This is a genomic window from Pseudomonas edaphica, assembly GCF_965277385.1.
Lineage (GTDB): Bacteria > Pseudomonadota > Gammaproteobacteria > Pseudomonadales > Pseudomonadaceae > Aquipseudomonas > Aquipseudomonas edaphica.
In genome coordinates this window covers 283,510-744,882 of the sequence record NZ_OZ255725.1, presented here as the reverse complement: position 1 = coordinate 744,882, position 461,373 = coordinate 283,510, and the positions used below count along the sequence as shown (strand labels likewise).

Here is a 461,373-nt window from a genome sequence, read left to right as displayed (position 1 = left end):
CCGTGCGCCCGCCGTTGAACACGTCCAGGGTCGCGAACTGGCGAGCGGCCAGGGTCGGCTGGGCAAAACCTGGGCGATGGGCGATCAGGAACTGCAGCTTTTGGGTCACGCTGGCGGCATGCGCGGCGATCAGCGTGCTGTCCGGGCTGTTGGAATGAAACGCCACCAACGCGCGGTCGAAGCCGGCCGCTTCGTGGGCGCGGGCCACGGTTTCGACGTAGTCTGGCTGCAGGGTAGGGCCGCTGCGCGGGTGAATCTCGGAAGCGTGATGGCCGCCGATATAACCGATAAATTCGATGCTCATGGTCTGTCCTTGTCGATTGCGCGATTAACACCTCCTCCGGGCGTGGGGTCGGTCACTCGGGTCAAAAGTAAGGGCCGTGGCGGGGTCTGTAAAATGCCTGTTGGTTCTAACCTAATTATAAAAAGCAGAATTATCATGCGTAAATTTTATTAAAGCTGTGCACTCAATGTGGCGAGCAGGCTTGCCCTGCGTTGGGTGGCGAAGCCGCCCCAATTCAGACGGCGCGGTGAATCAACTGGAAGGGGCCGCTGCGCAGCCCAACGCAGGGCAAGCCTGCTCGCCACAGAACAGTGCGCTAAAGACTCAACCGAATCTCGGCGCACAAGCCGCCTTCAACTCGATTGCTCAAGGTCAGCGTGCCGCCGATCGCCACCGCCAGTTGCTGGGCAATCGCCAACCCCAGCCCGGTGCCGCCGGTGCCGCGATTGCGTGAGCTTTCTACCCGGTAGAACGGCTGCAGCACCTGCGCCAATTCGTCTTCGGCAATTCCCGGGCCTTGGTCCAATACCTTGATCGACAACTGCCCATTGGCTGTCGAGCCGACTTCCAGTTCGGCGCTGCCGGCAAATTTAAGGGCGTTGTCCACCAGGTTCACCAACACGCGGCGCAGCGCGTGGGGGCGGGTGTCGAGGATCAGCGCGCTTTTGCCGCGCAGGCTGACCTGCTTTTGCATGTCCTGATAGTCAAACACCAGGCTGTCGAGAAAGGCGTCCAGGTCAATGCGGTGGCTGGCCTCGGTGGCGCCGTGAACGCTGCGCGCATACGCCACGCCCTCACGCACCAGGTGCTCCATTTCGCTGAGGTCGTTCCACAATTTGTCGCGGTCGGCACTGTCATCCATAAACTCGGCGCGCAGTTTCATGCGGGTGATCGGCGTTTGCAGGTCATGGGAAATCGCGGCGAGGATCTGCATGCGTTCCTTGAGGTATTCGGCAATGCGCTGTTGCATGGCATTGAACGCCGCGGCGGCATGCGCGACTTCACTCGGGCCGGTTTCGTCCAGGGGTGTGGGGTGAGCGTTGGGGTCGAGGGTTTCGACCGCACGGGCCAGGCGTGTCAGCGGGCGCACGGCCAGGCGCACCGCGACCCAGGTGCAGCCGAGCAGCAGCGCCAGTTGCAGCACCAGCACCACCGGCAACCAATAGGCTACGGGCAGGGCGGCGGGGCGTACGTCGAGGGTGATCGGGTTGCCATCGGCCAGGGTCAGGTGCACCTGGAAGTGTTTCTGGATGCCCGGAATATCGCGAAAGGTCAGGGCGTAATGCTCGCCCAGTGCGTCCGCAATCGAGGTGGCGGCCATTGGCACATCGTTGCTAGTCATCGGTTCACCGGCCTCGCCGGCGTTGAGCAAGTACCGGTAATTCTGCCGGTCGAGACGCGCCAGCCAACTGGCGCGTTCGTTGGCGGGCAGGCGGTCGAGGATGGCCACCGAGGTGGACACGTCGTTTTCCAGGTTGCCGAGCATCACCGTGCGCGCACTGATATAGCGCTCGTAGAACTGCGCACTGAATGACAACCCATGGGCACACACCAGGCTGATCAGAAAAATCAGCGACAGTTGGGACGCCAGTGTGCGCGGCCAGCCAAACCGCCATGGCCTCATTGCTCGGCCCCGAGGATTTGCACCGGCAGTGAAAACACATAACCCTCGCTGCGCACGGTCTTGATATAGGCCGGTTCGCGGGCGTCATCCAGCAAGCGTTGGCGCAAGCGGCTCACCAGCAGGTCGATGGAGCGATCGAACAAGTCGGCGTCACGCCCCTGGGTCAGGTTCAGCAATTGGTCGCGGTTGAGCACGCGCTGCGGGTGGTCGAGAAACACCCGCAACAGGCGGTATTCGGCGCCGCTGAGGGCCACCAGGGTGTCGTCCTCGTCGAGCAGGTGGCGGGCGGTGGTGTCCAGGCGCCAGCGGCCAAAGCGGATCAGCCGCCCGGTTTCACTCACCACCAGGTTCGGCGGCAGCATGCGGGTGCGCCGCAGTACGGCATTGATGCGCGCGAGCAGTTCACGCGCGGCGAACGGCTTGACCAGGTAATCATCGGCACCCATTTCCAGGCCGATGATGCGGTCGGTTTCATCGTTGCGCGCCGTGAGCATCAGCACTGGCGTGGCTTTGTGCTTGCCCACCCGCAGTTCGCGGCACAGCTGCAAGCCGTCGTCGCCGGGCATCATGATATCCAGCACGATCAAGTCCACGGGGGTAGTGTCGAGGAAGCTGCGCATCTGGCGGCCGTCGGCGACTACGGTGGTGCGCATGCCGTTTTTCTTCAGGTAATTGCCCACCAGTTCGCGGATTTCCCGGTCGTCATCGACGATCAGGATGTGATCGACATGATCCATGCTGCCTTCCTCGTTAAATGCTCTTGGCCGCAGTCTAGCCATCGCCGCAGCCTTTGCCTTGTGCGCTTTGTATTGCAGTGTATCTGGCGCTGACCAGATACACGGCGAAGCAAAAATCAGTGGCGCACGGCCTTGAGCAACAGCGCCTCGAACACCCGCTGGGCGCGCGGCTCATCAGTGTGGGCGACATTGAAGCGCATCGAATTGAGGTGCGCCGGGTCGTAGCCGAACAGCGCGCCCGGCGCCAGCACCAGGCTGCGTTTCAACGCCTCCTGTGCCAGCAGTTCACCGTTTACGCCCTTGGGCAGGCGCGCCCAGATAAACATCCCGCCTTCATACGCCATCGGCAGCTCGCAGCCACAGCGCTTGAGCCATTGTTCGACGCGCCCGCCGGACTCCATCAAACGCTGGACCATACGCTTGCGGTGCTTGGCGTAGCTGCCTTCGCTGAGCATGCGGTAGACGATCTGCTCGAACAGCTCCGAGGTCACGCCGCCGCTCATCAGCTTCATGTTGGTGAGGTTGGCGGCCAATTGCGGCGCGGCCACCACGTAGCTGACGCGGGTGTTGGCGCTGAGGATCTTGGAGAACCCGGACAGGTAGGTGACCTGATCCAGCCCGGCGAGGGCGGCCAGGCGCGGCGGCGGGTTGGGGTGCAGGTCGCCGTAGAGGTCGTCCTCGACGATATGGCAATGGTACTGCTGGGTCAGTTGCAGCAGGCGAAACGCCTGGCCGGGGCTGAAGGAATGGCCGGTGGGGTTATGCAGCACGCTGGTGGTCAGGTACAGGCTGGGGCGATGCTCGGCCAGTAGTTGTTCGAGCGCGGCAAAATCAAAACCGTCGGGGCGCCGCTCGATGGTCACCACTTTGACCCCGTGCAGGGCCAGGTTGGCGTGGAAGTTGAAGTAGCACGGCGCGTCCAGCAGCACCGTGTCGCCGGGGCGCGCCAGCAGGCGCATGAGCATGTCCAGGCCCTGCACGGTGTTGGGCGTGGTGATGATCTGTTCCACCGGTACCGACAAGCCTTCGCCGTGCAGCTTCTGTTGCAGGGCCTGGCGCAAGGGCAGCAACCCGGCCGGCGTGCCCAGGCCGGCGATGCGCAGTGACGGCGCACGCACCACGCTGCGCATCGTTTGGCGGATGGCCTCGCCGTTCAACCAGTCCTCCGGCAAGTGCCCGCCACCGGGGCGCAGCTCGCCGCTGGCGGTGACCAGCGGGCGGCGCAGCACGCTGAGCAGGTCTTGGGGCAGCAGGTCGACCCAGGTCGCGGCGGCCGGGCGTGCGGTTTCCATCGCCACAAAATAGCCGCGGCCCTGGCTTGAGGTCAGCAGGTGGCGCCCGCGCAGGCGGTCCAGTGCTTCGTTGAGGGTGAACTTGCTGACGCCCAGGGTCTGGGTCAGCTCACGCACCGACGGCAACTTGCTGCCGGGTGCCCATTCACCGGCCTCGATGGCCTGGCTGAAGGCGTCGACGATCTGCTGCACCTTGGGCGTGCCTTCCACAAAAGCGATGGCGGATACAAACATAAACCTTCCTTGTCTTTGCCGGTGCTTTTACCGGTGAAGTTAGGCCGGATTAGGCACCACTTTACCTGCCTTGTGCAATGACGCTGCCCTAGACTGCGCGCCATCTCGCCGGAAACTGGCGAAGTTTCTTACACGCGAGCAATGGATTTCGCATTCTCATGAAGACTTATATGTGCGCCCCCTGCGGTTTTATGTACGTAGAAGAATTGGGTATTCCGGAGGACGGAATCCCGGCCGGCACCCCTTGGGAAGAAGTGCCGGAAGACTGGACATGCCCTGACTGCGGCGTGACCAAGGCCGACTTTATGGCCATTGAACTCTAACCCTCCATCAACGAAAGGAATCGCTCCATGGAAAGCAAACTGATCAACCCCACCGTGCCGTTCTGTACCGGCGTGGCGCACCAGAAATACCTCAGCGCCGAAAAAGGCCTGCAAACCGCTATCGAGGGTGATTGCACCCATTGGTACATCGACGGCAGCCTGTTCGGCGAGATGGTCGACGACTGGACCGATGCACGCATTGAGAGCCTGCAGGCGCAAATCGCGGCCAGTGGTGTCACGCCGATCTTCCACGGCAACTTCAAGGCGCCGCTGGGCAGTGACGTCGAGGCGTTCCGTGCAGCGGCGGTGGACTACGTGAAAAAAGAGATTGATATCGCCAGCCGCCTGGGCGCGCCGTTGATCATCCACGGCGGCAGCATCGTCGAGCCGAAAATGGTGCTGATGGCCAAGAAGGTTGCGCTGGAGCACTACCTCAAGTCGGTACAGGAACTGGCGAGCTACGCCGAGGCCAAGGGCACGGATATCTACCTGGAGAACCTGTCCAACTACGTCAACTACCGGCCGTTCCACTACATCTTTACCCATGAGGCCGAATACGCGTTTGTGTTCGAGCGCTTGAAGGCCCATGGCAACGTGTACTTCTTCCTGGATGCGGGCCACGCCAACATCGAGAACGGCCTGCCGGCCGACGTGGTGCGCAAGTATCACCACTTGATCAAGGGCATTTCTTTCAGCAACAACAATGGCGTGCAGGATCAGCACTTCGGCATTCATGACGGCAACTGTGATTACGCCGACGTGGTGCAGGCCATCGTTGAAACCAATTGGAAGGGCCTGGTGGCGTTCGAAACCCGCAACCAGACCGCGAAGGCTGCCCTGGCCGACCTGGCGCTGATGTACCGTGAATCCCTCACCACTGAAATTGCCGTCGCCTGACAGGCCCAGGGGCGCGAGCTTTAAGCGCGCCCCGTTGTTGTTTTTTTCACTCCAAGGTTCTGGCCCATGACAAGTGCGTTAACGCTGTCTTCGTTTCTCTACTTCCTGCTGTTTTGCGCCACCATGACCTTCAGTCCCGGCCCCATGACCCTGTTGCTGCTAAGCCTGGGCTTGAAGGACGGCTTGCGCAGTTCGATCCCGGCGCAGATCGGCGCCAGTGTGTCTTACCTGATTTCCATCCTGATCTTTGCCGTGGGCTTTTCGGAACTGATCAAGGGCAACCTCGCCATTACCCAGACCATCCAGTTCGTCGGTGTGGCCTATATTCTGTACCTGGCCTACAAGCAGTGGACCAGCAGCGGCGTGTCGATCAACCAGGGCGGCGCCGTGGAAGGCTCGCGCAGCCTGTTCGGCAAGGGGTTGCTCACCGGGTTTTCCAACCCCAAGACCATCATCATGTTCAGCGCCGTGTTCCCGCAGTTTGCAGGCGCAGGCGAGCACAGCTCGGCGGCGGATATCGCCATCCTCGGGTTGACGTTTCTGACCCTGCAGTTTGCCAGCGGCTGCCTGTACTGCTATTTCGGCCAGCGCATCAAGCACGTGCTGGAAAACCCCAAGCGCCGGGTGCTGTTGCAGCGGATCACGGCGGTGCTGCTATTGGGTGTTGCGTTGATGCTGGCGCGCGGGTTTTCGCACTGAAGTATTAGCAGGTAAGCAGTAGTGGCGCTTTGACGTTGCCCTGTTAGACTCCAGGCACTCATCCAGGATTACACCCCACCATGTCAGCCGCCGGAGGAAATGGACTTCCGCTCGCTTCGCGCCTGTTCAAATCGCGGCTCTTGGGGCTGACGCTCGGTTTTGTCTGCGTGGTATTTGGCATGTACCCCTTGCACCCGTCGCTGTGGGTGTGGGCCTGGATGCTGATTAACGCGTTTGTGTGGCCGCACGTGGCCTACCAGTTGTCGCGCCGGGCGAGCAACTCACTGCGCAGCGAACGGCGTAATTTACTCTTCGATTCGTTCTGCGGCGGCTTCTGGGTCGGTGCCATGCACTTCAACCCGCTGCCCAGCGTGACCACGCTGTCGATGATGACCATGAACAACGTCGCCATCGGCGGGCCGCGCTTTATGCTCGCCGGCTGGGTGGCGCAGGGGCTGGGCATCGGCGCCGCCCTGCTGGTGTTCGCGCCGGCGTTTGTCGCGGTGACCAGCGAGGCGCAGCTGTATGCGTGCCTGCCGATCCTGATGCTGTATCCCCTGGCGCTGGGCTGGATCTGCTACCGCCAGGCCGTGACCCTGGCCCGCCACAAGCGCGAGTTGCTGGCCTTGAGCCGCACCGACAGCCTGTCCGGCCTGCTCAATCACGGCGCCTGGAAGGACCATCTGGAAATCGAGTTTCAACGTTGCCGCCGTGAACAGGTGGGCGCGGCCATTGCGCTGATCGACATCGACCATTTCAAGACCATCAACGACACCTATGGGCATGTCACCGGCGACATCGTGCTGCGCCAACTCAGCAAGGTGTTGCGCCAGAACCTGCGGGCGTCCGACCTGGCCGGGCGCTATGGCGGCGACGAGTTCTGTGTGATTTTGCCAGGCATGCCGCTCAATCGCGCCACCGAAGTGATGGACGCTTTGCGTGATCGCTTCAGCGCGCTGGCCTATGCGCAAGACCCGACCCTGCGCGCCAGCTTGAGCATTGGCCTGGCGCCGTACCAGCCGGCGCACGCCGACTCCACCAGTTGGCTCAACGATGCCGACCAAGCGCTGTATGAGGCCAAGAGCAGCGGGCGCAACCGCGTCAGTTCCGTGCAAGGCAGTTGGTTACGCTCGGTTTAGTGGGGTAGGGTAGCGCAGCACCTCCCCACAACAACAAGGATCGGTCCATGCTCTTCACCTTCTCCCGTACCCTGCTGGCCGCCACCCTGGCCCTGACCTTCGCCGTGCCGGCCTATAGCGCCGAACCCCACAAGCAAATCCAGGCGGATGCCGAACAGTACAAGGCCGAGGCCCTGAAACTGCTCGAACGCCTGGTGAACATCGATTCCGGCTCCGGCTACGAGCCGGGCCTGACCCAAGTGCGCGACATTGCCGTGGATGAGCTCAAGCAGCTCGGTTTCAGCATTGAGCTGGTGCCCGACAAAGCGGCTAACAACAGCCATGTGATCGCCACTCTCAAGGGCACCGGTAAAGCCAAGATCTTGCTGATGGCGCACATGGACACCGTGTTCAAGGAAGGCTCGGCCGCCGAGCGACCGTTTCATATCAAGGATGGTCGCGCCTACGGCCCCGGCGTGATGGATGACAAGGGTGGCATCGTCGCCGGCATCTACGCGCTCAAAGTCCTGAAAAACCAGGGCTTCAAGGACTACGCACAAATCACCTTCCTGCTCGATGCCAGCGAAGAAACCGGCTCAGAAGCCGCCTCCGAACTGATCCGCAAAACCGCCAAGGCCCACGACGTAACCTTGAACCTGGAACCCGGTCGCCCAGCCGACGGCCTGGTGGTATGGCGCAAAGGCAGCGCCACCGCCGTGGTCGAAGTCAAAGGCAAAGCCGCCCACGCCGGCGTCGCCCCCGAACTGGGCCGCAACGCCGCCATGGAAGCCGCGCACCAGATTCTGCAACTGGGCAAACTCGGCGACGAAGAGAAGAAAACCACCATCAACTTCACCGTGATCAAGGCCGGCGACCGCACCAACGTCATCCCCGACCAAGCCACCGCCAAAGCCGACGTGCGCGCGGCACTGCCGGAAGAGTTTGATCGGATCGAAAAAGACCTGGCGCGGGTGTCAGCCAACAAATTGATCCCGGACACCGAAGTGAAAACCAGCCTGCTGCGCGGCCTGCCGCCGATGCCACAGACGCCGGAGTCAGACAAATTGGTCGCGATTGCCCAGGGAATCTACGGCGAACTGGGTCGTACATTGACCATTGAAGGCAGCGGCGGGGCGGCGGATGCGAGCTTGTCGGCCGGGGTCGGGACGCCGACGTTGGATGGGTTTGGGATTGTCGGCGGGAATATTCATACGCCGGAGGAATATGCCGAGGTGGAGAGCGTGGCGCCACGGGTTTATTTGTTGAGTCGGATGATTATGGAGCTGTCGAAGCGGTGAGAGGTTCGCAGGGCTCATTGAACGGCTGAGCGTACTCATGTGGCGAGCAGGCTTGCCCTGCGTTGGGCTGCGCAGCAGCCCCAAAACAGACGACACTGGTTAACGCTAGTATCTCGCTTTTTCCCTATTGGGGCTGCTGCGCAGCCCAACGCAGGGCAAGCCTGCTCGCCACAGTGGTGGGGTGTTTCAGTGGTGTAGGTGGTGTTTTCACCATGTTGATGGGTCTTCAAGGCTGGCTTTTTGGAGGTCGTCTTTCCACCACTCATTCGTCATCCTGTAGATGTCCTCGAAGAAACCTCTTGGATCCTCCATATCGCTCCATCCCCAAGGTAGAGAACAGTAAAAACCAGGAGCCTGGCTCAAAGCTTGCGAAAAATCATAAGTTTCGTCTTCAAGAGCATCGCCTAAAGTGTCGACCAGGAGTTTTCGATGCCGATAATTTAAGTCTGTACTTTTGTCTATAATGTACTTTTTGATTAGTTTTTCTCTGTCGCGTTTATGATTGATGTTGTAGGTTGAAAATATTTCGCCCAGTGTTTCTTCACGATCATAGATGTCGAAGGGGGAAAGGAAGTGTCGAAATTTTGGCTGGTAGGGCTTATTTAGAAAAGGGTGTTTTAGCATTGGTCGTCACTCACGGGGAATACGGTGTAGAGTTTTTTGGTTTCACGGTCGAATTTTGCAACGATGGTATTCATGTCATCATCATATACTGGGTTGGTCAGATCCTCTGGGTTAGGAATGTAGCCTTCTCCACAGCCTTGCAGTTCTATGCGGACGATGGGGTTTCCGTAGTAATCCTCTCCAGTGAAAGGCTCCAGTTTGCGGGCTGTTCTTGTGGTGACTTCATTCAGCGCTGCAAGTTGCATTTTGTGGCTTTTGAATTTAGTACTTAGTTGCATAGGTTGGTTTTGCCTTTGGGTTGGGTTTAGTGGGTGCCGTCTTGTATCGGTTTAGCTGAGAGCGCTTCGCTCATGTAGCTTTTAAGGCGTTCGAGCAGCACGGTCATAAAAGCTCTTTTGTCAAGTATTTCATCTTCGAAGTAGGTGTCAAATAAGTAAAAAACAGATTCGAAATCTTCATCTGTAGATAAAAAATGTTCAAGTGTATCTATATACCATTGTTGCTCATCTTCTCTGTAGGAGAAATATTCTGCTTTGGTCAATGCATCGAAAAGCTCCGCGAGCTCTTTAGGATTGTTAACGTCTTTCGATACTATGATTCCTTCTCTTTCTACATCTGTGGTGTTTTCTATGCAGTAAGTGAATAACAGGCCGCGTAGTATTGTGAGCTTTGGTTGTCGTTTCATTCTTAGAACTCCGTGAATGCAGTGATCGGTTTTCCATCACTATTGAAATACACTATGGCTTTCCTCTGTTTTCCGTATTCTAGACTATCTCTTTTATAACCCTCGCCTATAATCTTTCCCATGTCCATTGGAGCCTGTATGTCTGCTCTGCCGTTGAGTTTGAAAATTAGTATTGCACGATCGATTGCGTTTAATTGATCTCTATGGCTCAGAAAATGTGTAGCTGCGCTTGGAGGTCTAGGTTGTCCTGCGTTCCTTCCTCTGGTAAACGTTTCAATTTCCCCAGTGGTAGGGTTTCTAGCTGTAATCACTCGCTCAAGTTGAGATTCGAGTAACGTTTGAGCACCGTGTTTTTCCAAGAAGTGCGCCCCTGGGATTGACCTTTCCAGCTCTGATAAGCGCCGGTGAGCGTTGGCCTCTCCAAGCTCATTAATGCGTGCTTGTCGCTGTGCGCGTGCCAGTTGCGGTAAAGCGGGTTCGCCGTGCTCAACCCCAGCTATCGGATTTTGAGCAGAATTGTTTGGCTTGCATCCATCCGTTCCGGGACAGGTATTCAAGCCTAACGGATCTACCCACCCCGTAGGGTTCGGCACGTACCGGTACGCATTAATCCCACCCGCCAACTTCACCGGGTCCGGCGTCAGGTAGCGACCAATATCTGGATTGTAGTAGCGATGGCGGTTGTAGTGCAGCCCGCTTTCCGCATCGAAATATTGGCCCTGGAAGCGCAACGGGTTGTCGATTTTTCTGACGTCTAGGCGGGCTATTACGCCGTAGGCGCGGTAGTGCGCAGACCAGACGATTTCGCCTTCGGGATTTGTGAGTTCCTGCGGCGTGCCCAGGTGGTCGAGTTGGTAGTGGAAGGGTTTGGTGTCTTGAGGGCCAAAACCTTCCAGCAGTGCCAGCGGCCTAAAACTGTCTGGCTCGTAGAGGTAGCTGCGATGGCAGTCCGCGTGGTGTTCAGCTACCAGCTTGTCGCCTTGCCAGAAAAACTCCGTGGTTTTCCCGTCCACCGTCTTGCTGACCCGCCGCCCAAACGGGTCATAGCGATAGCTAGCGGTTTGCCCGTTGGGCTGTGTGATCCCTATCAACCGATGCTGGCAGTCGTAACGGTATTCCGTAACGAGCTGATGGCCCTTGCCACGTCGCTGTCGGATCAGATTGCCGAAGGCGTCGTAGTCGTAGTGATGATCGCCCTGGATCATCAACCGATTCCCCGCCACGATGTCCGGGCCTGGGCGGTCTTGCATGAGGAGGTTGCCAGCCGGGTCGTGGCCGAAGCGTTCCTGCACGTCTTGCGAGTGATCGGCGCGGGTCAGGCGGGCGAGGGGGTCGTAGTGGTAGTGGTGTTCGCCTTTGCGGGTGTCGAGCAGGCGGGCGAGGTTGCCGCTTTTGTCGTAGTCGTATTGGCGTTGGTAAAGGGTGTGTTGCTGTTGGCTGACCGCGTGGGTGTGCAGGCGGTTTTGGTCGTCGTAGTGGTAGTGGCTGAGGAGCTGGCCCTGCTGGCGTTGGTGTTCGCGGCCGGTCTTGAACAGATGGGAGGTGAGGGTTTTGCCGTTCAGTTCGACGGTGGAAAGGTGGCCGCCTTTGTCGTGGTTGAACACCAGCCGGTTATTGTCCGGGAGGCGCAGGTTTTTAAGTTGGCCGCAGGCATCATAGCCGTAACGCAAGGTGCCCCAGCCCTGGTGTTCGGCGGTGAGGCGGTTTTGTGGATCGTACTCGTAGGCCAGCGCCCAGTGGCCGTCGTCGACGCTGAGGAGGTTGCCTTGGCGGTCGTAGGCATAGTCGACAACATTGCCGTCTGGCAGGGTTTTTCTTATGAGGCGGCCGGCGTGGTCTCGCTTGTAACGGGTAACGAGCTGACTGCCGTCGTCGCCGTGTTCGGTTTTTTCCGCCAGGTTGCCGTTGAGGTCATACACGTAAGCCGTGCGCTGGCCGTCAAAGCCGATTTCCTGCTGGATCAGGCCATTGGGGTGGTAAGCGAGTTGGTAGGTTTCGCCTGCCTCGTTTTCGATCGAGGTCAGCAGCAGGCGCGCGTTGTCGTAGCGGTAGTTGACATGGCTGCCATCGGCGTTGATTCGGCGGCTGATCAGGTGCAGGCCGTCGGCGTATTCGTAGCGGGTGACGTGGCCGAGTTCGTCGTGTTCGGCGGTGATTTTTCCGTAGGCGTTGTAGCTGTATTCGCGCGTTGCGCCGCCTGGCAATACGACACGAATCAACCTATCCACGCTGTCCCACTGGTACTGGGTCAGCGCACCGTGCTCATCCTCGCGGGCAATCTGTCGCCCTAGATCGTCATAGCGATAACGCTTGCTACCCCCATTAGGCAGCAGCTCCTCAAGCAACTGCCCGCGCTCATTCCAGACCAGCCGATGGCAACTGTTATCGGGAAACCAAACCCCCGTCAGCTGCCCATATTTGTTGTAGCTGTAGTCCGTAATATTGCCGTCAGGATCCGTCTTACGCGTGACGTCGCCCTGATCATTGCGCTCGTATTTCCAGACGGCGAGACCACGCCTTACGACCCGTACGAACCCGTTGTCATGCTCGTAGGACGTCGGCTCGTCATCCCCCGGAAACATCGCTACCAAGCGTCCGGCTTCGTCGTACTGATACGCCGTCACCGCTCCAAGCGGATCCTGCTCGACCGTCAGCCGGCCCTCGTCGTCATAGGATTTGAAGTGTTCAGCGCCGTCCGGATCAATGCGCTGCACCAGACGTGCGCGGTCATCGTGGACATACACTTCCCGGCTGCCATCAGCGTTATGCACCGTGACACGGCCGTCATCGCCCCAGGCATACCGCGTATCCATCTGCGAAAAGCTGGCCCAATGCCGAACACACCGCGCCGCCTTGCCAGCCCGTTCCCATGCCCAAAAGAAACTCGCCCCACCGGCCAGCCCGCGCTCAAGAATGACGTGCTGCTCGTCGTAGCGATAAACCTCGCTTTCGCCTACAGCATTGGTCGCAGAAACCAGTCGGCCAAGGTCGTCATAGGCGTAGGAAACAATGCTCTGTTCGGTGACCCATTCAAACGGCTCATGCCCTTTGGCCCGATGAACCTGATAGTCCACCGCCACAATGCGGCCCAATTCATAACGCAAAAACAGCGAGCGACCTACACCGTTATCCAGCCGTTCAACCCGCCCCAAACGATCGCGGAAAACCCGCAACCGGTTGTCATACGCATCGCTGATGGCGGTCAGCACACCCTCTTGAAAGTGGTAGAACCGCGACGCCTGAGCCAGCACCAACTCATCGGGCAATTCACCCAAATAGATCGCCGCTTCAGCCAAGCTATTGGTAATCGCCGGTCGATTAGCGGTAGGCAGCACAAACTCAGTACGACGGTTCTCATGATCCGTCCACACCACCGAATCACCGGAAACACAAAGCCTATGCGCCAGCGAATGACTCCAGCCAAACCCCAACCCGCAATCCACTTCCACCGCACTGGTGCGATACAACCGCGTCCACTCAAACGGCAAAATCCCGTCCAACGAGCCATCGGTGAGCGTCAGCAATTCCTCGCCGGTAACCATCGACACCGGGCAACCGTGGGTGACGGTTTTGTCCGCCGGGGCCGCCGCATCGCCGTTCAGGTTCTTGCCCGAAGCCGGCACATCATCCACAGGTTCCTGGCGCACCAGCGCGGTCTGCTGCGTCTTGCCGCGCACCGCCGGCACCGGGTTGGCAACCAACTGATCCCCAGCCTTCAACGGCGCAACCGGCACGGTCTTGATCGGCGTCGCGGCACTGCCCAGCAAGATCGGCTTGGCCGCCTCGACATGCTCACCCAAGCGAGATTTACCGAATTGCCCGGCCAGTTGCTCCAACCACCGGCGCGCGCGCTGAGACTTGATGCCGCCCAGCACCTGGGCGCTCATGCGTATCGCAATCCCCATGCCGCCCGTGGCCAGGGCCAGCACCAGGTTAATCAGCACGTCGGCGCTGATCTCACCCAGCAACTCGTTCATGTAGGCAGGCGGCAACAACCGCATCCAACTGACCATGGCCGACAGGTAGATAAACAGCAGCGGCTCATCGCTGAGCACCAACAGGCCTTTTTCAAGCGCCTCGGTGCTGACATTCAGCAGCTGTTCAAACTCGGCCTGGGACAGATAGCTCAGCAGCTTTTCAGCATTGTCCAGCGGGTGTGCAAACCACTCAAACAGCTGCTTGAGGCTGTCCCACAGTGAGTACAGCGCCTCGCCAAACCCTTTGGCGTAAGCCTGGTCCAGCATGAGATAACGCTTGAGGACATTGGCCTCGGAGTAGTCCTGCCACAGTGGCGCAAATGTGCCGCTCCACTCGCTGCGCAGCCAGCCTTCCAGCGGTTCGATGACCGACTGATAGGAGGCATACAACGCCTTGAAATGCGCAGGCGAAACGTCGGGGTAAAAGTTGACCCGGTACTGCTGGTTGCGATCACATTCGGTGATTTCGAGAATGCCGCTGGGGCCAATAGTTTTGCGGATCGGCTCGCCCAGTGGGCCGCCATTGGGGTCTACGCGTTGCAGCACCACCGGCGTATTGCCGATGGGCACAAAGCGTGTGCTCTGGAACATATGCACCAGGGTCAACGTACCGTTGGCCTGGCAGGTGGCGACGGTGGTGCTGGGAATGATCGAACGGTTGATCGGCGCCACCAGCGCCACTTCGTTGCCGACCTTGAACACCTGCTCGACGTCCAGCGCCGAAAAGCTCAAGAAGCTCTGCGCCCAGCTGTCGTATGAACTCAAGCAACGCCGGAAATCGCCAAGCACGGACTCGACGTCGCGCGTCTTCGAATCCATGGCCGCCAGCACCAACAGGCCAATAGTCTGGCCGGTGGCGGCGATCAAAAGACAACCTTGTAAGTCGGAAAAACCATCTGCAATCCCTCGCACTGTGTGATCAGTCGAAGGACTTTGCAGAGATTTTCAGGACAACTCTGTAGAGCTTATCCGGCGTTTACGTGGGAAGTTTCAACGGCCTTCGTGCGCTCCCGCCCAAGCACCAGGCTGCACAGCGCCGGCAGGAACAACAGCGTCAACACGGTGCCTACCAGCACCCCGCCAATCAGCACGTAGGCCAGGGACGACCAGAACACCGACAGCGTCAACGGAATAAACGCCAGCGCCGCCGCCAATGCGGTCAGGATCACCGGCCGCGCTCGGCGCACGGTGGCTTCGATAATCGCCTCGCGCACCGCCATGCCGTGGTCCTGGTTCTGGCGGATCTGGTCGGTAAAGATCAGCGTGTTGCGCATCAGAATGCCGCCAATCCCGATCAGGCCCAGAATCGCATTAAACCCGAACGGCTGGTTGAACAGCAGCAAGGTCGGCACTGCGCCAATCAAGCCCAGCGGCGCCGTGGCGAAGACCATGAACATCACGCCAAACGAGCGCACCTGGAACATGATCACCGTGAGGGTCAGCAAAATCATGATCGGGAACAGTGCCGCCAGCGCCACGTTGGCCTTGGCGCTTTCTTCCACCGGGCCGCCGATCTCGATCTGGTAACCGGCGGGCAGCTTGGCGATCAAGGGTTGCAGGTCTTTGTATACGGCCATTTCCACGTCGGGCGGTTGCACGCCGTCGATGATGTCGGCGCGCACTTCCACGGTGCTTGCACGGTTGCGCCGCTTGAGGATCGGCTCTTCCATCACCGCCTGGAAGTGCCCGACCTGGGCCAGCGGCACCGAGGTGCCGGCGCTGTTGGTGAGGGTCATGTTGTTGAGGTTGCCGAGGTTCTCGCGCTGGTTGCCCTGGGCACGCGCGACCACCGACACGGTGCGGTTGCCTTCGCGCACTTCGGTGATCGGGTTGCCGCTGAGCAAGGCGTTGAGCTGGGATTTGACCTCGTTGGGCGTGAAGCCCAGCAGGCGCAGGCGGTCCTGGTCCAGCACCAGCCGATAACCGCTGGTGCGTTCGCCCCAGTCGAGGAAAGCGTCCTTGGTCAACGTGTTGGCCGCCACGACGCGGCGCACGTCTTCGGACACCCCGCGCAGCACATCCAGGTTCGGCCCGGACACACGAAACACCACCGGGAACGGCACCGGCGGGCCGAACAGCAATTGCGTGACGCGCACCCGCGCTGCCGGGAATTCACCGGCGGAAATGCGTTCACGCATGCGCAGTTTCAGCGCATCGCGGGCATGCGAGTCGGGGGTTTGCACAATCAGCTTGGCAAACGCCGGGTCGGGCAGTTCGGGGTTCAGCGACAGGAAAAAGCGTGGTGCACCGCCGCCCACATAGGTGTCGACCAGGCTGGTTTGCGGTTCTTGCAGCAAGGCTTTTTCCAGCTGCGCCGCCACCGCTTCGGTGCTTTTGAAGGCGCTGCCGGGCGGCATGTACACCTCAAGGATCAGCTCGGAACGGTCGGAGTTGGGGAAAAACTGCTTCTTCACCACGCCCATGCCCAGCACGCACAGTACAAAGGCACCGACCACCAGGCCAGTGACCAGCCAGCATTGGCGCACACAGGCTTCGACCAGGCTGCGCAGTTTCTGGTAATAACGGCCGGCGTAAATCGCGTCATGCCCGCCCGGCACCGGTTTGATCTGCGGCAGCAACTTCACGCCCAGGTACGGCGTGAACACCACGGCCACCAGCCAGGACGAGATCAGCGCAAAGCCGACGATCCAGAAGATATTGCCGGCATATTCGCCGGCGCCGGAGCGGGCAAAACCCACCGGCAGAAAGCCGATGATGGTCACCAAGGTGCCGGTGAGCATCGGCGCCGCAGTGGAACTCCAGGCAAACGTGGCGGCGTGAATCCGGTCAAACCCTTCTTCGAGTTTTACCACCATCATCTCGATGGCGATGATCGCATCGTCCACCAGCAAACCCAGGGAAATAATCAGCGCGCCCAAGGTAATGCGGTCAAATTCACGCCCGGTGAGCAGCATGATCACAAACACCACCGACAAGGTCAGCGGCACCGCGGCGGCCACCACCAGCCCGACGCGAAAGCCCAGGGCCAACAGGCTGATTACCATCACTACGGCCAGGGCGACGAAGAATTTGAGCATGAACTCATTCACCGCCAGGCTGATGTTTTTCGCCTGGTCGGAGACCTTGGCGAAGTTCACGCCCAGCGGCAGGTCCGCCTGGATTCTGGCTTCCTGGGCCTTGAGGCTTTTGTCCAGTTCCAGGCCGTTCCAGTGCTTCTCCATGATCACGCCAAGCATCAGCGCCGGGTCGCCCTGATGGCGGATGCGATAGCTGGGCGGGTCTTCATAACCACGGCTCACGCTGGCCACATCGGCAATGCGCAGTACGCGGCCGTTGACTTCCAGCGGTACGTTTTCGATCAGCGCCAGGCTGTCGAAGGCGCCGTCGATGCGAATATAGGCACGCGCGCCAGCGGTTTCGACAAAGCCCGACGGCGCCACGGCGTTCTGTGCGGCGAGGGCGGCGAAGATCTGGTCCGGCTTGATGCCCAGCGTGGCCAGGCGCTCATAAGAGAACTCGACAAATATCCGCTGCGCCTGCTCGCCGAGGATATTGACCTTCTTCACGCCCGGCAGGTTGAGCAAGCCCTGGCGCAAGTCTTCGGCCATCTGCACTTGCTGGCGATGGGGCAGGTGCTCGGCTTCCAGCGCATACAGGGCGAAATACACATCGGAATATTCGTCATTGAAGAACGGCCCGATCACGCCTTTGGGCAGTTTCGCCGCTTCGTCGCTGAGCTTTTTGCGGGTCTGGTAGAACAGGTCCTGGATCTCACTGGGGCGCGTGGATTCCTTGTAGGTCATGCGCATCGACACAAAACCCGGCTGGGCGATGGTCTCGACGCGGTCGTAGTAGTCCAGTTCCTGCAGGCGTTTTTCCAGGCGGTCGGCGACTTGCTCCTGCATCTCCTGGGCGGTGGCGCCGGGCCAGGCGGCGGTGATGGTCATGACCTTGACGGTAAACGACGGGTCTTCAGCGCGCCCCAGCTTGCCGAACGAGAAGATCCCGGCGGCGAGGATCGCAATGATCAGAAACAGCGTGACGGCGCGGTGCTTTACCGCCAGTTCGGAGAGGTTGATGCCGCGCATGCTCAGTGGTCCTGTTTACGGTTGAGGGCCAGTGCCTGGGCCGGCAGCAGGCGCACCGTGTCGCCGCTGTGCAGCAAGTGCGCGCCGAGGGCGACGACGATTTGGCCGGGCGTTACGCCGCTGTCGAGCAGCGCGTCTTCCTGGCCGAGGCTGGCGACGTTGACGGGGGCGAAGCTGACCTTGTCGTCCGCGCCAATCACCCACACGCCGGTGCCTTGCCCCGCATCCTGCAACGCGCCGATGGGCACGCGGGTTTGCTGGGCCTGGCCATTGCCTTGCAGGCGCACGGTGATGGTGGAGCCGAGGGCGAAACGGTCGACGGCGCCATGCAGCACGTAGCGTGCGCGGTAGGTGCGAGTGGTGGGGTCGGCGCTCGCCGACAGCTCGCGCAGGGTGGCCGTCACGGCCTGGTCCTGTGCGCCGAACGGGAAGGCCAGGGCTTTTTGCGCGGCTTGGTCGCGCTGGTTTTCCGGCAGGTTGACGATGGCTTCGCGGGCGCCGTCGTGGGCCAGGCGCGCCACGATCTGGCCTTCGGCGACCACTTGGCCGCGATCCACGCGAACATCGGTGATGATGCCGTCGCCGTCGGCCTTGAGCACCGAGTAGGTGCGGCGGTTTTCGATCTGGCTGGCATCCGATTGCGCCGCGGCCAGTTCGGCTTCGGCCACGCGCAGGTTGGTCGCCGACTGGTCGAAGATCTGCCGCGACACGGCGCCGGTGCTGGCCAGGCGCTGGTAACGGTTTTCGTCATCACGGCGTTGGCGCAATTGGGCCTGGGCGGCGTTGACGCGGTTTTTGGCCGAGCGCAGGGCCAGTTCGAAGTCGCCGATGTCCAGCACCAGCAAGGTTTCACCACGGGCGACGTGCTGGCCGGGGTCGACCTTGCGTTCGATGACTTTGCCGCTGACCCGGAAGCCCAAATCGCTTTCGGTGCGCGCCGCGACCACGCCGGTGTAGGCGCTTTGCTGGGTGCCGGCGGCTTCTACCTTGGCGGCCAGAACGGGACGCGGCAGGGGCACTTCGGCGGCGGTGTCGGCCTTGCTGTTGCAGCCGCTGAGGACAATCAACAGGGCCAGGGGCGTGAGAAGACGCAGGGGAAGAGGGTGCATGACGGGCTCCAGGGGTGGCCAATGGATAAAAAATTATGGACATAATTTTTTGCTCATATTATGGTCGAAATATAAATTAATCCAGCCCCCGGATATTCCTTATGTCGAACGCCCCGGCCCCGTCGCGAAGCCTGTTGTTTTTACTGGTGGCGCTCACTGCGCTCGGTGAAGTCTCGACCCAATTGCTCATCCCCGGCCTGGGCGCTATCGAGCAGGCACTGGCGGCGCCAGCGGGTTCGGCGTTGCTGGCGTTGTCGGCATTTGTGGCTGCATTTGGCCTTGGGCAATTGCTGTTCGGGCCGCTGTCGGACCGCATTGGCCGTCGCCCCGTGCTACTTGGCGGCCTGGCGCTGTATGTGCTGGCAACCCTGTCGATGCTGCTGGTCAGCGACATTCAACAGTTCATTGCCGCCCGCGTGCTGCAAGGCCTGGGCGCCTGCGCCGCGCTAGTGCTGGCGCGCACGGTGGTGCGCGATGTGTGGAAGGCTGAAGCGGGGCCGGCGCTGGCGTTGACCATGATCGGCATGCTCTACGCCATCGTTGTGGCGCCGATGATTGGCGGGTTGCTGATCAAGCTGCTGGGCTGGCAGGCGCCGATCCTGCTGGCGCTGGTGATTGGCAGTGTGGTGCTGGCGTTGGCGCTGTTGTTCTTTCGCGAGAGCAATCACTTTCTGGACCCCAAGGCCGGGCATTGGCGCACCCTCGGCGGGCAATACCTGGATCTGCACAAGGGCCGCCAGTATCGGGCGTACGCGGTGGCGTTGGCCTGTACCTACGGCGCGATGTTCGCGGTGATCGCGGGTTCATCGGCGGTGTTTATCAACCTGCTGGGGTTCAGCAGCCTGGAGTACGGGCTTAATTTTGGCCTGATCGTGTCGATGCTGATCGTGGGCTCTACCTACACCCGGCGCAATGTCCTGCGCCTGGGGCCGCAACGCATTGTGTCGATGGGCGTGACGCTGGTGGCCATCGGCGGGATTCTAGCGGTGGTGATTTACGAGCTGTTCGGCCTGTCGGCGCTGGGCCTGGATATTCCGGTGGCATTGGTCACCCTCGGCGGCGGCCTGGTGTTGCCGGGCTCGGTGACGGGCGGGGTGATGCCCAACGCCCATCGTGCGGGTTTGGCCGCAGGGTTGATGGGCTTTTCGCAGATGTTTGGCGCAACGTGCAGTGGGCTGTTGCTGAGCCATCTACGTGATGGCAGTGCCACGCCGATGATCATGATCCAGGCGAGCTTTGCGGTTTCGGCGTTTGTGGCGTTCCACCTGCTGCGCCAGCGCCAAGCGCTGCTGGCAGCGGCGTAGTCTTGCTTTTCTGTGGGAGCTGGCTTGCCTGCGATAGCATCACCGCGTTTCTACTGAAAGACCGAGGTGTCTGCATCGCAGGCAAGCCAGCTCCCACAGTTGAATCAGGCCATGTCGCTGTGCGCGAATTCCTCGCCGAGAAAATCAATCAGGGTGCGCACCGACGGCAACAGTCCACGGCGCGAAGGGAAAATCGCGTGCACGATCCCGGTCCTTGGCGACCAACCCGGGATCAAGTTGACCAGGCGCCCGGCGGCAATGTCCTCGCGCACCACCACACTCGGCAGGTGCGCAATACCCACCCCGGCACACACCGCGTGGCGCAACGCCAACAGGTCATCGGTGATCATCCGTGGGAAGTGTCGAATCACCGCGCTGGCACCGTTCTCGCCAAACAACTCCCACTGGTATTCGCGCTGCGCCGAGCCCCAATACACGCTCGGCAACCCATTTAAATCCCCCGGCAACGGCGGGTTGGACAGGCGCGACACAAACGCCGGGCTGCCCACCAGGCACTGCGTGCTGTTGCCAAGCACCTTCATCACCAGATCGGTGTCTTCCAAGGGCGGAAAGCGAATGCGCAGGGCGATGTCAAAGCCTTCGTGAATCACATCCACACGCCGGTTGGTGCTCTCCAGGTGCAACTCCACCAGCGGGTACTTGAGCATGTAGCGGGTCAGCATCGGCCCGACCCAGGAGTTGAGCAGGGCGGTGGGGCAGCTCAAACGCACAATGCCCTGGGGCTCGGAACGGTTGCGCTCGATCACTTCGGCGGCGGCTTCGGCCTCCACCCGCATGGCCAGGCAGCGCTGGTAATAGACCTGGCCAATTTCGGTGAGCGAACAATGCCGGCTGGTGCGGTTGATCAGGCGCACACCCAGGCGCTCTTCTAGCTCGCTGATACGCCGGCTGAGCTTCGATTTAGGCATGTCCAGCGCGCGGCCCGCGGCGGCAAAACCACGGTGCTCGACCACTTGGGTGAAGTAATAGAGGGTGTTGAGGTCTTCCACTATCGTTCTCCAAATAGAACGCTAAGGGTTATTTTTGCCGTCTAGCGCGGTAAAGGTAGCGGATTTAAGCTGCGTACATGCACTGCTTTCACGCCTTTGGAGAAACGCCATGAAAAATATCATCGGTATCTACACCAGCCCACGCAGCCATTGGGTAGGCGACGGCTTTCCGGTTCGCACGCTGTTTTCCTACGACACCATGGGCAAGCACATCAGCCCGTTCCTGTTGCTGGACCACGCCGGGCCGGCCGATTTCACCCCGACCCAAGCACGTCGTGGCGTAGGCCAGCACCCGCATCGCGGCTTTGAAACCGTGACCATCGTCTACAAGGGCGAAGTCGAGCACCGCGATTCCACCGGCGCTGGCGGCACCATCGGCCCAGGCGATGTGCAATGGATGACGGCGGCCAAAGGCATCCTGCATGAGGAGTTCCACTCCGCAGCGTTTGCCCAAAAGGGCGGCGCGCTGGAAATGGTGCAGTTGTGGGTCAACCTGCCGGCCAAGGACAAAATGACCGATGCCGGCTACCAGACCATCCTCGACGGCGATATCCCGTCGTTACCCCTGGCCGACAACGCCGGCAGCCTGCGCCTGATTGCCGGTGAGTTTGCCGGTAAACAAGGCCCGGCCCGCACCTTCACGCCGATCGACGTGTGGGATGTGCGCCTCAACGCTGGTAAGTCAGTGACCCTCGACCTGCACGCCGGGCGCAACACCGCGCTGGTAGTGCTCAAAGGCACGGTGCAGGTCAATGGCCAGGAACTGGTGCGCGAAGGGCAACTGGCGTTGTTCGAACGCGACGGCGACCAACTCGCCCTGGAGTCGAACAACGATGCGATGTTCCTGCTGCTCAGCGGCGAACCTATCGATGAGCCTATCGTCGGCCACGGCCCGTTCGTGATGAACACCGAGCAAGAGATCCACCAGGCTTTTGCTGACTTCCAATCAGGCCAATTCGGCCAGATGCATCACTGATTCACCCCCGCAACACCCAACCCAGATAGCCAGGCCGGTTTACCGGCCAAGGATGGCTGTCGCCCATGGAAAAGAGGAAGCACTCATGACTACTCCCTACAAGCGTCTGGACAAGGACAACGCCGCCGTTCTGCTGGTTGATCATCAGGCTGGCCTGCTGTCTCTGGTGCGAGATATCGAACCGGACAAGTTCAAGAACAACGTGCTGGCCCTGGCCGACCTGGCCAAGTACTTCAAGCTGCCGACCATCCTCACCACCAGCTTCGAAACCGGCCCCAACGGCCCACTGGTACCGGAGCTGAAGGCACTGTTCCCGGACGCGCCGTACATTGCGCGCCCTGGCCAGATCAATGCCTGGGACAACGAAGATTTCGTCAAGGCGATCAAGGCCACCGGCAAGAAACAACTGATCATCGCCGGTGTGGTAACCGAGGTTTGCGTGGCGTTCCCTGCGTTGTCGGCTCTGGCTGAAGGGTTTGAGGTGTTCGTGGTGACGGACGCGTCCGGCACCTTCAACGAAATCACCCGCGATTCGGCCTGGGACCGCATGTCGGCCAACGGCGCGCAACTGATGACCTGGTTCGGCCTGGCCTGTGAGCTGCACCGCGACTGGCGCAACGATATCGAAGGCCTGGGTACCTTGTTTGCCAACCATATCCCGGACTATCGCAACCTGTTTACCAGCTATAACGCGCTGACTGGCGCCAAGTAAGCGCAAGACCCAAGGGTTGCCACATACCCCCTGTGTGGAGCGGGTTAGTGTGGGAGCTGGCTTGCCTGCGATGGCATCACCTCGGTTTATCAGTCATACCGAGGTGTCCGCATCGCAGGCAAGCCAGCTCCCACACAAAGCCTGCTTCCACATTAAGCCTGTTCCCATATTTTGTTATTCAGTATTGCCGATTCATGCGATCTTCTCGCCACACACCCTGGAGTCGCCTGGATGCCCTCATTTATCGCTGATCACCCGATGCTGTGCGCTGTGGCGCTGATCTTTATCGACATCGCCGTGTGGCGGCTTATTTCCGCCAACCTCGCCAACTGGAAACTGGCGGCGCGCCTGGCGATCTTTGCGGTGTTCAGCGCCGTGCTGTTCAACGACGGCATGAACCCCATGCAGCTTGCGCCCTATGGCGACAACACCGCCTTGCACCTGGCGGCCACGGCGTTGCAGATCGGCTGGTGGCTGTTCGCAGCGCGCACCCTCACGGTATTGCTCGGCACGGTCATGATGAATCGCGTCGGGCACGGCGGGCGCTTGTTGCAAGACCTGCTGGGCGCAGTAATCTTCCTGATCGCGATCATCGCCGCCATGGCCTATGTGCTCGACTTGCCGGTCAAGGGCGTGCTCGCCACCTCCGGCGCGGTGGCGATCATCGTCGGCCTGGCGTTGCAAAGCACCTTGAGCGACGTGTTTTCCGGGATCGTGCTCAACACCACCAAGCCGTATCAGGTGGATGACTGGATCTCCATCGACGGCACCGAGGGGCGCGTCACCGACATCGACTGGCGCGCCACGCGCCTGCAAACCTCCCAGGGCAGCATGGCGGTGATCCCCAACTCCCTGGCGGCCAAGGCCAAGATCATCAACTTCTCACGCCCGGCGGACATGTTCGGCCTGGCGGTCAGCCTGCAAGTCAGCCCGCATGCGCGCCCGCAAACCGTGATCGAAGCGCTGGAGCGCGCGATGCAAGGCTGCCGGCCATTGTTGGCCAAACCCGCGCCCAGCGTGGCGTTCAAGACTTCGGCCAGTGGCGGCGTGGAATACGAGATCAGCGGGTTCGTGCCGGCCATGGGCCAAAAGCGCGAAGTGCGTAACCAGCTTTACGACCTGGCGTTCCGCCACCTGCAAGCAGCGGGCGTGGGCCTGCTGTCGGCCACTGAAAGCAGCGCGCCGCCGGTGATGTCCCACGCACGGGCATTGCTGGAGCGTTCGTCGATTTTCTCCACGTTGCGCCAAGAGGAAAAAGACACCTTCAGCCAGAACATGACCCTGCACACCTATCGTGCCGGCGAGATGATCCTGCCGGCGGGGGAGGTCAGCGACCATTTGTTTATCGTCGAGTCCGGCGTGGTCTCGGTGATGTTGATCAAGGATGGCCACACGTTCGAAGCCGGGCGCATGGGGCCGGGCGAGGTGATTGGCGAGTCGGGGATTTTGTCCGATCAAGCGGCGCTGGCGGACTTCACCGCCAAGACCTTCTGCACGCTGTACCGCATCGAGAATGAATACCTCAAACCCTGCCTGGACGCGCGCCACGACATCAGCGAAGCGATGAAGGCACTGCTGGATTTCCGTGTGCACGCCGCGCAGGCCCTGACCCAGGACGCGCCGGTGGTGCCGGTCAAGAAAGGCTTTTTGCAATGGCTGCGTAACCGCGGGTTGTGAGGCCGTAACGCCTCAAATCAAAAGCAAAACCTGTGGGAGCTGGCTTGCCTGCGATGGCATCACCTCGGTATGGCTGATAGACCGAGGTGATGCCATCGCAGGCAAGCCAGCTCCCACATTCAGACCGAGTTACCCCAGTTGAGCAGTGTGCGCTTGCTCAATGACTCAAATACACCGGGCTGTCGGTGGACAGCGAAGCTTTTACCGCGTGGGTCATGTCGGTGATCAGCGCTTCTTCGCGGTCCTCACTTAATGCCTTGAGGGTAATGGCCACCACTTCCTGCGGGGTGCTTTTTGGCGCCTGCACATCCGCCACCATGTCAGTGTCGATATAGGCCGGGTGTACGCCGATCACCAAGGTGTTCTGCTCGCGCAATTCACCACGCAGGCCATTGGTAAGACCCCACTGCGCCGACTTGGAGGTGCTGTAGCCGCCGGAGCCGGGAGGGCTCAGCCAGCTCAGTACCGAGAGGATATTGATCAACGCACCGCCACCTTGTTTGGCCAGGATCGGCGCAAACGCGCGGCTCAGGCGCAAGGTACCAAAGGTGTTCACCTCAAAGTGCTGCTGCAGGTTTTCAATACTGTCTTCGGCCAGCAACGAGCCGTACTTGAGCCAGCCCGCGTTGTTGATCAACACACTCACATCGCCGCACTGCTCGGCGGCGCGCTGCACGCTGGCCGGGTCGGTAATGTCCAGGGCAATCGGCGTGCTGCCGGGGATATCCACACTGGCCGGGTCGCGCGCACCGGCATACACCTTGGCCGCACCGGCTGCCAGCAGCGCGGTGACAAACGCTTTGCCCAGGCCACGATTGGCACCGGTAACCAACACCACTTTTCCACGAATATCCATGATGCACTCCAGGCGACGAATTAGGTTTAATAATGAAACCGTTTTTATCTTGAGCCTGTTGGTCCTATAATGCAACCTAATATTTGTGCATACCCGGAGGCCCGACGATGAAACGCAAATGCCTGGAAGGCGACTGTTGCCCGGTCGCCCGCGCACTCGACGTGGTGGGGGATTGGTGGACGCTGCTGATCATCCGCGACGCCTACGCCGGGGTGACGCGCTTCGGCGACTTTCAAAAACACCTGGGCGTAGCGAAAAACATCCTCGCCACGCGCCTCAAGGGCATGGTCGAACAAGGCCTGTTGCAAACCAGTGAAGTGGGCGCGCGCAGCGAATATCAACTCACCGACAAAGGCCGCGCGCTGATGCCGGTACTGGTGACCCTGGCGCAATGGGGCGAAACCTTCACGCAGCCGGCCGATGGCAGCACCCACTTGCTGGATGCACGTTTGCTCAAGCCGCTGCGCAAGGTCGAGATCGTGTCCGAGGATGGCCGGGTGCTGGGCCTGGAAGACATCATCACCCAGATGCCGGCGGCATAACGACTGGGCCATTGTGGCGAGCAGGCTGTTGTGGCAAACAGGCTTGTTATGGAAAACAGGCTTGTTGTGGCGAGCAGGCTTGCCCTGCGTTGGGCTGCGAAGCAGCCCCAGCTCTTTCTGCCTGACTCACCGCGCCGCCTGGATTGGGGCGGCTTCGCCACCCAACGCAGGGCAAGCCTGCTCGCCACAAAGGGAACATGGCGACCTGAAACGCTCTCAGGCAAAGCCTCCAAGACCTCAGGGGCATTTTCTTCAATACCACCGCCGTTCAGCCCTTTACCGTGAAGCCATCGTCACTCGGCATCACCAAAAGGAACTGCAATGAGCTTGATCATCTCCATGGCCGCCTTCGCATTGGCCACGTCCATCACCCCCGGCCCGGTCAATGTGGTGGCGCTCAGCTCCGGCGCGCGCTTTGGCTTTGCCGCCAGCCAGAAACACGTAGTCGGCGCCGCCGTCGGTTTTACCTTGCTGCTGGTGCTGATCGGCCTGGGCCTGCATGAAGTGCTGGTGCGCTGGCCGATCCTCACCCAGTTGATCCAGTGGGGCGGGGTCGCCTTTTTGCTGTACATGGCCTGGAAACTCGCGGTCGACGATGGCCGACTCGACGCCGAAGGCACTGCCACCGCGCCATCGATGCTCTACGGCGCGATCATGCAATGGCTCAACCCCAAAGCCTGGCTGGCCTGTGTGGCGGGCATGGGCTTGTTCGTGGCCGATGGCGATGCGCGCCAAGTGTGGCTGTTTGCGGCGCTGTACCTGGTGATCTGCTACCTGTCGGTGGCGTGCTGGGCCTACGCCGGCACGTTTTTGCGGCGCTACCTGAGCAACCCCCAAGGCGTGCGCCTGTTCAACCGCTCAATGGCCGCGTTGCTGGTGGCCAGTGTGGGTTATTTGCTGATGGCTTGAGCAAGTCGCGGTACTGGCCCGGCGTGGCGGCGAAATGCAGTTTGAAGGTGCGCTGAAAATGCGCCTGGTCGGCAAACCCGGCGGCCAGGGCTACATCGGCGATCAGCTCGCCATTGCGCAATTGCGTGCGGGCAAACTGAATGCGCCGGTTGACCAGAAACGCATGGGGCGTGAGCCCGTAATACTGCTTGAACGCACGAATCAAATACGACGGCGACAGCTCGGCCGCCAGGCAAATATCTTCCAGCTTCAACGCCTCGGTGCAGTGCGCGCGGATGTACTCCGCGGCGCGCTCCAGCTTGTGGTTGACCTCACGCAGCGGCGTCAGCGACGGGTTCAGGCGCTGCTGCACTTCGGTGAAATAACTCACCAGCGCACTCTCTTTTTGCAGCAGCTCGGCCTGCTCATCCAGCAGAATGCCGTACAGCTCGATCAGGCCGTGATACAACACCGTGTCGCGGGTATGCGGCGTATTGAACGGCCGATAACCCTGCTCGGTACTGAAACCCAGCTGGTATTGCAGGTCCGTCAGCCACGGTGTGTCGAGGTAAATCATGTGATACGACCAATGCTGGTCGTGGATCGGGTTGCACGCGTGCACATCACCGGGGTTCATCAACACCACCGTGCCGGCGCTGATCTCGAAGGTCTGCGCGCCATAGTGGTAATAACTGCGCCCGCTGGTGATGGCGCCGATGGAAAAATGCTCGTGGGCGTGACGGGTGTAAGTGACCTTGCGCCCGTCGGCGATGGTGCGTGCCTCAATGAACGGCAAGCGTTCGTCACGCCAGAAGCGTGGCGCGTGCGCGAGGTGAGGCGGGGTGTTCAGCGACATGGCGGTGGCTCCATCCCTTGAGGCGAGTTGCGATCATTGCACAGACCGCCGGGGGCGTCAGCTTCAAAGCTGCTTGGACAAAAACACCCGGCTGCTGCCTTCGGGCTGGCAGGGTATTTCACCCAACCGCACCCACCCCTGTTTCTCGTAAAACCCCGGTGCCTGAAAACTCAAGGTGTACAGCACCGCATGCTGGCAGCCCCGGCGCCGCGCCTCGTCTTCGAAGGCCTGCAGCAACTGGCTGCCCAGGCCCGAACCGCGCAGGGCGTCGGGCAAGTGGAACAGGTCGAGGAAGGCCATGCCCAGGGTGGTTTTACCCGTGATGCCGCCCAGGATCTGCTGGGTGTCCGGGTCTTTGAGCAACACCATCAGTGGCCGCCGATCATTGGAGCCGGTGAAGGCCTCATTGAAGGCGGCGAGGCCATCGCCCAGCAGGCGCTCGGCGTCGGGGTTGGGTTGGTCGCTGATTTCAATCATGCTCATGTGTTCCTGCTCCTCAAAGCCGCTGGCGCACCATGTGCATCAGCCGTTCACCCACCTGATCAAAGCCTTTGTTCTGCGCTACCACCTGCGCGCCTTCCATCAGCAGAGACAGCTCCTGCGAGCGGCCGAAGGTGTGGGCCGGGTTCGTCTAGCGCTTAGAACACCCTCCACGGAGCCTAACACCGTCAGCGACTCACACTCGCTGCCAGCCGCCCATGTTGTCGGCCTTGATTTCGAAATCGATGGCTTCGCGGTAAGCGTCGCCAAGATTGGCGTGCAGCCCCCCGCCGAGTGCTTGGGTAGGCTGCCATGTTTGCGTCTCTGGATCGAACACTTCGGCATCGTCACCGGCGGTGTCATCCATCTTGTTGCGTAAGGGGGTGTCGTTATCAATTCGGTGTTCGAGGCTGGCCCAGAGTTTGGTATTCGAATTGACCAGCGGGAAATCTGCCTGGTTTTCCGTCTTGCCCCTTGGGGACATGCTTGTATGCGAGGCCTGGGGCTCGCGATCCAGGGGCGCACGGTGAGCTGCCTCATGTATGTGTTGGATGTGCGAAGGGGGAGTGTAGGGCGTACGGGTGATTGGAAACATGGACGTACCTCGGCGATCTTTAAGAAAAAGTATCGCCAGAACCTGATCCGGCGATTCCTTTCGAAAACTACAGAGCCCTGCCAAGGCATTCAATAAGGTGATTTTTTGCAGATGTAACTGCTCAAAACTGCTGGTGACTGCGCTCATGTAACGATGGGTGCGGTCTATAGGCCGTGGCTCAAAACCGCGTATGACGTTTCAATTTGGCTGTCAGAAAAGGCAATAGAGGCGCGCTTCTTACCTGTTGAAACACGGTTGCCCGTTCAACGATGGCTGACGGGCCTAAATCCCGTTACATAAACGCGACCAGAAAGTTAACGGCCTAAAGGCCCATCACCATCTCATGCCACGCCATCCCGCCATGCTCCGACGGCGACGGCTGCACATAGCCGTAACCCATGCGCGTATACAACGGTACATGCTGCTCCTTGCACATCAAATGAATCGTTTGCTTGCCCATCGCGCGCATGCGCTGCACAAACTCAGTCATCAGCAGTTTGGAATAGCCCTTACCCTGCTGCGCCGGGTCGACCACCACCGACATGATCACCACATTCGGCGCCTCGGCGGCATGGCCCACCAACTCCTTGAACGCCTCATCCGACATCACCACCTGATGGGCGCAGCCACAATTGATAAACCCCACCACCGCGCCATTCGCCTCCAAAATCAAAAAGCCCTCGGGGTACTGCGCAATACGCGTGGCGATCTTCTCCAGCGTCGCGGCTTCGTCGCCTTCGTAGGCGCTGGTTTCGATTTCAAAGCAACGCGCGGCGTCGGCGGGCAGGGCGTTGCGGAAGGTGAGGGCGGGCATGGGAGGTTCCTGAGGCATTAAGCGAAAGGCCACATCATAAAGAAACATCCAGTGCCTGACACAGATTGTGGTGATGGCAAACAAGCTCACTGTGGCGAGGGGGCTTGCGCTAATGCCAGTCAGTTAAGGCATAGCCGGTAATTGTGGCGAGGGAGCTTGCTCCCGTTGGACTGCGTAGCAGTCCCATTTTTGGGGCCGCTTCGCGCCCCAGCGGGAGCAAGCTCCCTCGCCACAGAAGCCGGGGTTTCCAACAGCCATTTCCGCCAATAAAAGAGGGAGTGTGAATCGAGCATCACGCCTATCACCGCGTACCTTAGTCGAGAATACAAGCGCCTGTTTGGCGAGCCGCCTAGAAAAAACGTTGTGACCATCAAGAACGCCAGGCAGTAGCCGCCCCAAAAACCAGAAAACCCGCCAAAGCGGGTTTCCTCACGGCTCACATCACGTCAACTCACAGCAGGCACATCAAACCCGCGCCGCTCCATCACCGTAAACACATCCGACACATCCTGGATCATGATCCGCGCGGTATTGGCGACGGTATTAACGTCATGCTCAGCATAGTCGGACACATTGGAACAGGCCATCAGGTGAAGGTAGGCGAGGGCCGCATTGAGACGCTCGCTGGCGCAGGCGTGGAGCTCGCTGAGCGGGGCGTCGCTGTCGATGAGCAGGACAGGGTATTCGGTTGCGGTTTGGGACATGGGGGTGAAGCGGCGGGGCGGGTGTTGAGTAGTCATGGTAATAGTCCTTAGAAAGAAAAATTGCCACCTTTTGCTGCGAAACAAACGGGTGGCAGCTGTGCGCGGGTTCGCAGACCGGAGGACTATTACCAGACCCGGCAGACCCGAAGGTCTCCCACGCACAACCGCCATAAAACTAGAGACAGCTGTGAATCGGCTGCGTCGAGTTTGACGGTACAGGTAATAGTTTTTAGGGCTGCGAAACCCTGTCGCTGGCCAAGGCTGGCGACGGGGCGAACTATAAGGTGTGGGTAGCCAGGGTGCAACTGAGAGGATGTATCAACCTCAGTCATTAACTTTTCCATCCCTAGGTCAGGAAGATCTGGCTAGTTTCACAGGCCAGCGCAGTCAAGTGCGTTCGGCCTGCACAGTCGTTTGCAGCGGGAGCCTCAGTAGGTCTGCGTGCATAGCTGGCAGAAATCTCCTGATTGGCTACTAGCGTTACCTGGTGCAAATAGCTTAGATCCATCGAAGGTGAACGGCGGCAAACGGCCAATAGCTGACATTCAGATCAGCCCATTGAGGAAATTACTCGGAGGTCCAAACGCTCCACCACTCGATCTCTCCGCGTCCTTAACCATCGATATCGCCGTTACGGATGGCCATCCTGATGGCTTGTGCTGTCGTTGTCACGCCCAGACGTCGGCGCGCTGAGCGCAGGTGATTTTCAACCGTACGCTCCGACAAACCGAGAGTTGCTGCAATATCCGCTTGCCGTCTTCCGGCAGCCGTCCATTCCATGACTTCGCGCTCTCGCGGGGAAAGGCTTTTTAACGATTCGTCCAGTGGAGCCTCAAGCAACCGCCGAGCTGCGAAAAAAGCGGCCGTCGCAACCAGGCTGAGTCCCAAGCGAACCCGCGCGCTTCCATCCACCGGCTCCCCCCCCAAGCTCATCGCGCCCTCAAGCCCCTGCGGGCCGAAAACTGGCACCTGCAACCCCTGAATCCCTGGGTCACCTGGAGAACGAATCACCCGGTAGCGCTCTTCTCCCTTGACCTGCTCTTTCTGCCAGAAGAAGGATTGCCGAGCATTCAGAAGGTGGCGAGTCACCGGACAATGTCGAACATAAGTCTCAGCATCCACCGATTGACCGTTATCGAACCAATCGCCTTCGACCCAGTAGATATGCTCAACCACTTCTTCACTTGCCGTCGATGCAGAAAACAGCACGAATCGATCATAGCCGTAGGGTGTGGCGAAACCCCTGACGGCTCTCTTGATTGATTCAAGTGTGCGCGCCGTCTCTATCTCCAGAGCAGCTCGCATCGCTGTTTCGGCCGGCCCGTCGCTCACTCCGATGCGACCTCTTTCAACAATGCTTCAGCTGCCAACTTGCCCAGATTATTGCCTGCCAATGGGCTGTCGCCGGTCAGCAACTTGCGGTCTTGGAGCGTTGCACCTGAAATATCCTGGTTGACGATCTCAACTCCCAGGGCTTTCAATTGCTCACCAAATTTCCAAGTCAAATGCCCAGGCATATAACCGATGTCGGGCGTTTTTGCGTCGAGACTGTCTGGAAATGCGCAGATCTTGTAGCCGTTGAAAATGAAGGAGTCCCTCGACTCTCCAATACCCGCCGCGAGCATTGCTGCTGGGCCGTGACATAGAGAAATCACAAATTTGTCGTTGGTGATTGCCCAATGCAAAGCAGCTTTCACGTCGGCATTCTCCGGCAATCCAATCAGCGCGCCGTGTCCGCCGGGTATGAAAACCCCGATGTAATCCGAATCCTCGCCCAGTGCCTTTTCGACCACATCGGAAAGCTTCAAGGGTTTTTTGAACTGCTCGCGGTATTTGGCGTAGAAATTCTTTACCTCGGTATCTTCGGAAGGCATGGCCCAGAACTCAAACTTCACCGGATTGCCTGACAGGGTCGCAACGTCGAACGCGAAACCGGCTTTGTCGAGGTGGTACATGGGTAGCAACGTCTCGACCGGGTGATTACCGGTGGAAAACATGGTGCCGTTGTCGGTCAGTAAATAGCGCTCGTCGGCGCCGATCAGCAATATCTTCCAGCGGCCACCTTGGTAAGGATTAGGGTAATCCGCGTCACTCAAATCAGATTTTGGCGAAGTAAATTGGCTTAGCGAGTATGGAGAGGGGAAAAAGGCATTGTCCTCTGCCTGATCCGGAGTGGGGCGCTTGTCGTCACTCTGCAAGGTAGTCATGGTTTTCTCCTACGAATGGGCCGATTGTCGAAATCAATGCTAATAGCGTGACGCAGGCCCAGCAATGAGGGTTTTCCCTCAAAGAAATTTTCCGCACCCATACAGTACGCCGATCGGCTGCTTTTGGCCGATAGCTGTCGGTCACAAACGGCGGATTCCGGCCCAGATTTTTAGGACAAACGGGAGCAAGTATTCAGCTTACTGTCTGTGACGTTCAACCCGCAGCAGTCGGCCGCTGAGGCGCAGGCCGTCACGCATATTCAGCCCCATTAATGCAAGATTGGTGGCCCCTGCGATCAGTTCGATTAACTGTACGAAGTAAAAACGCGTATCGAAGATTCCCGCCGACGCCCATTGGTTAAGCACAATGGCGCACGGCATCAGAACCAACAGGCCATTGGCGGCAATGAATGGCATGCGTTTGTTCTTCAAGGCGACCAGTCGTCCTTGTCGTTTCCGACTCATTAGCACTCCACTTGCACCGGTCGCAATCATTGTCGGTACCAGTATCCAAAGCCCGGGACTCACGATCAGGTGCTTGAGTGAGGCTATCGAGCGTCCGGATCCGATGAGTTCGACAAAAATAGTCGACAGAAAGAAGGTGGCGATGCACATCAGTGCCAGCGTGCTGGAGATCAAATGTAATCGTCTAAGCATTTATCTAATACCGTCAGACAGTTGGTTAATACTCAGGCCGTGCAGATATTCGGCACAGCTACCTTGGTGAACAGATGCGGCATGGCCAAGGCACTTGAGGGATACCGCGCCAAGGCATTGGTGAATTCCGGATGATTGAAAGCATCGCGAAACCGCTCTACCGATTCCCATACGGCGTAATTCAAGAACATGTTGCTGCCACCGATGGCCTGATGAAGCTGCGTGGAGATGAAACCGGCACGTTGTTTCATCCAGTTGGCATCCAGCTCCCATGCGCAAAGGAGGTCAGGTATATCGTCTGCGTCGACAGTGAAGAGGTTGATCAATACCACTGGAGCTTCGCTGCAATGCAGCTGTTGAGTGATGGGGACGATCGGATCAAGGGGGCGAATAGAAAGCATGGCGACCTCTACATTGTAATCATGATGACAATTTGGGTTTCACGCTCCAAACCTACTGTGATTGACATCATGGTGTCAACGTGGAAGGATTCGCGCCATGAAAAAGACAAACTACACCCCCGCAGGACGCGCCATGAGCGATCTGGTTCTTGAGATCTTTCGAGCAAGTGCGCGTCTGCTTACTGCAGGCGATCGACTCGTCGCAGAGCTAGGTCTGACAAGCGCCCGCTGGCAACTACTGGGTACTATTGTGTACGCCGAACGAGCACAACCGGTTTCATGGATTGCTCGCGACATGGGGGCAAATCGGCAAAACGTTCAGCGGATCGTTAACGATCTGGTGAATGATGGACTGCTGGAGTTTCAGCCAAACCCACACCACCGCAGAGCGCAGTTGGTTGTCCTGACTGAAGCTGGAAGAGAAGCATTCGATCTGGCGATGAATCTTCAGACGCCCTGGATTAATGAGCTGGCGGAGGGGGCGGACATCGATGCTATCCAGACTACCCATCAGGTTCTAAACCACCTGCGCAATAGGCTTGAGGATGACCAGGCCGACTGACGCGGCCAGCCTCAGCATAATCCAGCGTGTCAGAATCCCTGAGGGTCTGACCCCGTTTTATGCCCAGTGCGTAGGCATGTACTTAGAGTGAAGTAGTCCGTTTCTGAAACGTTAAAAACACCCCGATACACGTCTTACCTCCGCTGTGGCGCCTTCTTACTAGTCGTGCGCCTCAGCCACTTGGAGGTGCACGCATGCAGGGACCCTACGCATTTATCAATGAATATCCCCAGCCTTATCCATTGCTTAAACTAAGCTTGGCGCTTGATCCGTATTCACACACCAAGTTCGACACCCTCAACCAGCACATCCGCAACACGGTGGTGTTGCCGGGGCAATTGGTGATCATCGGGGATAGCCGAACCGCCGCTTGCACCGCTGAAGAGGCACAGCTGATGCGCTCGGCGCAAAATATAAAGCTCGCCCTGTTGGCGCACTCCGCAACTGACCAATTTCTGATCAAAAACTATGATCAGTTGCAGGCCATCTTGACCTATTCGTCCCTTGGCATCGGCAGTGCCAGCAGTGCATGGAGCAAGCATTTGGCGCAAGTCGAGAAGACCCTTATCGAAATCGAGAGTTTGCATAAGCAGTACTTGAGCAAAGGCACCACTGGGGCAAGGGAGGAGTTTTTGGTTAAGCGAAGGGCGCTGTTTGCCAAGTTGGATAGCCAAATCTCGGGCATGGCGCGCTTTGGTACGGGGTTGAGAAACGAAGGTTCGATTAAAAAGATGTTAGGGATTTCCAGTAAAAGCTATTGGCACCATGGAGACATTCGTGGGTATGAGGAAAGGGTTAAACGTTTAGCCAAGGCCTCGCAAATATTGAAGAAGGGGACTTACATTGGCATAGCGTTGGATGTTGGGGCGACGGCGCTGGAGATAACGGAGGCGTGTTCCACAGGGCGTGAGCAAGAGTGTACGCAGGCGAAGTATGTTGAAGGGGGAAAATTGGTGTTGGGGGTGGGTGGTGCATCTGTGGGCGCGGCGTTTGGGGCGCCTATCGGTGTCGGCGCCTGCATGATTGTTTTTGGCATACCCACAGCGGGTGCCGGAGCGTTGGCATGTGCCATTGTCGGCGGTGCCGCAGGTGGATTTGCCGCAGGTAAAGCCGGAAGCGTCTTGGGAGAAGGCACAGGGAAATTTCTCTATAGGACGGTGGGGGATTAAATGGTCTTTGAATATATCGGCATGTGCGCTGGGGTCGTCATGATATTAAGCCTCCCGCTGGTTTTTTGTGCCATGTTCAAAAAGCTCGACGCTGCAGAGCGCTACGTGGAGGGCAGTGCTTACATCACTGTGCACAGGGATATTTTTCGTCATGCACCCTTTGATGGAAGGCCCCAGCGGCTGGTTGCCATGGCTATCATCATTCTTATTCCAAGAATATTTGAATGGAGGCGTTTAGTACGGGTTGAGGACGTTGAAAAAATCCCACGACATCTCAAGTACTGGATGGTCATTCCGACACTGATTGCTTTCACATCCGTTACCGTCATGTGTATCAGTTGGCTATTGATATCACGCTAATTCCCCTCGGATGTGGCGGCTCATGCCAGGCTCTCTATACTGGCCGTCCCAGGATCCTAGTTCGAGCGCAGACTATGCCGGTCACACCCGATCAAAATTCCCCAATCATGTTGGTCCAGGCTCAAGAAAGTGACTTGGATGATCTGGTAGCCATTCGAATTGAGGCCATGCGCGAAAGCCTGGAGCGTGTTGGGCGATTTGATCCAGTGCGTGCGCGCGAGCGGTTTGTTAGCGGTTTTGAAGCTCGCAACACACGCTACATCGAGGCATCTGGCGAGCGGGTTGGTTTCGTAGTGGTCAAGCATCACCACAATGAGCTCTTGCTTGACCATTTGTATGTGCGGCCGGGCGCGCAAGGATCCGGCGTAGGGTCTGCGGTGCTTACTCAGATTTTCAAAGAGGCGGATGCGGCTGCGCTCCCCATTAAAGTGGGGGCTCTCAAAGACAGCGCGTCGAATCGCTTTTATATCCGCCATGGTTTCCAATTCATCGAAAGCAGTGAATTCGACAATTATTATGTTCGCCGGAGTGTTCCGGCGATTGGCCCAGCTGGCTAGCTGGACGCCTGATTGACGGCTAACACTCCTCTCGCCCTCGACCGCCAAGCAAACCCCACCACCATCAACAACCCCAACCCCGCCATCCCCGCACCCGCCAACGAAATCGCCGGATAGCCCCACCCCGCATTAATCACCACACCGCCCAACGCCGCACCAATCGCATTGCCAAAATTAAACGCCCCGATATTCACCGCCGACGCCAGGTTGGGCGCGTCCTTGGCCGCCTCCATCACCCGCATCTGCAACGGCGGCACCAGGGCAAAGCTCGCGACACCCCATATCAAGATGGCCACAGCCGCGGGCAACGGCCAGCGCATCAGCACGGTAAACGCCAGCAACACCACAATCAGCACGCTCAGCGACACGATCAGGGTGCGGTCTATCGAGCGATCCGCAGCCTTGCCGCCCCACAGGTTGCCGAGTGTCAGGCCCACGCCGAACAGCACCAGCATGGCGGTGATGTAGGGGGTGGAGGCGTGGGTTTCGCTGCTGAGGATGGGCGCGATGTAGGTGAAGACGGTGAACATGGCGCCCGAGCCGATGACGGTGAGGGCCAGTGCGCCCAGCACCGGGCCACGGCCCAGTACGCGGATTTCGGCCATCACGCTGACGTGTGGCGGCGCCTTGAGGTTGGGCAGGGCGAACCACAGCGCAGCCATTGCAATGACGCCGAGGCCGGTAATGCCCCAGAACGCGGTGCGCCAGCCGAGCAGTTCACCGAACCAGGCGGCCAGCGGCACGCCGCCGATGGTCGCGAGGGTGAGGCCCATAAACATGGCGGCCACCGCGCCGGCGCGTTTCTCCGGGGCGACCACGCTGGCGGCGACCACGGAGCCCACGCCAAAGAACGCGCCGTGGTTCAGTGAGGTCACGACTCTGGCGATCATCAGGCTGTAATAGTCGGTGGCCAGGGCGGACATCAGGTTGCCCAGGGTGAAAATCGCCATCAGCCCGATCAGCAGGTAGCGCCGGGGGATCTTGCCGGTGGTCAGGGTCATCAGTGGCGCGCCGAGCAGTACGCCCATGGCGTAAGCACTGACCAGCAGGCCTGCTGCGGGAATTGAGACGCCGAGGTCGGCAGCGATGCCCGGCAACATGCCCATGGGGGCGAACTCGGTGACGCCGATGCCAAAGGCACCCATGGCGAGTGCAACGAGGGGTGGATTGATACGCATGGAAGGCTCCTTATCTATGCCGCCAATGCTACGATCCAGCGATTGAAGGCGGTAGATGGCGTTTTTGCCAATCACCTTTGCGTAAGGGGCACAAATGGACTTCAACGGCAGGTCAGGTGAGATGTTGGTATTCGCCAGCGTGGCGCAGGAGGGCAGCCTGTCGGCGGCGGCGCGTGCGTTGGGGCTTACGCCGTCGGCAGTCAGCCGGATTATCGCGCGTGCCGAACAACGCCTTGGCACTCGGCTGCTGTTGCGCACCACCCGCGCGATCACCTTTACCGCCGAGGGCGAGGCGTTCCTGCGCGGTGCGCGGCGTATCCTGGCCGACATGGACGAGGTGGAAGAGGCGATTGCCGACCAGGGCGTGCCGAGGGGCCGGCTGCGGGTCAGCGCCGCCCTGGGCCATGGGCGCATGACGATCGTGCCCTTGGTGGCCGCTTTTAGTGCGCGCTACCCGAACATCGTGGTCGACCTGACCCTGGGCGACGAGGTGGTCGACATTCTTGGCGGCCAGGCCGATGTGGCGATACGCTTTGGCCATTTGCCCGACAGACCGCTGACCGCGCGCAGGCTCGGCGAAACCGGCCAGGTGGTGGTGGCCTCGCCCGAGTACCTGCAGCGCCACGGCACCCCGCAGCAACCCGAAGACCTGCTGCGGCACAATTGCCTGCGCTTCAACTTCCGGCGTGCCGAACCCAACTGGCCGTTTATGCGCGACGGCCAAGCGTATTCCTTGAAGGTGAGCGGCAACATCGAATGCAGCAGTGGTGAGGCGCTGGCACAGCTTGCGCGTGTGGGCGCCGGTATTGCGCGTATCGGTGAGTTCACCGTCAGCGAAGACCTGCGGCGCGGCGAGTTGATACCGCTGCTGCAAGCCTGGAACCCCGGCGACGTTGAGCCGATTCACGCGGTGTTCGTCGGCGGCGCGGCGATGCCGGCGCGGGTGCGCTTGTTTGTGGACTTTTTGCTCGAGCATCATCAGCTGTAAGCGCCGGCTTGCGGGCACCGTGAGGCGCGGCAATATGAACCATTCTCGTCCACATAATCTGTTGCTGCGAAGGCTTGTAACTGCTTGTATCCTTGCCCGCGAATAAGGGCGAATGGCTGCCGCCAGTGCCCAGGTCCACTGTCCGCTGTTACGGAAAACCGTAGGTTCCAAAGGTAGCAATGTGAAGCGTGATACCCACCTGGTTGTGCTTTTGCTGGCCGTTATCGGTTGCTCCCTGGGGTCATTGACGGTCTGGAAGGTGTTTGCCTCTCGAGATCGCGCCCTGCAGGAGGTGGACGTCCATGGCCTGAACCTTACCCAGGCGCTGTCGACCTATGCCGATGGCATCGTGCGCCAAAGTGCGCTGCTGTTGCTCGGGCTGGTCGAGCGTCTGGAAACCGAAGGCAGCGGGCCGGCGCAGATTCAGCGGCTGAGTACATTGATCAACCGCCAGCAGCCGCTGATGCCACAGCTCAGTGGTGTCACGATCTACGATAAACAGGGGCACTGGTTGATGTCCTCCAACCGGCCGATTCCTGCGGGCGCCAACAGCACAGACCGTGCCTATTTCATTCATCACCGTGACGATCCTTCCCACGAGATCTTTATCGGCCCGCCGATTATCAGCCGGTCGAATCAGGAATGGGTGATGACCATCAGCCGGCGTTTCAATGATTCGCAGGGTGATTTTGCCGGTGTTGTGGCGGTGACCTTAGGCATCGAAAATTTCCTGCGCTTGTTTGGCAAGATCGATGTCGGGCAGGACGGCGCGATTGGCTTGTCCCACACAGACGGTACGTTGCTGGCTCGCTATCCGTTTCGCGAGCAGGACATGGGGCGCAACTTTTCCAAGTCGCCCATCTATGTGAAGTACCTGGTTGATCAGTCAGTCGGCACCGCCTCTTTTACCTCCAGCCTGGACGGCGTGGAGCGGCTCTACGCCTTTCGCCAGAGCGACCGGCTGCCGCTGATCACCACGGTGGCAATCGGCAAGCACGAAGCCCTCGCCGCGTGGCGCACCGAGGCGCTCTTGTCGGCGGTGGTAGTGGCGGGGCTGCTGGGGCTTACCGGTCTTATCGGCTGGTTTTTGATCCTGGATATCCGTCGGCGCACCGAGGCTGAAGATCAGTTGCGTGAAACCCAGCGGCAATTGCTCACCTCCAACGGGCAGCTTGAGTTGCTGGCGATGAAGGATGCGCTGACGGGTTTGGCAAACCGGCGCTGCTTTGATGAGAGCCTCGCCAGGGAGGCGCTGCGCGCCAAGCGTGAGGGCACGACGCTGGCATTGCTGATGATCGATATCGACTATTTCAAGCGCTTTAACGACGCTTACGGGCATGTGGCAGGGGACGCATGCCTGCAGACGGTGGGCAGAATCTTCGAGGCGTGCGTAAGGCGGCCGTTAGACCTGGTGGCGCGGTATGGCGGCGAGGAGATGGGCATCATCATGCCGGACACCGACGCTGACGGCGCCGCCGTGGTGGCCCAGCTTATTCTCGACCTGTTGAAGCAAGAGAACATCGTGCACAGCACCAGCCCGTTCGGGCGGCTGACGGCAAGCATCGGCATTGCGACGGCCACCGGGGTTCAGTTGGAGGACTTGCAAGGGTTGGTGGAGGTGGCGGATCAGGCGTTGTACAGCGCCAAGGCGGCGGGTCGTAACCAGTGTGTGACGGGGGCTGGTGACTGGGGTTCACCATTGAACCCCAGTTGAACGGGGCCAGCCCGCTTCAGTCGGTTTGCTTAAACCCCGCTCACCAATTTCCCGCCGTCCATCCGGCGCTTATAAGCACTGTCTCGACTGGCCAACCAGAAGTACAGCGGTGACGTCACCACCAGGCCCACCACCCAGGACAAATCCGCGCCATTGATGTGCTCGGAAATCGGCCCTACATACAGCGGCGTGTTCATAAACGGAATCTGCACTGCAATCCCGATCGCATAGGCCAGCAGCGCCTGTGGGTTGTACTTGCCATAAATCCCGCCATCCACGCGAAAGATCGAGGCAATGTCGTACTTGCCTTTGTGAATCGCGTAGAAGTCGATCAGGTTGATCGCCGTCCACGGCACCAGCACCACCAGCAGCACCAGCACCATGTCGACGAAGTGGCCGATGAAGTCTTTGGAGGCGAACACGGCAGCAATGGCGCACGCGGCCAGCACCAGGGTGGAGATCACTGCGCGGCTTTTGGCGGTGGGGATCCAGCGGTAGGCGAAGGTCTGGATCAGGGTAATGATCGACAACACCGCACCATACAAATTGAGGGCGTTGTGGCTGATCACGCTGAGCAAGAACAGCACCAGCATCAACGGGCCGATGGCGCCGGTGGCGAGTTTTACTGCGTCCATGGTGTCCATGCCCACCGGGGTGGCAAGCACGGCGACGGCGCCGAAGATAAAGGCCAGGCTGGAGCCGAGGGCGGAGCCCAGGTAGGTGGTCCAGAAGGTCGACGCCACAGGCACGTCAGCCGGCAGGTAGCGCGAGTAGTCGGACACGTAGGGCGCAAAAGCAATCTGCCACAACGCCGCCAGGGATACGGTGGCCAGCCAGCCGGAGATGTTGAAGCTGCCACGGGTCAGGAAGTCGGTGGTCTGCACATGGGTGAAGATGTAGCCAAAACCCAGCACGATGCCGGCGCCGAGCACCCAGGTGCCGATGCGGTTGAGCACGTGGATAAAGCGGTAACCGATGATGCCGATGATGCCGGAACCAATGGCGCCGATCACGATGCCGACGGGCACGGGCACGCTGTCGACCACGCCGTGCAGGGATTTACCCGCCAGCACGATGTTGGAGGCGAAAAAGCCGATGTACATGACGCCGGCGATCACCACCACCAGCAGGGCACCCAAGGAGCCGAACTGCGCGCGGCTCTGGATCATTTGCGGGATGCCCATTTGCGGGCCTTGGGCCGAGTGCAGCGCCATCAGCACGCCGCCGACCAGGTGGCCAACCAGGATGGCGACGATGCCCCACACCAGGTTCAAGTGGAACAATTGCACACCCAGCGCGCCGGTAACGATCGGCAACGGCGCGATGTTGCCGCCGAACCACAGGGTGAACAGGTCTCTTACCTTTCCATGGCGGTCTTCGGGGGGCACGTATCCGATCGTGTGTTTTTCGATAAGCGGGGCGGAGGATGTTGCAGTGGTGACCATGACGAACTCCGAGGCAAGGTGAGTACGTTGACGTACTTCGCTGTGCGCAGCGTGGGCGGCGCTTTGTTGTTGGAGTGATCATCTGCAATGGGCGCGGGGAGGTAAATTAGTAAGTTTGTTGCTATAGACCTTAAAAAATATAGCTCACCGGAATTTTTGCTCCGGTATGTTGCATGGTCTTGAATCAGTGTGAAAAAGCCGATTTTTACGCACTTGTTTGGGGCGAAGTCCCACGTTTCTGGAGGTCCCGATGGCTGCCTATAACCTGCGCCAGCTCAGATATTTTGTCACCACGGCCGAGTGCGGCAGCGTTGCCGAGGCATCGCGCAAGCTGTATATCGCCCAGCCCTCGGTGTCGACCGCGATCAAGCAGCTGGAGGACAGCTTTGGTGTGCAGCTGTTTATCCGTCATCACGCCCAGGGCGTTTCACTCACCCCCAGCGGCGCGCGCTTTTATCGCAAGGCGCTGGAGTTGCTACGGGTAGCCCATGAGTTCGAGCAAAACGCCCTGGCCGACAATGATGTGGTGGCGGGGCAGATCGATATCGGCTGCTTTGAGACGGTGGCACCGTTGTATTTGCCGCGCTTGATCGCGGGGTTCAAGGCGCTGTGGCCTGGGGTGGAAATCCGCATTCGCGACGGCGAGCAGCAAGAGCTGGTGCAGGCGCTGACGGCCGGCAGTATCGATGTGGCGATGCTGTTTGAGCACGACCTGGGCGGCACCATCGAAACCACGCCATTGATGCCGCCGCAGCAGCCCTATGCGTTGTTGCCGGCCGATCACCGCTTTGCGCAGCAGGCCAAGGTGTCGCTGGCGGACCTGGTGCTGGAACCGATGATTTTGCTCGATGTACTGCCGAGCCGGACCTACTTCGTGAGCATCTTTGAAGAACGCGGGTTAACGCCGAATATCGTGTTCAGCTCGCCGTCCATCGAGATGGTGCGCGGCATGGTAGGGCGCGGGTTTGGCTTTTCGATTCTGGTGACCAAGCCGTTTACCGAGTACACCTACGATGGGCAGAAGGTGGTGTGTGTGCCGTTGGCGGAAACGGTCACCGGTTCAGGATTATCCGCCGTCTGGCTGCGGCGGGCGCCGTTGACCAAGCCGGTGCAGTTGTTTGTGGATTACTGCCGCGAAGAGCTCGCAAGACTCCTTGGCTGAATACCTTCTGATAAACACTGAAAATCACCTGTGGGAGCTGGCTTGCCTGCGATAGCGGTGGGCCAGCTGCAAATGTGCCACCTGATACACCGCCATCGCGGGCAAGCCCGGCTCCCACAGGTTGTGCGGTGCCTGGACTGGAACACAGGGCAAAAAATGTGGGAGCTGGCTTGCCTGCGATAGCGGTGGGCCAGCTGAGAATGGGCCATCTGATACACCGCCATCGCGGGCAAGCCTGGCTCCCACAGGTTGTGCGGTGCCTGGACTGGAACACAGGGCAAAAAATGTGGGAGCTGGCTTGCCTGCGATAGCGGTGGGCCAGCTGAGAATGGGCCACCTGATACACCGCCATCGCGGGCAAGCCCGGCTCCCACAGGTTGTGCGGTGCCTGGACTGGAACACAGGGGCAAAAAATGTGGGAGCTGGCTTGCCTGCGATAGCGGTGGGTCAGCTGCAAATGTGCTACCTGATACACCGCCATCGCGGGCAAGCCCGGCTCCCACAGGTTGTGCGGTGCTTGGACTGGAACACAGGGCAAAAAATGTGGGAGCTGGCTTGCCTGCGATAGCGGTGGGCCAGCTGAGAATGGGCCACCTGATACACCGCCATCGCGGGCAAGCCAGCTCCCACAGGGGGAGGCCGCCCCTCACGGCCTTACACCGCCAGGCCGTGTTGCGCGTCTTTTCAACGGCCTGAAAGAAGCGCTTGGCGTTCGACGCTCAGGCGCGCCAGCAGTTGCTCCATGCGAGGGGCGCCCAGATGCCCGCCAAACACTTCGCACTTCATGGCGGCGGCAATGTTGGCTGCGTGCACACGCTTGTCGAGTGTCCAGCCGTGCGCCAGGCCATACGCATAGGTGCCGTGCCAGATATCCCCGGCGTTGAGGGTGTCGATGGCTCGAATACGCGGGCTCGCAACGTGTTGCACAGTCAATGTGCCGCGCTGCCAGATCAGCGCGCCGTGCTCGCCAAGGGTGACGCCGATGACGTTGGCTTGGCTGCGGGCTGCCAACGTCAGTAGTGCTTCTTCGGGCGTGGCGTTATCGACAAGTGAGCGCAGAGCCGGTTCGGAAAACAGCAGGTGGTCTGCCAAGGGGATCAGTGTGTTGAGGTCTTCCACGGCGGCGACATCGGCGTCAAGAATCGTGGGTACGCCCACGCGCCTGGCCTCGGTGAGCGCCGCCTTTGCGCCTTCTACCCAGCGCACGTCGGCCATCACCGCCGCAGCGCCCGCGATGTCGTGGAGGGGCAGCCAGTCGGGGGCTGCGTCCAGGGCGGGGTCGATGTAGGGCACCACGAGTCGCTCGCCATCGCGGTCGACCAGGATGGTTGAGAACGGAGTGTGCCCTCCTGGGACTGGTTGGATACCGGCGGTGGAAACCCCGGAGCGCTTCAGGTTGTCGATGAGCATTTTGCCGGTGGCGTCGTCGCCGACACGCGCCCAGAGGGCGACCGGGCCACCCAGGCGCGCGATGCTGATCGCCGCAGCGGTGGCCATGCCTGAAGCGGCCTGGACCGCCAGGCGGGGCAGGACCTTGGCACTGAGTGGCGGGATGTGATCGACACTGAAAATGGTGTCCCACAGCGCGCAGCCGACACAAATCACAGGGTTAGCCGACATGCAGCCGTTCTCCTGCGGGCGTGCCTTGCGGGGCGTCAAGCGCTTGAATCCTGGCGCGAAAGTGTTCGGTGCCCGCAACGATTTTATCCAGCACCGCATCCAGGGCCCAGAAACGCTCACGCACGTCGTAGTCGATCACCCGGCAACGGATTGAATCAAAGGTGCCCAGCCGCTGATGGTAGATTTTGGCCAGTGCCGGGTAGCCCATGCCTTCCGTGGTGGCCGCCAGCACCAAGAACGTTGCCAGCTCTTCAGCCAATTGCGGGTGGTGCGTGCCCTGCAGGCGCAGCCATCGGTACAGGTCGGGATGGAAGTTGGTAAACACGCCGTTGAAACCTGCTGCGCCGGCTTGCATGGCGTCCCAGGCGATCGCCGCATTGGCGTTGAGAATGCGCAACGACGAGCCTTGCGCCAGGGCCACGCGGCGCTTGACCACCTGCAGGTCGCAGCTCACGTCCTTGAGCATGATGAAGCGCTGGCTGTCGATGCAGGCTTGCAGCTCCTCATCGCTGAGCAAGCGCCGATAAGGCGCCGGGCACTCGTAGAGGCCCAGTGGCAAGTCGGTGGGCAGGCGGTCCAGCAGGGCATGCAGGTTAGCGAGGAGCACGTGACTGCCCTCGCGTTGCGGGTCAAGGTGGTTGGTGACCAGCACCACCGCATCGGCGCCGCAGCCGGCCATTGCATTGAGCTCATGCACCTGGGTGTCGAGGTCGTCGCTGATATGGCCCGACACCACCACCGGCACTCGCTCTGCCACGTACTCTACGACATGCCGGGCCAGCTGCGTGCGCTCCTCAAGGCTGAGCCATTGCATCTCACTGGACTGGGCCACTGCGAACAGGGCGTCGCAGCCATGTGCCAGGTACCACTCGATCAAGCGTTCAACGCTGGGGAAGTCGATTTTGCCGGCGTCGTTAAAGGGGGTGAGCATCACCGGGACAATGCCTTCGATGATGGGTTGGGCAGGGCGTGGCATAGCAGTGTCCTCTGTGCGAGTGCTCATGGGTGAGCTGTTATTGCGGCTTGGGCCGAAGGTGATGGCCGAATGTCCGGAATGGGTTTGCGTACCAGCAACAGGTACGACAGCGCGCCGACCAGGGCTATGGCGGCACCGGTTAGCAGTGCGGGTACGAACGACCACGTCTGGGCGATAAAGCCGGTGATGATGGGCGCCAGTGCACCGCCCAGGAAACCGCCGAAGTTCTGGATCGAACCCAGCGAGGCCACGCGATTGGCCGGCGCCACCGCCGTGGCCAGTGACCAGGCGCAGGCCGAGGAGGCATTGGCGAGGAAGATCACCACGCAAATGCAGGCCACGGCGATCACGTTGCTCTCGACCAGCGCTGCCGGGATGGTGAATATCACCATGCCCAGCATGGCGACGACCATGGCGTTGCGCCGTCCCAGCACCGCTGTTTCACTGCGGCGGGTGATCCGGTCGGACACCCAGCCGGCCACCAGCGCGCCGATAAAACCGCAGAGGAACGGCAGGGCGGCGGCCACGCCGCTCATTTCCAGGCTCATGTTCCGGGCGCTGCGCAGGTAACCGGGCAGCCAGGTCAGGTAGACCCAATTCAAATACACCGAGCCCATGAAGCCAAGCATCATGCCCCAGGTCGTCGCATGGCAGAACAGCGCGCGCCAGTCCGCGAACGTGACCTTGGGGCTGATGAGGTCGGGCTCGTCGCTGTACAGGTAGCGACGTTCCTCCTCTGTGAGCGTGTTCTTGACCGGGTCGCGATAGACTGCCAGCCAGACCACCGCGACCAGCAGGCCGGCGGCACCGGTAATGTAAAACGCCCAGCGCCAGTCGAGTGCCGCGATCAGCGCCGAGAGGCACAACGGGGCCAGGGCAATACCCAGTGGAGAGGCCGAATTGAAGATGCCGGTGGGCGTGCCGCGCGAGCGCACGGGGAACCAGTTGCTCACCACCCGCGCCGCAGACGGAAATTGCGGCGACTCACCGATACCCAGCAGCACACGGGCGAGCAAGAACCAGCCAAAGCTCGACATCAGGCCGCCCGCCGCTTGGGCCAGGGACCAAAGCACCAGGCCGCCGCCCAGCAACCAGCGCGGCCCGATGCGGTCGACCAGGGCTCCGACGGGCAGTTGGCACAGCGCGTAGCTCCAGGAGAACGCCGAGAGCAGGATACCCATTTCGCCCATCGACAGGCCAAGGTCGGCGCGCACGAATTCATTGGCGACGGCCAGGGTGCCCCGGTCCAGGTAGTTGATGATGCCGCTGAGCACCAACAGGCTGAGGGCGAGGGTTTGCTGGCGTCGAATACGCGGTGGCGCAACCGGGTGTGCAGGTGTCTGGCTCATGGTGGAGGTCTCTTTTTATTGTTTTTGACAGCGTGCCTTAACTGGCGCGTTGGCTCGGCATAAAGGTTGGCCTGGCCGTACGTGGCGTTATGTAACCGTTTATCATCAAGACAAAAAAGCGCTTAGGGCTTTTAAAGTTTTACTGATTGTTGCCCAATATAACCTTCTTATTTTGCCGTTTATTATTTTTGTCTAGCGCTTACATCCTAGGTTTTCAGTTTGCGCGCTGTCAACGGTTCATTGACTGTGTCTGGGCGCCCGCTTAGTTTGTGCCTGACGCTTAACTTTTGACATGAAGCCGCCTATGCCCGCTGCCACCACCACGCCCCCCGACACGCCCCAAGCGCTGGTTACCCAGGAGCCGGTACTCGCCGACGTTGCCCGGATTGCTAATGTGTCGACCGCAACGGTTTCGCGCTATTTGAATGAGCCGCAACGTGTCAGTGAGAAGACCCGGGCCAAGGTCCGCGCGGCCATTGACCAATTGGACTGGGTGCCCAACGCGGCGGCGCGGTCGCTGGTTTCCAGGCGCTCGTATACCATCGGCGTGATCGTGCCGACCCTAGAGCACGAAAAGTTTCACCAGCAGTTACAGGCTTTCCAGAACCGTTTGGGTGCTCAGGGGCTGGCAGTGTTTGTCGCCTGCTCGGCCTATGATCCTGGCGAGGGTTATCGTCAGGCTCGAGGTATGCTGGCGCGCGGCGTCGATGCGTTGGCGCTGCTGGGGGATGATTACCCCGATGCGTTATTTGATCAGTTGAATGCCAAGGGCACGCCGTATGTGGTCACCTTCGGCAAGCGTGCCGGTGCGCGGCACCCCTGCGCGGGTTTCGACCACGGGCAGGCCTACGCCATGATTACCCGACACCTGCTGGCGCTTGGGCATCAGCGCTTGGGCATTATTTTCCAGTCGGTCACCGACAACGGCCGGATCCAGGCGCGGCTGCAAGCCGTGCACGCCACCCTGGCCGAACAAGGGCTTGCGCTGCGGCCTCAGCATCAGGCTATCCGCGACCAGCGCCTGAACGAGGGACGCGTCGCGTTTGCCCGTGCCAGCCTCAGGCACATCATGAGCCAGCAACCGGCCCCCACCGCCATCATTTGCGGTAATGACATGCTTGCCATCGGCGCGTTGCTGGAGGCTCAGGCACTGGGTATCGCAGTGCCCGGCCAATTGTCGATTTGCGGCTTCGACGACATCGAGATCGCGGCCCACAGCCAGCCCGGCCTGACCACCGTTCAGGTGCCTGACCGGCTGATAGGTGAAATGGCGGCGCAGTACCTGATCGACCGTCTGGCGGGACTTGCCTGTGAGGCGCCGCCGATGCTGGAGGTGCAGCTCGTCGAGCGCGAGTCGACAGGCCCGGCGCCAAGCCGGCCCCCACAGTAGCTAGATCGTTCACGCCTGCTCTGTGTATTCAGGTGGTGATCCCGGCGATGAGCTTGAAAAACGGCTCTTGTTTCAATGCGGCGCTTTGGCTTTCGGAGCCCTGCCGGTCGCTGCGTACTTCATTGCGATAAGACACGTATCCCCACTGCGGTGCCGAGACATCGGAGGCGGGTTTGTGCTCGCTTTTACCGACGCCGGCCTCTTGCAACTCCTGTTCGAGGGCTTTTACCAAGGCCCGGATTTTTCCCATGTGCTCGGGGCTATAGGTGCCATCCGTGCGGTCTGGCTTGGGGTAGAGCGTGAACTGAGCGCCCTGCGAAATTCGGGTGTCCCTTGGATCAACACGGCTTACATCAGTGGTTTTCCAGCTATTGATCGGGCTGTCCTCTGAGTGAATGAGCGTGCTGATGACTTCAAAGGCTTTGGGCACATCCTTTTGTGTCACGCTGATGTGGAACTTGTCGCCCACCGATTTCCCTTCTTCTTTGGCGGGTGTGCGCGTGAATTTGATAAATGGAAACTTCTTGAGCTTCAGTGCTTTATTTTCGCAGCTCCAGCCACCCAAGACCTCACCAGTGGACTGCTGAGCAACCTCAAATGTCGGCGCGCCATAATTCGGGCTAAAGCGCACGTTGGCGTGACGTGCGACATCGGCGTTGCTCATGTTCTCCAATCCGCCGGTATCAAAGGGGGATCGCCCATTCAATAGCGCATCTCTGACGCCCAAACTGATATAGGGAGGAGGAGAGGTTTCTACTCGCATGTGGGTTACCTTTGTTGAAAAGATGACGCAGTCAGTGGGCTACTCAATGTCTGGACTTTTCGTACACGCACGAAAAAGCCTGCACCTGTGTGGTTGCGTACACGCAGCGAGTTCCAGGTTTAAACGTAGGCGGGGGCTGGTGGGTGACGGGGTGTCTCAGATCAAAAGCAAAAGCACGGCGGCCGAGTAGCCGACCTGAGTGGTAGAAGCAAAAGCACAGCAACACAGCATCCACCTGATGTATCGAAATCCAAATGTGTGCGGGATTGCTCACGAAGGCGGTGGGTCAGTTGCAAATGTGCCACCTGATACACCGCCATTGCGGGCAAGCCCGGCTCCCACAGGTTGTGCGGTGCCTGGACTGGAACACAGGGCAAAAAATGTGGGAGCTGGCTTGCCTGCGATAGCGGTGGGCCAGCTGAGAATGGGCCATCTGATACACCGCCATCGCGGGCAAGCCCGGCTCCCACAGGTTGTGCGGTGCTTGGACTGGAACACAGGGCAAAAAATGTGGGAGCTGGCTTGCCTGCGATAGCGGTGGGCCAGCTGAGAATGGGCCATCTGATACACCGCCATCGCGGGCAAGCCCGGCTCCCACAGGTTGTGCGGTGCTTGGACTGGAACACAGGGCAAAAAATGTGGGAGCTGGCTTGCCTGCGATAGCGGTGGGCCAGCTGAGAATGGGCCGCCTGATACACCGCCATCGCGGGCAAGCCCGGCTCCCACAGTTGAACTGTGGTGTTTGGTGGGGAGCTGGCTCAGGCGCGGATCGAATCGAGCATGCGCTCCAGCATGGCATCACAGCCTGCCAACTGTTCAATACTCACAAACTCATCCGGCTTATGCCCCTGGTCCATGCTCCCCGGCCCACACACCACCGTGGGTATGCCCACCGCATCAAACAACCCACCTTCGGTGCCAAACGCCACGGTGCCGAAGTCCCGCGAGCCACTGAACGCTGCGATCAACTCCGCTGCCTGGCTGCGCTCGTCGGTGACTAATCCCGGATATGCCGAAAGCTCAGTAAACCGAATCGCGCTCTGTTTACTCACGGCCTGCATACGCGGCAACACCTGCTGCATGGCATAGGCTTGCAGCTCCTCAGCCACTTCACCCGGGTCCATCGACGGCAATGCGCGCACTTCAAAATCAAAGCGGCAGTCGGCAGGCACGATATTCAAGGCCTTGCCGCCCGTAATCACGCCGGTCTGCACCGTGCTGAACGGCGGGTCAAACCGCGGGTCCTGCTGCTCGCGCAGGCGCTGGCCAATGCGCCCCAGTTCGCCAATCAACTCGGCGGCATGCTCAATCGCATTCACCCCATAGGGCGCATACGCCGAATGGCACGCCTCGCCATGCACATCACAACGCATCGCCAGTTTGCCCTTGTGGCCGAGCACCGGTTTCAGCTCGGTCGGCTCACCGATAATGCACAGCATCGGTTTGACGGGCCGTTGCTCCAGCACCGCGAGCAACGAGCGCACGCCCAGGCAGCCGACTTCTTCGTCGTAAGACAGGGCGATATGCACCGGGATACGCAAGTTGGCTTTCACCAACGCTGGCACCAACGCCAGCACACAGGCGATATAACCCTTCATATCCGCCGTGCCGCGGCCAAACAGCTTGCCGTCGCGCTCGGTCAGCGCAAACGGCGGCACAGTCCACGGTTGGCCGTCCACCGGCACCACATCGGTATGCCCCGACAGCACAATGCCCGGCAATTGCACCGGGCCAATGCTGGCGAACAGGTTGGCCTTGCTGCGTTCTTCGTTGTAGACCAGTTCGCTGGCCACGCCGAAGCTTGCGAGGTAATCGCGCACAAATTCGATCAGCAGCAAGTTGGACTCGCGGCTGGTGGTATCAAAGCCCACCAGCGTCTGCAGCAGTTCGCGGCTGCGGCTCATCGGTCGTCTCCGGCCACGCCGTAGCCCGGCGAGCGGTCGGGGGCGAGGGCGCGGTCGATGTAGTCCTGCACTTGCGGGCGGTAGGCATCCCAGAGCTTTTGCAGTTCGGCGATGGGCTGTTCATCGGCCCAGTCCACGCGCAGGTTGATGATCGGCCAGGTCAGTTCGCCCACCACCACCAGCGCGGCGGAATGCACCGGCCCGGCTTCGCCACCGGCGTTGATGGCGGCATGCATCGCCGCCAGCAGTCGATCGGCGAGCTGGCCTTCGCCGTGTTCGAAGGCGTGCACCATCGCCTCGATCACCGCGCGGTCGGCGAGCATATTGCCCGCCGCCACACACTGTTCGCCCGACACGGCATGGTGGGTGCCAAGGGTTTCGCTGCCACTGAAATGCACACTGCGGCCCAGGTGATCAATCGCCGTCAGTTGTCGGTATTGGCTGTAGCCGTTGCTCGTCAGGGCTTTGTCGACGGCGGCCGCAGGATCGAGGCCTTGTTCCAGCAGGTCGAGCACGTCCGGGCCGAGGGCCGGTAACGTGATGTTCTGGGTCGACACTGCGCCCACGCCGGGCCGCAGCCATGGGCAGCGGGCGCCCACGGCGATGCTCGAGGAGCTGATGGCGATGCCCAGTTGGCCGGTGTCCGCACAACGGGCGACGATTGAAAAGGTCATGGGTAGCTCCTTATTCGGGGATCACGGCGATCACGTCAATTTCCATCAGCCACTGTGGCTGGCCCAGGGCCGACACCACCAGCCCGGTGGAGATCGGGAACACGCCCTTGAGCCACTTGCCGACTTCCTGGTACACCGGCTCACGGTAGCGCGGGTCGATCAGGTAAGTGGTGGTCTTGACGATATGGCTCAGGTCCGAACCGGCCTCTTCGAGCAGTTGCTTGACGTTTTTCATCGCTTGCTCGGCCTGGGCGCGCGGGTCGCCAAGGCCAATCAGGTTGCCATCAAAATCGGTGCCCACCTGGCCGCGCACGTACACGGTGTTGCCGGCACGTACGGCCTGGCACAGGTCGTTGTCGAGGCTCTGGTTAGGGTAGGTTTCCTTGGTGTTGAACATGCGGATGCGAGTGTGAGTAGGCATCAAAAAAACTCCGAAAAAAGTGATCAGGCAAGGACCGGCGACGGGTGAGCAACCGGTGCGGCTTCGCGGTACTCAAGGTATTGGCGCTGGATGGCGATGTGGTCGGCCACGTATTTGGCGTCATGCCACACGCCCCAGATAAACGACGAGCCCCGGCGCGACTGCCACGGCAAACCCAGGAAGTAGATGCCCGACTCGCTGGCCACACCGCGCTGGTGCTGCGGCTTGCCGGCGGCGTCAAACGCGTCGACTTTCAGCCAGCTGTAATCCACGGCAAACCCGGTGGCCCAGATGATCGAGGTGATACCGGCCTTGGCCAGGTCCAGCTCCAGGATCGGGTTTTTGATGCACTCGGCATCCGGGAATACGCGGCGCGCTTGGGGCTCCACGGGCAAGTCGAGGCCGTTGCGCTCGATGTAGGCGTCCGCCGCATCCAGCAAAGCCAGGTAGTTCTCGTCGCCACGGGCCAGGTTTTCAACCAGGTTGGCTTGGAAGCGCGCGACGTTGCCGTCGAAGGCTTGGGTGAGGCCGACCAGGGTCATGCCTTGCTGGGCCAGCTCACGAAAATCGATGGTCTTGCCGCCGTGGGCGCCGCTCACGGCAATGGTCACGTGCTCGCGACCGGGTTTCATCGCGGCCTGGTCCCACTCACCCAACACGCCCAGCCACCAGCAGAAGTCGCGGTTGCGATAGGCACGCGGCGGGCGGTCGTGGGCACCGACCGACAGGTACACCTGGCGCCCGGAACGCTGCAGCTCATCGGCAATTTGCACGCCGGATGAACCGGCGCCCACCACCAGCACGGCGCCGGCGGGCAGTTGTGCGGGGTTGCGGTAGTCGGCGGAGTGGATCTGGTGCAGCGCGCTGTCTTCAGGGGCGATGGACGGGATCACCGGCTTCTGGAACGGCCCGGTGGCGGCGACTACACGGTTGGCTTCGATCACGCCTTCGCTGGTGTGCACGGTAAAGCCTGGGCGGCCCACGTTACGCACCACAGAGGTCACGTCCACGCCGGTGCGGATCGGTGCATTGAACTTGCGGGCATAGGCTTCGAAGTAATCGGCCACGCGCTCTTTTGGCGCAAAACCATCGGCGGCGACGTCATCAAATTCCAGGCCGGGGAAGCGGTCATGCCAGGCCGGGCCGTTGGCGACCAGCGAATCCCAGCGCCCGGTGCGCCAGCGCTCGGCGATACGGCTGCGCTCCAGCACCAGGTGCGGCACGCCTTGCTTGCTCAGGTGCTCGCTCATGGCCACACCGGCCTGACCGGCTCCCACTACCAGCGTGTCTGTTTTTGTTATGGCTTGAGTCATGTGTCTGTCCTTGCGTAATGCAGTTGGATTCAGCTTGGGCATGGCTTCAAGGCTAGGGGGAGGGCGTTTTTTAATAAAATATTATTAAGCTTTGGAGTGAGCATAAATATCGGATGCAAGCTCACCCTATCGGGTGATTTCGAGGACGGAGCGGGTGTGTGACCATCCTTGCAGTTCTTTGAGCGAGGCTTCGACGTGGAAAACGACCGGCTTTCTTCTGCGCAATGGTTCGAACAGATGGCCCTGGTGACCGATAACATCGGGCAATCGGGGTTCGCTGCCGCCTTGTTCGATGCCCTCGGGTGTGTGCAGCCGATACAGGCCACGACGCTGTATTTTTACCCGCGTGGCGGCATGCCCAGTGCACTGTTCGAGCTGGATGGGCCGTGGTTGCCGCAAGGCAATGTGCGCCAGTACCTGTCGGGCTTTTACTTGCTCGACCCGTTTTACGACGCCTGTGTCGAAGGCGTCAGCTCAGGCTGTTATGCCTTGGCAGACGTTGCGCCTGACCACTTCGAGCTCAGCGAGTACTTCCAGTCGTTCTACCGCCACTCTCAGCTCGAAGACGAGCTCAATTACATCCTGCAGTCGAGCAAAGGCTCCAGCCTGGCGGTGTCCCTGGCGTTTACGCAAAAGCTCGACGCCGCCACCATCGCGCAATTCAAGCGCATAACCCCTTGGGTATTGGCCGTGCTGGGCAAACATTTTGTCGGCCTGGATGCCCACGGCGCACGCTTCGAAAACCTGCTGGAGCAACGCATTCACGCGGCATTGAACAACTTCGGCTCGTCGATCCTGACCGAGCGTGAATGCCGCATTGCCCAACTCATTTTGCGTGGGCACTCCACCCGCTCGCTGGCCGAGCGCCTTGAGGTGGCGGAAGACACCATCAAGTCCCATCGCAAACACATCTACACCAAGCTCGATATCGGCGCGCAGTCGGAACTGTTTGCCCTGTTTATCGACTCGCTCGCCGAAGCCCAGGGCGTGCTGAGCAAAGACCCGCTTGAAAGTTACATGAGCAAGCACCGCTGAGTGGCTTGCCAGCCCTTGCGTCACGACCAATAAGAGAGAGAAACCATGAACCTACCCGCCCAAATCAACCGTCGCACCGAGGATTACCAGCAGTCTGATGCGGCCCACCATATCCATGGGTTTGTCGACCAGAAGGCGCTGAACGCCGAAGGCCCGCGTGTGATGGTGCGCGGCGAGGGCTTGTACCTGTGGGACAGCGAAGGCCAGCGTTACCTGGACGGCATGTCTGGCCTGTGGTGTACCCAGCTCGGTTATGGCCGCCGCGACCTGACTGCCGCCGCCGCCGCGCAGATGGACCAGCTGGCGTACTACAACATGTTCTTTCACACCACCCACCCGGCGGTGATCGAGCTGTCGGAGCTGCTCTTCAGCCTGTTGCCGGGGCACTACAGCCACGTGATCTACACCAACTCCGGCTCCGAGGCCAATGAGGTGTTGATCCGTACCGTGCGCCGTTACTGGCAAGTGGTCGGGCAACCGCAGAAGAAAATCATGATCGGCCGCTGGAACGGCTATCACGGGTCAACCCTGGCAGCCTCTGCGTTGGGCGGCATGAAGTTCATGCACGACATGGGCGGCATGATTCCCGACGTCGCGCACATCGACGAGCCGTATTGGTTTGCCCATGGCGGCGAGCTGACACCGGCCGAATTTGGTCGTCGTTGCGCGCTGCAATTGGAAGAAAAGATTCTGGAATTGGGCGCCGAAAATGTCGCCGGTTTTATCGCCGAGCCGTTCCAGGGTGCGGGCGGCATGATCTTCCCACCAGAAAGCTACTGGCCTGAAATCCAGCGCATTTGCCGCCAATACGATGTGCTGCTGTGCGCCGATGAGGTGATTGGTGGCTTTGGTCGTACCGGTGAATGGTTCGCCCATCAGCACTTCGGCTTCGAGCCCGACACCTTGTCGATCGCCAAGGGCCTGACCTCGGGCTACCTGCCGATGGGCGGCCTGGTGCTGAGCAAACGCATCGCCGAGGCGCTGGTGGAGCAGGGTGGTGTGTTCGCCCACGGGCTGACCTATTCCGGTCACCCGGTGGCGGCGGCGGTGGCGCTGGCCAACCTCAAGGCGCTGCGCGATGAAGGCATCGTGCGTCAGGTGAAAGACGACACCGGGCCGTACTTGCAGCAACTGCTGCACGACGTGTTCGGCAACCACCCAATGGTCGGCGAGATCCAGGGCACGGGCCTGCTCGGGGCGTTGCAGTTCGTCGAAGACAAGACCACGCGCAAACGCTTTGCCAACGAAAACGACCTGGCCTGGCAGTGCCGCACCTTTGGCTTTGAAGAGGGCGTGATCATCCGCTCGACCCTGGGCCGCATGATCATGGCGCCGGCCCTGGTGGCCACGCGGGCAGAGCTGGATGAGCTGGTCGACAAGACCCGGATTGCGGTAGACCGCACCGCACGGATCGCGGGAAAACTCTGAAGTGACCTGCCCACCACCCTCAGGCGCGGGGTGGCGGGCAATCTCCATCAGACACGGCTTGAACGGCAGCGAGGTTATCGACTGCCGCGATGGCCCGCATCCCTCTTTCCAGGAGTCACCCATGAATACAATAACAAGCGTGGCCGAAACTCCCTCCCATCACACCTCAACCAAAGCCGCTTCAACGCGGCGCTTTCGCCAGCCGCTGGGGCTGGTCGGGCTGGTGCTGTTCGGCCTGGCCTACATGGTGCCGCTGGCGGTCTTTACCACCTACGGGCTGGTCACGCAGATGACCAAGGGGCACTTGCCGACCGCCTATATGCTGACCCTGGCGGCGATGTTGCTGACCGCCTACAGCTATGGTCGCATGGTCCAGGCGCATCCGTTTTCCGGCTCGGTTTACTCCTATACGCGCAAGGCGTTTGGTGCGTACTTCGGTTTTATCGCCGGCTGGACCTTGCTGCTCGACTACATCTTTTTGCCGCTGCTCAGTTACCTGCTGATCGGCATCTACATGTCCGAGTACTTCCCCGCTGTACCGACCGCCGTGTGGGTGCTCGGCTCGATTGCGCTGGTAACCACGCTGAACCTGGTCGGTATCGAGTCCATCACGCGGGTCAACTGGATCCTCATCGTGGCCCAGTTGGTGTTCATCGTGGTGTTCGTGGCGCTGTCGGTGCACAACCTCAGCGGTCAGCCGGCGCCCGTTTCGCTGCTGGCGCCATTCCATCATGAAGGCTTCAGCGCACCCTTGATCATGGCCGGTGCGGCGGTGCTGTGCTTGTCGTTCCTGGGCTTCGATGCGGTGTCGACCATGGCCGAGGAAACCCCCAACCCGCGTCGCACCATTCCACTGGCGATCATGGTGGTGTCGTTGTTCGGCGGCTTGCTGTTTTTGCTGGTGTCGTATTTCGCGCAAATGGTCTTCCCGGAATGGAACACGTTCGCCGACCCGGATTCGGCGTCGGTGGATGTGATGCGCCGGGTCGGTGGCGAGGTGCTGGTGACGGCGTTTACCGCGACTTATGTGGCCGGCTGTTTCGCCTCGGCGATGGTTTCCCAGGCCAGTGTGTCGCGGGTGTTGTTTGCCATGGGCCGCGACGGCGCGCTGCCTCGCGTGCTCGGCAAGCTGGTGACGACAAAACGCGTGCCGGCCACCGCGATTGTGCTGGTCAGCCTGTTCTCGCTGATTGCGCTGTTTATCACCCTGGACACGGTGGCCAACATGATCAGCTTCGGCGCGCTGTTCGCGTTCTCGGCGGTGAACCTGGCGGTGATCAAGCATTACGTGGTCGACCAGCAGTTACGCGGCACCCGTAATTACCTGCTGTACGCCGCGCTGCCGGCGCTGGGGTTCCTCAGCACGGTCTGGCTGTGGACCAGCCTGTCGAGCTTGTCCTTCACCATCGGCCTGTGCTGGATGGGGGTTGGCCTTATTTGTTTGCTGGGGATCACGCGCGGCTTGCGCGTGAAGATGCCTGAACTGCAGATCGCGGAATAAAACCTTCGCCTGTCCATCGACCTTCATTGGGAGTACACCGTGTTCGACCTTCATTACTGGCAACAACGCGTTGCCCGCCAGACCTTTATCGACACCGCCTTGATCGGTGGTCGACCCGTGAGCGCAGCCAGCGGGGCGACTTTTGATGCAATCAACCCCGCCACCCACCAGCTGCTGGCGCGTGTGGCCGCCTGTGGTGACGCAGAAGTAGACCTGGCCGTGCGCAGCGCCCGCCAGGCTTTCGACACCGGCCCTTGGCGGCGTATGCCGCCGGTTGAGCGCAAGAAAATCCTGATCAGGCTCTCCGAGTTGCTGATGACCCATCGCGAAGAGCTGGCCCTCCTGGATTCGCTGAACATGGGCAAGCCGGTGATGGACGCCTACAACATTGATGTGCCCGGCGCCGCGAATGTATTTGCCTGGTACGGCGAGGCGCTGGACAAGCTCTACGATCAAGTCGCGCCCACCGCGCACAACGCACTGGCGACCATCACCCGTGAAGCATTGGGCGTTGTTGCGGCGGTGGTGCCGTGGAATTTCCCACTCGACATGGCGGCCTGGAAGCTCGCACCGGCGTTGGCAGCCGGTAACAGCGTGGTGCTCAAACCCGCCGAGCAGTCACCCTTTTCGGCCCTGCGCCTGGCCCAACTGGCCCTGGAAGCGGGTATCCCGGAAGGGGTTTTGAATGTGGTGCCGGGCCTCGGCGAAAGTGCCGGCAAGGCGTTGGGGCTGCACCCTGATGTGGATTGCCTGGTGTTCACCGGCTCCACGCAGGTCGGCAAGTATTTTATGCAGTACTCGGCGCAGTCCAACTTGAAGCAGGTGTGGCTGGAGTGTGGCGGCAAGAGCGCGAACCTGGTGTTTGACGACTGCCAGGACCTGGACCTGGCGGCCGAGAAAGCGGCCTTCGGGATTTTTTTCAACCAGGGCGAAGTGTGCTCGGCCAACTCACGGCTGTATGTGCAACGCTCCATCCATGATGAATTTGTCGAGCGTGTGATTGCCAAGGCGCGTGCCTGGATGCCGGGTGATCCGCTGGACCCTGGCAGCGCTGCCGGTGCCATTGTCGACAGTGAGCAAACCGCCCGCATCATGAGGGCGATCAATCAGGCCCAGGGCGAGGGCGCCAAGCTGCTGGCGGGTGGCGAGCAAGTGAGCATGAATGGCTCCTCCAACTTCATCCAGCCGACGATTTTTGCTGAGGTGACCGGCGACATGCAGCTCGCGCGCGATGAAGTGTTTGGCCCGGTGTTGGCGATCAGCGCCTTTGACACTGAGGAGCAAGCGATACAGCAAGCCAATGACAGCCTCTACGGGCTGGCGGCCTCGGTCTGGAGTGATGGCCTCAATCGCGCGCATCGGGTGGCGCGAGCGTTGAATGTCGGCACGGTGTCGGTCAACACCGTCGACGCCCTGGATGTCGCGGTGCCGTTCGGGGGTGGCAAGCAGTCCGGGTTCGGGCGTGACCTGTCGCTGCACTCATTCGACAAGTACACGCAGCTGAAAACCACCTGGTTTGCGCTGCGATAGCCGAAGCGGTCAGCCGGTCGTGTATTCATGGGTGCGTGGCCGGCGCAGCTTCCTGCAAAACCTGCTGGTGCTGCCGGACTACCGCCGCCAGGGCATCGCCCAGGCCATGAAAACGCCTAGAGCTCCCCGGAATACTTGACCGCCGCCGCGGCGCGCGAGGGCACTTTCAAACTGCGCAGCAGCGACGACACATGGATGCGCACGGTGAACGGCGAGATCGCCAGGGCCTTGGCGATTTCCTTGTTGGTCTTGCCTTGGGCGATCAGGCGCAGCACTTCCTGCTGGCGCGCCGTGAGGGTGTGGGTGCCCAGCGGCAGCAGGCCAGAGGGAGAAAACTTGACCAGCACTTCGCCTTCGCGGATCGCCAGCAGGGCCTGGCCGATTTCATCGGGGGTGATGTTTTTGCCGATAAAGCCATCGGCGCCCAGGGCCATGACCTGATCGATCAGCGCCGGGTCATCGACCATCGACACCACGATCAAGGTGGTGCGCCGCAGTTGCTGGCGCAGGTCGGCCAGTTGGCTCATGCAGGTAAGGCCCGGGAAGCGCAGGTCGAGGATCAGCATGTCGATGTCGCCACACGCGTGGATCAGCGCCTGCACCGCATCGAGGTCGCCGGCCTCTTGCACCACGGCCTCGGGCAACAGGCGCTGTACGGTGCGCAACATGCCTTCGCGAAACATCGGGTGGTCGTCGGCTATGATGATTCGGCCGGTCATGGCGTGCTCCTTCCTGGGGCATGGGTGTGCATTGGCATGCTACTTTAGCACCGCGCCACAGGGACGCCTCTGGCGCGCAAAGGATAGACCGAATGCCGCACAAGGACGTCCCCCATGAGTCATGAGACCAATTCCGAACTCGACCAGGCCAACCTGCGCATCGTGGTGGCCGCCATCGCCATTGTCTACATCGGCGCGCTGGGCTTTTTGCCGGGCCAGTCGGTTGACACCTACTTGCCGGTGATCCTGTATATCGTCGCGTTCCTGCTGGTCTCCATCGCGTTGCGCCAGGTGATTGCGCGCTGGCCAGGGCATTACCCGGCGCGGCGGATATTCGGCATGATCCATGACTACACCGGCACCTCGTTCGGGCTGGTGGTGGGCGGCGAACCGGCATTGCCACTGTATGCGGTGATGGTGTGGGTCAACCTGGGCAACGGCATGCGCTACGGCTCGCGCTACCTGGCGATTGCCACCGGCCTGGCCTTGCTCGCGCTGCTGATCGTGTACCGGCTGACGCCACTGTGGCAGGCGCAGCCGTTCATGGTGCTGATGCTGATGATCACCAGCACAGTGATCCCGGTGTACGCGCATATTTTGCTTGAGCGCACGCGCAAGGCTTCCGAAGAAGCCATCGCCGCCAACCTGGAAAAATCGCGTTTCCTGGCTCAGGCCAGCCACGATCTGCGCCAGCCTATTCACTCCATCGGCCTGTTCACCGCCTGTTTGCGTGAAGCGCAGTTGGGCGAGGCTGAGCAGCGCTTGGTGGACAATATCGACCGCTCGCTGCTCAACGTGTCGCAGCTGTTCCGTTCGATTCTCGACCTTTACACCCTCGACAACGGCAGGCTGTTGCCCAAGTACCAGGTGATTCACTTGGGCGAATTTCTCGCCGACCTGGTGCGCCAACACGCCGAAGCGGCGCATTGGGCCGGGGTGCAACTGCGCCTGCGCCCGTGTGCGCATTGGGTGCAGGTCGACCCCGCGATGCTGGCGACGATGGTGCAAAACCTGCTCTCCAATTGCTTTAAATACGGCGCACAACGGCCCGTGCTGATCGGCGTGCGCGTGCGCGACGGCGGCTTGTCGGTGGAGGTGCATGACCAGGGGCGCGGTATTGCCGAGGAGCATCAGGTGAAGGTCTTCGAAGAGTTTTATCGGGTCCGCCAACTGCGCGACAAGGACGTCGAAGGCGTGGGCCTGGGGCTGTCCATCGTCAAGCGCCTGGGGCAATTGATGGGGGTGCAGGTGAGCCTGCGATCACGGGTGGGCCATGGCACCTCTGTGAGCTTGCATGGCCTGGCATTGGCGACGGCGCCACGCCAACCGGCTGCGCGCGACGACGCGCGCCAGGCCGGCCTGCTGACGGGTTTGAAAGTCTGCCTGGTGGAAGATGACCACAACGTGCTGCTGGCCACCCAGGCCTTGCTGGAGCGCTGGGGCTGCCAGGTGCAGGCCGAATCCAGCGGGCAAGGCCTGGCCAGCGACTGCGACATCATCGTCGCCGACTACGACCTGGGCAACCACGCCACCGGCATCGAATGCATCGACGCCCTGCGCGAGCAACGCGGCTGGGCGGTGCCGGCGCTGATCCTCACCGGCCACGACGTGGAGAAAATCCAGGCGGCCTTGCACGACCGCCAGATCGCGATTCTGTCCAAACCGGTGCGGCCTGCAGAACTGCGCGGCACGCTGCGTGACCTCAGCCAATCGGGCGTTACTGGTTAAACGGCGTCAGGCCATTGCCCCGAGCGCCCTTGGGCTGGCAGTAGGCGGCAGGCTTCATCAGGCCAAAGCTGGCCACGGCAAACATGCCACCGCTGGCACCGCTGGGCACGGAGCAGTTGTAATCGCCGGAGGCGGCGCTGGCGATGTAGTAGGTGGTCATGGAGTCGCTGCGTACATTGGAGATACGCTTGACCGGTTCACCGAGGTTGGTTTCCGACAGCGTCTTGAGATGGTCTTCGCTGGGCTTGACGTTGCTGCAACCGGCGACACCGATGATCAGGGCGCCGAGCAGGGTGAGACGGGTAACGGGAGCGTGCAGGTTCATGATGCTTCTTCCTTGGGATTATTATGGTTTTTCCAACGCGCAATGCACCCTCGCGCAACAGGTGTGCGGTGCCGGGGGGAGCGTTGGAAGTGCCGAGGAATATAGCGCCGCCGGGTAAAGGGGTCGATTAGCACAAGTGTGCTAATGGCACGGTGAGGTCATGGATGGAGAGAGCAATGCTAGCGATCAAACGCGCCACCCAAGCGCACGCCCAGGCGGCGTTCGACATTCGTCTGTTGGCCATCCGCAGCCAATGCATCGGCGCCTACACCGCTGAGCAAATGGCGCTGTGGACACGCGGCAGCGCCGAAGACGGTTACGACACACTGATGGACAAGCCGTTTTACCTGGGCTGGGTCAATGACGTACCGGTCGCCACCGGCATGCTCGATCTGGACAACAACGAAGTGGGCGCGCTGTTTGTGCTGCCGGCGTTTACTGGCCGTGGTTACGGCAAGACCATGCTGGATCACCTGGAAAAGCTCGCGCGGGAACTGGCGATTGAAGAGGTCGTGCTGGACGCGACGTTGAATGCGGCGAGTTTCTACCGGGCCTGCGGGTATGTGGGTGAGGAGCAGGCGGTGTATCACTCGCCTTCGGGGTTGGCGTTGGCGTGTATCCCAATGGTAAAACGGCTTTGACCCTTGCCACCTTTGAGCTTTGTTGCTGGGGGGATTTGCGTTCGACGCGATGGCCCTGCGAACTGAGATCTAACCAACACAGCCGATCCCCTGTGGGAGCTGTCGAGCTTTAGCGAGGCTGCGAAAGCGGTGGGTCAGGTTGCTTATGTTTCGCCAGTGCCGCCGCCTTCGCAGCCTCGCCGGGGCTCGACAGCTCCCACATTGGATCTTTGTTGCTGGGGGGATTTGTGTATGTCGCGATGGCCCTGCGAACTGAAATCTAACCAACACAGCTGATCCCCTGTGGGAGCTGTCGAGCCCCGGCGAGGCTGCGAAAGCGGTGGGCCAGGCTACTTATATGTTGCCTGTGCCGCCGCCTTCGCAGCCTCGCTGGGGCTCGACAGCTCCCATCGTTGATTTCATCCGGCGCCGAAGGCTGTGCGCAGTGTTTGAATAACCTGTTCCACGGTGGGACCTTGGACGGGCGGCGGTGTAAGGCTCTCGCCAAATTCGCGCCATACGAACAGCGTCAGCTCAGCCCCATCGGTCAGCCCTTGTTCCTTTGAGCCAAAACCTTGCAGCACCCGATAGCGCTCATCCCGCCAAAACGCCTGCTCCACCCAGTCATGCACCGGAATGAAGTGAAAGTGCAGCGGCAAGCCCGGCATGTGTCCGTAGCGGCTGATATACAGCCACTTCGGCTGCAGCTGCGTCTCCATCACCCGTTGGGTTTTGGCGAGCAGGCCACCCAGTTCAGCCAACGCGGCCTCGGGCATAGCTGCCAGGGAGTCGATCGGCGCTTTGGCGCCCAGCATCAGGTAGCCCGGCAGCTTTGACGCCAAGTGATGGTTGAGCCGCCAGTGCTCGGTTTCATGAAGGATGAAAGCGGGGTCGATCTGCATAAGCACGCGTCCATGAGGGCAGGATGGGCAGGATAACAAGCGTGGGCGCCTGTATCTCACAAAAGCTGGCGATCTGTGTCTGTCGCTGCGGGTGCCAGGCGGATAGTGTCGTGCCACGTTAACTGACGACCGAGCCCACCATGGAACTGACCGCTGTCCCGTTTGGCACCACCGACTGGTCCACCGTCGAGCCGGAACTTCACCCGGGCATTACCGGCAATGCCCTGTGGCGTACCTGCCACTTTGGCACCACCCGCGTGCGCATGGTCGAGTACACCCCTGGCTATCTGGCCGATCACTGGTGCTGGCGCGGGCATGTATTGCTGTGTCTTGAAGGGGAATTGCACACGGAATTGGAAGACGGCCGCCAGTTCACGCTGACGGCCGGGATGAGTTACCAGGTGGGCAATGACATGGAAGGCCATCGCTCATCCACCCACAGTGGTGCGAAGCTGTTTATTGTGGATTGAGGCGCACGATCAACTTGCCGAAATTACGCCCCTCCAGCAGCCCGATAAACGCTTCAGGTGCCTGGGCCAGACCGTCGATGATGTCTTCGCGAAATTTCAGTTTGCCCTCGGCGATCCACTGCGCAGCTTCCTGCAAGAACCTGTCTTGTTGTTGGTCGACAAATTCGGTCTGGATAAACCCGCGCACCGTCAGGCTCTTGGCGAGGATGTCATGCATCGTCGCCGGCAGTCGGTCGGCCTGTGCGTGCTGGATAGCGCCGTCGTTGTAGTGGGCGATCAGCCCGCACACCGGAATCCGCGCGAAGTTATTGAGCAGTGGGCGTACCGCGTCCCACACCGGCCCGGCGACGTTTTCGAAGTACACATCAATGCCGTCCGGGCAGGCCTTGGCCAGTTGCTCGGCAAAGTCCGGGGCGCGGTGGTCGATGACTGCGTCAAAGCCCAGTTCATCCTTCACGAAAGCACACTTGTCGGCGCCGCCGGCGATCCCCACGACGCGGGCACCCTGCAGCCGAGCGATCTGGCCGACCACCGAGCCGACTGCGCCACTGGCCGCTGCCACCACAACGGTATCGCCCGGTTTTGGCTTACCGATATTCAGCAGCCCGGCGTAGGCGGTAAATCCCGGCATGCCGAGTACACCGAGAGCAGTGGTGGGATGGGCGATGCTGGGGTCGAGGCGGCGCAAATCCTGGCCGTTGGATAAGGCAAAACGCTGCCAACCGGCGTAGGCCAGCACTGTATCGCCTTCGTGCCAATCGCTGTGACGCGACTGTTTGATGCGCGCGACGGTGCCACCCACCATCACTTCGCCAATGCCCACCGGCTCGGCATAGGATTTGGCCGCGCTCATGCGCCAGCGCATATAGGGGTCGAGGGACAGGTAGAGGTTTTCCAGCAACACTTCGCCGTCGGCGGGTTCGGGGACCGGTGAGTGTTCCAGGCGGAAGTCGCTGGTTGTCGGGCGCCCGTCGGGGCGTGCGGCCAAAACGATGCGTGTGTTTTCGGTGTGGTTCATGGCGTATTACTCACTGATTGAACAGGCTGAGCAGCGTAGCCATCGGCAAGCTATCAAGGTAGGCTCATAACAGTTGATTCAGAGTTATGCCAAACATGATATCCGATGCCTTCGAACCGTATTTGCTGCGCACTTTCGTTGCGGTGTGCCACCACGGCAGCCTCAGTGGCGCCGCCCAGCAGGCGGGCAGGGCGCAATCGGCCCTGAGTGCGCAGATTCGCCGTCTGGAGGAGCTGCTTGGGCAACGCCTGCTGCGCCGAACTGGGCGTGGCGTGGTGCCCACCACCGAGGGTGAGTTGTTGCTCAGCTACGCCACACGCATCCTGGCCCTGGGTGAAACGGTCGCCACACGCCTGAAGGAGCGTACGGTGATGGGCACTGTGCGCGTGGGCTTGTCCGAAGACGTGGCGGTCACTACCTTGCCGGCGGCGCTGGGCCGTTTGCGCCGCACCTGCCCGCATATGCACATGGAAATCACCGTGGACCACGGCGATGCGTTAGCGCAGCGCTGGCACGACGGCCTGTTGGATGTGGCCATCGGCGTCAGCTCGGTATTCGCCGCCGACCCGGTGCGCACCTGGAATGTGCCGCTTTATTGGGTGTGCGCGATTGACGATGAAGTCGATCCGGCGCTGCCTCTGGACGTGATCGTGTACGCCGAGCCTTGCGCGTGGCGACGCTTGATGTTCGACGCATTACTGGCGGCCGGTCGCGACTTTCGCGTGACCGTCACCAGCCCGAACGTCGGTGTGATCAGCGCGGCTGTCGAAAACGGTTTGGGCGTTGCCCTGTTGCCTGCCGACAATATCAACCCGCACACCATGCGCGTGATTGCGCTGGCGCCCGCTGGCAATGCCGCATTGAGCGTCAACTATGGGTTGTTCGCGGTGCCGCGCCAGACCGAAAGCATCCGTGCCACGGTCGAATTGCTCAGCGAGGGGTTTCATTTGATGACGCAACCGAGGGTGAAGGGTCTCAGCCTTTGCGATACACCGCCCCCAACTCCCGCGCCAGCCCAATAAAATTCTGCAACGGCGCCGACGGATTAAACGCGCGCCGCACCAGCGTAATCGGCGCCAGCAGCTTGGGCCTGGCGTCTTTGATTCGGCAATACACCACGCTGTCACGGTGTACATCGCGCATTGACGCCGGCACCACGGAGATGCCTTCACCAGCCGCCACCAGGCTGACGTTGGTCAGCATGCGTTCCACTTCAAAGGCGATTTTGGGTTCGAAACCGGCGTTCTGGCAGGCGGTGATCAGGTTGGCGTACATGCCCGGCGCGCCGGGGCGGCGTACCAGGATAAAGCGTTCGTGTTTGAGCGCAGCAATGGGGATGGCGCTGCCGGCGGCGGCCAGCAACGGGTGGCCGGTGGGCAGGACCAGCAGCATTTCTTCGTTGAGCAGGCGGTGGAAGGCCAGGCTCTGATGGGTGCTGACCGGGGCGCGCAGGATGCCGACGTCGATGCGTTTTTCGAGGGCGTCTTCGGTCAATTCCCTGGCGCTGCCTTCATTGATCGACAGCTCTACCGCCGGGTAGTGCTCGCGGTAGGCGCGGATGATGCGTGGGATCAGCGCGTGAGCGGCGGCCGAACTGGTGAAGCCGATGGCCAGGGTGCCCTCGATGCCCTGGGCCACGCGGGAGGCCTTGAGTGCGCCATGCTCAACACGCGCCAAAATGGCTTGGGCTTCTTCAAGAAACACCAGGCCACCGGCCGTCAGGTCCACGCCCTTGGGGTGGCGCTTGAACAGATCGAACCCCAGCTCCTGCTCCAGGGCACGAATCTGCTGGCTCAGGGGCGGTTGTTGCATGTTCAGGCGTGCGGCGGCACGGGTGAAATGTCGTTCTTCGGCCACCATGATGAAATAGCGTAAATGGCGAAGTTCCATGGTGGCCTATCCCGTGACAAGACGCAGTGGTGGGCGGCCGCAAGCGGCCCGGCCGTCAATATGCCCAAAGCCTGCGACCACCACAATCCGTTCAGCGTTTGCTGTCGGCCAGCTTGTCGAAGGCCTGGTCGAGATGGGTTTCGGCGCCTTTGAGCTTTTCATGCCGCTCCTTGAGCCACTGCTGATCAGCCTGCAGCGTCTTGCGCGCCTCCACCAGCATGCGCTTGACCTCCTGTGGCTGCGGGCCGCCGGTGCCTTTGCGGGTCTGGACCATGTTGGTGGGCGACAGCGCCGCTCTAAAACCTGCTTCATCGAGCGGCAGGGTATTGGGCGTCCATTTGTACTTGTCCGCCGCCTGGCTATACAGTTTCTGCGCGTCGGCATAGGCGAAGGTCTTCGGCGTGGTGCCGTTGCTGCGCGCTTCGGTGACGATCAGCGAGGCAAAGCTGTGGCCGATGCGAAACGGCACTTTGTACTGGCGCTCCAGCGTGTCGGCCAGTTCCATCGAGGTGGTCCATTCCGACTCCAGTTCTTCGAGCGCGCGCTGCGGATTGATCTGCAGCGCGTCGAGCACCGCGTCGAGGCTGTGGAACATCTCCTGGGTCGAGCGGAACACGCCCAGCGAGTCGAAGGCGAACTTGTAGTCGGTCATGCCGGTGGTGACGTTATGCGCGCGCAAGGTGACGGCCTGGGCCAGACCCACCACGTCAGAGGCACTCTCACGCGCGCGCATCAGCAAGCCCGGGTTGCGTTTTTGCGGCATGGCGCTGCTGGTGTAGGTGGCTTCCTCATCGAGCAACAGCCAGGGGCGAATCTGATGATACTGGGTGTGGATATCGCCAATCATCGCGCCCACACGGATGGCGGACGATGACGCCATATTGGCCGCTTCGATGGGAATGTCATAGGTCGAGACCTGGCTTGAATCCAGCGAGTTCTCGCGCACGCCATCAAAGCCCAGCAGCTCGGCCAGGCGCTCACGGTTCAGCGGATACGCCGAGTTCGCCAGCACGGCGGTGCCCATCGGGCTCTGGTTGAGGCGTGTGTACAGCTCGCGGATACGCTGGCCGTCGCGGTCGAACGCGGCTTCAAAGGCCAGCAGGTAATGCGCATAGCTGATGGGCATGGCCTGCACGCCGTTGGTGTAGGCGGGCACCAGGGTGTCGACGTTTTTGTCGGCGATGTTCAGCAGGCGTTGGCGTGTGGCGTTGAGCGCTTCGCTGTAGGCCAGCACCTGGCTGCGCAGGGCGGCCAGGCGGTAGGTGGCGAGCATGTCCTGGCGGCTGCGGCCGGAGTGGATCAAGGAGGCTTCGGGACCGATCTTGTCGGTCATGATTTTTTCCAGTTGCAGCACATCACTGGGGCGCGTGCCGCCGGGCTGGTCGGCCTGGGCGATGGCGTAGCGCACACCCCCGGCGATCTTCTGGCCCATCTCGGGCTTGACGATGCCTTCTTCGGTGAGCATCACGATCGAGGCTTTGTTGATGCGGTTGAGCCAGGCGAATTGGGTCTGGGTGGGGTCGCCCTTGGCCTTGCGCTCGGTTTGGGAACTGTCGGGCGTGGCGCCGACCTTGGCCGCCTGGGCCGCGCATTGTTCGGTGGTGGTGCAGGGTAGCTCGCCGGTGTTGGCGGCATAGGCGCTGAGGCTGTTGAACAGGGCAAAGGCCACGGCAAGGGAAAGCAGGCTTTTCACAGCACGTTGGGGGGATGTGTTGTTCACAGAGACACCTGATTTATTGTTGGAATTATGGGCCGTCGTTGCGGCGCAATCAGGCTAGCGGGTGTGCGGGTAGATTGAAAATATATAGAAAGTGTTGATGGCAGAGGTTTTGGATATGGCTGATAGCGCTTGCCAGATTAAGATCAAAAGCACATTTGTGTGCGCCGCGAACTGCTTTTCTGTGGGAGCTGGCTTGCCTGCGATGGCATCAACGCGGTCTACCTCACACACCGAGGTGTTTGCATCGCAGGCAAGCCAGCTCCCACCTTCATCAGCGGTTTTCAGTGCATCTTGCTGTGGTCCATGTCACCCATATCGGTCAGCGCGCGGGCAGGGGCTGTTACTTCAACGGTCTGCTTCTCACCCTTGGCGTTTTCCAGGGTCAAGGTCAACGGCACCTGGTCGCTTTGCTTGATCTGGCCGGTGAGGCCCATGAGCATCACGTGGTAGCCCTCCGGGTCGAGCTTGACCGCTTTACCGGCAGGCAGGGCCACCGAATCCACCGGGCCCATGCGCATCACGTCGTCCTTCATGCTCATCTCATGAATCTGCACGTCCTTGGCCACAGGCGACTTCACGCTGAGCAATTTGCTGTCGCTGTCGGCGGTGACGGTCATGAACGCGCCGCTGGAGGTCTGGCCCGCCACGGTCGCGCGTACCCATGCATCGCTGACCTGAACCTGGGCGCTGGCGTGCGCCGCGAGGCCCAGCAAGGTGAGGCCGAATGTCAGGCGCTTGAGGGTTTGAACGGCAGTCATTAGCAGACCTCCATGACGGTGAGCAGGTCTTCTGCGCACTCTTTAGCGGTAAGGGATGCCGACAGGCCCAGGCGCAGATTGCCGCGGGTGTCGAACACGAAACTGGTGGAGGTGTGAGACAGGGTGTAGGTGTCTCCGGCCGGGATCTTTTCATAAAAGATGCCGAACTCCTTGGCGGCCACGGCGATTTCTTCCGGGGTGCCATACAGCGCTTCGAAGCTGGGGTCGAAGGCCTTGACGTAGCGGTCGAGCAATTCGGGTGTGTCACGCTCGGGGTCGAGGGTGATAAACACCACCTGCATGATTTTGCCATCGCGGCCCATCAGCTTCTTGGCCTGGGCGGCACGCGCCAGGGTGGTGGGGCACACGGCCGGGCATTGGGTGAAGCCGAAGAACACCACCGGCATCAGGCCACGGTACGAACTCAGGGTGACGGTTTCGCCGTCGGTGTTCTTGAGCTTGAAGGTGCGGCCCATGATCTTGTCACTGAGGTCCTTGCCGTACTTGAAGTTCAGCTTGGGGCTGTAGTCACAGCCGCCCAGCAGGCTGCCCAGGCCCAGCAGGCCCATACCGGTCAGCACTTTGCGGCGGGTGAATAACGTACTCATCAACTGTGCATCCTGTGAAACGCCTGCATTGCTCTGGATCTACAGTTCAGGCTTTGAAAAGGAGTAATGATGCGGGCGCACAGTCTACCAACCCCGGCCAGCCCACGTAATCTGCGACGTTCTGCCACAGGGGCGCGTGGCGCTTCATCCTTTTGCGGCTTCGGTGGTAGAGTCGCCGCCATGAAATTGAGCCACCCCGACCGTTCACTGATCGCCTGGGCCCTGTACTTCTGCGTGCTGATGAACCTGTTCGTCTGCGGTTTGGGGCATGGGCAGATGATGGGCCTGCAGCTCAATGGTATCGGCGGGGCGTTCTGTTCGGCGGACGGCAGCCAGGCGCCGCTTTCCGACAAAGGGTCAGGAAACACGGCCTCCAGCAACATCTCGAACTACTTTGCCTGCCCGGTGTGCGCGGCCGTGACCGTGGCCATCGTGTTCATGATCGGCCTGGCCTGGCTGCTCGGCCTTGGGCAAACCCCGCGCCCGGCCCATGAACGGCGCAACAAGGCACCGCCACGCTATTGCTGGCCGTCGGCCAACCCTCGCGCTTCCCCCACTTTCTGACGTGTGCCTTGGGCTTCCTGTGATCAGGAGGCGTTCTATCGTCACGACTGTGAGTGCGTTTCATGAACCCACCTTTGCCAGCAGGCGCCAGCCGCCTGGTCAGCAAGGCATCCCGGCGTTTGCGCGCCGAACCCTTGCGCCCCGAATACCCAAGCAATTCGCGCTGCTTCGTGCACCTGGATGCACGCCTGTTGCCGTATTGGCACACCTTGTTCGATATCTGCCCGGCGCTGCTCAAGCTCGACCCGCCGGAGGGCTTGAACCTGTTTCGCAGCTTCATGACCTGGGCCTATCGCAACCAGGTCGCCCAGGATTGGACCTATCACCTGAATGTGTGCCGCTGGCTGTTGGCGTCCTCGTATCGGACGCGCATCGATGAGGAGCCGATCGAAGCCTTTATGGCGGCCGCGGCAGCACGCTGGATCAATGCCGATGAAAGCCAGGCCCAGGGCGTGGTCCTGGCCTGGCGAGACGCAAGGGTGTTCGACTGGAAGGGCAGCGCCTTGGCGGGCGTTGAGCATCAGATACTGCCGGACCCGGCAGGCGACTTTGCCTGGTGCCCGCTGGCCAAAAACGGTTTCCGCGGCTGGTTGCCGGTGCCTTGAGGTTCTGGCGAACCCATTGGGTGACACTGTGGCTCCAGAACGATCACCGTCACTGTGGCGAGCAGGCTTGCCCTGCGTTGGGCTGCGCAGCAGCCCTCGCTCTTTCTTACGGGCTGACCGCGCCGCCTACAAGAGCGTCCCATTATCTCGTAGGAAACGGCCTGATGTTCCGTGCGGGCATCCTCATCAATTCTATTTTTTTGCCGGGAATGCCATCTTCACGGTCTTTGTAATGCACAGACTAATAAGAGGCTGAGATGACGAAAACTTCTGATGAGATGCCCCATTCCTTCTGCGCGAGCGACCGCTACGACCCGGTCAGTCGGGCCTTGCATTGGTTGATGGCAATTGTGTTTGCCTGGAGTTATTGCTCGGCGGTTGTCCACTTCCTGTCCTCCGATTCTGCGCTGGACAAGTGGCTATGGCCGTATCACAAGTCGGCGGGCCTGCTTTTGCTGGTGCTGCTGATACTGCGAGCCGGCTGGAACCTGCTGAACCGGCAAAACCGCCCGCCGAGTTTCAACCGTGCGGCTGCTGTCGGGCATGCTGTGCTGTATGCGCTGATGTTCCTTATCCCTGTTATCGGGCTGGTACGCCAGTACGGCTCCGGTCGTGAGTTTTCGGCGTTTGGCCTGCCGATAATGGCGGGTTTCGAGGGCGATAAAATCCAGTGGATGATTGACCTGGGGCGCAATTTTCATAGCTTGCTGGGCTGGACAATGCTGGTGTTGATCGTCGGTCATATCGGCATGGTGATCGTGCATTCTCTGCGCGGCAATCCGCAGGTGTTGCGACGCATGACGGGAGGCGCCCGCCGGTTATGGCGCTAGGTCAACGGCCTTTTTTGGGGGCTTTTTTCTGGGTTTTCTTCCCGCCTTGCTGCTGAGTTGACGTGCCGCTGGAGGAGGTCTTTTCCTTCGGCGGCGTTTCAGCTTTTTTGTTGCTGTCCGACGGGCTGCTGGGGTAGGTGCCCGGAGGCAGGGCCGAACCGGGTACGGCATCGCCGAAGGCTGCGTAGGCGGGTGTTGCCAAGCACCCGGTCAGGCAAATCACTAACACGATCTTGCAGGAAATACCGGTCTTCATGACGAGAATCCTTTTCCATGCTTCACCTGTCAAAAGCTGCCCTTGCTCTGAATCCAAAGGGAGGCACTAATTGGGAGTGCAGGGGATCCGGCAAAGTTTTGATTTTTTTCGCCGCCACGACGAAAGGCCATGAAGCGATATTTTTAATGAACCCTCACGCCGATCCCTTGACCTAATGCATACGACCTCAGGAGGTGATGTATGCAAATAGACTATATCTGGATCGTGCTGGCGGTGATTTTGCTGGCGTTGGAATTGTGGGCGATCAACATCGTGTTGCGCAGCACCGGCGGCTGGGAGACCAAGGGGTTGTGGTTGATCATTCTGATTTTTGTGCCGTTGTTCGGGCTGATCGCCTGGGCCATGTTCGGGCCAAAACGCGAGATGGCCCAGCACCGTAAATAACCAGCACCATAAATAAATAGCACCGTAAACACTGAACACAAGCCACACAGCAAACAGGCGCCCCCGGGCGCCTGTTTGCGTTCAAGCCTGCCCGTTATCCCGCGACCGCCTTGGCAATCGCTTCGTTGAATGCCGGCAGGTCATCCGGTGTGCGCGAGGTGATCAAGGTCCAGCCATTGGCCTTGCACTCCTTGACCTGGGCATCCACCACGCCTGCAGCGCCGGCGTTTTCAAGGTCGATGCGCACGCTCTTGTACGCGGTGAGCGTCTTGCCTTCGATCACGCCGGCATCGATCAGCGCCCATGGCCCGTGGCAGATGGCGGCGACGGTTTTGCCGGCTTTGACGAAGTCGTTGATCAGCTTCAATGCGGCCGCGTCCTGACGCAGGGTGTCGGCATTCACGGTGCCACCGGGAATCACCAGCGCGTCGAAGTCGCTGCTCAGCACCTGCGACAGCTTGACCTCGGATTCCACGGTCTGGTCCTTCTCGGTGTCGCCGACGAACGTCTGCACGGTGCCGCCTTTGCTGGAGCCATGCGTCACCGTCGCACCATAGCCACGCAATGTTTGCAGAGGCTTGAGCAGCTCGTCGCGCTCGATGCCGGTGTTGGAGGTGATGATGAGGATGTTCTTGCCGTTGAGTTGTGAGCTCATGGTCGAGTCTCTCCTGCTGGATGGATTAATCATGCGGTGTGGGAGAGTGGATCGAGCGTGGGCGGCAAAGGTTTAAATTAATTTGGACTTTTTTCTTGGGTGGTTTTCGAGGAGGGCCGACCTGCAAAAATCCTGAACTATCGAAAATCGCTGGCCTCTGCTGCATAGACGCCTGCTGCTTTTTGCGGGCCTTCAATTGCCTGGAGACTCACCATGACCGATCCCAAGACTGTCGACAAAACCCCGGAACCCATCAGCTCTGAAGATGCCCAGAAAGGCCGTCAACAACCTGCCAAGGGGCAGACGCTGGAACAGCCCAACCCGAAGACCAAAGCCGTGGACAAAGTGTTGACGCCCACGTCGATCAAGGACACTGAACGCCAGACTGACGCCATCAACGAGCAGGCCGCCAAGGCCGAGCGCAAGCTGGGCCACTGAGCATGGCCCGTTCGATCACGGCGTCTGAACTGGGCATTGAGCTTGCGCCCGACGATGACGCCAGCCTGTTCAAGTGGTTTATCGCCAGCTTCCTGATGGGCAAGCGTATTCAGGCGCCCATCGCGGCGCAGGCTTACAAGGTGATCGTGGAGCAAGAGGGCCGCGACACTGCACGCAAGTTGCAACATTGCACGTCGCGTGAGCTGGTTTCGATGCTCGGCCGTGCCCATTACGTGCGTTACGACGAAAGCACGGCGCAGCGTCTGCTGGACCTCAGCGCCAAGTTGAATGCCGAGTACGCGGGCAAGATCAGCCACATGCGCAGCGCCAGCGAAAACCGTGAGGCCTTCGAAAAACGCCTGGCCGAATTCGACGGCGTGGGGCCAAAAACCATCGAGATTTTCATGCGTGACGCGGCCAAGGTTCTGTTTTGATGGCACCGCTATTCGTGGGCTGTGCCGGCTGGAGTCTGCCGCGCGCACACTGGCCGGACTTTGCGGGCGTTCGGTTTTCGGTCAAGGCGCCCAAGGGCATCACCCATGAACTGCGCTTGCAGCTCTGCGAGACGGTACTGGATGAGTTCCTTGAACAGTGCTTGCACTTGGGGGAGCAACTGGGCTGCCTGCTGATTCAATCACGCCGTGACCGATGGCTTGTTGCTACTCGACCTCTACCCGCAGCACTTCCAAGCCTAGTTGCTCATACGCCTCGACACTCGGCACATGCCACTCGGTGATCAGCGTATGAATACGGTTGCACGGCGCCACCACAAAGGGTTCTACCGCGCCGAGCTTGTCGGCCATGGTCACGGCCACCACGTGGGAGGCGCTGTCGAGCAGGGCTTGTTTGACCGTTACTTCATCGAAGTGCAGCGAAGTGATGCCCACTTGCGGGTGCAATGCACAGACACCGGTAAACAACAGGTCTGCCTGGATGCTCTGAATCAGGCGTACAGCTTCGTGGCCGCTGGTGGAGAGGGTCGCCGGGTTGATCTGGCCACCGGCCAAAATCACTTTGACATTTGGGTGGTCCGCCAAGGCGATGGCAATCATCGGTGACGGCGTGACCACCGTCAGGCGAATGGCGTGCGGCAATGACTGGGCGATACGCAGCGTGGTTGAGCCCGAATCGAACAGCACAATCTGGCCGTCTTCTACGCGGTCCGCCGCGAGTTGCGCGAGGTGGCGCTTGGCTTCGTTGGTCTCGCCGACGCGGGTGAAAAAATCCTTGCCGGTGTCTTTGGGCCGGGGCAGGGCGCCGCCGTGTACGCGTTGCAGCAGCCCGGCGGCGGCGAGTTCGCCGAGGTCGCGGCGGATGGTGTCCTGGGACACGGCGAAGTGCTCGACCAATTCTGACGCAGTGACTTTGCCGTCGCGCTCCAGCAGCAGCAAAATCTTCTGTTTGCGCAATGAAGGCAGGTCGATAGCTTGATGTGTGTTATGCATGTTTGTGCGTCTTTTTGCGTGTTTGTGCAAGATTAATCGCCCGTCCACGCAAACGCAATGGCTGGTTACCAAGCCGATGGGCGGCTACTCTCCAGGCTCAGTTCAGGGAGAGGTGACCTAGATGCCGTTGATCACAACCATCGAAGATTTACGCAGGCTCGCGCAAAAACGTGTCCCACGGATGTTCTACGATTACGCCGACTCCGGCTCCTGGACTGAAAGCACTTACCGGGCAAATGAAAGCGATTTTGCCCGCATCCAATTTCGTCAGCGGGTGGCGCGCAATATTGATGAGCGTTCAATCCGCGCCAGCATGATCGGCCAGGACATGGCCATGCCCGTGGCTTTGGCGCCCACTGGGCTGGCGGGCATGCAGCATGCCGATGGCGAGATCCTCACCGCCCGCGCGGCTGCCGCTTTTGGCGTGCGTTATACCTTGTCGACCATGAGCATTTGTTCGCTGGAAGACATCGCCGCCCACGTTGGCCAACCGTTCTGGTTCCAGTTGTATGTGATGCGTGATCGCGTGTTTATGCAGCAGTTGATCGAGCGCGCCAAGGCTGCCGGTGTGGACGCGTTGGTGCTGACTCTGGATTTGCAGATCCTCGGCCAACGCCACAAAGACTTGATCAACGGCTTGTCGGCGCCGCCCAAGCTGACCGTGCCGAATATCCTCAATATGCTGACCAAGCCGCGCTGGGTGGCGGGCATGCTCGGCACCAAGCGCCATGGCTTCGGCAATATCGTCGGGCATGTCAAAGGCGTGGCCGATATCACTTCGCTGTCATCCTGGATCGGCCAGCAATTCGACCCGCGCCTGAGCTGGGACGATGTGGAATGGATCAAGCAATGCTGGGGCGGCAAGCTGATTATCAAGGGCATCCTGGATGTGGAAGACGCGCGGCTGGCCGCCAATTGCGGTGCGGATGCGCTGGTGGTGAGCAACCACGGTGGCCGCCAGCTCGATGGCGCACCGTCGAGCATCAGCCAATTGGCGGCGATTGCAGAGGCTGTGGGCGAGCAGATTGAAGTGTGGCTCGATGGCGGCATTCGCTCCGGCCAGGACGTGCTCAAGGCCATGGCACTCGGCGCCAAAGGCACCATGATCGGCCGCGCGCATTTGTATGGGTTGGGCGCGTTGGGCGAGGCGGGTGTGGCCAAGGCCCTTGACATCATCGCCCGCGAGCTGGATGTGTCGATGGCACTGTGTGGCTATAACGATATACGCGATGTGAATCGCGAGATTTTGCTGCCGGGTAGCTTTCCCACAGGGGTTTGATGAGCAAAAAAATCGTAAAAAAGTAAAAAGAGTTGTCCACGAAAACCGTGGGTATCTCTGTGGATAACTTTGCGAAGGCCCGGCAGGGTTGGCGATTTAACCTTCGGTTAATATTTGATCAGATTCTGTTTTGGGCCAGTATGGGCAGGGTTGGCGCTTGACAGCCAAGCGCGAACCCAGTGCCGAAAACTGCTATTACGACTCGCCGTCGCGACCTGTGGAGTGCGTGGCGATGGTTGCTGGCGTCGTTGCTGGCATCTTCGCCTGCATGAGTTTTTCCAATGCCTGGCCATAACTGCGACCCGCCAGGCTCATGCTGTTGTTGTGGGTGGCGCCGGGTACGAGCAGCAACCGCTTGGGCTCCTGGGCGGCTTCAAACAACTGCTGGCTGAAACGCGGTGGCACGTATTGGTCGGCCAGGCCGTGCACCACCAGCAACGGCATGTGCACGTCGGCAATCTTGTCGATGGAATCGAATTTCTGCGACAGCAGCCAACGCACCGGCAATGAGGTATTGGCCACGGCGGTGGCCGCATCCCCCAGGGAAGTAAAGGTGGACTCGATCACCAGCCCGCGCACCGGCACAGGCGTTTGTTTGCTCAGCTCAGCGGCGAGATCGATAGCCACGGCGCCGCCCAGCGAATGCCCGTAGATCAGGCGTTTGCCGGGGTCGGGCTGCAATATCTGGAAACGTTCCCAGGCAATGCGCGCGTCCTCATACACACTGGTTTCCGACGGCAAATCACCGTGGCTCTGGCCAAACCCGCGATAGTCGATGGCCAGCACCGAGAAGCCCAGCGCGTGCAGCTGTTCAATGCGAAACAACTGCCCGGTAAGGTTCCAGCGCACGCCGTGCAGGTAGAGGATCGCCGGCGCATCCTTGTGGTCTGCCGGGTACCACCAGCCGTGCAGATTCTGCCCCGATTTGAAACTGGCCGGCTTGATATCGAATTCCTGCACCGCCTTGGGCAGGCCGGTGTACCAGCCGGCGGTGCCCGGCTCGATGCGAAACACCAGCTCACGCTCCTTGTGTTGCAGCACGGCGCAGCCCACCGGCAGGCCGACAATCAGGATGGCCATGCACAGCAGGGGAACCCAGCGCAGGCCCAGGCGGGACAGAAAACGAGAGGACATGAAGGTTCCAGGACAAAGGCGAAGCAGGCGTTTTACCAGATGGCGTGGGCCGGCAGGCATTAATTCGACGGCCGTAGAGGAGGATTGCTTGCAAAGTATTGCAGCCTTGAACAATCCGTACGCGGGTTGTTAGGGTGGACGGCCGAACAGGAGAGCACAGACATGGATTTCACCGGCAAAACGGCAATTATCACCGGCGGCGCGCGTGGGCTGGGCCTCAGTTATGCACGGGCGCTGGCCCAAGGTGGCGCGCGGGTGGTGATCAGCGATATCGGCGCCGACAAGGTAGGCGTCGGCACTGATGCATCGGTGGTGCACGCGGCGGCCGCAGCCTTGCAGGCCGAAGGGCTGGCGGTGCTCGGGCATGGCGGCGACCTGTCTACGGACGAGGGTTGCCGACAACTGATCAGCTTCACCATCGAGGCTTACGGCCAGCTCGATATCCTGATCCATAACGCCGGTTGGGTCGGTTACCAGAACATCGCCGACCTCGACGCCGCGTTCCTCCAGCGCACCATGGACATCAACCTTTACGCGCCGCTCTGGCTGTGCAAGCACGCCTGGCCGCAGCTGCTGCGCTCAGCGGCGCCGCGCATTATCCTGACCACCTCCGACCGCGCCATGTACGTGGAGTACGAGCAAACCGGGCTGGTGGCTTACAGCGCCGGCAAGATGGCGCAATTGGGCATCATGAATGCACTGAGCCATGAAGGCGCCGAGGCCGGCATCAACGTCAACGCGATCTCGCCGGTGGCCAAGACGCGCATGTGGGGCGTGACCGACGAACCGGATGAACTCAAGCCAGAATGGGTGACGCCGGGCGTAGTGTTCCTGGCCTCTGGGCAGTGTCAGGACACGGGCTACATTCTGCGCGCCAGCAATGGTCAATTCACCGCCACGCGCTTCACCGAAAACCCAGGCGTGGAGTACCCGCGCAATCTCGCACGCATCAAGGCGGCCAATGCGCAAGAAGTCGCCGCCGCGTGGTCGCGCATCAAGCAGCCGCTGGCTCAGGCCGGCGTGACCAGTTGAACCCGATTACGCCCCTGCGCCTTGGCCAGGTACAGCGCCTGGTCGGCCTGGGACAATAAATGCGATAAGTCACTGCCCGCTGCCTGGGTGGTGACGATGCCGATACTCACACTCAGAAAGCCCGGCGCCAGCAATTCCAACCGCGCAAACGCCAGGCGGATTCGCTCGGCCACTGCCAACGCATCGGTTTCATCGCTGCCTGCCAACAGGCAGGCGAACTCTTCGCCGCCAATGCGTGCGAACACATCCTCGTTGCGTAACGCGTCCTGCAGCACCTGGCTGAAGGCAATCAACGCCTGGTCGCCCATGGGATGGCCGAAGCTGTCGTTCAGGCGTTTGAAGTGGTCCAGGTCGCAAAGCAACAGGGCCGCGCATTGATGGCGGTGCAGCAGGTTTTCACCCTTGAGCATAAAGGCGCGGCGGTTGCCGATGCCGGTCAGCGCGTCACTGAAGGCGGCGGCCTTGAAGCGCAACTCGGCGCGCTCCTTGACCATCGCCAAGGTGACGTAGGCGATACCGATGGCGTACAGCATCGACTCAAACAGCATGAATGCAAAAAACGGCGTGCTTTCACTCTCCGAGGCCCGTTCGCTGTTGATCGGCAGGCCAGGGTCGGTAAAGGCGCGCACGCCATAAAAACCGGTGTGCCACAACGTCAGCACCAGGGCCGGCACGTAGGCCACTTCCAGGCTTTTGCGCTTGCGCCACAGCTCCAGCGCCGACAGCACGCCGTAGCCGGCAGCCAATAGTGAATACAGGGTGACGCGCGCCGACAGCGAGCCATAGAACGGCGGCACCAAACACATCAGCAACCACAGGACGGCGCCGGCGAGGATGCCCGGTACATTGGGTTTTTGTTGCACGAAGGTGCGCATGGCGGTCCAGTTCATGGCGGCGCTGAGCAGCAGCACCACGTTGCCGATGACCAGCGCGACAAAGTCCATGCCCACGCCGCGCACCACAATCAGCCCGGTGCCCAGGGCGGCTAGCAGCAGCATGCTGCCCAGATAGCCCAGGGTCGGTTCGCGGCCACGACTCCAGGCATGTACCGTGAGCAGGCCCATGAGGCCGAACACGAACATGGCTACCATCAATAGCGTCGGGATGTGCAGCATCATTGGCGTGAACCTGGCGATCCTTCTTGGGTGGCGATTGTATCCGTAAGCAGGCCGCTTGACGCTGGTATTGCTGGCGCGACATGCTCCCGGCTTCTATGAGCAAAGGCCCGACCATGGACAACAGCCCTATTCGCATCACCGCTGAAGAAACCCTTTCAGACAGCTGGTACAACTTGAAAAAGTACAGCTTCGACCTGCGTCGCCAGGATGGCAGCTGGCAGGCCCAGACTCGTGAGGTGTATGACCGGGGCAATGGCGCGACCATCCTGTTGTACAACCGTGGGCAGCGCACGGTGCTGTTGATCCGGCAGTTTCGCATGCCTACGTTTGTCAACGATTACCCCGGCTACTTGATCGAAACGGCTGCCGGGTTGCTGGACAATGCCAGTCCTGAAGAACGTATTCGCCTGGAGGCTGAGGAAGAGACCGGGTATCGCGTCGGCCATGTGGAAAAAATCTATGCGGCGTTTATGAGTCCAGGTTCGGTGACTGAGCGGATTCACTTTTTTATCGGTGAGTATACGCAGGCGGATCAGATTGGTACGGGGGGCGGGCTGGAGGAGGAGGGTGAGGATATCGAAGTGCTGGAGTTGGGGTTTGAGCAGGCGCTGGCGATGGTGCAGAGTGGGGAGATTGTCGATGGCAAGACCATTATGCTGTTGCAGCATCTGGAATTGCGGATGCTTAAAGATGGCTGGTGATTGAGTACATATCCGTTGCTGCGGTAACGGCTACTTAGGGTTCCGCCCTTACGGCGGGTCACTTTTGGCAAACGCCCGGAATGCCGGCCCAGCCAAAAGTAACCAAAAGGTCTGTGCCCCACCACTCGGTGCCTCGCTTAGGCTCGGCATGCCCGCACTCCGGCTTGAATCCGTGGGCCGCCGCGATGGGCCATCCTTGGCCCAGCGCGGCTAACCCGGCGTCCTGCCGGGTTACCCACGGATTCAAGCCTGCGTTCGGCCATCGTGGTTAACGGGGCGCCTCAGATCAAAAGCAAGATCAAAAGCAGAGCACGGCGGCCTGAAAGCCGACCTGAGTGGTTGAATCAAAAGCGAAAAGCGAAAAGCGGATTTGCATACACTGAAGAGCTGCTTTTCTGTGGGAGCTGGCTTGCCTGCGATGCAGACACCTTGGTACATCAGACACACCGAGTTGATGCCATCGCAGGCAAGCCAGCTCCCACATTAGACCGAGTATGGCTTTGCAGTTGCAGTTGCAGTTGCAGTTGCAGTTGCTGTTGCTCTGGCCCTTACATCCTTTTCGATGACGAAGTCAGCGGTCTTTTGATCTGTGCTTTTGATCTTGATCTGAAATCGCCCCGTCAAACACGATGGCCGGAATCTGACAGGGATTTGGGGGGTAAACCGGCAGGGATGCCGGTTTAGCCGCGCTGGGCCAAGGATGGCCCATCGCGGCGGCCCCCCAAATCACTGGCGGATTGCGGGCATGCCGAGCCACAGCGAGGCACCGAGTGTTGGGGCGAGGACTTTTTGCTTACTTTTTGGTCCCTCAAAAAGTGAGCCGCTGTAAGAGCGGAACCATAAGCCGCCGTTACCCAAATAATGGATATGCACCCAACCCCAACCCCAACCCCAACCCCAACAGCCCCCCAATCCCGACTACCGGCTATTGTCAGAAATTTCCCACAAGAGTACAAATGTACTCCATGACAACCCTGACCCCCCGCCGCACCGCCATCCTGACCTTCATCCGCGACCGTATCGCGCAACAAGGCCAGCCCCCAAGCCTCGCCGAGATCGCCGAGGCGTTCGGCTTTGCCTCGCGCAGCGTCGCTCGCAAACACGTGGTGGCCCTGACCGAAGCCGGCTTCATCGAGGTCAACCCCAACCAGGCCCGTGGCATCCGCCTGCTCAACCAACCGGCGCGTCCCGAATGGCTGGACGTGCCCGTACTCGGCCGTGTCGCCGCCGGCCTGCCCATCGGCGCCGATGCCGAAGTGCACAATCGTCTGCAACTCGACCCCGCCACTTTCGCCAAAACCCCGGATTACCTGCTGCGTGTGCAGGGCGATTCGATGATCGAAGACGGCATCCTCGACGGCGATCTGGTGGGCGTACGCCGCAGCGCCGAAGCCTTGAACGGGCAGATTGTGGTGGCACGCCTGGACGGTGAAGTCACCATCAAACGCTTTGAGCGCCACGGCGAGCAGGTGCGCCTGCTGCCGCGCAACCCCGCGTATCAACCGATTGTGGTCGGGCCGGATCAGGACCTGGCCATCGAAGGGGTGTTCTGCGGCCTGGTGAGGCAAGGTTGATGGGCGCCGTCGTTGCTCTGGATACGCTGTTCAATGGCGGCCGCGTCTGGAAAGGCCGGCCCGCCGTGCCACCGGCCAGCGTGCACCCCACTGGGCTGGCGGCGCTGGACGCGGTGTTGCCCACGTGCGGTTGGCCGGAGTCGGCGCTGAGTGAAATCCTGATGGCGAAGGAGGGCGTTGGCGAGCTGCAATTGGTGTTGCCAACCCTGGCCCGCTTATCAACGGCGGGCGAGCGGATTGTGCTGGTGGCGCCGCCCTACACGCCGTACCCCCACGCCTGGCAGAACGCCGGGGTGGATTTGCGCCAGCTTTCGGTGATCCAGGCCGAGGCGCGCGACGTGTTGTGGGCGGTGGAGCAGTGCCTGCGTTCGGGCAGTTGCGGCGCGGTGCTGTGCTGGCCGCGCAAGGCCGATGACCGCGCCTTGCGGCGCTTGCAGGTGGCGGCCGAGACCGGGCAAACCCTGGCGTTTGCCTGGCGCGCTTTGAGCGAGGCGGTCAATTCATCGCCCGCCGCCTTGCGCCTGGCCGTCGAGGCAAAACCTGCGCAAGTGCGGGTGCTCAAGTGCCGGGGCGGCTTGGCCCACCCGGCGCCGATAGCACTGGCGGGGCACTGAGGTTGCCATGCGCTGGGTGTGTATTGTCTTCCCGCAATTGGCGCTGGACGGGGTGCAGCGTGTGCACCCTGAGCCGGATCAACCGTTGGTACTGCTGGCCGGCACACCGCAGCGCCGCGTGCTGCAAACCGTCAATGCCGCCGCCCGCGCCTTGGGCCTGCGATCAGGTCAATCGCTGACGGCCGCGCATGCCCTGGCCAAAACCTTTGCCAGCGCCGAATACGACCCCGCCGAAATCGAGCGCTGGCAGCAGTTCCTCGCCGCCTGGGCCTACCGTTTCAGCTCCCAGGTCAGCGTGTATTACCCGCGTGCGTTGCTGTTCGAGATCGAGTCGAGCCTGGGCCTGTTCGGGCCATGGCCGCAGTTCGAGGCGCGCTTGCGCCAGGAATTGACCGAATTGGGCTTTCGCCACCGTATCGTCGCCGCGCCCAACCCGGCGGCGGCGCGGGTGCTGGCGAATATTTATGATGGTTTGGCGATCGGCGAGGACGCCTTGCAGCAGGCGCTGGCGCCACTGCCTATCGACCGCGCCGGTCTTGACCCGCAGACGTCCACGGCCTTGTCACGCATGGGCCTGCGTACGTTGGCCCAGGTGCAGGCGTTGCCTCGGCACACCCTGGCGCGACGCTTTGACGCCGGCTTGCTCAAGCACCTGGATGCCCTGAGTGGGCAGCGCCCACTGGCCCTGGCGTTTTATCAGCCGCCGGATCAGTTCGACGTGCGCATCGAGCTGAATTTCGACGTGCAGTCACACCAGGCGCTGCTGTTCCCGTTACGGCGCCTGACCGGTGACTTGTGCGCCTTCCTCTGCGGGCGCGACAGTGGCGTGCAGCGCTTTGACTTGCACCTGGAACACGCCCAGGCGCCCGACAGTGTGATCAAGGTCGGCCTGCTCAGTGCCGAGCGCGAACCGTCGATGCTGTTCGAACTGGCCCGTGGCCGCCTGGAACAGGTGCAAGTCACCTCTCCGGTGCGCGGGTTCCGCCTGGTGGCCCAGGACCTGCCGGTGTTTGTGCCGCAACGCCAGGACCTGTTCGACGATCGCCCGCAACAAACCTTGCCTTGGGAGCAACTGCGCGAACGCTTGCGCGCACGGCTTGGCGATGAGGCCGTACAAAGCCTGCGCTTTCATGCCGACCACCGCCCCGAATGTGCCTGGCAGGCGAGCGCCGACAGCCGTGCGTGCCCGACCTTGCACAAGGTGCAGCGCCCCGGCTGGTTGCTGACTGAACCGACCTTGCTGGCCGAGCAGGGCGTGCAGATCCTGATGGGCCCGGAGCGCATCGAATCCGGCTGGTGGGACGGCGCCGATATCCGCCGCGACTATTACCTGATCCGCACCCGTGCCGGCCAGCAAGGCTGGGCCTATCGCTGTGTGGGGCAGAACGACGGGCTGTGGCTGCAAGGCTGGTTCGCATGAGCTATGCCGAGCTGCATTGCCTGTCCAGTTTCAGTTTCCAGCGCGGCGCGTCCAGTGCGCTGGAGCTGTTCGAACGTGCCAAGCGCCAAGGCTACAGCGCCCTGGCGATCACCGACGAATGCACCTTGGCGGGCATCGTGCGAGCCTGGCAGGCGGCGAAGGCGGTGGATTTGCCGCTGATTATCGGCAGCGAAGTGCGCATCGAAAACGGCCCGAAACTGGTGTTGCTGGTCGAAGATCTCAGCGGCTATCAACACCTGTGCCGCCTGATCACCCTGGCTCGCCGCCGCGCCGAAAAAGGCCGTTACCGCCTGCTGCACGCCGACTTCGAACAGCCCATGCCCGGCCTGCTGGCGCTGTGGGTGGCCGAAGACAGCGACACCCAGGCCACCCTCCAATGGCTGCAACACACCTTCGCCGAACGCCTGTGGCTGGCGGTGCACCTGCACTGCGGTCAGGACGATGCGCGCTATTTGCAGCAGCGCCTGGCCCTGGCTGCCAGCCTGCAGATCCCGGCGGTGGCTTGCGGCGATGTGCATATGCACGCGCGGGGTCGCCGGGCCTTGCAAGACACCATGACCGCGATCCGTCATCACGTGCCGGTGGCCGAAGCCGGCACGCGCCTGCACCCCAATGGCGAGCGGCATTTACGCAGCCTCGACGCGCTGGCAGCGTTGTACCCGCAAGCGCTGCGTGATGAAACCCTGGCCATCGCGAAACGTTGCACCTTTGATCTCAGCCAGTTGCGCTACCACTACCCACGCGAACTGGTGCCCGCCGGCCATGATGCCCAATCCTGGCTGCGCACCGTGACCGAGGAAGGCATTGCCCAGCGCTGGCCGCACGGTGTTGACGCCAAGACCTTGCAGCAGATCAACAAGGAATTGCAGTTGATCAGCGACCTCGGTTACGAAAGCTACTTCCTGACGGTGCACGACATCGTGCGCTTCGCCCGCAGCCGTTCGATCCTGTGTCAGGGCCGTGGCTCGGCCGCCAACTCGGCGGTGTGTTTTGCCTTGGGCATCACCGAAATCGACCCGAGCCTGACGAGCATGCTGTTCGAGCGTTTCCTGTCCAAGGAGCGTAATGAACCGCCGGATATCGACGTGGACTTCGAACATGAACGCCGCGAAGAAGTGCTGCAGTACGTGTTCCAACGCTACGGCCGCACCCGCGCGGCGTTGACGGCGGTGGTCAGCAGTTATCACGCGTCCGGCGCGGTGCGTGATGTGGCCAAGGCCCTCGGTTTGCCGCCGGACCAGATCAACGCGCTGGCCGACTGTTGCGGGCGCTGGAGTGAAGATGCGCCGCCGCTGGAACGCCTGCGCGAAGGCGGCTTCGACCCGCAAAGCCCGATCCTGCGGCGTGTGCTGACATTGACTCAACAACTGATCGGTTTTCCCCGGCACTTGTCCCAGCACCCTGGCGGTTTTGTGATTTCCGAATACCCGCTGGACACCCTGGTGCCGGTGGAAAATGCCGCCATGGCCGAGCGCACCATTATCCAGTGGGACAAGGATGACCTCGACGCCGTGGGCCTGCTCAAGGTGGATATCCTCGCGTTGGGCATGCTCAGCGCGATCCGCCGCTGCTTCGACTTGCTGCGCCGCCATCGCAATCGCGATATGTCTCTGGCAGGCATACCCAAAGAAGACCCGGCCACCTACGCAATGATCAGCAAGGCCGACACCATCGGCGTGTTCCAGATCGAGTCGCGGGCGCAGATGTCGATGCTGCCCAGGCTCAAGCCGCAGAACTTCTACGACCTGGTGATTGAGGTGGCGATTGTGCGGCCTGGGCCGATCCAGGGCGGTATGGTGCATCCGTACCTGCGGCGCCGGAATAACGAAGAGCCCACCACTTATCCGTCACCGGAACTTGAGGCAGTGTTGAAACGCACCTTGGGCGTGCCGCTGTTCCAGGAACAGGTGATGCAGATCGCCATGGTTGCCGCCGACTATGGCCCAGGCGAAGCCGACCAGTTGCGCCGCTCCATGGCCGCCTGGAAACGCCACGGCGGCCTGGAACCGCATCAGCAGCGTCTGCGCACCGGCATGCTCAAGAACGGCTACAGCGAGGAATTTGCCGCGCAGATTTTCGAGCAGATCAAAGGCTTTGGCAGCTATGGCTTCCCCGAGTCCCATGCGGCCAGTTTTGCCTTGCTGACCTACGCCAGTTGCTGGCTCAAGTGCCATGAACCGGCGGCGTTCGCCTGTGCCTTGATCAACAGCTGGCCCATGGGTTTCTACAGCCCGGACCAGATCCTGCAGGATGCGCGGCGCCACCGCTTGCAGATCCGCCCGGTGGATGTGCTGGCCAGTGACTGGGATTGCAGCCTGGAGCCTGTCGACGGCCAGCAACCGGCGATTCGCCTGGGGTTGCGCATGATCTCGGGGTTTCGTGAGGAGGATGGGCGGCGCATCGAGGCGGCGCGCCAGCGTCGAGTGTTCAGCGACATTGCCGACCTGGACGACCGCGCTGGCCTGGATGCGCGGGCCCAGGCGTTGCTGGCGGATGCCGGGGCCTTGCGTGCGTTGGCGGGCAACCGGCACCGGGCACGCTGGGAAGTGGCAGGCGTGCATAAACAGCTGGGGTTGTTCGCGGGCCTGCCGAGCCCCGACGAAGCGGCGGTGCAATTGCCGGCGCCGACGGTTGGTGAAGACTTGCAGGCTGATTACGCCACGGTTGGCACCACCCTCGGCCCGCACCCGCTGGCGTTGCTGCGTGATGAGTTGCGTAGACGCCGCTGCCGCAGCTCTTTGGAGCTGATGGCGGTGGAGCATGGGCGCAATGTCAGCGTCGCCGGTCTGGTGACCGGGCGCCAGCGCCCTGGCACCGCCAGCGGCGTGACCTTTGTGACGCTGGAAGATGAATTCGGCAACCTCAATGTGGTGGTGTGGCGCGACCTGGCAGAACGCCAGCGCCTGGCGCTGGTCGGCTCGCGGCTGCTCAAAGTCGACGGGCGCTGGGAGGCGGTGGGCGAGGTGCGGCACCTGATTGCCGGGCGTCTCACCGACCTGACGCCACTGCTGGAAGGCATTCATGTGCGCAGCCGGGATTTTCATTGAGGGCAGTGGTTTTTGTCGCCATTACCTCCTAACTTATAACAAGTGAAACCATCCGCCGCTGGCGCGCTCCAAAACGTTGCAAATACCCTCTCTTTGCACAGAGCCAACCGATGCAATTTTTATCCAACCCCTACGGCTGTGAAGGCTGGTCCGGTGAAATGGCCCAGCGTATCCGTGCCTTCGATTGGTCCGCCACGGATCTTGGCCCGATTGACACCTGGAGCGCCAGCCTGGCCTGCAACGTGCAGATGATGCTGGCCTCGCCCGTGCCGATGGTGATGCTGTGGGGGCGGGCGGGCTACATGATCTACAACGACAGCTATTCGGTGTTTGCCGGCGGCCGGCATCCGTACTTGCTCGGCACGCCGGTGGAGCTGGGCTGGCCGGAGGTGGCCGAGTTCAATCGCCACGTGGTCGACACCTGCCTAGCGGGCGGCACCTTGACGTTTAACAACAAAGACCTGGTGTTGTTGCGTAACGGCAAGCCGGAAACCGTCTGGCTGGACCTCTATTACAGCCCCGTCGCCGGGGACAATCAGCAGCCAGCCGGGGTGTTGGCGATTGTGGTGGAAACCACCGAGCACGTGCATTCCGAGCGCCTGCGCCAGGAACTCACCCATAACCTGGAGCAACGCGTCGCCGCCGAAGTGCAAGCGCGTTCCGCCGCCGAAGACCAGTTGCGTCAATCCCAGAAGCTCGAGGCAATCGGCGGCCTGACCGGCGGCGTGGCCCATGACTTCAATAACCTGCTGCAAGTGATCGCCGGCAACCTGCACCTGCTGGCCCGCCACGAGCCGGACAACCCCCAGGTGCAGCGCCGGGTCACGGCGGCCATCGCGGCGGTGGAGCGCGGTGCCAAGCTGTCCTCGCAACTGTTGGCGTTTGCGCGTCGTCAGCCGTTGTCACCGGCGGTGTACAACCCGCAGCGCATCTACGCAGGCTTGGGCGAGCTGCTTCAACGCGCCCTGGGCGAAACCATTCATATCGACGTGCAACTGCCCCAGGATTCCTGGTGCATCAATGTCGACCGCAACCAATTGGAAAACGCGCTGCTCAACCTGGCGATCAATGCCCGCGATGCCATGCAAGGCGAAGGCGTGATTCGCATCAGCGGCGAAAATATCATCCTCAACCCCGGCGATTGCATCGGTAAAAGCATCAAACCGGGCGAATACGTGCGCCTGGCGGTGACCGACACCGGTGTCGGCATGCCCCAGGAGGTACTCAAACGTGCGTTCGAGCCGTTCTTTACCACCAAGCGTGAAGGGCATGGCACCGGCCTGGGCCTGAGCATGGTGTTCGGTTTTGTACGCCAAAGCGGCGGGCATGTGGACGTACGGAGCGAGGAGGGCAAAGGCTCGGTGGTGCAGATGTATTTCCCCCACAGCCTGGAACCCGAATGTGGTGAGGTCGACACCGAGCAGGCGACTCACAGTGGCGGCCAGGAAACCATCCTGGTGGTCGAGGACAACGAAGGCGTGCGCCTGACCGTGGTCGAGTTGCTGCAGCAATCGGGCTACACGGTACTGACCGCCGAAGACGGTGACCGGGCCATGCAAACCCTGCAAAACGGCGTGCAGCCGGACCTGATCTTTACCGACGTGGTGATGCCCGGCCGGGTCAAAAGCACCGACCTGGCCGACTGGGCGCGCGTGCAGCACCCGCCGGTGGCGGTGCTGTTCACCTCCGGGCACACCCGCGACATTCTTTCCAGCAATCATTTGCTGAGCTCCGACATTCATCTGCTGAGCAAGCCCTACAGCCCCGAAGCCCTCACGCAACGGGTGCGCAGCGTGCTCACCGCCAGACAAGGTTGCCCATGACGTCACAGCGCAACATCCCCCCGATCACCGCCCAGCGCCCAGGCTTTGTACGCGTGCGCGGCGCCCGCGAACACAACCTGCGTAACGTCGATGTGGATATCCCCCGGGATGCCCTGGTGGTATTTACCGGCGTTTCGGGTTCGGGCAAATCATCCCTGGCGTTTTCCACGGTGTATGCCGAGGCTCAGCGCCGCTATTTCGAATCGGTGGCGCCCTATGCGCGGCGCCTGATTGACCAGGTCGGCGTACCCGATGTGGACGCTATCGAAGGCTTGCCCCCGGCCGTGGCCCTGCAACAGCAGCGCGGCACGCCGAGTGCACGCTCGTCGGTGGGCAGCGTCACCACCTTGTCGAGCCTGATCCGCATGCTGTATTCGCGTGCCGGCAGTTATCCGCCGGGGCAGGCGATGCTGTACGCCGAGGACTTTTCACCGAACCTGCCCCAGGGCGCCTGCCCGCACTGCCACGGTTTGGGCCGCGTGTATGAGGTGACCGAGGCGCTGATGGTGCCGGATCCGTCGTTGACCATTCGCCAGCGTGCGGTGGCGTCCTGGCCCTTGGCGTGGCAGGGGCAGAACCTGCGCGACATCCTTGTGACCCTGGGCTATGACGTGGACATCCCGTGGCGCGACCTGCCGAAAAAGCAGCGCGACTGGATTCTGTTTACCGAAGAAACCCCGACCGTGCCGGTGTACGCAGGCTTCACCCCACAGCAAACCCGCGACGCGTTGAAACGCAAGCTGGAGCCGAGCTACCAGGGCACGTTCAGCGGTGCGCGGCGCTATATCCTGCACACCTTCAGCCATACCCAAAGCGCACTGATGAAAAAGCGCGTGTCGCAGTTCATGCAGGGCAGTGCGTGCCCGGCGTGCGAGGGCAAGCGGCTGAACAAGGCGGCGCTGTCGGTGAAGTTTGCCGGGGTGGACATCGGCGCGCTGTCGCAACTGTCGCTGGCGCAGTTGGCCGAGCTGCTGCGCCCGGTGGCGGCGGGGCAGGACAAAATGAAGCTGTCGGTGGAAAAGCGCCTTGCGGCTCAGCGTATCGCCCAGGACTTGCTGGAGCGGGTCAGCACCCTCACCGAGTTGGGCTTGGGCTATCTGTCCCTGGAGCGCAGCACGCCTACATTGTCATCCGGGGAATTGCAGCGACTGCGCCTGGCCACCCAGTTGGGCTCGCAGCTGTTCGGCGTGATCTATGTGCTGGACGAGCCCTCGGCAGGCCTGCACCCGGCGGATGGCGAAGCATTGTTTACTGCGCTTGAGCGTTTGAAAGCGGCCGGCAATTCGTTGTTTGTGGTGGAACATGACCTGGAAACCATGCGCCGGGCCGACTGGCTGATCGATGTGGGGCCGGCTGCCGGTGAGCACGGCGGGCAAGTGCTGTACAGCGGTCCGCCTGCCGGTTTGGCGGATGTGCAGGCCTCGCAGACGCGCGAGTATTTGTTTGCCGAGCGGCGCGTTTGCAGCACGACGCGACGTGAGCCGTCGGGGTGGCTGAAGCTTGAAGGCGTGACGCGTAATAATCTCAAGGATCTAAGCGTGGATTTCCCGCTGGGTTGCTTTACGGCGGTGACGGGTATTTCCGGCTCGGGCAAGTCCAGTCTGGTTAGCCAGGCGCTGTTGGAACTGGTGGGCACAGGCTTGGGCCGTGTGCTGGAAAGCGACGAAGAACCGAGCCTTGAAGACGATGCCCCGCAAAGCAGTGGTGGGCGGATCAGCAGCGGTTTGGAACAGATTCGACGTTTGGTGCAGGTGGACCAGAAGCCCATCGGCCGTACGCCGCGTTCTAACCTGGCGACTTACACCGGGTTGTTCGATAACGTGCGCAAATTGTTCGCGGCAACACCGGCGGCCAGGAAGCGTCATTTCGATGCCGGGCAGTTCTCGTTCAACGTTGCCAAGGGCCGTTGCCCCCATTGCGAGGGGGAAGGGTTTGTCAGTGTCGAGTTGCTGTTTATGCCCAGCGTGTATGCGCCGTGTCCGACGTGTCATGGGGCGCGTTATAACCCTGAGACGTTGGCGATCAAGTGGCAAGGCTTGAGCATTGCCCAGGTGCTGGGGTTGACCGTGGAGCAGGCGGTCGAGGTGTTTGCCGAGCAGCCTGGGGTGTTGCGTTCGTTGTTGGTATTGCGTGATATCGGCCTGGGGTATTTGCGGTTGGGGCAGCCGGCGACTGAGCTGTCCGGCGGTGAGGCGCAGCGGATCAAGTTGGCGACCGAGTTGCAACGTAATGCCCGGGGCGCGACGTTGTATGTGTTGGATGAGCCGACTACGGGTTTGCATCCACGGGATGTGGACCGTTTGCTGAGTCAGCTTAATCATCTGGTGGACGCGGGGCACACGGTGGTTGTGGTGGAGCATGAGATGCGCGTGGTGGCGCAGGGGGATTGGGTGATTGATATTGGGCCGGGGGCTGGGGATTTGGGCGGGAAGGTGGTGGCTCGTGGTACGCCGCAGAAGGTGGCCAAGAGCAAAGCCAGCCGTACTGCAGCGTTTCTGGCGCGGGAGTTGGTGTAAGTTTCAACGCCGATTAATTGTGGGAGCTGGCTTGCCTGCGATGGCGGTTTGTCGGTGTACATATCCGTTATTCGGGTAACGGCGGCTTATGGTTCCGCTCTTACAGCGGGTCACTTTTGGCAAACGCCCCAAAAGTAACCAAAAGGTCTGTGCCCCACCACTCGGCACCTCGCTTAGGCTCGGTGTGCCCTCACTCCGGCTTGAATCCGTGGGCCGCCGCGATGGGCCATCCTTGGCCCAGCGCGGCTAACCCGGCGTCCTGCCGGGTTACCCACGGATTCAAGCCTGCGTTCGGCCATCGTGGTTAACGGGGCGTCTCAGATCAAAAGCAAGATCAAGATCAAGATCTACAGCACGGCGGCCTGAAAGCCGACCTGAGTGGTTGAAGCAAGAGCCAGATCAAGTGCAAGGCAAAAGCCTATCTACCTGATGCCGCGGGGTCTAAATGTGGGAGCGCATGCAGTTTTGAATATGAGATCGACTGCGGATTTGCATGCACTGAAGAGCTGCTTTTCTGTGGGAGCTGGCTTGCCTGCGATGCAGACACCTCGGTATATCAGGCACACAGAGTTGATGCCATCGCAGGCAAGCCAGCTCCCACCTTTGACCGAGTATGGCTCTGCTGTTGCTGTTGCTCCGGCTCTTACATTCTTTTCGATGACGAAGTCAGCAGTCTTTTGATCTGCGCTTTTGATCTTGATCTGAAATCGCCCCCCAAATCACTGACGGATTGCGGGCATGCCGAGCCATAGCGAGGCACCGAGTGTTGGGGCGAGGACTTTTTGCTTACTTTTTGAGGGAGCAAGTCCAATGCCCCCTCAACGCCCAGCCTCAACGCCCAGTCAGTCGAATCTGCTCCTTGGCCTGCTTCACCACATTCTCCACCGTAAACCCGAACTTTTCCTGCAACTTGGCCAACGGCGCCGACGCGCCAAAACTGTTCATCACCACTTTAGCGCCAGTCTGCCCAACGTAGCGGTCCCAACCCAGCGGGCCTGCCTGCTCCACCACCACACGGGCTTTTACCGCGGGCGGCAAGACACTGTCGCGATACGCCTGATCCTGGTCTTCAAACAATTCCCAGCTGGGCATCGACACGACCTGAGCGGCAATGCCTTCAGCTTGCAACTGCTCATAAGCCGCCACCACAAGGCTCACTTCACTGCCGGTCGCCAACAGCAGCACCTCAGGCTTATCGGCACCCGCCAACACATAAGCGCCTTTGGCCGCCCCAGACGCCGCCGCATACTTTGTGCGATCCAAGGTCGGCAACGCCTGGCGCGACAACACCACGCAGCTCGGCCGATGGGTTTGTGCCAGGGCCACCTTCCACAGCTCCAACGTCTCGTTGGCATCGCCGGGGCGCAAGGTGAGCAACCCTGGCGTGGCGCGCAGTTGCGTCAGGTGTTCGATGGGCTGGTGCGTCGGGCCGTCTTCACCCACGCCAATCGAGTCATGGGTAAATACGAACACCACTGGCAATTCCATGATTGCCGCCAGGCGGATCGGCGGTTTCATGTAGTCGCTGAACACCAGGAAGGTCGAGGTGTACGGCCGCAGGTAGGACAGCGCCATGCCATTGGCAATCGCGCCCATGGCGTGCTCGCGGATGCCGAAGTGCAGGTTGCGCCCGCTGTAGTCATCGGCACTGAAACGCCCGGCGCCGTCGAAGGTGAGGTTGGTCTTGGTCGATGGCGACAAGTCCGCCGAGCCGCCCAGCAGCCAGGGGATTTGTTGTGCGAAGGCATTCAGCACTTCGCCGCCGGCGGCGCGGCTGGCGATGCCCTTGGCGTCGGTGTCGAAGTGGGGCAGTTCGTCCTGCCAATGCTCCGGCATTTCGCCGGCGCGCATGCGGCGCAATTCATCGGCCAGTTCCGGTTCGTACTGCTCCAGCTGCGCCAGGTGTTGCTGCCAGGTTTCATACAGCGGCTGGCTGCGTTCCAGCAGCGCATCGCGCAGCACCGTGCGGGTGTCGTCGGGCACCAGGAAACTGGAATCCTGCGGCCAGCCGTAGGCCGCCTTGGTCAGGCGGATTTCTTCCTCGCCCAATGGCTCGCCATGGGCGGCGGCGGTGTTGTGTTTGTGCGGTGAGCCGTAGCCGATCACGCTGTCGACCACAATCAGGGTTGGCGCGCCGGTGTTGGCCTGGAAGGTTTCCAGCGCTGCGCTCAGGGCTTGCAGGTCGTTGGCATCGGTGACGTGCAAGGTGTGCCAGCCATAGGCCTGGAAGCGCTTGATCACGTCTTCGCTGAACGCCAGCTCGGTGTGGCCTTCGATGCTGATGGTGTTGTTGTCGTAGATCCAGCACAGGTTATCGAGCTTTAAGTGCCCGGCCATCGACGCCGCTTCGCTGCTGATGCCTTCCATCATGTCGCCATCACCGCACAGGGTGTAGACGTTGTAGTCGAACAGCACCTGGCCGTCGCGGTTAAAGCGTTTGCCCAGCCAGCGTTCGGCCATGGCCATGCCGACGCTGTTGGCGCAGCCCTGGCCCAGCGGGCCGGTAGTGGTTTCCACGCCGGTGGTCATGCGGTACTCGGGGTGGCCGGGGGTCTTGGAGCTCATCTGCCGGAATTGCTTGATGTCGTCCAGGCTGATCGCCGGCTGGCCGGAGCGCTTGCCGTGGGCATCAATCTCGACCACACCGGCCAGGTGCAGCAGCGAATACAACAGCATCGAGGCGTGCCCCACCGACAAGACAAAGCGGTCGCGGTTAGGCCAATCCGGATGTTCGGGGTGGTAACGCAGGAAGCGGCTCCACAGCGTGTAGCCCACCGGTGCCAGGCCCATGGGCGTGCCGGGGTGGCCGGAGTTGGCCTTTTGCACGGCATCCATGGCCAGGGTGCGAATGGTGTTGATGCATTGGGTGTCGACAGCAGTGGCAGCGTGAGTCATGAAACCGTTCTCCCTCGGGTGGCGATCTACAGTGGAGGGCAGGGCACGGCAAAGGTTTGATCCCATCATGCGCATTACGACGAACGGGACCGCCTTGACCCAAGACATGACAAGAGCCCTTGTAATGGGCTAGTTTCAAAGCGTAGGCCATTGAACAACTTGCGGAGGTACTCCATGCCAGTGAAACACGACCTGTATCAGGATTTGGGTTTGAGCAAGGAAGAGGTCGACGGGCGTCGGGCGAAAAATCCCCATTTGAACGCGCTGTTTGATAAGTACAACACCGTCGATGAGCAGGTGGTGAGCGCCGAAAAGGCATCCGGTAGTGATGAGGCGTTGAAGAAGCTGAAGGATAAACGCCTGTTGGTTAAAGACGAGATCAGGGACTTGCTGCAATAAAACGTCCTACAGGACGCGGACATATTTGTTCAGAATTGTCTGAGCGACAGCCGGCGTTTCACTGCTTATGATGCCGGCCGTCCACCCGGCTCTGGGGACTGTTGCGGCGCAAGGATTGCGCTGCTGAGCCGGGCGGGCATCCTATTTCATGCACGCAGCGCCTGGATGCATTCATCCATGGAGCGCTGCTGCGTCTCGGCATACAGCTTCAATTCATCAATCGTCCGGCGGCCCAGCGCCTGCTCGAATTGAGCCTGGTTCGAATGGGCTGTGTAGTGACTTTGCGCCGCATCGCCCAGGTTCGACTGGAAAATCCCCGCCGCACTCACCGGCAGAAAATCCTCATACACCAAAGGCTCCACCGCCACGTGCCCGGCCGCCATCAAGGCCTCCAACGTTTGCGGCTGACCGGCCTGGCCGCGTGCCGCCAAGCCTTTCTCGGTGACGAAGTAGCGGAAATACGCCAGGCCCTGTTCACGCATCTGCGCGTGGTTATCGGGGAAGGCCTGAAAGTGTTGCGCCATCAGTTCGACATAACGTGCAGCGTTGCCCTCATTCGGGAAGGCGCCCAGTTCGTCGCGCGCCGCGTTCAGCAACTGGTCGTACAGGGCGCGACCCTTTGGCGTCAACGCCACACCCCGTTGTTCTATTTCGCCGAAGCGCGCGCTGTGGCTGCCTTTTGCGTCGGTAAACGCGATGGGCTCGTCGAGCGCCTTGAAGCTGGTCTGACGCAGCAGGATCGGGCACTGGCGACGTGGCGGGCCTTCGATCACGGCTTTGGGCGTGATGCCTTTGCCGGGCATCGCGGCCTGCACCTGATCGATGTCCAGAGTACGTGGGGTCAGGTGATTGATGTGCGGACCTTTGAACGCCACCACGTCGGCGATCAGGCGATGCTGGTCGCTCAATTGCTGGTATTGGGCGCCGGTCACGGTGGCGGTGTGGTGCCAGCGAAAGGTTTCCAGGGCCTCGCGGATAAACGCTTGGGCATCCGCGGCGTTGAGGCCACCGTCGCGTTCGGCTTGCTCGATCAGCGCCAAGGCGCCAGGGGTGAAAATCGAGCGTTTGGCCAGGGCGCTTTCGGCGAAGGCGCGCAGCTCGAGGTTTTCGATCAATTCCAGGCGTAGCAGGGAGGTAAAGACGCGGAACGGGCTGGCCTGCAGCGCCTGTTCATGCACGGCGCGAAAGGCCGTGGAATGCACCGGCACACCGGCGGGTGTGAGGTCGTAATAGCCCACCGGCTGCATGCCCATCACCGCAAACAGACGGCCGATGGTGGCCAGCTCATGGGCGGTGCCCAGGCGGATGGCGCCGTGGCGTTCCATGGCCAGGCGCTCCATTTCACCGGTGCGCTGCAGTTGTTTGGCCAGGCCGGAATCACTGTCCAAAACCCGCGTGTTGGTCTCGGCCACCAGCTCCATCAGCGCGCCATAAAGCGGAACTTCATCTCGGTACATGTCGGACATGGCCCTGGAAAAGTCTTTGCGAATCTCGTCGGGGCTGACATACGCGGCACTTGGCATAGAAAAATTCCTGAACACGGTGGTGAGGGTGCGGCCTTTCTCTGGATTCTGTTGGGCTTTAAGGGGGCTGGCAAACGAAGAATCCTCAGGACTTCATTCTGCAAATGAATGAAATGACATGAATATGACAAAAATCGGCGCCAGGAAAATTTCATTTTCACGGGTACTTTCCTAACTAATTCTTCACGAGGCGCGCCCCGGTCCTCATGAAACAATCGTTACGTTTGTAGGGATGAAAACGCCGTTTGCACACAACGCACATAAAAAAATGTTTAGGGGCCGTTACACATGAAAATTTCTACACTGGCGTTATCCATCACCGCAGCGTTGCTCGCGCAACAAGCGTGCGCTGATGACTTCGGGCTCGGTTCTCTGGGCACGGGCACGGGTCACAGCGGTTTCCTTGAAGACAGCCATGCGGCTGTCAGTTCGCGGACCATGTACTACAGCGCGGACAACCGTTCGGGCACCAACAACGATCTGCGCGAAGCCGCGACCTTGCTGCGTTTTGACTACAAATCCGGTTACACCCAAGGCACCCTGGGCGTCGGTTTTGACGTGATGGCGTTCGGCGCCTTGCGTCTGGACGGTGGCGACGGCCACGCCGCAGGCCCGGGCCTGGCGGGTAACGGCAACAGCTTCTTCCCGACCAAAAACAACGGCACTGAACCCGCCGACAGTTTCAGTCGCGCTGCGGGTAACGTGAAATTCCGTATTTCCCAGACCGAGTTGCACGTCGGTGGCGGTTTGGCCCCGGTGTTGCCTATTCTGGTTTCCAACGACAGCCGTGTGGCGCCGCAGACCTTCGACGGCGGCATCCTGACCTCCAACGACATCCCCAACGTGACCTTCACCGGTGGTGAGCTCAACCGTGCCGAAGGCCGTGCTTCCAGCAACTCCACGGGCTTGAGCGTTGCCGGCGGTACCCGCGACAGCGACAGCTTCAAGTTCGGCGGTGTGGACTACAAGCCGTTTGGCTCGTCCGACAACGCCATCGCTAAAAACCTGACGTTGCAGTACTACTACGCCGACCTGCAGGACTTCTACAAACAGAACTACTTCGGCCTGGTTCACGTGCTGCCATTGGGCAATGACCAATCGTTCAAGACTGACCTGCGTTATTTCGACAGCACCAGCGACGGCAAAAACGGTGACGCCGGCTACCAGTTCAACAACAACGGCGGCTACGCCAAGCACGCCGGTGAAGTGGACAACAAAACCTACAGCGCCGCGTTCACTTACCAGTTGGGTGGCAGCAGCCTGATGCTCGGTCACATCGGTGTGAGCGATGACGGCGGCTTCGTCTGGGTCAACCAGGGCAGCATCGCTGATCCAAACGCACAAGGCGCGGGCGGCAGCGACTTCTACCTGTTCACCGACGCCGTGGTGGGCCAGTTCTCCCGCGCGGGCGAGCAGGTCAATTTTGGCCAGTACTCCTACGACTTCAAGGCCCTTGTGCCAGGCTTGAAAGCCTCCGTGGCGTACCTGGACGGCACGGGCATCAAGTCCAAAGTGGCCGGTGGTTCGGATCAGAAAGAAAACGAAACCGACTTCCGCCTGGATTACGTGGTGCAGCAAGGCCCGCTCAAAGGCTTCGGCACCACCTTCCGTACTGGTACTTACAAAGGTCACAACACCGGCACTGCGGACCAGGACCAGACGCGCCTGATCTTCAACTACACCTACGCGATCTTCTAAGCTCGCGCCGCCACAAACGGAGGCCGCCTAGTCAGCGGCCTCTTTTTTTTGCGCGCGCGAACACGACTTCATGTGCATCCGCGCACGGATGGGTTTTACACTGCCCCCACTGTGTCAGTGATGGAGGACCCAATGACGGCCACGCCCGCAACCAACATCCTTGCAACCCTTGAAGGCCAGCGCCTGGCCGCCGAAGACGCCGAGCGCTGGCGCGAGTGGGGCCCGTATCTGAGTGAACGCCAATGGGGCACGGTGCGCGAAGACTACAGCGCCGACGGCGATGCCTGGGCCTACTTCCCCCACGAACACGCCCGCAGCCGCGCCTACCGTTGGGGCGAGGACGGCCTGGCCGGCTTCAGCGACAAGGCGCAACGCTGGTGCCTGGGCCTGGCGCTGTGGAACGAGCGTGACAGCATCATCAAGGAGCGCCTGTTCGGCCTCAACAACGCCGAGGGCAACCACGGCGAAGACGTCAAGGAGCTGTACTTTTTTGTCGACGGCGTGCCCAGCCATGCTTATATGCGCATGCTCTACAAATACCCGCATGCGGCGTTTCCCTACGCCGACCTGATCGCCGAAAACGCCCGCCGTGGGCTTGAGGATGCCGAGTACGAAGTGCTCGACACCGGCGTATTTGAAGACAACCGCTACTGTGATGTAACGGTTGAATACGCCAAGCATCAGCCCGATGATATTTTCATGCGCGTCACCGTGCACAACCGCGCGGACCAGCCGACGCGTGTGCAGGTGCTGCCCCAACTGTGGGCGCGTAATGACTGGAGCTGGACCTTTGACGCGCCCAAGCCGCAGTTGCGCCTGGATGGTGAACGGGTGCTGGCCCGGCATCATGAGCTGACCGATCGCCATCTCAGCGCCTGGGGCGAGGACGGCCTGGAGTGGCTGTTCTGCGAAAACGAAAGCAACTTCCCCAAGCTCGATGGGCAACCGGCGCAGGGGCCGTTCAAGGACGGCATCAACGACTACGTGGTGGGCGGCGCAGACTCGGCAATCCGTCGCGACACGGGCACCAAGGTCGCCGCGCGTTTCAGCCTCGAACTGGCGGGCCAGCAGAGCAAAACCCTGTACCTGCGGTTTGCGCCGGTGGACGCGCCTGAGGTCAATGCACGCAAGCTGTTCGAGCTGCGTCGCCAAGAGGCGGACGACTTCTACGCCGCCCTGCAGCAAGGCATTGCCGATGCTGACGCGCGCAATGTACAGCGCCAGGCCCTGGCCGGGTTGCTGTGGTCCAAGCAGCTCTACTACTTTGATGTAAACCAGTGGCTCGACGGCGACCCGGCCCAACCCGCGCCGCCGCCCGAGCGCCTGCACATCCGCAATACCCATTGGCGGCACTTGTCGAACTTCGACATCCTGTCCATGCCCGACACCTGGGAGTACCCGTGGTACGCCTCCTGGGACCAGGGCTTCCAGGCCGTAGCGATGGCGCTGATTGATCCGGGGTATGCCAAGCAACAGCTGTTGTTGCTGGTCAAAGACCGTTTTATGCACCCCAATGGCCAGCTGCCGGCGTATGAATGGCGTTTCGACGACGCCAACCCGCCGGTGCATGCCTGGGCCAGTTGGCGCGTGTATCAGCAGGACAAGGCGCTGACCGGCGTGGGTGACATGGATTTCCTCGAGCGGATTTTCCACAAGCTGCTGCTGAATTTTTCCTGGTGGGTCAACCGTAAGGACGCCGAGGGCCGCAACCTGTTTCAGGGCGGCTTCCTGGGCCTGGACAACATCGCCTTGTTCGACCGCTCGGCCACCTTGCCGCCCGGCTACCAGCTGGATCAGGCCGACGGCACCGCGTGGGTCGCCGCCTATGCCCTGGACCTGATGCGCATCGGCCTGGAGCTGGCCAAGCGCAATGGGGTGTACGTGGATATCGCGGTGAAGTTTTTCGAGCACTTCCTGTACATCGCCGGTGCGATCAACCGTGTCGATGACAGCGCCGAAGGCTTGTGGGATGAGCAGGACCAGTTCTTCTACGATGTGCTGCACCGCCCGGACGGCCAGAGCGAGCCGGTGCGCCTGCGCTCCATCGTCGGCCTGATGCCGTTGTTTGCCGTGTTGGTGCTGGAGCAACGCGAGCACGAAGGCCTGCAAGGCTTGCGTGAGCGGCTGCTGGGCTTCATGAAACACCGGCCTGACCTCGCCAAGCTGGTGTCGCGCTGGAACGAACCGGGGCAGGGCAACCGCCTGTTGCTCGCCTTGCTGCGCGGCGAACGCACCAAGGACCTGCTGCGGCGCATGCTCGATGACCAGGAGTTTTTGTCGACGTTTGGCGTGCGCTCGTTATCCAAGGCCTTCGCCGAGCAGCCGCTGGCGCTGAAGATGAACGGCGACACCCTGTGCGCGCGCTACCAGCCCGGCGAGTCCGACTCACGTTTATACGGCGGCAACTCCAATTGGCGCGGGCCGCTGTGGATGCCGGTGAACTACATGCTGATCGAGTCGCTGCGCGAGTTTCACCGCTACTACGCGGATAACTTCTCGGTGGAGTACCCGACGGGCAGTAGTTATCTGGCGTCCCTTGAAGAAGTGGCCGACAGCCTCAGCCAACGTTTGACCCGCTTGTTTTTGCGCGATGAAGATGGCCTGCGCCCGTCGATGGCGGGCTATGCGCAATTGGAAGCAGACCCGGCCAGTCGCGATCTGGTGTTGTTCCATGAGTATTTCCATGGCGAAACCGGGCGTGGGTTGGGGGCGTCGCATCAGACCGGGTGGAGTGCGTTGGTGGCGTTGTTGCTGCAGCCGAAAAGCTAAGCCGCACCACTGATTCAATTTTCTGTGGGAGCTGGCTTGCCATCAGCCACACACGGGTGGGCTGACCCACCGCTATCGCAGCATAGGTATCTACACAACCGGTTAACACGGAGTCTGTTGCAAGCCTGCTCGCCACAGGAGAAATTGGCTGCCTTCAAAAGTTGTGTAGATACCTATGGCTATCGCAGGCAAGCCAGCTCCCACATTAAAACTACATCGCTTGTGAAATGACGGGCAAAAAAATCCCGCCACCAAGAGGTCTGAATCAGGTAAATTCGCCGCCCCTTCAGACAAGGATGTAGACGATGGCGAATGTTATCGCGCGGGTTGGCAGTGCAGGCCTATTGGGGGTATTGCTACTCACCTGCGGTGTGTTCATGACTTCACTGTATTCCCGAGAAAGCGCCGCGGCCCCGCTGATGATGCATTGCCGCGAATGCGAGAAAGGTGAGAACACCTTCGATGCAACAAAATGGTTCAGCAGCGGCATGTACCGCCTTGAAACGGATATTGTTCCCAACCCTATGCGGTCGATGACTCGCACTCATCCGGTGGTCTTCAAGGCCAAGGACAATGACCAACTGGTAGAGGCCGCGCTGCGTGGAATCAGCGATGTGCTCCCATCCTTCGATTCCCGCACGTTTGAAGCACAGTGGCCCGTGTTAACCAAGCGCGTACGTTACAGCTACAGCTTTTTTATGGCGCCTGATGAACCCCGGGACCTCTATGACATGTACTTGCAAGTGGGCAAATACAAGCTGGTGGTCGTGGTTGGGCTTGACGTCAATACCGGTGAAATCACCGCCGAGTATGAAGGGCGTGTGATTCGTGAAAACGATGGTAATGACCCTGCGTACATGGACACGTTCGAAGAAATGGATAACGCCAACACCCGCTGACCGGGAGGCTGGCTGAACGAAAAATCCCGCCGAAAGGCGGGATTTTTTTTGAGCGCGGCGTTATCAGGCCGGGAACAGCTCGCTCAGTTTCATGGCCAGCATCATGTCGCCTTCGGTGCGCAGCTTGCCGCTCATGAAGGCCTGCATGCCGTCGGTCTCGCCGCTGACGATGCCTTCCATGGTTTCGCCGTCGGTCACCAGGGTAACCTGGGCGTCAGGGTTTTCGCCTTCCAGCAGTTCGCAGGTGTTGTTCTTGACCACCAGCGAGAAGTTCTGGGTGTCGTCGATACGGAAACCGAACACCAGGTCCAGGCCGTCGGCAGCGCCTGGGTTGAATTTGGCTTTCATTGCTTCTACAGCTTTGGCTACGTCAGTCATGGTTTCGATCCTTTAAGGTAGAGTCCAGTGACCTTGGGGTCACGGTTGGCCGCAATTCATCGGAATGTGATGAGCTGCGGCGCCTTCAACAGTTGCAAGTGGGTATGACTGTTGAAGGAAGCCAGTGCCACCTCGCGACCACGGAATTTAAGCTGGTTGAGCGAGGTGTTAACAATTTGCCAGTTCAGTTCGAAGGCCTGCGCGGCAGGCATTCGGGTAATCAGGTGGAGCAGGGCGGTAATGGTGCCGCCGGAAGTAAACACGGCGATCTTGTCGGTGTTCTCGGCGGCTTCCAGGATGCGTTGCAGGCCGCCCTGCACACGTTCCACGAAACCCAGCCAGCTTTCCAGACCGGGTGGGTCGTAGGTGCCGGCCAGCCAGCGCTCGATGATCAGGGCGAAAATGCGCTGGAACTCACTGCGGTTTTGCGCAGCGTTGCGCAGGATATCCAAGGCGTGAGGCTCGGTGGTCAGCAGGTCGGGGAGCAGGGCGCGGATGATCGCTTCGCCGTCGAATTCGTTGAAGGCCGGGTCGATTTCCAGTGCTGGGGCTGACAGGCCGAGGGCACGGTATTGATCGAATGCGGCGGAGGCAGTGTGCTGCTGGCGACGCAGGTCGCCAGACAGGCAGCGGTCAAACGTCAGACCCAGGTCGGCCAGGTGGCGACCGAGTACTTGCGCTTGCTCTACGCCGACGGGCGACAGGACGTCATAGTCGTCTGCACCGAAGGAGGCCTGGCCATGTCGAATCAGATAGATGCTGCCCACGTCCGTTTTCCCGGTACGTTGAAAGTCTGGCGAGGTTATGAGGATGGCAGGGAGCTGTCAATGAAAAAACATACGCTTGTTTTAAAAGCGCGTTAGAGGACGACTGCTGGCGGTTTGAGCACTGGTCCGAAGGCGGTGCCGTCGGTATGCTGGGGCCATCCGCGCCTGGCGCCGTGCTTTTTTAAGGAGACATATGGATTTTTTGGCCGAATACGCGAGCTTTCTGGCGAAGACCGTCACCCTGGTGGTCGCTATTCTGGTGGTACTGATCAGTTTCGCCGCGTTGCGCAGCAAGGGGCGGCGCAAATCCGCCGGCCAATTGCAGGTCAGCAAGCTCAATGATTTCTACAAAGGCCTGCGTGAGCGCCTCGAGTCGAGCCTGCTCGACAAGGACCAGCTCAAGGCCCTGCGCAAATCCGAAAGCAAGACCGAAAAGAAGAACAGCAAGAAGAAACCCGAGGCCAAGCCACGGGTATTTGTGCTGGATTTTGACGGCGACATCAAGGCCTCGGCCACCGAGAGCCTGCGCCATGAAATCACCGCGCTGCTGAGCCTGGCCACGCCGAAAGACGAAGTGGTGCTGCGCCTGGAAAGCGGCGGCGGCATGGTGCACAGCTATGGTCTGGCCTCGTCGCAGCTGGCGCGTATTCGTCAGGCCGGCGTGCCGTTGACCGTGTGCATCGACAAGGTTGCGGCCAGCGGCGGCTACATGATGGCGTGCATTGGCGAGAAGATCATCAGCGCACCCTTTGCCATCCTCGGCTCCATTGGCGTGGTGGCGCAGTTGCCCAACGTCAATCGCCTGCTGAAAAAGCACGACATCGACTTTGAAGTGCTGACCGCCGGTGAATACAAACGCACCCTCACCGTGTTTGGCGAAAACACCGAGAAGGGGCGGGAGAAGTTCCAGGAAGACCTGGACATCACCCATCAGTTGTTCAAGAACTTTGTGTCGCGCTATCGCCCGCAGTTGGCAATCGATGACGTCGCGACCGGAGAAGTGTGGCTGGGTGTTGCAGCGCTCGACAAACAGTTGGTCGATGAACTGCAAACCAGCGACGAATACCTGGCGACCAAGGCCAAGACGGCCGAGGTGTTCCACCTGCACTACGCCGAGCGTAAAAGCCTGCAAGAACGCGTGGGCCTGGCGGCCAGCGGCTCGGTGGACCGTGTATTGCTGACCTGGTGGAGCCGGTTGACCCAGCAGCGATTCTGGTAACCCACATCTGAAGACCCAGGTGATCCATGTGGGAGCGGGCTTGCCCGCGATGGCGGTGGCATAGGCAACATAGTTGTCGGCTGATACACCGTAATCGCGGGCAAGCCCGCTCCCACATTTTAGTTTTGCGCCAGGGCGGGTATCGGCTTTCGCATCAACGTCCCCACCACCAATGCCCCCAGCAACCCCAACAACCCCGCCACCCACAACACCCCGCTGAACCCACCCACAAACGCCTGTCGGGCCAATGGCTGCACCATCGCCCGCGCCGGTTCCGGCAGCAAGCCCATCGCCGCCGGCATATCCCCGGCCACCACCCGCGACGCAATCCCCGCCACCTGCGCCTGCCATTGCGGGTCGATACTTGTGCTCAGCAACTGCTCACTATGGCTGCTCAGCAACGCCCCATACACGCCGATGGCCAACATGATCGCGCTGAAACGCATGGTGGTACTCATGCCCGACGCCATGCCCGCGCGGTCACGTGGCACGCAGGCCATGATGTTTTTCTGCGTATCGCCATTGAGCAGGCCCGCACCGGCGCCCGTCACCGCAATCGCCAGCGCGAAGGGCAGATAACCGCCCGCATTGACCGCCCAGGCGCTTAACAGATTGCCGCAGCCCACCAGAATCAAACCGGTTGCCATCATCGTTGCAGGCGCAAAGCGTCCGGCCAGCCGTGCACCGATGCGTGGGCAAATAAGCATGGTCAGGGCAAACGGCAACATACCCAGACCCGACGCTATGGCCGAAAACCCCAGACCGTTTTGCAGATAAAACGGCAGCAACGTCATCATCACCTGAGCGCACCCGGCGTAGGCAAACATCCCCAGTAGCGCGCCGATAAAACGCGGGTGCCGGAACAGTTGCAAGTCGACCATGGGCCGCTGCTGCACACGTTCGACCAGCACAAACACCCCCAGCAACACTGCGCCGCCAATCAGGCGTGCGTAGGTCAGCGGGCTGTCCCAGCCGATGCGATTGGCCTCGATCAAACCCCAGATCAGGCACAGCAGGCTGGCACTGAAGGCCAGGCTGCCCCATGGGTCCAGGCGTGCCGATTGAGTGTCGCGTGATTCGGGAATCGCCCGCAGCGCCAACGCCATCAACCCCAGGCCCACGGGCAGGTTGAGGTAGAAGATCCAGCGCCAGCCCAAGTACTGGGTGATCACGCCGCCGAGCGTCGGCGCGGCGGTCATCGCCACGCCCATGCACGCACCCCAGAACGCCCAGGCTTTGGCACGCTCTACTTCATCGTGAAAGGTGTGGCCGATGGAGGCCAGGGCAGAGGTCAGCAGCAAGGCTGCGCCGACGCCTTTGACGGCGCGGGCGATGTCCAGGAGCAACGCATTCGGTGCAGCGCCACACCCCAGCGAGGCGAGGATGAAAATGCTCAAGCCCCAGATCAGCGACCGCTTGCGACCAAAGCGGTCGGCGATGCTGCCGGCGGGCAGTAACAGGGCGGCGAACGCCAGCATGTAGGCGCTGACCACCCACTCGATATCGGCGAAATTCGCACCCAGGTCGCGCGCAATACTTGGCAGGGTGACGGCGACGATATTGGTGTCGAGCACAATCAGCGAGCAGACGCCGGAGGCGGTCAGCAGGGTGAGGCGCGGGCTGACCCGGCTCATGTCTTGATTGCCTTACAGGTAATGTGGGAAAGACAGTTGACGTGCATCGCAAGGGCTCTCTAGTGTAGGTGTGCGCTGAGCTTATCTCCGACTATGGTCTGTTTTATTAGCTGGAGCGCCGCACTTCATTACCTTTGAGCTAATTCAAAAATGGAAATCCGCCATTTCCGCTACTTCCTCGCCGTCGCCAGGCAGCGCAATTTCACCCGCGCTGCCGAGCAACTGGGCATCGCGCCGCCGACCTTGAGCCGCCAAATTCAGGACATGGAAGCCACGCTGGGCACGCGCCTGTTTATCCGTCAGCAACGTGAAGTCAGCCTCACCGAAGCCGGCGCCGCCTTGCTGATAGAGGCTGAAGCCACCGTGCGCCAGTTCGAGTTCGCCCAACGCAACGCCCAGCGCGCCGGGCGGGGAGAAATCGGGCATATCGAGTTGGGTTATGTGGCTTCGGCGGTGTATTCGGGGCTGCTGCAAAAACAAATGCAGGCGTTCAGCCAGGCGTTTCCCGATGTGAGCGTGAATGTGCGCGAATGCGCCATGGCGTCCTTGCCCGGCGCGGTGGCCGATGGGCGTTATGACATCGGCTATATCCGCTCGCCCATGACCTTGCCCGACAGTGTGGAGGCGGTGCGCCTGGACAGCGAAGGCTTTGTGTTGGCGCTGCCTCAGGATTCCTGGCTGCTGGGGCTCAAGGCCATCGGCTGCGGACACCTGCAAAACGAGACGTTTATATTGCCGGAACAAATTAACGGCACCTTGCACGTGGCGGCCCAAGGCGGCTTCGCGCCGCGCCTGGGGCCGCAGCCGGGCGGGTTGGTTGCGGTGGTGGCGTTGGTGTCGTTAGGGCAGGGCGTGGCGGTGGTGCCGGCATCGATGGTCGGGCATGTGGGTTTGCCAGGCGTGGTCTACCGCACGATTCATCAGGATGATGCAGCGTTGTCGTGGCTGTCGCTGATTCACCGGCGCTTTGAAAAAGCGCCGGCGGTGGCGCGGTATATCCAGCAGGTCAAGCAGTCAGCCGGGGCTGCACGGAATCGGCCAGGCGCGTAAGAATCAGGCAGCACGACACCGCCCCCGCATCCAGTACACCCAGCGAGCGCTCGCCCAGGCGGCTGGCGCGACCGATTTTGGCGATCAGGTCTTTGGTCGAATCTCGCCCTTGGGACGCGGCGGTTTTCATTGCCTCCAGCGCATCGTTGAAAGAAGCGCCACCGGCATGCGCACGCTCAAAGGCCTCAACCGCCGGGATCAGCGTGTCCATCAAGCACTTGTCGCCCACGCCCGCTTCGGTGATGTCCTGCAACGAGGTCAGGCCGCCGCGCAGCAGGTGGGCAAAGGTTGCCGCGTCGATGTCATCGCTGCTGCGCACTTCGTCGGCCATGCCGATAAACAGGCTGCCATACAGCGGCCCCATGGAGCCGCCGATGCCTTCCATCAGGCTCAGGGTCAGTTCATCCAGAGCTTCGGCCAGGGTCAGTTGGCGGCCTTCGAGGCTGCGCCCGCAATGGGCAAAGCCCTTGGCCATGTTGATGCCGTGGTCGCCGTCGCCAATGGCGCCGTCGATTTCACTGAGGTATTCACGGTTGGCCACGATCACGCTGACCAGGTCAGCGACAATGGCGCTGCCGTCGCGGGTGGAAAAATGCTGGCTCATGGTTCACTCCGCCTGGGTCATGCCGATGGAACAGCAGGGTTGGTCGATCAGGGTTTTAAGCTCGGCGTCGAGGCCGAGCAGGGTCAGGGTCACGCCCATCATTTCCAGGGAGGTGAAGTAGTTGCCGACGTAGCAGCGGTGAATCTTCAAGCCCTTGGCCTTGAGTTGGCTTTCGACCTCGGCGTAGAACACATACAACTCCATCACCGGCGTGGCGCCCAGGCCCGAAACCAGCACCACCACGCTGTCATCCTGGCTGAAATCGCGGTCGGCGAGGATCGGCGCGAGCATGCGCTCGGCCATGGCGGCAGCCGGTTCGATGGCGATCACTTCAATGCCCGGTTCGCCATGATGGCCGATGCCCAGTTCCATCTGGCCATCGGGAATCTGGAAGTTCGGCTTGCCCACGGCTGCAATGGTGCAGGGCGTGAGGCCGATGCCGATGGAGCGGCAGTTATCCACGGTTTTCTGTGCAACGCGAATCACGCCATCCAGGTCGTAATGCTGGGCAGCCGCAGCGCCGCCGATCTTCCACATGAAGATTTCGCCGGCCACGCCACGGCGCTTGGCGATATCGGCCTTGGGCGCGGAAGCCACGTCGTCGTTGGCGACCACGGTGCGGATGCGCATGTCTTTGCTGGCAGCCATTTTCATGGCCAGCTTCACGTTCATGTTGTCGCCGGCGTAGTTACCGTACAGGCAGGCCACGCCCGCGCCATGGTCAGCGGCGCGGAAGGCGTCGAAAAAGCTTTTGGCGGTGGGTGAAGAGAAAATCTCGCCGACGGCCACGGCATCCACCAGGCCTGGGCCGACGTAACCGAGGAAGGCCGGTTCATGGCCGGAGCCGCCGCCGGTGACGATGCCGACGCGGCCGGCTGCCGATGGCTTGGCCTTGGTGATGACCCTTGGGTTGGTTTCGTACTGGCGCAGCTCGGGGTGCGCGACCAGGATGCCGCGCAGCATGTCCTCGACCACTTGGTCCGGATCGTTGATGACTCGATTCATAACGCGGGTTCCTGTTCTTGTTCTTGAAGGGCAACAACCATCTAATGTGGGAGCTGGCTTGCCTGCGATAGCGGTGTGTCAGTTGCCACCGCCATCGCGGGCAAGCCCGGCTCCCACAGGGTGAGGTGGTGTTGTTGAAATCAGGGTTGCAGGACTACTTTGAGCGACTTGTCCCCGCGCTCCATCACCGCAAATGCTTCCTTGAAGTCCGCCAACGCAAACTTGTGAGTCACCACGTCGCGCATGTCGATCTTGCGGTTGCCGATAAAATCGATGGCGCGCGGGTACATGTACGGCCCCAGGTGTGAACCCAAAATATCCAGTTCCTTTCGGTCGCCGATGATCGACCAATCTACCGTGGCCTCGTCATTAAACACGCTGAATTCGACGAAGCGCCCCAGTTTGCGCAGCATCGCCAGGCCCTGGTTCACCGCCTTGTGGTGCCCGGTGGCTTCGATATAAATGTCGCACCCATAGCCGTCGGTCATTGCGCGGATCTTGGCCATCACGTCGACTTCGGCCGGGTTCCACACCTCGTCGGCGCCCATGCGCAAGGCGAGGGCGGCGCGTTCGGGTTTCATGTCCAGCACGATGAGCTTTTTCGGGTTGCGCAGGCGCACCGCGCCGATAATGCCCAGGCCCAAGGTGCCGGCACCGGCGACCACCACCACGTCGTCATGGTCGACATTCGCGCGCTCGGCCGCGTGCAGCGAGCAGGCCAGCGGTTCGATCAAAATGGCTTCATCCGGGGCGATGGATTCCGGGACTTTGTGGATGATGCCTTCCTTGGTAAAGATCATGTACTGGGCCATGGCGCCCTGCACGTTGTTCTGGAAACCGTAGAGGTCGTGCTTCTGGCACATCCAGTACTGGCCGTGGTTGCAGAAACGGCAGCCCCAGCACGGCACGATCTGCTCGGAGATCACTCGGTCACCGACTGCCACGCCGCGTTTTTCTGCGCCTGGGCCGAGGGCAACCACACGGCAGACGAACTCATGCCCCGGAATCATCGGCGGCTTCACATAGCGCGGTTGCTCGGCATCGCCCCAGAACGACGGCGCGCCGCGATAGGTCTTGATGTCACCCATGCAGATGCCGCACAGCTCGACTTTGGTGAGAATCTCGTCGGGGCCGGGCGTGGGCACGTCGACAGTTTCCAGGCGATAGTCTTCCGGGCCGTGGCAGACCACGGCCTGCATGGTTTTCGGGATGACCGGGGAGAGGTGTTCAGGTGTGCGTTCGGTGGCGGTGGACATGGCAAAAACCTCACGACAAAAGATGAATTACTGAATGCTGTAGCCGCCATCGATCACCATGTTGGCGCCGGTGATCATCTGCGCGGCGTCGCTGAGCAGGTACAGCGCCAGCCCGGCGATTTCTTCCGGCTGGGCGAAGCGGCCGGCCGGGATCTGCAATTTGGCCTTTTCACCGACTTCACCGGCCCAGGCTTTCTTGCCCAGGGCGGTCTCGACGATGGTCGGGGAGATGGCGTTGACGTTGATCTGCGGTGCCCACTCCATGGCCAGCACTTTGGTCATGCCGACGATGGCGGCCTTGCTCGCGCAGTAGGCGACGTGACGGTCCAGGCCAATCACGGCGGCCTGGGAGGCCAGGTTGACGATGCGCCCGCTGCCCTGCGCCAACATGTGTCTGGCGCAGGCCTGGGCCACAAAGAAGCTGGCCTTGAGGTTGATGTCCAGAGTGGTGTCCCAGGCGCTTTCGCTGACGTCGATGGCCTTGTCCAGCAACACCACGCCGGCGCTGTTGATCAGGTAATCCAGGCGCTGGAAGTGTTCGAATACGCTGTCGATGGTGTGCTGTATCTGGCCGACCTGGCCGAGGTCGACGGCAATACCCAGGTGGCCGTCGCCCAGGCTGGCCGCGACGTGCACCACCGCCGGGTCGCGGTCGAGCAAGGCCACGCGGGCGCCGCGCTCCACCAGCAGGTGGGCGCAGGCCAGGCCAATGCCGGCGGCGCCGCCGGTGATCACCGCGCAACGGCCGGAGAGGTCGAAGGCTTGGTTCCAGAATCCAGACATGAATGACTCCATTTTCGAAAGCAGTAGAGATCCAATGTGGGAGCTGGCTCCCACACTTGACCTTATTTCAAGGTGAGAACTACTTGCCGCCGCTGACTTGTTGGTACAGCGCATCGGCATTCGCGTTAGTGACGGGCACCCACGGCAGGATGTAGTTCTTGGCGGTGCCATCGCCCCATTTCACGTCCTTGCCGTAGCGCTCCCAGATCACCGATTGCGGCTTGTAGTCCTTGCCGGCCAGTGCGCGCAACGCCACATCCAGCGCGCCTTGGGATTGGGCCTGGGCGTCTTGCAGGAAGGTGGTGACTTCGTCTTTCTTCGCCGCCTGGATCGCGTCCGGCATGCCGTCGATAGAGGTGACCGGCACGTCTTTGGAGGTCAACCCGTGAGACTTCAGCGCCTGCACGGCACCCAGGGCCATATCGTCGTTTTGCGCGATCACGCCGTTGATGCCTTTGGGGTGCGCGTTCAGCCAGTCTTCGGTGAGGGTCAGGGCCTGGGCGCGGTCCCAGTTGGCGGTCTTTTTCTCGATGATCTTGATGTCCGGGTGCTTGCTCAGCACTTCCAGCTCGCCCTTTTCCCGATCGATCTGCGCCGATTGGCCAATCGGGCCCTGGATGATCACCACATTACCTTTGCCGTTGAGCTTGTCGACCATGGCCTGGGCCTGCAGGCGGCCGCCTTCCACGTCGTCGTTACCCACATAAGGCACGGAGGCATCGGCTACTTTCGTATTGGAGGCGATGACCACCACGTCGTTGCTCATGGCTTGCTTCACGGTGCCGACACCGGCCTTGGTGTCGATCGGCACGAACAGGATGGCGTCGTAGTGCTGGGTCACCATGTTTTCGATCTGGTTGTTCTGGGTCAGGGCGTCATAGTTGCCGTCGAACACCGTCAGTTGCACGGTGCCGTCTTTGACCGCCGGGTGTTCTTTCAGCTCGCGGACCCAGTTCTGCATGAACTGGCCCTTGAGGCCGTAGACGGCCGCGCCGATCTTGTAGGTCTTGCCATCGGCGGCAAAGGCAATGCTGCTGGCGAGCAGGGTGAGGGTCGCCGCGGCGGCCAAAGTGGTACCAAGTTTCATGAGTAGAACTCCGGTTATTGTTGTGGGTCGTTCTCTAGCGTTTTTTCTTGCGCCACACGTCGATCAGTACTGCGAACACGATGATCAGGCCCTTGGCGACCTGCTGGTAATAGGAGGACACGCCGAGCAGGTTCAGCCCGTTGTTGATCACGCCGATCAGTAGCGCACCAAACAGCGTGCCGACAATGCTGCCGGTGCCGCCCGACAGGCTGGTGCCGCCGATCACCACGGCGGCAATCGCGTCCAGCTCATAAGAAACCCCGGCCTGGGGCAGGGCGGAGGTGGTGCGTGCCGACAGCACTACGCCGGCCAACCCGGCGAGCAGACCCGAGACCACGTACACCGAAAACATCACCTTGCGCACGCCGATACCCGAGGTGCGCGCACTCTTTTCATTGCCGCCCACCGCGTACACGTAGCGGCCGTAAGTGGTGTAGCGCAGCACCATCCAGAAGATCAGTGCGACCACCGCAAAGATCACGATGGGCACGCCAATCGGGCCGATCTTGCCGATGCCCAGCGCCAGGTAGGCGTCGGGCAGGTCGGTGATCGGGCTGCCGTCATTGAGTATAAAGGTCATGCCCCGCGCGATGCTGAGCATGCCGAGGGTGGCCACGAACGGCGGGATCGACAGGTTGGCGACCATAAAACCGTTGACCACACCGAGCATCGCACCGGCAAACATCCCCGCACTGACGGCCGCCAGCAGGCCATAACCCTGGGTCGCAACCATGGCGCTGCACAGCCCGGCAAAGGCCAGGATCGAGCCCACCGACAGGTCGATGCCCTTGGTGAGGATCACGTAGGTCATGCCTACGGCCAGGATGCCGTTGATCGAGGTCTGGCGCAGGATGTCCATCCAGTTGCGCCAGGTCATGAAGTATTCGCTGGAAAACGCCATCACCACGCACAGCAGGATAAACACCAGCGGCAGGCCGAAGCGGTCGAGGGACAAGCGCAGGCGATTGCGCGGCGCGGTGGTCATGGGCGGTGCGATGGTTTTGGCATTCATGAGGCAAGACTCAACAAGGCTTCCTGGGAAAGGGCGGTGTCGGTGCTGATGGTCACCAGTCGGCCGCCCTTGAATACGGCGATGCGATCACTTAAATGCAGCAGTTCCGGGGCTTCGGACGACACCACGATGGCAGCGCCACCGGCGCGCACGAACTGGTCGAGCAGGTGGTAGATCTCCTGCTTGGCGCCTTCATCGATGCCACGGGTCGGCTCGTCGCAGAGCAGGCACACCGGCTCGGTCGACAGGCATTTGGCGAGCACGACTTTCTGCTGGTTGCCGCCGCTCATGGACGCCACCGGCAGTTCCAGTGAGCTGGTCTTGATCTGCAGGCGCTTGACCATGTCCTCGGCCAGTTGGGTTTCCTTGCGCGCATTGATCAGCGACCAACTCGACAGGCGCTTGTAGGCCGACAGCGCAATGTTGGAAAGAATGCTGCCGGTGAGCACCAGGCCGCTGTCTTTGCGGTCTTCGGTGACCAGCGACATGCCGGCGTTGATCGTGGCTTTGGGCAGGCCGATGGGCATGGGCTTGCCTTGCAGGGTCACGCTGCCGGAGTCCGCAACCGTCAGCCCATAGATGCAGTTGAGAAACTCGCTGCGCCCCGAACCCATCAGCCCATAGATGCCGAGGATTTCGCCCTGGCGCAGTTGCAGGCTGATGTCGTGGAACTCGCCATTACGGCTCAGGTTGTCGACTTGCAGGCAGGTATTGGCGGCGCATTCGCGGCCGACCTTGTGGTCGATGCGTGTCAGCTCCTGGCCGACAATCCCGCGCACCAGGTGGTTGCGGTCGATATCGGCCATGCGGCCGCTTTCCACAAAGGCGCCGTCACGGAAGATGCTGTACTCGTCGGCGATCTGCGCCAGCTCGCTCAAACGGTGCGACACGTACACGATACCGGCGCCGCGTGCGGTGAGGCGGCGAATGGCCTTGAACAAGGTTTCCGCTTCGCGCTCGCCGATTGCCGAGGTCGGTTCGTCCATGATCATCACCTGGCAGTCATGGCTGAACGCCTTGGCGATTTCCACCAGTTGAATCTGCGCCACGCTCAGGCGGTGCATGGGGCTGGTGGCATCGACCTCGAATTCCAGGCTTTCGAGCAGCTCGCGGGTGCGGCGGTTGAGGGTCTTGCTGTCGACGATGCAACCGGCGCGGCGCGGTTCGCGGCCCAGCCAGATATTTTCGGCGACGGTCATGTAAGGGATGGGCTCCAGTTCCTGGGTGATCATCGCGATCCCCGCCGCCAGGGCTTCACTTGGGCGGTTGAACTGTACGGGCGTGCCGTTGAGCAGGATGGTCCCGGCGTCACGCTGGGTGATGCCCATCAGGATGCTCAGGAAGGTCGACTTGCCGGCGCCATTGCCGCCGCACAGCGCATGCACGCTGCCGGCCCGCAGAGAAAGGCGCCCGTCACGCAGGGCAGGCACCCCGGCGTAAGCCTTGGCGACGTGTTCAGCCTGGAGCAGTAATGGCGTGGCCATCGGCGTGTCCTCGTGCTGTGAATTCTTATTAGGTCGCACAGTCATGTTTTGCTGTGATCATATGTGTATCAAATGAAATTCTGATCAGTCAATCGCTTTCACTAAAAAGTTATAAATACGCCTGTTTGCGCAAATCATGCCTGTTTAGACGGCTTTGACTAGGAGGTCAGCTAAAACTCGCTTGACAGAAGGGCCGCAATACCCGAGAAATAACTGAGCGAAATTTCATTGAGTGATCAAATGATCAGTCTAAAGTACCTAAACGGCAGCGGAGCCAGACGCCATGAACACACCTTTCCCGGTGGCTATCGGATGCGATGAAGCGGGTTTTGAGCTCAAAGAGCTGTTAAAGCGCCATATCGAGGCGCTGGGTTACCCGGTGACCGACTTCGGCACCCACTCCACCGCGCCGGTGCTGTACCCGGACATCGCGCTGGCGGTGGCCACCGCCATCAATGCCGGGCAGCAACGCCTCGGCGTGCTGGTATGCGGCACCGGGATTGGCATGGCCATCTCGGCCAATAAAGTACTGGGCATTCGTGCGGCCCAGGCCCATGACACCTATTCGGCGGAGCGCGCCCGCAAGAGCAACGATGCACAAATCCTCTCTATTGGCGCACGGGTGATCGGCGCCGAACTGGCCAAAAGCATCGTCAAATCGTTTCTGGAGTCGGAGTTTGAGGCGGCGCGTTCCGGGGCCAAGGTCGAGCGTATCAACGCGATCGAGCGCGATGGGCATCAGTAGTGGACGGGACGGGGCAAGAGTCGGGAGAATGGGTTTTTGACGCCGAAACGGAAGCCCGTCCCCATGAGTGACAGTACCCAGCGCATTGCCAGCGATATCGATCAGATGACCGAAGTGGCGATGCTCTATTACCTTGAGAACGTCACTCAGGAGGCCATTGCCAAGCGCTTCGACCTGTCGCGGGCCAAAGTCAGCCGCTTGCTCAAACGTGCGCGCGATGAAGGAATTGTCGAGGTTCGGGTGTTGCAGCACCCGGCGATGAACAACGAGCTGGAGCGTGCGCTGGTGGAGCGCTTCAAGCTCGACCGCGCGCTGATCGCGGTCGACCACAGCGAACCCGACACCCAGCGCTCGGCCGTCGCCAGCCTGGTGGCCAATTACCTGAACAAAACCTTGAGCGACGGCATGATCGTCGCCGTCGGCATGGGCCGTAACGTCGGCGCGGTTGCCGACAACGTGTTCTTGCCGGTGACGCGCAACTGCACATTTGTCTGTGCGATCGGCGGTTCGCTCAAGGCGGGCGAATACATGAACCCCGACCATATCTGCCGACGCCTGGCTCTGCGTTTTGGTGGCGAGAGTGAAAGTCTGTATGCGCCGGCACTGGTGGCCAACCCGGAATTGCGCGGCGTGCTGATCAACAATGACACCGTGCGCTCAACCCTTGATCGCGCGCGGCGTGCAGACATCGCGCTGATCGGCATTGGCGACATGAGCGAGAACAGCAACATGGTGCGCATGGGCTGGTTCTCGCCGCAGGAGATCGCCCAGGCGCGCTTGTCCGGCACGGTGGGTGACATGATGGGGTATGACTTTATCGACATCCACGGCCAGCCGGCGGTCAACGCGATTCAAGGTCGGGTGATCGGATTGACCGTGCAGGAGTTGTTTCGCATCCCGGATGTGGTGGCGATTGCCAGCGAGAACACCAAGGCGGCGGCGACGCTTGGCGCGTTGCGCTCGGGGGTGATTAATACGTTGGCGACCACGGTGACGAATGCGCACACGATTCTGGCGCTGGATGATGCGACGCGTAAGTCCTGAATGTACAAAGGTCAAAAACTGTGGGAGCTGGCTTGCCTGCGATACAGACAACTCGGTCTTTCAGTAACACCGAGGTGATGCTATCGCAGGCAAGCCAGCTCCCACAGGGGTTATGTGTTGGGCTTACAGATTTTGTAATAGTTTTGCAGTGTGGGAAATTTGAGTTTCGACTGTACGATTCAAGTCCTTTTCTCACTGCAGGACTTGCATGAACACCCTCTCGGAGCCTCCCAGTCGTCTTTCCCCAAGGCACTCACTGTCGCTGTTCCCGCTGAAGCACCCCGTATTCCGACTGCTAACCTTGTCCCGGTCCATTGACCGCGCCTTGCCGTGTCCGGCGTTCTGAAAACTTTAAAGAGACTCTATTAAATGGAATGGTTAGCGGATCCAACGGCCTGGCTCGGCCTGTTGACCTTGATTGTGCTGGAACTGGTGCTGGGCATCGACAACCTGGTGTTTATCGCGATCCTGGCGGACAAATTGCCGCCGGAGCAGCGCGACCGTGCGCGGTTGATCGGTTTGTCGCTGGCGTTGCTGATGCGTTTGGGCCTGCTGGCGAGTATTTCCTGGTTGGTGACGCTCACGCAGCCGCTGTTCGAGGTGTTCGACAAGAGCTTCTCTGGGCGTGACCTGATCATGTTGTTTGGTGGTGTGTTCCTGTTGTTCAAGGCCACCATGGAGTTGCACGAACGCCTTGAAGGCCATGTGGCGCAGCGCACGGGCAATGTGGCTTACGCCATGTTCTGGCCGATCGTGGCGCAGATCGTGGTGCTCGACGCGGTGTTCTCCCTCGACGCGGTGATTACCGCCGTGGGCATGGTGGATGAGCTGGCCGTGATGATGATCGCGGTGATCGTGTCCATCGGCCTGATGATCGTGGCGAGCAAGCCGCTGACCCGTTTCGTCAACGCGCACCCGACAGTCATTATGTTGTGCCTGGGCTTTTTGATGATGATTGGTTTCGCCCTGACCGCCGAAGGCCTGGGTTTCCATATTCCCAAAGGCTACCTGTACGCGGCGATTGGTTTCTCGATCCTGATCGAGCTGTTCAACCAGATTGCCCGCGCCCGTCGCAAGAAGTCGGCGCAGGGCATCTTGCCCGTGCGCCAGCGTACCGCCCATGCGGTGATGCGTTTGCTCGGTGGCCGCAGTTTGGCGGTAGAGGGCGTGGATGACGACGTTGCTGACCTGCTGGGCGAGCCGGATGCCGGCCAAGGCCCGCTGTTTGATCGACGTGAGCGCGTGATGATCAGCGGCGTGCTGCAATTGGCCGAGCGGCCGATCCGCACCTTGATGACGCCGCGGGCCAAGGTCGACTGTATCGATCTGGCGGACGACGCCGACAGCATCCGGCAAAAACTGATGCATTCGTCCTATTCGCGCCTGCCGTTGATCCGCAACGGCGCTGTGGATGAGCCATTGGGTTTTGTGCACAAAAAGGAACTGCTCAAGGAGTACCTGGCCGGTAATGAGCCTAACCTTGAGCACCTGGCGCGCCGGGCGGTCAATTTGCTGGAGAGCTTTTCGATCCTGAATGCCCTGGAGCAAATGCGCCAGGAGTCAACTCACATTGCGTTCGTGATCAACGAATTCGGCGACTTCATGGGCGTGTTGAGCATGACCGACATCCTTGAGTCCATCGCCGGTGAGTTGCCGGACGCCAGCGAAATCGAAGGGCCGGATATTGTCGAGGAGGGCGAGGGCTACCGCGCCAATGGCGCCTTGAACCTTAACCTGGTGCGTCAGCGTACTGGCTTCAAGGCTGCCGCAACCCAGGACTATCAAACCCTCGCCGGGTTGGTGATGAGCCTGCTCGACCGCCTGCCCGTGGTGGGTGATAGCCTGGAGCATGAGGGCTGGCGCTTGACCGTCGCGGCGGTTGAGGAGCGCCGGGTCATACAGGTGCTGTTATTTCCCTTGATGAATAATCCTCAAACAGGTCGCTGAAAAACGCATCAGCGTCTAAGGGGCGGCCAACCAGCTGCTCCTGCACCTTGCCAAACTGGTACACCAGCGTCGCCGGGGTGCCCGATACGCTGGGCACCCTCGGATTTCGGTCGGTATTCACGATCAGTGCTGTTACAGGGCCAGCGTATTGTTTGGCGATGGTCTCGAACCTCTCGTCGAGTCCAACGCAGCCCGGGCAATCGGGATGAGTGAATAACACGATGGCCGCCGCATATTTTTTCAGTTGCGCCTCGTAGTCCTCCAGATCGCTGTAAGTCATGCTTGCAATGCCCATAGGATTTCCTTGCGTGCCCGCTCATAGACGTTGGGTACATACGCTAGAACTGCCGGGCAGGGCCGTCTACTGTCAACCTTCACAGGTAGACATGCTCACGCATCCATGGCGCGCGCACTGCAAGGGTGCGCGGTAACACTGTTCTGGCGCACTCGATTGAGGGTTGTCACCGGTGTGTGGGGTCTTGGGTAGCAAGCCGATTCGAAAGGGTGGCGTAACGCCGCGTCCTGGCCAGTTAACTATCCATATGATTTAAAAAGAATTTATCCCTGACATATTTTTCCGTTAGCGCGTGTGGCACACTTTCTGCTGTCTATTCCGTTGTTACATACCAAGTTCCGGTATAGCGGAATACACAACTCCTGGAGTGCTTGTCATGCATCACCGACCTTCCGTGTTTAAAGCGTGTGTTTTTCTCTTCGCCGCATCGGCTTCCCTCGCAAGCGTTGTGCACGCGGCGGACAGCAAGCTCGATGATGTGCTCAAACGTGGGCATCTCATTGTGGGTACAGGCAGTACCAATGCGCCGTGGCACTTCCAGGGAGCGGATGGCAAGTTGCAGGGTTTTGATATCGACATCGGCCGAATCGTGGCTAAAGGTTTGTTCAACGACCCAAGCAAGGTCGAGTTTGTGGTGCAGTCCTCTGACGCGCGTATTCCCAACCTGCTGACCGACAAGGTCGACATGAGTTGCCAGTTCATCACCGTCACCGCCAGCCGTGCACAGCAGGTTGCCTTCACCCTGCCTTACTACCGCGAAGGTGTGGGCCTGTTGCTGCCGAACAACAGCAAATACAAGGAAATCGAAGACCTGCAAGCGGCGGGCGATGGCGTGACCGTGGCCGTGCTGCAAAACGTGTATGCCGAAGAGCTGGTGCACCAGGCGTTGCCAAAGGCCAAGGTAGACCAGTACGACAGCGTCGACCTGATGTACCAGGCGGTGAACTCCGGCCGTGCCGATGCCGCTGCCACCGACCAGTCCTCGGTCAAGTACCTGATGGTGCAAAACCCGGGACGCTACCGCAGCCCGACCTACGCCTGGAGCCCGCAAACCTACGCGTGCGCGGTCAAGCGTGGCGATCAGGACTGGCTGAACTTCGTCAACACCTCGCTGCATGAAGCCATGACCGGCGTGGAATTCCCGGCCTACAAAGCCTCGTTCAAACAATGGTTCGGTGTGGATTTGCCGGAACCTGCGATCGGTTTCCCGGTTGAGTTCAAGTAAATCGTAAATCCTGGGGCGTCGCTGACGGCGCCCCGATCAGGTACTGCCGACCATGAACTATCAGTTGAACTTTGCCGCCGTGTGGCGTGATTTCCCCAGCTTGCTGGCGGGGCTCGGCCTGGGCCTCGAACTGGCCTTGCTGTCGATCGCCATCGGTTGCGTGATCGGCCTGATGATGGCGTTTGCCATGCTGTCCAAGCACCGGGCGTTGCGAATCTTCGCCTCGGTGTATGTGACGGTGATCCGCAATACGCCGATCCTCGTGCTGATCCTGTTGATCTACTTTGCCTTGCCCACACTGGGGATCCGGCTCGACAAGATCCCCTCGTTCATCATCACTCTGTCGCTGTATGCCGGTGCTTACCTGACCGAAGTGTTCCGCGCCGGGCTGTTGAATATTCCCAAGGGCTTGCGTGAAGCCGGCTTGGCCATCGGTTTGGGTGAGTGGCGAATCCGCGCCTACATCACCGTGCCGGTGATGCTGCGCAACGTGTTGCCGGCCCTGTCGAACAACTTTATTTCACTGTTCAAGGACACGTCGCTGGCGGCCGCGATTGCGGTGCCGGAGCTGACCTACTACGCCCGCAAGATCAACGTCGAAAGCTACCGGGTGATTGAAACCTGGATGGTCACGACCGCGCTCTACGTGGCGGCCTGTTACTTCATTGCCATGCTGCTCCGTTACCTGGAACAGCGTCTGGCGATCCGTCGTTAAGGAGGGTTTGCATGTACGAGTCCCCAAGCTGGCTGCATGAATTGTGGATCGCCCGGGATACCTTCTGGGCGGGGTTTCAAACCAGTATTTATTGTTCGGTGCTGGCGATTATCTTTGGCACGCTGATCGGCATTTTTGCCGGGTTGATCCTCACCTACGGCAAGTTCTGGATGCGCGCGCCGTTTCGCCTGTATGTCGACCTGGTGCGGGGTACGCCGGTGTTTGTGCTGGTGTTGGCGTGTTTCTACATGCTGCCGGCGCTGGGTTGGCAGATCAGCGCGTTCCAGGCCGGTGCCGTCGGACTGACGCTGTTCTGCGGCTCTCACGTGGCGGAAATCGTGCGCGGCGCGCTGCAAGCCATTCCCCGTGGGCAACTGGAAGCGGGCCGGGCGATTGGGCTGACGTTTAAACAGTCACTGACCTACGTGCTGTTGCCCCAGGCGTTGCGCCAGATCCTGCCGACCTGGGTCAATTCCTCCACCGAAATCGTCAAGGCCTCGACCTTGCTCTCGGTGATCGGCGTGGCCGAATTGCTGCTCAGCACCCAGCAAGTCATCGCACGTACCTTCATGACCCTGGAGTTCTACCTGTTCGCCGGGTTTCTGTTCTTTGTCATCAACTACGCCATCGAGTTATTCGGGCGCTACATTGAAAAGCGGGTGGCCTTGCCATGAACCAACCTCAAACCAACCAACCGCTGCTGAACATTCGTGGCCTGCGCAAACAATATGGCCAGGTCGAAGTGCTCAAGGGCGTCGACCTGTCCATGCAGCGCGGTAACGTGGTGACGTTGATCGGCTCCAGCGGCTCGGGCAAGACCACCTTGCTGCGTTGCGTCAACCTGCTCGAAGAGTTCCAGGGCGGGCAGATCAGCCTGGACGGCGAGTCCATCGGCTACAGCGAAATCGCCGGTAAACGTGTGCGTCACCCCGAGCGGGTGATTGCCCAGCACCGTGCGATGACCGGCATGGCCTTCCAGCAATTCAACCTGTTCCCGCATCTGACCGCGTTGCAAAACGTCACCCTTGGCCTGCTCAAGGTCAAGAAGATGGGCAAGGATGAGGCTGTGGCCCTGGCCGAAAAATGGCTGGACCGCGTAGGTCTGCTGGAACGCCGCAACCACTTCCCCGGTCAACTTTCCGGCGGTCAGCAACAGCGCGTGGCGATTGCCCGCGCCATTGCCATGAACCCCAGCCTGATGCTGTTTGATGAAGTCACCTCGGCCCTCGACCCGGAACTGGTGGGCGAAGTGCTCAGTGTGATCAAGGGGTTGGCGGAAGAGGGCATGACCATGTTGCTGGTCACCCACGAAATGCGCTTTGCCTATGAAGTGTCGGACAAGATCGTCTTCATGAACCAGGGCCGCATAGAAGAGCAGGGCGCGCCGAAGGACATCTTCGAACGCCCGCAATCGCCGCGCCTGGCGGAATTTTTGAAGAACATTCGTTTTTAATCAGGAGCAATTTTTATGAGCATTACTCGTTACGGCGCCGGCAGCACCGCCGGTGGTGGCCAGCCGCGACCTTTCGCCCGCGCCGTGGAAGCTGACGGCTGGCTCTACGTGTCGGGCCAGGTGCCGGCGGTAGACGGTGAAATCATCACCGGCGGCATCATCGAGCAAACCCGCCAGACCATGCGCAACGTGGTGGCGATTCTGGAAGAGGCCGGTTACGAACTCAAAGACGTGGTGCGCGTCGGCGTATGGCTGGAAGACCCACGGGACTTCTGGAGCTTCAACAAAGTGTTCGGCGAATACTTCACCCCGGAACACGCCCCGGCACGCGCCTGTGTGCAGGCCAACATGATGGTGGACTGCAAGGTCGAGATCGATTGCGTGGCCTACAAGAAAAAAGGCTAAATGCCCCTCTCTTGAGATCACTGAAATCCAATGTGGGAGCTGGCTTGCCTGCGATGACGGCGTGTCAGGCAGCCCTGGGTAACTGAACCACCGCCATCGCGGGCAAGCCAGCTCCCACAGGGTATCACTGTGCAGCATTACCACTATGACCGGATCGACGACTGCCATGACCGAAGACACCATCAAACGCCGCGCCAAAGGACTGGACCGTGCATTCGATATCCTCGATTTTCTCAAGGAGATCGGCCAGCCCCTGCGCCCGAATGATATTGCCAGCGGCATCGGCAGCCCCAAATCCACCGTCTATGAACTGGTCGCGTCGTTGCTGGAGCGGCGCATTCTGGAAACGGTGGGCAAGGACGGTCACGTCTACCTCGGCCGCCAGCTGTACTTTCTCGGCCAGGCGCACCTGCGCCATTTCGACCTGACCCGCGAGGCCGACCACGCCTTGCAGGAGATCGTCAGCCAGACCCATGAAACCGCGCAGATGTGCCTGCTTAACGGGCGCAAATACACGGTGGCGCTGATGCGCGAAGGCGAGCGGCATTTTCGTATCTCCTCGGACATCGGCGAAAACGCGCCAATCCCCTGGACCGCTTCCGGGCGCTTGTTGCTGGGGCACTTGAGCGACCAGCAGATCATCGACCTGATCGACTACGACGACTTCATCCTGCCGGACGGCCAGCGCCTGCCGCTGGAAACCTTCCTGGCGCAAATCCGTCAAGCCACCCTCGATGGGTTTTTCTCCTTCGACAGCGTGGCCGACACCTTCACCCATTGCTTTGCCGCCCCGGTGCGGGACGCGCAGGGCATCAGCATCGCGACCTTGTGCATCGTTGCACCGCGCGCCGATGCGACCAAAAACTACAACGACTATCGCCGGGTGTTGATCGACAGCGCCAATAACCTGGCCCGGCGTATCAACGAATAGGAGTACTTCATGTCTGCCCTCAATGCCGTTGAAAAAGGCGCCGCTGCCATTGGCGCCCATCTGGTCCGTGACGTCAGCCTGCCGGCCCTGGTGCTGCACCGTGACGCCCTGGAACACAACATCCGCTGGATGCAGGCATTTGTCAGCAACAGCGGTGCGCAACTGGCACCCCATGGCAAAACCAGCATGATGCCGGCGCTGTTCCAGCGTCAGATCGAGGCGGGCGCCTGGGGCATCACCCTGGCCAACGCCGTGCAGACCCGCGCCGCTTATGCCGGTGGCGTGCGCCGCGTGTTGATGGCCAACCAACTGGTGGGCGCGCCGAACATGGCGCTGATCGCCGACCTGCTGGCGGACCCGGATTTTGACTTTCACTGCATGGTCGATCATCCGGACAACGTCGCTGACCTGGGGCTGTTCTTCGCCGCCCGTGGCCTGCGCCTGAACGTGATGATCGAATACGGTGTGGTCGGTGGCCGTTGCGGGTGCCGCAGCGAGCAGGAAGTGCGCGAGCTGGCCAAGGCAATCAAGGCCCAACCGGCCCTGGCCCTGACGGGTATTGAAGGCTACGAAGGTGTGATCCACGGCGAACACGCCGTCAGCGGCATCCGTGACTTCGCCGCCAGCCTGGTGCGCCTGGCCGTGGACCTGCAAAACAATGGCTCGTTCGACTTGCCCAAGCCGATCATCACCGCCTCGGGGTCGGCCTGGTACGACCTGATCGCCGAGTCGTTCGAAGCGCAAAACGCCGCCGGGCGCTTCCTCAGCGTGTTGCGCCCCGGCAGCTATGTGGCCCACGACCATGGCATCTACAAAGAGGCGCAGTGCTGCGTGCTTGATCGTCGCAGCGACCTCAACGAAGGCCTGCGCCCGGCCCTGGAAGTCTGGGCCCACGTGCAATCGATGCCCGAGCCTGGCTTTGCGGTGGTTGCCCTGGGCAAGCGTGACGTGGCCTACGACGCCGGTTTGCCGGTGCCGCTCAAGCGCTACAAGGCCGGGATTGTGCCGGCTGAAGGCGATGATGTAACCGCGTGCAAAGTCACGGCGGTGATGGACCAGCATGCGTTCATGAGCGTGGCGCCGGGGGTTGAGTTGCGTATCGGCGACATCATCTCCTTTGGTACTTCGCACCCGTGCCTGACCTTTGACAAGTGGCAGGTGGGGTGCCTGGTGGATGAGCAGTTGCAGGTCATTGAATCCTTGCATACCTGCTTCTAGATCGCGTCGTGGCTATCGCAGGCAAGCCAGCTCCCACCTTTGAAGTTGAAATGCATTCCAGCTGTGGGAGCTGGCTTGCCTGCGATGAGGCCCTCCCACACACCAAGAGTCCCCAGGCATGAACACAACTCCCCGCATCGCCCTGATCGGCGAATGCATGATCGAACTGCAACACCGCGCCGATGGCAGCCTGCAACAGAGCTTCGGCGGCGACACCTTGAACGCGGCGGTGTACCTGCGCCGCGAGTTGGGCACCGTCGGCACGGTCGACTACGTGACCGCCCTGGGCGATGACAGTTTCAGCGATGCCATGTGCCAGCAATGGACCGCCGAAGGCCTCGGGCTGGGCATGGTCCAGCGCCTGCCCGGGCGTCTACCGGGGTTGTACTGCATCCAGACCGACGCCAACGGTGAACGCAAATTCCTCTACTGGCGCAACGAAGCCGCCGTGCGTGACTGCTTCACCACGCCTGCGGCGGAGCCGATCCTGGCGGCGTTGCCGGACTACGACGTGGTGTATTTCAGTGGCATCACCCTGGCGGTATTGGGCGAAGTCGGGCGTGAGCGCTTGCTGCAAACCCTGATCGAAACGCGCCGGCGCGGTGGCAAGGTGGTGTTTGACAACAACTATCGCCCGCGCCTGTGGGCGAGTGTCGACGCGGCGCGCGCGGGGTATCACCAGGTGTTGGCCGAGGTGGATATCGCCCTGCTGACCGAGGATGACGAGCGCGCGTTGTTTGGTTATGCCAACAGCGAGCAGGTGTTCGCGGCGTACCCGGCGATTGCAGAAGTGGTGCTCAAGCGTGGCGCGGATGCGTGCTTGATCCGTTGTAATGGCGAGCGCTTTGCGGTGCCGGCGCTGAAGGTCGAGAAGGTGGTGGATACGACGGCGGCGGGGGACTCGTTCAGTGCGGCGTATTTGGCCAGTCGGCTCAAGGGCGGCTCGCCTGAACAGGCGGCGTTGGCCGGGCATCGGTTGGCGAGTAGGGTGATTCAGGTGCCCGGGGCTTTGATTGCGCGGTGAATGGCCGCCTGCGGCGGTTCGCAGGCAAGCCAGCTCCCACATTTGACTGCATTTTTCCAGTTGAAATGCGCTCAAGTGTGGGAGCTGGCTTGCCTGCGATAGCGGTCCTGAGCCAACCCCTCAGTCGCGGTAAAACACCTGCACCAGGTGGTAACCAAACTTGCTCTTGATCGGCCCGTGCACCACTTTCACCGGCTTCTTGAAGATCACCGCATCAATAACCCCCACCATCTGCCCAGGCCGCACTTCACCCAAATCACCGCCGCGCTTGCCGGAGGGGCAAGTGGAGTACTTTTTGGCCAGCACATCAAACGCTTCGCCCTTGGCAATGCGCTGCTTGAGCTGTTCGGCTTCTTCGCTGGTTTTCACCAGAATATGACGGGCTTGGGCTTTCATAAGGTTCTACCAGGTGTGCGACGGCGCGCGATTATGCCTGAACTCATTCGTCGACGTTGATCATGCTGCGGATTTTAGTCGCCAGCAGATCAATGGAAAACGGCTTGGCCACCATGTCCATGCCGTCCTCCAGGAAGCCCTGGCGCTCGGCGGCTTGTTCAGCGTAACCGGTCATGAACAATACGCGCAGGCCAGGCCGGTGCTGACGGGCGATTTCGGCCAGTTGCCTGCCGTTCATGCCCGGCAGGCCGACATCGGTGACCAGCAGGTCCACGCGCAGGTCCGATTCCAGCAGCGGCAGCGCGGTGCGCGCATCTGCCGCCTGGTGAGCGGTGTAGCCCAGCTCGGCGAGCACATTGACCACCAGCATGCGCACCGCTGGGTCATCCTCGACCACCACCACCGCTTCACCGGCGAGTGCCAGCGGCGTTTCGCCCAAATGCGGCGGCAGGTTGCTTTCCAGCGCGGTGCCGTGCAACCGCGGCAGGTACAGGCGCACGCAGGTGCCCTGGCCGGGTTCGCTTTGGATGGTCACATGGCCGCCGGATTGCTGGGCAAAGCCGTAGATCATCGACAACCCCAGGCCGGTGCCCTGGCCGATGGGCTTGGTGGTGAAGAACGGGTCGAAGGCCTTGGCGAGAATCTTCGGCGCCATGCCGGTGCCGTTGTCGCAGACGCCGAGCATCACGTAGTCGCCGGCCTTGACCGGCTCCAGCGTGGTGATGTCGGTGCCGTCCAGGTAACTGTTGGCAGTTTCGATGCGCAATTCGCCGCCGTCGGGCATCGCGTCGCGAGCATTGATCACCAGGTTGAGCAAGGCGTTTTCCAGCTGGCTGGCATCGGTGTTGACCGGCCAGATATCTTTGCCCAATTGCACCTTGAGCGTGATATGCGCGCCTTTGGTTCGGCGGAACAAGTCCTCCAGGGACGCCACCAGTTCGTTCGGGTCCAGTGGCCGGCGGTCCAGCGACTGCCTGCGGGAGAAGGCCAGCAGCCGGTGGGTGAGGGCGGCCGCGCGATGGGCGGACGACACGGCCGCATCGGTAAAACGGCCGATTTCGTCGCTGCGCCCGGCGGCGATATAGCGCTGCATCAAGTCCAGGCTGCCGATAATGCCGGTGAGCATATTGTTGAAGTCATGGGCGATACCGCCGGTGAGCTGGCCGACCGCTTCCATTTTTTGTGCATGGCGCAGTGCGTCTTCGGCGCGCTCACGCTCGAACATCTCGTTTTGCAGGCGCTGGTTGGCCTCGGCCAATGCCTGGGTGCGCTGGGCCACGCGTTCTTCAAGGTTTTCGTTGAGGTGGCGCAGGGCTTCTTCGGTGAGTTTGCGTTCGGTCTCATCGATCACAAAAATGTAGAAACCATTCACCGAGCCGTCATTGCTGAAGCGCGGCAAGTACTTCATCAGCGCATGGCGCGGCCGGCCGTCGCGGTGCGGGGTGATGGTCATGAAGCTGCAGGCCTTGCCGCGCAGCGCGGCGTCGATCTTGTCCGCGCGCCCGGCATACACCTCGTCGCCGAGTACTTCGCGGATGCTTTTGCCGTACAGCTCCTGGGGCGTCATACCGTACCAATCGAGGTAGGCGCTATTGTTGAGGCGAAAGCGCTGCTCGTGGTCGACATAACCGATCAGCACCGGCATGGCGTTGATGATCAGTTGCAGCTCGGTCTGGCTTTGACGCAGCGCCTGTTCGGTCTGCTTGCGCTCGGTCAGGTCCAGCGCGGCCCCCAGGAAACGCGCCGGGCGGCCTTGGTGGTCCTTGTAGCAGCGGCCGCGGGCAAACACCCAGCGCACCTGGCCATCGGCCTGCAGCAGGCGGTATTCCTCGGCGTATTCGGTGCCGAAGGTGATGCAATGCTTGATGCTGCGCGCGACCATGCCGCGGTCTTCGGGGTGAACGCCGTGCAGGTAGTCGCTGATGGGGAGCAGGCCGGCGTCTTGCGGGTCGACACCGTGCAAGTGGGCAAAGTGGGCGTCGGCGATAAAGCGGTCTTCGCCGATATCCCAGTCCCAGGTGCCCACCGCATCGGTTGCCGCCAGTGCCAGTTGCAGACGTTGTTCGCTGTTGTGCTGGGCCTTGAGGCTGTCTTCGGAGCGCTGTTGCAGTTCGAGGGTTTTGCTGCGCCGCTCATTGGTCTCGATGGCGGTGACCAGAATCCCGGCCACGCTGCCGCCTTCGTCGCGCACCGGGCTGTAGGTGAGGTCGAGCCAGATTTCGGTGTCGCGGTTATTGCGTTGCAGCACAAAGCGCTGTTCGCTGAAGGTGCGCACCTGGCCGCCGAGCACCGCGTCGTAGATCGGCGCAGTAAAACTCTCAAGCTCCGGCCAGGTGTCATGGGCCGGTCGGCCCAGCGCCTCGGGATGCTTGTTGCCCGCGAGCACGGCGAAGCTGTCGTTATAGAGCTGGGTGAGCTGGCTGCCCCACAACAGCAGCATCGGCATCGGTGAATGGACGACGATATCGACGGCTGTGCGCAGGCTTTGCGGCCAGTCATCGGCCTCACCGAGCGGGCTTTGCGCCCAGTTCAGCCGCGCAATCAATGCGGCGGCTTCGCTACCGGTGGATGTTCCATTCATGAAAAAGCCCTGCACCTGACACTTTGAAATACGACAACAGCCGATTATCCCGCGAGACGGGAACGGCTGACTACCCCTCGAAAAATAGCATGCATTGAGGGGTTGTCTTCAAATCAGTGCGTCAGAGCTGAAACCTTTCATCCGTCCGCCAGCTCAGGGCGGTTGCGAAACTGTTCCAGCGCCTGCGGGTTTGCCAGGGCATCGGTGTTTTTGACCGGCTCGCCATGCACCACATTGCGCACCGCCAGCTCGACGATCTTGCCACTGATGGTGCGCGGTATGTCGCTGACGGCGAGGATCTTCGCCGGGACATGGCGCGGCGTGGTGTTGGCGCGGATCACCTGACGAATCTGCTGCTCCAGCGCGTCATCCAGCGTGATGCCTTCGTTGAGCCGCACAAACAACACCACCCGCACATCGTCCTGCCAGCGTTGGCCGATGGCCAGGCTTTCCAGGACCTGCGGGACTTTTTCCACCTGGCGATAAATTTCTGCGGTGCCGATGCGCACACCGCCGGGGTTGAGCACCGCGTCGGAGCGCCCATGAATCAGCAGGCTGCCATTGGCGCGCTGCTCGGCGTAGTCGCCCTGGGCCCATACGCCGGGGAACTGGCTGAAATACGAAGCCCGCAGTTTTTTCTGGTCGGGGTCATTCCACAGGCCAATCGGCATGGCCGGAAAGTGCCGGGTACACACCAGCTCGCCTTTTTCCCCGACCAGCGGCCGGCCCTGGTCGTCCCACACTTCGATGGCCATGGCCAGGCTCTTGCACTGCATTTCGCCGCGCCGTACCGGCAGCACCGGGTTGCCGATCACAAAGCAGGAGACGATATCGGTGCCGCCCGACATTGACGACAGGCACAACTCGGCCTTTATCTCGCGGTACACATAGTCGTAACTCTGCGGCGACAGCGGCGATCCGGTTGAAATCAGGCCTTTGAGGCTGCCCAAATCGTGGCTCAGGCGCGGTTGCAGGCCGGCCTTTTCCAGGGTGGCGAGAAACTTGGGGCTGGTGCCGAACACGCTGATTTTTTCCGCGTCGATCAGGTCGATCAGCCGCTCGGGGCCGGGGTGAAACGGCGAGCCGTCATACAACACCGCCGTGGCACCCAGGGCCAGCACCGACACCAGCCAGTTCCACATCATCCAGCCGCAGGTGGTGTAGTAGAACAGGCAGTCTTCGCGCGACAGGTCGGCGTGCAGGCCGTGTTCCTTTAGATGGGTGAGCAGCACGCCGCCGGTGCCGTGGATGATGCACTTGGGTACGCCCGTGGTGCCGCTGGAGTACAGGATATACAGCGGATGATCGAACGGCACCGGGACAAATTCAGGCTCGCCGCCGGGTTGGTAGAAGTCGTTCCACAGTGCGACCCTGGCGTGGGTGCGGTAGTCCTCGACGCGCGCCTGGGGCCGGGCATACGGCACGATGATCAACTGTTCCAGGGACGGCAGGCGTTCGAGGATTTCATTGAGTTTGGTGCTTTGGTCGATGTTTTTGCCGGCGTAGCGGTAGCCCGCGCAGGTGATCAACACTTTGGGTTCTATCTGGCCGAAACGGTCGATCACGCCTTGGGTGCCGAAGTCCGGCGAGGAGCACGACCAGATCGCGCCCAGGCTGGTGGTGGCAAGCATGCCGACCAGGGTTTGCCAGGTGTTGGGCATGCACGCAGCCACGCGGTCGCCCTGGGTTACACCGGCCGCCCGCAAGCTGCGCTGCAAGCCTGCGACATGCTCGGCCAGTTCGGCATAGGTCAGCTGTTCGCGCTGGCCCTCTTCGCTGACCGCCACCACCGCCGGGTGAGCATCCCGACGGCGCAGCAGGTGTTCGGCAAAGTTCAGGGTCGCGCCGGGGAACCACTCGGCGCTGGGCATTGCCGCGCCTTCGATCAGTGTGGTGCTGGGCGGGTTGCGAAAGTGCACGTCGAAAAAGGACACGATCGCCTGCCAGAAGGCTGGGCGCTGGTCGATGCTCCACTGGTGCAGGGCTGGGTAGTCGCGCAGCTGCACGCCGTAGTGTTGGTTGATGAAGCGCCGGAACTGGTCCATTCGCGTGTTGGCGATGCGTTCGGGGGAGGGTTGCCAGAGGATCTCGGACATGGGGAAGTCTCTTGTTTTTGTACAAAACCTCCAGCCAACACAGGTCGAAACTGTGGGAGCTGGCTTGCCTGCGATAGCGGTGGGTCAGTTAGCTCATTGGTTACTGACCCACCGCTATCGCAGGCAAGCCAGCTCCCACATGTGCTCTTCAGTGCCTGATTTACTGGGCCAGCCAGCCGCCATCGATATTCCACGCGGCGCCGCGCACTTGGGCGCCAGCTTCACTGCACAGGAACAACACCAACTCACCCAGCTGTGGCGGCGTCACAAACTCCAGCGACGGCTGTTTCTCGGCCAGCAAATCATGCTGCGCCTGCTGCGGATCAACGCCCTTGGCCGCGCGATCATCAATCTGCTTCTGCACCAGCGGGGTCAACACCCAGCCTGGGCAGATGGCATTGCAGGTGACGTTACCGGTGGCGGTCTCCAGGCCCACCACCTTGGTCAATCCGATGACGCCGTGTTTGGCCGCCACATAGGCCGCCTTGCCCACCGAACCGACCAAACCATGCACCGAGGCGATATTGACGATGCGCCCCCAGCCCTTGGCCTTCATGCCCGGCAAACTCAAACGCGTGCTGTGGAACACCGACGACAGGTTAATGGCGATGATCGAATCCCAGCGCTCCACCGGGAAGTCTTCCACGGCCGCCACGTGCTGAATACCGGCGTTGTTGACCAGAATGTCGACGCCGCCGAACTCGCGCTCGGCGTAGGCAAACATGTCGGCAATTTGCGCCGGGTCGCTGACGTCCGCCGGGTGATGCCCGACCTTGCCGCCGAACGCCTGCACTTGGGCGACCGCCGCGCTGGCGTCGCCGAAGCCGTTGAGGATCAGGTTGGCCCCGGCCTTGGCCAGGCTCAGCGCGATGCCCAAGCCGATGCCGCTGGTGGAGCCGGTAACCAGGGCGGTCTTGCCATTCAAAGTCGTCATGAAAACCTCACACAATGCCGGTGGCGTAGAAAGTACCGATCACCACGAACACCGCGAGGGTCTTGATGATCGTGATGCCGAAAATGTCCTTGTAGGCTTCGCGGTGGGTCAGCCCGGTGACCGCCAGCAGCGTGATCACCGCGCCGTTGTGGGGCAGGGTGTCCATGCCGCCACTGGCCATGGCCGCAACCCGGTGCAGCACTTCAAGGGGGATATTGGCCGCATGGGCCGCCGAAATAAAGCTCTCGGACATGGCCGCCAGGGCGATGCTCATGCCGCCGGAGGCAGAGCCGGTGATACCGGCCAGCAGGGTCACGGTAATCGCTTCGTTGACCAACGGGTTGGGGATGCCCTTGAGCCAGTCCGCCAGCACCAGAAAGCCCGGCAGCGAGGCGATCACCGCGCCAAAGCCGTATTCCGAGGCGGTGTTCATGGCCGCCAGCAGCGCGCCGCTGACCGCGCTTTTACTGCCTTCGGCGAGCTTGCTTTTGATCGCCGACCAGCCGAACACCAGCACCATGACGATGCCCACCAGCAACGCCGCCTGCACTGCCCAAATCGCCGTGAGCTTGGCGATGTCGGTGGTCACCGGCGCGCTCATGCCCGGCAGGCTGAGGCTGTGGGTCTTGCCGTACCACTGCGGGATCCAGTGGGTGAACAGCAGGTTCATCACGCCCACCAGAATCAGCGGCGACAGCGCGACCCACGGGTTGGGCAGCGCCAGGTTGTCGGCGGTTTCCGGCTCGTTGCGCAGCTCGGTGCCATAACCTTCACCGGCGCGTTGCGCCTTGTTGCGCTGGCGCGCCAGGTAGAGCATGCCGGTGCAGAACACGAAGACCGTGCCGATCAAACCCAGCCAGGGCGCCGCCCAGGCGGTGGTGTTGAAGAAGGTGCTGGGGATGATGTTCTGGATCTGCGGCGTGCCGGGCAGGGCGTCCATGGTGAACGAAAACGCACCGAGGGCGATGGTCGCCGGGATCAGGCGCTTGGGAATGTTGCTTTGGCGGAACATCTCCGCCGCAAACGGGTACACCGCAAACACCACCACAAACAGCGACACGCCGCCGTAGGTGAGCAGGGCGCAGACCAGCACAATCACCAGCATCGCCTGGCGCGTGCCAAGCAAGCGGATGGCGGCGGCCACAATCGAGCGCGAAAAGCCCGACAGCTCAATCAGCTTGCCGAACACCGCGCCGAGCAGGAACACCGGGAAATACAGTTTGATGAAGCCGACCATTTTCTCCATGAACACCCCGGTAAACGCGGGGGCGACGGCGGAGGGGTCGGTGAGCAGCACGGCGCCGAGGGCGGCGATGGGGGCAAACAGGATAACGCTGTAGCCACGGTAGGCGGCCAGCATCAGCAGCGCGAGGGCTGCCAGGGCAATGATCACACTCATGGTGTGTCTCCAGATCGAATTGTTATTTTTGTGGGGTAGTGCGTTGGAGAGGGGCTATAGCGAGATGTGTGCCAATTGACTAAGTTTTTGAAATATATAGATATTATTATTTTGTGCGGGTGCAATTCTTGAGATTGTCTCTTTTTTGAGACTTACAAGGATCAAAAGTGGGAGCTAGCTTGCCTGCGATAGCGGTGGTTCAGCTCAATAGATATTGACTGATGGGCCGCTATCGCAGGCAAGCCAGCTCCCACAGTGGGCTGTCTTTGTTTGTGGAATTGTGTCTATTTATTGAGACTCGCTCATGTCCAATGCCACCATTTTTTTGTACAGGGTCGATCTACCCAGCCCCAACCGCTTGGCGGCTTCCACCACATTGCCTTCACAGGCCTTGAGTGCCGCCGCAATCACCTGCCGATCAAAGCGCTCCCGCGCCGCCGCAAATGTCTCGCCCTCGACCGTCTCCACCCGCCCACGGGCCACCGGGCTGAACGTGCCGATCGCCGCGCGAATCTCTTCGGCATCCAGCACCAGGTCATCACTCAACAACGCCGCGCGTTCCAGTACGTTGCGCAGTTCACGGATATTCCCCGGCCACGCGTGCTGCGCCAGCAACGCCAAGGCTTCGCGGTCAAGCTCATGCTGGCTGCGCAACTCTTCAAGAATCGCCTCGCTCAACGCCGGAATATCTTCTAGGCGCTCACGCAACGGCGGTACCTGGATCGGCAGTACATTCAAGCGGTAGTACAGATCCGCCCTGAATTCGCCGCGCTTGATCGCCGCTTCCAGGTCCATGGACGTGGCCGCAATCACCCGCACATCGCTGTGCACCATTTCGTTGGAGCCCACCGGCTCGTATTCCTTTTCCTGCAACACCCGCAGCAGTTTGCTTTGCAGCGGCAGTGGCATGTCGCCGATTTCATCGAGGAACAGGGTGCCGCCCTGGGCGATTTGCAACTTGCCGGGGCGGCCCTTGCGGTCGGCGCCGGTGAAGGCGCCTGGTGCGGTGCCGAAGAACTCGGCTTCGAGCAGGTCGCCGGGAATGGCGGCGCTGTTGATGCTGACAAACGCCTTATGCGCGCGCGTGGAGGCGCCATGGATGGCCTGGGCCAACAGCTCTTTACCGGTGCCGGTCTCGCCCAGCAGCAACACCGGCGACTCCGCACTCGCACTGCGCCGCGCCCGGCGTTTGACTTCCAGGCTGGCTGCGCTGGTGCCAATAAAATGCGCGAAGTTGTATTTGCTCTGGCGCGAGCGCAGCAGCGAACGGGTGGAGGCCAGCTCCTGCTGCATGCTCAGGTAGCGCTCGATCAGCGGCGACAAGTTACGCAGCTCATCGAACAGCGCAAACCCAATCGCGCCGATCACCACGCCTGCGTCATCGTGGATCGGCAGGCGCATCACCACCAGCGGGCCTTTGGGCGTGTCCTGGATATCCAGCAGAATCGGCTGGTCGTTGCGCACCACCTGGCGTAACAGGCTATTGGAAATCACCTGCTCGCACGGCTGGCCGATGGCTTCATCGGCGCTTTTAAGACCAAAACGTTTGGCGTAGCGCTCGTTCATCCACACGATATTCGCGTCGCGATCGACAATCACTGTGCCTTCGCTGGACTGCTCGATGATCTCGAACAGCGACTGGATGGCCAGGCCGCGAACCTGCTGGTAGTCCTTGAGGCTGTCGCTGATGTTCATGCTCACACTGCCAACGCAAAATATGATTGGAATACGGTCCTGTGGGAGCTGGCTTGCCTGCGATGGCGTCCTCAAGATCGCCATCGCAGGCAAGCCAGCGCCTACAAGGGAATGTGTGCCGCCGCCAGCAGCTCTTTGGTATAGGGATGTTGCGGCGCGTCGAACACCACATGGCTCGCACCGCGCTCCACCACCTTGCCGTCCTTGATCACGATCATGTCGTGGGCCATGGCCCGCACCACCGCCAGGTCGTGGCTGATAAACAGATAGGTCAGGCCGTATTTTTCCTGCAGTTCACGCAACAGCGCCACCACTTGTTTCTGCACGGTGCGGTCGAGGGCTGAGGTCGGTTCATCCAGCAGCATCAGCGCAGGCTTGAGCACCAAGGCGCGGGCGATAGCGATGCGTTGACGCTGGCCACCGGAAAACTCATGGGGGTAACGATGACGGCTGGCGGGGTCGAGGCCCACGTCCTTGAGCACCTGGATCACTTGCGCATCGCGGTCGGCCAGGCTGCACGGCGCGTGCACTTCCAGGCCTTCGCTGATGATCTGTTGCACCGACATGCGCGGGCTGAGGCTGCCGAACGGGTCTTGGAACACCACCTGCATCTGCTTGCGCCATGGGCGCATCTGCTGGTTGTTCAGCGGGTCGAGGGCTTCACCCTGAAAACGGATACTGCCGGTGGAATCGAGCAAGCGCAGGATCGCCTGGCCGAGGGTGGATTTGCCCGAGCCGGACTCGCCGACAATCCCCAAGGTTTTGCCGCGCTGCACGCTAAGGCTGATGCCGTCGACTGCGCGCAACCAGGTTTTGCGCCTGAACAGCCCGCCGCCGAGGGGGAATTGCACGCTCAGGTCGTCAACTTGCAATACGGTTTCGCGTTCATCGCTGCACAGCGCATCACCGGACGGCTCGGCATCCAGCAGCAGGCGGCTGTAGGGATGTTGCGGCGCGGTGAACAGCGTCTCGCAGTCGGCTTGCTCGACAATCTCCCCGGCGCGCATCACGCACACGCGCTGGGCAATGCTGCGCACCAGGTTGAGGTCATGGCTGATCAGCAGCAGCGACATGCCCAGGCGTTGTTGCAACGACTTGAGCAGCAGCAGGATTTTGCGCTGCACGGTCACGTCCAGCGCGGTGGTGGGCTCGTCGGCAATCAGCAGCTCCGGCTCGCAGGCCAGGGCCATGGCGATCATCACCCGCTGGCGCTGGCCGCCGGAGAGTTGATGCGGGTAAGCCTTGAGGCGCTCCTGGGGTTTCTGGATGCCCACCAGTTCGAGCAGCTCAAGAATGCGAGACTGCGCCGCCTTGCCGCCCAGGCCCTTGTGCAGCAGCAGGGTTTCGCCGATCTGTTTTTCGAGGCTGTGCAGCGGGTTGAGCGAGGTCATCGGCTCCTGGAAAATCATCGCAATACGGTTGCCGCGCAGCTTTTGCAAGGTGGCCGTCGACGCGCCGATCAGCTCCTGGCCGCGATACTTCACCGAGCCTGTGGTGTGCGTGCCCGCGTCTGGCAGCAATTGCAGAATCGAGTGGGCGGTTACCGACTTGCCCGAACCTGACTCGCCGACCAAGGCCAGGCATTCGCCAGGGCGCACGTCCAGGCACAGTTTGCTCACCACGGTCTGGCCGGTGAAGGCGACGCTGAGGTCGCGGATCTCGATCAGGTTCATACGCAATTACTCATGAGCGTGGGTCGAAGGCATCACGTAATGCCTCGCCGATAAAGACCAGCAGCGACAGGATCAGCGCCAAGGTGAAAAATGCCGTCAGGCCCAGCCAGGGCGCTTGCAGGTTTTGCTTGCCCTGAGCAATCAGTTCGCCCAGGGACGCGCTGCCGGCGGGCATGCCGAACCCGAGAAAATCCAGGGCGCTCAAGGTTGAAATTGCCCCGGTCAAGATAAACGGCAGGTAGCTCAAGGTGGCGGTCATGGCGTTGGGCAGGATATGCCGGCGAATGATCTTGCCATCGCCCAGGCCCAGGGCGCGTGCGGCCTTGACGTATTCCAGGTTGCGCCCGCGCAGGAACTCGGCGCGCACCACGTCCACCATAGCCAGCCAGGAAAACAGCGCCATGATCCCCAACAGCCACCAGAAATTCGGTTCGACAAAGCCGGACAAAATGATCAGCAGGTACAGCACCGGAAGTCCGGACCACACTTCCAGAATGCGCTGACCGAGCAGGTCGACCCAGCCGCCGTAATAGCCCTGCAAGGCGCCAGCGGCGATGCCGATGGCGGCACTGATGGCGGTGAGTGCCAGGGCAAACAGGATCGACACCCGTGCGCCGAAGATGACCCGCGCCAGCACATCGCGGGATTGATCATCGGTGCCCAGCCAGTTCACCGCCGAGGGCGGGCTGGGGGCAGGGCGGGTCAATTCGTAGTTGGGTGTGTCGTCGCTGAACGGGATCGGCGGGAACAGCATCCAGCCGCCGTCCTGCTTGATCAGCTTTTGTACGTAGTCACTGCGGTAGTCGGCCTGGAAGGGCAACTGGCCGCCGAACTGTTGCTCGGTGTAGCGCTTGAACACCGGGAAATACAGCTCGTTCTTGAAGCTCAGCACCAAGGGTTTGTCATTGGCGATCAACTCGCCGCCCAGGGTCAGGATAAACAGGCCGATAAACAGCCACAGCGACCACCAGCCACGGCGGTTCTTCTTGAAGCGCTCGAAACGCCGACGGGCCACCGGAGACAGATTAAGCATCAGGCGTTCCTCGCGGCGAAGTCGATACGCGGGTCCACCAGGGTGTAGCAGAGGTCACCGATGAGTTTTATCAAGAGCCCGAACAGGGTGAAGATAAACAACGAGCCAAAGACCACCGGGTAGTCGCGGGATACGGCGGCTTCGTAGCTCATGCGGCCCAGGCCATCGAGGGAAAAGATCACTTCGATCAACAGGGAACCGGCAAAAAACACGCTGATAAATGCCTGGGGAATCCCCGAGATCACCAGCAGCATGGCGTTGCGAAACACATGGCCGTAGAGCACCCGGCGTTCACTCAAGCCCTTGGCACGGGCGGTGACCACGTATTGGCGCGTGATTTCATTCAGGAATGAGTTTTTGGTGAGGATGGTCAGCGTCGCGAACCCGCCGATCACCAACGAGGTGACGGGCAACACCAGGTGCCAGAAGTAGTCGGCAATTTTGCCGATTGTGCTGAGTTCGTCGAAGTTCTCCGAGACCAGCCCGCGCACCGGGAACCAGTTCAGCGAGGTGCCACCGGCGAACAGCACGATCAGGAACATCGCAAACAGGAAGGCCGGCATCGCATAGCCGATGACAATCGCGGTGCTGCTCCACACGTCAAAGCTGCTGCCGTGGCGCACGGCCTTGCGAATCCCCAAGGGGATCGACACCAGATAGGTGATCAAGGTGGCCCATAAACCGAGGGAAATGGTCACCGGCATTTTTTCCAGGATCAGGTCGATCACGCTTTTGCCGCGAAAGAAGCTGTTACCGAAATCCAGTTGGGCGTAGTTCTTGAGCATCAGCCACAGACGTTCCGGCGCGGGCTTGTCGAAGCCGTATTGCTTTTCGATGTCCTTGATCAATTTGGGGTCCAGGCCACGGCTGGCGCGCGAGCCGTTGACGGCTTCGCCGCCACCACCGCCAATGCCGCCGCCACCGATGCCTTGCAGGTGCGCAATGGCCTGTTCAACCGGGCCGCCGGGCGCGGCCTGCACGATCACGAAATTGACCAGCAGGATGATCACGAGCGTGGGGATGATCAGCAGCAGGCGCCGCACGATATAAGCAAACATCAGCGCGTTCCTCCGCGTTTTTTCAACTCGGCGTTCATTTGCTCATTCGTCAGTGGTGTGGGGCTGATTTCCCACCAGGTTTCCAGCGCTTCGTCGTTCTTGGCCTCAATGGCTGGACGACCGAAGCGGTTCCACCACGCGGCCGAGGTGCCCGGTGGGTAGTAGTTGGGGATCCACAGGTAATTCCATTGCAGCACGCGGTCCAGGGCATGGGCATAGGTGAGCATCTGCGCCTGGGTGTTGGCTTTGACCAGCCCGCTGATCAGGGTATCGACGGCGGGGTCTTTAAGCACCATGTAGTTGTTCGCACCAGGGTCGTAGGCGGCCTGCGAGCCGAAGTAGTTGTACAGCTCCATGCCTGGCGACGTGGTGACCGGGAAGCCGATGACGATCATGTCGTAGTCGCGGGCCATGATGCGGTTGACGTACTGGGACGAGTCTATGCGGCGGATATTCAGGGTGATGCCGATCTGCGCCAGGTTGCGCTTGTACGGCAGCAACAGGCGCTCAAGGCCGGCCTGGGCATTGAGGAAGGTGAACTCCAGTGGCTCGCCGTCGGCGTTGACCAGCTTGTCGCCCTTGGGTGTCCAGCCGGCGGCTTCCAGCAGTGCCAGGGCTTGCAGCTGTTTGTCACGGATCATGCCGCTGCCGTCGGTGACCGGCGCCTTGAACACTTGGGTGAATACTTCGTCGGGCACCTGGCCGCGCAGTGGCTCAAGAATCGCCAGTTCCTCTGGGGTCGGCGGTTGGCTTGCAGCCAGCGGGCTGTTGGAGAAGAAGCTCTGCTGGCGGATGTACATATTGCGCATCATCTGCCGGTTGGCCCATTCGAAGTCCCACAGCATCGCCAGCGCCTGGCGCACGCGGCGGTCCTTGAACATCGGCTTTTGCACGTTGAACACATAGCCCTGGGCCGGTTGCGGCATCTCCTTGGCCAAGTGCGCACGTTGCAGGCGGCCATCGTCGAGGGCCGGGCCGTTGTAGCCGATGGAGTAGCCCGTAGCGGAGAACTCGCGGTTGAAGTCATAGGCGCCGCCACGCAGCACCTGGCGGGCCACCTCGGTGTCGCCGAAGTACTCCAGGCTCAGGTGGTCGAAGTTGTACAGGCCCCGGCTGACGGGCAAGTCCTTGCCCCACCAGTCGGGGTCGCGGGTGAAGGTGATGGTGCTGCCGGAGTCGATTTTGCTGATTTTGTACGGGCCGCTGCCCAGCGGCGCTTCGTAGCCGCCACCGTTGGCGAAGTCGCGGGTTTTCCACCAATGTTCGGGGAATACCGGCAGGGTGGCGATATCCAGAGGCAGGGTGCGGTTTTCATTGCTGGAAAAGTCGAAGCGCACCTGGCGCTCGCCTTCGACTTCGACGTGTTTGACGTCGGCGAACAGGGTGCGAAAGCGCAGGCTGCCTTGGGTCATCAGCAGGTCGAAGCTGTAGCGTACATCTTCGGCGGTGATCGGCGTGCCATCGGCAAAGCGTGCCTTGGGGTTGAGGTAGAAGCGCAGCGACAGGCCGTCGTCGGCGCGTTCCATTTTTTCGGCGACCAGGCCGTAAACGGTGTAGGGCTCATCCAGGGAGCGCTGGGCCAGCGGGGCGTAGAGCCAGCCGTCGACCTGGGAGACGCCGATGCCTTTGTCTATGTACGGCAATACATGGTCGAAGCGCCCGATTTCGATGGCTGAGCGTCGCAGGCTGCCGCCTTTGGGCGCGTTGGGGTTGGCGTAGTCGAAATGGGTGAAGCCGGTGGGGTACTTGGCCGGTTCGCCGTAGACCGTGAGGTAGGTTTGCGGGGCCGCGATCACGGCGGTGCTGGCCAGTAGCAGGGCCAGGGTGTAGCTGAAGAGTTTTGTGGAAAAAACCAATCGCATTATCAGCCTTGAGCGCCGGGTGAACAGTAATAGGGATTTGTACGTTAACGGCTTATGGGTTGCCAGTCACTTGATGCACAACGGCCCACCAAAAGGCGGGCCGTTGTTTATAGCATCAGCGCGGACGGGATCAGTCCTGGCGGCTGGTGACTTCCAGCAGGTGGTAGCCGAACTGGGTTTTTACCGGGCCTTGCACGGTGTTGACGGGGGCGCTGAAGACGACGGTGTCGAATTCCTTGACCATCTGGCCTGGGCCGAACGAACCCAGGTTGCCACCGTCGCGGCTGGATGGGCAGCTGGAGTTGGCTTTGGCGATTTCTGCGAAATCGGCGCCGCCTTCGATCTGGGCCTTGAGTTCGTTGCACTTGTCTTCGGTGGAAACGAGGATGTGGCGGGCGGTGGCTTTGGCCATGGGGGTAACTCCTTGAAGTAAAAAGGGTGAGCCTACCGGATTCAGGTGGTTTTTTGTTGGCAAAGTTCCATCTTGTGGTGGGTTGGGTTGATTGAGTACATATCCGTTGCTGCGGTAACGGCGGCCTATGGTTCCGCTCTTACAGCGGGTCACTTTTGGCAAACGCCCCAAAAGTAACCAAAAGGTCTTCGCCCCACCACTTGGTGCCTCGCCTAGGCTCGGCATGCCCTCACTCCGGCTTGAATCCGTGGGCCGCCGCGATGGGCCATCCTTGGCCCAGCGCGGCTAACCCGGCGTCCTGCCGGGTTACCCACGGATTCAAGCCTGCGTTCGGCCATCGTGGTTAACGGGGCGCCTCAGATCAAAAGCAAGATCAAAAGCAGAGCACGGCGGCCTGAAAGCCGACCTGAGTGGTTGAATCAAAAGCGAAAAGCGAAAAGCGAAAAGCGAAAAGCGAAAAGCGGATTTGCATACACCTGGGATCTGCTTTTCTGTGGGAGCTGGCTTGCCTGCGATGCAGACACCTCGGTACATCAGGTACAACCGGTTGATGCCATCGCAGGCAAGCCAGCTCCCACATTAGACCGAGTATGGCTTTGCTGTTGCTGTTGCTGTTGCTGTTGCTGTTGCTGTTGCTGTTGCTGTTGCTGTTGCTCCGGCTCTTACATCCTTTTCGATGACGAAGTCAGCGGTCTTTTGATCTGCGCTTTTGATCTTGATCTTGATCTGAAATCGCCCCGTTAAACACGATGGCCGGAATCTGACAGGGATTTGGGGGGTAAACCGGCAGGGATGCCGGTTTAGCCGCGCTGGGCCAAGGATGGCCCATCGCGGCGGCCCCCCAAATCACTGTCGGATTGCGGGCATGCCGAGCCATAGCGAGGCACCGAGTGTTGGGGCGTGTACGGGACAACCACATGGGTTACACAAAAGTGCATTCACATAGGTAACACTTTGAGTGAAATATAGCCGTCCTTGTCTGCATTCCTCGCATCCACTTGTCCGAGGATCACTGGGCCGAAAATAACAGCCCACACATCGTCGCTCAGCATCTCCATTCCAATAGTCTGGTATTTCAGTAAATGCCCCACATAAATCCGCAGACCTGACCGATAAATCATCCCGTTTGAGTCAGTCCGGTAACACTCAATATGACTTGCATAACCCATCTCCGGCAGTTTCTCAGGATAGGCTCGAGGTGAAGGTGAATAGCATGAAGCCGGTGTTTTCTGGCTCAGCGCTTCATGCCCTCGCTCGTAATTGTAGTGCTGTATGAAACGATCAAAGTGTTTCTGCTGAGACTCCCAAGCAACCGCAGGTGGATTGGGCAAAGTGCTTTTCAGTGTTCGGTGCATACGCTCGTGCCGGCCATTTTGGTCTGGCCGACCAGGCTCGATACGCTCTGGAATGATCCCCAGCCGTAGCCACCAGATCGACAACTGTGACAGCCCTCCGCGCCCTGTGCTGGCAAACGGCACTCCGTTGTCAGTACGGATCCGCTCAGGCAAACCATACTCGCGAAACACCCGTTCGAACGTCTCTTGGGTCTCCTTGAAATTGGTGCTGGGCATGCTCTGACAGGCAAGCAAGAAGCGACTGGCATGGTCCATGATTGTTAGCGGATAACACCATACGCCCGCACCTGTCAGGTACTGGCCTTTGTAGTCAGCGCTGAAAAGCTGATTAGGTACATCTGCCTTACGTAACGGTTTTGGATAGACAGCAACCTTTGGCCGCAGGGGTCGCGGCGTGATCAGATCGGCTGCTTTGAGGACGTTATAAATAGTCGTTTTCGAGGGCGGATCCTGGTCAGGAAAACGCCTTATCAAATCACTCTGGATCTTTTTCGGACCAGGGATTGTCTCGCCTATAGAACGAAGTTCGATAATCGCCTGCTTTACCGTCAAAGGCACCACATAAGTCTGGTGGTGCCGACGGCGACTACGCTCATCAAGCCCGCTGGGGCCTTCTGCTTTGTATCGCTCGATCCACTTGTAGCCGGTCTTTCGGCTGATTTCATAGTCTCGACATAGCTGGCTAAGGCTGTGTTTTCCAGTCAGGTATTCAGCGACAAACATCACTTTGAGGTCCATAGGTTTCAGCTCTTTCCAGGGCATGGTCAGATCCTCACGAAATCGACCCTGCCAGTTAAAAACTGTTACCTATGTGCGTGAACTGATTTGTAACCCATGTGGGTGAGTCATACCGGCGAGGACCTTTTGGTTACTTTTGCGTCCTTGCAAAAGTGACCCGCTGTAAGAGCGGAACCATAGGCGGCCGTTACCTAAATAACGGATATGTACACGATCAAACCACAACAGCAGGCACCAAAAACGCAGCTTCCAACAACTGCCGCGTATAAGCATGCTGCGGATCCGCAAAGATCCCCGCCGCGTCCCCCTGTTCCACCACCTGCCCATGCTTGACCACCATCAACTGGTGACTCAAGGCCTTCACCACCGCCAAATCATGGCTGATAAACAGGTACGTCAGGTTGTACTTGGCCTGCAGCCCCCGCAATAATTCCACCACTTGCCGCTGCACCGTGCGGTCCAGCGCGGACGTCGGTTCATCGAGCAGTATCAAGCGGGGCTTGAGCACCAAGGCACGGGCGATGGCAATGCGTTGACGCTGCCCACCGGAAAACTCATGGGGGTAACGATGCCGCGACTCCGGGTCCAGGCCCACTTCCTTGAGCGCTGCAATAATCGCCACTTCCTGCTCGGCCGGCGTGCCCATCTTGTGGATACGCAACCCTTCGCCAACGATCTCACTCACACACATCCGCGGGCTCAAGCTGCCGAACGGGTCTTGAAACACCACCTGCATCTCCCGCCGTAGCGGGCGCACCTGTTGCTGAGTCAAGCGGTCAAGTTGCTGGCCTTCAAAGCGAATCCCACCTTTGCTGGCAATCAAGCGCAGAATCGCCAGGCCCAGGGTGGACTTGCCCGAGCCGCTTTCACCGACGATGCCCAGCGTCTGGCCCTGGGGCAGGCTGAAGTTGATGCCGTCCACCGCCTTGACGTAATCGACGGTGTTGCGCAAAAAGCCCTTTTTGATCGGGAACCAGACCTTCAGGTCGTCGACTTCCAAGAGTGGCGGCCCGACCTCGTTACTGGCTGGCCCACCGCTGGGCTCCGCCGCCAGCAGTTCCTGGGTGTAAGGGTGCTGGGGCGACTGAAACAGCGTCTCGCAATCAGCCTGTTCAACGATGCAACCCTGCTGCATCACACACACACGATGGGCGATGCGCCGCACCAGGTTCAAGTCATGGCTGATCAGCAGCAATGCCATGCCCAGCCGGGCCTGCAGCTCTTTGAGCAGTTCCAGGATCTTCAATTGCACGGTGACGTCGAGGGCCGTGGTCGGCTCGTCGGCGATCAGCAGTTCGGGCTCGTTGGCCAGGGCCATGGCGATCATCACCCGCTGGCGCTGGCCGCCTGACAGTTCGTGGGGCAGGGCTTTGAGGCGCTTGTGCGGCTCGGGGATGCCCACCAGTTCAAGCAGTTCCAGGGTGCGCCGGGTCGCGACTTTACCGGTCAGGCCTTTGTGCAGGCCGAGCACTTCGTTGATCTGCTTCTCGATCGAATGCAGCGGGTTCAACGAGGTCATTGGCTCCTGGAAGATCATCGCAATGCGGTTGCCGCGAATATGCCGGATGGTTTTCTCTTTGAGGGTCAGCAGATCATGCCCGGAATAGCTGATGGTGCCGGCCGGGTGACGCGCCAGCGGGTAGGGCAACAGGCGCAGGATCGAATGGGCGGTCACCGATTTGCCCGAGCCGCTTTCGCCGACCAGCGCCAGGGTTTCGCCGCGCTTGATATCGAAGCTGACATTGTTGACCACGCGGTGGTGATGCTCGCCGGTGACGAACTCGACGCAGAGGTCGCGGACTTCGATCAGATTGTCCTGATTCATCTCATTTCCTCGGGTCGAAGGCATCGCGAGCGGACTCGCCGATAAACACCAGCAAACTCAACATGATCGCCAACACGGCAAACGCACTCATGCCCAGCCACGGCGCTTGCAGGTTGGATTTGCCCTGGGCCACCAGTTCGCCCAGGGACGGTGAACCGGCCGGCAGGCCGAAACCGAGAAAATCCAGGGCGGTGAGGGTGCCAATGGCACCGGTGAGGATGAACGGCATGAACGTCATGGTCGAGACCATGGCATTGGGCAGGATATGCCGGAACATGATCGCGCCGTTCTGCATGCCCAGCGCTCGGGCGGCACGTACATATTCCAGGTTGCGCCCGCGCAGGAACTCGGCGCGCACCACGTCCACCAGGCTCATCCACGAAAACAGCAACATGATGCCCAGCAGCCACCAGAAGTTGGGCTGCACAAAGCTGGCGAGGATGATCAGCAGGTACAGCACCGGCAAACCCGACCAGATCTCCAGGAAACGCTGGCCGGCCAGGTCGACCCAGCCGCCATAGAAGCCCTGCAAGGCGCCGGCGATGACGCCGATGATCGAGCTGAGCACGGTCAGCGTCAGGGCAAACAGCACCGACACACGAAAGCCGTAGATCACTCGCGCCAGCACATCGCGGCCCTGGTCGTCGGTGCCCAGCAGGTTCACCGAAGACGGCGGCGCTGGCGCGGGGACTTTCAGGTCGTAGTTGATGCTCTGGTAGCTGAACGGGATGGGCGCCCACAGCGTCCAGGCGTCCTTGGCCTTGAGCAGTTCCTGGATATACGGGCTTTTGTAGTTGGCCTCCAGCGGGAATTCGCCGCCAAAGGTGGTCTCCGGGTAGCGTTTAAGCGCCGGGAAATACCAGCCACCGTCGTAATGGACTGCCAGCGGTTTATCGTTGGCGATCAACTCGGCGCCCAGGCTGAGCACGAACAGAATCAGGAACAGCCACAGCGACCACCAGCCACGTTTGTTGGCTTTGAAACGCTCGAACCGGCGGCGATTGAGGGGGGACAGGTTCATCTCAATGCTCCCGGCTGGCAAAGTCGATACGCGGATCGACCAGGGTGTAGGTGAGGTCGCCGATCAGCTTCACGATCAGCCCCAGCAGGGTGAAGATAAACAGCGTGCCGAACACCACCGGATAATCGCGGTTGATCGCCGCTTCAAAGCTCATAAGGCCCAGGCCATCGAGGGAAAAGATCACCTCGACCAACAGCGAACCGGTGAAGAAAATCCCGATAAATGCCGAGGGGAAACCGGCAATCACCAGCAGCATGGCGTTACGAAACACATGGCCGTAGAGCACGCGGTGGTTGGTCAGGCCTTTGGCTTTGGCAGTGACCACGTACTGTTTGTTGATTTCGTCGAGGAAGCTGTTTTTGGTCAGCAGGGTCATGGTCGCGAAGTTGCCGATGACCAGCGCGGTGACAGGCAGGGCCAGGTGCCAGAAATAGTCGAGAATCTTGCCGCCTAAGCTTAGTTCTTCGAAGTTGTTGGAGGTCAGCCCGCGCAAGGGGAACCAGTCCAGGTAACTGCCGCCGGCAAACACCACGATCAGCAAAATCGCGAACAAAAACGCCGGGATGGCATAGCCGACGATGATTGCCGAGCTGGTCCACACGTCAAAGTGGCTGCCGTGCCGGGTAGCCTTGGCGATGCCCAGCGGGATCGACACCAGGTACATGATCAGCGTGCTCCATAACCCGAGGGAGATGGACACCGGCATCTTTTCCTTGATCAGGTCGATGACCTTGGCGTCGCGAAAGAAGCTGTCGCCAAAATCCAGCCGTGCGTAGTTCTTGACCATGATCCACAAGCGTTCCGGCGCCGACTTGTCGAAGCCGTACATCTTTTCGATTTCCTTGATCAGCGCCGGGTCCAGGCCCTGGGCGCCGCGGTAGCTGGAGCCGGCCACCGAGACCTCGGCGCCGCCACCGGCAATGCGGCTGGTGGCGCCGTCGAACCCTTCGAGCTTGGCGATCATCTGCTCCACCGGGCCACCGGGGGCGGCCTGGATGATGATGAAGTTGATCAGCAAGATCCCGAACAGCGTGGGGATGATCAGCAACAGGCGGCGAACAATATAGGCCAGCATTTAATCGCCTCCGCTCGCCGGATCGGCGCTCTGGACAGTGTCGACGGCAGGTTTGACTTCAGGTTTGGCCCACCAGGTGGCCGTGCCGACGTCGTAGCGTGGCGGGACTTTGGGGTGACCCAAGTGATCCCAGTACGCCACGCGGTAAGTCTTGATGTGCCAGTTGGGGATCACGTAGTAGCCAAACTGCAAGACCCGATCCAGCGCCTTGGCGTGGTCGACCAGGCTTTGGCGCGAGTCGGCGTTGATCAGTTCTTCGACGAGTTGGTCGACCACCGGATCCTTGAGACCCATGTAGTTGCGGCTGCCGGATTTGTCGGCGGCGGCGGACGACCAGAATTCGCGCTGCTCGTTACCCGGCGAGGTGGACTGCGGGAAGCTGCCCACCAGCATGTCGAAGTCCCGCGAACGCAGGCGGTTGATGTACTGCGAAACGTCAACGCGGCGGATCACCAGGTTGATTCCGAGGTCGGCCAGGTTGCGCTTGAATGGCAGCAATACCCGCTCAAACTCGGTCTGGGCAAGCAGGAATTCGATGGTCACCGGTTTGCCGGTGGTGTCGACCATTTTGTCGTCGACGATCTTCCAGCCAGCCTTCTGCAACAGCTGGTAAGCCTCACGCTGCTGGGTGCGGATCATGCCGCTGCCGTCGGTCTTGGCCGGCTCGAAGGCTTGGGTGAAGACTTCGGCAGGGATCTTGTCGCGAAACGGCGCCAGGATGGCGGTTTCCGCCGGGCCGGGCAGGCCGGTGGCGGCCATCTCCGAGTTTTCGAAGTAGCTGCGGGTGCGGGTGTAGGCGCCATTGAACAGCTGTTTGTTGCTCCACTCGAAATCCAGCAGCAGGCTGATGGCCTTGCGTACCCGCACATCCTGGAACATCGGCTTGCGCGTATTGAACACAAACCCTTGCATGCCGGTGGGATTGCCGTTGGGAATTTCTTCCTTGATCAACCGGCCCTGGGCCACGGCCGGAATGTTGTAGGCGTTGGCCCAGTTCTTGGCGCTGAACTCCAGCCAATAGTCGAACTGCCCGGCTTTCAAGGCTTCCAGGGCCACGGTGCTGTCACGGTAGTAGTCGGTGATGCGGTTGTCGAAGTTGTAGAAGCCCTGGGTTACCGGCAGGTCCTTGGCCCAGTAATCCTTGACCCGCTCATAGCGCACCATGCGCCCGGGTTTGACCTCGGCAACCTTGTACGGGCCACTGCCCAGCGGTATTTCCAGGTTGCCCTTGGCAAAGTCGCGCGTTGCCCACCAATGCTTGGGCAATACCGGCAGTTGGCCGAGGATCAGCGGTAATTCACGGTTATTGGTGCGCTTGAACTTGAACAGCACACGCAGCGGGTCTTCGGCGACCACTTCGTCGACGTCGGCGTAGTAGTTGCGGTAGAGCGGCGAACCGTCCTTGATCAGCGCCTGGAAGGTGAACACCACGTCTTCGGCCCGGATCGGATGGCCATCATGGAAGCGCGCTTCGGGGCGCAGGTAGAAGCGCACCCAGCTGTTGTCCGGAGCCTTTTCGATCTTGCCGGCCACCAGGCCGTACTCGGTGACGGGCTCGTCCAGGCTTTGCATGGCCAGGGTGTCGTAAATCAGCGGCAGGTTGTCTGCGGGCACGCCCTTGCTGATGTAGGGGTTGAGGCTGTCGAAGCCGCCCATGCTCGATTCACGGAAGGTGCCGCCCTTGGGCGCGTCGGGGTTTACATAGTCGAAATGCTTGAAGTCGGCGGGGTACTTGGGTGGCTCGCTGTACAGGGTCAGCGCATGTTGCGGCGCGGCATTGGCTGCGCCGCACGCTAACAAGGCGCCAAACAGGGCGGTGCGCAAGGTCATCATTGGGCTTTCTCCGAAGCTTTCAGCCACCACGCGCTCAAACCCAGGCTGTAGGGCGGCGTGGTGACAAAGGCGAACCGGTTGCGGTACGCCAAGCGATGATAGTTGAGGTACCAGTTGGGAATACTGTAGTGCTGCCACAGCAGCACCCGGTCGAGGGCGCGGCCGGCGGCCAATTGTTCTTCGCGGGTCTGCGCCGCCAGCAGTTGGTCGAGCAGGTGGTCGACCACCGGGTTGGCGATGCCGGCGTAGTTTTTGCTGCCCTTGATGGCCGCCTGGCTGGAGTGGAAGTACTGCCACTGCTCAAGGCCCGGGCTCAAGGTCTGGTTGAGGGTGATCAGGATCATGTCGTAGTCGAACTGATCCAGGCGCTGCTTGTATTGCGCCCGGTCAACCGTGCGCAGGCGCGCGTCGATGCCGATACTTTTGAGGTTTTCGACGTAGGGCTGCAGGATGCGTTCAAGGTTCGGGTTGACCAACAGAATCTCGAAGCGCAGCGGTTGGCCCTTGCTGTCGAGCAGGCGCTGGTCTGAGAGTTTCCAGCCCGCTTCGCCGAGCAAGGCCAGGGCGCGGCGCAACGTCTCGCGCGGGATGCCGCGGCCGTCGGTCTGCGGCAGGCTGAAGGCTTGAGTGAACAGGTTGGGCGGCAACTGGTCGCGGTAGGGCGAGAGCATCAGCCATTCATGCCCCACTGGCACGCCGGTCGCAGAAAACTCACTGTTGGGGTAGTAACTGAGCGTGCGTTTATAGGCGCTGCTGAACAGGGTGCGGTTGGTCCATTCAAAATCGAACATCAACCCCAGGGCTTCACGCACTTTGGTCTGGCTGAAGATCGGCCGCCGCGTGTTCATGAACAAGCCCTGGCTCTGGGTCGGGATCTGGTGGGCGATCTGCGCCTTGATCACGTCGCCGCGGTTGACCGCCGGGAAGTTGTAGCCAGTGGCCCAGTTCTTGGCCTGGTGTTCGATATAGAGGTCGAATTCACCGGCCTTGAAGGCTTCGAAGGCCACGTCGCTGTCGCGGTAGAACTCCACTTCGACCTTGTCGTAGTTGTAGAACCCCTGGTTGACCGGCAGGTCTTTGCCCCAGTAATCCTTGACCCGCTCGAACACCAGCTGGCGGCCCGGGGTGACCTTGGTGATGCGATACGGCCCGCTGCCCAAAGGCGGCTCGAAGGTGGTGGCCTTGAAGTCGCGGTTCTTCCAGTAATGCTGGGGCAGAACCGGCAGTTCGCCCAGACGCAGGATCAGCAGTGGGTTGCCGGCGCGTTTGAACACAAAACGGATGCGATGGCGGTTGAGAATGTCGACCCGCGCCACTTCCTGCAGGTTGGTGCGGTACTGCGGGTGGCCTTCGGTGAGCAGGGTGCGATAGGAAAATGCCACGTCATAAGCGGTGATCGGCTTGCCATCATGGAAGCGCGCTTCCGGGCGCAGGTTGAACACCACCCAACTGCGGTCCTCGCTGTACTCCACCGATTGGGCAATCAGCCCGTAGCTGGAGGTGGGCTCGTCACCGGACGGCGCGTACTGGCCGGTGCCGACCATCAGCGGCTCGTTCAGCTCGTTGACGCCGTATTGCAGGAAATTGGGCGTGGAAACCGGGCTGGTGCCCTTGAAGGTGTAGGGGTTGAGGGTGTCGAAGGTGCCAAATGCCATGACCCGCAATGTCCCGCCTTTGGGCGCTGCAGGGTTTACCCAGTCGAAGTGGGTGAATTTGGCCGGGTACTTGAGTGTGCCGAACTGCGTGTAACCGTGGCTCTCGGTAATCGTCGCGTTCGCAGCAAAGCTCAAGGCCAGACTTATTAGTAGAAGGAGGGGACGCTTCAAGTCAGAGATCCGATCCAGGCGGCTTGGGCTTTATGATCGGTACAGTAACAGCTTGTTCCGGTTGGAAAAAGGTCGCTGAAAACACTGGGGTCAGGGTTGGGAAGGTATCGGATTGGGTGAAGATCAAATGTGGGAGCTGGCTTGCCTGCGATAGCATTAACTCGGTGTGCCTGACACACCGAGGTGTTTGCATCGCAGGCAAGCCAGCTCCCACACAAGCCAGTCCCCACGGGACTTTATCTAGGCCCGGAAACCACCAGCATCTGGCCCGGCTTGAGTGCCTGGCCAGTACGCGGGTTCCAACGCTTGAGATGTTGCATCTCGACGTTGAAGCGCTTGGCGACGATGTACAACGAGTCGCCTTTCTTGACCTTGTACTGCACCGGTTTCTTGCTGCTGGCCACCAGTTTGCGGGTGTCCTGCATCACCAGGGTCTGGCCGACCTTGAGGGCCTGGCCATTGAGTTTGTTCCAGCGCTGCAGGTCATGCACATCGACCTTGTTCGCCTTGGCGATCAGCGTGAGGTTGTCGCCACTGCGCACCTTGTAGTTGCGGGTACGCCCGGCCACCCGTGTGCTCTCAACTTCGTCGAACACCTGCTTTTTAGGGCGCATCGCCAGCAATTCTTCGGGCTTCATCGTCGAAAGGGTGCTGGTGAGCAACTGCGCCTTGGAGCTGGGCACGAGCAAATGCTGCGGGCCGTCCAGGGTGGTGCGTTGTTTCAGGGCCGGGTTGAGCTGGAACAGTTCGTCTTCGTCGATCTCGGCCAGCGCGGCAACCCGGGACAGGTCCATGCTTTGCTTGACTTCAACCACTTCGAAGTACGGCGTGTTGGCAATCGGGCTCAGGTTGACGCCATAGGCCTCGGGGGCCAGCACCACTTGGGACAGCGCCAGGAACTTGGGCACGTAGTCCTTGGTTTCCTGGGGCAGGGGCAGGTTCCAGTAGTCGGTGGGCAGGCCGAGCTTTTCGTTGCGCTCGATGGCCCGGCTGACCGTGCCTTCGCCGGCATTGTAGGCCGCCAGGGCCAACAGCCAGTCGCCGTTGAACATGTCATGCAGGCGCGTCAGATAGTCCAGGGCGGCGGTGGTGGAGGCGGTGATATCGCGGCGGCCGTCGTAGGCGCGGGTCTGGCGCAGGTTGAAGTAGCGCCCGGTGGAGGGGATGAACTGCCACAGGCCGACCGCATCGCTGCGCGAATAGGCCATCGGGTTGTAGGCACTTTCGATCACTGGCAGCAGCGCCAGCTCCAGGGGCATATTGCGTTCTTCAAGGCGTTCGACGATGTAATGAATGTAGAGGCTGCCGCGTTCTCCGGCGTTCTCTAAAAAGGACGGGTTGCTGGCGAACCACAAGCGTTGTTGCTCGATGCGCGGGTTCACACCCAGGCCGTCCTGCAATTGAAAGCCCCGGCGCATGCGTTCCCAGACATCCTGGGGCACTTCGGGGCTAGGCTTCTCTGAGAGCCAAATAGGTTTTTGCTTGATCTTGGCAGCAAGATTGGGTTTGGGTTGCACGGTGGATTGTGCAGCGAAATTGGTCGATTGGCAGCCCGCCAGAGTCGCGGAAACGGCCACCGCCACGGCTTGAGCCAGGCGGGTCAATGCGTCTGAAGAAATGGATTTACGAATAGATGACGACATTGGCTGGAAGTAAGTTCCGGGCAAAAATGTCGGGCGATTCTAGAAAGCGCTTTGGTTCCGGTCAACCATTCAGAAATTCCGTATCAGATTGCATCCGCTTAGAACTTATCTTTCCAAGCCCTCAAGCTAGCAAACACCTCGGCCCCAGTGCGGTTGTCGCGACCGTTCCGTTCGTCCGCTTTTTGTTTAACGGATGTTTCGGCGGTACGCAGGAAAGGGTTAGTACGTTTTTCCAGGGCCAGGTTGGAGGGAAGTGTCATTTCACCACGGGCGCGCAATTGCTTGACGGTCTCGACGCGTTCGGCGATATCGGCATTGTCCGGTTCCACGGCCTGGGCAAATTTGAGGTTACTTTGCGTGTACTCATGGGTGCAGTACACCAGCGTGTCGGCGGGCAGGGCGGCCAGGCGCGCAAGCGAGGCGTGCATTTGTTCCGGGGTGCCTTCGAACAGGCGCCCGCAGCCGGCGGCAAACAGGGTATCGCCACAAAACAGCACGCCCTGGTGGTAATAGGCGATATGGCCGAGGGTGTGGCCGGGCACGCTATAAACGTCGAAGTCCCAGCCGAGTGCGTTGATGCGCGCGTTATCGTGCAGGGCCACGTCCCGCGTCGGGATCTTTTCGTTCGCCGGGCCGTAAACCTTGGCGCCGGTTTCATGTTTGAGCTGTTCGACGCCGCCGACATGATCATGGTGGTGGTGGGTGATCAGGATGTCGCTGAGCCTGTACCCAGGGTTTTGCTTGAGCCAGGCCAGCACCGGCGCGGCATCGCCGGGGTCGACCACGGCGCAGCGTAGGGTATCAGGGTCTTGTAACAACCAGATGTAGTTATCGGTGAAGGCGGGCAGGGCACTGATCTGTATCATTCTTCGATTCGCCAAGCTGAACACTTTGGTGCATCTTAGAACGTCTAGGCGAATTGGAGAATGCAATGACTGATAAAGCGTTCGCCCAGGCCGATCCTGAATGGCTGGCCCTGATCAGCGCAGCCCGTGATTGGCTGTCCGGGCCGATCGGGCAATTTTTGCTGGACGAAGAGCGGCGCATGCTCGAAGACGAGCTGGGCCGGTTCTTTGGTGGCTACCTGGTGCACTACGGCCCGTCGGCCCAGACGCCGCCCGCTGCGCCGCAGGTGCAACGCAATGTGCGCCTGGGCGCGCCGTTGCCTGGGGTCGAGATTGTGTGCGAGGAACAGGCCTGGCCGCTGAGCGAACATGCCGCCGATGTAGTGGTGCTGCAGCACGGCCTGGATTTCTGCCTGTCGCCCCACGGTTTGCTGCGCGAGGCCGCCAGCAGCGTGCGCCCAGGTGGCCATTTGCTGATCATCGGCATCAACCCCTGGAGCAGTTGGGGCCTGCGCCATGTGTTCGCCCATGACGGCCTGCGCCAGGCGCGCTGCATCGCGCCGTCGCGGGTGGGCGACTGGTTGAACCTGCTGGGCTTCGCGCTGGAGAAACGCCGCTTCGGGTGCTATCGTCCGCCGCTTGCGTCTGCCAAGTGGCAAGGACGGCTGGCCGGCTGGGAGCGCCGGGCGGGTGCCTGGCAACTGTCGGGCGGTGGCTTCTATTTATTGGTCGCGCGCAAGATCGTGGTCGGGCTGCGGCCGGTGCGGCAGGTCGCGCGTCAGCCCATGGGCAAGCTGGTGCCGATGCCGATGGCCAAGGTCAACCGCAAGCAGAGCGAACCGTAACCCCTCTTTTTGATTGAAGACCGAGCAACTGATGACCGATACCGTAGAACTCTTCACCGATGGCGCCTGCAAGGGCAACCCTGGCCCCGGCGGATGGGGTGCGTTGCTGGTGTGCAAAGGTGTGGAGAAGGAACTGTGGGGCGGCGAAGCCAACACCACCAACAACCGCATGGAGCTGATGGGCGCCATTCGCGGCCTGGAAGAACTCAAGCGTCGCTGTGACGTGCTGTTGGTGACCGACTCGCAATACGTGATGAAGGGCATCAACGAGTGGATGGTCAACTGGAAGAAGCGCGGCTGGAAAACCGCGGCCAAAGAGCCGGTAAAGAATGCCGACCTGTGGCAACTCCTCGATGAGCAATGCAACCGCCATGACATCACCTGGAAATGGGTACGCGGGCATATCGGCCACCCTGGCAACGAGCGCGCCGATCAATTGGCCAACCGTGGCGTGGATGAAGTTCGGGGCTACAAACAGAGCTGAGCCGGCTGACGTGTTAACATCGCGCCCCTTGATTCACATCACACTGCACACCACCGTTGAGAGCTGAACCCTGATGGCCATCCGATCTGTTGTACTCGATACCGAAACCACCGGCATGCCGGTGACCGATGGTCACCGGATCATTGAAATCGGCTGTGTCGAATTGATGGGTCGCCGCCTCACCGGGCGTCACTTTCACGTCTACCTGCAACCGGATCGTGACAGTGACGAGGGCGCAATTGGCGTCCACGGTATTACGGATGAATTCCTCAAGGGCAAGCCGCGCTTTGCTGAAGTGGCGGACGAGTTTTTCGAGTTCATCAACGGCGCTCAACTGATCATCCATAACGCGGCGTTCGACGTCGGGTTCATCAATAACGAGTTTGCCCTGATGGGGCAGACCGAGCGTGCGGATATCTCCCAGCACTGCTCGATTCTCGATACCTTGATGATGGCCCGTGAGCGTCACCCCGGCCAGCGCAACAGCCTGGATGCGTTGTGCAAACGTTATGGGGTTGATAACTCTGGCCGTGAATTGCACGGCGCCTTGCTCGACTCCGAGATTCTCGCCGACGTTTACCTGACCATGACCGGCGGGCAGACCAGCCTATCACTGGCCGGTAATGCTTCCGATGGCAGCGGCTCGGCGGAAGGTTCGGGCAACCGTCCTTCGGAAATCCGCCGTTTGGCGGCGGATCGCAAGCCGACCACCATCATCCGTGCCAGCGAGCAGGATCTGGCTGAGCATGCGGCGCGCCTGGAAGCGATTGCCAAGTCGGCGGGTGCGCCGGCGTTGTGGTCGCAATTGACTCAGCAATAATCACGGCTGAACGCGATTAAAAAATGTGGGCGCTGGCTTGCCTGCGATGGCATCAACTCGGTGTGCCTGATGTACCGAGGTGCCTGCATCGCAGGCAAGCCAGCTCCCACAGTAGATTTGCGTCGCCTGTAAAATCTTCATTCGCCACATCCCCTCCCAGCTTCTACCCTGAGTGCATAGCCCTCAGGACTCAAAGCACTCATGTACAAAGACCTGAAGTTCCCTGTTCTTATCGTGCACCGCGACATCAAGGCCGACACCGTTGCCGGTGATCGGGTCAGAGGCATCGCCAGGGAGTTGGAACAAGAGGGCTTCAGTATTTTTTCTGCGGTGGATTACGCCGAAGGCCGATTGGTGGCTTCTACCCATCATGGCCTGGCGTGCATGTTGATTGCCGCCGAGGGCGCTGGCGAAAACACCCACCTGCTGCAAAACATGGTCGAGCTGATTCGCCTGGCGCGGGTGAGGGCGCCCAACCTGCCGATCTTTGCCCTGGGCGAGCAGGTCACCCTGGAAAACGCGCCGGCCGATGCCATGAGCGAGCTCAACCAACTGCGCGGCATCCTGTACCTGTTCGAAGACACTGTGCCGTTTCTGGCCCGCCAAGTGGCTCGCGCCGCACGCGCCTACCTTGATGGCTTGTTGCCGCCGTTCTTCAAAGCGCTGGTGCAGCACACGGCCGACTCCAACTATTCCTGGCACACCCCCGGCCATGGCGGCGGTGTGGCTTATCGCAAAAGCCCGGTGGGGCAGGCGTTTCATCAATTCTTTGGCGAAAACACCCTGCGTTCGGACTTGTCCGTGTCGGTGCCGGAGCTGGGTTCATTGCTCGATCACACCGGGCCCTTGGCCGAAGCCGAAGCCCGCGCGGCGCGTAACTTTGGCGCCGATCACACGTTCTTTGTGATCAACGGCACCTCGACGGCCAACAAGATCGTCTGGCATTCCATGGTCGGGCGCGATGACTTGGTGTTGGTGGATCGAAACTGCCACAAGTCGGTGCTGCATTCGATCATCATGACCGGCGCGATCCCGCTGTACCTGTGCCCGGAGCGCAACGAGCTGGGGATTATCGGCCCGATCCCCTTAAGCGAATTCAGCCCCGAGTCGATCCGCGCCAAAATTGAAGCCAGCCCCTTGACCCGTGGCCGGCCGGCGAAAGTGAAACTGGCGGTGGTCACCAACTCCACCTATGACGGCCTGTGCTACAACGCCGAACTGATCAAACAGCAACTGGGCAACAGTGTCGAAGTGTTGCACTTCGACGAGGCCTGGTACGCCTACGCGGCCTTTCACGAATTCTTTGCCGGGCGTTATGGCATGGGCACTTCGCGCACACCGGACAGCCCGCTGGTATTCACTACCCACTCGACCCACAAATTGCTCGCGGCCTTCAGCCAGGCGTCGATGATCCACGTGCAGGACGGTGGCGCGCGCCAGCTGGACCGCGACCGCTTCAACGAAGCCTTCATGATGCACATCTCCACTTCGCCGCAATACAGCATCATCGCTTCGCTGGATGTGGCTTCGGCGATGATGGAAGGCCCGGCCGGGCGCTCGCTGTTGCAGGAGATGTTCGACGAAGCCCTGAGCTTTCGCCGTGCCCTGGCCAACCTGCGCCAGCATATTGCTGCCGAAGACTGGTGGTTCTCCATCTGGCAACCACCGTCGGTGGCCGGCATCGACCGGGTCGCCACCGCGGATTGGCTGTTGCACCCGCAGGATGACTGGCATGGCTTTGGCGATGTGGCCGAAGACTATGTGTTGCTGGACCCGATCAAAGTCACCTTGGTGATGCCCGGCCTCAACGCCGGTGGCGCCTTGAGCGACTGCGGAATTCCCGCCGCAGTGGTCAGCAAATTCCTCTGGGAACGGGGGCTGGTGGTGGAAAAGACCGGTTTGTATTCCTTCCTGGTGTTGTTCTCCATGGGCATTACCAAAGGCAAATGGAGTACCTTGCTCACCGAATTGCTGGAGTTCAAGCGCAACTACGACGCCAATGCCAGCCTGGCCAGTTGTTTACCCTCGGTGTTCAAAGAAGGCCCGGCACGTTATCAAGGCCTGGGTTTGCGTGACCTGTGCGACCAATTGCATGGTTGTTACCGCAGCAACGCCACCGCCAAGCACCTCAAGCGGATGTACACCGTGTTGCCGGAAATTGCGATGAAACCGGCCGATGCCTACGACCAACTGGTCAGGGGGGAAGTCGAAGCCGTTTCCATTGACGCCTTGCCAGGACGCATCGCAGCCGTGATGCTGGTGCCTTATCCGCCGGGCATCCCGTTGATCATGCCGGGCGAGCGCTTTACCGAGTCGACACGCTCGATCATCGACTATCTGGCATTTGCCCGTACGTTCGATAGCAGTTTCCCCGGTTTTGTCGCCGATGTTCATGGGTTGCAACACGAAGATGACGGCAGTGGCCGTTGTTACACCGTCGATTGCATCAAGGGTTAAGGATGTTTATGCAAGCTGTAATGAACCCGAAGTATCCGGGGCTCAGCGTTCGGGTCGCCGACGAAGGCTTTGACGCCTACGTGTGGGGCAATGATTTCAGCTTTGAGGTCAGCGCCTATGGCGTACCGGAGATGGGCAAGCGCGTCGACCAATGGGCGCTGGAGCGCATTCTGCCGTACCGCAAGTGTTACGGCATCGACCCGGAAGAGTTCGCCAGTTTCCGCGATGCTCCCGACAGTGCGATTTTTATGGCGTACCTGGATGATCGCGCGGTGGGGCACATTGTGGTCAGCACCAACTGGAATGGTTTTGCCCATGTCGACGAGCTGGCGGTGGCCATGCCTGCACGGCGCCATGGTGTAGCCAAGGCATTGCTGGATGTGGCGCAGTTCTGGAGCCGCAAGAAGAACTTGCCGGGCATGATGCTCGAAACCCAGAACAATAACCTCGGCGCTTGCCGTTTGTATGAGCGCTGCGGGTATGTGATGGGTGGGATCGATCAATTGCGCTATCGCGGGATTGACCCGCAAACCCGCGAAGTGGCAATTTTCTGGTATCGGTTGTTCACGTCTGAGCGGCAGACGGCCTGAATGCCCTTGCCCCTGGCGTTCAGGCCGCGTTGAGGTGCGGCAGGCTAAGTCATGAATCGATCCACGAATGTTCGGCACCAATGGTAACCTGCAACTGGTCACGGAGTGAGCGGTAGTGCTTCTTGGCTTGCTCCAGACTCTGTTGTAGCCCATCCGGCTCACTCAGGCCTTTATTGGCGTAGTACTGGTGAATGTCGTCTTCCAGGCTGAACGGTATACCGGGCACCGCGCCGTGTTTGACCTGCTGCATTTTTTCTTTGCTCATTCCATCGAATCCCGCATCGTAAATGTCCGGTCGCTTGGACCTCAGTACATCGTCAAACAGGTTCGGGCCGACGGTCTCAAAGATCTTGCCTTCGTACTCCAGAAAATCTGAAGTGTAGGTGAGTCCGCCGTTGACCTCTCTGGAAAGTGTCGGGCGGTTGGCCGCAAAATACGCTTTGTTTTCAGTGAAGCGCCGGTTCATCTCGGCGATCATTTCGGTGACCACCGGGTTATCCGGTTGCGTGGCGAAGTTACTGGTGTTGTAGAAGGGTTTGTAGTCAGTGATTTTGTGAGCGACTGGTTTGCTGAGCAGCATATCCGAGTCACCCGCGTTCAAACCGGCGGATCCCACCGCGCCTTTGATGGTGTCGTCGGTGTCGAGATAAATGCCACCATATTTATTCATCAACGGATAGCGAGCTACATCGGAAGTGGCGGCAAGGTTTTTTCCTTGGCCTCTGCGGAAGTAGGCATACAGTTCGGTGTTCTTCAAGGGTTGGAAAAAGTCTTCTTCATGCAAATTCATGACGGTGACGCCGGGCGCATCCTTTTCCAGCTTGAGCTTGATGGTCTGCAGCAACTCTGGCGTGTCGGCGTCGACGTGCACAATGGATTTGAAACCGGGCATTTTTTCGGCGTTGGTCGCGATATTCTTGATCAGCTTGTCGGGTATTTCGCCGCCGGCCCAGAAGTAGTGAATGTTGGTTGGGATGGGCCTGGTATTGCTGGACTTCTGCAAGATAGCCGGTGGGGTTGCATCGATAAACCTGAAGTTGTGCTCGGGGATCTTCTGGGCATTTTTATATTCCTCCAAGGGTCCCATCTGCCACTTGTTCTTTGCGCTTCTCCAGAAGTACTCGGTGGTGACGCCGTTGGCGTTACCCGAACCGGCCATCCAGGCACCCACCTTGGTATCAAAGGTGGTGACATAGTTCATGCCTCGGTAATTGATGGTGAAGGGGTATGAGGAGCCCGTGGTTATTTTTACGTCGTCTACCGGTACGACGTAGGTGTTTTCATCGAGTTTCCAGGGTGACGGGGAGTTACCACCCAATAAGCGATTGGCAGTGGCGCGAGGCTCCCAGCCGGCGCTGCCCAGGTCCCGGACCACAATGTTGTCTCGGGCGGCACTGGGGTGTTGGATAACCCGCTGGCCATCCTTGATGGTGGACTGATAGAGCTTGCCGTTGACTTTTATATATTCTTTGTTGTTCGGGCCGACGTAGATATTCGCCTGCAAGCCTTTAACCTGCAGCAGGTCCGGGGAAACGATGGCCTCATATTCAAGCAGCGAGGTTCTATCAAAGACTTTGACGCTCTCACCGGCCGCCGCCGCCGCAGGCTGGAAATCTTTCAACGGTGAACCGTAGGGACGCCCCTTGGCTGCATCGAAGGCATACCATTTACCGCCCTGGAACAACGCATCACCTTCCAGCATTTCACCAGCAACCCTGGAGGTGCCTATGGCAACCAAGCCATGCTGTGTGCTGGCGGCTTTGAGCACGTCGTAGTTGCCGCTGGCGCCCTTGAGGGTATTGAATACGCTCTTTCCCTTGGACCAGGTCCAGCGGCTGATACCTTTGAGCAAATCGCCCGCACCGCCCAACGGGTTGAGCGCGTCGATTGCGACGGTACCCAGAAACCGGGCGGTTCTTGCTGCACCCTTGAGGCCGGCCACGCCTTTGGCGAGGGCTTTACTCGCATGCGCTGCCTTGCCGGCGCCCAGAGTCACCAGACCGATCACGTCCATGCCAAGGTCAAGCAAACCCTCACCGATATTGCCCTGCGTGAAGTTAACAATCGCAGACCTGAACGGAATCATATTCAGGAAAAACTCCCCGATGGCCTTGTTGGCGGCACTGGTTTTGTCGTAAGACGTTGTTCCTCGGGCATGTTGCAGTAGCTCATCGCCCTGCAAGTCCATGCGTTTGGTGAGTATTTTGGCGATGTAGCGGGTGCGGTCTGAATCGAAGACCTGTGGTGTTACTGTGGTCGCCTGCTTTTCCTTGGCCTGCTCGGCATGTTCGTCTTCGAACGGGTTGAATCGTACGGTTCTATGCAGTGTGTTGGCGTCTCGATTATCGAGCCGGGTGTAGGGTGGCGAGTAAATGTGAGCCAGGTAATTGTGTTTGGAAATGGTCCCGGCGCGTGTATCGATGCGGTAAATATTGACCTGTCCCCCACGGGTGATTTTCACATCCAGCGTATGGCCTTTTTGGATCAGGCTTTTGGTCGAGAAATCGAGGCCGATGAGGTAGCTGTCGGTATGAAAAAACTCGAGTTTTCCATCATCGAAGTTTTCTTTATCTTCGGGTGGCACCGTCGAAATCAGGTATTGGGTCATCCCCGAGTGGCCTTTTTCCAACTCTGCTATGGCCGATGTGTAGCGTTGGGTAAAGGTGTCTGCGACGGAAAGTTCGCCGCTATCGGAAAGCGCGCAAAATTGCTTGATGGGGATGCGCTTGTCATTGGTGACCCAATGTTCGCTGTCATCATTATTGACTTTGTCGCCGTGCATGACGACATCGAGCATTGAATATGTTCCGGGGAAGCGACCGGGGCGTCCTTCGATCAGTCGGGCTTTCGTGAGGTTTTTCGCCTTGAAGACCTCATCGGATATGCCTGGAAATTTCTCCCTGAGCAGATCCATTCCCAGGTTTTCACGCATCGGGATCGGGGTTGCGAGTGCCCGGCTGATGTCTTGCAAGGTTTGCTGCTGGGCGCTAAAGGTACTTTGCACAGTGTGCATCTGCGTGTCGTCGGGCGTCGTGCCTGCATTCAAGTAGCCTTTGACTTCACCCCAATTGTGCAACGCTTCGCGATGGATATGCTGCGAGAGCGGTGTGCCGATGTCGATGCCCTCTGCGGCGGCGAGCACTTCGCTGTAGGTCATTGTGAGTGTGCGCCCCGGCGATTCAGCTTCCAGCTTGGCGGCGGCGATCGTCAACTGTGTCCAGGGAATGCTGCCGTAGGTCACGCTCGCCGGAATGTCCTTGACCAGGTATTCAGGGGCGCAGTGGGCCAACAACATGCGGGCCGCCAGTTGAGCCGATGCCGCAGAGGCTCGGCCTGTTGCCACCAGATGACGGCTCAAACCCTCGATGACGACCGTGGCCGGTCGGTACCAATGCTGGCGTTGCCCAAGATCAAAGCCGGCAACGCGGTTACGCGCCGGAGTGCCCACGGATTGGGGATTCAGCCCCAGATGAATCGCAGCCAACAAATAGTCATTGACGCTGGTGTTCGTTGCAATGCCGCCCAACCGGGTTTGAATGGCCTGGCCCAGCGCTTGCGCCTTGGCCGATCCCAGCAGCGTTTCTACTGCGCTGCTGGTGAATTTGAAATCATTGCTGGACAACTCGCACGCGGACAACAGATAGCCCAGCACGCCTTTGGGATCAGTCAGTGGCAGTTCCGGCAGCGTTGAGTCAGGAGCGTTCAGCAGGTCGATGATGGCTTGTTTGTCTTGCGCCGAGAGCGGGATCGGCCAGGACAGCGCGCCGCTGAAGTTGCCCAGGGGCGGGGTCTGAACGTGCTTTGTCGCTAGCTGATAAAGGGCCTGCAACGCGTTCAGGGTTTTGGGCAGGGGCAAGTCGCTGCCGCTGAGGTATGTGCCCAATTTGACGATGCTGGTCGGCGCCAGATTGTGCTTTTGATAGTAGCTGGAGCCTTCGCAGACCGGTATTGAGGCGCTATTCCAGTGCGACGTCAGCCGACCTTCGAGCAGGCTTTGCTGCTCACTGGAAAGGGGGGTCGGGAAGGCGGCGTGCAGTTCTTCCAGGCTTGTGCGCAGTTTTGCCGCCAGGGTTTCCCAGTTACACCGATCGGCAAAAGCTTTTTTAAGCGCTGCCGGGTTGTCCAGGGTGCCAGGGGTTGCATCGTTGGCTGAGGCTTCAATCGAATTCGGTTGAGCGCTAGTTAACGCACCGGCGTCCTGCGGTGGGTTGAGACTGGCAGGGTTTTGAAGGGCTCGATCAGTAAGGACAGAATGGAGGGTAGTCATAGAAAACGCTTCCTTGTTTAGAGTATGTCGTCCAGTGGAAAGCATTCGGCTGTGCTTTCTGCTTCTGTGAGTGCGACGCTTCTAGAACAAGGTTCCAGCGGGAGTTTTTAGATTTTATGTCGGTGAAAGCGCACTAGATGGTGCGCAGGGCGGGGTCAGGTGGATGCAGTAACGGTCAGCAAGGTTTCGGCCTTGTCGGCGACGATTTCCAACAGTGCATTCAACGCCGGAGCAGGTTCAGATTCCTTCAACGTCAATGCGTAAAGGACCACAGGCATCGGCGGCGATAACGGGCACGCATCCAGCCCAGCTTCCCGCGCGCCGAAGGCGGTAAACGGGTCGACAATCGCCAGACCCGCTCCGGCCTCCACCATGCTGCGCATCATCTGGTAGGTCTGCACCCGTGTCTGCACCGACGGCAGTGGGCGCAGGGCTTGCAGTTTTGCGTCCAGCAGACGACTTAGCGGGTCGTGACCTTCCAGCCCGATCATTGACTGCCCGGCCAGGTCCTGCAGTGCAATGTACTTTTGCTTGGGTTTGAGCCAGCCATGGGGCGCGAGCAGTTGCAGCTTGCCTTGGGCCAGTACGGTGCTTTGGATTTGTGGGTGCTGCGGATCATGCAGGCTCAGGCCCACGTCGGCTTCGCGCAGCAGCAGGCTCCTGACGATCTCCCGGGTCGGTTGGCTCGACAGGGTGCACGGTGTGTCCTGAAAGCGCCGGCGCAGCATAGCCAGGCTTTGCGGCAACAATTGGTTAGCCAAGGGCTGCGTGCACAAGGCGCGCAAGGGCGGGGCGTGATGATGTTTGAGGCGCCCGGCCAGGCGTTGCAACGGTTCCAGCGCTTCATAGAGGTGGGCGATTTCAGCCTGCAGCTCAAGGGTTTCGCGCGTCGCTTGCAAGCGCCCGCGCACACTGGCGAACAGCATGAAGCCCAATTGCTGCTCAGCGTCCTTGAGGGTTGCGTCCACATCGCCCACGGGGAGTTGCAACCATTCGGCGGCGGTGCCGAGATGTCCGGTCTGCAAGATGGCCTGAATCACTTCGATATGACGTAAACGCATCGCCGGAGTCTATGTTCAGTGCGATGGGGTTTCAATGCCTGGGTAAAAAAGAGCACAGGCATGGGTGAGTGTTGGCTACCGTTAGTGGGTATGTCACTGTCACGGGCAGGGTATACAACGAGTGTATCAATCGAGGGAAAGGGGAGCCTCAACATGCCATCAAGTCGCTTAAGCGGAAAAATACTCACCCAGCGCGGCTTCACGCGCTGGGCGGTGCTGGTGGTGCTGGTCATTATTGGCTTGTTGGCCTTGGCGCTGGGGCCGCGCTTGTTTGGGGATGTAACGCTGACGGAAATCGCCACTGCCAAGGCGCAGGTGGCTGAGCTGGGCAAGGCTGTCGAGCAGTTCCATCAGGATACCGGCCGCTATCCTACGGATGAGGAGGGCCTGGAGGTGCTGACCGTGCAACCTGCGGCATCAGCCAATGGGAAAGGACCCTACGTCAAGGATGAGTTATTGACCGACCCTTGGGGCATTGCCTATCAGTACCACTACCCGGCGACCCAGCCCAACACCCCCTTCGACCTGTTTTCATTCGGCAAGGACCGAACCCTGGGCGGCGTCGGCGATAACAAGGATATTACCTACGGCGACCACTGAATCACCTGGCATTCCCCATCGACCTGATTAGAATGACGCATCTGATCATCAACGACCAATGCCGCTCACCCGGCACTTAAAACAACAACAGGTCTGGTCTCACATGCCTCTACCCTCGACGTTTTTCGGGGTAAGGGCCAAACAGCTGCTGGTCTTGGTGACCATTGGCTGCGTGGCTGCTTATCTCCTCAATAATCAAGACGAACGCACCCCGGAAAACCACGCCCTTGAGGCGTTTATCCGTTCCCAGGAACAGGTGAGCGAGCAGGTGGGGGCTGTGCTGGAGATTGCGCTGGTCAGGCAGGTGGTGGCGTATCCCGCTTACGGCACGCCGGGCTACAAGCGTTCGCTGTATGCCGTTGAAGGGGAGCGGGGGCGGTTGCTGGTAACGCTCAAGCAGCTGGACGGTGAGCAGGACGTGGAGGTAACGCAGATGCGCCGGCCGTGATCCCCCGGCCCAGTCAACGCCAGTAATGGCCAGGACTGAGCAGGTCGATAAGGCGGGATCTTATGACGCGAGGGTGGTTTGCGATTCGCGGACGATAATAGTCCCCGACTGGATCAATTTGAATTCATCGCCTTCCAATTTTTCTACACGGTCGCCAATGGCCAGCTTGTAGGTGGTGGTAGGCGTCGAGCCAGCCTGGCTGTCCTGCGCCGGGTTGGATTCCTGGAACTCATGCACCGAATACACGCGTCCTTCCGCGTCTCTGGCATGGAACTGTCCGACAAGTACTGCAGCCATCTGTTTAGAACCTCTGGAGATAAACACTCGATTTGCGGTTCTGTAGACCGTCATGGAGCGGGGTAGTTTACCTATGGGAAAAAAATACTATTCGTTGATGTTTTCAGACGCTTCCTACGCTGGTGAGTGCGTGGCAAACAGCTTCGGGATTATCAAAACCCGCTGGTTAACGCGTCACGAAGGCTCTATAACTAAAGGCTCCTTTAGTCAGATGTCGGGAAAACCTCAATGAGCAAGGTCTATACGATTGCCGTCCTGGTTGGCAGCCTTAGAAAAGAGTCGATCAACCGTAAGGTCGCGTTGGCATTGGCCGAACTGGCCCCTGCCAACCTCAAGTTGAACATTGTGGAAATTGGCGATTTGCCGCTCTACAACGAAGACATCGACGGTACTGCGCCGCCCGCAGCCTACAGTACTTTCCGTCAGCAAGTACGCTCATCCGACGCGGTGTTGTTTGTGACACCGGAATACAACCGCTCCGTGCCGGCCCCGTTGAAGAATGCCATTGACGTTGGGTCTCGTCCTTATGGGCAAAGTGTCTATGGGGGTAAGCCTGGGGCGATCATCAGTGTGTCGCCGGGGGCTATTGGTGGGTTTGGGGCGAACCATCATTTGCGTCAGTCGCTGGTGTTTCTGGATGTACCTTGCATGCAGCAGCCCGAAGCGTACCTGGGCGGGGCGGGGAGCGTGTTTGATGAGGCGGGTAAGGTGTCGGAGAAGACCAGGCCGTTTTTGCAGGCTTTTATTGATGGGTATGGTAAGTGGGTTGGGAAGCAGTTGGGCTGATATCGATGGGTGAGTGGGGTGTTTGGCGGTGTACATATCCGTTGCTGCGGTAACGGCGGCTATTGGTTCCGCCCTTACGGCGGGTCACTTTTGGCAAACGCCCGGAATGCCGGCCCAGCCAAAAGTAACCAAAAGGTCTTCGCCCCACCACTCTGTGCCTCGCCTAGGCTCGGCATGCCAGAACGAAGGCTTGAATCCGTGGGCCGCCGCGATGGGCCATCCTTGGCAGAGCACGGCGGCCTGAAAGCCGACCTGAGTGGTTAGATCAAAAGCGAAAGCGGATGTGCATCCACTGGAGGTCTGCTTTTCTGTGGGAGCTGGCTTGCCTGCGATGCAGACGCCTCGGAGTGTCGGGTACACCCGGTTGATGCCATCGCAGGCAAGCCAGCTCCCACCCTTGACCGAGTATGGCTCTGCAGGCCCTAACCCCCAGCCGACCCCAATCGATCAGCAAGCTTCAGCGCCATCCCCGCACTTTCAAGGCGCGACACCTGATCCACCTCCGCCCCCAAAATAGTTTTTTCCACATATAGCGAATGCACATCGGTCACCCCGATAAACCCCAGCCACGCCTCCATATAGGGCTTCTGAAAGTCCATCCCCTGCGCGCCAGGTGCCGAAAAATCCATCCCCCGCGCATACACATTCACTGCGATCTTGTTATGCAAGAGCCCACGCAACCCATGCTCCGGGCTGAACTCAAACAGCACATCCTTCTGCGACACCAAGTCGATAAAGTGCTTGAGCTTGTAGGGAATCGCGAAATTCCACAGCGGCACCGAAAACACCAGCACATCAGCTTGATGCAGGTGAGCCGCCAGCGCTGTGAGTGTCGTCCAGGCAGCGCTTTGTTCTGCGCTTAACGGCGTACCCGCGATGCCCGCGTATTTGGCGTCTATCACTGGCCCGTCGAACTCCGGCAATTCCAGCGCCCATAAATCCAGGGTCACCACCTGGATGTCCGGGGCGTTCTGCTGATAGCGAGCGATAAACTGACGAGCGATCTCCAGGGACGCGGAGCGTTGTTTGCGCGGCGAGCATTCGATGTGCAGGAGTGTGGTCATGGTGGCCTCGGGAAAGTTGACCTGGGCATTGCAACATAGCGAGCATTGAAATATAAATTGTATTTAAATCATCTATTGATCACCAATCAGAATATGTTCGATGCCTTGTTGCTCAAAACCTTCGTCACAGTGGTCGATGAGGGCGGTTTCAGCCGCGCCGCAGAGCGCCTGCACCTGACCCAGTCGGCCGTCAGTGGGCATTTGCGCCGCCTGGAGGAGCAGGTGGGCAAACCTTTGCTCACCCGCACCACCCGGTCCCAGCAATTGACGCCCGATGGTGAACGGCTGATGGCCTATGCCCGTGGCATCCTCGCGTTGAACCGGGACGCCTGGGCCGAGCTGACGCGCTCGGCGTTTGAAGGCAACCTGCGCGTAGGCGTATCGGAGGAGTTCGCGGATGCGCGCCTGTTACGTGAACTGCAAAACGTCGCGGCGCAATACCCTGGCATGCACATCAGCGTGCAAGTGGGCATTCCCGGTTCGTTGCTGAGTTTGATGAAGCAGGGTGAGCTGGAGGTGGTGGTGGGTTCGTTGTGCGAATCCAGTGAGCCAGGTTTGGCGCTATGGCGTGAGCCGTTAGTGTGGGCCTGGTCCGGGCAGCCGCTCGTAGCCTTGCCGAACCCGTTGCCCCTGGCCTTGTTTCCCGAGCCTTGCCCGTATCGCGAGGCGGCGCTGACGCGTCTTGCCCAAGCGGGCATCGCCCAGCGCAGCGCCATGCAGTGCAGCAGTTACGCGGCGCTGCATGCCGCCGCAGCGGCCGGGTTTGCGATTGCACCGATGGCGCAGAGCCAGGTCGGGCCGGGCTTGGCGATACTCGGCGCCGAACACGGCTTGCCCGCGTTGCCCGATGCCGAGTTCCGCCTGTTCAGCGCCCCGGAGGCGGACCCGCGCCTGGTCGAGGTCATCACCCAGGTGGTGGTCCGCTACGGCGCTGTTCGCCGGCACTGAGGCTCAGCGCAACCAGTTGGTGCGCGCCAGTTCGATCACTTCATCGCCACGCCCGCTCATCACCGCCTTGAGCATATACAGGCTGAACCCCTTGGCCTGTTCAAGCTTGATGGTCGGCGGCATCACCAGTTCCTGGGTAGCGGTAACCACGTCCACCAGCACCGGGCCGTCATGGGCCAGGGCGCGGCGCAAGGCCGGTTCCAGGTCTTCGGACTGCTCCACGCGAATGCCGAGGATGCCCATGGCGTTGGACATGGCGGCAAAGTCCGGGTTTTTCAGCTCGGTGCCGGTGTCCAGGTAACCGGCGGCTTTCATCTCCATGGCGACAAACCCGAGTGACGAGTTATCAAACACAATGACCTTCACCGGCAGTTTCAGCTGCGCCAGCGAGATGAAGTCGCCCATCAACATGGCAAAGCCACCGTCGCCGGACATCGAGATCACCTGCCGTCCAGGAAACGCTGCCTGTGCACCAATGGCCTGTGGCATGGCATTGGCCATCGAGCCGTGGTTGAACGAGCCGATCAGGCGGCGTTTGCCGTTCATCTTCAAATACCGCGCAGCCCAGACGGTGGGCGAGCCGACGTCGGCGGTGAAGATCGCATCGTCGTCGGCCAGCTCGCTGAGCAAGCGCGCCACGTACTGCGGGTGAATCGGCCGGTCGGCCTTCGATGGCTGCGCCAGGTCATCCAGGCCTTGGCGGGCTTTTTCATAGTGCTTGAGCGAGGTGTCGAGGAAGCTGCGGTCGGCCTTGCGCGTCAGGCGTGGCAACAGTGCGTCGATGGTCTCGCTCACATCGGCCGCGATGCCGAGGTCCAGCGTGGCGCGACGGCCCAGCGCCTGCGGGTTGCGGTCGACCTGGATGATCTTGGCGTCGGTGGGGTAGAACTGGCGATAGGGGAAGTCAGTGCCGAGCATGATCAGGGTGTCGCAGTTGAGCATTGCGTGGTAGCCGGAGCTGAAGCCGATCAGGCCGGTCATGCCCACGTCAAACGGGTTGTCCCACTCCACGTGCTCCTTGCCGCGCAAAGCGTGCACCACCGGCGCACCCAGGGCATCGGCCAACGCGACCACCTGGTCGTGGGCGCCGGCACAGCCGCTGCCGCACAGCAGGGTGACTTTCTCGCTGCTGTGCAGGATCTCGCTGAGGCGCTGCAGGTCTGGTTCTGCCGGCAAGGTGCGCGGCGCGTGCAGGGCTGGCCAGGGTTTGAGTTTGTCTTCCACTTCCAGCAACGAGATATCGCCAGGGATCACCACCACCGCCACGCCGCGGTTGAGGATCGCTGAACGCATGGCGCGGTGCAGCACCTGGGGCATCTGCGCAGGGTTGGTGACCAGCTCGATAAAGTGGCTGCACTCTTTGAACAGTTCCTGCGGGTGGGTTTCCTGAAAGTAGTTCAAGCCGATCTCGGAGGAGGGGATTTGCGCCGCGATAGCCAGTACCGGCACATGGTTGCGATGGCAGTCGAACAGGCCATTGATCAGGTGCAGGTTGCCCGGCCCGCAGCTGCCGGCACATACCGTCAGCTCGCCGGTGGCGGCTGCTTCGGCGCCGGCGGCGAAGGCGGCCACTTCTTCGTGGCGCACGTGCATCCACTCGATGCTGTCCATGGTGCGCAGGGCGTCGGTGAGGCCATTGAGGCTGTCGCCGGTCAGGCCCCAGATGCGCTTGATGCCCGCCTGTTCAAGGGTGGTCGCCAACTGCTGGGCCAGGTTGATTTTCGCCATGAAGAACTCCAATCGTCAGTGAGGTTAAAGGCTGCTGATCAGTAGAGGACAGTTCGAACACCGCGGATGTTCACCCTTAAATGTGAAGATTGCGTCATGGGGCCGACTAAACGCCGCCCATAAAAAAACCCTGGCAAGCCAGGGTTTTTCACAGCAGCAGGCTCAGCGGCGACGGAACAGCGGCAACGGTTCATCCGTGGCAGCCTGGTACGTGACCGAGAAGTCCTTGAGGCTTTCCAGCGCTTCATACGGGTCTTTGTCGGCGCGCAGGGCGAAGGCATCGAACCCGCAACGGCGCAGGTAGAACAGCTGGTCGCGCAGCACATCGCCAATCGCACGCAGTTCGCCCTTGTAACCATAACGGTCACGCAGCAGGCGCGCGTTGGAATAGTTGCGCCCGTCGGTGAAGGCCGGGAAGTTCAGGGCGATGACCTGGAAGTGCTGCACGTCGTCGCCGATCTCTTCGGCTTCCTCGTCGGCGTCCAGCCACACACCCAGGCCGCCGTCGCGGGCCTTGAGGGCGTGCCCGTGTTCACGCCACAGGGCCAGCGGCACGATCAGGTCGTCACAGTTGGAGATGCCGTCGAAGCTCGCGTCCTTGGGCAGCAGGTGCCAGGTTTCGTCGAGGACTTCGTTGTTCTTAATGATTCGCTGCATAGACGCGCTCCTTGAACAGGTCGATGCCAATGCGCTGGTAGGTGTCGATGAAACGCTCATCTTCGGTACGCTGTTCGATGTACACGTCGATCAGCTTGCCGATCACCTCAGGCATGGCTTCCTGGGCGAAGGACGGGCCGAGGATCTTGCCCAGGCTCGCATCGCGGCTGGCGCTGCCACCCAGGGACACTTGGTAGAATTCTTCGCCTTTCTTGTCCACGCCCAGGATGCCGATGTGGCCGACGTGGTGGTGACCACAGGCGTTCATGCAACCGGAGATGTTCAGGTCCAGCTCGCCGATGTCGAACAGGTAGTCCAGGTCGTCGAAACGGCGCTGGATCGATTCGGCAATCGGGATCGACTTGGCGTTGGCCAGGGAGCAGAAGTCGCCACCCGGGCAGCAGATGATGTCGGTCAGCAGGCCGATGTTCGGCGTGGCAAAACCGCCTTCGCGCAGTTCGCCCCACAGGGTGAACAGTTGGCTCTGCTCGACGTCCGCGAGGATGATGTTCTGCTCGTGGGAGGTGCGCAGTTGGCCGAAGCTGTAGCGTTCGGCCAGATCGGCGACGGCGTCCAGCTGTTTGTCGGTTATATCGCCCGGGGCAACACCGGTTGGCTTGAGCGACAGGGTCACGGCCACATAGCCCGGCTTTTTGTGCGCCAGGGTGTTGCGCGTGCGCCAGCGGGCGAAACCTGGGTGTTGCTGGTCGAGGGCAGCCAGTTCGGCGTCCTGATTGCTCAGGGCTTTGTACTCAGGGTCGACGAAGTGCTTGGCTACACGGTGTACTTCGGCTTCGGTCAGGGTGGTCTGGCCGCCGCGCAGGTGTTCCATCTCGGCGTCGACCTTCTGGGCAAATACCTCAGGGGTCAGCGCTTTGACCAGGATCTTGATCCGGGCCTTGTACTTGTTGTCACGACGGCCATAGCGGTTGTATACCCGCAGGATGGCGTCGAGGTAACTCAACAGGTCCTGCCACGGCAGGAACTCATTGATGAACGCACCGACTACTGGTGTACGGCCCAGGCCGCCACCGACCAGCACACGGAAACCCAACTCGCCGGCGGCGTTGTGCACGGGCTCAAGGCCAATATCATGCACTTCGATCGCTGCGCGGTCCGAGGTCGAGCCATTGATGGCGATCTTGAACTTGCGCGGCAGGTAGGCGAATTCCGGGTGGAAGGTGGTCCACTGGCGCACGATTTCGCACCACGGGCGTGGGTCGATCAGCTCGTCAGCGGCAACGCCGGCAAATTGGTCGGTGGTCACGTTGCGCAGGCAGTTACCACTGGTCTGAATGGCGTGCATCTGCACGGTGGCCAGCTCAGCCAGGATGTCCGGCACGTCTTCCAGTGCCGGCCAGTTGAACTGTACGTTCTGGCGGGTACTGATGTGGGCGTAGCCTTTGTCGAAGTCGCGGGCAATCTTGGCCATCATGCGCGTCTGGCGCGAAGTCAGTTGGCCATAAGGCACGGCAACCCGCAGCATCGGCGCAAAGCGCTGAACATAAAGGCCATTTTGCAGGCGCAGAGGGCGGAACTCTTCTTCGCTCAGTTCACCTGCTAGGTAGCGTCGGGTCTGATCACGGAACTGCTTGACGCGGTCCTCGATGATGCGCTGATCGTATTCGTCGTATACGTACATATAGGTCCTGTTCTCGGCAAATCTGCGCGCACGGCCGCGCACTCCCAACGGAGCCGGCGCACGATACCAGTTTGCGTTTATGCGCAAAAGTGATGTTTGAGTATATGTAAATAACCAAATTGACTAATGAGAACCGTTATCGCGATACCCACATTTGTCATGCGGGCAATCATGATCTTTACTGTCGTCGAGTCTTAGTGCAATCACCTATAAAACCGACAAGAGGCGATGCGATGAGCAATTCAACCAAAGCACGTAAACCTGACAGTACCGTTGATGCCTGGGCCATTCTGTTTCTGATAATTTTGGTGGTTGGAACCGCCGTGTTCTGGGTTAGCCACCAATAAAGAAGGTTGATTGAACCTCGATTGACTGTCTCATTGCCATTATGATGGCGATCAACATTCGAGGCACAAACAACCATGCTGAAGGTTCTGATTGCGTGTGTGGGGTTGCTGGGCGTGGCCTATGGGGCGATGGCCCAGGCAACCTCAGTGGTGTTTCTCAACCCGGGCACGTCCGCTGAAAGCTTCTGGGTCAGCTATGCGCAATTTATGCAGGCCGCTGCCAAGGACCTCGGCCTGGATTTGCGCGTGCGTTATTCCGAGCGCAGCGCCGCTAACACCTTGGCCCAGGCCCGCGAAGCACTGCAAGGCAGCGAGCGGCCCGATTACCTGGTGCTGGTCAACGAGCAATACGTCGCCCCGCAGATATTGCGCTTGGCCCAGGGCAGTGGGGTCAAGTTGCTGATCGTGAATAACGCACTGACCGCCGATCAGGTGCAATTGCTCGATGCGCATAAAGATGCCCGCTGGATCGGCAGCCTGGTGGCCGACGACGAGCAAGCCGGTTACCTGATGCTCACCGATTTGTTGCGCAACCACGGCCCGGTGACGCCGGGCACTTCGTTGGACCTGCTGGCGTTTTCCGGCGCCAAGAACACGCCAGCCGCACAGTTGCGTGAACAAGGGTTGCACCGCGCCTTGGCCGAACACCCCGAAGTGCGCCTGCGCCAGTTGGTCTACGGCGAGTGGAGCCGCCAGCGCGCCTTTGAACAAGCCACGCAACTGTTCAAACGCTACCCACAGACGGCGCTGGTGTGGTCGGCCAATGATGAGATGGCATTGGGCGCCATGCAGGCGCTGCAAGACAGCGGCCGTGTGCCGGGCAAGGACGCGCTGTTCAGCGCGATCAATAGCTCGCCCGACATCCTCAAGGCACGCCTGGATGGGCGCCTGAGTACTTTGGTCGCAGGGCATTTCACCCTGGGTGGCTGGGCGATGGTGCTGATCAATGATGACGCCAAAGGGCTTGATATTGGCGCCTACGGCGGGCGTGACCGTAAAGAGGCGTTATTCCAGCTGATTGACGCCAACCAATCAAAACGTTTGTCAGGGCCAATGCCTGCGGTGGATTTCCGCGCACTGTCAGCCGTGGGTAAGCCCGCGTCCTACCGTTACCCGTTCAGCCTGCAACTGCTATTGCATTAAACCCCGGCCAGGTGCAGTACCAGCTTGACGATGCCAAATAACGTCAGCGCAAACACCGCCGTAAATACAATACCCAGTACGACAAAATGACTGGGTTTGCCATGGGTGAAATCTCGAGCGCGGTTTTTGCCGCTTTGTACACCGAAGGCCGCTGCCATGATGCTGTGCAGCATCTGCCAGAAGGTCGGCGGCTTGTTGTTGGCTGGATCGTTCATAAATCCCTCGTCGGCAAGGCTGTCCTACAGAGCATAGACAATCGGGCAGCCCGCGACTGGCTTGTATCATCCCTCTGAACTCTGCTTTTTGATCGTTCCCACGGGAGGGAACGATCAGAACAACCTTACACTTCCAGGATCAAGAACAGTTTCTGATCCAGCGGCGCCTCAATCAGGGCCTTGTCCAGGTTGATCACGGCGCGGTTGTTTGCCCTGGCTTGATCAATCAGTTCCTTGCGGGTAAAGCGCCGCTCCACCGGGGTCTTCAAGTGGCCGAAGTCAGGTTTTGATGCCGGCGACTCGACGGATCGGTAATGGAAATGCGCGAACCACAGGTCCGCATCTTCCGACCGTTGCCCGGGCTTGATTTTGCGCTTGTCGCGTATGACATATTCGGTGAGGTAGTCGCCGGCCTTCAGCGGCACGCGTTTTTTCACCAGGTTGATGTCGACAAAACCATGAGTGTGCAGATAGTCGACCTTAGCGGCTTTGGGGCGTTGCAGCAGGTAACCTTCGGCGCACAGCTGCCGAGCCTGGGCTGTTGCGGCTCTGGCCTCTTCGCGGTAGCTATTCCTCAAGTCAATGGCGGGTTCGTCGGTCGCGCTTTTGAGTTCCTCGGCAAGTGCTTCGAATTTGGCCGCGTGCTGGCTCAACATTACATCCCAATCATGGGGATCGACTTCCTCACGTTGACTGGGCTCCAACAGTTTGCGCTGCTGGAAGCGAATGCTGGCATCAATGCCTGCGCGCTGAGCCTTGATGGCTTGGGCATCTGCCCTGATTCTTCTCAATGGGCGAGCCGCGGGCGTGGGCGCTTTGGTCGGCACGCTTGCGGGCTCGACGATTTTCCACACGCCTTCGCTGGCGTGTTCGTGGTACGTAGCGACGATGGCGCCGGTAAGCGTGTCGACAATGTCGACGTAATTGCCCGGTTCATCAGCCTGGCCGGTACGCACGTCGCCGACCAGGCTTTTCTTGTCGGCGGTTTTGATGACCCGTCGGCTGGCCGGTTTTTGTCGCTTGGCTTTGTCGCGGGCGGGCCTGGGGGCCAGTCGTTCTTCAACCAGGATCAAGTTGGCCAATTGCGCTTCGAGGCTGGTGCGGGCCTCGCTCAGTTGCTGCACAAATGGCGCGCGGTACTGCTCTCGCAGCAGCGCACAGCCCATGTCCGTCAGCGAGAGAACGGCGTTTTCCAGGCTTTCATAACGCTGCAGCACATCCTTGAGTACGTTGATTTGCTCAGTCTCGGAGTAACCGGCAGTCGTGCGCATTTCGGTGTGTGCGTTGACAGTAGCGTAGATTTGGCGGTCGGCTAGGAGTTCCAGGAACGGACGCTCTTGGGGTTTATCGGCGTCAAGCGCGCGATTGAGCAGCACCTCGACCAGCGATAACAGGATGTGCTGCTTGATGACGAGCGAGGAAATGTTTTGGTTTTCCGGATGTTCTTTCAACAAGCTTTCACGCAGTGCCGGGCTGGCTTGTTGCATGATGGCTTCGCATTTTTCTGCGCTCTCGAGCAGTTCATTGAGCGCCTCCAGTCGCTGCGTTGCGGCGCTGATAAATTCGTCATAGCCATCAGTGATGTTGTTGGGCAGCTCCCTGTCGATACGTTTGAGCAACGCTGAAAAGCTTTCGCCGCTCGGGGTCTCCAGCGTGTAGCCGATTTTTTGATGCTGGTTCGCATAGGTCGCCAACCAGTGCTTGTAAATATTCGTCGTCGCGTTATCGCGTGCCTCTTTGTATGTTGGCTCTGTTCTGTCCAGCTCCATCATTTCCGTCGCCATGGCTTCGCTCTGTTGCAGCCCGGTTAGAAGCCCCTGCGCATTTGTGCGGTAATTGTCGACGGCGATATCCCATTGAACTCTGGCGCGCGCCGTGGAGCGTTGGCGTTGCGCATGGCGCTCGGCGATCCGGGGTTGCAATGCCGGCAACAGTCCGGGGTTGTTGAGCATTTCCCAGTCCTTTCTGAGGGCGAGTTTCTGTTCAGCCAATTGAGTGCGCGCCATGCTCACGGCTTGAAGAAGCTGCTGCAGATGGTTCGCCATCGGCGTTAATTCACGGCTATGAACTTCCAGCATTGGGTTCAGTTGTGCCAGCCGTTGTTTCTTGCGATCGATTAACGCAGCCACTCTTTGTCTGGGCATGCCGCCCTCCAGCCTGGCACGCCGGTCCAGCCGCCAATGCCCTTGCCCATCGCTGACCAGCTTGAAGCCGGGATGCTGGGGATGGTCCGGATGCACCAGATAGACCTCGTTAAAGCCCGGCACCACGTTCACCTGAAACAACAATCCACCGACGCTGGCGTGCCACTTGCCGTCAATCCAGTACAGCCCTTTGAGAACTCCGTGTGGTAGCGCGGAGGGTAGCGGGGTGGGCCACGGCACCTGCACATCGAGCAACGCTTTGAGCAACTTGGCACCGGCTTGAGGGCTGGCAATCGAGTGGGCGAAATCCAAGGCTGTGTGGCCGGTCGCCGGTGGTTCACCTGGCAGCGATACTGGGCCATGGCGCACTATGCGCGGTTCTTGCGCAGCGGGCAGTCCCATCGGGCGTCGCCACGTTTCCAGTTGCAGGGCGTGCTCCTGCGCGGAAGGCTCCGACAGCGGCTGTCGAGATCGATCGGAAGGAGCAGTGGCGTGCAGCAGCACCATCGCGGTGTTGAGCAACAGATCGATCAGTGCCAGCTCGCGGGTGGTGGGGTCATCGCTGTCCAGGCCGGCCAAGTCCTGCTCCAGGCTGCTGACCAGCACCAGGAACCAGCCGGCCAGCATGGCCGGGCCCTGCACCAGCGGTAACAGCAGGGTATTGAACAGCAGCCACGCGCCTTCCATCACCACGGCCCAGCGGCTTTCATGGTTGGACACCGACTCGCGGTCCGCCAGGTCGACCAGGGCCCGTGCCGTGCTGCCGAACAGATGATTGAGCAGTTGACCGTTGACTTGCGATTGCAGCCATTCGCCTGCCCCTTCATCCACGGCCAGGGTCGCAGGTGCCGGATTTTCAGGGAGGCTGAATTCGTCCCCAGGCAGGAAGCGAATGATGTGCGGTTCCTTGATGCCGCCGTGCTCGTAGATGGGGCGGACCTTGTCGCTCAGCCACGCCAGCACTGTGTCTTGCAGCGCGCCGGGTGCGGCCAGTGCGTCGAGCAGGGCCTGGCGGGTCGGGTATTCATGCAGGGCGTCGGCATACAGCGGCTGGTACAGCAGGTGCGGGCCGACACGCGCATCACGCGGTTCGATAATAAACGCATTATTGACCTCATCTGGCGCAGCGCCGGGTTTGCGGCACAGGGCCAATGGGCGCAAAACAATCTCCTGCTCGTCGACGACCCTGTCCGAGGGCATCTCGCCCATCAACGCCTTCACGTAGCGATAACCGGTGACGGTGACGCCATGCTGCCCGCGGATCTTGTATTCCAGTGCCTGCATCGGCAGCTTGACCTTGAGTTCACGGGTAAACAGGGTTTCCCGGCGCCGTGCGTCAACCGTGTCGGACAACAAGGTGTCTTTGATTTTTTGCGGGTACATGGTGCCGATATCGACGCGCTGGATCAGCCCGGTACTGCCCAACAGATAGTCCGCGTTGAGCCAGCTTGGAAGAGGCGTTGCATTTTTGGAAAACAGCGTGAGTGTGCCTTTTGGCTTGCCGGCGAGGTTCTTCAGCGCCAGTTCCGTCAGCGACATGCGCACATGCTCGATAATGCCAGCGCCGCCTGGGTAGCCGGCAGCCACGGCAAAGTCCAGCACCACCTCATCGGGGTCGCAGTTGCCATGATCGGTTTGCATCTGCTTGCGCAACGCATCGCGACTGAAGCTGTAGATGTTTTCTATGCCCTCATTGAACGCCTGACCCAGGTTTTGCCGCATCACCTGTGCCATGTCTTGCAGGTGGCGATGGTAGGCAAAGCGGTCAGCGTCGTTGGCTTGAGCGAGCCACGGTGGCAGGTGCTCATCGACCTTTTGCAAGGTCGCCGTTGCGGCTGTCGGCACCTGGGTAAACAGCAGCGCCGGATCGGTGAGTTTTTCCAGGCGTCGCCCAAGGGTTACTTCGTCCTGGCCCTGAAACTTCAACGTCGCCAGGTCTTCCAGTTGCTGATTGAGGATCAGGCCGGCCTGTTGCTCGAACACGTTGCCATCGGGTTCATTGCGTCGCCAGGTGAGGCTGTCGAACTGGAACCGCGTCTGCATGCTGGTTGCCCAGGCCTGGCCGAATTCATCCAGGCCGTCAAACACCTGAATATCCCCGGCCACGCTGTACAGCAGCACCTGCTTGTCGCGCACCAGCAGCAGGTCGGGTGTCAGCAGGCGAACTTCCTGGTCGGCATTGACGAGTGTGTTCTCAACAAAATAAACATAAGTGGCGGGCGAAGATTTGGGGAGACGCTCGGTCTGTGCCGGCCAGGTGGCGACGACCCTGAGCATGTCCTGCTGGGTCGGGTTCAAGCTCGATCCGCTCGTGGCACTCGCGGTCATCCGGCCGTTGAGAAACTCGCCCAGCCACTGCCAGCGACTGCTGCCATGGCTGTCGGTTTCGCTCCAATAGTCGGCCAGCGCCGCCTGGAAATACAGGTGAATCGATTCGGGCAGGTCATCAATGATGCTTGCGATTGCCTGCATGTCGATCAGCGTCGGGGCATCAGGCTTGAGGATCGTGGGGATCTGTTGCGTCAGATAGTACGCCAGCTCGCGTTTGGGCTGCAGGTCGAGCAACTGCGGGTTGAGCACATGGGCGATGGCGATTTCCATCAGCGGTCTGTAGGTGTACACACCGTCCGGGTGTGGAATAGCCAGCTTAAGCGTGGACAGGTCCAGTTTGAGTGTCGGATAGCGCTCCAGGATGCGGCTGCGCAGGGCATTGAGCACCACGGAATACAAGGCCGGGCGCGTAGCGAAATGCGCATGGATGGCCTGGGCGGGTAGCTGGCTCTGGGCCGTGGAGGAACTCGGGGTGGGCATGATGAAATCCTTTTGCCTGTTTGATGGGGAAGCAACAGGAAATCGGATTTGGTCGCGGTGATGGCGTTACAGGAGTACCACCGACGCGCTGTACCACCCTAGGCGAGCGGCACATCCTGGCATACACCAGTCATCTACCGCTCGGACGCCAATAGCCACCAGCTGGACTATGAAGCGCTCGGGCGGTTCGAGTCGAAAAGCTTATGGCCCGCAAACAGAAATTGATGGAGGTATGCCGCACGGCGCATCAGCGTCTGGCAGGCAGTCAGCCGGGGGCTGGTGCAATGTCCGCTTTCACCTCAACCGGTCGGTCATCACGTCCCTGAGATGACCATTACCTGGGTCGAATGGTATGCCCGCTGATTGACCTCAGTTGTCATACCCCAGGTTCGGCGCCAGCCAGCGCTCCGTCACGCTGAGGTCCTGGCCTTTGCGCGCGGTGTAGCTGGCGACCTGGTCTTTGTCGATCTTGCCCACGGCAAAGTACTGCGCCTGCGGGTGGGCGAAGTACCAGCCGCTGACGGCCGCCGCCGGGAACATGGCGTAGTGCTCGGTAAGGAATACACCACTGCGCCCGGCGTGCATTTCCTGGGCCTCGGGGTCCAACAGTTGGAACAGTTGGGCTTTCTCGGTGTGGTCCGGGCATGCCGGGTAGCCGGGGGCAGGGCGGATACCGGTGTATTGCTCTTTGATCAGTGCCTCGTTATCGAGCTGTTCGTCCCGGGCGTAACCCCAGTGTTCTTTACGCACTTGCTGGTGCAGCCATTCGGTGCAGGCCTCGGCCAGGCGATCGGCCAGGGCTTTGACCATGATCGAGTTGTAGTCGTCGCCAGCGTCTTGATAAGCCTTGGCGACTTCTTCGGCGCCGATGCCTGCGGTGGTGATAAAACCACCGATGTAGTCGGTCACGCCGCTGTCTTTAGGCGCGACGAAGTCGGCCAGGGAGAAGTTCGGCTTGCCGTCGGTCTTGATGATCTGCTGGCGCAGGTGGTGCAGCCTGGCAATCGGCTGGCCATCGTCGCCATACACCTCCAAGTCATCGTCCTGCACCTGGTTGGTCGGCCAGAAACCGAACACGGCGCGGGCGCTGATGAGCTTTTCGTCGATCAGCTTGTTGAGCATTTCCTGGGCATCGGCATACAGCGCAGTAGCGGCTTCACCGACCACTTCGTCTTCGAGGATGCGCGGGAACTTGCCGGCCAGGTCCCAGGAGATAAAGAACGGCGTCCAGTCGATGTATTCGGCCAGCACCCTGAGGTCGATATTGTCCAGCACCCTGGAGCCGGTGAAGGTTGGTTTGACCGGCGTGTAGCTGCTCCAGTCGAACTGCGGCTTCTTGGCGATGGCGGCCGGATAGCTCAGGCGCTCGGTGCGCGCACTGCGGTTGGCAGTACGTTCGCGCACGTCGATGTATTCCAGGCGGGTCTTTTCGACAAAACCGGCCTTCAGCTCCTTGGACAGCAACTGCGTGGCCACACCCACGGCACGCGAGGCGTCGGTGACGTAGATCACCGCGTCGTTGCTGTACTTGGGCTCGATTTTCACTGCCGTGTGCGCCTTGGAAGTGGTGGCGCCGCCGATCATCAATGGCAGGTGGAAGTCCTGGCGCTGCATCTCACGGGCCACGTGCACCATTTCATCCAGGGACGGCGTGATCAGGCCGGAGAGGCCAATGATGTCGCACTTCTGTTCCTTGGCCACCTGCAGGATTTTTTCCGCAGGCACCATCACACCCAGGTCCACGATGTCATAGCCGTTGCAACCGAGCACCACGCCGACAATGTTTTTGCCGATGTCATGCACGTCGCCCTTGACCGTGGCCATCAGGATCTTGCCCTTGGCCTCCGGCTTGTCACCTTTTTCCAGCTCGATAAACGGAATCAAGTGCGCCACGGCCTGCTTCATCACCCGGGCTGATTTAACCACTTGAGGCAGGAACATCTTGCCGGCGCCGAACAGGTCGCCGACGATGTTCATGCCGGACATCAGCGGGCCTTCGATCACTTCGATCGGGCGTGCGAACGACTGGCGCGATTCTTCGGTGTCTTCGACGATATGCGTGGTGATGCCCTTGACCAGCGCGTGCTCCAGGCGCTTGTTGACGTCCCAGCCGCGCCATTCCTCGGTCTCGGCTTCCTTGACGCTGCCGTCGCCCTTGTACTTGTCGGCAATCGCCAGCAGGGCGTCGGTGCCTTCCGGCGTGCGGTTAAGCACCACGTCTTCCACCGCGTCACGCAGCTCCGCCGGGATCTGGTCGTAGATCTCCAGCTGGCCGGCGTTGACGATGCCCATGGTCAGGCCGTTGCGGATCGCATACAGCAGGAACACCGAGTGGATCGCTTCACGCACCGGGTTGTTGCCGCGGAACGAGAACGACACGTTGGACACGCCACCGGAGGTCAGCGCATACGGCAGCTCGTCGCGGATGTAGGCACAGGCGTTGATGAAATCGACGGCGTAGTTGTTGTGCTCTTCGATGCCGGTGGCGACCGCGAAGATGTTCGGGTCGAAAATGATGTCTTCCGGCGGAAAGCCGACTTCATTCACCAGAATGTCGTAGGAACGTTTGCAGATCTCTTTTTTGCGCGCTTCGGTGTCGGCCTGGCCGGCTTCGTCGAAGGCCATCACCACCACCGCTGCGCCATACCGCTTGCACAGCTTGGCGTGGTGGATGAACTGCTCGACGCCTTCTTTCATGCTGATCGAGTTGACGATGCCCTTGCCCTGGATGCACTTGAGGCCGGCTTCGATCACGTCCCACTTGGAGGAGTCGATCATGATCGGCACACGGGAGATGTCCGGCTCGCCGGCAATCAGGTTGAGGAAGGTCACCATGGCCTTCTTCGAATCGAGCATGCCCTCGTCCATGTTGATGTCGATCACCTGCGCGCCGGCTTCCACCTGTTGCAAGGCGACTTCCAGGGCTTCGGTGTAGTTGTCTTCACGGATCAGCCGGGCGAACTTGGCGGAACCGGTGATGTTGGTACGCTCGCCGACGTTGACGAACAACGAGCTGCGATCAATGGTGAACGGCTCCAGGCCCGACAGGCGGCAGGCCTTGGGAATATCCGGAATAACACGTGGCGCATAACCGGCCACCGCCTTGGCGATGGCCTCAATGTGGCCCGGCGTGGTGCCGCAGCAGCCGCCGACAATGTTGAGGAAACCGCTCTGGGCGAATTCTTCGATGACTTTTGCGGTTTGCGACGGCAGTTCGTCGTACTCGCCGAACTCGTTGGGCAGGCCGGCGTTCGGGTGCGCCGACACATGGGTGTTGGCCTTGTTCGACAGCTCTTCCAGGTACGGGCGCAGTTCGCTGGCGCCCAGGGCGCAGTTGAGGCCGACCGAAATCGGCTTGGCGTGCGCCACCGAGTTCCAGAACGCTTCGGTGGTCTGGCCCGACAGGGTACGGCCGGAGGCGTCGGTGATGGTGCCGGAAATCATGATCGGCAGTTCGACGTTCAATTCCTCGAACACGCCTTGCACGGCGAAGATCGCGGCCTTGGCGTTGAGCGTGTCGAAGATGGTCTCGATCAGGATCAGGTCGGCGCCGCCTTCGATCAGGCCTTTGGTGGCCTCGGTGTAGTTTTCCACCAGTTCATCGAAGGTCACATTGCGGTAGCCTGGGTTGTTCACATCCGGCGACAGCGAGCAGGTGCGGCTGGTCGGGCCAAGCACGCCGGCGACAAAACGCGGCTTGGCCGGGTTCTCCAGGGTCTTGGCATCGGCGATCTTGCGCGCCAGGCGTGCGCCTTCCACGTTCAGTTCATAGGCCAGTTCTTCCATGCCGTAGTCGGCCATGGAAATACGCGTGGCGTTGAAGGTGTTGGTTTCCAGAATGTCGGCGCCGGCATCCAGGTAAGCCTTTTCGATACCGCCAATTACGTCCGGGCGGGTAAGTACCAGCAGGTCGTTGTTGCCCTTGACGTCACTCGGCCAGTCGGCGAAGCGTTTGCCGCGATAATCCTGCTCTTCGAGCTTGTAGCTCTGGATCATCGTGCCCATACCGCCGTCGAGGATCAGGATTCGGTCCTTGAGGGCTTGATGAAGGGCTTGCAGACGAACGCTACGGTCGGACATGGGGCTACTCTGGTCAGGCATTTCGGAGGGCGTGAATCATAACAAACCTGTGCCGATTTAGAGCATGTCCTGGTTTTGCATGAATATCGTTCATGTTGGTGCGGGTCTTGGCCCGGTAGAATTGCCAGCACTTATAGCGCACGCATTGAATCGGGACCGGATACATGTCACTTCGTCTACTCACCAGCGCCGTCCTGGCACTGGTCGCCTGCGTTGCACAGGCCAACGGACCCGCCCCGGCGATTTCCTATACCCGCGACATTCAGCCGATCTTCACCGAAAAGTGCGTGGCCTGCCATGCCTGCTACGACTCCGCGTGCCAATTGAACCTGGGCAGCGCCGAGGGTGCGTCCCGTGGCGCGAGCAAAACCCCTGTGTATGACGGCGAGCGCAGCCAGGCCACGCCGACCACGCGTTTGTTCTACGACGCATTCGGCAAACAGGCCTGGCAACAAAAAGGCTTCTATTCGGTACTCGACGCCCAAGGCAGCCAGGCCGCATTGATGGCGCGCATGCTGGAGCTGGGGCATAACGCGCCGCTGCAACCCAATGCCAAGTTGCCCGATGAGATTGTGTTGGGCCTCAACCGCCAAAACATGTGCGCCATGCCCGGCGAGTTCAATGCTTACGCCGGCAGCCATCCCAAGGAAGGCATGCCGCTGGCGGTCACCGGTTTGACCGACCAGCAATACCAAACCTTGCAGCGCTGGCTCGCCTCCGGGGCGCCGATTGACGAGCAAGGCCTGGCGCCAAGTGCCAGGGAAGCCCTGCAAGTACAGCAGTGGGAAAACCTGTTCAACCAGCCTGGCGCCCGTGAAAGCCTGGTGGCGCGCTGGCTGTACGAGCATTTGTACCTGGCGCATATTTATTTCGAAAACGGTGAGCCGGGGCATTTCTTCCAATGGGTGCGTTCGCGCACGCCAAGTGGCCAGCCCATCGACCTGATCGCCACCCGTCGACCCAACGATGACCCAGGTACCCATGTGTATTACCGCCTGTGGCCGGTGCAGGGCGTGATCGTGCATAAAACCCACATCACTTACCCGTTCAGCGCGGCGAAAATGGCGCGGATCAAAGACCTGTTCTATTCCGGCGACTGGCAGGTGAGTGCCTTGCCGGGCTATGGCCCCGGTCGTCGTGCCAACCCGTTCGAAACCTTCGAAGCCATCCCGGCCAAGGCGCGCTACCAGTTCATGCTCGACAACGCCGAGTATTTTGTACGCACCTTCATTCGCGGGCCGGTCTGTCGTGGTCAGATCGCCACGGACGTGATTCGCGATAACTTCTGGACCCTGTTCCAGGACCCGGACCACGACCTGTACATCACCGATGCACGCTATCGCGGCCAGGCTACGCCGCTGCTGGCGATGCCGGGGCAGAACGATGACGTGGGCAGTGTGCTGAGCCTGTGGCTGGCCTATCGCGACAAGCGCAACCAATACGAAGCCTTGCGCCGTGACAGCTACGCGGACGTGCCGCCGCCGAGCTGGTCGACCTTGTGGGCGGGTAATGACAACGCCTTGCTGACGATTTTCCGGCATTTCGACAGTGCTTCGGTGACCAAAGGCTTGATTGGCGAAGTACCGCAGACGATGTGGTTGTTCGACTATCCGCTGCTGGAGCGCACCTATTACCAGTTGGCGGTGAATTTCGATGTGTTCGGCAATGTGTCGCACCAGGCCCAGACCCGGCTGTATTTCGACCTGATCCGCAACGGCGCCGAGCAGAACTTCCTGCGCCTGATGCCGGCCGATACCCGCGATGACTTTATGGATGATTGGTACCAGAACAGCGGCAAGCTCAAGCTGTGGCTGGACTACGAGGCGATTGACGACGACAAGCCAAGCGGCTTGCATCTGGATGAAAAAGACCCGAAACGTGACTTTGCCAACCAGTTATTGACGCGTTACGGCAATTTGAATGCCAGCCCGGATCCGATCAACCGCTGCACGGGTGCTTATTGCTCGCGCGATGGTATCGACCCGGCGTTGCAGGACGCGGAGCAGGCATTGAGCCGGCTGACATCACGCCCGGCGGCGGGGCTCAAGGTGATTGATCAGTTGCCTGAGGCGACCATGCTGCGTATCGAGACCGCCAGCGGCAAGCGCGTGGTCTACAGCCTGCTGCGTAACCGCGCGCACAGTAATGTGGCGTTCCTGCTGGGCGAGGCTTATCGCTATCAGCCGGGTTTGGATACGGTGACGATCTATCCGGGTGTGCTTAGCAGTTATCCGAACTTCATCTTCAACGTCCCGGCGCAGGAAGTGCCGGCGTTTGTGGCGGCTATGGAAAACGCCAGGGATGCCAAGCGGTTCGAGAAAATTGTTGATCGGTGGGGTGTGCGGCGCAGTCATCCGCTGTTCTGGCAATACTTTCACGACCTGTCGCAGTACATCCGTGAGACGACGCCGGTGGAAGAGGGTGTGCTGGATATGAATCGGTATGAAAATTTGTGAGTGGGGTGGTGGGGGGGCATATCCGTTGTTGCGGTAATGGCGGCTTAGGGTTCCGCCCTGACGGCGGCCTGAAAGCCGACCTGAGTGGTTAGATCAAAAGCGAAAAGCGGATTCGCATACACCTGGGAGCTGCTTTTCTGTGGGAGCTGGCTTGCCTGCGATGGCATCAACTCTGTGTACCTGATACACCGAGGTGTCTGCATCGCAGGCAAGCCAGCTCCCACCTTTGACCGGGTATGGCTCTGCTGTTGCTGTTGCTCCGGTCTTTACAAAAGTGACCCGCTGTAAGAGCGGAACCCTACTCAGCCGTTACCCAAATAACGGATAAACACATCTCTCGCGCCCAAACAAAAAACTATCCCGACAAAAACACTAGGACTTTGTACCTGCGTAACAATTTGGCGTAAACTCCGAGCAAGCCTGTGAGGAGTTTCCATGACTGCCATAACCATTACCGACGCCGCCCACGATTACCTGGCTGACCTGCTGTCCAAGCAGAACACCCCAGGCATCGGCATCCGCGTCTTTATCACCCAGCCCGGCACCCAGTACGCCGAGACTTGCATCGCCTACTGCAAGCCCGGGGAAGAGAAACCTGAAGACACCGCCCTGGGGCTCAAAAGCTTCACTGCGTACATCGACAACTTCAGCGAAGCCTTCCTCGATGACGCCGTGGTCGACTACGCCACCGATCGCATGGGCGGCCAGTTGACCATCAAGGCGCCCAACGCCAAGGTACCGAACGTCAACGCCGACAGCCCGGTCAACGAGCGCATCAACTACTACCTGCAAACCGAGATCAACCCTGGGCTGGCCAGCCACGGCGGTCAGGTCAGCTTGATCGATGTGGTCGAAGACGGTATTGCCGTGCTCAAGTTCGGCGGCGGCTGCCAAGGCTGCGGCCAGGCCGACGTGACCTTGCGTGAAGGCATCGAGCGCACCTTGCTCGAACGTATCCCGGAGCTCAAGGGTGTGCGTGACGTGACCGACCACACGCAGAAAGAAAACGCCTACTACTGAGTAAGGTGTTCACTGCGAAGAAAAAAACGGCGCCCCGTGAGCGCCGTTTTTTTATGCTTAAAATTCAGTGCGTTACGCAGTCTACTTAACAAAGTAGATCAACTGTGGGAGCTGGCTTGCCTGCGATGACGGCCTATCAGCCAACAAATCCGGTGGCTGACACACCGCTATCGCAGACAAGCCAGCTCCCACACTTCAGGGGCGATATAGGTGCGCATGGCCCGCCCGATACAGCGACGATTCGCTGAAACCATCACTGGCCAGCACCCGGCCCACCACAATCAACGCCGTACGCCGAAACCCTTTGGCCGCTACTTTCTCGGCAATATCCGCCAACGTGCCCAGCACCCAATCCTGATCCGGCCACGTCGCGCGGTGTACCACGGCAATCGGGCAGTCCGCGCCGTAGTGCGGCAGCAGTTCGGCGACGATTTTCTCCAGGTGGTTGACCCCCAGGTGAATCGCCATCGTTGTGCCATGCTGCGCCAAGCTGTCGAATGCCTCACCCGCCGGCATGCTGGTTTTATCGGCATAACGGGTCAGGATCACACTCTGGGCGATGTCCGGCAGGGTCAGCTCTGTTTCCAGCAACGCGGCGCAAGCCGACACTGCAGTCACCCCAGGGATGATCTGGAACGGTATGCCCAACTCACGCAAATAACGGATTTGCTCGCCAATCGCGCCATACAGGCTCGGGTCGCCGGAGTGAACGCGCGCCACATCCTGGTCGTTGGCGTGGGCTGCCTTGATCAGCTCAATGATCTGTTCCAGGTGCAATTCGGCGCTGTTGACTACCTGTTCAGCCTGATGACCTTGCAATACCGCTGCCGGCACCAGGGAGCCGGCATAGATGATCACCGGGCAACTGCGGATCAGCCGCTGGCCCTTGACGGTGATCAATTCCGGGTCGCCGGGGCCTGCGCCGATAAAGTAGACGGTCATGGGAATTCCTGTTGAAAAACGGGCGAGCATGAAAGTTGCTCATGATCGAGGAGGGCAATTATCGGGATTTTAGTCGGCGCACGCCAATGCAAAGGTGGCCTGGGCGGTTTTTTTGCGCGTGATCAACAGGCGGGCAGGGCGCTGGGAGAGCTGTTCAGCCAGGGCCAGGGCGGCGCTTTCGGCGATGCCATAGCAACCTGTATGCGCAAAAGCGACGGCTGACTTGTGGCTCAAGCGCTGTTCATAACCGGCCAATTGTGCAGCACTGAAACACTGCAAGGGCAGCTCCAGCAGTCGGGCCAGGGCCAGCAGGCCGGGTTCAGCCTGTTTGCGATCAATGCTCGCCAACGCGGTGATGCGTTGGCGTTCAATGCCGCCGTCGGCGAGGGCTGCGTCAAACAGGCCGAGCAGGGTGTGAACATCACAGCCGCGCTGGCAGCCCAGGCCGACCACCAGTGTCATGCCGAGTATTGACTGTCGCGGTTGCGGCGAAACAGCCATGCGCTGATCCAGCCCAAGGCCAGCCAGAAGGCCACGTTAGTCAGGTGCGAGGCGATTTTGAACTGTGCTTCCAGGGCTTCGGGTGCCAGCATCGAATGCACTTGCGGTTGCGGCGCGCCGATCACGTGGGGCACGGCCAGGATCGCCACGCCCAACACCTTGAGCAGCCAGCTACGACCAAACACCAGCAGTGCGATACCGGCGGCGGTGGAGGCCGCCGTGCCGATCCACCAGATCTGTCGTTGCGCCAGGTCGGCGGCAGCCGTGCCCGGCAACTCCGGCGGCAGCCCCAGGGTGGGCGCCAGTACAAACGTCGCGTAACCGGCCAAGCCCCAGAGCAACCCTTGAGCCGTGCGGGTCGGCGCGCGCAAGGTGTAGAGACCGGCCAGCATCAGCGCGAAACCGACCGCTACCACCAGGTTGCCGCCGGTGGTCGACAGCACACGCTGCCAGCCATTTTCCGGCTCCCAGGCTTCGGCGTCGTGGGTGTGGGCTGCGGCGCCAGCGGCGTGTTCGTGCACCACTTCGGCGGCCGGGGCATTTTCAAAGGTTTCCGCCTGCAGAATCAGCGGGGCGACCCAAAAGCTTTGCAGCAGGGTCAGCAACAGGGCGGCCAGCAGGCCAGTGAAACCTGCGGTTTGGGCAATACGCTTGATCATGTCGGCAGGCCTCAGTGGCACGGGAACGCGGCGCTGTGGCGGGTATCGTGGGCGGCGTTGTGTACCGCTTCGATATGCGAGAACCCGGCGAAGTACACCAGGCACGCGCCGAGGATCGACGCGCCGATGGCGGCGCCCAGGCGTTGGCTCAAGGTAGTGGTGCTGCTGGCGGTGTGCGAAGTGCTGCTGATGATCGACATGGCGCGTCCCTTCAGGGGTTCAGGGTGACGCAGGCGCATGAAAACCCCGCGAGGCAGGCACGCAGGGTTCTGAACAGCGCCCGCCCACCGCGGGTTTGTTATCTGATTTTTTCGGGCCGGTCTCCGGGCTTACGAGGGGCGCTCTTGGGAAAAGAGGTGGGCCGTATCAAGCATCTCCTTCCCATGCACAGGCACAGTGGATTTGATGCTTCGCTCGCTTACCGTTGCGGGGGCAGCACCGGACTCGTCATCACGCGATGACTCACCGGTTTCCCGTTTCACCCTGTGAAGGGCACCCGAAACAAGATGTGTAGGAGAGCATGGGCGGGCGACGGTAGTCAAATGCCGCGAGCCCCTGTAGCCTTGCACCTTCGAGGTTCTTCGGCCCACGCCGAAGCTAAGAAGGGAACGCGGTCCAAGCCGCGGCTGCCCCCGCAACTGTGAAGGGTTCAGCTGCCTGCCACGCCACTGCCATAACGGCGGGAAGGCGCAGCCAGCGCGGGTCGCAAGACCTGCAAGCCCCAAGCCAGGAGACCTGCCTCGCAACCGATTTTCTACTTAACCGGGCGGGGTGATCCGGTGACGAAATCCGCTGCTGCGCGCCGTCGCAGGGTCTATCGTCCCGTCTGCCCGCCCCCAAGGGCATCCGATGAAAACACTGGCCAAACTCCCCGTCACCATCGTTACCGGCTTCCTCGGTTCGGGTAAAACCACCTTGCTGCGCCATATGCTCGACAACGCTCAAGGCCGTCGCATCGCCGTGATCGTCAACGAATTCGGCGAACTGGGCATCGACGGTGAGATCCTCAAACAGTGCTCCATCGGTTGCACCGAAGAAGAAGCCAACGGCCGCGTTTACGAACTGGCCAACGGCTGCCTGTGCTGCACCGTGCAGGAAGAGTTCTTCCCGGTGATGCGCGAGCTGGTTGCACGTCGCGGCGACCTCGACCATATCCTTATTGAAACCTCGGGCCTGGCCCTGCCAAAACCGCTGGTGCAAGCCTTCCAGTGGCCGGAAATCCGCAGCGCCTGCACGGTTGACGCGGTAATCACCGTGGTCGACAGCCCGGCCGTGGCTGCCGGCACCTTCGCCGCCTTCCCGGACCAGGTTGACGCCCAGCGCAAACTCGACCCGAACCTGGACCACGAATCGCCGCTGCACGAGCTGTTTGCCGACCAGTTGGCCAGCGCCGACCTGGTGATCCTCAACAAATCCGACCTGATCAGCGCCGAAGACCTGGCCCGCGTGCGCCTGGAAGTCGCCGAAGAACTGCCGCCGGCCGTAAAAATCATCGAAGCCAGCAGCGGTCGCCTGCCATTGGACGTGCTGATCGGCCTGGGCGCGGGTTCCGAAGAACACATCGACGGCCGCCACAGCCATCACGATCATCACCATGAAGGTGAAGACGATCACGACCACGATGCGTTCGACTCCATCTCCATCGACCTGCCGCAAGCGGACGAAGCGCTGCTGCTCGACGCCCTGACCCAGTTGGTGGTGCAACACGGCATCCTGCGCGTCAAAGGCTTCGCGGCGATCCCGAACAAGCCGATGCGCCTGCTGATCCAGGGTGTGGGCACGCGTTTTGACAAACATTTCGATCGCGCCTGGGGCGCCGACGAAGCGCGCATCACACGCCTGGTGCTGATCGGCCAGGAGCTGGATGCGGCGGGCCTCGAAGCGCAATTGCGCGCAGCGCTCAGCGTTTAACCCATGCACCTGCTCAGGACTCAGCCGGGTGGTTTCGTTTCGGACGACAATATTGCCGACCTTGGGCAAACCCCTGCCGAGCTGGTGATCCTGTGCAGCGGTGATTCCAGCCTTGCACTGTTGGCCGAGGCCGGCCAGCAGTTGCCCGTCGACTACCCCAGCTTTCGCCTGGCCAACCCCATGCAGGTGCAAAACCACGCCTCGGTCGACCTCTACGTCGACGAGGTGCTGCGCCACGCCAAGGTCATCCTGATTTCTCTGCACGGTGGCATCGGTTATTGGCGCTACGGCATCGAGCGCCTGGTGGAGTTGGCCGAGCGCGGCGTGCAGTTGATTCTGGTGCCGGGCGATGATCGCCCCGACCCGGAACTCAGCGGCTTAAGCACCGTTGGCATGGCTGAGCGCGACCGCCTCTGGCACTTCCTGCGCCAGGGCGGTTTGGGCAATGCGCTGGATTTCTACCGTTGCCTGGCCAGCAGCCACCTGGGCCGCGATTACGCCTGGGACGAGCCGCAAACCCTGGCGCGCACGGCGATTTATCACCCGCATAAACCCCACCCACGGCTGAACGACTGGCAGGCCGATTGGCACGCCGACTGGCCGGTGGCGGCGGTGTTGTTCTACCGCTCGCACCTGCAGGCGGCCAATACCGGTTTTATCGACGTGTTCTGCCAACGCTTGCAGGCGGCGGGTCTTAACCCGTTGCCGATGGCGGTGGCCAGTTTGAAAGAGCCCGGCTGCCTGACGGTGGTCGAGGACCTGCTGGATGAAGTGCAGGCGGCGGTGATTTTGAACACCACCGGCTTTGCCCAATCCAGCCCGGAAGCCCCGCACCTGCGGCCGTTTCGCCGCAATATCCCGGTGATCCAGGCGATCTGCGCCCAGGACAATCAGCCCGGTTGGGAGGCCAGTGAACAGGGCCTTGGCCCGCGTGACCTGGCCATGCACATTGCCTTGCCGGAACTGGACGGGCGCATTATCAGCCGGCCCATCAGCTTTAAAGATTTAGCCTGGCGCAGCGAGCGCAGCCAATCCGACGTGGTGTGCTACCGCGCAGCGCCGGAGCGCATGGATTTTGTCGCTGAACTGGCGCGGCGCTGGGTTGAACTGGCGCGAGTACCCAATGCCGACAAACGCATTGCGCTGATCCTGGCCAATTACCCGACCCGCGACGGCCGCATCGGCAATGGCGTGGGCCTGGATACGCCGGCAGCGGCGCTGAATATCCTGCGTGCGCTGCAAGCCGAAGGTTACCCGGTGCCGAGTGAGTTGCCCGCCAGCGGCACTGCCTTGATCCATGAATTGCTCGGCGGCGTCACCAACGACCTCGACAGCCTCGACCTGCGCCCGTGCCATCAAAGCCTGAGCCTGGACGCCTACGAGGCGATGTTCCAGCGCTTGCCCGAAGCCAATCGCCAGGCCGTGTTGGAGCGCTGGGGCGCGCCGCACACCGACCCGATGTGCCGCGACGGGCGCATGATGATCGCCGGCCTGCGCCTGGGCCTGACCTTTGTCGGCATTCAGCCGGCACGCGGTTATCAGGTGGACCACAGCGCGGTGTACCACGACCCCGATCTGGTGCCGCCCCACGGCTACCTGGCGTTCTACTTCTGGTTGCGCCACACCTACGGCGCCCATGGTGTGATCCATGTAGGCAAGCACGGCAACCTTGAATGGCTGCCGGGCAAGGGTGTCGGGCTCTCGCAACATTGCTGGCCGGATGCGTTGCTCGGGCCGTTGCCGAATATCTACCCGTTTATCGTCAATGACCCAGGCGAGGGCGCCCAGGCCAAGCGCCGCACCCAGGCGGTGATCATCGACCACCTGATGCCGCCGCTGACCCGCGCCGAAACCTACGGCCCGCTGCGTAACCTGGAGCTGTTGGCAGACGAATATTACGAAGCGCAGTTGCTTGACCCACGCCGTGCCCTCGAGCTGCAAAAAGACATTCTCAAGTTGGTGCGCGAAACCCGAATCGACCAGGAACTTGAGCTGGATAACGACGCCGACGCGGCGGTCTGGCTGCCGCGCCTGGACACCTACCTGTGCGACTTGAAGGAGTCGCAGATCCGCGACGGCCTGCATATTTTTGGCGAGTCGCCCGAAGGCCGCCTGCGCATCGACACCTTGCTGGCCTTGCTGCGCATTCCCCGTGGCGATGGCCGTGGCCCGCAATCGAGCCTGCTGCGGGTGTTGGCCAAAGCCTTCGACCTGGGTTTCGACCCGCTCGATTGTGCCCTGTCCGAGCCCTGGACCGGGCGCCGTCCCGAGGTGTTACAGAAGATCGACGCGCAGCTGTGGCGCACCGCCGGCGACACCCGTGAACGCCTGGAACTGTATGCCGCGCGCCTGATCGAGCAGGCACTGGAAGGGCCGCTCGAACAGCTCGAAGAACCCGGTTGGGAAGACGTGAAGTCGGTCATAGAAAGCCTGCGCATTGTTGTCGCGCCGCGCCTGGACGCCTGCGGCCCCGCCGAAATGCGCGGCCTGCTGGATGCCCTGAGTGGCCGTTTCGTACCTGCCGGCCCCAGCGGTGCGCCAAGTCGCGGCCGCCTCGACGTGCTGCCTACCGGGCGTAATTTCTTCAGCGTGGATGTGCGCAACCTGCCCACTACCACGGCCTGGCGCATCGGCTTTCAATCCGCCAACCTGATCCTTGAGCGGCACTTGCAAGACCACGGCGACCACCTGCGCCAGCTCGGTCTCTCTGTATGGGGCACCGCCACCATGCGCACCGGCGGCGACGATATCGCCCAGGCCATGGCGCTGATGGGCGTGCGCCCGGTATGGGCCACCGGCAGCCAGCGTGTGGATGACTTTGAAATCCTGCCGATCAGCTTGTTGGATCGCCCACGGGTGGATGTGACGCTACGCGTGTCCGGGTTCTTCCGCGATGCGTTCGCCAACCTGATCCGCCTGTTCGATGCGGCGGTGCAGGCGGTGGCGGCGCTGGATGAGCCAGACGACATGAACCCGCTGGCGGCCAAGGTGCGCAGTGAGCGTGAAGCGTTGCTCGAGTCGGGCCTGGATGAAGCGGCCGCGGCAAAGCAGGCCGGCTGGCGCATCTTTGGCGCCAAACCCGGGGCCTATGGCGCGGGTGTGCAGGGCGCGATTGACGGTCGCCTGTGGCAAAGCCGCGAAGACCTGGCCGAGGTCTATCTGAACTGGGGCGGCTACGCCTATGGGGGTGCCGACGAAGGCACCGCCGCCCGCGACCAATTCGCCCAGCGCCTGAGCCAGGTACAGGCGGTGTTGCACAACCAGGACAACCGCGAACACGACCTGCTCGATTCCAACGATTACTACCAATTCCAGGGCGGCATGCTCGCCGCCGTGGAAACCCTGAGTGGCGACAAAGCCTCCAGCTACCATGGCGACCACAGCCAGCCGGACCTGCCGAAGATCCGCACCTTGAAGGAAGAGCTCAACCGGGTGATCCGCTCCCGTGCCGCCAACCCCAAGTGGATCGACGGGGTGAAACGCCACGGTTATAAAGGCGCATTCGAGATGGCGGCCACGGTGGACAATTTGTTCGCATTCGACGCCACCACTGCATTGATCGACGATCACCAATACGCCTTGCTTGCCGACGCTTACCTGCTCGACGCCGACACCCGCGCTTTTGTGCAGCAGCACAACCCGGCGGCATTGCGAGACATGACCGAACGCATGCTCGAAGCCCAGCAACGCGGCATGTGGCAGGAGCCGGGCGCGTATCGCGAGGCGTTGGAAAACCTGTTGCTGGACATAGAAGAAGACAGCTGATGACCGATATTCCCACACTGTGGCGAGCGGGCTTGCCCCGCGTTGGGCCGCGTAGCGGCCCCAATAAGGTCAACCTGGTTTTCCTGAAAGAACGCGGCGTTTGGATTTAGGGCTGCTTCGCAGCCCAACGCGGGGCAAGCCCGCTCGCCACAAGAAATAGCAGAATTTAAAGAGAGCAGGTATGACCGATATTCCCCATTTCCCGCTGTCCGCCGTGGTCGGCGCCGACGACCTGAAACTGGCGCTGTGCCTGACCGCCATCGACCCGAAAATCGGCGGTGTGCTGATCGAAGGCCCGCGTGGCATGGCCAAGTCGACCCTGGCGCGTGGCCTCGCGGACCTGCTCGCCAGTGGTCAGTTTGTCACCCTGCCATTGGGCGCCACCGAAGAGCGCCTGGTCGGCACTCTGGACCTGGACGCCGCGCTGGGCGAGGGCCGGGCGCAGTTTTCCCCCGGCGTATTGGCCAAGGCCGATGGTGGTGTGTTGTATGTCGATGAAGTCAACTTGCTGCCCGATCACCTGGTCGACCTGCTGTTGGATGTGGCCGCCAGCGGCACCAACCTGATTGAGCGCGATGGCATCTCACATCGCCATTCGGCGCGTTTTGTGCTGATCGGCACCATGAACCCGGAGGAGGGCGAGTTGCGCCCGCAACTGCTCGACCGTTTCGGCTTTAATGTGGCGCTGAGCGGGCAGACTTTGCCGAGCGAGCGCGGGCAGATCATCCGGCGCCGCCTGGATTTCGACAGCAACCCGGCGGCGTTCTGCCGCCAATGGGCCGAACCGCAGGCGGCGCTGCGTGAACGTTGCACCCAGGCGCGCACGCGGCTCGACAGTATTGAACTGGACGACCAGGCCCTGGCGCAGATCACCGAGCGTTGCTTTGCCGCCGGCGTCGATGGTTTGCGCGCCGACCTGGTCTGGTTGCGCGGCGCGCGCGCCCATGCCGCCTGGCGCGGCGCGGCTGCCATCGCCGAGGAAGATATCGAAGCGGTGGCCGAGTTCGCCTTGCGTCATCGCCGCCAACCGCAAACGCCGTCGACAAGCCCGCCCGATCCAGGCCAGGCTGCAAAACCGTCTGACCCATCACCCGGCCAGGGCCAGTGGGGCGATATGCCCGCGCCCGCATTGCCCACGGGCGCCCGCCGGGAAGTGCCCGCCTGGTCAAAAAAGCCCTAGGCATTCGCCCTCGACCTGACGCGGGGGCGGATGCCCGGCCCAAGGCAGGGCGACTGGAACATGGCAGGCACGGCAAGGCACGCAGCGCCCAGCGTGGCGCGATCAATTGGCCGGGCACCTTGCTCGGTGGCCGGCCGCAGTGCCGTGAGGATCTGCTTTATCACCTGCGCAGCCGCGCGGCCCATGAGTTGTGGCTGGTGATTGTCGATGCCTCGGCGTCCACCCGCCGCCATGGCGCGCTGAGCGACGCCAAAGGCTTGCTCGCCCAGCTGTTTGACGACGCCTACCGGCAGCGGGCGCGCATGGCGTTATTGACCGCCAGCGGGCACTCGCCTAAATGGCAGGTGCAGGGGCTCAAGGCCGCCAAAGGCTTGAGTGGCTGGCTGGCGCAGCTGGGCGCCGGTGGCGGCACACCGTTGCTGGCGGCGTTGTCCGAAGCTGGCCAATGGCTGCACGCGCGCCGCCGGCGTTACCCGGCCGAGCAGCAGCGGCTGCTGGTGATTACCGATGGGCGGCTCAAGGCTATCGCTGGGTTGCCCGTGCTCGATTGTCCTGGGCTACTGGTGGATATCGAGCGTGGCCCGATCAGGCTCGGCCGCGCAAAACAGCTGGCGCTTGAGCTGCATCTGGACTACCGGCCTATCGATAGTTTGTAGGCTTGATAAAACTGAACGCTGCCTGATTCCCGCTTGTCCCCGCTTCCCATGTCACCCCCTGCCTGCCAAATCCCTTAATTTTCCAAGCCTGCCGGACGCCACTCCAGGCCCTCGGCTGTGCCCGCGATTTTTTCCCGGCGCCAGCACACCCGCTTCAAACGGCAGCTGAATACGGACGTTCTACTCAACCGTGACTTATCAGGCAGGTTACCCCATGCAGTTCAGTGAATTATTGGCAGCGATTTCCACCCATGCGATCCGTCTTCAATTGGAAGAAGGCGACCTGATTATCCTCGGCGATGACGAAGCCCTGGATGACGATCTGTGGGATCAACTGATCGCGCACAAACCTCAATTGCTTGCCTTCGTGGCTGAACACGGCGGTGACTGGCTAAGCCCGGCTTACCGCATTACCCCGGACATGCTGGCACTGGTCACGCTCGACCAGCCGGCCATCGACCGCATTGTCGCCGCCATCCCCGGTGGCGCGGCGAATGTGCAGGATATTTACCCGCTGGCGCCGCTGCAGGAAGGCATGCTGTACCACCACCTTTCGGCGCAGCAAGGTGACCCCTACGTGCTGCACGCGCAGTTTGTGTTCGACAGCCGCGCGCGCCTTGACGCGTTTGCCGAGGCGCTGCAATGGGTGATCGACCGCCACGATATCCTGCGCACGTCCATGGCCTGGGAGCGTCTGGACGAACCGCTGCAAGTGGTGTGGCGCAAGGCGACCCTGGCCTGCGAAGAAGCGCATTTTGTCGACGGCGACCGCCTGGCGCAGTTGCTCGCCCGCTATGACGCCCGCAGCTACCGCATGGACCTGGGCCAGGCACCGTTACTGCGCCTGGTGTTTGCCAATGACCCGGCCAACCAGCGCGTGGTGGCGATGCTGTTGTTCCATCACACCATCCTCGACCACACCGCACTGGACGTGGTACGTCATGAAATCCAGCTGTATCTGGCCGGTGAGCAAGCCCAGGCCGCCGAGCCGGTGGCGTTTCGCAGCTATATCGCCCAGGTGCGCCACGGCGTCAGCGAACAGGCGCATGAGGCGTTCTTTCGCGAGATGCTGGCGGATATCGATGCACCGACCTTGCCCTTCGGCCTGCAGGATGTGCAAGGCGATGGGCACGGCATCGATGAAGTGCGTATGCCCGTCGACAGCAGCCTGAGTCGCCGCCTGCGCAGCCTGGCACGACCGTTGGGCGTCGGCGTGGCGAGCATCATGCACCTGGCCCTGGCGCGCGTGCTGGGCGTGGTGTCCGGGCGCGATGCCGTGGTGTTCGGCACGGTGATGCTTGGCCGCATGGGCGCCGGTGATGGCGGTGAACGCGCGCTGGGTATGTTTATCAACACCTTGCCGTTGCGCGTGGACGTGGGCGAGCAGGGCGTGCGCGCCGGGGTCAAGGCCACCCACGAACGCCTCACCACCTTGCTCAATCACGAACATGCATCCCTGGCGCTGGCCCAGCGTTGCAGCGGTGTGGCGGCGCCGACGCCGCTGTTCAGTGCGATGCTCAACTATCGTCACAGTGCCGCCACCGACATGGCGGCGGTGATTGAGGTGGCCGAAGGCATTCAGGTTCTGGGCGCCGAAGAGCGCACCAACTACCCGCTGACGGTCAACGTCGACGACCTGGGTGAAGACTTTGCGCTGACGGTGATGGTCGATGCGTCCATCGGCGCGCAACGGGTCGCCGGTTACCTGCACACAGCCCTGCACAGCCTGGCCGAGGCCCTGGAGCAGCGACCGGATATGCCGCTCTGCGGCCTGAATATCCTGCCTGATACCGAACGTCACCATCTGCTGCACCGCCTCAATCAAAGCCCCGCGCACTACAGCGACACTGCCCTGATCCACGCGCAAGTCGAAGCCCACGCCGCCGCTCAACCCAATGCCATCGCCCTGCGTTTCGACACCCAGCGCATCACCTACCGCCAACTCAACGAACGTGCCAACCAGGTCGCCCACCGCCTGCTGGCTTTGGGCATTCGCCCTGATGATCGCGTGGCGATCTGCGTCGAGCGTGGCCCGGAGATGATTATTGGTCTGCTGGGTATCCTCAAGGCTGGCGCCGGTTATGTGCCCATCGACCCGGCTTACCCGCTGGAACGCATCGCCTATACCCTGGCCGATAGCGCGCCCGTGGCCGTGTTGGTACAAGCCGACACGCAGCATCTGGTCGGTGATTTGACCCGCATCGACCTCAACAGCCTGCGCGCAGAATCCATCGTCAACCCGCGCGTTGCGCTCAGCCCGGCCAACCTGGCCTATGTGATCTACACCTCCGGCTCCACCGGGCTGCCCAAAGGCGTGATGATCGAACACCGCCACGTGGCGCGGCTGTTCACCGCCACCGAGCATTGGTTTGGCTTCAACGCCAATGATGTGTGGGCGCTGTTCCATTCCTTCGCGTTCGACTTCTCGGTCTGGGAGATCTGGGGCGCGCTGATGCACGGCGGCCAGTTGCTGATCGTGCCGCAACTGGTCAGCCGCTCGCCGGATGAGTGCTACGCGCTGATCTGTGACGCAGGTGTGAGCATCCTCAACCAGACGCCCAGCGCATTTCGCCAGTTGATCGCGGCCCAGAGCGCCCAGGCGCATTCACTGCGCCAGGTTATTTTCGGCGGCGAAGCCCTGGAACCGGGCATGCTCAAACCGTGGTACGCCCGCGCCATCAACGCCGGCACCCAATTGGTCAACATGTATGGCATCACCGAAACCACCGTGCACGTGACCTACCGTGCCCTGGAAGCGGCGGATGCGCAGTTGGTTGGCGTCAGCCCGATTGGTGTGCGCATTCCCGACCTGCAGCTGTATGTGCTGGATGCGCGTCGTGAGCCGTTGCCGATGGGTGTGGTCGGCGAGTTGTATGTCGGCGGCGCCGGTGTGGCGCGCGGTTACCTCAACCGTGACGAGCTGAATGCCGAACGCTTCCTGGCCGACCCGGCCACCGGCCTGCGCATGTACAAGACCGGTGACCTCGGCCGCCTGCTGGCCGATGGCAGCGTCGAATACCTGGGCCGTAACGATGACCAGGTGAAGATCCGCGGCTTCCGCATTGAACTGGGCGAAATCGAAGCCACTCTGGCCAGCGCCAACGGCGTGCGTGACGCGGTGGTTATCGCCCGTGAAGACGAGCCCGGTGACAAACGCCTGGTGGCCTACGTGATCGCCGAGCGCGAACTCGGTGCCGCTGAACTGCGCGACCATCTGCTGCTGAGCCTGGCTGAATACATGGTGCCCAGCGCCTTCGTGCTGCTGGACCAATTCCCGCTGACCACCAACGGCAAGCTCGACCGCAAAGCCTTGCCCGCGCCGGATGCCGACGCCCTCTCGCGGCGAGACTACGCCGCCCCGCAAGGCGCTGTGGAAAGCACCATCGCCGGCATCTGGCAGTCGCTGTTGAAACTCGACAACGTCGGGCGCGACGACAACTTCTTCGAGCTGGGCGGCCACTCGCTGCTGGCGGTCAAGCTGATCGAACGCATGCGCCAGGTGGAGTTGAGCTGCGACGTGCGCGTGCTGTTCGGCCAACCCACCTTGCGCGCACTCGCCGCGGCGGTGGGCGGGCAGCAGGAAGTCCAAGTGCCGGCCAATCGGATCACGGCGACCAGCGCACACATCAGCCCCGACATGCTGCCGCTGGTGGCGCTGGACCAGGCCGCCATCGACCACATCCTCCAGCATGTGCCCGGTGGCATCGCCAACGTGCAAGACATCTACGGCCTGGCACCGTTGCAGGCCGGCATTCTGTATCACCACCTGGCAACCACCGAGGGCGACCCCTACGTGTTGCAGGTACAGTTCAGTTTTGCTGACCAAGCGGCGGTGGACGCGTTTACCCGCGCCTTGCACTGTGTGATCGAGCGTAACGACATCCTGCGCACCGGCATTCTGTGGGAAGGCCTGGATGAGCCGGTGCAAGTGGTGTTGCGCCAGGCGCCGCTGCACGTCGAGCGCCTCGACGTGCCGGCCGATGATGCGCTGGCGCAGCTGCAACAGCGCTTTGACCCACGCCATTTCCGTCTCGACCTGAGCCGCGCGTCGCTGATGCATTTCGGTTATGCGCAACAACAGGATGGCTTCGCAGGCATCCTGCTGCTGCACCATATCCTGCTCGACCACACCGCCCTGCAGGTGTTGGTGGAGGAGATGAGCGCCAGCCTGGCTGGCCACAGCACGCAACTGCCGCCGGCGGTGCAATACCGCAATTACGTGGCCCAAGCGCGTTTGGGCGTGACCCAGGCGCAACACGAAGCCTTCTTCAGCGACATGCTGGGTGATATTGACGAGCCCACGCTGGCGTTCGGTTTGCAGGATGTCAACGGCGACGGCAGCGGCATTGTCGAGGCGCATTTGCCGCTGGCCCCGGCGCTCAGCCAGGGCCTGCGCGAACAGGCGCGACAGCTGGGTGTCAGCAGCGCCAGCCTGGTACACCTGGCCTGGGCGCAGGTGCTGGCCCAGGTCTCCGGCCAGCAGGATGTGGTGTTTGGCACCGTACTGCTGGGGCGCATGCAAGGCGGCGAGGGCGCCGACCGGGCGCTGGGCATGTTCATCAACACCTTGCCGCTGCGCGTCAGCCTGGGCGCCACCAGCGTGCAGGCCGGCGTGCGCGCCACCCATGCGCGCCTGGCGCAGTTGCTTGGGCACGAGCACGCTTCGTTGTCCCTGGCCCAGCGTTGCAGTGGTGTACCGGGTTCGTTGCCGCTGTTCAGTACCTTGCTCAACTTCCGTCACAGCGCCCCGGACGAGGCACCGGGAGACAGCCCGTTTGCCACCCACGGTATCGAAATTCTCAGTTCCCAGGAGCGCAGCAACTACCCGTTGGTGCTCAACGTCGATGACCTCGGCACCGGCTTTGCGCTGACCGTACAAGGCCTGGCCAGTCTGGATGTGCAGCGCGTGGGCGACTACATGCTCACCGCGCTCAGCCACCTGGTGACCGCGCTGCAACAAGCGCCGACCACCGCGTTGCAGGCGGTGTCGATTTTGCCGGCGGCCGAGCGTCACCAACTGTTGGTCGAGTTCAACGCCACCGCGCGCCAATACCCGTCGCAGTTCACTGTGCACCAGCTGTTCGAAGCTCAGGCACTGGCGCGTCCCGAAGCCGTGGCGGCGGTGCAGGGTGCGTTGTCCTTGAGCTATCGTGACCTCAACCGCCGTGCCAACCGCCTGGCCCATCACCTGATCAACCAGGGCGTGCAACCGGGTGAGTGCGTGGCGATTGCGTTGCCACGCTCGCTGGATTTGCTGGTGAGCCAACTGGCGATCCTCAAGTGCGCAGCGGTGTATGTGCCGCTGGACATCAACGCGCCGCTCGAACGCCAGGCCTTTATGGTGCAGGACAGCGGAGCGCGGCATGTACTCCATACCCTGGCCGACCTGAACCCGGATAGCCTGTCGCCGCGCAACCCGGAGCTTGCGCAGTCTTCGGACGAGGTGGCGTACATCATGTACACCTCCGGCTCCACTGGCGCGCCCAAAGGCGTGCAAGTGCCGCACCGCGCCGTCTCGCGGCTGGTGCTCAACAACGGCTATGCCGACTTCAACGAGCGCGACCGCGTGGCCTTCGCCTCCAACCCGGCGTTCGATGCCAGTACCCTGGATGTGTGGGCGCCGTTGCTCAATGGCGGTTGCGTGGTGGTGGTCGAGCATGCGGTGCTGCTGTCCCAGGCCGCATTTGCCGAGCTGTTGCAGGAACAGGCCGTGAGCGTGCTGTGGATGACGGCAGGCTTGTTCCATCAATACGCCGACGCGTTGCTGCCGGTGCTGCGCCAGTTGCGCTACCTGATCGTCGGCGGCGATGTGCTTGACCCGCTGGTGATTGCCCGGGTGCTCAAGCACGGCAAGCCGCAACACCTGTTAAACGGCTATGGGCCGACCGAAGCCACCACCTTCTCGACCACGTTTGAAATCACCACGCCGGGCGCGGGCGCTGTGCCTATCGGCCGACCTATCGCAAATGCACAGGCCTATGTGCTGGATGCGCGCCAGCAGCCGCTGGCGTTGGGTGTGGTCGGCGAGCTGTACATCGGCGGTGCGGGCGTGGCCAAGGGGTACTTGAACCAGCCGCAACTGACGGCCGAAAAATTCATCCCCAACCCGTTCGGCGAAGGCCTGCTGTACCGCACCGGCGACCTTGCCAGCTGGCAGGCCGACGGCACCTTGCTGTACCAGGGGCGCAATGACTTGCAGGTGAAGATTCGTGGTTTCCGCATCGAGCCCGGCGAAATCGAGAGCTGCCTGGCGACCTTCCCAGGCGTGCGCGACGTTGTGGTAGTGGCCCGCGAAGACGAGCCCGGCGACAAACGCCTGGTGGCGTACTACACCGCCTCGGCAGCGTTGCCAATCGAAGCCCTGCGCGCCCATCTGCAAGGCCAGCTACCGGATTACATGGTGCCGTCGGCCTATGTGTGGCTTGAGCTGTTGCCACTGACGGCCAACGGCAAGCTGGACCGCAAAGGCCTGCCGGTGCCGGATCAAAGTGCGCTGCTCAGCCGTGGCTACGAAGCCCCGGAAGGTGAAGTGGAAACCGTGCTGGCGCAGATCTGGCAGGACGTGCTCAAGCTTGAACGCGTCGGGCGCCATGATCATTTCTTCGAGTTGGGCGGGCATTCGTTGCTGGCGGTCAGCCTGATCGAACGCATGCGCCAGGTCGGCCTGAGCGCGGACGTGCGCGTGCTGTTCAGCCAGCCGAGCCTGGCGGCACTCGCGGCGGCAGTCGGCAGTGGGCGTGAAATTGTGGTGCCGGCCAATGGCATTGCGCCGGGCTGCACACAGATCACGCCGTCGATGCTGACCCTGGTGCAGCTTGATCAACCGGCAATCGAACGCATCGTCGCCAACGTGCCCGGTGGCGCGGCCAATGTGCAGGATATCTACCCGCTGGCGCCGTTGCAGGAAGGCATTCTTTATCACCATATCAGCGCCGAACAGGGCGACCCGTACCTGCTGCAATCGCGCATGGCGTTCGATAGCCTGCAGCGTTTGCACGGCTTTATGGGCGCGCTGCAACAGGTAGTAGCGCGTCACGACATCCTGCGCACCGGCGTGGTCTGGGAAGGGTTGGACAGCCCGGTGCAAGTGGTCTGGCGCGACGCGCAACTGAGTGTGCAGGAGGTGATCCTGGACCCGGCCGAGGGCGGCATCATCGAGCAATTGCACGCACGTTTCGATGCTCGTCACTACCGCCTGGACATTACCCAGGCGCCATTGCTGCGCATGGTTTACGCCCAGGACCCGGCGAATAACCGAGTCGCAGCGATCCTGCTGTTCCACCACCTGGCGCTGGACCACACGGCCATGGAAGTGGTGGGCCAGGAGATGCGCGCGTTTCTGTTCAACCAGGCGGACGCGCTGCCCGTGGCGGCGCCGTTTCGCAACTACGTGGCCCAGGCACGCCTGGGCGTGAGCGTGGCCGAGCATGAACAGTTCTTCGGCGCCATGCTCGCCGATGTGGACGAACCGACCCTGCCGTTTGGCGTGCAGGACGTGCAGGGTGATGGCCGTGATATCGAAGAGGCCGAGCAGCACCTGGACGCGGCGCTGGCCATGCGCGTGCGTGAGCAGGCGCGCCTGTTGGGCGTAAGTGCGGCGAGCCTGATGCACCTGGCCTGGGCGCAAGTGCTGGGCCTGGTGTCCGGGCGTGATGACGTGGTGTTCGGCACCGTATTGATGGGCCGCATGCAAGCGGGTGAGGGCGCCGATCGGGCGCTGGGCATGTTCATCAACACCTTGCCGCTGCGGGTGAATGTCGCGGCGGGCGCCGCCGTGGCGGTCAAGGCCACCCATTCGCGCTTGAGCGCCTTGCTCGGGCACGAACACGCGTCCCTGGCGCTGGCCCAGCGTTGCAGCGGCGTGCCGACTAACGTGCCGCTGTTCAGCGCCTTGCTCAATTTCCGCCACAGCCGCCCCGACGAAATGGCCCGCGATGGCCACGGCATCTGGGAAGGCGTGCAACTGCTGGGCGGTGAAGAGCGCAGCAACTACCCGCTGACCTTGAGCGTGGATGATTTTGGCGCAGGCTTTGGCCTCAGCGTGCTGGCGCTGCCGCAGATCGGCGCCCAGCGGCTGTGCGGCTATATGCATAACGCCGTGGAGCAACTGGTCGAGGCCTTGGAAAACGCCGTCGATACCGCGCTCAACCGCCTGCCGATACTGCCGTCGGCCGAACGCGACACCCTGCTGCGCGAATTCAACGCAACGGCGGCGGATTTCCCCACCGGGCACACCCTGCACGGTGCCTTCGAAGCCCAGGTCGAGCGCCAGCCCCACGCGATTGCGCTGCAGCAGGGCGCGCTGTCGCTGACCTACCAGCAGCTTAATCAGCGCGCCAATCAACTGGCCCATCACCTGCTCGCGCTCGGCGTACAGCCGGACGACCGCGTGGCGATCTGCTGCCGTCGTGGCCCGCAAATGCTGATCGGGCTGCTGGGCATACTCAAGGCCGGCGCCGGTTATGTGCCGATCGACCCGGCTTACCCTACTGAGCGCATTGCTTATCTGTTGCAGGACAGTGCGCCGGTGGCCGTGCTGGCCGAGTCCAGTACTCAAGCGTTGCTGGGCACGTCCGCCACGGTGGACCTGCTGGGCGAAAGCTGGCAGCACCACGCCGTCAGCAATCCGCAGCTCGCAGCGCTGACCCCGGCGCACCTGGCCTACGTGATCTACACCTCCGGCTCCACCGGCCAGCCCAAAGGCGTGATGGTGGAACACCGCAACGTGGAAAACCTGGTGCACTGGCACTGCGAAGCCTTCGGCCTGGACGCGCGCAGCCATACCAGCAGCGTCGCCGGTTTTGGCTTCGACGCTATGGCCTGGGAAGTCTGGCCGGCGCTGTGTGCCGGTGCGACCCTGCATTTGCCGCCTGTCACGGTGGGCAATGAAAACATCGACGAACTGCTGGCCTGGTGGCTGGCGCAGCCGCTGGACGTCAGCTTCCTGCCCACGCCAGTGGCCGAATACGCCTTCAGCCAGCACCTGCAACACCCGACCTTGCGCATCCTGCTGATTGGCGGCGACCGCCTGCGGCAGTTCACCCAGGAGCGACGTTTTGCGCTGATCAACAACTACGGGCCGACCGAGGCCACGGTGGTCGCCACCTCCGGCCGTGTCCGCGCCGGGCAGGTGCTGCATATCGGCCGGCCGGTGGCGAATGCCAGCACCTACTTGCTCGATGCACAGCTGCGCCCGGTGCCGGTGGGCGTGGCCGGTGAGCTGTATGTGGGCGGCAGCGGCGTGGCGCGCGGTTACCTGAACCGTGCGGACCTGACCGCCGAACGCTTCCTGCAAGACCCGTTCAACCCGGGGCGCATGTACCGCACTGGCGACCTGGCGCGCTGGTTGCCCGACGGTAATATCGAGTACCTGGGCCGCAATGATGATCAGGTCAAAGTGCGTGGCGTACGCGTGGAGCTGGGCGAGATCGAAAGTCGCCTGGCGGCAGTGGAAGGCGTTGGCGAGGCCGTGGTGCTGGTGCGCGAAGGCCGTTTGCTGGCCTGGTTCACGGAAAACTACCCGCTGGCGATTGAAACCCTGCGTTCGCAGCTACAAGCACAACTGCCCGACGCGCTGGTGCCGGTGGCCTACATCAAGCTCGACGCATTGCCCCTGACCGCCAACGGTAAGCTGGATCGCAAGGCCTTGCCGGAACCTGACCAGGCGGCGGTGCTCTCCCGCGACTATGAAGCGCCTCAGGGCGCAGTGGAAACCACCCTGGCGCGGATCTGGGCCGAGGTGTTGCAGGTCGAACAGGTCGGCCGTCATGACCACTTCTTCGAACTCGGCGGCCATTCGTTGCTGGCCGTGAGCCTGATCGAACGCATGCGTCAAGCGGACCTCAGCGCGGATGTCCGTGTGCTGTTCAGCCAGCCGACCCTGGCCGCGCTGGCGGCTGCCGTGGGCAGTGGCCGCGAAGTGCAGGTGCCGGCCAACCGGATCGCAGCCGATTGCCTGCGCATCACGCCGGACATGCTGCCCTTGGTTGATATCGACCAGTCGACCCTCGATCACGTCGTCAGCCGCATCCCCGGTGGCGCCGCCAATGTGCAGGATATCTACCCGCTGGCGCCGTTGCAGGAGGGCATTCTTTACCACTACCTCACCGCCGAACAGGGCGACCCGTACCTGCTGCAATCGCACCTGGCCTTCGACAGCCTCGAGCGCCTGCAGGCCTTCGCCCACGCGCTGCAACAGGTGATCAACCGCCATGACATCCTGCGCACGGGTGTGGTCTGGGAAGGCCTTGCGCAACCGCTGCAAGTGGTGTGGCGCCAGGCCCGATTGCCGCTTGAAGAGCTGCAGTTGCAGGGTGATGTGCTCGTCGGCCTGCACGCGCGTTTTGATGCGCGGCGTTATCGCCTGGACATCAGCCAGGCGCCGCTGATCTGCCTCAAGTACGCCAAGGACCCGGCCAACCAGCGCGTGGTGGTGGTGTTGCTCTATCACCATATTGCGCTGGACCACACCGCGTTCGACGTGGTGCTGCGTGAAATGCAAGGGCACTTGTTGGGGCACGCCGCCCCGACGGCGGCGCCGATGCCGTACCGCAACTACGTGGCCCAGGCGCGATTGGGCGTCAGTGAGCAGGAGCACGAGGCGTTCTTTCGCGAGATGCTCGCCGATGTCGATGAGCCGACCTTGCCGTTTGGCTTGCAGGACGTGCGCGGCGACGGCAGCGCGATTGAGGAACACAGCCTGCACCTGGACAGCGACCTCAACCGCCGCCTGCGGGCCCAGGCACGTTTGCTCGGCGTGAGCACGGCGAGTCTGTTCCACCTGGCCTGGGGCCAAGTGCTGGCGGCCACTTCGGGGCGCCACAGCGTGGTGTTCGGCACCGTGCTGGTTGGCCGTCTGCAAGGCGGCGAGGGCGCCGACCGCGCCCTTGGGGTGTTTATCAATACCTTGCCGCTGCGCCTGGATATCGACGCGCAAGGCGCACGCGATGCCGTGCGTGCCACCCACACGCGGCTCACCGCGTTGCTCGGCCATGAGCACGCGTCCCTGGCCCTGGCCCAGCGTTGCAGCGGGGTGGCGGCCCCGGCGCCGTTGTTCAGCTCGATGCTCAACTATCGCCATCGCGGCGCCGCGACGCGTTCTGCCGAGGCGCAACACGCCTGGGAAGGCATGCAGACGCTGGTCAACGATGGCCGCACCAACTACCCGCTGACCCTCAACGTGGATGACCTGGGCGATGGCTACACCGTCACCGCCCTGGCGCAGGTTGACGCGCAACGGGTGTGTGGTTACCTGCAGAACGCCCTGGCCGGGCTGGTCGAAGCCTTGGAGCAGGCACCGCATCATGCGCTCAATCGCCTGCCGATCCTGGGCGCCGAGGAACGCCAGAAACTGCTGGTAGCGTTCAACGCCACCGAGGTCGCTTACAACCTCGACCAGACCCTGCACGGCCTGTTCGAGGCTCAGGTCGAACGCACCCCTGATGCGGTGGCGGTCAAGGCCGGTAACCAGCAGTTGACCTACCGGGCACTCAACGAACGCGCCAACCGCCTGGCCCATCACCTGCGCGAGCTCGGCGTGCAGCCGGATTCGCGCGTGGGTATTTGCGTCGAGCGTGGCCTGGACATGGTGGTCGGCCTGTTCGCGATCCTTAAGGCGGGTGGCGGTTATGTGCCGCTGGACCCGGCGTATCCACTCGAACGCATCGCTTACATGCTGCAAGACAGCGCGCCGGTGGTGGTGTTGGCGCAAGGCGCAACCCGCCAGTTGTTGGGTGACGTGCCGGTGCTGGACCTGGATCACCTCACCTGGCAACACCACAGCACGAGCAACCCGCTGGTGCCAGGCCTTACCGCCCGGCACCAGGCCTATGTGATCTACACCTCCGGCTCCACCGGCCAGCCCAAAGGCGTGATCAATGAACACGCCGGCGTGGTCAACCGCTTGCTGTGGATGCAGGACGCCTATGGCCTCAAGGCCCATGACGCGGTGCTGCAGAAAACCCCGTTCAGCTTCGACGTGTCGGTGTGGGAATTTTTCTGGCCGCTGTTTACCGGCGCACGGTTGGTGATGGCCCGCCCGGGTGGGCACAAAGAGCCGGAGTACCTGTGCCAGGTGATCGAGGCTGAGCAGATCACCACTTTGCATTTCGTGCCGTCGATGCTCGATGTGTTCCTGGCCCATGGTGATGTCAGCCAGGCCATAGGGCTGGCGCGGGTGATGTGCAGCGGCGAAGCCTTGCCGGGCAGCCTGGTGCGGCGCTTCAAAGCGCAACTGCCGGGGGTTGGCCTGTACAACTTGTACGGCCCGACGGAAGCGGCGGTCGACGTCACCGCGTGGAACTGCGCACGGCCCGACGTGCCGGACAATACGCCGATCGGCAAGCCGATTGCCAATACACGCATGTACGTGCTGGACGCACAGTTGCAGCCGGTGCCATTGGGGGTGGTGGGCGAGTTGTTTATCGGCGGCGTGCAAGTGGCGCGCGGGTATTTGAACCGCCCGGAACTGAGCGCCGAACGCTTCCTCAAGGACCCGTTCACCGACGGGCGCATGTACCGCACCGGCGACGTCGGCCGTTACCTGCCCGACGGCAATATCGAGTACCTGGGTCGCAACGATGACCAGGTGAAGATCCGTGGTTTGCGCATCGAACTGGGCGAAATCCAGGCGCGCTTGCTGGAGCATCCGCAGGTCAACGAAGCCGCCGTGGTCGCCCGTGAAGAGCGCCTGGTGGCGTACTACACCGGAACACACACTGACATCGACAGGCTGCGCACCCACCTGTTGCAGCACTTGCCGGACTTTATGGTGCCCGCGGTGTTTGTGCACCTCGACGCATTGCCACTGAGCCCCAACGGCAAACTCGACCGCAAGGCACTGCCGGTGCCGGGCATGGACGCGCTGAGCGTGCGCGAATACGCGGCGCCCGAAGGCGACACCGAAATCCTTATGGCAGCGCTGTGGGCTGAACTGCTCAACGTTGAGCGCGTTGGGCGCCATGACAATTTCTTTGAGCTGGGCGGGCACTCGCTGCTGGCCGTGAGCTTGATCGGACGCCTGCGCCAGGAAGGCCTGGAAGCCGATGTGCGGGCGCTGTTCGAACAGCCGAGCCTGGCCGGCTACGCCGCCATTACCGAACGAATGGAGATCGTCCTGTGAGCATTTTTGAGTTATTGAGCACGTTGAAAACCAAGGACGTGCAGCTGGCGCTCAAGGGCGAGCAGTTGTCGGTGCAAGGCAACAAACAAGCGCTGAGTGATCCGGCGATCCTGGCGGCGTTGCGCGAGCACAAAGCGGCCTTGATCGAACTGATCAAGGCCGGTGAATACTCGGCTTCCAAAGCCGGTGAAGTGCAGGTGCCGGCCAATGGCATCCCGCTAGGTGCCGAGCACATCACCCCGGCGATGCTGAGCCTGTCGACGTTGAGCCAGGACGAGATCGAGCGCATCGTGGCCACGGTCGACGGCGGTGTGGCGAATATCCAGGACATTTACCCGCTGGCGCCGTTGCAGGAAGGCATTCTGTTCCACCACGTCAGCGCCGAGCAGGGCGACCCCTATGTGATGCAGTCGCAGTTTGCGTTCGACAGCCTGGAGCGTTTCGAGGCTTTCGCCCAAGCGTTGCAAAGCGTGATGGACCGCCACGATATCCTGCGCACCGGGGTGGTCTGGGACGGTTTGCAGCAACCCTCGCAAGTGGTGTGGCGCCAGGCACGCCTGCCGGTGCAGGCGCTGCAATTGAACCCGGCCGACGGCGATATCGCCGCCCAACTGCACGGGCTGTTCGACGCTCGCCACTATCGCCTCGACGTGACCCGGGCGCCGCTGCTGCGCCTGGTGCGGGCCGACGACCGGCTGAACCAGCGCATTGTCGCCACCTTGCTGTTCCACCATATGGCCCTCGACCACAGCGCCCTCGAAGTGGTGTGCCATGAAATGCAGGCGTGCTTGCTGGGGCAGGGCGCGGCGCTTGGCCAGGCCGTGCCGTTTCGCAATTATGTGGCGCAGGCACGCCTGGGTATCAGCGAGCCGGAACACGAAAATTTCTTCCGCCAGATGCTCGGCGATATCAGCGAGCCGACCCTGCCATACGGCTTGCAGGACGTGCAGGGCGATGCCCGTGGCATCAGCGAAGTCAGCCTGCCTTTGCCCGCAGCACTCAGCCGGCGGTTGCGCGCGCAAGCCCGGCAATTGGGCGTGAGTGCCGCCAGCCTGTTCCATATGGGCTGGGCGCAGGTGTTGGCGGTGCTGGCCGGTAAAGAGCACGTGGTGTTCGGCACCGTATTGATGGGCCGCATGCAAGGCAGCCATGCCACGGATCGGGCGCTGGGCATTTTCATCAACACCTTGCCGTTTCGCGTCGACGTGGACGCCCAGGACCTACGCACCGGGGTCAAGGCCACCCACGCGCGGCTCACCACCTTGTTGCGCCATGAACACGCGCCGCTGGCCCTGGCCCAACGCTGCAGCGGGGTAGTGGCGCCGACGCCGCTGTTCAGTGCCTTGCTCAACTATCGCCACAGCGCCCCGGCCGCCAGCGCCGAAGCCGTGTCGGCCTGGCACGGGATCGCCGCGCTCAGCGCCGAAGAGCGCACCAACTACCCGCTGACCCTGAGTGTGGATGACCTGGGTGAAGGCTTTGGCCTGAGCCTGCTGGCCAGCCAGCGGGTCGATCCGCAGCGCGTGTGCAGCTATCTGCAAACCGCCCTGGAGAACCTGGTGACGGCGCTGGAGCAAGCACCGCACACCGCGCTCAATCAGCTGTCGGTGCTGCCCGCCGCCGAGCGGCAGTTGCTGCTTGAGCAGTTCAACGCCACCCAGGTCGATTTCGCTCACGGCAGCACCTTGCACGGCCGCGTCGAAGCCCAGGCCGCGCTCACGCCGGAGGCGATTGCCGCCGTGCAGCAGGGCCGCCAACTGACTTACGCCGAACTCAACCAGCAAGCCAACCTGCTGGCCCATCACCTGTTGGCGCTGGGGGTCAAACCCGATGACCGCGTGGCCATCGTCGCGCGGCGTGGCCTGGACACCCTGGCCGGGTTGCTGGCCATCCTCAAGGCTGGCGCCTGCTATGTGCCGGTCGACCCTTCGCACCCGGCCGAGCGCCTGAGCTACCTGCTGAGCGACAGCGCCCCGGTGGCGGTGCTGACCCAACAGGCACTGCTCGAGCGCTTGCCGGCGCTGGACGTGCCGGTGATCCAACTGGACCGCTACACCTGGCAGCACCATTCAGCCAGCAATCCAAAAACTGCCGTCAGCCCTTCGAACCTCGCCTATGTGATCTACACCTCCGGCTCCACCGGCCTGCCCAAAGGGGTGATGGTGGAGCACCACACGGTGGCCAACCTGGTGGACTGGCATTGCCGCGCCTTTGACCTGTGCGCCGGGCGCCACACCGCCAGTGTTGCCGGCTTTGGTTTTGATGCGATGGCCTGGGAAGTGTGGCCGGCGCTGTGTGTCGGCGCGACCCTGCACCTGCCGCCCGCCACGGACGGCGCCGAAGATATCGACGCGCTGCTGAGCTGGTGGTGCGCGCAGCCACTGGACGTGTGCTTCCTGCCCACGCCGGTGGCCGAATACGCGTTCAGCCAGCACATCGAACACCCTACATTGCGCACCTTGCTCATCGGCGGTGACCGCCTGCGCCAGTTTGCGCGGGCACAGCGATTTGAGTTGATCAACAACTACGGCCCCACCGAAGCCACGGTGGTTGCCACTTCCGGCAAGGTCGAAGCAGGCCAGCCGTTGCATATCGGCAAACCGGTGGCCAATGCCACGGTGTACCTGCTCGATGAACAACAACGGCCGGTGCCATTGGGGGTAGCCGGTGAGCTGTACGTGGGCGGCAAGGGCGTGGCGCGTGGTTACCTCAACCGCCCGGACCTGACCGCCGAGCGCTTCCTGCAAGACCCGTTCAACCCGGGGCGCATGTACCGCACCGGCGACCTGGCGCGTTGGTTGCCGGACGGTACGCTTGAATACCTGGGGCGCAACGATGATCAGGTGAAGATCCGTGGCATGCGTATCGAGCTTGGCGAGATTGAAACCCAGCTCGGCCAACTGCCTGGGATCCAGGAAACGGTGGTGCTGGTGCGCGAGGAGCGGCTGGTCGCCTATTTCACCGAGAGCCCGCAACTCGACGCGCTGGCGGTCGGTGATATCCGCGCCCACCTGGTTGCGCATCTGCCGGACTACATGGTCCCGGTCGCCTATGTGAAGCTCGAGGCGTTGCCACTCACCGCCAACGGCAAGCTCGACCGCAAGGCCTTGCCAGCGCCGGACATGGCCGCGGTGTTTACCCGCGAATACGCAGCGCCCGAGGGCGAGATCGAAAGCGTGCTCGCGCAGATCTGGGCCGATGTGCTGCAGGTGCAGCGTGTCGGGCGGCACGACCATTTCTTCGAACTGGGCGGGCACTCGTTGCTGGCGATGCGCATGGTCTCGCAAGTGCGCCAGCGCCTGGGGGTGGAACTGGTGCTGGGCGACTTGTTTGCCAATGCGGAGCTGGCGGCGGTCGCCGCAGTGCTGGCGCAGTCAGGGCGCAGCACCTTGCCGGATATTCTGCCGGCCAATCGTGATGAACTCGTGCCGTTGTCGTTCGCCCAGCAGCGCCTGTGGTTCCTGGCGCTGATGGAAGGCGCTAACACCGCCTACAACATTCCCATCGGCCTGCGTTTACGTGGCCAGTTGCATGTCGAGGCGCTGCAACGCGCGCTGGCGCGCATTGTTGCGCGGCATGAAACCCTGCGCAGCCGCTTTGCCCAACAGGGCGACCAAGCCCAGGTGCTGATCGTACCGGCTGAAGACATGCTGCCCCTGCAAGTGCAGGATTTGCGCCGCCACCCGCAACCGCAGCAGGCGCTGGATGCCTTGATTCAGGGCGAAGCCTCGGCACCGTTCGACCTGGAGCGCGGCCCGTTGCTGCGTGGGCGCCTGGTGGTGATGGCCGACGATCACCATGTGCTGCTGCTGACCCTGCACCATATCGTTTCCGATGGCTGGTCGATGGGCGTGCTCACCCGTGAGTTGATGGCGCTGTATCAAGCCTTCAGCCACGGCATGCCTGACCCATTGCCAAGCCTGCCGATTCAGTACGGCGACTTCGCCGTGTGGCAGCGTTTGTGGCTGAGCGGCGAAGTGCTGCAGCGCCAAAGTACCTATTGGCAACAGGCACTGGCCGGTGCGCCGGCCTTGCTCACGCTGCCTACCGATCGCCCACGCCCTGTGCAGCAGGACTACGCCGGCAACAGCGTCGAAGTGCGCCTGGACGAACGCCTGACCGCCGGGCTCAAGGCCTTGAGCCAACGCCATGGCACCACGCTGTACATGACCTTGATGACGGCCTGGGCCTCCCTGCTGGCGCGGCTGTCCGGGCAACACGACCTGGTGATCGGCACGCCAGTGGCCAACCGTACCCGCAGCGAGGTGGAAGGGCTGATCGGCCTGTTCGTCAACACCCTGGCGGTGCGCATCGACACCTCGGGCGAGCTGAGCACCGATGCCTTGCTGGCACGGGTCAAGGCGCTGACGCTGGCGGCCCAGGCGCATCAGGACTTGCCATTCGAGCAGGTGGTGGAAATCACCCGGCCGGTGCGCAGCCTGGCCCACAGCCCGCTGTTCCAGACCCTGCTGAGCTGGCAAGACAGCAGCGCGCCGACCCTGGCGCTGGGCGACCTGGCCCTGGAAGGCATCGTCGAGAACAGCCACTTTGCCAAGTTCGACCTGTCGCTGAACCTGGGTGAAGTGCAGGGCAGCATTCTCGGCGCGCTGGAATTTGCCGTGGCGCTGTTTGATGAGTCGACCGTGCAGCGGTACGCCGGGTATTTCACCCGCACCTTGCAGGCCATGGTCGATAACGACCAGGCGGTGTTGGAACATGCGCCGTTGTTGGATGAGTGTGAGCGTCAGCACCTGCTGGTCGATTTCAACGCCACCGCGGTGGACTACAACCTCAACCAGACACTGCACGGGATGTTTGAAGCGCAGGTGGTGCGCACGCCGAACGCGATTGCGGTGAAGGCGGGTGAGCGGCAACTGACTTACGCTGAGCTGAATGCGCAGGCTAATCAGTTGGCCCATCACCTGCTGGCGCTGGGTGTACAGCCGGATTCGCGGGTGGCGATCTGCGTCGAGCGCAGCCTGGAGATGGTCATTGGCCTGTATGCGATCCTCAAGGCCGGCGCGGCGTATGTGCCGCTGGACCCGGCTTATCCGCAAGAGCGCCTGGCCTACATGCTGCAAGACAGTGCGCCGCTGGTGGTGCTGGCCCAAGGCGCAACACGTGGCTTGCTCGGCGCAGTGGCGGTAGTCGACCTGGACCAGCCCACCTGGCAGCATCTGCCCGCAGGCAACCCTCACGTCCAGGGCGTGAGCGCCTATGTGATCTACACCTCCGGCTCCACCGGCCAGCCCAAAGGCGTGATCAACGACCACGCCGGGGTAGTCAACCGCCTGCTGTGGATGCAGGACGAATACGGCCTGAACGCGCAGGATTCGGTGCTGCAGAAAACCCCGTTCAGCTTTGACGTGTCGGTGTGGGAATTCTTCTGGCCGCTGTTTACCGGCGCGCGTCTGGTGATGGCGCGCCCCGGCGGGCACAAAGAGCCCGAATACCTGTGCGACGTGATCGAGGCTGAACAGATCACTACCTTGCACTTTGTGCCGTCGATGCTCGATGTGTTCCTGGCCCACGGCGATGTCAGCCAGGCCATAGGGTTAGCGCGGGTGATGTGCAGCGGCGAAGCCTTGCCGGGCAGCCTGGTGCGGCGCTTCAAGCAACAACTGCCAGGCAGCGAGCTGCATAACCTGTATGGGCCGACCGAAGCGGCCGTCGACGTCACCGCCTGGAACTGTGCCGGTCTGGTAACCCCGGACAACACGCCGATCGGCAAACCCATCGCCAACACCCGCATGTACCTGCTCGACAGCCAGTTGCAACCGGTGCCGCTGGGTGTGGTGGGCGAGTTGTTTATCGCGGGCGTACAAGTGGCGCGGGGGTATCTGAACCGGCCGGAGCTGACCGCCGAGCGCTTCCTTGACGACCCCTTCAGGCAGGGGCGCATGTACCGCACCGGTGATGTCGGGCGTTACTTGCCGGACGGCAATATCGAGTACCTGGGGCGCAATGATGACCAGGTGAAAATTCGTGGTTTGCGCATCGAGCTGGGTGAAGTCCAGGCGCGGTTGCTCGAGCATCCTCAGGTCAACGAAGCCGCTGTGGTCGCCCGTGAAGAGCGGCTGGTGGCTTACTACACCGGCACGCCGAGCGACATCGACGCGCTGCGCGGTCATCTGCTGCGGCATCTGCCGGAGTTCATGGTGCCGGCGATTTTCGTGCATCTGCAGGCGTTGCCGCTCAGCCCCAACGGCAAGCTCGACCGCAAGGCGCTGCCGGCGCCGGGCCTGGATTCGGTGGTGGTGCGCGAGTACGAAGCGCCCCAGGGCGATACCGAAATGGCCTTGGCCAGCCTGTGGGCCGAATTGCTCAATGTTGAGCGCGTAGGCCGTCACGACAACTTCTTTGAACTGGGCGGGCATTCGCTGCTGGCCGTCAGTCTGATGGGGCGCATGCGCCGCCTGGGCTTGTCGGCGGATGTGAAGGTGCTGTTCGGCCAGCCGACGCTCTCGGCGTTGGCGGCGGCGCTGGGCAGTGGGCGCGAAGTGGCGGTGCCGGCCAATGGCATCGCCGAAGGCTGCAGCCACATCACCCCGGCTATGTTGCCCTTGATCCAGATGGACCAGGCTGCCGTCGACCGCATCGTCGCGTGCATTCCCGGCGGTGCGGCGAATGTGCAGGATATCTACCCGCTGGCGCCGTTGCAGGCCGGCATCCTGTATCACCATCGGGCTGTGCTTGAAGGCGATGCCTACCTGTTGCGGGCGCAGTTTGCCTTCGATAGCCGTCTGCGCCTGGACGCCTTTGCCCATGCATTGCAGGCGGTGATCCAGCGGCATGACATCCTGCGTTCCTCCTTCCATTGGGAGGGCCTGGAAGAACCGGTGCAAGTGGTTTGGCGTGAGGCCTCGCTCAGCGTTGAAGCCGGTGCTGTGCCACAGCGCCTGGACCTGACGCAAGCGCCGTTGATGCGGTTGATCTATACCGAGGAACCGTTGCGCGTGGTCGCCACGTTGTTGTTCCATCATTTGGTAATGGACCACGTCGCGCTGGACATCCTGCAGCATGAAATGCAGGCGTTCCTGCTCGGCACCCAGCACAGGCTGGGCGCGGCCGTGCCGTATCGAAACTATGTGGCCCAGACTGTGGCCCAGACTGCGACCCAGACCCGCCTGGGCGTTGACGACCACGAAACCTTCTTGCGCGAAATGCTCGGTGAAATCGACGAGCCAACCGACGTCCAATACCTGGGCGCCGATGAACACGCGCATCTGGCCGTCGACCCGCAGTTGAGCCAGCGTCTGCGCACCCAGGCGCGCCAGGCTGGAGTGAGTGCCGCCAGCCTGATGCACCTGGCCTGGGCGCAGGTGCTGGGCAAGGTCAGTGGCCGCGAACAGGTGGTGTTCGGCACTGTAATGCTCGGCCGCCTGCAAGGCGGCGAAGGCGCCGAGCGCGCCATGGGCGTATTTATCAATACCTTGCCGTTGCGCGTCGACCTGGGCGAACACTCGGTACGCACCGCACTGCGTGCCACCCATGCGCGCCTGACCCAATTGCTCAGCCATGAGCACGCGCCGCTGGCGTTGGCCCAGCAGTGCAGCGGCGTCCCAGTGGGTACGCCGTTGTTCAACGTGCTGTTCAACTACCGCCACAGCGCGCCGCACAGTGGTGGCGTGGCTGAGGCATGGCAGGGGATTGCGCTGCTCAGTGCCGAGGAGCAGACCAATTACGGGGTGTCGGTGAGTGTCGATGACCTCGGTGAGGGTTTCAGCCTGACCGCCATGGGGCAGGGCGCCCGGCGTTTGTGTGATTACCTGAACATTGCCCTTGAGCAACTGGTTGAGGCGCTGGAGCACCACAGTGATAGGGGCATCAGCCGCTTGCCAATCCTGCCGGCGGCCGAGCGTCAACAGCTGGCAGGTTTCAATGCCACCACCCGTGTGTTCCCCCGCGAGCACACGGTGCAGCGCTTGTTCGAAGCCCAGGCCCACGCACGGCCTGACGCGGTGGCTGCGTTGCACGCTGACGCGGTACTGAGCTACGGCGAACTCAACACCCGCGCCAACCGCTTGGCCCATCACCTGATGAGCCTGGGTGTGCGCCCGGCCGATAACGTCGCGATCCTGCTGCCGCGCTCCCTGGACCTGCTGGTCAGCCAGTTGGCGATCCTCAAGTGTGCGGCGGCCTATGTGCCGCTGGACATAAACGCACCCGCCGAACGCCAGGGCTTCATGTTGCAGGACAGCGGCGCGAGCTGGCTGGTGACCCGCAGTGACGCGGCGCTTGAGTTCCCGGCGCGGCGCCTGGATCTGGACACCCTGACCCTGGACCCGCAACCGAGCCACAACCCAGACCTGTCGCAGTCCTCGGACAGCGTGGCGTACATCATGTACACCTCCGGCTCCACGGGCACACCGAAGGGCGTATTGGTGCCTCATCGCGGCATCACACGGCTGGTGCTCAACAACGGTTACGCCGACTTCAACGCCGCCGACCGTGTGGCGTTTGCCTCCAACCCGGCGTTCGACGCCAGCACCATGGATGTGTGGGGTGCGCTGCTCAACGGCGGCCAGGTGCAGGTGATCGACCATTCCACGTTGCTCGACCCCGCTGCATTCGGCCGTGCGCTGCACGGTGCGACGGTGTTGTTCGTGACCACCGCGTTGTTCAACCAGTACGTGCAGATGATCCCCGAAGCCCTGGCCGGCTTGCGCATTTTGCTCTGCGGCGGCGAGCGTGCCGACCCGGCGGCGTTCCGCAGCCTGCTGGCGCAGGCGCCGGGCTTGCGCCTGGTGCATTGCTACGGGCCGACTGAAACCACCACCTACGCCACCACTTACGAGGTGCAGGCGATTGCCGCCGATGCTGACAGCGTGGCGGTTGGTCGACCGATTTCCAACACGCAGATTCATGTACTGGATGCGTACTTGCAGCCACTGCCGGTGGGCGTGATCGGCGAAATCTGCATCGGCGGTGACGGCGTGGCCAAGGGGTATTTGAGCCGGCCGGAGCTGACCACCGAGAAGTTTGTCGACGACCCGTTCAACCCAGGCGCCTTGATGTACCGCACCGGCGACCTCGGCCGCTGGACGGCGGACGGCTTGCTGGAGTGCATCGGGCGTAACGACGACCAAGTGAAGATCCGTGGTTTCCGTATCGAGTTGGGCGAGATCGAAGCGCGCCTGGCGACCTTGGCGAGCATCCAGGACGTAGTGGTGCTGGCCCGTGAGGACGTGCCCGGTGATAAGCGTCTGGTGGCGTATTTCACCTGGGCTGGCGAGCCCGTAGACATCGACAGTGTGCGTGCGCACCTGCACGGCCAGTTGCCGGTCTACATGCTGCCGTCGGCCTATGTGCCGCTGGCGCAGTTGCCGCTGACGGCCAATGGCAAGATCGATCGCAAAGCCTTGCCGGTTCCGGCGTTGGAGGCCTTGCTCAGCCGCGACTGCGAGGCGCCGGCCGATGCACTTGAACAGTCGCTCGCCGGCCTGTGGGCCGAGGTGTTGAAACTTGAGCAGGTGGGGCGTCACGACAGCTTCTTTGAGCTGGGCGGGCATTCCTTGCTGGCGATTCGACTGGTCAACCTGATGGAAGCAGCGGGCTTGCAGGTGTCGCTGGCCGAGCTGTTCCAGCACGTCAGCGTGGCCTCGGTGGCGGCGATGTTGCGCCAGCGCACCGGCGAGCCGGTGCCCGACACCTCGCTGATTACCGTGCGCAGCAGCGGCTCGCAGCCGCCGTTGTTTCTGGTGCACGAGTTCAGTGGCATGGACGTGTATTTCCCGGCGCTGGGTCAGCACTTGCCCGGCGACTATCCGATCTACGGCCTGCCGGGCGCGGCACTGGGCGAGCCGCACCTGAACACCATGGAAGGCTTGGCGGCGCGCATGGTCGGCCTGATCCGCGAGGTTCAGCCACACGGGCCCTACCGCGTGGCGGGCTGGTCGTTTGGCGGCGTACTGGCCTATGAAGTGGCGATGCAATTGCTGGGGCTGGATGAGCCGGTGGCGTTCCTCGGCCTGATCGACAGCTACGTGCCGCGCATGACCGACCAAGGCAAGGCGCGCTGGAGTGGGCCGGATGCGCTTAAGCGGCATTTGCTGTTGCAGTGCACGGCGTATTGGAAAGCACAGGGAGGTGTGGATGAACTGGCGAGCCTTGAACAGCTTGAGGCGGGCATTGGACAGCTGGACTTTGCGGGTTTGCTGCAACGCTGTCGCGATCAAGGTCTGCTATACGCGCAAATGGCAGCGGCTACGGACGCGGACCTCTTGAGTTTTATCGAGCGTGAAGTCGGCCACGGGCATGCGCTGGCGCACTACAGCCTGTTCCCGCTGCCGGTGCCGGTGCTTCTGTTCAGTGCCCGCGAACGGCCGACCGAGCTGTCGCGGCGCAGTGAGTCGCTGGGCTGGGAAGACGCTTTGGCGCCTGGGCAATTGCGCCGGGTCGAGGTGCCGGGCGATCACCAAAGCATGATGCAGGCGCCGCATATTCAAGGCTTGGGCGCGGCGATGGCGCAGGCCCTGGCCGCGAGTGCGCCGGTGACGGAAGCGGTGCATCAACCGGTGCTGCGCATTCAGAGTGGGCGTGCGGGGTTTGCGCCGGTGTTTTGTGTGCCGGGAGCGGGTGACAGCGTCACCGGGTTTGTGGGGTTGAGCGAGGCACTCGGGCGCGACTGGCCGCTGTTCGGTTTGCAGCCGCGCGGGCTGGATGGCGAGGCGGTGCCCCATAGCCAGGTGGAAGCGGCAGCGCAGTGTTACCTGGCGGCGCTGGCGCACGAGTGTCCGCGTGGGCCGGTGCATCTGGTCGGGCATTCATTTGGTGGCTGGGTCGCGCTGGAGATGGCGCTGCGCTTGCAGGCGATGGGCCGTGAGGTGACGTCGTTGACGGTGATCGACAGTGAATCACCGGGCGGTGCGGGCAAGCCTTATTCGACCACGGCCGCGTTGTTGCGCTTGATTGAGGCCATGCAGTTGTCGGCGGGCAAGTCGCTGGGCATTGACCGGGTGGAGTTTGCCGGGCGCGATGAGGTGGCGCAGCAGCAATGGCTGCATGCGGGGATGGTGAGTGTGGGGTTGTTGCCGGGGCGTGCCAGTGTGGATGCGATGGCGGGGCCGGCGCGTACTTATGCGGCGGCGTTGCGCACTGTGTATCGGCCGGCGCAGCGGTTCAACGGGGTGGTGCGGTTGGTGTTGGCGCAGGATCCGGCGTTGGATGCGGCGGGTAATCAGCGTGAGCAGGGGTTGATGGTGGAAGGGTGGCGGCGCCAGGGGAACGGGTTGCAGGTTTGGTATGGCGCGGGGAATCACTTTACGTTGCTTAAGGCGCCGAATGTTTTGGGGTTGGCGCGGTGGTGGCTTGAGGGAGTGGTGGTTGGGGAGGTGGTGTTGTGAGGGTTATATGCCGGGTGTATATCCGTTGCTGCGGTAACGGCTACTTAGGGTTCCGCTCTTACAGCGGGTCACTTTTGGCAAACGCCCCAAAAGTAACCAAAAGGTCTGTGCCCCACCACTCGGTGCCTCGCTTAGGCTCGGCATGCCCGCACTCCGGCTTGAATCCGTGGGCCGCCGCGATGGGCCATCCTTGGCCCAGCGCGGCTAACCCGGCGTCCTGCCGGGTTACCCACGGATTCAAGCCTGCGTTCGGCCATCGTGGTTAACGGGGCGCCTCAGATCAAAAGCAGATCAAGATCAAGATCTACAGCACGGCGGCCTGAAAGCCGACCTGAGTGGTTAGATCAAAAGCGAAAAGCGGATTTGCATACACCTGGGATCTGCTTTTCTGTGGGAGCTGGCTTGCCTGCGATGCAGACACCTCGGTGTGTCAGGCAAGCCAGCTCCCACACTGGACCGTGCCGTTTTAGGCCCTCTTCATCTTTTTATGGTCATTTATGGAAAAGTCAAAGTTTCGCAAAATTGGAATGCTCGCGGTATTGGCTGTTGCCATTGGCCTGGTGGTGTACACGGTGCAGGCACCCGCCGATGCGCCGCAGTACCTCACTGCCACGGCTGAGCGCGGTGATATTGAGAATGCGGTGTTGGCCACCGGTTTGCTTGAGGGCATCAAGCAGGTCGATGTTGGCGCGCAGGTGTCGGGGCAGTTGAAGTCGCTCAAGGTCAAGGTCGGCGACAAGGTCAAGAAGGGCCAGTGGCTGGCCGAAATCGACCCGCTGATCCTGCAGAACACCCTGCGCAAGGCCCAGGTGGATGAGGAAAACCTGCAGGCCCAGCGCCGCGCCACGGCGGCGCAGCTCAAGCAGGCCAAGTCGGTGTATGAGCGCTATAAGGGCTTGCAGGTGGATGAGTCGGTATCGCGCCAGGATTTTGAAGACGCCGAGTCCACTTTCCAGGTGCAACAAGCCAACCTGTTGTCGCTGGATGCGCAGATCAAAAGCGCGCATATCCAGATCGATACCGCCAAGGTCAATCTGGCGTACACGCGCATCGTCGCGCCCATTGACGGCGATGTAGTCGGCATCGTCACGCAGGAAGGCCAGACCGTGATCGCCAACCAGTTGGCGCCGGTGCTGCTCAAGCTGGCCGACCTGGACACCATGACCGTCAAGGCCCAGGTGTCGGAGGCCGATGTGATCCATATCAGCCCCGGCCAGCAGGTGTATTTCACTATCCTGGGTGAAGCCGACAAGCGCTACTACGCCAAGCTGCGTGGCACGGAGCCGGCGCCGCAGAACTTTCTCGAAACCCAGACCGCCGGTACGCCCAAGCAGAACACCGCGGTGTTTTACAACGCGCTGTTCGACGTGCCTAACCCGGACCACCGACTGCGCATCGCCATGACCGCCCAGGTGCGTATTGTGCTCGACACTGCCCAGGCGGCCTTGATGGTGCCGGTGGCGGCGCTTGGTGCGCGCAATAACGACGGCACTTACCCGTTACGGGTGCTGGACGCCAAGGGCAAGGCGCTGTCGCGGGATGTGAAGACCGGCATCAATAACAACGTCAAGGTGCAGATCCTGGAGGGCCTGGCCGAGGGCGACAAAGTGGTGATCGGCGACGCCACCCCAGCTGTGGCGGGGAATTGAACCATGACCCAACCCCTGTTGGAGCTCAAGGGCATTACCCGCAGTTTCATGGCTGGCGAGCGCGAGTTCATCGCACTCAAGGGCATCGACCTGACGATTCATGCCGGCGAAATGGTCGCGATCATCGGTGCCTCGGGTTCGGGCAAATCCACCTTGATGAATATCCTAGGCGGCCTGGACTACGCCACCGACGGCAGCTACAAGATCAACGGCATCGAGACCCGCTCGCTGGGCGATGAACAGTTGGCGGAACTGCGCCGGGATTACTTCGGGTTTATCTTCCAGCGCTACCATTTGCTCGCGCACTTGAGCGCCTTGCATAACGTGGAAATGCCGGCGATCTACGCCGGTACGCCCGAGAGCCAACGGCACAGCCGCGCGCGCGACCTGCTTACGCGCCTTGGCCTGGCGGGGCACACCACCCACCGCCCGAGCCAGCTCTCCGGTGGCCAGCAACAGCGCGTAAGTATCGCCCGGGCCTTGATGAATGGCGGTGAGGTGATCCTCGCCGACGAGCCCACCGGCGCCCTCGACACCCACAGCGGCAAGGAGGTGATGCGCATCCTCGCCGAGCTGCACGCGGCCGGGCACACGGTGATTATCGTCACCCACGACCCCAAGGTGGCGGCGAACGCCCAGCGCATTGTCGAGGTGTGTGATGGCGAGATAGTCAGCGACAAGGCCAATGACAGTGTGGGGCTGGAGTTGCCCAGCGAAGCGCCGATTGAGCCCAAGCGCAGCGGCGCTCGGCGCCTGGTGGCGAGCCTGGGGTTGTTCAAGGAGGCCTTCAATATGGCCTGGGTCGCGCTGATTTCCCATCGCATGCGTACCTTGCTGACCATGCTGGGTATTGTCATCGGCATTACCTCGGTGGTGTCGATTTCAGCGATCGGCGAGGGGGCCAAGCGTTATGTGCTCAAGGACATCCAGGCGATTGGCAGCAACACCATCGATATCTTTTCCGGCACCAGTTTCGGCGACAGTCGTGCGTCGGCCATCGAGACGTTGATGCCGTCGGATGTGGAGGCGTTGAATCAACTGTATTACGTCGACAGCGCCACGCCGGTGGTAGGGCGCAACCTGTTGCTGCGCTTTGGCAATATCGACCTGGATGCGCAGGTGAATGGCGTCAGTGATCGGTATTTCAAGGTGAAAGGGCTCAAGCTCGAAGCCGGGATTGCCTTCAGTGAAAGTGATGCGCGGCGTCAGGCGCAGGTGGTGGTGATTGACCACAACACTCGGCATCGCCTGTTCGGGCCGAACGTGGACCCGCTGGGGCAGGTGATCCTGGTTGGGAACCTGCCGTGTACGGTGATCGGGGTGACGGCTGACAATAAAAACATGTTCGCTGCCAGTAAGGCGTTGAACGTGTGGGTACCTTATGAAACGGCGGCGGGGCGGCTGTTGGGGCAGCGGCATCTGGACAGCATTACCGTGCGTATCAAGGATGGGCAGCCGAGCAAGGTGGTGGAAGACAACGTTAACAAGCTGATGCTGCAGCGGCATGGGACCAAGGATTTTTTCACCAATAACCTTGATAGCATCATGCAGACGGTGCAGAAAACCAGCCGCTCCCTGGCGCTGCTGTTGTCGCTGATTGCGGTGATTTCGTTGTTGGTGGGTGGGATTGGGGTGATGAATATCATGCTGGTGTCGGTGACTGAGCGCACCCGTGAGATTGGGATTCGCATGGCGGTGGGGGCGCGGCAGTCGGATATTCGCCAGCAGTTTCTGGTGGAGGCGGTGATGGTGTGTTTGATCGGCGGGGTTATTGGGATTTCGTTGTCTTACGCCATTGGGTATCTGTTTTCGTTGTTTGTGAAGGAGTGGGAGATGGTGTTTTCCGTGGGGTCGATTGTGACGGCGTTTGCGTGTTCGACGTTGATCGGGATTGTGTTTGGTTTTGTGCCGGCACGGAATGCGGCGCGGTTGGACCCGATTGAGGCGCTGGCGCGGGATTGATTGGCTTTTGGTGGCGGTTTGTCGGGGTGTATATCCGTTATTTGGGTAACGGCGGCTTATGGTTCCGCTCTTACAGCGGGTCACTTTTGGCAAACGCCCCAAAAGTAACCAAAAGGTCTGTGCCCCACCACTCGGCACCTCGCTTAGGCTCGGTGTGCCCTCACTCCGGCTTGAATCCGTGGGCCGCCGCGATGGGCCATCCTTGGCCCAGCGCGGCTAACCCGGCGTCCTGCCGGGTTACCCACGGATTCAAGCCTGCGTTCGGCCATCGTGGTTAACGGGGCGCCTCAGATCAAAAGCAGATCAAGATCAAGATCTACAGCACGGCGGCCTGAAAGCCGACCTGAGTGGTTAGATCAAAAGCGAAAAGCGGATTTGCATACACCTGGGATCTGCTTTTCTGTGGGAGCTGGCTTGCCTGCGATGCAGACACCTTGGTGTATCAGGTGCACCGAGTTGATGCCATCGCAGGCAAGCCAGCTCCCACCTTTGACCGAGTATGGCTCTGCTGTTGCTGTTGCTGTTGCTGTTGCTGTTGCTGTTGCTGTTGCTGTTGCTGTTGCTGTTGCTGTTGCTGTTGCTCCGGCCCTTACATCCTTTTCGATGACGAAGTCATCGGTCTTTTGATCTGCGCTTTTGATCTTGATCTGAAATCGCCCCGTCAAACACGATGGCCGGAATCTGACAGTGATTTGGGGGGTAAACCGGCAGGGATGCCGGTTTAGCCGCGCTGGGCCAAGGATGGCCCATCGCGGCGGCCCCCCAAATCACTGGCGGATTGCGGGCATGCCGAGCCACAGCGAGGCACCGAGTGTTGGGGCGAGGACTTTTTGCTTACTTTTTGGTCCTTCAAAAAGTGAGCCGCTGTAAGAGCGGAACCATAGGCAGCCGTTACCGCAGCAACGGATATGTACACCACCAAAAGACAACCCACAGCCTGATCTAGAGAGCCGCGGCTACCCCCTGATCACCCGCATACATCCACCGCAACAACGAATGCCGCCCGCTGATCCCAAGCTTGATCGCCGCCCGCTTGAGGTAACTTTCAATAGTGTTGACCTTCAACGCCAACTGCTCCGCCAACTCCGGTGCAGTCCGCCCGGCCAGCAAACCCACACACACATCCAGTTCTCGATTGGACAAGGTCAACCCCGATTGCACCAGACGTTCTTCAATGCGCCGACGCAAGGTTTCAAGCACTTGATTTTCCGCGATCACAGGCGATCCGCCCTGGCGACACGGCTGGATCGCAGTGATGTGTTTCTCGACCATGGGCAGAAGCAGCGTCGAAAAATCCTCCAGCATGCTGCGTTCCTGTGGCGAAAAACTTTCCGACTGATGCGAGCGATACACCGACAACACATAACGCACATCGTCCTTGCGGCGTGTGAGGTGCAATTGGGCAGCGGGTTGCTCTTCGCCCAGCGCCGTCACCGAGTCGGTGTAGACCGGGCTGATCCGGCGTCGGGTGTGCCCTTCGGCACTGACCTGCAGTTGGGTGATATGGGTGGCGTCCACTGCCAGTTGGGTCAGGATCAAGTCATGCAGCATGCGCGGGAAATGGCGGCTGCCGGTGCTGGCGATGACCTTGCCTATATGAGGGAACAGGTGTGAGTTCATCAGTTCGTCCATGAATGTTGAGTGCAGGTATTCATCCTTATAGCGACGGGGTTTAACAAGGTAACCAATGTGAATAACCTACAGTGATAATGCACCCGCCGAGCACCTATGCTAGTACAGCCAGGGAAATGCATGGGGATCCAATCGGCAAAAAAAACAGATTAAAAACGCATAACGGCGGTCGGACCAGTCCGACCACCGTCTGTAGGAAAGGATTACCTCAACCGTAGGCCCTATTTCACGGCGTGTTCTTCCACCACGGCGCGGCGCGGTGCCGCACGCGTGCATTTGGCCAGGGCCTGGTGGATATCGGCCAACAGGTCGGCAATGTCTTCAAGCCCGACCGACAAACGCACCAGGCCTTCGCTGATGCCGTGCTGCGCGCGTTCTTCGGGGGTGTAGGTGGAGTGGGTCATGCTCGCCGGGTGCTGGGCGAGCGACTCGGCGTCACCCAGGCTGACGGCGCGGGTGAACAGGTTGAGGGCATTCATGAAGCGCCGGCCGGTGTCGATGCCGCCCTTGAGTTCAAACGCGATCATGCCGCCGGACTGCTTCATCTGCCGCGCCGCCAGGGCGTATTGAGGGAAAGAGCGCAGGCCCGGGTAAGTGACCCACTGCACGGCAGGGTGGGCCTGCAAGGCTCCGGCCACCGCCTGGGCGTTGCTGCAATGGCGGTCCATGCGCAGGGCCAGGGTCTTGAGGCCGCGCATCAGCAAGGATGCGTCCTGCGGCGACATCACCGCGCCGGTCAGGTCCTTGAGGCCTTGCAGGCGAATACGTTGCGCCAGGGCCTGGTTGCTCACGGCGATACCGGCGGTGATATCGCCATGGCCGCTGAGGTACTTGGTGGCCGAGTGCACCACCACATCGGCCCCCAGTTCCAGCGGCCGTTGCAGGTAGGGCGTGCAGTAGGTGTTGTCGACCACCACGGTGACATTTGGCTGTTGGTGCGCCAGCTCGGCCACGGCGGCGATGTCCACCAGGCGCAGGTTGGGGTTGGCCGGGGTTTCGCAATAGACCATGCGGGTGGCAGGGGACAATGCCGCGCGCAGGGCGGCCAGGTCGGTGAGGTCGACGTGTCGCACCCGGATGCCGAACTCAGCAAGGCCATGGTGCAGCAGGGCAAAGGTGCAGCCATACAGGGTCTGGCTGACGATCACTTCATCGCCCGGGCGCAGCAGGGTCCAGAACGTTGCGGCAATCGCACCCATGCCGGAGCTGAAGGCCACGGCAGTTTCGCCGTTTTCCAGGGTTGCCATGCGTGATTCCAACAGTGCCAGGGTCGGGTTGGAAATGCGTGTGTAGAAGTGGCCGCTGGCTTCCCCGGCAAAACAGGCAGCGCCATATTCGGCGGTGGGGAACGCGAAGGTGGCAGATAAATAGATCGGCGGTACGAGGGCGCCGTGATGGTCCTTGGGGTCGTAACCGTGGTGGATGGCGCGGGTAGAAAAGCCGAATGTATTGTGTTTGTTGTTCATGTCGGACGCTCCTTATTTCCTACAATGCTATGCTCATAACCAGAGTTGAACATTGCAAAAAACCCAGGAAAATCCCGGATTTCGGGGCGAATAATCGACAAAAACAACAAATAGAGGCACGTTATGCCCGTGAGTCTGGACCGCACCGACAAAGCCCTTTTAAACGCCTTGCAAGGTAATGCCCGCTTGACCGTGGCCGAACTTGCCGACCGCGTCGCCCTGACCACCTCGCCGTGCTGGCGACGGGTGCGCAACCTGGAGGAGAGCGGGGTGATCAGCGGCTATCAGGCGATTCTGTCGCCCAAGGCGCTGGGGTATGGCGTGACGGCGTTTGTCAGCATCATGATGGAAAGCCACACCCAGGAAATCGCCCGGGCATTCGAGCAACGGCTGCTGGAGATCCCCGAAGTTGTCGCCTGCCACAACGTGTCGGGGCGCTATGACTTTTTGCTCGAGGTGGTGGCCAAAGACCTGGAGTCGTTTGGCGAGTTTGCGCGTGAGGTGTTGCAGACGCTGCCGTGTGTTAAAGAAATCTACTCAAGTTTTTCCTATAAGTCGGTGCGGCCTTTACGGGTGATTCCGCTACCGGGCTGAAGCGGCCTCATGCACGCCCTCAGTCGACCTTCAAATACCCGCGTGGCGTGCTGCCGGTCATGCTTTTGAAGAAGGCGATCAACGCGCTGTCGCTGGCAAAGCCCAACTCGAACGCGCAGTAGCCCAGGTTGCGCCCGATGGCGAGCAGTTCGATGGCCCGCATCAGGCGCCACTGCTGGCGCCATTGCTGATAGCCAAGGCCGGTTTCCCGCAGGAAAATCCGGCCGATGGTCTTGGTGCTGGCACCTATCTGTTTTTCCAGGGCTTGCAGGGTCGGCGGTAACCTTTCCAGATCGGCGAGCAAGGGCGCCAGGCGTTTGTCCTGGGGCAAGGGCAGGAGCATCGGTTGTGCGGTGGCCGCCTGGATTTCATCCAGGCACAGCGCCAGCAAATGCGCGTAGCGGCCCGTTTGCCAATCGGTGTCGAAGGGCGCCATCGCTATGGGTTCCAGCACTGCGCGCAGCAATGGGCTGACCTCGATCACCCCCACCTGTGCAGGCAATTGATCGGCCAGTGCCGGGCTCAGATACACCGAGCGATAGTCCACGGTTTTGTGCATCACCGCGCGATGCGGCACGCCGCACGGGATCCACGCGGCGCGCGAAGGCGGCAGCAGGCACAGTTGGTTGTCCAGGGTGATACGGGTGCAGCCTTGGCGCGTGAACAGCAGTTGCCCGCGCTGGTGGCGGTGCAGGCCGGAGTCGTGATCACCGAGCAGGGCGGCAATGCCGATGACCGGCGCTGCCAGGTGGTCGGGATCGAAAGTAGCGTCGGTGGCGAGCCAGGCCATAGGTTGTCCGATTTGATGGGTAAATTGTCAAAGTCTGGATAATACTCCAGTCGACAGTCCTTACACTTCTTGCGCTGTTTCAAGCAAAGGAGTTGGGGATGAAGGTTAAATTTTTTTTGCCACTGACGGTCGCGTTGCTGATGTTCCCGCAACTGGCCCAAACGCTCTACAGCCCAGCGCTGGAAGATATCGGCCGGGCGTTTGCGGTGGGGCCGGAGCGGGCCGGGCAGACGTTGTCGGTGTATTTCCTGGCGTTCGCTTTTGGCGTGGTGGTGTGGGGCCGGCTGTGTGATCGTTGGGGGCGGCGGCCGGTGATGCTGGCCGGGTTGGCTCTGTACGTGGCTGCCTCGGTGCTGGCCTTGGGCATGACCAGCTTCAACGGTTTGCTGCTGGCTCAGGCGTTGGCGGCGTTTGGCGCGGCGGTCGGTTCGGTGGTGACGCAGACCGTGCTGCGTGACCGTTTCAAGGGCGTGCAATTGGCCCAGATATTCTCGCTGATGGGCATTGCCCTGGCCGCCAGCCCGGCCGTGGGCCTGTTCACGGGCGCCAGCCTGGTGCAGTTCTTCGGTTATCGCGGTGTGCTCAGTGGTTTGTTGCTGCTCTCGCTGAGCTTATGGGCGTGGTGCGTGTGGGCGTTGCCCGAGACGCGTCCAGCCTCGATGCCGACGGCCGCGCTGGGCCAGACGTTGCGGTTGCTGCTCAGGGATGCCGGGATCTGGCGTTCGGTGGGGCTGGTGGCGGCGTTCAATATTGCGCTGTTCAGCTATTACAGCGTGGGGCCATTCATCTTTTCGCGGCTGGGTTTGTCTGCCGCCGACTTCGGCTACAGCGGCGTCTTGCTGGCGCTGGGCTCCGGGTGTGGTGCGTGGCTGAACAAGCGACTGCTCAAGCGTGGGGTAAGCGGCGAGCGATTAGTGCTGATCGCCGCCGGTGTCGCAGTGCTGGGTGGCTTGCTGGTCGTGCTGCTGCAACACAGCGGGTTATTTGTCTGGCCGATGTTGCTGGTGGTACTGGCATTCGGCATGGCCATCCCCAATGTGCTGGGGGCCGCGCTGGTGGCCTACGAAGATCGCCTGGGCACTGCCGCCGCGCTGTTTGGTTTGTTGTATTACCTGGTGATCGGCGCCGGGTTGACCCTGGTCGCCAGGGCCCAGGACCTGGGTTGGAGCCTGTTGGTCTGTGGTTTGGCGGCGCTGTGGCTGGCAGCGCCGCGCGGGCTCAGAAGTTGACCGAAGCACTCAGGCGCGCGGTCAATGGCGCGCCCTGGAACAGGTAGTCGTCGCCCAGGTATTCACCGGCATCGCGCCAGTAGCGTTTGTCGAACAGGTTGTCGACGCTGAGGCGAAACACGGTCTCATAGCCGTCGATTTTGGTGGTGTAGCGGCTGCCGACATTCACCACGGCGTAGTCGCCCACTTGCACATTGCCGGTGCGGTTGGCGTACTTCTTGGCGCTGTATTGCACGCCGCCCAGCACGGCCAGCCCATTCATCCACGGCAGGGCGTAATCGGCATACAGGCTGGCGCGCAGTGTGGGGACGTTGATTGCCTGGTGGCCTTCGTAGTCCGGCGTGCCGCTGTTGTTCACCCGGGCGCGAATCGCTGCGACGCTGGTGGCGATCTGCAGACGGTCGGTGGCCCAGCCGTTGGCGGAGAGTTCCAGGCCGGTGTTTTTTTGTTCGCCTTGTTGGACGTAGGTGAATTGACCGGCGCCATCGGGCTTGGCGTATTGGTAGGCTTGACGGGTCTGGAATACGGCGGCGGTGAAACTGATGCGGCGCCAGTCGTATTTCACGCCGGCTTCGATTTGCCGGGACACGGTTGGGGCCAGGGTTTCGCTTTCGTTCTGCGCAAACCACGGCGCTGTGCCGCCCAAGGACAGGCCCTTGCTGTAGCTGGTGTACAGCGAGATATTTTCCACGGGTTTGTAGATCAATGAAGCTTGAGGCAGGAACACGTATTGCTGGGTGTGGCGCGCCTGGTTCCCTTGGTCATCGTAGGCTTTTTCATCCAGGCGTACTTCGCGCCCGCCAATGATGGTTTGCCATTGCTCGTTGAAGCGGATGCGGTCGGTGACGAACAGGCCGTATTGGCGGCTGTCGAGGTTGCGGTGGCTGGGGTACAGCGGCTTGTCGGTAGGTTCGAAGGTCGGTGCGTCTTGGTTGATATTACCGCTGCCGATGTATTCGTTGACGGACTTGCGCTTGTCGATCACCCGTCGAAACGCGCTGGTGCCGAAAGTCAGTTCATGGCCCAGGCTGCCTGTATCGAACAGGCCCGTCATTGCCGCCTGTACTTCATCATCACGGCGGGTGTCGTCGGGGCTGCGGTAGTCGTACACGTCGTAGTCGCCTTCCGGGCTGAAGGTGTTGGCGTTGCAGCTACCGACGTAGTAACAGCCCCAGGCAAACGAGCTGTAATCATCAATCACCACTTTGCTGTGGGCGGCACTGAGGCTGCCTTTCCACTGATCACTGAAGCGGTATTCAAACTTGCCATTGAGGTTCAGCGAATCGATGCCGACCTGATGGGAACCACTCTGGTGCCCCAGCAACTTCTTCGGTGACGCGTCATGGGGCACTTCAGTGCCGCCCAGCAGTTGATAACCCGGCACGGAGCGCTGTTGCTTGTTCTGGTATTCCGCGTCCAGTTGCAGCACCGCGTCGGGGCTGATGTTCCAGTCGAAGGCCAGGGACACAAAATCGCGCTGGCCATCGGCGTGCTCGACATACGAATTGAGGTCTTCGTGGGCGACGTTGGCGCGCAGGCCGAATTGCTGCTCGCTGCCAAACCAGCCACCCACGTCGGTGGCTATGTAACCGCTGCCTCGGTCATCGGTGGACACGGTAACCGAGCGCACATCTTCCGGGCGTTTTGTCACGTAGTTGATCACGCCGCTGGGTTCGGAAATACCGCTTTGCAAACCCGCCAGGCCCTTGAGCACTTCGACCTGCTGCTTGTTTTCCAGGGCGACGTTTTGCTCGCCAGTGATGGTGCGGCCGTTGATTTTGTAGCTGCTCGCGGCGTTCAGTGAGAAGCCGCGGATCACGAAGTTTTCGTAGTAGCCGATGGGGGCGTAGCTGTCGCCTACCGAGGCGTCGTTGCGAAGCACTTCGCTGAGCAGCCGCGCCTGCTGGTCTTTGATCAGTTCGGCGTTGATCACGGTGATTGATGCCGGAGTGTCCAGCAACGGCGCTTCGTTGAAGCCGCCGACCGAGGCGCTGTTAGTGCGATAGCCGGAGTCTTCCTGGCCCTGGACGTTTACCGCCGGTAGTTCGATTTCAGCGGCCATGCTGTTGCCCAGGCTGCTGCTGAGTAGCAGGCCAAGGGCGAAACGTGAGGTAACGACGGGACGAAAACGCACAACCATGGGGGTAGGGCCTTAAAGCGCAGGGCGGGGGGCGCATAAGCTAGGGGGATGTGCTGGGATTTACAAGTTATTGAGAATGGTTGTGTTGTGTTGTGTACATATCCGTTGCTGCGGTAACGGCTGAGTAGGGTTCCGCTCTTACAGCGGGTCACTTTTGGCAAACGCCCGGAATGCCGGCCCAGCCAAAAGTAACCAAAAGGTCTGTGCCCCACCACTCGGCACCTCGCTAATGCTCGGTGTGCCAGAACGAAGGCTTGAATCCGTGGTTAACGGGGCGCCTCAGATCAAAAGCAGAGCACGGCGGCCTGAAAGCCGACCTGAGTGGTTGAAGCAAAAGCCAGATCAAGTCCAAAGCAAACGACTCTCTGAATACACTGAAGAACTGCTTTTCTGTGGGAGCTGGCTTGCCTGCGATGCAGACACCTCGGTACATCAGATTCACAGAGTTGATGCCATCGCAGGCAAGCCAGCTCCCACCTTTGATCGAGTGTGGCTCTGCTGTTGCTGTTGCTGTTGCTCTTACATCCTTTTCGCTGACGAAGTCAGCGGTCTTTTGATCTGCGCTTTTGATCTTGATCTGAAATCGCCCCCCAAATCACTGGCGGATTGCGGGCATGCCGAGCCATAGCGAGGCACCGAGTGTTGGGGTGAGGACCTTTTGGTTACTTTTGACTTGGCCGGCATTCCGGTCCTTGCAAAAGTGACCCGCTGTAAGAGCGCAACCAATAGCCGCCGTTACCTGAATAACGGATATACACCCCTACAATCTCTCAGCAAAAATTGCCCCCGAACCAATCCCAAATGAAGCTTTCATGACAAAAGTTCGGTAGCCCCCACCCACTCCCGTCTTGCCTATGTAACGCGCGGCAGGCGATCAAAAGTCGCCTCCAAAGCCGTCAGCAGGACGCCAGGAGTGGGGCAATGGGAACTATGGAACGTTATTCGAAAGTCGGCATGCAGGAGCTCGATCAGCGCCTGTCGAAGATCGTCGAAGCCGCGCGCAAGAAGCCGGTTTCGGTATACCGCTACGGCGCGCCGTGGGTGTGGATCGTCTCCCAGGACGATTGGCAAGGCGCCTTGAAGGAAGTCTCCAGCTACATTCCGGCGGGCCACTCGCTGGTGTTGTTGCGCCCGCAGATCGACGACGTGCTCGAACAGTACCGCGACTGGCTCCAGCCCGAGCCGGGCATGTTGATCGCGCCGCACACCGTGGTGCACATCCTGTTGCTGCAGCTGCTGTATTCGGTGCCCAGCGAACAGCAACTGCACGAGCAGCTCAATTACAACCTGCTGTTTCGCTGGTTCGTCGGCCTCGACCTGACCCAGAAGGTGTGGAGCCTGCACGCCCTGCAGCGTGACATCGCCAGCCTGCTGAACAACCCGCAGGCGGTGCAATTGATCCAGAAAATCATCGGTGAAGTGTTTTGTGGCGCCTTGCTGCACATGCCGGAGTTCTCACTGAACTTCGCCTTGTTGCACACCTGGCTGGCCCGACACAGCCATCTTTCGACCACCAGCAATTGAGCAGGCCGAACGCCGTGCAATCGGTGAAGGCGCGCAACTTTTTTAGACAACCAGGGGGCAGTGTGGAGCATCTGTTCAAGTCAACGCTGGCGCTGTGCCTGACGCTGGGGGCCTTGGCCCAACCCGCGCTGGCCGAGGAGGAGGGCGCAGCGCGGCGGGTCGACGTCAACGAATATTTCGTGCGCGGCAATACCGTGCTGGATGCGGCGGCCATCGAGGAAGCGGTGTACCCGTTCCTGGGCCCGCAAAAGACGCTCGGTGATATCGAAGGCGCTCGCGATGCGCTGCAAAAGATCTACCAGGCGCGTGGCTATCAGTCGGTGTTTGTGGAGCTGCCGGAGCAGAAGGTCGATGACGGCATCGTCTACCTGCAAGTCAGCGAAACCAAGGTCGGCCGCGTGCGCGTGGTCGGCGCCAAACACTATTCGCCGGTGGAAATTCGCGAAGACGTGCCGGCGCTCAAGGAGGGCGCGGTGCCGGATTTTGCCAGTGTGCAAACCCAGCTCGCCGGGCTTAACCGGGGCGTCGGGCGCCAGGTCACGCCGCTGGTACGCGAAGGCGCGCGGCCAGGCACCATGGACGTGGACCTGCAAGTGGAAGACCAGAACCCCTGGCACGCCAGCATCGGCCTGAACAACGACTACAGCGCCGACACCGAGAAGCTGCGCACGGTGGCGACCCTGGGCTACGACAACCTCTGGCAACTGGGCCACAGCATCTCGCTGACCTACTTCACCGCGCCCCAGGACAGCAGCAATGCCAAGGTCTGGTCGGGTTCCTACAGTGCGCCGCTGGATGAGCGCTGGACCTTGCAGTTCTCCGGCTACCAGTCCGACAGCAACATCGCCACCATCGGCGGCAGCAACGTCTTGGGCAAAGGCCATTCCTACGGTGTGTCGGCGATCTACAACCTGCCGGCCAGTGATAACTGGGCCAATTCGTTCTCCTTCGGCGTGGACTTCAAGGACTTCGACGAGCAGCTCAAATTGGGCAGCAATGCCGACATGGTGCCGCTCAAATATGCGCCGTTCACCTTCGGCTATAACGGCTATCGCTACAGCGAGCAATCGGCCCTCAGCCTGGGCCTGAACCTGGTGGTCGGCACCCGTGCGTTCTTCGGCTACGGCAGCGATGCCCAGGAATTCGAATACAAGCGCTACAAGGCCAGCCCGAGTTTTGCGGTGCTTAAAGGCGACACGACGTACACCTACACCTTCGCCAGTGATTGGCAATCGGCAACCAAGGGCGGTTTCCAACTGGCCTCCGGGCCGCTGGTGTCCAACGAGCAGTATTCCGCCGGTGGTGCCACTTCGGTGCGCGGCTACCTGGCGGCAGAGCGCACGGGGGACGAGGGCCTCCTGTTCTCCCAGGAAATGCGCACGCCCTCATTGGCCAAGTTTCTTGGCAGCTACGTGCAGGAATGGCGCTTCTACGCGTTCGCCGAAGGCGCGCGCCTGCGCCTGCAAAAGCCGTTGGCCGAGCAAGAAGACGAATACAGCCTGGCCAGTGTCGGCCTCGGCACCCGCGCCAGTTTGAGCAAATGGTTATCCGGCAGCCTGGACTGGGGCTACCCGCTGCTCGATGGACCGAACACCCAGAAACAGGACTCGCGACTGCACTTCAGTGTGCAGGCGACTTTCTGACCTTTTCTCCCGGAGACTTCACCATGCAACGCCTATTTCTGAGCCTGTTGATCTGCCTGGGCTTCGCGCTTCCGGCCACCGCCCATGCCTGGTGGCAGGACGATTGGCACTACCGCAAACAGATTACCGTGGACACTACCGCACAAGGCGCGGCCATCAATCAAGCCCTGGGCCGCACCGCGCTGCTGGTGCGTCTGCACACCGGCAACTTCACCTTCGATGGGGTGAAGGAGGATGGCAGTGATCTGCGCTTTGTCAGCGCCGATGACAAGACCGTGTTCAATCACCAGATCGAAAGCTTCGACCCGCTGATGGGCATGGCGCTGATCTGGGTCGACGTGCCCAAGGTCGAAGGCGGCCAGCGCCAGGAAATCTGGATGTACTACGGCAATCAAAAAGCCCCGGCCATCGCCAACGGCCAACTGACCTTCGACCCGAACTACACCGGCGTCTACCATTTTGACGGGGCCAACGGCACCCCGGCCCGGGACACCACGGCCTACAGCAACACCGCGCTGAACGCCACCGGCGCCAGCATTGATGGGGTGATCGGCCGCGCCCTGCAGTTTGGCGGCCAGCCGCTGATGCTGCCGGCCAGCCCATCCCTGCAACACGCCGCCGGCAGTGCATTGACCTTCAGTGCCTGGCTGCGCCTGGACCAGGCCAGTGGCGAGCAAATCGTCCTGGCCCGTCGCGATGGCCCCCACAGCCTGTTGCTGGGCTTGAACCAAGGCACGCCGTTTGTGGAAATCGACGGCCAGCGCGCGGTCTCCACCCAACCGTTGAACCCAGGCCAGTGGCAACACCTGGCGTTCACCGCCGAGGGCGAAAAGGTCGCGCTGTACGTCAATGGCCGCGAAACCGCGAACCTGGCCGTGGCCGTGCCGGCCTTCACTACACAGACGGCGATCGGTGCCGATGTGCCGGAGGCGGGCAGTACGCACCTGCCGTTTGCTGGCGCCATGGATGAGTTGCGCCTCTCGAAAGTGTCGCGCCCGGCTGCGTTGCTGCTGGCCGATGCGAGCGCCCAGGGTGCCGAATCCAAGCTGGTGGCGTATGGCGTGGATGAAGAACAGTCGGGCTTCGGTTTCGGCAGCCTGGGCTTTTTGCTCAAGGCCGTGCCGATTGACGCCTGGGTGATCATCCTGGTGCTGGTGGCGATGATGATTCAGTCGTGGTTCATCATGCTGCGCAAGAACCGTCAGGTCGGCCGCGTGAGCAGTGCCAACGAGATCTTCCGTGAGCACTTTGCGCAGATCGGCACCCGCCTGGAAATGTATGCCGATGACGCCCAACTGGCCGAGCGCCTGGGCCACTCTTCGCTCTGGCGCCTGTACCTGGTGGCGGTCAAGGAGATCCGCACCCGCCGTGCCCAGGGCGCAGATACCTCATCGGTTTCGGCGGCCACCATCGAAGCAATCCGCTGCTCCATGGACGGCGTGCGTACTCGCGAAAACCAGGCCCTGAGCTCCAAATTGTCGACCCTTTCCAATGCCATCGCCGGCGGCCCTTACATCGGTCTGCTGGGTACGGTGCTGGGGATCATGGTGGTGTTCCTCGGCACGGCCATGGCCGGTGACGTGAACATCAATGCCATCGCCCCCGGCATGGCGGCCGCCTTGCTGGCCACGGCCATGGGCCTGTTCGTGGCGATCCCGGCGCTGTTTGGCTACAACCGCCTGATCACGCGCAACAAGGAAGTCAGCGCCGATATGCGCGTATTTGTCGATGAGTTCATCACCCGCCTGGCGGAAATGCACGGCGAGAGCCAGTTCAGTGAAACCGCCCACTCGCGCGGCCACCACGCCTCCGTTCCGGCCTGAGGAGAATCAGCATGGCTTCCGTAAATGCCGCCCACGACGATGACGATGACGCCGCCGTCGACACTATTAACATCACGCCCCTGGTGGACGTGCTGATGGTGGTGCTGGTGATGTTTATCCTCACCGCCACCGCCCAGGTGTCGGGTATCCAGATTCACTTGCCCAAGGCGAGTGCTTCGGTATCGCTGTCCGAGGCCAAGACCAAGGCCATCTCCGTCAACGACGGCGGCCAGGTGTTTCTCGACGCCTACCCGGTGACGCTGGGCGAGCTGGAGGAGCGCCTGCGCATCGAGAAGGCGCAGAACCCGGACTTCCCGGTGATTGTGCGCGGCGACGCCATGGTGCAGTACCAGAAGGTGATCGAGGTGCTCGACTTGCTGCGCCGGCTGGAGCTGTCCCAGGTCGGGCTGGTCACCGGCAAGCCGAGCCAGGGTTGAACCATGACCGCACAGATGCCGATGCCGCCCATGCCCGTGAAGAACAAGCTGCTGCGCCCGCTGAAGTGGGGCGCTGGCCTGCTGCTGGCCGCCCTGGCGGCCTGGTTCCTGTGGCAGTGGGCCAATGACATGAGTGGCGTGCGCCGCGAAGCGCCGAAGGTGCCGACCATTATCCCGTTGCCGCCACCGCCGCCGCCTCCACCGGAAAAACCCAAGGAACCTGAGCCCAAGGTCGAAGAAAAAATCCCGGAGCCGGTGCCCACGCCTGAGCCCGAAGAGGTCAAGCCGGCGCAAGAAGCACCGCCTTCGCCCGCCGATGATTTGGCCAACCCGATGCAGATCGATGGCGATGCGCAGTCCGGCAACGACGCGTTCAACATCGGCGCCGGCAAGGGCGGCGGCATGGCCGGTTCCGGTGGCGGTGGTTTGGGCACCGGTACTTACAAGCAGTACCTGGCGGGGCTGTTTCAACGGCTGCTGAGGGATGACCCCGAGTTACGCAAAAAGGCGTATGCGGTGCAGGCCGATTTGTGGCTGAGCGCCGCAGGCGAGGTTGTGCGTGCAGAGCTGGTGAAGTCCAGCGGCGATGCCGAGACCGACGCGCAAGTGCTCGCCGCCTTGCGCGCAACCCATGCCACACAACGCGTTCCAGCAGCCGTGACGATGCCGGTGCGCCTGTCGCTCAAGGGCCGACGCCCGGATTGATCACACCCATTTCTTGCAGTTTTTTACAGGAGTTGCGTATACATGATTTCCCCCGTGAATCGACTGACCCTGGCGGTCGGCATGGTCATCGCGACCCTGGTTGGCCAGGCGACGGCTGCCCCGGTTGCACCGTCGGAAAACGTCACGATCAACCTGATCCGCCTGCTGGTGCAGCAAGGTGTGCTGACCCAGGACGCCGCCAACGGGCTGATCGCCCAGGCCGAACAACAAGCCCAGCAGGCCCGGCAAGCCGCTGCTGCGCCGGTGGTTGCCAGCGGCCCGACGGCGGCGCCTGGTGATGTGCGCGTGCAGTACGTGCCGCAAGCGGTGCGTGACCAGATCCGTGACCAGGTCAAGGCCGAAGTCATGGCCACCGCCAAGCAGGAAAACTGGGCGCAGCCCAATACTTTCCCGGACTGGGTGTCGCGTGTCAGCTTCGACGGCGATATTCGCCTGCGTGACGAGTCGCGCTACTTCTCGGGCAACAACAGCAACGAAATCGTCGACTACGCCAAGCTCAATGAAAGCGGCCCGTATGACGTCAACAAAGACACCAACACCAAGTTGCCGCCATTGCTTAACGCCAATAAAGACCGCGAAAACCTGTTTCGCCTGCGCGCTCGCCTGGGCATGAAAGCGCTGATTACGCCGGAGTGGACCGCCGGTATCCGCATCGGCACCGGCTCGGACAATAACCCGGTGTCCACCACCCAGACCCTGGGCGGCGGCTTCGGTAAAAAGGACATCTGGCTCGACCAGGGTTACCTGAGCTGGAAAGCCACCCCGGACGTGACCCTCACCGCCGGGCGTTTCGCCAACCCGTTCTATTCCACCGACATTTTGTACTCGCCGGACCTAAACTTCGATGGTATTGCGGCCAACTTCAACCATGCGCTGAACAGCGAGTGGGGCGTATTCGGCACCCTCGGCGTATTCCCCGTGGAGTACACCTCCGACGCGTCCAGCAGCAACGGTTTCGACAAGGAAGACAGCGACACCAAATGGCTGTTCGGCGGCCAGGTTGGCGCCAACTGGAAGATCAACCGCAGCAACAGCCTCAAGGGTGCGATGGCGTACTACCACTTCGACGATATCGAAGGCCAACGCTCCAGCCCGTGCAGGCCGTGGGCCGGCCAACCCGCCTGCGACAGCGACGGCTCGCGCCTGGCCTTTATGCAAAAGGGCAACAGCGTGTTCCTGCTGCGCGATATCACCCCCAACCCGGCCACACCTGGGTTGACCCCGCAGCCGCAGTTTGTGGGCCTGGCCTCCAAGTTCGACGTGCTCGACCTGAACCTGGCCTGGGACGCCGAGCTGCCCAGTGACTTCAAGTTGCGTACCCAAGGCAACTACATCCACAACCTGGCCTACGACAAGGGCGAGATGCTCAAGCGCAGCGAAGGCCAGATCGTCAACAACATCAACAGCAAGGGCCAGTTTGAAAGCGGCGGCAATGCGGCGATGGTGCAGTTCACCCTCGGCAACGCGTTCGAGATGCGCAAGCGCGGCGACTGGAACCTGTTGGCCGGCTACAAATACATCCAGCCCGACGCCTTGCCGGATGGCTTCAATGATTCCTCGTTTCACCTGGGCGGCACCAACGCCAAGGGCTATTTCGTGGGCGGCAACTACGGCATCGACAAGAACATTTACGCCAGCGCCCGTTGGTTGAGCGCCTCCGAAGTGTATGGCGCGCCGTTTGAAGTGGATGTGATGCAACTGGAACTCAACACGCGCTTTTGATGCGCAGGGAGATGCCACATGAACACGCGAATCTTAGGCGGGCTGTTGCTGGTGCTGGTGGCCACGGGCGCTTCGGCCGAAGGCATGGAGGAGCGCCTGCGCACTCAACTGCGTAGCACTACCCAACAGTTGCAGGCGTTGCAAAGCGAGCAGGCCCAGGCCAGTGCCGCGCGTATCGCCGCCGAAGCACAGGCCAAGCAGGCCCAGGCGCAGATCAAGCAATTGACGGCCGAGCTGGAAAAGGCCCGGGGTGCGGCCGAGCAATTGGCCGGCCAGCAACAGAGCCTGCACAGCCAGGCGCAAGCCCAGGTGGCGGCGAGCAATGAACAGATCGGCAAGTTCAAGAAGGCCTATGACGAGCTCTTGGTTTTGGCCAAGGGCAAGGAAACCGAACGTGCCCGCCTGCAGGCGCAACTGAGCGAACGTGACACACAAGTGCAGCAATGTTCAGCCAAGAATCAACAGATGTACGGCGTGGCCCGGCAACTGCTGGCGGCTTACGAAAAAATCGACGTGGCCGAGGTGATGAGCATCCGCCAGCCGTTCGCCAGCAGCGCGCGGGTCAAGTTCGAGGAACTGGCCCAGGGTTTTGGAGATGAGCTATACCTTAATCGGTTTGATGCTCCGCACACCGCCCTTAATCAATGATCAACAAGGAAGAGACACTATGAGCGATGTTCAACTGATCTCCAGCGTCACCCCGCAAAGCCTCACCGAGTTGCTGCAGGAAGCCGGCTACCGGGTCAACCAGACCGAACAGAACGGCATCGTGCAACTGCTCAGCGCCAGCCAGGGCATCGGTTTTGCCGTGCGTTTTGGTAACGCGGCGGCCGAGCAGGGCAGCTACGTGGACTTCACCTACAGCTGCGCGCTGCGAGTACAAGGTGAACTGCCCAAGGGGCTGGCCGAGGTGTGGAACGCCTCGCGGCGCTTTGCCCGCCTGTCGTTGCAGGGTGAATTTTTGCTGATGGAAATGGACGTGGTGGTGGCCGGCGTGGGCGCCGCGCACCTGCGCAGCCAACTGGAATTGTGGGACCGACTGCTGCAGGAATTTATCGTGTACCTGCGCGATTACAGCCAGCAAGCCGCGCAATTGCAGGCCCAGGCGGCCGCAGCACCGGTGGATGAAGAGGCGCCTGTCCTGTGAAAAAACCAACCCTGCTGGTCGGCGCCGGTGCGCTGACATTGCTGGTCGTGGCGGTAGGGTTGAGTCTGCGACCGGGTGCTGACCCGGTCGCCGCTCAGCAGCCGGCGCCGGGCGTGAACACCGAAGGCGCAGGCCCGGCGGTGGCGCGCCTGGGTAACCAGCAGATCGACCTGCCTGAACTGCAACGCGTATTGGCCGGCTTGCCGGCTGAAACCCGCGAACAACTGCGCGGCAACCGTGGCGCACTGGAAGCCTGGATTCGTTCACGCCTGGCGCAAAAAGCCGTGCTCGAACAGGCGGATGCCCAGGGCTGGCGCCAGCGCCCGGAGGTGGAGCAGCAGACCCGCGCCGCCACTGAGCAGATAGTGTTCCGTGACTACATGCTGTCGGTCAGCCAAGTGCCGGCCGACTACCCCAGCGCGGCTGAATTGCAGCAGGCCTACGACAGCGGCAAGGCCCAATGGGTGACGCCGCCGTTGTACCGGGTCAGCCAGATTTTCCTCGCCGTCAATGACCCGCAAAACCTCGACAGCGTGCGCCGCCAGGCCCAGGAACTGAGCCGCAAGGCCCAGGCTGCACCGGCTGAATTTGCCGCCCTGGCCACGCAATATTCCCAGGACCCTGGCACCGCTCAACAAGGCGGTGACTCCGGGTTGCAACCGTTGCAGCAACTGGTGCCGGAAGTACGTGGCGTGGTTTCGCGCCTCAAAGTCGGCGCGGTGTCGGATGCGCTGCAAAGCGCGGCCGGTTTTCATGTGCTCAAACTGACCGGCCAGCAACCGGCACGCACCGCCAGCCTTGATGAGCTGCGCGAACGCCTCACCCAAGCCTTGCGCGCCCAACGCCAGGAACAGATCGCCAAGGCCTACCTGGAAGGCATGCTCAATACCGCGACCTTGAGCATTGACGGTGCCGAGCTGAACAAGGTGCTGGAATAACACCGGCCAGGCTTGGCACTGGATGTATCGACCGACACGACAGGGAGTCTCCCATGGCATATTTAGAACCGTCCGGCCCCCAGGGGGCTGCAGCCTATCGCGCGCCAAACGAGCCGCGCAGCGCCTGGCTGGCCCTGGCAGAGGAGATCGAGCCGGAGGTGGTGCGCTACTTTTTGGTCAGCGCGCGGTGTGGCTGTTTTATGCAAGCCGCGCGCAGTTTGAATATCAAGGCCACGCTGTTGCGCAAGCGCCTGGCGCAGTTGGAAGAGCAACTGCGCCGTTCACTGTTCAGCTATCAAGGCAATGGCTTGGCGCTGAGCCGCGACGGCTTGCAACTGCAAGCGCAACTGGTGAGCCTGGCTCGCGAGCGGCGCCTGCCGGTGATGGTGCAACAGCCGCTGATACGCCTGGCCGTTGCTGAGCCGATCCTGCATGACATCCTCGGCCGCGACCTGATCGCGTTGTTGCGCCGCAATGCCAGTGTGCGTCTGGAGATCATCTCCATCGACAGCCAATTGTCGTTGCAGGCGGTGGATGTGGACGTGGTGTTATGGCTGTCGGATGCCGACGGGCCGGTGCCTGGGCCGAGTTTTGCCACCGAGCCGCCGCGGCGCCTGGCGCTTTTGCAGTATTTGCCGCATATCGCCAAGCGCTATTCGCGGTTGACCACGCGCCCGGACAGTGTGGAAGACCTGGATGACTACATGCTGGTGCAGTGGCAGCCGGATGTGCAGGTCGAGGCCTTGCAACCCTGGAACAGCGTGGTCGAACAGCGCTTGGCGGCGGTGGTGAAAGTGCAGGCCTATTCGCTGATGCTGGAGATGATTCGTTGCGGCGCGTGCATTGGCCTGCTGCCGCACTACATGGGCAGCTTCGACCGTGGGTTGGTGGCGTTGCCCGGGTTGATGGGCGAGACCATGCAGCGTCAGGTGTGGCTGGCGGTGAATGCCCAGGCGCATGATGCTGAAGCGGTGCGGATGGTGGTGGAGCTGATTGTGGGGACGTTTGAAGGGCGGCGGGAGTGGTTTGATTGACGGGCTGCTGAGTACCGAGAGGCATCCTGTTTCATGTGTGTTGTAATATATCGAGACAACCTCGCCAGTCTCCGCGGACTGCGCCATGAAACAGAGTGAAGAGTGATGCAGGCCACCCGGTTGACCTTGATTTGCCATGCCGTCACGCCGCTGCAAAAGCGCGGGCGTTTTCCCGATGACGAGTCTGTCGCGATGGATTGGCAAGGAGCGGCGTTATCCCTGGCCGGGCGTTTCAAGAAAACCACGCGGTTAGTCAGCGCGCCCGAGGCCAGAAGCCGTCAGACGGCGGGCCTGTTCGGTGCCGACGCGCAGATCGAAAATGCTTTGCGTGATGTTGATTTCGGCGCCTGGAAAGGCCAGGCCATCGATCAATTGGCCCCCGATGCGTTGGCGGCCTGGATGACCGACAGCGCCGCCGCACCCTATGGCGGTGAATCGGTAGAGCAGCTCTGCACGCGGGTTGGGCGCTGGATCAAATCCCTCGAAAGCCACCCCGGCCACGTCGTGGCCGTCACCCACCCCTTCGTGATCCGTGCCGCCCTGCTGTACGTCATGCAATTTCCCCTCTCGAAGTTCTACTTGATCGACGTCGAGCCGCTGTCCGCCACCGAGCTGCGCTTCAACACTGTATGGCGCCTGCGCCTGGAAACTCACGCCGAATGCCATGAACATGGCAAAATCCACGCCCCGCAATGAGAGCACCCCATGAAACGCATCCTGATCATCGGCATTGGCGCCGGCAACCCTGACTACATCACGATGCAGGCCGTAAAGGCGCTGAACCGCACCGACGTGTTTTTTTTGATGGACAAGGGCCAGAGCAAAGACAAGTTGATCGACCTGCGCCGTGAGATCTGCGAAACCTACATCACCGAGCCCGGTTACCGTTTCGTCGAGGCCGACTGCCCCGAGCGCGTGCGCGGTAATATCGACTACACCACCGCCGTGCAGGACCTGAACCGCGACAAGCAGCTGACCTTCGAGCGCATGATCAACGAGCAAATGGCCGACGGTGAAGCGGGCGCTTTCCTGGCGTGGGGCGACCCTGCGCTGTACGACAGCACCATCCGCATCCTGCAGGCGATTCTGGCCAGCGGCCGTTGTGAGTTTGAGTTCGAAGTGATCCCCGGCATCACCAGCGTGCAGGCCCTGGCGGCTCAGCATAAGGTGGCGCTCAACCGTATCGGCCGCTCCATCGAGATCACCACCGGGCGCCGGCTGGCAGCGGGGCAGGCAAGTGATGCAGATACCTTGGTGGTGATGCTTGATGCCGAGGACTCCTACCGCACTGTGGCCGACCAGGATATGGATATTTACTGGGGAGCCTACCTGGGCACCCCGGATGAAATACTGATCAGCGGCAAAGTCAGTGAAGTGGCCGACGAAATCCAACGGGTGCGCAAGGCTGCGCGCCTGGAGAATGGCTGGATCATGGACACGTATCTGTTGCGCAAACCCTGAGGTTGATGCCCATGTTCAAACTGTTCGCCCTGGCGCTGGCGTTAGTCGCCGGTGCCGCCCACGCCGATGATGCCTTGCACACGGACTTGCCGTTAGCCTACCTGGAGCAGACGCAGAGTGATGCGCGCAACCAACCCCTGGTGATCTTCCTGCACGGGTTTGGCAGCAACGAAGAAGACTTGTTTGGCATCAAGGACGCGTTGCCGTCCACCTGGACCTATTTGTCGGCCCGCGCGCCGATGCCGGTGGACCCCAGTGGTTATCGCTGGTTTGCCAAGAAGCCCGGGGAGGGTGATTACGACGGCGAGACGGCGGATTTGCAGCGCAGCGCCCAGCTGATTGAACACTTTGTCAGCAAGGCCATGGCCAAGTACCACACACAAAGCGATCGGGTGTTCCTGGTGGGGTTCAGCCAGGGCGCGATCATGGCGTATGAGGTGGGCTTGCGAAAGCCTGCCATGGTGCGCGGGATTGCGGCGCTGAGTGGCAGCGTGTTGCCGGTGCTCAAGGCTGAGCTCAAGCCTGATGAGTCATTGAATAAGCTGGCGATTTTTATCGGCCATGGCACCTTGGACCAGGCGCTGCCGTATGCGTCGGCCACCCGCGCCAATGAGGTGTTGCTGGGGCTGGGGCTGAAGCCTGAGTTTCATGGGTATATGGGCATGCCGCATACCGTGAGCGCGGCTGAAATACAGGACCTCAAAGCCTGGCTGGAAAATAGTTTGAAGTAAAAACGCGGTTAAACAATGTGGGAGCAGGCTTGCCTGCGATAGCGGTGTATCAGTCACCCAATAGGTCGACTGGTAAATAGCTATCGCAGGCAAGCCAGCTCCCACAGTTGATGTGTGTTGTTTGTTAAACCAGGTTACTTGCCGCCGGTAATCTGCTTCACCAGCTCAGCATGTCCTTTCACATCATCCGCCCGCGAAATCGCCTGGATCACCAGCAGATGGTTGCCCGAACCGCCGAGGAATGTGGAGTTCAGGGTCTTGCCACCGCCTTGGGTCGCCGTACTGTCCACCTGGCGCAGGCCCAGGCCTTTGAAGGTCAGCTTTTTCTCGTTTTGCTTCTTGAAGTCGGGCAGGGCAGCGCTCTGGTCCTTGACGAAGTCCGCCACGGCACCATCGAGAAACTGCGGGTCATTATCCTTGATGGTTGCCCCATCGTTGCGCACGGTTTCGGCGACGATCACGACACTTTTCGTGGTCGAGTTCGCGTACAGCGTGCCTTGGGTATCGGCGGTGCCATCCTCGACCTTGCCAGTCGGCAACGTGTCAGCGACGAAAGCCTTGGGCAGGTTGAAGGTGAACTTGCCGCCCAAGGTCGAGATGGTCTGGGTGGCAGGGGACTTGCTGGCGGCGAACACGCTACCGGCGGTAAGCGCAAGGGCCAGCAGGACGGCGGTCTTGGTGAAAGTGGCCATGAAACGCTCCAGGGATGAACGAAATTGCGGCGTATTCTGTCAGAAATTTCGCAATATCGTTCATCCCTAAGTTCACACCTTGTCGGACTCCTCTTGAAGCCGGTCCATCTCGAACAGCCGCGCCAGTTCCGTGCGGGCTTCCTGGGCCGATTGCAATACTTTGGCCGCGTCGTCATACACCGCGTGTTGAGCGGCGAGTAACTGGTGGTCGTGGTTTTTGAATCGATCAATGCGTGCATCGGCCTGGGCCTGGCTCAAGCCGAGGCCGACCAGGGTGCGACGGCTCATTTCCAGGCTGGAGTAGAAGGTCTCGCGCACCGGCGAGGCGTCCAGGTCGACCAGGCGGTGAACGTGCTGGCGGTTACGTGCGCGGGCGATGATTTTCATGTGCGGATAAAGGCTGCGCACCAGGGCGGCGGTCTTGATATTTATTTCCGGGTCGTCCATGGCGATCACAAAAAACTCGGCTTGGTCGACCTTGGCTGCATGTAGGATTTCCGGGCGCTGCGGGTCGCCGTAGAACACCGGCATGCCGCCGAAGCTGCGGGTCAGCTCGATGGTTTCCACCGAGGTGTCGAGGGCAATGAACGAGATGTTTTGCGCGCGCAGGATCCGCGCGACGATCTGGCCCATACGGCCCATGCCGGCGATCACCACGCGGGGCGCATCGCTTTCGATGGTGCGGTATTCCTCCGGCACCTCCACGGTCTTGGCCTTGTGTTTGAACAGCTTGGGGCACACCAGCAACAGCAGCGGCGTCACCGCCATCGACAAGGTGATGGTCAGCACCAGCACATCGTAAAGGTGCGGCTCGAACAGGCCCTGGTCGCGGCCGATCTTGAACACCACAAAGGCAAACTCACCACCCGCCGCCAGCACGATACCGAGGCGCAAGGCGCTTTCGCGGTTGAGGTCACCCACCAGCCGGCCCACGGCGTACAGCAGCGGCAGTTTCAGGCCGATCAGCAGCAAGGTCAGCCCGATCACCATCAACGGCGTGCTGAGCAGCAGGCTGAGGTTGGCGCCCATGCCCACGCTGATAAAAAACAGGCCCAGCAGCAGGCCCTTGAACGGCTCGATCTGGGATTCCAGCTCGTGGCGATATTCCGAATCGGCCAGCAGCAGCCCGGCGAGGAAGGCACCGAGGGCCATGGACACACCCACCAGTTCCATCAGCCACGCGGTGCCGATAACGACCAGCAGCGCGGTGGCGGTGGACACTTCGCGCAGGCCGGTCTTGGCGACGATGCGAAACACCGGGCGCAACAGGTAGCGCCCACCGATGATCACCACGGCGATGCTGCCCAGTATCTGCAGCACGTGTTGCACGCCCTGGGCTTCGGTCGTCGGGTGATCGCTGCCGGCCAGCAGCGGCACCATGGCGATCAGCGGGATCGCCGCGATGTCCTGGAACAGCAGTATGGCAAAGGCCAGGCGCCCGTGGGGCTGGTTGAGTTCCTTGCGTTCGGCCAGGCTTTGCAGGCCAAAGGCAGTGGAGGACAGCGCCAGGCCCAGGCCCAGCACGATTGCACTGTTCCACGGCTGACCAAATAGCCACAGCGCCGCCACGCCCATCACCACGCCGGTGAGCACCACCTGGGCCAGGCCGACGCCGAACACCGCCTTGCGCATCACCCATAAACGTTTGGGCGACAGCTCCAGGCCGATGATAAACAGCAGCAACACCACGCCCAGTTCAGAAAATTGCGCCACGCTCTGCGGGTTGCCCACCAGGCCCAGCACGGACGGGCCGATGATCACACCGGCAAACAGATAGCCCAGCACGGCGCCCAATTGCAGGCGCTTGGCCAAAGGCACGGTCAACACAGCGGCGAGCAGGAACACCACGGCTGCTTGTAACAGGTTGCCTTCATGGGGCATTGAGATCTCCCAGATCTTTAAAGCGAATCAACAGGGCGTTATTAGCGCCTTTTTTACATTTGGAAACTTGTATTTATGTCGCGACAGTCAATGGATGCTGGCTGTAATCCCATTCTGACAGGGAGTTTACGAAAGTATTAATACCATTTAATTCAATGACTTTTCTGTAGGTCTACTACCGTTTCGACAAATTGGATCAATTGTCACCACGGTCAGGTATCTCGAATTCGATGCGTGTGGGTCAATAAAGTTGAGTTTGTACGCACCCATGGATGAAAGGCTTGGACCACAAGGAGTTGAGCGTGGATAAAAGACTTGCTACTGCCGTTGTACCTCGTATTTCTGCGCTTTCTCTTGCTATTCGCCTCGGCGTAGCGGGGCTGGTGATGGGCCTTGCAAGCCCCGAAGCGATGGCGGCCTGCTCGCCCGCAAGCCCCACGGCGGGTGCCACGGTGACGTGTACGGGGGTGCCGTCGTTACCGCTGTTTCTGAACACCTTCTCGAGTGCGGTGAATGACCTGACGGTCAACGTCAACCCTGGCGCGCAGCTCAACGCAACGTTGGGCGGCATTGCGTTGAACCTGACCGGTAACAACACCACACTGAACAACTCCGGCACCATCGACCCGGCGCTGCTCGGGTTTGTATCCGTGCTCAGTGGCGGTGTGGTGGTGGGCAATACCGCGGCCAGTACGGTGAATATCACCAACACGGCCACCGGGATCATCCGCGGTACCGGCGCACTGCTGGGGCTTAATCTGACTTCGTTGGGTGGTGCGGCGCTGAACGTCACGAATGGCGTCGGTGGCACCACCACCCTCACCAACGCCGGCACCCTCGGCTCCAGTTCGTTGCTGGGTCTTACGTTGTTTGCCTCTGACACGCCAGTGGTCGCCGTGCAAGGTGGCGGCCAGGTCAACATGACCAACAGTGGCACGCTCACCGGGCGGGTTGCCTTCGAGGCGTCCACTTTGGGTAATACCTTCGTCAACAGCGGGACCATTTCCGGCGGCGTGTCGATGGGAGCAAACAGCACCAACACCTTTACGGCGGTGACCGGGTCGAGCGTGTCCTCGGGTGGCGGTATCGGCTTGAGCCTCGGCGGCCTGTTGGGCGTAAACCTGACGTTTGCCCCCACCGGCCAGGTGGATGGCGGCGCAAACGGCAGCAACACCTTGATCCTGCAAAACCCCGGCGCCACCGGCAGCAGCGGCACTGGCACGGCGTCCAGCGCCACCTATGTCAACTTCAACAACCTGACCATCAACGGCGGCACCTGGACGTTGCAGGGGCCGTTGGTCAGCGGCAGCACAACGCTCAATGGTGGCATTTCGCAGTTCGATAACAGTGCGACGTTCGGTACTGGGGCAATCACCGCCAATGGCGGGATTATCGAGGCAACGGCCAATAACCTGACGCTGGCTAACCTGCTCACGCTGGGCACCGGCGGGTTGACCGTCCAGGGCGCCAATACCGGGCTGACCCTGGGCGGCGTGCTCTCGGGCACCGGCGGCTTGACCAAGACGGGCACGGGTCAACTGATCCTCAATGCCGCTAACACTTACACCGGCGCCACCACGCTGTCCGGCGGTTCGGTGCAGTTGGGCAATGACCTGGCGCTGAGCAGCGGCGCTGTCACCGTCACGGCCGCATCGACTTTGCAGGCGCCTGGCACAGTCAGCCTTGCCAACACGTTCACGCTTAACGACAACCTGACGACCGATGTGGCCGGTACGCTGAGCCTGAACGGCGCCATTACCGGCAACGGTGGGCTTACCCAGAGCGGCGCGGGCAGCCTGACGCTCAATGGCGTCAACACCGGCTTCAGCGGCGCCACCAACCTGGGCGCCGGCACCCTGGTGCTGGGCAATAACAATGCCCTGGGCAGCGGCAACCTGAATGTGACAGGTACTGCCAACCTGGACACCAGTGGCGCCTCATTACTGAACAACAATGTCGTCTTGACCGGCGATCTCAGCCTGCTCAACGCCAACCCACTGACCCTGAGCGGCGTGATGTCCGGCGTCGGCGGCCTGACCAAAACCGGCGCGGGCCTGCTGACCCTGGCCGGTAACAACACCCGCAGCGGTGTAACGTCGCTGAATGCCGGCGGTTTGTTGCTCAGCACCAACACCGCCCTGGGGACGGGCGCGCTGAATACGGCTGCGGGCACTTCGCTGGACGCCACGACGGCGGTGACCCTCGCCAACGCGGTCAACCTGGCCGGCAACCTGGGCATTGGCGGCACCGCCGACCTGACGCTGGCCGGTACGATCAATGGCGCTGGCAGCCTGACCAAAAACGGCGCCGCCAATCTAGTGCTCAACGGCGTCAACAACTTCCTGGGCGGCACCACGCTCAATGCGGGCACCCTGACGGCGGGCTCCAACTCAGCCCTGGGTCTGGGTAACTTGACCGTTGGCGGCGCGTCGACGCTGGACAGCAGCGGGGCATTCAGCCTGGGCAACAACGTTGTGCTCAACGCCGGGTTGACGGCCGGCGGTACCAATAACCTGACCCTGGCGGGTGTGCTCAGTGGGGCAGGGCCGCTGACCAAAAGTGGCCTGGCCAACCTGACCCTCAACGGCAACAACACCTTCAGCGGCGGCACCAACCTCAATGCCGGGACCTTGACCCTGGGCAACGCCAATGGCCTGGGCAGCGGCGCCTTGACCGTCGGCGGTGCGGCGACCCTGGACACCAGCGCGTCCTTTAGCATCGGCAATGCCCTTGCGCTGAATGCTGACCTTACGATCGCCGGCAACAACGACCTGAGCCTGAACGGCGTGGTCAGCGGCGCTGGCAACCTGATCAAAAATGGTTTGTCCGACCTGACCCTGGCCGGCAACAACACCTTCACCGGCGCCGTGAACGTGGTCTCCGGCAGCCTGACGTTGCTCAATGCCAATGCCTTGGGCAGCACTTCCGGGGTTAACGTGAGTGCGGGCGCCGGGGTCAACCTGGCCACCGACGTCAGCCTGGCCGGCTTGAGCGGCAGCGGTAGCGTGCAACTGAGTGGCGCCAACAGCTTGACCGTTGGCGGGGTCAACACCACCAGTACGTTTGATGGTGATTTGAGTGGCGCTGGCGGGCTGATCAAGGTCGGCACCGGCACTCTCAACCTTACCGGCATCAATGGCGTCACTGGCAACACGGCGATCAATGCAGGCACCTTGAACCTCAGTGGTTCCCTGGCCAGCGCCCAGGTCAATGTCAACAACGGCGGTACGCTGACCGGTACCGGTTCGTTATTGGGTGCGCTGAACGTCAATAACGGCGGCCATTTGGCCTTGAGCAGCGGCAATACCTTGTCAGCCGGTGCACTGAACATGGTCGCGGGTGGCAACCTGGATGTTGCCCTCGGTGCGCCATCCCTCACTTCCTTGCTCAATGTCGGCGGTAACGTGGCGCTCGCCGGCAACCTGAACGTCACCGATGCCGGTGGTTTTGGCGCGGGCACTTATCGCCTGATCAACTACACCGGCGGCCTGACCGGTGGCCTGACGGTAGCCGGTGTTCCCGTGGGTTATGGCCTCGGCGATCTGCTGGTACAAACCTCGGTCGGCAACCAGGTCAACCTGGTGGTGTCGGCGCCCAATATCCGCTTCTGGGACGGCAGCCAAGCTATCGCCAACGGCGTGGTGGATGGCGGAACGGGCGCCTGGACCGCCGGCGGTACCAACTGGACGTCCGCCGATGGCTTGACCAACTCACCTTGGTCCAGTGGCTTTGCGGTGTTCACCGGTGCTGCCGGTACGGTCACCGTGCAAGGCCCGCAAGCCTTTACCGGCCTGCAGTTTGTCACCGACGGCTACAACCTGGTCAGCGGCGCAGGCGGGCAATTGACTGCGATCAATGGCGGCAGTGGCAATGTATCGATGCGTGTAGATCCGGGCGCAACCGCGACCGTCGGGGTCAATATCGATGGCGCCGGCACCTTGAACAAGCTCGACACCGGCACCCTGGTGCTCAACGGCGCCAACACCTATACCGGTGGCACCTTGCTCAATGGCGGCGCGCTTATCGTCGGTAGCAACACTGCACTGGGCGGCGGCCTGTTGACGACAGCGGCCGGGACGACACTGGACAGTAATGCTGCCATCACCTTGGGCAACACGGTGCTCTTGAACGGCGACACCACTGTCGCGGGCGGCAACGCGCTGACCCTTAATGGCGGGATCAGCGGCGTTGGCGGCCTGATCAAAAACGGCGCGGCCACTTTGACCCTGGGCGCAAGTAACACTTTCCTCGGGCCTGTGGCCTTGAACGCGGGTGGGCTGATCCTGGCCGCCAACAATGCCTTGGGCGCTGGCGCGTTGAATGCGGCTGGCGGCACGACACTGGATGCCAGTGCGGCGGTCACTGCCAATAACGCGATCAACCTGGCAGGCAACCTGGGTATAGGCGGCACGGCTGACCTGACCTTGGGCGGTGCAATCAATGGTGCTGGCAGCCTCACGAAAAATGGCGCAGCCAACCTGATCCTCAATGGTGCTAATACCTACCTCGGCGGCACGACGCTGAACGCGGGCACATTGACCCTGGGCAATAACCTCGCGCTGGGCCTGGGCAACCTGACGGTGGGTGGTGCATCGACGCTCGATAACAGCAGCGCGCTGAGCATCGGCAATGGTGCTGTGCTGAACGCTGCCTTGACGGTGGCTGGCAACAATGACCTGACCCTGGGCGGCCTGCTCACGGGCACCGGCGCGTTGGTCAAGGATGGCGCGGCCAACCTGACCCTCAATGGCCTCAATGCCTACAGCGGCGGAACGACCCTCAATGCGGGTACTTTGACCCTGGGCACCGCGACAGCCCTCGGGACGGGCGCCTTGACGGTGGGCGGCGCGGCCAACCTAAACAATGGCACGCCACTGGTGCTGGCCAATGCGGTCAATGTCAACGCCAACCTCACGGTGGGCAGCCTGAATAACAACCTGACGCTGGCGGGTGTGGTGGGGGGGAGCGCCAATCTGATCAAAACCGGCACTGGCGACCTGGCCCTGACTGGCAACAACGCCTTCTCCGGCCTGTTCGATGTGCAAGCAGGCAGCCTTACCACCGTGGGTAATGGCGCGCTGGGCGCAGGCGCCGGGGTCAACCTGGGCAGTGGCACGCAATTGAACCTGGGTGGCTCGGCCAGCCTGGGTGCACTCACCGGCAACGGCGTGGCCGTTGTTGGCACCGGCAGCACCTTGAGTGTCGGCAGCAATAACCTCGACAGCACGTTCGGCGGCGTACTCGCCGGGTTGGGCGGTCTTAACAAAATCGGCAGCGGTGCCTTGACCCTCGGCGGCCTCAGCGTGTTGACCGGTGACACCCAGGTCAACGCCGGCAGCCTGCTGGTCAACGGCGCGCTGGCCAGTACCAACGTGAATGTGGCTAATGGCGCCACCCTCGGCGGCACCGGCACCCTGGTGGGGGCCGTCAACATTGCCGACGGTGGCCACCTGGCCGTCAACTCGGGCAACACCCTGACAGTCGGCTCGTTGGTGCTCAATACCAACTCCAACCTCGATGCCGGGCTCGGCGCCCCGTCTACCGGCGGCACGGCGCTGATTCATGTGGGCGGTAACCTGACCCTGGACGGCACGCTGAATGTCAGCGATATCGGTGGCTTCGGCCCCGGTATCTACCGGTTGATCGACTACACCGGCGGCCTGACCAATAACGGCCTGCAGTTGGGCAGCTTGCCGGTGAATATCCCGGCCACCGACCTGGACCTGCAAACAGCAATCGGCAACCAGATCAACCTGCTGGTCAACGGCAACACCACCGTGCAGTTCTGGGATGGCAGCCAAACCACCGGTAATGGCAGCATCGAGGGCGGCAGCGGTACCTGGACAAGCGGCGCCACCAACTGGACAGGCGTCAACGGTTCGTTCAACGCAGCCTGGGCGCCAAACAGCTTTGCGGTCTTCCAGGGCGCGGCGGGTACTGTCAGCGTGGACGGCGCCCAAGCGATTACCGGCCTGCAATTTGTCACCGACGGCTACAACGTGGTCGGCGGCACGGCGGGGGCCTTGACCTTGTTCAACGGCACCGGCGGCAACACCGCCGTGCGCGTTGACCCGAATGCCACCGCGACCCTGGGCGTCACCCTCAATGGCGGCGGTACTCTGGCCAAGCTGGATGCGGGCACCTTGGTGCTCAATGGCGCCAACACCTACACCGGCGGCACCGCGCTCAATGGCGGTACGTTGGTGGTCGGCAATAACAGTGCGTTGGGCAGCGGTGCGTTGACCGCGTCCAATGGCACCACCCTGGACAGCAATGCCGCTGTCAGCCTGGCCAATGATGTGAACGTCAACGGCACGCTGACAGTCGGCGGCAGCAACGCGCTGACCCTGGCCGGCAGCGTGGCCGGCACCGGTAGCCTGATCAAAAACGGCATCGCCAGCCTGACCTTGAGTGGCAACAACACCTATGCAGGGCCGACGGCATTGAACGCCGGCGGGTTGATCCTGGCCTCTAACACTGCGCTGGGCACCGGCGCGCTGAATGCGGCGGCAGGCACCACGCTCGATACCAGCAGTGCAGCCACCCTGGCAAACGCCGTGAACCTGGCGGGCAACCTGGGCATTCTCGGCAGCGCCGACCTGACCCTTGATGGATTGGTCACCGGGGTTGGCAGCCTGGCTAAAAGTGGGGCGGGCAACCTGACACTCAACGGCAACAATGCTTACCTCGGCGGTACGCAGTTGAACGCAGGTGGCTTGGTACTGGGCAATGGTTCGGCACTTGGCACCGGCAGCCTGGCCGTCAACGGCGCAGCGACGCTGGATACCAGTGCCGCAGTGGCGCTGGCCAATAACTCCACGCTCAATGCTGCGCTGACCGTGGTTGGCAGCAACGACCTGGCGCTTGGCGGTGTGGTCGATGGCACCGGATCGCTGATCAAGAACGGCACTGCCAACCTGACCCTCAACGGCGCCAATACCTACAGCGGCGGCACCACCCTCGCGGCCGGTACGCTGACTGTCGGCAATGCCACGGGCTTGGGTTCCGGCGCCTTGACCGTCAATGGAGCAAGTACGTTGGACAACAGCGTGCCGCTGGTACTGGCGAACGCCGTCAACTTGAATGCCGACCTCAGTGTGGCCGGTAACAACAACCTGACCCTGGCGGGTGTGTTGGCCGGCAATGCGGCGCTGATCAAAAATGGCGCGGCGGACTTGCTGCTCAGTGGTAACAACACCTTCACCGGTCCACTCAATGTGCTCGGCGGCAGTGTGACCACTACAGGTAACGCGGCCTTGGGCAACACCTCCGGCGTCAACGTCGGCAGCGGTGCCAGCCTCAACCTGGGTGGCAATGCCAGCCTCAATACCCTGACCGGTACCGGCGCGATTCAAGTGGCGGGCGGCAGCACGCTGGCGGTGGGTGGCAGCAACCTCGACAACACCTTCGCAGGTACGCTCAACGGTGCCGGCAACCTGGATAAAAACGGCACCGGCGTGCTCAACCTGAGCGGCACCAATGGGATCAGCGGCGCGGCCAACGTCAATGGCGGCACTTTAAATGTGAGCGGCTCACTGGCCAGTGGCACGGTGGCGGTGAACAACGGTGCGACGCTGGCCGGTACTGGCTCATTAGCGGGTGCGGTGACGGTGGCTGATGGCGGGCACATCGGCCTGAACGCCGGCAGCACGCTGTCGGTGGGCTCGTTGGTGCTGGGTAATAACGCCAACCTGGACGTCGGCCTCGGCGTGCCGGTGGTGGGCGGTGGCAGCGGGCTGCTGAATGTCGGCGGCGATCTGACCTTGGGCGGCAAACTCAACGTCACCGATATCGGCGGCTTTGGCAGCGGCGTCTACAACATCATCAACTACGGCGGGGCACTCACCAATAATGGCCTGGCCCTTGGCAGTTTGCCGGGCAGTGTGATTCCGGGCGATGTGCAAGTGCAGACGGCCATCAGCAACAAGGTCAACCTGCTGGTGACTGCGCCCAATACCACCGTGCAGTTCTGGGACGGCGCCAACCTGATCGGCAACGGCGCCATCGACGGCGGCAACGGCACCTGGGGCACTGGCACCACCAACTGGACCAACGTTGACGGCACCCTCAACCAGAACTGGAACAACAGCTTTGCAGTGTTCCAGGGCGCGGCGGGTAACGTGACCGTGGAGGGCACGCAAAACCTCACCGGCATGCAGTTCGTTACCGATGGCTACAACCTGGCCTCCGGCACGGCGGGCGTGCTCAACCTGGTGAATGGCGGCACCGGCAACACGGCGATCCGTGTCGACCCGAACGCCACCGCAACGTTGGGCGTCACGCTCGGTGGCGCTGGCACCCTGGCCAAACTCGACACTGGCACCTTGGTGCTTAACGGCACCAACACCTACACCGGCGGCACTGCGCTCAATGGCGGCACGCTGGTAGTCGGCAATAACAGCGCGCTGGGCAGTGGCGCACTGACGGCGGCCGACGGCACCACCCTGGACAGCAACGCGGCCGTCACACTCGGCAACGCTGCGGTACTCAATGGTGCACTGGCCATCGGCGGCAGCAATGCGCTGACGCTTAACGGCAGTATCAGCGGCAATGGCAGCCTGCTGAAAAAAGGCGCGGCAACCCTGACGCTCAACGGCGCCAACACCTACAGTGGCGGCACCGGCCTGAACGCCGGGCAACTGACCCTGGGCAATAACGCCGCATTGGGCAGCGGCGCGCTCACCGTCGGCGGCGCTGCGGCGCTGGATGGCAGCACCGACCTGCAACTGGCCAACGCCATCAGCCTGAGTGGGCCGCTGACCCTGGTCGGCAGCAATGCACTAGCGCTTAACGGCGTGGTCAGCGGCACCGGCAGCCTGGTGAAAAACGGCAACGGTGCGCTGCTGTTGACCGGCGCCAACACCTACAGCGGCGGCACCACCCTTAACGGTGGCACCACCACCGGCAACACCAACAGCTTGCAAGGCGCGATTGCCAACAATGCGGCCCTGACCTTCGAGCAAGGCACCGATGGCACCTACACCGGCAACCTTACCGGCGCAGGCGTGCTGAATAAAACCGGCACCGGCGCGTTGCTGTTGACTGGCAACAACACCTTGACCGGCAACACCAACGTCAACGCCGGCAGCTTGCTGGTCAACGGCACCTTGAACAGCGCAGCGGTGCAGGTAGCCAGCGGCGCGACCCTTGGCGGCAGCGGCAGCCTGGGCGGTGCTGTGACGATGGCCGATGGCTCGACCCTCAAGGCCGGGGCGGCGACGCCGCTGTCGGTGGGTTCGCTGGCGTTGTCGTCGGGCACTGCCCTGGACTTCGCCCTCGGCGCGCCTGGCGCATCCACCACGGCGGTGAATGTGGCGGGCAACCTGACCCTTGATGGCACGCTCAACGTTACCGATGCCGGGGGCTTCGGACTCGGCGTTTATCAACTGTTCCGCTACGGCGGCGCCTTGACCGACAACGGCCTGACCCTCGGCTCGCTGCCGGTCGGCGTGGGTAATCTGAGCCTGCAAACGGCGCTGGCCAACCAACTGAACCTGCTGGTGCAAACCACGCCGGGGCAAATCCAGTTCTGGAACGGCGGCACCACCAACCCTGACGGCACTATCACCGGGGGCAGTGGTACCTGGGGCCCAGGCACCAACTGGACCGATCCAACCGGTACCCAGGGCCAGGCGTCAAATAACCAGTTTGCCGTGTTCGGCGGGCAGGGCGGTACTGTCACTGTGGTCGGCAACCAAGGCTTTACTGGCCTGCAATTCCTTGACCCTGGTTACACGCTGACGGCAGGCGCAGGTGGGACCTTGTCGCCAACCGGTGCGGCAGTGGTGCGTGTCAATTCGGGCGTCACTACCGAAGTGGCTGCGCCAATCGTGGGGGCCGGGTCGATCAACAAACTTGACGCCGGCACCTTGCTGTTGACCGGCGCCAACACCTATTCCGGTGGCACGACCGTCAGTGGCGGTACGCTGGCCGGTAACACGCTGAGCTTGCAGGGTCGCATCCTCAACAATGCGCAACTGTTGTTTGTCCAACCCACTAACGGCACCTTTAATGGTGTATTGAGCGGAACCGGCAGCATTACCAAACAAGGCGCCGGCGCGCTGTTGCTGACCGGCAACCAGCCATTCAGCGGCACGGTGGCGGTGGACCAGGGCGTACTGCAAGTCGGCAACGCGGCCAACCCAGGCGCGGTGTTTGGTGGGCAGGTGACCGTCGCCAACGGTGCAGGCCTGACCGGCAACGGCAGCGTCGGCGCGTTGGTCAACAACGGCAGCGTCACACCTGATAACGGTAAGCTGACGGTGGCCGGTAACTTCACTAATGGCAGTACCGGCGCGTTGAACCTGCTCATCACCCCATCGTCGACCGGCTCCCTGGCCGTTGGGGGTACGGCGAACCTGGGCGGCACGTTGAATGTGGTCAACCTGGCGCCGTACGCCGGCCCGGCCACCTACACGCTGCTCACGGCGGGTGCAGTGAACGGCACCTTCGGCACCACCAACCTGGAGAACCTGGCGTTCCTCAATACCGCGTTGAACTACAGCCCTACTCAGGTGGCGCTGGCGGTTAGCCGCAACAACGTCAGCTACGCCAGCGTGGCAGCCACTGGTAACCAACGTGGCGTGGCCGCCGCGTTGGACAGCGGTGCCGCGGTGGGTGGCGCAACGGTGCAGAACGCGCTGCTGAACTCCAATGTTGCCGGGGCGCGCGCCGCGTTCGACAGTTTGTCCGGGGAAATTCATGCCAGCACCGCCAGCGCCATGCTCGAAGATTCGCGTTACGTGCGTGACGCGGTCAACGAGCGCCTGCGTCAGCCCGGCTGCTACCGCGAAGATGACCCACGCAACAGCCTGGCGCCCAGCGAAAACCGCCTGAGCAGCGCCGGTTGCCACGGCGAAATGGTCGGCTGGATGCGTGTGTTGGGCACCTGGGGCCACATGGGCGGCGACAGCAACACCGCCAAGCTGGACCGCAACCTCGGCGGCTTCCTGCTCGGCACCGACAAACAAGTGGATGACGCCTGGCGCGTCGGTGTGGCCGCCGGCTACACCCGCAGCGACCTGGACGCCAAGCGCCGCAGCTCCAGCGCCGACGTCGACAGCTACCACTTGATGGCCTACACCGCGTACCAGCAGGAAGCCTTCGCCGCTCGCATGGGCGTGGCATACAGCTGGCACGACATCGAAAGCAAACGCGATGTGGCCGTAGGCGGCGTGGGGCAACGCCTCAAAGCCGACTACAAAGCGCGCAGCGCGCAAGTGTTCGGTGAAGTGGGCTACACCATTGAAACCGGCAAAGTGGTAGTAGAACCGTTCGCCGGCCTGGCTTACGTCAACTACGACAGCGATACGATCAAGGAGAAAGGCGGTTCGGCGGCCCTGCGCGGTGATGCCGATCAGGACGTGACCTTCTCGACCCTGGGCGTGCGCATCGGCCAAACCATCACCTTGGGCAACGGCTCGAAAATCACCCCACGGGGCAGCATCGGCTGGCGTCATGCCTTTGGCGACACCAAGCCGGATGCCGACCTGAGCTTTATCAACGGCGGTGCATCGTTCAGCACCCAAGGTGTGCCGATCGCCAAGGACAGCGCGGTGGTGGAAGCGGGCGTGGACTACCAGATCAGTCAGAATGGCAAGTTGGGCCTGGGCTATTCCGGCCAATTGTCGCGCAACGATAAAGACCATGCGATGACGATCAGCTTCTCCCTCGGTTTCTGATCAAAGCCGAGTATTTTTAACCGCCCGAAAGGGCGGTTTTTTTTTGGAAATATTTCTTAACGCTATTCGATGGTTTGCCAATAGGGCAGGGTTGTTGCTCAGCGTCTGGTCAGAAGGATGTACAAACAATTTCCCCTGGAGCCCGGCTGGTAATGCAGTCTTTTCTGAATCTAAAGTATGCCCTTGAGTTTATATTCCTTAGGTGGCATATTCGCATGGATTGGGACGTTGAATACACGGATGAATTCGCAGAATGGTGGGATGAACTGGGCGCAAAGGAGCAAGTCTCCGTGTCCGCCAGCGTAGATCTGCTGGGGCTTTTCGGGCCTGGCCTGGGCTTCCCCCATACCAGTGATATCAAGGGTTCCCGGCATGGCAACCTGCGGGAACTGCGGGTCCGGCACGCCGGCCGGCCTTATCGAGTGCTGTATGCATTTGATCCCCGGCGCTGCGCTGTCCTGCTGATCGGCGGCGATAAAGCCGCACACCCCAGGTGGTACGAGGTGCATGTGCCCTTGGCCGAAAATGTGTACGACATCCATTTGCAAACATTGCGTAAAGAGGCCCGTCACCATGGCTAAAAAATTCGCTGAACTTCAAGCGCGCATGACCCCGCAGTCGCGTGCCGAAGCCGAGCAGCTGTTCCGCCAGCACCTCAAGGAAATGCCCCTGCATGAGCTGCGCAAGGCCCAGCAACTGAGCCAGGAAAGCCTGGCCAAGGCGTTGAATATCAACCAGGCAGCGGTTTCCAAGATGGAGCGGCGTACCGACATGTACATCAGCACGCTGCGTGACTACATCCAGGCGATGGGCGGCGAGTTGGAAATCATCGCGACCTTCCCGGATGGCCAGGTCAAGATCGACAACTTCGCTCACTAAGTCACAGTGGACCACCCCGATGAATCAGCTCCTGGCCATGCGCGCCTTCGTCCGTGTTGTCGATACCGGTTCATTCAGCCGTGCATCCGACCAGTTGGCGCTGCCACGCTCTACCGTCAGCAAACTCATCACTGACCTGGAAAGACACCTGGGTACCCAGCTGATGCACCGAACCACCCGCGCCCTGGCGCCCACGCTTGAAGGGCTGGAGTATTACCGCCATGCGCGACGGCTGGTGGCTGAGCTGGATGAAGTGGACAGCGCCGCACGCGGGCAGATCCTCAAGCCCGGCGGGCACCTGCGCGTGGATGCACCGGCCTCGTTTGCCAATTGCCTGTTGATTCCGGCGTTGGTGGACTTTCATCGTGAGTACCCCGATATCACCATCGCCTTGGGCATCAGCGACCGTGCGGTGAATATCGTCGGGGAGGGCGCCGATTGCGTGATCCGTGCTGGCAAGCTGGAAGACATGGCGATGATCGGGCGCAAGGTGGCGGACCTTGAATACCTGACCTGTGCGGCACCCAGTTACGTGGCGCGCCGGGGTTTGCCGGTTTCGCCCGAAGACCTTGTAAACAACCACCTTAGGGCCGGGTATTTTTTTGCTGGGTCGGGCAAGCCGGAGCCGCTGATTTTTGAGCAGGGCCAGCAACGTATCGAGGTCAACGACTGCGCTTTTTCGACTAACGAAGGCAACGGCCTCAAGGAAATGCTGCTCGCGGGCCTTGGTGTGGGGCAGCACTTCAAGTCGATCGTGCAGCACTACCTCGATACCGGCCAGTTGGTTGAGGTGCTGCCGGGTTGGTCGCGCCCGGCCACGCCATTGCACATCCTCTACCCACCTAACCGTCATCAGAGTGCGCGGCTCAAGGTCTTTACCGAGTGGGTGATCCGCACGTTTGGGGTCAGGGAATAATCGCGGTTACGCGTATCTCCACGCGCATGGTTGGCAGTCCCAGGGCCTCGACGCCGACTTGCGTCCAGATCGGCGCATGGTGGGGCATGTAGCGCCGGTATTGCTGGACCATTGCTTCGTTGACCTCAGGTGCAAACCCACCGACGTGGTAGGAGTTTATGTGAATCACATGCTCCCAACCCGCGCCGGCGGTGGCCAGGGTTCGGTCCAGGTTGTGAAACGCCTGGGCGATTTCTTCACTGAGGTCGGCGGGGATCTGGAACTCATCGTCCCAGCCGCCCTGGCCTGACGTTTCTACGCGGTTACCGATTTTCACTGCTTGGGAATAGTGCAGGTGTTCGCGCATGGTATCGCCATAGCCTGGGGTGACAAAAAATTCGGGCATGCTCATGGTATTTCCTCGGTTGAATACACGACCCGACGAATGCTAATAGAGCGAATGCGCGAACAATATCCCAAGTTTCTGTCATGACTATCTACTGGTATGCACAATCGGTTTGCGATAAAGCCCGACTGCCAAGCCGCTGATAATCACTGCGATAAAGACCAGATTGGCTGTGGAAACACGCTCGCCCAGTATCAACATCGAACTGGCAATCCCGAACACCGGGATCAATAGCGACAGCGGCGCTACCGTGGACACGGGGTACGCCTTGAGCAACGTGTTCCAGCCCCAGTAAGCAAAGTGCGTGGCCAGGTAAACCTGAAACAGCAGTGACCACACGGCGGTGAGGTCGAGGTTGGCGGGGAGGCTTACGAACGCACCGTCGCCGTGCACCCACCAGGCCATCAGGAACAGCGGGATTGGCGGAAACAGGCTGGCCCAGACCATGAACGAAAAGATTTCTTTAACCCCCGACGTCTTGATGATGACGTTGCCGATGCTCCACGCCAGTGCGCTGAACACGATCATCAGCACGCCGAGCGCAGCGTGTTCGCCTTGCTGGTTGGCGATGATCCCGGTTAGTCCGATCAACGCGAGAAAGGCCCCGAACCACTGCGCCACACGGATTTTCTCCTTAAACAGCACACAACCCCAACCCAGGGTGAAAAACACGCTGAGTTGGATGAGCAATGAGGCAATCCCCGGGCTCACCCCAAGCTGGATGCCATAGTTGATCACACCCCACATGCCCAGCCCGAAGATCACGCCATAGGCCGCTACATAACCGAATGGCACGGCGGGGCGCTTGATGACGAACACCAGGGGCAAGGCGGCGAGGGCGAAGCGCAGGCCGGTGAGTAAAAAAGGGTCGATGGCCCGCAGGCCCAGTTTGGTGATGGGGAAATTCAGCCCCCAGGCCAGCGTGACCAACAGGGCAAGTGCCAGGTGTTTCTTGTGCATGGACGTTCCTTCGAACCGGTTGCTTCAAAGGGTTGAAGGTTAGAACTCGGGCGTATGGCCCGCTTGCTATGCCAGGTCATACTTTGACAAGATCGGGCCATGATTCCGACCTTTAACGACAACGACCCCGAAGCGCTTGTGACCCTGCGTGAATACCCGTGCGGCAGTGTGTTTGCCCGGCATACGCACCCGCGCGGCCAGTTTGCCTATGCTTCCACCGGTGCCTTAAGAATGTTCACCGACCTGGGCAACTGGGTGGTGCCGCCGCAGCGGGCCGTCTGGGTGCCCGGTGGCATTGCCCATGAAATGCACATGCGCGGCGATGTGGTGATGCTCAATACCTACCTCGATGCTCAAGCCGCCGAGCGCGCAGGGCTGCAGGGACACTGCCAGGTTTTCGAGGTGTCGCCACTGCTCAGGCATCTTCTGGAAGCGGCATTGACGTGCGGGGCATCGGCAACGTCCGAGGTGCGGCGGCACTGTGTATTGACGCTGCTGATCGACGAAATCAGTACGCTGTCGGCCTTGCCCCTCAGTGCGCCGCTGCCCTCTGAACCGCGTTTGGCGAGGGCTTGCCAGCGCTTTCTGGACGCGCCTGCGCAAACCGTGTCCCTCGATCAAATGGCGAGTTGGTCGAGCATGAGCCGGCGGACCTTTACTCGTCACTTCCTGGAAAACACCGGCATGACCTTCGTGGCGTGGCGCCAGCAAGTCTGCCTGCTGGAGGCCACCGCGCAACTCAGCCACGGCGCCTCGATCACCGAGGTCGCATTTGCATTGGGCTTCAGCAGCCCCAGCGCCTTCACCGCGCTGTTCCGCCGCCACTTGGGCGATTCACCGGCGCGCTACCTGGCCAAGTCCAAGGCCGTGTCGTTGTTCTAAAAAGCTCACACGCTGGTCAGGATTCACCTTGCAGGCGGTCCTGCTTTGTTACTATCGCGGCCCAACGTCATCAGGAGTCACCGGCCCATGCAACACCAGTGGGATGAAATGCACCGCACCCGCAAGCCCACGTTCCTGTTGTGTGGCGAGCCTCAGGGGGATGTGCTCAATCTCTATGTTCACGGTTATTCGGCGTTCTTCAACCGCCAGCAACTGGGCAATTTCACGCAACAACTGGCAAGCATCGAAGGCTCGACCAACCTGATGCTGTTCTGGCCGGCGGGTCACTTTCTGGAAAACCTTTTTGCTCCCTTTAAAGATGTGATTACCGCAATGCTTGGCGGTGGCGGCCTGGGCGCGGCAACCGTGGGTGTGGGCCGTGCGATTGCCTACTTTCTTGACCATTACAAAAGTGTCGAGGCGCGTGTCGATGAAGTGGCCAAGACGTTATTGCCTGAGCTTGCCCATTACCTGCACGGCGAAGCGCTGCCCGTGCGGCGCATCAACCTGATCGGGCATTCCCTGGGCGCGCGTATCCTGGTCAAGAGTCTGCTGGCCAGCCCCGAGGTCGCCCGCCAATTGCCGCTTAACAATGTGTTGCTGATGGGTGGCGCGATCAGTACGTCCAGCCCCTGGGATGAAGTGTCGGCGCCCCTCAAAGGGCGCGTGATCAACTGCTACTCCAGCAAGGACTGGGCGCTTGCCATCAAGCCGGACACCGAGCGCTGCATAGGCCGGTATGCGATCGACGTCACCCCCGCACTCAAGGCCAAGGTCACCAATGTGCACCTGGCCACCTTCGACCACGCCGCCTACTGGCCGCAGTTGAAAACGGTGGTGCAGTACACCGACCTGCTGCAGGAACGGCGTGGCCTGATCCGCGCTGACCTGCGCAGCAGCGAAGTGCGTTTTGCCGAGGAGGACGTGGAACTGTTCCCCGCGCTGGTGCAGGCGCGGCCGGAGGAGCTTAAGTTTCTGGCTGAGTTGATGGCACAAAAACGCAGTGCCTCGATCGATGCCGATGTACGTGAACCGCTGAAACTGGCCATCGAGCTGCAACGCATGGGCGGTGACAGCTTTATGAACATCGCCCGTGGCCATGGCGTGAGTTATCGCCAGATCGCCGAAGATGTCGCACAGCGGCTGGGCATCAAGTTCGATGGGCCGCTTGAAACCGTGGTGCTGGCAGATATCGAGGCACAGGTCGCGGAAAAGCTCATCGAGCAGTACAAGGACAAACTCAGTCGCGCCGACCGCCAGGCCTTCGACGCCGAGCTTAAGGCGGCCGCGCAAAAAGAGCAGGGCCTGTTCAATCGTATCGATATCGGCCGCTCGGCCACCACCGCCCTGAGCGGCACGGCGTTGGCGGGGCTCACCGGGTTTATCTTGCGGCGCGGCGCGGCCACCGCAATTCCGGTGGTGGGCCAGGCGCTGGCGGCGGCGATGTTGCTGGTAACGGGCGTGCGAGCGTTTTCCGGCCCGGCCTATTCGATCACCACCTTGGCGGTCTTGGTGATTGGCGTGATACGCCAGCGCATGGAGCGCGAAGCGTTGAACCAGGAGATGGACCTGGTGGTGCAAGTCGTCGAAGCGTTCGACTTGCCCCGGGAGACGGTGATGCGCACGGTCGCGTCGGACTGATAAGCTGCGGCCCTGACTTGTGTGTTTGCCTGGGATACCGCGTGAAATTCAGCCTGCCGAAAATCGCCACTGCCCCGTTCTGCCCGCCGGAAGTGGCCGGCTCCGTTATCGTCGACCCCAAGGCCTCGTTTTTCAAACGGGCGCTGATGTTTGCCGGCCCCGGCCTGCTGATCTCCATCGGTTACATGGACCCCGGCAATTGGGCTACCGCCATCGAAGCCGGTTCTCGTTACGGCTACAGCCTGCTATTCGTGGTGCTGCTGGCCAGCCTGGCCGGGATGGCGGTGCAGTGCCTGTGTTCGCGCCTGGGCATCGCCACCGGCAAAGACCTCGCGCAACTGTGCCGTGAGCGCTACAGCAAACGCTCCGCGCGCACGCAATGGGTGTTGGCGGAAATCTCCATTATCGCTACCGACCTGGCTGAAGTCCTCGGTTGCGCCTTGGCGTTTCACTTGTTGCTCGGCGTATCGCTGACGACCGGTATCGTGATCACCGCGTTCGACACACTATTGATCCTGGCCCTGCAAAACCGCGGTTTCCGCCGCCTGGAAGCGATCATGCTGGCGCTGGTTGCAACCATTGGCGTGTGTTTCTTTATCGAACTGGTGCTGATCAAACCTTACTGGCCGGACGTACTCAGTGGCTTTACCCCGTCACTGGCGGCCATCAGCGATGCAGCGCCGTTGTACCTGGCTATCGGTATCCTTGGCGCCACGGTGATGCCGCATAACCTCTATTTGCACACCTCGATTGTGCAGACCCGCCTGATTGGCAAAGACCTCGCCAGCAAACAGGACGCGGTCAAGCTGGCGCGTATCGACACCATTGGCTCCCTGGCCCTGGCGTTGCTGGTCAACGCCGCGATCCTGGTGTTGGCCGCCGCCGCGTTTTACAAGACCGGCCACACCGAAGTGGTCGAGATCCAGGACGCCTATCACCTGCTTGACCCATTGGTGGGAGGCGCCTTCGCCAGCATCCTGTTCGGCATCGCCTTGTTGGCTTCGGGGCAGAGTTCGACCTTTACCGGCACCATCGCCGGGCAAGTGATCATGGAGGGTTACCTCAACCTGCGCATCCCGTGCTGGCAGCGGCGCCTGATCACGCGCGGGCTAGCGCTGATCCCCGCGTTCCTGGGGGTGTGGCTGATGGGCGACGATGCCATCGGCAAACTGCTGATTCTGAGCCAGGTGGTGCTCAGCCTGCAGCTGCCTTTCGCGTTGTACCCGCTGATCCGCATGACTGACGACAAGCAACTGATGGGGCCCTTCGTTAACCGCTTGCCCACGCGGTTACTGGCGTGGTTTCTGTTTGCGCTGATCAGTGGGGCGAATGCGTGGTTGATTGGGCAGTGGTTGTTTTGATCGGAGTTTCAGGTCAATCCCTTCTGGAACGTATCCAGCACCTCGTCAGGCAATGGTGCATCAAAGTCGTCCGGGACAGTCAGTTTTCCCTTCATTACGCCAATTCTTTGCCCCCGGTGTTGCCCAGCCGTGACGGGCTGGGCAAGCGCACATCCGTTCTTGGTGATAATGATTATTTGGCCGGTACTGGCCTGATGAGCCAGCTTGGAGGCGTGAGCTTTCGCTGGGTCTAATGGATCCGTTATGCCGTGTCGCCGCGCTTTCATGGCGTCTCTCCTGTGGGGAAGTAGCCTGAGTCTGGCCTGGCATACGGCGGCTGAAAATAGTGGCGCAAAAAATCAGACTAGGCCTACTTTTCCCACGAGGAATTTTTACCTTTCAAGGCTTATCCGGTGTGAGGTGCGGGCTCACCGATCCCAATACGGCACCGCTCCAAAACACTCCACAAAATAATCAATCACCGTGCGCACCTTCAGCGACAGCCGCCGGCTGCCTGGCCACAGCGCGGCAATCTGTTGCGGTTCAAGGGTGGTGGCCACGTCGTACTCCGTAAGCACCGCCTGCAAGGTGCCGGCGCGCAAGCCTTCGCCGATCAGCCAGGACGGAAACACCACCAGCCCAAGGCCTTGTTCCGCCGCGTGGGTGAGGGTGTCGGCGTGGTTGCCGGTGATCGGGCCTTTGACGCTGTAAGGCGTCCAGTCGCCCTGGCCGCGGCGGAAGAACCAGCGCTGCTGGCCGGTGATGCCTTTGTAGGCCAGGCATTGATGGTTGGCCAGTTCTTCGGGGTGGCGCGGCGTGCCATGCCGGGCCAGGTAGGCGGGGCTGGCCGCGAGGCGAAAACGCTGCGGCGCGAAGATGCGCGCCTGCATGCTGGAGTCGTTCAGCACGCCGATGCGAAACAGCAGGTCGGTGCCGTCTTGCAGCGGGTCGACGTAGGTGTCGGTTTGCTGGATATCCAACTGTAGCTTGGGGTAGCGACGGCACAACTCGCCCAGCCACGGTGACAGGTGGCGTTGGCCGAATACCATCGGCGCGTTGATGCGCACCAGCCCGCTGGGTTCGCTTTCCTGCTCTTGCAGGGCCTGGCCGGCGGCCTCCAACTGTTCCAGCATCAGGCGCGCATGACGCCCCAGTAGCCGCCCGGCTTCGGTGGGGCTGACCGCACGCGTATGGCGGTAGAGCAATTGCTGGCCGAGCGCCTGTTCCATCAATTGGATTTGCCGTGAGATGGAGGAGGGCGCCAGCCCTTCGCGACGTGCCACTTCGGAAAAGCTGCCGTGATCCAGCACGGCTACAAACAGGCGCAATGCCTTGAAACTCAGTTCATTCAAACCCTGCATCGTGGCTCCGTGCTGTGCGTAATGCGCAAAGGTGTTGTTTGCATGCTCCCATTTATCGCACAAGACGGCCACCGGATAATGCGCGCCATGTTTCGTTTCTTGACGCGCAGGTGATGTATGCAGGCAAGTTCCATCGAAGGCGTGGCGCAGGCCAGGCCGAAAAAAAACCTTTTGCGATTGCTGCTGTTGCCGCTGGTGATTCTGGCGGGCATGGGCCTGTCGGTTGAGGCCGGCTTGCTCGGGCCATTGGGTGTACAGGTCGGGCATTTGTGGGCAACGTTGAGCATCTTTGGCGTCGGTACGGCGATTCTGTTTTTGCTGCTGCTGTTCAGCGGCGCGCAAAAAGGCCCGGCACTCACCGACCTGCCGCGCTGGCAGTTGATCGGCGGCTTTTTGGGGCCGATGTACGTGGTGGTGCTGACTTTGGCTACGCCGCATATCGGCATCGCCATGACCATGGTCGCGATCCTCTCGGGCCAGGTCGGCAAGAGCGTGCTGATCGACCATTTCGGCTGGTTCGGCACCGCGCGTAAACGGGTCAATGGCGAACGCTGGATTGCCCTGGCGTTGATTGTGGCGGCACTTGTTCTGATTGCACGGGGTTAAAGCGATGAATCTGATTCTGTTGTTGGTACTGGTGATTGCCGCCGGTGCGGTGCTGAGTGTGCAAGCCGCGATCAACGGCCGCCTGGGCCAGACGGTCGGCGTGTTGCGCAGCAGTTTATTGACCTTTGCGGTGGGCGCAATCAGCACGGCGTTGTTGATTTTCTTCTTCGAACCCGCACAGGCCGTGAGCTTGCTGGACGTGCCCAAATGGCAGTTGACCGGCGCGTTGTTTGGCGTGGTGTACATGATGGTCATGGTCGGCGCAGTGCCCGTGGTGGGGACGGCAGTGGCCACGGTGGCGGTGATCGTCGGGCAGTTGGGCATGGGCATGCTGATCGATAACTTCGGCTGGCTGGGCAACCCGGCCATCGAGCTGTCGGGCAGCCGTATCGTGGCAATGCTGCTGTTGGCAGTGGCGCTGGTGTTCATGTACCGCAGCAACAGCCGACTGGCCGATTAACGGCGGTGAACCTTGAAACCTTGCCGGTAGTCACTGCTTAAGGTGCAGCGCCCGTTGCACCTGGACGACCATGCAAAAGGAGTCTGAACATGGCTGATAAAACCTGTGCCTGCCCACACTGCAAATGCGTACTGGGCACCAACGCGGTGATGAAAGACGGCAAGGGCTACTGCTGCCAAGGCTGCGCCGAGCACCATGCGCATGGCGAACCGTGTGCCTCGTCGACCGGTTGCGAGTGCGCCAAGTCTGCCCACGGCTAAAAATCCGCTCGGCTTATCGGGTGGCGGTCATTACCATGGCCGCTCACCCTTGATTGATGTGTGCTTCATGGCCCTGGCCGCGCCTCCCGACCTCACTGATCATGCCGTCCCCGTGCAACCACTGGCGCGCACCTACCCCCGTGGGTTGTATGTGGAGCCACACAGCCACGACTGGGGCCAGTTGCTCTACGCCATGAGCGGGGTGATGTGGGTTGAAACACCGCGCGAAGCCCTGGTAGTACCGCCGCAGCGCGCCGTGTGGTTGCCACCGGGTGTGGAGCACGGGATTGGCGTGGTCTCGGACTTGCAGATGCGCAATATCTACCTGCGCCCAGCCTTGGCGGCGACGCTGGACAGCCAGGTGCAGGTGATTGAAGTCGGCGGGCTGCTGCGTGAGCTGATCGTCACGCTGGTTGATCAAGGCGATAACGGTGATACCGCCTATTACGACGCCGTAGTCGGTCTGGCGCTGTTGGAGTTGCAACGCGCGCGCCGCTCCCAGATCCGCATTGCCATGCCACTGGGGGCGGACCGCCGGTTGATCAATGCCTGCCAGGCAGTGATGGCGGCGCCCTCGCTGGAAATCCCCTTTGAGCAACATGCCGAAGCGGCGGGTGCCAGCGTGCGCACCCTGGCGCGGTTGTTCCAGAACAACCTCGGTATGGGCTTTGCCGAATGGCGCCGTCAGGTGCAGCTAGCCACGGCGGTGGCGGAACTGATCCAGGGCCAGTCGGTGAGCGGCATTGCCCGTTCTTTGGGCTATTCGCCGAGCAGCTTCAGCGACATGTTCCGCCGTGAACTGGGTGTGGCACCGTCGCAATACGTCGGTTGAGGCTTTGGCCGAAATCCTGAAGCACTTGGCCGATGCTTCGGGGGGGGGCTCACTACACTGAGCGCATCAACCCACCCGGCGTAAACCCTATGAACTATCCCCTATGAACTATCTCATTTCCCTCGCCATCGGCCTGTTTGTCGGCGTGATCTATGGTGCCCTGGACTTTCGCTCACCCGCGCCGCCTGCCATTGCCCTGGTGGGGCTGATGGGGATGTTGATCGGCGAGAAGCTCTGGCCCATGGGCCGTGAGCTGGTCAGCGGTTGGTTGTCCTGATTTCTTTTTTCACTTCGATGGATATTGGCCATGAAAGCACTGCAATTTTCCGCCACCGGCGACCTCGCCGCCCTCAGTTTCGTTGAAGTCGACAAGCCGCTGCCGGCTGCCGGTGAAGTGTTGGTCCAGGTTAAAGCGGCGGGTTTGAACCCCAGCGACGTTAAAAACGTACTTGGCCGGTTTCCCTACACGACGTTGCCGCGTATTCCCGGCCGGGACTTTGCCGGTGTGGTGGTGGAAGGCCCGCAGCAACTGGTTGGCCAGGCAGTGTGGGGCACCGGCCGTGACCTCGGTTTTTTTGCCGACGGCTCCCACGCGCAGTACCTCACGGTGTCGGCGAAAGGCGTGGCGCATAAACCGACGCATCTAAGCTTTGCCCAGGCTGCCAGCCTCGGTGTGCCATACACCACCGCCTGGGATGCGCTGGAGCGCAGCGGTGTCGGCAAAGGCACCCGGCTGCTGGTGATTGGCGCCAATGGTGCTGTAGGCAGCGCGGCGTTGGCGCTGGCGAAAATTCGCGGTGCGCAGGTGCTGGCGGCGGTGCGCAAAACGGATCAGGTCGAGGCGTTGCAGGCGCAGGGCTTCGACGCGATTGCCCTGGGCCAACCGGACGCATTGGGCGGGCAGGTGAATGCGGTGTTCAAGGGCGGTGCCGATGTGATCTTCGACACCACCGGTTTCTGGCTGCCCGCGGCTGTCGCAGGGTTAGCCGCGTTCGGCCGCATCGCGATTATCGCGGCGCCGGTTGATGGGCATGTGCAGCTGCCGGCGCTGGCGTTGTACCGCAAGGGCGGCTCGGTGGTGGGCATCAATTCATTGCTCTACAACTGCGAGCAATGTGCGGTGATGCTGGAGCAGTTTGGGCGGTTTTTTGATGAGGGTTCGCTGCCGTTGCCGACAGGGTTGCGTGAGGTGGCGTTGGCGGATGGGGTGCAGTGCTATGAGGAAGTGAACAAGGGCAGTGCGGACAAGGTCATCTTCCTGCCTTAATGCGGTTAAAAAGTGTGGGAGCTGGCTTGCCTGCGATGGCGGTCTGTCAGTCAGAGAGTTATTGACTGATCCACCGCTATCGCAGGCAAGCCAGCTCCCACATTTTGATCTTCACTGGGTTTGAGGACTGTTTTTGATCGGACGTTTCCCACAAAGGTTTCAGGTTGTCGCTCGGAAGCGGGCTGACTAACCTCACTGGCGTCGCTGCCAATTCAGCGGCCGGATTTGACCGTCTGCCCCCCAAATGTATGTGCCGCATCGAATCAGGCGTTTTTTTTACGTCTGCTGTATCGTGTCGCGGCAGCTGTACGCGGGATACCTTAGGGTATGCCGGGCTACTTTGGGACCGGTCGGTCAACCCGCGTATAGCTGCCACCCTATTTCGCTTGACCGCGAAACGTGGCGGCTCCACTCCCGAAGGATTCCACCATGATCAAAGACAGCCCCAACCCCCCAGTCCATCAAGACTACGACACCAGCGCCCTGCACGAAGTCGCCTACCGCGCGATCAACCACTATCTCAACCCCGGCAAACCCATTCCTGAACCCAGCGAAGGCATCTTCACCGTGCGCGCCGATCTGGGCACGGAAACCTTGCTGGTCAATGCTTCCCAGGATCTGGCTTCCATCAGTGATATCGCCAACCACCTGGCGTTTGAAATCGAGGGTTCGCAACGCAATGTCGCGTTGGGTATCTGCCGAATGCTGGAAGGTGTGCAACTGCTGGTCGACAAGGCGCTGAATGTAGCCCACCCCGTGACTTAAAAGTGTGGGAGCTGGCTTGCCTGCGATGGCGGTCTGTCAGTCAGAGAATGATTGACTGATCCACTGCTATCGCAGGCAAGCCAGCTCCCACATTTTGATTTTTACTAGGCTTCAGGGACGCCTTTTTCCCAGGCCGACCAGTTCTTCAGGATCGCCTGTACCAGCGGATTGCCCGTGCGGTACAGGTTCTCCAGTGCCGGTACAAACCCGCCCTGGTCCGCATACTTCAGCAAGTTGTCCACTTCGCTGTAACCCGGATACGGCCGGTCGAAATCAGAGCCGGCACGCACCACCGCCAAGCGCTGAATATCCACCAACCCTTCACGGCTGGCGCGCAGCAAGGCTTCATAGGTGGAGTTGTCTTCCTGCTGGGTGGTGCAGTACTCGCCTTTGTTGTCGGTGAGCAACTTGGTCCAGACCTCGGCGCGTTCGCTCAGGCGTGTGCCGGAGAACCAGGTGTTGCCCGCCAAAGTGTCGCAGCGCGTGACTTGCGGCGGCTGGTTGGCCGGCGCGGCCGGGTAGTGTTTACGCCAGGCGCTGGATTCCTTGCTTTCGCTCAGCTCTACCTTTTGCGACAGGGCAAACGCCTTGGCCTGCAACTTCGGGTTCAGCTCGAATACTTCGGTCTTGTAGTCCAACGGTGGTTTTTCGTTGGGGCCTTTGGTGTTGATGCCGATGTAACCGGTTGGCCAGTCTTTAGGCGCATCGCGCGAATCCAGCTCCCATTGGGTGCCGAACTCCACCAGGTAATGCGCCCAGGCGGCGGTGCCGATGGTTCCGTGTTTAGGGCTGATGCCGGCGATCCCGGCAATCAGGAAGTAGCTCTGGCGCAGGTCGAACTTGGGCGACAACGCCAGGGCCAGTGTGGACGCGGCGGCGTTGGTCTGGCCCATGCCGGTCACCAGCAGGCACACGTCCTGGGTGTTGCAGCGGATCACCGGGTATTCGGCCGACAGGCCTGGCACACGGACTTCCTGCTTGAGTTCCAGGCGGTCGATCCAGGTTTGCGCCTCGGGGGCGAACATGGTGATCAGCATCACTTTGGGTTTGATCGGCGCCGCAGCATCGGCCAGCACCACGTGGGGCAAAAAGGCCAGGCCGATGGCCATCGAGAGACGGGTAAGCATGTTCATCTATAGCTCCTTGATCAGAATTGGTAACCGACACCGGCGTAGTAGCCCCAGCCATCCGAGCGGGCGCGGAAGTTGCCTTCGCCAAAATTCAGCTCGCTGCCATCCTCCCAGTTGCCGCCGTTGTGGAAGTAACGACCGACCAGGGTGAAGCGCAGGTGGGTGAACGAATACAACAGCACGTTGGTGGCCACCAATGAATTGGCGGTGCGCGCCGGGTTGTCCTTGTGCAAGTCCGAGCCGAAATCGTAGTTGGTAAAGCCGATGTAGGTCAGCGAGGCACCGTTATCGAAGCTGCTGATGGGCACGATGTACTTCATTTGCGCACGGTAGCCGTCCCATGAGTATTCATTGCTCGCGCCGTAGTTTTCCCATTGGTAACGCCCATAGAAGTTGGCCGACAGGTTGACCCGCGAATGGGTGTCGATGTCGGTGCCCAGGCCGCTGTACAAGGTGTTGGCGCGGTTGGACTTGTTACTGCCGTGGTCGTAGATCCAGTCAAAGGCTACATACCATTCCTTGAACGGACCGATGGCCAAACTGCGGCCGGCCAGGTAGTCGATGGAGATACGCGGCTCATGCTCCATAAATACCGGCGAACCATGGTCCCACGCGCCTTTGTCATTACTGTTACCGATGCCGAGGATTTTCGGCACGTCGATATAGCCATACAGCTCGAACGGGCCTTTGCGGCCGAAATACTCGTATTCCAGGTACACATCATCCTGCGGCTTGGGGCCGAAGCTGATGTCTTTGCTGCCGATCAGGGTCAGGTCCTGGTTGAACCAGTCCGACATGTACACGCCTTTTTTTACCGGGCTGGCTTCCGGGCTTTTGGTTTCAGGGCTGAGGGTTTCGCCCTGTGCTGAGTCATCGGTGGGTTTTTGCTGCGCCAAAATGGGTGCGCTGAGTACTCCCGTAACGGCGGCCAGTAGCAAGGAAACACCAAAACAAGCGGGACGCCTTGAGGTGAGGTGCATTGAAAATCCCTATTCTTACGCGGTTGGAACCCGTTTCTGCGGGTAGTGGTGAACTTGGCGGCCAAGTTCGTTCCGCAAACGTTTGCACGTGGCGTACCAACTTTGCTCAAAGGGTTGAGCAGTATGGAGAAAACAGGGATTAGTCGACCTTTTGGTCAAAATTGGCTGGGTATCAATTTCTCGATGCGGTTGAATAAATGCATCGCGGTTTCGCGTCGATACTCGCTCGGCGTCTGGTGCATCTCGATGCGAAAGTGCCGGTTGAAGTTGGACAGGTTGGCGTAGCCCACTTCAAAGCAGATGTCCGCCACTGACATGTCGCTTTGCAGCAACAGGCGGCAGGCGCGTTGCACGCGGAACTTGCGCATCAGGTCTATAAACCCGTGACCGGTGTTGCGTTTGAAGAAGCGTGAGAAGCCGGGTTCGCTCATCTGCAGTTGCTGGGCGATGACCGAGAGGCGCAAGTCGCCGGTCAGCTCGCGCATCAGGTAATCGAAGGCTTTGTTGATGCGTTCGGCGCTGCGCGCATCCAGGGTTGGCGCGTAGCAGGGGCTGGCCAGCGCCTTTACCTGCGGCTGGGGTGCATTTTTTAGCGTGTCGAGCAGTTGCAGGAACAGGATCAACCGTTGCAGGCCTTGGGCGTTGCCGATGGCTTCCATCAACCCGGCTGCCTGTACAGCGGTCTCGCCAGTAAATTCAAGGCCGCGCCGGGCCTGTTCGAACAGCGGTTGCAAGTCGCCGAGTTCCGGCAGGGTTTTGCGCAGCGCGAGCAGGGCGGCGCCGTCGAATTGCAGCACCACGTCGCGGCCAGTCAGGTATTCGCCAGGGGCCAGGTCGCCGATCCAGTCGTGGGGCAGGTCGGGGCCGATCAGCGCCACATGCCCGGCGCTGAACGCACCGATATAGTCGCCCGCTACCAACTTGCCACTGCCTTGGCGGATCAGGTGGATCTCAAACTCGGGGTGGTGGTTCCAGCGCGCCAGGTCATACGGGTAGTCATGTTCGAACCAGCGAAAACAGTGGTCCGGCTCGGGCAGGATCACTTCGAGTTCGGCGGGGCGATGTTCGAATAGTTTGTCGCGGCTGACGGGCACGGTGATGCCTCTTATACATTGGATAACGCCAAAATACGCGTAGCGGCAATCAGTGCGCTACCCCCGGTTTTGCCCGGCACTGATACTTTTTTGACTTTCAAGTGCGGGTTAAAAAAGTATCAGCAGCGCATTCGCCATTCGTTTGTGAGGCCTTGACCAAGCTGCTGTAATCGCAACTCAACAACAAAAACAACAGGTGGATACCGCCATGCTCAAGCTCCCACACGCGCTGTTCCTGCTGACTGGCCTGGCGCTGGCCATGCCCAGCTACGCCGCCGACACCGTGACCATCGCCACAGTCAACAACAGTGACATGATCCGCATGCAGCGCCTGTCCAAGGTGTTCGAGCAGCAGCACCCGGACATCAAGCTCAATTGGGTGGTGCTCGAAGAAAACGTGCTGCGCCAACGCCTCACCACCGATATCGCCACCCAGGGCGGGCAATTCGATGTGCTGACCATCGGCACCTACGAGACGCCATTGTGGGGCGCCAAACACTGGCTGGAACCGCTGACCGAACTGCCTGCCAACTATGACGCCGAGGATATTTTCCCTTCGGTGCGCCAAGGCTTGTCGGTCAACAACACCCTGTACGCGTTGCCGTTTTATGGCGAAAGCACCGTTACCTACTACCGCACCGACGTGTTCAAGCAAGCTGGGCTGAGCATGCCCGCGCATCCGACCTGGACCCAGCTCGGTGAGTTTGCCGCCAAACTCACGGTAAAAGACAAAGACCAATACGGCATGTGCCTGCGTGGCAAAGCGGGTTGGGGCGAGAACATCGCCTTGTTGAGCACCATGGCCAACGCTTTTGGCGCACGCTGGTTCGACGAACAGTGGAAGCCGCAGCTGACCAGCCCTGAATGGACGGCCGCCGCCAACTATTACGTCAACACCCTGAAAAACTACGGCCCGCCAGGCGTCTCCAGCAACGGCTTCAACGAAACCCTGGCGCTGTTCAACAGCGGCAAGTGCGCGATCTGGGTGGATGCCAGCGTCGCCGGCTCGTTCACCACCGACAAAACCCAGAGCAAAGTGGCCGACAGTGTAGGGTTTGCCGCCGCGCCGACCGAAGTCACCGACAAAGGCTCCTCCTGGCTCTATGCCTGGTCCCTGGCCATCCCGGCCACGTCCAAACACAAGGACGCCGCCAAGGCCTTTATTGCCTGGGCCACCTCCAAGGACTACATCCAACTGGTCGCCGACAAAGAAGGCATCACCAACGTACCACCGGGCACTCGCCAGTCCACCTACAGCGAGGCTTACCTGAAGGCCGCGCCGTTTGCCCAGGTGACGCTGGAAATGATGAAACACGCCGACCCTGCGCACCCGTCGGCCCAGCCGGTGCCGTATGTGGGCATTCAGTACGTGACCATCCCGGAGTTCCAGGCCATCGGCACCTCGGTGGGCAAGCTGTTCTCGGCGGCGCTTACCGGCGGCATGACGGTTGACCAGGCGCTGCTTGAGGCTCAGTCCACCACCGAACGCGAAATGAAACGCGCCGGTTACCCTAAGTAAACAGGACTTCCTTATGAAACGACTCGAAGGTAAAAGCGCGCTGATCACCGGATCGGCGCGCGGTATTGGCCGCGTCTTTGCCCAGGCTTATATCGCTGAAGGCGCAACGGTTGCCATTGCCGATATCAACCTGCAACGCGCGCAGGCCACAGCCGCCGAACTGGGGCCACTGGCTTACGCGGTCGCGATGGACGTCACGGATCAAGCCTCCATCGACGGCGCGATTGCCACCGTGGTGGCCCATGCCGGCAAACTCGATATCCTGATCAACAACGCCGCACTGTTCGACTTGGCGCCCATCGTCGATATCACTCGCGACAGCTTTGACCGGCTGTTTTCGATCAACGTCGGCGGCACGTTGTTCACCTTGCAGGCCGCGGCCCGCCAGATGATCCGCCAGGGTCACGGCGGCAAGATCATCAACATGGCCAGCCAGGCGGGGCGGCGCGGCGAGGCATTGGTGGCGGTGTATTGTGCGACCAAGGCGGCGGTGATCAGCCTCACGCAGTCAGCGGGCTTGAACCTGATCAAGCAGGGTATCAACGTCAATGCCATCGCGCCGGGCGTGGTGGATGGCGAGCACTGGGATGGCGTGGATGCGCTGTTTGCCAGGCATGAAGGGCTGGCGCTTGGCGAGAAGAAACAACGGGTTGGGGCCGACGTGCCGTTCGGGCGCATGGGCACGGCTGAGGATTTGACCGGCATGGCGATCTTCCTGGCCTCTAAAGACGCCGATTACATCGTGGCCCAGACCTACAACGTCGACGGCGGCAACTGGATGAACTAGGTCAAGTGTGGGAGCTGGCTTGCCTGCGATGGCGGTCTATCAGTTGCAGTCTTGCTGCCTGACCCACCGCTTTCGCAGGCAAGCCAGCTCCCACCTTTGATCTTTGAGCTTCTTGGACGGCAACACTGTGCTCAAAAAAGTAAACAAAGTGTTTGTGGAGGCAGCGGTCCCTCATGTCTACTTTTACCTGCACCTCACAGGAGTGCCGCCATGCCCCTTGCGAAAACTGCCATTGCCTCATTCGACGTCGACCCTCAAAAGAGCTTCACGCCGCTGTGCCCCAATGAACTGCCGGTGGCCGGTGGCGACCAGATCGGTGCCGAACTCAACTACATGGCCAGTCTTGCCGGTTACCGTGTCGGCAGCAAAGACGCACATACCCCGCAAGCACCGTGGGTGGTCACGCAACCTGGCGACATGCTCAAACCCACCGGCCTTGAGCATGCCGACCTTACCTGGCTCAGTCATTGTGTGCCGGGCACTGAAGGCTTCACCTTGCTCGACGAATTACCCACCCCGTATGACTACGACTACTTCATCTGGAAGGGCGTTGAACCCGACCTGCATCCCTATGGCGCCTGTTACCACGACCTGCACGACAAACTGTCCACGGGGGTTATCGAGTACCTCAAGGCCCAGGGCGTGCGTCGCGTGATCGTGGGTGGCCTGGCCCTGGACTTCTGCGTCAAGACCACCGCCTTGCAACTGCTCAAGGCTGGCTTGGAAGTGGTTCTGCACCTGCCTGCGTGCCGAGGCATCAGCGAGGCGGGTGGTGCGGCGGCGGTAACGGACTTGCGTAATGCCGGTGCAGCAATCAGCCGAAGCCGCGAAGAGCTCGCCGCGATGGCGACGCGTTAAGGCGCATAGCTATCACCCAATACCTGCTTTCCTGTGGGAATCGATGATTCGCGGCTAGACCGGTAACGTTGCGCGCAAAAAACGAGACGCGTCCTACATTAATCATCGGGCGTTACTGATTACCCTCACGCTTTTGCACGAGCGGCCTTGACTGGCCGGGGAGCGCTGTCGCGTGAGGGAGTCAACTGCAAACCGTCTTGCCCCGTTCCTGCCTGAATTTCTGCTTATGGTCGTTGTAAGCCTGCTTTCAGGCGGGGCCGCTACCTTTCTGGCGAGCACCACCTATTTGCGCCGCCTTGGCCCGGCGATGCAAACCGGATGTACCGTTGCGCTGTTGCTGGGCTTGATGATTTTATCTGGCCTTGGCCATTGGATGCTGGCACGCGGGCGCGTTGCTTCCACTGGATGGCAGACGGGCTATTTTGTCCTCTGCTTGATAGTGGTGACCCCGACCATTCAATACCGGCCCCACGCGCTGGCTTATCTGCTGGGGGTTGCGTTTCCACTGCTGGGAATACTTCTGCTAAATACTTACCGCTATCACGACATGCGACTGAAACTGGCAAACATTCGCTGCCCGTAGCTCCCGCGCAGTCGCGCGGGAGCACGCCAGGTCTGCCCGCTACCGCTCGATCGAGCGGCTCCACCGCGCATTCCACTCCGGCCGCGCCTGGTTCACCTGGTCCCAATCAATCGAAATCGCTGTCTGCAAGTAACCTTGCATCGCCTCCACCCGCGCGCGGGTTTTGTCGGTGGTCGGCGTGGTCGGGTTCGAGGGTATCTGGTCACCTTCTTCCAGCGCTGGCGCCTGGGCCTCGGCGGTCAGCAAGAAAGCCGCAAGTTTCTGCGCCAGTTGCGGCTGGTCATTACGCGCAATGACACACTCGGCCACATTGAGCACCACTGCGCCTTCCTTGGGCTGGGCGTATTCCATCGGGATGCCGAGCAATTGCTGCGTGGTCACTTGAGTCGGGGTGAGCGGGAAGATCGCCGCTTCGTCGGTCTGTACCATCTCGGAAATTTTCGCGGAGCTGGCGATGTATTCCAGCACGTTGGGGCCGATGGTTTTTGGCCAGGCCTTGAAGCCCGGCTCCACGTTGGTTTCGGAGCCGCCCTGGATGCGGTTGAACATCAAGAAACCGTGCAGGCCGAAGGTGGAAGAGGCCAGCGACTGGAACACCACTTTGTCCTTGAATCGCGGATCGGCCAGGTCCATCCATGAGGTGGGCGCGGCCCAGCCTTTTTCCTTGAACATCTTGGCGTTGTAGCCCAGGCCCGTGACGCCCAGGGTCACGGCGACCGCTTCATCCTTGATTTTGGCCTTGGCCGGGATCTGGTCCAGGGTCGGGTTGGGTGTGAGTTTGTCGCACAGGCCCATGGAAATGGCGCGGTACATGATGCCGTCGTCGAGGAACATCACGTGCATCTGCGGGTTGTCTTTGTTGGCCTGGACCTTGGCGAGGATGTCCGACGAGGTGCCGGGCACAATCACCACCTTGACGTTATTGGCCTTCTCGAACGCGGGCAGCACCTTGTCGGCGTACACCCGTTCCATGGTGCCGCCGTTCATGCCCAGGTACAGCGTCGGCGCGGCATGGGCGGTGGCGGTGAGCAAGGCGAGGGGCAAGCAGGACAGCGCGATACGTGGGTTCATGGGGTTTTTCCTCTCAGGCTTGGAAACGACGAATGGAAAACGCTTCGATGGGTTGGCGGCTGGCGCCTGTGCAGACGATCTCTGCCAAGGCTTCACCGACGGCGGGGCCGAGCTGGAATCCGGCGCCGGCAAAGCCGAAACCGTGGAGCAGGCCAGGTTGGGTGCTGCTGGGGCCGATCACCGGTTCATGATCGGGTAAGTAACCTTCGGTGCCGCTCCAGGTACGAATCGCCTGGGCACCCTTGAGAAACGGGTACAGTTCGCCGGCATTGCGCAGAATCTCCAAAACTGCCGCTTGCCCAGGGCGCGCCGTCAGCGGGCCAAGGGCAAAACCACGGCCGCCGCCGAGGATGCAATTGCCACGGGCGACCTGGCGCGCATAAATCCCGCCGCCTTCAACGCCGGTGCTCACGTTCATCACCACTGGCAGCGGCTCGGTCACCAGCATCGCCGGGTGTGCCGAGGTAATCGGCACCGGCTCGCCAAATTGCGCGGCAACCGTACCGGCCCAGGCCCCCGCGCAGTTCAGCAACCACGGCGCGTGCAGGTGCAGGCCATTGGCGCAGCGCACCTCAAAGCACTGGCCGTCATGTTCGATCTGAGTCACTTCGGCCTGCTCGTGCACCGCCGCGCCAAGGCGCTGCGCCGCACGGGCGAAAGCGGGCGACACCAGGCGCGGGTTGGCATGCCCGTCTTCAGGGCACAGCGAGGCGCCCACCGCGATATCCCCGACCCAAGGGAAGCGAGCGCGCAGTTCGGTGTAATCCAACAACTGCAAGCCCAGGCCAAAACCACGGGTCTGTTCGGCATAGGCTTGCAGCGCGGCGAAATCCCCATGGCTGCGCGCCAGTTTCAAATGCCCGGACCGCACATACTCGCCGTCGATGCCGATCAAACCCGGCAGGTCGGCCCACAGTTCATGGGCGCGTTGTGACAGTGGCAGTTGATGCAAGGGGCGGCCCTGGCGGCGCACACCGCCGTAATTCACGCCGCTGGCGTGCGAGCCACAAAAGTCTCGCTCCACCAAGGCCACACGCTGGCCTTTTTGCGCGAGCATCAACGCCGCCGAGGCGCCGACGATACCGCCGCCCAACACAATCACATCGATCATGGCTGCACCTGCACACCAAACGGCAGCGGCTTGATCGGCGCCTGACCGCGCAGGCGGCCAACGTCTTGTATGGCGCGACCGCTGCGCTCGGCCACAATCTCTGCTGCCGCCAGGCCACACATGCGGCCCTGGCAGCGGCCCATGCCGACCCGGCAGTGGGCTTTGACCCGGTTGATTTCCCAGTGGCCTTCATCGACGACGGCGCGTACGTCGCCGACGCTGACTTCTTCGCAGCGGCACAGGATTAACTCATCCGGCGCCTGTGCAGCCCATTGCTCAGGGAAAGGGAATGCGGTTTCCAGCCCATGGCGAAAGCGCTGGATACCCGCCAGTTGCTGCTCAAGCAGCGCTGGGCGAAGCGGATCGATGGTGACGCCTGAATCTTCCAGGACCGCCAACGCCGCACGTTCACCGGCCATCTGCGCGGCATCGGCGCCCATGATCCCGGCCCCGTCGCCCGCCAGGTACACGCCGCTGACGCTGCTGCGCCCGGCACTGTCGCGTTGTGGCAGCCAGGCGCGATTCAAGCTGTTCCAGGCAAATTCACAGCCGAGCAAATCCGCCAGTTGCGTCTCGCTGCGCAGCGCATGGGCGAACGCCACGGCATCGCATTCCAATACGTGCTTATCCCAGCGGATGCCACGCACCCGTTGCTCGCCGTCGATTTGCTGGAGCGTCGCACCCTGATACACGGGAACCCCATGGGCAGTGAGCCAGGCACGGTAATAAATGCCTTTAGCCAAGGTCGCCGGTTGCCCCAGCAGCGCCGGCAAAGCACGGCACTGGGCACTGAACGGCGCGCTGTCGAGCACCGCCACCACCTTGGCCCCGGCCTTGGCGTATTGGTACGCGACCAGATACAGCAACGGCCCGCTGCCACACAACGCCACGCGCTCACCGATGGCACAGCCCTGATATTTCAACGCGATTTGCGCAGCGCCAAGGCTGTAGACACCAGGCAAGGTCCAGCCGGGCACCGGCAGAATGCGGTCGGTGGCGCCGGTGGCGACGATAATCTGCGCGTACTCCACGCTTTCGGCGTAGCCGTTAGTCAGCATATCCAGGCGACCGTCCTCGGCATTCCACACCAGGGTTTCGGGCCGGTAGTCGATCAGCGGCGCCAACTCATCCAGTGTGCGGTGTACGGCCGTAGCCTTGCCCGCCTCAAAGCCATACAGCTGCTTGGCCGAGCGCTGAAAATTAGCCGGTTGGCGCCGGTAAATCTGCCCGCCGCCGCGCAGGCTTTCATCCACCAGGCAAGGCTTGACGCCATGGTTCAGCAAGGTGCGCGCCGCGCTGATGCCCGCCGGGCCTGCGCCCACAATCACGATCGGTTTCATGCCTGACGCCCCGGATCGCGGCTGATCGCCTGGCCCTCTTGCAGCAGCGTCGAGCAAGCCCGCACACGGCGCCCATCCTCCAGCCGCACCCAGCAGTCCTGGCACGCGCCCATCAGGCAGAAACCGGCGCGGCGTTCGGCGCTGAAATCGCTGCCGCGCAGGTGCTCGGCGCAGGTCAATATGGCGGTGAGCAACGTGTCGCCCAGCAAACCGGTGGCCGGTTGCCCGTCGAGGGTGAAGGCCAGGGCAGGGCGCCGGGTTTCGGCCAAGCGTTTGAACAAGGCCATCAATGTTTCCCCACCAGTACGCGGTCCAGGCCATACACCCGGTCGAGCAGGATCATGGTGGCTGCGGTGAGTGCAATGACCAGCGCCGAGACCGCCGCCATCATCGGGTCGATGGACTCGGTAGCGTACACATACATGCGCACCGGCAGGGTTTGGGTGGCTGGCGAGCTGACAAAAATAGACAGCGTCACTTCATCGAAACTGTTGATGAACGCCAGCAACCAGCCGCCGGCCACCCCCGGCAGAATCATCGGCAAGGTGATTTGACGGAACAGCGTGAAGCGCCCGGCACCCAGGGATTCGGCGGCTTGCTCGGCACTGCGATCAATACCAATGGCCGCCGCCAACACCAGGCGCAGTACATATGGCGTGATGATCACCACGTGCGCCAGCATCAGCCAGGTGAAGCTGCCATTCACGCCCATCAGCGCAAATAGACGCAGCATCGCCACGCCCAGCACCAGGTGCGGGATGATGATGGGCGACAGGAACAGCGCGCTGAAAAAGTTGCGGCCTGGGAACTGATAGCGGCTGATCGCCAAGGCGGCGGGCACTGCAATCAACGTGGCCAATGTGGCGGCGGTAAACGCCAGGATCAGGCTGTTGTAGAACGCCTGGATAAAGTCGGCACGCTCGAACACCGCGCGAAACCAGCGCAGCGAGAATCCCGAGGTGGGCAGGCTCAAGGTGTTTTCCGGGGTGAAGGCCACCAGGCACACCACCACCAGCGGCGCCATCATGAACAGCACCACCACACCATGAAAACCGAGGGCCAAAGGACCGTTTCTGGACATGCGCTTAAACCCCCAGGGACTTTTTGTAGCGGCCTTCGACCATGCGGTTCCAGCTCAGCATGATCAGTAAATTGACCAACAGCAGCACCACCGCAATGGTCGCGCCCATGGGCCAGTTGAGTTCCGAGAGGTACTGGTCGTAGACCACGGTGGCGACCATTTTCAGGCGGCGCCCGCCGAGCAGGCCGGGGATCGCAAAGGAACTGGCGGCCAGGCCGAACACGATCAAGGTGCCGGACAGCACGCCGGGCATCACTTGCGGCAACACGATCTTGCGCATCACCGTGGCCTGGCTGGCGCCCAGCGACAACGCCGCCTGTTCCGCCGACGGGTCGAGCTTCTGCAGCGAGGTCCACACCGGGATGATCATGAACGGCAGCATCACGTGCACCAGGGCGATCACCACGGCGAATGGCGTGTACAGCAGCTTCACCGGGCGCCCGCCGAGGAATTGGATGACCTGGTTGACCAACCCATCGGCGCCGAGCAACAAGCTCCAGCCGAAGGCGCGCACCACCACCGAGATCAGCAGCGGCGTGAGGATCACAATCAAAAAGATCGAGCGCCACGGCGTGCCCATGCGGCTGAGGATGTAGGCTTCGGGTACGCCGATCACCACGCACAGCAGAGTCACCAGGGCGCTGATCCAGAAGGTGCGCCAGAAGATCTCGTAGAAGTACGCATCGCTGAACAGCGACAGGTAATGGGCGAAGGTCCACTCATCGGCCTTCACGCCCACCTGGTAGTCGAACACGTTGAACGACAGCACCAGGGTCATGCACAGCGGCAGGATCAGCAGGCCGCTGAACAGCAGCAGGGCCGGCAACGACAACAGATAACCACGGCTCATGCGCGCACCTCATCGGTCGCCAGCACGCGCAGCAATTCGGCATGCCAGTCCAGGCCCACCGCCGCGCCGCAACCGAGCGGCGCGCTGCCGTCGTTGCTGCGTACCACGGTGATTTCGCCCAGAGACGTTTGGATGCGGTAGAGCCACTGGCTGCCGAAGAAATAACTGTCGAGAACCTTGCCTTGCAGGCGGCCTGCACCTGCATCCACCAGCTGGATTTTTTCCGGGCGCAGGCTCAGGACCAGTTCGCCTTTGCCGCCGACAAGACGCACTTGCGCAGTGCCGAATTCGTCATAGTCACCGGCCAGCAGGTTGGCCTTGCCGACAAAGTCCGAGATAAACCGCGTACGTGGGTGTTCGTAAAGTTTGTAGGGCGCGTCGATCTGGGTCACGCGCCCGGCCTGCATCACCACCACGCGGTCGCTGATCGACAGCGCCTCGGCCTGGTCGTGGGTGACCATCAAGGTGGTGATGCCCACGGCGCACTGGATGCGGCGGATTTCAAACTGCATTTCTTCGCGCAGGTTGGCATCGAGGTTGGACAGTGGCTCATCGAGCAGCAGCACGGGCGGCTCGATCACCAGCGCACGCGCCAGGGCCACACGTTGGCGCTGGCCGCCGGACAATTCACGCGGGTAGCGCTCGGCGTGCGGGGCCAGGCGCACCAGTTCCAGCACGGTTTTGACTTTGCTGGCGATTTCGGCGGCCGGCACTTTGCGCATCTGCAGGCCGAAGGCCACGTTGTCACGCACGCTCATGTGCGGGAACAGCGCGTAGCTCTGGAACACCACGCCCAAGCCACGGCTGGCGGGTTTGGCGTGGGTGATGTCGCGGCCGTCGAGCAGGATCTGCCCGCCGCTCACGTCCACAAAGCCGGCGATCATTTGCAGGGTGGTGGTCTTGCCGCAACCTGATGGGCCGAGCAGGGAGACGAACTCGCCTTTTTCCACTGCAAGGTCGGTGGCGACCACAGCGTCGACGGCGCCGTAGCGTTTGCTCAAGGCGTTGAGTTGGAGAAAAGCCATGTCTGCGTTCCACCTTTTTTGAGTCGCGTCGAAACGCGCTTTTTTGTTTTGGGCAGATGCGAAAAGAGTGTTGCGGGTGCGTTGGCGCTCGATCTCACGTCGGCTGCTCGTTGTTGTTCATTTCGCCCCTGTGGACGCAGATTAGGACGAAGACTAGGATGGGCGGAAGATGGAATTTCACTGAACGGACTATTATTTTCAATTTTATTCATTCACCAGAATGTATGCCGAGATTAAGTGTTATGAATTCCACTGAGCGGAATGAAAACGGTAAGGAAGTCGGCGCTGGGAGCGTCTCTCGGCTGTTTGCGTTATTGCGCACGTTGGGCGAAGTGCCCGAAGGCGGTGAGCGCGTGACTCAGCTCGCGCAGCAAGTCGGGCTGTCGCAACCCACCACGCACCGGCTGCTACGTAGCCTGATGGAGGAGGGCATGGTTGAGCAGGATGCGCGCAGTAAGCGCTATCGCCTGAGCCTGGAGTTCTTCGCCCTGGCGGCCAACGCGGGTAAGACTGGTAATTTGCGCGATCTGGTGCGCCCGAGCATGTTGCGCCTGAGTGCTTCATTGGGCGATTCGCTGTTTTTGCTGGCGCGCAGCGGCTTTGATGCGATCTGCCTGGATCGCAGCGAAGGGCCGTATCCGATTCGCACCTTCACTGGCGATATCGGCGGGCGCGTGGCGCTCGGCGTGGGGCAGGGCAGCCTGGCGATTCTGGCGTTCTTGCCGGAGGAGGAGCGTGAGACGGTGATTCGCTACAACCTGCCACGCCTCAAGGATTTTCACCTGTATGACGAGGTGTTGTTGCGCTCCGAGGTCGAGAATGTGCGGCGTCTGGGTTATGCGGCGCGTAACACCGGCGTGCTCGAAGGCATGGCCGGGTTGGCGGTGCCGATTCTGAATCGCGACGGGCACGCGGTGGCGGCGCTGAGTGTGGCGACCATCAGTGACCGCTTGGGGCCGAGTCGGTTGCCGATGGTGGTGGAGTTGCTCAAGCGCGAAGCGGCGGCGATCGGGCCACGGATCAACCCGTTTGATCCGACGTTGCGTCGGCCGTCGCAGACCTTTGGTGGCTAGCTCATCTCAACCCGATGAGTATCAGCTTTTCTGTGGGAGATGGCTTGCCTGCGATGGCGGGCTTTCGGTGTACATATCCGTTGCTGCGGTAACGGCTGCCTATGGTTCCGCTCTTACAGCCATGCCTTTCAAGGTCTATGTTTAAGAGTCCGTTTAACGTCATGTTTAGGCCTGTTTATCCGCCTTGGCAGCCTTAAGCACCCGAGCTGTTGAGACATGCGCCCGTGCCGCCTTACCTTCCAGCCACTCCTTGGGTTTAGCGACTTTGGCGCCGCGAGGGCTCTTTGCGACGGACTTGGGTTTGATCAACCTCGCCAGGGCCAGTAATCGCTCTGCCAGCCCTTGCGAGGTCTTTTCAAGGGGGAAATTTTCCGCAGGCAATGCGATCTGCAAACCTTGATAATCACTGCGAACATGCACCGCCAAGTGGAAAATCGAAGCTTCCCAACCCTCTGGCTGTGTTTCCCGGTGCGCCTGCTCAACACTACGTTTGAGAACCGATAAAACGTTGTAAGCCAGCACCGCCGAGGCAAAGCCCAGCAGCGCGGCTTTCGGGCTGCCAAAGCTTGTGATTTCACTCTCCAGTACCGATTCAAGGCGTTGGAACATGCCTTCAATACTCCAGCGACGACGGTACAAATCAGCTATCTGTTGAGCACTGATGGTGTCGGGCAAATTGCTCCAGAACCACATCACCACATCACCTGAGTCATTCGCTGTTTGCAGGCTCAATTCAACGCGTCTCCAGCGGCGGCCACTGGTCACTTCGATGATTTGTTCGCGAACGGTGCCGCTATCGACTGCTCCTGAATCTTGCCACTCACTTTCTTGGACGAGTCGTGGATGTTTGCTGGGTTGGCGAACGATGAACGAAGCCCCCGTGTCCTCGCAGGCTTGCAAGACGGGCAGCGTGCAATAGAGCCGGTCAGCCATCCACAACTGGCCCGCGCATGCGCGGGCCAGTAGCGGTAAAACACTGACTCGCTCACTGGCGTAGGCATCTTCCCACGGCTGAAGATCAACGACTAAATCCAGATCCGGATCGTAGGCAACTACTGAAAATCCTGGGCGTGCTGCGCCGCGCTCATTGCGCAGAGCACCTAGACGTTTTTCAGTGGCCGGCAGATGGTTGCCATCAACAATACGCAACTGCCAACCGGGAAGGATCGATGAATGGCCAAGCGTTTCTACGGTCGGTATCAAACGCTCGGCACTGCCCGAAATGAGGGCGCGCAGAAGCTCGGGTTCGGTTCGCTTGATCTTGTCATAGAGGGCTGCAAGGCTGACCGAAAGGCCCTCCATCTTGCGCGCCGCCGCGTGTAATGACGGCCTCAAGCCCAATGAAACAAGGGACATCAGCTCAACAACGGTTGAAAACAAAAGCTCACGGGAGTACTGACGCTGGCGATGATCATCGAACACCTTGTCTACCCACTTGGCATCTACGGCCTGCTCCAAGACCAGCTTGGTCATGACACTGGCTGGTGCTTGTTTTTCAAACCGTTCTAAAACCTTTTCCCACATAGCTTCGTCGTCCTGACTGAATTGATTAGGGGATTTTAAACCAAGACCTTGAAAGGCATGGCTCTTACAGCGGGTCACTTTTGCAAGGACGTGTACGGACCGAACACATGGTTGACGGGGCGATTTCAGATCAAGATCAAGAGCGCAGATCAAAAGACCGCTGACTACGTCATTGAAAAGGATGTAAGAGCCGGAGCAACAGCAACAGCAGTGCCATACTCGGTCAAAGGTGGGAGCTGGCTTGCCTGCGATGGCATCAACTTGGTGTACCTGATGCACCGAGGTGTCTGCATCGCAGGCAAGCCAGCTCCCACAGAAAAGCAGATCCCAGGTGTATGCAAATCCGCTTTTCGCTTTTGATCTAACCACTCAGGTCGGCTTTCAGGCCGCCGTGCTCTGCTTTTGATCTTGCTTTTGATCTGAGGCGCCCCGTCAACCACGATGGCCGGAGTGAGGGCACACCGAGCCTAAGCGAGGTGCCGAGTGGTGGGGCGAAGACCTTTTGGTTACTTTTGGCTGGGCCGGCATTCCGGGCGTTTGCCAAAAGTGACCCGCTGTAAGAGCCATGCCTTTCAAGGTCTATGTTTAAGAGTCCGTTTAACGTCATGTTTAGGCCTGTTTATCCGCCTTGGCAGCCTTAAGCACCCGAGCTGTTGAGACATGCGCCCGTGCCGCCTTACCTTCCAGCCACTCCTTGGGTTTAGCGACTTTGGCGCCGCGAGGGCTCTTTGCGACGGACTTGGGTTTGATCAACCTCGCCAGGGCCAGTAATCGCTCTGCCAGCCCTTGCGAGGTCTTTTCAAGGGGGAAATTTTCCGCAGGCAATGCGATCTGCAAACCTTGATAATCACTGCGAACATGCACCGCCAAGTGGAAAATCGAAGCTTCCCAACCCTCTGGCTGTGTTTCCCGGTGCGCCTGCTCAACACTACGTTTGAGAACCGATAAAACGTTGTAAGCCAGCACCGCCGAGGCAAAGCCCAGCAGCGCGGCTTTCGGGCTGCCAAAGCTTGTGATTTCACTCTCCAGTACCGATTCAAGGCGTTGGAACATGCCTTCAATACTCCAGCGACGACGGTACAAATCAGCTATCTGTTGAGCACTGATGGTGTCGGGCAAATTGCTCCAGAACCACATCACCACATCACCTGAGTCATTCGCTGTTTGCAGGCTCAATTCAACGCGTCTCCAGCGGCGGCCACTGGTCACTTCGATGATTTGTTCGCGAACGGTGCCGCTATCGACTGCTCCTGAATCTTGCCACTCACTTTCTTGGACGAGTCGTGGATGTTTGCTGGGTTGGCGAACGATGAACGAAGCCCCCGTGTCCTCGCAGGCTTGCAAGACGGGCAGCGTGCAATAGAGCCGGTCAGCCATCCACAACTGGCCCGCGCATGCGCGGGTCAGTAGCGGTAAAACACTGACTCGCTCACTGGCGTAGGCATCTTCCCACGGCTGAAGATCAACGACTAAATCCAGATCCGGATCGTAGGCAACTACTGAAAATCCTGGGCGTGCTGCGCCGCGCTCATTGCGCAGAGCACCTAGACGTTTTTCAGTGGCCGGCAGATGGTTGCCATCAACAATACGCAACTGCCAACCGGGAAGGATCGATGAATGGCCAAGCGTTTCTACGGTCGGTATCAAACGCTCGGCACTGCCCGAAATGAGGGCGCGCAGAAGCTCGGGTTCGGTTCGCTTGATCTTGTCATAGAGGGCTGCAAGGCTGACCGAAAGGCCCTCCATCTTGCGCGCCGCCGCGTGTAATGACGGCCTCAAGCCCAATGAAACAAGGGACATCAGCTCAACAACGGTTGAAAACAAAAGCTCACGGGAGTACTGACGCTGGCGATGATCATCGAACACCTTGTCTACCCACTTGGCATCTACGGCCTGCTCCAAGACCAGCTTGGTCATGACACTGGCTGGTGCTTGTTTTTCAAACCGTTCTAAAACCTTTTCCCACATAGCTTCGTCGTCCTGACTGAATTGATTAGGGGATTTTAAACCAAGACCTTGAAAGGCATGGCTGTAAGAGCGGAGCCCTACTCAGCCGTTACCGCAGCAACGGATATGTACACCGACACACCGACACACCGACAAACCACCACAACACGCAAGCCAGCTCCCACCTGTTCAGATCGCAGCTAACGCAACTGAAGTGGCGGCCGTGCGGGTTTCTACGCCGAGCTTCACATACACATGCTCCAGGTGTTTGTTCACGGTGCGCGGGCTCAACCCCAGGATATCGCCAATATCCCGATTGGTTTTCCCGCACGCCACCCATCGCAGTACCTCCACCTCACGTTCGGTCAACTGAAACCTGGCCGATAACAGCCTCTGCGCCGGTGCGTCCTCCAGGGTCAACACACTCGGTTGCGTCGCCGCGCGTGCCGACAGCAGGATGCGCGACGTACGCAAATGCGCCGCCACCCGCGCCAGCACTTCATCGGTCTGGATCGGCTTGGTCACGTAATCACTGCCGCCCACCTCAAAGCCCTGCACCACATGTTTGCTGTCGGTCAACCCGGTCATGAACACCACCGGGATGTCCGCGCTTTCGGGTTGCGCCTTGAGCCGACGGCAGGTTTCAAAGCCATCCAGGCCGGGCATCATCGCGTCCAGCAATATCAGGTCCGGCCGCCTGCGTTGCACGCGGTTCAAGGCGCTGAGGCCGTCGAGGGCCACCAGCACCATGTAGCCGGCGTCGTCGAGGGCGCCCGAGAGCATGGCGAGGTTGTCCGGGGTGTCGTCGACGATCAGCACCACGCCGGGTTCAGTGTTGCGGGTGGGCGCATTCATCTTCGGCCTCCTTAAGCGTTCGGTTGAGTTCATCCAGGCGGAAACCCTTGAGCAAACCACGCACTTTGCTGATGAAGGGTTCCGCATCCGGGTTGCGTGCCAAAATAGTGTCGAGTTTTTCGTGCAGGCCGCGCACATAGCCGATGGCGCTGAGTTCGGCGAGCACGGCGAGGTCTTCGGGGCTGGGCAGCACGCTGTGCCGTGCGGGAGCCGTGAAGGTTTTGGTGCGGCGCAGCCATTGCAGGTCCAGGTGCTGTTGCAGGCTCCCGAGCAGCTCCGGGGTGCGCACCGGTTTGGCCAGGTAGTCGTTGCACGCAGCGGCAATACTGCGTTCACGGTCGTCGGTAAAGGCGTTGGCCGAGATCACGATAATCGGCGCGGTGGACAGGGCATTGCGGCGGATCAAGCGGCTGGTCTCATAACCATCCAGGGTCGGCATCGACAGGTCCATCAGGATCAGGTCCGGCGCCATTAACGCCACCTGGCGGATCGCATCCTGGCCATTGCTTGCCTGGATCACTTCAAAGCCCAAGGGCGTGAGCAGGCCGCTGAGCACTTTGCGATGGTCCACATGGTCGTCCACCACCAGGATGCGTCGGCGTGCGCCCTGATAACCGACAATGTCATGCTCCACATGCACCACCGCTTGCGGGGCGCGTACCTGGGACAGAAACAGGCGCACCTGAAAGCAGGTGCCCTTGTCCCGTTCGCTGGTCACACGCAGCTCGCCGCCCATCAGCGCGGTGAGCATGCGCGTGATGGTCAGCCCCAGGCCCACGCCCTTGTCCTGGCGCATCAGGTCGCCGCGTTCGAACGGCTGGAAGATCCGTTCGATCTGCTCCGGGTCAATGCCGATGCCGGTGTCGATTATTTCGAAGTTGGCGGTTTCGCGCATGTAGCTGACCCGCAGGCACACTTCGCCGCTGTCGGTGAAATTCACGGCGTTGCCGAGCAGGTTGATCAGGATCTGCCGCACGCGTTTTTCATCACCGCGCACTACGGCTGGGATCTTGCCCACGCAGTCCAGGCGAAAACCCAGGCCTTTGTCCTGGGCCTGCGGCGTGAACATCTGTTCCAAGTCATGGATCAGCTCGGGGAAGGGGATTTCGGTGAGTTCCAGACGCAGCTTGCCGGCCTCGATCTTGGCCACATCCAGCAAGCCATCGATCAGCGACACCAGGTGCGAACCGCTGCGCAGGATGGTTGCCAGGGCGTCCTGGTGCTGTTCGGGCATGGCCGGGTCGCGCTGCAGAATCTGGGTGAAGCCTAGGATGCTATTGAGCGGTGTGCGCAGTTCGTGGGACAAGCCGGTGACGTAGCGACTCTTGGCCGCGTTGGCGGCTTCCGAGGCTTCCTTGGCCTGTTGCAGCGCCTGGTCGGTGAGGCTGTGGGCGTCAATTTCGTGCATCAACAGCAGGGTCTGGCGGTCGGATTCTTCCTGGGCGACGCGCCGGCTTTCGCGGGTCAACACCACCCACCAGGCGAGCACCGCAGCCAATACCGACAGGGTCAGGAAAGCCTTGAAGAAGGCTTGGTAAAGGGTTTCCGAATGCGGCAAACCCTGGGCGGCTTGCACGTAGATCAACGCCAGTGCCCCGGCGAGCATCAGCACCAGCGCCAGCAACAACCCCAGATAATGCGCCAACCTCGTGTGCAAACGCGGCATCAAGGTGTTGGGCAGCAACCCGCGCAACAGGCTTTCAAACTGGTTGGCCAGCCGCCCATGGGGTTTGCAGCGGTCACCGCAGCGCGCATCCAGCGAGCAGCATAACGAGCAGATTGGCGTGCTGTAGGCTGGACAGAACGCCATGTCGGCCGTTTCGAACGGGTTGCTGCACAGGCCGCAGACCGCGTGGGTTGCAGGCGCTACCGGGTGAATCAAATGCACAGGGCTGGTACGCGCGATGTAGTACTTGCCGCGCGTCAACCACGCCAACAGCGGCGCCATCACCAGCGCCGTGCCCAGTGCCACGAACGGCGGCGCAGCCTCGGCCAGCGCGCCGAACAGGCCGAAGTGGGCGAGGATCGACAGCAGCGACGCGATCAACATCGAGCCGACGCCCACCGGGTTGATATCGTAGAGGTGCGCGCGCTTGAACTCGATGTGTTTGGGCGACAGGCCCAGCGGCTTGTTGATCACCAGGTCCGCCACCAGCGTACCGATCCAGGCAATCGCGATATTGGCATACAGTCCCAGCACCTGATCGATCACATCGAACACGCCCAGCTCCATCAGCATCAGCGCGATGGCCACGTTAAACACCAGCCACACCACGCGGCCGGGGTGGCTGTGGGTGACGCGGGCGAAGAAGTTCGACCAGGCCAGGGAGCCGGCGTAGGCGTTGGTCAGGTTGATTTTCATCTGCGAGATGAACACGAACAGCACCATCGCCCCGAGCGCCCATTCCGGCGAGCTGAACACGTAGCGGAACGCGACCAGGTACATCTGGGTCGGCTCGGCGGCGCGCTCCATGGGGATTTCATGTTGCAGGGCCAAAAACGCCAGGAACGCGCCGGCGAACATTTTCAATGCGCCGGGGATGATCCAGCCCGGGCCGGCGCAGAGCAGGGCGGCCCACCAGCGCTTGCGGTTGGCGGCGGTTTTTTCCGGCAGGAAGCGCAGGTAGTCGACCTGTTCACCGATTTGGGTGACCAGTGACAGCGCCACGGTGCAGGCGGCGCAGAACGCCAACAGGTTAAAACTGCCGCCATCGCCACTGCGCCCGACGAAGCTGGTCCAGTCGCTGAACGCATCGGGGTTATTCCACCACACGAAGCCGTAGGGCAGCACCAGCAACAGTAGCCAGATTGGCTGCGTCCACAGTTGCAGGCGGCTGATCAGGGTGACGCCATAGGCCACCAGCGGAATCACCAGCAGCGAGCAGATCACGTAGGCGATGGCCAGCGGAATATGAAAATACAGCTCCAGCGCCAGAGCCATGATCGCCGCTTCCAGGGCGAAGAACAGGAAGGTGAAACTGGCGTAGATCAGCGAGGTGATGGTCGAACCGATATAGCCGAAGCCGGCGCCTCGGGTCAGCAGGTCCATGTCCACGCCGTAGCGCGCTGCGTAATAACTGATCGGCAGGCCCGTCAGGAAAATCACCAGGCTGATGGTGAGGATCGCCCAGAAGGTGTTGGTGAAACCGTAACTCAAGGACAGCACACCGCCGATGGCTTCAAGCGCCAGGAACGACACCGCCCCCAGGGCCGTGTTGGCGATGCGCAGTTCCGACCATTTGCGAAACGACTTGGGCGTGTAGCGCAGGGCATAGTCTTCCATGGTCTCGTCGGCGACCCACGTGTTGTAGTCGCGGCGGATCTTGATGATGCGCTGGGTGCCGGAAGGAGGGTGCACGGTGGGAGGCTCCGGGAAGAGGTCGGGTATGGATGAGCAAGTTCCATGCCCCGCTTCAAAATGTGGGAGCTTGCTTGCCTGCGATGGCGCTGGGTCAGCCACTGCAGAGGTGACTGCTTAGACCGCTATCGCAGGCAAGCCAGCTCCCACATTGATTTACGGTGGCTGGGCGGGCGCGATCCTGCCCTGAAAAGGTGCGCAGCGGCATACGTCAAATGACGTACCCCGTTACGTCAGGCTGCGTATACCCGTGCTGGCTGCCTGCCGCCATGCTGAACCCCTCATTGCAGAGGAGTCGCCCCATGGCATCACGATTGATTCGCTCCACACCGCTGTTGGCCTTGTCCTTACTGGCGGCCGCTCTGTTCAGCCAGGGCGTGCTGGCCGATAACGAAGGCCTGGCCGTGACCCCCACCGAAGTCACCGTCGGCCAGTTGCACTCGGCCACCGGCACCATGGCGATTTCCGAGACCGGCTCGATCCAGGCCGAGCGCCTGGCCATCGAGCAGATCAACGCCTCGGGCGGGATCCTGGGACGCCAGATCAAGGTGATCCAGGAAGACGGCGCCTCTGACTGGCCGACCTTCGCGGAAAAAGCCAAGAAGCTGTTGGTCAACGACAAGGTCGCCGCCGTGTTCGGCTGCTGGACCTCGGCCTCACGCAAAGCCGTGTTGCCGATCTTCGAGAAAGAAAACGGCTTGCTCTACTACCCGACCTTCTACGAAGGCCTGGAACAGTCGAAAAATGTGATCTACACCGGCCAGGAAGCGACCCAGCAGATCCTTGCCAGCCTCGATTGGATCGCCAAGACCAAAGGCGCCAAGACGTTCTACCTGGTCGGCTCTGACTACATCTGGCCGCGCACCTCGATGAAGATCGCGCGCAAGCACATTGAAAACGTATTGCACGGCACTGTGGTTGGCGAAGACTACTACCCGCTGGGTAACACCCAATTTGGTTCGCTGATCAACAAGGTCAAGCTGAAGAAGCCTGACGTGGTCTTCGCGGCGGTCGTGGGCGGTTCCAACGTGGCGTTCTACAAACAGCTCAACGCGGCGGGTGTGAACTCATCCAAGCAAACCCTGCTGACCCTGTCGGTCACCGAAGACGAACTGCTGGGTATCGGCGGCGAAAACATGGCCGGTTTCTATGCCTCGATGAAGTACTTCCAGAGCCTGGACAACCCTAACAACAAGGCCTTCGTTGCGGCCTTCAAGGCCAAATACGGCAAGGACGCGGTGATCGGCGACGTAACCCAGGCCGCCTACCTTGGACCGTGGTTGTGGAAAGCGGCGGTGGAAAAGGCTGGCAGTTTCGACGTGGATAAAGTCGTCGCTGCAAGCCCTGGCATCGAGCTGAAAAACGCGCCGGAAGGCTACGTGAAGATCCACGAAAACCACCACCTGTGGAGCAAGTCGCGCATCGGTGAAGTGCAGCCTGATGGGCAGTTCAAGGTGATCTACGAGTCGGATCTGATCGAACCGAACCCGTTCCCCAAGGGCTATCAATAAGTTTTAAGCACACACAGATCCAACTGTGGGAACTGGCCTTGTGTGGGAGCTGGCTTGCCTGCGATGCAGGCGACTCGGTCTTGCAGCCGAGGTGATGCCATCGCAGGCAAGCCAGCTCTCACATAAATCAACAGCAGATTGCATTTCAACCTCCCGCTCAGGAGACCATCATCATGGAATGGCTATCGGAATTTGGGGCCATCGCGGCAATGCAGGGGTTCAACGGTTTGTCCGTGTTCTGCGTGCTGTTGCTGATGGCATTGGGGCTGGCGATCATCTTTGGTCAGATGGGCGTGATCAATATGGCCCACGGTGAGTTTTTGACCATTGGCGCCTACACCACCTACGTGTGTTCCAGCCTGACCGCGCACTTTGCGCCGAGCTTTCAACCCTATTACTTCTTCATCGCCATCGCCCTGTCATTCCTGGTGGCCGGCGCCGTCGGCTGGCTGGTGGAGTGGGCGATGATCAGCCGCCTCTACAAACGCCCGCTGGACACCTTGCTTGCCACCTGGGGCTTGTCGCTGGTGATGCAGCAAACCTTCCGCTCGGTGTTCGGCGCCCGTGAAGTCAGCGCCGAACCGCCCGCGTGGTTGATGGGCTCGGTGAACTTCACCGATGCCATCGAAATTCCGCGTAACGGCCTGTTCATGATGGGCCTGACCTTGCTGCTGACCGCTGCGATATTTTTGATGCTGTACCGCTCGCGCTGGGGCTTGCAGGTGCGCGCCACGGTGCAGAACCGCTTGATGAGCCGCGCGGTGGGCATCAACACGCGCAAGGTCGACCGCATGACCTTCGCCCTCGGCTGTGGCGTCGCGGGCGTGGCCGGCGCAGCGTTCACCACCATCGGTTCCACTGGCCCGACGGCGGGTTCGCAGTACATCGTCGACACTTTTTTGGTGGTGGTCTTCGGCGGCGCGCAAAGCCTGTTCGGCACCATCGCTTCGGCGTTCGTGATCGCCCAGACCCAATCGCTGTCGGAGTTTTTCCTTAGCGGCTCGATGGCCAAGGTGCTGACCTTGTCGTCGGTGATTCTGATCCTGATGCTGCGCCCGCAAGGGTTGTTCTCCATCAAAGTGCGCAAGTAGAGGCGAGCAGATGAAGGCTTTAGACAAGCTGCTGGGCGGCCAGCAAAACCTGATCGGCATTGTGCTGTTGGCGCTGCTGATATTGGTGGTATTCCCCCTGACGCTCGATGCGTTTCGCCTGAACATGGTCGGCAAGTACCTGACTTACGCGTTCGTCGCTGTCGGGCTGGTGCTGTGCTGGGGTTATGGCGGCATACTCAGTTTGGGCCAAGGCGTGTTTTTCGGGGTTGGCGGCTACTGCATGGCGATGTTTCTCAAGCTTGAAGCGTCTGACCCCGAGAGCACTAAAATCCAGTCCACACCGGGCATTCCGGATTTTATGGACTGGAACCAGATTACCGAACTGCCCTGGCTGTGGCAGCCGTTCCACAGCTTCAGCTTTACCCTGGTGGCGGTGATTGCGGTGCCGGTGCTGCTGGCGTTTGTGATCGGCATGGCGCTGTTCAAACGGCGTGTGGGCGATGTGTATTTCTCCATCGTCACCCAGGCGATTGCGCTGATCCTTACGGTGCTGATCGTCGGCCAGCAAGGCCTCACCGGCGGCGTCAACGGCATCACCGACCTCAAGACTCTGCTCGGCTGGGACCTGCGCACCGACAGCGCGAAGCTGATTTTGTACTTCATCAACGCCGGTTTGCTGTTTGGCTGCATCTTTATCGGCCGATTTATCCTCGCCTCCAAGCTCGGCCGGCTGCTGATGGCCATGCGCGACAAGGAAGAGCGTGTGCGTTTTTCCGGCTATGACGTGGCCAGTTTCAAGATCTTTGTGTTCTGCGTGGCGGCTGCATTTTCGGCAATTGGCGGGGCGATGTTTGCCTTGCAGGTGGGCTTTATGTCGCCTTCGTTTGTGGGCATCGTGCCGTCGATCGAGATGGTGATTTTCGCCGCGGTCGGCGGGCGCATGTCGCTGCTCGGCGCGGTGTATGGCGCGCTGCTGGTGAACTACGGCAAGACCTACTTTTCCGAGTCCTTCCCGGAGTTGTGGCTGTACCTGATGGGCGGGCTGTTTATTGCCGTGGTCATGTACTTTCCCAACGGCTTGGCCGGCTTGTGGGAAAGCCATGGGCGTCAGGCCCTGGCGCGGTTACTGAGGCGCAAACCGGTGGTGAAAACCTCAACGCCAGCTCCCACCCCAGCCTCAACTTCAGCCAACGCCCCAGCCAACCCCGAGATCCTGGAGACCCAGCCATGACTGCCGTTGGCTTTGAAATGAAAAAGCCGGTGCTGGCCATCGAAGGCCTCACCGTGTCGTTCGACGGCTTCAAGGCGGTCGACAACCTCAACCTGTATATCGACCGCAATGAAGTGCGCGTGGTGATCGGTCCCAACGGCGCCGGCAAGACCACGGTGCTTGACCTGATCTGCGGCAAGACCCGCGCCACCAGCGGCAGTATCCAGTTCGATGGCCAGGAACTGACCAAGATGCGTGAGTACAACATCGTACGCGCAGGCGTGGGGCGCAAATTCCAGAACCCGTCGATCTACGAAAACCTCACGGTGTTCGAGAACCTTGAGATGTCGTACCCGGCGGGGCGCAAGGTGTGGGGTGCGCTGTTTTTCAAGCGCAGCGCCCAAGTGGTTGCGCGGGTGGAAGAGGTGGCCAGGGAGATCTTCCTCGGCGACTTGCTGCAACAACAGGCCGACCTGTTGTCCCACGGGCAAAAGCAGTGGCTGGAAATCGGCATGCTGTTGATGCAAGACCCCGAGCTGCTGATGCTCGACGAGCCGGTGGCGGGCATGAGCGTCAATGAGCGCGCGCAGACGGCTGATTTGCTCAAGCGCATCAGCCAGGGCCGTTCGGTGCTGGTGATCGAGCACGACATGGAGTTCGTCAAAAGCATCGCCCACAAAGTCACGGTGCTGCACCAGGGCAAGGTGCTGGCCGAGGGCAGCATGGAGTCGGTGCAAAGCAACCCTAAAGTCATCGAAGTGTATTTGGGCCACTGAGGAGTTCGGCATGTTCAAGATCGACCAGTTGTCCTGCGGCTACGGCCAGAGCCAGATCCTTCATGACTTGGACCTCAACGTGGCCAAGCGCGAAATCGTCGCGGTGATGGGGCGCAATGGCATGGGCAAGACCACCTTGTTCAAGAGCCTGATGGGGATTTTGCCGCAGTGGAAAGGCCAGGTCAGTGTGGACGGGCACGATGTGTCGGCGCTGGAAACCCATGAGCGGGTGGAGCGCGGCATTGCCTATGTGCCCCAGGGCCGCATGATTTTCCCGAGTATGACCGTGCTGGAAAATATCCAGACCGGCTTGCCCGCGTCTGCGCGGGGCAAAGTGCCGGAGGATTTGTATGCGCTGTTTCCGGTGCTGCATGACATGCAGTCACGCAAGGGCGGCAACCTTTCCGGCGGCCAGCAACAGCAGTTGGCGATTGCCCGTGCATTGGCGACCAACCCCAAGGTGTTGTTGCTCGATGAGCCGACCGAAGGCATCCAACCGTCAATCATCAAGGACATTGCGCGCACGCTGAAGGAGATTCGCAACCTGCGGGATTTGACCATTGTGGTGTCCGAGCAAGTGCTGTCGTTTACCCTGGAAATTGCCGACCGGTTTCTGGTGATCGAGAAGGGCCGCTTCGTGATCGAAGAGACCCGCGACCGGGTGGATGAGGCGACCATCAGCCGCTACCTGTCCGTCTAAACAACACATGGCTTAATTGTGGGAGCTGGCTTGCCTGCGATAGCGGTCTATCAGTCACAGAAATGTTGACTGGACAACCGCTATCGCAGGCAAGCCAGCTCCCACTTTTTTGCGTGCGTGTCATACGTCATCCAACGTATTCCCCGTTTTACCTGGCTCGTCGAGACTGGATTCAACGCTTCACCCCATCCGTCCAGGAGCCAGTCCATGACCGAAACGCTGATCAAAGTCGACCTCAACCAACCTGTCACCGAGAACGAGCAGATCCATAACCGCTGGCACCCGGATATTCCGATGGCCTGTTGGGTCAAGCCCGGCGACGACTTCATCCTGGAAACCTATGACTGGACCGCCGGCGCGATCAAGAACAACGACGACGCCAGTGACGTGCGCGATGTGGACCTGTCCACCGTGCATTACCTGTCCGGCCCGGTGGGCGTGCACGGTGCCGAGCCGGGCGACTTGCTGGTGGTGGATTTGCTTGATATCGGCGCCAAGGCCGATTCGCAGTGGGGCTTCAACGGGTTTTTCTCACGCCAGAATGGCGGTGGTTTTCTCACCGATCACTTTCCCAGCGCACAAAAAGCCATCTGGGATTTCAAGGGCATGTTCACCAGCTCCCGGCATATCCCTGGAGTTAATTTCGCCGGTTTGATCCACCCAGGGTTGATCGGCTGCCTGCCCGATCCGGTGATGCTTGCCGACTGGAACCGCCGCGAACAGGAGTTGATCGACACCAACCCCACCCGCGTGCCGCCGCTGGCCAACGCGCCGCTGGCTGCGACTGCGCACATGGGCAAACTCAAGGGCCAGGCCCGCGACGATGCCGCCGCCACTGGCGCACGCACCGTGCCGCCGCGTGAGCATGGCGGTAACTGCGACATCAAGGATTTGTCCCGTGGCTCGAAGATCTTCTTTCCGGTCTATGTCAACGGCGCCGGTTTGTCGGTAGGCGATTTGCACTTCAGTCAGGGCGACGGCGAAATCACCTTTTGCGGCGCCATCGAAATGGCCGGCTGGGTGCATATGAAGGTCGAGCTGATCAAGGGCGGCATGGCCAAATACGGGATCAAGAACCCGGTGTTCAAACCGAGCCCGATCACACCGAACTACAAGAACTACCTGATCTTCGAAGGCATCTCGGTGGACGAGCAGGGGCAGCAGCATTATCTGGATGTCAATGTCGCTTACCGTCAGGCGTGCCTGAACGCGATCAACTACCTGACCAAGTTCGGTTACTCGCCGGCCCAGGGCTATGCGTTGCTCGGTTCGGCGCCGGTGCAAGGGCATATCAGCGGCGTGGTAGACATTCCCAACGCCTGCGCCACCTTGTGGCTGCCGACGGAGATCTTCGAGTTCGATATCAACCCCAACGCCAACGGCCCAACCCAATTCCTTGACGGCAGTATCGACCTGCCCATCGCCCCGGACCTGTAGCCATGCCGACCTACGAATATGCCTGCCAGACGTGTGGCACCTTCACTTTGCTACGCCCGATCGCCCAGCGCAATGAGCCCAGCCAGTGCCCGCTCTGCGACGGCCCGGGAGGGCAGCTCATGGTATCGGCCCCGGCGCTGCAAACGCTGTCAGCCAACCAGCGCAAGGCCATCGCCGGCAACGAACGCAGTGCCCATGCGCCGCAGACCGTCGGTGAATATCAGGAAAGTCGCAGGCATCCGGCGGGGTGCAGTTGCTGTGGTACCAGTAAAAAAGTCGAGCCGAGCAAGACCAACCCCTTGGGCCTCAAGACCAAAACTGGGCCACGGCCGTGGATGATCAGCCACTAGATCCCAATGCAAGATAGTTAATGAGCGAATTGTTGTTGTTGTTGTTGTTGTTGTTGTTGTTGTTGTTGTTGTTGTGGCGAGCAGGCTTGCCCTGCGTTGGGCTGCGCAGCAGCCCCAAAACCAAGCACTGAGTTCTTGCAGGAAAAAACCGGCGCCTTTACTGGGGCTGCTTCGCAGCCCAACGCAGGGCAAGCCTGCTCGCCACAAGGGAACGTGGCGGCACACCTATGAACTTAATCAGGAGTGTTGTTATGCGTCATGGCGATATTTCCAGCAGCCCCGACACCGTCGGTGTCGCGGTGGTCAACTACAAAATGCCGCGCCTGCACAGCAAGGCCGACGTCATCGAGAATGCCAAAAAGATTGCCGAGATTATCGTGGGCATGAAGCAGGGCCTGCCGGGCATGGACCTGGTGGTGTTCCCGGAATACAGCACCATGGGCATCATGTACGACCACGACGAGATGATGGCGACCGCCGCGAGTATTCCCGGCGAGGAAACCGCGATTTTTTCCAGCGCCTGCCGCCAGGCGAACACCTGGGGCGTGTTTTCTCTCACGGGTGAGCGGCACGAAGAACATCCACACAAGGCGCCGTACAACACACTGGTGTTGATCAACAACCTCGGTGAAATCGTGCAGCGCTATCGCAAGTGCATTCCCTGGTGCCCCATCGAGGGTTGGTATCCCGGCGACCGCACCTATGTGTGTGACGGGCCGAAAGGCATGCAGATCAGCCTGATCATCTGCGATGACGGCAACTACCCGGAGATCTGGCGCGATTGCGCGATGAAAGGCGCCGAATTGATCGTGCGCTGCCAGGGCTATATGTACCCGGCCAAGGAGCAGCAGGTGCAGATGTCCAAGAGCATGGCCTGGGCCAATAACTGCTATGTGGCCGTGGCGAATGCCGCGGGCTTTGACGGGGTGTATTCGTACTTTGGCCATTCGGCGATCATCGGTTTTGATGGGCGCACATTGGGCGAGTGTGGCGAAGAAGAAATGGGCATCCAGTATGCGCAATTGTCGGTTTCGCAGATCCGCGATGCGCGGGCCAATGACCAGTCGCAGAACCATCTGTTCAAGTTGCTGCATCGCGGCTACACCGGCATGCATGCCTCGGGAGATGGCGACAAAGGCGTGGCGGACTGCCCGTTCGAGTTCTACCGCACCTGGGTGCTGGACGCGCAAAAGGCCCAAGAGAATGTCGAGGCATTTACCCGCAGTACCGTCGGTGTCGCCGAATGCCCGGTGGGGCAGTTGCCCCATGGTGGCAAACAAAAGACCGCGGACTAAACCTGGCGAAACACACCTTCTGTGGCGAGGGAGCTTGCTCCCGCCGGGCTGCGCAGCGGCCCCAAAATCTAAGGAGCGCTGCGCACTGGAGCGCCAGCCCGATCCAGCGCCCTCGCCACAGGTTATTCACTGTCCTTTTGATTATAGGGTGAGGCATGCGGTTTACCTTTGAACCGGCCCAGGTCATGGCCTTGCTGCGCAGCCGTATCGTCGGCCAGGACGCAGCCTTGGCCCAGGTGGAAGGGCTGCTAAAAGTGGTCAAGGCCGATATCGGTGAGCGCGATCGGCCACTGAGCGTCAACCTGTTCATGGGGCCGACCGGCGTCGGCAAAACCGAAATTGTGCGCCTGTTGGCCCAGGCGCTGCACGGTCGCACCGACGGTTTTTGCCGCATTGATATGCACACGCTGGCCCAGGAGCATTACGCCGCCGCGCTTACCGGCGCGCCACCGGGGTATGTGGGCAGCAAAGAAGGCATCAGCCTGTTCAACAGTGAATTGATCCAGGGCACCTACAGTCGTCCCGGCATTGTGCTGTTCGATGAACTGGAGAAAGCCAGCCAGGAGGTGGTGCGCAGCTTGCTGGGTATTCTCGAAAATGGCCAACTGACCCTGGCCGGTGGCACGCGCACGTTGGACTTTCGCAACAGTTTGATCTTCATGACCAGCAATGTCGGCGCGCAACAGGCGCGCCGGCATCGGCAGCGGTTTGGCCAGGGTTGGCGGCGCTGGATACGCGCCTTGGTGCGGGGCGAGGCAGCAGTGTTGGAAGAGGCGCTGCACGCGCACTTCGAGCCGGAGTTTCTCAATCGCATTGACCGCATCTTGATGTTCGAACCCATCGACAGTCAGTGGCTTAACGCGCTGCTGGAGGTGGAACTGGGTAAGCTCAACCAGCGCTTGGCAGCGCAACAACGGTCATTGCATGTGGATGTGCAGGCGAGGGCGTGGCTGTGTCGTCGGCACGATGTGCGCTTTGGTGCGCGGGCGCTGGGCCGACGCCTGCGGGTGGAGCTGGAACCGGCGATTGCTGAATGCCTGCTGCGCGAACCCTCAGTGCAAGCGATGCGGGTGACCCTGCGCGGCGAGCAGTTGGAGGTCTCACCGCAATAGCTTGCGAATTATAAAATTATCGCTAATATGACCCGGGTAAAACAAATAACATCCGGGTAATAAGCCATGCCTACGCAAAACATACCGCTGTGCACTGCCTTTGTCCGTCACCAACGCGTGGCAGCCGGCGCTTATTCCCAGGTGGCCGAAGCGCTGGCGGGCCTTGACCTGCCCACCGGCAGTTTCCTGGTCTTCGACGATGCCACCGGCACCCAGGTCGATTATCCGTGGCCTGCGGATTATGCGCCTGTCCAAGCGGCACCGGCCCAAGTCGATGAAGAGCAGCCTGCAGTGCCTTCGGTCGGCCGTCCCAAGCTGGGCGTGGTTGCGCGGGAAGTCACTCTGCTGCCGCGCCACTGGGAATGGCTGGGCCAACAACGTGGCGGCGCGTCGGCGGCGTTACGCCGGTTGGTGGATGAAGCGCGCAATGTTCATGCAGCCCATGATCAAATGCGCCAGGCCAAAGAAGCCAGCTATCGTTTCATGAGCGCCCTCGGCGGTGACCTGCCAGGGTTTGAAGACGCGTCACGGGCGCTGTTTGCCCATGATGGTGCTGACTTTTCCCATAAGATCGCGCATTGGCCGGTAGACGTGCAGACGTACCTGGCCTGGCTATCACGCAATGCCTTTACCGCATAACAATAATTCAAGGATTCAAACCAGCATGGACGTCACCCCAAAGCGGCCGTTGTGGCAGATCTACCTGATGTTTTTGGCACCCATGGTGCTGTCCAACTTCCTGCAAAGCTTTTCCGGCACCCTCAACGGCATCTATGTCGGGCAGATGCTCGGCACCCAGGCGCTGGCGGCGGTGTCGGGGATGTTCCCCATCGTGTTTTTCTTTATTGCGTTGGTGATCGGCCTGGGGGCGGGCGCTTCAGTGTTGATAGGGCAAGCCTGGGGCGCCCAGGAAACTGCGATGGTCAAGGTGATTACCGGCGCCACCCTGACACTTGGCGCGCTGGTGGGCTTGATCGCGGCAGTGCTGGGCAGCCTGTTCGCGCGCCCGGCGTTGCAGGCGTTGGGTACGCCAATCGATGTGCTCGACGACGCAGTGGGTTATGCCCAGATGATGATGTTGATCATGCCGCTGTTGCTGGTGTTTATCCTCTACACCCAGCTGTTACGGGGAGTGAGTGATACGGTTTCGCCGTTGCTGGCGTTGATGGTCTCGACCCTGGTCGGCCTGCTGCTGACCCCGGCGCTGATTCGCGGCTGGATCGGCCTGCCACCCATGGGGATTCAGAGTGCGGTGTATGCAGGCTTGGTGGGCAACGCGGCGGCCATGCTGTTTCTGATTTTGCGCCTGCGGCATAAAAACCATGTGATGGCGCCGGACCGTGAACTGCTCGCGGCCTTGCGCCTGGACCGGGCGATCCTCGGCAAGGTCCTGCGCATCGGCTTGCCAACCGGCTTGCAGATGGTGGTGTTGTCGCTGTCGGAGCTGGTGATTCTGGCGCTGGTCAACGGTCACGGCTCACAAGCTACGGCGGCCTATGGCGCGGTGACGCAGATCGTCAACTATGTGCAGTTCCCGGCGCTGTCGATTGCGATCACGGCCTCGATCCTCGGTGCCCAGGCGATTGGTGCCGGGCGTCTGGAGCGTATCGGGCCGATCCTGCGCACCGGGCTTGTGATCAATCTGTGTCTCACCGGTGGCTTGATCCTGTTGGGTTACTTGTTGTCCCACTGGTTGCTGGGTTTGTTCATCACGGACGACGCGGCGCGGCTCAATGCCGAGCACCTGCTGCATATCATGCTGTGGAGCATCCTGGTGTTCGGGTTCCAGGCGGTGATCGGCGGGATCATGCGCGCCAGCGGCGTGGTGTTGATGCCGGTGGCGATTTCGATCTTCTGTGTGCTGTGTGTCGAGTTGCCAATGGCGTATCTGTTCAACGCGCACTTCGGCCTGGAAGGCGTGTGGATGGCGTTTCCGGTGACCTACCTGGCGATGCTGGTGTTGCAGACCGCCTATTACCGCTTGGTGTGGCGCCACAAGCAGATCAAACGGCTGGTGTGACTGGTTGCTTCAGGCCTTGCAGTAACAGTTCCAGGCCCTGCAAACCTTCTTGCAGGCGCACGTGTGGGTGTTCGTCACGGGCGATCCACAGGGCCGTGTTGACCAGGCTGCCATTGATCAACTGAGCCAGCGCGACGCTGGGGGCTTGCGCGATGACACCGGCCTGCATCATCGCCTCCAGCAACTGGCGCAGGGATTCCACGCATTGTTGCTGGGAACCGGTATCACCGAGTACGGCAGGCGCATCCTGCAACACGATGCGTTGGATCTCGCCATCCTGGGCCATGCGCAAATAGGCGCGGCAGCGCTCACGAAAGCCGCTCCAGGGCTCCTGCGCCTGGTCGCTGATGCCTTGCAGGCGCGCGTCCATCTGCGCGTCGATCTCGGCGACCACCGCCGCCAATAAACCTTTCTTGTCGCCGAAGTGATGGTACAACGCACCGCGGGTGAGGCCGGCGCGCGCGGTAAAATCATCCATCGAAGTGTTGGCGTAGCCTTGGGTAGCGAAGGCTTGGCGAGCGCTGGCGATCAGCCGGGCACGGGTGGCGTCGATCATTTCGGTACGGACTCGGCTCATGGGTAAGGCTCGCATTAGCTCAGTGAGTGATTGACATACGCTGCGTATGTTACGCATGATTTGTCACATACGCACCGTATGTATTTTGCCTTGCAACCTGCAAATCGCAAGTTTCAAAGGTTGAGGAAGAGGTTAAGCAGGATGGCAAATCCCTACGCCGAGTTATTCCAGGCCCCAGGCAGCCGGGCGTTTGTACTGGCGGGCATGCTTGCGCGCATGCCGATTTCGATGACCGGCATCGGCCTGATCACCATGCTCTCGCAAGTGCATGGCGGCTATGGCCTGGCAGGCTCGGTGGCGGCAGTGTTTGCCCTGGCGACGGCATTCTGCGCGCCGCAGGTATCGCGCCTGGTGGACCGCTACAGCCAAGGCCGGGTGCTGCCGATAGCGGCGCTGATCGGCGGCGGAGCGTTGTTGCTACTGTTGTTGTGTACACGCTTGCAGGCGCCGAACTGGACGCTGTTTGTGTTCGCCGCACTGGCTGGTTGCATGCCGAACATGTCGGCCATGGTACGGGCGCGCTGGACCGAGCTGTACCGCGGCCAGCCCAGGCTGCAAACCGCGTTTGCCCTGGAATCAGTGCTTGATGAGGTGTGTTTTATTATTGGCCCGCCGATTTCGGTGGGGCTGTGCGTGGTGCTGTTCCCGGAAGCGGGTCCATTGGTGGCAGCGGTGCTGTTGGCGGTTGGCGTCACCACGTTTGTGCTGCAGCGCGCGACAGAACCGCCGGTGCATGCGCAACAAGACCACCACGGCCGCTGGTTGATCGCCTCACCGTCGGTATTGATCCTGATGATCCTGCTGCTCGCCATGGGCGTGATCGTGGGTGTGGTGGACGTGGTCAGCGTGGCCTTCGCCCAACACCAGGGCCAACCGGCGGCGGCCAGTATCGTGCTGTCGGTGTACGCCATCGGCTCGTGCCTGGCGGGTTTGGCCTTTGGCATGCTCAAGCTCAAGGCGCCGCTGCCTCGGCAATTTCTGTTTTGCGGCGTGGCCACGGCGTTGACCACATTACCGCTACTGCTGGTGACCAATATCCCCGGTCTGGCGGCGGCGATCTTTATCTCCGGGCTGTTCTTTGCCCCAACGCTGATCGTATCCATGGCCTTGGTGGAGCAGGTGGTGCCGCCCAGCCGCCTGACCGAAGGCATGACCTGGCTGATCACCGGCCTGAGTATCGGCGTGGCCATTGGCGCGGCCAGCTCCGGTTGGATGATCGACCACTTCGGTGCTGCCAGCGGGTTCTGGGTGGCATTGGCGGCTGGGGCGGTGGTGTTGGGCTCGGCGGTGTTTGGGTATCGGCGCTTGGGCGGTCAGCCGAGCGTCGGTAAAGGTTCTGCGCAGTGATGTTGCAAAAACTCATTCAACGCCTGCCGCGTCAGGTCATTGAGCGTTACTTTCTTGCGCGTCGCTGCCAGGGCCGCCGCCAAATGCAGGTCGTGGCCGACGCGTACGTTGAATGAACCCTTGCAAGGTTTCTCTGGGGTTTGCCCCAGCGCCTGGCAGGTTACGAGGTAGTCATCCACGGCCTCACGGAACGCCGCGTCCAGCTCGGCCACGGTTTTGCCTTCGTAGCTCACCAGTGCCTTGATGAACAGCACCTTGCCGAACAGGCAGTTGTCTTCGAGGCTGGCTTCGATAGAGCCGATGTAGCCTTGGTGTTTCAGTTGGTTGTCCACTGAATCAGTTCTCCTGATTTCAATTGTTCGATGATCTGGCGCCGAATGTAGTGTTTCAGTTCGTTGCCAGGGTGAGGCCTGTGCAAGGTGATCATTGCACTGGGGTTGCCGATATCGAATTTTACGCGGCTTCCAGCCCCTTCAATCTGTCTGTAGCCGAGCTGGTGCAGCAGCGTTACCAGCTCAGGCCAGGTAAAAGCCATGTGCTCATTGAGCAGTTTGGCGAGCAGCTTTTCATTTTTGGACACGGCGTTCCCTGCGTGTAACTAAATGTAGTTGCAAAAAGTGGTGTTCGTCAATGCTAGCCTGAGTTTGCGAGCCTTGGCTGAGATTGATGTAACCCTTGATGACACCGCGCTTCACGCCACTTACGCCCCGCTAATTTTTCCTTGTCCGGTTCGTTTTATAGGGACGACGTGCCTTTGTGCTTCCTGCCTATTGTTCCGGACTCCAAGAAATGAATGCTGAAGACTCCTTGAAACTTGCTCGCCGGTTTATCGGGTTGCCCCTGGAGAAACGCAAGGTTTTCCTGCAAGCCCTGCAGAAAGAAGGCGTGGATTTTTCCCGGTTTCCGATTCCGGCGGGCGTGGACGTGGAGGATCGCCAGGCGCTGTCCTACGCGCAGCAGCGCATGTGGTTTCTGTGGCAACTGGACCCGGCCAGTGGCGCATACAACCTGCCCGGCGCCGTGCGGCTCAAGGGCGCCCTCAGCCTGCGCGCACTGGAACAGGCATTCGCAAGCCTGGTGACACGTCATGACACCCTGCGCACGGTCTTCCAGCGCCAGGCCGACGATCGTTTGCTGCAAGTTGCCATCGAGCCATCAGTTGCCGTCGAGCCTCTGGACTTCAGTGCGTTGGCCTTTGACGAACGCGAGCAGGCCGTCAACCAGGCGGCGACCCGTCAATCACTGCTGCCGTTCGATCTGGAAAACGGCCCACTGCTGCGCGTGCAATTGCTCAAGCTCGATGCGCAAGAGCATGTGCTGCTGCTGACCCTGCACCACATCGTCTCCGATGGCTGGTCGATGAATGTGCTGATCGACGAGTTCATTCGCTGCTACGACGCCCACGAACGCAACGAGACGCCGCAATTGCCGGCGCTGCCGATCCAGTACAGCGACTACGCCCTGTGGCAGCGCCGTTGGCTGGAAGCGGGGGAGCAGGCACGCCAGCTTGAATATTGGCAGGCCCGTCTGGGTGATGAGCATCCGGTGCTGGAGCTGCCCACCGATCGCCCGCGGCCGGCCATGCCCAGCTACCAGGGCACCCGGCATAATTTCGCCATCGATTCAGCTCTCGCCGCACAGCTGCGTAGCTGTGCGCAGAAACACAACGTCACCCTGTTCATGTTGCTGCTGGGCGCTTTCAACGTGTTGTTGCATCGCTACACAGGGCAGGGCGATATCCGCGTCGGTGTGCCGATCGCCAATCGTAATCGCAGTGAGGTTGAAGGGCTGATCGGTTTTTTCGTCAACACTCAGGTTCTGCGTACCGAGTTAACCGGGCAAACCCGTGTCGCCGAACTGTTGCAGGGCATCAAGGAGCACGCCCTCGGCGCCCAGGCCCATCAGGAGCTGCCGTTCGAGCGTCTGGTGGAAGCCCTCAAGGTCGAGCGCAGCCTGAGCCATACGCCGCTGTTTCAGGTGATGTACAACCACCAGCCGGTGGTAGCGGACATTGCCTCGGTGAGCACCGCCTCCGGCCTGGAACTGGCGCTGGTGGAGTGGCAAGGCCGTACCACCCAGTTCGACCTGACCCTGGATACCTATGAAAAGTCCGGCACCTTGCAGGCTGCGTTGACCTACGCCAACGACCTGTTTGACGCGCCTTCTATTACGCGTATGGCCGAGCACTGGGTCAGCCTGCTGCAGGCCATGGTTTCCGGCGACGAACACCGCATCGGTGAGTTGCCGATGCTGGCCGCCGATGAGCAGCAGGTGCTGGTCCAGGCATGGAACCAGACGGCCCAGGCGTACCCGACCGCGCAAGGAGTGCATCGGCTCATTGAAGAGCAGGTACAGCGCACCCCGGATGCTCCGGCGCTGGTGTTTGGTGCGACCACGTTGAGCTATGCCCAGCTCGACGCCCGCGCCAACCAGTTGGCCCATGCCCTGCGCGAGCAGGGCGTTGGCCCCGACGTGCTGGTGGGAATCTGTGTGGAGCGCTCGGTGGAAATGGTGGTGGGTTTGCTGGCGATCCTCAAGGCCGGCGGCGCCTACGTGCCGTTGGACCCGGAATACCCCCAGGAACGCCTCGCCTACATGATCGAAGACAGCGGCATCAAGCTGTTGCTCAGCCAGCAGAGCCTGCAGGCTTCGTTGCCGATTAATGGCGTGCAAGTGATCGTTCTGGACCAGGCGCCGGGTTGGCTTGACGGCTATAGCCGCGAATCACCGGCCGTGGCCATCCAGGCGCTCAACCTGGCTTATGTGATCTACACCTCCGGTTCCACCGGCAAACCCAAGGGCGCCGGTAACAGCCATCGGGCGCTGGTCAACCGCTTGTGCTGGATGCAGCAGGCTTACGGCCTGGACGCCAGCGATGCGGTCTTGCAGAAAACCCCGTTCAGCTTCGACGTGTCGGTGTGGGAGTTTTTCTGGCCATTGATGACCGGCGCTCGGTTGGTGGTCGCTGCGCCTGGCGAACATCGCGAGCCGGCGCGGCTGATCGAGACCATCGGCCGCCACGCCATCACCACCTTGCACTTCGTGCCGTCGATGCTCCAGGCGTTTATCCATGAGTCCGGCGTGCAGGCTTGCACGAGCCTCAAGCGCATTGTGTGCAGCGGCGAAGCCTTGCCGTTGGATGCGCAGTTGCAGGTGTTCGCCAAGCTGCCAGCGGCGGCTTTGTTCAACCTCTACGGCCCCACCGAAGCCGCCATCGACGTTACCCACTGGACCTGCATCGACGAAGGCGCCGACAGCGTGCCCATCGGCCGCCCGATCGCCAACCTGGCCACCTATGTGCTCGACGCCCAGCTCAACCCGGTGCCCGCCGGTGTCTCTGGCGAGTTGTACCTGGGCGGTGTCGGCCTGGCGCGCAGCTATCACCGTCGCCCCGGCTTGACCGCCGAACGCTTTGTGCCCAGCCCGTTTATTCGCGGCGAGCGCCTCTATCGTACTGGCGACCGCGTGCGCCAGCGTGCCGATGGCGTGATCGAATACCTCGGTCGTCTCGACCATCAGGTCAAGCTGCGCGGTTTGCGTATCGAGCTGGGCGAAATCGAAACCCGGCTGATGCAACACCCGCAGGTGCGCGAAGCCGTGGTACTGGTGCAGGGCGGCAAACAGCTGGTTGCCTACCTGGTTAACGAAGGTGAAGCACCTACCGACCTCAAGGCTTGGTTGCTCAGCAGCCTGCCGGAATACATGGTGCCCACGCACTTCGTCACCCTGGCCAAACTGCCGGTCACTGCCAACGGCAAGCTCGACCGCAAGGCGCTGCCGTTACCGGATGCCGCGCCGCAGCAAGCCTTTGTCGCGCCTGAAAACGCACTGCAAAAAGCCCTGGCGGCAATCTGGAGTGATGTGCTTGGCGCCGCGCAAGTCGGTCTGGACGATAACTTCTTCGAGCTGGGTGGCGACTCGATTATCTCCATCCAAGTGGTCAGCCGCGCCCGTCAGGCGGGGATTCGCCTCAGCCCGCGTGACCTGTTCCAGTACCAGAGCGTGCGCAGCCTGGCGCTGGTGGCGAGCTTTGAACAGGCGGCGGTTATCGATCAGGGGCCAGTCAGCGGCGAGGTGATCCTCACGCCCGTGCAACACAGCTTTTTCGAGCAGGTGATCCCAGCGCGCCAGCATTGGAACCAGTCGCTGCTGTTGGCCCCGCGTGAAGCCCTGGAGCCCGCGCGCATTGACGCGGCCTTGACCCGATTGATTAACCACCATGACGCCCTGCGCCTGCGTTTTGTGCGCCAGGCAGACGGTTGGCAGCAGGCCCACGCCGAGCCGGTTGCAAGTGCTTCAGTGTGGCAGGCCCAGGTCGCTGACGAGGCGGAGCTGGCCGCACTCTGCGACGAGGCACACCGCAGCCTCGACCTTGAACAGGGTCCGCTGCTGCGCGCGGTACTGGTCTCGATGGCAGACGGCGCCCAGCGCCTGCTGCTGGTGGTGCATCACCTGGTGGTCGATGGCGTGTCGTGGCGCATCCTGCTCGAAGACCTGCAGCAGGCTTACCGCAACGCCGCGTTGCCGACCAAGACCAGTGCCTACCAGGACTGGGCGCAGCAGTTGCAGGCCCATGCGCTGACGCTGGATAACCAACTGCCGTATTGGCAGGCCCAGACCGCGAGCGCCGATCTGCCCTGCGACAACCCCCAGGGCGGCTTGCAGAATCGCCTGGGCAGCAAGCTGGAAATCCGCTTGAGCGCCGAACACACCCGTCAACTGCTGCAAGACGCCCCGGCGGCCTACCGCACCCAGGTCAATGACTTGCTGCTAACCGCGCTGGCGCGCGTGGTCAGCCGCTGGAGCGGGCAGCCTGCCGCGCTGATCCAGCTGGAAGGCCATGGCCGTGAAGACCTGTTCGATACGCTCGACCTGAGCCGTACCGTCGGCTGGTTCACCAGCCTGTTCCCGGTGCGCCTGCAAGCTGATGGCGAGCTGTCGGCGGCGATCAAATCGGTGAAGGAACAACTGCGCGCCGTGCCGCACAAAGGCATTGGCTACGGCCTGCTGCGCTACCTCGGCACGCCTGACGCCCGTCAAGCTCTCTCGAACCTGTCCGCGCCACGCATCACGTTCAACTACCTGGGGCAGTTCGACCGCCAGTTCAACGAGTCGGCGCTGTTCGTTCCCGCCACCCAGGGCAGTGGGCAGGCTCAAGACCCGGAGGCGCCGCTGGCTAACTGGCTGACGGTGGAGGGGCAGGTGTACGGCGGTGAATTGGCCCTGCAGTGGGGGTTCAGCCGTGAAATGTTCGAGGTCGCGACTGTCCAGCAGCTGGCGGATGATTACCAGCAGGAACTGCTGGCACTGATCGCGCATTGCGTCGACCCTAAACAGGGCGGCCTGACACCGGCCGACGTGACCCTGGCGCAATTGACCCAACCCCAGCTCGACGAGTTGGCACTACCGGCAAGGGACGTGCAGGACCTGTACCCGCTGTCGCCGATGCAACAGGGCATGCTGTTTCACAGCCTCTACCAACAGGGCGAGGATGATATTTACGTCAGCCAGCTGCGCGCCGATGTGCACGGCCTGGACGTGGCAGTCTTCCAGCGCGCCTGGGCGCAAGTGCTGGCACGGCATGACATGTTGCGCACCGGGTTTGTCTGGCAGGACGACCAGGGCCAGGCCCTGCAAGTGGTGCATCGCCAGGCCAGCTTGCCGTTCACCGATCTCGACTGGCGTGGCCGTCAGGACCTTCCCGCCGCCCTGGGTAGCCTGGCCGTCGAGCACCACCGCGAGGGCTTCGAGCTGGCGCGTCCGCCGTTGCTGCGAGTGGCGTTGGTACGTACGGCTGAAGACTGCTGGCACTTGATCTACACCAGCCATCACATCCTGATGGATGGCTGGAGTAACGCACTGGTGCTCAATGAAGTGCTGCAGGCCTGCAAGGGCCAGGCATTGGCGCCGGTGGGCGCGGGGTTTTCCCAGCACATCGCCTGGTTGCAGCAGCAGGATCCGGCGTTGGGCGAGGCCTTTTGGCGCCAGCGCCTGGCGCAGTTGGACGAGCCGACGCACCTGGCGCGCAGTGTGGCCAAGAGCGCAGCGCAGAGTGCGGGTGAATACGGTGAAGTCCTGTGTGAGTGGGATGCTATCCAGACTCAGCGCCTGACGGCCTTCGCCCGTGCACACCAAGTGACCCTCAACACCCTGGTGCAATCGGCGTGGCTGTTGCTGCTGCAACGCTACACCGGCCAGTCCAGCGTCGCCTGTGGGGTGACGGTTTCCGGGCGCCCGGCGCAGTTGGCGGATGTCGAGCAGCAAGTCGGCCTGTTCATCAACACCTTGCCGCTGATTGCCGCCGCCAGCCCCGCGCAAAGCGTCAGCGATTGGGTGCGATGCGTACAGGCACTGAACCTGGAAATGCGCGAGCATGAATACACGCCGCTGTTTGATATCCAGCGCTGGGCCGGTTCGGCCGGTGAGGCATTATTCGACACGCTGGTGGTGTTCGAAAACTTCCCGGTGGCCAAGACGCTGGAACAGTCGGGCGAGGGCGGTTTGCGTTTCAGTGGCGTCAGTCATCAGGAGCGCACCAACTACCCGTTGACACTGACCGTGCACGGCGGCGAGCGCCTGAGCCTGCACCTGGAATACCTGCGTGCGCAGTTTGCCACCGACACCGTGCAGCACATTGGCAACTACTTGCAGGGCTTGCTGCAGCAATTTATCCAGGCGCCGGAGCAAGCCGTGGGCGCCATCCCCTTGCTGTTGGAGCCTGAATACACCCGCGTACTGCAAGACTGGAACCCGCGCAGTGTTGCTCAACCGGCCAAGGCAAGCGTATTGCAGCGCTTCGAACAACAAGCCGCGCTGCACCCGCAAAACATCGCGCTGATCCTGGACCAGCAGCGTATGACCTACGCCGACCTCAACCTGCGCGCCAATCGCCTGGCCCATCGTCTGATCGCGTTGGGCGTCAGCGCCGACACCCTGGTGGGCGTGGCGGTGGACCGTTCCCTGGAAATGATCGTTGGCTTGCTGGCGGTGCTCAAGTCCGGTGGCGCTTATGTGCCGCTGGACCCGAAATACCCGGCCGAACGCCTGCAATGCATGATCGAGGACAGCGGTCTGCAATTACTGCTGACTCAGCAGCCGTTGGTGGCGCATCTGCCGATCAGCGCAAACCTGACGCTTGTGTGCCTGGAGTCCGGCGCAGACTGGTTGGCCGATTACAGCGCTGAAAACCCCGTGTCGAGGGCGCAGCCGGCCAACCTGGCCTACGTGATGTTCACTTCCGGCTCGACCGGCAGGCCAAAAGGCGTGGGCATCGACCTGGCGTCCCTGGCCCGGCATGTGGAGGTGTTCACCGAACTGTTTGCGCTGCAGGCCCATGACCGCGTGCTGCAATTTGGCACCTTCAACTTCGACGGTTTTGTCGAGCAGCTCTACCCGGCGCTGTGCTGCGGTGCGGCGGTGGTGGTACGCGGTGGCGAACTGTGGGACAGCGACACCTTCTACCAGCAACTGATTGAACACGATATTTCCGTGGTCGACCTGACCACGGCCTATTGGCTGTCTCTGGTGCGCGACTTTGCAGACCTCGGCCCACGTGATTACGGGCGTTTGCGCCAACTGCACATTGGCGGCGAAGCCATGCCGCCTGAAGGGCTGAATGCCTGGCGCGCAGCGGGCTTGCAGCATGTGCGGTTGCTCAATACCTACGGGCCTACCGAAGCCACGGTGACCGCCACTGCCCTGGACTGCGCCGCGTATGTCGAGGGCCGTGAGGCCTTGCCGTCGATGATGCCGATTGGCCGCGTGCTGGATGGCCGTGCCATTTACCTGCTGGATGCCAACCTCAACCCGGTGCCGGTAGGTGTCGCCGGCGAGTTGGTGATCGGCGGGCCGCTGCTGGCGCGGGGTTATTTCAAGCGTGCGGACCTGACGGCCCACCGCTTCATTCCCGATCCTTTCTGTGCTGACGGCGTCGGCCGTTTGTACCGCACCGGCGACCTGGCGCGCTATCGCGCCGATGGGATGATCGAGTACGTGGGGCGAATCGACCATCAGGTCAAGGTGCGAGGTTTCCGTATCGAGTTGGGTGAAATCGAAGCGCGCCTGCTGGCCCAGGCCAGTGTGCGCGAGGCGCTGGTGATCGCGGCGGACAACCAGTTGGTCGGCTATATCGTGGCCAGCCAGTCATTGTCCGACACCGAGCAGGCCCAGTTGCGCACGCAGCTCAAGGCCGCGTTGCGCCAAGAGCTGCCGGACTACATGGTGCCGGCGCATCTGCTGGTGCTGGAGCGCCTGCCGCTGAGCCCCAACGGCAAGCTCGACCGTGCCGCGCTGCCCAAGCCGGATATCAGCCAAGCCCTGGTCGATTGGGTTGCACCGGTCACCGAGACCGAGCAACGCGTCGCGGCCATCTGGGCCCAGGTGCTGGGCGCCGAACGGGTAGGGCTTAACGATCACTTCTTCGAGATGGGCGGGCATTCGTTGCTCGCAACTCAGGTGGTGTCCCGCTTGCGTCATGGCCTGGGGCTCGAAGTTGCACTGCGCACGCTGTTTGAGCAGCCCGTGCTGGGCGACTTTGTTAACACTCTGGCTGGGGTCAACACTCTGGCCGCGGACAGCGCGTCGGCGCCGGCGATGGTGGCGGCGGATCGCGATCAGCCATTGTTGCTGTCCTATGCCCAGGAACGGCAGTGGTTCCTCTGGCAACTGGACCCACACAGTTCGGCCTATCACGTGCCGAGTGCGCTGCGCTTGAAAGGTCCGCTCGACCGCTGCGCCCTGCAACGTGCCTTCGATACCCTGGTGGCGCGCCACGACAGCCTGCGCACGCATTTTCAGCAAGAAACCGACCGCACGGTGCAAGTGGTCAGCCCACAGGCGCGGATCGAACTCGCATTCGCGCTCACCGACCAAGCGCAGCTCAAATCCAGGGTGCAAGCGCTGGTGGCGCAACCGTTCGATCTGCGCCAGGGGCCGCTGATGCGTGTGAGCCTCTTGCACCTGGCGCAAGACGAGCATGTGCTGGTCCTGGTGCAACATCACATCATCTCCGACGGCTGGTCGATGCAAGTGATGGTCGACGAACTGGTGCAGTTGTATACGGCCTACAGCCAAGACCAGGCCCTGCAATTGCCGGCGATGCCGATCCAGTACGCCGACTACGCAAAATGGCAGCGCGATTGGATGGAAGCCGGTGAAAAGGCGCGCCAGCTCGACTACTGGCGTGAACTGCTCGGCGGCGAGCAACCGGTGCTGGAGTTGCCTTTTGATCACCAGCGCCCTGCGGTACCGTCCCATGGCGGCGCGCGTCTGTATATTGCGCTGCCGACCCCGTTGCTCGATGGCCTCAAGTCGTTGGCCCAGCGCCAAGGTGTGACGCTGTTCATGCTGTTGCTGGCCTCCTACCACGCGCTGTTGCATCGCTACAGCGGCCAGCGGGACATCCGTGTCGGCGTGCCGATCGCCAACCGCAACCGCGTTGAAACCGAACGGCTGATCGGCTTCTTCGTCAACACCCAGGTGCTCAAGGCCGAGATCGACGCGCAAACCACCGTTGCCCTGTTGTTGCAGCAGGTCAAACAGCGCGCCCTGGAAGCCCAGGCCCATCAGGACCTGCCGTTCGAGCAACTGGTCGAGGCCCTGCAACCTGAGCGCAGCCTGAGCTTGAGCCCGTTGTTCCAGGTGGCGTTCAACCACCACATCAGCCAGGCCAGCGAGCATTTACAGCGCCTGGCGCAGTTGGACATGAGCCCGGTGAGCTGGGATGAATCGGCCGCGCATTTCGACCTTACCCTGGATATCGAGGAGTCCCGTGACCAGTTGAGTGCGTCCCTGAGCTATGCGACCGACCTGTTCGAAGCGTCGACCATTGAACGCATGGCCCGTCACTGGCACAACCTGTTGCAGGCGATGGTTGCCGACCAGCAGCAGCCCATCAGCCAGTTGAACCTGCTCAGCCAGGATGAGCAACAGCATATCCTGCAACTGTGGAACCAGGCCGACGCCGGCTTCTCGGCCGAGCGTCTGGTGCATGAGCTGTTTGCTGATCGCGCGCGGGAAAACCCGGATGCGGTGGCGGTCAAATTCGATACGCAAACCCTGACTTATGGCGAGCTGGACCGCCAGGCCAACCGCCTGGCCCATGCACTGATCGCCCGTGGCGTCGGCCCGGAAGTGCGTGTGGCGATTGCCATGCCGCGCAGCGCGGAAATCATGGTGGCGTTCCTCGCGGTGATGAAAGCCGGTGGCGTGTATGTGCCGCTGGACATCGAATACCCGCGTGATCGTTTGCTGTACATGATGCAAGACAGCCGCGCGAAATTGCTGCTGAGCCACAGCAGTGCCTTGGCGCAATTGCCGCTTGCCGAGGGTCTGGACACCCTGGCCATTGACCGCACCGAAGACTGGGCCGGTTATAGCGATACCGCGCCGCAGGTCGATCTGGATGGCGACAACCTCGCCTACGTGATCTATACCTCCGGCTCCACCGGCATGCCCAAGGGCGTGGCCGTTTCCCACGGCCCGTTGGTGGCGCACATCATCGCCACGGGCGAACGCTACGAAACCGGCCCCGCCGACTGCGAATTGCATTTCATGTCCTTTGCCTTCGATGGCTCCCACGAAGGCTGGATGCACCCGCTGATCAACGGCGCCAGCGTGCTGATCCGCGATGACAGCCTGTGGCTGCCGGAATACACCTACGAACAAATGCACCGCCACAACGTGACCATGGCGGTGTTCCCGCCGGTGTACCTGCAACAGTTGGCCGAGCATGCCGAACGCGATGGCAACCCGCCCAACGTGCGCGTGTATTGCTTCGGCGGCGATGCGGTGGCGCAGGCCAGCTACGACCTGGCGTGGCGCGCACTGAAACCGACTTACCTGTTCAACGGCTACGGCCCGACCGAAACCGTGGTCACGCCATTACTGTGGAAAGCCCGTCGCGGCGATCCGTGCGGCGCGGTCTATGCGCCGATCGGCACACTGTTGGGCAACCGCAGCGGCTACGTGCTGGACTCACAACTCAACCTGCAACCCATCGGCGTGGCTGGTGAGCTGTACCTCGGCGGCGAAGGCGTGGCGCGTGGTTATCTGGAGCGCCCGGCGCTTACCGCCGAACGCTTTGTGCCGGACCCGTTCGGCAAGCCCGGCAGCCGCGTTTACCGCAGCGGCGACCTGACCCGTGGCCGTGCGGACGGCGTGGTGGATTACCTCGGGCGCGTCGACCATCAGGTGAAAATTCGTGGTTTCCGTATTGAGTTGGGCGAGATCGAAGCACGCCTGCGCGAGCAGGACAGTGTTGGCGAAACCGTCGTCGTGGCCCAGGAAGGCCTGGCCGGTAAGCAATTGGTCGCCTATGTAGTGCCTGCCACCGTGCAGCTCGACTACACCGCGTTCCGCGACAGCCTGCGCCGGGCCCTGAAAACCCGGCTACCGGATTACATGGTGCCGACGCACTTCATGTTCCTGGACCAAATGCCATTGACCCCCAACGGCAAACTCGACCGCAAGGGCCTGCCCGAGCCGGATGCGAGCCTGATGCAGCAGCACTACGTCGCCCCGCAAACCGAGCTTGAGCAGCAGATCGCCGCGATCTGGGCCGAGATTCTGCACTTGCCTCGCGTGGGCCTGGACGACAACTTCTTCGAAGTGGGCGGCCACTCCTTGCTGGCAATCCAGATCACTTCGCGGGTGCAGGCCGAACTGGGGCTGGAAGTGCCGCTGGTGGAAGTGTTCCAGACCGAAACGTTGCGTGCCTATGTCCAGGCCGCTGCCACCTTCCGCGCCGGCAGCGCGGAAGATTTTGATGACCTTCGTGACTTTTTGAGCGAACTAGAGGCGATTTGAACCATGCTTTCCAACCCTAATATCGATCTGGTTTCGCGCTTTCTTCGCCTGCCTCTGGAACAGCGTCAACAGTTCTACCAACGCCTGCAAAGCCGCGGCATGAGTTTCGCGCAACTGCCGATCGCCTCGATTCGCGAGGACGGCCAACACGCGCCGCTGTCTTATGCCCAGGAGCGCCAGTGGTTTCTCTGGCAACTGGACCCGGACAGCGCGGCCTATCACGTCCCCGGCGCCTTGCGCCTGAGCGGGCGCCTGGACAAGGCCGCGCTGCAGCGCAGCTTCGACACGCTGGTGACACGCCATGAAAGCCTGCGCACCCGTTTGCACCTGGAGGGCGAGCAGCGTGCCCAGCAAGTGTTGGCCCAGGCTGTGATCGAGATTGACGAAAGCTCGATCGATGAGGCCCGGCTCAAGGCGTACGTCGAAGCTGAAATCGCCCGGCCTTTCGATTTGCAGCAAGGTCCATTATTGCGGGTCAGCTTGCTCGGCCTGAGCGAAGAAGAGCATGTATTGGTGCTGGTGCAGCACCATATCGTTTCTGACGGCTGGTCGATGGGCGTGATGGTGCAAGAGCTGATGCAGCTTTATGCCGCCTACAGCCAGGGCCAGGAGTGCACGTTGGCACCGCTGCCGATCCAGTATGCCGACTACGCGTTGTGGCAACGCCGCTGGATGGAGGCGGGGGAGAAGGCCCGTCAACTGGATTACTGGCGTGAGCTGCTCAGTGGCACGCAGCCGGTGCTGGAACTGCCGCTCGATCACCCGCGCCCAGCACAGCAGAGTTTCCTTGGCGCACGCCAGGACATTGCCCTGGAACCCTCCCTGGTCGCCGGTCTCAAGGCCCTGGCCCAGCGCGAAGGGGTGACGCTATTCATGCTGCTGTTGGCGTCGTTTCAGGTATTTCTGTATCGCTACAGCGGGCAGTCGGACATTCGCGTCGGCGTGCCGATCGCCAACCGCAACCGCGTCGAGACCGAATCGCTGATCGGCTTTTTCGTCAACACGCAGGTGCTCAAGGCCGATCTCGACGGCCAGATGACCTTCGCCCAACTGCTGCAACACACCAAGCGCCGCGCGCTGCAAGCCCAGGCCCATCAGGATTTGCCCTTCGAGCAACTGGTCGAAGCACTGCAACCCGAACGCAGCCTTAGCCATAACCCGCTGTTTCAGGTGATGTTCAATCACCAGGCCAAGACCCCATCCGCAGAGCAGCAACTGCCGGGCCTGCGTGTGGCCAGCCTCGAACTGGAAACCCAAAGCGCCCAGTTTGACCTGAGCCTGGATACCCAGGAGAGCGGCGACGGCCTCTGGGCCTCCCTGACCTATGCCACCGACTTGTTCAGCGCGGCGACGGCCTCTCGCATGCTGGGCCATTGGCTGAACCTGTTACGCGCCGCCGTGGCCAACCCTGCATTGGCCTTGCAGGACCTGGCCATGCTGGATACCACGGAGCGCCAACAACTCCTCTACCAGTGGAATGCCACCGAGCACGCCTACCCGCAAGGCCAGTGGGTGCATCAGTTGATTGAAGCGCAGGTGCTGGCGCAACAGGATGCACCGGCATTGCGTTTTGGTGACGTTTCGCTGAGTTACGCCGAACTGAACCGCCGCGCCAATCGCCTGGCCCATCGTTTGATCGAGGCCGGCGTTGGCCCGGATGCGCTGGTGGGGCTGGCGGTGGAGCGCTCCATCGAGATGGTGGTGGGGCTATTGGCGGTGCTCAAGGCCGGTGGCGCGTATGTGCCGCTGGACCCGGAATACCCGCGTGAGCGGCTGGCCTACATGCTTGAAGACAGCGGCGTGAAGCTGCTGCTGACTCAGGCGCATTTGCTCGAACAGTTGCCGATCCCACAAGGATTGGAAACCCTGGTGCTGAGTGAGTCCGGCTTCGACAGCTACAGCGACGCAAACCCGGATATCGCGCTGGACGGCGAAAACCTCGCCTACGTGATCTACACCTCCGGTTCCACCGGCCAACCCAAAGGCGCCGGCAACCGCCATTCAGCGCTGCTCAATCGCCTGCAATGGATGCAGGAGGCCTATGGCCTGGGCGCCAGCGACAGCGTGCTGCAAAAGACCCCGTTCAGCTTCGACGTGTCGGTGTGGGAGTTCTTCTGGCCACTGATAACCGGCGCGCGCCTGGTCGTTGCAGCACCGGGCGATCACCGTGATCCGGCCCGGTTGGTCAGCCTGATCACTGCCGAACAGATCACCACGCTGCACTTTGTACCCTCGATGTTGCAGGCGTTCCTGCAAGACCCGGCGGTTTCGACCTGCCACAGCGTGCAGCGCATCGTGTGCAGCGGCGAGGCGCTGCCGGTGGATGCGCAACAGCAAGTCATGGCCAAACTGCCGCACGCCGGGCTGTATAACCTGTACGGTCCGACCGAAGCCGCCATCGACGTGACCCACTGGACCTGTGTCGATGAAGGGCGTGACGCCGTGCCGATTGGTCGCCCGATTGCCAATCTGGGCTGCTACATCCTCGACAGCCATTTCGAACCGGTACCGATTGGCGTGCTGGGCGAGCTTTACCTGGGCGGTGTCGGCCTGGCCCGTGGTTATCACCGCCGTCCTGCATTGACCGCCGAGCGTTTTATCGCCCATCCCTTTGTCAGCGGTGAGCGTCTGTACCGCAGCGGCGACCTGGCGCGGTATCGCGCCGACGGCGTGATTGAATATGCCGGGCGGGCCGATCATCAGGTCAAGTTGCGTGGCCTGCGTATCGAATTGGGCGAAATCGAAGCGCGTTTGCTGGAACACGATTACGTCCGCGAAGCGGCCGTGTTGGCACCGGACAGTCAATACCTGGTGGGCTACCTGGTGCTGCAAAACGCAGCGGATGATTGGCGCGATGTGCTCGGCGCTCATCTGGCCGAAACACTGCCGGATTACATGGTGCCCGCACAATGGATGCTGCTGGAGCAGATGCCCCTGAGCCCCAACGGCAAGCTTGACCGCAAGGCGCTGCCAGCGCCCGAGGCGACGCAGCAATATGAAGCCCCGCAAAGCGCGCTGGAGCAGCAGATCGCTGCGATCTGGGCCGATGTGCTGGGCATTGAACAGGTGGGTTTGAACGACAATTTCTTTGAGCGCGGCGGTGACTCGATCATCTCGATTCAGGTGGTCAGCCGCGCACGTGCCGCCGGTATTCATTTCACCGCCAAGGCGTTGTTCCAGCATCAAACCGTGCGCAGCCTCGCGCGGGTGGCGCAGTTGCAAACCGCGCGGGTGATCGACCAAGGTTCGGTGCAGGGTGAGACGCCGTTGCTGCCGTTCCAGCAGTTGTTCTTCGAGATGCAGCTGCCGGACCCGCATCACTGGAACCAGTCCTTCTTGCTGACGCCACGCCAAGCGCTTCAGGGCGATCGTCTGGAAACCGCGTTGCAAGACCTGATTGCCCACCACGATGTGCTGCGTTTGCGCTTCAGCCAGCACCTTGAGGGTTGGCAAGCCGAGCATGCTGCGGCTGGCACACAGGTACTGTGGCAAGCCAAGGTGGCAGATGCCAGCGAGTTGACCGCGCTCTGCGAAAAAGCCCAGCGCAGCCTCGACCTGCAACAGGGGCCATTGCTGCGTGCGGTACTGGTCGAGCTGGCAGACGGTTCCCAGCGCCTGTTGCTGGTAATGCACCACTTGGTGGTGGACGGCGTGTCCTGGCGGGTGTTCCTTGAAGACCTGCAAGCGCTGTATCGCGACCAAAAATTGCCGGCCAAGACCTCTTCATTCAAAGCCTGGGCCGAGCGCTTGCAAGCCCACGCCCGTAGCGCTGCGATGGCGTCCGAGCAAGCCTTTTGGCTGCAACAGCTGCAAGGTGCGGCCACCGACTTGCCGTGCCGTGACCCGCAAGGCGCGCGTCCCGGGCGACTGGCCGAGACTGTGGTCAGCCAACTGGATGCCGAACGCACCCGGCAATTGCTGCAACAGGCGCCGACGGCCTACCGCACTCAGATCAACGACCTGCTGCTCACGGCCTTGGCGCGGGTGATCTGCCAGTGGACGGGCCACGCCTCGAGCCTGATCCAGCTGGAGGGCCATGGCCGTGAAGACCTGTTTGACGACATTGACCTGACGCGCACCCTGGGCTGGTTCACCAGCCTGTTTCCGGTGCGCCTGACCCCCGACGTGTCGCTGGCGGTTTCGATCAAACAGATCAAGGAGCAATTGCGCAGCGTGCCGCATAAAGGCTTGGGTTTTGGCGCTTTGCGTTACCTGGGCGATGACGCCACACGTGAGGCGTTCAGTGCTTTGCCAGCGCCGCGCATCACCTTCAACTACCTGGGCCAGGTTGACGGCAGTTTCGACCAACCGGACACCCTGTTCGCGCCCGCCGCAGAAAGTGCCGGTGCCGAACAAAGCCCGGATGCGCCGCTGGGTAACTGGCTGACGCTCAACGGCCAAGTCTATGGCGGCGAACTGCAACTGGGCTGGACGTTCAGCCCGCTGATGTTCGACCCCGCGGTGATCGAAACGCTGAGCGCGGCCTACACCCGCGAACTCAACGCGCTGATAGAACATTGCTGCACGCCCGGCAATGTCGGTGTGACCGCCTCGGATTTCCCGTTATCGCGCTTGAACCAATCGCAGCTGGAGTCGTTGCCGCTGGCGTTCGATGCCGTAGAAGACATCTACACCTTGTCGCCCATGCAGCAAGGCATGCTCTTTCACACCCTCTATGAGCAGACGGCGGGCGACTACATCAACCAGATTCGCGTGACGGCGCAAGGCCTGGATGTGGCGCGCTTCCAGCACGCCTGGGATGCCACGGTGCAGGCCCATGATGTGCTGCGCAGCGGGTTCTTCTGGGAAGGCCAGCTGGAATGGCCATGCCAGGTGGTATACCGCGAAGCGCGGCTGCCGATTCAGGTTCTGGACTGGCGCGCCATGCCGGAGCGCGAACTGGAACTGCACAACCTGCAACAGGCCCAGCGCCGCCAGGGTTTTGACCTGGCCAAGGCGCCACTGGTGCGGCTGGTACTGGTGCGCACCGATGAGCAGTGCTACGAATTGATTTACACCCACCACCACATCCTGATGGACGGCTGGAGCAATTCGCGGCTGTTCGGCGAAGTGCTGCAACGCTATGCCGGTGTGGCAGTGCCGGAAGCGGCCGGGCGCTATCGCGATTACATCGGTTGGCTGCAACAGCGTGATGCCGCTGCGACCGAAGCATTCTGGCGTGAGCAATTAAGTGCATTGCAAACCCCGACACGGCTGGGCAGCAGCCAACCGATGGCGGTGCAAGGGCATGGCGAGTATCAACTGGCGCTTGATCGCACACTCACGACTCAACTTGAGTCGTTCGCCCGAAGCCACAAAGTCACGCTCAATACTTTGATCCAGGCGGCGTGGCTGATTCTGTTGCAGCGTCACAGCGGCCAGGCGGTAGTGGCCTTCGGTGCTACCGTGGCCGGTCGCCCGGCGGAGCTTGCGGGCGTTGAGCAGCAGATCGGTCTGTTCATCAATACCTTGCCGGTGATCTGCGCGGTCGAGGGGCAGGTGTCAGTGGCCGACTGGTTGCAAGCCGTGCAGGCGCAAAACCTGGCCTTGCGTGAGCATGAACACACTGGCCTGTATGACATTCAGCGCTGGGCCGGGCAGGGCGGTGAAGCCTTGTTCGACAATATCCTGGTGTTTGAAAACTACCCGGTGTCCAAAGCCCTGGCGCAAAGCGGCGGCAGTGGCATTCGGTTTGGCGAGCCCCACGCCCATGAGCAAACCAACTTCCCGCTGACGGTGCTGGTGGATCTGGGCGAAACGCTGTCGGTGCAGTTCAGCTTTGCCCGCGCGCATTTCCATGAAGACCGGGTGCAAGGCTACGGCCGGCATCTGGTCAACCTGCTGCAAGCGATGCTTGAGGGCGGGCAGCAACGCCTGGGTGAGCTGGCGATGCTCGACGCCACTGAGCGCCAACAGGTGATTCAGGACTGGAACGCCACATCCCGCGATTACCCGTTGCAGCAAACGGTGCATCAACTGATTGAAGCGCAGGTTGCGCTCACGCCAGAGGCACCGGCACTGGTGTTTGGCGAGCAACGCTTGAATTACGCTGAGCTGAACCGCCGCGCCAATCGCCTGGCCCATCGTCTGATCGAGGCGGGCGTGGGGCCGGACACACTGGTGGGGCTGGCGGTGGAGCGTTCCATCGAGATGGTGATCGGCCTGCTGGCAGTGCTAAAGGCCGGTGGCGCCTATGTGCCGCTAGACCCGGAATATCCGCGTGAGCGGCTGGCCTACATGCTTGCAGACAGCGGCGTGAAGCTGCTGCTGACTCAAGCGCATTTGCTGGAACAGTTGCCGATCCCGCAAGGATTGGAAACTCTGGTGCTGGGTGAGTCGGGTGTCGACAGCTACAGCGACGCGAATCCGGATATTGCTCTGGACGGCGAAAACCTCGCCTACGTGATCTACACCTCCGGTTCCACCGGCCAGCCCAAAGGCGCCGGCAATCGTCATGCGGCCCTGACCAACCGCCTGCAATGGATGCAGGAAGCCTACGGCCTGGATGTCAGCGACAGCGTGCTGCAAAAGACCCCGTTCAGCTTTGATGTGTCGGTGTGGGAGTTCTTCTGGCCACTGATGACCGGCGCACGCCTGGTCGTTGCTGCGCCCGGCGATCACCGTGATCCGGCCAGGCTGGTCAGCCTGATCAATGCCGAACAGGTCACCACGCTGCACTTTGTACCCTCGATGTTGCAGGCATTCCTGCAAGACCCGACCGTCGCGACCTGCCACACCTTGCACCGCATTGTGTGCAGCGGCGAGGCGTTGCCGGTGGATGCGCAACAGCAGGTCTTCGCCAAACTACCGCAAGCCGGGTTGTATAACCTTTACGGTCCGACCGAGGCCGCCATCGACGTGACCCACTGGACCTGCATCAATGAAGGTCGCGATGCGGTGCCGATTGGTCGCCCGATTGCCAACCTGGGCTGCTACATCCTCGACGGCAACTTTGAGCCGGCGCCGGTGGGCGTGTTGGGCGAGCTGTACCTGGGCGGTGTCGGCCTGGCCCGAGGCTACCATCGCCGCCCGGCATTGACCGCCGAGCGCTTTATTGCCAACCCCTTTGTCAACGGCGAGCGCCTGTACCGCACCGGCGACCTGGCGCGCTATCGCGACGACGGTGTGATTGAGTACGCCGGGCGTATCGACCATCAAGTCAAGTTGCGTGGCCTGCGTATTGAGTTGGGCGAAATCGAAGCGCGCCTGCTGGAGCACGAATGGGTGCGTGAAGCCGCGGTGCTGGCCGTCGACGGCAAATACCTGGTGGGCTACCTGGTGCTGCAAAACGCCGCCGACGACTGGCGCGACGTAGTGAGCGCGCACTTGGCCCAACACCTGCCCGACTACATGGTGCCCGCGCTATGGATGCTGCTGGAGCAGATGCCCCTGAGCCCCAACGGCAAGCTCGACCGCAAGGCGCTGCCGAAGGTGGACGCCAACCTGCAGGCGCGCGAATACGCGGCGCCGCGCAGCGACCTGGAACAACAGATCGCCGCGATCTGGGCCGAAGTGCTCGACGTGCAACGGGTGGGCCTGAACGACAACTTCTTCGAGTTGGGCGGGCATTCCCTGTTGGCCACCCAAGTGGTGGTGCGCCTGCGCGAGCAGTTGCACGCCGAATTCGACGTCAAATCGATCTTCACCACCCCGACCCTGGCGGATTTCAGTGCCTATGTCGCCACCCGGCAAACAAATAATTCACCGGTGCAGGACGCATTGGCTAAATCCTTGGAGGCCCTCAAACGTCTATCAGCAGAAGATTTGGATAAATTGATTTCCTGAGGGGCGTGGCGTGCAAGCATTAATCGAGTCGGTAGGTTCACTTTCTGCGCAACAAAAGAAAGCGTTGGCGGTAATGCTCAAGCAGCAAGGCATCAACCTGTTTGAGATTGCCCCGGTTTTCAAGCGTCAGGAAGGCGAGCCGCTGCGACTCTCTTATGCCCAGGAGCGGCAGTGGTTTTTGTGGCAGTTGGAGCCGCAGAGCCCTGCCTACCATTTGCCACGTGCGTTGCGGTTGAAAGGTCGACTTGATCGGTCGGCCTTGCAGCGCAGCTTTGACGCCTTGATTGCCCGTCACGAAAGTTTGCGCACCTGCCTGCATCAAGACGTCGATCAGGTATTACAGGTGGTGAAGCCTGAACTGCACCTTGAGATCGCTGAGGGTGTGGGTGATCGCACGCAACTCGAAGCTCAAGTGCAAGCCGAAGTCGCCAAACCCTTCGATCTGCAACAAGGCCCGCTGTTGCGGGTGAAGTTACTGCAGCTGGCACCGGATGAGCATGTGCTGGTGCTGGTGCTGCACCACATTGTCTCCGACGGCTGGTCGATGCAGGTCATGGTCGATGAGCTGGTGCAGTTGTACGTGGGCTACAGCCAGGGCCAGGATGTGCGTTTGCCTGAGTTGCCGGTTCAATACCCTGACTACGCCTTGTGGCAGCGCAGTTGGATGGAAGCCGGCGAAAAAGAGCGCCAGTTGGGTTATTGGGTTGAGCGGTTGGGCGGTGAGCAACCGGTGTTGGAGTTGCCTCTGGATCATCCGCGCCCGCCGGTGCAAAGCTATCACGGCGCGCGCCTGGACATGGACCTGGACGCGGTATTGGTCAGCCGTCTCAAGGCGCTGGCTCAACGCGAAGGTGTGACGTTGTTCATGCTGTTGCTGGCGTCCTTCCAGACGCTGTTGTATCGCTACAGCGGGCAGTCGGATATCCGCGTCGGAGTGCCGATCGCCAACCGTAATCGCGCAGAAACCGAGCGTCTTATCGGCTTCTTCGTCAATACCCAGGTGTTCAAGGCTGATATCGACGGGCAGATGCCCTTCAGTCAGTTGCTGGCCCAGGTCAAGCAGCGCGCACTCGAAGCCCAGAGCCATCAGGATCTGCCATTCGAGCAGCTTGTCGAGGCGCTGCAACCGGAGCGCAGCCTGAGCCATAACCCGTTGTTTCAGGTGATGTTCAACCACCAGACCGAAGCCCATAAGTCGCGGGGCGAGCTGCAATTGCCGGGCCTGGCACTTGAGGCGCTGGAGTGGGGCAGCCAGAGCGCACAGTTTGACCTTAGCCTGGATACTCAAGAATCCCCGCAAGGTATCCGGGCTTCGCTGACCTACGCCACGGACCTGTTTGAAGCGCCCACTGTGCAGCGCATGGCCGAGCATTGGCAGCGTTTGCTGCGCGCTATTGTCGGGCGTGCGGACACCCGTGTGGCGCAGTTGGCCATGCTGATCGATGCAGAACAGCGTGATTTGCTGTACGCCTGGAACCAGGGTGGCCCCGTGTTCGAGGCGGCGGCAGGCGTTCACGGGTTGTTCGAGGTCCAGGTGCAGCAGCGCCCGGAGGCAGTTGCGCTGTGCCTGGACGAACACACCATCAGCTATGCCGAGTTGAATCGCCAGGCCAATCGCCTGGCGCATGCGCTGATTGAGCGCGGTGTCGGCCCGGAAGTGCGGGTGGGTGTGGCAGTCGAGCGCTCGTTCGAGATGGTGGTTGGCTTGTTGGCCGTGCTTAAGGCGGGCGGCGCCTATGTGCCGCTGGACCCGCAATACCCGCGTGAACGCCTGCTGCACATGCTTGAGGACAGCGGCGTGCGTGTGGTGCTGACGCAACCCCATGTGCCGATGCCGCTGCCCGAAGGCATGGCGACGCTGGATGTGGCGGATTCGGGGCTGGCCCACTACGGCGAGAGCAACCCGCTGGTCAAGGTCGACAAACACAACCTGGCTTACGTGATCTACACCTCCGGTTCCACCGGCAAGCCCAAAGGTGTGGCGATCAATCATGCGGCGCTGACTGAGTTTTCCCGGATGGCCGCCGATTACTCGCGCCTGACCCAGGATGACCGCGTACTGCAATTCGCTACCTTGAATTTCGACGGTTTCGTCGAACAGCTCTACCCGGCGCTGACCCACGGCGCGACGGTGGTCCTGCGCGGGCCGCAGCTGTGGGACAGCGCTCGGCTGTACGACGAAATCATCGCCCAAGGCATCACCCTGGCCGACTTGCCCACCGCTTACTGGAACCTGTTCCTGCTCGATTGCCTGGCGGCGGGGCCTCGATCCTATGGCGCGCTTCGCCAGGTGCACATCGGTGGCGAAGCCATGCCACTGGACGGCCCGGCGCAGTGGGTGAAAGCCGGTCTTGGCCATGTACGCTTGCTCAATACCTATGGCCCCACAGAAGCGACCGTGGTGTCGAGTGTGCTGGACTGCTCAGCGGCTGCTGAAATCGTCGGTGCCACCGCCAGCCCGATTGGCCGTTCCTTGCCAGGGCGCGCCCTTTACGTGCTGGACCGTGACTTGAACCTGACGCCGTTGGGGGCGGTGGGCGAGTTGTACATCGGCAGCCGCTGCGGTTTGGCGCGCGCCTATTTGAACCGCGCGCTGCTCACGGCTGAGCGCTTTGTGCCGGACCCGTTCGGCGAAATCGGCGAGCGCCTGTATCGCACCGGTGACCTGGCACGCTATCGCGCCGATGGCGTCATCGAGTATGTCGGGCGGGTCGATCATCAAGTCAAGATCCGCGGTTTTCGTATCGAGCTGGGTGAAATCGAGGCGCTGTTGTTGGCTCAGCCCTGCGTGCGCGAAACACTGGTGCTGGCCGTCGACAATCAATTGGTCGCCTATCTGGTTGCCGAGCAGCAAGACGCCGCAACCCTCAAGCTGACGCTGCGCGAACAACTGCCGGATTATATGGTGCCGACCCACATCATCTTCCTTGACCGCATGCCGCTGAACCCCAACGGCAAGCTGGATCGTCACGCGCTGCCCAAACCCGACGCCAACCAATCGCAGCAGGCATGGGTGGCACCGGTGACTGAGCTGGAGCAGCAGGTCGCTGCCGTATGGGCGCAAATCCTGGGTGCCGAGCGGGTAGGGTTGACCGACCACTTCTTTGAGATGGGCGGGCATTCGCTGTTGGCCATGCAGGTGGTATCACGCTTGCGTCATACGCTGGGGCGCGAAGTACCGCTCAAGCTGGTGTTCGAGCAGCCACGCCTGGAAGGATTTGCTGGCGCTTTGCACGCGCTGGAAGGTGGCCTGGGTGAGCAGGCTCCGGCACTGGTGGCGGTCGGTCGTGACCAGCCGTTGCCACTGTCCTATGCTCAGGAGCGTCAGTGGTTCCTTTGGCAACTGGCCCCTGACAGCGCCGCCTACCATATCCCCAGTGCCTTGCGCCTCAAGGGGCAGCTGGACACGGCGGCGTTGCAGCGCAGTTTCGATGTGCTGGTCGCTCGCCATGAAAGCCTGCGCACCTGCGTCGAACAGCACGCGGAGGGTGCGCGGCAACTCATCCATGCGCAGGCGGTGCTGCCTATCCAGTGCGTTGACGTGCAAGAAGCTGATCTGCAAGCGCAAGTCGAAGCCGAAATCGCCCACCCATTCAATCTGCAACGCGGGCCGTTGCTGCGCGTGACCTTAATGCGTGTGGCGCAGGACGATCATGTGTTGGTGCTGGTGCAGCATCACATCGTTTCTGACGGTTGGTCGATGCAAGTCATGATCGACGAGCTGGTGCAACTTTATGCCGCATTCAGCCAGGGCCAGGCAGTGCAGTTGCCGGTGATGCCGATCCAGTACGCCGACTTTGCCGTGTGGCAGCGTACGTGGATGGAGGCGGGTGAAAAGTCCCGCCAGCTGGATTACTGGCGTGACTTGCTCGGTGGCGAGCAGCCGGTGCTGGAGTTGCCGTTCGACCATCAACGCCCAGCGCAGCAAAGCCATCGCGGCGCGCGCCTGGATGTACCGTTGCCTGCCAGCCTGGCGCAAGGTCTTAAAGCCCTGGCGCAAGCGCAGGGCGTGACGATGTTCATGTTACTGCTGGCCTCGTTCCAGACCTTGCTGCACCGCTACAGCGGCCAGCAAGATATTCGTGTCGGCGTGCCGATCGCCAACCGCAACCGTGTGGAAACCGAGCGGCTGATCGGCTTTTTCGTCAACACTCAGGTGCTCAAGGCCGATATCGACGGGCACATGACGGTTGCCGAGTTGTTGGCCCAGGTCAAGCAGCGTGCACTGGAGGCCCAGGCCCATCAGGACCTGCCGTTCGAGCAATTGGTCGAGGCCCTGCAACCTGAGCGTAGCCTGAGCCTGAACCCGCTGTTTCAGGTGATGTTCAACTATCAGAGCGAAGGACGACTGGGTGTGCAGGCGCTGTCGGGTTTGCACATCGAAGGCCTGGAATGGGAACGCCGTACCGCGCATTTTGATCTCGACTTGGACGTGCATGAAAGTACAGAAGGGCTGTGGGCCTCGCTGGGTTATGCCACCGATCTGTTTGAAGCCACCACTATCGAGCGCATGGCGCGCCATTGGCAGAACCTGTTGCAGGCGATGGTGGCCGATCAACAACAGAACATCGGCCAGTTGCACCTGCTGGACAGCGACGAGCAGCAGCACATCCTGCAACTGTGGAACCGCACCGACTCCGGTTTCTCCGCTGAGCGTCTGGTGCACGAGCTGTTCGCCGATCGCGCCCGGGAAAATCCAAATGCGGTGGCGGTCAAGTTCGATGCGCAAATCCTGACTTATGGCGAGCTGGACAAGCAGGCCAACCGCCTGGCCCATGCGCTGATCGCCCGTGGCGTCGGCCCGGAAGTGCGCGTGGCGATTGCCATGCCACGCAGCGCGGAAATCATGGTGGCGTTCCTCGCGGTGATGAAAGCCGGTGGCGTGTATGTGCCGTTGGACATCGAATACCCGCGTGATCGCCTGCTGTACATGATGCAAGACAGCCGCGCGAAATTGCTGCTGAGCCACACCAATGCGCTGCAGCAACTGCCGGTAGCCGAGGGCCTTGAAACCCTGGCCATCGACCGCAGCGAAGACTGGACCGGCTACAGCGATACCGCGCCGCAGGTGAATCTGGACGGCGACAACCTCGCCTACGTGATCTATACCTCCGGCTCCACCGGCATGCCCAAGGGCGTGGCCGTTTCCCACGGCCCGTTGGTGGCGCACATCATCGCCACGGGCGAACGCTACGAAACCGGCCCCGCCGACTGCGAATTGCATTTCATGTCCTTTGCCTTCGACGGCTCCCACGAAGGCTGGATGCACCCGCTGATCAACGGCGCCAGCGTGCTGATCCGCGACGACAGCCTGTGGCTGCCCGAATACACCTACGCGCAAATGCACCGTCACCACGTGACCATGGCCGTGTTCCCGCCGGTGTACCTGCAACAATTGGCCGAGCATGCCGAGCGCGATGGCAACCCGCCCAATGTGCGCGTGTACTGCTTCGGCGGCGATGCCGTGGCGCAGGCCAGCTACGACCTGGCGTGGCGCGCACTGAAACCGACCTACTTGTTCAACGGCTACGGCCCGACCGAAACCGTGGTCACACCATTACTGTGGAAAGCCCGTCGCGGCGATCCGTGCGGCGCGGTCTATGCGCCGATCGGCACACTGTTGGGCAACCGCAGCGGCTACGTGCTGGACTCACAACTCAACCTGCAACCCATCGGCGTGGCTGGTGAGCTGTACCTCGGCGGCGAAGGCGTGGCGCGTGGTTATCTGGAGCGCCCGGCGCTTACCGCCGAACGCTTTGTGCCGGACCCGTTCGGCAAGCCCGGAAGCCGCGTTTACCGCAGCGGCGACCTGACCCGTGGCCGTGCGGACGGCGTGGTGGATTACCTAGGGCGTGTCGACCATCAGGTGAAAATTCGTGGTTTCCGTATTGAGCTGGGTGAAATCGAGGCGCGCCTGCGTGAGCAGGATGCGGTTGGTGAAACGGTCGTCGTGGCCCAGGAAAGTCCGAGCGGCAAGCAGTTGGTGGCGTACGTCGTGCCCGCTGAACCCGTGGCCGACCCGGTCGCATTCCGCGAAGCATTGCGTCGTGCCCTGAAAACCCGTCTGCCTGACTATATGGTGCCTGCGCACTTCATGTTCCTGGACCAGATGCCGTTGACGCCCAACGGCAAGCTCGACCGTAAGGGCTTGCCCCAGCCGGACGCGGCGCAGTCGCAAGGTGTGTGGGTTGAGCCGGTTACGCCATTGCAACAGCAGGTCGCGGCGATTTGGGCCCAAGTGCTGGGCGCTGTGCGCATTGGCCTGACGGACCACTTCTTCGAGTTGGGTGGGCACTCGTTGCTGGCCATGCAGGTGATTTCCCGTGTGCGCCAGTTACTTGAGCGTGACGTGCCACTGCGCACCTTGTTTGAGCAGCCGCAACTGCAGGGTTTTGTGCTGGCACTGCACGCCGCTGAAGAGGACTTGGCGCCGCCAATGCGGGCGATAGGGCGGGATCAGCCGTTAGTGCTGTCCTTTGCCCAGGAGCGACAGTGGTTTCTTTGGCAGCTGGACCCGCAAAGCGCCGCTTACCACATCCCGAGCATTCTGCGCCTGAGCGGCCGCCTTGATCTGCATGCCTTGCAGTGCAGCTTTGATCGCTTGGTGGCGCGACATGAAAGTTTGCGCACTCGCATCAATCAGCAGGATGAGCGCACGGTGCAGGTGGTTTTGCCTGCCGAACCGTTGTCAATCATGCGAGGCGATGCCACTGAGCAGACACTGCAGCAGCAGGTAGAAGCCGAAATTGCCAAGCCTTTCGACCTGCAGCAAGGGCCGCTGCTGCGCGTCACCTTGTTGCGCCTGGCCGAAGATGAGCACGTGCTGGTGCTGGTGCAGCACCATATCGTTTCCGATGGCTGGTCGATGCAGGTGATAGTCGACGAACTGGTGCAGTTGTATAGCGCCTACCGCCAGGGCGAGGTCGCGCAGTTACCGGCGCTGGCGTTGCAATATGCCGATTACGCACACTGGCAACGCGAGTGGATGGCGGCGGGTGAGCGCGAGCGTCAGTTGGCGTATTGGCGCGAGCTGCTGGGCGGTGAGCAACCGGTGTTGGAGCTGCCCACCGCGCACGCGCGCCCGGCGGTGCAAAGCTATCGCGGTGCCAGCCTGGAGCTTGAGTTGCCGACGCCGCTCGCCGAAGGGCTTAACGCTTTGGCGCAGCGTGAGGGCGTGACATTGTTCATGCTGTTGTTGGCGTCTTTTCAGGGTTTGTTGTACCGCTACAGTGGCCAGCACGACATCCGTGTCGGGGTGCCGATCGCCAACCGCAACCGGGTTGAGGTCGAGCGGTTGGTCGGCTTCTTTGTCAACACGCAGGTACTCAAGGCCGACGTGGACGAGCAGATCACCGTTACCCAACTGTTGCAGCAGGCCAAACACCGCAGCCTGGATGCGCAGAGCCATCAGGACCTGCCCTTCGAGCAACTGGTCGAAGCCTTGCAACCGGAGCGCAGCCTGAGCCATAACCCGTTGTTCCAGGTGTTGTTCAACCATCAGAGCGAGGCGGGGTTGGCCACCCGCGGCCGTCAGTTGCCCGATTTGCGGGTAGAGGGCCTGGATTGGGGTAGCCAGACCGCGCAGTTCGACCTGAGCCTGGACACCCAGGCCACCGCGCAGGGTATCTGGGCCACCCTGACCTATGCGACCGACCTGTTCGAACCGGCCATGCTCACGCGCATGCTGGGGCACTGGCAAAATCTGTTGCAAGGCATGCTCGACGACCCGCAGCAGCGCGTCAGCCAGTTGCCGCTGTTGGACGGCACCGAGGAACGTAGCGCGCTGCAAGACTGGAACGCCACCGCGCGTGACTACCCGCAGCAGCCAGTGCATCAGTTGATTGAAGCGCAGGTTGAACTCACGCCGGATGCCGAGGCGCTGGTGTTTACCGGGCAGCGCTTGACGTACACCCAACTTAATCGGCGGGCCAACCGCCTGGCCCATCGCCTGATGGACGCCGGTGTCGGCCCCGACGTGTTGGTGGGGCTGGCCGTGGAGCGTTCGATAGACATGGTCGTCGGCCTGTTGGCGGTACTCAAGGCCGGTGGCGCTTATGTGCCGCTCGATCCGGAATACCCACGCGAGCGACTGGCCTACATGTTGGAAGACAGCGGCGTGAGTATGTTGCTGACCCAGGCCCATCTGCTGAGTCGATTGCCGATTCCACACGGAGTGGACACGCTGGTGTTGGGCGAGGCCGATGTCGACAGTTACAGCGAAGCCAATCCCATTAGCGTGCTGAGCGGCGAAAACCTCGCCTATGTGATCTACACCTCCGGCTCCACCGGCCAGCCCAAAGGTGCGGGCAACCGCCATTGTGCGCTGACCAACCGTCTGTGCTGGATGCAGGAAGCCTACGGGTTGAACGCCTGTGACACGGTGCTGCAAAAGACCCCGTTCAGCTTCGACGTGTCGGTGTGGGAGTTCTTCTGGCCGCTGATGACAGGCGCACGCCTGGTAGTGGCTGCGCCGGGTGACCACCGCGACCCGGCCAGGCTGGTAGCGTTGATCAACGCCGAAGAGGTCACTACGCTGCACTTTGTGCCGTCGATGCTGCAGGCTTTCCTGCAAGACCCGGCCGTTGCTTCCTGCCACTCCTTGCAACGCATTGTGTGCAGCGGCGAAGCGCTGCCGGTGGATGCGCAACAGCAGGTATTGCGCAAGTTGCCGCAAGCCGAGTTGTACAACCTGTATGGCCCGACCGAAGCCGCCATCGACGTGACCCACTGGACCTGCATCGACGAAGGGCGTGACACGGTGCCCATTGGCCAGCCGATCGCCAACCTGTGCACCTATGTGCTGGACGCACAACTGCAAGCGACCGCTGTGGGTGTGGCAGGTGAGTTGTACCTGGGAGGTATCGGCTTGGCACGCGGTTATCATCGACGCCCTGGGCTCACCGCCGAACGGTTTGTTGCTTCACCGTTCGCGCCCGGAGCGCGCCTGTATCGTACCGGCGACCGCGTGCGTCAGCGTGCCGACGGGGTTATCGAATACCTTGGGCGCCTGGATCATCAGGTCAAATTGCGTGGCCTGCGCATTGAATTGGGTGAGATTGAAGCGCGTGTTCTTGAACATCCACAGGTGCAGGAAGCCTCGGTCCAGGTGGTCGATGGCAAGCACCTGGTGGGCTATCTGGTGTTGCTGGCGCCGAGCGAAACCTGGCGTGAATCCCTGGGCGCACACCTGTTGGCGCACTTGCCGGACTATATGGTGCCGGCGCAATGGGTGCTGCTGGCGCAAATGCCCCTGAGCCCGAATGGCAAGCTGGACCGCAAGGCGTTGCCCAAGCCTGATGCGCACGCGCAAGAACGCGTCTATCAGGCGCCGCAGACGCAGCTGGAGCAGCGCCTCGCGACGATTTGGGCCGAGGTCCTGGAGGTTGAACGCGTCGGGTTAAATGACAATTTCTTTGAGCAGGGTGGCCATTCGCTGTTGGTGTTGAGGCTCAAGGAGCGCATCCGCAAGGCGACCGGCACAGCGCTGTCGGTCAGCCAACTGATGCTTAACCCGACCATTGCGGGGCAGGTGGCCTGCCTGGGTGGCGAAACCCGCCACTCGCTGATCGTCAAACTCAACAGCCAGACCCAAGGCACGCCACTGTTCCTTTTCCACCCAAGCTTTGGTTCGGTGCATTGCTACAAGGCCATCGGCCTGGCACTGCGTGAACAACGGCCGGTGCTGGGGGTGATCAGTCGGGCGTTGGTCGAGGAGGGCAGTGACGTGCCCAACTGGCAATCAATGGTCGATGACTACACCGCGCAACTGCTCGATGCCGTACCCGAAGGCCCTTATCGCCTGGCCGGTTGGTCCCTGGGTGGCAACCTGGCCATGGAGGTCGCGTATGCGTTGGAACAGGCGGGGCGTGTGGTCGAGGTTGTCGGTTGGATCGATGCATCGCCGCCGTACTGGCTCAAGGCCTATTGGGACACAGCGGTGATCGCCGATGACAGTGAGGTGCCGGTCAATCAGCGGCGTGTCGAGCTGTTGCAGGTGATGTTTGCGCAGTCGAGCGCGTTGATTCAGGCGGCGTGGTTGCAAAGCCAGGCGCTCTCTGAAGACGAGGTGCAGCAATGGCAGGCGTTCAGCACGTGGGCCGAAGGCGCGCTTGGTGAGACCTATGTGGAGGTCAAGGCCAGCTTGCTTGAGGGCGACGAAGCGCAGATCTCCTGGGAACTCGACCGTGCTCTTGGCCAGAGTCTCAAGGACGCCGACTTCAAGCCGATCCAGGCACCGATCAATTGCTGGTGGGCCGCTGCGAGCCGGGCAGGGCAGCATCGTCAGTTAATTGAGGCAAGCATGGCGCAGGTTATGGGCCGGCCGTGTATTGAGCAGTCAGTACTGATCGACTCTACCCATGATCGAATCATCGATAACGCCGCGTTCGTGCAGAGCTTTGCTGATGCGATGAAGTAACCCCCCGTGTAAAAGAAACGCCCCTGGACCGATGGCCAGGGGCGTTTTTTTATCGGTGTTATTCGCCAAGCGTCACGATTTCAGCGGGCAACAAAAAGCCCCTGGTCATCAGCGATGACCAGGGGCATGGGCCGGATCAGAAGTTCCAGCGGGTGCTGAGCATGACGTTACGCGGGTCGCCGTAGTAAGCCGAGTTGTAGAAGCCGATGTTGGTGTAGTACTTCTTGTCGAAGATGTTGTTGACGTTGAGGGTCGCCGATACGTTCTCGGTCACCTGGTAACGGGCCATCGCGTCGACGATCCACAGTGGGTCCTGGGAGAAGTTTTCCTCGGTGCCTTTGGCATAGTTGTTCAGCAGTTTCCAGCCAGTGCCCTGCCAGCGCACGCCGGTGCCCAGGGTCAGCTTGTCGAGTGGGCCGGTCAGCTTGTAGCTGGTGTAGATATTGACCTGATCTTCCGGCTCCCAGGTGGAGAGCTTCTCACCCTGTTTGTCGCGCATGATCTTATGGGTATAGCCCGCCTGCAACTGCCAGCCTGGCGCCAGCTCGCCGGAAATTTCCGCTTCGTAGCCTTTGGTCTTGGCTTCGGTGCCCCTGGAGGCGTAATCCAGCCCTGGGTGGCTGTTGGGGATGTAATCCGTGTCGTCGACGGCGCGGTTTTTCTCGTGAACCTCGAAGTAGGCCAGGCTCGAATTCAGGCGACCGTCGAAGAACTCGCCCTTAAGGCCGATCTCGTAGTTCTTGCCTTCATCCGGTTCCAGCGGTTTGTCGTTGCGGTCTCGGTAATCGTCCTGGGGCAGGTAGATTTCGGTGAAGCTGGCGTAGGCCGAGAAGTTGTCGTTGAGGTCATAGGTGATGCCGGCATAAGGCACTACCTTGCCGGTGTCCTTGACCTGGCTGGTGCCGCTGACTTCGTAGTTGTTGACCCGAGTGCCGAGGATCAGGTGCAAGTCATCCGCGAGGCTGAAGCGCCCGGTGATGTAGCTGGCGCTCTGGCGGGTCAGCTCGTCGTTCTTTTTGGTTCGAGGACCACGGTCCGGCTTGGGGGCGTCGCCGTCCCAGTTGAAGTAGTCGTGGCTGTTGTCGTAGTTGGTGGCGTTGGTGTAGTCGCTGCCCAGCCAGTGCGAGCGCGAGACCGACGTGCCGACCACCAGTTCGTGCTCACGCCCGAACAGGCTGAACGGCCCAGTGGCGTAGAGATCACCCGTGTCGCTGGTGGTTTCACCATTGTAGGTACGGGTCAGCAGCGATGCCTTGCCCGTTTCGGCATTGGGTGACAGCAGGGCCGACAACGGGGCTTTGTAGCCGTTGATCTGGTGGTTGTACTGCGCCTTGCCGACCCAGCCGTTGTCGAACGTGTGTTCCAGGGTGGCGAAGGCGGTACGGGTGTACTGTTTCCACTTGCTGTACTTGGCGCCGTTGTTGAAGGAGCGCGGGGTGCTGATGTGGTTGCCGGCCGAGTCAAAGAGCGAGGCCGCACCGGACCAGCTGGAGCCCTGCGGGTCACTGTCCTGGTAGTCGCCACCGATGGTCAGCAACGTATCCGGTGCCAGGTCGAACTCGAGAATGCCGTAGTAGACGTTGGTCTGGCGTTGGTAGTGATCGAGGAACGTGTGTTTGTCCTGGTACGCCGCAACAGCACGGCCACGCACGTTGCCGGTCTCGGTCAGCGGGCCGCTGACATCAATTTCGGAGCGGTAGTTGTCCCAGGAGCCCGCGCCCAGGTCCACATAGCCCTTGAATTCCGAGGTGGGCTTTTTACGCACCATATTGATGGTGCCGCCCGGGCCGCCGGCGCCGGTCAGCAGGCCGGTGGCGCCCTTGAGAATTTCGACGCGGTCGTAGATCACGGTGTCGGTCAAGGTGTGGCCCGACGAGTACTGGGCATCCTGCAGGATCGGAATACCGTCGTACTGGAAGTTCTGAATGGCGAAACCACGAGAGAAGTAGCTGGTGCGCTCGCTGTCGTAGGTGGCAACGGTGATGCCCGGTGTGTGACGCATCACGTCGTCGATCGACTTGAGGCTGAAGTCGTCCATGGCCTGGCGGGTCACCACGGAAATCGATTGCGGCGTCTCGCGTGGGCTTAACACCATGCGCGTCGCGGTGGCGATGGTGCCAGGGGTGTAGGAGCCGGAACCTTCGGTGATGGTCCCCAACTGGTTGGCGGTCACCTGGGTTGCGCCCAGTTCCAGTGCCGACGTTTTCGCCGCGCTGATGGTGAATGAGCTGCCCTGCAGGTCATAGCTGATGCCCGTCCCGGACAGCAAGGTGGTCATGGCCTGGCCAGGTTGCAATTTGCCTTTGATCGCGTGGCTGCGTTTGCCTTCAACGTCGGTCGGGCTGTAGAGCACCTGCAAGTTGGTCTGGCGACCGAACTCCTGAAGCGCGCTCCCCAGCGGCTGTGCAGGCACATTCAATTCGACCTCCTGCGCCTGCACATAACCTGCCACCGGCAGTGCCAGTGCCAGGGCAATCGCGCTTGGCAGCAGAGGGGTATTCAAGAGGCGGCGCATGGAGAGTGCCTTGCTCAAGGGACTCAGACCGAACGTTGCTGGCATGGATGCATTCTCTTCTATGTTTTAAGTGGGCAGCTTTTAGTGTTTATTGAGGTCAATTCTCATTACCACTAGTGAGACGTTCCTATCCGGAAAAACCGGAAAATAAATTTCAAGCCGGTTCCATCTCGTGCACGACCTTGCCCGCACGCAGGCGCACCAGTTGGTCGGCGATGTCGAAATAGCGGTCGTCGTGGCTGATCACGATGATGGTTTTGCCCAGGCGCTTGAGGTCGGGCAGCAGCTCGGTGTAGAACACGCGGCGGAAGGCCGGGTCCTGGTCGGCGGCCCATTCGTCGAACACCAGCACCGGGCGTTCTTCGAGCCAGGCATTGACCAGCGCCAGGCGCTTGCGCTGCCCGGTGGAGAGGTCGGTGGTGCTGAACACGCCGTCCTTGACGCTGACTTTGTGCGCGATTTCCAGGCGCTCCAGGTACTTGGCAGCACTGTCCAGCGATTGCGTGGCGCTGCCCTGGACCAGGTCGTCGAACAGGTAATAGTCGGCGAACACCGTGGTGAACAATTGGCGATAGTCATCGCGCACCGGGTCGGTCACGGTTTCGCCGTTCAGGCGGATTTCGCCGGCGTCGGGTTGATACAGGCCCAGCAACAGTTTGATCAGTGTGGTCTTGCCGCAGCCGTTCTCGCCGACGATAAACACGATATCGCCCTGCTGGATGCTCAGGTTGATCGGCCCCAGGTGAAACGGCTCGCTGCCCTCTACCGGCGGCGGGCTGTAGGTGACACCACGCAGTTCAAGGCTGTTGACCACCGGCGTGGGGGCTTCGCTGCCGTCCATCAACAGATGCGGCTCGGGGGACGAGAAGCGATCAGACAGCTCGGTGATACGCGCAAAGGCAATGCCGGCCTTGCCGATGATCGGCAGGTAACCGATCACGTGTTCGAGCGGGCCTTTCATGTACAGCAGTACCAACACAAAACCGGTGATCACCGCGGGGTCCGGGTTGGGGCTGTAGGCTTGCATGGCCAGGGCCAGGCCGATGACCACAAAGAACAGCATCGAGCCAAAGGTCTTGGCCACGATGTAAATGTTGACCGAGCGCACCTGGATGTCGCTGATCCGGTCGGCGGTTTCCTGGATACGGTGGGTGTTCATCCGGTAGCGCCGTGGCCGGTGGATGCGCAACTCCTTGGCGCCGGAGGCGATCGCCGAATAGTAGCGCTGCAGTTCGTCTTCCAGGTCACGGGCTGCATCGAAGCCGCGTATGCCTTTGTGGCCGGCGATGAACTGCACGCTGCTGCCGATCACAATGGCGACGATCATCATCAGGAACATTGGCACAGACAAGTAGGCCAGGTAACCCAGACACCCCAGGGTTACCGTGCTGGCGATGGCCAGCGGGGTGAACGCGAAGGAGAAATCGCTGATGGTATCGACGTCGTGGGTGAGCACCGGGATCAGGCGGTGCGAGCGGTAGCGTTCGATCTGCTCGATGGGCGCCGACAGCACTTTCTCACCGAGATCCTTGCGCAGGGCGGCAATGATCCGCTGGCCCACATAGTTGGTGCCGATATCCGAGACGATCGAACTGGTCAGCGCCAACAGGCATAGCGCCGCAAAGGTCAGGACCACGCCCTGGGTCATGCCGGTTGTAGAGTGCAGGGCATTATTGATAGTCGCCAGCAGCAACGTGATGGCCAGGCCGCCGGCCATGCCCAGCGCGACAGAGACTGTCACGATGGTGCGAAAAGGCCTGAGCAATGCGAGCAAACCGTTAAAGGCGCCGCGCTTGGGGTCGGTCATAAATACTTCCCGGAAAGTGAAAAAAGAGGGGGCTGGGCACACAGACCCTTACCCATGACAAACGAAGTGTCGGGGCGACTATTTAGCGCGGCGCGCCGGGCGGTGGCCTGGGTCGATAAATTGCCTGCAGGCTGGTTCGTTCTTGTTGTGTAGGCGCACGCGTATTGGCGCGTGCCTGATCTATCCAGCGAGAGCGAAACAATGACAATGACGAAAAAGAATCTGGTGTATGTCTGGTCCCTGAGAAACGCTGCCGCCGACAAGGCCGGGCAGCCGGTGGCCTACAAGGACCACGAGCGCTATATGAAGTCGGTGCTGGAGTTTCTGGTGGGGTCGCTGAACGACACACCGTTGGGCCAGGCCTACAACCTGGTCGGCGTGGTGTACGACGATGACGAGCAGAACCCGCGGGACCAGCAGTTGGTGGCCGACTATGGTTTTGCCTATCAGCCGGGTCGCCAGTGGCTGTACCCGGCGGACCTGCGGGTGCAGGGCAAGCTGGTCAATGACTTGTTGCTGAGCGTGCCGTCCACCTACCGCCGCCTGCCGCGTGGCAGCGCCGAACACATCGCCGGCAAACAGGATTTTGAACGTCGCTTGCACGACACCCTGGTGGAGTTGAAGGCCGATATCGTGGTGCTGGACGGCCTGTTGGTGATCCTCGATGAGCTGGTGCGGCCCGGTGCGCCGTTTGCGCGGCGGATCATGAACATTCACCCAGGCATTACCCGTATTGAATCGCCTTACGAGCGCCGTGGCGCCTATGCCACCTGGAATGCCTTGTACGGCGCGCGCGGGCAGACGGTGGTGGATTGGGCGAGCAAAGCAACCAAGGCCTGCGAACCGCTGTACCTCACCGGCGCTTCGTTCCATTACGTGGACAACGGCATTGATTCGGGCGAAGTGTTCCACGACGTGCTGAAAACCGAGATTTCGCCTGAGGACACCATCCTCGAATTGCGCTGGAACAACTTCAATAACAGCCTGTTCCCGGCGTTGCATGAAGGGTTGGAGTTGTTGGCTCAGCAGGCTTAAGGCGATCCAAGTGTGGGAGCTGGCTTGCCTGCGATGGCATCAACTCGGTGTACCTGATGTACCGAGGTGTCTGCATCGCAGGCAAGCCAGCTCCCACATTCTGCTCGGTGTGCTGCTTAAAGGTCGCGCACTACCCGAAACCCAATCCAATCCCCACGGGTTTGCGGGTAGATGGTGTTGCGGTTGCCCGAACGTGAGAACACCGGCGCTTCGCCCCAGTCATTGCCGCGGATCTGGTAGCCCTCGCAGTGGGGCTCCATCCAGGCGCTGCCGTCGGTAGGGGCGCCGATATAGTTGGGGTGCTCGCAGTCGGCAACCCGCTCATACACATTGCCGTGCATGTCGTACATGCCGAATGCATTCGGCGGGTAGCTGCCCACCGGCGAGGAATAGCTGTAGCCATCTGCCGGGCCGTAGGTGTTGGCGTGCTGGGCGATGCTGTAGCCCTTGCCCTCGTCGAACGGGAAGGGGAACGGCCCGGTGGAGCCGGCGCGGGCGGCGTATTCACGTTGGGCTTCGCTGACCATGTGGTACTTGTGCCCGGTTTTTTCCGATAGCCAGGCGACGTACTGCTTGATGTCGTCCATGTCCATGCACACTGCCGGCTGGCGTGGCCCTTGCGGGTAGCGGGGCTTGCTGGCGATGCATTCGCGGCCGGGGCGGGTGTCGCCGTCGGCGATCTTGACGCCGGTCTGGCGGATATAGCTGTCCCATTCGGCGGCAGTGACGTGGAAGCGGCTCATGGCAAACGGTTTGGCGAAGGTCACGTCGTGCATCGGGCCTTCATCGGGCTCGCGGCCGACTTCGTCTTCCGGCGTGCCCATGGTGAAAGTGCCGGCGGGCAGCACCACCATTTCCGGGCAGTCCTTGCAGTCCTTGAACACTTTGCCGGGTTGCGGCGTGGCGGCCTGCGCCAGGTTGGGCAGCCATGCCGCGCAAAGAGCAGTCAGCGCCAGGGCGGTCAGGGGTTTGAGTCGGGATGGATTCATGTGGGCATCTCGTTCAAAGGAAAAAAGGGCGCATCACAGGCGTTGGCTCAACAGGACCATGAACTGCTGGATTTCGTCCGAGTTGTTAAGCAAACCGGGGGAGGTACGGATTACCGGGCCGACATCACGGTCGACGGCGTCGATCACCACGCGGTTTTTCATCATGTGGGCGACCACGGCTTCGCTGTCCTGGCCCTTGACGCGGAAGAACGTAAAACCTGCCGACAGGTCGGTGCTGCGCGGTGTCACCAACTCGATCTGCGGATGCGCCAGCAACTGGGTTTTGAGTTCGCTGTTGAGTACGTGGATGCGCGCCTCAACCTGTGCCTTGCCCAGTTGCAGGTGCAGCTTGAACGCTTCATCCGCCGCCCAGCGATGCTCAAAGGCGTGGTAGCCGCCGGGCGTCATGGTGGTGGCAAAGTTGGCGTCTTCGGAGAAGGTCGGCACCATGGGTGTGACGTATTTGTTTTCGGCATCGCGGGCGCAGACCAGCCCGGTGCCGCGTGGGCCGAACATCCATTTATGCGTGCCGGCGATAAAGAAATCGCAGTGCATGGCCGGGAAGTCGAGGTTCTCCACGCCAAAACCATGTACGCCATCGACCACATACAGGATGCGGTCGTTGTCGTCGCGGTTGCGATTGAGTTCCTCCACCAGCTTGCCGATTTCGCCGATCGGCAGCTTCACGCCACTGCCGGACTGCACCCAGGTCATGCCCAGCACGCGGGTAGTGGGGCGAATGGCGCGCTTGATGTTGCCCAGCACTTCGTCACTGGAGACCTGGCTGGCGCGCTCGAACAAGCGGATGCGCCGCACCTGGGTGCCTTGGCGGGCGACGCGAAAATCCAGCACGTTCTGGGTGGCGTAGTGTTCGTGTTCGGTGGTGAGAATCTCTTGGTCGGGGCGCAGCTTGATCCCGCCGTAGATCATCGCCAGGCCTTCCGACGTGCTGCCGGTGAGGGCGATCTGAGCCGGCTTGGCGTTCAGGTAACGACCGGCCCATTCGCGCACCTGGCCTTCACGTTTCCAGGTTTCTTCCAGGCCCCAGTCCATGGCCAGGCCGGGGTTGCGGTCGATCTGCTGGCGGTAGCGCTCAATGGCTTCGCGCACGGGGCGTGGGTGGGAGGTGACCAGGAAGTTGGAAAAGTGCAGGTAGTCCGGGTCTTGGGTGAACAGCTGTTTGAAACCCGTCCATGGGTCGTTTGTGGCAGGCGACTGGGTGGCTGCCTGGGCGTGCGCGAGCAATGTGCTGCCCAATGGCAGGCTGGCGGCGAGTACGCCAGCCTGCTTGAGGAATGTACGGCGGTCGGTCATGGACTGGCTTCTGAGTAATTAGCGGTTGGCCAACGGCTTGGCGGCTTTTTGTGCCTGGTCCCACACCCGCAGGAAGTTGCCTCCCCACAGCTTGGCGATGTCGGCCTCGGAGTAGCCGCGCTGGATCAGTTCGGCGGTGACATTGCGCACTTCGCCGACGTTCTCCCAGCCCTGGATGCCGCCGCCGTCGTTGAAGTCCGAGGCGATGCCGACGTGGTCGATGCCGATCTTGCGCACGGTGTAGTCAATGGCATCGCCCCAGTCCTTGAGGGTGGCCTTAGGTTCTTCCTCAAGAATGGCGTAGAGCCCCTGGGCGTACTGGCCGAACTTCTGCTCGGGCCAGGCGGCGATGATGGCGTCACCGGGCATCAAGGCCATGGCCAGGTTGGGCAACGGCGGCAAATCGAAGCGCGCACGCAAAGTGTTGAGCTTGTCTTGGGTGGGTTGGCTCAGCGGGCGCAAATAGGCCGGGAAGCCCACCACCTGCACCACGCCACCGCTGTTTTTGATCAGTTGCAGTTCTTTGTCGCTGAGGTTGCGCGGGATATCCACCGAGGCACGCGGCGCCGAGTGCGAGGCAATCATGGGGGTACGGCTCAATTGCGCGACTTGCTCCAGCGCCTTGGTCGACATCTGCGACACATCGATGATCACGCCCAAGTCATTGAGGCGGTGTACGGCCTGTTGGCCGATGGCTGACAGCCCTTCAAGCGCGTCGGTGGTGTCATTGAAAAACGGCAGCGGGCGTGACGAGTCGGACCAGGCGTTGTTGCCGATATAGCTGAAGCCGAACATGCGCATGCCGCGTGCCGCCCACAGGTCCAGCTGGTTGAGGTCGTCGCCCAACGGGTAGGCGTTGAGCATGCTGATAAAGATCGCAAACTTGCCCTCGCCATGCAGGCGCCGCATATCGTCCGGGGTGTAGGCGATGCCAACCTGATTGGGGAAGTCGCGCACCATGCCGGAGATGATCTTGTAGCGCACCTCTTGCTCGTGGCGGGCCTCTTCGACAAAACCGTCGGTGGGTTTGTGCGGCGCGTTGGGGCCGTTCCAGATTTCCGGCCAGCCGAAAATCGTCAGGGCCGCGCCCGACAAACGCCCGCGTGCCGCCTTGGCGAGGTCAAACTGGCCACTGCCATCCTTGTCGGCTTCGTTGCCGGCGGTGCCGAAATCCATGGGCACGGTGATATGGCTGTCGAACGACAACAAGCGGTCCTGCATTTCGTTGGCCTGCTTGATCACCTCCAGCGGGTAGCCGGCATTGCCTTTGAACCAGTGATCCCAGGCCAGGAAACCGACCCCGGCGCCGATGGCCAGTGCCAGCGGCAGGCCGATATACAGCGCCTTTTTCGAACGTGATTTTGTCATTGCCATCTCAGTCAGTTGAGGCCTTTGCTATCAGGGAAGAACGAGCCATGGCCGGGGAAATTTAGGCGCGGGCGCTGGGCCGGTAAATTTCTCGCGGCCGTCAACGTTTTAGCTCTGATCAAGCTGTTTCCTAAGGTAGACAATGACCCTCTCTCGACGTGGCTTCATCGCCGGCCTGGCGCTGACCGGCGCTGCCGTGCCAGCGGCCCTTTATGCCCACCGCGAGCTGACGCGTGAAGAATTCCCGATCACGCCGGGCGAGGCCACGGTGGACCTGGCCGACACCGCCGGCCAACACCTGGCCAATACCCTGCGCGGTGTGTGGAGCCTGCGCCTGGAGGGCCGCGATGCGGGCCTTAAAGGCTTGCCGCTGCAAGGCCTGGAGCTGTTGCTCGACATCGCCCCGCGCGGCCGTGGCTTGCGTGGCTATCTGGACACCGCTGCAAACCTGCGTGCCGAGGGCGAGCCGCGTTACCGCGTGCTCGGTGATCTGCTGACGGGCGAGGGCGCCGTGCTCTACTGGCGCCTGATCGACCGCGACGCCGCGGATGGCGCACCGGCCTATGAGTTCAAGATGACCCTCGACGAAGTCTGGGCCGACTTCGCCAATGCCGGCAGCAGCACCCTGAGCGGGCAGGTTCTCGACCTTGAGCGTCCCCTTGCCCTGACCGAGCGCGACAACCGCTTTATCGCCCACAAGCAACTGTTCCCCGAGGCGCGCCAGCGTATCGGCCTTAACCCGACCTTGCTGGCCTGGCTGATCGCGCCTGAGCACCGGCTGTTCCACCAGCTCTGGCACGCCACCCGTGACCAGTGGCACAAGCTGTCCGAGGAAAAACGCGATGCCCTGCGCGGTATCGGTTGGCAACCCGGGCCACGCGGCCAGGAGCGCGATGCGCGCGGCAAACGCAAAGACCGTAACGGTTCGGGTATCGATTTCTTTTTCATGCACCGGCATATGCTTGGCACTGCGCGCTCCATGCAAGACCTGCCTTCCTGGCCGCAATTCCCTGAACCCCAACCGGCGCTGGAACGCGATCGCCTGGGGTTTTTGCGTTATTTCGATAACCACGACGGCTTTGCGCTGCCACCCTGTTGGTCAGCACCTGATGACAGCGACTACACCCAATGGGTCAGCGATATCAAGGCGGCCGAGACCTACCACAGCAACTTCCAGGTGTGGGAGTCGCAGTACCGTGACCCGCGTTACCTGGCCAAACTGACCTTGGGCCAGTTAGGTTCGGAGATGGAGCTGGGCCTGCACGACTGGCTGCACATGCGTTGGGCCTCGGTGCCCCGTGACCCGTCCAACGGCGCGCCGGTGCCGTTCGCCCGTGACCCGGCGGACTTTGCCGCGCGTTGGTACGCGCCGCAGAACGACTTCCTGGGCGACCCGTTCTCATCGCACGTAAACCCGGTGTTCTGGCACTTTCACGGCTGGATCGATGATCGCATCGAGGACTGGTTTCGCGCCCATGAGCGGTTCAATCCAGGCGAGGTCAGCCGGCTGGAGGTCAACGGGGTCAAGTGGTTTGCCCAAGGCCGCTGGGTGGAAGTCGCTGACCCATGGCTGGGGCCGGACACCCACGGTTGCAGCACCACGCCGGGGCTGCAGATGGGGCGGTCGATGGAGATGGACCCGGAGACCATGAAGCTGGCGCTGCGCATCACTTTCGCCGAAGAAGACGGGTTGCAGGCCTTGTTCAAGAGCGTGCCGAAACGGCCCTGGTATGCGCGCCACTTGAAACTCAAGTAATGCCCGGGACGTTTGGCCACAGGTCTGCAACAAGGAACAAACGTTCGGCTTCTTCCCAATCTGCGCCTTGCTGAACCAGCCGCACCAGTAATTGGGCCGGTGCCATCGGGTCGAGGTCTGCCAGCCAGGCTTGCATCTGGTCAGCACGCCACACCTGATCCTCCGAGTAATGCGCCGGCGCCAGCCAGGCGTGCCGAGGCAGGGGTTGCCAGCGCCCCGGCGGGCTCTGGCTGACGAAGTCGCGCCAATCACGCTGATGCAGCCAGCGCCCGCGCAGGTGCTGTGGTTCAACGCCCAGCGGGGATTCGGCGGTGCCGGGCCACGGATAGAGCAAATACCCGCCCAGCCACAAATGTGCATCGAACTGCGCAATATCCAGCGCCGCCAGTGCTTCGCGGCTTTCCGGGCGGGCCGAAATCGGTAGTTGATGCTGGGCCAGGTGCGCGAGCTTGCGGTCCAGCCGGTCATGACAGCCGGGGCCGAGCCATTGCGCGGGGTCCTGGCCGTTGCCGTCCTGCGGCCCCAGATACAGTTTGATCGCCAGTTCCAGGTGGTGCACGCCATCGCGGTCGCGCACCAGCATGTCCAGCTCGCCCAGCGTATGCCCGGCGCGGCGGATCGGCAGGTTGGCAGCCAGTAACTCCACCCCCGGCGCATGTTGTACCGCGAATTGCCACAGGCGCTCGTAGTACAGGCCCAGGCGCCGCGTGCGCGACAGGCTTAGCCAATGCTGCAAGGCGCTGCTGTCCTGGTCGAGGGTGCGTAACCACTGTTCGAGCCGGTGCGGCGCCTGTACCCAGTCGCTGCCGGCCAGTGGGTGGCGCTGCGGCCAGGGCGTTTGCGCAAGCATCGGCGGGGCAAGCATCACCCACGCCAGGTCGCGCACCTCGGGGTGGCGCAATTGGCGGGGCAGGTTGAGCAGGTCGGGGAACACAGTCATGGTCCGAGCATAGCCTTTTAGAGCCGTTAAGGGTGGCTGAGAACCATTGTCATCAAGGCCCTGCGGCGACAAAGGGTTTTGCCTGACGCGGCCTTTCGCCCATAATCGTTCTTTTTGCCAGACCCCAAATCCCGCAGGAGCCCCATGGAGCAATTTCGCAATATCGGCATTATCGGTCGCCTGGGCAGTACCCAGGTGCTGGACACCGTCCGCCGGCTGAAAAAATTCCTGCTGGAACGCCACCTGCATGTGATCCTCGAAGACACCATCGCCGAAATCCTGCCCGGTCACGGCCTGCAAACCTCGTCGCGCAAGATGCTCGGCGAAGTCTGTGACATGGTTATTGTGGTCGGCGGCGACGGCAGCCTGCTGGGTGCCGCCCGTGCCCTGGCGCGGCACAACGTGCCGGTGCTGGGGATCAACCGTGGCAGTTTGGGGTTCCTCACGGATATCCGCCCGGATGACCTCGAAGTCGAAGTGGCCAAGGTGCTTGACGGCCATTACCTGGTGGAAAACCGCTTCCTGCTGCAAGCCGAAGTGCGCCGCCACGGCGAGGCCATCGGCCAGGGCGATGCGCTCAACGATGTGGTGCTGCACCCTGGCAAATCCACGCGCATGATCGAGTTCGAGCTGTATATCGACGGCCAGTTCGTGTGCAGCCAAAAGGCTGACGGCCTGATCGTCGCCACGCCGACCGGTTCTACCGCGTACGCACTGTCGGCCGGCGGTCCGATCATGCACCCCAAACTCGATGCCATTGTGATCGTGCCGATGTACCCCCATATGTTGTCCAGTCGGCCAATTGTGGTTGATGGCAACAGTGAGCTGAAAATCGTGGTGTCCAAAGACATGCAGATCTACCCGCAAGTCTCCTGCGACGGGCAGAACCATTTCACCTGCGCCCCCGGTGACACCATCACCGTGAGCAAAAAGGCACAGAAGTTGCGGTTGATCCACCCGCTGGACCACAACTACTACGAAGTGTGCCGCACCAAGCTGGGCTGGGGCAGCCGCTTGGGGGGTGGAGGCGACTGATGCTCGATCCCGCGCGTAGCTACGACCTGATTGGTGACGTGCACGGTTGCGCTCATACCCTTGAGCACTTGCTCGACCGGCTGGGCTACCATAAACAGGCTGGAACCTGGCGCCATCCGACGCGTATGGCGGTGTTCCTCGGCGATATCATCGACCGTGGGCCACGCATCCGTGAGGCGCTGCATATCGTCCACGATATGACCGAGGCCGGCCAGGCGCTGTGCATCATGGGCAACCACGAGTTCAATGCGCTGGGCTGGAGCACGCCGGCGCCGCCGGGCAGTGGCAAGCAGTTCGTGCGCGAGCACAACCCACGCCATGCGCGGTTGATCCACGAAACCCTGACCCAGTTCGAGCACCACCCGGCCGACTGGCACGACTTCCTCGGCTGGTTCTACGACATGCCGCTGTTTGTCGACGCCGGGCGGTTTCGCGTGGTGCATGCGTGTTGGGACGAAGGCTTTATCCAGCCGCTGCGCGCCACCTTCCCGGATGGCTGCATCGACCAGCACTTTTTGCAGGCCGCCGCCGTGCCGGGCAGCTTTGCCTGCAACGCCTTCGACCGCCTGCTGCGCGGCACCGACATGCGCCTGCCGGACGGCCTGACGCTGACCGGTGGCGATGGCCTGACGCGCTCATTTTTCCGCACCAAATTCTGGGAAGACGACCCCAAAACCTACGGCGACATCGTGTTCCAGCCCGATGCACTGCCGGAACCGGTGGCACGTACGCCGCTTTCGTCTACGGAAAAAAATTCCCTGCTGCGTTATGGCGTCGACGAAGCGTTGTTGTTCGTCGGCCATTACTGGCGCAGCGGCAAACCGGCGCCGATCCGCGACAACCTGGCCTGCCTGGATTACAGCGCGGTGCTCTACGGCAAGCTGGTGGCGTATCGACTGGACCAGGAAACCCGCCTGGATCCGCGTAAATTTGTATGGGTCGACGTTGAGCGGCCTGAGGTCATTGTATGAGTACGGTAGCTGTATTGCGCTTGCCGCTGAGTGTCGACCTGAGTGGTTTCGTCAAACTGCTGCAACGCATGCAAGTGCCCCATCGCGTCAGTGAAGAAGCAGGCGAGCAAGTGTTGTGGGTGCCCGAGAACATCAGCGCCGACGTGCAAGTGTTGTATCAACGCTTTCCCGCCGGTGACCCGGACCAGCAACTGGATATTCCCGAGCAGGCGCCGGTCACGCGGCCAAGCTTTGTTCAGCAAGTGCGTTTCAGCCCGGTCACGGCGCTGGTGCTGCTGGCAAGCATGATCGTTGGCGCGGTGACCTTGCTGGGTGAAAACCTGCAGACCATGAGCTGGCTGACCTTCCTGCCGTTTCACGTGATGGGCGACTATATCCAGTTCACCCCGTTTGCCGAGACCATGGCGTCGGGGCAGTGGTGGCGGCTGGTCACGCCGATGCTGATCCACTTCGGCATCCTGCACCTGGCCATGAATGGCATGTGGTACTGGGAGCTGGGCCGTCGTATCGAGGTGCGCCAGGGCAGTATCAACCTGCTGGGCCTGACCCTGTTGTTCAGCCTGGTGTCCAATTACGCGCAATACGCCTATGGCGGCCCGAGCCTGTTTGGCGGTTTGTCTGGCGTGTTGTATGGCCTGCTCGGGCATTGCTGGATCTTCCAATTGTTGTCGCCTAACCCGGCTTATCGTCTGCCGCGTGGCGTGCTGGCGATGATGCTGATTTGGCTGGTGCTCTGCATGTCGGGGCTGATCTCGATGATCGGTTTCGGCGAAATCGCCAACGCGGCTCACCTGAGCGGCTTGGTCATCGGTTGCCTGACGGGTTTGCTGGGCGGGTTGTACAACCGCCGCAAAGCCTCTATTTGATAAGGAAGAGCCTTATGTCCTCTTTTGCTGAAATGATCGAAAACATCACCCCGGACATCTACGAGAGCCTCAAGCTGGCCGTGGAAATCGGCAAGTGGTCCGATGGCCGCAAGCTCACTGCAGAGCAGCGCGAGCTGTCGCTGCAAGCGGTGATCGCCTGGGAAATCCAGAACCTGCCCGAAGAGCAGCGTACCGGCTACATGGGCCCGCAGGAGTGCGCGTCCAAGTCGGCGCCGGTGCCGAACATCCTGTTCAAGTCGGATGCGATCCATTGATTGAAATTGGTCGTGGTGCAGTCAGCAAAATGTCGGCGCAACTCGGTGAGCCGACCGTTCAATACGCATTTCGCCTGGGCGACACCGAGGTGCCGGTCAACCCGTTGATCGGCACTCACGTGCGCCTGGAATATCTTGGCGCCATCCATTGCAGCCATTGCGGTCGCAAGACCAAGACCAGTTTCAGCCAGGGTTATTGCTACCCGTGCATGACCAAACTGGCCCAGTGTGACCTGTGCATCATGAGCCCCGAACGTTGCCATTACGACGCCGGCACCTGCCGTGATCCGGGCTGGGGCGAACAATTCTGCATGACCGACCACGTGGTGTACCTGGCCAACTCGTCGGGCATCAAGGTCGGCATCACCCGTGCCACCCAGTTGCCCACCCGCTGGCTCGACCAGGGCGCCAGCCAGGCGCTGCCGATCATGCGCGTGGCGACCCGTCAGCAATCCGGTTTCGTTGAAGACCTGTTTCGCAGCCAAGTGGCCGATAAAACCAACTGGCGTGCTTTACTCAAGGGCGATGCGCAATCGGTGGATCTCAAGCAGGTACGCGATGAGCTGTTCGCCACCTGCGCCGACGGCCTGCTGGGGTTGCAGGAACGCTTTGGCTTGCAGGCCATCCAACCGGTAACCGACATCGAGCCGATCGAAATTCGTTACCCGGTCGAGCAATACCCGGCCAAGATCGTCAGCTTCAACCTGGACAAGAACCCGATTGCCGAAGGCACGTTGCTGGGGATCAAGGGCCAATACCTGATCTTCGACACCGGCGTTATCAACATTCGTAAGTACACGGCCTACCAGCTCGCCGTGCATCAGTAAAAAGGATGCTATCCATGCGGACCGAACAACCGAAGATGATTTACCTGAAGGACTATCAGGCGCCGGATTACCTGATCGAAGAAACGCACCTGACCTTCGAGTTGTTCGAGGACCACAGCCTGGTCCATGCGCAACTGGTGATGCGCCGCAACCCTGAGCGCGGCGCCGGCCTGCCGCCGCTCGTGCTCGATGGCCAGCAGCTGGAGCTGTTGACCGTCAACCTGGGTGACAAGGAACTGACCGAGGCCGACTACCAGTTGACCGACAGCCACCTGACCCTGCACCCGACCCGCGAAACCTTCACGGTCGACACCAGCGTGCGTATCCACCCGGAAACCAACACTGCCCTGGAAGGCCTGTACAAATCCAGCGGCATGTTCTGCACCCAGTGCGAGGCTGAAGGTTTCCGCAAGATCACTTACTACCTCGACCGCCCGGACGTGATGAGCACCTTCACCACCACGGTGATCGCCGAACAACACAGCTACCCGGTGCTGCTCTCCAACGGCAATCCGATTGCCAGTGGCCCCGGCGAAGACGGCCGTCATTGGGCGACCTGGGAAGACCCGTTCAAGAAACCTGCCTACCTGTTTGCATTGGTGGCCGGTGACTTGTGGTGCGTTGAAGACAGCTTCACCACCATGACCAATCGTGAAGTGGCGCTGCGCATCTATGTCGAGCCGGAAAACATCGACAAGTGCCAGCACGCCATGACCAGCCTGAAAAAATCCATGCGCTGGGACGAAGAAACCTACGGTCGCGAGTACGACCTCGACATCTTCATGATCGTGGCCGTGAATGACTTCAACATGGGCGCCATGGAGAACAAGGGCCTCAATATTTTCAACTCCAGCGCCGTGCTGGCCCGCGCCGAAACCGCCACCGACGCCGCTCACCAGCGCGTCGAAGCGATTGTTGCTCACGAATACTTTCACAACTGGTCCGGCAACCGCGTGACCTGCCGTGACTGGTTCCAGCTGTCGCTCAAGGAAGGCTTCACCGTGTTCCGTGACTCGGGCTTCTCCGCCGACATGAACTCGGCCACGGTCAAGCGCATCCAGGATGTGGCGTACCTGCGCACCCATCAGTTCGCTGAAGACGCCGGCCCCATGGCCCACGCGGTACGCCCGGACAGCTTTATCGAGATCTCCAACTTCTACACCCTGACCGTGTACGAAAAGGGCTCGGAAGTGGTCGGCATGATCCACACCTTGCTCGGCGCTGAAGGCTTCCGTAAAGGCAGCGACCTGTACTTCGAACGCCATGACGGCCAGGCCGTGACCTGCGATGACTTTATCAAGGCCATGGAAGACGCCAACGGCGCCGACCTCAGCCAGTTCAAGCGCTGGTACAGCCAGGCCGGTACGCCGCGTCTGGCGGTAAGCGAGTCGTTTGATGCCGCAGCCAAAACCTACAGCCTGACGTTCCGTCAAAGCTGCCCGCAAACGCCGGACAAGGTTGAGAAACTGCCGTTCGTGATTCCGGTGGAAATGGGCCTGCTGGACGGGCAGGGCGCCGCTATCGCCTTGCGCCTGGCGGGTGAAGCGGCGGCTGGCGGCACGTCGCGGGTGATTTCGGTGACGCAAGCGGAGCAGACCTTCACCTTCGTCGATATCGCAGAAAAGCCGTTGCCTTCGCTGCTGCGCGGCTTCTCGGCGCCGGTGAAACTGAGCTTCCCGTACAACCGCGACCAACTGATGTTCCTGATGCAGCACGACAGCGATGGCTTCAACCGCTGGGATGCCGGCCAGCAATTGTCGGTGCAGGTGTTGCAGGAGCTGATCGCCCAGCATCAGCAAGGCCAGGCCTTGAAGTTGGACCAGCGTTTGATCGACGCACTGCGCACGGTGCTCAGCGATGAAAGCCTGGACCAGGCCATGGTCGCCGAAATGCTCTCGCTGCCAAGCGAGGCCTACCTCACGGAAATCAGCGAAGTGGCGGATGTGGAGGCCATCCACGCCGCCCGTGAGTACGCCCGCAAGCAACTGGCTGACAACCTGTTCGAAGCGCTGTGGCTGCGTTACCAGGCCAATCGCGAGCTGTCCAAGCAGACGCCTTATGTGGCGGCGGCCGAGCACTTTGCCCGGCGCGCCTTGCAGAACATCGCGCTGTCGTACCTGATGCTCAGCGGCAAGCCTGAAGTGTTGGCCGCAACGCTGGACCAGTTCGACACCAGCGATAACATGACCGAGCGTCTCACGGCATTGGCGGTCCTGGTGAACTCGCCGTTCGAAGCGGAAAAAGCCCAGGCGTTGGCGGTGTTTGCCGAGAACTTCAAGGACAACCCGCTGGTGATGGACCAGTGGTTCAGCGTGCAGGCGGGCAGCACGTTGCCGGGCGGGTTGGAGCGGGTCAAGGCGCTGATGGAGCACTCGGCATTCAACATCAAGAACCCGAACAAGGTGCGCGCACTGGTGGGTGCATTTGCCGGGCAGAACCTGATCAACTTCCATGCTGCAGACGGCTCGGGTTATCGCTTCCTGGCGGACCTGGTGATCCAGCTCAATGGCTTCAACCCACAGATTGCTTCGCGCCAGTTGGCGCCGTTGACCCGCTGGCGTAAATACGACAGCGCCCGTCAAGCGCTGATGAAGGCGGAACTTGAGCGCATTCGTGCCTCCGGCGAGCTGTCGAGCGATGTATTCGAGGTGGTCAGCAAGAGCCTTGCGTAAACCGCGCGCATAAAAAAACGGCCTGAACAGGCTAATGCCAGTCAATTAAGACATAGCCGGTAATTGTGGCGAGGGAGCTTGCTCCCGTTGGGCGGCGTAGCAGTCCCATGCTTTTAAAGCAAAGAGCAGGGGCCGCTTCGCGCTGGAGCGCCAGCCCGGCCCAGCGGGAGCAAGCTCCCTCGCCACAGGTTACTGGTTGTCAGTTCTAGCGCTTAACTGGCTGGCATTAGCCTGAACAGGCCGTTTTTTTTCGTCTCAAATAACCGGTGGGCGCGGTGTGTCTGCGCCGTGGTCGAGCGCGAAGCGCTCCGAGATAATCCCGTGGGGAACGCCCAATGGAATTGCGCCGGCAGTGTCCAGGCGGGCCACTTGCTCGTTCGACAGGCCGGCATAGTGGATCTTGCCGGCGCGCACCAAGTCATCGAAGCTGCGCAGTATCTCTTCCATCGGCGTGACGTTGTCGCTCATGTGCGCCCAGAGCAGGTCGATGTGATCGGTGTTCAAGCGTTTGAGGCTTTCTTCGACCGCCCGCATCATGTTCTTGCGGTTGTTGCCGAGTTTTGTAATTTATTCGGTCAAGGGTCTTTTTTGCTGCTGACATTTTCTGACAGGGCGCTCTGCTAAGCTGCGGCACTTTTTCCTTTTTCGGCGGGGTCCAAGTGTCGCGTACCACTCGTTTACTCACCTTGTTGCAGGCCCTGCGGGGCAAGAAGCGCCCGGTGACCGCGGCCGTACTGGCTGCGCAGTTGGAAGTCTCCGAGCGCACGCTGTACCGCGATATCGCTGAGCTGACGGCACTCGGCGCGCCGATTTTTGGTGAGGCGGGGGTGGGTTATGTGTTGCGCAGCGGGCTGTTTTTGCCGCCATTGATGCTCAACGCCGAGGAAACTGAAGCCATCGTGCTGGGGTTACGCTATGTGGACCAGCGCGGCGACGACGTGCTCAGTCGTGCGGCGGCTAATGCCTTGGCAAAAATTGCCGATGTGCTCGACCCGGTTGCGCAGGAAGCCTTGCGTAACCCCACGCTGCTGCCGGGGCCGCCGGGGTTTGGCTACCCGGAAAATCGCGTACCGCTGAATGTGTTTCGTGAGGCGATTCGCAACCAGGCCAAGCTGCATATCGATTACGCAGACGCCAGCCAAACCCAGAGCCAGCGGTTGATCTGGCCGTTGGCATTGGGGTTTCTCAATGAGGTCCGTGTGATCGTGGCCTGGTGCGAGTTGCGTGGCGCTTACCGTACGTTTCGCACCGACCGGGTGGCCGCAGCTGACGCCCGAGGTGAGCGTTACCCTGGCCGGCGCAGCGACCTGCTGCGCGGCTGGCGCAAGTTGATGGAACACAATGATTCAGGACCGTTCACTCCTGACAAAAACTGACACAGGGCTGGCTTAGCATGGCGCCATAAATCACTAAAAAGGAGCTGTGCCATGTCTTTTCCAGCGTTAGCCCCCGCCATTGCAGCCTACATAACCGCGACCAATACCGGCGACACCTCAGCCATTGCCCAGTGCTTTGCCGATGATGCCAACGTATTCGATGAAGGCGATCATCAAGTTGGTCCGACAGCCATTGCCCGCTGGGTTGAAGACACCGGGCGTCGCTATCAGCCCCGTGTTGAAGTGATCAACGTGCAGCATCGCACCGGCAAGGTATTGGTCAGCAACAGGGTCTCCGGCAATTTCCCCGGTAGCCCTTTGGAGCTGCGTTATACCTTCCGCCTGAACGAGCAGGGCAAGATTTCACGGCTGGATATCTCGCTGTAAGTCATACTGGCACGCATGACTTTCGACTCGCCGCTTGCCGCCTACCAATACGCCATCGCCCAGCAAGGCTTCGTGCCCGACGACGCCCAGTGCCGGGCGGTGCAAGCCCTGCAAACCTGCTTTGAGGCCTTGCACCACGGCCGCTCGCCGATTCCCGGGGTTTACCTGTGGGGGCCGGTGGGCCGGGGCAAGACCTGGCTGATGGACCAGTTCTATCACAGCTTGCGTGTACCTGCGCGGCGCCAGCATTTTCATCACTTCATGGGCTGGGTGCATCAGCGCTCTTTCCAGCTCAGTGGCATCCATGACCCCTTGCAGGCTTTGGCGCGCGAACTCAGCCAGGACGTGCGCGTGTTGTGTTTCGACGAACTGTTCGTCAGCGACATCGGTGATGCGATCATTCTCGGCCGGCTGTTCCAGGTGATGTTCGAGGAGGGCGTGGTCATGGTCTGCACCTCCAACCAACCACCGGACGAGCTGTACGCAGGCGGCTTCAACCGCGAGCGATTCTTGCCGGGTATTGAGGCGCTCAAGCAACATATGCACGTGGTGGCAGTGGACGGTGGTGAAGATCACCGTTTGCATCCAGGTGTGGGGCTGCAGCGCTATTGGGTCAATCAGCCACAAGCGCTCGCCACACTGTTCAAACAGTTAAGCGAAGGCCGGGTGATCGGCAGCGGCGTGGTCAGCGTCGGGTACCGTTCGATAGTGGCGGTGCAGTCCAGCGACACGGTGCTCTGGTGCCGGTACGCCGATTTGTGCGAGCAACCCTTGGCAGCGATGGACTTTATGCTGCTGTGCGATCGCTACAAGGCGATCCTGCTGGGTGAAGTGCCCAACCTGAGCGCACAAAAACGTCCGGGACGGATTGCCCGTGGCACCGAAGATGGTGTTCAGCGAGTAATGGCCGGTGACCGTGAGTTGCCTGAATTGTCGGTACACGATGACAGTGTGCGGCGCTTCATCGCGCTGGTGGATGAGTGCTACGACCGCAAGGTGCCACTGTTTATCGAGGCCCAGGTGCCGTTGGCAAGTCTTTACACCGAGGGTTATCTGGAGTTTGCGTTCCGGCGCACCTTGAGTCGTTTGCAAGAGATGCAACTGCAGCGGTTCGGCGCCTAGGACAAATCCCAGGCCAGTGGTGCTTGTTGGTGGGCGCAACCTTCGTCATTTCCGTCAGGTATTTGTAGCTAATCTCCTTCATCTGCGACGGGCTCCCCGCTTACAATTGTCTCCTCAAAGGGAACCGATTCCCTTGTTGTCGTGATTGAGGAAGGAAATGGACACCCCAGACATCCTGGTGCTGCAAGCCAGCTACACCAACCCCGTGCATGCCGAAGCCATTGGCCTGGTGCTTAACCATTACGCTGAAGACCCGATGGGTGGCGGTCACACCTTGCCGGCCGATCTGTTGCAGCAACTGCCAGCCGAACTGGCCAAGCGCCCCCACGCGTTCAGCGTACTGGCGTTTGTCGGCGGGGAGCCGGCGGGTCTGATCAATTGCTTTGAAGGTTTTTCGACGTTTGCCTGCCGCCCGCTGATCAACGTGCACGATGTGGTGGTGATGAATCAGTTTCGTGGCCTGGGGCTTAGCCAGAAAATGCTGCTCAAGGTGGAGGAAATTGCCCGCCAGCGCGGTTGCTGCAAGATCACCCTGGAAGTGCTCGAAGGCAATGACGTGGCGCAAGCGGCCTATCGCAAGTTTGGTTTTGATGATTCGATATTTGACCCCGCCCACGGCCGTATGCTGTTCTGGAGCAAACCGCTTTAAACACTGCGCTTAATATAGGCAGCATAAAAAAGGCGCCATTAAATGGCGCCAAATTAGCCTTTGCCAAAGGAGCGGATTGGCATAGGGGCATGCAGATTAACTAAAGATTAAATCAGCTGTTAGGCTGTTGTTCAGCGCTGTTTTGTTCGGGCTTTACAGACTTGCCGTCGGCCAGTGCTGTTTTGTCCGTGGTGCCGTGAATTTGCTGCTGGGTGAAGGCGAAGTTGTTGTAAAACTCCTTCGAGCGCTCTGAACCGCCCTCTGCGAAGGCGGCTACGGAGGTCAGGCTCATCAGGCCGGCAAGCATCAAGGTCGAAAGTTTCATGGCAGTATTCCCATTAAGAGTGAGTGGTGTTCGATCGCTCCGTGATCCGATTCATGGAGCGACTATGGGGCTGTCTTATTAAGTGGGAATTAACATGGAACGGCCCCGAAGTTAACGTTTTTGTTAACTTCGGGAATGCAGTTTATAGCCGCCAATCCAGTGCCAGTGTGATGGAACGTGGGTCTCCCCAATACACGCCATTATAAAAACCGACGCGTTCGTAATATTTTTTATCAAATAGATTGTTGACGTTAACTGACGCCGAAACGTGTTCGTCGAATTGATAGCGCGACATCAGGTTGACCACGGTGTAGGCCTGCTGGGTGATCTTGGTGCTTTCGGTGATCAGCCGGCCGTCACTGTCCCGGCCACCGCTAGGGCGTGGGGCAAATTTGTAGAAATCGCTCTGCCAGTTAACCGCGCCACCTATGGTCAACCCGCGCCATTGGCCCGGCAGGCGATAGGCCGTCGATAGTTTCAACAGGTTGAGTGGCTGGTCGGTGTTGTTGCGCTGTTTATCACCATTGACCGAGTGGGTGTAGGTGTAGCCTGCTGTCAGGTTCCAGTCCGGCATGACCTCGCCCGATGCTTCCACCTCAAAGCCCTGGACCTTGTTGCCTTTGCCGCCCGACTTGTAGAACTGCTCGCGCGTGACCGGATCCGGCGGTGCGCTGTTATCGAGTTCGGCGACGTTATCCTGGGTGCTCCAAAAGTACGCGGTGGCCAGGTTCAGGCGCTCATTGAGCAGGCTGCCCTTGAGCCCGACTTCGTAGTTGCTGCCCACCACCGGCTCCAGGTATTTCTTGCTGGAATCGCGCTCATCCTGAGGGTTGAAGATATCGGTGTAGCTGGCATACACGGTGTACTCGGGGGTGATGTCGTAGAGCAGCCCCGCATACGGCGTCCACATATCGTTGTGGGTCTGGCGAGTTTTGCTCGATTGAGTCAGCTGGTTATTGTCGTTGTACTGCGGCGAGACGCTTTCGATTTCCCAACTGCCATAGCGGCCGCCGAGTACAGCGTGCAGTTGGTCGGTGAGGCTCAGGCGCGTTGCCAGGTAACCGGCTTTCTGTTTTTTGCTGCTGTGTTCGCCTTTGAGGCCGGTGGTACGGTCGGGGAACTTGGGGATACCGCCCATGTGCCGCCAGTCCTGAATGTCTTCATAACCTTCGGGTGTGCTGTAGCGCTGAAACGGCGATGAGTCTCGCTGCTCGGATTCGCCATAACCTGCCATCAGCTCATGTTCACGGCCAAACAATGAATAGGTCCCGGCAAGGTTGAAGTCCACCACGTCCATTTTCGATGTACCGACCATCTGGTTGGTCCAGGCGTTCATGCCGCTGCCATCCGGGTTGGGGTAGCCGGCGCCGCCGTAGTACACCTTGCCATCAGTATCACTCTGGCGATGGGTGTAGGCCGCCTTGAGGCGCCAGTCAGCGGACAGTTTATGGTCGATAGAGGCGAAGGTGGTCTTGTCTTTGAGTGGCCAGGAACTCCAGTCGGCAGCCATGTTGGCCGAGCGTGACAGTCGCGCCTTGCTGCCATCGCTGTTCCAGTAGGGCAGGGTGCCCCAAGAGGTGCCTTGCACATGTTTGTTCTGATAGTCCAAGCCTACGGCGACCACCGTGTCGTCGGTCAGGTCGCCTTCGAGGATGCCGTAGCCGACCTCCCGTTGCATGGCGTAATTGTCGCGATAGGACTGGCTGTCGCGATAGGCCAGTACCGTGCGTCCACGCAGTCGCCCATCAAACGCCAGGGGGCCGCCCACATCAACGTAGCTGTAGTAGTTGTCATGGCTGGCGCCGCTGACGCCGGCCCTGGCTTGCCAGTCTGCGGTCGGGCGCTTGCGGATCATGTTGACCGTGGCCGACGGGTCACCCGCGCCGGTGGTCAGTCCGGTGGCACCGCGCACCACCTCGATGCGGTCGTAGATGATGGTGTCGGCATCCGGCTTCATGCGCCCGTAGGTGCTGAGCATGCCGTCGACCTGGTAGTTGCTGATCGAGTAGCCGCGGGAAGAGTAGCCGACCCGATCCGAGTCCAGGTGCTGCACCGTTATGCCTGTGGTCTGGCGCAGCACGTCAGTCAGGGTATTGAGGTTGAAGTCATCCATCTGCTGACGGGTGATCACCGAAACCGATTGCGGGGTTTCCTTGATCGACAGGTTCAGCTTGGTGGCGGTGTTCATCGAGCCGGTGGTGTAGGCCCCGGTGTGTTCGGTGGTCGCGCCCAGGCCTTCGGCGGTGATGCTGGTGGCACCCAGCTCAAAGGGGCGTGGCGGGGCAGGCTCGGGGTCGGTTTCAGCCAGCAGGTCCGGGCTCAGCGCGACGCTGAACAGGCCAAGGGTGAGGGTCATGGAACGGGTAAAGGGCGCGAACATCGCGGCAGACTCCTTGTCGTCTTTGCGGCCTTCTCAGTAAGAGAAGGCCTTGGCTCAAAGACGAAAGGGCGCGCGGAACTTTAGGCTTAAACGAGAATGATTGTTATCTTTCTGTTACAAGGCTCACGCTATTTAGCAACCACTTCGGAGGCGTCCGACTTCTTCGGTTTGATCAGACTGAAATCAATCAAACCCTTTTTCTGGCCGATGTAAGGGTCACCAATCAGCAACGGGCGTGGCTTGAAGCTGTCGTTCACCAGGCTCTTGCTGCGGTCCCATTCATCGAAGCTCAGCCCGGCCAGGTCTGCCCAGGTGTGGATCAACTGCGAGCTGCTGTAAGGCCGCTGCAAATCGCTGGCAAAGCTCCAGTCATGGGTTTCGCGCCATTTCGGCGAGGCGTAGGCCATGAACGGGATGGTGTACATCGGCGCCGTCGGTTTGCCTTCGTTACGGCCCAGGGTACTGTGGCCGGCCGAGTCGAACACATCTTCGCCGTGGTCCGAGAGGTACAGCAGGAAGCCGTTCGGGTCGGTCTTGGCGTAATCCTTGATCAGGCTCGACACCACGAAATCGTTGTACAGCACCGCATTGTCGTAGCTGTTGTACGTCGGCAACTGATCATCGCTGATGCCGGCCGGTACGCCCTGGCGATCGGTGAACTTGTCGAAGGTTGGCGGGTAACGGTACTGGTAGCTCATGTGAGTGCCCAGCAGGTGCACCACGATGAACTTGCGCTCGGCGGGGTCGGCCAGGGCCTTGGCGAACGGTGCCAGCACGTCGCCGTCGTATTGGCGGGCGTTCTGGTTGCGGTTGTTGTTGAGGTACACCTGCTCGTCAGCCTGCTCGGAAAAGGTCGTGAGCATGGTGTTGCGCTTGGTCATGGTCTGCTGGTTGGTGATCCAGTAGGTCTTGTAGCCGGCCTGTTTCATCACGCTGACAATCGAGGGCGTCTTCAGGTACAGGTCCGGGTTCTCTTCGTCGGCAAACGTCAGCACCTGCTGCAGTGCTTCGATGGTGTAGGGCCGCGGAGTAATGACGTTGTCGAACACCGCCAATTGGTCGCGCAGCTTGTCCAGTTCCGGCGTGGTGTTGCGCGGGTAGCCATAGAGGCTCATGCGCTGACGGTTGGTGGATTCGCCGATCACCAGCACCAGGGTCGACGGCTGGTCGGCCATGGTGTCCTTGAGGTTCTTCAAGGGCGGGATCTTGCTGGCGCTGGTGAGCATGCCCTGCATGCTGTTGAGCTGTTCGGTGTAGCGACGGTAGGCAACGATCATCTGCCATGGCACGGCCGGTTCGACACGGCTTTCGAAACCGTCGATGGCCAGTTCCATGGTCGGGTTGGTTGCAATCTGCTTGACCAGCGGGTAACCGATCACGGCCAGCACAATGGCGGTGGCTGCCAGCAGCGCCTGGCCACGCGGCAGGTAAACCGGGCGCAGGCGGGTCCACAGGAATACGGCTACTGCGGTATGGGCGATGAATGCCAGCACGATCCACCAGGCGAAGTACTGGGTCGCGTATTCGCCGGCTTCAGAGATGTTCGACTCGAACATGATGAAGATGACGCTTTGCGAGAATTCCTGCTGGTAAATGAAGAAATAACCCAGGCTGGCCATCGAGCACGCCCACAGCACCACGCCGATCAAGGCCGCGAGCAAGCGCGTGCGCTTTGGGAACAGCAGCATCGGCGCGAGCCAGAACGCGCTCAGGAAGAAGGCTTGGCGAAAACCACTGAAACCGGAGGTGCCGGTCAGCTGGATCAGGAGTTGGGTAATACCCGAGAAATACCAGAAAAACAGGAACAACCAGCCAAGACCGGCCCAATCAAAGCCTTTCGCAGACTTGGTGCTGCGTTTGAACATCGCCATCCAGTACTCCAACCCGATAATTGCTCAGTCGCTGCGCAGGAATGCACGCGACAGTGGGCCGCCGCGTGTGCGTGGCCCTATTCGGCGGGAGTATCGGGAGGAGGATGTGAAAACTTCGTGAGTTATTTCTGAAGGCTTTGTTCAGCTCAGGTTCAGCAAAGCGCAGGCTGGGTGCCGGATGCCTGATTGACCTGTGCTTGAAGGTGTGCGCGCAGACGCAGAACCTCCTGCTGCAGTTGAGCGCGTTCTTCTTTTAATTGGCGCAATTCATCGCGACGCACGCTCACGTAGAGGGTCTGTGGCGGTCGGGTCATCTGTGCTGTGCTCATTGCTTACCTCGCAAATAGCCGGTAGATCGCGGTGCCGGAACGCGTCAATCGAGGTTCTGGCAACAGTCGGAAGCAATTCTGAATTCTTTTTCGGGGCAATGGAACTTTTTTATTTTTGGTGGTCGCTGTGACTTTTTCAGCGGTGATGCTGAAACGATGGCGTTTTTTTGTCATGAAACTACACCGATCCGCTCTGGACTAACCCTCATTAGCCTCATTGCGCTATAAACTATGTCACACATTTATTTAGTAGTTAGGAGCATCAGCACATGCAACTGGGGATTATCGGACTAGGCCGCATGGGCGGTAACATTGCGCGGCGCCTGATGCTCAATGGGCATACCACCGTTGTATACGACCGTAACGAAGCATTCGTCAAAGGCCTGAGCGAGGAGGGCGCCACCGGCGTCGCCGACCTGAAGGCCCTGGTAGCCGGGCTGCAAAAGCCGCGCGCTGTGTGGGTGATGTTGCCGGCAGGCGCGCCCACCGAAGACACCATTAATACGCTCAGTGAGTTGCTCGAAGACGGTGACGTGATCATCGATGGCGGCAACACCATGTACAAAGATGACATTCGCCGAGCCAAGGCCTTGTCGGAAAAAGGCCTGCATTACGTTGACGTCGGCACCTCCGGCGGCGTCTGGGGCCTGGAGCGCGGTTACTGCATGATGATCGGCGGCGACGTCGAGACCGTGCAGCGCCTCGACCCGATTTTCGCCAGCCTGGCACCGGGCCTGGGCAGCATCCCGCGCACCAAGGACCGTTCGGCCTCTGCCGACAGCCGCGCCGAACACGGTTACATCCATGCAGGCCCAGCCGGTTCCGGGCACTTCGTGAAGATGATCCACAACGGCATCGAGTACGGGATGATGCAGGCCTTTGCTGAAGGCTTCGACATCCTCAAGACCAAAAACTCGGAGAACCTGCCGGAGCACGAGCGCTTCGACCTCAATGTTGCCGATATCGCCGAAGTCTGGCGCCGTGGCAGCGTGGTCTCGTCCTGGTTGCTGGACCTGACCGCCGACGCATTGGCCACCGACCCGAAACTCGATGGCTACTCCGGTTCCGTGGCCGACAGTGGCGAAGGCCGCTGGACCATCGAAGCCGCCATGGAGCAAGCCGTGCCGGTACCGGTGCTGTCCACCTCGTTGTTCGCCCGTTTCCGTTCCCGTCAGCAGAGCACCTACGGTGACAAAATGCTGTCTGCCATGCGCTTCGGCTTTGGTGGCCATGTGGAGACTTCCAAAAAATGACCGCTAACGGCAAGAAACCCAAGGCCGAACCCGCTCCACCCACTACCTTGTTTCTGTTTGGCGCCCATGGCGACCTGGTCAAGCGCCTGCTCATGCCGGCGCTGTACAACCTGAGTCGCGACGGGTTGCTGGGCGACGGCCTGCGCATTGTCGGCGTTGATCACAACGCCATCAGTGACGCCGACTTCGCCAAGAAACTCGAAGACTTCATTCGCACCGAGGCCGCGAGCAAAGTCCGGGGCAATGCCGAAAACGCCCTGGACCCCGCGTTGTGGGCGCAATTGGCCAAAGGCATCAGCTACGTCGAGGGCGATTTCCTCGACGACAGCACCTACGCCGACATCGGCAAGAAGATCGCCGACAGCGGCACCGGTAACGCGGTGTTCTACCTGGCGACTGCACCGCGCTTCTTCGGTGAAGTGGCGCAGCGCCTGGGCAGTGCCGGCTTGCTCAACGAGACCGATGATGGTTTCCGTCGTGTGGTGATCGAAAAACCTTTCGGGTCGGACCTTGCCACCGCCGAAGCGCTGAACGCGTGCCTGCTCAAGGTGATGAGCGAGAAGCAGATCTATCGCATCGACCATTACCTGGGCAAGGAGACGGTGCAGAACATCCTGATCAGCCGTTTCTCCAACGTGCTGTTCGAAGCGTTCTGGAACAACCATTACATCGACCACGTGCAAATCACTGCGGCGGAAACCGTGGGCGTCGAAACGCGGGGTAACTTCTTCGAGAAAACCGGCACCCTGCGCGACATGGTCCCCAACCACCTGTTCCAGCTCCTGGCGATGGTCGCCATGGAGCCGCCGGCGGCGTTTGGCGCTGATGCGGTGCGCGGTGAAAAGGCCAAGGTAGTGGGTGCGATCCGCCCGTGGTCGTTGGAAGATGCGCGCGCCAACTCGGTACGCGGCCAATACAGCGCTGGCGAAATCGGCGGCAAGTCGTTGCCCGGTTATCGTGAAGAAGCCAACGTTGCGCCTGATAGCAGCACTGAGACGTTTGTCGCCCTCAAGGTGATGATCGACAACTGGCGTTGGGTCGGCGTGCCGTTCTACCTGCGTACTGGCAAGCGCATGAGCATCCGTGACACCGAAATCGTGATCTGCTTCAAGCACGCGCCGTATGCGCAGTTCCGCGACACGGATGTGGATGAGCTTAAGCCCACCTACCTTAAAATCCAGATCCAGCCAAACGAAGGCATGTGGTTCGACCTGTTGGCCAAAAAGCCCGGGCCGGCCCTGGAAATGGCCAATATCGAGTTGGGTTTCGACTACAAGGACTTCTTCGAAATGCAGCCGTCGACCGGGTATGAAACCCTGATCTACGACTGCATGACCGGCGACCAGACCTTGTTCCAGCGCGCCGACAACATCGAAAATGGCTGGCGTGCGGTGCAGCCGTTCCTGGATGCCTGGAAGCAGGATGACGCGATTCAGGCTTACAAGGCCGGAGAAGACGGCCCCGCGGCCGCCGACGAGTTGCTGGCCCGCGATGGTCGCACCTGGCATAGCCTCGGATGAGTGATGCAGCGATTCATCCCATCCAGTTGGTGCTCAGTGATGTAGACGGGACCTTGTTGCATCCTGACCATAGCCTTAGCCAGCGCACTACCGATACTGTCCGTGCGTTGCGTGACGCCGGGGTATTTTTCAGCCTGGCCAGCGGGCGGCCGCCCAAGGCCATGCTGCACCTTATCGAAACGTTTGGTATTGATGTGCCGGTCGCGGGTTTTAATGGCGGCACGTTGATCAACCCGGATGGCAGCATCCTGGTTGCCCATCATCTGCCGGCAGAGGCGGCGTTGGTGACACTGGCGCTGTTTTCGGCCGAACCGGATGTGGAAGTCTGGGTGTTCGCTGACGGCGATTGGCTGCGCCGTGATCCGCCTGGGCCGATGATGCAGCGTGAAGCCGATGGCTTGGGCTACGGGCCGGTGGTGGTGGAGAGTTTTGAGCCGTACCTGGACCGGGTCGACAAGATCGTTGCTGCCAGCAACAACACGCAGTTATTGGTGGAGCTGGAAGCGCAGTTGCAGCCCAAGGTGCAGGGCCTGGCGCAGGTATCACGCTCGCAGCCGGTGTACCTGGATGTCACGGCCATGCTCGCCAACAAGGGCGAGGCCTTGAAAACCTTGGCCGCGCACCTTGGTGTGCGCATGGAACAAACGGCAGCTATCGGCGATGGCGGCAATGACCCGGCGATGTTTGCAGTGGCGGGTTTGTCGATTGCGATGGGGCAGGCGGAAGAAACGGTCAAGCGCCAAGCCAGTGTTGTGACCGGCAGCAATGTCGAGGACGGCGCAGCTGAAGCGATCGAGCGCTTTATTCTCGTACCGCGATAAGCCGCTTACGTTGTGATGCTCAACTTCCGATCATTGTTATGCAATGATCGGAAGTTACTGCCGCGTCTTACTTGGGCATGGTCCACGACAACAACTGATGGCCATCTTTGTCGAGTTCGGCACGCGCCTGCAACAACAAATCCTCAAGTTGAGTCGGATCGGTATAAGTACTCGAAGACAGCTGTTTGCTGCCGATGCGGGTATTGGTACGGTCGATGACGCTCAGGCTGAGGGCGCCGTTGCCATCGTGCCAGGCCACGCACTGAAAGGGCTGGAAGGCACGGTCTGCGATCAAAAGAGCTTCGTTGATGCGGAGCGGGGCGTTCATGTGGGTCTTCTCTCTAAATGCCCAGTCATTTAAGTACCGTCGGTTGGGCGAGCCAGACGGTGAGTTACTTGTACTGATGCACGATGGCAGGGTACGGGTCACATCTTAGATCAAGAAATTTCAACTTTTCGTGATTGGCGTCATGTAAGCGGCTGTTTTGAAAGCGCATTGAGTGTGGCGGTCGCGCTTGATTTTTTGGCCCCAGCGACGCCGAGATGGCTTTGTGCCCAGACTTATAGCGAAATAATACAAAGGCTGCGTCAATAACTTGCTAGTGTTAGCGCCAGGCCGCACAAACCGTTGTTTATAAATAACTTTAACAATTTTGGCGCCAAGGAATAGTCATGGTTGTTACACCTGTCCAACGACGCTTGCTTGTAGTCGACCCGTGCGACGACTGCCACCAGCTATTGCCTGGTTTGCACAGTGCGGGGTGGGAAGTGGACAGCTGCACGCTCGGCGCCGTAGGCGACAGGTCGTGCGATGTGGGGCTGTTGCGCCTGCAGCCCTATCACCTGGAGCGCCCTGAGGCCGTCAAGGAATTGATCAGCCGCAGCGGCACCGAATGGATCGCGGTGCTCAGCCAGGATGTACTACGCCTGCAAAATGTCGGTGATTTTGTCTGTGAATGGTTTTTTGACTTCCACACTTTGCCGTTTGATGTGGCACGCGTGCAGGTCACGCTAGGGCGTGCATTCGGCATGGCCCGCTTGCGCGGCAAGGGCCACACACTGATCGACGCGCAGGAACACGAGCTGCTGGGCGACAGCCGGCCCATTCGTGAGCTGCGCAAATTACTCGCCAAGCTGGCACCTACAGAGTCGCCGGTGCTGATTCGCGGCGACAGCGGCACCGGCAAAGAGCTGGTGGCCAAGACCCTGCATCGGCAATCCCAGCGTCATGCCAAGCCCTTTGTCGCGATCAACTGCGGTGCCATTCCCGAGCACCTGATCCAGTCCGAACTGTTCGGCCATGAAAAAGGTGCGTTCACCGGCGCTCATCAGCGCAAGGTCGGGCGTATCGAAGCGGCCCACGGTGGCACGTTGTTTCTCGATGAGATCGGCGACTTGCCAATGGAACTGCAAGCCAACTTGCTGCGTTTCCTGCAGGAAAAGCAGATCGAGCGCGTCGGTGGCAGCCAGCCCATCCCGGTGGATGTGCGGGTGCTGGCGGCGACACATGTGGACCTGGAAGCGGCGGTTGAGAAAGGCACCTTTCGCGAAGACTTGTATTACCGGCTTAATGTCTTGCAGGTGGTAACCGCGCCGCTGCGCGAGCGGCACGGGGACGTTGCGATGCTGGCCAACCATTTCTCACGTTTCTACAGCCAGGAAACCGGGCGCAGGCCGCGCAGTTTCAGTGAGGATGCTCTGGTTGCCCTGGGCCAACACCCGTGGCCGGGCAACGTGCGCGAATTGGCGAACCGCGTGCGCCGTGGCCTGGTATTGGCAGAAGGGCGTCAGATCGAAGCCGGTGACCTGGGGTTGCAGTGCGAGCAGGCAATTGCGCCACCGATGGCTACACTTGAAGATTACAAGCACCGCGCTGAACGCCAGGCGTTGTGCGATGTGCTCAACCGGCACAGCGATAACATGAGTATCGCGGCCCGCGTGCTGGGCGTGTCCCGGCCGACGTTCTACCGGTTGCTGCACAAACACCAGATCCGCTAGGGCGGGTAAACCGAAAAGCCCCGCAACGACCCTTATCGTTGCGGGGCTGATTGTTCCCAAGCTGATCGTTCCCACGCTCCGCGTGGGAATGCCGCCAGGGACCCTCCGCGTCCCACTACCGCTAAAAGTAATACGGAAATTTCAAGCTGAACGTAAAGTCCGGCGCATCATCGGTCATCCCAATCGACAGGTTCGGTACGATCGTCAGGTTATCCGAGGCCGCAATCGTCATGCCCACGTTGAAATACCCGGCGTTGGCATCGCTGGACACCACCGATTGCCAGTCCTGGCCGCTCTGCTTGACCTTGCTTTTACGTTGCACGAGGTCAGACACCGAGAACGACATGCTCATCTTCTCATTGAGCGCGAAGGCCACCCCGACACCGAGTTGGAAGCTGTCACCCAGGCTGACTTTGCCAGGGATCTTCTGATTGAGATTGGGGCTGATATCGCTGAACGAGTCTTCGAAGTTATGGGTGTAGGAAAGCGAGCCGAACAGCACGGCGGGGTCGAACGTCTTGACCAGCGAAATACCTGGCGTGACCGACCACACCCCGTTGCCGGTCGGCAGGCTTTCCGGCACGGCGAGGTTGTTATTGCTGGCTTGCTCGATCAGCTTGATGCCATAGGGTTCCTTGCCGGTCGGTGCCTTGACCCGCAGCGACACCACCGCATCCGGCAGGCTGGCGCTCTCATCGAGGAATTTATAGGCGATGCCGAAGTTGACATCACCAATGGTTGGGTCGCGGCTGACTGAGGCTTCCGACGTATTCTTGGCATCGCCGCCGGCGCCACCGGACTGGTAGGTCGCTTCGCGATACACCACCGGTACGTTCAGGTCGAACTGCCAACGGTTGTCCAGGTTGTAGCGGCCGGTGAGGTCCAGGGTCCAGCTGTCCGACTTGATCCGGTCCAGGTTGATATTGCCCAGGAAGATCGAGTCCAACGCCAGAAAGCCGTTGAGTGACAATTGGCGCGCGTCGTAGCGGGCATAGGTGAGTCCGGTTTCAAAGCTGAACTTGCCATTGCCAAAAAAGCCGCTGGCCTCGTTGTACAAGTTGCTCACACTTTGTGCCGGGGCGGAATCGTCCTTCAGGCTTTGCCCGTACGAGCTGTTACCGGCTGCACCGCCGGACGCTGCGCCCGCGCCGACGCCGGCCACTGTCGTACCGCCTTTCTGGAAGTCTGCAGGCGACTTGGCCAGGCGTTTGGGCGTAGGTGTTGCGGGCTGATCTTCCACTTGCCTTACGCGTTGCTCCAATACGGCCAGTGCTTTTTGCTGCACTTCATAACGTTGCTTGAGCTCCAGCAGTTCCTGCTTCAGTGTTTCGATATCGGTATCCGGCGCGGCGTACAGCACCGAAGCGGGTAGGAGCGTACTCAAACAAATCACGGCACGTAACGATAAAGATCGATGCATGAAATAAGCCGTCCCTTTCTAATGCGTAAGTGTCGAGGCTCAGCGTAGTTCAATAACCGGAGGGGCGTAGGCCTTTGAGTTGATCCAGGTTCAGGTTCTGCGTGATGTTGTTCAAACCGTTGTTGCCCATGACCACATTAAGTTGGGTCATATTGTTCACGAAGTTGCTGTTGCCCTGAATAACCGTGCCTTGCAGCACATTACCGGCACCGATTTGCTGCACCACATTGCCCTGATTGTTATTGGCCTGGAGCGCCATTTGCAGGCCACCGTTTTTAGCCGTGACCGTCACTTGGCCGGCGGCTGTGCCTCCGGTGATCGGCTGGCCGGCAATCAATGCCTGACCCGACTGCACGTAGTTGGCGGGCGCCAGGCCGTTTTTCGTCACGTTGATATCCACGCCGTTGTTGGCCGTGTTGCCATCGCCCGCTGCGCGCACGCTTTGCGTGACACCCTGGCCGGTGCCGAGGCCGGCGCCGCCGACGACGGTGCCCTTGCCGTCAGGCTGTTTGATCACGCCGGTGCCGTCGTTACCGGTGATTTGCACGTAGAATTGCGGGGTGACGGTGGAAGCGTTGACTTGCATGTCGGCGGTGCCGGTCACGGTCGCGCCGGCGGCATTGGTCCAGGTGCTGCTCATCACAATGCCAAAGCTGATAATCCGCCCGGGCATCACATAGCGCCCGCGCAACTCGGCCATTTCCGCGTCCTTGAGCTCGATCGGCTTAAATGCCGAAGAAGCATAGGCAGGTGCTGCGGCTGCCAGGCACATGACCGTCAGCCAGCGTCGAGTGTTCATCGTTTGCTCCTGGAGCGTCCTGCTCCTTATTGCGCTTCTAGAAGAAGTCGCTCTGGATAAAACCGAAGTCCATCAATTCACTGTCGCGTACCGGGCTGAACTCGTTGAACTGGTTCTTGGCCGTCAGCGGCGCGCGGGGTGTGAGCAAGGCGTTGGCCTTGTCGTAACCCTCACCGATCACCGCGAACACGATGCCGTTCCAGCCCTTGACGAAATCGTTCTTGGCATAGCGCTTGTTGCCCAGCACGGGGTCGCCGATATACACCCAGTCTTTGTCGGCCCGTTGCAGCACGACAAAGTGCTTGTAGCCACGAATGTCCAGCAACACCACCACCGGCACTTTCACGGTGACGAGTACCTCAGGCGTAATCCGGTAGCCCTTGGCGCGCATGTGGATGCTTTCCAGGTAGCGCTTCATGTCGAGCATCGAGAAGCCTTGGGTGCGCACCAGGTTCTGGTCGGCATTGACCAGCATGCCCTTGATCACGTGGTCTTCATCCACGTCCATCCAATAGGCTTGGCGCAGGATGGTTGCCAGCGCGGCGGCGCCGCAGCTGAAATCGGTTTTTTGTTCCACCAGGTTGGCGAATTTGCGCTCGCGGATGCTTTCGACCTTCTTGTACACCACCGCGCCGTTTGGCATGACAACGGCCATTTGCGCCGCCCAGGTCGGGCCGGTGAGTGCGAACAAGAGGAGGGCAGCTGTGAGGCGCATGATCGTATGACCTGCTGGACACTGGAAATAAAAAGGGCCTTGTTGCCAAGGCCCGATCTGAATCAGAAGCGAGTGATTGCTACGTTGTTCTGACCTTGGTTGTTGCTGCCCGACAGAACGTTGGAGTTCGACACCCCAGAGCTGTAGTTCATCGAGTTGTTCACGCTGGCGTTGTTGACCACCGGTTTGGTGCTGCCCCAGCCGTGGCCGCTGGCCAGGTTGAGGGTCAGGTTGCCCGACACATCCTGCACGCCAGTGACGGCTGCAGCACCGCTGTCGCCATTACCCGAGGCAATTGCAACGCTGTTGCTGCCTTGGTTGGAGGTGCCCGATGCGGCGTTCAGCTGAATCACGCCTGAAGCGTGGTTGCCGCTGTCGTTAAGGGACGCGTTGTTTCTAGTGCCGCTGTTGGCCACAAAGTTACCGGTGTTCGATTGAGCGGTACCGGTGGCGGCGAATACGAAATCCGCATCCCCGGAAACGATGGCAACGTCGTTTTTGCCTTGGTTGTTGTCGCCGCTCAGCACGTTGCCGTTGGCCACGCCACTGATGTTGTTGTAGGAATCATTGGCCGAGGCGTTGTTTTTGGTTTTGTCATTAAGTACCACGTTGCCATGGTTGCTCTGACCGTCCTGTGTGGTCGCAGCAGCCGTGGTAGGCGCGTGATAACCGCCCGCTTGAGCAGCAACAGCCATGAGCGCAGCGAGAGCAAAAGCCAGTGGTTTAAGAGCCATTGAAGTTTTCATGGTGTATCTCCTTGCTTCTAATTAGTTGGTTAAGTGTTGGTACGGTCTAGCTATGGACTCAGCTCCATCAGTTGAGTCGTAAGTTCAGGGTGTTAGCCACTCGGTTCCCCACCCCGGCGCTCTGGTTGACCTGAACCACTCCACGGCTGCCGGTGAAGGCCTGGTCGCTGGTAACGACCTGGCGGCTGCCAGTGGTAGGGGTCAACCCTGAGTCGGTTGCAAGCGCAACGTTCTGTTGCGACATGACGCTGTCGTCGATGCTTTGCGGGCCAGCACTCACGCTGATGCGCACGGCATTGATCATCTGGTTCTGGGCCCCGGCGGACTGGTTGACACTCAGTGCACCGTTGCCATTACTGAAGGAGTTGCCCTGGATCGCAGCATTGGCGTTCAGGGAGCGGTCGGTGGGCGCGCCGCTGATTTTTTGCGTGACGGCGATGTTCGCCCGGGCATTGTGGCCCACCGCAATAGCGACGTTGTTGCTCAGTTGTTGCTGGTCACCCGCGGCCTGGTTGATCGTCACCACACCGTTGTACTGCTGGCCCGAGTTATCAATGGTTGCGTTGTTATTGCTGTCGGCCATCGCCGCTGTGCAACCGAGCGCTGCTAGAAGCATCCAGGAGTGGTTCATTTCATTGCTCCCCCCACCATGCCGCTGATGTTGTTCAGAGGGGCGAGCCCGCTGGATATCGCACCGTTGACCGTGCCTGCAATACCGCTGCCGCTACTGCCGTGGCCGGCTGCTCCCGCTGCGCCGAGGTTGTTGGCGCCACCGAGCGAGTTCAAACCGGTAATGTCACCGTTTGGCATGATGCTGCGCGTAATGCTGGAACCGCTGCTGATACCGGCAATGTCGTTATCACTGAGCTCATGGTTCATGGCGCGATTGACTTGGGCCGAAGGGTTGGCATTCACGGTATTGGGGTAGGGGTCTTGGCCGCGTGAGCGACCGATTGCATAAGGTTGAACCTGGCGTTCAACCACGATCACACCATCACCGGCCGCGAGCACTGGAACGCTCACGCTGGCACTCAGTGCACAGCTGATCAGCAGGAGGCTCAGTGAGCCCTTATTGTGTGTGTCCATGGCAGTGTTCCTTGTTCTTCACGCTGACCCTAAACAGCGTTATCAGGAACAGAGCAGAACGCGTGCCGCTTTTTATTTATTGTTTATATTCATAGGGTTGGAGATAAAACGAGGCAAAGTGATGGCGGTGCTGTTTCAGGGTTGAAACAGTGTCGCCGTCAAGGGGCATGCCCGGCCCCGCCTCAAGGGTGTCTCAGCGATGTAACACTGCACGTGACAAAGCCATGAATGCGCACCGGGCGGGCGATTCAAGCGAGGGAGGTGTTTCAAAAATGGACACTTGGGCGCGAGCAAACTCACCGTTGCCGGCAGGCAGACTCAGCCCTTGGGGGCTTTACGCGGTATGGAATTGAGGACCGTGTTGCCGTCCTGGTTCTGGGTCAGGTAGACCGGCAGTACCTTGGGCAGGGAAGGCACGAGGTTGTTGACCTCGTTGATGTTGTAGATGCCGCCGATGCGAATCGCCCCGGTACTGGCATCTGCCAGCATCACCGGTTTGTTCAGGTAGCGGTTGATCAGCGGCAACGCGTCCGTCAGGGCCAGGTTGTCGAGTACCAGTTTGCCCTGGCGCCAGGCCAGGGTCGAATCATTGGGGTTAATCGCAGCGATTTGCGGGGTGGCATCGCCCAGGTTGTAAGTGGCCTGCATGCCTGGGGTAAGGGGCACGCTGGCGTGCTGCTTGTCACTTGAAATCTGCACCGAGCCTTCAAGCAACATCACCCGCACCTGGTCTTCATATTTCCAGACGTTGAACTGAGTGCCGGTCACCCGAACCTGGCCTTCGCCCGCCTTGACGATAAACGGGTGAAGGCGGTCATGGGTGACTTTGAAAAACGCTTCGCCCTTGTTCAAGGTCACGCGGCGTTGATCCTTGTAATGGCTGTAGACCAGTTCGGTGCCCAGGTTCAATTCAACCTGGCTGCCGTCGCCGAGGGTGACTTTGCGCAAGCCCGTGTCGGCTTCGAAATGCTCATAGGAACTGGGCAACCAGCCCGCTTCCCAGCCGGTAAAGGCGGCCAGCGGCAGGGCGGCGAGGCATATCGCGGCGGCCACCGCGTAAGTGCGCAAGCGGCTGCGCGGTTTGAACGGCAGCACAACCGCAGCAGGTTCGCTGCGTGGCAGGTGGTCAGCCACGTCCCAGATTTCCAGCATGGCCGCATACTCAAAGGCATGCAGTGGATGGGCGTCGTGCCATTGTTCAAAAGCCCGACGCTCGCCCGCCGTGCAATCACTGGCATGCAGGCGCATGCACCAATGCGCGGCGGCATCGGTGATCGCGTCATAGTCGTCTTCTGAAAGGGGCTGTTGAGTCATTAAACCGTCCTGATTTCCCACATTCTAACCTCCCAAGGCGGATGGCGAGAACAGCCGTCATGGCGATTGCACATCAATTGGAACTTATTCTCGTTTGGAAACATCAGAAAACACAGGACACGAGTCCGTCATTCCCACAATGGAGAACGAATATGCTGAAGAAAACCTTAGTCGCCCTGTGTGCAACCACCGCACTGCTCAGCGCCGGCGCCGCCCTGGCCGATAAGCCGGGCGCGGGCTGGATCACCATCGAAAAAGCCATTGAAACCGCCAAGACCAAGGCCGGCTATGTCGAGGTCTACAAAGCCGAAGCCGATGACAACGGTTACTGGGAAGTCAAAGGGCGCAAGTCCGATGGCATCGTGTATGAAGCGCGTATCGATGGCGCCTCCGGCAACGTTCTGCGCGATCAGAAAGACTGACGCGACTGGCGGGGGCTGCTCAAGCCCCCGGATCCAAAACACGACCCAAGTGCGTAATCAAGTAAGTCACTGAGTCGGCATTGGCCAAAATCGTGTCAATGCGTTTGTCGGCGTTACTCATGAAGACGTCGCGGGCATCCTTGAGGTCCTTGGTGCCGGTGGTGTTCAGGACTTTTTGTCTAACGTGAGCCGTTGCAGTGTCAGGCCCATAGTCTTCCCATTGCGCCGAGTAATCATCCCAGGTCTTGAACAGCATCGTCGCGGGCGTCATGGTGGAGAGCGCGGTTCTTTGCAGGTCCTCCAGGGTTGTTTTGAGTATCTGGGCGCCCGGTTTGGCCGCGTTGATCAAGTCGGTGAACGGCCGCATCGAGTCAAGATAGGCGATGTCTTCAGTCTCGAGCTTCAAGTGCGTCAGTTCGTGAATCAGGGTACTCGCCCTGGCGTGGGCGCAGAGGTCAAAAGGTGAATTCAAACGGTTCTGGTAACTGTCCATACCTGGATCAAAGAACCGATTGAGCAGGTACAGCTTGCGCTCCCTGTCTTCAGGAATGACAAACGCGTATTGGTGCGCTGCACTGACACGGCTGGTCCCACTGACAAAACGCTTGGAGTCGGCGCTGGTCAGGGTCGGATCGCTCAATTCATCCAATATCATGTCGACTATTTTCTCGACTCTGCTCAACTGGTCAGGTGTCAGGCTGACGACACCGAATAATTCACCTAAAAAGCGGCCTGCCCGGCTATCGGGCGCACGCTGTTTTGCAAACTGAACGATGTTGCGTTTGCAATTGACGGTGTAATAGATCGCAACGTTTAACCCTTCTGTGATGACTTGGGCTTTCCAACTCGAGAGTGCGGCAATTTCGCGCATGCCCGTCGCCTCGATATTGATCGCTGCCCGTTCGCCGGCCCGCGTGTGCATGCGCGACATGACTTTGCCATATCGCGGGTTATGCAGGCTGAGGTCCAGCACCCATTTACCTTGTGAATTACGGCCCACATACGCGCCCACATGCTTATCCTTGGACAGGCGCCAGCGCTCGGCGGTTTTCTTCACCGCGTACACCTTGCCTGGCAGTGGCACATAGTCTTTCAAGCTCGCCTTGTCCATGTACACATGGCTGGAAGCACTCTGTTCCAGGTCCTTCAATGCGACATCGTGAGCTTCGAAAGGCTGCAACCCGGTACGCGCGGGTGCGGTGATATCCAGGGTCGTCAGGTGGGTGGCCGCGGGCAGGGTTTCGTCTGACAGGTTGGCTTGTGATACTTCCGTTTCGGTAGGCGGCGGGGCTTCGGTGCCCTCAAGCTCATTGTGCAGGGCGGCCAAATGAGCCACGCCGATGATGAAATCCTTCAGGCCGGCCTTCCACTGATGCAACTGCAATGCATCGGCTGAACGTTTGAACATTTTGTAGCTTCGCCACACCGCCAGCGGATACGCGAGTTTTCCTGCCATGAACTGAGCGGCTGCGGGGATGCCCTCGCGCAGCAGGTAGATGACCCTGTCCCAGAGCGATTTCGCGCCTTTCTCGAATTGGCAGGCGAGCATTTTGAGCAATATCTGCGTGTTGTCGTCGAACAGGTAGTGAAGGGCATTGCCGGTGACGACGGTCGAGGCCAGGCGGATATCGAGGGGGCGAGGACGGTTGTTTTGCAGCAAATTGCGGTAGGTTGCCTGATGCGTCGCCTCCAGGTGCAGCACCACCCAGTCCTGAAGCTCTCCAGGCTTGGTCAATTCATCCAGCAGCGCTTGCTCGTTCGCATACTCCTTGAGTGTATGGTTTTCGCTGTAGGGCGCGTACAGCACCAGCGGCCCAGCGCTACGAGTTGTGGGACCAATCAAGTACATCCCCAACACCTTGGCCGGGGAAGCACCTTCGGTGGCAATCAACTCCAAGGGTCTGAACATTGCCGTTGCCCCGTCGAGCGCAGCCCGCGCCAGTGCGTCCGGCATGTCGAATACCTGCTGAACATGGCTCAGTGCCTGCGCCGTCAGCCGCTCCTGCAGCCTTTGCTCATGGGCGTATTGCAGGGTTTGCCAGGGTAACTGTCGGCAATACAGGCCGCGGCGTTTACGGCCTTCATCCGTGTTAACGTCCAGGTGGCTTTGCAACAACTTCTGGTAGGCGCTGTTCAGGTCCAGTTGGCGCACCATTTGCACCACGGCACTGGCATCCAATGTGGCCGGCAAGGCAGTCGCGTTGCGTGAGCGTGGGCGGATGTTTTCGGCGTCCAGGTCGGGCCAATGCCGCAAAGCAAAGTCGGTCAGGCTGCAGACATTCACGTCGAGCGCCTGATGCAACGGGATCATCACGTCATCGGGGTTCAGTGGCTGGCCGGGATAGCGTGCCTTGAGCAACGCCAGAAGTGCCGTGTGCGCATGCTTGCCGATAGCGGTGATGCCATTGAGGTAGTCTTTTTCGTCAGGCGCACTGTTGTGATACTGCTCAAGCAGCTCGGCTTGATGAAGCTGATCCTGAGGGGGTGCCAAACCCAGCCAGACGGGCAGAGCCTGTTGATGGGTCATGGCACTCGCCACCGCCCTGGCCCGTGCAAGGTTGGTCGGCGCGGCGTGTTCCAAGGCCGTTTCAATGTGGTTTTGCAAGGCGCGAGCGGCCCATTTGCTCGCAAGCAATTGGTCGATACCGTCCATGACGAAATCGCTGTAGGTTTTCAGACGATTATCCAGCAAGTTGTCGTCAATGCGTTGCAGTGGCCCCAGACCGTATGCCTGATGCGGCGCACGCAAGGAAATAGCCAGGTTTTCCAACAGGGGCAAACGCTTGATCGGGTGCTCCAGGCGCTGACTCATCTCCTCGCGCAAGGCTTGCACCGAGGTGAATACCTCATACCCGCGCCGAGGCGTCCAGAGCACCGCCTGGCCCGAACGCTGCGGGTCGATGCCTCCGCGTTCAGTCAGCACAAACAGGTTGGCAAGCGCATGGGCGGTGTCGGATGTGCCAATGTTCAGTGTCAAGGTGTAGGCGTCCGGAAGAAAGCCGTTCAGGCCGTGGCGGGTCAAGCGTGCAAGGCTGTCGGTGCGTAGAACGGTGTCAATCACTGCCTGGCTGTTGGGCGGCAGTGTTTTGCCCAACAGTCTCAGTTCGGCTTCACTGCGCAACCCAAGCAGCATCGAGTGCGCCTGTTTTTTGCTCATGTTGCTGAGGAACAGCAATGGAAGCTGGCGCATCTCGTGGTTGGCAAACACCTTCAAGACTTGATCATTGATCATGTTGAAAGTACTCAGGGTCATGCTGGGTAACTTCTGCGCCAGATGCGGCTCGAGCTTGCTGTAAAACCCGGTTGTGACACTGTTGGGAACGCGCGAGGCTTCATCGCTCAGGCGTTCAATGAAGTGGTCAACCATGCTCACAGACGTCAACGAAGGACGCTCCTCGCGCTCTTGGGCGCGGGTGGGATAAGTGTTGATATAGACCTCGTCGGCCTTGAGCGCCAGGCGTTGTGATTGCAGTTTTGCATTCAGGGCGAGGGTGACCATTGAGCGTAATGTCGGCTGTTGTTTGCGCTCTGTGGCCAGTGCATCTTCAGTGGCACCGAGGCGCCGTAGCTGCACCTTGGCGTGCTCTGCCCGCACGGTGGATGGCCGGTCGTTGCCGCTGGTGACCGGGTGCGCCGTCCAGCGCCCTGCGGTTTCCAGCGTTGCGAGGCGGCTGTCCAGCATCGTGCGTATGTCCAGTGCGCAATCGAGCAGCGCATCCAGATTTATCTGGCCATCACTGCGTCGGTAAAGGTCCAGTGCGTGGTTCATATTACTGATCTGCTTGCCCGCAATGTCTTCGACCATGCCGGCAAAAACGTCACCCGCAATGGGTTGGGCGGCGATGTTAATCTGATCCAGGCCAATAAAGGTGTCGCGCTCATCCAGCGACAGGAAATTGAGCAGTTCATCTTCGTGGCCAGCGGCCTTGAGCATGCTCAATAGCGTGTCTTTGAGATCTTCCATGTCTTTGAGTACTTGTACCCCACGCGACTGCGTGTACAGGTAGGCGTGGCTCTCGCTGATCAATAGCGTGCTGGCCAGTTCCACATAGTGCTGGTAGGGCGCATGCAGGCGTACTTTTTCCACGCTTAGTTCGTTGGCGTGAGCGTTGCGGGCGCCTTGGTCTGGTAGAAACAATGCCTGAAGGGTGTGGCTTTCGTCGGCGTTGAGAATTTGTGCCTGACGCTTGAGCAAGACATCCAGGCGAAATTTATCCGCCATGACCTGGGTGAAGAGTTTCAGGCGTGAGGTTTCGTTGCCGATGTCCTCGTTCCAATAAGTCTTCAGCAGGCTGTCCAGCAGTTTTGACAAGCTGCCGGATGTTTCTTTGATCAGGGTTTCCCAGTACTGCTGATCTTGTTCGCGTTCTACCGGGGTGAAGGCGCTGGTGACGTGTTTCGGGTTGAAATATTCACGGATCTGGTCCTGGGGCCAGGCATGTCTCACATAAAACTGCAGGAACGCTTCGCTCAATGGCAGGGAATTGACCCAGCGTCGCTGACCGCCTGCCGGGTCCTGGATAAAAAAATCGACCCGTGTATCGCGTTGATCCAGGTTGGGAAAGTACGAGCGCGCCATGATGCTGAGCAGCGTGTCAAGCATGCCGTACAGCGTGGGCGTCGTCTGCAGTTGCTCCAGTACGACGCGCACGTTGTCTTGCTGGCAGGCCTCCAGGGCTTGCTCCTGGTCTTGCATGACGGCGCCTTCGACAAGGGTGGCGGTCAGCGTTATCGGCGTACTGGCGGGCAAGGCGTTGCGCTGTGCAATCGACAGAAAGCTCAACAATTGGACACGCTGCACCGCATCCGCCAGTTGCTCGGCGACGTCGACCAGCAGGCTGGCGTGGTCGTCAAACACCTGAATACCACCATAAGGCGTGTAAAGCAGTGCTTTGCCGTCGTCCGGGGCAGGGCTCATCAGAAAGGCGCCGGCAAGTGGAAACGGCGGCTGGCCCGATACATTGATCAGCAGTCTTTCGACGCGCATGGGGTAGGTTTGCCGTTCGGGGTCGTTACGTGCGGCATCGCTGGCTTGGTACACCGTGTGCAGCCAATCGAGGTCTTTGACGGTCAGCCCCAGCGCGCGCTCACGGTCGGTCGGCGCGTTTCTTTTAATCGGCAGCAGGAATTCGTCAAAAAAATATGCGGGGGTTACGCCGGTCATGGGCTTGCTCCGTTAAGTAGGGGAGTGACAGGCTAGGGAGGCGTGACCGGAGGGCGGGGGTAACTATTGAGGCCCGTCGCAAGTTGACAGCAGGCACAGTGCGTGGTGTTTAATCGAACACTTGAATGTCCATTCGTTGCCTCTCCTAATCATAAAAACGCCATCATAAAAACGGAGCTTCAAATGTCTGCGCAGTCTCCGACAGTTGCCAAGGCTTCAACCGCAATCGGCTTCACCGAGTTAGTGGCCCTGCTACAACAAGTTTTTGTGCGGCACGGTACGTCACCGCAAGTGGCGGCGATCCTTGCGCACAATTGCGCCAGTGCTGAACGTGACGGCGCGCATAGCCACGGCGTGTTTCGCATTCCAGGGTATGTGTCGACGCTCAACAGCGGCTGGGTCAATGGCAAGGCGGTGCCCGTGGTTGAGGATGTGGCCTCAGGCTTTGTGCGTGTGGATGCCGATAACGGCTTTGCCCAACCAGCACTGGAGGCCGCGCGCTCGCTGTTAGTGCGCAAGGCGCGCAGCGCCGGGATCGCGCTGCTGGCGATTCGAAACTCCCATCACTTTGCGGCTTTATGGCCCGATGTCGAACCTTTTGCCGAAGAAGGTCTGGTAGCGCTCAGCGTGGTCAACAGCATGACCTGCGTGGTGCCCCATGGCGCGGATCGACCGCTGTTCGGCACCAACCCTATTGCTTTTGCCGCGCCGCGCGCCGATGGGCCACCCATCGTGTTTGACCTGGCCACCAGTGCCATTGCCCATGGCGACGTGCAGATCGCAGCACGCAAGGGCGAGCGCTTGCCGCCGGGCATGGGCGTGGACAGCTTGGGCCAACCGACCCAAGATCCCGCCGCCATTCTTGAAGGCGGCGCGCTGTTACCGTTCGGCGGGCACAAGGGTTCAGCGCTGTCGATGATGGTTGAGTTGCTGGCGGCGGCGCTGACGGGCGGCAATTTTTCGTTCGAATTCGATTGGGCCGATCATCCCGGCGCGCGCACACCATGGACCGGCCAATTGCTGATCGTGATTGACCCCGGCAAAACCGCCGGGCAAGGCTTTGCCGAGCGCAGCCAGGAACTGGTGCGACAGATGCATGCGGCGGGTTTGCGGCGGTTGCCGGGGGATCGACGTCATCGCGCACGGGCGAAGTCGCAGGAAACAGGCATCGAGATTGATGCGCAGGAGCTCAAGCAGTTGCAGGCACTGGCAGAAGGATAAAAGGGGCTGCGCTATCAGCGCAGCCCCTGTGGTTTAGCCGCGACGACCCAACAAAAGGCCGACCACCAGGCCAAAGCCTGCGGAAATGGCCACGGTCTGCCATGGATGGCCACCGATATAGTTTTCGGTGGCGTCCACCACCGGCTTGCTGCGTTCACGCACGTTGGACACCGAGTCCAGTGCTTGCTTGAGCTTGATAGCGACCTGCTCACGCAGCGTTTCACCTTCTTCGCCTACCAGCGAAGCGCTGCTTTTGAGCAGCTTGTCCGACTCTTCGATCAAGGCCGTCAGTTCACTGAAAGCTTGATCCTTGATTTGATCTTCGACAGCTTGGGCGGCAGTTTTGCGGGCCATTGTGTGACTCCTTGCGAGTGAATGTGGCAGTGAACAATGGAGTGTCGGGCTTGGCTAAAAGTTGCAGTTTTTTTGCCGTGAGCGGCTTACGGGCAAAATCCGGATCAGGATATTTCGACCTACAGTGTAAGATGTCACCTATTTGTGCAGCAGGTAATTCAACATGAGCTTCAATCTGGCCAACAAAACCCTTGCCGAACGCGCCGAACTGGAAGATGAAAAGTCACGCCTTTACGATCTGTGGCAAACCAACCTGGGTAAGGCCAAGGGCGAAGCTGCGCGTTTGTTCGGCGAGCGTGCCAAGCGTAAGGGCAAGTGGGCCGAATGGGTCCGTGCCGAGCTTGACGGCATGTCGCCGCCGGAGTTTTCCAACATGGTGCGCAGCGAAGTCAACAAGCTGATGGCCGCCGCTAAGTAAAGCTGGCCACAATCGCTTCACGCACTTTGAGTAACAGCGGATCCAACTGCGCCTGGGTACGCCAGCCCAGCTCTACCGGGTAGCGTGGCAACGCCAGTGGGCAGGTCAGTACGCGCAAGCTGGTCATCTGCGCAATCGCTTCGGCAGCATGCCCGGGAATCGTCGCCACCGCCGCGCTGCCCTTGAGCAAAAACGGCAGCCCGGCAAAGTGACTGGTGGACGCACACACCTGGCGGCTCAACCCTTTAGCCGCCAACCCTTCATCGGTAATCCCGATAAACCCGCCCGACGACACCAGTACATGTTCGCGTGCCACGAATTCCTCCAGGCTGATGCCGTCTTGGCCCGGCGCCAGGCTGTGTGGGTCGACCAGGCAGCGGTAATCGCCTTCGCCCAGCACGTGCCGGCTCAACCTGCGCTCGGCAAAGCCGCCTGCGGTGATCGCCAGGTCAAGGCTGCGCTCGAGCAGGGCGCCTGCCACGATTTGGCTGTGGGTCTGGCGGAAAATCACCCGCAGATTCGGCGCGCGCCGGGCAATTTCGGCCATCAGCCGCCGGCCATGGGCAATCTCGAAGTCATCGGACAAGCCCAGCACCACCGAGCGGCCCTGATAGTTCGGGTTGGTCGGGTTGATCATTGCCAGGCTCTGCCGACAACGGTCCAGTGCCTCGCTGATCACCGGTTTCAATTGATTGGCACGCAAGGTCGGCGCCAGCCCACGCCCGGTGCGCACGAACAGTGGGTCGCCGTACACGTCACGTAACCGCCGCAGGCCGGCGCTGATCGCCGATTGCGTGACGCCCAGGCGCAAGGCTGCGCGGCTGGCGCTGGACTCGTCGTGCAAGGCTTCAAAGGTTTTCAGCAGGTTCAAGTCGACCTGGGCGATATTTATTTGGCTCATATCATTTAGCACTGATGGGGGCTTTATTCATGATTGCCCCTCGCCGGAGAATGGGCAACCCCTTTAACTGGAGTGAACCTGATGCCCATTTCTACCGTGGCGGCGTTGCAGATCGGATCCTTGCCGGGTGGCAAGGCTGACACCCTGGCGCAGATCCTCACCTATGAGGACGCGATTGTGCGCAGTGGCGCGCAATTGGTGGTGATGCCCGAAGCGTTGCTCGGCGGTTATCCGAAGGGCGAAACCTTCGGCACGCAGTTGGGCTACCGCTTGCCGGAGGGGCGCGAAGCCTTTGCACGCTATTTTGCCAATGCCATCGATGTGCCAGGCGCCGAGACCGAGGCGCTGGCTGGCTTGTCCGCACGCACCGGCGCCAGCCTGGTACTCGGCGTGATCGAACGCAGTGGCAGCACGCTGTATTGCACCGTGCTGTATTTCGAACCCACCGGCGGCCTGGTGGCCAAGCACCGCAAGTTGATGCCCACCGGCACTGAGCGGCTGATATGGGGCGCGGGCGATGGCTCGACCTTGCCGGTGATCGACGCGCAAGTTGGGCGTTTGGGCGGCGCGGTGTGCTGGGAAAACATGATGCCGCTGCTGCGCACGGCGATGTACGCCAAAGGCGTGCAAGTGTGGTGCGCGCCGACGGTCGATGAGCGTGAAATGTGGCAAGTGAGCATGCGCCACATCGCCCATGAAGGCCGCTGCTTTGTGGTGAGTGCCTGCCAGGTGCAGGCTTCGCCCGAGGCGCTGGGCACGCAGGTTGCCAACTGGCCGTCAGAGCGTCCGTTGATCGCCGGTGGTAGTGTGATTGTCGGGCCGATGGGTGACATCCTGGCCGGGCCGTTGGTGGGTGAAGAGGGGTTGCTGACCGCGCAGATCAACACCGATGATTTGGTGCGGGCGCGCTATGACTACGATGCGGTGGGGCATTACGCGCGGCCGGACATATTCGAGTTGGTGGTGGATGAACGCGCCAAGCCGGGCGTGCGCACACTGACTGATTAAACACGGTAAAAATGTGGGAGCTGGCTTGCCTGCGATGGCCTCAACTCGGTGTGCCTGATGTACCGAGGTGTCTGCATCGCAGGCAAGCCAGCTCCCACATCAGATCTTCAGCGTTTGGAGGATCTGAATACCAACCACTCTTCGCGGGTAATCTCCCAAATGTCGCGTGGCAACGTACCTTCTACAAACTCACCCATCTGCGTGCGGATCAGGCGCATCCCGGTGCGCTCGGAAATTCGCCGTGACGCCAGGTTAGGCGCAGCCTTGGGCACGCGCATCCGCGGGCGTTTAAGCACATCAAACCAATACTCCGTCACCGCCGCACACGCTTCAGTCATAAAGCCCTGGCCTTGCCATTGCGGGCCCAGCCAGAACCCTCGGTTGTCGTCTTGCTCGTCCGTCAAGTTGATATTGCCGATCAACTGTTGCGGCGCGTGTTTGAGGCGGATCGACCAGTGCCATTGGTCGCCACGGGCCATGCCCGGCAAGGCCACCTGTTCCAGGTAGCGGCGAGCGCCGTCCGCCGGGTACGGCCAGGGCACCTCGGCAGACAGGTAACGCACCACGTCCCAGTGCGCGAATTGCGCCTGGGTGTCCTCGGCATCCTCCAGGGTCAATGGGTGCAGGATCAGTCTTTGAGTAAACAACGTCGGTTGCATGGCCGTTACCAGGTCGCAGTGTTGGGCAGGTCCAGGGTGCCGCGTTCCACAAAGCGCATGGTACCGAACAGGCCACCTGCGAGTTTGCCGCGCAGTGTGTAAGGCAGGTTGTTCAGGCTTTGGGTCTGGCTGAGACCCAAGGTCTGACGCAGCACAGAAAACGCCGAAACGCTCACCGGCACCATCAGCACTGTCTCGGAAAAGCGTGGGATGCTTCCGGCCTGATCGCTCACGCCGGACGCCAATGGGCGCCCATTCACGTCCAGGTCCAGGGCCACACCACTGTAGTCGATCGCCGTTTCATTGGGGTTCTGCACCCGCAGCTTCACGGCGAAACGCACTTCCAGGTCCTGGCTTTGCAGCGGCTCGATACCCACCACACTGATATTGACCGGGTCGCGATTGGGGAACAGCGCACAGGCGCTCAAGGTCAGCAGCAGTAACGATAGAACCATGAGCTTGCGCATAACAAAGGTGCTCCTATTTCGTGACGTCCGGATCCTGCATGACCTTGAGGGTAGAGGACTCCGGATCAAATTCATCCTCTTCCAGCTCTAAGAACTCCTCCGGCAAGAAAATGTTCAGCAGGATTGCACAGAACGCGCCCACCGTGATCGGCGATTCAAAGATGTTGTGCAGCGCCTTGGGCAGGTCGCGCAGCACTTGCGGTACAGCAGCCACACCCAGGCCCATCCCCAGGGAGATCGCCACGATCAGCACATTGCGCCGGTGCAGCCCGGCTTCGGCGAGGATCTTGATCCCGGCCACGGCCACAGTGCCGAACATGATCAGCGTGGCACCGCCCAATACCGGTTTGGGCATCAGTTGCAGCACCGCGCCGATCATCGGGAACAAACCCAGCAGCACCAGCAGGCCGGCGATAAAGTACGCGACATAGCGGCTGGCCACGCCGGTAAGCTGGATCACGCCGTTGTTCTGGGCGAAGGTCACCATCGGCAGGCTGTTGAACGTGGCTGCCATCGCCGAGTTGAGGCCGTCGGCCAACAGGCCGGACTTGATGCGCTTGATGTACAGCGGGCCTTTGACCGGCTGCTGGGAAATCATCGAGTTGGCGGTCAGGTCTCCGGCAGCCTCCAGCGGCGAAATCAAAAAGATCACCGCCACCGGGATAAACGCCACCCAATCGAACGAGAACCCGTACTTGAACGGCACCGGCACGCTGATCAACGGCACCTGGGGCAGGGCGGCCAAATCCACACGGCCCATCATCCAGGCAACGACAAAACCCAGGGTCAAGCCGATCACGATCGAGCCCAGGCGCAGGAACGGATTGCTGAAGCGGTTGAGGACCACGATGGTCAACAGCACCAGAGCTGCCAGCCCCATGTTGCCCGCTGCACCCAGGTCGCTTGCCCCAAAGCCGCCAGCCATGTCGGTGACGGCTACCTTGATCAGCGACAAACCCATCAAGGTAATGATGGTGCCGGTGACCACTGGAGTAATCAGCTTGCGCAGCTTGCCGATGAACTGGCTGAGCACCACCTCGATAAACGCGGCGAAAAAACAGATGCCAAAAATCGTCGAGAGAATCTCGTCGGTGCCACCGCCCCGCGCCTTGACCATGAACCCGGCGCTGAGGATCACGCTGATAAACGAAAAACTGGTGCCTTGCAGGCACAACAGGCCGGAACCCACCGGGCCGAATGTGCGCGCCTGCACAAAGGTGCCAAGCCCGGACACGAACAGCGCCATGCTCACCAGGTAGGGCACCTCGCTTTCCAGGCCGAGTACGCCGCCGACGATCAGCGTGGGCGTAATGATGCCGACGAAGCTGGCCAGCACATGTTGCAGCGCGGCAAAAATCGCCGCGGTGAAGTGCGGGCGGTCTTCCAGGCCGTAGATCAGGTCGGATTTATAGCGGGGGCGGGGAGCTTGAGCGTCAGACAAAGTGCAGGCTCGGGTCAGAAAATGGAGGCGCAGGATGCCAGAAAGTGTCGGCTGTCAGAAGTGTGAAAAAATATTTCGAAATGTGCCGATTAATTTCTCAAGCCTGCCGATAGCCTGAATAGGCCCACACACCAATTAAAACAGTGGCGCCTGACGGTCCGAGACGCGCGTTGCCGCTAACGGATTGTGTCGCGGCAGGGATGCGCGCCAACACTACTTCTTGAGAGCACCGCTATGTCCCTTCGTAATCTGAATATTGCACCTCGCGCTTTTCTCGGTTTTGCGTTCATTGCATTGCTCGTTGTGATTCTTGGCGTGTTTGCGGTCAACCGCATGGGTACGATCCGCCAGGCCTCAGTGGATATGGGGACCAACCAGTTACCCAGCGTGAAGTTCCTCGGCAACATGACCGAGAACGTACTGCGCTTGCGCATTCTCTCGTTCCGCATCTTGATCAACCGCGAGCCGGCCGCGCTCGAAGAGGCCAAAACCCGCGTGGCCGTGCTGGTCGACAAGGTCAAGCAGGCCCAGAGCGCCTATGCCGTTTTGCCGGCGGGTGCTGATGAGGCTGCTTTATACAAGTCTTTCACCGCCACGCTCGACAGCTATCTGGCCGCCCAGGCTGAAATGATGTCGTTGTCCCAGCAGAATAAAGTCGAGGACATGCGCACCCTCATCAATACGCGCATCAAGGACGGCACCGACCTGATGGGCGAGCAACTGAACAAACTGATCGCCATCAACAGTGCCGATGCCGACACGGCCGGCCGGGAAGCTGAAGGCAGCTACCAGCAGGCGGTGACGGGCATCGTCATTGTGGCCGTCGCGGCGGCGCTCATGACGGTACTGCTCGCCTGGCTGCTGACCCGCAGCATCGTCACGCCGCTGCGCAAAGCGTTGGAAGTGGCCGAAACTATTGCCGGTGGCAACCTCACCAAAGTTATCGAAGATGCCGGCAAGGACGAGCCTGCGCGCCTGCTGGGCGCCTTGTCGGCGATGCAAACCAACCTGCGCCAGACTATCCAGCACATCGCCGGCTCGGCCACGCAACTGGCGTCTGCCGCCGAAGAGCTCAGTGCGGTCACCGAAGAAGCCTCCAAAGGCCTGCAACAGCAAAACAACGAAATCGACCAGGCCGCCACGGCCGTCAACGAGATGACCGCCGCCGTCGAAGAAGTGGCGCGCAATGCGGTGTCCACCTCCGAAGCTTCCAGCCAGTCCAACCAGGCGGCGCGGGAAGGGCGTGACCGCGTGGTGGAAACCGTCGGTGCAATCCAGACCATGACCCAGGACGTGCAAAACACTGCGTTGATGATTGAAGGCCTGGCAACCCAGGGCCGTGATATCGGCAAGGTGCTCGACGTGATCCGCGCGATTGCCGAACAGACCAACCTGCTGGCGCTGAACGCAGCCATTGAAGCCGCGCGCGCCGGTGAAGCCGGGCGTGGGTTTGCGGTGGTGGCCGATGAAGTACGCGCCTTGGCACACCGCACCGCGCAATCGACCCAGGAAATTGAAAAAATGGTCGCCGGCATCCAGAGTGGCACCGGCGAAGCTGTGCAGTCGATGCAACAGAGCAACCAACGCACCCAGACCACCCTGGAGCTGGCCCGCGCGGCCGGTGTGGCCCTGGAGCAGATCACCCAGTCGATCAGCCTGATCAACGAGCGCAACCTGGTGATCGCCAGCGCCTCGGAAGAGCAGGCCCAGGTGTCTCGTGAAGTGGATCGCAACCTCGTCAACATCCGCGACTTGGCGACTCAGTCGGCGGCGGGTGCCAACCAGACCAGCGCGGCCAGCCATGAACTGTCGCGCCTGGCGGTGGATCTGAATGGGATGGTCGCGCGGTTTGTTATCTGATCGACCGGTGTGAGCCGCCCTCACGCTGCCCTCTTTTAAAGCCCTTCGAGACGGTCAGCAATGGCCGTCGTTCATACGGTTAAGGCCAATCACATCCTGGCTGTTGATCGGCTTGAAACTTTTGATCAAAAAGTCAGACTGGCGATTTCCCGTCATATCGACACCCACGTAGTACTTTTTGGTGGCCGGGTAATAGTCAATAATGGTCTCGCCAATTTGGCCTGTGTAATACTTGACTAGGTTGAGGGGCACTTGGGCTTTTTTACTCATAACGGTTAAGTCGATTTTGTCTTTGCCGGTTTTGAAATCCATCAGCATGTCAGCATTGTGGTAAGGCGAGTCACTGACGGCTTCATAGTTGAAAATGTTTACGCCGCCATTGCCTGTCAGTTTGTCTGCACCGGCTCCACCTGTCAGTACGTTATTGGCCGCGTTTCCGGTTATATGGTCATGGCCTCGGCCGCCCCTGGCATTTTCAATAACCGTATTGTTGTTGATCCGCACATTGTCGACCAGGCCGCCAACGCTGGAGCGTGAGCCCGGCATAAGGTTGATGCGTTGGTTGTGGTCGAAACCTGAAAAGTCCAAGGTGTCATTACCTTCAGGGTCTGTCACGGTGAAAGCAGGTTTATCGGTGGAAGAGGTCAGCCGCATGCCAGGCTTAGTGGTCGTGGCGTTGAACCCGTAGACGGTATCACCGGTATCGCGTAATACGAGTGGCAGTAGGGTCAGTGTGGGCGCTGGCTTTTTATTAATGGGCCAAGGCGCCGGGTTGGGCGTTGGCTGAGGGGAGGGTGATGCCGTCGGTGACTGTGAACCCGCGTTAATCAAAATGTCAGTGGGCTTTATTGGGCTTTTGCTCATAATCAACAGCACGGACTTAGCATTGCCACTCACATCAAGAATCAACCTGTGCATCTTGATGTTTTTATCATAGTCCAGAAGCAGTTCGCCTTTTCGCCCGCTCAGCTTGCCGGCTTGATCAGTGGGAGCGCTGGTGAAGATAGGGGTTGATATACCCGCGTCTTTCAGGACCTTGGAAAGATCAATTTTGTCGACACCACTGACGAAGTCGTTAAGCATGTCCGGGTTTTGTGGCGGCGAGTCACTGGCCCGCTTGTAGACAAATGTATCAGCGCCGCCGCCGCCGTACAGCGTGTCGCCGCCGGCGTTGCCGGTGATGCGGTTGCCGACCTGATTGCCGATCAGCACATCATGCCCTGAGCCACCGATGGCGTTTTCTACCACAACGCCCTTGGCGATAGACACATTACCTTTCCGGTCGCCGACGTCTGAAAGAGACTCGGCATTCAGATTGATTTTCTGGTCTTGTGCGTAGCCGGAAAAATCCAGGGTGTCGTTACCCCCGTTGTCCCAGACGCAAAAGGCCGCCAGGTCGCTGGAGGAGGTCAGGCTATAGTAGTCACGCTTGGCGTTGGCGTTGAACCCATAAGTCGTATTGCCCCTTCGGGTATTGTTATTGGCGCCGTAAAGTTCTTGAGTGCCTGCAATGTCGCCCATCATTGGGGTGGAGGTGCTGTCGGACCATCTAAAGCCGTTTTCGTCAGGGCGCGCCCACCAATTATTCGTGTAAGACATGGCAGTATGGGTTTTATTGTTCTCGGGATACTGACCCTGCGGATGCTCCAGCCCCAGGCTATGACCGATTTCGTGAATCATTGACGAGTTTATAGGCAAGCCTTTTTCACCCACTCCGATCGCGATGCTCATGTTGCTGGTATCACCAGCCGGCAGGCTGGCGAGACCGCCCCCCCCGGGGCTACCGTGAACTAGTATGGAGGCGTCCGCGCCTTTGCCGTTCTCGATAAAGGTAACCTTGATGACATCTTCCCACGCGCGAATTGAATCCCTGAATGCTTTTTTTCTGCCCTCGCTGAACTCTGTTGCTCCAGCATTTTTGCGCCGGGCATGTTCTGGATTGGACAAGTCAATAAACTTATAGGCGACCGTTATCTTGCCATCGCCGTTTGTATCGACGAATTTAAATCTTCTACGGATCAAATCTTTTGCAACTTTATCTGAGACGGAAGGAGGGGCAGGATTGTTAACGGTCGACGCGGTCGTATGATCGGGTGCAGGCAGGGAAGCGCCAAGGTTTAAGCGTGCAGGTGGGGAGGGGCGAATGTTCAATAGATTAACGCTCGATAAGTTTATAAGTGGCCAAAGTAATAAGTGGTTTGAAGAGGCCGGGTAATAAAATGAACGGTTTCCGCAGAGGGTGCAAGCAGGTAAATATTTCGCTGTGTGAGTTATGTGGTTAGAGTTTTTTTGGTGTAAGGAGTGTGTTGAATGTTGACGTTATTGCACGCGAAAGTGAATAAGTGAGGGGGCGAATAGAGGAATGTAGTTGCACGAAAAGTGACTGGATTAGCCCATCATGTTTACCCATCACCGTGTAATGGTTTCGTTCGCCTAAACTCAAGGTGTAAGTGACTGAGTTTGATAATGGGTGGGCATGCACGGTGCACACCCACCAGGTTGGCTGGGACTGGCGCAGTTTAAAGCGTCGCTACGTCGACCCAGCGCTCCTCGCGGGCCGCCAGGCGAATCGCCGTTGCCAGCCGCTCGACCGCCCAGGCGCCGTCAAAGTCGGTACCGTGCGCGCCTTGCCCCGCCAGCGCCATGATCAGCTCCTGCACTTCCAGGGTCTTCAGCTCGTTGTAACCCAACTGATGCCCGGCCGCCGGGCTGAACGCGGCATAGCCGGGCAGCGCAGGGCCAGCGAGTAAACGCTGGAAGCCGTCCTGGCCGGCGCGGCATACGCGAAGTTCATTCAGGCGCTCCTGATCGAACGCCAAAGTGCCTTGAGTGCCGCTGATTTCAAAACTCAGGTGGTTCTTGTAACCCTGCTTGAGCCAACTGCTGCTCACCGTACCGCGTGCGCCATTGGCGAAGCGCAGCAGGGCATGCACCTGGTCATCCACAGCGATCGATTTCAGGTCGCTGCTGCCTTTGACGGCAGGGCGTTGGGCATGCACGGTGTGCGTGTCGGCGCACACGCTCACCACGTCGCCTACCAGATAACGCGCCATCGACAGCAGGTGGCTGCCCAGATCCGCCAGCGCGCCACCGGCATGTTCCACTTCACAGCGCCATGACCACGGCGAGGCCGGGTCGGCCATGAAGTCTTCGCTGAACTCGCCCTGGAAGCTGATGATCTCGCCCAGTTCGCCGTCGACAATCATCTGCCTGGCCAGGCCAATCATCGGGTTGTGCTGGTAGTTGTAACCGACCCGGGTGACCACGCCGGCAGCGCTTGCGGCACGGCGCATGGCGTCGGCCTGTTCCAGGCTGACCGCCAGGGGTTTTTCGCAATACACCGCCTTGCCCGCCGCAATGGCCGCCATGGCCATGGGGTAGTGCAAGTGATTGGGCGTGGTGATGGCCACCACATCAACATTAGGGTCGTTGACCAGCGCCTGCCAGTCACCGTGGGCCTGGGCAAAGCCCCAGGCCGTGGCGCAACGTTGGGCGCGTTCGGTGTCGGCATCGGCCAGCGCCGCCAGTTTGAGGTGTACCGGCAGTTCGAATACCGCGCGGGCATTGTTGAACGCCAGCGCATGGGCGCGCCCCATAAAGCCTGTGCCGATCAAGCCGATTCCGAGTTCACGCATCGCCGTGGTCCTTTGGATTATTGTTGTCAGGAAGGCTATTAATGGAATAAAAATTCCCATAATTCAATAGATGGAATAAAAATTCATTAATCAGCCTGGGTAATGCAGGCATATTCAGGCCAGCGCCAAAACCCGTCAGTTAACAAAAGATAACGTAGCGCCGATTGTCAGACGATTCCAAAGCCCGATAGGATGGCCCCTGCTTCCTCCAGGCGCTCTAGATTGCAGGTTTCAGAGCCCGGGAAGGCGAGACCACCTAACAATAATAAATGGGGAGAAAGGTCTATGAGTGAGCCTGTCATGGGTTGGGCTGTTTGCCGCCCGCGCGCCGCACGCAGGGTTGCGATGCTGGCCACAGCGCTCTCGCTGCTTGGGGCGTTGTCGACACCCGCGCTGGCAGCCGGCGACACCAGCAGCGCACAGCCGGTATTTGCAATTGAGTCTCCCAAGGCCGCCAAGGGCCTGATGATCGATGTCGTGCATGCCGGCAAGCGCCTGGTGGCGGTCGGCGATCGCGGGCACATCCTTTATTCCGATGACCAGGGCAACACCTGGACCCAAGCCAAAGTGCCGACCCGGCAACTGCTCACGGCGGTGTATTTCGTCGACGACAAACACGGTTGGGCGGTGGGCCATGACGCGCAGATCCTGGCCAGCACCGACGGTGGCGCCACCTGGGCTCAGCAATACCAGGACCTCAAGCGCGAAGCGCCATTGCTCGACGTGTGGTTCAAGGATGCCGAGCATGGCCTGGCCGTGGGCGCCTACGGTGCGCTGATCGAAACCACCGACGGCGGCAAAACCTGGGACGACGTGAGTGATCGCCTCGACAACGAAGACCAGTTCCACCTCAATGCCATCGCCGCTATCAAGGGTGCCGGGCTGTTTATCGTCGGCGAGCAGGGCAGCATGTTCCGCTCCAGCGACGACGGCCAGACCTGGGAAAAACTCGAAGGCCCCTATGAGGGCTCGCTGTTCGGAGTGATCGGCACCGCCCAGCCGCAGACCCTGTTGGCGTATGGCCTGCGCGGCAATCTCTACCGCTCCACCGATTTTGGCAGCACGTGGGAGCCAGTGGCGTTGAATGCGGCGCGTGGTGCCCTGGAGTTTGGCTTGTCGGGGGCGACGTTGCTCGATGACGGCGCCATCGTGGTGGTCGGCAACGGCGGCAGCGTGGTGATCAGCCACGATGACGGCCAGACCTTCAGCGTATTCAACCGCCCGGACCGCATTTCGCTCTCCTCGGTCACGGCGGCGGGCAATGGCAACTTGATTCTGGCGGGGCAGGGCGGCGTTCGTGTTGCCAAGGCAACCGGCGCTGAACTCGAAAAACAATAAGAAGGCGGGGAAAGAATGAGCAGTCATCACAACGATAAAGCGACCTTTCTTGAGCGCCTGATCTTCAACAACCGCCCGGCAGTGATCGTTATCTGCCTGCTGGTGAGTATTTTCCTGTTCTGGCAGGCGACCTTGATCCGCCCGTCCACCAGCTTTGAAAAGATGATCCCCCTCAAGCACCCCTTCATCGAAAAGATGATGGAGCACCGTAACGACCTGGCGAACTTGGGCAACACCGTGCGCATCTCGGTGGAGGCCAAGGATGGCGACATCTTCTCGAAGGAGTACATGGAGACGCTGAGGCAGATCAACGACGAGGTGTTCTACATCTCCGGCGTTGACCGCTCGGGCCTCAAGTCGCTGTGGAGCCCCAGCGTGCGCTGGACCGAAGTCACCGAAGAGGGTTTTGCCGGCGGTGAAGTGATCCCGCAAAGCTACAACGGCTCGCCGCAAAGCCTCGACCAACTGCGCAACAACGTGCTCAAGTCCGGCCAGGTCGGGCGTCTGGTGGCCAACGATTTCAAGTCGAGTATCGTCGATATTCCTTTGCTGGAGTCCTACCCGGACCCGCAGGACCAAGGCAAGTTGCTGGCCCTGGACTACCGCAAGTTCTCCCATGAACTCGAAGACAAGATCCGCGACAAGTTCGAAGCCCAGAACCCCAACGTCAAGATCCATATCGTCGGTTTCGCCAAGAAGGTCGGTGACCTGATCGACGGCCTGGTAATGGTGGTGATGTTCTTCGGCATCGCGTTTGTGATCACCTTGATCCTGTTGCTGTGGTTCACCAACTGCCTGCGCAGTACTGTCGCGGTGTTGAGTACCACGCTGGTGGCGGTTATCTGGCAATTGGGGCTGATGCACTTTTTCGGCTTCGGCCTGGATCCCTATTCGATGCTGGTGCCGTTCCTGATCTTTGCCATCGGTATTTCCCATGGCGTGCAGAAGATCAACGGCATCGCCCTGCAATCCAGCGATGCAGATAACGCCCTGACCGCGGCACGGCGCACGTTCCGGCAACTGTTCCTGCCCGGCATGATTGCGATCCTCGCCGACGCCGTGGGCTTTATCACGCTGTTGATCATCGATATCGGCGTGATCCGTGAACTGGCCATCGGCGCGTCCATCGGTGTGGCGGTGATTGTGTTCACCAACCTGATCCTGCTGCCGGTGGCGATCTCCTATGTCGGTATCAGCAAGCGCGCGATCGCCAAGAGCAAGAAGGACGCGCACCGCGAACACCCGTTCTGGCGCCTGCTGTCCAAATTCGCCAGCGCGAAAGTCGCGCCAGTCTCGATCCTGCTCGCGCTGGTCGCCTTCGGCGGCGGCCTCTGGTACAGCCAGAACCTCAAGATCGGCGACCTCGACCAGGGCGCACCGGAACTGCGCCCGGACTCGCGCTACAACAAAGACAACAACTTCATCATCAGTAACTACTCCACCAGCTCCGATGTGCTGGTGGTGATGGTCAAGACCAAGGCCGAAGGCTGCTCGCGTTATGAAGCCATGGCGCCCATCGACCAGTTGATGTGGAAGATGCAGAACACCGAGGGCGTGCAGTCGGCGATCTCGCTGGTGACCGTGTCCAAGCAGATGATCAAGGGCATGAACGAGGGCAACCTCAAATGGGAAACCCTGTCGCGTAACCCCGACGTACTGAACAACTCCATTGCCCGCGCCGACGGCCTGTACAACAACAATTGCTCACTGGCGCCGGTGCTGGTGTTCCTCAACGACCACAAGGCCGAAACCCTCGATCGCGCCGTGCATGCGGTGCAGGACTTCGCCAGGGAAAACAACAAGGACGGCCTGGAATTTATCCTCGCCGCCGGTAACGCCGGGATCGAAGCTGCCACTAACGAGGTGATCAAGGAGTCGGAGCTGACCATCCTGATTCTGGTGTACCTGTGCGTGGCCACCATGTGCATGATCACCTTCCGCTCCTGGGCGGCGACCCTGTGCATCGTGTTGCCGCTGGTGCTGACCTCAGTGCTGGGCAACGCCCTGATGGCGTTCATGGGCATCGGCGTCAAGGTCGCAACCTTGCCGGTGGTGGCGCTGGGCGTGGGGATTGGCGTGGACTACGGCATTTACATCTACAGCCGCCTGGAAAGCTTCCTGCGCGCCGGCCTGCCGTTGCAAGAGGCCTACTACCAGACGCTCAAGTCCACCGGTAAAGCCGTGCTGTTCACCGGCCTGTGCCTGGCCATCGGTGTGTGCACCTGGATCTTCTCGGCTATCAAGTTCCAAGCCGACATGGGCCTGATGCTGACCTTCATGTTGCTCTGGAACATGTTCGGTGCGCTGTGGCTGTTGCCGGCACTGGCGCGGTTCCTGATCAAACCCGAGAAGCTGGCGGGGCAGAAGGGCAACTCGCTGTTTGCGCACTGAGTATTTAAACCATCGCCGCGAGGCACGGCGGGGGATTTGACCTATCATGTGTCATTTCCCCCCGCAGTGACCTCACACCATGACCGACGCACAACCAAACCTTAGCAGTGCCCTGACCGACAGCGACATGCTGATCATCAACGGCCTGCATGCCTTCGAGTTCAGCTTTGACCAGCATTTGCTGATCGAGAGCATGGACGGTCGGGAACTCAAGCGTTGGAAGTTCAGTCCAGAACAACTGAGTGCCGCCACCTTTGATGAAAGCTTGCAAAGCTGGCTCTTGAGCAACGAAGACGGTGAGTACCGGCTGGTCTGCTTAAGCGCTATCAAAGGCGACAACAATAACGACGAGGACGAAGCGGATGATGATGCGTAAATTCTGGCCCCTGTTGATGGCGGGCAGTGTCGGTGCGATGTCGGTGCAAGCCGCGCCGGCCGACACCTATGAACTGTTGGTGGGCAGCTACACCGCCGGCACCAGCGAAGGTATTTACCGCCTGCAATTTGACAGCCGCACCGGCCAATTCAGCGGCAAACCCGTGCTGGCGGCCAAAGCGGCCAACCCCTCGTGGCTGACGATTTCCAAAGACCGCAAGCACCTGTTTGTGGTCAACGAAAACGGCCCAGGGCAAAAAGACCCGGTCGGCCGTGTCAGCAGCTACAGCATTGACCCGCAGAATCATCAGCTCAGCCTGATCAACCAGGTGCAGAGCCTGGGCAACGAACCGACCCATTCCAGCCTGGCCGCTGATGGCCGTTACCTGTTCGTCGCCAACTATTCGGTACTGGAAGACCCGGGCGGCAGCCTGGCCGTGCTGCCGGTTGACGCCAACGGCAAGCTGTCGGCGCCGGTGCAGTTGAGCGGGCACCCGGCCAGCCGCGTGAACCCGGAGCGTCAGGCCTCCAACCACGTCCACTCGGTAGTGTCGTCACCGGACGGCAAGTATGTGTTTGTGCAGGACCTGGGCGCCGACAAGGTGTTTGCCTACCACTACGATCCCAAGGCCAACCACGAACTGCCCTTGACCCCGGCCGATCCCGCCTTTGTGCAACTGCCACCGGGCAGCGGCCCGCGCCACCTGTTGTTCAGCGCTGACGGCAAGCATGCCTGGCTGACCACTGAAATGAGCGCTCAGGTGGCTGTGTTCGATTACAACGACGGCAAGCTCAGCCAGACCCAGTTGGTCGATTTTGCCGCCGGGCAGCCGGTTTCCGACAAGGCCGGTGCGGCCGTACACGCCTCAAGCGACGGCAAATTCCTGTACGTGAGCAACCGTGGCACGGCCAACCAGGTGCTGGTGTTCAGCATCGACCCGGCCACCGCGCACCTCAAGGAACTGCAGCGCCGTTCGGTAGAAGGTGACCACCCGCGCGAGTTCAGCCTGGACCCGAGCGGCAAGTTTTTGCTGATCGCCAACCAGAAAAGCAATGAAATCGTGGTGGTCGAACGCGACCCCAAGACCGGCCTGCTGGGTAAAACCGTGCAGAAACAGTCGATCGATGCGCCCAGCGACCTCAAGTTCCTGGTGCGTCAATAAGCCACAGGCCCCGCAGTGCGGGGCCTGACCCTTTGTATTAATTCTATTAATAGCGGCTACTGTTTCAAAGCATTTCTAAGGCTTAACCCTCGGGCGTAAGTTTGGTTCCAAGGCCTTCCCCGGCCACCTAACCAAACGAACACAAGGGTTACCGCCATGAACTTGAACCTCTTCTCCATCATCGCTGCTTCCGCTGTTTCCGCCACCGTGGCATTGCCTGCTGCCGCCAGCGTGGAAGTCACCGGCAAAAAATCCACCACCACCGCCTACACCCAGAAATACCTGCAACAAAGCGCCAACTTCTATGCCGCACTGGATCACAAAGCCCAGCACTGACTGCCAGGCAACACAGATCAAATGTGGGAGCTGGCTTGCCTGCGATGAAATCAACTCGGTGTATCAGTTGGACCGAGTCGTCGGCATCGCAGGCAAGCCAGCTCCCACATTTGATTGTGTGGACCTCAGGGTTTTGCCATGACCGCCACAAACAGCGGCGATTCCAGAAAGCGCTGTAGCCAGGTCTGTAACCGGTGATACGGGGTACAAGCAAACCACTCGCGGTCGACATGCGCAAACTGGCGCACAAACGGCGCCAGTGCCATATCGGCCAGGCTCAAATGCTCGGCCAGCAAGTAATCATTCCTCGCCAGCAACGCATCCAGCTTCTGCAAAAACACCTCCCCCTCGGCCCGATAATGTTCCATCGGCTGCTCGGGGTGGCGCTCGGCGTACTTGTATCGATTCAAATGATGTTTGAACACCTGGTCGTTCTCAGCGATCAGTTCCTGAACCCTCGGGTCGCCCTGTAGCAACCAATCATCAGGATCGTGCTGCGCCAGCGCCCAATGCATGATGTCCAGGCTTTCCTCGATCACCTGGCCGCCCACGCAAAGCACCGGCACCGTGCCCTTGGGCGACAGTGCCAGCATCTCGGCCGGCTTGGCCTTGAGGCTCACTTCGATGATCTGCACGGGCACACCCGAGTAGCGCAAGGCCAGGCGTGCCCGCATCGCGTACGGGCAGCGCCGAAACGAATTCAGCAGCGCCTCGCTCACTTGACCTCCAGCGTGCTCAAACCATTGCCCTGGCGCTTGACCTGGATCTGCACCGGGATGCGCTCATGCATTTCCTGCACGTGGGAGATCACTGCCACCTTGCGGCCCTGGGCTTGCAAGCCGTCCAGCGCGTCCATCGCCAATTGCAGCGATTCGGGGTCCAGGCTGCCAAAACCTTCGTCGATAAACAGCGACTCGATCTTCAAGGTGCTGGACGCCATCGACGCCAGCCCCAACGCCAACGCCAGCGACACCAGGAACGTCTCGCCACCCGACAGCGAATGCACCGAGCGCAATTCGTCGCCCATCTCGGTGTCCATCACCAACAGCCCCAACATGCTGCCGCCGCGCTTGAGGCGATAGCGGCGCACCAGTTGGCGCAACTGCACGTTGGCGTGGTGTACCAGCAAGTCGAGGTTGTAGGCCTGGGCGATCTTGCGGAACGTGTCGCCGGTGGCCGAGCCGATCAGCGCATTCAGGCGTGCCCAGCGCTGCCACTCGTCATAAGCCTTGGCGATATGCTCGCCCAGGACATGGTTGGCGTCCTGGCGACGTTGGTCTTCGGACTGACGCGCACGCAATTCGGCGCAGCGGCTGTCGCCCTCGGCCAATTGCTGATTAAGCGCGGCGAGACTGCTGTCCAGCTGTTCGGCGTCCAGGTTGCCATTGTGCAAGGCCTGGTGTTCGGCCAGGCGCTGTTCGCGCTCCTGCAACAACACCTTGGCTTGCTCGACGGCTTTTTCGCTGTGCTGCAACTGCTGGCGCAAGGCGCTGACTTGGCTGTCATCAAAGGCCAGCAAACGCGTAAGACCGTCGTTATCCAGTTGCGGGTGCAGCGCGCGCCATTCGCCCAGGCGCGCATCGAGGGTCTGCTGCTCGGCGGTCAGCGCCTGTACGCGTTCCTGCTGGGCCTTGAGGTCGGCAGCCAATTGGATCAGGGCATCGCGCAGGTCTTGCAGCTGTTGGTTGGCGTCTGTCTCGCTTCGGCGAGCTTGCGCCACGGCCTCATCCAGCCGGTGTTGCCACTGTTGGGCACTGGTGTGCTCGCCGAGCAAGGCGGTGAGTATTGCCTGGGCGGCCTGTTGCTGCGTGGTCAGCTCGGTGACTTGCTGTTGCAAGGCTTCCACCTGCTGCTGGCGATGCTGCTGATGGGTCTGCTCTTTTTCGATGGCCTGCTGGCGTTCTTGCTGTTCAGCCAACTCATCACGCTGATGGCCCAGCTGTTCCAGGCGCTGGCTGACGTGCTGGTCCAGCTGCATAAAGGTCGCTGCCGGTTCACGGCGCAAACCGTCGAGGGTGTCGGCCGGTAGCAGGCCGGCGAAGGCCTGCAGTTCTTCGTCCAGGCGCTCACGGTCATTGGACAGTTCGCGTTGCTGGTCCACCAGCAGCTGGCGGGCTTGCTGGCTGGCGTCCTGGGCCGCTTGCAGTTGTTGCTGCAAGCGCCCGGCATTTTGTTGCAGGTTGAGCAGGGCGCCTTGGCGTTGCTCATCCTGGGCGATGCTTTGCGTGAGTTGCGCCAACTGCTGGGCCAGCCAGGCGCTGCGCTGGGTGGCGTCCTGATTAAACAGCGAGGCCGACAATGGATGTGCTTGCAAGCTGGGGGCCAGGCCCTGTTGTTGTGTCGCCAACAGCTCTTGCTGTTGCAGGAACTCCTTTTGCTGGGCGATCAAGCCGCCCACTTCGCCACGCAGCTCGGTGAGTTTTTCCTTCAGCGTATCGACGGCCTTCTGCGCCGTGGCTTCTTCGTTTTCATCATGGCGGCCAAGGCTTTGCAGCAAGGCTTCGGGCTGATGGTACGGATGCTCATGGCTGCCGCACACAGGGCACGGCTGGTCGTCCTGCAACTGCTCGCGCAACTCTTCGACACTGGCACTGCGCGCCAACCGCTGGCGTTCCAGCAGTTGCTTGGTCACCGACAGGGTTTGCTCGGCCACCGTGAGTTCGGCCTTGGTTTGCAGGCCGGTCTGGTTCAACTGTTCGCGCTGTTGCTGGGCGTCTGCGAGTTTTTGCGTCAGCGCGGCGCTCTGTATATCCAGCTGCTGCTGGCTGTCCCACAAGCGCGTAAGGTCTTCGAAGGCGCGTTGCTGCTTGCGATTGTCCTGCAGCAGGCTTGCGAGCAATTGGACCTGCTCGGCGACTGCGTGCGGTTCGGCGCCGGCTTCCTGGTACAGCAGGTCCAACGCCTCGCGCTGCTGGGTGAACTTTTCGGCAGCGGTGGCGGCTTTGTGTTCAAGCTGCTGCAGTTCGGCCTGGCCCTTGTTCAGGCGGTTGCCGATCAGCATCAGCTGTTGCAGGCGGTCGCGATAGGCGGTCCAAGCGTCGCTCAGCGGTGCAAAGGCAGCGCTGCGCTCAAGCTCAGCGGCCAGGCGTTGCAGGCGCTCGGCAACCTGGGCCTGTTTCTCCAGCAAGCCATTGAGCAACGACTGCCCTTCGGCGCAGGCGGTTTCCTGTTGTTGCTTGTCGTCACTGCGTTTGGCCAGGTCTTTGCTCAGATGGGCGAGGGTGCTCTGCTGTTCGAACGCTTGGCGCAGCAAGGGCACGGCGTCGGCCTGGTGGTTCAAGGCGTCAGCCAAGGCGACCTGGGCGGCGGCCTGCTGTTGTTGCGCCTGCTCCTGGCGTGCTTGCAGCGCGGTTTGCTGCTCGATGTGCTGTTGAATCTGCGCCGCCAGCGGGGTGAGCAGGGTGTCGAGTTCAGCCAGCCGCGCGAACTGATGGCGTTGTGGCGCTAACTGCTCCAGGCGGCTCAGGTCCTGACGCTGTTGGCCTTGGCTGTCCCAGAGCTGTTGGGCTTGCTGCAATTGTTCGGTGGCACTGAGCTGGCGCTCCTGCCACTCACGTAGCTCCTTGAGCCAGGTGTGTTGCAGCTCCAACTGCTTGAGTTGCGCCTGCTGGGTCTTGAGGTGCTGCTGCGCCTCGGCCAACTGCTGGTCAAGTTCGGCGCGGGCCTCAGGCGCCAGCGGCACCAGGCCGGTGGCCTGGTCTTGCAGCTGTTTATGCGCGTCCCTGGCATCCTTGGCCTTATCGAAAGCGCGGCGGCCGAGCTGGGTATACAGCGCGGTGTCGGTGAGCTTTTCCAGCAGTTCGCTGCGCTCATTGTCGTTGGCCTTGAGGAACGCGCTGAACTCACTTTGCGCCAGCAATACGGCACGGGTGAATTGCTCGAAATTCAAGCCCAGGGCCAGTTCCAGCTGGGTTTTGTATTCGGTTTTCTGGCTGGCCAGCAGTTGGTCGCTGTCCAGGTCGATCAGGCTTTGGCGGCTGTTCTGCAACTTGCCACTGGCCTTGTCGCGGGCGCGATTGGCTTCCCAGCGGGCGCGGTAACGGCGGCCGTTGACGCCGACAAAATCCACCTCGGCATACCCGCCGCCGGTGCCGCGGCGAATCAGCGTGCGTGGGTCGCCGATGGAGATATCGCTGTCGGCATCCGGCATTTTGGCCTGGCCGGTATCGCCCAAACGTGGCACGGCGCCAAACAGTGCCAGGCACAAGGCATCGAGCAGGGTACTTTTACCCGCGCCGGTTGGGCCGGTAATCGCGAACAACCCGGCGCTGGCCAGGGGCTCGGCAGTAAAGTCGATCTCGAACGGGCCAGCCAGGGAGGCGAGGTTTTTCAGGCGGATGGCGAGGATCTTCATGGCTGTTCGCCCTCCTGTTGCACTTCCTGAAGCAGCACGGCGAAATCCTTCATGGTCTGTTCATCCACCTCACTGCCGTAGTTGTCGTGCCAGGCGCGGCTGAACAGTTCCTGGGGCGTGAGCTGGTCAAGTTCGACCAGACCGGCTTCGTCCGTGTCGTCGCTGCCGCGTTTGCCTGCGTATTCGGCGGCGATGCGCACCAGGCGCACGGCCTTGCCTTGCAGGGCAGTCTCGATTTGCTGGCGCAGGTCCGGCTGCGGCTCGTCAAGGCGCACGCGTATCTCCAGCCAAGGGTGGCGCTGGGTTTCGGCGAGCAGGTCGATGTCGGGCAGGTCGGCCAGTTGCGCGAGGATATTCGCCAGTGGCGCAGCGTCCAGGCGTTGCAGGTTGACCGAGCGTGGGATCAGGCGTGGCTCGACGCCCACCAGGCGTTGGCCCTGGAAGGTTACATCGAGAATCTGGTGCTTGTAGCCGATTTCGGAAAACGACAGGGGAATGGGCGAGCCGCTGTAGCGAATGCGCTCCTCGCCGTTGACCTGCTGCGGCTTGTGCAAATGGCCCAGCGCCACATAACTCACACTGGCATCGAACAGGCTGGCAGGCAGTGCTTCGGCATTACCAATGATCAGGCTGCGTTCGGAGTCTTCCGACACCGAACCACCGGCCATGTGCGCATGGCTGATGGCAATCAGCGCCTGGCCTTTCTTGCGTTTGGCATTGGCGGCGGCGATCAGCCATTCATGCACCTGGCCAATGCCCCGCAGATAGTCGTCGCCCAAGTGCGCACCCGTGACTTCCGCCGGGCGCAAAAACGGCAGCGCCAGGCACCAGGCGGCGATCTTGCCTTTGGCGTCGGGCAGCGGGATCAGCAGGCGCTCGGCGTCCAATTGGCCGTCATCCAGCCACAGCACGCGGCCCAATGCATGGGTGCGCAAACGGCGCATCAACGGCGCGGGCAGCTCGATCCGCGAGCCGGAATCGTGGTTGCCGGCGATCATCACAATGGTCAGCTTGGGGTTTTGTTCGTGGGCGCTGATGATGAAGTCATACAGGCGCTCCTGTGCCTTGAGCGGCGGGTTGACCGTGTCGAAGATATCGCCGGCGATCAGCAGCGCATCCGGCTGCTCGGCTTTTAATTGGCCCAGCAGCCAGTCGAGAAAACAGGCGTGTTCGAAGTCGCGTTCCTGGCCGTGCAGGTTTTGGCCAAGGTGCCAGTCGGAGGTGTGGAACAGACGCAAGGCGAACTCCGTTAAATACAAGAGGTGAATGGCCGCCGTGAACAGAGAAGGGCGGTGAAAAAGAAGGGAGTTTACCTGTAAAAACCGCTGGTATGCGGGCTTGTCGGGGGGAGACCGGGGAATCTACGCAACACCACAGTGGAAACATTTGCCGACGAATGCAGCCCCATTCGGTGATCCCTGTAAGGGAACCAGAGTTCTGACCTGCGTTAATTAAGAATGACCTCCCGAATTCTGCGAGGCATCTTTTTCCTTTTGGAGTCACTACACAATGTCTCTGGGTAATATTGATCAGCACGAACCTGAACGACGGGGCTTTAGCGCAGGGGAACTCTTTCCAATCTATGTGCCAACGCCTGTGCGCGGCCCCATCGACCCGCTGCGCGGCGAGAAAAATCAGCATGTTGTCCCGAGGGAAAATCTCCAGCGCCCCCTGGGCGATACTCGATCCGCTGAGCAAATCATTAATGACAACCCCATACTTAGTTGGCTGGACAGCCAAAAAAATATTCGTCGTGACTGGGTGGATAACGTGGACGGCAAAATAGTAGTGAAACAACCGGTGCGTGAAAACAATATCTATTTTGAAATGGCCTATACACAGTTGGGCGATTGGACCTTGAGTAATCCGTATCCCCAGGCTCGAGCGGATGCGGCCTACAATGCGGCCAGAGTCCTTAACTGGATTGATGCATCGCTGAGTGCAACAGGCAAAAGCCGCGGTACAGAGGCAAACAACGATGTACTGGAAGGGTTCACTGTCAGCGGTTATGCGGTAGACGGAACACCGGCGAGCATGTGGCAAGCATTCACCGAGAAGGGCTACAGCGCGCTCGACGAAAAACAATGGCTGGCTCCCCGCGACGATGCGGCGCCTAAAGTCGGCCCCCACCCCTTGTGGAGCGAGCGGCACTTATTGGGGCTGATAGCCGACCACTTCCACGAGTTCGCCGCCGGTGCCGGCGACCGTTTTGTGAATGTTAATGAATTGAAAGAAGCCGCCGGGTGGGTGCCCAGCAACAGGACTTTTTCTGCTCGGGCACAAGAGTGTGCTTTAGAACTTCTGTCACGTCCCCAGCTTCTGTTGGCGCTGGATATTGGGGTTGGCGACGATGGCCCGGGTGAGCAGGACGGCCGCTTTGACCGGGAGAATCTGCACTATGTCTACGACGTTGTAGCCGATTTTAACTCGCTCAATGGTGCATCGTTCTCCCATTGACGGTGATGCCGCTGTGGGAGCTGGCTTGCCTGCGACGGCATCACCTGGGTGTGCCTGAAAAACCGAGGTGTCTGCATCGCAGCATAGGTATCTACACACTTTTTTAAGCTGCCACGTTCCCCCGTGGCGAGCAGGCTTGCCCTGCGTTGGGCTGCGCAGCAGCCCCAGAAAACAGACTCAGAGTTCTTTCAGGACTATCTCGATGTCTACATTGGGGCCGCTGCGCAGCCCACGCAGGGCAAGCCTGCTCGCCACAACAGCCCACTTCGTAGAGCCGTTGTGTTCAACAGAAATTGTGTAGATACGGCAAGCCGGCTCCCACAGGGGTCACGCGGCGTGCAGGCACTCCAATGCACGGTCGGCAAGGGTTTTGGCCTGGTTGATCAAGTGCTCGGTGGCGCCGGCCATGTGGCGTTCATCGCCTGTCAGCCCCTCGCGGGTGCCCGCTGCGGTGGCGGCTGCACAGCGCAGCACGTCGCAGATTTGGGCGAGGGCGTCTTCGAAGCTGAGGTCTCGATGCACGGTGAAGGAGGGCGGCGAGTCGGGTTGTAGATAATGGCTCAGGGCGCGTTCGAAGATTTCGCGGTCGGGGGTGAAGCGGGGTGGGTCTGGGACGATTTTGGTCATGTGTGAAGTACCTGTTCTGGCTGGGAGCCATTTTTTTGCCGATCTCACACGTCAAAAAAGGTGGCAGCTATGTGCGGGGTGAGATACCGGTGAACAGGACCCGGCCAGACCGAAGTCTGCCCGCACACAGCCGCCATAGGCGGTTGTAGCGCATTACGTCCGTTCATACACGGGATCTCACACCCGATCGCTGATATGCAGCGACGGAGCGAAGGCTAGCCAGTGAAGTGAGCAGGCGCAAGGCCAAAGGATTGTCTAGGAAACTTCCCGCAAATTAAAGGGATATGGACTGCTGGCCTTTAACAATGCATGTCGCCCGGGCAACACCCATCATCTGTGGGAGCTGGCTTGCCTGCGATGGCATCAACTCGGTGTGCCTGATGTACCGAGGTGTCTGCATCGCAGGCAAGCCAGCTCCCACAGAAAAGCAGTTCTTCAGTGTATTCAGATAGGCTTTTGCTTCGCACTTGACCTGGCTCTTGCTTCAACCACTCAGGTCGGCTTTCAGGCCGCCGTGCTGTAGATTTTGATTTTGATCTGAGGCGCCCCGTTAACCACGATGGCCGAACGCAGGCTTGAATCCGTGGGTAACCCGGCAGGACGCCGGGTTAGCCGCGCTGGGCCAAGGATGGCCCATCGCGGCGGCCCACGGATTCAAGCCTTCGTTCTGGCACACCGAGCCTAAGCGAGGTGCCGAGTGGTGGGGCACAGACCTTTTGGTTACTTTTGGCTGGGCCGGCATTCCGGGCGTTTGCCAAAAGTGACCCGCTGTAAGAGCCATGCCTTTCAAGGTCTTGGTTTAAAATCCCCTAATCAATTCAGTCAGGACGACGAAGCTATGTGGGAAAAGGTTTTAGAACGGTTTGAAAAACAAGCACCAGCCAGTGTCATGACCAAGCTGGTCTTGGAGCAGGCCGTAGATGCCAAGTGGGTAGACAAGGTGTTCGATGATCATCGCCAGCGTCAGTACTCCCGTGAGCTTTTGTTTTCAACCGTTGTTGAGCTGATGTCCCTTGTTTCATTGGGCTTGAGGCCGTCATTACACGCGGCGGCGCGCAAGATGGAGGGCCTTTCGGTCAGCCTTGCAGCCCTCTATGACAAGATCAAGCGAACCGAACCCGAGCTTCTGCGCGCCCTCATTTCGGGCAGTGCCGAGCGTTTGATACCGACCGTAGAAACGCTTGGCCATTCATCGATCCTTCCCGGTTGGCAGTTGCGTATTGTTGATGGCAACCATCTGCCGGCCACTGAAAAACGTCTAGGTGCTCTGCGCAATGAGCGCGGCGCAGCACGCCCAGGATTTTCAGTAGTTGCCTACGATCCGGATCTGGATTTAGTCGTTGATCTTCAGCCGTGGGAAGATGCCTACGCCAGTGAGCGAGTCAGTGTTTTACCGCTACTGGCCCGCGCATGCGCGGGCCAGTTGTGGATGGCTGACCGGCTCTATTGCACGCTGCCCGTCTTGCAAGCCTGCGAGGACACGGGGGCTTCGTTCATCGTTCGCCAACCCAGCAAACATCCACGACTCGTCCAAGAAAGTGAGTGGCAAGATTCAGGAGCAGTCGATAGCGGCACCGTTCGCGAACAAATCATCGAAGTGACCAGTGGCCGCCGCTGGAGACGCGTTGAATTGAGCCTGCAAACAGCGAATGACTCAGGTGATGTGGTGATGTGGTTCTGGAGCAATTTGCCCGACACCATCAGTGCTCAACAGATAGCTGATTTGTACCGTCGTCGCTGGAGTATTGAAGGCATGTTCCAACGCCTTGAATCGGTACTGGAGAGTGAAATCACAAGCTTTGGCAGCCCGAAAGCCGCGCTGCTGGGCTTTGCCTCGGCGGTGCTGGCTTACAACGTTTTATCGGTTCTCAAACGTAGTGTTGAGCAGGCGCACCGGGAAACACAGCCAGAGGGTTGGGAAGCTTCGATTTTCCACTTGGCGGTGCATGTTCGCGGTGATTATCAGGGTTTGCAGATCGCATTGCCTGCGGAAAATTTCCCCCTTGAAAAGACCTCGCAAGGGCTGGCAGAGCGATTACTGGCCCTGGCGAGGTTGATCAAACCCAAGTCCGTCGCAAAGAGCCCTCGCGGCGCCAAAGTCGCTAAACCCAAGGAGTGGCTGGAAGGTAAGGCGGCACGGGCGCATGTCTCAACAGCTCGGGTGCTTAAGGCTGCCAAGGCGGATAAACAGGCCTAAACATGACGTTAAACGGACTCTTAAACATAGACCTTGAAAGGCATGGCCGTAAGGGCGGAACCCTAAGTAGCCGTTACCGCAGCAACGGATATGTACTCCACCACCCCACTGCAACGATAAAACAGCCCAACACCACAAACGCCAATATTTGTGTAGATACCCATGCTGCGACGACTCGACAAGCCAGCTCCCACAGGGATTTGTGCTCTGAATTGGATCGAGGTTACTTGGGATACAACGGCGGCAAACTGGTGCTATCCGTCGCCGGATCTTGCTCGCGCTCCACCATCGGGATGGCCTTGACCGCACGCCATAAATCTTCACCCAGCCAGTATTGGCCGCTCTCGCTGTACAGCGCGCCGTTCAACCCATCCAAGGCATCCGACAGCGGCACGAACCGCGCCGCCATGTCGGCCAGGGTTTCCGGCTGTTGCCGCGCCCAGGCATCCAGTGCCTGGCGCGTGGCTTGCGGGTCGTTGGCCTGGGTGGCGCGCTTGAGGTCGTCCAACAGCGAGCGCGGGCTCGGGCCGGTTTGTACGGCGCGTTGCACGGCGGGTTGGCGACGTGCGCGCCACCACAGGCCGAAACCCAACAGCGTGGTGCAGGCAAGTATCAAGGTGCTCAGTTGCCACAGCCAAAGCCGGCTATCGTCCGGTGCGGTAATGACCGTTGGTGTGGCGGGCGTGTCCACCACCAGGCTTGGGTTGGTCGCCACTTGCAGCGTGCGTGCGGGCAGGCTGGTGCGTTCCAGGTGATCTTCGTGGGTGTTCCACCACACCACTTCCACGGCGGGCAACTCCACGGCACCGGCGCGGGTTGGCACCAGGGCTTCGCGGTCCTCACGGCTGCCGATCAGGCCACGGTCGCTGTTTTGGTTGCCGAGCACCGGCTGGTCCGGGTAGCGGCGCAGGCCATTGATGTCGCTGCTGGGCAGGGCCGGCAACTGGGCGCTGGACAGGCCTTCGGCCTTGACTGTGAGGCTGCGGGTCAGGGAGTCGCCCACTTGAACGTGATCAGGCTCGGGGTTCCAGACTTCGCTCAGGGTCAGGCTGCGCGCGGGCAGCCAGGCGGCGTCGGCGGGGTAGAACTCCGGCTTGGGCTTGACGGTCAGCGGCAATTGGGCAGAGCTTACGTGAATCAACTTGCCCGGCTTGGTGCCCTGCAGCGTGTTCTCTTGGGGCGGGCGCGATTCCACCAAGGTGGCGCTGAAAGTCTGCGCCGGAATCACCAAGGCACCGCTGTGCTGCGGGTAAATCGCATAGCGGGTTTCGATTACGCCGTGGCGAATGCTGTTGATGACCTTCTCGTAAGTGCGCGACTCGCCCAATTGTTCAATGCGCGCATCGGGGATTTGCAACGGCGTGAGGCTGCTGTCGTCATACAGCGACACCGAGTGGTACACGCGCACGGTCAACAGCACCTGGGCCTGAACGTACACACTGCTCTGGTCCAGATTGGCTTCGATAAACACCGGGGCCAGTTCGGCACTGGTGTTCTGGCTGGCGGTTTCCAGCACTTGCAGGCTGATCGGCTGGGTCTTGAGTTCGCCCACTTGCAGCGGCGGAATCACCACGGTGCCGTTTTCCTTGGGCAGCAACGTGATGATCCAGCGCGTGGTGGCGTGGTTATCGCCGCCCAAGGTAGTCAGCTGGTTGATCTGGCGCGTGCCGCTCACTTCAAACTGCGCATCCAGAGGTGACAAGTCGGGTTTGCCGAACTGGGTGACGTCGCTGGATTCCACTGTCAACTCCACCGTTTCCCCGGAATTGACGCGGCTGCGGTCGACACTCGCCACCAGGTTGGCCGCCTGGGCGTGGCTTGCCGACAGGGCGAGCAGGAGCAGAAGGGTGGTGCGGCGGCTCATCGAGTCTTGTCCTGATGTTGTTGCTGTTCGTACCAGAATTTACGTCGCAGCAGTTCGCCGGGGTTGTCCGGGATCTGCTGCAGCCATTGCTCCAGCGCCTGGCGGTGCTCGCCATCGAGGCTGGCATCGGCGGGGCGCAAGGGCGGGGTGGTGGTGTGTTCGTCCCCTAGCTCGCTGCCCGGTACGTCGTTGCCGCCGGCTTTGGGCGTGGCGCCCGTCTGGTTATCGCCGGCACTGGCCTGGCCTTGGCCTTGGGGTGATTGCTCGCCCCCCGTGGCACTTTGGCCGCTGCTGCCCGGTTGCGCAGTTTGGCCGGGTTGGGTGGTTTCGTCATCCTCATTTTTGACAGGCTTGGCCGGCTCGGGCTGGGCCTTTTCCTGGATCAGTGTTTCGACCAGCGCTTTGTTTTTCAGCGCCGGTTGCAGGTCGGGCTGGGCTTCGAGTGCTTGCTCATAAGCGTCGATGGCGGCTTCCAGTTCGCCGGATTTGGCCAGCGCATTCCCGCGATTGTAGTGGGAATACGCGTCATTGCCTTGGGCAAAACGCTTGATCGCCTCGGCGTAGTTGCCCGCCTCATACAGTGCCACGCCTTGCCATTGCGGGTCTTCGAAGTGTTTGGCGGCCTCGTTGGGGCGTTGTTTCTTCAGCAGATATTGGCCTTGCTGGTCGGGTCGCAGCCACAGGTCCTGAAGTTCAAAGGCATAGCTGGGCTGCGGCGCACCGAGTAACAGTAACGGCAAGCAGAACAGCCAGCCGCGACGCCCGGCGCAGGCGGCGAGCAACAATAACGGTAGCAGCAGCCAGTAACCCTGGTCGGCCCAGGTGTCGAGGTGCAGCAGTTGGCCGTCGTTGCGCAGGGCCTGCGGGCCATCGAGCAGGTTGAGCTGGCGCAGGTCTTTGTCATCCAGGCGCGCGGCGCGGTAGCGGCCGCCCATTTCACTGGCAAACGCCTTGAGCGTCGGGCCGTCCAGGCGCGGCACCAGAATGGCGCCCTGGTCATCCTTAAGGAACTCACCGCTTTCCTGGGTCACCGGCGTGCCTTCGCGGCTGCCGATGCCGAGGATCGACAAGCTGAGGGCCTGGGCGCTCTGCAACTGCAGGCGAATGCCTTGACGCTCCTGTTTCGACAGCGACGAGCCGACCAGCAACAGGCGCCCCTGGCCGAGACCGGCTTGCTTGAGCAAACCCAGGGCTTTTTCCACCGCCAGATCGGCACGATGGCCTGGCTCGGGCATGATCGAGGGGCGCAGGGCTTCGAGCAGGTTGCGGCTGGTGGCCAGATCATCCGACAGCGGCACCAGCGTATGGGCGCTGCCGGCATACACGACGATGGCGGTGGGCGCGTTGTCGCGTGCCTGCAGCAAGTCATAGAGCTTGCGCCGCGCCTGCTCTAAACGATTGGGCGGGCTGTCGGTGGCGAGCATTTCCGGGGTCAGCTCCAACAGCACCACCACCGGGTCGGCCGGTTTCTGGCTGTTCTGTTCAACCCTTTGCCAACTGGGGCCAAGCAATGCCAGCACGGCTAGCAGCCAGGCGATGCCCAACACCACCCAGGGCGATTTACTCTCGCGGCCATTGCCGCCACTGAGCAGCACCGCATGAAACGCCGGCGGCAAAATCATTTGCCAGCGCCCGGCGCGCTTTTGTCGGTGCCACAGCTGCCACAGCAGCCAGCCGAGCAACGGCAGCAGCAGCAACCACCAAGGGCGAAACCAGTGTGGCCACAGGTCGATCATCGACGCCTCCGCAAGCGCAGGCGTTTAAGGCGTTGGCGCCATTGCGGGTGCTGTTGCAGGAAAATGCCCTTGGTCGAGAGTTTGTTGAAGGTGCGTTGCAAGGGGTTATTAGGCCAGCGTTCTTGAACCACCAGCAACATGCTCAGGATCAACGCCAGCGCCAGCGGTGCGCTGTACAGCGCCTGGGCCGGGCGTGCCTGGGTCGGCTGTTGCGCGACGGGCTCAAGCTGGTCCAGGGTTTGTTTGATTTTTTGCAGCTCGTCGCCGTCGCGGGCGCGGAAGTAGCGGCCACCGGTGGCGTCCGCGATGGCCTTCAAGGCCGGTTCATCCAGGTCCAGGCTCGGGTTGACGCCCAGGATGCCCAACGAACCGGTTTGCTCGGGGTCGGCGCCGATGCCGATCGGGTAGATTTTTACGCCTTCTTCGGCCGCCAGGCGCGCGGCGGTCAGCGGGTCGATCTGCCCGGCATTGTTGGCGCCATCGGTGACCAGGATCAGCACACGGCTTTGCGCCGGGCGCTGGCGCAGGCGTTTCAAGGCCAGGCCAATCGCATCGCCGATGGCGGTGTTTTTGCCGGCGATGCCGATACGTGCTTCATCCAGCCAGGTGCGCACGGTGCGCCGGTCGAAGGTCAGCGGGGCTTGCAGGTAAGCCTGGCTGCCAAACAGGATCAGGCCTACGCGGTCGCCTTCACGGCTTTCCAGGAAGTCGCCGAGCAAATGCTGCACCAGGCTCAGGCGGCTGACGTCATCGTCCTGCCAGTGCATGTCAGGGAAATCCATGGAGCCGGACACATCCACGGCCACCAGCAAGTCACGGCCGCTGGCGGCAATGGGCAGCGGTTCGCCAAGCCATTCCGGGCGCGCGGCGGCGGTCAGCAGCAGCAGCCACAGCACCACGAACGGCGCTTGCTGGCGCCAGCCGGGCAGGTTGACCCGCGCACGGCGGCGCGCCAGGCCCTCAAGGTCGGCCAGGTAGCTGACCTTCAGCGCGGGTTCGCCGCTGTCGGCCACTGGCAGGATGAAGCGCATCAACCACGGCAAGGGCAACAGGGCGAAGATCCACGGCCAGGCGAACTCAAACATGTTTGCGAATCCAGGTATCGACCGCTTGGGTCAGGCCGGCGATGGCCTTGTCGTCGAGTTTGCATTCGGGTTTGTAGGCGCCTTCGACCAACACCATCCAGCGTGTAAGCCCGGCGGCCGGGCAACGGTTGTCGAGGAACGCCAGCCATTTGCGCCCGTTTAATGTGTGGCTCTGGCTGTAGGGGTAGTCGTTGCGGCACAGGCGCTTGAGCAGGCCATTGAGCTGCTGCAGCCAGGCACCGGCGGGCGCGCCGTCGTAGGGTTTGGGCATCAGCGCAAGTTCGGCCAGGGCGGCGATGCGCAGCGGGTCCAGCGGTTGTTCGGCGCGGGCCACGGGGCGTCGGGTGGGCAGGAAACGGCGCAACCACCATAGGCCCCAGCCCAGCAGCGGGATCACCAGCAGCAACAGCCACCAACCCGGCGCAGGCGGCCAGAACCCGATGGCCGGCGGGGCGATCAGTGGCTGCAGTTGGTCGAGGCTGCTCATTGCTTTTTAACCGGGCGTTGCGGGTTGAGGTATTCGCGCAATTGCTCGACCATCTCGCTTTGGGTGCTCAGGGGCATCAATAGAATGCGCAGCTTCTGTGCCAGCAGTTCCCAACGTGCAATGCGTTCCTCAGCCTGGGCTTTATAGGCCTGGCGCAAATCGAAATTCAGCGTGTCCAGTTCCAATTGCGCGCCACGTTCAGCGAAACGCAGCAGCCCGGCGGCGGGCAGGGCGTGGTCCAGCGGGTCGGAGATCGGCAACAATAACAGGTCGCAATGGCGTGACAGCAGGCTCAGCTGTTGCTCGGCGCCTTCGGTCAGCGCGCGTTCATCGCAGATCACAATCACCAGGCTGCCCGGGCGCAACACTTCGCGGCCACGGCGCAGCGCCATGCCCAACGCGTCGGCTTCGGGGCGGCTTTCGGTATTCAGGCTCTGGTTCACGCGCACCAGGCGGTTAAGCAATTGCAGCAGGCTTTGTTTACTGCGCCGGGGCTTGATTTCGTAGTGCTCGCTGTCGCCGAATACCAACCCGCCGACGCGGTCGTTGTGCCCCAGGGCGGCCCAGCCGATCAAGCTGGCGGCTTGGGCGGCGAGTACCGATTTGAACATTTGCCCGGAGCCGAAGAACAGCCGACAGCTTTGCTCAACCATGATGAAAATCGGCCGCTCACGTTCTTCATGAAACAGCTTGGTGTGCGGCTCCTGGGTGCGGGCCGTCACGCGCCAGTCGATGGTGCGCACATCGTCGCCAGCCTGGTACACGCGAACTTGGTCGAAGTCGACACCGCGCCCACGCAGCTTGGAGTGGTGCAGGCCAATCAGCGGGCTGCGCTGGCTTGGCGTGGAAAACAGCTGCACTTCGCGCACGCGGTGGCGCATCTCAATCAATTCGCTGAGCGTGACGCGGATTCCATCGCCGGCATTCATGGGGTTCAAGCGACGGCAACGACGTCGAGAATGCGTTGCACCACGCGGTCCTGGTCAATGCCGGCCGCTTCGGCCTCGAACGACAGGATGATGCGGTGACGCAGCACATCAAACAGTACTGCCTGGATATCTTCCGGGCTGACAAAGTCGCGCCCGGCCAGCCACGCATGGGCGCGGGCGCAGCGGTCGAGGGCGATGGAGCCGCGCGGGCTTGCGCCATAGGCGATCCACTCGGCCATTTCGGGATCGAACTTGGCCGGGGTGCGCGTGGCCATGACCAGTTGCACCAGGTATTCCTCCACCGCATCGGCCATGTACAGGCCGAGGATTTCCTTGCGCGCGGCAAAAATCGCCTGCTGGCTCACGCGGCGCTCGGGCTTGGTTTCGCCATTGAGTGCCTCGCCACGGGCTTGCTGCAGGATGCGTCGTTCGACCGCCGCGTCCGGGAAACCGATTTTGACGTGCATCAAGAAGCGATCGAGCTGGGCCTCGGGCAGTGGGTAAGTGCCTTCCTGCTCAATGGGGTTTTGCGTGGCCATGACCAAAAACAGCGGCGACAGGTCGTAGGTGCTGCGACCCACACTGACCTGGCGCTCGGCCATGGCTTCGAGCAATGCAGACTGCACCTTGGCTGGCGCACGGTTGATTTCGTCCGCCAGTACCAGGTTGTGAAAGATCGGGCCTTGCTGGAACACGAAGCTGCCGGTTTCCGGGCGATAGATCTCGGTGCCGGTGATGTCGGCCGGCAACAGGTCGGGGGTGAACTGAATACGATGGAACTGCGCTTCAATGCCTTCGGCCAGCTCTTTGATGGCCTTGGTCTTGGCCAGGCCCGGTGCGCCTTCGACCAGCATATGGCCGTCGGCGAGCAGGGCGATCAGCAGGCGATCGATGAGTTTTTCCTGGCCGAGAATCTGCGTAGAAAGAAAGGTTCGCAGCGCAAGCAGCGCTTCACGATGTTCCATCGATGACGGTTCCTGGAGAGATGAGCCCGAACGTCGAAAAAACCGCCGGGCCTGGGGCGTCTACTTTAATGCATCGCGGGGTGTAGCGACTAACGGCGCGGCGGGTATTTTTAGCAAAACTTGTAGGATTTTTGTGTGGAAAGCACAAATTCCACTGAGGGTCGCTCGGCCCCTGTGGGAGCTGGCTTGCCTGCGATGGCATCAACTGGAGTGACCTGATACACCGAGGTGCCTGCATCGCAGGCAAGCCAGCTCCCACATTTGATCCTTGGAACAGCCTAAATCCGGCTAAAGGTGCCGGTGCCCTTGAGGATGTTCTGCAAGGTTTCTTCCACTTCAGCCATATCCGACGCGGCGGTGGTGTGGGTGATCTCCAAACAGTCTTTGCCACCCAGTGCATCGGCATCACCCGCCGCCAGTTCAATCACCAATGTGGTGTCACTCAAGGTGACTTTCAGCCCATCCAGGGTTGACGGTTCGTAATCCCAGGTCAGCTCAACCTCATCCTCGTCCGGATAACGACTGAGCATGAACATCTCGCCATTGTTGCCGTGGCAGCACAGCATGGCCATGTTGTCTTCTTCGTCGTCGCAGGGCGTGGCCATCAGTGCATCGGTGTTCAACTTCATGACAAAACCTATGGTAAGACGGGCGGGTGTGGCCGCAATCTCGCATTATGACGTTTTTTACGGTCGGGTGCAGATGACGCTCCTGCAGCCATGCAGGGCGCCACCTATTGATAAACGCAGGGTTAAGTGGGCGGATTAATCTGCGGAATGATCTTGGGCAGAATCTTCCTCTCTATAGGCGGCTTCACCAGGGGGCCAAACACTCTTGAACCGGCTTCTTTGCCCACTGTCTTCACCGCATTGAAAGCGCCGAAAGTGATGCGGTTAACGGCACCCGGCCGGCCTTTTCGGTAATCATCGATACCCAAACCTATTTCTGTGGCGGCGATGCCGAGATCAAGCAGCAAGACCGCGATACATATCTCCGGCACGGCCAGCGCTACCGGGGCAAGTATCAGCAAGGACTTGCTGGCGCTCTTTAGTTCGCAGAGCACGTTCTTTTTCTTCCAGTCGTCATTGCTGACGAAGGTCGAATCAGCGTCGTTGTAGGTGTATTGCTCCACACGGGCCTGCAAACTTTGGAACGGATCTCCTCCGATGGTTTTTCCACCGAAAGGCCTATCCTCCAACCAGTCAGTATGATGTTTTGCATGCTCCCCGGTTTTTTCAAGGTGCACATCAATCCCGGCCTCCCATACGCTGTCTGCGCGGTCGCTCAGCTTGAAATATTCGGCGAACTGTTTGCGTTTTGTTTCGTCGGTCATTTGTTCGGTCAACCACTTGCGCATCAGGGTAGGGTTGTCGAACTCATGGATGGGAGATGAATTGCCTGTCATGTAGAGCAGGGTTTTTTGGGTGGTTTTATCGATGGCATAAAAAATGCCCGACGCCAGCCGCCCTTCAAACGTAAGTTCTTTTAGTTCCAGATTGGGATCTTGGGTATAGGCCGCTTGGAAGTCCTTGGCCGTCAATGAGTCAAGTGGCTTTTGCGCACTGATGCCAGTCAGCCGCATCGCCAGGTCACGGCCCTCTGGGCTTAGGGTATTTTCCTTGAATTGTTTATGCACGGCAGTCACAAAAGACATCTTGGACAACGTGCTGTACTTGTCTCGGTATTCGTTCCAGAAGTTATTTAGCTCAGCTTTATGTGTTTTGCTGAAACTGGTATCCCAGACATAGGAACGGAATGATTTTGGCGTGATGGTGGCTTGGTTGGACGCGTCGTAGCGTTCCTCTGCAGGAGGGTCGAAGTAAATCCCTTCGTACTGTTGGGTTTCCAGTGCAGTTGGGCTGTTTTGGTAGCCATGGCGGCCAGAGCTGCGGTGATACCCGATCGTCAGCTGATCCACGATCTCAATGGGCGGTGGGGTCTGTTGATGTCGATTGAAAGAGACCTTGGGCAGTTTGTCATGGCCAGGGGTGTCTTGAATATTTTTGATCGCAGCATCCGTCAAGGATATTTTGCTGATGATTCGGCCGGGGTAGGGCGGTGTGTGACCCCTCACGTTGTAGGCGAATGTCATCAGGTACGTTTTATCCGGGTCGATGTCCAATCCATGGTGTTCTTTGTAGTGCGCTTTTATCTGATTTCGGGTGCTCTCTCTCATTTCAGGTGTAGTAACGTAGTTCATCGTTGAATAATCTTTTATTCCGGCGTCTAGCTGAACAGATCGGTCATGCTCCAGAAAGACCCTAAGGTGTGCCGGGATCTGGGCGTCCTTCCACGTGTCGGATTTACCAAAGCTGGATGCTTTCCACTTTTGGTATTGGGCCGCCCAACGAGGGTTGTCGAGCCCGTCAGGCGTTGCAGAGGGCGTGACACCTGATGAGCCCGCGTTTGATTCGGGGTGGGCAGGGTCATTAATCGCTGGAGCCTTCGGTGGGGCGATGGGAGCAGTGGGGCCGTCGACCGGCACATACGCCGAAACATTTGTGTGCTTATAAGAGATATTCGCAGTTACGTTGTTCATACTAATAGCTCACGTCAATTAATGAGTGGGCCGTCCTTGGGGTATTGCTCAATCAATGCGATGTGCATTGACTAACTACTGATTGGTTTGCGCCGGCGATTTGCACCCATCTAAAGATGCTATCGACTCGGTTAATGATCTCTATCGACGCGCCTGCCGCGCCTGGGAAAGCGAGCTTCTTCAGGTTTACCTGCGCTTGACCGAATATGTCGCCGTACGGAAAGCAACCGTCTTCCTACACTCGTTAAGCTGCGCAGTGGATGCGCCACCGTCAGGCCGTTGACCTGCCCGTCGTACCGTCACCTGCCAAACGGCGCATCCGATGTGACCTGATCGCCTTGCGCAGCTTCACCCACCTGTCACCTCGATTCGTTATAAGGTTATTGACGAACAGAGCTGACGGTCTCCCCGCAAGGGGATAACACGCGACGCTTCCATCAATAACAAGCCCAAGCGGAGTACCACAGATGGCGTTCTTCACCGCAGCCAGCAAGTCCGACTTCCAGCATCAACTGCAAGCGGCACTGGCGCAGCACATCAGTGAACAGGCACTGCCACAAGTGGCGCTGTTCGCTGAGCAATTCTTCGGCATTATTTCCCTGGACGAACTGACCCAACGTCGCCTTTCCGACCTGGCCGGTTGCACCCTGTCTGCCTGGCGCCTGCTTGAGCGCTTTGATCACACCCAACCACAAGTGCGGGTCTACAACCCCGATTACGAACGTCATGGCTGGCAGTCGACCCACACCGCGGTCGAAGTACTGCACCATGACCTGCCATTTCTGGTCGACTCGGTACGCACCGAACTGAACCGCCGTGGCTACAGCATCCACACCCTGCAAACCACCGTGCTCAGCGTGCGTCGCGGCAAAAAAGGCGAGTTGCTGGAAATCCTGCCAAAAGGCACCCAGGGCGAAGGCATTCTGCAAGAATCGCTGATGTACCTGGAAATCGACCGTTGCGCCAATGCCGCCGAACTCAACGTGCTGAGCAAAGAGCTTGAGCAAGTGCTGGGCGAAGTGCGCGTGGCCGTGGCCGATTTCGAACCGATGAAAGCCAAGGTCCAGGACCTGCTGGCCGGTATCGACGCGAGCCAGTTCAGCATCGACGGCGAAGAAAAAGCCGAGATCAAGAGCTTCCTGGAATGGCTGGTGGGCAACCACTTCACCTTCCTTGGCTATGAAGAGTTTGTGGTACGTGACGAGGCGGACGGCGGTCATATCGAATATGACACCGGCTCCTTCCTCGGTCTGACCAAATTGCTGCGTGCCGGCCTTACCGCCGAAGACACGCGCATCGAAGACTATGCCGTGGCTTACCTGCGTGAACCGACCGTGCTGTCGTTCGCCAAGGCCGCGCACCCAAGCCGCGTGCACCGTCCAGCGTACCCGGACTATGTGTCGATCCGTGAGATCAGCGCCGACGGCAAGGTGATCAAGGAACACCGCTTCATGGGCCTCTACACCTCGTCGGTGTACGGCGAAAGCGTGCGAGTGATCCCTTACATCCGCCGTAAAGTCGCGGAAATCGAGCGCCGCTCGGGCTTCCAGGCCAAGGCGCACCTGGGCAAAGAGCTGGCCCAGGTGGTTGAAGTCTTGCCGCGTGATGACCTGTTCCAGACCCCGGTCGACGAGCTGTTCAACACCGTGATGTCGATCGTGCAGATCCAGGAGCGCAACAAGATTCGCGTGTTCCTGCGCAAAGACCCGTACGGTCGTTTCTGCTACTGCCTGGCCTACGTGCCGCGCGACATCTATTCCACCGAAGTGCGCCAGAAGATCCAGCAAGTGCTGATGGATCGCCTGAAAGCCTCGGACTGCGAATTCTGGACCTTCTTCTCCGAATCCGTACTGGCCCGTGTGCAGTTGATTCTGCGGGTTGACCCGAAGAACCGCCTGGACATCGACCCGCTTCAGCTGGAAAAAGAGGTGGTGCAGGCCTGCCGCAGCTGGCAGGACGACTACGCCAGCCTGGTGGTGGAAAGCTTCGGCGAAGCCCAGGGCACCAACGTGCTGGCGGATTTCCCGAAAGGCTTCCCGGCAGGTTACCGCGAGCGTTTTGCTGCGCATTCGGCTGTGGTCGATATGCAGCACCTCAACAGCCTGACCGAAGCCAACCCGTTGGTCATGAGCTTCTATCAGCCGCTGGGCCAGGTCTCCGGCCAGCGAGAGCTGCATTGCAAGCTCTACCACGCCGACACGCCACTGGCGCTGTCCGACGTGCTGCCGATCCTGGAAAACCTCGGCCTGCGCGTGCTGGGCGAGTTCCCGTACCGCCTGCGTCACGCCAATGGCCGTGAGTTCTGGATCCATGATTTTGCGTTCATTGCCGCCGAAGGCGTGAACCTGGATATCCAGCAGCTCAACGACACCCTGCAGGACGCGTTCGTGCACATCGTGCATGGCGATGCCGAAAACGATGCGTTCAACCGTCTGGTACTTACCGCCGGCCTGCCTTGGCGCGACGTGGCGCTGCTGCGTGCTTACGCGCGTTACCTCAAGCAGATCCGCCTGGGCTTCGACCTGGGTTACATCGCCAGCACCCTGAACAACCACACCGACATCGCTCGTGAGTTGACCCGGTTGTTCAAGACCCGCTTCTACTTGGCGCGCAAGCTCACCGCCGACGACCTGGAAGACAAGCAGCAACGCCTGGAACAAGCGATTCTCACGGCCCTGGACGATGTTCAGGTGCTTAACGAAGACCGCATCCTGCGTCGCTACCTGGACCTGATCAAGGCCACCCTGCGCACCAACTTCTACCAGACCGACGCCAACGGCCAGAACAAGTCGTACTTCAGCTTCAAGTTCGACCCGCGTGCGATTCCTGAGCTGCCCAAGCCGGTGCCGAAGTTTGAAATCTTCGTGTACTCGCCGCGCGTTGAAGGCGTGCACCTGCGCTTTGGTAACGTTGCGCGCGGCGGCCTGCGCTGGTCCGACCGTGAAGAAGACTTCCGTACCGAAGTGCTCGGCCTGGTAAAAGCCCAGCAGGTCAAGAACTCGGTCATCGTGCCAGTGGGCGCGAAGGGCGGCTTCCTGCCGCGTCGCCTGCCATTGGGCGGCACCCGTGACGAGATCGCGGCCGAGGGCATCGCCTGCTACCGCATCTTCATTTCCGGCCTGTTGGACATTACCGACAACCTCAAGGACGGCGCCCTGGTGCCACCGGTCAACGTCGTGCGTCATGACGACGATGACCCGTACCTGGTCGTCGCGGCGGACAAGGGCACTGCGACCTTCTCCGACATCGCCAACGGCATTGCCATCGACTACGGCTTCTGGCTGGGCGACGCGTTCGCTTCCGGTGGTTCGGCAGGTTACGACCACAAGAAAATGGGCATCACCGCCAAGGGCGCGTGGGTCGGTGTGCAGCGTCACTTCCGTGAGCGCGGCATCAACGTGCAGGAAGACAGCATCACCGTGGTGGGCGTCGGCGATATGGCCGGTGACGTGTTCGGTAACGGCTTGCTGATGTCCGACAAGCTGCAACTGGTCGCGGCCTTCAACCACCTGCATATCTTCATCGACCCGAACCCGAACCCGGCGACCAGCTTCGTCGAGCGCCAGCGCATGTTCGAGCTGCCGCGTTCGGCGTGGACCGACTACGACACCAGCATCATGTCCGAAGGCGGCGGGATCTTCTCGCGCAGTGCCAAAAGCATCGCTATTTCGCCACAGATGAAAGAACGCTTCGACATCCAGGCCGACAAGCTGACCCCGACCGAACTGCTCAACGCCTTGCTCAAGGCGCCGGTGGACCTGTTGTGGAACGGCGGTATCGGCACTTACGTCAAGGCCAGCACTGAAAGCCACGCCGACGTGGGCGACAAGGCCAACGACGCGTTGCGCGTCAATGGCAATGAGCTGCGCTGCAAAGTAGTGGGCGAGGGCGGTAACCTCGGCATGACCCAATTGGGCCGTGTGGAATTCGGCCTCAATGGCGGCGGCTCCAACACTGACTTCATCGACAACGCCGGTGGTGTGGACTGCTCCGACCACGAAGTGAACATCAAGATCCTGCTCAACGAAGTGGTGCAGGCCGGTGACATGACCGACAAGCAGCGCAACCAGCTGCTGGCGAGCATGACCGACGAAGTCGGCAACCTGGTGTTGGGCAACAACTACAAGCAGACCCAGGCGTTGTCCCTGGCCGCGCGCAAGGCTTACGAGCGTGCTGCCGAGTACAAGCGCCTGATGAGCGACCTGGAAGGCCGTGGCAAGCTGGACCGCGCCATCGAGTACCTGCCGACCGAAGAGCAGCTTGTGGAGCGTGCCTCCACCGGTAAGGGTTTGACCCGTCCTGAGCTGTCGGTATTGATCTCCTACAGCAAGATCGACCTCAAGGAAGCCCTGCTCAAGTCGCTGGTGCCGGATGACGACTACCTGACCCGTGACATGGAGACCGCGTTCCCACCGAGCCTGGTGGCCAAGTTCGGCGAAGCCATGCGCCGTCACCGCCTCAAGCGCGAAATCGTCAGCACCCAGATCGCCAACGACCTGGTCAACCACATGGGCATTACCTTCGTTCAACGACTCAAAGAGTCGACCGGCATGAGCCCGGCGAACGTGGCCGGTGCTTACGTGATCGTGCGTGACATCTTCCACCTCCCGCACTGGTTCCGTCAGATCGAAGCCCTGGACCACCAGGTGTCCGCCGACGTGCAACTGGAGCTGATGGATGAGCTGATGCGCCTGGGCCGTCGTGCCACGCGCTGGTTCCTGCGCAGCCGTCGCAACGAGCAGGACGCTGGCCGCGACACCGCGCACTTCGGTCCGCACCTGGCGGCGTTGGGCCTCAAGCTCGACGAATTGCTGGAAGGCCCGACCCGCGAAGGCTGGCAGAACCGCTACCAGGCCTATACCGAAGCCGGCGTACCGGAATTGTTGGCGCGCATGGTTGCAGGCACGACCCACCTGTACACCTTGCTGCCGATCATCGAAGCCGCCGACGTGACCGGGCATGACGCCGCCGAAGTGGCCAAGGCCTACTTCGCCGTCGGCAGCGCGCTGGACCTGCCGTGGTACCTGCAGCAGATCAGCGATCTGCCGGTGGCCAACAACTGGCAGGCCCAGGCCCGCGAAGCGTTCCGCGACGATGTGGACTGGCAGCAACGGGCGATCACCATCTCGGTACTGCAAATGGCCGACGCGCCACAAGACATGGAAGCCCGCGTGGCCCTGTGGCTTGAGCAGCACCAGGACATGGCCGATCGCTGGCGCGCAATGATGGTCGAAATCCGTGCAGCAGTCGGCACGGACTACGCCATGTATGCGGTCGCCAACCGTGAGTTGCTCGACCTGGCGTTGAGCGGTCAGTCGGTGCTGCAACCGGCTTGATCCCTCGGTAAAACAAAAGCCCCCGCCTCGTAAGATGCGGGGGCTTTTTGTTGGAACGCCCTCCAGCAAACACCACAAACCCATTGTGGGAGCTGGCTTGCCTGCGATAGCGGTCTTTCAGTGACAGGAAGGCTTACTGACCCACCGCTATCGCAGGCAAGCCAGCTCCCACACTGTATCCAGGCGTTCTCACGCGCCGGCAGCGCCCAAACACGGCTGGATAACCTTTTTCAACCCATCGTTGTTTGCCGGCAGCGTGAAGGTTGCCGTCAGCGGCTTGCCGCCTGCCACGGCGGGCGCCAACCAAAGTTTCAGCGTCTGGCCCCGTGAGGCATCACTGGCCCAGTAGGCCAGCTCATCGCGTGGCACCTGGGTGCTGAACGCAAAGACCGTCCCTATCTGGAAAGACCCGGCGTAAGTCCAAACGCCATTGACTGCCAACTCGATGGCCGTGCGTGTTCCCGTGGCAATACGCATCGGCCCACTTGCGCTGGCGGTTGGACCATGAAAGGGTTCAATGTCGAAGCCCAACGATTGCGGCGCTATTTGCAGCGCCAGCCCGGCTGTAGGGTTTTGCGGGTGGCAGCTGATTTCCAGGCTGGCCTTGGTGTGGAAGTCGTTGTAAGCGCTGTCACCAAAAGTCCGAGCGGTGGTTAACGTCGGGCTGTCGACGTCGGGCCGTTCAAGTAACCACACGGGGTGCGCGGGTGTGATGATTACGTCGTCACCGGCGTATGCGAAAACCGTGAGCGATGGTATGAAAAGGGCTGCGAGCAACGTAAAGGCGAGGGGTTGCATAGAAGTATTCATCCGTATGTGGGCCTTGATGTAAGGAATGAATGCATTCTGCTGCTTAGCGAGCGCTCGTTATGTCGGGCGTTTCCCAAGCGGGAGTAGTTTGTCTTCCAGGTGATCCAGATGCCGGCTCATCAGACTTGTCGCGCTACGCACGTCACGTTGCTCGACCGCATCAACAATCGCAAGATGCTCCTGCCACGCGCAGTAAGTGCAGGCTTTCGCTTCATATTGCGCAATGATCAATGACGTCAACGGCACCAGGCTGTTGAGGAATTGCGCCAGCGGTGCGTTGCCTGCCATCTGCGCCAATTGCAGATGAAACTCCCCCGATAATCGAATCGCTGGCCCGCGCTGGTCGCGTTCGATGCAGTCGCGCTCCCGTGCAATCAACTCGCGCAGCTGGCGTATCTGCGGGGTGGTCGCTTGGGCGCAGGCCAACTGCACCACGGTGATCTCGGTCATCCGCCGTGCTTCCAGGATCTGCCGCGTCTGCTGCGCATCCGGCGCCGCCACTTGGGCACGCTGGTTGGGGCGCAGGATGATCACTTGCTGATGGGACAGCTTGGCCAGCACACGGCGAATCACGCTGCGGCTCACACCAAAGGTTTCGCCCAGGCTCTCTTCGGTAAAACGGCTGGCCGGGGCGATGCGTTGTTCGAGGATGGCATCGAACAGGCGTGGGTAGATGTCATCCACCGAAAGTTTTTTACCGCCAACCAGGCGCAGGGCAGGGAGGACGGCATTGCGTTGCAGGGCGGGGGCGCTCATGGTCGGTCTCCAAAAAATCAGCTGCCCAGATGGTCGTCCGGGATATTCAAACGAATGCCCATGCGCAGGCCTTCCTGGAGGATATGTCGGCGCATTTCGGCGCTGGCCAGGGCGCTGTTCTTGTTGCGGATGGCGCGCACCACGGCGTCGTTTTCCTGCAGGCGTTCGGCCAAGTGCTCGGGTGAATTGCGCAGTACCTGGGCGCTTTGCTTGAGGGCGTTGCTGGTTTGTTGCACCACGTTCTGGAAGATCGGGTTGGACGTCAGCGCGAACAGCTCTTCGTGAAAGCCGATGTAGGCGTTCATGCCCGCTTCGGCGTCGCCGGCATCCAGGGCTTCGCGCATGTCCATCAAGGTCAGGCGCAATTGGCCGACTTCCTTGCTGCTGATGGACTGGGCCACCAGGCCGACAATGAAGGGTTCGAGGGTGTAGCGCAGTTGCAGGATATCTTCGAGGCTGGCGTCGGCCACGGCGTCGCTGGACTGTGGCTCGCTGACGCTGGTTTCCAGCACGACCACGCCTTTGCCGGGCATCGAGCGCACCAGGCCCAGGGTTTCCAGCACGATCACGGCTTCGCGCAGGCTCGGGCGGCTGATGCCCATCTGCTCGGCCAGTTCACGCTGGCCGGGGAGCATGTCGCCCTGGCGCCACTGGCCCCGCTTGAGTGCGGCGCGCAGTTTTTCTACGACTGAGTTGACGACGGTTGAAGTGCTGATCACGTCTACGTCTCCTTGGATGTTGCCAATAGGGTCGCGATTCCATGTGGGAGCTGGCTTGTCGGGTCGCCGCATCGCTGCGATGACTGACTGCCAGCCAGCATCTCTATGGCTGACCCACCGCTATCGCAGCGATGCGGCGACCCGACAAGCCAGCTCCCACAGTTGGATCGCGTTGCTAGAATTCCTGATGCGCCGGCAGCACCGGCTTCTTGGCCTGGAAGGCATACCCTTGCTCGCCATCGAGCACCTTGTTGGCGCGCTGGATATCAATGTCTTTTTCCCAACGGGCAATGGCCACGGTAGCGACACAGTTGCCGATCAGGTTAGTCAGCGCGCGTCCGATGCCCATGAACCAGTCCACCGCCAACACCAGCACCAGCCCCACCACCGGAATCGCCGGGATCGCGGTCAGCGTGGCCGCCAAAATCACCAGCGCCGAGCCCGGAATGCCGTGGGCACCTTTGGAGGTGATCAACGACACCAGCAGGATGGTCAGCAAATCAGTCATCGACAGCGGTGTCCCGGTGGCATTGGCGATAAATACGATGGCCAGGGTCAGGTAGATCGAGAAACCGTCGAGGTTGAACGAATAACCGGTCGGAATCACCAGGCCGACGGTGGAGCTGCCAATGCCCAAGTGCTCGAGTTTACGCATGATCTGCGGTAATACGGCGTCGGAGGAGGCGGTGCCCATCACGATCAGCAGCTCTTCGCGCAGGTACTTGAGCAGCGGCAGCATGCGCAGGCCGGACAAACGCATCACCAGGCCCAGCACCAGCCCGACAAAAGCAAAGCAGGTCAGGTAGAACAAACCCACCAGGCTGCCCAGGTGTTGCAGCGAATCCAGGCCGTAGGTGCTGGTGGTAAAGGCGATGGCGCCGAATACACCGATCGGCGCCAGACGCACAATCATGCCCATGATGCGAAAGATCACATGGCTCAGCTCGTTGATCAGCCGCGAAATGCCGGAAGCGGCTTCGCCCACCAGGTTCAGCGCGCTGCCGAACAGCACCGAAAACAGCAGCACTTGCAGCACATTGTTGTCGGCAAAGGCGCCGATCACCGAGTTGGGGATCAGGTCCATCAGGAACTGGCTGGTGCCACGAATGTGCTGGCCCTTGTCAGCCAACTCATTGAGGCCGGCGGACGACAGTTGCTCCAAGTGAATATTGGCGCCTTGGCCAATACCCGTGCTGAAGGCCATGATCAGGCCGATCACCAGGGCGACGGTGGTCAGCACTTCGAAGTAGATCACTGACTTCAAGCCAATGCGTCCGACCTTCTTCAGGTCGCCGGCGCCGGAGATCCCGCTGACCACCACGCAGAATACGATCAGGCCAATCAGCATTTTGATCAGCTTGATAAAGCCGTCACCCAGGGGTTTGAGTTGTGAGGAGAATTCGGGAAGGGCCAGGCCGCAGATAACGCCTAACATCAGGCCAATCACGACTTGCAGGAAAATCGAACGCGAGCACCATCTGAGCATGGGAGGGATCTCTATTCGGTGCCCTGGTGGTTCCAGGGCTTAATTGTTGTGGTCTTACCGGTATGTCCAGTGCGCGGCCAGTCTACGCTGGGTTTTTTTCATATCACAAGTAAATATTCGACGGTTGTCATGTCCCGGTCTGACCAGTTGGTCGGTAAGGGTGATGCTTGAGCGGTTGGCGGGCAGTAAATTTTTTCGCTTATGATCCGCGCCTTGATTGGCGAGGTAGTCGATGGACAAACCAGGGTTGACCACGGATTCAGCAGGCCAGACTCACTGCACCTGGCGCACGGCCGCGCCGGAGTACCCGCGTTACCACGACGCCGAGTGGGGCGTGCCGGTCGCAGACGATATCCAACTGTACGAGAAGATCTGCCTGGAAGGTTTCCAGGCGGGCATGGCGTGGATCACCATTTTGCGCAAGCGCGAGCAGTTTAGGGCGGCGTTCGAAGGGTTTGATTTTCGCCGTGTCGCCGACTACACCGAGGCCGATATCGAGCGGCTGATGAACGACCCAGGCATCGTGCGCAACCGCGCGAAGATCGTCTCGACCATCAATAACGCACGCAGGGCCTGTGAGTTGGTGGACGAAACCGGTTCGCTGGCGCGCTGGTTGTGGGCGTTTGAACCCACGCCCGAGGAACGCCCGGCGGTGGTGGACATGGCGTACTGGACCGGCAACCCGACGTCACCGGCGTCGGTGCGTTTGTCCAAAGCCTTGAAGAAGCGCGGCTGGACCTTTGTTGGCCCCACCACGATGTACGCGCTGATGCAGGCGATGGGGATGGTCAATGATCACTTGGAGGGCTGCGTTTGCCGCCCGCGCATAGAGGCGCTACGCCAACAGTTCAAGCGCCCTTGAGTGTGTGGCGAGGGAGCTTGCTCCCGTTGGACTGTGCAGCAGTCTCCCGATTTTTGGGGGCGCTTCGCACCCCAGCGCAAGCAAGCTTGCTCGCCACAGTAAGCTTGCTACTCCAGGGATTTTGCGGTGCCTGGAAGGTCAGGTCAGGAAGCCACCGTCCACATTCAGCGACACACCGGTGGTGTAGCTGGACGCATCACTGGCCAGGAACAGCACCGCACCGGCCATCTCGCTCGGGTCGGCTACGCGCTTGAGCGGGATCTGCGCCAGGGCCACCTTCAGGATCGAGTCGTTCTTGACCAGCGCCGAGGCGAACTTGGTGTCGGTCAGGCCCGGCAGCAAGGCGTTGCAACGGATGCCGAACGCCGCGCATTCCTTGGCAAACACTTTGGTCATGTTGATCACGGCGGCCTTGGTCACCGAGTAGATGCCCTGGAACACGCCCGGGGAGATGCCGTTGATCGAGGCCACGTTGATGATGCTGCCGCCGCCGTTGTCGCGCATCAGCTTGCCGGCTTCCACCGACATGAAGAAGTAACCGCGGATGTTCACGTCAACGGTCTTCTGGAAGGCGCCCAGGTCGGTGTCCAGTACGTTGCAGAATTGCGGGTTGGTTGCAGCGTTGTTAACCAGGATATCCAGGCGCCCAAACTGTTCGCGGATACCGGCGAACACTTGGGTAATCTGCTCCATTTCGCCGATATGACAGGCCACGGCGGTGGCTTTGCCGCCCGCGGCGATGATCGCGTCGGCCACGTGCTGGCAGCCTTCGAGCTTGCGGCTGGAGACGATCACATGGGCGCCTTGCTGGGCCAGGAGCTTGGCGATGGCTTCACCGATGCCACGGCTGGCGCCGGAAACGAAAGCGATCTTGCCGTCGAGGTCGAACAGGTGGGTCTTGGACATGCTGGGTTCCTTGCTCTTGTAGTCAGAGGGCTGATTTAGCGATGACATTCAGGCTCATTTGCTCCAGCAGCTTGTTCATATGGATGAACTGCGCAAAGCGTTTGTCCTGGGTCTGGCCGTGAAAAAAGCGGTAGTAGATCTGCTGCACAATGCCGGCCAGGCGGAACAGGCCGTAGGTGTAGTAGAAGTCGAAATTATCGATCTGGATGCCGGAGCGCTCGGCGTAATAGTCGACGAATTGGCGACGAGTCAGCATGCCCGGCGCGTTACTGGGCTGACGGCGCATCAGTTGCACGGGCGCAGGGTCAGCGGCTTCGATCCAGTAGGCGAGGGTGTTGCCCAAGTCCATCAGCGGGTCGCCCAACGTGGTGAGTTCCCAGTCCAGCACGCCGATGATCTGCATCGGGTTGTGCGGGTCGAGGATCACGTTGTCGAAGCGATAGTCGTTGTGCACGATGCTGGAAGTTGGGTGGTCGGCCGGCATCTTGTCGTTAAGCCACGCGCGGACCTTTTCCCAGCTGGGCGCGTCGGGCGTCAGGGCTTTTTCGTAGCGGTCGCTCCAACCGCGGATCTGGCGTGCTACATAACCTTCGGGCTTGCCCAGGTCGGCCAGGCCGCAGGCAGCGTAGTCGACCTGGTGCAGCTCGACGAATTTATCGATAAAACTCTTGCACAGCGCCTCGGTCTTGGCCGCGTCCAGGCCCAGTTCGGCCGGCAGGTCAGAGCGCAGGATGATGCCGTTGACGCGCTCCATCACATAGAACTCGGCGCCGATCACCGACTCGTCAAGGCAGTGCACATAGGCTTTGGGGCAATACGGGAAGCCGTCCTTGAGCTGGTTGAGAATGCGGTATTCGCGGCCCATGTCGTGGGCGGACTTGGCTTTGTGGCCAAATGGCGGGCGGCGCAGCACGAATTCCTGGCCAGGGTATTCCAGCAGGTAAGTCAGGTTGGATGCGCCACCGGGGAACTGGCTGATCTTGACCGTGCCGGCAAGGCCCGGAATATGCGCCTTGAGGTAGGGATCGATGAGGCTGGCATCAAGTTCTTCGCCGGGGCGAATCTGGGTCGATTGGTCGTTAAGCGCCATGCTTATCCCTTCTGCTTATTCTAAAGGCCTTGGACTATTGGCTAATCTAATGCGCACCGCCGCCCAGCGACAAGGTCGGGGCGGCTTAATAGGTTAGCGTGTTGGACGATGATCAGCGGGCCTGATGTGCTCAAATCACCAGCATGGCCCGGCCACCGGGGTTGCACGACAAATTGGCACCGATTTCGACTTTTGCCAGGTCGATGCCCAGGCCGGCGAGCAGGTTGTTGACGATGGGGTCGAGCAGCGGGCCGAGCAGCCCGGCAATCAAGCCGCCCAGGGTGGTGAGCAAGCCGTTGACCACGCCCGTGACCAGGCCCAACACGGCGCCCAACAGGCTGGCCATTTTGGGCGGGTGGTTGATCAGTTGGATGCCGGTGAGTGTTTGCTTGAGACTGCTGACCGCGTTCGAGCTGGCGAATGCGTAATAGAGCGGTTGCTGGTTGATAGCGGGCGGCTCGGTGTAGGTGTGCGCACGCTGGGTTTTCAACACGTCGCTGTCGATTCGGATGCCCAGGCCGCCCGCCGCAAAGGCCTGCCTGTCGCTACACACGGCGGTGCCGCGCTTGCAGGTTTTGGTGCCGATATCCACCACCGGGTACTCGTCTACCTTGAGTTTTTCTGTGGACGAGTACAGATTCTTGGGGTCAACCTGGCCAATCATCGCGCGCAATGCCGAGGTTTCGCCGAGTACCGACAACGACTTTTTGCCGCTGTCGCAACTGTAGCCAGTGACCATAGCGCTGCCGCCAGCGGCTTCCAGGGCGATGTCGAGGGTGTCGCCGATTTCCAGGCTGGCTACCAGGCAACAATTGGGATCGAGTAAGCCAAACAGGCCGCCCAGCAGGTCACTGAGCGCTTGCACCGTGCCACCCAGCAGGTTATTCACCAGCGTCACGATCGGCAGTTTTACCGAAATCAAAGTGCGCACCTGGGCGGTGCGCACATAAATGGGCTGCTTGGCGATATCCTTGGGGTTGCCGATGCTGGAAACCTGCCCGGGCTCGATCACTTTGGTCGACACGGTCACGCCGAGCAGGCCCAGCACATCCACCGGCAGCTCCACGGCAACTGCGCTGGCCTTGTTCGACAGCTGCACAAAGCCCTGGATCAGGTTGAACAGTTGCAGGTTCACATCCAGCGCACTTTTGTCGGTGCCGTTCTGGATATTGATCAGGTCGCCCAGGTGCAGGATCTGCGTGCCCGGCGCAATCAGCTTGATGGCTTCCAGGTTGTTGATCACCACTTTGACCGCGTCACCGCCCAGCTTGAGCACATCAATGGCCGCCTGGATCAGTTGGCCTACAGTGGCGTCGGTCTTGAGCAGTTGGTCGTAGTTACCGGCGCTGACTTTCAATTGGATGGCCAGCGCATCCAGGTACTTGAGCAAGCTGATATCGGTATTGAGCAGCCCATTCCAGCCGACTGCGTCCAACTGCAACTTGCCGCCCAGCAGGCCGCCGATCAAGGCGTTGAGGGCGACAGACTTGGTACTGTCCACCGTTAACAAGGTGCTGCGAACCGTGAGCTGGGCAACCGTTGGGGTTGGTGCGGCGGCGACGGCGGTGGCGCTGAGCAGCGTTGTCAGGTTGACGGGCTGGCCCGAGAACAGCGTGAGCAAGCCATGGGCAAGGCTGGTGTGCACGCGATGGGTAGCAATCACCCGGATGGCATCGGTTTTGCTCGGGTCGGCGCTGAACGTGCGCATAAAATCTGCGCCGGTGGCCAGGGTGCCGCAGGCGGTCGCCAGCGTGCGATTGTCGTCAAGGCTAAAGTTGTTGCGTGCGGCGCTTTCGGTCGCAAATTGTGCGGCATTGTTAGCGGGCGCCGCGCATGTGCCGCTGCGGCTCACCGCTTCCAGCGCAGCCGTATCGGCCACACGCTGCAATTTGCGTTTCTCCAGGTACAGGCGACCGCTGTCGACCACCAGCAGCAGAAACAGCAGCGCAATACCAAGGGTTACCGCGCCTATCAGGCCGATGGCGCCGCGTTGGCGGGCCGGGCCGAGTCCATGGCCAATCATTGTGCGTTCCTTCGCCGGTCCTGCACCGACGTCCTGAGCATCCCCGCAAGCAGTGTAGTCAGGTTTTGCGTCGGCGCTGGCTAATCGCTACTAGTTGCGCGGCGGCAGGGTAACCGGTGTCAGCACTGGGCGGCCGGCGAAGTATTCCACCAGGTTATCGGCCACGCGTTGCACGGTGTCGTGGGCCGCTTCCGGCGACAGGCCGGCGACATGGGAGGTGAGCACGGTATTGCTCAGCCGCTTGAGGGCGTCGGGCACTTTCGGTTCATCGTCGAACACATCCAGCGCGGCACCGCCGATACGCCGTTGCTCCAGCGCAGCCACCAAGTCCGCAGTCACCACCACGCTGCCGCGTCCGATGTTCACCAGGTAACCGTTCGGCCCCAACGCGTCCAGGGCGTGGCGATCAATCAGGTGGCGGGTGCTGGCCCCGCCCGGCGTGGCCAGGATCAGGAAGTCCGAGGTACGCGCCAGCTCCACGGCGGTTGCGCAATAGGTGTAGTCCACATCGTCGCGGGGCTGGCGGTTGTGGTAACTCACTTCCATGCCAAAGCCGAGGGCGGCACGTTTGGCAATCTCCATGCCCACTGCGCCAAGACCGAGAATGCCCAGTTGCTTGCCGCCCAGGGAAGGGCGCATCACTTTCGGCCATTCGCTGCGCCGCACCGCCGCGTCAGTCTGTGGAATGCCACGCACCAGCGCCAACAGCAACGCCATGGCATGGTCAGCCACCGACGGCGCGTTTACGCCGGCGCCGTTGGTTACCACGATCCCGCGATTGCTCGCCGCTTGCAGGTCTACGTGCTCATAGCCGGCGCCGATCACGCAGATAATCTCGAGCAACGGCAGTGCCGCGATTTCCTCGGCATACAGCCCCAGCGGGCCACGGGTGAGTACCGCCTTGATCTGCGCGCCGTGGGCCTTGATCGCCTGGGCACGCTCGGCCGGTGTCGGCGCCAGAATCACATGGAAGTCGTTACTCTCGATGATTTGCAGGTATTCGTTGATGGTTTCAACCAGGACCAGAACAGTGGTGGACATCGGAAGGCTCTTCCTGAAGGGTTTGATAGGAGGAGTATGCGGGATTTGTAAGACGGAACGATTTGTTCGGTCAGAAAAAATCCCGCACAGGCAGTTCTAGAACTCAACATCCTGAGCTTTCACCCGCTTCACAAACGCCCCCGCCAAGGTCGCATTGTGATGCTCGATGATCGCCTTGGCCGGCAAGGTCGGGGTGTCCATGCAGGTGTGGGCGTCCTCGGGCAGTACCACCGTAAACCCAAGCTCCACCCCCACTCGGCACGTGGTGTCGATGCAAAACTGGGTTTTCATGCCGACCACCACCAATTCATCGACCTGTGCCGACGCCAGTTGTTGCGCCAGGTCAGTGCCCAGGAAGCAGCTGGGGCGGGTTTTGTTGAACAGGTGATCGTGAGCGTCGTCGACGTCGAGGCCATGCCACAGTTGCCATAACGGGCTGCCAGCTTCGATCGGCGAACCTGCCGGGCCGGTGTGGCGAGCGACGAAGATAGCCACGTTGGCCCTGCGTGCGCGCTGGATAAGCTGGTTGATGGTGCCCAGCACGCGCTCACGCTCGAAGGGCTGTTGCGGCCCGTCGTATAAACCGGTTTGCATATCGATGATCAACAGGGCGTTAGCCATGGTCTTGCTCCTTGCAGTGGCCAGCGGGCGGGGCAATAAAAAGGCCCCGTCCATTGCTGGCGGGGCCTTGGGGTGTTTCGGGGTGTTTTTAGCTTTCGCACCCACAGCCACCGCCCGACCCGCCATAAGCGGTCGTGGTGGTGGTGCGGGTGAGGCGGCGCTGAATGAGATTCATGGCTCGATCATGCAGGGGCGGGCGCGTGGCTGTCAACGGCGCTGCCATAGCTTCCTCAAAGGGCCGCCGCCACACTGCCATTATTGGGCAGAATCCGCCTGCTGCGCCTGGATTTGCTCTGCTTGCGCGATCGGCCTGAAATCGTAGGTAGGATAGAATTCCGTTGTGTAGGCGCCCCAGGCAGTGCGCTCTATCGCCAGATTGACCTCTACCAGGCGCGAAGCCGGCAGGCGTAGCACGACGATCTGTCCGATGCCCATGGTGACATTCCAACTGACCACTTCAACCCCGGCAGGAGGAAATACCTTGTGAAAGGCTTGCTTCGCCAATTGTGTCTTCAACTCGCTCAAGGGCCGCGACTGATCATGTTTGAGAAACACCGTTAACATGACGGCGTTATCAGCTGTGGCCGCCACAGTGCTTACGCTGGAGGGAGCGGCGGTGTTGGCAGTGGCTGCTGCGGGCAACAGAGCAACAGTCAACAGCACAGGTATTAACAATGATGTGAGGGCGTTACATGGCTTCATCTTGGGCACCTTGCAGTCTATTAATTCAAGCGGCGTATCGTCAGGCGTGAGGGCTGACTAGTTCGACAGCGCAGTTTTTATCGGGCCGATATAAGGCGCATGGACGACATAGATTCGAACAGGAGGGTTGTTGGCAATCATGTCGCGAGGTACTTCGCGCGAGTAGGTGAACTCGTTCTTATCCAGTTTTTCCAGTCGCCTGACCACTGTTTTGACCGGTCCCACATCGGGCACCAGAATATGGGTATTTTGGTCGCCTGTGACGAGGAAGTAGCCGCCACCGCCATCGGCGTATTTTGAAAGCCCGGTGTCAGCATAGAAGAACTCATAACGGTTGCGCTGTGGGTCCCACATTGAAATGCCCACCACGCCGGGGTAGTTGGCCTTGACATCCTTATCCGGGGCACCCTCGATATAGACTTTGGTGGTCAACCATTGTGGGGAAGAGGCCAGCGCCTGGATATCCCGTTCAGGCACGGTTGGCGTTGCGTAACTTTCGCTGGATTTAAATAGGCCGATAAGACACAGACCAGTTAATACAATACTGAGTGTTTTCATTCTTGAATTCCTGAGGCTGCTGGCTAAGAGCGCGGCATGATGTTTGTGCGAGGGACGCGGCGATCTTAGTGTGTGCTCTGGCGGCGGCTCAATGGTTATGTATGGTCTTGTAATAGTTAATGGTCTATTTCAGTGAAAATATTATTTAGATGTAGGCTGTGTCTGCTTTAAATGTCGGATACTTCTTGTAAGTTGCTTCGTTTAACGGATTTTTGGCAACGCCATAACCTTTCGCGGCCCACGAAAGCTGCCGTCCGCCACCCTCCTTGAACGGCTGCGCCGCTCAACCATTCCTCAGCTAAGTCTTTGCTTATTCGAGAGAATCCCGGACAATCCGGCCCCTTCTATGGTCGAGGCGCTGCCTGTCAGGTTTTTCTGACTCGCCCCGGCCGTGTAAATGCGGAGATCCGACCGGATGAATGATCAGGCCAATAGCGTCGACGAACGCTATGCAACGACACCTGCAACCCTCACAAGCTGGAGCCGCCAGGACACCACCTGGATGCTCGGCCTGTTCGGCACCGCTATTGGCGCCGGTACTTTGTTTTTGCCGATCAACGCCGGCCTGGGCGGCTTCTGGCCCCTGGTGATCCTGGCATTGCTGGCGTTCCCGATGACGTTCTTCGCTCACCGTGGCCTGACGCGCTTCGTGCTGTCCGGCCGTGCCGGCTCTGACATCACCGACGTGGTTGAAGAGCATTTCGGCCTCAAGGCCGGTGCACTGATCACCTTGCTGTACTTCTTCGCCATCTTCCCGATCCTGCTGATCTACAGTGTGGCCCTGACCAACACCGTCAGCAGTTTCATGGAACACCAACTGCACATCATGCCGCCGCCACGGGCGATCCTGGCCTTTGTGCTGATCCTCGGCTTGCTGGCCGTGGTGCGTTGCGGCGAGCAAGTGATCGTCAAGGCCATGAGCCTGATGGTGTATCCGTTTATCGTTGCCTTGCTGTTCCTGGCGGTGTACCTGGTCCCGCACTGGACCGGTGGCATTCTCAGCACTGCCAACGAAGTCCCGGCGCCGTCTGCGCTGCTCAATACCTTGTGGCTGGCGATTCCGGTGATGGTGTTCTCGTTCAACCATTCGCCGATCATCTCGGCCTTCGCGGTTGATCAGAAGCGCCAGTACGGCGCCAATGCCGATGAGCGCAGCTCGCAGATCCTGTGCCGCGCGCACCTGTTGATGGTGGTGATGGTGCTGTTCTTCGTGTTCAGCTGCGTGCTGACCCTGTCGCCGGCACAGCTGGCCGAAGCAAAAGCGCAGAACCTGTCGATCCTGTCGTACCTGGCCAACCACTTCGACAACCCGACCATCGCCTTCGCCGCACCGTTGATTGCATTCGTGGCGATTGCCAAGTCGTTCCTGGGCCACTACATCGGTGCCAGTGAAGGCCTTAAGGGGTTGGTATTGAAAACCGGGCGTCGTCCGGCTGCCAAGTCCCTGGACCGCATGACCGCCGCGTTCATGCTGGTAGTGTGCTGGCTGGTCGCCACGCTCAACCCGAGCATTCTCGGCATGATCGAAACCCTGGGCGGCCCGATCATCGCGTCGATCCTGTTCCTGATGCCGATGTACGCGATCCGCAAGGTGCCGGCCATGGCCAAGTACCGTGGGCAAGCATCCAATGTCTTTGTCACTGCGGTGGGCCTGGTCGCGATTACTGCGTTGGTTTACTCGCTGTTGTCCTGATGACAGACGCCGGGTAACAAAGCCGATTCGCGCACTGCGTGAATCGGCTTTTTTTTGTGTCCGAAAAAATCCCCATGCCAATGAGGGCTAAGCTGTCGACGTGTTGGTTCCCTTTGGAGATACTCATGGCTCGGCCCCGCCCGCAATTGGTCACAGGCAAGCTGGAAAAACTGCACCCTACACAATTGACGGTCGGTATGGCTGAAGTCGCTGCCAAGCGCGACGCCTGGACCAAACTCAAGCGCAAGGAGCGCGCCGCCGCCCTCGACAAGCACTGGTTCCCTTGTGTGCTGGGGCCGGACGAGCGCTACTACATCACCGACCATCACCACTTCGGTATGGCTTTGATTCTGGAAGAGGTCAAGAGTGTGTCGCTGCTGATGCTCAAGGACCTGTCTTTCGTGGAGCGCAGCACCTTCTGGAATGTCATGGCATTCAATCAATGGGTCCACCCCTACGACGCGCGCGGTTTGCGGCGTACCTATGAGGCCATTCCCCGCAAGATTACCGACCTGCAGGACGACCCTTACCGCAGCCTTGCCGGCCTGCTGCGTACCGCCGGCGGTTACGCCAAGGACGCAACACCGTTCAGCGAGTTTTTGTGGGCGGACTTCTTTCGCAGCCGTATCGGCAGCGATGTTGTCAGCCAGCCAAATGCCAAATTGTTGGGCAAGGCCATGACTCTGGCGCGCAGCCAGGAAGCCCGTTATTTGCCAGGATGGGTTGGGCCGATTGAAAACTGAAACCGTTACGCCCGTTGCCGTACCCCCCAATCGTACCCAGGACATCCTGGCCGGGTTGTCCATCGCCGGGTTACTGCTGCCGGAGGCTGTGGCGTATTCCAGCATCGCTGCGTTGCCGCCGCAGGCCGGTGTGATCGCCTTGTTTGCCGGGCTGGTGTGCTACGGCCTGTTGGGCACCAGCCGTTTTGCAATTGTCTCGGCCACTTCCTCTTCTGCGGCGGTATTGGCGGCAGCTACCGCCAGCCTGGCCGGGGATGATCCGGCGCTGAGACTGTCCCTGGCCTTCGGGCTGGTGCTGATCACCGGCGTGCTGTTTGTGTTGGCCGGTTTGTTCAAGCTGGGCGGTGTGACGTCGTTTATCGCCAAGCCGGTGTTGCGCGGTTTTGCCTTCGGCCTGGCGCTGATCATCATCCTCAAGCAACTGGCCAGTGTGGTGGGCGTACACCTGACCGATAACAACCTGATCCGCTTTCTGCCGCAGTTACTGGAGCAATTAGCGCACTGGAACTGGCCGGCGGCGCTGGTGGCAGCGGCAGCATTGGCGGTGTTATGGCTGTGCGCGCGAATCCCGCGCTTGCCGGGCGGCTTGCTGGTGGTGGTCCTGGGGATTGTTGCCGGGCAGTACCTGGGCTTGCAGGCCCATGGCGTGGCCTTGATCGGCATGATTGATCTGCGCCTGGAGCTGGGGCACTTTCCCGTGCTGCCGTTCGCGGATTGGTTGCGCCTGGGCGAGTTGGCCTTTGCCTTGGTCATGATCCTGTATGCGGAGTCCTACGGCTCTATCAGTTCGTTCGCACTTAAACATGGCGACCGGGTGTCATCCAATCGCGATCTGTTGGCGCTGGGCGCGGCGAACCTGGTGTCCGGGTTGTTCCACGGTATGCCCGCCGGTGCGGGCTATTCGGCCACGTCGGCGAATGAGGCTGCCGGCGCCGGTTCGCGCCTGGCGGGCATCGTTGCAGCGCTGGTGGTGCTGGTGATCGTGTTGACGGTACTGCCGTATGTGGCGTTAACGCCGGAGCCGGTGCTGGCAGCCATCGTCATCTACGCGCTGGGCCGTGGCTTGAGCCTGCAACCCCTGGGCCGTTACTTCCTGTGGCGCCGCGACCGGTTGCTGGTGATCTGCGCGGTGGCGGCAGTGCTTGTGCTGGGCGTGCTGGATGGCTTGCTGGTGGCGGTGGCGATCAGCGTAGTGTTGATGCTGCGCCAGATGTCTTCGGCGGATATTCAAGTGCTGGGGCGCCTGGGCGACAGTCATGACTTTGTTGACCGACAACACCATGCGGATGCGGTGCAGGTGCCTGGCTTGCTGATTGTGCGGCCCAGTGAGGCGCTGTTTTTCGCCAATGCCGAACGCATCCTGGGCGCGGCGTTGCGCTTGATGCGTCAGTCGCCGGTCGAGGCGGTGGTGTTGAGCCTGGAAGAATCGCCCGACCTTGACGGCACCAGTATCGAGGCGCTGGCGGCGTTTTTTGCGCAGGTGCACGGGGAGGGCAAGCGGCTGGTACTGGCGCGGGTGCGGCATGCGGCGATGGAAGTGCTGCAAGCCTTGCCCGAAGCCGTTGCGCCACAGGTTTTGCTGAGTGCCTTGAGTGTTGATGGTGCGGTGCAGTTGGCGTTGCACGCCAGGCCGTGAGTGCCAATGATCAAAAAATGTGGGAGCTGGCTTGCCTGCGATGGCGGGTTGTTGGTGGTGTACATATCCGTTACCGCAGCAACGGATATGTACACAAAACAACACAAAAAGCCCGCCACAGCCGGCAAACCAGCCCCCACAATTGTTTATCAGTGTGACGAATATCCTATTCCACGCATAAAAAAACGCCGCGCATCTTGCGATGCGCGGCGTTTTTTAAATCACAACATCTTAGGCTTGAATCACCGGGATGTTGGCGCTTGCTGCGATTTTGCGGAACTCGGCGATCTGGTCGAAGTTCAGGTAGCGGTAAACGTCACTGGCCATGGTGTCCAGTTTCGCTGCGTAACCCATGTACTCTTCGACGGTCGGCAAGCGACCCAGCGTGGAGGCAACTGCCGCCAGCTCAGCCGAGGCCAGGTAGACGTTCGCGCCATCACCCAGACGGTTCGGGAAGTTACGGGTCGAAGTCGACACAACCGTCGAGTTCGGCTCTACACGTGCCTGGTTACCCATGCACAGCGAGCAGCCCGGCATTTCCATGCGCGCGCCAGCCTTGCCGTAGATGCCGTAGTAGCCTTCTTCGGTCAGTTGGTGAGCGTCCATCTTGGTCGGCGGCGACAGCCACAGACGGGTTGGCAGCTGACCCTTGACCTGCTCCAGCAGCTTACCGGCAGCGCGGAAGTGACCGATGTTGGTCATGCACGAACCGATGAACACTTCGTCGATCTTCTCGCCGGCAACACTGGACAACAGACGGGCGTCGTCCGGGTCGTTCGGTGCGCAGAGGATCGGCTCGTTGATTTCGGCCAGGTCGATCTCGATGATTTCGGCGTATTCGGCGTCGGCATCGGCTTCCATCAGCTCCGGGTTGGCAACCCAGGCTTCCATCGCTTGGGCGCGACGTTCCAGGGTGCGTGCATCGCCGTAGCCTTCGCCGATCATCCAGCGCAGCAGGGTGATGTTGGAGTTCAGGTACTCGGTGACGGAGTCCTTGGACAGCTTGATGGTGCAACCGGCAGCCGAACGTTCAGCCGAGGCGTCGGACAGCTCAAAGGCTTGTTCCAGCGTCAGGTCGTTCAGGCCTTCGATTTCCAGGATGCGGCCGGAGAAGGCGTTCTTCTTGCCTTTCTTCTCTACGGTCAGCAGGCCAGCCTGGATCGCGTAGTAAGGAATGGCATGAACCAGGTCACGCAGGGTGATGCCAGGTTTCATTTTGCCTTTGAAGCGCACCAGGATCGATTCCGGCATGTCCAGTGGCATTACGCCAGTGGCTGCGGCGAACGCGACCAGACCGGAACCGGCCGGGAACGAGATGCCCATCGGGAAACGGGTGTGGGAGTCACCACCGGTACCGACGGTATCCGGCAGCAGCATACGGTTCAGCCAGCTGTGGATGATGCCGTCGCCTGGACGCAGCGAAACACCGCCACGGGTCATGATGAAGTCAGGCAGGGTGTGGTGGGTGGTCACGTCGATCGGCTTAGGGTAAGCCGCGGTGTGGCAGAAGGACTGCATTACCAGATCGGTCGAGAAGCCCAGGCACGCCAGGTCCTTGAGTTCATCACGGGTCATTGGACCGGTGGTGTCCTGGGAACCTACGGTGGTCATCTTCGGTTCGCAGTAGGTGCCAGGACGAACGCCTTTGCCTTCTGGCAGACCGCAGGCCTTGCCGACCATTTTCTGTGCCAGGGTGAAGCCTTTGCCGGTGTCGACAGGTGCTTCAGGCAGTTTGAACAGGTCGGTAGGGCCAAGGCCCAGTTCAGCACGCGCCTTGTCGGTCAGGCCGCGACCGATGATCAGCGGGATACGGCCGCCGGCACGAACTTCGTCCAACAGAACCGGGGTCTTCATTTCGAAGGTGGTCAGGACTTCGTCGGTGCCGTGTTTGCAGACTTTGCCAGCATGCGGGTACAGGTCGATCACGTCGCCCATGTTCATGTTGGTGACGTCGAATTCGATTGGCAGTGCGCCAGCATCTTCCATGGTGTTGTAGAAGATAGGAGCGATCTTGCTGCCGAAGCAGAAGCCGCCGGCGCGCTTGTTCGGCACGTAAGGTACGTCGTCGCCGAAGAACCACAGTACCGAGTTGGTTGCCGATTTACGCGACGAACCGGTACCCACCACGTCGCCGACGTAGGCGATCGGGAAACCTTGGCCGCGCATTTCTTCGATCTGCTTCATCGGGCCGGTTTTGCCTTGCTCGTCCGGCACGATGCCTTCGCGCGCCATTTTCAGCATGGCCAGGGCGTGCAGCGGGATGTCAGGGCGGGACCAGGCGTCCGGGGCAGGGGACAGGTCGTCGGTGTTGGTTTCGCCGGTGACCTTGAAGACGCGCAGGCTGATCTTGTCGGCCAGGGTTGGGCGGTTGCGGAACCACTCGCCGTCAGCCCAGGACTGGATCACGCCTTTGGCGTGCTCGTTGCCGTTCTTGGCTTTTTCGGCCACGTCGTGGAACGCATCGAACATCAGCAGGGTGTGCTTGAGTTGGGCGGCCGCGACAGGGGCCAGCTCGGCGTCGTCCAGCAGCTCGACCAACGTCACGATGTTGTAGCCGCCTTGCATGGTGCCAAGCAGTTCAACCGCGCGTTTCTTGTCGATCAGGGGAGAAGTGACTTCGCCCTTGGCCAGGGCGGACAGGAAACCGGCCTTGACGTAGGCAGCCTCGTCAACGCCTGGTGGAATGCGGTTGGTGATCAGGTCAACGAGAAATTCTTCTTCGCCAGCCGGAGGATTCTTCAGCAGCTCGACCAGGCCTGCGGTTTGTTCGGCGTTAAGCGGCTGGGGAACGATACCCAGTGCTGCACGCTCTTCGATATGTTTGCGGTAGGCTTCAAGCACAGTTATTACCCTCATCAGTGGTCCCACGGGACGCTCATCCAGAAATGAACGGCACGCATGCGCTCGGGGGCTTTTTGGGCCGCAAAGCCAGCGCTGCCGGCATTCCTCACAGAAGCTGCTTTCAAAGTTTTACGCCTGCAGAACGGAGCTGATGAGGGTTGGCGCGGGCTCTGACCTACCGGGTCGAACCTGCGCCAACACCGTTCTGAAGGAACGACTGTGCTCGTGACGCTTTGAAAACAGCTTCCAGCGGATTATTGGCGCCTTACAAGGCCGGATGATTCTACGGCAAAAAAAATCTAAAGGTAAGTTACCTAGCCAAGTTTGCTGGGTGATCAACCTTAGACAAAGGGCTAACATGGCGCACTGTTTCGCTGATTTGTGTGCATTGCCCATGTCCAACCAAGCCATCAAGACCCCCTGCGTCGGCCTGTGCTCCACGGTTTACGGCGATCTCGTCTGCCGCGGTTGCAAGCGCTTCCACCATGAAGTGATCCAGTGGAATGGCTATAACGAAGAAGAAAAACGTGCGGTATGGCTGCGGTTGGAGCAACTGTTGGTGCAAGTGATGGCCGGCAAACTGGAAGTCTTCGACCCCAAGATGCTGCGCGGGCAGCTTGAGCTGCGCAAGATTCGCTTCGTGCCGCACCAGTCCGAGTACTGCTGGGCCTACCAGTTGATCGCCCGAGGCGCGCGGGTGATTTCCAACCTGGAAGCCTATGGCATGGTGTTGCTGCCGGAGTTTCGTGAGTGGCCCTTGCCGGAATTGCGCGATGCCATCGATCGTGAGTTCTTTATCTTGTCCGAGGCGCATTACCAACGCTATATCGCGCCGGGGTTCCTGAGAGACGCACTGGGACACTGACCGCGCAGGTCAATGTGGGAGCTGGCTTGCCTGCGATGGCGGCAGATCAGCCAAAGGTGTTTTGACTCAAAGGTCGCTATCGCAGGCAAGCCAGCTCCCACCTTTGATCTCCATAGTCTGAAGAGGCTACGTCAGGCCTTGGTGGCCAACTCCTCCAGGTGATCCATCAACGCCTGCGGCTTGAGCACCAGCACATCACTTTCCACCGCATCCAGCACCACCTCCGCCGTATTACCGATCAGCGCTCCGGAAATCCCGGTGCGCGCCACCGTGCCGATAATGGTCACTGCTGCCTGCCATTTCTGCGCAGATTTGGGAATCAATACATCCGCCGGGCCTTCCTCAATATGCAAGTGGGTGTCGTCGATATCAAACTCGGCCTGGAACGCCTTGCATTGCTCGCGATAGCGCGCCTCGATAGTTTCCTTGAGCTGGAAGGTCGGGTCTGCTGCTGACAGCATGGGGGAAGGGTGAGCGCTGATCACATGCAACTGGGCCTTGGCCAGGCTTGCAATATCGAACCCATGGTCGACGATAGCGTTGTGCAGTGCCTGGTGTTCGCTGTCGGTGTTGCCCACATCAATGGCCGCCAGCACCACCTTGCCGGCCCAGGGCGTCGAGGTTTTTACCAGTAGCACCGGCGTAGGGCAGTAGCGCAGCAGTTTCCAGTCTGCTGGCGTCAGCAGGGCCTTTTTCAATGGGCTGTCCGGGAAGTGCTGCTTGATCACCAGGCCACAGCCTTCGGCCTGCTGCACGTCGATGATGGTTTCATGCAGGCTGTCATTCCACGCCTGCTCGGTGGTCACGCTGTAGCCGTCCTCCTGCAGGCCGGACTTGAGCAGGCTGAGCAGCGCCGAATGCTCGTGCTTTTTGTCGCACACCAGCAAGTGCAGGTGCGCGCCGGTGACCCCGGCAATCAGCTTGGCGCGCTTGAGCGCGAGGCTTTCTGAATGCTCAGGTTCGATAACCACCAGGATGCTGCGGATGGCTTGCATGGTCGGGGTCTCCAAAGGGTGGGCCTGGAACAACTATAGTTGCTGCCCGCCAGACGTCATGTTGATGCACATCAAGGCCAGTAGCTGGTGGTCTGCGGCGGGGTCGGTATAATCGCCGGCCTTTTGTGATCCTTTTGCCCGTGAGCCCGATGAACCTGCCCGAAATCCACGAATTCCTCGGCTGCCGCACCCCCGACGCCTGGGTCCAGGCCGCGTTGGCCGATCAGCACACCCTGCTGATCGACCACAAGAACTGCGAATTCAAAGCCGCGAGCACCGCCCTCAGCCTGATCGCCAAGTACCACGCCCACGTGGACCTGATCAGCATGATGTCGCGCCTGGCCCGTGAAGAGCTGGTGCACCACGAACAGGTCATGCGCCTGATCAAAAAGCGCAAGATCGAGCTGCGCCAACTGCATGCCGGCCGTTATGCCTCGGGTTTGCGCAAGGTTGTGCGCAGCCACGAGCCGGTCAAGCTGGTGGACACGCTGGTGGTCGGCGCCTTTATCGAGGCGCGCAGTTGCGAGCGTTTCGAAGCCCTGGTGCCGCATTTGGACGAAGAACTCGGCAAGTTCTACTTCGGTTTGCTCAAAAGCGAGGCCCGGCACTTCCAGGGTTACCTGAAGCTTGCCTACCAGTACGGCGACGCCAAGGACATCGCCCAGGTCATCGAGCGGGTTCGCGCCGCCGAGCAGGAACTGATCGAGTCACCCGACATCGAGTTCCGCTTTCACAGTGGCGTGCCAGCCTGAGGCGACGGCCACGCCGATCAGCGCGGTGATCCCGGCCAACAACAGGATCACCGTTTGCGTGCCCAACGGCGCCGCCAGCACGGCAATCAACAGGCCCGCCAGCGGCTGCGCCAGGTTGTTGAGCAAGGTGATCACGCCCACTGTCTTGCCGAAGTCCTGCACCGGAATCACCCGCTGGCGGGTGCTGCGCATGTACACGTTGAACATCTTGTCGAAGCCGGTGATCAGTAAAAATCCCAGGGTGTAAGCCCACAGGTTAGGGCTGACGGCCATGACCAGTGCCCCCGCCGCGATCATTGAATAAGACAGCCCGCCCAGCACCTTCAACGGCAGGCTGGAACGCGCCAGGTAAAACAGAATGACGATGGTCACCACCGCGCCGGCAGCCTGCAACAACGCATAGGCGTCTTTGCCGGCGGCGAACAGGCCAGTGACCATGGCCGCGGACGTGGCCAGCGTTACCCCGATGATCAAGTTGACGCCCACCGCCAGGGCAATGACCCGCTTCAGTTCCGCCAGTTTGCGGATATGCCCGAAGGCAATGCGCAGCGGTTGCAGCCAGATATCCTGATGCTGCTCAAAGCTCTCCAGGCTGACCGTGGTGTTGCGCTGCCAGACCAGCATCGCCAGGTCCGCCAGCACAAACAGCCCGGCAATGCCCGCCACCACCCACGGCCAGGCCCACACCTCCAGCATCAGCGCCGCTACCAGTGGCCCCAGCACCAGGCCGCTCTGGTCGGCGATCTGCGAGTAGGACAAGGTCTTGGCATAGGTGTAATGCTTGAAGATATGCGGCATCACCACTTCGCGGGCCATGATGCCCTGGGTCGTCAACACGCCGCACAGCGCCGACAGGATCACCAACCAATAGATACCGTCGAACACGCCATACAACGCCACCGCCAGCACGCACGCCAATGCACGGTAAACCTGGCTGATATGCAGGATGCGCACCGGCGAAAACTTGTCGCACAATGCGCCGCACACCGGGAACGCCAGGTAACGCGGCAGTGACTCGACGAAAAACGCCAAGCCGGCCCACGACACACTGTTGGTGGTTTGGAATACGATCAGCGGCACGATAAACAACAGAATCTGGTCCGCCAGCCGCGACAGGAACAACGAGATAAAAAAAGCCAGGTAGTCCTTGCGCATGGTGCTCTCGTTTCAATCGATCAAAGCGTCAAGTGGGGTGCGTTGCCGCCGTAATCGCACCCACGCGCAGGGCGGCGAGATAAGCGGCAATGAGATCGATGCAGATCGGTGAATACAGGGCGACGCGATCGCCTGGTTGAACACCGCTGGCGACCAGCAGTCGGGCTATTTGTGTCGTTCTTGCTTGAAGCATTCCATAGCTGTAATGGACGGCATCGAGCGCAACAGCGCACTTGTGCGGGTGGCGGGAGGCGTTATGTTCGATGACCTCGTGATACAAAAGCATGGTGTGTACCTGTATTCAATAACACGCTTAAATAAAGACAGAACGGCTGTGTGAGAGCGGTTCGCTAAATTAAATAAAGGCTGTGTTTGAATAAAGCGCTGAGGTAAGCGCCAGGGGTAGCAATCGATAAAAGTTGCGGGTGCACAATATCAACTCCTTTGATATTTATTTTAATTATCTTCCATGACTTTCACCGGCAGGTGTCGCTGAAAAGTGCATGGATAGTTTCATTGGCGTTGTTGGGCTGTCAACGACGGCCGCGTCACTGTTTTGTCACTGCGTCGTGACAATTTAAGGCGTGTACTCAATAAATGTTAGTGTCGAAACTTCCGAAAATGACGTGAGTTATGGCTGTCAGAAAAATCACGATCTTTCTTGGGCAAGGCTGCGAACGCCGCGACTTGATACGTTAAAAACTCCGGGTGAAATGTTAAAAACCTTTAAAAACATGAAGGTTGTTCGAAAGCCCCACAGAAAGGCTTTTTTTGCCGCGCCCAGTACCTTTACAGGCCAGCTTGCCACCTATAATGCTCACACTTCAATCCGCGCATCCACACTGAGAACTTATGGAAAACCTGGGTCTGGGCAAGGTCCTGCTCGTTGAGGACGATGAAAAGCTGGCAGGGCTGATCGCGCATTTCCTGTCGCAACATGGTTTCGAGGTGCGCGTGGTGCATCGGGGTGATGAAGCCTTGGCGGCGTTTCTCGACTTCAAGCCGAAAATTGTGGTGCTCGACCTGATGCTGCCGGGCCAGAGCGGGCTGCACGTGTGCCGGGGAATTCGCAGCGTGTCCGACACGCCCATCGTCATCCTCACCGCCAAGGAAGACGACCTGGACCACATCCTGGGCCTGGAGTCGGGCGCCGATGACTACGTGATCAAACCGATCAAGCCGCCGGTATTGCTCGCCCGCCTGCGCGCGCTGCAGCGCCGCCAGGTGCCGGAGCCCACGGTGCGCGGTGCGCTGGAGTTCGGCCGCTTGTCGATTGATCGCAGTTGCCGGGGCGTCAGCCTGGGCGGTGAGGCCATCGACCTCACCACGATGGAGTTTGAGTTGCTGTGGCTGCTGGCCAGTCACTCTGGGACTATCCTTTCGCGCGACGACATTCTCAACCGCATGCGCGGTATTGCCTTCGACGGCCTGAACCGCAGTGTCGACGTATACATCAGCAAATTGCGCAGCAAGCTCAATGACAACCCGCGCGAACCGGTGTGCATCAAGACCATCTGGGGCAAGGGATATCTGTTCAATCCGTTTGCGTGGGAGGTTTAGATGCTGCGCCTGTTTCTGCGCCTGTATGTGATCCTGGCGCTGGGGTTGGCCGGGGCAATCTGGCTGGTCAACTACACCTTCGACGAGTTATTGCCCGAGGCCAACGAGGTTTATAACCGTGAAGCCTTGCGCGGGCCGGCCTATGGCCTGGTCGAGCAACTGCGACCGGTGCAGGGGGCGGCCCGCGATGCGCGCCTGGCTGAGCTGCAACCCCATTATGGTTTGCGCCTCAAGCTGGTGCCGCGCGACACCCTGGCGCTCAATGACCGCGAACAGCAACTGTTGGCGGGCGGCCAACTGGTGGTGCGCGGCGACTTCATGGAGTTCCTGACCACCATTGATGGCGGCCCGCAATTGTTGCAGATCAAGCTGCCGGAAGAGCCCAAATGGTTGTACCTGTGGGCCTATGGCTTCCTGGGTGTGAGCCTGGCCATCGTCCTGTATTTTTGGGTACGCCCGCATTGGCGCGACCTGGAGCATATCCGCCTGGCCGCGCAGCGTTTTGGCGATAACGACCTCGGCTCGCGCATCCTGCTGCCGCGCCGTTCCACCGTGCGTGAGCTGGCCGGGCACTTCAACCAGATGGCCGAGCGCATCGAAAGCCTGATCGCCAACCAGCGTGAACTGACCAACGCGGTGTCCCATGAGTTGCGCACACCGATTGCGCGCTTGTCGTTTGAGCTGGACCAACTCAAGCAACAGGCCGACCCACGCCAGAGCCGCGAATTGATCGCCGATATGTACGCCGACCTTGGCGAACTGGAAGAAATGGTGTCTGAGTTGTTGACCTATGCCAGCCTGGAGCGCGGCGCCACACAGGTCACCCGGGAAAATATCGAAGCGCATAGCTGGCTCGATAGTGTGATCGGCAGTGTGGCCCTGGAAGCTGAAGCCGCGGGTGTGCAGCTCTCGTTGCGCACCTGTGACGTCGACTTTATCCAGATCGAGCCGCGCTTTATGGCGCGCGCAGTGATCAACCTGCTGCGCAATGCCATTCGTTATGCCGAGCGCCGTGTAGAAGTGTCGCTGGTCAAGTTCGGCAATGGTTACGAAGTGCGGGTCAATGATGATGGCCCAGGTGTGCCGATGGAGGGCCGTTCCAAAATCTTCGAACCCTTCCTGCGCCTGGACGCCAGCCGCGATCGCCGCACCGGCGGCTTTGGCTTGGGCCTGGCGTTGGTCAAACGCGTCAGCCAGTGGCATGGCGGGCAGGTTGAAGTGCTGGACTCGGAGTGGGGCGGGGCGTCGTTTCGGATGACGTGGGCGTATGGCGAGTAGGCGGTTGCCGGCGGTCGCGGGCAGCCGCCAAGGGCTTTAAGGTGCCCCGAACCGTACCAGCATGCGCTGGCCCACACGCAGTGACGCAGGTGCAGGTTGTTCGAACGCCACTATGCATTCCACGGTACGCATATTGGCTCGTGCCTGTGGGTCGCCTTCAAGCGTGCTGTTACCCAGCACGGAGCTGATACGCACCACATGACCGGACAGCGACGGTTGGTCGTTGCCGTTTTCGGTCGATATTTCGGCTTTCATACCGGCGTGGACCTGCGCAATAAACGACTCGTTCAGCTCGGCTCGCACGATGCGTACCTCGTTCGGCAGCAACACGAAGGCAGGCCCTGACTCCGATGAAACGGTAGCGCCAGGTTGGGTCAGGCGCCGCACGACTTCGGCGTCCGCCGGTGCATAGAGGTTGCGCTGGGTCAGTTCGTAGCGCGCACCGGCGAGTGTTCTTGTGGCGGCTTCGAGGTGTCCTTGGTTTTTTTCAATAGCGTCGCGCAGTTGCTCGGCGGCCTCGCGCGCATCATCGGCACTCTGGCCATCTGCGGCTCCAGCCGCGGCCGCCTTTGACAGGCGCATGGCTTTCTGGTCGGCAAAGTTGAACTGTCTTTGCAGGTGCCTGGCGTGCACTTGAGCCTGTTGTTGGTCGGCAAGCGCGGCACTTACGGCCAGGCGCGCCTGTTCGCTGTCCAGGGAGGCGAGCAGTTGGCCTTTTTTTACAGAATCACCTTCTTTGACTTTGATCGCGGCCACCACGCCATCGCGGGCAAACTGCAGGTTGAGCAGGCCACCCTCGACATCGACGCGGCCGCGAGCCACTGCCAGGTAAGTCGGTGACGAGGCCGTGGCTTGAGCCGGCGTATCCTCCCGTGAACAGCCGTTCAGGAGCAAACAGGCACTGAACAGGGTCAGCCAAGGGGAGAGGGAGCGGACATTCATACGCAGTGTTCCTGGGGGGCGGTAGGGCTGGCGGGCCGCAGGTGATGGTGGGAGTCGCTGATGATGCGGCCGTCTTCAATGGCCAATACACGGTCGGTGTGGCTGATCAAACGCGGGTCGTGGCTGACGCACAGCACCGTAGTGCCGCGTTCACGGGCGATACGGTGCAAGATATCGATCACGATCTGGCCGTTGGCCGCGTCCAGGGCGCTGGTGGGTTCGTCTGCGAACAGCAACTCGGGCGCCTTCGCCACGGCGCGGGCGATAGCCACCCGTTGTTTTTCTCCCCCGGACAGCGCGGCCGGGCGCAAGGCCATGCGCGAACCGAGGCCTACATCTTCCAGAGCCTGAGTCGCGCGCCTGCGCACTTCCTGCGAAGTGAGCCCGAGGTAACTCAGGGGCAACTCGACCTGTTGCAAGGCCGTCAGCGCCGGGAACAGATTGAAGCCTTGGAATATGAAGCCCGTGTGATGCAGCCGAAAATGCTCCAGCGCCCGTGGGGCAAGCGTTCCCAGGCTTTGCCCGAGGGCCTCCACACGGCCTTGGTCGGGTTGCTGCAAGCCGCTGAGAATCGCCAGCAGCGTGCTTTTTCCGCAACCGGATGGCCCCGCGATCAGAGTCAGTTCCGCGGGCCTTATTGCCAGGGTGATGTCGTGCAGTACAGGGGTCATAACCTGGCCTGATACAAATGCCTTGCCGATGCCAGTGGCATGCAGGGTGAAGGATGTGGTCATCGTGGGTTCTATCTCAAAAGGCTTGCTGGGTCGGCATGACGCAATGAGTGCATCGCGGCCAGGCCGGAAACCAGGGCCAGGGTCATGTTCAAGAGCAGGCAGGCCAGGGCTGCGACGGGGGAAAGAGTCATCGGAACGTTGTAGTAATGCGCCAGGGCGAAGAACAGGCCGGTCAGCCCAGTGCTGCCCAGCAAGCCCAGGGCGCCCACCCAGAACGCTTGTTCCATCACGACTTTGCGCAGAGACGTGACGCCGACGCCGAGGGCGTTAAGGGTTGCGTATTCGCGGATCGATCCAATCACAGCCGCTACCAGGGTCTGGCTGGTAATCACCGCCCCTACCAGGAACACGATCACTGCCAAAAACAACACACCCGCGCCGGCCCCGGTGTCGAACATCCAATGCATCTGCGAGCGGTAGCTGAACTGCGCTGCGGTCCACACTGCGTATTTGCCGAATGCCGGGCTGCCGTCGATGCGTGCTGCAACCGCGTCCGCCTGACTGGGGTCTCGGACCTTGGCCACCCAGTAGGTCATGCGATCTGTATCGGCGCTCGTATCCAGCTGGCGGGCCGTGGCTAACGATGCGATCACGTTAACCCCACCCAGTGCGCGTAATCCGCTGATGACGCCGACTACATGCACCCCGTGGCCGTTGATAGTGGCCGCGTTTCCAGGATCAAGGCCCAGGCTGTCGAGGTCGGCGCGGTCAACGATGACCGCTCCCGGTTCATTCAGGCGTGCCCGCAACGAGCCGGGCAGTAAGCGGGCGAACATCAAACCTTGTGGGTCTGCGTCGATACCGGAAACAAATACCGAGACTCCACCTGTGTCCCGGGTACCCCGCCAGTCAGCATCCACCCAGCGGTAGGGCTCGACCCTGAGGACATCGGGGTCCATGCGTATACGCATCTCTACACCGGCATCGATCGGTCGACCCAGGTTGACGCTTTGGGTGCCGGGATAGCCCACCCAAAGGTCGGCGCGCGAGCCGGTGACGTACACACTGGCGCTGCTGAAGATACCCAGTACCAACGCGGTCTGAAGCAGTTGCAGCAGCCCTGCGAAGCCCACTGCAATAATCGCTGGCAGGAAGCGCCGCCATTCATGGATCAGCGTCAGGCGTGCAAGCGCAACCATCAGTCAGTCTCCTTATGGCGCGTGGCTGTCTGAGGTGCGGCGGTTGGCAACGGTGCGCCGCCGAGTGCCTTGTAGAGTGCGACGTAGGCAATGGCACGCTCGGTGCCGGCCCGGTCGACTTGTTGCTGCGCATGCAGTGTCTGAACCTGCGCTTCTACCAGGTCCAATGGACTCAAGAGCTTCAACGCTGCCCGTTGTTGCAGTGCGTCAAGCTGGGTTTGCCTGGCGGCATAGGCCTGACGGGACAATTGTTCGCGTGCACGTAATTGCTCCAGGTCACCCAAGGCGTTTTCGACTTCGGCAACCCCCTCCAGCACCGCTTGGCGATACCCGAGGACGGCGGCCTGCAGATGGTGGTCCTTGGCTTTCGCAGCCGCCACGCGCAGGCCCCAGTCGAACAAGGGAATACTGATGCCGGGGCCCGCCGAGAAGATGCTGTTGCCATTGGGGGTATTGTTGCGGTTGCTGGCGATATTGAGCGACCACTGCAGTGAGGTGCCGAAGCTGATGTGCGGGTAAATATCGGCCTGGCTCATGCCCAGCTCACCGGCGGCGATAATCACCGAGGCTTCGGCGCCGGCAATTTCCGGGCGGGTGCGCAACAGGTCTGTGGGAACGCTATTGAGTTGCCAGTCACCGAGCGTCGGTAGCCGCCCCGGTTGCAGCCAAAGAGGGTCGGGCGCGCTCTGGCCCAACAATAATGCCAATTGCTGCGCGCTGCGGTTTGTCCGCTGGTGCACGCGCGTCAGCGCCATTTCAGCGAGGGCCAGTTCAGCCTGTGCAGCGGCAACGTCTGCGCAGGAGGCCAGTGCGAGCTGTTCCCGGGCGCGCAGCCGTGCCAGTTTTCCATGGCCAACTTCGCGCAGGGTTGCAAGGGTCTGCTCCGTTTGTTGGGCTGCTCGCAATTCGATCCAGCGCCGGCTGACTTCAGCCACCAATGAAACTTGTAGGGTGCGCAGGTTGTTATCCGCCAATGCCTGGTTCCCTTGGGCGAGGCGCTCGGCACTTTGTTGCATGCCAAACAATGGCAACTCCCAGACCGAATCGAAGCCGATCAGGAAATAAGAAGTACTGGTATCAGGGCTGACGGCATCCTTGGTTTTTATACTCAGCGAGGGCAGGTAAGGGGACTGCGCGTGCTGGCTCATAATCCGGATGGCGCGCAAGCGCTCCACCGCTACGGCGACGTTCAGGTTGTTTTGCAGTGCACGATCCACCAACGCATTGAGCTGGGGGTCGTTGAATGCATGCCACCATTGGTTCAGATCGGGTTGGGGCGGCGCAAGAGAAGGTTGGACGTTGCGCCATTGCTCCGGTGTAGACGGTTTCAATACCGGCAGGGGGGCAGTTGAGCATCCTGCAAGCGCCATTGACACTAACGAGAGTGCGCATAGCGATCGAAAGGCATGCGATCGGTTAAGAGGCTTGATGGTCGTTCCCCGGTTAAATACGGATACTGCGGTATTCATGCGATGGGCGCGTTGGTCGGCGCGCCAATGCACGATGTCACTGATCGGTTGATATTGAATGAAGCGTTCGAGCACCAACGTAGCGGCAGGGGGTGTTCAGTTCTGTTGGTAAATTGTATCGGTGCGCAATGATGGCTTTTGCTTCAGCCCAGGTTCAGAAACTCAAGGGTTTATCTCGCGATTGCGTGCGTTTGAAGGAGTAACCCGAAGCGCTGAGTCCGTTTACCTGGCGGCTTACCGTGTCGCCCAGGCCGTAGCCGTTGCCGGCCAGCACCGCGTGGGCGTTGTCGACGGGAAGCAGGATGTAGTCGGTGAGCGGCTCGTTGTGCAATTGGCCGCGAATCACCAGAAAGCCTTCTTCCAGGCGCACGCTGATACCGCTCAACGGCGCGTCGGGTTCGTGGGTGTTAAGCACCTGGTAGGTGCCGATGGTGTTGGCCCACGCCAGCGGCAGCGGCGGCGGGTCGATGCGCTCGCCGATGGCCAGGCGTTGGCCATGGCTGCGGGCCGTGAGTACTTGGCGGCCCTGCACCGTGACCACGTCCAGCTGCACGCGGCCCAGTTCACCCAAGTCCTTGAGCCAAAAGCCAAGGACTTTTTTCTGCGCGCGCAGCCAGCCGTGTTCGTCGCGCAATAACTCGAAGTCAAACCCGGCCAGCTCACCGCTCAGTCGATCGCCCTCATCCTTGACCCGGAATACGCCCCAGGCCGTGGCATAAAACCCGGCCAGGCGCTTGCGGTCGACGGCGGCGGGCACCTGGCGCAACTTGAGCCCATGGCTGGGCGCCTGGCAGTCGTCGGCGCACACGGACTGCCCGGTTTGCGCCTGGAACATCAGGCGCAGGGTCTCGGTGGCCAGGCGCGCGACCAGTTCTTCGGCGTTGCTGTCATTGGCCATGATGATCACCGCCAACTGCTGGTCTGGCAGCACGCTCAGCTGCGCGGCAAAATCATCGCCGCCGCCACTGTGCTGGTAAGTGCGCACGCCGGGGGCGACGGGTTCATCGCCGCAGGGCGCCAGGAACCAGCCCAGGCCCATCTGGCAATCGAAGTCCAGGGCATTGCCGGTGTTTTGCTGGGTGAACATCTGATCAATCGACGGGCTCTCAAGCACACGGTTGCCCTTATAGAGGCCGTGGGCAAACAGCATCTGCACATAATGGCTAAGGTCTTTGGGGCTGGCCCACAACCCGCCGGCGGCAAGGTCACGCACCTGTGCATCGGTACTTGCCACGCCGTCTTCGTAGCCCAGGGCGCGAAAGCTCAATTGCGTGCTGGTGCCGACAAAACTCGACTGGTTCATCTCCAGGGGCTTGAGCAGGCGGCTTTGCAGTTGGGCTTCAAAACTCTTGCCGCTGCTGCGCTCGATGGCCGCACCGACCAGCGAATAACCGAGGTTGGAATACGCCACCTGCGAGCCTGGCGGGCTGCTCAGCCATACACCCGACACCCGCATCGGCATCTGGCCCATGGCGTAAGTGCTGCGCACGTCGCGCAGGTGCTCGCTGGGCAAGCCGGATTGATGGCTGAGCAGGCGGCGCAGGGTGATGTCGCGGTCGGCGGCGGCCTGGTCAGTATGAAAGCGCGAACGCACGTAGAATTCGCGCAAGGTCTGCTGGATCGGCGCGTCGAGGGCCAGGCGCTGTTGGTCGACCAACTGCATGGCCGCTGTGGCTGTCAGTAGTTTGGAAATGCCGCCGGCGCGAAACGCCGTGTTGGCGGTCACCGGCACACCCTGGGCCTTGTCGGCCAGGCCAAAGCCGCGCGCCCAGATCAGCTCCTGGCCATTGACCAGCGCAATCGACAAACCGGGCACATTCTCGCGGGCCAGGTCCTTGGGGATGCGCGCTTGCAGGTAACGGATGATCGCGCCGTAATCGCCCTTGGGAATCGCGGGCGGGGCAGGCGGCTGCACGTGGCAGCCGAGCGTGCCGAGCAGGCAACCCCATAACGGAATACCGCGCAATGTGCGAAACATGAAGAGCACCCGAATGGTGGTTTGGATGCTCGAATGCTAAGGCGATGCTGGCCAACAATCTTTGAGAGCTTTGTCGAGAAACTGTCAAAGAGTGTTAACGCGCGAGCCCCAAACGCTCATGCCACTGGGCGATGGATTCTTCGGGGTACTCGTCGAACTGCAAATCGCCCTTGTGCACACTGACTTCGACCCACGGCACCTTCGAGCCGAGCATCAGGTGCGTGTGCTCAGGCGGCACCGGCAACGGCGTGTCGATGGCTGAAGCAAACGGGTGAATCAGCTCTGGCCATTCGGGGCTGAACAGCCACAAGGCGCTGCCGCATTGCGAGCAAAAATGCCGTTCGGCAGTGCTCGCATGCGCGCGGCTGGCGCCTTCGGGCTTGAGCTTGGCGTGGTAGACCGAGATCAGCTTGCGCCCGCGTACCTTCAAACTCTTGGCGTCGCCGCCCAGGTTGATCGCATAACCGCCGCCGCCTTGGGTCTTGCGGCAGATCGAGCAATAGCAACGCTGGTACGGGTAGGGATGCTGGCTGTTCAGGCTGAATGTTACGGCGCCGCAATGGCAGGATCCTTCGAGTTGCATGGGCTGGCTCCTCTAAGAGTGTGTAACAACACTTTGCTAATACCTTAGCCTCAGGCAAGATTCTCTGCTTTGGTTTCAGGGAAGACACCCATGATTGCTCAGTTGCAAAGCGCTGCCACGCAAATCCGCCACGCTGTGCGCAAGGCGACCGAAGGATTGATCGGGCGCGAGCAATTGGCCGAGCTGATTGTGCTGGCGGCGGTCGCCCAAGAGCACATTCTGGTGATCGGCCCGCCTGGCACGGCCAAGAGCGCCGTGGTACGCCGTGTGGCGCAGTCCATGGGTGGGCGTTACTTCGAATACTTGCTGGGGCGCTTCACTGAGCCGTCGGAGCTTTTTGGTGCCGTAGACCTGAAGAAATTGCGTGAAGGCACGGTGGAAACCGACGTCAGCGGCATGCTGCCAGAGGCCGATATCGTGTTTCTCGATGAAGTCTTCCTGGGCTCGACCGCCATTCTCAATACCTTGCTGGGCGTGCTCAACGAGCGTCGCTTTCGCCGAGGTCATACTCAAATTCAATGTCCGCTGCGTGTGTGTGTCGGCGCGGCCAACGGTTTGCCGGACGATGAGGCACTGGCGGCGTTTGGCGACCGCTTCCTGTTGCACCTGTTCGTCGATTCGGTGCCGGACAATCAACTGGAAGCCATGCTGGCGGGCGGTTGGCAGTCGGAGCAGCGCCCGGTGCAACAGTTACTGGGTATGGCCCAGTTGGATACGCTGAGCCAAGCCCTGAAAAACGTCGACCTGGGCGCGGTGCGTCCAGCCCTGGCCCAGGCGATTCGGCGCCTGCGCGAAGCCGGCATAGCGTTATCGGACCGCCGTATCGTCAAGTCTCAACGGCTGATCGCGGCCGCCGCGTTGCTGGGCGGGCGGCTGGAAGCCAGCGACGCGGATCTATGGCCCCTGCTGTATGTGCTGCCCACTAAAGAGACTCAGCAGCATGGCCGCGAGGTGCTGCGCGACCTGTTTGCCGCGTCCAGCAACAGCCATTTGTTCAGTGCGGTCGAAGAGGCCACCTTGCAACCGATGTCGCGCTTGAATCGCTTGCTGGAAACTGCGCAAGACTACCTGGCCCGCAGCGAGCCGCCCGACAGCCCGGTCCTCGAAGGGCTGCTGCGCGAGATCGACGCCAACTTCAATAGCGAGACAATGCCGGAAACCTTGCAGCAGGTACGCGGGCAACTGTCCCGAATGCTGACGCCATGAGTGCAGACCACTACGCCTGGACCTGGCGCCCAAGGCCGGTGCCTGCCGAACCACAAGCCGCCGTCGGATGGGGCGACGGCGCGCGCCGCTTGCTTGCGCGCTTGCTGCTGCTCGCAGATGAACAGGCTGCCCGTTTGCACGCTACCGCCAATGGCGATGTATTGGTCGTCACTGGGGCGGTGGCGGATTTGCCGTGGGTCGACGGTGTCGAATACGCCGCAGTACACCCCGGCGCGCCTGGCGTATGGCTTCCCACCAGTTGGGAGCCGACAGTGCCGGTAGACTTGCTCGGCCAGACGCTGTCGGCACGTTTCAAGCGCTCGCCCTTGCTGTTGTGGCGCGAACCGCAAGCCGTAGTGCCGTTGGATCGCCTGTTGCCGGTGACGGTTGAACACCTTCAGCACATCGCGACGAATTGGGGCACCCGCCATGCAACTGCCTGAAGCCTTGCAACCCTGGCGCCAGTGGCTGGAGTGGTTTGCGCCGCAGCATCTGCCGCTGTTCGCCGACTTGCTTGGGCGGCTTAACCCGGTGCTGGGGCCACTGCGCGGTAGGCAGCAAGGCGGGGTGCCTGAGCCGGATGGCGTGGGCGATCTGCAACGCCGTGGGCCTTACGAGCGCCTGCTTTCCAGCGAATGGCTGCTGGCCGATGAAGTGCCGGATGAGTTTATGCGCAGGGCTGTCGGCGGCGAGCATATGTTCCTGGCGCCGCAGTACCGCGCCCGTGAAGCCAACCGCCTGATTGTCGTGCTGTTCGACGCCGGCCCGTTGCAATGGGGCGCCGCGCGGCTGGTGCATATCGCCTTGCTGATGCTGCTGGCCCGGCGTGCCGAGGAGGCAGGGGCGCAGTTGCGTTGGGGCATCCTGCAAGGCGCGCCGCTGCTGCATGAGTTCGATAGCGCGGGGCAGCTCAAGCAACTGCTCAGGGCGCGCACCTATGAAAGTGTCGCCCCGGCGCACTGGCAAGCCTGGCAGGAATGGCTTGCCACGCAGGGTGAGACGTTGGGTGAGTGCTGGACAGTCGGGCAACGCTTGCCCAAGGACACGACCAAGACCTGTACGCACCGGGTGCAGGTGCAGCGCAGCCTGGATGGGCACAGCCTGTCATTCGAGTTGCAAGCCGGTTCTGTGCGGCGCGTGCTGTTGCCTATGCCGGATGAGGCGCACGCGGTGCAACTGCTCAAAGGCCAGTTCGACGATGAAGTCCAGGCGCCGCCGCCGAATCTCGCACGTGCGGTGCCACGCGTAGCCTTGACCTTGCCGCCGGTAATCTCCAGCGCCGGTAACTATGTGGCGCTGCGCCTGCTCGATGAGGCGGGCATGGTGGTGATCAAGCTGCCGCACAAAAACCAGAAAAAGTCGCTGGAGGTTCGACGCCGTCTGTGGGGCAAGCATCAGCGTGTATTGAGCACCACCTTTCACCACCGCAGCCTCGGTGCCGTGTTGAGCGACAACGACAGCCTGACGTTCTGGAACATTCCCGGTATGCCCACCGTCGACAAGCCCGCCCGTGAACAGCTGCAACTGCCACCGGGCACCGCGACGTTCCTGCCGAGTGTCTGGCTGCACAGTCAGAACGCCGTGCGTGTGTACTTGCTCGACAGCCAGGGGCGGCTTGCCTATTGGAAGTCGCGTCAACTTTGCCAGGTGGCGGATGACGTGATGAGCCTGGTGCAGGTCGACCCCTTGACCATCGCTTATGCGCGCAGAGAAGGCGGGCAGATTGTCGCGTATTCCGGGTCTGCTGACGGTTTACGCGCCAATGGTCATGCGGTCGGCTCGGCAGCGGGCGTCAGCCAGGTATTGTTGGCTGCCAACTTTTACTGGCGCCAGTACTGCGGTGGTTGCGCGCTGCTGACCACCGAGGACGGCTACCAGAGTTGGCGCCTGGTGACCCATGAAAGCTTTCCGGCGAAACACGAACAGATCGACTTGGCGCTCGGTTGGAAAGCCATCGGCCTGCACTATACGTACGCCCAACGGCCGGCTTACTCACTGGTGCTGCTGGGGCCGAACCAGCACAGCGTCGGGCTGTACGCCGAGGGGCAACAGCGCACGTTGTTCACTACCTCGGCGCCAATTGCCCGCGCGAGCTTTTGCCCCATGAGCGGCTTGATCGCCGTACTGACCACTGACCGCGAATTACTGGTTTACTCGGTTGGCGAGCGCTCCATGCGTTTGCAAGTGATGTGCAACCAGGCACCGCAGCTCACCCAGGAAGCTGCCAATGCATGAGCCAGAACGGATGCTGATTCGCCGCCCGGTACTCACCGGGCACCAACAGATTGACGGCCTATGGTTTGCCGCCGAGCGTTTTGATGAGAGCGAGCGCAGGCGCCTGATCCTCAAGTATTGGCAAGTCGACGCGCGTGCCTACCGTTTTGCCGACGGCGACTTGCTGCAGTTCCACACACCTTGCCCGGTACACTGCGAAAGCCTGCACGGCTGGCCGCTAATCCGCCAGGGCCTGGGCTTGTCGTCTGCCGCGCTGCACCCTGAGGAATTGCGCGGGCTGCCCGTTGCCGACTTGTGGCTGGTGCGCGGCAGCCAGATCCATGCATTGCAGTTGCGCGATGCACACGTGCTGACGCCTGGGCTGTGGCTCGACATCAGTACCTACACGCTGCTCGACACCTTTGACTGCCATACCCCGTTGCCGGCAACGCTGCCGGAGGCGGTGGTCACCGACCTGCGTGAAATCCTCGGTGGGCCACTGGAGCCCGTCAGCCCGGAGCGCGAAGCAATCATGCAAGCACTGCTGGAGCGCCCGCGTCACACGTCGAGTAAAGGGCCTGGCGCCAGCGCGGCGTCTGCGCAAAACAACGCAAACAGCGCCCGCGAAGTCTCTTCCCCGGTGCTGAAAATCGTGATCGGCCTGGTACTGCTGGGTGGGCTGGTCCGCCTCTTCGGCCAGAGCGAGCCCGCCGCGCTGTTGGCCGAGCACACACAGTCCTTCGGCGGCATGCTCCTGGGCGCCGTGATCTGGATGGTGGTGATCACCGCGTTGTTGTACGGGTTGAACCGCTTCCTGCACCGTGGCGCGTCTGCCCCCGCCCAAGCGGCGCCCCGGCCGGTGGCTCGCGCACCCGCTAACCCAGGCATCGCTGCGCGTGCCACCCCGCGCAGTTATAAACCTGCCGCGTGGCGCCGTTTGTTGACCCGGCTGACCCAGCATTCCCAGCTGTCCAAACTGTATGGCAAACGCCAGGCCGCCTACATGCAGCGCATGTTGGAGATGTTCGAAGACGGCAATTTCGAAGAAGCCTTGCGCCACGCGATCCCCTTGAACAGCGCTGCCTCCAGCGGTGAACAGAGCTTTGGTACGCCACAGCGCCGCGAGGATTTGAGCCTCAGCCAAAAGGCTGGCCCCGCGCGCTCGATGCTGTTTGAAGACGACTTGACCGAGCATTTGCGCCAGGTGTATCGCCAGACTTTTGAACGCCTGGACCGTGCCGGTCGTATCGAGGAAGCGGTGTTTGTCCTTGCCGAATTGCTCAAGGAGCATCAGCAAGCTCTCGATTACCTGGAGAAACACGCGCGCTATCAGCAGGCCGCTGACCTGGCCCTGGCGTGGGACATGCCGCCTGCGGTGATCGTGCGCTTGCTGTGCCTGGCCGAGCAGTGGCAGCGCGCCGTGCTGGTGGCGCGGCGCGACAATGCGTTTGCTGACGCCGTGGTGATGCTCCAGGCCAAGTCGCCGGAAGCCGCCGACCGCTTGCGCCTGGAATGGGCCGAGTCGTTGATCGCCAAAGGCCTGTGGTTGCAAGCCGTCGATGTTATTTGGAGCCTGCCCGCAGAGCGCCACGCGCCGCGCAATGGCTGCTCAACGCCGAGGCTGCCGGCGGGCGCTTGGGCATTGAGGCGCTGGTTAAACGCGCGGTCCTGTTGCCCGAAACGCTGCACGCTTACGGGCCGTGGGTCGAGCAATTGCGTGACGACCCCGCGCGCGCCGGGGAACGCGCCGCCCTGGCGCAGGCGTTGTTGCAACACAAGGCACACACCACCGCCTTGGCCTGGCTGGCAGGTGCCACTGTGCACGCGATTCTGGCCGATCAATTCAGCGATCAAGGCCAACTGACCCATAACCAGTTACAAGCGCTGGTCAAGATGAGTCGCGATAAAGCGCTTCAGGCGGACTTGCCGGGCCAAGCCCTGAAGCGTACGCCCGTGGTCTCACTGGAGCACTTGGGCGACACCCGCGAGTGGGCTGCGCCGGCGGCTGGCAGCCGGCCGATTTTCGACGCGGCGCCGCTGGAAGACCAGCGTTACCTGGTGGCGCTGGGCGAGTCGGGTGTGATGGTGGTGGATGCGGCGGGCACAACGTTGTTTCACTTTGCTGTACCGGCGCAGAAAATCGTGATTGCCCATAGCCGACAGGTTGCGTTGGTGCTGATCTGGCGGGGGAATGTATGGCGCGTGAGCAAACTGGACCTGGTCAATCGTGTCGCCAAAGACCTCGGTATGCTGGCCATGGATGTCTTTGCACACGCGTTTGATGGCAGCAACTGGACCATCGGCAAAGGCCCGCAGTTGCGCGTGGTGGATGTTGACCGTGGCTTTGACACGCTCTGGCATGTGAGTGATCTACCGGAGTCGGTGCGTGCCATCAAGGTGGATGAACACAATGAATACCTGTGGCTGTCGGCGCCGGGCGGGTGCCTGATGCTGTGGCATTATCGTCTGCCGGAGCGGCGCCTGGTCAGTCGCGAAAGCGCGTTTGACATCGTCGCGACGGACTTCCAGGTTCCCAGTGCCACCGCTGAATCGGCGCAGTATCGGATCAAGCACGACTATGGAACACCCACGCTGATACTGAAGCAGCACGGGGTTCGAAAGCGCTACCGGCTGCCTGGCAACTTACCGGAAGAAGAATGGGATGAGTCCGTCAGCCCGTTTCTATTTGAGGACTGGTTGCTGATCAGTTATCGGGTTGAGGAGCACGACACCTGCTGGCACGTGATCCACCGTGCCAGCGATCGGCTTTGCGTCACGTTGCACTGGCCGCAATCGCCGGCCCAGCTTCGCCGCCTCGGGTCTGATCTGTTGCTGTTCGATGGGCAGGGCCGGCTGAGCCATATCAATATTGATAACGCCAGCCAGCGCAACATCAGCCTGCACTGAGTGTGTCCGGCATCAAGGTGGCGATCAACGCCCGAATGGTGCCCGGCAATGCCTCAAGCTCGCGCACCAGGATACTGCGTTCGCGAATCGCCCACGGCTCATCGAGCTTCACCGTCACCAACTGCATGGTCCGGCTGTGCCGCACGGCGGCGGATTCGGGAATGATGCCAATGCCCACGCCGGCCTCGACCATTCGGCAGATCGCTTCGAAGCTCGACACCTGAATGCGCAGCGACAACTGCTTGCCCAGGCGATCGACGTGTTCACGCAAAAAACTCAATAACGTGCTGCCTTCGTGCAGGCCGATGTGCTGGTAGGCCAGGGTTTGCTCCAGCGTCACCGAAGACTGGTCGGCCAATGGGTGGCCCACGGGCACCATCAACACCAATTCATCGGTGCTGAAATGCAACACCTGCAAACCTGCTGCCTCAACCGGCCCGGCAATGATGCCCATGTCGCTGGTGCCATCAAGCACGCCACGTACGATGTCGCGGGATAAACGCTCTTGCAGGTCGACGGTCACGCCCGGGCGCTGGGACAGAAAACCCGCCAGCACCTCCGGCAGAAACTCGGTCACCGCCGTGGTGTTGGCGAAGATGCGGATATGCCCGGCCGAATCCACGCCGTATTGGGTGAACTCGCTTTTTAGGTAATCCACCTGGCGCATGATCAGCCGCGCATGGTGCAGCAGCCGTTCGCCCGCCGGGGTGATCTCCACGCCACGGCTGTCGCGGTACAGCAGGCGCGTATCCAACTGGCCTTCCAGCGCCTTGATCCGCGCACTGGCAGCGGCCGGCGAGAGGAACGCACGCTTGGCGCCTTGGGTGAGGCTGGGGGATTCGGCGATGTGGATAAACAGGCGCAGGTCGGCGAGATCGAAATGCATGCAAACCCCTATTTTGGCAACGGTGAGGTTCAAGTGTGGGAGCTGGCTTGTTGTGGCGAGCAAGCTTGCTTGCGCTGGGGTGCGAAGCGCCCCCAAAAAGCCGGAGACTGCTGCGCAGTCAACGGGAGCAAGCTCCCTCGCCACAACAAGCCAGCTCCCACAGGATATGAGGGCGGACTCGAAGTTGGCGTTCAGCATAACCGAACGCTGGTTTATTGAAATGCAAATTCTCAGAACGGCCAGGCGCTTGCATGATCCGGGGCAGACACTCACTGCCCGAGGACCTGCACCCGATGAGCACCACTGACTGGATTGGCCGAAG

350 protein-coding genes, 1 pseudogene and 2 riboswitches (2 of these 353 cut by a window edge) are annotated in these 461,373 nt (G+C 60.9%); of the genes and pseudogenes, 172 read left to right on the top strand and 179 right to left on the bottom strand.

Annotated elements, in window-relative coordinates:
* From ACQY47_RS03065 to ACQY47_RS03050, 4 genes are all read right to left on the bottom strand, one after another.
* A protein-coding gene (locus ACQY47_RS03065) for an LLM class flavin-dependent oxidoreductase (protein ID WP_017137767.1) crosses the window boundary here: on the bottom strand, positions 1-304 show its start. It extends 779 nt beyond the left edge of the window; 304 of the gene's 1,083 nt are visible here — the first part of the coding sequence; it begins with the start codon at positions 302-304; its stop codon lies off the left edge, out of view.
* A gap of 295 nt (positions 305-599) precedes the next feature.
* Positions 600-1,907, bottom strand: a complete 1,308-nt coding sequence (locus ACQY47_RS03060) for an ATP-binding protein (protein ID WP_428555498.1) — start codon at positions 1,905-1,907, stop codon at positions 600-602.
* A complete protein-coding gene (locus tag ACQY47_RS03055; RefSeq protein ID WP_056857883.1) occupies positions 1,904-2,644 on the bottom strand; it encodes a response regulator in 741 nt (246 codons plus the stop codon). Before ACQY47_RS03055 ends, ACQY47_RS03060 begins: the two co-directional genes overlap by 4 nt.
* 116 nt (positions 2,645-2,760) lie before the next feature.
* Positions 2,761-4,170, bottom strand: coding sequence for a PLP-dependent aminotransferase family protein (locus ACQY47_RS03050; RefSeq protein WP_099547774.1), 1,410 nt, complete (start codon positions 4,168-4,170; stop codon positions 2,761-2,763).
* 158 nt (positions 4,171-4,328) lie between these two features.
* On the opposite strand from ACQY47_RS03050, the gene ACQY47_RS03045 reads away from it, so the two are divergent.
* From ACQY47_RS03045 to ACQY47_RS03025, 5 genes are all read left to right on the top strand, one after another.
* Complete coding sequence (locus tag ACQY47_RS03045; RefSeq protein ID WP_016968943.1) at positions 4,329-4,493, top strand: rubredoxin; 165 nt, start codon at positions 4,329-4,331, stop codon at positions 4,491-4,493.
* A 27-nt stretch (positions 4,494-4,520) separates the two neighbouring features.
* Positions 4,521-5,390, top strand: a complete 870-nt coding sequence (locus tag ACQY47_RS03040) for a sugar phosphate isomerase/epimerase family protein (protein ID WP_428555493.1) — start codon at positions 4,521-4,523, stop codon at positions 5,388-5,390.
* Between the two features lie 66 nt (positions 5,391-5,456).
* Entirely contained in the window at positions 5,457-6,089 is a 633-nt protein-coding gene (locus ACQY47_RS03035; protein ID WP_017137772.1) for a LysE family translocator, read from the top strand.
* Positions 6,090-6,169: 80 nt separating this feature from the next.
* A complete protein-coding gene (locus ACQY47_RS03030; RefSeq protein WP_099547776.1) occupies positions 6,170-7,228 on the top strand; it encodes a diguanylate cyclase in 1,059 nt (352 codons plus the stop codon).
* 47 nt (positions 7,229-7,275) lie between these two features.
* Positions 7,276-8,505, top strand: a complete 1,230-nt coding sequence (locus tag ACQY47_RS03025; protein WP_236463155.1) for a M20/M25/M40 family metallo-hydrolase — start codon at positions 7,276-7,278, stop codon at positions 8,503-8,505.
* Positions 8,506-8,712: 207 nt separating this feature from the next.
* Here ACQY47_RS03025 and ACQY47_RS03020 read toward each other — a convergent pair whose 3' ends face one another.
* The 6 genes from ACQY47_RS03020 to ACQY47_RS02995 all read right to left on the bottom strand — a co-directional run bounded on the left by ACQY47_RS03020 (position 8,713) and on the right by ACQY47_RS02995 (position 18,949).
* Positions 8,713-9,129, bottom strand: coding sequence for a hypothetical protein (locus tag ACQY47_RS03020; RefSeq protein ID WP_236448234.1), 417 nt, complete (start codon positions 9,127-9,129; stop codon positions 8,713-8,715).
* A complete protein-coding gene (locus ACQY47_RS03015) occupies positions 9,123-9,407 on the bottom strand; it encodes a hypothetical protein (RefSeq protein WP_017137775.1) in 285 nt (94 codons plus the stop codon). Before ACQY47_RS03015 ends, ACQY47_RS03020 begins: the two co-directional genes overlap by 7 nt.
* A 26-nt stretch (positions 9,408-9,433) precedes the next feature.
* Positions 9,434-9,814 carry a hypothetical protein gene (locus ACQY47_RS03010; protein ID WP_017137776.1) on the bottom strand — a complete coding sequence of 127 codons (381 nt, stop codon included), beginning with the start codon at positions 9,812-9,814 and terminating at the stop codon, positions 9,434-9,436.
* A gap of 2 nt (positions 9,815-9,816) precedes the next feature.
* The gene (locus ACQY47_RS03005; RefSeq protein WP_428557335.1) at positions 9,817-14,610 is read right to left on the bottom strand and encodes an RHS repeat-associated core domain-containing protein; all 4,794 of its coding nucleotides are present in this window, start codon (positions 14,608-14,610) and stop codon (positions 9,817-9,819) included.
* A gap of 146 nt (positions 14,611-14,756) precedes the next feature.
* Positions 14,757-17,840 (bottom strand): efflux RND transporter permease subunit, encoded by a 3,084-nt coding sequence (locus ACQY47_RS03000; RefSeq protein ID WP_428555486.1) that lies wholly within the window; start codon positions 17,838-17,840, stop codon positions 14,757-14,759.
* Between the two features lie 2 nt (positions 17,841-17,842).
* Positions 17,843-18,949, bottom strand: coding sequence for an efflux RND transporter periplasmic adaptor subunit (locus ACQY47_RS02995; protein WP_428555483.1), 1,107 nt, complete (start codon positions 18,947-18,949; stop codon positions 17,843-17,845).
* Positions 18,950-19,050: 101 nt separating this feature from the next.
* On the opposite strand from ACQY47_RS02995, the gene ACQY47_RS02990 reads away from it, so the two are divergent.
* Entirely contained in the window at positions 19,051-20,253 is a 1,203-nt protein-coding gene (locus tag ACQY47_RS02990) for a multidrug effflux MFS transporter (RefSeq protein WP_428555480.1), read from the top strand.
* Between the two features lie 104 nt (positions 20,254-20,357).
* Here the strand turns inward: ACQY47_RS02990 and ACQY47_RS02985 are convergent, their stop codons facing one another.
* Complete coding sequence (locus ACQY47_RS02985) at positions 20,358-21,263, bottom strand: LysR family transcriptional regulator (protein WP_428555477.1); 906 nt, start codon at positions 21,261-21,263, stop codon at positions 20,358-20,360.
* 109 nt (positions 21,264-21,372) lie between these two features.
* On the opposite strand from ACQY47_RS02985, the gene ACQY47_RS02980 reads away from it, so the two are divergent.
* From ACQY47_RS02980 to ACQY47_RS02970, 3 genes are all read left to right on the top strand, one after another.
* Positions 21,373-22,239, top strand: coding sequence for a pirin family protein (locus ACQY47_RS02980; RefSeq protein ID WP_017139688.1), 867 nt, complete (start codon positions 21,373-21,375; stop codon positions 22,237-22,239).
* Between the two features lie 85 nt (positions 22,240-22,324).
* Positions 22,325-22,951, top strand: a complete 627-nt coding sequence (ycaC, locus tag ACQY47_RS02975) for an isochorismate family cysteine hydrolase YcaC (protein WP_138453962.1) — start codon at positions 22,325-22,327, stop codon at positions 22,949-22,951.
* 231 nt (positions 22,952-23,182) lie between these two features.
* Complete coding sequence (locus ACQY47_RS02970) at positions 23,183-24,628, top strand: mechanosensitive ion channel domain-containing protein (protein WP_138453491.1); 1,446 nt, start codon at positions 23,183-23,185, stop codon at positions 24,626-24,628.
* Positions 24,629-24,785: 157 nt separating this feature from the next.
* On the opposite strand, the gene ACQY47_RS02965 is transcribed toward ACQY47_RS02970, so the two are convergent.
* Positions 24,786-25,484, bottom strand: a complete 699-nt coding sequence (locus tag ACQY47_RS02965; protein ID WP_017139685.1) for an SDR family oxidoreductase — start codon at positions 25,482-25,484, stop codon at positions 24,786-24,788.
* A gap of 107 nt (positions 25,485-25,591) precedes the next feature.
* Here ACQY47_RS02965 and ACQY47_RS02960 point away from each other — a divergent pair, with 107 nt between their 5' ends.
* Together ACQY47_RS02960 and ACQY47_RS02955 are read left to right on the top strand one after the other, a co-directional pair.
* A complete protein-coding gene (locus ACQY47_RS02960) occupies positions 25,592-26,026 on the top strand; it encodes a winged helix-turn-helix transcriptional regulator (RefSeq protein ID WP_428555470.1) in 435 nt (144 codons plus the stop codon).
* 321 nt (positions 26,027-26,347) lie between these two features.
* On the top strand, positions 26,348-26,935 hold the full coding sequence (locus ACQY47_RS02955) for a LysE family translocator (RefSeq protein WP_017139683.1): 588 nt from the start codon (positions 26,348-26,350) through the stop codon (positions 26,933-26,935).
* Here ACQY47_RS02955 and ACQY47_RS02950 read toward each other — a convergent pair.
* From ACQY47_RS02950 to ACQY47_RS02910, 9 genes are all read right to left on the bottom strand, one after another.
* Entirely contained in the window at positions 26,877-27,770 is an 894-nt protein-coding gene (locus ACQY47_RS02950; RefSeq protein WP_428555466.1) for an AraC family ligand binding domain-containing protein, read from the bottom strand. The two genes, ACQY47_RS02955 and ACQY47_RS02950, sit on opposite strands and share 59 nt — an antisense overlap.
* Positions 27,771-27,833: 63 nt before the next feature.
* Positions 27,834-28,253 carry a GNAT family N-acetyltransferase gene (locus tag ACQY47_RS02945; protein WP_170038534.1) on the bottom strand — a complete coding sequence of 140 codons (420 nt, stop codon included), beginning with the start codon at positions 28,251-28,253 and terminating at the stop codon, positions 27,834-27,836.
* Positions 28,254-28,446: 193 nt separating this feature from the next.
* Positions 28,447-28,992: a hypothetical protein gene (locus tag ACQY47_RS02940; RefSeq protein ID WP_428555461.1), complete on the bottom strand. Its 546-nt coding sequence runs from the start codon at positions 28,990-28,992 to the stop codon at positions 28,447-28,449.
* A gap of 175 nt (positions 28,993-29,167) precedes the next feature.
* The gene (locus ACQY47_RS02935; protein WP_428555458.1) at positions 29,168-29,659 is read right to left on the bottom strand and encodes a GNAT family N-acetyltransferase; all 492 of its coding nucleotides are present in this window, start codon (positions 29,657-29,659) and stop codon (positions 29,168-29,170) included.
* 446 nt (positions 29,660-30,105) lie between these two features.
* Complete coding sequence (locus ACQY47_RS02930) at positions 30,106-30,399, bottom strand: hypothetical protein (protein ID WP_056859523.1); 294 nt, start codon at positions 30,397-30,399, stop codon at positions 30,106-30,108.
* Positions 30,400-30,975: 576 nt separating this feature from the next.
* Positions 30,976-31,695: a PA1136 family autoinducer-binding transcriptional regulator gene (locus ACQY47_RS02925; protein WP_428555455.1), complete on the bottom strand. Its 720-nt coding sequence runs from the start codon at positions 31,693-31,695 to the stop codon at positions 30,976-30,978.
* The gene (gene hchA / locus ACQY47_RS02920; protein ID WP_428555452.1) at positions 31,692-32,570 is read right to left on the bottom strand and encodes a glyoxalase III HchA; all 879 of its coding nucleotides are present in this window, start codon (positions 32,568-32,570) and stop codon (positions 31,692-31,694) included. The genes ACQY47_RS02925 and hchA overlap by 4 nt, the downstream gene beginning before the upstream one ends.
* 198 nt (positions 32,571-32,768) lie before the next feature.
* Positions 32,769-33,227 (bottom strand): hypothetical protein, encoded by a 459-nt coding sequence (locus ACQY47_RS02915; protein ID WP_099548745.1) that lies wholly within the window; start codon positions 33,225-33,227, stop codon positions 32,769-32,771.
* Positions 33,228-33,259: 32 nt separating this feature from the next.
* A complete protein-coding gene (locus tag ACQY47_RS02910; RefSeq protein WP_169988757.1) occupies positions 33,260-33,628 on the bottom strand; it encodes an antibiotic biosynthesis monooxygenase family protein in 369 nt (122 codons plus the stop codon).
* Positions 33,629-33,725: 97 nt separating this feature from the next.
* Between ACQY47_RS02910 and ACQY47_RS02905 the strand changes: the two genes are divergently transcribed.
* From ACQY47_RS02905 to ACQY47_RS02890, 4 genes are all read left to right on the top strand, one after another.
* A complete protein-coding gene (locus ACQY47_RS02905) occupies positions 33,726-34,190 on the top strand; it encodes a MarR family winged helix-turn-helix transcriptional regulator (protein ID WP_169988759.1) in 465 nt (154 codons plus the stop codon).
* Between the two features lie 194 nt (positions 34,191-34,384).
* On the top strand, positions 34,385-35,359 hold the full coding sequence (locus tag ACQY47_RS02900) for a hypothetical protein (protein ID WP_099548747.1): 975 nt from the start codon (positions 34,385-34,387) through the stop codon (positions 35,357-35,359).
* Positions 35,360-35,719 (top strand): hypothetical protein, encoded by a 360-nt coding sequence (locus tag ACQY47_RS02895; RefSeq protein ID WP_099548748.1) that lies wholly within the window; start codon positions 35,360-35,362, stop codon positions 35,717-35,719.
* A 74-nt stretch (positions 35,720-35,793) separates the two neighbouring features.
* Positions 35,794-36,276, top strand: coding sequence for a GNAT family N-acetyltransferase (locus ACQY47_RS02890; RefSeq protein WP_428555445.1), 483 nt, complete (start codon positions 35,794-35,796; stop codon positions 36,274-36,276).
* On the opposite strand, the gene ACQY47_RS02885 is transcribed toward ACQY47_RS02890, so the two are convergent.
* On the bottom strand, positions 36,273-37,454 hold the full coding sequence (locus tag ACQY47_RS02885) for an MFS transporter (protein ID WP_428555442.1): 1,182 nt from the start codon (positions 37,452-37,454) through the stop codon (positions 36,273-36,275). The two genes, ACQY47_RS02890 and ACQY47_RS02885, sit on opposite strands and share 4 nt — an antisense overlap.
* A 94-nt stretch (positions 37,455-37,548) precedes the next feature.
* Here ACQY47_RS02885 and ACQY47_RS02880 point away from each other — a divergent pair, with 94 nt between their 5' ends.
* Together ACQY47_RS02880 and ACQY47_RS02875 are read left to right on the top strand one after the other, a co-directional pair.
* Positions 37,549-38,442 carry a LysR family transcriptional regulator gene (locus ACQY47_RS02880; RefSeq protein ID WP_428555439.1) on the top strand — a complete coding sequence of 298 codons (894 nt, stop codon included), beginning with the start codon at positions 37,549-37,551 and terminating at the stop codon, positions 38,440-38,442.
* Positions 38,443-38,623: 181 nt separating this feature from the next.
* A complete protein-coding gene (locus tag ACQY47_RS02875) occupies positions 38,624-40,156 on the top strand; it encodes a sensor domain-containing diguanylate cyclase (RefSeq protein ID WP_428555436.1) in 1,533 nt (510 codons plus the stop codon).
* A 29-nt stretch (positions 40,157-40,185) separates the two neighbouring features.
* Here ACQY47_RS02875 and ACQY47_RS02870 read toward each other — a convergent pair whose 3' ends face one another.
* Positions 40,186-41,601: a purine-cytosine permease family protein gene (locus ACQY47_RS02870; protein ID WP_017139661.1), complete on the bottom strand. Its 1,416-nt coding sequence runs from the start codon at positions 41,599-41,601 to the stop codon at positions 40,186-40,188.
* A 250-nt stretch (positions 41,602-41,851) separates the two neighbouring features.
* On the opposite strand from ACQY47_RS02870, the gene ACQY47_RS02865 reads away from it, so the two are divergent.
* Positions 41,852-42,763 (top strand): LysR substrate-binding domain-containing protein, encoded by a 912-nt coding sequence (locus tag ACQY47_RS02865; RefSeq protein WP_010171799.1) that lies wholly within the window; start codon positions 41,852-41,854, stop codon positions 42,761-42,763.
* A gap of 684 nt (positions 42,764-43,447) precedes the next feature.
* On the opposite strand, the gene ACQY47_RS02860 is transcribed toward ACQY47_RS02865, so the two are convergent.
* Genes ACQY47_RS02860 through ACQY47_RS02850 form a run of 3 tightly spaced genes read right to left on the bottom strand, consistent with a single transcriptional unit; the run spans position 43,448 to position 46,708 of the window.
* The gene (locus ACQY47_RS02860; protein ID WP_017134541.1) at positions 43,448-44,383 is read right to left on the bottom strand and encodes a PfkB family carbohydrate kinase; all 936 of its coding nucleotides are present in this window, start codon (positions 44,381-44,383) and stop codon (positions 43,448-43,450) included.
* The gene (locus ACQY47_RS02855; RefSeq protein ID WP_428555430.1) at positions 44,373-45,359 is read right to left on the bottom strand and encodes a dihydrodipicolinate synthase family protein; all 987 of its coding nucleotides are present in this window, start codon (positions 45,357-45,359) and stop codon (positions 44,373-44,375) included. Before ACQY47_RS02855 ends, ACQY47_RS02860 begins: the two co-directional genes overlap by 11 nt.
* 23 nt (positions 45,360-45,382) lie before the next feature.
* Entirely contained in the window at positions 45,383-46,708 is a 1,326-nt protein-coding gene (locus tag ACQY47_RS02850; protein WP_428555427.1) for an MFS transporter, read from the bottom strand.
* A gap of 304 nt (positions 46,709-47,012) precedes the next feature.
* Between ACQY47_RS02850 and ACQY47_RS02845 the strand changes: the two genes are divergently transcribed.
* Positions 47,013-48,098: a LacI family DNA-binding transcriptional regulator gene (locus ACQY47_RS02845; RefSeq protein WP_017134544.1), complete on the top strand. Its 1,086-nt coding sequence runs from the start codon at positions 47,013-47,015 to the stop codon at positions 48,096-48,098.
* Between the two features lie 28 nt (positions 48,099-48,126).
* Here the strand turns inward: ACQY47_RS02845 and ACQY47_RS02840 are convergent, their stop codons facing one another.
* The 5 genes from ACQY47_RS02840 to ACQY47_RS02820 form a co-directional block, all read right to left on the bottom strand.
* A complete protein-coding gene (locus ACQY47_RS02840) occupies positions 48,127-48,762 on the bottom strand; it encodes a type III effector (RefSeq protein WP_428555423.1) in 636 nt (211 codons plus the stop codon).
* 857 nt (positions 48,763-49,619) lie between these two features.
* Positions 49,620-50,765, bottom strand: a complete 1,146-nt coding sequence (gene argE / locus ACQY47_RS02835; protein WP_428555420.1) for an acetylornithine deacetylase — start codon at positions 50,763-50,765, stop codon at positions 49,620-49,622.
* Positions 50,762-51,439, bottom strand: coding sequence for a DUF1028 domain-containing protein (locus ACQY47_RS02830; RefSeq protein WP_056859544.1), 678 nt, complete (start codon positions 51,437-51,439; stop codon positions 50,762-50,764). The genes argE and ACQY47_RS02830 overlap by 4 nt, the downstream gene beginning before the upstream one ends.
* Before the next feature lie 10 nt (positions 51,440-51,449).
* The gene (locus ACQY47_RS02825) at positions 51,450-51,860 is read right to left on the bottom strand and encodes a RidA family protein (RefSeq protein WP_003207327.1); all 411 of its coding nucleotides are present in this window, start codon (positions 51,858-51,860) and stop codon (positions 51,450-51,452) included.
* 23 nt (positions 51,861-51,883) lie between these two features.
* Positions 51,884-53,215 (bottom strand): flavin-containing monooxygenase, encoded by a 1,332-nt coding sequence (locus tag ACQY47_RS02820; RefSeq protein ID WP_428555415.1) that lies wholly within the window; start codon positions 53,213-53,215, stop codon positions 51,884-51,886.
* Between the two features lie 153 nt (positions 53,216-53,368).
* Between ACQY47_RS02820 and ACQY47_RS02815 the strand changes: the two genes are divergently transcribed.
* From ACQY47_RS02815 to ACQY47_RS02800, 4 genes are all read left to right on the top strand, one after another.
* Positions 53,369-54,208, top strand: a complete 840-nt coding sequence (locus ACQY47_RS02815) for a helix-turn-helix transcriptional regulator (protein WP_026013485.1) — start codon at positions 53,369-53,371, stop codon at positions 54,206-54,208.
* Positions 54,209-54,253: 45 nt separating this feature from the next.
* Positions 54,254-55,636 carry an aspartate aminotransferase family protein gene (locus tag ACQY47_RS02810; RefSeq protein WP_428555411.1) on the top strand — a complete coding sequence of 461 codons (1,383 nt, stop codon included), beginning with the start codon at positions 54,254-54,256 and terminating at the stop codon, positions 55,634-55,636.
* Between the two features lie 121 nt (positions 55,637-55,757).
* On the top strand, positions 55,758-57,137 hold the full coding sequence (locus tag ACQY47_RS02805; protein WP_138453198.1) for an APC family permease: 1,380 nt from the start codon (positions 55,758-55,760) through the stop codon (positions 57,135-57,137).
* 39 nt (positions 57,138-57,176) lie between these two features.
* On the top strand, positions 57,177-58,667 hold the full coding sequence (locus ACQY47_RS02800) for an aldehyde dehydrogenase (protein ID WP_428555407.1): 1,491 nt from the start codon (positions 57,177-57,179) through the stop codon (positions 58,665-58,667).
* A 116-nt stretch (positions 58,668-58,783) separates the two neighbouring features.
* Here the strand turns inward: ACQY47_RS02800 and ACQY47_RS02795 are convergent, their stop codons facing one another.
* Positions 58,784-59,386 carry a LuxR C-terminal-related transcriptional regulator gene (locus ACQY47_RS02795; protein WP_428555404.1) on the bottom strand — a complete coding sequence of 201 codons (603 nt, stop codon included), beginning with the start codon at positions 59,384-59,386 and terminating at the stop codon, positions 58,784-58,786.
* A 114-nt stretch (positions 59,387-59,500) separates the two neighbouring features.
* Between ACQY47_RS02795 and ACQY47_RS02790 the strand changes: the two genes are divergently transcribed.
* Positions 59,501-61,114, top strand: coding sequence for an ATP-binding response regulator (locus tag ACQY47_RS02790; RefSeq protein WP_428555401.1), 1,614 nt, complete (start codon positions 59,501-59,503; stop codon positions 61,112-61,114).
* Here ACQY47_RS02790 and ACQY47_RS02785 read toward each other — a convergent pair.
* Complete coding sequence (locus tag ACQY47_RS02785; RefSeq protein WP_017134555.1) at positions 61,104-61,439, bottom strand: hypothetical protein; 336 nt, start codon at positions 61,437-61,439, stop codon at positions 61,104-61,106. The genes ACQY47_RS02790 and ACQY47_RS02785 overlap by 11 nt on opposite strands.
* A gap of 176 nt (positions 61,440-61,615) precedes the next feature.
* On the opposite strand from ACQY47_RS02785, the gene ACQY47_RS02780 reads away from it, so the two are divergent.
* Complete coding sequence (locus ACQY47_RS02780; protein WP_236447203.1) at positions 61,616-62,080, top strand: GNAT family N-acetyltransferase; 465 nt, start codon at positions 61,616-61,618, stop codon at positions 62,078-62,080.
* A 398-nt stretch (positions 62,081-62,478) separates the two neighbouring features.
* Here ACQY47_RS02780 and ACQY47_RS02775 read toward each other — a convergent pair whose 3' ends face one another.
* Positions 62,479-62,961 carry an HIT family protein gene (locus ACQY47_RS02775; RefSeq protein WP_428555396.1) on the bottom strand — a complete coding sequence of 161 codons (483 nt, stop codon included), beginning with the start codon at positions 62,959-62,961 and terminating at the stop codon, positions 62,479-62,481.
* 140 nt (positions 62,962-63,101) lie between these two features.
* Between ACQY47_RS02775 and ACQY47_RS02770 the strand changes: the two genes are divergently transcribed.
* Positions 63,102-63,431 (top strand): DHCW motif cupin fold protein, encoded by a 330-nt coding sequence (locus ACQY47_RS02770; RefSeq protein WP_017134500.1) that lies wholly within the window; start codon positions 63,102-63,104, stop codon positions 63,429-63,431.
* Here ACQY47_RS02770 and ACQY47_RS02765 read toward each other — a convergent pair.
* On the bottom strand, positions 63,418-64,449 hold the full coding sequence (locus ACQY47_RS02765; protein WP_186618425.1) for an NADP-dependent oxidoreductase: 1,032 nt from the start codon (positions 64,447-64,449) through the stop codon (positions 63,418-63,420). The two genes, ACQY47_RS02770 and ACQY47_RS02765, sit on opposite strands and share 14 nt — an antisense overlap.
* An 86-nt stretch (positions 64,450-64,535) precedes the next feature.
* On the opposite strand from ACQY47_RS02765, the gene ACQY47_RS02760 reads away from it, so the two are divergent.
* Positions 64,536-65,471, top strand: coding sequence for a LysR family transcriptional regulator (locus ACQY47_RS02760; RefSeq protein WP_099548708.1), 936 nt, complete (start codon positions 64,536-64,538; stop codon positions 65,469-65,471).
* On the opposite strand, the gene ACQY47_RS02755 is transcribed toward ACQY47_RS02760, so the two are convergent.
* From ACQY47_RS02755 to ACQY47_RS02740, 4 genes are all read right to left on the bottom strand, one after another.
* Positions 65,425-66,339 carry a LysR substrate-binding domain-containing protein gene (locus tag ACQY47_RS02755; RefSeq protein WP_428555391.1) on the bottom strand — a complete coding sequence of 305 codons (915 nt, stop codon included), beginning with the start codon at positions 66,337-66,339 and terminating at the stop codon, positions 65,425-65,427. The two genes, ACQY47_RS02760 and ACQY47_RS02755, sit on opposite strands and share 47 nt — an antisense overlap.
* A 91-nt stretch (positions 66,340-66,430) precedes the next feature.
* The gene (locus ACQY47_RS02750; RefSeq protein WP_428555388.1) at positions 66,431-68,059 is read right to left on the bottom strand and encodes an argininosuccinate lyase; all 1,629 of its coding nucleotides are present in this window, start codon (positions 68,057-68,059) and stop codon (positions 66,431-66,433) included.
* Positions 68,060-68,340: 281 nt separating this feature from the next.
* Positions 68,341-68,817, bottom strand: a complete 477-nt coding sequence (locus tag ACQY47_RS02745; protein WP_428555385.1) for a copper chaperone PCu(A)C — start codon at positions 68,815-68,817, stop codon at positions 68,341-68,343.
* A complete protein-coding gene (locus ACQY47_RS02740; RefSeq protein ID WP_017134494.1) occupies positions 68,817-69,425 on the bottom strand; it encodes an SCO family protein in 609 nt (202 codons plus the stop codon). The genes ACQY47_RS02745 and ACQY47_RS02740 overlap by 1 nt, the downstream gene beginning before the upstream one ends.
* A gap of 180 nt (positions 69,426-69,605) precedes the next feature.
* On the opposite strand from ACQY47_RS02740, the gene ACQY47_RS02735 reads away from it, so the two are divergent.
* The 3 genes from ACQY47_RS02735 (at position 69,606) to ACQY47_RS02725 (ending at position 71,424) form a co-directional block, all read left to right on the top strand.
* Positions 69,606-69,989 carry a DUF2946 domain-containing protein gene (locus ACQY47_RS02735; protein WP_099548705.1) on the top strand — a complete coding sequence of 128 codons (384 nt, stop codon included), beginning with the start codon at positions 69,606-69,608 and terminating at the stop codon, positions 69,987-69,989.
* A 62-nt stretch (positions 69,990-70,051) separates the two neighbouring features.
* The gene (locus ACQY47_RS02730) at positions 70,052-70,594 is read left to right on the top strand and encodes a putative natural product biosynthesis protein (protein WP_169988741.1); all 543 of its coding nucleotides are present in this window, start codon (positions 70,052-70,054) and stop codon (positions 70,592-70,594) included.
* A 257-nt stretch (positions 70,595-70,851) separates the two neighbouring features.
* Positions 70,852-71,424: a cytochrome b gene (locus ACQY47_RS02725; RefSeq protein WP_428555380.1), complete on the top strand. Its 573-nt coding sequence runs from the start codon at positions 70,852-70,854 to the stop codon at positions 71,422-71,424.
* 1 nt (position 71,425) lies between these two features.
* Here the strand turns inward: ACQY47_RS02725 and ACQY47_RS02720 are convergent, their stop codons facing one another.
* Entirely contained in the window at positions 71,426-71,680 is a 255-nt protein-coding gene (locus ACQY47_RS02720) for a hypothetical protein (RefSeq protein WP_099548702.1), read from the bottom strand.
* 201 nt (positions 71,681-71,881) lie between these two features.
* On the opposite strand from ACQY47_RS02720, the gene ACQY47_RS02715 reads away from it, so the two are divergent.
* Entirely contained in the window at positions 71,882-72,085 is a 204-nt protein-coding gene (locus tag ACQY47_RS02715; protein WP_017134489.1) for a hypothetical protein, read from the top strand.
* Between the two features lie 94 nt (positions 72,086-72,179).
* Here ACQY47_RS02715 and ACQY47_RS02710 read toward each other — a convergent pair whose 3' ends face one another.
* The gene (locus ACQY47_RS02710) at positions 72,180-72,740 is read right to left on the bottom strand and encodes a type 1 glutamine amidotransferase domain-containing protein (RefSeq protein WP_138450255.1); all 561 of its coding nucleotides are present in this window, start codon (positions 72,738-72,740) and stop codon (positions 72,180-72,182) included.
* Between the two features lie 213 nt (positions 72,741-72,953).
* On the opposite strand from ACQY47_RS02710, the gene ACQY47_RS02705 reads away from it, so the two are divergent.
* Genes ACQY47_RS02705 through ACQY47_RS02695 form a run of 3 tightly spaced genes read left to right on the top strand, consistent with a single transcriptional unit; the run spans position 72,954 to position 73,914 of the window.
* Positions 72,954-73,178 carry a hypothetical protein gene (locus ACQY47_RS02705; protein WP_017134487.1) on the top strand — a complete coding sequence of 75 codons (225 nt, stop codon included), beginning with the start codon at positions 72,954-72,956 and terminating at the stop codon, positions 73,176-73,178.
* A 2-nt stretch (positions 73,179-73,180) separates the two neighbouring features.
* Positions 73,181-73,612: a hypothetical protein gene (locus tag ACQY47_RS02700; protein WP_017134486.1), complete on the top strand. Its 432-nt coding sequence runs from the start codon at positions 73,181-73,183 to the stop codon at positions 73,610-73,612.
* Positions 73,612-73,914, top strand: a complete 303-nt coding sequence (locus ACQY47_RS02695; protein WP_428555374.1) for a DUF72 domain-containing protein — start codon at positions 73,612-73,614, stop codon at positions 73,912-73,914. Before ACQY47_RS02700 ends, ACQY47_RS02695 begins: the two co-directional genes overlap by 1 nt.
* Here ACQY47_RS02695 and ACQY47_RS02690 read toward each other — a convergent pair.
* Positions 73,838-74,623 (bottom strand): DeoR/GlpR family DNA-binding transcription regulator, encoded by a 786-nt coding sequence (locus ACQY47_RS02690; protein ID WP_017134485.1) that lies wholly within the window; start codon positions 74,621-74,623, stop codon positions 73,838-73,840. The two genes, ACQY47_RS02695 and ACQY47_RS02690, sit on opposite strands and share 77 nt — an antisense overlap.
* 121 nt (positions 74,624-74,744) lie before the next feature.
* On the opposite strand from ACQY47_RS02690, the gene ACQY47_RS02685 reads away from it, so the two are divergent.
* Positions 74,745-75,902: an alpha-hydroxy acid oxidase gene (locus tag ACQY47_RS02685; protein WP_428555371.1), complete on the top strand. Its 1,158-nt coding sequence runs from the start codon at positions 74,745-74,747 to the stop codon at positions 75,900-75,902.
* Positions 75,903-76,097: 195 nt separating this feature from the next.
* On the opposite strand, the gene ACQY47_RS02680 is transcribed toward ACQY47_RS02685, so the two are convergent.
* Positions 76,098-77,036 carry an alpha/beta hydrolase gene (locus ACQY47_RS02680; protein ID WP_428555368.1) on the bottom strand — a complete coding sequence of 313 codons (939 nt, stop codon included), beginning with the start codon at positions 77,034-77,036 and terminating at the stop codon, positions 76,098-76,100.
* Positions 77,037-77,198: 162 nt separating this feature from the next.
* On the opposite strand from ACQY47_RS02680, the gene ACQY47_RS02675 reads away from it, so the two are divergent.
* Positions 77,199-78,068: an SDR family NAD(P)-dependent oxidoreductase gene (locus ACQY47_RS02675; protein WP_169988747.1), complete on the top strand. Its 870-nt coding sequence runs from the start codon at positions 77,199-77,201 to the stop codon at positions 78,066-78,068.
* On the opposite strand, the gene ACQY47_RS02670 is transcribed toward ACQY47_RS02675, so the two are convergent.
* The gene (locus ACQY47_RS02670; RefSeq protein ID WP_428555364.1) at positions 78,047-79,186 is read right to left on the bottom strand and encodes a GGDEF domain-containing protein; all 1,140 of its coding nucleotides are present in this window, start codon (positions 79,184-79,186) and stop codon (positions 78,047-78,049) included. The two genes, ACQY47_RS02675 and ACQY47_RS02670, sit on opposite strands and share 22 nt — an antisense overlap.
* Before the next feature lie 113 nt (positions 79,187-79,299).
* Here ACQY47_RS02670 and ACQY47_RS02665 point away from each other — a divergent pair, with 113 nt between their 5' ends.
* The 7 genes from ACQY47_RS02665 to uvrA all read left to right on the top strand — a co-directional run bounded on the left by ACQY47_RS02665 (position 79,300) and on the right by uvrA (position 90,902).
* Positions 79,300-79,887, top strand: coding sequence for an NUDIX domain-containing protein (locus ACQY47_RS02665; RefSeq protein ID WP_026013479.1), 588 nt, complete (start codon positions 79,300-79,302; stop codon positions 79,885-79,887).
* A gap of 956 nt (positions 79,888-80,843) precedes the next feature.
* A complete protein-coding gene (lexA, locus tag ACQY47_RS02660; RefSeq protein ID WP_017135402.1) occupies positions 80,844-81,461 on the top strand; it encodes a transcriptional repressor LexA in 618 nt (205 codons plus the stop codon).
* Positions 81,461-82,075, top strand: coding sequence for a translesion DNA synthesis-associated protein ImuA (gene imuA / locus ACQY47_RS02655; RefSeq protein WP_428555360.1), 615 nt, complete (start codon positions 81,461-81,463; stop codon positions 82,073-82,075). The genes lexA and imuA overlap by 1 nt, the downstream gene beginning before the upstream one ends.
* 7 nt (positions 82,076-82,082) lie before the next feature.
* Complete coding sequence (locus ACQY47_RS02650) at positions 82,083-83,495, top strand: Y-family DNA polymerase (RefSeq protein ID WP_428555357.1); 1,413 nt, start codon at positions 82,083-82,085, stop codon at positions 83,493-83,495.
* The gene (locus tag ACQY47_RS02645; RefSeq protein WP_428555354.1) at positions 83,492-86,563 is read left to right on the top strand and encodes an error-prone DNA polymerase; all 3,072 of its coding nucleotides are present in this window, start codon (positions 83,492-83,494) and stop codon (positions 86,561-86,563) included. Before ACQY47_RS02650 ends, ACQY47_RS02645 begins: the two co-directional genes overlap by 4 nt.
* A gap of 110 nt (positions 86,564-86,673) precedes the next feature.
* Positions 86,674-88,386, top strand: coding sequence for an ATP-binding protein (locus ACQY47_RS02640; RefSeq protein WP_428555351.1), 1,713 nt, complete (start codon positions 86,674-86,676; stop codon positions 88,384-88,386).
* Positions 88,383-90,902: an excinuclease ABC subunit UvrA gene (gene uvrA / locus ACQY47_RS02635; RefSeq protein WP_428555348.1), complete on the top strand. Its 2,520-nt coding sequence runs from the start codon at positions 88,383-88,385 to the stop codon at positions 90,900-90,902. Before ACQY47_RS02640 ends, uvrA begins: the two co-directional genes overlap by 4 nt.
* Positions 90,903-91,733: 831 nt before the next feature.
* On the opposite strand, the gene tkt is transcribed toward uvrA, so the two are convergent.
* A complete protein-coding gene (gene tkt, locus ACQY47_RS02630) occupies positions 91,734-93,797 on the bottom strand; it encodes a transketolase (protein ID WP_428555345.1) in 2,064 nt (687 codons plus the stop codon).
* 174 nt (positions 93,798-93,971) lie between these two features.
* Here tkt and ACQY47_RS02625 point away from each other — a divergent pair, with 174 nt between their 5' ends.
* Complete coding sequence (locus tag ACQY47_RS02625) at positions 93,972-94,196, top strand: DUF465 domain-containing protein (RefSeq protein ID WP_056860349.1); 225 nt, start codon at positions 93,972-93,974, stop codon at positions 94,194-94,196.
* 146 nt (positions 94,197-94,342) lie between these two features.
* Here the strand turns inward: ACQY47_RS02625 and hglS are convergent, their stop codons facing one another.
* Entirely contained in the window at positions 94,343-95,719 is a 1,377-nt protein-coding gene (hglS, locus tag ACQY47_RS02620; protein ID WP_236462796.1) for a 2-oxoadipate dioxygenase/decarboxylase HglS, read from the bottom strand.
* 288 nt (positions 95,720-96,007) lie between these two features.
* On the opposite strand from hglS, the gene ACQY47_RS02615 reads away from it, so the two are divergent.
* The 3 genes from ACQY47_RS02615 to ACQY47_RS02605 all read left to right on the top strand — a co-directional run bounded on the left by ACQY47_RS02615 (position 96,008) and on the right by ACQY47_RS02605 (position 101,085).
* Positions 96,008-97,417, top strand: coding sequence for an OprD family outer membrane porin (locus ACQY47_RS02615; RefSeq protein WP_428555340.1), 1,410 nt, complete (start codon positions 96,008-96,010; stop codon positions 97,415-97,417).
* 132 nt (positions 97,418-97,549) lie between these two features.
* Positions 97,550-100,186, top strand: a complete 2,637-nt coding sequence (locus ACQY47_RS02610) for an MGH1-like glycoside hydrolase domain-containing protein (protein WP_428555337.1) — start codon at positions 97,550-97,552, stop codon at positions 100,184-100,186.
* A gap of 305 nt (positions 100,187-100,491) precedes the next feature.
* Positions 100,492-101,085 (top strand): hypothetical protein, encoded by a 594-nt coding sequence (locus ACQY47_RS02605; protein ID WP_428555334.1) that lies wholly within the window; start codon positions 100,492-100,494, stop codon positions 101,083-101,085.
* A gap of 63 nt (positions 101,086-101,148) precedes the next feature.
* Here ACQY47_RS02605 and ACQY47_RS02600 read toward each other — a convergent pair whose 3' ends face one another.
* Positions 101,149-101,463 carry an SCP2 sterol-binding domain-containing protein gene (locus ACQY47_RS02600; RefSeq protein ID WP_395599959.1) on the bottom strand — a complete coding sequence of 105 codons (315 nt, stop codon included), beginning with the start codon at positions 101,461-101,463 and terminating at the stop codon, positions 101,149-101,151.
* A gap of 56 nt (positions 101,464-101,519) precedes the next feature.
* Complete coding sequence (locus tag ACQY47_RS02595) at positions 101,520-102,230, bottom strand: histidine phosphatase family protein (protein WP_017135930.1); 711 nt, start codon at positions 102,228-102,230, stop codon at positions 101,520-101,522.
* A 193-nt stretch (positions 102,231-102,423) separates the two neighbouring features.
* Here ACQY47_RS02595 and sohB point away from each other — a divergent pair, with 193 nt between their 5' ends.
* Entirely contained in the window at positions 102,424-103,449 is a 1,026-nt protein-coding gene (gene sohB, locus ACQY47_RS02590; RefSeq protein WP_017135929.1) for a protease SohB, read from the top strand.
* Positions 103,450-103,568: 119 nt separating this feature from the next.
* Here sohB and ACQY47_RS02585 read toward each other — a convergent pair whose 3' ends face one another.
* The gene (locus tag ACQY47_RS02585) at positions 103,569-105,083 is read right to left on the bottom strand and encodes an MFS transporter (protein ID WP_428555329.1); all 1,515 of its coding nucleotides are present in this window, start codon (positions 105,081-105,083) and stop codon (positions 103,569-103,571) included.
* 150 nt (positions 105,084-105,233) lie between these two features.
* On the opposite strand from ACQY47_RS02585, the gene ACQY47_RS02580 reads away from it, so the two are divergent.
* On the top strand, positions 105,234-106,133 hold the full coding sequence (locus ACQY47_RS02580) for a LysR family transcriptional regulator (protein ID WP_428555326.1): 900 nt from the start codon (positions 105,234-105,236) through the stop codon (positions 106,131-106,133).
* Here the strand turns inward: ACQY47_RS02580 and dhaL are convergent.
* The 7 genes from dhaL to ACQY47_RS02545 all read right to left on the bottom strand — a co-directional run bounded on the left by dhaL (position 106,090) and on the right by ACQY47_RS02545 (position 113,364).
* Positions 106,090-106,737 (bottom strand): dihydroxyacetone kinase subunit DhaL, encoded by a 648-nt coding sequence (dhaL, locus tag ACQY47_RS02575; RefSeq protein WP_138453652.1) that lies wholly within the window; start codon positions 106,735-106,737, stop codon positions 106,090-106,092. The two genes, ACQY47_RS02580 and dhaL, sit on opposite strands and share 44 nt — an antisense overlap.
* A gap of 3 nt (positions 106,738-106,740) precedes the next feature.
* Positions 106,741-107,742 carry a dihydroxyacetone kinase subunit DhaK gene (locus ACQY47_RS02570; protein ID WP_428555322.1) on the bottom strand — a complete coding sequence of 334 codons (1,002 nt, stop codon included), beginning with the start codon at positions 107,740-107,742 and terminating at the stop codon, positions 106,741-106,743.
* Between the two features lie 140 nt (positions 107,743-107,882).
* The gene (locus tag ACQY47_RS02565) at positions 107,883-108,998 is read right to left on the bottom strand and encodes an MDR/zinc-dependent alcohol dehydrogenase-like family protein (RefSeq protein WP_138452506.1); all 1,116 of its coding nucleotides are present in this window, start codon (positions 108,996-108,998) and stop codon (positions 107,883-107,885) included.
* 27 nt (positions 108,999-109,025) lie between these two features.
* On the bottom strand, positions 109,026-109,781 hold the full coding sequence (locus ACQY47_RS02560; protein ID WP_428555318.1) for an SDR family oxidoreductase: 756 nt from the start codon (positions 109,779-109,781) through the stop codon (positions 109,026-109,028).
* A gap of 79 nt (positions 109,782-109,860) precedes the next feature.
* A complete protein-coding gene (locus ACQY47_RS02555) occupies positions 109,861-110,868 on the bottom strand; it encodes a substrate-binding domain-containing protein (protein WP_017135923.1) in 1,008 nt (335 codons plus the stop codon).
* A gap of 34 nt (positions 110,869-110,902) precedes the next feature.
* Positions 110,903-111,880, bottom strand: coding sequence for an ABC transporter permease (locus ACQY47_RS02550; protein ID WP_017135922.1), 978 nt, complete (start codon positions 111,878-111,880; stop codon positions 110,903-110,905).
* A complete protein-coding gene (locus tag ACQY47_RS02545) occupies positions 111,877-113,364 on the bottom strand; it encodes a sugar ABC transporter ATP-binding protein (protein ID WP_099549144.1) in 1,488 nt (495 codons plus the stop codon). Before ACQY47_RS02545 ends, ACQY47_RS02550 begins: the two co-directional genes overlap by 4 nt.
* 283 nt (positions 113,365-113,647) lie before the next feature.
* On the opposite strand from ACQY47_RS02545, the gene rpiB reads away from it, so the two are divergent.
* The 3 genes from rpiB (at position 113,648) to ACQY47_RS02530 (ending at position 117,100) form a co-directional block, all read left to right on the top strand.
* Positions 113,648-114,109 carry a ribose 5-phosphate isomerase B gene (rpiB, locus tag ACQY47_RS02540; RefSeq protein ID WP_016969738.1) on the top strand — a complete coding sequence of 154 codons (462 nt, stop codon included), beginning with the start codon at positions 113,648-113,650 and terminating at the stop codon, positions 114,107-114,109.
* A 63-nt stretch (positions 114,110-114,172) separates the two neighbouring features.
* Complete coding sequence (locus ACQY47_RS02535; protein ID WP_017135920.1) at positions 114,173-115,153, top strand: sugar-binding transcriptional regulator; 981 nt, start codon at positions 114,173-114,175, stop codon at positions 115,151-115,153.
* 369 nt (positions 115,154-115,522) lie between these two features.
* Complete coding sequence (locus ACQY47_RS02530) at positions 115,523-117,100, top strand: TerC family protein (RefSeq protein WP_428555311.1); 1,578 nt, start codon at positions 115,523-115,525, stop codon at positions 117,098-117,100.
* On the opposite strand, the gene ACQY47_RS02525 is transcribed toward ACQY47_RS02530, so the two are convergent.
* Positions 117,048-117,395, bottom strand: a complete 348-nt coding sequence (locus tag ACQY47_RS02525) for a thioredoxin family protein (RefSeq protein ID WP_017135918.1) — start codon at positions 117,393-117,395, stop codon at positions 117,048-117,050. The two genes, ACQY47_RS02530 and ACQY47_RS02525, sit on opposite strands and share 53 nt — an antisense overlap.
* Positions 117,396-117,771: 376 nt before the next feature.
* Here ACQY47_RS02525 and ACQY47_RS02520 point away from each other — a divergent pair, with 376 nt between their 5' ends.
* The 8 genes from ACQY47_RS02520 (at position 117,772) to ACQY47_RS02485 (ending at position 124,366) form a co-directional block, all read left to right on the top strand.
* Positions 117,772-118,620: a transporter substrate-binding domain-containing protein gene (locus ACQY47_RS02520; RefSeq protein WP_428555307.1), complete on the top strand. Its 849-nt coding sequence runs from the start codon at positions 117,772-117,774 to the stop codon at positions 118,618-118,620.
* A gap of 52 nt (positions 118,621-118,672) precedes the next feature.
* A complete protein-coding gene (locus ACQY47_RS02515) occupies positions 118,673-119,335 on the top strand; it encodes an amino acid ABC transporter permease (protein WP_017135916.1) in 663 nt (220 codons plus the stop codon).
* A gap of 11 nt (positions 119,336-119,346) precedes the next feature.
* Positions 119,347-120,009, top strand: coding sequence for an amino acid ABC transporter permease (locus ACQY47_RS02510; RefSeq protein ID WP_428555302.1), 663 nt, complete (start codon positions 119,347-119,349; stop codon positions 120,007-120,009).
* The gene (locus ACQY47_RS02505; protein WP_017135914.1) at positions 120,006-120,788 is read left to right on the top strand and encodes an amino acid ABC transporter ATP-binding protein; all 783 of its coding nucleotides are present in this window, start codon (positions 120,006-120,008) and stop codon (positions 120,786-120,788) included. The genes ACQY47_RS02510 and ACQY47_RS02505 overlap by 4 nt, the downstream gene beginning before the upstream one ends.
* Positions 120,789-120,803: 15 nt before the next feature.
* Positions 120,804-121,193 (top strand): RidA family protein, encoded by a 390-nt coding sequence (locus tag ACQY47_RS02500; protein ID WP_010210958.1) that lies wholly within the window; start codon positions 120,804-120,806, stop codon positions 121,191-121,193.
* Positions 121,194-121,359: 166 nt separating this feature from the next.
* On the top strand, positions 121,360-122,124 hold the full coding sequence (locus ACQY47_RS02495) for an IclR family transcriptional regulator (protein ID WP_017135913.1): 765 nt from the start codon (positions 121,360-121,362) through the stop codon (positions 122,122-122,124).
* Between the two features lie 9 nt (positions 122,125-122,133).
* Complete coding sequence (locus ACQY47_RS02490) at positions 122,134-123,342, top strand: amino acid deaminase (RefSeq protein ID WP_428555297.1); 1,209 nt, start codon at positions 122,134-122,136, stop codon at positions 123,340-123,342.
* Positions 123,343-123,460: 118 nt separating this feature from the next.
* Entirely contained in the window at positions 123,461-124,366 is a 906-nt protein-coding gene (locus tag ACQY47_RS02485) for a sugar kinase (RefSeq protein ID WP_428555294.1), read from the top strand.
* A gap of 120 nt (positions 124,367-124,486) precedes the next feature.
* Here the strand turns inward: ACQY47_RS02485 and ACQY47_RS02480 are convergent, their stop codons facing one another.
* The 19 genes from ACQY47_RS02480 to gloB all read right to left on the bottom strand — a co-directional run bounded on the left by ACQY47_RS02480 (position 124,487) and on the right by gloB (position 151,687).
* On the bottom strand, positions 124,487-124,762 hold the full coding sequence (locus ACQY47_RS02480) for a peptidylprolyl isomerase (protein ID WP_010564624.1): 276 nt from the start codon (positions 124,760-124,762) through the stop codon (positions 124,487-124,489).
* Positions 124,763-124,805: 43 nt separating this feature from the next.
* Positions 124,806-127,343: a PAS domain-containing protein gene (locus ACQY47_RS02475; protein WP_428555290.1), complete on the bottom strand. Its 2,538-nt coding sequence runs from the start codon at positions 127,341-127,343 to the stop codon at positions 124,806-124,808.
* Positions 127,344-127,480: 137 nt separating this feature from the next.
* The gene (locus ACQY47_RS02470) at positions 127,481-129,439 is read right to left on the bottom strand and encodes an acetoacetate--CoA ligase (protein ID WP_428555287.1); all 1,959 of its coding nucleotides are present in this window, start codon (positions 129,437-129,439) and stop codon (positions 127,481-127,483) included.
* Between the two features lie 160 nt (positions 129,440-129,599).
* Complete coding sequence (gene hbdH / locus ACQY47_RS02465) at positions 129,600-130,373, bottom strand: 3-hydroxybutyrate dehydrogenase (protein WP_017134628.1); 774 nt, start codon at positions 130,371-130,373, stop codon at positions 129,600-129,602.
* A 7-nt stretch (positions 130,374-130,380) separates the two neighbouring features.
* On the bottom strand, positions 130,381-131,772 hold the full coding sequence (locus tag ACQY47_RS02460) for a GntP family permease (protein WP_099489563.1): 1,392 nt from the start codon (positions 131,770-131,772) through the stop codon (positions 130,381-130,383).
* A 288-nt stretch (positions 131,773-132,060) separates the two neighbouring features.
* The gene (locus ACQY47_RS02455; protein ID WP_099549136.1) at positions 132,061-133,467 is read right to left on the bottom strand and encodes a sigma-54 interaction domain-containing protein; all 1,407 of its coding nucleotides are present in this window, start codon (positions 133,465-133,467) and stop codon (positions 132,061-132,063) included.
* A 101-nt stretch (positions 133,468-133,568) separates the two neighbouring features.
* On the bottom strand, positions 133,569-135,140 hold the full coding sequence (locus ACQY47_RS02450) for an ABC transporter ATP-binding protein (RefSeq protein ID WP_428555282.1): 1,572 nt from the start codon (positions 135,138-135,140) through the stop codon (positions 133,569-133,571).
* A gap of 10 nt (positions 135,141-135,150) precedes the next feature.
* Positions 135,151-136,173: an ABC transporter permease gene (locus ACQY47_RS02445; protein WP_428555279.1), complete on the bottom strand. Its 1,023-nt coding sequence runs from the start codon at positions 136,171-136,173 to the stop codon at positions 135,151-135,153.
* Positions 136,173-137,231, bottom strand: a complete 1,059-nt coding sequence (locus ACQY47_RS02440) for a microcin C ABC transporter permease YejB (RefSeq protein ID WP_138453618.1) — start codon at positions 137,229-137,231, stop codon at positions 136,173-136,175. Before ACQY47_RS02440 ends, ACQY47_RS02445 begins: the two co-directional genes overlap by 1 nt.
* Positions 137,231-139,093 (bottom strand): extracellular solute-binding protein, encoded by a 1,863-nt coding sequence (locus tag ACQY47_RS02435; RefSeq protein WP_170040270.1) that lies wholly within the window; start codon positions 139,091-139,093, stop codon positions 137,231-137,233. Before ACQY47_RS02435 ends, ACQY47_RS02440 begins: the two co-directional genes overlap by 1 nt.
* A 130-nt stretch (positions 139,094-139,223) precedes the next feature.
* Positions 139,224-139,505 (bottom strand): peptidylprolyl isomerase, encoded by a 282-nt coding sequence (locus ACQY47_RS02430; RefSeq protein ID WP_010210937.1) that lies wholly within the window; start codon positions 139,503-139,505, stop codon positions 139,224-139,226.
* A gap of 938 nt (positions 139,506-140,443) precedes the next feature.
* On the bottom strand, positions 140,444-141,622 hold the full coding sequence (locus ACQY47_RS02425; RefSeq protein WP_236463163.1) for an integrase core domain-containing protein: 1,179 nt from the start codon (positions 141,620-141,622) through the stop codon (positions 140,444-140,446).
* A 190-nt stretch (positions 141,623-141,812) separates the two neighbouring features.
* Positions 141,813-143,423, bottom strand: coding sequence for an ABC transporter ATP-binding protein (locus ACQY47_RS02420; RefSeq protein WP_170040268.1), 1,611 nt, complete (start codon positions 143,421-143,423; stop codon positions 141,813-141,815).
* A 1-nt stretch (position 143,424) separates the two neighbouring features.
* Positions 143,425-144,444 carry an ABC transporter permease gene (locus ACQY47_RS02415; RefSeq protein ID WP_012723835.1) on the bottom strand — a complete coding sequence of 340 codons (1,020 nt, stop codon included), beginning with the start codon at positions 144,442-144,444 and terminating at the stop codon, positions 143,425-143,427.
* A 1-nt stretch (position 144,445) separates the two neighbouring features.
* Positions 144,446-145,519, bottom strand: coding sequence for a microcin C ABC transporter permease YejB (locus tag ACQY47_RS02410; protein ID WP_017136937.1), 1,074 nt, complete (start codon positions 145,517-145,519; stop codon positions 144,446-144,448).
* Positions 145,520-147,352, bottom strand: a complete 1,833-nt coding sequence (locus ACQY47_RS02405; RefSeq protein ID WP_428555270.1) for an extracellular solute-binding protein — start codon at positions 147,350-147,352, stop codon at positions 145,520-145,522.
* Positions 147,349-149,178: an extracellular solute-binding protein gene (locus ACQY47_RS02400; protein ID WP_017136935.1), complete on the bottom strand. Its 1,830-nt coding sequence runs from the start codon at positions 149,176-149,178 to the stop codon at positions 147,349-147,351. The genes ACQY47_RS02405 and ACQY47_RS02400 overlap by 4 nt, the downstream gene beginning before the upstream one ends.
* A 236-nt stretch (positions 149,179-149,414) precedes the next feature.
* Positions 149,415-150,821, bottom strand: coding sequence for a transglycosylase SLT domain-containing protein (locus ACQY47_RS02395; protein WP_056859491.1), 1,407 nt, complete (start codon positions 150,819-150,821; stop codon positions 149,415-149,417).
* Positions 150,822-150,919: 98 nt separating this feature from the next.
* Positions 150,920-151,687, bottom strand: a complete 768-nt coding sequence (gene gloB / locus ACQY47_RS02390) for a hydroxyacylglutathione hydrolase (RefSeq protein WP_428555265.1) — start codon at positions 151,685-151,687, stop codon at positions 150,920-150,922.
* A 65-nt stretch (positions 151,688-151,752) separates the two neighbouring features.
* Here gloB and ACQY47_RS02385 point away from each other — a divergent pair, with 65 nt between their 5' ends.
* The 5 genes from ACQY47_RS02385 (at position 151,753) to ACQY47_RS02365 (ending at position 156,862) form a co-directional block, all read left to right on the top strand.
* Entirely contained in the window at positions 151,753-152,511 is a 759-nt protein-coding gene (locus ACQY47_RS02385) for a class I SAM-dependent methyltransferase (protein WP_017136933.1), read from the top strand.
* A 31-nt stretch (positions 152,512-152,542) separates the two neighbouring features.
* Entirely contained in the window at positions 152,543-152,995 is a 453-nt protein-coding gene (gene rnhA, locus ACQY47_RS02380; RefSeq protein ID WP_017136932.1) for a ribonuclease HI, read from the top strand.
* Between the two features lie 79 nt (positions 152,996-153,074).
* Positions 153,075-153,815 carry a DNA polymerase III subunit epsilon gene (gene dnaQ / locus ACQY47_RS02375; RefSeq protein ID WP_169987818.1) on the top strand — a complete coding sequence of 247 codons (741 nt, stop codon included), beginning with the start codon at positions 153,075-153,077 and terminating at the stop codon, positions 153,813-153,815.
* 201 nt (positions 153,816-154,016) lie between these two features.
* Positions 154,017-156,272, top strand: coding sequence for an Orn/Lys/Arg decarboxylase N-terminal domain-containing protein (locus tag ACQY47_RS02370; protein WP_428555260.1), 2,256 nt, complete (start codon positions 154,017-154,019; stop codon positions 156,270-156,272).
* Positions 156,273-156,280: 8 nt separating this feature from the next.
* On the top strand, positions 156,281-156,862 hold the full coding sequence (locus ACQY47_RS02365; RefSeq protein WP_026013697.1) for a GNAT family N-acetyltransferase: 582 nt from the start codon (positions 156,281-156,283) through the stop codon (positions 156,860-156,862).
* A gap of 49 nt (positions 156,863-156,911) precedes the next feature.
* Here ACQY47_RS02365 and ACQY47_RS02360 read toward each other — a convergent pair whose 3' ends face one another.
* Together ACQY47_RS02360 and ACQY47_RS02355 are read right to left on the bottom strand one after the other, a co-directional pair.
* A complete protein-coding gene (locus ACQY47_RS02360; RefSeq protein WP_428555257.1) occupies positions 156,912-161,129 on the bottom strand; it encodes a glycosyltransferase family 32 protein in 4,218 nt (1,405 codons plus the stop codon).
* Positions 161,130-161,284: 155 nt separating this feature from the next.
* Positions 161,285-162,190 carry a LysR substrate-binding domain-containing protein gene (locus tag ACQY47_RS02355; protein WP_428555254.1) on the bottom strand — a complete coding sequence of 302 codons (906 nt, stop codon included), beginning with the start codon at positions 162,188-162,190 and terminating at the stop codon, positions 161,285-161,287.
* A gap of 153 nt (positions 162,191-162,343) precedes the next feature.
* On the opposite strand from ACQY47_RS02355, the gene gspG reads away from it, so the two are divergent.
* Both gspG and ACQY47_RS02345 read left to right on the top strand, forming a co-directional pair.
* Positions 162,344-162,790 carry a type II secretion system major pseudopilin GspG gene (gene gspG, locus ACQY47_RS02350; RefSeq protein ID WP_169987670.1) on the top strand — a complete coding sequence of 149 codons (447 nt, stop codon included), beginning with the start codon at positions 162,344-162,346 and terminating at the stop codon, positions 162,788-162,790.
* 103 nt (positions 162,791-162,893) lie between these two features.
* Complete coding sequence (locus ACQY47_RS02345; protein WP_026013696.1) at positions 162,894-163,238, top strand: hypothetical protein; 345 nt, start codon at positions 162,894-162,896, stop codon at positions 163,236-163,238.
* Positions 163,239-163,298: 60 nt separating this feature from the next.
* Here the strand turns inward: ACQY47_RS02345 and ACQY47_RS02340 are convergent, their stop codons facing one another.
* The gene (locus ACQY47_RS02340) at positions 163,299-163,535 is read right to left on the bottom strand and encodes a hypothetical protein (protein ID WP_017136925.1); all 237 of its coding nucleotides are present in this window, start codon (positions 163,533-163,535) and stop codon (positions 163,299-163,301) included.
* 228 nt (positions 163,536-163,763) lie between these two features.
* On the opposite strand from ACQY47_RS02340, the gene ACQY47_RS02335 reads away from it, so the two are divergent.
* Positions 163,764-164,321: an NADPH-dependent FMN reductase gene (locus ACQY47_RS02335; protein ID WP_169987672.1), complete on the top strand. Its 558-nt coding sequence runs from the start codon at positions 163,764-163,766 to the stop codon at positions 164,319-164,321.
* A gap of 422 nt (positions 164,322-164,743) precedes the next feature.
* On the opposite strand, the gene ACQY47_RS02330 is transcribed toward ACQY47_RS02335, so the two are convergent.
* The gene (locus tag ACQY47_RS02330) at positions 164,744-165,385 is read right to left on the bottom strand and encodes an FMN-dependent NADH-azoreductase (protein ID WP_428555248.1); all 642 of its coding nucleotides are present in this window, start codon (positions 165,383-165,385) and stop codon (positions 164,744-164,746) included.
* Positions 165,386-165,478: 93 nt separating this feature from the next.
* Here ACQY47_RS02330 and ACQY47_RS02325 point away from each other — a divergent pair, with 93 nt between their 5' ends.
* The gene (locus ACQY47_RS02325; RefSeq protein WP_428555245.1) at positions 165,479-166,333 is read left to right on the top strand and encodes a LysR family transcriptional regulator; all 855 of its coding nucleotides are present in this window, start codon (positions 165,479-165,481) and stop codon (positions 166,331-166,333) included.
* 3 nt (positions 166,334-166,336) lie between these two features.
* On the opposite strand, the gene poxB is transcribed toward ACQY47_RS02325, so the two are convergent.
* From poxB to ACQY47_RS02310, 3 genes are all read right to left on the bottom strand, one after another.
* Positions 166,337-168,061, bottom strand: coding sequence for a ubiquinone-dependent pyruvate dehydrogenase (gene poxB / locus ACQY47_RS02320; RefSeq protein ID WP_428555242.1), 1,725 nt, complete (start codon positions 168,059-168,061; stop codon positions 166,337-166,339).
* 162 nt (positions 168,062-168,223) lie between these two features.
* The gene (locus ACQY47_RS02315; RefSeq protein WP_017136920.1) at positions 168,224-168,718 is read right to left on the bottom strand and encodes a DUF934 domain-containing protein; all 495 of its coding nucleotides are present in this window, start codon (positions 168,716-168,718) and stop codon (positions 168,224-168,226) included.
* On the bottom strand, positions 168,702-170,360 hold the full coding sequence (locus ACQY47_RS02310; RefSeq protein WP_017136919.1) for a nitrite/sulfite reductase: 1,659 nt from the start codon (positions 170,358-170,360) through the stop codon (positions 168,702-168,704). The genes ACQY47_RS02315 and ACQY47_RS02310 overlap by 17 nt, the downstream gene beginning before the upstream one ends.
* A 422-nt stretch (positions 170,361-170,782) precedes the next feature.
* On the opposite strand from ACQY47_RS02310, the gene ACQY47_RS02305 reads away from it, so the two are divergent.
* On the top strand, positions 170,783-171,850 hold the full coding sequence (locus ACQY47_RS02305; RefSeq protein ID WP_169987678.1) for an ABC transporter substrate-binding protein: 1,068 nt from the start codon (positions 170,783-170,785) through the stop codon (positions 171,848-171,850).
* Here ACQY47_RS02305 and ACQY47_RS02300 read toward each other — a convergent pair.
* The 3 genes from ACQY47_RS02300 to metH form a co-directional block, all read right to left on the bottom strand.
* On the bottom strand, positions 171,847-172,065 hold the full coding sequence (locus ACQY47_RS02300; RefSeq protein WP_017136917.1) for a DUF2970 domain-containing protein: 219 nt from the start codon (positions 172,063-172,065) through the stop codon (positions 171,847-171,849). The genes ACQY47_RS02305 and ACQY47_RS02300 overlap by 4 nt on opposite strands.
* Before the next feature lie 125 nt (positions 172,066-172,190).
* Positions 172,191-177,020 carry a dermonecrotic toxin domain-containing protein gene (locus tag ACQY47_RS02295; protein WP_428555237.1) on the bottom strand — a complete coding sequence of 1,610 codons (4,830 nt, stop codon included), beginning with the start codon at positions 177,018-177,020 and terminating at the stop codon, positions 172,191-172,193.
* Between the two features lie 369 nt (positions 177,021-177,389).
* Positions 177,390-181,100 (bottom strand): methionine synthase, encoded by a 3,711-nt coding sequence (gene metH, locus ACQY47_RS02290; protein ID WP_428555234.1) that lies wholly within the window; start codon positions 181,098-181,100, stop codon positions 177,390-177,392.
* A gap of 164 nt (positions 181,101-181,264) precedes the next feature.
* On the opposite strand from metH, the gene ACQY47_RS02285 reads away from it, so the two are divergent.
* A complete protein-coding gene (locus tag ACQY47_RS02285; RefSeq protein WP_428555231.1) occupies positions 181,265-183,556 on the top strand; it encodes a fatty acid cis/trans isomerase in 2,292 nt (763 codons plus the stop codon).
* Positions 183,557-183,991: 435 nt separating this feature from the next.
* The gene (nfuA, locus tag ACQY47_RS02280; RefSeq protein WP_017136914.1) at positions 183,992-184,576 is read left to right on the top strand and encodes a Fe-S biogenesis protein NfuA; all 585 of its coding nucleotides are present in this window, start codon (positions 183,992-183,994) and stop codon (positions 184,574-184,576) included.
* Between the two features lie 195 nt (positions 184,577-184,771).
* Here the strand turns inward: nfuA and cobM are convergent, their stop codons facing one another.
* The 4 genes from cobM to ACQY47_RS02260 all read right to left on the bottom strand — a co-directional run bounded on the left by cobM (position 184,772) and on the right by ACQY47_RS02260 (position 186,878).
* Positions 184,772-185,518 carry a precorrin-4 C(11)-methyltransferase gene (gene cobM, locus ACQY47_RS02275; protein ID WP_428555228.1) on the bottom strand — a complete coding sequence of 249 codons (747 nt, stop codon included), beginning with the start codon at positions 185,516-185,518 and terminating at the stop codon, positions 184,772-184,774.
* A 69-nt stretch (positions 185,519-185,587) separates the two neighbouring features.
* Positions 185,588-185,980: a cobalamin biosynthesis protein gene (locus ACQY47_RS02270; protein WP_169987820.1), complete on the bottom strand. Its 393-nt coding sequence runs from the start codon at positions 185,978-185,980 to the stop codon at positions 185,588-185,590.
* On the bottom strand, positions 185,977-186,678 hold the full coding sequence (locus ACQY47_RS02265) for a CbtA family protein (RefSeq protein WP_428555225.1): 702 nt from the start codon (positions 186,676-186,678) through the stop codon (positions 185,977-185,979). Before ACQY47_RS02265 ends, ACQY47_RS02270 begins: the two co-directional genes overlap by 4 nt.
* Positions 186,679-186,689: 11 nt before the next feature.
* On the bottom strand, positions 186,690-186,878 hold the full coding sequence (locus ACQY47_RS02260; protein ID WP_017136910.1) for a CbtB domain-containing protein: 189 nt from the start codon (positions 186,876-186,878) through the stop codon (positions 186,690-186,692).
* Between the two features lie 97 nt (positions 186,879-186,975).
* A riboswitch (cobalamin riboswitch) is annotated at positions 186,976-187,193 on the bottom strand.
* A 42-nt stretch (positions 187,194-187,235) separates the two neighbouring features.
* A riboswitch (cobalamin riboswitch) is annotated at positions 187,236-187,435 on the top strand.
* 92 nt (positions 187,436-187,527) lie between these two features.
* On the opposite strand from ACQY47_RS02260, the gene cobW reads away from it, so the two are divergent.
* The 8 genes from cobW (at position 187,528) to ACQY47_RS02220 (ending at position 222,266) form a co-directional block, all read left to right on the top strand.
* Positions 187,528-188,589 carry a cobalamin biosynthesis protein CobW gene (cobW, locus tag ACQY47_RS02255; RefSeq protein ID WP_017136909.1) on the top strand — a complete coding sequence of 354 codons (1,062 nt, stop codon included), beginning with the start codon at positions 187,528-187,530 and terminating at the stop codon, positions 188,587-188,589.
* A gap of 3 nt (positions 188,590-188,592) precedes the next feature.
* Positions 188,593-192,354 (top strand): cobaltochelatase subunit CobN, encoded by a 3,762-nt coding sequence (gene cobN / locus ACQY47_RS02250; RefSeq protein WP_428555220.1) that lies wholly within the window; start codon positions 188,593-188,595, stop codon positions 192,352-192,354.
* Between the two features lie 181 nt (positions 192,355-192,535).
* A complete protein-coding gene (locus ACQY47_RS02245; protein ID WP_428555217.1) occupies positions 192,536-193,534 on the top strand; it encodes an ATP-binding protein in 999 nt (332 codons plus the stop codon).
* 53 nt (positions 193,535-193,587) lie between these two features.
* Positions 193,588-194,190 carry a vWA domain-containing protein gene (locus ACQY47_RS02240; RefSeq protein WP_099549150.1) on the top strand — a complete coding sequence of 201 codons (603 nt, stop codon included), beginning with the start codon at positions 193,588-193,590 and terminating at the stop codon, positions 194,188-194,190.
* A 214-nt stretch (positions 194,191-194,404) separates the two neighbouring features.
* A complete protein-coding gene (locus tag ACQY47_RS02235) occupies positions 194,405-207,310 on the top strand; it encodes an amino acid adenylation domain-containing protein (protein WP_428555214.1) in 12,906 nt (4,301 codons plus the stop codon).
* Complete coding sequence (locus ACQY47_RS02230; protein WP_428555211.1) at positions 207,307-218,655, top strand: amino acid adenylation domain-containing protein; 11,349 nt, start codon at positions 207,307-207,309, stop codon at positions 218,653-218,655. The genes ACQY47_RS02235 and ACQY47_RS02230 overlap by 4 nt, the downstream gene beginning before the upstream one ends.
* 497 nt (positions 218,656-219,152) lie before the next feature.
* Positions 219,153-220,304, top strand: coding sequence for a macrolide transporter subunit MacA (gene macA, locus ACQY47_RS02225; protein WP_177032911.1), 1,152 nt, complete (start codon positions 219,153-219,155; stop codon positions 220,302-220,304).
* Between the two features lie 3 nt (positions 220,305-220,307).
* Entirely contained in the window at positions 220,308-222,266 is a 1,959-nt protein-coding gene (locus ACQY47_RS02220) for a MacB family efflux pump subunit (protein ID WP_428555207.1), read from the top strand.
* A gap of 356 nt (positions 222,267-222,622) precedes the next feature.
* Here ACQY47_RS02220 and ACQY47_RS02215 read toward each other — a convergent pair whose 3' ends face one another.
* The 3 genes from ACQY47_RS02215 to ACQY47_RS02205 form a co-directional block, all read right to left on the bottom strand.
* A complete protein-coding gene (locus ACQY47_RS02215) occupies positions 222,623-222,931 on the bottom strand; it encodes a hypothetical protein (RefSeq protein ID WP_428555204.1) in 309 nt (102 codons plus the stop codon).
* A 277-nt stretch (positions 222,932-223,208) separates the two neighbouring features.
* On the bottom strand, positions 223,209-223,886 hold the full coding sequence (locus ACQY47_RS02210) for a helix-turn-helix transcriptional regulator (protein WP_428555201.1): 678 nt from the start codon (positions 223,884-223,886) through the stop codon (positions 223,209-223,211).
* Between the two features lie 233 nt (positions 223,887-224,119).
* On the bottom strand, positions 224,120-225,364 hold the full coding sequence (locus tag ACQY47_RS02205; RefSeq protein WP_428555198.1) for a methionine gamma-lyase: 1,245 nt from the start codon (positions 225,362-225,364) through the stop codon (positions 224,120-224,122).
* Positions 225,365-225,487: 123 nt separating this feature from the next.
* Between ACQY47_RS02205 and ACQY47_RS02200 the strand changes: the two genes are divergently transcribed.
* Positions 225,488-225,958, top strand: coding sequence for an Lrp/AsnC family transcriptional regulator (locus tag ACQY47_RS02200; protein ID WP_017136655.1), 471 nt, complete (start codon positions 225,488-225,490; stop codon positions 225,956-225,958).
* 19 nt (positions 225,959-225,977) lie between these two features.
* On the opposite strand, the gene ACQY47_RS02195 is transcribed toward ACQY47_RS02200, so the two are convergent.
* Positions 225,978-226,748, bottom strand: coding sequence for an AraC family transcriptional regulator (locus tag ACQY47_RS02195; RefSeq protein WP_236448001.1), 771 nt, complete (start codon positions 226,746-226,748; stop codon positions 225,978-225,980).
* 98 nt (positions 226,749-226,846) lie between these two features.
* On the opposite strand from ACQY47_RS02195, the gene ACQY47_RS02190 reads away from it, so the two are divergent.
* Positions 226,847-227,977 (top strand): MFS transporter, encoded by a 1,131-nt coding sequence (locus ACQY47_RS02190; RefSeq protein WP_428555193.1) that lies wholly within the window; start codon positions 226,847-226,849, stop codon positions 227,975-227,977.
* Here ACQY47_RS02190 and ACQY47_RS02185 read toward each other — a convergent pair.
* The gene (locus ACQY47_RS02185; protein ID WP_428555190.1) at positions 227,967-230,117 is read right to left on the bottom strand and encodes a TonB-dependent siderophore receptor; all 2,151 of its coding nucleotides are present in this window, start codon (positions 230,115-230,117) and stop codon (positions 227,967-227,969) included. The genes ACQY47_RS02190 and ACQY47_RS02185 overlap by 11 nt on opposite strands.
* A 930-nt stretch (positions 230,118-231,047) precedes the next feature.
* On the opposite strand from ACQY47_RS02185, the gene ACQY47_RS02180 reads away from it, so the two are divergent.
* The 13 genes from ACQY47_RS02180 (at position 231,048) to ACQY47_RS02120 (ending at position 243,303) form a co-directional block, all read left to right on the top strand.
* Positions 231,048-231,641 carry a transposase gene (locus ACQY47_RS02180; protein ID WP_017139647.1) on the top strand — a complete coding sequence of 198 codons (594 nt, stop codon included), beginning with the start codon at positions 231,048-231,050 and terminating at the stop codon, positions 231,639-231,641.
* 62 nt (positions 231,642-231,703) lie between these two features.
* Positions 231,704-233,284, top strand: a complete 1,581-nt coding sequence (locus ACQY47_RS02175; protein ID WP_428555187.1) for a ShlB/FhaC/HecB family hemolysin secretion/activation protein — start codon at positions 231,704-231,706, stop codon at positions 233,282-233,284.
* A gap of 23 nt (positions 233,285-233,307) precedes the next feature.
* Complete coding sequence (locus ACQY47_RS02170; protein ID WP_428555184.1) at positions 233,308-235,107, top strand: DUF2341 domain-containing protein; 1,800 nt, start codon at positions 233,308-233,310, stop codon at positions 235,105-235,107.
* A gap of 11 nt (positions 235,108-235,118) precedes the next feature.
* Positions 235,119-235,544, top strand: coding sequence for an ExbD/TolR family protein (locus tag ACQY47_RS02165; RefSeq protein WP_017139644.1), 426 nt, complete (start codon positions 235,119-235,121; stop codon positions 235,542-235,544).
* Positions 235,545-235,547: 3 nt separating this feature from the next.
* The gene (locus ACQY47_RS02160; RefSeq protein WP_428555181.1) at positions 235,548-236,249 is read left to right on the top strand and encodes an energy transducer TonB family protein; all 702 of its coding nucleotides are present in this window, start codon (positions 235,548-235,550) and stop codon (positions 236,247-236,249) included.
* Between the two features lie 42 nt (positions 236,250-236,291).
* A complete protein-coding gene (locus ACQY47_RS02155) occupies positions 236,292-237,992 on the top strand; it encodes a putative porin (protein ID WP_099549255.1) in 1,701 nt (566 codons plus the stop codon).
* Positions 237,993-238,010: 18 nt separating this feature from the next.
* Complete coding sequence (locus ACQY47_RS02150) at positions 238,011-238,640, top strand: DNA repair protein (RefSeq protein WP_169986393.1); 630 nt, start codon at positions 238,011-238,013, stop codon at positions 238,638-238,640.
* A 19-nt stretch (positions 238,641-238,659) separates the two neighbouring features.
* Entirely contained in the window at positions 238,660-239,139 is a 480-nt protein-coding gene (locus ACQY47_RS02145) for a YbjN domain-containing protein (protein ID WP_099549256.1), read from the top strand.
* The gene (locus tag ACQY47_RS02140; protein ID WP_176991098.1) at positions 239,136-240,077 is read left to right on the top strand and encodes a peptidylprolyl isomerase; all 942 of its coding nucleotides are present in this window, start codon (positions 239,136-239,138) and stop codon (positions 240,075-240,077) included. The genes ACQY47_RS02145 and ACQY47_RS02140 overlap by 4 nt, the downstream gene beginning before the upstream one ends.
* Before the next feature lie 53 nt (positions 240,078-240,130).
* A complete protein-coding gene (locus ACQY47_RS02135; protein ID WP_017139638.1) occupies positions 240,131-241,111 on the top strand; it encodes a LysR family transcriptional regulator in 981 nt (326 codons plus the stop codon).
* Positions 241,112-241,216: 105 nt separating this feature from the next.
* Positions 241,217-241,807, top strand: coding sequence for a histidine phosphatase family protein (locus ACQY47_RS02130; protein ID WP_428557412.1), 591 nt, complete (start codon positions 241,217-241,219; stop codon positions 241,805-241,807).
* Positions 241,808-241,816: 9 nt separating this feature from the next.
* Positions 241,817-242,572: a precorrin-6A synthase (deacetylating) gene (gene cobF / locus ACQY47_RS02125; RefSeq protein ID WP_428555174.1), complete on the top strand. Its 756-nt coding sequence runs from the start codon at positions 241,817-241,819 to the stop codon at positions 242,570-242,572.
* An 11-nt stretch (positions 242,573-242,583) separates the two neighbouring features.
* On the top strand, positions 242,584-243,303 hold the full coding sequence (locus ACQY47_RS02120) for an alpha/beta hydrolase (RefSeq protein WP_428555171.1): 720 nt from the start codon (positions 242,584-242,586) through the stop codon (positions 243,301-243,303).
* A gap of 134 nt (positions 243,304-243,437) precedes the next feature.
* Here ACQY47_RS02120 and ACQY47_RS02115 read toward each other — a convergent pair whose 3' ends face one another.
* Entirely contained in the window at positions 243,438-243,995 is a 558-nt protein-coding gene (locus ACQY47_RS02115) for a hypothetical protein (protein WP_017139634.1), read from the bottom strand.
* Positions 243,996-244,067: 72 nt separating this feature from the next.
* The gene (locus ACQY47_RS02110) at positions 244,068-245,876 is read right to left on the bottom strand and encodes a monovalent cation:proton antiporter-2 (CPA2) family protein (protein ID WP_017139633.1); all 1,809 of its coding nucleotides are present in this window, start codon (positions 245,874-245,876) and stop codon (positions 244,068-244,070) included.
* 302 nt (positions 245,877-246,178) lie between these two features.
* Here ACQY47_RS02110 and ACQY47_RS02105 point away from each other — a divergent pair, with 302 nt between their 5' ends.
* From ACQY47_RS02105 to ACQY47_RS02090, 4 genes are all read left to right on the top strand, one after another.
* Entirely contained in the window at positions 246,179-257,557 is an 11,379-nt protein-coding gene (locus ACQY47_RS02105; protein ID WP_428555166.1) for an autotransporter-associated beta strand repeat-containing protein, read from the top strand.
* Between the two features lie 215 nt (positions 257,558-257,772).
* On the top strand, positions 257,773-258,138 hold the full coding sequence (locus tag ACQY47_RS02100; protein ID WP_080593813.1) for a type II toxin-antitoxin system RelE/ParE family toxin: 366 nt from the start codon (positions 257,773-257,775) through the stop codon (positions 258,136-258,138).
* Complete coding sequence (locus ACQY47_RS02095; protein WP_428555163.1) at positions 258,131-258,436, top strand: XRE family transcriptional regulator; 306 nt, start codon at positions 258,131-258,133, stop codon at positions 258,434-258,436. Before ACQY47_RS02100 ends, ACQY47_RS02095 begins: the two co-directional genes overlap by 8 nt.
* A gap of 19 nt (positions 258,437-258,455) precedes the next feature.
* The gene (locus ACQY47_RS02090) at positions 258,456-259,352 is read left to right on the top strand and encodes a LysR family transcriptional regulator (protein WP_017139629.1); all 897 of its coding nucleotides are present in this window, start codon (positions 258,456-258,458) and stop codon (positions 259,350-259,352) included.
* On the opposite strand, the gene ACQY47_RS02085 is transcribed toward ACQY47_RS02090, so the two are convergent.
* Both ACQY47_RS02085 and ACQY47_RS02080 read right to left on the bottom strand, forming a co-directional pair.
* Positions 259,342-259,743, bottom strand: coding sequence for a RidA family protein (locus ACQY47_RS02085; protein WP_017139628.1), 402 nt, complete (start codon positions 259,741-259,743; stop codon positions 259,342-259,344). The two genes, ACQY47_RS02090 and ACQY47_RS02085, sit on opposite strands and share 11 nt — an antisense overlap.
* 81 nt (positions 259,744-259,824) lie before the next feature.
* A complete protein-coding gene (locus ACQY47_RS02080; RefSeq protein WP_428555159.1) occupies positions 259,825-260,697 on the bottom strand; it encodes an EamA family transporter in 873 nt (290 codons plus the stop codon).
* A gap of 99 nt (positions 260,698-260,796) precedes the next feature.
* On the opposite strand from ACQY47_RS02080, the gene ACQY47_RS02075 reads away from it, so the two are divergent.
* The 3 genes from ACQY47_RS02075 to ACQY47_RS02065 all read left to right on the top strand — a co-directional run bounded on the left by ACQY47_RS02075 (position 260,797) and on the right by ACQY47_RS02065 (position 264,581).
* Positions 260,797-261,579, top strand: coding sequence for a helix-turn-helix domain-containing protein (locus tag ACQY47_RS02075; RefSeq protein WP_428555156.1), 783 nt, complete (start codon positions 260,797-260,799; stop codon positions 261,577-261,579).
* 87 nt (positions 261,580-261,666) lie between these two features.
* Positions 261,667-263,220, top strand: a complete 1,554-nt coding sequence (locus ACQY47_RS02070) for a DUF726 domain-containing protein (protein WP_138451500.1) — start codon at positions 261,667-261,669, stop codon at positions 263,218-263,220.
* 41 nt (positions 263,221-263,261) lie between these two features.
* Complete coding sequence (locus tag ACQY47_RS02065; RefSeq protein ID WP_017139624.1) at positions 263,262-264,581, top strand: Nramp family divalent metal transporter; 1,320 nt, start codon at positions 263,262-263,264, stop codon at positions 264,579-264,581.
* A gap of 8 nt (positions 264,582-264,589) precedes the next feature.
* Here ACQY47_RS02065 and ACQY47_RS02060 read toward each other — a convergent pair whose 3' ends face one another.
* Entirely contained in the window at positions 264,590-264,847 is a 258-nt protein-coding gene (locus ACQY47_RS02060) for a type II toxin-antitoxin system Phd/YefM family antitoxin (RefSeq protein ID WP_428555151.1), read from the bottom strand.
* 141 nt (positions 264,848-264,988) lie between these two features.
* The gene (locus tag ACQY47_RS02055) at positions 264,989-265,921 is read right to left on the bottom strand and encodes a LysR family transcriptional regulator (RefSeq protein WP_017139621.1); all 933 of its coding nucleotides are present in this window, start codon (positions 265,919-265,921) and stop codon (positions 264,989-264,991) included.
* Between the two features lie 117 nt (positions 265,922-266,038).
* Here ACQY47_RS02055 and ACQY47_RS02050 point away from each other — a divergent pair, with 117 nt between their 5' ends.
* The 7 genes from ACQY47_RS02050 to ACQY47_RS02020 all read left to right on the top strand — a co-directional run bounded on the left by ACQY47_RS02050 (position 266,039) and on the right by ACQY47_RS02020 (position 270,111).
* The gene (locus tag ACQY47_RS02050; RefSeq protein WP_017139620.1) at positions 266,039-266,527 is read left to right on the top strand and encodes a DMT family transporter; all 489 of its coding nucleotides are present in this window, start codon (positions 266,039-266,041) and stop codon (positions 266,525-266,527) included.
* A 4-nt stretch (positions 266,528-266,531) separates the two neighbouring features.
* Complete coding sequence (locus ACQY47_RS02045; protein ID WP_017139619.1) at positions 266,532-266,987, top strand: DMT family transporter; 456 nt, start codon at positions 266,532-266,534, stop codon at positions 266,985-266,987.
* Between the two features lie 89 nt (positions 266,988-267,076).
* Positions 267,077-267,247, top strand: coding sequence for a metallothionein (locus tag ACQY47_RS02040; RefSeq protein WP_017139618.1), 171 nt, complete (start codon positions 267,077-267,079; stop codon positions 267,245-267,247).
* Positions 267,248-267,314: 67 nt separating this feature from the next.
* Positions 267,315-268,079 (top strand): AraC family transcriptional regulator, encoded by a 765-nt coding sequence (locus tag ACQY47_RS02035; RefSeq protein WP_428557411.1) that lies wholly within the window; start codon positions 267,315-267,317, stop codon positions 268,077-268,079.
* A 103-nt stretch (positions 268,080-268,182) separates the two neighbouring features.
* On the top strand, positions 268,183-268,356 hold the full coding sequence (locus ACQY47_RS02030) for a DUF1427 family protein (RefSeq protein WP_017139616.1): 174 nt from the start codon (positions 268,183-268,185) through the stop codon (positions 268,354-268,356).
* Between the two features lie 30 nt (positions 268,357-268,386).
* Positions 268,387-269,346 (top strand): quinone oxidoreductase family protein, encoded by a 960-nt coding sequence (locus tag ACQY47_RS02025; RefSeq protein WP_428555144.1) that lies wholly within the window; start codon positions 268,387-268,389, stop codon positions 269,344-269,346.
* Positions 269,347-269,775: 429 nt separating this feature from the next.
* On the top strand, positions 269,776-270,111 hold the full coding sequence (locus tag ACQY47_RS02020; RefSeq protein WP_428555141.1) for a DUF6124 family protein: 336 nt from the start codon (positions 269,776-269,778) through the stop codon (positions 270,109-270,111).
* A gap of 104 nt (positions 270,112-270,215) precedes the next feature.
* Here the strand turns inward: ACQY47_RS02020 and ACQY47_RS02015 are convergent, their stop codons facing one another.
* The 3 genes from ACQY47_RS02015 to ACQY47_RS02005 form a co-directional block, all read right to left on the bottom strand.
* On the bottom strand, positions 270,216-271,244 hold the full coding sequence (locus ACQY47_RS02015) for a purine-nucleoside phosphorylase (RefSeq protein WP_017139613.1): 1,029 nt from the start codon (positions 271,242-271,244) through the stop codon (positions 270,216-270,218).
* Positions 271,245-271,258: 14 nt separating this feature from the next.
* Positions 271,259-272,221 (bottom strand): nucleoside-specific channel-forming protein Tsx, encoded by a 963-nt coding sequence (locus ACQY47_RS02010; protein ID WP_017139612.1) that lies wholly within the window; start codon positions 272,219-272,221, stop codon positions 271,259-271,261.
* Between the two features lie 155 nt (positions 272,222-272,376).
* Complete coding sequence (locus ACQY47_RS02005; protein WP_428555137.1) at positions 272,377-273,315, bottom strand: helix-turn-helix domain-containing protein; 939 nt, start codon at positions 273,313-273,315, stop codon at positions 272,377-272,379.
* 259 nt (positions 273,316-273,574) lie between these two features.
* Between ACQY47_RS02005 and ACQY47_RS02000 the strand changes: the two genes are divergently transcribed.
* The 4 genes from ACQY47_RS02000 (at position 273,575) to ACQY47_RS01985 (ending at position 277,062) form a co-directional block, all read left to right on the top strand.
* Positions 273,575-274,834 carry an ABC transporter substrate-binding protein gene (locus tag ACQY47_RS02000; protein WP_428557410.1) on the top strand — a complete coding sequence of 420 codons (1,260 nt, stop codon included), beginning with the start codon at positions 273,575-273,577 and terminating at the stop codon, positions 274,832-274,834.
* Between the two features lie 13 nt (positions 274,835-274,847).
* The gene (locus ACQY47_RS01995; RefSeq protein WP_428555134.1) at positions 274,848-275,621 is read left to right on the top strand and encodes an L-iditol 2-dehydrogenase; all 774 of its coding nucleotides are present in this window, start codon (positions 274,848-274,850) and stop codon (positions 275,619-275,621) included.
* Between the two features lie 210 nt (positions 275,622-275,831).
* Positions 275,832-276,479 (top strand): nicotinamidase, encoded by a 648-nt coding sequence (locus tag ACQY47_RS01990; RefSeq protein WP_428555131.1) that lies wholly within the window; start codon positions 275,832-275,834, stop codon positions 276,477-276,479.
* Positions 276,480-276,651: 172 nt separating this feature from the next.
* Positions 276,652-277,062, top strand: coding sequence for a hypothetical protein (locus tag ACQY47_RS01985; protein WP_428555128.1), 411 nt, complete (start codon positions 276,652-276,654; stop codon positions 277,060-277,062).
* A gap of 39 nt (positions 277,063-277,101) precedes the next feature.
* On the opposite strand, the gene ACQY47_RS01980 is transcribed toward ACQY47_RS01985, so the two are convergent.
* Genes ACQY47_RS01980 through ACQY47_RS01950 form a run of 7 tightly spaced genes read right to left on the bottom strand, consistent with a single transcriptional unit; the run spans position 277,102 to position 283,540 of the window.
* Positions 277,102-278,133 carry an ABC transporter substrate-binding protein gene (locus tag ACQY47_RS01980; RefSeq protein ID WP_428555125.1) on the bottom strand — a complete coding sequence of 344 codons (1,032 nt, stop codon included), beginning with the start codon at positions 278,131-278,133 and terminating at the stop codon, positions 277,102-277,104.
* A gap of 13 nt (positions 278,134-278,146) precedes the next feature.
* Complete coding sequence (locus ACQY47_RS01975) at positions 278,147-279,244, bottom strand: NAD(P)/FAD-dependent oxidoreductase (RefSeq protein WP_428555122.1); 1,098 nt, start codon at positions 279,242-279,244, stop codon at positions 278,147-278,149.
* A complete protein-coding gene (locus tag ACQY47_RS01970) occupies positions 279,241-280,584 on the bottom strand; it encodes an FAD-dependent oxidoreductase (RefSeq protein ID WP_428555119.1) in 1,344 nt (447 codons plus the stop codon). Before ACQY47_RS01970 ends, ACQY47_RS01975 begins: the two co-directional genes overlap by 4 nt.
* Positions 280,581-280,871, bottom strand: coding sequence for a (2Fe-2S)-binding protein (locus ACQY47_RS01965; RefSeq protein ID WP_017139603.1), 291 nt, complete (start codon positions 280,869-280,871; stop codon positions 280,581-280,583). Before ACQY47_RS01965 ends, ACQY47_RS01970 begins: the two co-directional genes overlap by 4 nt.
* Positions 280,871-281,665 carry an ABC transporter permease gene (locus ACQY47_RS01960; RefSeq protein ID WP_017139602.1) on the bottom strand — a complete coding sequence of 265 codons (795 nt, stop codon included), beginning with the start codon at positions 281,663-281,665 and terminating at the stop codon, positions 280,871-280,873. The genes ACQY47_RS01965 and ACQY47_RS01960 overlap by 1 nt, the downstream gene beginning before the upstream one ends.
* Positions 281,666-281,669: 4 nt before the next feature.
* Positions 281,670-282,515, bottom strand: a complete 846-nt coding sequence (locus tag ACQY47_RS01955) for an ABC transporter permease (protein WP_236373133.1) — start codon at positions 282,513-282,515, stop codon at positions 281,670-281,672.
* The gene (locus ACQY47_RS01950; protein WP_428555114.1) at positions 282,512-283,540 is read right to left on the bottom strand and encodes an ABC transporter ATP-binding protein; all 1,029 of its coding nucleotides are present in this window, start codon (positions 283,538-283,540) and stop codon (positions 282,512-282,514) included. The genes ACQY47_RS01955 and ACQY47_RS01950 overlap by 4 nt, the downstream gene beginning before the upstream one ends.
* A 242-nt stretch (positions 283,541-283,782) precedes the next feature.
* Between ACQY47_RS01950 and ACQY47_RS01945 the strand changes: the two genes are divergently transcribed.
* Positions 283,783-284,613, top strand: coding sequence for an IclR family transcriptional regulator (locus tag ACQY47_RS01945; protein ID WP_017139599.1), 831 nt, complete (start codon positions 283,783-283,785; stop codon positions 284,611-284,613).
* A 165-nt stretch (positions 284,614-284,778) separates the two neighbouring features.
* Here the strand turns inward: ACQY47_RS01945 and ACQY47_RS01940 are convergent, their stop codons facing one another.
* The 4 genes from ACQY47_RS01940 to ACQY47_RS01925 form a co-directional block, all read right to left on the bottom strand.
* Entirely contained in the window at positions 284,779-286,086 is a 1,308-nt protein-coding gene (locus tag ACQY47_RS01940; RefSeq protein WP_170040993.1) for an IS4 family transposase, read from the bottom strand.
* Positions 286,087-286,746: 660 nt separating this feature from the next.
* Positions 286,747-288,054 (bottom strand): IS4 family transposase, encoded by a 1,308-nt coding sequence (locus ACQY47_RS01935; protein WP_428557409.1) that lies wholly within the window; start codon positions 288,052-288,054, stop codon positions 286,747-286,749.
* Between the two features lie 219 nt (positions 288,055-288,273).
* A complete protein-coding gene (locus ACQY47_RS01930; protein WP_428555110.1) occupies positions 288,274-288,939 on the bottom strand; it encodes a response regulator in 666 nt (221 codons plus the stop codon).
* A complete protein-coding gene (locus ACQY47_RS01925) occupies positions 288,914-292,297 on the bottom strand; it encodes an ATP-binding protein (RefSeq protein ID WP_428555107.1) in 3,384 nt (1,127 codons plus the stop codon). Before ACQY47_RS01925 ends, ACQY47_RS01930 begins: the two co-directional genes overlap by 26 nt.
* 302 nt (positions 292,298-292,599) lie before the next feature.
* Between ACQY47_RS01925 and urtA the strand changes: the two genes are divergently transcribed.
* From urtA to ACQY47_RS01870, 11 genes are all read left to right on the top strand, one after another.
* Entirely contained in the window at positions 292,600-293,808 is a 1,209-nt protein-coding gene (gene urtA / locus ACQY47_RS01920; protein WP_138815129.1) for an urea ABC transporter substrate-binding protein, read from the top strand.
* A 173-nt stretch (positions 293,809-293,981) separates the two neighbouring features.
* Positions 293,982-294,899, top strand: a complete 918-nt coding sequence (gene urtB, locus ACQY47_RS01915; RefSeq protein ID WP_428555103.1) for an urea ABC transporter permease subunit UrtB — start codon at positions 293,982-293,984, stop codon at positions 294,897-294,899.
* A 10-nt stretch (positions 294,900-294,909) separates the two neighbouring features.
* Positions 294,910-296,091, top strand: a complete 1,182-nt coding sequence (gene urtC, locus ACQY47_RS01910) for an urea ABC transporter permease subunit UrtC (protein ID WP_428555100.1) — start codon at positions 294,910-294,912, stop codon at positions 296,089-296,091.
* Entirely contained in the window at positions 296,088-296,846 is a 759-nt protein-coding gene (gene urtD / locus ACQY47_RS01905; protein WP_428555097.1) for an urea ABC transporter ATP-binding protein UrtD, read from the top strand. The genes urtC and urtD overlap by 4 nt, the downstream gene beginning before the upstream one ends.
* A 10-nt stretch (positions 296,847-296,856) precedes the next feature.
* Complete coding sequence (gene urtE, locus ACQY47_RS01900; protein WP_138815132.1) at positions 296,857-297,546, top strand: urea ABC transporter ATP-binding subunit UrtE; 690 nt, start codon at positions 296,857-296,859, stop codon at positions 297,544-297,546.
* 207 nt (positions 297,547-297,753) lie between these two features.
* On the top strand, positions 297,754-298,983 hold the full coding sequence (gene fmdA, locus ACQY47_RS01895) for a formamidase (protein WP_428555094.1): 1,230 nt from the start codon (positions 297,754-297,756) through the stop codon (positions 298,981-298,983).
* Positions 298,984-298,985: 2 nt separating this feature from the next.
* The gene (locus ACQY47_RS01890) at positions 298,986-299,333 is read left to right on the top strand and encodes an FmdB family zinc ribbon protein (RefSeq protein ID WP_428555091.1); all 348 of its coding nucleotides are present in this window, start codon (positions 298,986-298,988) and stop codon (positions 299,331-299,333) included.
* Between the two features lie 251 nt (positions 299,334-299,584).
* Complete coding sequence (locus tag ACQY47_RS01885; RefSeq protein ID WP_428555088.1) at positions 299,585-300,628, top strand: aliphatic amidase; 1,044 nt, start codon at positions 299,585-299,587, stop codon at positions 300,626-300,628.
* A gap of 155 nt (positions 300,629-300,783) precedes the next feature.
* Positions 300,784-301,740 (top strand): AAA family ATPase, encoded by a 957-nt coding sequence (locus tag ACQY47_RS01880; protein ID WP_428555085.1) that lies wholly within the window; start codon positions 300,784-300,786, stop codon positions 301,738-301,740.
* A gap of 66 nt (positions 301,741-301,806) precedes the next feature.
* Positions 301,807-302,379 carry a DUF2239 family protein gene (locus ACQY47_RS01875; RefSeq protein WP_428555082.1) on the top strand — a complete coding sequence of 191 codons (573 nt, stop codon included), beginning with the start codon at positions 301,807-301,809 and terminating at the stop codon, positions 302,377-302,379.
* Positions 302,380-302,404: 25 nt separating this feature from the next.
* Positions 302,405-303,760 carry an MATE family efflux transporter gene (locus tag ACQY47_RS01870; protein ID WP_017139597.1) on the top strand — a complete coding sequence of 452 codons (1,356 nt, stop codon included), beginning with the start codon at positions 302,405-302,407 and terminating at the stop codon, positions 303,758-303,760.
* Here ACQY47_RS01870 and ACQY47_RS01865 read toward each other — a convergent pair.
* Positions 303,744-304,337, bottom strand: coding sequence for a TetR/AcrR family transcriptional regulator (locus tag ACQY47_RS01865; protein ID WP_428555079.1), 594 nt, complete (start codon positions 304,335-304,337; stop codon positions 303,744-303,746). The two genes, ACQY47_RS01870 and ACQY47_RS01865, sit on opposite strands and share 17 nt — an antisense overlap.
* Before the next feature lie 141 nt (positions 304,338-304,478).
* Here ACQY47_RS01865 and ACQY47_RS01860 point away from each other — a divergent pair, with 141 nt between their 5' ends.
* Complete coding sequence (locus ACQY47_RS01860) at positions 304,479-305,684, top strand: MFS transporter (RefSeq protein ID WP_428555076.1); 1,206 nt, start codon at positions 304,479-304,481, stop codon at positions 305,682-305,684.
* On the opposite strand, the gene ACQY47_RS01855 is transcribed toward ACQY47_RS01860, so the two are convergent.
* Together ACQY47_RS01855 and ACQY47_RS01850 are read right to left on the bottom strand one after the other, a co-directional pair.
* The gene (locus ACQY47_RS01855) at positions 305,651-306,016 is read right to left on the bottom strand and encodes a toxin-antitoxin system HicB family antitoxin (RefSeq protein WP_017139594.1); all 366 of its coding nucleotides are present in this window, start codon (positions 306,014-306,016) and stop codon (positions 305,651-305,653) included. The two genes, ACQY47_RS01860 and ACQY47_RS01855, sit on opposite strands and share 34 nt — an antisense overlap.
* Positions 306,001-306,264 carry a type II toxin-antitoxin system HicA family toxin gene (locus ACQY47_RS01850; RefSeq protein WP_017139593.1) on the bottom strand — a complete coding sequence of 88 codons (264 nt, stop codon included), beginning with the start codon at positions 306,262-306,264 and terminating at the stop codon, positions 306,001-306,003. Before ACQY47_RS01850 ends, ACQY47_RS01855 begins: the two co-directional genes overlap by 16 nt.
* A 209-nt stretch (positions 306,265-306,473) precedes the next feature.
* On the opposite strand from ACQY47_RS01850, the gene ACQY47_RS01845 reads away from it, so the two are divergent.
* The 3 genes from ACQY47_RS01845 to ACQY47_RS01835 are packed head-to-tail and all read left to right on the top strand — an operon-like array spanning position 306,474 to position 335,691.
* Positions 306,474-317,489, top strand: a complete 11,016-nt coding sequence (locus tag ACQY47_RS01845; RefSeq protein ID WP_428555071.1) for an amino acid adenylation domain-containing protein — start codon at positions 306,474-306,476, stop codon at positions 317,487-317,489.
* Between the two features lie 3 nt (positions 317,490-317,492).
* Positions 317,493-325,274 (top strand): amino acid adenylation domain-containing protein, encoded by a 7,782-nt coding sequence (locus ACQY47_RS01840; RefSeq protein WP_428555068.1) that lies wholly within the window; start codon positions 317,493-317,495, stop codon positions 325,272-325,274.
* Positions 325,275-325,284: 10 nt separating this feature from the next.
* Positions 325,285-335,691, top strand: coding sequence for an amino acid adenylation domain-containing protein (locus tag ACQY47_RS01835; protein WP_428555065.1), 10,407 nt, complete (start codon positions 325,285-325,287; stop codon positions 335,689-335,691).
* Between the two features lie 136 nt (positions 335,692-335,827).
* Here the strand turns inward: ACQY47_RS01835 and ACQY47_RS01830 are convergent, their stop codons facing one another.
* Together ACQY47_RS01830 and ACQY47_RS01825 are read right to left on the bottom strand one after the other, a co-directional pair.
* Positions 335,828-338,206 (bottom strand): TonB-dependent siderophore receptor, encoded by a 2,379-nt coding sequence (locus ACQY47_RS01830; protein WP_017138098.1) that lies wholly within the window; start codon positions 338,204-338,206, stop codon positions 335,828-335,830.
* Between the two features lie 154 nt (positions 338,207-338,360).
* Positions 338,361-340,013, bottom strand: coding sequence for a cyclic peptide export ABC transporter (locus tag ACQY47_RS01825; RefSeq protein WP_099549287.1), 1,653 nt, complete (start codon positions 340,011-340,013; stop codon positions 338,361-338,363).
* Positions 340,014-340,220: 207 nt separating this feature from the next.
* On the opposite strand from ACQY47_RS01825, the gene ACQY47_RS01820 reads away from it, so the two are divergent.
* The gene (locus tag ACQY47_RS01820) at positions 340,221-341,048 is read left to right on the top strand and encodes a N(5)-hydroxyornithine transformylase PvdF (protein WP_170039680.1); all 828 of its coding nucleotides are present in this window, start codon (positions 340,221-340,223) and stop codon (positions 341,046-341,048) included.
* A 116-nt stretch (positions 341,049-341,164) separates the two neighbouring features.
* Here ACQY47_RS01820 and ACQY47_RS01815 read toward each other — a convergent pair whose 3' ends face one another.
* From ACQY47_RS01815 to pvdM, 3 genes are read right to left on the bottom strand one after another with little or no spacing between them, the layout of a single operon-like run.
* Positions 341,165-342,037, bottom strand: a complete 873-nt coding sequence (locus ACQY47_RS01815) for a formylglycine-generating enzyme family protein (protein WP_170039678.1) — start codon at positions 342,035-342,037, stop codon at positions 341,165-341,167.
* Positions 342,038-342,070: 33 nt separating this feature from the next.
* Complete coding sequence (locus tag ACQY47_RS01810) at positions 342,071-343,351, bottom strand: aminotransferase class V-fold PLP-dependent enzyme (RefSeq protein ID WP_428555060.1); 1,281 nt, start codon at positions 343,349-343,351, stop codon at positions 342,071-342,073.
* An 18-nt stretch (positions 343,352-343,369) separates the two neighbouring features.
* On the bottom strand, positions 343,370-344,719 hold the full coding sequence (pvdM, locus tag ACQY47_RS01805; RefSeq protein WP_428555058.1) for a pyoverdine-tailoring dipeptidase-like protein PvdM: 1,350 nt from the start codon (positions 344,717-344,719) through the stop codon (positions 343,370-343,372).
* A gap of 142 nt (positions 344,720-344,861) precedes the next feature.
* Here pvdM and ACQY47_RS01800 point away from each other — a divergent pair, with 142 nt between their 5' ends.
* The gene (locus ACQY47_RS01800) at positions 344,862-346,475 is read left to right on the top strand and encodes a PvdJ/PvdD/PvdP-like protein (protein WP_428555056.1); all 1,614 of its coding nucleotides are present in this window, start codon (positions 344,862-344,864) and stop codon (positions 346,473-346,475) included.
* Here ACQY47_RS01800 and ACQY47_RS01795 read toward each other — a convergent pair.
* Complete coding sequence (locus ACQY47_RS01795) at positions 346,468-347,415, bottom strand: DUF1853 family protein (RefSeq protein ID WP_428555053.1); 948 nt, start codon at positions 347,413-347,415, stop codon at positions 346,468-346,470. The two genes, ACQY47_RS01800 and ACQY47_RS01795, sit on opposite strands and share 8 nt — an antisense overlap.
* A 144-nt stretch (positions 347,416-347,559) precedes the next feature.
* Here ACQY47_RS01795 and ACQY47_RS01790 point away from each other — a divergent pair, with 144 nt between their 5' ends.
* Genes ACQY47_RS01790 through pepN form a run of 6 tightly spaced genes read left to right on the top strand, consistent with a single transcriptional unit; the run spans position 347,560 to position 354,061 of the window.
* On the top strand, positions 347,560-348,450 hold the full coding sequence (locus tag ACQY47_RS01790; RefSeq protein ID WP_010210870.1) for an NAD(+) kinase: 891 nt from the start codon (positions 347,560-347,562) through the stop codon (positions 348,448-348,450).
* Positions 348,447-349,421: a metallophosphoesterase gene (locus tag ACQY47_RS01785; protein WP_428557408.1), complete on the top strand. Its 975-nt coding sequence runs from the start codon at positions 348,447-348,449 to the stop codon at positions 349,419-349,421. The genes ACQY47_RS01790 and ACQY47_RS01785 overlap by 4 nt, the downstream gene beginning before the upstream one ends.
* Complete coding sequence (locus tag ACQY47_RS01780; protein ID WP_428555049.1) at positions 349,418-350,287, top strand: rhomboid family intramembrane serine protease; 870 nt, start codon at positions 349,418-349,420, stop codon at positions 350,285-350,287. The genes ACQY47_RS01785 and ACQY47_RS01780 overlap by 4 nt, the downstream gene beginning before the upstream one ends.
* A 14-nt stretch (positions 350,288-350,301) precedes the next feature.
* Complete coding sequence (locus tag ACQY47_RS01775) at positions 350,302-350,562, top strand: YeaC family protein (RefSeq protein WP_017138108.1); 261 nt, start codon at positions 350,302-350,304, stop codon at positions 350,560-350,562.
* Complete coding sequence (locus tag ACQY47_RS01770; RefSeq protein WP_056860307.1) at positions 350,559-351,389, top strand: DUF2797 domain-containing protein; 831 nt, start codon at positions 350,559-350,561, stop codon at positions 351,387-351,389. Before ACQY47_RS01775 ends, ACQY47_RS01770 begins: the two co-directional genes overlap by 4 nt.
* Before the next feature lie 14 nt (positions 351,390-351,403).
* Complete coding sequence (gene pepN, locus ACQY47_RS01765) at positions 351,404-354,061, top strand: aminopeptidase N (RefSeq protein WP_428555045.1); 2,658 nt, start codon at positions 351,404-351,406, stop codon at positions 354,059-354,061.
* A gap of 354 nt (positions 354,062-354,415) precedes the next feature.
* Here the strand turns inward: pepN and ACQY47_RS01760 are convergent.
* Positions 354,416-354,628, bottom strand: a pseudogene (locus ACQY47_RS01760) (aldo/keto reductase); the annotation flags it as partial.
* Between the two features lie 92 nt (positions 354,629-354,720).
* On the opposite strand from ACQY47_RS01760, the gene ACQY47_RS01755 reads away from it, so the two are divergent.
* From ACQY47_RS01755 to ACQY47_RS01740, 4 genes are all read left to right on the top strand, one after another.
* The gene (locus ACQY47_RS01755) at positions 354,721-355,437 is read left to right on the top strand and encodes a helix-turn-helix transcriptional regulator (RefSeq protein WP_017138113.1); all 717 of its coding nucleotides are present in this window, start codon (positions 354,721-354,723) and stop codon (positions 355,435-355,437) included.
* 51 nt (positions 355,438-355,488) lie between these two features.
* On the top strand, positions 355,489-355,824 hold the full coding sequence (locus ACQY47_RS01750; protein ID WP_017138114.1) for a nuclear transport factor 2 family protein: 336 nt from the start codon (positions 355,489-355,491) through the stop codon (positions 355,822-355,824).
* 15 nt (positions 355,825-355,839) lie between these two features.
* Positions 355,840-356,946 (top strand): cell division protein ZapE, encoded by a 1,107-nt coding sequence (gene zapE, locus ACQY47_RS01745; protein ID WP_428555040.1) that lies wholly within the window; start codon positions 355,840-355,842, stop codon positions 356,944-356,946.
* A gap of 157 nt (positions 356,947-357,103) precedes the next feature.
* Complete coding sequence (locus ACQY47_RS01740) at positions 357,104-357,595, top strand: GNAT family N-acetyltransferase (RefSeq protein WP_017138116.1); 492 nt, start codon at positions 357,104-357,106, stop codon at positions 357,593-357,595.
* 112 nt (positions 357,596-357,707) lie between these two features.
* On the opposite strand, the gene ACQY47_RS01735 is transcribed toward ACQY47_RS01740, so the two are convergent.
* From ACQY47_RS01735 to ACQY47_RS01720, 4 genes are all read right to left on the bottom strand, one after another.
* On the bottom strand, positions 357,708-357,920 hold the full coding sequence (locus ACQY47_RS01735) for a hypothetical protein (RefSeq protein ID WP_017138117.1): 213 nt from the start codon (positions 357,918-357,920) through the stop codon (positions 357,708-357,710).
* A gap of 142 nt (positions 357,921-358,062) precedes the next feature.
* Positions 358,063-360,300 carry a TonB-dependent siderophore receptor gene (locus ACQY47_RS01730; RefSeq protein WP_428555035.1) on the bottom strand — a complete coding sequence of 746 codons (2,238 nt, stop codon included), beginning with the start codon at positions 360,298-360,300 and terminating at the stop codon, positions 358,063-358,065.
* Positions 360,301-360,428: 128 nt separating this feature from the next.
* Positions 360,429-362,171, bottom strand: a complete 1,743-nt coding sequence (locus tag ACQY47_RS01725; RefSeq protein WP_099549301.1) for a phosphoethanolamine transferase CptA — start codon at positions 362,169-362,171, stop codon at positions 360,429-360,431.
* Between the two features lie 152 nt (positions 362,172-362,323).
* Positions 362,324-362,500: a DUF6026 family protein gene (locus ACQY47_RS01720; protein WP_428555032.1), complete on the bottom strand. Its 177-nt coding sequence runs from the start codon at positions 362,498-362,500 to the stop codon at positions 362,324-362,326.
* Between the two features lie 269 nt (positions 362,501-362,769).
* Between ACQY47_RS01720 and gnd the strand changes: the two genes are divergently transcribed.
* Genes gnd through ACQY47_RS01705 form a run of 3 tightly spaced genes read left to right on the top strand, consistent with a single transcriptional unit; the run spans position 362,770 to position 366,094 of the window.
* On the top strand, positions 362,770-363,753 hold the full coding sequence (gnd, locus tag ACQY47_RS01715) for a phosphogluconate dehydrogenase (NAD(+)-dependent, decarboxylating) (protein WP_017138121.1): 984 nt from the start codon (positions 362,770-362,772) through the stop codon (positions 363,751-363,753).
* Positions 363,750-365,273 (top strand): glucose-6-phosphate dehydrogenase, encoded by a 1,524-nt coding sequence (gene zwf, locus ACQY47_RS01710; protein ID WP_017138122.1) that lies wholly within the window; start codon positions 363,750-363,752, stop codon positions 365,271-365,273. Before gnd ends, zwf begins: the two co-directional genes overlap by 4 nt.
* On the top strand, positions 365,270-366,094 hold the full coding sequence (locus ACQY47_RS01705; RefSeq protein WP_428555027.1) for an HAD family hydrolase: 825 nt from the start codon (positions 365,270-365,272) through the stop codon (positions 366,092-366,094). The genes zwf and ACQY47_RS01705 overlap by 4 nt, the downstream gene beginning before the upstream one ends.
* Positions 366,095-366,161: 67 nt before the next feature.
* Here the strand turns inward: ACQY47_RS01705 and ACQY47_RS01700 are convergent, their stop codons facing one another.
* Entirely contained in the window at positions 366,162-366,422 is a 261-nt protein-coding gene (locus ACQY47_RS01700) for a hypothetical protein (protein WP_170039662.1), read from the bottom strand.
* A gap of 344 nt (positions 366,423-366,766) precedes the next feature.
* Between ACQY47_RS01700 and ACQY47_RS01695 the strand changes: the two genes are divergently transcribed.
* Positions 366,767-368,092, top strand: a complete 1,326-nt coding sequence (locus ACQY47_RS01695) for a sigma-54 dependent transcriptional regulator (protein WP_099549303.1) — start codon at positions 366,767-366,769, stop codon at positions 368,090-368,092.
* 121 nt (positions 368,093-368,213) lie between these two features.
* On the opposite strand, the gene ACQY47_RS01690 is transcribed toward ACQY47_RS01695, so the two are convergent.
* The 7 genes from ACQY47_RS01690 to ACQY47_RS01660 all read right to left on the bottom strand — a co-directional run bounded on the left by ACQY47_RS01690 (position 368,214) and on the right by ACQY47_RS01660 (position 374,172).
* On the bottom strand, positions 368,214-369,512 hold the full coding sequence (locus ACQY47_RS01690; RefSeq protein WP_099549304.1) for a transporter: 1,299 nt from the start codon (positions 369,510-369,512) through the stop codon (positions 368,214-368,216).
* A 49-nt stretch (positions 369,513-369,561) separates the two neighbouring features.
* Entirely contained in the window at positions 369,562-370,311 is a 750-nt protein-coding gene (locus tag ACQY47_RS01685; protein ID WP_099549305.1) for a hypothetical protein, read from the bottom strand.
* Between the two features lie 37 nt (positions 370,312-370,348).
* Positions 370,349-371,026, bottom strand: coding sequence for a C39 family peptidase (locus ACQY47_RS01680; protein ID WP_017138128.1), 678 nt, complete (start codon positions 371,024-371,026; stop codon positions 370,349-370,351).
* Positions 371,027-371,088: 62 nt separating this feature from the next.
* On the bottom strand, positions 371,089-371,772 hold the full coding sequence (locus ACQY47_RS01675) for a hypothetical protein (protein ID WP_017138129.1): 684 nt from the start codon (positions 371,770-371,772) through the stop codon (positions 371,089-371,091).
* Between the two features lie 67 nt (positions 371,773-371,839).
* Entirely contained in the window at positions 371,840-372,403 is a 564-nt protein-coding gene (locus ACQY47_RS01670) for a hypothetical protein (RefSeq protein WP_017138130.1), read from the bottom strand.
* Entirely contained in the window at positions 372,400-372,858 is a 459-nt protein-coding gene (locus ACQY47_RS01665; RefSeq protein WP_017138131.1) for a hypothetical protein, read from the bottom strand. The genes ACQY47_RS01670 and ACQY47_RS01665 overlap by 4 nt, the downstream gene beginning before the upstream one ends.
* 318 nt (positions 372,859-373,176) lie before the next feature.
* Entirely contained in the window at positions 373,177-374,172 is a 996-nt protein-coding gene (locus ACQY47_RS01660; RefSeq protein ID WP_186617750.1) for a FecR family protein, read from the bottom strand.
* Positions 374,173-374,324: 152 nt separating this feature from the next.
* On the opposite strand from ACQY47_RS01660, the gene ACQY47_RS01655 reads away from it, so the two are divergent.
* Positions 374,325-374,594: a PepSY domain-containing protein gene (locus ACQY47_RS01655; protein WP_017138134.1), complete on the top strand. Its 270-nt coding sequence runs from the start codon at positions 374,325-374,327 to the stop codon at positions 374,592-374,594.
* Between the two features lie 19 nt (positions 374,595-374,613).
* On the opposite strand, the gene ACQY47_RS01650 is transcribed toward ACQY47_RS01655, so the two are convergent.
* Positions 374,614-379,758 (bottom strand): dermonecrotic toxin domain-containing protein, encoded by a 5,145-nt coding sequence (locus ACQY47_RS01650; RefSeq protein WP_428555018.1) that lies wholly within the window; start codon positions 379,756-379,758, stop codon positions 374,614-374,616.
* 183 nt (positions 379,759-379,941) lie between these two features.
* Here ACQY47_RS01650 and ACQY47_RS01645 point away from each other — a divergent pair, with 183 nt between their 5' ends.
* Positions 379,942-380,979, top strand: a complete 1,038-nt coding sequence (locus ACQY47_RS01645) for an Ldh family oxidoreductase (protein WP_428555015.1) — start codon at positions 379,942-379,944, stop codon at positions 380,977-380,979.
* A gap of 33 nt (positions 380,980-381,012) precedes the next feature.
* On the opposite strand, the gene ACQY47_RS01640 is transcribed toward ACQY47_RS01645, so the two are convergent.
* A complete protein-coding gene (locus ACQY47_RS01640) occupies positions 381,013-381,333 on the bottom strand; it encodes a DUF883 family protein (RefSeq protein WP_017138137.1) in 321 nt (106 codons plus the stop codon).
* 163 nt (positions 381,334-381,496) lie between these two features.
* Here ACQY47_RS01640 and ACQY47_RS01635 point away from each other — a divergent pair, with 163 nt between their 5' ends.
* Entirely contained in the window at positions 381,497-381,751 is a 255-nt protein-coding gene (locus tag ACQY47_RS01635) for a hypothetical protein (RefSeq protein WP_003190904.1), read from the top strand.
* Here ACQY47_RS01635 and ACQY47_RS01630 read toward each other — a convergent pair.
* Positions 381,744-382,652 (bottom strand): LysR family transcriptional regulator, encoded by a 909-nt coding sequence (locus ACQY47_RS01630; RefSeq protein WP_236461149.1) that lies wholly within the window; start codon positions 382,650-382,652, stop codon positions 381,744-381,746. The two genes, ACQY47_RS01635 and ACQY47_RS01630, sit on opposite strands and share 8 nt — an antisense overlap.
* A gap of 81 nt (positions 382,653-382,733) precedes the next feature.
* On the opposite strand from ACQY47_RS01630, the gene ACQY47_RS01625 reads away from it, so the two are divergent.
* The gene (locus ACQY47_RS01625; RefSeq protein ID WP_428555009.1) at positions 382,734-383,660 is read left to right on the top strand and encodes a carbon-nitrogen hydrolase family protein; all 927 of its coding nucleotides are present in this window, start codon (positions 382,734-382,736) and stop codon (positions 383,658-383,660) included.
* 107 nt (positions 383,661-383,767) lie between these two features.
* Here the strand turns inward: ACQY47_RS01625 and ACQY47_RS01620 are convergent, their stop codons facing one another.
* The 3 genes from ACQY47_RS01620 to ACQY47_RS01610 are packed head-to-tail and all read right to left on the bottom strand — an operon-like array spanning position 383,768 to position 386,227.
* On the bottom strand, positions 383,768-384,319 hold the full coding sequence (locus tag ACQY47_RS01620; RefSeq protein WP_138454087.1) for a GNAT family N-acetyltransferase: 552 nt from the start codon (positions 384,317-384,319) through the stop codon (positions 383,768-383,770).
* 5 nt (positions 384,320-384,324) lie between these two features.
* Positions 384,325-384,786, bottom strand: a complete 462-nt coding sequence (locus tag ACQY47_RS01615) for an LEA type 2 family protein (protein WP_017138141.1) — start codon at positions 384,784-384,786, stop codon at positions 384,325-384,327.
* Between the two features lie 13 nt (positions 384,787-384,799).
* Positions 384,800-386,227, bottom strand: coding sequence for a nucleobase:cation symporter-2 family protein (locus ACQY47_RS01610; protein WP_017138142.1), 1,428 nt, complete (start codon positions 386,225-386,227; stop codon positions 384,800-384,802).
* 234 nt (positions 386,228-386,461) lie between these two features.
* Between ACQY47_RS01610 and ACQY47_RS01605 the strand changes: the two genes are divergently transcribed.
* The gene (locus ACQY47_RS01605; protein ID WP_170039649.1) at positions 386,462-388,087 is read left to right on the top strand and encodes a methyl-accepting chemotaxis protein; all 1,626 of its coding nucleotides are present in this window, start codon (positions 386,462-386,464) and stop codon (positions 388,085-388,087) included.
* Between the two features lie 54 nt (positions 388,088-388,141).
* Here the strand turns inward: ACQY47_RS01605 and ACQY47_RS01600 are convergent, their stop codons facing one another.
* Together ACQY47_RS01600 and ACQY47_RS01595 are read right to left on the bottom strand one after the other, a co-directional pair.
* Positions 388,142-390,238, bottom strand: coding sequence for a M10 family metallopeptidase C-terminal domain-containing protein (locus ACQY47_RS01600; protein ID WP_428555003.1), 2,097 nt, complete (start codon positions 390,236-390,238; stop codon positions 388,142-388,144).
* Positions 390,239-390,606: 368 nt separating this feature from the next.
* Entirely contained in the window at positions 390,607-391,722 is a 1,116-nt protein-coding gene (locus ACQY47_RS01595; RefSeq protein WP_428555000.1) for a Gfo/Idh/MocA family protein, read from the bottom strand.
* A 300-nt stretch (positions 391,723-392,022) separates the two neighbouring features.
* Between ACQY47_RS01595 and ACQY47_RS01590 the strand changes: the two genes are divergently transcribed.
* The 5 genes from ACQY47_RS01590 to ACQY47_RS01570 all read left to right on the top strand — a co-directional run bounded on the left by ACQY47_RS01590 (position 392,023) and on the right by ACQY47_RS01570 (position 397,325).
* On the top strand, positions 392,023-393,060 hold the full coding sequence (locus ACQY47_RS01590) for a WD40/YVTN/BNR-like repeat-containing protein (protein WP_428557407.1): 1,038 nt from the start codon (positions 392,023-392,025) through the stop codon (positions 393,058-393,060).
* A 15-nt stretch (positions 393,061-393,075) separates the two neighbouring features.
* Positions 393,076-395,451, top strand: coding sequence for an efflux RND transporter permease subunit (locus ACQY47_RS01585; protein ID WP_428554997.1), 2,376 nt, complete (start codon positions 393,076-393,078; stop codon positions 395,449-395,451).
* A 79-nt stretch (positions 395,452-395,530) separates the two neighbouring features.
* Positions 395,531-395,827, top strand: a complete 297-nt coding sequence (locus ACQY47_RS01580) for a DUF5629 family protein (protein ID WP_099488835.1) — start codon at positions 395,531-395,533, stop codon at positions 395,825-395,827.
* The gene (locus ACQY47_RS01575; RefSeq protein ID WP_017138149.1) at positions 395,814-396,989 is read left to right on the top strand and encodes a lactonase family protein; all 1,176 of its coding nucleotides are present in this window, start codon (positions 395,814-395,816) and stop codon (positions 396,987-396,989) included. Before ACQY47_RS01580 ends, ACQY47_RS01575 begins: the two co-directional genes overlap by 14 nt.
* A 156-nt stretch (positions 396,990-397,145) precedes the next feature.
* Entirely contained in the window at positions 397,146-397,325 is a 180-nt protein-coding gene (locus ACQY47_RS01570) for a hypothetical protein (RefSeq protein ID WP_017138150.1), read from the top strand.
* 125 nt (positions 397,326-397,450) lie between these two features.
* Here the strand turns inward: ACQY47_RS01570 and ACQY47_RS01565 are convergent, their stop codons facing one another.
* From ACQY47_RS01565 to ACQY47_RS01555, 3 genes are read right to left on the bottom strand one after another with little or no spacing between them, the layout of a single operon-like run.
* Positions 397,451-398,044 (bottom strand): glutathione S-transferase, encoded by a 594-nt coding sequence (locus ACQY47_RS01565; RefSeq protein ID WP_428554992.1) that lies wholly within the window; start codon positions 398,042-398,044, stop codon positions 397,451-397,453.
* Positions 398,041-401,679, bottom strand: a complete 3,639-nt coding sequence (locus ACQY47_RS01560; protein WP_428554989.1) for an SbcC/MukB-like Walker B domain-containing protein — start codon at positions 401,677-401,679, stop codon at positions 398,041-398,043. Before ACQY47_RS01560 ends, ACQY47_RS01565 begins: the two co-directional genes overlap by 4 nt.
* Positions 401,676-402,917, bottom strand: a complete 1,242-nt coding sequence (locus ACQY47_RS01555) for an exonuclease SbcCD subunit D C-terminal domain-containing protein (RefSeq protein ID WP_428554986.1) — start codon at positions 402,915-402,917, stop codon at positions 401,676-401,678. Before ACQY47_RS01555 ends, ACQY47_RS01560 begins: the two co-directional genes overlap by 4 nt.
* A 271-nt stretch (positions 402,918-403,188) precedes the next feature.
* Between ACQY47_RS01555 and ACQY47_RS01550 the strand changes: the two genes are divergently transcribed.
* Positions 403,189-404,136: a hypothetical protein gene (locus ACQY47_RS01550; protein ID WP_428554983.1), complete on the top strand. Its 948-nt coding sequence runs from the start codon at positions 403,189-403,191 to the stop codon at positions 404,134-404,136.
* A gap of 327 nt (positions 404,137-404,463) precedes the next feature.
* Here the strand turns inward: ACQY47_RS01550 and ACQY47_RS01545 are convergent, their stop codons facing one another.
* Entirely contained in the window at positions 404,464-404,763 is a 300-nt protein-coding gene (locus ACQY47_RS01545; RefSeq protein ID WP_428554980.1) for a DUF6124 family protein, read from the bottom strand.
* 889 nt (positions 404,764-405,652) lie between these two features.
* Here ACQY47_RS01545 and ACQY47_RS01540 point away from each other — a divergent pair.
* Positions 405,653-406,960 (top strand): IS4 family transposase, encoded by a 1,308-nt coding sequence (locus ACQY47_RS01540; protein WP_428557341.1) that lies wholly within the window; start codon positions 405,653-405,655, stop codon positions 406,958-406,960.
* Between the two features lie 223 nt (positions 406,961-407,183).
* On the opposite strand, the gene ACQY47_RS01535 is transcribed toward ACQY47_RS01540, so the two are convergent.
* From ACQY47_RS01535 to ACQY47_RS01500, 8 genes are all read right to left on the bottom strand, one after another.
* The gene (locus tag ACQY47_RS01535; RefSeq protein ID WP_428554977.1) at positions 407,184-408,824 is read right to left on the bottom strand and encodes a BatD family protein; all 1,641 of its coding nucleotides are present in this window, start codon (positions 408,822-408,824) and stop codon (positions 407,184-407,186) included.
* Positions 408,821-410,560 carry a tetratricopeptide repeat protein gene (locus ACQY47_RS01530; RefSeq protein WP_428554974.1) on the bottom strand — a complete coding sequence of 580 codons (1,740 nt, stop codon included), beginning with the start codon at positions 410,558-410,560 and terminating at the stop codon, positions 408,821-408,823. Before ACQY47_RS01530 ends, ACQY47_RS01535 begins: the two co-directional genes overlap by 4 nt.
* Positions 410,557-411,645 carry a vWA domain-containing protein gene (locus tag ACQY47_RS01525; RefSeq protein ID WP_017136651.1) on the bottom strand — a complete coding sequence of 363 codons (1,089 nt, stop codon included), beginning with the start codon at positions 411,643-411,645 and terminating at the stop codon, positions 410,557-410,559. Before ACQY47_RS01525 ends, ACQY47_RS01530 begins: the two co-directional genes overlap by 4 nt.
* Positions 411,638-412,132 carry a DUF4381 domain-containing protein gene (locus tag ACQY47_RS01520; RefSeq protein WP_017136650.1) on the bottom strand — a complete coding sequence of 165 codons (495 nt, stop codon included), beginning with the start codon at positions 412,130-412,132 and terminating at the stop codon, positions 411,638-411,640. Before ACQY47_RS01520 ends, ACQY47_RS01525 begins: the two co-directional genes overlap by 8 nt.
* On the bottom strand, positions 412,129-413,061 hold the full coding sequence (locus tag ACQY47_RS01515; RefSeq protein ID WP_017136649.1) for a DUF58 domain-containing protein: 933 nt from the start codon (positions 413,059-413,061) through the stop codon (positions 412,129-412,131). Before ACQY47_RS01515 ends, ACQY47_RS01520 begins: the two co-directional genes overlap by 4 nt.
* Before the next feature lie 5 nt (positions 413,062-413,066).
* The gene (locus ACQY47_RS01510) at positions 413,067-414,026 is read right to left on the bottom strand and encodes an AAA family ATPase (protein WP_003174327.1); all 960 of its coding nucleotides are present in this window, start codon (positions 414,024-414,026) and stop codon (positions 413,067-413,069) included.
* A gap of 278 nt (positions 414,027-414,304) precedes the next feature.
* Entirely contained in the window at positions 414,305-414,655 is a 351-nt protein-coding gene (locus ACQY47_RS01505; RefSeq protein ID WP_428554967.1) for a hypothetical protein, read from the bottom strand.
* Positions 414,656-414,777: 122 nt separating this feature from the next.
* Complete coding sequence (locus ACQY47_RS01500; RefSeq protein ID WP_428554964.1) at positions 414,778-416,565, bottom strand: dermonecrotic toxin domain-containing protein; 1,788 nt, start codon at positions 416,563-416,565, stop codon at positions 414,778-414,780.
* 467 nt (positions 416,566-417,032) lie between these two features.
* On the opposite strand from ACQY47_RS01500, the gene ACQY47_RS01495 reads away from it, so the two are divergent.
* The gene (locus ACQY47_RS01495) at positions 417,033-421,901 is read left to right on the top strand and encodes an NAD-glutamate dehydrogenase (protein ID WP_017136646.1); all 4,869 of its coding nucleotides are present in this window, start codon (positions 417,033-417,035) and stop codon (positions 421,899-421,901) included.
* 189 nt (positions 421,902-422,090) lie between these two features.
* Here the strand turns inward: ACQY47_RS01495 and ACQY47_RS01490 are convergent, their stop codons facing one another.
* The 4 genes from ACQY47_RS01490 to ACQY47_RS01475 form a co-directional block, all read right to left on the bottom strand.
* Positions 422,091-422,597 carry a hypothetical protein gene (locus ACQY47_RS01490; protein WP_428554961.1) on the bottom strand — a complete coding sequence of 169 codons (507 nt, stop codon included), beginning with the start codon at positions 422,595-422,597 and terminating at the stop codon, positions 422,091-422,093.
* 171 nt (positions 422,598-422,768) lie between these two features.
* Entirely contained in the window at positions 422,769-423,467 is a 699-nt protein-coding gene (locus ACQY47_RS01485) for a GntR family transcriptional regulator (protein ID WP_428554958.1), read from the bottom strand.
* A gap of 17 nt (positions 423,468-423,484) precedes the next feature.
* Positions 423,485-424,186: a FadR/GntR family transcriptional regulator gene (locus tag ACQY47_RS01480; protein WP_017136644.1), complete on the bottom strand. Its 702-nt coding sequence runs from the start codon at positions 424,184-424,186 to the stop codon at positions 423,485-423,487.
* A 175-nt stretch (positions 424,187-424,361) separates the two neighbouring features.
* Complete coding sequence (locus ACQY47_RS01475; RefSeq protein ID WP_169986452.1) at positions 424,362-425,687, bottom strand: C4-dicarboxylate transporter DctA; 1,326 nt, start codon at positions 425,685-425,687, stop codon at positions 424,362-424,364.
* Between the two features lie 217 nt (positions 425,688-425,904).
* Here ACQY47_RS01475 and ACQY47_RS01470 point away from each other — a divergent pair, with 217 nt between their 5' ends.
* Complete coding sequence (locus ACQY47_RS01470; protein WP_138454041.1) at positions 425,905-426,534, top strand: DNA-3-methyladenine glycosylase I; 630 nt, start codon at positions 425,905-425,907, stop codon at positions 426,532-426,534.
* Between the two features lie 138 nt (positions 426,535-426,672).
* Here the strand turns inward: ACQY47_RS01470 and ACQY47_RS01465 are convergent, their stop codons facing one another.
* From ACQY47_RS01465 to ACQY47_RS01435, 7 genes are all read right to left on the bottom strand, one after another.
* Positions 426,673-427,440, bottom strand: a complete 768-nt coding sequence (locus ACQY47_RS01465) for an SDR family oxidoreductase (protein WP_428554954.1) — start codon at positions 427,438-427,440, stop codon at positions 426,673-426,675.
* 22 nt (positions 427,441-427,462) lie between these two features.
* Positions 427,463-428,530, bottom strand: coding sequence for a phosphotransferase family protein (locus ACQY47_RS01460; RefSeq protein WP_017136640.1), 1,068 nt, complete (start codon positions 428,528-428,530; stop codon positions 427,463-427,465).
* A 130-nt stretch (positions 428,531-428,660) separates the two neighbouring features.
* The gene (locus tag ACQY47_RS01455) at positions 428,661-430,553 is read right to left on the bottom strand and encodes a pilus assembly protein TadG-related protein (protein WP_428554951.1); all 1,893 of its coding nucleotides are present in this window, start codon (positions 430,551-430,553) and stop codon (positions 428,661-428,663) included.
* 90 nt (positions 430,554-430,643) lie between these two features.
* A complete protein-coding gene (locus ACQY47_RS01450) occupies positions 430,644-431,594 on the bottom strand; it encodes a 2-hydroxyacid dehydrogenase (RefSeq protein ID WP_170039601.1) in 951 nt (316 codons plus the stop codon).
* A gap of 96 nt (positions 431,595-431,690) precedes the next feature.
* Positions 431,691-432,215, bottom strand: coding sequence for a cysteine hydrolase family protein (locus ACQY47_RS01445; protein ID WP_428554947.1), 525 nt, complete (start codon positions 432,213-432,215; stop codon positions 431,691-431,693).
* 255 nt (positions 432,216-432,470) lie between these two features.
* Entirely contained in the window at positions 432,471-432,917 is a 447-nt protein-coding gene (locus ACQY47_RS01440; protein WP_138453228.1) for a hypothetical protein, read from the bottom strand.
* 57 nt (positions 432,918-432,974) lie between these two features.
* Complete coding sequence (locus tag ACQY47_RS01435) at positions 432,975-433,475, bottom strand: DUF4822 domain-containing protein (RefSeq protein WP_428554943.1); 501 nt, start codon at positions 433,473-433,475, stop codon at positions 432,975-432,977.
* A 415-nt stretch (positions 433,476-433,890) separates the two neighbouring features.
* On the opposite strand from ACQY47_RS01435, the gene ACQY47_RS01430 reads away from it, so the two are divergent.
* The 3 genes from ACQY47_RS01430 to ACQY47_RS01420 all read left to right on the top strand — a co-directional run bounded on the left by ACQY47_RS01430 (position 433,891) and on the right by ACQY47_RS01420 (position 437,547).
* Positions 433,891-435,168, top strand: coding sequence for a serine/threonine transporter (locus ACQY47_RS01430; protein ID WP_017136634.1), 1,278 nt, complete (start codon positions 433,891-433,893; stop codon positions 435,166-435,168).
* 125 nt (positions 435,169-435,293) lie between these two features.
* On the top strand, positions 435,294-435,911 hold the full coding sequence (locus tag ACQY47_RS01425) for a ParB-like protein (RefSeq protein WP_017136633.1): 618 nt from the start codon (positions 435,294-435,296) through the stop codon (positions 435,909-435,911).
* The gene (locus ACQY47_RS01420) at positions 435,901-437,547 is read left to right on the top strand and encodes a SulP family inorganic anion transporter (RefSeq protein ID WP_428554938.1); all 1,647 of its coding nucleotides are present in this window, start codon (positions 435,901-435,903) and stop codon (positions 437,545-437,547) included. Before ACQY47_RS01425 ends, ACQY47_RS01420 begins: the two co-directional genes overlap by 11 nt.
* Positions 437,548-437,778: 231 nt before the next feature.
* Here ACQY47_RS01420 and acnB read toward each other — a convergent pair whose 3' ends face one another.
* Positions 437,779-440,388, bottom strand: coding sequence for a bifunctional aconitate hydratase 2/2-methylisocitrate dehydratase (gene acnB, locus ACQY47_RS01415; protein ID WP_017137496.1), 2,610 nt, complete (start codon positions 440,386-440,388; stop codon positions 437,779-437,781).
* Positions 440,389-440,782: 394 nt separating this feature from the next.
* Between acnB and ACQY47_RS01410 the strand changes: the two genes are divergently transcribed.
* Positions 440,783-441,253: a DUF1289 domain-containing protein gene (locus ACQY47_RS01410; RefSeq protein ID WP_428554935.1), complete on the top strand. Its 471-nt coding sequence runs from the start codon at positions 440,783-440,785 to the stop codon at positions 441,251-441,253.
* Between the two features lie 131 nt (positions 441,254-441,384).
* Here ACQY47_RS01410 and ACQY47_RS01405 read toward each other — a convergent pair whose 3' ends face one another.
* The gene (locus tag ACQY47_RS01405) at positions 441,385-442,248 is read right to left on the bottom strand and encodes a universal stress protein (protein ID WP_017137494.1); all 864 of its coding nucleotides are present in this window, start codon (positions 442,246-442,248) and stop codon (positions 441,385-441,387) included.
* A gap of 149 nt (positions 442,249-442,397) precedes the next feature.
* Here ACQY47_RS01405 and ACQY47_RS01400 point away from each other — a divergent pair, with 149 nt between their 5' ends.
* Positions 442,398-443,000: a tRNA-(ms[2]io[6]A)-hydroxylase gene (locus ACQY47_RS01400; RefSeq protein WP_017137493.1), complete on the top strand. Its 603-nt coding sequence runs from the start codon at positions 442,398-442,400 to the stop codon at positions 442,998-443,000.
* On the opposite strand, the gene ACQY47_RS01395 is transcribed toward ACQY47_RS01400, so the two are convergent.
* Positions 442,956-444,155 (bottom strand): MFS transporter, encoded by a 1,200-nt coding sequence (locus tag ACQY47_RS01395; protein WP_099549610.1) that lies wholly within the window; start codon positions 444,153-444,155, stop codon positions 442,956-442,958. The two genes, ACQY47_RS01400 and ACQY47_RS01395, sit on opposite strands and share 45 nt — an antisense overlap.
* Before the next feature lie 28 nt (positions 444,156-444,183).
* Positions 444,184-444,441, bottom strand: coding sequence for an AMP-binding protein (locus ACQY47_RS01390; protein ID WP_428554930.1), 258 nt, complete (start codon positions 444,439-444,441; stop codon positions 444,184-444,186).
* Between the two features lie 566 nt (positions 444,442-445,007).
* Here ACQY47_RS01390 and ACQY47_RS01385 point away from each other — a divergent pair.
* Complete coding sequence (locus ACQY47_RS01385) at positions 445,008-445,715, top strand: winged helix-turn-helix domain-containing protein (protein ID WP_017137491.1); 708 nt, start codon at positions 445,008-445,010, stop codon at positions 445,713-445,715.
* Positions 445,716-446,993, top strand: coding sequence for an ATP-binding protein (locus tag ACQY47_RS01380; protein WP_017137490.1), 1,278 nt, complete (start codon positions 445,716-445,718; stop codon positions 446,991-446,993).
* 36 nt (positions 446,994-447,029) lie between these two features.
* Here ACQY47_RS01380 and ACQY47_RS01375 read toward each other — a convergent pair whose 3' ends face one another.
* From ACQY47_RS01375 to ACQY47_RS01350, 6 genes are all read right to left on the bottom strand, one after another.
* Positions 447,030-447,935, bottom strand: coding sequence for an HlyD family secretion protein (locus tag ACQY47_RS01375; RefSeq protein WP_428554925.1), 906 nt, complete (start codon positions 447,933-447,935; stop codon positions 447,030-447,032).
* Positions 447,932-448,669, bottom strand: coding sequence for an ABC transporter ATP-binding protein (locus ACQY47_RS01370; RefSeq protein WP_428554922.1), 738 nt, complete (start codon positions 448,667-448,669; stop codon positions 447,932-447,934). Before ACQY47_RS01370 ends, ACQY47_RS01375 begins: the two co-directional genes overlap by 4 nt.
* A gap of 8 nt (positions 448,670-448,677) precedes the next feature.
* The gene (locus tag ACQY47_RS01365) at positions 448,678-449,808 is read right to left on the bottom strand and encodes an ABC transporter permease (protein WP_428554919.1); all 1,131 of its coding nucleotides are present in this window, start codon (positions 449,806-449,808) and stop codon (positions 448,678-448,680) included.
* Positions 449,808-451,352, bottom strand: a complete 1,545-nt coding sequence (locus tag ACQY47_RS01360) for a TolC family protein (protein WP_428554916.1) — start codon at positions 451,350-451,352, stop codon at positions 449,808-449,810. Before ACQY47_RS01360 ends, ACQY47_RS01365 begins: the two co-directional genes overlap by 1 nt.
* A 79-nt stretch (positions 451,353-451,431) precedes the next feature.
* Complete coding sequence (locus tag ACQY47_RS01355) at positions 451,432-453,255, bottom strand: serine hydrolase domain-containing protein (protein WP_428554913.1); 1,824 nt, start codon at positions 453,253-453,255, stop codon at positions 451,432-451,434.
* A gap of 94 nt (positions 453,256-453,349) precedes the next feature.
* Positions 453,350-453,838 (bottom strand): GFA family protein, encoded by a 489-nt coding sequence (locus tag ACQY47_RS01350; protein ID WP_428554910.1) that lies wholly within the window; start codon positions 453,836-453,838, stop codon positions 453,350-453,352.
* Positions 453,839-453,928: 90 nt separating this feature from the next.
* Here ACQY47_RS01350 and ACQY47_RS01345 point away from each other — a divergent pair, with 90 nt between their 5' ends.
* Genes ACQY47_RS01345 through ACQY47_RS01325 form a run of 5 tightly spaced genes read left to right on the top strand, consistent with a single transcriptional unit; the run spans position 453,929 to position 460,165 of the window.
* Positions 453,929-455,044, top strand: coding sequence for an AAA family ATPase (locus ACQY47_RS01345; protein ID WP_428554907.1), 1,116 nt, complete (start codon positions 453,929-453,931; stop codon positions 455,042-455,044).
* Complete coding sequence (locus tag ACQY47_RS01340) at positions 455,041-455,487, top strand: hypothetical protein (protein WP_428554904.1); 447 nt, start codon at positions 455,041-455,043, stop codon at positions 455,485-455,487. Before ACQY47_RS01345 ends, ACQY47_RS01340 begins: the two co-directional genes overlap by 4 nt.
* The gene (locus ACQY47_RS01335; RefSeq protein WP_428554901.1) at positions 455,474-457,279 is read left to right on the top strand and encodes a hypothetical protein; all 1,806 of its coding nucleotides are present in this window, start codon (positions 455,474-455,476) and stop codon (positions 457,277-457,279) included. Before ACQY47_RS01340 ends, ACQY47_RS01335 begins: the two co-directional genes overlap by 14 nt.
* Entirely contained in the window at positions 457,272-459,122 is a 1,851-nt protein-coding gene (locus ACQY47_RS01330; protein ID WP_428554898.1) for a bpX6 domain-containing protein, read from the top strand. The genes ACQY47_RS01335 and ACQY47_RS01330 overlap by 8 nt, the downstream gene beginning before the upstream one ends.
* Positions 459,077-460,165 carry a hypothetical protein gene (locus ACQY47_RS01325; RefSeq protein ID WP_428554895.1) on the top strand — a complete coding sequence of 363 codons (1,089 nt, stop codon included), beginning with the start codon at positions 459,077-459,079 and terminating at the stop codon, positions 460,163-460,165. Before ACQY47_RS01330 ends, ACQY47_RS01325 begins: the two co-directional genes overlap by 46 nt.
* Here ACQY47_RS01325 and ACQY47_RS01320 read toward each other — a convergent pair.
* Positions 460,152-461,051: a LysR family transcriptional regulator gene (locus tag ACQY47_RS01320; protein WP_017137479.1), complete on the bottom strand. Its 900-nt coding sequence runs from the start codon at positions 461,049-461,051 to the stop codon at positions 460,152-460,154. The genes ACQY47_RS01325 and ACQY47_RS01320 overlap by 14 nt on opposite strands.
* A 293-nt stretch (positions 461,052-461,344) precedes the next feature.
* Between ACQY47_RS01320 and ACQY47_RS01315 the strand changes: the two genes are divergently transcribed.
* On the top strand, positions 461,345-461,373 hold the 5' portion of the coding sequence (locus tag ACQY47_RS01315) for an FAS1-like dehydratase domain-containing protein (RefSeq protein ID WP_428554892.1). The gene runs 790 nt beyond the window's last position; 29 of the gene's 819 nt are visible here — the first part of the coding sequence; it begins with the start codon at positions 461,345-461,347; its stop codon lies beyond the right edge, outside the window.

Excerpts from the sequence above, each read along its gene's own strand:
- ACQY47_RS03060 (WP_428555498.1), bottom strand. The coding sequence starts at position 1,907 with ATGAGGCCATGGCGGTTTGGCTGGCCGCGCACACTGGCGTCCCAACTG.
- ACQY47_RS03055 (WP_056857883.1), bottom strand. The coding sequence starts at position 2,644 with ATGGATCATGTCGATCACATCCTGATCGTCGATGACGACCGGGAAATC.
- ACQY47_RS03050 (WP_099547774.1), bottom strand. The coding sequence starts at position 4,170 with ATGTTTGTATCCGCCATCGCTTTTGTGGAAGGCACGCCCAAGGTGCAG.
- ACQY47_RS03045 (WP_016968943.1), top strand. The coding sequence starts at position 4,329 with ATGAAGACTTATATGTGCGCCCCCTGCGGTTTTATGTACGTAGAAGAA.
- ACQY47_RS03040 (WP_428555493.1), top strand. The coding sequence starts at position 4,521 with ATGGAAAGCAAACTGATCAACCCCACCGTGCCGTTCTGTACCGGCGTG.
- ACQY47_RS03035 (WP_017137772.1), top strand. The coding sequence starts at position 5,457 with ATGACAAGTGCGTTAACGCTGTCTTCGTTTCTCTACTTCCTGCTGTTT.
- ACQY47_RS03030 (WP_099547776.1), top strand. The coding sequence starts at position 6,170 with ATGTCAGCCGCCGGAGGAAATGGACTTCCGCTCGCTTCGCGCCTGTTC.
- ACQY47_RS03025 (WP_236463155.1), top strand. The coding sequence starts at position 7,276 with ATGCTCTTCACCTTCTCCCGTACCCTGCTGGCCGCCACCCTGGCCCTG.
- ACQY47_RS03020 (WP_236448234.1), bottom strand. The coding sequence starts at position 9,129 with ATGCTAAAACACCCTTTTCTAAATAAGCCCTACCAGCCAAAATTTCGA.
- ACQY47_RS03015 (WP_017137775.1), bottom strand. The coding sequence starts at position 9,407 with ATGCAACTAAGTACTAAATTCAAAAGCCACAAAATGCAACTTGCAGCG.
- ACQY47_RS03010 (WP_017137776.1), bottom strand. The coding sequence starts at position 9,814 with ATGAAACGACAACCAAAGCTCACAATACTACGCGGCCTGTTATTCACT.
- ACQY47_RS03005 (WP_428557335.1), bottom strand. The coding sequence starts at position 14,610 with ATGGATTCGAAGACGCGCGACGTCGAGTCCGTGCTTGGCGATTTCCGG.
- ACQY47_RS03000 (WP_428555486.1), bottom strand. The coding sequence starts at position 17,840 with ATGCGCGGCATCAACCTCTCCGAACTGGCGGTAAAGCACCGCGCCGTC.
- ACQY47_RS02995 (WP_428555483.1), bottom strand. The coding sequence starts at position 18,949 with ATGCACCCTCTTCCCCTGCGTCTTCTCACGCCCCTGGCCCTGTTGATT.
- ACQY47_RS02990 (WP_428555480.1), top strand. The coding sequence starts at position 19,051 with ATGTCGAACGCCCCGGCCCCGTCGCGAAGCCTGTTGTTTTTACTGGTG.
- ACQY47_RS02980 (WP_017139688.1), top strand. The coding sequence starts at position 21,373 with ATGAAAAATATCATCGGTATCTACACCAGCCCACGCAGCCATTGGGTA.
- ycaC (WP_138453962.1), top strand. The coding sequence starts at position 22,325 with ATGACTACTCCCTACAAGCGTCTGGACAAGGACAACGCCGCCGTTCTG.
- ACQY47_RS02970 (WP_138453491.1), top strand. The coding sequence starts at position 23,183 with ATGCCCTCATTTATCGCTGATCACCCGATGCTGTGCGCTGTGGCGCTG.
- ACQY47_RS02965 (WP_017139685.1), bottom strand. The coding sequence starts at position 25,484 with ATGGATATTCGTGGAAAAGTGGTGTTGGTTACCGGTGCCAATCGTGGC.
- ACQY47_RS02960 (WP_428555470.1), top strand. The coding sequence starts at position 25,592 with ATGAAACGCAAATGCCTGGAAGGCGACTGTTGCCCGGTCGCCCGCGCA.
- ACQY47_RS02955 (WP_017139683.1), top strand. The coding sequence starts at position 26,348 with ATGAGCTTGATCATCTCCATGGCCGCCTTCGCATTGGCCACGTCCATC.
- ACQY47_RS02950 (WP_428555466.1), bottom strand. The coding sequence starts at position 27,770 with ATGTCGCTGAACACCCCGCCTCACCTCGCGCACGCGCCACGCTTCTGG.
- ACQY47_RS02945 (WP_170038534.1), bottom strand. The coding sequence starts at position 28,253 with ATGAGCATGATTGAAATCAGCGACCAACCCAACCCCGACGCCGAGCGC.
- ACQY47_RS02940 (WP_428555461.1), bottom strand. The coding sequence starts at position 28,992 with ATGAGCGCAGTCACCAGCAGTTTTGAGCAGTTACATCTGCAAAAAATC.
- ACQY47_RS02935 (WP_428555458.1), bottom strand. The coding sequence starts at position 29,659 with ATGCCCGCCCTCACCTTCCGCAACGCCCTGCCCGCCGACGCCGCGCGT.
- ACQY47_RS02930 (WP_056859523.1), bottom strand. The coding sequence starts at position 30,399 with ATGACTACTCAACACCCGCCCCGCCGCTTCACCCCCATGTCCCAAACC.
- hchA (WP_428555452.1), bottom strand. The coding sequence starts at position 32,570 with ATGACTACCTTGCAGAGTGACGACAAGCGCCCCACTCCGGATCAGGCA.
- ACQY47_RS02915 (WP_099548745.1), bottom strand. The coding sequence starts at position 33,227 with ATGCTTAGACGATTACATTTGATCTCCAGCACGCTGGCACTGATGTGC.
- ACQY47_RS02910 (WP_169988757.1), bottom strand. The coding sequence starts at position 33,628 with ATGCTTTCTATTCGCCCCCTTGATCCGATCGTCCCCATCACTCAACAG.
- ACQY47_RS02905 (WP_169988759.1), top strand. The coding sequence starts at position 33,726 with ATGAAAAAGACAAACTACACCCCCGCAGGACGCGCCATGAGCGATCTG.
- ACQY47_RS02900 (WP_099548747.1), top strand. The coding sequence starts at position 34,385 with ATGCAGGGACCCTACGCATTTATCAATGAATATCCCCAGCCTTATCCA.
- ACQY47_RS02895 (WP_099548748.1), top strand. The coding sequence starts at position 35,360 with ATGGTCTTTGAATATATCGGCATGTGCGCTGGGGTCGTCATGATATTA.
- ACQY47_RS02890 (WP_428555445.1), top strand. The coding sequence starts at position 35,794 with ATGCCGGTCACACCCGATCAAAATTCCCCAATCATGTTGGTCCAGGCT.
- ACQY47_RS02885 (WP_428555442.1), bottom strand. The coding sequence starts at position 37,454 with ATGCGTATCAATCCACCCCTCGTTGCACTCGCCATGGGTGCCTTTGGC.
- ACQY47_RS02880 (WP_428555439.1), top strand. The coding sequence starts at position 37,549 with ATGGACTTCAACGGCAGGTCAGGTGAGATGTTGGTATTCGCCAGCGTG.
- ACQY47_RS02870 (WP_017139661.1), bottom strand. The coding sequence starts at position 41,601 with ATGGTCACCACTGCAACATCCTCCGCCCCGCTTATCGAAAAACACACG.
- ACQY47_RS02865 (WP_010171799.1), top strand. The coding sequence starts at position 41,852 with ATGGCTGCCTATAACCTGCGCCAGCTCAGATATTTTGTCACCACGGCC.
- ACQY47_RS02860 (WP_017134541.1), bottom strand. The coding sequence starts at position 44,383 with ATGTCGGCTAACCCTGTGATTTGTGTCGGCTGCGCGCTGTGGGACACC.
- ACQY47_RS02855 (WP_428555430.1), bottom strand. The coding sequence starts at position 45,359 with ATGCCACGCCCTGCCCAACCCATCATCGAAGGCATTGTCCCGGTGATG.
- ACQY47_RS02850 (WP_428555427.1), bottom strand. The coding sequence starts at position 46,708 with ATGAGCCAGACACCTGCACACCCGGTTGCGCCACCGCGTATTCGACGC.
- ACQY47_RS02845 (WP_017134544.1), top strand. The coding sequence starts at position 47,013 with ATGCCCGCTGCCACCACCACGCCCCCCGACACGCCCCAAGCGCTGGTT.
- ACQY47_RS02840 (WP_428555423.1), bottom strand. The coding sequence starts at position 48,762 with ATGAGCAACGCCGATGTCGCACGTCACGCCAACGTGCGCTTTAGCCCG.
- argE (WP_428555420.1), bottom strand. The coding sequence starts at position 50,765 with ATGAGCCGCAGCCGCGAACTGCTGCAGACGCTGGTGGGCTTTGATACC.
- ACQY47_RS02830 (WP_056859544.1), bottom strand. The coding sequence starts at position 51,439 with ATGACCTTTTCAATCGTCGCCCGTTGTGCGGACACCGGCCAACTGGGC.
- ACQY47_RS02825 (WP_003207327.1), bottom strand. The coding sequence starts at position 51,860 with ATGCCTACTCACACTCGCATCCGCATGTTCAACACCAAGGAAACCTAC.
- ACQY47_RS02820 (WP_428555415.1), bottom strand. The coding sequence starts at position 53,215 with ATGCCCAAGCTGAATCCAACTGCATTACGCAAGGACAGACACATGACT.
- ACQY47_RS02810 (WP_428555411.1), top strand. The coding sequence starts at position 54,254 with ATGAACCTACCCGCCCAAATCAACCGTCGCACCGAGGATTACCAGCAG.
- ACQY47_RS02805 (WP_138453198.1), top strand. The coding sequence starts at position 55,758 with ATGAATACAATAACAAGCGTGGCCGAAACTCCCTCCCATCACACCTCA.
- ACQY47_RS02795 (WP_428555404.1), bottom strand. The coding sequence starts at position 59,386 with ATGACCGGCCGAATCATCATAGCCGACGACCACCCGATGTTTCGCGAA.
- ACQY47_RS02790 (WP_428555401.1), top strand. The coding sequence starts at position 59,501 with ATGAGTCATGAGACCAATTCCGAACTCGACCAGGCCAACCTGCGCATC.
- ACQY47_RS02785 (WP_017134555.1), bottom strand. The coding sequence starts at position 61,439 with ATGAACCTGCACGCTCCCGTTACCCGTCTCACCCTGCTCGGCGCCCTG.
- ACQY47_RS02780 (WP_236447203.1), top strand. The coding sequence starts at position 61,616 with ATGCTAGCGATCAAACGCGCCACCCAAGCGCACGCCCAGGCGGCGTTC.
- ACQY47_RS02775 (WP_428555396.1), bottom strand. The coding sequence starts at position 62,961 with ATGCAGATCGACCCCGCTTTCATCCTTCATGAAACCGAGCACTGGCGG.
- ACQY47_RS02770 (WP_017134500.1), top strand. The coding sequence starts at position 63,102 with ATGGAACTGACCGCTGTCCCGTTTGGCACCACCGACTGGTCCACCGTC.
- ACQY47_RS02765 (WP_186618425.1), bottom strand. The coding sequence starts at position 64,449 with ATGAACCACACCGAAAACACACGCATCGTTTTGGCCGCACGCCCCGAC.
- ACQY47_RS02760 (WP_099548708.1), top strand. The coding sequence starts at position 64,536 with ATGCCAAACATGATATCCGATGCCTTCGAACCGTATTTGCTGCGCACT.
- ACQY47_RS02755 (WP_428555391.1), bottom strand. The coding sequence starts at position 66,339 with ATGGAACTTCGCCATTTACGCTATTTCATCATGGTGGCCGAAGAACGA.
- ACQY47_RS02745 (WP_428555385.1), bottom strand. The coding sequence starts at position 68,817 with ATGACTGCCGTTCAAACCCTCAAGCGCCTGACATTCGGCCTCACCTTG.
- ACQY47_RS02740 (WP_017134494.1), bottom strand. The coding sequence starts at position 69,425 with ATGAGTACGTTATTCACCCGCCGCAAAGTGCTGACCGGTATGGGCCTG.
- ACQY47_RS02735 (WP_099548705.1), top strand. The coding sequence starts at position 69,606 with ATGAAATTGAGCCACCCCGACCGTTCACTGATCGCCTGGGCCCTGTAC.
- ACQY47_RS02730 (WP_169988741.1), top strand. The coding sequence starts at position 70,052 with ATGAACCCACCTTTGCCAGCAGGCGCCAGCCGCCTGGTCAGCAAGGCA.
- ACQY47_RS02725 (WP_428555380.1), top strand. The coding sequence starts at position 70,852 with ATGACGAAAACTTCTGATGAGATGCCCCATTCCTTCTGCGCGAGCGAC.
- ACQY47_RS02720 (WP_099548702.1), bottom strand. The coding sequence starts at position 71,680 with ATGAAGACCGGTATTTCCTGCAAGATCGTGTTAGTGATTTGCCTGACC.
- ACQY47_RS02715 (WP_017134489.1), top strand. The coding sequence starts at position 71,882 with ATGCAAATAGACTATATCTGGATCGTGCTGGCGGTGATTTTGCTGGCG.
- ACQY47_RS02710 (WP_138450255.1), bottom strand. The coding sequence starts at position 72,740 with ATGAGCTCACAACTCAACGGCAAGAACATCCTCATCATCACCTCCAAC.
- ACQY47_RS02705 (WP_017134487.1), top strand. The coding sequence starts at position 72,954 with ATGACCGATCCCAAGACTGTCGACAAAACCCCGGAACCCATCAGCTCT.
- ACQY47_RS02700 (WP_017134486.1), top strand. The coding sequence starts at position 73,181 with ATGGCCCGTTCGATCACGGCGTCTGAACTGGGCATTGAGCTTGCGCCC.
- ACQY47_RS02695 (WP_428555374.1), top strand. The coding sequence starts at position 73,612 with ATGGCACCGCTATTCGTGGGCTGTGCCGGCTGGAGTCTGCCGCGCGCA.
- ACQY47_RS02690 (WP_017134485.1), bottom strand. The coding sequence starts at position 74,623 with ATGCATAACACACATCAAGCTATCGACCTGCCTTCATTGCGCAAACAG.
- ACQY47_RS02685 (WP_428555371.1), top strand. The coding sequence starts at position 74,745 with ATGCCGTTGATCACAACCATCGAAGATTTACGCAGGCTCGCGCAAAAA.
- ACQY47_RS02680 (WP_428555368.1), bottom strand. The coding sequence starts at position 77,036 with ATGTCCTCTCGTTTTCTGTCCCGCCTGGGCCTGCGCTGGGTTCCCCTG.
- ACQY47_RS02675 (WP_169988747.1), top strand. The coding sequence starts at position 77,199 with ATGGATTTCACCGGCAAAACGGCAATTATCACCGGCGGCGCGCGTGGG.
- ACQY47_RS02670 (WP_428555364.1), bottom strand. The coding sequence starts at position 79,186 with ATGATGCTGCACATCCCGACGCTATTGATGGTAGCCATGTTCGTGTTC.
- ACQY47_RS02665 (WP_026013479.1), top strand. The coding sequence starts at position 79,300 with ATGGACAACAGCCCTATTCGCATCACCGCTGAAGAAACCCTTTCAGAC.
- lexA (WP_017135402.1), top strand. The coding sequence starts at position 80,844 with ATGTACTCCATGACAACCCTGACCCCCCGCCGCACCGCCATCCTGACC.
- imuA (WP_428555360.1), top strand. The coding sequence starts at position 81,461 with ATGGGCGCCGTCGTTGCTCTGGATACGCTGTTCAATGGCGGCCGCGTC.
- ACQY47_RS02650 (WP_428555357.1), top strand. The coding sequence starts at position 82,083 with ATGCGCTGGGTGTGTATTGTCTTCCCGCAATTGGCGCTGGACGGGGTG.
- ACQY47_RS02645 (WP_428555354.1), top strand. The coding sequence starts at position 83,492 with ATGAGCTATGCCGAGCTGCATTGCCTGTCCAGTTTCAGTTTCCAGCGC.
- ACQY47_RS02640 (WP_428555351.1), top strand. The coding sequence starts at position 86,674 with ATGCAATTTTTATCCAACCCCTACGGCTGTGAAGGCTGGTCCGGTGAA.
- uvrA (WP_428555348.1), top strand. The coding sequence starts at position 88,383 with ATGACGTCACAGCGCAACATCCCCCCGATCACCGCCCAGCGCCCAGGC.
- tkt (WP_428555345.1), bottom strand. The coding sequence starts at position 93,797 with ATGACTCACGCTGCCACTGCTGTCGACACCCAATGCATCAACACCATT.
- ACQY47_RS02625 (WP_056860349.1), top strand. The coding sequence starts at position 93,972 with ATGCCAGTGAAACACGACCTGTATCAGGATTTGGGTTTGAGCAAGGAA.
- hglS (WP_236462796.1), bottom strand. The coding sequence starts at position 95,719 with ATGCCAAGTGCCGCGTATGTCAGCCCCGACGAGATTCGCAAAGACTTT.
- ACQY47_RS02615 (WP_428555340.1), top strand. The coding sequence starts at position 96,008 with ATGAAAATTTCTACACTGGCGTTATCCATCACCGCAGCGTTGCTCGCG.
- ACQY47_RS02610 (WP_428555337.1), top strand. The coding sequence starts at position 97,550 with ATGACGGCCACGCCCGCAACCAACATCCTTGCAACCCTTGAAGGCCAG.
- ACQY47_RS02605 (WP_428555334.1), top strand. The coding sequence starts at position 100,492 with ATGGCGAATGTTATCGCGCGGGTTGGCAGTGCAGGCCTATTGGGGGTA.
- ACQY47_RS02600 (WP_395599959.1), bottom strand. The coding sequence starts at position 101,463 with ATGACTGACGTAGCCAAAGCTGTAGAAGCAATGAAAGCCAAATTCAAC.
- sohB (WP_017135929.1), top strand. The coding sequence starts at position 102,424 with ATGGATTTTTTGGCCGAATACGCGAGCTTTCTGGCGAAGACCGTCACC.
- ACQY47_RS02585 (WP_428555329.1), bottom strand. The coding sequence starts at position 105,083 with ATGAGCCGGGTCAGCCCGCGCCTCACCCTGCTGACCGCCTCCGGCGTC.
- ACQY47_RS02580 (WP_428555326.1), top strand. The coding sequence starts at position 105,234 with ATGGAAATCCGCCATTTCCGCTACTTCCTCGCCGTCGCCAGGCAGCGC.
- dhaL (WP_138453652.1), bottom strand. The coding sequence starts at position 106,737 with ATGAGCCAGCATTTTTCCACCCGCGACGGCAGCGCCATTGTCGCTGAC.
- ACQY47_RS02570 (WP_428555322.1), bottom strand. The coding sequence starts at position 107,742 with ATGAATCGAGTCATCAACGATCCGGACCAAGTGGTCGAGGACATGCTG.
- ACQY47_RS02565 (WP_138452506.1), bottom strand. The coding sequence starts at position 108,998 with ATGTCCACCGCCACCGAACGCACACCTGAACACCTCTCCCCGGTCATC.
- ACQY47_RS02560 (WP_428555318.1), bottom strand. The coding sequence starts at position 109,781 with ATGTCTGGATTCTGGAACCAAGCCTTCGACCTCTCCGGCCGTTGCGCG.
- ACQY47_RS02555 (WP_017135923.1), bottom strand. The coding sequence starts at position 110,868 with ATGAAACTTGGTACCACTTTGGCCGCCGCGGCGACCCTCACCCTGCTC.
- ACQY47_RS02550 (WP_017135922.1), bottom strand. The coding sequence starts at position 111,880 with ATGAATGCCAAAACCATCGCACCGCCCATGACCACCGCGCCGCGCAAT.
- ACQY47_RS02545 (WP_099549144.1), bottom strand. The coding sequence starts at position 113,364 with ATGGCCACGCCATTACTGCTCCAGGCTGAACACGTCGCCAAGGCTTAC.
- rpiB (WP_016969738.1), top strand. The coding sequence starts at position 113,648 with ATGAACACACCTTTCCCGGTGGCTATCGGATGCGATGAAGCGGGTTTT.
- ACQY47_RS02535 (WP_017135920.1), top strand. The coding sequence starts at position 114,173 with ATGAGTGACAGTACCCAGCGCATTGCCAGCGATATCGATCAGATGACC.
- ACQY47_RS02530 (WP_428555311.1), top strand. The coding sequence starts at position 115,523 with ATGGAATGGTTAGCGGATCCAACGGCCTGGCTCGGCCTGTTGACCTTG.
- ACQY47_RS02525 (WP_017135918.1), bottom strand. The coding sequence starts at position 117,395 with ATGGGCATTGCAAGCATGACTTACAGCGATCTGGAGGACTACGAGGCG.
- ACQY47_RS02520 (WP_428555307.1), top strand. The coding sequence starts at position 117,772 with ATGCATCACCGACCTTCCGTGTTTAAAGCGTGTGTTTTTCTCTTCGCC.
- ACQY47_RS02515 (WP_017135916.1), top strand. The coding sequence starts at position 118,673 with ATGAACTATCAGTTGAACTTTGCCGCCGTGTGGCGTGATTTCCCCAGC.
- ACQY47_RS02510 (WP_428555302.1), top strand. The coding sequence starts at position 119,347 with ATGTACGAGTCCCCAAGCTGGCTGCATGAATTGTGGATCGCCCGGGAT.
- ACQY47_RS02505 (WP_017135914.1), top strand. The coding sequence starts at position 120,006 with ATGAACCAACCTCAAACCAACCAACCGCTGCTGAACATTCGTGGCCTG.
- ACQY47_RS02500 (WP_010210958.1), top strand. The coding sequence starts at position 120,804 with ATGAGCATTACTCGTTACGGCGCCGGCAGCACCGCCGGTGGTGGCCAG.
- ACQY47_RS02495 (WP_017135913.1), top strand. The coding sequence starts at position 121,360 with ATGACCGAAGACACCATCAAACGCCGCGCCAAAGGACTGGACCGTGCA.
- ACQY47_RS02490 (WP_428555297.1), top strand. The coding sequence starts at position 122,134 with ATGTCTGCCCTCAATGCCGTTGAAAAAGGCGCCGCTGCCATTGGCGCC.
- ACQY47_RS02485 (WP_428555294.1), top strand. The coding sequence starts at position 123,461 with ATGAACACAACTCCCCGCATCGCCCTGATCGGCGAATGCATGATCGAA.
- ACQY47_RS02480 (WP_010564624.1), bottom strand. The coding sequence starts at position 124,762 with ATGAAAGCCCAAGCCCGTCATATTCTGGTGAAAACCAGCGAAGAAGCC.
- ACQY47_RS02475 (WP_428555290.1), bottom strand. The coding sequence starts at position 127,343 with ATGAATGGAACATCCACCGGTAGCGAAGCCGCCGCATTGATTGCGCGG.
- ACQY47_RS02470 (WP_428555287.1), bottom strand. The coding sequence starts at position 129,439 with ATGTCCGAGATCCTCTGGCAACCCTCCCCCGAACGCATCGCCAACACG.
- hbdH (WP_017134628.1), bottom strand. The coding sequence starts at position 130,373 with ATGACGACTTTGAATGGCAAGACCGCCCTGGTTACCGGCTCCACCAGC.
- ACQY47_RS02460 (WP_099489563.1), bottom strand. The coding sequence starts at position 131,772 with ATGAGTGTGATCATTGCCCTGGCAGCCCTCGCGCTGCTGATGCTGGCC.
- ACQY47_RS02455 (WP_099549136.1), bottom strand. The coding sequence starts at position 133,467 with ATGAACATCAGCGACAGCCTCAAGGACTACCAGCAGGTTCGCGGCCTG.
- ACQY47_RS02450 (WP_428555282.1), bottom strand. The coding sequence starts at position 135,140 with ATGAACCTGATCGAGATCCGCGACCTCAGCGTCGCCTTCACCGGCCAG.
- ACQY47_RS02445 (WP_428555279.1), bottom strand. The coding sequence starts at position 136,173 with ATGCTTAATCTGTCTCCGGTGGCCCGTCGGCGTTTCGAGCGCTTCAAG.
- ACQY47_RS02440 (WP_138453618.1), bottom strand. The coding sequence starts at position 137,231 with ATGTTTGCTTATATCGTGCGGCGCCTGCTGCTGATCATCCCCACGCTC.
- ACQY47_RS02435 (WP_170040270.1), bottom strand. The coding sequence starts at position 139,093 with ATGCGATTGGTTTTTTCCACAAAACTCTTCAGCTACACCCTGGCCCTG.
- ACQY47_RS02430 (WP_010210937.1), bottom strand. The coding sequence starts at position 139,505 with ATGGCCAAAGCCACCGCCCGCCACATCCTCGTTTCCACCGAAGACAAG.
- ACQY47_RS02425 (WP_236463163.1), bottom strand. The coding sequence starts at position 141,622 with ATGCCCTGGAAAGAGCTGAAACCTATGGACCTCAAAGTGATGTTTGTC.
- ACQY47_RS02420 (WP_170040268.1), bottom strand. The coding sequence starts at position 143,423 with ATGAATCAGGACAATCTGATCGAAGTCCGCGACCTCTGCGTCGAGTTC.
- ACQY47_RS02415 (WP_012723835.1), bottom strand. The coding sequence starts at position 144,444 with ATGAACCTGTCCCCCCTCAATCGCCGCCGGTTCGAGCGTTTCAAAGCC.
- ACQY47_RS02410 (WP_017136937.1), bottom strand. The coding sequence starts at position 145,519 with ATGCTGGCCTATATTGTTCGCCGCCTGTTGCTGATCATCCCCACGCTG.
- ACQY47_RS02405 (WP_428555270.1), bottom strand. The coding sequence starts at position 147,352 with ATGATGACCTTGCGCACCGCCCTGTTTGGCGCCTTGTTAGCGTGCGGC.
- ACQY47_RS02395 (WP_056859491.1), bottom strand. The coding sequence starts at position 150,821 with ATGTCGTCATCTATTCGTAAATCCATTTCTTCAGACGCATTGACCCGC.
- gloB (WP_428555265.1), bottom strand. The coding sequence starts at position 151,687 with ATGATACAGATCAGTGCCCTGCCCGCCTTCACCGATAACTACATCTGG.
- ACQY47_RS02385 (WP_017136933.1), top strand. The coding sequence starts at position 151,753 with ATGACTGATAAAGCGTTCGCCCAGGCCGATCCTGAATGGCTGGCCCTG.
- rnhA (WP_017136932.1), top strand. The coding sequence starts at position 152,543 with ATGACCGATACCGTAGAACTCTTCACCGATGGCGCCTGCAAGGGCAAC.
- ACQY47_RS02370 (WP_428555260.1), top strand. The coding sequence starts at position 154,017 with ATGTACAAAGACCTGAAGTTCCCTGTTCTTATCGTGCACCGCGACATC.
- ACQY47_RS02365 (WP_026013697.1), top strand. The coding sequence starts at position 156,281 with ATGCAAGCTGTAATGAACCCGAAGTATCCGGGGCTCAGCGTTCGGGTC.
- ACQY47_RS02360 (WP_428555257.1), bottom strand. The coding sequence starts at position 161,129 with ATGACTACCCTCCATTCTGTCCTTACTGATCGAGCCCTTCAAAACCCT.
- ACQY47_RS02355 (WP_428555254.1), bottom strand. The coding sequence starts at position 162,190 with ATGCGTTTACGTCATATCGAAGTGATTCAGGCCATCTTGCAGACCGGA.
- gspG (WP_169987670.1), top strand. The coding sequence starts at position 162,344 with ATGCCATCAAGTCGCTTAAGCGGAAAAATACTCACCCAGCGCGGCTTC.
- ACQY47_RS02345 (WP_026013696.1), top strand. The coding sequence starts at position 162,894 with ATGCCTCTACCCTCGACGTTTTTCGGGGTAAGGGCCAAACAGCTGCTG.
- ACQY47_RS02340 (WP_017136925.1), bottom strand. The coding sequence starts at position 163,535 with ATGGCTGCAGTACTTGTCGGACAGTTCCATGCCAGAGACGCGGAAGGA.
- ACQY47_RS02335 (WP_169987672.1), top strand. The coding sequence starts at position 163,764 with ATGAGCAAGGTCTATACGATTGCCGTCCTGGTTGGCAGCCTTAGAAAA.
- ACQY47_RS02330 (WP_428555248.1), bottom strand. The coding sequence starts at position 165,385 with ATGACCACACTCCTGCACATCGAATGCTCGCCGCGCAAACAACGCTCC.
- ACQY47_RS02325 (WP_428555245.1), top strand. The coding sequence starts at position 165,479 with ATGTTCGATGCCTTGTTGCTCAAAACCTTCGTCACAGTGGTCGATGAG.
- poxB (WP_428555242.1), bottom strand. The coding sequence starts at position 168,061 with ATGGCGAAAATCAACCTGGCCCAGCAGTTGGCGACCACCCTTGAACAG.
- ACQY47_RS02315 (WP_017136920.1), bottom strand. The coding sequence starts at position 168,718 with ATGCAGCGAATCATTAAGAACAACGAAGTCCTCGACGAAACCTGGCAC.
- ACQY47_RS02310 (WP_017136919.1), bottom strand. The coding sequence starts at position 170,360 with ATGTACGTATACGACGAATACGATCAGCGCATCATCGAGGACCGCGTC.
- ACQY47_RS02305 (WP_169987678.1), top strand. The coding sequence starts at position 170,783 with ATGCTGAAGGTTCTGATTGCGTGTGTGGGGTTGCTGGGCGTGGCCTAT.
- ACQY47_RS02300 (WP_017136917.1), bottom strand. The coding sequence starts at position 172,065 with ATGAACGATCCAGCCAACAACAAGCCGCCGACCTTCTGGCAGATGCTG.
- ACQY47_RS02295 (WP_428555237.1), bottom strand. The coding sequence starts at position 177,020 with ATGCCCACCCCGAGTTCCTCCACGGCCCAGAGCCAGCTACCCGCCCAG.
- metH (WP_428555234.1), bottom strand. The coding sequence starts at position 181,100 with ATGTCCGACCGTAGCGTTCGTCTGCAAGCCCTTCATCAAGCCCTCAAG.
- ACQY47_RS02285 (WP_428555231.1), top strand. The coding sequence starts at position 181,265 with ATGTCACTTCGTCTACTCACCAGCGCCGTCCTGGCACTGGTCGCCTGC.
- nfuA (WP_017136914.1), top strand. The coding sequence starts at position 183,992 with ATGACTGCCATAACCATTACCGACGCCGCCCACGATTACCTGGCTGAC.
- cobM (WP_428555228.1), bottom strand. The coding sequence starts at position 185,518 with ATGACCGTCTACTTTATCGGCGCAGGCCCCGGCGACCCGGAATTGATC.
- ACQY47_RS02270 (WP_169987820.1), bottom strand. The coding sequence starts at position 185,980 with ATGACACTGGTGGTCGGCCTGGGCTGCCAGCGCGGCTGTGATGTTCAC.
- ACQY47_RS02265 (WP_428555225.1), bottom strand. The coding sequence starts at position 186,678 with ATGATCAAGCGTATTGCCCAAACCGCAGGTTTCACTGGCCTGCTGGCC.
- ACQY47_RS02260 (WP_017136910.1), bottom strand. The coding sequence starts at position 186,878 with ATGTCGATCATCAGCAGCACTTCGCACACCGCCAGCAGCACCACTACC.
- cobW (WP_017136909.1), top strand. The coding sequence starts at position 187,528 with ATGAAAACACTGGCCAAACTCCCCGTCACCATCGTTACCGGCTTCCTC.
- cobN (WP_428555220.1), top strand. The coding sequence starts at position 188,593 with ATGCACCTGCTCAGGACTCAGCCGGGTGGTTTCGTTTCGGACGACAAT.
- ACQY47_RS02245 (WP_428555217.1), top strand. The coding sequence starts at position 192,536 with ATGACCGATATTCCCCATTTCCCGCTGTCCGCCGTGGTCGGCGCCGAC.
- ACQY47_RS02235 (WP_428555214.1), top strand. The coding sequence starts at position 194,405 with ATGCAGTTCAGTGAATTATTGGCAGCGATTTCCACCCATGCGATCCGT.
- macA (WP_177032911.1), top strand. The coding sequence starts at position 219,153 with ATGGAAAAGTCAAAGTTTCGCAAAATTGGAATGCTCGCGGTATTGGCT.
- ACQY47_RS02220 (WP_428555207.1), top strand. The coding sequence starts at position 220,308 with ATGACCCAACCCCTGTTGGAGCTCAAGGGCATTACCCGCAGTTTCATG.
- ACQY47_RS02210 (WP_428555201.1), bottom strand. The coding sequence starts at position 223,886 with ATGAACTCACACCTGTTCCCTCATATAGGCAAGGTCATCGCCAGCACC.
- ACQY47_RS02205 (WP_428555198.1), bottom strand. The coding sequence starts at position 225,364 with ATGAACAACAAACACAATACATTCGGCTTTTCTACCCGCGCCATCCAC.
- ACQY47_RS02200 (WP_017136655.1), top strand. The coding sequence starts at position 225,488 with ATGCCCGTGAGTCTGGACCGCACCGACAAAGCCCTTTTAAACGCCTTG.
- ACQY47_RS02195 (WP_236448001.1), bottom strand. The coding sequence starts at position 226,748 with ATGGCCTGGCTCGCCACCGACGCTACTTTCGATCCCGACCACCTGGCA.
- ACQY47_RS02190 (WP_428555193.1), top strand. The coding sequence starts at position 226,847 with ATGAAGGTTAAATTTTTTTTGCCACTGACGGTCGCGTTGCTGATGTTC.
- ACQY47_RS02185 (WP_428555190.1), bottom strand. The coding sequence starts at position 230,117 with ATGGTTGTGCGTTTTCGTCCCGTCGTTACCTCACGTTTCGCCCTTGGC.
- ACQY47_RS02180 (WP_017139647.1), top strand. The coding sequence starts at position 231,048 with ATGGAACGTTATTCGAAAGTCGGCATGCAGGAGCTCGATCAGCGCCTG.
- ACQY47_RS02170 (WP_428555184.1), top strand. The coding sequence starts at position 233,308 with ATGCAACGCCTATTTCTGAGCCTGTTGATCTGCCTGGGCTTCGCGCTT.
- ACQY47_RS02165 (WP_017139644.1), top strand. The coding sequence starts at position 235,119 with ATGGCTTCCGTAAATGCCGCCCACGACGATGACGATGACGCCGCCGTC.
- ACQY47_RS02160 (WP_428555181.1), top strand. The coding sequence starts at position 235,548 with ATGACCGCACAGATGCCGATGCCGCCCATGCCCGTGAAGAACAAGCTG.
- ACQY47_RS02155 (WP_099549255.1), top strand. The coding sequence starts at position 236,292 with ATGATTTCCCCCGTGAATCGACTGACCCTGGCGGTCGGCATGGTCATC.
- ACQY47_RS02150 (WP_169986393.1), top strand. The coding sequence starts at position 238,011 with ATGAACACGCGAATCTTAGGCGGGCTGTTGCTGGTGCTGGTGGCCACG.
- ACQY47_RS02145 (WP_099549256.1), top strand. The coding sequence starts at position 238,660 with ATGAGCGATGTTCAACTGATCTCCAGCGTCACCCCGCAAAGCCTCACC.
- ACQY47_RS02135 (WP_017139638.1), top strand. The coding sequence starts at position 240,131 with ATGGCATATTTAGAACCGTCCGGCCCCCAGGGGGCTGCAGCCTATCGC.
- ACQY47_RS02130 (WP_428557412.1), top strand. The coding sequence starts at position 241,217 with ATGCAGGCCACCCGGTTGACCTTGATTTGCCATGCCGTCACGCCGCTG.
- cobF (WP_428555174.1), top strand. The coding sequence starts at position 241,817 with ATGAAACGCATCCTGATCATCGGCATTGGCGCCGGCAACCCTGACTAC.
- ACQY47_RS02120 (WP_428555171.1), top strand. The coding sequence starts at position 242,584 with ATGTTCAAACTGTTCGCCCTGGCGCTGGCGTTAGTCGCCGGTGCCGCC.
- ACQY47_RS02115 (WP_017139634.1), bottom strand. The coding sequence starts at position 243,995 with ATGGCCACTTTCACCAAGACCGCCGTCCTGCTGGCCCTTGCGCTTACC.
- ACQY47_RS02110 (WP_017139633.1), bottom strand. The coding sequence starts at position 245,876 with ATGCCCCATGAAGGCAACCTGTTACAAGCAGCCGTGGTGTTCCTGCTC.
- ACQY47_RS02100 (WP_080593813.1), top strand. The coding sequence starts at position 257,773 with ATGGATTGGGACGTTGAATACACGGATGAATTCGCAGAATGGTGGGAT.
- ACQY47_RS02095 (WP_428555163.1), top strand. The coding sequence starts at position 258,131 with ATGGCTAAAAAATTCGCTGAACTTCAAGCGCGCATGACCCCGCAGTCG.
- ACQY47_RS02090 (WP_017139629.1), top strand. The coding sequence starts at position 258,456 with ATGAATCAGCTCCTGGCCATGCGCGCCTTCGTCCGTGTTGTCGATACC.
- ACQY47_RS02085 (WP_017139628.1), bottom strand. The coding sequence starts at position 259,743 with ATGAGCATGCCCGAATTTTTTGTCACCCCAGGCTATGGCGATACCATG.
- ACQY47_RS02080 (WP_428555159.1), bottom strand. The coding sequence starts at position 260,697 with ATGCACAAGAAACACCTGGCACTTGCCCTGTTGGTCACGCTGGCCTGG.
- ACQY47_RS02075 (WP_428555156.1), top strand. The coding sequence starts at position 260,797 with ATGATTCCGACCTTTAACGACAACGACCCCGAAGCGCTTGTGACCCTG.
- ACQY47_RS02070 (WP_138451500.1), top strand. The coding sequence starts at position 261,667 with ATGCAACACCAGTGGGATGAAATGCACCGCACCCGCAAGCCCACGTTC.
- ACQY47_RS02060 (WP_428555151.1), bottom strand. The coding sequence starts at position 264,847 with ATGAAAGCGCGGCGACACGGCATAACGGATCCATTAGACCCAGCGAAA.
- ACQY47_RS02055 (WP_017139621.1), bottom strand. The coding sequence starts at position 265,921 with ATGCAGGGTTTGAATGAACTGAGTTTCAAGGCATTGCGCCTGTTTGTA.
- ACQY47_RS02050 (WP_017139620.1), top strand. The coding sequence starts at position 266,039 with ATGCAGGCAAGTTCCATCGAAGGCGTGGCGCAGGCCAGGCCGAAAAAA.
- ACQY47_RS02045 (WP_017139619.1), top strand. The coding sequence starts at position 266,532 with ATGAATCTGATTCTGTTGTTGGTACTGGTGATTGCCGCCGGTGCGGTG.
- ACQY47_RS02040 (WP_017139618.1), top strand. The coding sequence starts at position 267,077 with ATGGCTGATAAAACCTGTGCCTGCCCACACTGCAAATGCGTACTGGGC.
- ACQY47_RS02035 (WP_428557411.1), top strand. The coding sequence starts at position 267,315 with ATGGCCCTGGCCGCGCCTCCCGACCTCACTGATCATGCCGTCCCCGTG.
- ACQY47_RS02030 (WP_017139616.1), top strand. The coding sequence starts at position 268,183 with ATGAACTATCTCATTTCCCTCGCCATCGGCCTGTTTGTCGGCGTGATC.
- ACQY47_RS02025 (WP_428555144.1), top strand. The coding sequence starts at position 268,387 with ATGAAAGCACTGCAATTTTCCGCCACCGGCGACCTCGCCGCCCTCAGT.
- ACQY47_RS02020 (WP_428555141.1), top strand. The coding sequence starts at position 269,776 with ATGATCAAAGACAGCCCCAACCCCCCAGTCCATCAAGACTACGACACC.
- ACQY47_RS02015 (WP_017139613.1), bottom strand. The coding sequence starts at position 271,244 with ATGAACATGCTTACCCGTCTCTCGATGGCCATCGGCCTGGCCTTTTTG.
- ACQY47_RS02010 (WP_017139612.1), bottom strand. The coding sequence starts at position 272,221 with ATGCACCTCACCTCAAGGCGTCCCGCTTGTTTTGGTGTTTCCTTGCTA.
- ACQY47_RS02000 (WP_428557410.1), top strand. The coding sequence starts at position 273,575 with ATGCCCAGCTACGCCGCCGACACCGTGACCATCGCCACAGTCAACAAC.
- ACQY47_RS01995 (WP_428555134.1), top strand. The coding sequence starts at position 274,848 with ATGAAACGACTCGAAGGTAAAAGCGCGCTGATCACCGGATCGGCGCGC.
- ACQY47_RS01990 (WP_428555131.1), top strand. The coding sequence starts at position 275,832 with ATGCCCCTTGCGAAAACTGCCATTGCCTCATTCGACGTCGACCCTCAA.
- ACQY47_RS01980 (WP_428555125.1), bottom strand. The coding sequence starts at position 278,133 with ATGAACCCACGTATCGCGCTGTCCTGCTTGCCCCTCGCCTTGCTCACC.
- ACQY47_RS01975 (WP_428555122.1), bottom strand. The coding sequence starts at position 279,244 with ATGATCGATGTGATTGTGTTGGGCGGCGGTATCGTCGGCGCCTCGGCG.
- ACQY47_RS01970 (WP_428555119.1), bottom strand. The coding sequence starts at position 280,584 with ATGAAACCGATCGTGATTGTGGGCGCAGGCCCGGCGGGCATCAGCGCG.
- ACQY47_RS01965 (WP_017139603.1), bottom strand. The coding sequence starts at position 280,871 with ATGGCCTTGTTCAAACGCTTGGCCGAAACCCGGCGCCCTGCCCTGGCC.
- ACQY47_RS01960 (WP_017139602.1), bottom strand. The coding sequence starts at position 281,665 with ATGTCCAGAAACGGTCCTTTGGCCCTCGGTTTTCATGGTGTGGTGGTG.
- ACQY47_RS01955 (WP_236373133.1), bottom strand. The coding sequence starts at position 282,515 with ATGAGCCGTGGTTATCTGTTGTCGTTGCCGGCCCTGCTGCTGTTCAGC.
- ACQY47_RS01950 (WP_428555114.1), bottom strand. The coding sequence starts at position 283,540 with ATGGCTTTTCTCCAACTCAACGCCTTGAGCAAACGCTACGGCGCCGTC.
- ACQY47_RS01945 (WP_017139599.1), top strand. The coding sequence starts at position 283,783 with ATGAATTCCACTGAGCGGAATGAAAACGGTAAGGAAGTCGGCGCTGGG.
- ACQY47_RS01940 (WP_170040993.1), bottom strand. The coding sequence starts at position 286,086 with ATGACCAAGCTGGTCTTGGAGCAGGCCGTAGATGCCAAGTGGGTAGAC.
- ACQY47_RS01935 (WP_428557409.1), bottom strand. The coding sequence starts at position 288,054 with ATGACCAAGCTGGTCTTGGAGCAGGCCGTAGATGCCAAGTGGGTAGAC.
- ACQY47_RS01930 (WP_428555110.1), bottom strand. The coding sequence starts at position 288,939 with ATGAATGCGCCCACCCGCAACACTGAACCCGGCGTGGTGCTGATCGTC.
- urtA (WP_138815129.1), top strand. The coding sequence starts at position 292,600 with ATGGCATCACGATTGATTCGCTCCACACCGCTGTTGGCCTTGTCCTTA.
- urtB (WP_428555103.1), top strand. The coding sequence starts at position 293,982 with ATGGAATGGCTATCGGAATTTGGGGCCATCGCGGCAATGCAGGGGTTC.
- urtC (WP_428555100.1), top strand. The coding sequence starts at position 294,910 with ATGAAGGCTTTAGACAAGCTGCTGGGCGGCCAGCAAAACCTGATCGGC.
- urtD (WP_428555097.1), top strand. The coding sequence starts at position 296,088 with ATGACTGCCGTTGGCTTTGAAATGAAAAAGCCGGTGCTGGCCATCGAA.
- urtE (WP_138815132.1), top strand. The coding sequence starts at position 296,857 with ATGTTCAAGATCGACCAGTTGTCCTGCGGCTACGGCCAGAGCCAGATC.
- fmdA (WP_428555094.1), top strand. The coding sequence starts at position 297,754 with ATGACCGAAACGCTGATCAAAGTCGACCTCAACCAACCTGTCACCGAG.
- ACQY47_RS01890 (WP_428555091.1), top strand. The coding sequence starts at position 298,986 with ATGCCGACCTACGAATATGCCTGCCAGACGTGTGGCACCTTCACTTTG.
- ACQY47_RS01885 (WP_428555088.1), top strand. The coding sequence starts at position 299,585 with ATGCGTCATGGCGATATTTCCAGCAGCCCCGACACCGTCGGTGTCGCG.
- ACQY47_RS01880 (WP_428555085.1), top strand. The coding sequence starts at position 300,784 with ATGCGGTTTACCTTTGAACCGGCCCAGGTCATGGCCTTGCTGCGCAGC.
- ACQY47_RS01875 (WP_428555082.1), top strand. The coding sequence starts at position 301,807 with ATGCCTACGCAAAACATACCGCTGTGCACTGCCTTTGTCCGTCACCAA.
- ACQY47_RS01870 (WP_017139597.1), top strand. The coding sequence starts at position 302,405 with ATGGACGTCACCCCAAAGCGGCCGTTGTGGCAGATCTACCTGATGTTT.
- ACQY47_RS01865 (WP_428555079.1), bottom strand. The coding sequence starts at position 304,337 with ATGAGCCGAGTCCGTACCGAAATGATCGACGCCACCCGTGCCCGGCTG.
- ACQY47_RS01860 (WP_428555076.1), top strand. The coding sequence starts at position 304,479 with ATGGCAAATCCCTACGCCGAGTTATTCCAGGCCCCAGGCAGCCGGGCG.
- ACQY47_RS01845 (WP_428555071.1), top strand. The coding sequence starts at position 306,474 with ATGAATGCTGAAGACTCCTTGAAACTTGCTCGCCGGTTTATCGGGTTG.
- ACQY47_RS01840 (WP_428555068.1), top strand. The coding sequence starts at position 317,493 with ATGCTTTCCAACCCTAATATCGATCTGGTTTCGCGCTTTCTTCGCCTG.
- ACQY47_RS01830 (WP_017138098.1), bottom strand. The coding sequence starts at position 338,206 with ATGCGCCGCCTCTTGAATACCCCTCTGCTGCCAAGCGCGATTGCCCTG.
- ACQY47_RS01825 (WP_099549287.1), bottom strand. The coding sequence starts at position 340,013 with ATGACCGACCCCAAGCGCGGCGCCTTTAACGGTTTGCTCGCATTGCTC.
- ACQY47_RS01820 (WP_170039680.1), top strand. The coding sequence starts at position 340,221 with ATGACGAAAAAGAATCTGGTGTATGTCTGGTCCCTGAGAAACGCTGCC.
- ACQY47_RS01815 (WP_170039678.1), bottom strand. The coding sequence starts at position 342,037 with ATGAATCCATCCCGACTCAAACCCCTGACCGCCCTGGCGCTGACTGCT.
- ACQY47_RS01810 (WP_428555060.1), bottom strand. The coding sequence starts at position 343,351 with ATGACCGACCGCCGTACATTCCTCAAGCAGGCTGGCGTACTCGCCGCC.
- pvdM (WP_428555058.1), bottom strand. The coding sequence starts at position 344,719 with ATGACAAAATCACGTTCGAAAAAGGCGCTGTATATCGGCCTGCCGCTG.
- ACQY47_RS01800 (WP_428555056.1), top strand. The coding sequence starts at position 344,862 with ATGACCCTCTCTCGACGTGGCTTCATCGCCGGCCTGGCGCTGACCGGC.
- ACQY47_RS01795 (WP_428555053.1), bottom strand. The coding sequence starts at position 347,415 with ATGACTGTGTTCCCCGACCTGCTCAACCTGCCCCGCCAATTGCGCCAC.
- ACQY47_RS01790 (WP_010210870.1), top strand. The coding sequence starts at position 347,560 with ATGGAGCAATTTCGCAATATCGGCATTATCGGTCGCCTGGGCAGTACC.
- ACQY47_RS01780 (WP_428555049.1), top strand. The coding sequence starts at position 349,418 with ATGAGTACGGTAGCTGTATTGCGCTTGCCGCTGAGTGTCGACCTGAGT.
- ACQY47_RS01775 (WP_017138108.1), top strand. The coding sequence starts at position 350,302 with ATGTCCTCTTTTGCTGAAATGATCGAAAACATCACCCCGGACATCTAC.
- pepN (WP_428555045.1), top strand. The coding sequence starts at position 351,404 with ATGCGGACCGAACAACCGAAGATGATTTACCTGAAGGACTATCAGGCG.
- ACQY47_RS01750 (WP_017138114.1), top strand. The coding sequence starts at position 355,489 with ATGTCTTTTCCAGCGTTAGCCCCCGCCATTGCAGCCTACATAACCGCG.
- zapE (WP_428555040.1), top strand. The coding sequence starts at position 355,840 with ATGACTTTCGACTCGCCGCTTGCCGCCTACCAATACGCCATCGCCCAG.
- ACQY47_RS01740 (WP_017138116.1), top strand. The coding sequence starts at position 357,104 with ATGGACACCCCAGACATCCTGGTGCTGCAAGCCAGCTACACCAACCCC.
- ACQY47_RS01735 (WP_017138117.1), bottom strand. The coding sequence starts at position 357,920 with ATGAAACTTTCGACCTTGATGCTTGCCGGCCTGATGAGCCTGACCTCC.
- ACQY47_RS01730 (WP_428555035.1), bottom strand. The coding sequence starts at position 360,300 with ATGTTCGCGCCCTTTACCCGTTCCATGACCCTCACCCTTGGCCTGTTC.
- ACQY47_RS01725 (WP_099549301.1), bottom strand. The coding sequence starts at position 362,171 with ATGGCGATGTTCAAACGCAGCACCAAGTCTGCGAAAGGCTTTGATTGG.
- ACQY47_RS01720 (WP_428555032.1), bottom strand. The coding sequence starts at position 362,500 with ATGAGCACAGCACAGATGACCCGACCGCCACAGACCCTCTACGTGAGC.
- gnd (WP_017138121.1), top strand. The coding sequence starts at position 362,770 with ATGCAACTGGGGATTATCGGACTAGGCCGCATGGGCGGTAACATTGCG.
- zwf (WP_017138122.1), top strand. The coding sequence starts at position 363,750 with ATGACCGCTAACGGCAAGAAACCCAAGGCCGAACCCGCTCCACCCACT.
- ACQY47_RS01705 (WP_428555027.1), top strand. The coding sequence starts at position 365,270 with ATGAGTGATGCAGCGATTCATCCCATCCAGTTGGTGCTCAGTGATGTA.
- ACQY47_RS01700 (WP_170039662.1), bottom strand. The coding sequence starts at position 366,422 with ATGAACGCCCCGCTCCGCATCAACGAAGCTCTTTTGATCGCAGACCGT.
- ACQY47_RS01695 (WP_099549303.1), top strand. The coding sequence starts at position 366,767 with ATGGTTGTTACACCTGTCCAACGACGCTTGCTTGTAGTCGACCCGTGC.
- ACQY47_RS01690 (WP_099549304.1), bottom strand. The coding sequence starts at position 369,512 with ATGCATCGATCTTTATCGTTACGTGCCGTGATTTGTTTGAGTACGCTC.
- ACQY47_RS01685 (WP_099549305.1), bottom strand. The coding sequence starts at position 370,311 with ATGAACACTCGACGCTGGCTGACGGTCATGTGCCTGGCAGCCGCAGCA.
- ACQY47_RS01680 (WP_017138128.1), bottom strand. The coding sequence starts at position 371,026 with ATGCGCCTCACAGCTGCCCTCCTCTTGTTCGCACTCACCGGCCCGACC.
- ACQY47_RS01675 (WP_017138129.1), bottom strand. The coding sequence starts at position 371,772 with ATGAAAACTTCAATGGCTCTTAAACCACTGGCTTTTGCTCTCGCTGCG.
- ACQY47_RS01670 (WP_017138130.1), bottom strand. The coding sequence starts at position 372,403 with ATGAACCACTCCTGGATGCTTCTAGCAGCGCTCGGTTGCACAGCGGCG.
- ACQY47_RS01665 (WP_017138131.1), bottom strand. The coding sequence starts at position 372,858 with ATGGACACACACAATAAGGGCTCACTGAGCCTCCTGCTGATCAGCTGT.
- ACQY47_RS01660 (WP_186617750.1), bottom strand. The coding sequence starts at position 374,172 with ATGACTCAACAGCCCCTTTCAGAAGACGACTATGACGCGATCACCGAT.
- ACQY47_RS01655 (WP_017138134.1), top strand. The coding sequence starts at position 374,325 with ATGCTGAAGAAAACCTTAGTCGCCCTGTGTGCAACCACCGCACTGCTC.
- ACQY47_RS01650 (WP_428555018.1), bottom strand. The coding sequence starts at position 379,758 with ATGACCGGCGTAACCCCCGCATATTTTTTTGACGAATTCCTGCTGCCG.
- ACQY47_RS01645 (WP_428555015.1), top strand. The coding sequence starts at position 379,942 with ATGTCTGCGCAGTCTCCGACAGTTGCCAAGGCTTCAACCGCAATCGGC.
- ACQY47_RS01640 (WP_017138137.1), bottom strand. The coding sequence starts at position 381,333 with ATGGCCCGCAAAACTGCCGCCCAAGCTGTCGAAGATCAAATCAAGGAT.
- ACQY47_RS01635 (WP_003190904.1), top strand. The coding sequence starts at position 381,497 with ATGAGCTTCAATCTGGCCAACAAAACCCTTGCCGAACGCGCCGAACTG.
- ACQY47_RS01630 (WP_236461149.1), bottom strand. The coding sequence starts at position 382,652 with ATGAGCCAAATAAATATCGCCCAGGTCGACTTGAACCTGCTGAAAACC.
- ACQY47_RS01625 (WP_428555009.1), top strand. The coding sequence starts at position 382,734 with ATGCCCATTTCTACCGTGGCGGCGTTGCAGATCGGATCCTTGCCGGGT.
- ACQY47_RS01620 (WP_138454087.1), bottom strand. The coding sequence starts at position 384,319 with ATGCAACCGACGTTGTTTACTCAAAGACTGATCCTGCACCCATTGACC.
- ACQY47_RS01615 (WP_017138141.1), bottom strand. The coding sequence starts at position 384,786 with ATGCGCAAGCTCATGGTTCTATCGTTACTGCTGCTGACCTTGAGCGCC.
- ACQY47_RS01605 (WP_170039649.1), top strand. The coding sequence starts at position 386,462 with ATGTCCCTTCGTAATCTGAATATTGCACCTCGCGCTTTTCTCGGTTTT.
- ACQY47_RS01595 (WP_428555000.1), bottom strand. The coding sequence starts at position 391,722 with ATGCGTGAACTCGGAATCGGCTTGATCGGCACAGGCTTTATGGGGCGC.
- ACQY47_RS01590 (WP_428557407.1), top strand. The coding sequence starts at position 392,023 with ATGGGTTGGGCTGTTTGCCGCCCGCGCGCCGCACGCAGGGTTGCGATG.
- ACQY47_RS01585 (WP_428554997.1), top strand. The coding sequence starts at position 393,076 with ATGAGCAGTCATCACAACGATAAAGCGACCTTTCTTGAGCGCCTGATC.
- ACQY47_RS01580 (WP_099488835.1), top strand. The coding sequence starts at position 395,531 with ATGACCGACGCACAACCAAACCTTAGCAGTGCCCTGACCGACAGCGAC.
- ACQY47_RS01575 (WP_017138149.1), top strand. The coding sequence starts at position 395,814 with ATGATGATGCGTAAATTCTGGCCCCTGTTGATGGCGGGCAGTGTCGGT.
- ACQY47_RS01570 (WP_017138150.1), top strand. The coding sequence starts at position 397,146 with ATGAACTTGAACCTCTTCTCCATCATCGCTGCTTCCGCTGTTTCCGCC.
- ACQY47_RS01560 (WP_428554989.1), bottom strand. The coding sequence starts at position 401,679 with ATGAAGATCCTCGCCATCCGCCTGAAAAACCTCGCCTCCCTGGCTGGC.
- ACQY47_RS01550 (WP_428554983.1), top strand. The coding sequence starts at position 403,189 with ATGTCTCTGGGTAATATTGATCAGCACGAACCTGAACGACGGGGCTTT.
- ACQY47_RS01545 (WP_428554980.1), bottom strand. The coding sequence starts at position 404,763 with ATGACCAAAATCGTCCCAGACCCACCCCGCTTCACCCCCGACCGCGAA.
- ACQY47_RS01540 (WP_428557341.1), top strand. The coding sequence starts at position 405,653 with ATGACCAAGCTGGTCTTGGAGCAGGCCGTAGATGCCAAGTGGGTAGAC.
- ACQY47_RS01535 (WP_428554977.1), bottom strand. The coding sequence starts at position 408,824 with ATGAGCCGCCGCACCACCCTTCTGCTCCTGCTCGCCCTGTCGGCAAGC.
- ACQY47_RS01530 (WP_428554974.1), bottom strand. The coding sequence starts at position 410,560 with ATGATCGACCTGTGGCCACACTGGTTTCGCCCTTGGTGGTTGCTGCTG.
- ACQY47_RS01525 (WP_017136651.1), bottom strand. The coding sequence starts at position 411,645 with ATGTTTGAGTTCGCCTGGCCGTGGATCTTCGCCCTGTTGCCCTTGCCG.
- ACQY47_RS01520 (WP_017136650.1), bottom strand. The coding sequence starts at position 412,132 with ATGAGCAGCCTCGACCAACTGCAGCCACTGATCGCCCCGCCGGCCATC.
- ACQY47_RS01515 (WP_017136649.1), bottom strand. The coding sequence starts at position 413,061 with ATGAATGCCGGCGATGGAATCCGCGTCACGCTCAGCGAATTGATTGAG.
- ACQY47_RS01510 (WP_003174327.1), bottom strand. The coding sequence starts at position 414,026 with ATGGAACATCGTGAAGCGCTGCTTGCGCTGCGAACCTTTCTTTCTACG.
- ACQY47_RS01505 (WP_428554967.1), bottom strand. The coding sequence starts at position 414,655 with ATGAAGTTGAACACCGATGCACTGATGGCCACGCCCTGCGACGACGAA.
- ACQY47_RS01500 (WP_428554964.1), bottom strand. The coding sequence starts at position 416,565 with ATGAACAACGTAACTGCGAATATCTCTTATAAGCACACAAATGTTTCG.
- ACQY47_RS01495 (WP_017136646.1), top strand. The coding sequence starts at position 417,033 with ATGGCGTTCTTCACCGCAGCCAGCAAGTCCGACTTCCAGCATCAACTG.
- ACQY47_RS01485 (WP_428554958.1), bottom strand. The coding sequence starts at position 423,467 with ATGAGCGCCCCCGCCCTGCAACGCAATGCCGTCCTCCCTGCCCTGCGC.
- ACQY47_RS01470 (WP_138454041.1), top strand. The coding sequence starts at position 425,905 with ATGGACAAACCAGGGTTGACCACGGATTCAGCAGGCCAGACTCACTGC.
- ACQY47_RS01465 (WP_428554954.1), bottom strand. The coding sequence starts at position 427,440 with ATGTCCAAGACCCACCTGTTCGACCTCGACGGCAAGATCGCTTTCGTT.
- ACQY47_RS01460 (WP_017136640.1), bottom strand. The coding sequence starts at position 428,530 with ATGGCGCTTAACGACCAATCGACCCAGATTCGCCCCGGCGAAGAACTT.
- ACQY47_RS01455 (WP_428554951.1), bottom strand. The coding sequence starts at position 430,553 with ATGATTGGCCATGGACTCGGCCCGGCCCGCCAACGCGGCGCCATCGGC.
- ACQY47_RS01450 (WP_170039601.1), bottom strand. The coding sequence starts at position 431,594 with ATGTCCACCACTGTTCTGGTCCTGGTTGAAACCATCAACGAATACCTG.
- ACQY47_RS01445 (WP_428554947.1), bottom strand. The coding sequence starts at position 432,215 with ATGGCTAACGCCCTGTTGATCATCGATATGCAAACCGGTTTATACGAC.
- ACQY47_RS01440 (WP_138453228.1), bottom strand. The coding sequence starts at position 432,917 with ATGAAGCCATGTAACGCCCTCACATCATTGTTAATACCTGTGCTGTTG.
- ACQY47_RS01435 (WP_428554943.1), bottom strand. The coding sequence starts at position 433,475 with ATGAAAACACTCAGTATTGTATTAACTGGTCTGTGTCTTATCGGCCTA.
- ACQY47_RS01430 (WP_017136634.1), top strand. The coding sequence starts at position 433,891 with ATGAATGATCAGGCCAATAGCGTCGACGAACGCTATGCAACGACACCT.
- ACQY47_RS01425 (WP_017136633.1), top strand. The coding sequence starts at position 435,294 with ATGGCTCGGCCCCGCCCGCAATTGGTCACAGGCAAGCTGGAAAAACTG.
- ACQY47_RS01410 (WP_428554935.1), top strand. The coding sequence starts at position 440,783 with ATGTCCAACCAAGCCATCAAGACCCCCTGCGTCGGCCTGTGCTCCACG.
- ACQY47_RS01405 (WP_017137494.1), bottom strand. The coding sequence starts at position 442,248 with ATGCAAGCCATCCGCAGCATCCTGGTGGTTATCGAACCTGAGCATTCA.
- ACQY47_RS01400 (WP_017137493.1), top strand. The coding sequence starts at position 442,398 with ATGAACCTGCCCGAAATCCACGAATTCCTCGGCTGCCGCACCCCCGAC.
- ACQY47_RS01395 (WP_099549610.1), bottom strand. The coding sequence starts at position 444,155 with ATGCGCAAGGACTACCTGGCTTTTTTTATCTCGTTGTTCCTGTCGCGG.
- ACQY47_RS01390 (WP_428554930.1), bottom strand. The coding sequence starts at position 444,441 with ATGCTTTTGTATCACGAGGTCATCGAACATAACGCCTCCCGCCACCCG.
- ACQY47_RS01385 (WP_017137491.1), top strand. The coding sequence starts at position 445,008 with ATGGAAAACCTGGGTCTGGGCAAGGTCCTGCTCGTTGAGGACGATGAA.
- ACQY47_RS01380 (WP_017137490.1), top strand. The coding sequence starts at position 445,716 with ATGCTGCGCCTGTTTCTGCGCCTGTATGTGATCCTGGCGCTGGGGTTG.
- ACQY47_RS01375 (WP_428554925.1), bottom strand. The coding sequence starts at position 447,935 with ATGAATGTCCGCTCCCTCTCCCCTTGGCTGACCCTGTTCAGTGCCTGT.
- ACQY47_RS01370 (WP_428554922.1), bottom strand. The coding sequence starts at position 448,669 with ATGACCACATCCTTCACCCTGCATGCCACTGGCATCGGCAAGGCATTT.
- ACQY47_RS01365 (WP_428554919.1), bottom strand. The coding sequence starts at position 449,808 with ATGGTTGCGCTTGCACGCCTGACGCTGATCCATGAATGGCGGCGCTTC.
- ACQY47_RS01355 (WP_428554913.1), bottom strand. The coding sequence starts at position 453,255 with ATGTTTCGCACATTGCGCGGTATTCCGTTATGGGGTTGCCTGCTCGGC.
- ACQY47_RS01350 (WP_428554910.1), bottom strand. The coding sequence starts at position 453,838 with ATGCAACTCGAAGGATCCTGCCATTGCGGCGCCGTAACATTCAGCCTG.
- ACQY47_RS01345 (WP_428554907.1), top strand. The coding sequence starts at position 453,929 with ATGATTGCTCAGTTGCAAAGCGCTGCCACGCAAATCCGCCACGCTGTG.
- ACQY47_RS01340 (WP_428554904.1), top strand. The coding sequence starts at position 455,041 with ATGAGTGCAGACCACTACGCCTGGACCTGGCGCCCAAGGCCGGTGCCT.
- ACQY47_RS01335 (WP_428554901.1), top strand. The coding sequence starts at position 455,474 with ATGCAACTGCCTGAAGCCTTGCAACCCTGGCGCCAGTGGCTGGAGTGG.
- ACQY47_RS01330 (WP_428554898.1), top strand. The coding sequence starts at position 457,272 with ATGCATGAGCCAGAACGGATGCTGATTCGCCGCCCGGTACTCACCGGG.
- ACQY47_RS01320 (WP_017137479.1), bottom strand. The coding sequence starts at position 461,051 with ATGCATTTCGATCTCGCCGACCTGCGCCTGTTTATCCACATCGCCGAA.